Source organism: Flavobacterium sp. xlx-214, assembly GCF_013874595.1.
Classification (GTDB): Bacteria; Bacteroidota; Bacteroidia; order Flavobacteriales; family Flavobacteriaceae; genus Flavobacterium.
In genome coordinates this window covers 2,133,844-2,595,216 of the sequence record NZ_CP059431.1, presented here as the reverse complement: position 1 = coordinate 2,595,216, position 461,373 = coordinate 2,133,844, and the positions used below count along the sequence as shown (strand labels likewise).

The window sequence follows — 461,373 nt, the reverse complement described above, 5'->3', positions numbered from 1 at the left end:
TCAATCCATTAATTAAAGCGCCTGCCGAAGTTACAATAGGCGTAGGAAAATCGTTTGCTACGGTTTCTTGATGCAAGTTTACTTCAGATACACAATGATAGCCTTTACCCATACTCATTATGGCAACTAAACAAGCATAACCCATTACATCAACATGTGCATCAGATAATTCGGTAGCGCATTTTAAACTCATGGTATCCATTGCTTCCAATTCTTCTTTGGTTACCTTTTTCATACGCATTCTGCTTGAATGAAACGTGAATTTTTCAGGAAGAATGGTTTCTCGAGCTCTAAAAATAGCAGGGATTTCGGTTTCCATGGTTACATTTGATGACGGAACAATTTGACCAATTCTATATGTCTTTTTCATTTTAAATTTCTTTTACTGTATTTGTTAACGTTCCAATGCCTTCAACAAAACATTCCATTACATCGCCGTTTTTCATCCATTCTTGCGGATTTCTACCAGCACCAACGCCAGCAGGAGTTCCAGTAGCAATGATATCGCCAGGTTCAAGTGTAAAAACAATACTTAAGTCTTCGATTAAATCGTTAATATTGAACAACATAAATTGCGTGTTTGAATTTTGTTTTTCAACTCCGTTTAATTTTAGCGAAAGATTTAAGTTGTGAGGGTTTTCAATCTCGTCTTTTGTGATTAAGAAAGGTCCCATTGGTGCAAAGGTATCTTGACCTTTAGAAACAATCCATTGACCTTCTCTGCGGCAATCGCGCGCCGAAATATCGTTTATAATAGTATAACCAAAAACATATTCTAATGCGTCCTGTTTCGCAACGTATTTTCCTTTCTTACCTATAACAACGGCTAATTCAACCTCCCAATCTAATTGTTGCGTAAGCTTTGTATTTAAAAGTACGTTTGTATTTGGACCCGTAACCGTTGTTGGTGGTTTAGAAAAAATGATAGGTTTAGTTGGCAGTTTACCTGTTGTATCTAAAGTTCTTGCGCTTTCGGCAACGTGTTCGCTATAATTTAACCCAATACCAATAATATTTTTTCTTGGTTTAGGAATAGGTGCTACAATAGTAATTTCGTTTAAATCGTAGCTAATTTCATTTAATTCAGCTTCAGAAACATCTGCAACCAAGCTATTGATTTCATCAATTACCTCAATTCCCATATCAATTAATTCTAATAAGGTATTTGGTAAAGGGAAATTGGTTAATTCTCCAAAATCTTCTAAATCAACAGCTTTATTGTTGTGTACAAAAGCTGCACGTTGCTCGTTATCTGATGTTAAATAAGTTAATAGTTTCATTTTAAGGAATATATTAAATTTTCTTTTTTATTATTAATTTGTAAAGTGTTACGAAGAATAAAGCAGACCAAAACACAATGCTTATGTATCCAATTACAATTGAAAATTGATCTTTGTTAGATATTAGTCTAACACCTAAAAGTATGAATATAAATGATAGTATAAATGTAAGTAATGGATTAGATTTTTTCATAAATTATTCTTTAATAACTGTTTGATATCCTTCATTTTCTTCAAAAATACGTTCTTGAAACAATCCTAACTTTTCAATTACAGGTAAATCGTTAAAACAAAACAAACAAGCATCTTCGGTATCAGATGTATTATGATGCTCGTGCCAAGCCCAAGAAGGCACACAAAAAATATCGCGTGCTGCCCAATCAAAACGTTTTCCATTAATGATAGAATAGCCACTTCCTTTTGCACATTGATACACAAAAGAACCTGTATGTTTGTGTGCTTTTCCTTTAAATCCTTTTGGTAATAATTGAATAGAAGCACCCATGGTTTGCATCACATGATCACCGTTTAAAGGGTTGGTATAGTTCATAAGAATACCATCGTACGGATTTGGTTCATTCACTTTTTCGGCTTCTAACAAGGCTGGATAAACTACTTTCCACGAATATTTAAATAAAGGCGAATAAGGTTTGTTCCATTCTTTATCGGGCGGAATTAATCCTGTGCCTCCGTACGTCATTGGCGAATAGTTTAAGGGCGCAATCAATTCTTGCGTACCATCGTACACCGCATAATCATTTGCTTCTAACGCATTAACCAACGGAATATCTAAACCATCTTGCCAAATACAGGTTTTTCCGCCTGCTTCAACACCATGCTCGTGCCAAGTTGAGTTAGGAGTAATGACAAAATCATTGACTTCTAACATAATTTTATTGCCATCAACAACCGTATATCCGCCTTCGCCCTCCATAATAAAACGAAGCGCTGATGCTTTATGACGATGTGCCGATGTAAATTCTCCAGGACGTGTAACTTGAATACCGGTATACAACCAACCCACAGCTGCACTAACATCTTTGCGGTTATCGTTTACCAAATAAACTACTCGGCGACCTGCTTGTTCGGGAGTTACTAACTCGGATGATTTTAAAACCAAATGACGTAAATCGTTGTATTTCCATAACATAGGAATAGATTTACTTTTAGGTTCCCAAGGTTCAATATCGTTAGCAACCGTCCATAAAGCGCCTGCACCTAAACCTTCAAGCTCTTTGTAATAAGCTTCAAGCTCTGGCGTGTCTTGTACGCGTGCTCTACCGTATTGATCATCTGAATGATTTTCGTTCATAATTTAAGTTTGTTAGTTGGTTATAGGTTGTCTTGAGATTTATCAACAAAAGTGATTTTTTTTGTAGGAGCCACATTTACTCGTAAATCAAAGATATCAAAACGATTGTAATGTCCTAATATATCGTGCATTTGCTTTGGTTGAATGCATTTCGATAAATCGATATCTGCATATACCATTCCTTCTTCATCAATTAAAGGCGTGCCAATAACGGCTCCGTTTGGACCGATAAATCCAGAAAAGGCGCTGCTTTTTCTATCTAATAATTCATCTACATTAGGAACATCAGCACGTAAAGCATCTTTAATTTCTTGTGAAATGGTTGAACATGATACAATGGTAAACAACTTGCCTTCGAAAGAATGCGCTGCAGCACGAATTTTAATTGCTTCTGCCATATCATAATCGGGTGGGGCAACAGGTAACGAAATATAATTGGCAATATGAATTAACTCTCCTTGAGAAAGCAGTGTAAAGCGAGCCAATGTATTGGTGTTTTCGCCACAAGCTAAGGTACCCAACGGACCAACTTCGGTATTGTATACTTTTAATGACGAACCATCACCACTTGTCCAAGTTAGTTTTTCAGCCCAAGTAGGAACCAATTTTCTATGTTTACCAATTACTTCTCCGTTATGATTGATGATTAAATTGGTATTGTATATTTCGCCGTAACTATCGCCACGTTCGTTAATGCCTATAACTACTGTTATTTTATATTCTTTTGCGGCATTGTATAACGCTTGCATAGAGGCATCGTTTACAGCAACCGAGTTTTTATACAATTCTTCATACCATTTACTGCCTTGTACAGGTGTCATAATCCAATTCCAATACGGATATCCAGCAATAAATACTTCTGGAAAAGCAATTAGTTGCGCTCCGTTTTCGTGTGCTTCTTTTATAAACGCTATGGCTTTGTCAATGGTTTTCTCTACATTTAAAAAAACAGGAGAAGTTTGTACTGTAGCCGCTTTAAATTTTTTAAAATCAATCATAATTTAATTATTTTCAATGATAAAAGGAGTAATTCTCTTAATGGTTTCTTCGTTAAAAACTACCGATTTAATTTCTTTTCTGTCTTCGGCAATGGCAACATTTACCAAAGTAACCTCGCCTTGCAGGCAAATGTCTCCGTTTTGATGCTCAAATACAAAACCACACACAACAGATGCCGACCCTAACTTAATAACCCATAGCTTTTTAATTAAGGTATCGCCAATACGAGCTGCCTTTTTAAATTGCACTTTTAAATCGACAGTTGGTATGCCGTTGGTTTCGTGTATTTTAGAAAAAGGTCGGTTTAAAGCTTCTTCAAACCAATCTTCTACTAAATCGTTTAGCATTTCTAAGAATCGTGGATAGAATACTATTCCTGCAAAATCGGTATGTCTAAAACGTATTTGTTCTTCTTTTATAAAATAGTTCATTATATTATTGTTTATTCTGATAAATCTTTAATGCACTGTTCTCTAATACTCCAAATTTCGTTTAGCGAGTAGGTAATATTAGGATTTTCATTTAACCAATCTATCAAAAAGTTTTTATGTATTTGAATTTTAGTTTGATTTATTTCACTTGGTTTTATATCGATTTCATAAACTAAATCAGTAGCAAAGTCTGTAGCTGAACTATTCATTCTTGTGAAATCAAAAATTTTACCTTTATATTTTAAATAATTATGAGCTTCTGGTATATACTCTAAATTATATTCTTTTAATGTTTTAGCAATTTTAAACGTATTTTGAGCATTCATTCTAAAAATACCTAAAATCAATTGCATCTCATTAAAATTATTTTCATCGGCTACTTGCTTTAATAAAGCATGTTTTGTACTACAAGTTCCTTTGTTGTCTATAAAAACGGTTGATAAATTATCTTTATCAGCATTTCTTCCGTATGGTAATTTTTGAATATATGTAATTGCTTGATGAAAAGTTAACATATTTCTTTTTAGAAATTCTAAAGATATTTCTCCTTTTGTTTCAATGTTAAAATTAGGAAGCTTATTCATATACCAGGTCTTAATACTTAAATCTAAAATCTACTACTTACTTTAATTTAAAACGCTGAATTTTACCTGTTTCGGTTTTAGGTAAACGTTCCATAAAGTTAATCATTCTTGGGTATTTATACGGCGCTGCTTTTTCCTTAAACCAATTTTGAAGCTCTGTAGCAAACTCTTTTGATGCTTTTTCGTGATTTTTTAATACAATATGCGCGCAAACCAACATACCTCGTTCGGCATCAGGAATACCTACTACCGCACATTCGGCAATATCGTTGTGTTGTAACAAAACACTTTCCACTTCAATTGCAGCAATGTTGTAGCCCGATGAAATAATCATATCATCGCCACGGGCAACAAACCAAAAGAAACCGTCTTCGTCTTGTTTAAAGACATCACCCGTAATGTTCCATCCATTTTCAACATATTCCCTTTGTTTTTCGGGTCTGTTTAAATATTTACAACCCGTGATGCCTCTCACAGCCAATCTACCCGGAGTATTTCTATCTACCTCGTTCCCTTTATTATCTACCACTTTAGCTTCGTAACCTGTAACGGCAACTCCTGTAGCACCCGGACGGATGTTTTCAGCATTAGATGAAATAAAGATGTGTAACATTTCAGTAGCACCAATTCCGTCGATGATTTTTAAACCAGTAGTTGCATACCAATCTTCCCATATCTTTAAAGGAAGTGTTTCACCAGCCGATACACATTTTCTTAAACTTGAAATGTTGTAGTCTTTTGATTTTTCGGTTAAAATACGCCAAGCAGTAGGAGCCGTAAAACACACTGTAACCTCATACTTTTCTATGGTTTGTAATAAAATATCTGGATTTGGCTTTTCTATTAACACAGTGCTTGCCCCATAGTACATTGGAAACAACACCAAGCCGCCTAAACCAAAGGTAAACCCAATAGGAGGGGTGCCTGTAAAGACATCTTTTGGTGTGGGTTGTAACGAAAATGCAGGAAAAGCTTCGCAAATATTCAAGATATCTTTATGGTAATGCGCTGTCATTTTAGGATTTCCTGTAGTACCCGATGTAAAACCAATCAAGGCAATGTCATTAGCTTTTGTAGGATGATTCTGAAAAGTGGTAGGTTTGGATGCAATTAAGGCATCAAACAACGCTTCACCAAAGAAAGAGGTTGATTTTACAAAAGCAGAAGCTATTAAATGCACTTCTTCTGCTAACGAATAATCTGATATAACGTGTGCAATTTCGGCACATTCAATCATGGTTTCTAATTCTTTTGCGCGAAGTAAAGGCATGGTTGCCACTACAATACCGCCTACTTTTAATACTGCAAACCAACAAGCTACCATTAGAGCGTTGTTGCATGAGCGCAATAACACGCGGCTGTCTGGTTTTACGTGTAAATCATCAACCAATACGTGTGCTATTTGATTGGCTTTTGCTAACAAATCATCGTATGTCCATAATATATCATTTGAATATATGCACGGACGGTTGCCATTGCCTTGCTTGCAATGCATATCAAGAAGTTGTTCTACACAATTTAGATTTTCTGGTTGGTTAAACTGGGGTAAATCTAAAAAGGAATACTTTGGTTGTAGATCGTTTTTTGGTAAATGATCTTTAGCAAATGTATCTTTCATGTTTATTTCTTGTTGCTTTTAGGTTTTAATGCCCTTTTCATTTTCTCGGTTTGCTTTCTGTTGGCTTGTTCAGCTGCGTATAAAGGTGTCATTCCTTTTTGGTATGCTGCAGGAACATCATCTATTTCAACCCCTTCATAAGCTTGTGCTTTCCTAACAAAATACGGGTCTAACATTAAAGGTTTGCCTAAGGCAACCATATCTGCTTTACCACTTAGTATAATGGTATTTATTTGATCGATATCTGTAATAGAACCTGCTGTAATGGTAGGTACATTTACGGTATTGCGAACCATATCTGAAAACGGAACTTGAAACATACGCCCCGTTTTAGGCTGTTGATGAGGCACCGTATTACCTGTTGATACATTAATAACATCGGCGCCGGCAGTTTTAAAAGCATTTGCAATAGCAATAACATCTGTTTCGGTAATACCACCATCGGCCCAATCGTTTGCTGAGATACGTACCGATATAGGTTTGTCTTGTGGAAACGCATTACGCACTGCATGAAATACACGTAAAGGAAAACGCAGACGGTTTTCTATGCTTCCGCCGTATTCATCAGTTCGAGTGTTGGTTAATGGCGATAAAAACGATGCCAATAAAAAGCCATGATGTGCTTGTAACTCAATCATATCAAAGCCTGCTTGTTGGGCATTGTTAGTAGCTTGTACAAATTGTTGCACCACTTCGTCCATTTGGGTGATCGATAATTCGGTAGGTATGTTGCTTTCTTCTGAAAACGGAATGGCCGATGCCGAAATTAAAGCATTTGTTGTGGTGCCTTTTCTACCTGCATGCCCTAATTGTATAGCAATTTTTGCTTGTGTATGTTGGTGTATAAAATCGTTTATGTTTTTCCACGCCAAAGTTTGTTCGTTGGTATAAATACCTGTGCACGTTTCGCCAATTCTACCGTTAGCACATACCGCTGTTTTCTCGGTTATTATTAAACCTACGCCACCAATTGCACGCGATGTGTAATGTTGAAAGTGCCATTGATTCACCATACCGTTTTGTGCCATGTACTGACTCATTGATGTTAGCGCAATTCTATTCGATACTACCATATTTCGTAATTGAAACGGCGTAAATGCAGGACTATTTGATGTAAAATGATAACGCTCTTTAAACTCATTCAATACTTTATCGGTATATGATTGATCGCGTAAACGTAAGTTTTCATAGGTTACTTTCTTAGAACGCGTCATGCATCCAAAAGAAAATTGATAAAAAGGAAACGCTTTGTAACGGTTCATATGCTCAAACCAATCTAAAGAAACGGTAGCAGCGTACTGTATCATTTCCACTGGGTTTCTTCTTGTAGCCTCGTATTGCTTAAAAGCGGCTTGTACATTGGTAGGGTTTGCCACAATAGCATCATGTAAGCCAATAGCACAATCCATAGCAAGCTTGGTTCCAGAGCCAATAGAGAAATGAGCGGTTGCCTTAGCATCGCCTAATAATACAATGTTGTTATAAGACCAGTTTTTATTGGTCACATGAGGGAACTGTCGCCAGTGTGATTTGTTGGTAATTAACCCATGACCATCTAATTCTTCCTTAAAAATAGCGGTTAATTTGGTAACAGTATCTTCTTCGTTCTCTACTTCAAATTGTAATTGCTGCCATGTTTCATTGCTACACTCAAAAATCCAAGTACTCATGCCTTCTTCGTACTGATAAGTGTGTGCTACTATAAGTCCGTAAGGGGTACTTCTAAAGAAATAGGTAAAAGCATCTAAAGGTTTGGTAGATCCCATCCATACAAATCGATTGCTTTTTAATTGAATGTTGGTGCCAAATTGTTCTTTATACAACGTACGCACGGTACTACCAATACCATCGGCTGCTATAATGATGTCTGATGTACTAAATTGAGCTACATCGTCAATGTTTTGTTCAAAGTGCAAACCAACTCCTTCTTCATTACAACGCTGATGCAGTAATTTTAATAACGTTTTACGCGAACATCCGCAAAAACCATTACCACCAGCACTTACCTGTTCGCCATCTTTTGCCACAATAATATCATCCCAATAGGCAAATTTGCTACGAATAAGCTCGTACGATTGCATATCACGCTTTAAGAATTCGCCCAAAGTTTCATCCGAAAATACCACACCAAAGCCAAAACTATCATCGGGTTTGTTGCGTTCGTACACATCAATTTCAAAATGTGGAAACGCTTTTTTGGTAAGAATAGAAAAATATAAGCCACCTGGGCCACCACCAATAACAGTTATTTTCATAAAGGACGTTTAATTGAGAATACTTTGCCTAAGGTACCGTAGTTTGATCCTGCCAAACGCGCCACAGGCTTGTATTTATCTAAGTTAATGTAATAGTTGTCTAATAAAATATCATCGGCAATATGTATCATTTTTACTTTGCCAATAACCACACAGGCACCGCCATTGGTATGATCTTCTAAAAAGTAATGATGCACCATTTCGCACTCAAAGTGTGCTTTAGCTTCTTGTACGCGCATTGGTTTAATGGTTTCGCACGCAATAGGCGTAAGGTTGGCAATAGCAAACTCATCTTGGGTTGCAGAGGCGCTAATTGATGTAGTATTCATGGCATCAACCAAATCTTCGGTAACCAAATTCACCACAAATTCTTTGTTGGCTAATACATTATTTAACGTGTCTTTGTTTTTATTGCCCGTGCGTACGGTAGAAAACATAACGTGTGGCGGATCTTCGCCTACCACATTAAAGAACGAAAAAGGAGCAAGGTTGTTAATACCGTTGGCATCAATGCTTGATATCCACCCAATAGGGCGCGGAATTACCAAACCCGTTAATAGTTTATAGAGTATACTTGAATTAGTATCTTGCACTAAAATTTGCATAAAAAAATATAGTTTATACAAATAAAGCAAAAAAACGCTTATATAGTTACTGTTTGCGCACAATTTATACATAATTTAAAGTGCTAAATAGATAAAGAATCCTACAGTAACTGTAATATTATGTATAGTGATAAAAAAGAGTTGTTTGTATTTTTTATTTTTAACCATTACCGCACCTTATTTTTAATAAACCGCAAGTACCACACTTGCGGTTTTGTTTTTTAATGTATCTTTAGTTTTAAACATTTATAATGTTATATACTTATGAAAAATAATTTAAAGCTTATATCTTTTATAATAAGTTTGCTATATGTGTTTGTAGCTACAATTGTTGTAATGGTTTCTTTTTCCAAGTATGAAATAATGGGGTTTGATCATAATCATCCTTTATGGATATTTTTTGCAATAGTAACAATACCTGCAAATTTTTTACTATGGGTTTTAGTAATGGTTGATAATTCTTTTTTATCTATTGCCATACTACAAACCATTATTTTTTTAATATTCTGGTTTTGTTTGTATAATGCAATTAAAATGAATCAATCTAATAGAACAGATTATTGAAAACATCCATCCAAATAAAACAAAAATCCCAACCACATGGTTGGGATTTCTTGTATACTAATAACTACTTAAAGCAACTTATCACGGATATTCAAAAGGAGTTGCGTTTAGTAAAACAACAAATGATATTATTTATTGGCGATGTATGTGGTAAAATGTATCTATGTTGTTAGTATTTATCTAAAACAAAAATATAGCTTCAGTTAGTTTTATTTTTTGATATTAAGAAAAAAAAATTGATCAATAGTCATACTGTACTTCCACAGTTCAATCTAGAACATTGAATTTAAAACCAAAAAATCATTTCAATTCGTAATTCATAATTTTAAATTCGTAATTAACTCTTCTTTGTTACTATTTAAATATAATGTATAAGATATAATGCATAAATTGCTATATTTGTAATTTATGCATGCTTTATTATACGTTATTGATACATAATCAAAGGATAGTTTATTGTCTAAAATAATACGCAATAATACTTATATTTAACAAATATGAATAATATAATAGACATTAATGTTTTGTCAGACAAAGCACTTCTTCAAAAAATAGGTTACTTTATTCAGCAAACAAGAATAAAGCAAAATATGACACAGAACGATTTGGCAAAAAAAGCAACCATTAGTCGTTCCATGCTTAGTTTAATAGAGCGTGGAGATAACATATCCTTGGTAAATCTCATCAAAATATTACGCATATTAGATGCTTTATATGTCTTAATCAATTTTGATATAACAGAAGAGCTTAGTCCAATACAATTGGCTAAGGGTGAAAAACAACCTCGTAAAAGAGCTTCTAAAATAAGCAACCCAAATACAGATACAGAAGATTTAGGATGGTAACAACAGCTTTTATAAACATATACAAACAACGTGTTGGTGCTGTTGCCTGGGATGAGAAAAGAGGTATTGCTAATTTTGAGTATGATTCAAAATTTAAATTAGAACAATTGCCTATTGCACCCATTAAAATGCCAGCAAAAAATAGAATCTACAATTTTCCAGAATTTAGAGATAGTGAAACATTTAAGGGTTTGCCAGGGCTTTTAGCTGATGCGTTACCCGATAGATATGGAAAAGATTTAATTAATGCTTGGTTAGCCCGTCAAGGTAGACCAGATGATAGTTTAAATCCAGTAGAGCTTTTGTGTTTTATTGGAAAAAGAGGAATGGGTGCCTTAGAATTTGAACCTGTTTTAGCTAAAGAAACGCCATCTTATGAGATTGAATTAACCGATTTAATAGAAACAACAAAAGCATTATTAACAAACAAAGAAGATCTAAACATTACAACTAAGAATAAAATGGAAGATGTAATGATGGATGTTCTAAAAATGGGAACCTCGGCAGGTGGTGCACGTCCAAAAGCAATTATTGCATATAATGAAATAACAGGACAAATAAAATCTGGTCAAACATTAGCAGATGAAGGTTTTGAGCATTGGTTAATTAAGTTTGATGAGGTAAGCGATGTGCAGTTTGGTGAATCTAAAGGATACGGTAGGGTAGAAATGGCATATTATAAAATGGCAACCGACTTTGGTATCGAAATGATGGAATCTCGATTAATCGAAGAAAATAACCGCGTGCATTTTATGACCAAACGATTTGATCGAGTAAAAGGCAATCAAAAAATACATACGCAAACCCTATGTGCATTACAGCATTATGATTTTGCCAATATCACCTCTTATAGCTATGAGCAAGTATTTCAAACCATGCGTCAATTAAGGTTAACATACACAGAAGCAGAACAAATGTATAAGCGAATGGTGTTCAATGTAATGGCACGCAATTGTGATGATCATACCAAAAATTTCTCATTCTTAATGGATCAATCAGGAAAATGGAAATTAGCACCCGCCTATGATATATGTTTTGCATATCGTCCAGATAGTTACTGGGTAAGTCAACATAATTTGAGTATTAACGGAAAACGTAAAGATTTTTTACGTAAAGATTTATTGACGATTGCAGAGCAAAACTCTATTCGCAACCCAGAGTTGGTGCTTGATAAATGTATTGAAATTGTGAAAAACTGGAGAAAATATGCCGAAGAATATCAAGTAGATGAGAATAAAATAAAGCTAATAGATCAAATACTTTTAAAAGAACTCAAATAAATTCAAAGAACAATTCAACACATAGCTTTATACCTATTTCGCTTCGTCACTCGTTACTATATTACTTCGTCACTAATTCCCATTCAGGAGCTAGGGGACTTTTATATTATCACAAAATAGTTTACATTTGTTTCATATAGAAAGAAAAACAAGAAAAAACACAGTCATGAAAATAGGAATCACTTTTAGCGCTTTCGATTTGTTGCACGCAGGCCATATTAAAATGTTAGAGGATGCAAAGCGCCAATGCGATTATTTAATAGTTGGGTTACAAACCGACCCTACATTAGATCGACCTGAAAAAAATAAACCCATTCAAACCGTTGTAGAGCGTTACATACAATTAAAAGCATGTAAATCGGTTGATGAAATAGTACCTTATGCTACAGAACAAGATTTAGAAGATATTCTTCGTTCTTTTAAGATTGATGTACGTATTTTAGGTGATGAGTATAAAGAGAAAAGCTTTACAGATCGCATGTATTGTGAAGAAAAAGGCATTGAATTGTACTACAACAGCAGAGACCACCGTTTTTCAAGCTCAGGTTTACGTCAGATTGTAGCAAATGAAGAAACAAAAAAATTAAACGGACAATTAAAATAGAAAAGTAGAGCTTTAAAGCTATGCGTTCTTCCAAACAATTCCCATGAAAAACATTCTCGTTACAGGCGGTTTAGGCTACATTGGTTCGCACACGGTAGTAGCATTGCAAAATGCTGGTTTTAATGTGTTGATTATTGATGATTTATCCAATACACAAGAAGCCGTATTGCATAAAATTACAGCCATTACACAAAAGCAACCAGCTTATTTTAATATTGATCTTAAAGACCAACAAAAAGTAAATGCTTTTTTTAGTGAAAATGCAATTAATGGCATCATTCACTTTGCAGCTTACAAAGCAGTAGGGGAGTCGGTTGAAAAACCATTAATGTACTACCGTAACAACATGGTGGGCTTGTTAAATATGTTAGAGGCAATGGAAACCTACAAAGTAGATAACTTCATTTTCTCTTCTTCATGTACTGTTTATGGTCAAGCAGATCAAATGCCTATTCATGAAAAAACACCACTAAAAAAGCCAGAAGCACCTTACGGAAACACCAAAAAAATGGGTGAAGAAATAATTGAAGATTTTGTAAAGGCAAGTACTAAAAATGCAATTGCATTACGATATTTTAATCCAGTAGGTTCACATCAATCTGCTTTAATAGGCGAGTTACCAAACGGAATTCCAAACAACTTAGTACCATATGTAACACAAACCGCAATGGGTATTAGAGAGCAATTAGGTGTCTTTGGAAATGATTATGATACTCGTGATGGTACTGCTATTCGCGATTATATTGATGTGAACGATTTAGCTGATGCACACGTAAAAGCGGTACAACGATTATTAAATAAAAAGAACAAACAAAATATAGAGTTCTTTAATTTAGGATCGGGTACAGGTTCAACGGTTTTAGAAATTGTCAATGCTTTTGAAAAAGCAAACAGCATCAAAATCAAGTATGAGATTAAGCCACGCAGAGCAGGAGATATCGAACAAGCTTATGCCGATTATTCCTTAGCAAAACAAGAATTAGACTGGCAACCAACCACTAGTTTAGAAACATCCATGCAAACCGCTTGGCAATTCCAACAGCAGTTACAAGATAAATAGAATACAAAAAAGGAGTAGCAATTAGTATGTTACTCCTTTTTTTGTTTCTAGATTGACCAGTATTGCAACAATAGCTGAGCATTCTAAGATAAAAGCAAATTTTTAAGTAGTTAATTTCACAAAAGGCTCTTCTCTTTTTACGACAGCAAATATTCTAAGTACAATTTTGTTTGCTACTGCATTAAGAGCGGTTAGTTTATGTTTCCCTTTTTCAATTTTATCGAGATAATAGTTTCTTAATTGAGGATCGTGTTGTATAGCAGATCCTGCTGCATTAAACAGAATAGTCTTAAGGGTTTTATCTCTGAGAAAATGTGTTTTAGTCCGACCTTTTATGCTGCTTCCTGATTGATATGGAAACGGTGCTAACCCACAATGACAATTGAATTTACGCGCATCAGTAAACTTCATAAAATTATCTGTTTCAATAATGCATTTCAATGCTGTAATGGGACCTACACCAATTATCCTAGTAATTTTTTTGTACGAAAGCTGTAATTCATCTATAGATTTTAGGATATCCATCATTTCTTTTTCTAAAGCTTTGATTGTTTTTTCAATGACATTTAATTGTTGATTTTCAAGCCTAATTAGCTTTTTTATATCCACTTTCGTTGCTAAAATCTCTTCGGCTTTCAAACTGTTTTTAATCTGTACAGCAATTTTCACATAACGTTCTCTAGCTGTCATTAAGACTTTTAATTTCCTCAAACCTTCACTTGGGAGTTTAAATGGGCTTAGCTTATGTTTATTCCCAATGGTATACTCTGCGATTCTGTAAGCATCAACAACATCAGATTTTCCACGTTGAATACCCAACGAACGCTGGAGATCTAAAGGATTGATTATATAATACACAAATTTTGAATCTTCCAAAACCCAAGCTAATAGGGCTCCGTAGTGACCTGTGTGTTCAAAACTGATTATTGTATTTTCAACATCAAACTCTCGTAACCACTTCAGAATAGCTTTTTCTTCATTAGCAATGGTTCCTTTACCAATTTTTGAATGATTTTCTACATCTAAGATGCAATAATCAAGTGTATCTTTGGATACGTCAACACCAATTACATTTTTTTTCATAATTTTAGATTTAGGAAAATAACTCTGGCAACCAATTGGTTTTATTGCTAACGCTATTAATAAGCCTTGATGCTTAACATTCTAAATGGTACTATAAACCAAAGAGGAAAATAGGACTAATGCTCAGTATAAACCTACTGTTTAAGAGTCGAACTAGTTCTCCTATTCCCTCTGGTTGTTCAGATTTATTTTCTTTGTTACTACTTAAAGTTATTGAATACAAATCTAATAGCGAAGTCGAAGCCCAGTTCAATGATTCAGCACATACATATTGAACATAGAACATTTCCTTTTTATAGTTTCTTTAAAAGCTATATCTTTGAAAAAAAGTTTTAAACTCAATGAAACAGATTATTCTTATTACCGGCGGAGCCGGATTCATCGGTTCTCACGTAGTACGTGAATTTGTAACCAAGTATCCAGAGTATACCATTGTAAACTTAGATGCCTTAACATACGCAGGTAATTTAGAGAATTTGAAAGATATCGATCAATTGCCTAATTACATTTTTGAAAAGGTTGATATATGCGATGCTTCAGCTGTTTTAGAAGTGTTTAGAAAACACCAACCAACGGGTGTTATTCATTTAGCGGCAGAGTCGCATGTAGATCGTTCTATTGCTGATCCTTCGGCTTTTGTTATGACAAACGTTATTGGTACCGTTAATTTATTAAATGCGGCTCGTGAAATTTGGAAAGATACTTTTGAAGGCAAACGTTTCCATCATGTATCTACCGATGAAGTTTTTGGAGCATTAAGCAGCGAAGGTTTCTTTACTGAAGAAACAAGCTATGATCCACATTCGCCTTATTCAGCGTCTAAAGCGGCTTCTGATCATTTTGTACGTGCTTATCATGATACCTATGGTTTGCCTATTGTGTTAACCAATTGCTCTAACAACTACGGTCCTAATCATTTTCCTGAAAAATTAATTCCGCTTTGTATTCATAATATTATTAATAACAAACCACTGCCTATTTATGGTGATGGTAAATACACCCGCGATTGGTTGTTTGTAATTGATCATGCCAAAGCAATCGATTTGGTGTTCCATCAAGGTAAAAACGGAGATTCTTACAATGTAGGCGGTTTTAACGAATGGCAAAACATTGACCTTGTAAAAGAACTATGCAAACAAATGGATGCAAAGTTAGGTCGTGAAGTTGGTACATCAGCGCAATTAATCACCTTTGTAAAAGACCGTCCAGGGCATGATTTACGTTATGCTATTGATGCTAATAAAGTAAATAAAGAATTAGGTTGGTACCCAAGTGTTACCTTTGAACAAGGTTTAGCAAAAACGATTGATTGGTTTATGGACAACCAAGAATGGTTAAATAATGTAACTTCAGGTGATTATCAGAAATATTACGATACACAATATAAATAATAAATGACTGCTACAGAAACCCATATAAAAGGATGTTTCATCGTAGAACCACGCAAGTTTGAAGATGAAAGAGGTTATTTCTTTGAAAGTTTTAATGAAAAAACATTTAATGATTTAACGCAAACCAATACCCATTTTGTACAAGACAATCAAAGTTATTCTAAAAAAGGAGTAATTCGCGGATTGCATGCTCAAGGAGGAGAACATGCGCAGGCAAAATTAGTTCGAGTACTAAAAGGAGAAGTAATTGACGTTGCAGTAGATGCACGTCCAGGTTCACCTACATTTGGTCAACACGTTGCCATTCATTTAACAGCAGAAAACAACAAGCAATTATTTGTACCAAGAGGCTTTTTACATGGTTTTTCGGTATTAAGTGATGAAGCAGTGTTTTTCTATAAATGCGATAACTTTTATAACAAAGAATCAGAACAAGGAATATTGTACAATTCACCTGACTTAAATATCGATTGGGGAATTTCAGTAGGAATAGAAATCGTGTCAGAAAAAGACATTGTTCTACCAACATTTAACGAGTTTTTTAATGTAAAATTGTAAACTGTTTATTCATTGAATCGTTTATTTGAAAGATAGTGATAACATCATCACTTGTGGATAAAATCTAACTGAACAGAGTTAGACAACCAATTTAATTATCTGATTTTAAGTTTTATAACACAACTTTAACCATATCACCTTTAAAATGAAAATACTAATCACAGGACGTTACGGTCAATTAGGATCCGAATTACACGATTTACAAGCCAACTATCCGCAATACCAAATAGTATTTGTAGATAGAGAAGAAATGGATTTAAGTAATGCAGATCAAATTATCGAAGTTTTAGATAAAGAGCAACCAAACGTAATTGTTAGCGCAGGTGCGTATACAGCTGTTGATAAAGCAGAAAGCGATCAACAATTATGCGACGCTATTAATCACCTTGCTGTTAAAACAATCGGTGATTGGGCTGCAAAAAACAAGGTGAAAGTTGTTCATATCTCAACCGATTATGTGTTTGATGGAAACAGTGAAACACCATTGAAAGAAACCGACACTCCGGACCCTATTAATGTGTACGGTTTAACAAAATTAAAAGGCGAAGAAGCGTTACAAACTTCAGGAGCTGTGTATGTAATCATTCGTACAGCTTGGGTATACTCTACTTACGGAGCCAACTTTGTAAAAACCATGATGCGTTTAATGAACGAACGTGAAGAATTAGGCGTTGTAGCGGATCAGATAGGTACACCTACGTATGCTCGTGATTTAGCACAAGCTATTATGGATGTAATCAGCGCACAAAATTTTGTTCAAGGAATTTACCATTACAGCAATGAAGGTAAAATATCTTGGTATGATTTTGCAGTAGCTATTAAAGAAATAAACGGCTATACCACCAAAATGAATGCTATTGCTAGTGATGCTTTCCCAACACCAGCAAAAAGACCAAATTTTTCGTTATTAGATAAAACCAAAATAAAAGATACATACAGCGTACAAGTACCCAATTGGCGTACTAGTTTAGAAGAAATGATTGCGAAAATATAAAACAAAAAACGCTTACTACTAGTAAGTGTTTTTTGTTTGTATTAAATAATTATTCAGCTTACTTAACACAGCAACACATCAACATAGAATCTACAACATAATAGCCATTCTGCCTCTGTCACATTGCACTTGATGCGATGTCCCACAAGCAGCTTAAAAAAATCAAGATTTTAGAATCAAATTAAACTATTTAGGTGTATTTCCAGTTTAACGATTCAACGATTCATCGAATCACCAGTTCCACAAATCACCATAGAACCTACAACATAATAGCCATTCAGCCTCTGTCACATTGCACTTGATACGATGTCCCACAAGTAGCTAAAAGAAAATCAAGAATCTAGAATCAAATTAAACTATTTAGGTGCATTTTCAGTTTAACGAATCAACGATTCACCAAATAGACAGTTTCCCCATTTGGGGCTAGGGGGCTTATTACTAAATTGTAAATTTTCCATCCCAAATTTGTTTGTTAAATAAAAATGAGTACATTTACTGCTCGTTTTGTTAATACTATGTTAGACTCATTAATCACATCTAAAACCCGTATCAAACTGTTAGTTAAGTTTTTTGTAACTTCTGCTAATACAGGTCATTTGCGTGGTTTAGCAACCGAGTTTAACGAATCAACAAATGCCATTCGTAAAGAATTAAATCATTTGTCAGAGGCAGGGTATTTAGATAAAAAAGAAGTAAGTAATAAAATTGCGTACAATGCCAATGTAAAACACCCAATGTTTAAGTTACTACAACAAGTAGTACATAAATACTTAGGATTAGATACCATTGTAGATCAAATTTTAGGACGAATGGGTGAGGTTGAGGTAATTGAATTAATTGGCGATTACGCAAAAGGAGTAGACAGCGGTATAATTGAAATTAACATTATTGGGAATGATATTAATACAGAATACACAGATAGTATTGTTCCTAAAATAAAAGAGATTGTGCAACGTAATGTACAATTTTATTATAATCAGTCGTTATCTCAAGAGGGTATTGTACTGTATGGAGGGTAAAGCGCTTTGTAGCATCGAGCCTTTTGTCATATCGAGCCTGTTGAGATATCTAAAAGCCAGTAGCCAAAAGCTATTAGCCAATAACCAAAAGCCAAAAATACATGAACCTTGAAATAAAATCATTTATAGAAACCTTAAACCAAACACAATGTAAAGAAAACATTGAGTTTCGTTCGCGTTTTCAAAAAAAATGGTTAAAATACCAAGAGAAAAAGTGTGATAAAATAGCGCAAGAATTATTAAAATTAATGCATTCGTATCAGGAGTTTAAAAATAAAGGAGGTAAAACTCTTACAGAAAAACAAAAAATTAGTTAATAAAGTATTATTACTTTGTTACATCGTTACTTATTAAGTAGTTCTTTTTAGGAACTTCGTCACTAGGTCACTTAAAAAATAGACTATGAAAATTGGAATTACATTCAGTGCATTCGATTTATTGCATGCAGGACATATAAAAATGTTGGAAGCTGCAAAACGTCAATGCGATTATTTAATTGTTGGGTTACAAACTGATCCTACATTAGATCGTCCAGAAAAAAACCAACCCATACAAACAGTTGTTGAAAGATACATACAATTAAAAGCCTGTATAATGGTCGATGAAATTGTACCTTATGCAACAGAGCAAGATTTAGAAGATATTTTACGATCTTTTAAAATAGATGTGCGTATATTAGGTGAAGAATACAAAGAAAAAAACTTTACAGGTCGTACATATTGTGAAGAAAAAGGTATTGAATTGTATTATAACAGTAGAGATCATCGTTTTTCAAGCTCAGGTTTACGTAAAATAGTAGTAGAAAAAGAAAATACAAAGTAGCCCTTTGTCATATTGAGCCTTCTGTCATATCGAGCTTGTCGAGATATCTAAAAGGCATCAGCTAAAAGCCGTCAGTTTGAGCTTGCGGGAAATGAGCTTGTTCGAAGTATCGAGAACAATAAAAATAATTAAAAGTCAGTTTCTTATTTCCCCTTTGGGGACTAAGGGGCTTAACAATAAAGAAAATATGAAAGGAATAATCTTAGCCGGTGGGTCAGGTACCCGTTTACATCCTTTAACATTAGCAGTAAGTAAGCAGTTAATGCCTGTTTATGATAAGCCCATGATATATTATCCGCTTTCAACTTTAATGTTAGCGGGTATTAATGAGATTCTAATCATTTCAACACCACACGATTTACCTCATTTTAAAAAGTTGTTAGGAGACGGGGCTCAAATCGGTTGTCGTTTTGAATATGCAGAACAACCAGAACCTAATGGTTTAGCCCAAGCTTTTGTAATAGGTGAACAATTTATTGGTAATGATAAAGTAGCCTTAGTATTAGGTGATAATATTTTTTATGGTAGTGGGATGAGTAAATTGTTGCAAAATTGTACAAAAGAAGAAGGTGGAGTAGTATTTGCTTATCCTGTACATGATCCAGAAAGATATGGTGTGGTAGAATTTGATGAAAACAATAATGTATTGTCAATTGAAGAAAAACCTGCACAACCAAAATCAAACTACGCGGTACCAGGTTTGTATTTTTATGACAATTCAGTGGTTGAAATTGCTAAAAATATTCAACCATCTGCTCGTGGCGAGTACGAAATTACCGATATAAACAAAGAATACTTAAAACAAGGCAAATTACGCGTAGGTGTTTTTGATCGTGGCACAGCTTGGTTAGATACAGGTACGTTTGCATCACTAATGCAAGCAGGACAGTTTGTTCAGGTTATTGAAGAGCGTCAAGGCATGAAAATTGGATCTATTGAAGAAGTGGCGTACCGTATGGGGTACATTAATAAAGAACAATTAATGAAAGTAGCTGAACCTTTGAAAAAGAGCGGTTATGGAGAATATTTAATGAAATTAAGATAGCCTTGAAAGGATTAACTGTTTTTAAGAATTTAGCTTCAATAGGTATTGTTCAAATTGTAAACTATATTTTTCCACTTATAACTATTCCGTATGTTTCAAGGATATTAGGACCTGAAGGTTTAGGGACTGTAAATTATATTGCTGCTTTTGTAGGCTATTTTTCTTTAATAATTGCATACGGATTTGATTTGTCTGCAACAAGAAAAATTGCTGTTAATGTTGACAACTCTGAAGAAATTAACAGGATTTTTTCAAAAGTGTTATTTGCACGTTTTTATTTGTTAATAATATCAATTGTTTTTTTTATCATAGCAATAACAAGTTTTGAACGACTTCAAAGTCATTTATATTTATGTTTGGTAGTTTTTTTTACTCCTTTATCACTTTTTATTTCTCCTCAATTCCTTTATCAAGGATTCGAGAATTTTAAAATATTAAGCTTAATGAATGTTGTGAAAGGAACGTTATCAACAATAGCAATTTTTTTATTAATTAGTGGGAAAGAGGATTATATTATATATGCATTAATATCTAATTTTTTAACATTTTTAGTTTCATTGTTTTTATTTATTTACGCTTTTAGGAGGTTCAACTTAAAAGTATACTATTGTAAAATAAATGAAGTATTTAAGATGCTATATGAAGAAAGGTTTATCTTCTTTTCAACAGTAGTATTCAATCTTTATACTTCAACTAATATTATTATTATTGGTTTTTATGAAGCACCAAAGATTATAGGGTATTACACTGTGGCATTAGGGTTTATAAATATTATTCAAAATGTGTTGAATATTCCATTATCTACTGTTTTATATCCTTTTTTAAGCAAAGCATTTTCTGAATCAACTGAAACCGGTCTTGCCAAATTAAGAAAAATTTTTCCATTTGTTTTTTATGTAACAGTAGTAGGAGGGCTACTTTTGTTTATACTTGCTCCATTTCTAACAAAGATAATTTACGGAGATCAGTTTTTAAATTCAATTATTAGCATTCAAATTTTATGTTTTTTACCATTAATATCTACTATTAGTAGTTTATTTGGTGTCCTTACAATGCTAAATTTGAAAATGGATAGACAGTTTTCAATTATTACACTCTCTGCAGCTGTAATTAGCATCATTTTGAATTTTATATTAGGATATTACTTTAGTTATATTGGAACAACTGTAAGTTATTTAATTACAGAACTTTTTGTGATGTTAGGGCTTTTTTATGTTTTAAAACTTAAAGATGTTTCTATAATTGAGTTAAGTTATTTTAAACCTTCAAAAATGGTATTATTATTAAAAGATTTTAAAAATTAGCATGATTACAATTGTTATTACATATTATAATTTAAAATATTTTAGAGAAACTTTACAGTCTCTGGCTAATCAGACTAATAAAGAATTTAAGGTTTTTGTGGGAAATGACAAAAGTCCTGAAGATCCATTAGAAATTATTAATGATTTTGAAGGAAAACTTGATTTAACATATATAAAGTTTGATGATAATTTGGGTGGTAAAGACCTAACTAAGCAATGGGTTAGATGTTTAGGTTATGTTAGTACAGATTGGTTTTTAATATTAGGTGATGACGATTTATTATCTGAAAATGCTATAGAAGAGTTTTATAAAACACTAAAAATAGCTCCTAGTTTTAATGTTTATAGATATTCAATAAAAAGGATAAATGATTATGGTAATCCAACTACTGACATTATAACCTATGTAGATGAAGAAAAATCTACTAATTTTTTTGTAAAAAAGGCAAGTCAAAAAGTATTAAGTAGTTTAGGAGAATATGTTTTTAACACAAAAAAAATTAAAGATATAGGTATAGATTCTTATCCAAAAGCTTTCTATTCTGATGATATGATGGTTTTGAAAGCTTCAGATTTTGGACCAGTGAAAAATATAAGTAAGGGTGTTGCTCTTATTAGGGTTTCTGACTATAGTTTTAGTGGAAACATTAAAAATGCAGTTTTTTTAAACGAAGCAGGAATAATTTTTTATGAAGACTTAATTTTTAAATATGCATTTAGATTTGAACAAAATGATTTGAAGGAATTCTATCCTTATTTTATACGATCATATTTTAAAAACGAAAAATTCGTGAGTAATAAACTATTACTGAAGCTGTTTTTAAAGCGTCAATTCTTTCTTTTTTTTTTCGAATATCTTTTAAAAATAATTAAAAGAAAGCCATAATGAATTATTTAAATGTTTTAGTAACTATAGTTGTACCTGTTTATAATTCGGAAAGTTTTCTAGAAGAATGTGTTGAATCTATATTAAATCAAACATATGAGAATTTTGAATTAATCATCATTAATGATGGAAGTACTGATTCTTCATTGTCAATTTGCAAAAAGTATGAGCAACAAGACAAACGTATTACACTCTTCAATGTTCCAAATGGAGGTGTTAGTAAAGCTAGAAACCTAGGTATTCGTAACGCAAAAGGAGAATGGATATGTTTTATTGACAGTGATGATTGGGTAAGTGAGAATTTTATTTATAATTTTTTTTTAGAAAGCCCCTCTGAAGATTGTTTAGTTGTTCAAGAAATTAATAAGTTTCATAAAGGAAATGCTATTTCTAAAAAATCATATACTTATGAAAGATTTGCAATTTCAAACTTTAACGATTTACTATTAAACAATTCTGTTTTAGCAAATGGATATACAGTTGCTAAACTTTATAATAAAAGTATTATAAATAAATATGAAATTCATTTTAATGAAAATTTAATTTTTGCAGAAGATTTAGTTTTTTATCTAACATACCTTAAAAATATTAAGTACATTCATTTTTTAAAAGTTGCTAATTACTTCTATAGGATCCATAATGAATCTGCTAGTTTTAAGACTTTTAAATTTGAAGATATTGTATTAAGTTTTTTACAAGTAAAGGATAGATTGAGTAAATTAATCAGTAAAGAATATTGGTTAAGTAATAATGAAATTGAAAAAAGTATAAGTATGTTTTTTGTATTATCTCTTTATTCTATTTATGATGTTAAAAAAATGAAGATTGAAAAGAATAAAAGAATTGAATTTCTATCATTTATAAATGACAAAGATGATTTACTCCTTTTAAGAAACACAGTAAATAAATATGATCTTGGTAGAAAATATATTATAAGATTATTTAATCAGAATAAATTAAATAGACTTGATAATTTTCTTCTTTACTATGTTAAATTTGATCAAATTTTCTTAAGTAAATTAAAAAAGTTTTTTTTAAAACCGTAGTAAGCCTATAAATATGTATTATATAATTTTTGTATTTCTTGTCTTTTTTTTGCTTCTAGATTTATTTTTTTTAGAGAAAAAGAAAGTCTTGTTGGGGAGTGTTATTAGCTTTTTTATTTTAACACTATTTGCTGGATTGCGTATTCATGTTGGTTATGATTATGATAACTACTATGAGATGTTTTCGCTTATAAAAATGGGTGAAGATATTTTTGTTGAACCACTTTTTTATTACTTTATAAAATTTATTCAATTATTAAAATTAGATTATCTCTCTTTTATTTTTTTAATCGCATTTTTATCCATCGGCTTAAAATATAAATTTTTAATAAAATATTCTGTTTTTCCTTCTCTGTCTATATTAGTGTACTACTCGCGTATATATCTTAATACAGATTTTGGACAAATTAGACAAGGATTAGCTTTAGGTATTGTTTTGTTTAGTTATCCTTATATTCTCAATCGTAAGTTTTATAAGTATACATTAATTGTATTATTAGCTGCTTTAATACATGCTGCTGCTGGTTTATTTTTTCCTATTTATTTTTTAGCAAATAAAAAAATTAAAAAGAAAGTTATTTTAACAACCATTTTTGTTGCTTTATTAATAGCCACAGTAGATTTAAAGGATTTACTGTTACAAATTTTTGAAACAATTTTACCTGCAGGTTTGGCTTTTAAATTATTTTACTATTCTTCTACAGAAGAAAGTCTTGGGATTACATTTTCTGTAATTTTACGATTGCTAATTATTTTATTTACAATTGCATTTTACTGGAAGACAATAGAAGAAGATGAAAAATTTAGAGTAGTTTTTAACATATATTATATTGGCTATTTGTTCTATTTAATTTTTAATTCATTACCTCAATTAGGAGGAAGAGGTAGTATTTATTTTCAACAATTTGAACTTTTATTATTACCATTTTTATATGTTTATAATAAAAATAAAGCAGTAAAACCATTATTTATTGCCTTTTTAATATTCTATTCAATTTGGGGAGTAATAACCATTTTAAAATCCGTTTCTTACCAAACTCCTTATTATTTTGAGCCGTATGAAACTGTTCTTAAATTATTTTAATTATGAAATTATTATATTTAATTCCTTCATTAAGTAACCCTGGGGGCATGGAACGTGTATTAACCGAAAAGATTAATTATTTGGTTGACGTTTACGGTTTTGATATTACTATTATGACAACCGATCAAATGGGGGCGCCAGTTTATTTTGATCTTCATAAAAAAGTTAAAATTATTCATTTAGATCTTGATTTTAATAGTCATTTTGGTAAAAACATATTAAGAAAGCTTATCGCTACTAAAGGATTATTGAAAAAATACAGATCTATTTTAGAAACATTTTTAAAATCTCAAAAGGTAAATGTATGTATATCGTTAGGAGGTAAAGAGCTAGAGTTTTTATACAAAATTAACACGGATACAAAAATAATATGTGAACTGCATTTTGGTCAAAGTATAAGAGAACAATTTCTAACAGCTCGTTCAAATAATATACTTTTAAGAAACCTAGGGGTTTATAGAACTAAACAATTAATAAAACAGACTCAAAAGTTAGATAAACTAGTAGTTCTAACAAAAGCTGATAAAGAAGTTTGGGAAAAAACAAATAATAATGTTGAACATATATATAATTTTGTTACTTCTCAATCAGATAAAGTATCAAGTTTGGAACCAAAAAGAGTTATTGCAATAGGTAGATTAGATGCACAAAAGGGATTCGATTTATTGATAGACGCATGGGAGTTGATAGGTAAAGAAAATGAGACTTGGAAGTTAGATATCTATGGTAAAGGAGAATGGCAAGATCTTTTAAATGATAAAATAAAAAACAAGAAACTTGAGGAACAAGTTTTTTTAAAAGGAGTTACAAAAAATGTTGAGCAAGAACTTCTAGCTAGTTCAATATTTGTTCTATCGTCAAGGTATGAAGGCTTTGCAATGGTATTACTTGAAAGTATTTCATATGGCTTACCTATTGTAGCTTTTGATTGTAAAACCGGACCTTCAGAAATAATAAATGATAATGATTGTGGAATTTTAGTGCCAGCTGAAAATATAGAAAAATTGGCAGAAGGTATTAATGCTTTAATTCGTAATGAAGAAATAAGAAAGCAAAAGGGATTGGTTGCAAAACAAAAATCTGAGTTTTTTTCTAAAGAGAAAATTATGCAGCAGTGGTACGAATTAATAAAGTCGCTGGTATGAAAATCATAATAGATCATTCAAATTTAATTGTTGGTGGAGGAATTCAAGTAGGAACTTCATTTCTCTATGATTTACTTAAATTAAATTTATCAAACAGTTATTATGTAATTCAATCTCCAAATAGTAGTACCGCTATTAATAAGCAAGATTTTCCTGATAATTTTGTTTTCATTGATATGAGTGAAGCTATTAATAGTTCTATTTATAAAAGAAATAAAGAGGTAAAGAGAATTGAGAATAAAATTGTACCGGATGTTATTTTTACAACATTTGGACCATCTTATCATAAAAGTAAATTTCCAAAAATTGTGGGATTTGCTATTCCTTATTTAATTTATCCTGATTCTCCTTTTTTCGATAAAATTAGTTTTGTGGAAAAATTAAAGTATAAGTTTTTAGGACTAATTAAAAAGAGAAATTTTTTAAGAAATTCTGATGCTCTTATTTTTGAAACAGAAGATGCACGTTCTATTTTTATGAAATCAAGTCGTAAGTCTTTAAGATCTTTTACCGTTAGCAATACAATTAATGAGATTTTTTTGGATAAAAGTAGATGGCTTTCTTTTCAACTACCGGTAACTGAAAAAAATAATTTTAAGATTTTATGCTTATCTGCTAATTACTTGCATAAAAATCTTTCAATTATCCCGGAAGTAATTGATTTTTTGAAGCAACAATATAATTTCTATAATTTTAAGTTTTATATTTCTTTGGATGAAGAGAGCCTGAAGTTTGATAAAAAATATAATGAAAATATAGAATATTTAGGAAAAATTGATTTGAATAAGATTCCTAATTTATATGAAAAAATGGATATGGTCTTTATTCCAACCTTATTGGAGGTGTTTTCAGCAACTTATTTAGAAGCAATGTTTATGAGAAAGCCCATAGTGGCTTCTAATATGTCATTTGCCAAAGATATTTGCAATAATGCAGCTTTATATTGTGAGCCTCTAAGTCCTCAAAGTTATGCGAAAGCAATTTTTCAAGTGAAGAATGAAAGAGAACTTAGAGAAGAACTTATTAACAATGGGTTAAACAACTATAAGCGTTATGGAAGTAGTTTAGATAGAACTTTAAAATATTTAGAAATAATTACTCAAATATCAACCGATAATGAAACAAGTTCTTAAATATATATTATTGTTTTTTTTTGTAACCTTTAATAGTTGCGCTCAAAACACAATATTTATTAATAATGGTAATACCGATTATACTATTTACTATGTAGATAGCAATGATAAAAATAATGCTAAAATAGTGCAAAAGTACATTAAGGATGTATCAGGGGCATTATTAACATTGAAACAGTTGCCAAAAGCAACTGTTCAAAAAGGATTGATAATTGGTAAAACGGATAAAGTGAAAATTTATCTACCTGTATCAAATCCTATTGCCAATACACTCTATATTAAAAATCATAATAGAAATATAATAATAACTTCTACTGATGATAAAGGAGTTACATATGCAGTTTATACTTTTATTGAAGAGGTTTTAGGATGTAGAAATTTCTATGAAGGAGGAAAATTCATACCGTCTAAGAAAATTATAGAAATACCATCAAATTATTCAATTGTTCAAACCCCTGCTTTTGATCATAGACAGTATTGGTATTTTGGGAGTTTTGTTCCGTCTCAAGAATATTTAGATTGGCACAAACTACATAACTATCATACAGATAAAGAATGGGGTATGTATATGGTACATAACTTAGATCAATTAGTTCCGGATAACTTAATAAACTCTAAACCCAATTTTTTTTCTTTGACAGGACAAGGACGTTCAATAAATCAGTTAAATTTTTCTGACAATAATCTACAACAATTTTTAATAGAAAGAGTAGCCGATTATTTCAAGAAAAATCCAAATGAAAAAGTACTGGCGCTCAACCCTAAAGATAATGAAGATTATTGTTTATGTGAAACATGTAAAAAAATATATGAAAAAGAAGGAAGTAAAATGGGTACATTATTAATAATGGTAAATAAAGTAGCATTACAGTTTCCTAATAAACAATTCGTAGTACAAGCTTTTAAATCAAATAGAACTCCACCTAAGAATATAATACCTTTAAAAAATGTTAAGATAGTTGTTTCAGATATTGAAGTTACTAGGCTTTATGATATAAGAAGTTCAAATAACCCTCGTGTAAAATTATTTCGTCAAGATTTAGATAATTGGTTAAAAAAAACGGATCAAGTTATTGTATGGGATTATATTAATTGGTTTGAAAATAGTTTTATACCATTTCCTAACTTTGCTAATATGGCATCCAATGCAAAGTATTTTGCAGAAAAAAGAGTAAAAGGAGTTTTTTGGGAAGGAGATGGAGGATTACCTTCATTTCAACATAAATTAAGAGGATATATAGCAGCAAAGCTGCTTTGGAATCCTAAAACTAATGTAGAAGCACTTACACAGGAATTTCTTAACTATTACTATGAAGGAGCTGCACCTATTATGAGAAAGTATCTTGATGAAATGGAAAACGCTATAAAAATGTCAAATATTGATATTGAAACGGGAAATAGCTCTTTTTATGATGATGCTTCAAAAGTTTATTTATCTAAAAAACAAATAGTAAATTATTATAAGCTTTTAAACAAAGCAAAAGCTAATGTAAAGACAAACCAAGAAATTATAAATAGAATAGAGCTCGATGAAATGGGGTTATTAATCTACGAAATTGAGTTAGAAAAAAGAAACAAAAAAATAGCAAAAGAAAAAATAGAAAACCTTGAAAAAATGTTTAAAAAACATAATATAGAAAAGTATAATTATTATTTAGAATATTCTAATAACTATATTAAAAGTCTAAAATCTAATTAAAGTTTGAAAGTATTACAGATCAGTATAGAAGTTAATAATAATTCTGTAGGTAGAATTGCAGAGCAAATAGGCGAAGAAGTTTTGGCTAACAATGGTCAAAGCTATATTACGTATGCTCGTAGTCATAATCCTTCAAGTTCTGTAGTTATTAAAATTGGTTCAAAGCTAGATTTATATTATCATGCTTTATGTACACGTATTTTTGATACCCATTGTTTGCATTCAAAAAAAGCTACAAAAAAGTTAATAGAAACAATTGATCAAATTAAACCAGATATTATTCATTTACATCATATTCATGGATATTTTTTAAATATGGAAATTTTATTTAAATATTTAAGAACGTACCAATATCCTGTTGTTTGGACATTTCATGATTGTTGGTCTTTTACAGGCCATTGTGCTTACTTTGATAGTATTAATTGTATGAAATGGAAAAACCAATGTTATGATTGTGAATTAAAAAAAACATATCCTGCTAGTCATTTTTTAGATAGGTCAACAAAAAACTTCAATTTAAAGAAAGAGTTGTTTACATCAATTAACAATATAACTATTGTTCCAGTTTCTAATTGGTTAGCAAATTTTACTAAAGTGTCTTTTTTTAAAGACAAACCAATAGAGATAATAAGAAATGGTATTGATTTAAGTTTATTTACTTTTAAAAAAACATTACTACTTCCTGAAATGCTAAAGCAAGAAAAAAGACAAATTGTTTTAGGTGTTGCAAGTACTTGGGAAGAAAGAAAAGGGTTAAAAGAGTTTTTAAAACTTAATGATTGTATCGATCAAAATAAATTTGTGATTGTATTGGTAGGTTTAACTTTAAAACAAGTAAAGCATTTACCAAAAACAATAATAGGCTTACAACGAACTAAAAATGTTGAAGAATTGGCTAGCTTGTATAATAAAGCGCTAGTTTTTGTAAATCCAACTTTAAGTGATACCTATCCAACAACTAATTTAGAAGCTATTGCTTGTGGTACACCTGTTATTACTTATAACACAGGAGGAAGCATAGAAGCAATTACTCAAGATACAGGTTTTGTTGTAAATCAATACGATGTTAATGCTGTAAATTGTAGAATAGTAGAAATTAATCAAAAAACAAAAGAATATTATCAAGAAAAATGCATAAATTTTGCAAAGAAAAATTTTGATAAATCAGTACAATTTAAAAAGTACATTAGTTTATACAATAAAATATTGTTGAACAAATAGTTTATAAAAAATGCAGAAAAAAGAATATCAAATTTGTTCAAAAACAATAATGGATACTTCAGATCCTAATATAACTTTTAATCACAAAGGTGAAAGTGATTATTACATTAATTTTCAACAAAATATTTTACCAAATTGGAATTATGGAAAAGATAAAATGAATGAACTACTAGCCTTTTCAAAAGAAGTTAAAAGTAAAACAAAAGGTAATGAGTTTGATTGTATTATTGGATTAAGTGGTGGACTTGACAGTTCATATTGTGTTTATGTAACTACAAAAATCATGGGGTTAAAACCCTTAATTTACCATGTTGATGCAGGATGGAATTCAGAGCAGGCGGTTTCAAATATTGAAAAACTAATTTCTAAATTAAATCTAGATCTTTATACTGATGTAATAGATTGGAAGCAAATGAAATGTCTTCATCAAGCATTTTTAGAAGCTCAAATTCCTGATCAAGACATTCCTCAAGATGCAGTTTTTTTCTCAAGTTTATATAAATTTGCTAAGAAAAATAAAATTAAGTACGTTTTTACAGGAGCAAACTTTAGTACAGAATGTTGTAGAGAACCGGAAGAGTGGGGGGCTTATCCAGGAATTGATATTACACTTATTAAAGATATTTTGAAGAATAATAATTTTTCTTTAAGTAAAATTAAAAATTTACCAATTATTGATATTTTTAAATATAAAATTTATTATCAACGTGTTTTAGGAATGAAAGTTTTTCATCCATTAAACTATATTGAGTATGATAAAAATAAGGTAGAAGAAATGTTAAATAGGGAGTTTGGATGGCAACCGTTTAAACACAAACATCACGAATCAAGATTTACTCGTTTTTTTGAAGATTATTGGTTACCAAGAAAATTTGGTTTCGAAAAAAGACGTGCACATTTTTCAAGTTTAATATTAACAGGGCAAATGACACGTGAAGAAGCTTTAATACGTATTGCTCAGCCCGAACTTGATGAACAAACATTAGCAAATGAAAAAAAGTATATTGCAGAAAAATTAGGATACACAATTGAATATTTAGAATCTTTATTTAATGGAAAAAACAAAACCTATAAAGATTATAAATCTAAAAAAGTATTTATTGGAATGGGTATCAAAACTATGAGGATATTGGGTTTAGAAAAAAGATTATTTAGATGATAACAATTGTAGATTATGGTATTGGAAATATAAATGCTTTTCTAAATATTTTTAATGAATTAGGCATCCAATGTAAATTAGCTTCAAGCAGTGAACAATTAAATAATGTTAGTAAACTAATTTTACCAGGTGTAGGACATTTTGATTTTGCTATGCAAAAACTAAATAATTCGGGAATGGTAGAAAAATTAAATACATTAGTTCTTGTTGAAAAAATACCTGTCTTAGGAATTTGTGTTGGAATGCAAATGATGGCAAATGAAAGCGATGAAGGGAATTTAAAAGGATTAGGCTGGATTGATGCTAAAGTTAAAAAAATAACATTTTCTACAAATGAGGTAAACACTATTTTACCACATATGGGGTGGAATACAATTACTGTTTTAAACAATAATAAAATAGTTCAAGATTTTAATAAAACAGAAGATTTTTATTTTTTACATTCTTATTATATGCACTGTACTAATAGAGAAAATGTAATAGCTCATTCTTTTTACGGAATAGAGTTTGCTTGTTTAGTGCAAAATGAAAATATTTATGGTATACAATGTCATCCAGAAAAAAGTCACCAAATAGGTATTAAACTACTTAATAACTTTGCTAATTTATAAGTATGTTAAAACCCAGATTAATACCTAGTTTGCTAATTGAAGATGATCTTGTTGTTAAAACAACAAAGTTTAAGAATCCTAAATACATAGGTGATCCAATTAATATTGTAAATATTTTTAATAAGAAAGAAGTAGACGAAATTTGTATTTTTGATATTTCGGCAACAAGAAATAATGTTGAGCCTAACTATGAGCTAATAAAAAGCATTGCATCTCAATCTCGTATGCCCGTTTGTTATGGTGGAGGTATAAAAAATGTTGATCAAGCACAAAAAATATTTAACTTAGGAATTGAGAAAATAGCATTAAATAGTATTTTGTTTAAGAATAGTTCAATAATAAATCAATTAGCAAGTAAAGTAGGTAGCCAAAGTGTAGTAGTAGTTCTAGATGTTAAGAAAAAAATATTAGGTGGCTATGAAATTTATATAGACAATGGCACTGTTTCAACAAAAAAAGAATTATTTGCTTTTTTAAATGAAATTAAAGATTTCGATTTTGGCGAATTAATTATAAATTGTATTGATTTAGATGGTACTCAAAAAGGATATGATATGCACTTAGCAAAAAAGATAATGCAACAAATAAGCAAGCCTTTTACTATTTTAGGAGGAGCATCGTCTTTAGATGATGTAAAAAAGTTGTATAATCAATTTAAAATTATTGGAGCTGCTGCAGGAAGTTTATTTATCTTTAAAGGCAAATTCAAAGCAGTACTTATTAATTACCCTACTAAAGAAGAAAAAAAAGAATTGTATTCACAATAAAATTATGCAAATTAAAGATAAAACACTTTTGATAACTGGTGGGACAGGTTCTTTTGGAACGGCTGTTCTTAACCGTTTTTTAGCAACAGATCATTTTAAAGAAATTCGCATTTTTTCTCGTGATGAGAAGAAGCAAGATGATATGCGTAATCTATATAAAAATGAGAAAATAAAATACTACATAGGCGATGTTCGTGATTATAGCTCAGTAGAACCTGCAACAAGAGGTGTAGATTACATTTTTCACGCTGCGGCTTTAAAGCAAGTTCCATCTTGTGAGTTTTTCCCGATGCAAGCGGTAAAAACAAACGTTGAGGGTACTCAAAACGTTATTCGTGCAGCGGCAGCTAACAAAGTTCAAAAGGTGATTTGTCTTTCAACAGACAAGGCTGCTTATCCAATCAACGCAATGGGGATTTCCAAAGCGATGATGGAAAAAGTAGCGGTTGCCGAAGCAAGAAATCTTACAGACACTGTTGTTTGTTTAACACGTTATGGTAACGTTATGGCGTCTCGCGGTTCGGTGATTCCTTTATTTTTGAACCAAATTCAAAAAGGAGAGCCAATTACCATTACAGATCCTAATATGTCGCGTTTTTTCATGTCATTGGAAGATGCTGTGGACTTGGTATTATTTGCGTTCGAAAATGCTAATCCAGGTGATTTATTTGTAAACAAAGCACCTGCAGGTAGTATCGGAGATTTAGCTAAAGCATTAATCGAAATGACGGGTAAAGAAGTTCCTGTTAAAATAATTGGAACACGTCATGGCGAAAAATTGTACGAAACACTTTGTACACGTGAAGAAATGATGAAAGCTGAAGATATGGGTGATTTTTATCGTATTCCAGCAGACAATCGTGATCTAAATTATGCTAAATATTTTTCCGAAGGAGAAGAAGATGTTTCTAAAATTGAAGATTATCACTCACATAATACAGAGCAACAGGGTGTGGAAGGTCTTAAAAAATTAATTTCAACTCTACCGTTAATCCGTAAAGAGATTTTTGGTGAGGATGTAATGCAATATCCATACTAGTGATTAGGGACTAGAGACTAGGAATTTGAATATTGGTATAATAGTAAAATAAGATGCAGACACATAAAGATTTAGAAGTTTGGCAAAGATCAATGGATTTAGTGACTCAAGTTTATCTGCTTACTAAAGATTTTCCAAAAGAAGAAATTTATGGATTAACAAGCCAGTTAAGACGTTGTGCTATTTCTGTTCCAAGCAATATTGCTGAAGGAGCAGCTAGACAGTCTAATAAAGAATTTATTCAGTTTCTATACATTTCTTTAGGAAGCTTAATGGAATTGGAAACGCAGTTAATCATAGCAAAAAATATTAACTTTTTTTCAGAAATTTCTTTAAATGAACATATAAATGCAATTGAACAAATTGGAAAAATGTTAAATGGCCTAATCAAGTATCGTAAATCAAAACTATAATGCAAAGTCCCCAATCCCCAATTCCTAATCCCGAATCCCTAAAGGGTAATAGACATGAAGACGAAAGAGGAATCATCACATTTAATAATGGTTTTGACGCTTCCCGAATCAAACGTATTTATACCATAGAAAATCGTTCTGTAGATTTTATTCGAGGTTGGCAAGGACATAAAGTCGAGCAACGTTGGTTTGCTGCAATAAAAGGTGAGTTCGAAATATCACTCATAGAAATTGATGATTTTGATCAGCCTTCGAGAGATTTAAAGATTTCGAAATATCAATTGAATGACGAATCCTTAACTTACCTGCATATTCCTTCGGGGCACATTACCGCCATTCAGGCAAAAAAAGAAGGAAGTAAATTGTTGGTTCTTGCAGATTATGCCATGGGAGAAATTCAAGATGAATATAGGTTTGCATTAGATTATTTTAAAAACTAATAATGAAAAAAATAGGAATTACCGGACAGGATGGCTTCGTAGGAAAACATCTTTACAATACTTTAGGTTTAAAACCTGAAGAATTTGAAAGAGTAGAATTTAATATTGACTTTTTTCAAGAGGAAAAGTTGATGGACAATTTTGTAGCGAAATGTGATGTTATTGTTCACTTAGCAGCTATGAACAGACACCCTGATCCAGAAGTTATTTACCAAACAAATATTGAATTAGTAAATAAATTAATTAAGTCTTTAGATAACACTAATTCTAAAGCGCATATTTTGTTTTCGTCGTCTTCACAAGAAGAAAGAGATAACTTGTACGGAAAGTCCAAGAAAGAAGGACGTGAGTTGTTTATTAATTGGGCAGAAAAATCCGGTGGAAAATTTACAGGTTTAATAATTCCGAATGTTTTTGGACCGTTCGGCCAACCAAATTACAACTCATTTATTGCCACTTTTTGTTATAAATTAACACATGGTGAAATTCCAAATATTGACAATGATGGTGAAGTAAACTTAATTTATGTAGGTGAGTTAGTTCAAGAGATAATAGATCAGATTAAATCTGAAAAGAGTAATTATTTTTACGAGATTCCGTACACATCAACTAAAAAAGTGTCAGAAGTTTTAACGTTATTAAACGAATATAAAACTAAATATTTCGATAGTGGCGAAATCCCAGTTTTGTCGGATAAATTCGAACATAACTTGTTTAATACCTACCGTTCTTATATCGATTACAAAACACATTTTCCCGTTAAATTTACACAACATACAGATCTAAGAGGTGCTTTTGTAGAAGTAATCCGTCTGGGAATTGGCGGTCAATGTTCATTTTCTACGACTGTTCCAGATATTACAAGAGGAAATCATTACCATACGAGAAAAATCGAACGATTTGCGGTAATTAAAGGAAAAGCTTTAATTCAATTAAGAAAAATTGATACGGATGAAGTTCTTGATTTTTATTTAGACGGAACCGAACCCGCTTATGTAGATATGCCGATATGGTATACGCATAATATCAAAAATATAGGAACTGAAGATTTATATACTATTTTTTGGATAGATGAGCCATTCAATCCTGAAGATGCAGATACTTATTTTTTGGAGGTGTAAATTTGAAAAAAAAGTGTAAAGTAAAAAGGTAAAAGTATATTTAATAATGGAAAATGATTTGTTAAATAGAACATTTTTGTTTGGTGTAGCAGTTATTAAATTTTTAAGAACTTTGCCTGATACTAGTGATTTGAAAATAATTAAATATCAATTAGTCAAGGCGGCGACATCTATTGGTGCAAATTATGAAGAAGCACAAGCTGGATCTTCTAAAGCAGATTTTATTAATAAAGTGAACATCTCTCTTAAAGAAGCAAGAGAAGCTAATTATTGGTTAAGACTAATTACGACATTAGAAAAAGATTCATTAGAAGTGACTGTTATAATAAAAGAATCAAAAGAAATTAAAAATATATTAGGGGCGATTGTGAAAAATGCTAGAAATAATTAAAGACAACGATTTAATTTTTCCTTTTTCCTTTTTCCTTTTTCCTTTTAACTTAATAGATATGAAAAAACTAAAAGTAATGACGGTCGTTGGGACACGTCCAGAAATTATTAGATTATCAAGAGTATTAATGGCTTTAGACAATTCTGAAGCTATCGAACATATAATCGTCCACACAGGACAAAATTACGATTATGAGCTAAATCAAATTTTCTTTGAAGATTTAGGACTTCGTAAACCAGATTATTTCCTAGAAGCTGCTGGAAAAACAGCTACAGAGACTGTTGGAAATATTTTAATTAAAATTGATCCACTTTTGGAAGAGTTAAAACCTGATGCTTTCTTGGTTTTGGGAGATACCAATTCTTGTTTGTGTGCTATTCCTGCAAAGAAAAGACATATTCCTATTTTCCACATGGAAGCAGGAAATAGATGTTTTGATCAAAGGGTTCCAGAGGAAACAAATCGTAAAATCGTAGATCATACTTCGGATATTAACTTAACATATTCGGATATTGCACGTGAGTATTTATTGAGAGAAGGTCTTCCAGCAGACAGAATTATCAAAACGGGTTCTCCAATGTTTGAAGTTCTGAATCATTATTTACCTGAGATTAAAGCATCTAATGTTTTAGAGAAATTGAATCTTGAAAAGGGTAAATTCTTTGTTGTGTCTTCTCACCGTGAAGAAAACATCAATTCAGAGAAAAATTTCCGTGGTTTGATGACATCTTTGAATGCGATTGCAGAAAAGTACAAATATCCAATTATTGTGTCAACGCATCCACGTACACAAAATATGATTGACAAGATGCAAATCGAAATGCGTCCAGAAATTCAGTTTCTTAAACCACTAGGTTTTCACGATTATAATGCATTGCAAATGCATGCTTATGCATGTTTGTCAGATTCAGGCACAATTTCTGAGGAATCATCAATTCTAAATTTTAGAGCGTTGAATATTCGTCAAGCACATGAGCGTCCAGAAGCGATGGAAGAGGCTTCGGTAATGATGGTAGGACTTTCACCTGAAAGAATCATGCAAGGTTTAGTTCAGGTTTTACAACAAAAAGTAGGTGAGGAAAGAAACTTCCGCGCAGTTGCAGATTATTCAATGCCAAATGTATCTGAAAAAGTGGTGAGAATCATTATTTCGTACGCAGATTATATTAAAAGAACCGTTTGGTCAGAAGAAATTTAGTGTAATGAATATTCTTATTGTTACCCAATATTTTTATCCAGAAACCTTTAAAAGTACCGATCTAGCTTTTGAATTACAAAAGCGTGGCCACCAAGTAACGGTTCTTACAGGAATTCCAAATTATCCTGAAGGGAAAATTTATGAAGAGTATGGTTATCAAAAAAATAGAAATCAAACAATTGATGGTGTTGAGATAATTAGGTCTTTATTATTACCAAGAGGAAGTGGAGGAGGGGCTCGCCTTTTTTTAAATTATTATTCTTTTGCTTTTTTTGCCTCTTTAATGGCTCGAAAATTGGCAAAAAAGAAGAAATTTGATGCAATTATTGTGCATGAACCTTCACCAATCACTCAGTTTTATCCAGCGCTTACAGTTAAGAAAATTCAAAAAACACCTATTTATTTTTGGGTGATGGATTTATGGCCAGAAAGTCTGGAAATTGCAGGTGGAGTAAAAAATAAAAGTGTTCTAAATTATTATAAACGTGTTGTACAAGGTTTTTATAAAGAATCAGAGAAAATCTTGATAACCTCAAAGGGATTTAGGAAATCAATTTTAGAGAAAGGAGATTTTGCTGATAAAATTGAGTATTTTCCAAATTGGGCAGAAGAAAGTATTTCAGAAGGTGAAACCAATTATCCAATTCCTAATTTACCAGAAGGCTTTAAAATTTTATTTGCTGGAAATGTTGGTGAAGCGCAAGATATGGACACCATTATGAAAGCAGCTTTATTATTGAAAAGTCATAAAGAAATAAAATTTGTAATTGTTGGTGATGGAAGAAAAATGCCATTTGTACAAGATTTTATTAAAGAACATAAGTTACAAGAAACAGTTCATACAGTTGGGCGTTTCCCTGTTGAAGCCATGGCAACTTTCTTTTCTAAAGCAGATTTGTTATTGGTTAGTTTAAAAGACGACCCTATTTTTAATTTAACTGTTCCTGCAAAAGTACAAGCCTACATGTCTTCTGGTAAGCCAATTTTAGCTATGTTAAATGGGGAAGGAGCTGACACAATAAATGAAGCTGATTGTGGATTTGCAGTGCCTGCATCAAATGAAATTAAATTATCTGAGGTTATTAAAGAAGCTTCAATTCTTGACAAAAGAGTTTTAGAGAAAATGGGACGAAATGGTAAATTGTATTTTAATGAACGTTTTACATTAAAATCTTGTATCGATAATTTAGAAAAAATTTTAAAGAATAAATGAGCATTATTATAACAGGTGCCTCTGGGTTTGTAGGTCAGAATTTAAAGCCTTATTTGCAAGAAAAGTCATTCAATGTTAATGCTTTATCATTGAGAGGAGTATGGCAATTACCAACTAATATAGATATTGTCATTCATCTAGCAGGTAAGGCGCACGATACTTCAAATACATCTTCTTCTGACGAGTATTTTAAGGTCAATAGAGATTTAACAATTCAATTGTTTGATGAATTTTTAAAGTCTAATGCTAAAGATTTCTTTTATTTTTCATCTGTTAAAGCTGCAGCAGATACCGTAGACGGAGTTTTAACCGAAGATGTTAGCCCAAAACCTATAACCCCTTATGGCCAATCTAAAATAGAAGCTGAGGAATACCTGTTAGCTCAAGATTTACCTGAAAATAAAAGACTATTTATTATCCGTCCATGCATGATTCACGGACCAGGTAATAAGGGCAATCTTAATTTGCTATACAAAGTAGTAGAAAAAGGAATGCCTTGGCCATTGGCCTCGTTTGAAAATAAAAGATCTTTTTTAAGCATCAATAATTTATCATATTTAGTACATCAAATGATTACTAATAAGCAACTACCATCAGGGATCTATAATTTTGCAGATGATGAAACCCTATCAACGAATGAATTAGTAACTTTAATAAGTAAAACCTTAGATGTTAAGCCAAAATTGTGGCACATACCAAGTGCATTAATAAAATTTGGTGTAAAAATAGGAGATGTAGTACCTTTACCATTAAATTCTGAAAGATTAAAAAAATTAACAGAAAGCTATATTGTTTCAAACCAAAAAATAAAAGCTGCATTAGGTATTGATAAATTGCCTTTAACAGCAAAACAAGGATTGGAAATTACCATCAAAAGTTTTAAATAACAACCATGCAATACATCATCATTTTAGTCATTTTATTTGTTGTAGAATTACTGTATTTCAAAATAGCAGATAAATTCAATATTATTGATAAACCAAATGAACGCAGTTCACATTCAACTATTACGTTGCGTGGTGGAGGGATTATTTTTTATTTTGGAGCATTAGCATTCTTTTTTTATTCCGATTTTCAATATCCTTATTTTTTTCTTGGTCTTACAGCTATTAGCATTATTAGTTTTTTAGACGATATCTTTACGCTTTCTAATAAAATACGTTTGTTGATACACTTAAGCAGTGTATTATTGATGTTTTATGAAATTGATCTGTTTATATTCCCCATTTGGGTTATTCCAATAGCTGTTGTGGTAGCTATTGGTACTATTAACGCTTACAATTTTATGGATGGTATAAATGGTATTACGGTTTCATACAGTACAGCTGTTCTTTTATTACTTGCATATGTAAATACCCAATATCCTTTTATTGATCCAGAGTTTATTTATTACGTATTGTTATCGTGTATAGTATTTGGTTTTTTCAATTTCCGACAAAAAGCAAAATGTTTTGCGGGTGATGTAGGTTCTGTAGCCATTGCATTCATAGTACTTTTTTTAATAGCAAAAGCAATGGTAACTACAGGTTCTTTGTTTTACCTTTTGTTTTTAGCAGTGTATGGTATTGATGCTGTTTGGACCATCCTTCGTAGACTTTCTAAAAAAGAGAATATTTTCAAAGCACACCGCAGCCATTTGTATCAGTATTTGGCAAATGAAAATAAAACCAATAAATTAGTAGTGTCGTCTGTATACGGACTTCTACAATTAATAGTTGGCGGTATAGTTATTTGGGCAGCAAGCAAAAGCATGCAAGTTCAAATAATAGTTGCTATTGCTGTTTTATTAGTAGGTAGTGGTTTGTATTTAACAATAAAACAAAATATGATTAAAAAACATAACTTATAAAAATCCTTAATTAAGATTATAATAACTTCATTATTTTTAGCAATCTGGGGTGAAATATGCTCAGACTAAGTAGTATGTTCATGCTTGTGTTTGTAGTTTTTGCCCATAAAAAAGTTAGATAAAAACCGAAATATTCTGTTTAGAGAAATTGGAATTGTATAAACAAAACGCAGAAAGCAACGCTGCATCAAATATGGAATAACAACCAGAAAAGATGTATTCAGCCTCTGTCACATCGCACCTGATGCTATGTCCCACAAGTAGCTAAATAATTAAGTTGGGTATCTGGTTTTAATATAAGCAGAAGTAAACAGCAATACAACCTAACAGCCATTTCGCTTCATCACAATAACACTAATTCTCCCTTCGGGGGTTAGGTGGCTTTTCCTCACATCAACAAAGAACATAGAACCTACAACGCAACAGCCAATCACCTTCGTAACTAGGTGGCTGAGCGCCGTCGAAGCCCAGTTCATCGATTCAACACATCAACATAGAACATAGAACCCACAATGCAACAGCCATTCACCTTCGTAACTAGGTGGCTGAGCGCCGTCGAAGCCCAGTTCATCGATTCAACACATCAACATAGAACATAGAACCTACAACCTACAACGCAACAGCCATTCACCTTCGTAACTAGGTGGCTGAGCGCCGTTGAAGCCACTTCAACGATTAAACAGTTCAACTCATCAACATAGAACATACAATAATTCAACAGTTAATATCTTATGGTATTGTTTTTGTTCCTAAATTTGTAAAAAACTACTAATGAAAGAGTATATAATAATAGGTAACGGAGGCTACGCAAAAGTAGTTGCCGATCTTATTGAAAAGCTAAATGGCAGCATAGTTCAAATTTGTAATTCAGATGATGATTACAATGAAAAACAATATCCAAATGCAGAGGTTGTAATTGCAATAGGTAACAATGAGTGCCGCCAACGCATCGCTGCTAAAGTAAAACACACTTTTGCTACATTAGTGCATCCGTCAGCTGTTGTTTCACATCATGTAAATATTGGCACTGGTTCTGTAGTTTTAGCAAATGCAGTTATTCAAGCCGATGCTCAATTGGGAAACTTTGTTATTGTACAGCCAAATGCAACCATTGATCATGAGGTAATATTAGAAAACTACGTTATGGTATATCCTGGAGCTTATATTGGAGCCGAAGCAAAAATTACGCAATTAAAAACCATTAAACCTAATGGAGTGGTAGAAAGATACCAGGTAATTTAAAAAAAACCAATACATATAGTGTTATTTTAAAAAAAAAAGTGCCGTTAAAAGCACTTTTTTTTATTGGTTCATTTATAAATAAAGGTACATTTTGTAGAAAATGTGTAATTAAAATATATTTATAAAAATAAATCAACAATTTTAACACTCTTTTTAAATGTAATGGGCTGTTTTTAAAGCTGTTACATTCAAATTGCAGAAATGGGTAAATTTTACACAAAAATTAAACATTGTTTAAAAAAAAAAGCTAAATTAGCAAAACTGTTAAAGTCGTTTAACAGTTTTTAGTAAATCATTCACAAATATTATATACACAAGACTTTTAAAAACACTACTAAATGTTAAAACATTACTATGCTTTAAAAGCAACTAAAATTTGGTTATCATCTCCACATATGGGAGGAAATGAGATAAACTATATAAAACAAGCATTTAGTGAAAACTGGATAGCGCCTATAGGACCAAATATCACTGGATTCGAAAACGATTTAGAAAACTTTTTAAAAGATAAGTCTAAGGTAGCAGTCGTGTCCAGTGGTACAGCTGCATTACATTTAGCTTTAATTAATTGTGGCGTAACTAAGAACGACGAAGTAATTTGCCAATCATTAACGTTTACCGCTTCTGCAAATCCCATTATGTATCAAGGTGCAAAACCAGTATTTGTTGATTCTGAAAAAGATACGTGGAACATGTGTCCTGTTGCTTTAGAACAAGCCATAGTTAAGCGTATTCAAAAAGGCAAAAGAGTAAAGGCAATTATTGTAGTGCATTTGTATGGCATGCCAGCAAAAATGGATGAGATATTAGCAGTAGCACACCGCTTTCATATACCAGTAATTGAGGACGCAGCAGAAGCACTAGGTTCTAGTTACAAAGGTACAAAGTGCGGTACTTTTGGTAATTTTGGCGTGTTGTCTTTCAATGGCAATAAAATCATTACTACTTCTGGCGGTGGTGCATTAGTATGCAAAGAACAAATTTTCAGAGACCGTGCCGTTTTTCTGGCAACACAAGCACGTGATGAAGCTCCACATTACCAACACACGCAAATAGGATACAACTACCGCATGAGCAATATTACGGCAGGTATAGGGCGCGGACAAATGGAAGTGTTAAACGAAAGGGTTGAAGCACGCAGAGCCATGCACACCTTTTATGCAGAATTGTTTAAAAACATCAAAGGGGTTACACTTTTAAAAGAGCCTAATGCTGATTATTTTTCTAATCATTGGTTAACTGCTATTTTAATCGATAAAAGTATTGTAGGGTTCAGTAATGAAGACTTGCGCTTGGCTTTCGTAGATAATAACATAGAAGTGCGCCCTTTGTGGAAACCAATGCATTTACAACCTGTTTACAACCAAGCACCCTATTTTGGAGGTACTGTGGCAGAAGATTTATTTAAAAGTGGTTTGTGCCTACCATCGGGTTCAAATTTAACCAATGAGGATCGAGACCGTATAAAAGAAGTTATTGAACATATGTTCGGTACAGCAAAATACAATCAATCCCTTATAAATAAAATTTAAAATTAATATAATAACAATATATAATTAGCAATAAATTGTTTTATAACATTAAAGTATTAATTAAACAATGCGGTTAACCTCTTTTGGGCAACCGCATTTAGAATGTTATAAAGAATACACGAACATTAAAAAATGAAATATAAATTCTACTACACAATGCTTATTATAAGCATCGCATTTTTAGCCTCTTGCGCTTCTAAAAAAGATATGGTGTATTTACAAGGCAATGCAGACCTACATACACAGTATGAAAAGGCGGTGCCAAAAATACGTCCGTTTGATATGTTGGCTATCACGGTTTCTGCTGCCGATATCAAAGCAACAGAACCTTTCAACCAAACCAGTATTTATCAAACAGGTAATTCTTCTGGCGAAAAAGCTCAGAATGTATATACCGTGGGCGAAGATGGCAGTATTGATTATCCCGTTATTGGTAAAGTACAGTTAGGAGGTTTAACCCGTACGCAAGCCATCGATTATTTAAAAACCAAGCTAAACAATTACATCGTAAACCCAGGGGTCAATGTCAATTTTACAAACTTCAAAGTATCGGTTATTGGCGAGGTGAACAATCCTGGTACTTTTACCTTACCTAACGAGCGCATCACCTTGTTAGAAGCTATTGCATTAGCGGGCGATTTAAGCATCCAAGGCAAGCGTACCAATGTAATGGTCATCAGAGAACAAAACGGCGAAAAAAAAACGTTTGAGGTAGATTTAACCTCAAAAGAAATGTTGAATTCTCCCGTATACTATCTTGCGCAGAATGACGTGGTCTATGTAGAACCAAACAAAGCAAAAATTCAATCATCAGTGGTCAACTACAGTTTATTTGTTTCTGTAGCAGGTATCATTATTTCCGTAATTGCAGTACTTTCTAAATAACATGAATCAGCATACACAACCTAAACCCATATTTGAATCTTTAAATAAAGAAAGTAAACAAGTAAGTCTACGTCAATTAGTTGAAAAGTACCTGTTTTACTGGAAATGGATTGCCGCTAGTGCAATAGTAGCCCTACTAATAGCTTTTCTATATTTAAGATATACGCCTAAATTATACGCTACATCTGCTCAAATTTTACTTAACGAAAAAGGAAGCAGCTCTCCAGAGCTAGATGCCTTAGCAGACGCTGCTGCAACTTTTAGTGGTACCTCTTCTAATGCCATTGTCATTGATCAAATCAAGATCATGAAATCACGTCGTTTGGTTACCAAAGTAGTAAAGCAAAATCAAAGCAATGTACAGTACTTCAGTAAAGGTAAAATAAAAGAAGTTGAAATGATGGCTACGCAATCACCAGTTACCTTACAGTGGTTGTCAGATAGTTTAGTGCATCAAAACCCAAAGTACCATTCCATAACACTTGTTGTTACAAATAGCAAACAAGTACAAGTGGTAGAAAGCAGCTTAATTAAAGAAGGTTCTTATGATATCGGTAAATCATATCCATCAAAATTAGGTGCGTTTATTTTTAAAGCATCCTCATTAAATAACAATAGTTTTAATGAAGAAATTACAATTACGGTTACACCTTTAAAAGATAAAGTAAACGAGCTTATTAGTAAAATAAAAATCGAGCCCGATGCTGATAAAAAATCAATGGCTGTTCAATTTACCTTAGTAGATCAAAGTAAAGAAAGAGCCGAATTAATCATTAATAGCTTAATCGATACGTATAACAAAGATATTTTTGAAGATAATAAAAAGCTTGCCTCGGCAACATCTTCCTTTATTAATCAACGTTTAAATATTATTAGTTCTGATCTGCAAGGAGTAGATAAAAAATTAGAAAATTTCAAATCAGCCAATAAAATAAACAATGCAGAGGCAGAAGCAAATTTATTTTTAACAGATGCTATAGAGGTAGATAAAGAAGTAGTTGCACATGCAGCACAATTACAAGTAGCAAAACAACTTACACAAAATCTAAATCAAAATACAAATACCTTACTTCCATCAAACATTGGTATTCAAGATGCAGCATTAAGCAATGCCATCAACAATTACAATCAGTTGGTGTTAGAAAAGCAAGAGTATGCCAAATCAATGCGAGAAAACAATCCTGCAATGGATGGCATTAATAAAAACATTGCAGATAGTAAAACAAGCATCTTAAGTAGTTTGCGTTTGTATCAAAACTTCTTACAAACACAATTAAACGCAGTACAAAACAAAAAAGCAGAAACCAATTCACGTTTAAACAAACTACCACAACAAGAAAGCGGCGTGCGCAAAATTGCACGTCAGCAACAAATTGTAGAAGCTATATATTTGTTTTTATTACAAAAGCGCGAAGAAGCCGAAATAAAGTCATCAGCATCAGTTGATGCTATTAAAATTGTTGATTGGGCTTTTACACAAAATACACCTGTTTCTCCTAAAGCCAACACCATTTATTTAGGAGCCTTGGCATTAGGGTGTCTGTTGCCTGTAGGTATATTATTTGTAATGTTTTTACTAGACAACACCATTAAAGATCAAGCAGATATTAAAGCTGTATTCAACGGTGCTATTTTGGGCGATATTCCTAAGTCTGATAATAACATCATAAAAGAAATCGATCGTTCAGGATTAGCAGAATCCTTCCGAATTTTAAGATCCAATCTTAATTTTGTGTTACCTAAAACAACAGCTGGTAAAGTTATTTATGTTACATCTACCATAGCCGGCGAGGGTAAAACCTTTACCACCGTAAACATGGCACAAATATTAGCACTTACCGGTAAAAAAGTACTTGTTATTGGTGCAGACATTCGCTCGCCTAAAATCTTAACTTATTTAGATGTAACAACGAGTACTGTTGCACAAAAAGGATTAACAGATATTTTAATAAACCCAACAGCAACGTTAAAACAGTACGTATTAAAACAACCTAAACAGTACCGTTTTGATGTACTTCCGGCAGGTACAGTACCACCAAACCCTGCTGAATTGTTAATGCAAGACACCTACATTAAGCTATTAAACGAATGTAAAGAAAATTATGATTTTGTATTAATAGATACCGCACCAGTGGGTATGGTTACCGATACGCAAGTTATTGCCTCTCATGCCGATGTTACCTTGTACATAGTACGTGCTAATTATTTAGATAAACGTATGCTAGAAGTTTTAAAAGATATGAACCAGAATAAAAAACTAAACAATATTGCCGTAATTATGAATGACATCAATTACAACCGTGGTTATGGCTATGGGTATGGGTACGGTTATGGGTATGGTAATGATGCAAAAGCAAAAAAATGGTACCAAATTTTCAAATAATAGTAACATATAAAACATTTTAAAATTCAATAAAAACATGAAAAAACAAGTTTTAGCACTTGGTGCTTTATTAAGCTTAACACAAGTAAATGCGCAAGAAAGTTCCGTATTAGATATTGTTTCTTTAGAGGCATCATATGGTATGGCAGTTCCATTAAGTCCTACTGAAAATATTAAAGCTGCTGACTATCTTAGTTTTATAAACTTTCAAGGTGCTATAAACTATAAAATTGATGATATTTGGGGATTAAGAGCTTCATATGCTTATCAAAGTTTTACAAATAAAAATAGTAGTAAGTTAGGCGTTGAATATCATAAATTTATGATAGAGGCAACTTATAATATTTTAACAGCTATCAATCAATCAGATTCTTATACTCAGCAAAAACCTTTTGAAATTGTTGCACATGCAGGTATTGGAGGGGCTTTTGCATATAGAGAGATTGTTAAACAAGCTAATAAAATGGGAAACATACAAATAGGTTTAAAACCAATGTATACATTGGCTTCAAGAATAAATATATTTTTAGACGGAACTTATGTTATAAATTTTAACCAAGCATATGATGTAGCTTCAAATAACATTTATGGTGGTACTACAGGAAGTTATTTAACAGCCAACATAGGTTTGCAATTGAAGTTAGGAGAGTAATATATGAATTAAATTCTTTATAGTAATTAGATTTTATTATTTGTTAATGAAAATAAATCTATAGTTTATAGCTAACAATGTATTTATAATAAAATGTTTGGATTATGGTTTTTATTTTACGGTAAAAATGTTTTAGATGTAAATTGTATTGTTAGATATGAAGTTAAACTATACAGTATAGGTAAAAATGAATTCATTTAAATAACGTTTGTTTATTTGCAATTAATGTCAATAAAACACAAAGATTTTAAGTAAATAAAAAATTAACTATAAATTAAAAAAATATTCTCTGGTTATTTGTATTGTCTTATAAGTTTTATTGAGTATTAAAATATGAAAGTTTTAATGATAAATTCGGTTTCAGGTTATGGCAGTACAGGTTCTATTTGTACTGATATTGCTATGGAATTAGAACACCAGGGATATGAATGTTTTATTGCTTATGGTCAAATATCTAAAGGGTATGCTAACGGGTTTAAAATAGGATCTAGAATTGAAAACCATATACATAATCTGGGTTCAAGAATATTAGGTAAACAAGGGTATTTTAGTAAAAATGGCACGAGAAAATTGGTTGAGTTTATAAAATCTTACAATCCTGATGTAATACACTTACACAATTTACATGGAAATTATTTAAATCTAGAAATATTATTTACTTTTTTAAGTACGTTTAATGGTAAAGTAGTTTTAACTTTACATGATTGTTGGGCATTTACAGGAAAATGCTCACATTATACCGATGTAGAATGTTATAAATGGCAAACACTTTGCAATAATTGTCCGCAATTAGCACAATATCCCCCAAGTTTATTTCTAGATTTTTCAAAAACAATATTTTTAGATAAAAAACGTTGGTTTCGATCAATTAAAAATTTAACAATACAACCTGTATCTAAGTGGTTAGAGAAAGAAGTTAAGAAATCATTTTTAAAAAACAATTCAATTCATATGGTTTACAATTGGGTAGATCATACCATTTTTAAACCTTCAGTAGAGGTGGATTTGGTAAAATACAACCTTAAACCTAATAAGTTTACCTTACTTTTTGTAAGTGCAGGGTGGTATCCTGGTTCTGTGAGATGGGATGATCTTATGTTATTAGCTTCTCAATTGTCTGATGAATATCAATTATTAGTTGTTGGGGAAAATAAATATAAAAGTAAATTACCATCTAATTGTATCGCTATTGATTATATAAACGGAAAAGAAGAACTAGCTAAAATTTATAGTTTTGCAGATGTTTATATTCATTTATCAACAGAAGATACCTTTGGGAAAGTAATTGTTGAAGCATTAAGTTGTGGTACACCTGCAATTGTATATAACTCTACTGCATGTGGAGAAATTGTTAATTCTAAATGTGGATTTGTTGTTGAAAAAAGAAATATTCAACAAATTATAGCTTCGGTAAAGAGCATACAAAAAACAACAAAGCTATATTTTTCTAAAAGTAGTATTAAATATGTTGAAGATTTTTTTGATATGAAAACTAATGTAAATCAAATAATTAATATTTATAAAAAATGATTGGATCATGATAATAAATTTAATTGTTGTTTTATTAATTTTGTTAATAGGTCTTTATTTTTCAAAAGAATATGAAGAAAACAGAAATTCACTTCTTGTAAGAAAAAAATACATACAAATAATTAGTTGCATACTTATTTTACAGTCTGGTTTACGAAATGTTGCAGTAGGTAGTGATACGTACTCTTACTATATTTCTTTTTTACAAATTAAAGACAAATCTTGGCAAAATATTTTTAAAAATTTTGTAAATGTATATGCTAATGGTATAGGAAAAGATCCTGGATATAGTCTATTTGAAAAAGTAATTAATGTTGTAACTAATGAATATCAAGTGTTATTATTTGTAATTGCAATTTTATTTTTTTTGGCTCTTGGTAATTTTATATTAAAGAATACGAGTCGTTTAAGTGATGCTGTATTAGCATTTGTTATTTACTCAGTTTTATTTTACAGTTTTTTTTCAATTACCGGGCATCGTCAAACTATTGCTACTGCTGCAAGTTTATTTGCTTTTGAATATATAAAGAAAAAGAAGTTTATTCCTTTTATTTTACTTATTTTAAGTGCCGCTACTATACATAAATCGGTCTTAATTTTTGTTCCTTTTTACTTTATTGCGCATATAAAAAAGTCGGAACAATTAAATTGGATTGTTATAACATTGTTTCCTTTACTTATGTTAAGTAGAAATTTAATTTCTCAATATTTTAAGGAAATGGCAGGTTATGAGGATTATGAGGTATATGAAGGAGCTGGTACATTTACATTTACTTTTTTATTTTTAATTATAACAATAATGGCACTTTTAAGAAGTGAAGAGGTTTTTAATAAAAATAATCAAGCATATTTTGCATACAATGCATTTGCTTTAGCATTATTATTTATTCCGCTTACATGGGTAAATCCTTCTGCAATGCGGGTTGTACAGTATTTTTCTATATTTATGTTGCTTTTAATACCCAATGTTATTCATTCGTTTAATTCTTTTTCAAAAGAAAAAGAATTTGAGATTAGAATTTTTACAATATTAATATTAATCCTACTAATGATTAAATCTGGATGGAATGCCGATCCTTATGGCTTTTTTTGGGATGAAATAAGTCTAATAAAAGGCTATTATGTAGATTAAAATATACTATGAAAATGCAAAATAAAAGTGAGGTTTTATTATCGATTATTATTCCAACAAGGAATCGAACATCATATGTTATAGCGGCTGCTTTACAGGTTTTGGAAAATACGTCAGATAAAGTACAGGTTGTTTTACAAGATAACAGTGATGATGAGGGATTGATGGATTTTTTTAAAAACAGTATCTTTCTCGAAAGGATTAAATATAATTATTCGCCAGGAATTCTTTCTTTTGTTGACAACTTTAGCAAAGGTGTAGAAATCAGTGATGGTGAATACCTGTGTATGATTGGAGACGACGATGGAATTAATCCAGAAATCGAAAAAGTAGTGTTTTGGGCAAAAGAGAATAACATTGAGGCAATTAGTCCTGACATATCATTAAATTATATTTGGCCAGGAGTAGGTATTAATTATTATAAAAAAGATTCTGGTAATCTTATGATCATTGATTTCGATTCAGAAGTAAAAATTTTTGATTCCAAGAGTGAACTAAATAAGTTGTTATCTACTGGAGGGCAAAATTACTTAAGATATAATTTAGCAAAAATTTATCATGGCATAATTACTAAAAGTGCAATGGATAAAGTTAAAAGTATAACTGGTAAATATTTTGGAGGATTATCGCCAGATATTTATGGAGCAGTAACACTTTCTTTAGTTGTCGATAAAGTGTTAAAAATAAATTATCCTTTGACAATTCCTGGAGTATGTCGCAAAAGTGGTTCCGGTCACTCATCTACTGGACGTCATCACGGAGAGTTGGATACAGCACCTCAATTGGCAGGGCATGATAATTACCAATGGTCTTATTTAGTTCCACGATTCTACAGTGTAGAAACTTTGTGGGCAGATACTGCATTGGCTGCATTGACAGAAATGAAAAGGCTTGATTTAGTAGAGAAATTTGATGTAGCTACTTTGTCAGCTTATTGTTATAAAAATTATAAAGAATTTAATAATTACACAGATGTTAATTATGACAATTACTGTCAAATAAATAGATTTGGGAATCTTATCAAAACATTTAAACTCTTTAATGGGTATATTAAGGGACCTATTAATGATCTTATTGTTAGAATTAAAGGTCGTTTAAAAAGAGGGAATAATTCTATAGAAAATCATCAAGATATTCAGAATATCAATGAGGCATATTTAGTTTTTAATGATTATTTAAAAAGAAAAAACTATTCCCCTTTTAAAAATTTAAAATAGTTGTTAATGAAAATAATTGATAAAATAACTGAAGTTGGTGTAGCGTTGATTTTTTTTAATCGGCCAAAGCCTTTAGCTCAAGTGTTTGAAGCTTTGAGGAGGATAAAACCAAAAAAACTTTTTTTAATTCAAGATGGAGCAAGAATTGGGAATGAAATTGATGCTCTTAAAATCGAAGAATGTAGGAAGATCGTAGAAAATGTTGATTGGGAATGTGAAGTTCACAGGAATTATGCCACTGATAATCTTTCATGTGATCATCGTGTTTTTACTGGAATATCATGGGCATTTGAATTTGTGGATCGATTAATTATTTTAGAGGATGATTGTATTCCTGCGGATAGTTTCTTGCCATTTTGTGCTGATGTACTAGAAAAATATAAAGATGACGAGAGAATACATATGATTAGTGGGATGAATTATTTCGATAGTTTTAATGGGACTGATGATAGTTATTTTTTTTCAAATGTAGCAGCAGGATGGGGTTGGGCAACTTGGAAGAGAACATGGGATAAAATATGTGAGGAGAAAAATTTCGACTACCTTTTAAGTGGTAATACCGCAGATGTACTTAATGAGTATATTAAAGAACATGGATTAAAGGTAAAAGGTATAATGGATTTTGTAAGCGTTACTCGTAGATTAAGAGAGGAAAATTTGAAATCTAATAAAGTTATATCTTGGGAATATTCAATTGGGCTAATAATGTTTTTGTATTCAAGTATGATAATTACCCCTAAATATAATTTGATTACTAATGTCGGTTTGACAGATGATAGCACTCATGCTGTAAACTCTTTGAAAAAATTGGATTCTCAAACGCAAAAATTATTTTTCAAAAAACGATTTGAAATAGAGTTCCCATTAAAACATCCCAAGTATGTTGTTCGGAATGTGGAATATGAAAAATTGCACAGAAAATTAGTCGGGGGTAACGGGTTTGTCCGTTTTTCAAGAAGAATAGAGTCAATTGTTAGACAACTTGTTTATTCTTCAATGTCGGAAAGAAAAAAAATGATAAAAAAAATATTTTAAAGAAAATGTCCTCCCAAATAAAATCAGCAGCATTACTTTCCTATGGTACTATTGTTTTAAATATTATCATAGGTTTTTTGTACACACCGTGGATGATTAAAACCATTGGTATGTCTGATTATGGGCTCTATATTTTAGTAACAAGTTTCTTGTCATATTTTGTAATGGATTTTGGACTTAGTGCAACTATTGCAAGATATTTAGCAAAGTATAAAATAGAAAACAAGATTAATGAAATGCAGAACTTACTTGGTTTAGTAGGGAAAGTATATATAATTTTAAATTTCATAATTATAATAGCTTTATTTTTTGTTTATTTATATTCAAATCAAATATTTACTAAATTAACTCCCGGGGAAGTAATTACATTCAAAAATATTTTTATAATTGTAAGTTTATATAGTTTATTGTCTTTTAGTTTTGTTCCATTAGATAGCGTTTTTATCGCTTATGAAAAATTCTCTATACTTAAAAAATTAGATTTAGTCAATAAACTGGGTACTGTAGCATTGATGATTATCATGCTTTTGTTAGGATTCAAACTTTATGCACTTGTTTTAGTTAACGCATTCTTTACAATATTAGTTATACTAATTAAAATTCTTGTTTCTATAAAGCAATTTGATTTATCTATCAATTTTAAGTACAGGGATTCTTTGCTTTTGAAAGAGCTTTTTAAATTTTCGTTGTGGGTATCTATAATAGGGATTGCACAACGACTCTTGGTCAATGTTGCCCCTACTGTCCTTGCAATGGTATCTGGGACTAAGCAAATAGCAATTTTTTCTATTGCAATTGTCATTGAAGGATACATTTGGACACTTGCACATGCCCTAAATGGTTTATTTCTTCCAGAAATATCTAAAATAGAAACTCGAGAAAATAATAAGGTTGAAGTAACTAATTTAATGATAAAAGTTGGTCGAATTCAACTTATAGTAATGGGTGTTTTTTTTATTGGATTAATAATATTGGGTAAAGATTTTGTTGTTTTATGGATGGGGGAAGATTTTTCTCAGTCTTACTATGTTATACTTTTACTTGTTTTACCAAGTATTGTTACAGTTACTCAAGAAGTTGCCTATACATATTTATTTGTAATAAACGAATTAAAATATAGAGCAATACTTTTTATTGGGGCCTCGATTATCAGCTTTGGGATCTCTTATTATTTAAGTTCATATTATGGTGCAATTGGTAGTGGAATAGGCATATTTACAGGAATTATGCTTTGTCATGTGATTGGAATGAATTTTATTTATTGGAAAAGAATCAAATTAGATATCCCAAGATTTTTTAAAGAGTGTTTTGGTAGTCAGCTGCTCGTATGGCTTCCGCTATTACTTTTTGGTTTTTTTCTACAAAATTACATTGTTTTACCAAGCTTAATTATAGCTTTTATTATAAAAGGATTTATTCTTATTATATTTTATATCATATTACAATGGTTTGTAGGTATGCGAGTTAATGAAAAAAATATGATTATTGGAATGTTAAAAGGTCGAATATAAATATTATAATTATTGTATGTTATTAAAAGAAAATAAGATTCCTTTATTGAGCATCATTATACCTATTTACAATGTTGAAAAGTATCTTGTAAAATGCGTATCAAGCGTACTGGATCAAAATTATCAAAATATAGAAGTAATTTTAGTAGATGATGGTTCTCCAGATAATTGCTCGCAAATTTGTGATGATTTTGCAAAAAAAGATAACAGAATTAAGGTTATTCATAAGGAAAATGGTGGTTTGTCTGATGCTAGGAATGTTGGTATTAGAGCTGCTACTGGTGAATACTTAATGTTTTTAGATAGTGATGACTACTGGGAAGGTGATATACATTTGGGTAATATCGCTGCGATTTTAGAGAAAGATCAATCAATCGATACCATTTTATTTAGATGCAAGCACTTATATAGTCCTGAAAATAAAATTTATGATAGAAATAGTTTGGTACCATCTACTAATTCAATAAAGGATCCAAATTTAAAGCTGATAGAAATGATAAAACATGGTAGCCAATCTTCGTCTGCATGTTTAAGAGCCGTGAAAAGAGAGCTAATCTTAAAAAATAACATTTTTTTTGTTAAAGATTTGATTGGTGAAGATAGTGATTGGTTTATTCATTTATGCTTAGTTGTGAAAAAGCAGATTGAATATCCTAAAGCATTTTATGTTTATAGACAGAATAGAGATGGGTCGATAACATCAGAAATCAATAAAAAGACATTTAGTGATCAATTATATATTATTGATAAATGGACTAAAATTATAGATAATAATAATTACGAAGATAATTTAAAACTAGCAATGCGAGGATTTATTGCTTATTTATATTGTATTCTACTACTTAAACTTTCTAAACTATCAGAAGTTAATTTTGAATTGTTTTATGACGAAATTAATAAACGGAAAAAAATATTAAAATATTCATTAAATAATAAATCAGTATTTATTAAATATATGGTGAAGTTGCTGGGTATGAAATATACTATAAAGTTAGTAGGTTTTATTTATATATATATAGAGAAGTTTAGAAAGAGAAATTAGAAAATGGAAAAAGAAAAAAAGAGAATACTTATAATTTCAGGCGAAGCTTGGAGAAATGAAAGTAATGGAGGAAATGTATTGACAAATCTTTTTGAACCATTAAAAGATGATTATGAATTTGCTCAAATTTATACAAATTCTTCTTTGCCAAATAATAAAATCTGTACAAAATACTTTCATCTTTCTGAGTCTAAAATGTTAAAATCTATTTTAAATAGAAAATCCTTTGGTAAGATTTTGATTGAGAAAAATTACAAATCTTTATATGATTCTGAATTTAATAATCGATCAAGAGTAGATAGTATGCCTATTTTATTTTTAAAAAAATTCTTCAATCATACATTATATTTCTTACAAAATATCCTTTGGGCTATTTCTGTTTGGAAATCAGAAGAACTAAAGAAATTTATAAAAGACCATAATCCTGATATTATTTTTGCTCCATTATATTCAGGCATATTTATTCATAGAATAGATAGATTCGTTGTTAGTATTATGAATAAAAAGATGATTTCTTATGTTTCTGATGATGTTTATACGTTTAAACAATTTTCAATATCACCTATGTTTTGGATTAATAGGTTAATTCTTAGAGCAAATGTAAGGAAAACAGCAAAACATTACTCATTGTTATATACTATGACACAGGAACAATTAGATGAATATCAACCAGTATTAAATGTTCCAATGAAAGTTTTAAAAAAAGCAGGAGCTTTTAATGAAATGCCTAAATATAAAAAAGATGTTCGTCAAAAACCAATAATACTATTTTATGGTGGAAATCTGATTTATAATAGATACAAAACATTATCAAAATTAGCTAAAACTATACGTAAATTAAATACAGAGTGTTTTAATTTTCAATTACTTATTGGTACACAGACTCCTATTACTAAGAAACTGAATAAATTATTAAATGATGGTAAGAATAGTATCATATTAGGTAGATTAAATAGTGACCAAATGCAAGATTATTATCAACTTTCTGATATTGTATTACATGTAGAATCATTTGATGTTAAGCAAAAATTATTAACAAGATTATCATTTTCAACTAAAATAATTGATTTACTAAACACAGGGAGATGTGTAATGGCGATTTGTTGGAGTAAAAGTTCTCCTTATAAATACTTAAAAAAAGAAGATGCAGCAATTTGTATTGATAATATATTGAATATAGAGCAAGAGTTAAATCAAATTTTAAAGAATCCAAATGTTATGCAAGAATATGCAAATAAAGCATGGGATTGCGGTGTTCGAAATCATAAGAAAGACATCGTTATTGAAGAATTGCGTAAAGATTTTCAAGAATTATCTAAATAATTATCAATGGAAAAACCTTTAATATCTATAATTGTTCCTGTTTATAATGCTGAGAATTATATCGTTCAATGTATTGATAGTTTAATAAATCAAACATATAATAATATTGAAATTATTTTAATAGATGATGGTAGTACTGATAAGAGTGCCCAAATAATTACTGAATATTTAAGACAAGAATCTCGAATAAAATTTTTTCAACAATCTAATAAAGGACCATCAGCAGCTAGAAATTTTGGAATTCAGGAGTGTAAAGGAAAATACCTAGCTTTTTTGGATAGTGATGACTGGTTAGATTTAAATACTTTTGAGGAATTAGTGTCAAAAATATCTGAGGATGATTTTGATGTTGTATTTTGTTCGTATGTAAGGGAATATAGAACAGTGTCATTACCTAAAGATGTTTTATTGGAAGATCAATATTTTGATGAAGTAGGATGTAAAAGCCTTTTTCTTAGACTTTTTGGTCTGACAGATAAAGAATTGAAAAATCCTGAAAACGCAGATTCAATTGTACCAGTGTGGATGAAATTATATAAGACAAATATAATAAAAGGTAACTCTATTAAATTTGTTGACACTAAAATTATAGGCTCCGCTGAAGATGCTTTATTTAACATTTATTATTTTCATAAAATTAATAAAGCTTATTACTTTCACCGACATTTTTACCATTATAGAAGAGACAATCTAAGTTCATATACTTCTGCTTATCGACCAAATTTAGTAATTCAATGGGATAATCTTTTTGCGCACATGAATGAAGCAATTGTTAATTTTTCCTTAGATAGTAGCTTTGTTAAAGCCTTAAAAAATAGAATAGCTCTTGGGGTAATAGGATTGGGATTGAATGAAATGGCATCTGATAAAAGCATAATAAATAAAGTTGTAGGTATAAAAAAAATTTTAAATAAGAATAATTACAAAGAAGCAATTTCTCAACTTGATTTAAAGTATTTTCCATTAAAATGGAAAATGTTCTTTTTGGCGGCTAAAATGAATAGTGCTATTGGATTATATATTTTTCTATCTGTAATCAATTACATTGTTAGTAGAAATAAAAAGCTATCAAATTAATTTAATCTAAAAATAGATAATGAAAATTATTCGTACTTCTACAGTTCCAATTTCTCTTAATATTTTGTTACGAGGACAATTAGCATTTTTAAATAAAAACTTCGAAGTTGTGGGTATATCTTCTAAGGGAGCAATGCTTAATGAAGTGCATGATAGAGAAGGTATAAATACCGTAGCAATTAACATAGAACGTGGAATTAGTCCTGTAAAAGATATTATTTCATTAACTAAGCTGTATATTCAATTTAAAAAAGAAAAACCAGCTATCGTTCATTCCATCACACCCAAAGCAGGGCTATTAACCATGTTAGCCGGAAAAATGGCTAAAGTACCAATACGTATGCATACCTTTACAGGACTTATTTTTCCTACAAGAACAGGTTTCATTCAAAAAGTTTTAATCAAAATGGATCAATTGTTATGCTGGGCTGCCACCAATATCTATCCAGAAGGTAACGGAGTTAAAAATGACTTAATAAACTATAAAATTACTTCAAAACCATTGAAAGTATTGGCTAATGGAAATGTAAATGGCATTGATTTAGAATATTTTTCTAAAAATAGTGTTTCAGAACAATTACAAACCCAACTCAAAATAGAATTAAACATTTCCGATAATGATTTTGTTTTCGTTTTTGTCGGTCGATTGGTCGGTGACAAAGGTATTAACGAATTAGTGCAAGCATTTAAGCAAATTAGCGTCAGTTCGAGTTTATCGAGAACCGCAAATCAAAAGCAAATAAAACTTCTATTAGTTGGTTCTTTCGAAACCGAATTAGATCCGTTACGCACAGAAACACTAAAAGAAATTAAAACCAACCCAAACATCATCAGTGTAGGTTTCCAAAAAGAGGTACATCCGTACTTTGCAATTTCAGACGCTTTAGTTTTTCCAAGTTACCGCGAAGGTTTTCCTAATGTGGTAATGCAAGCGGGTGCAATGGGCTTACCAAGTATTGTTAGTAACATCAACGGTTGCAATGAGATAATCGTTGAAGGAGAAAACGGAACCATCATACCAGTAAAAAATGCAGATGCTATATTAGGTGCTATGCAAAAGTTAATAGAAGATAAAGCATATTACAATCAGTTACAAGAAAAGGCACGCCCAATGATTCAAGCACGTTACGAACAGCAAGTGGTTTGGAATGCATTGTTGCAAGAATATCAAAGGTTACTTGGAGAGGTGAAAAGTAAAAAGGAGGAAGTAAAAAGGAGGAAGTAAAAAGTGAAAAGTAAAAAGTGAAAAGTAAAAAGGAGGAAGTGAAAAGTAAAAATTGAGAAAAATGAAAGAAAATGATTTGTTAGAAAGAACTTTTAATTTTGGAGTAAATACATTGATGTTTTTACGGACTTTACCATATAATGAAGAATTAAAGGTAATTAAAAATCAGCTCATCAAGTCCTCTACGTCTGTTGGTGCAAATTATGAAGAAGCGCAAGCGGCTTCGTCTAAAGCTGATTTTAATAATAAAATTAAAATAGTTTTGCGAGAAGCCCGTGAATCTAATTATTGGATTAGAATTTTAATCGCTTTAGGATTTAATTCAGAAGAACTACAGATTTTGTTAAACGAAAGTAAAGAATTAAAAAATATATTTGGAGCAATAGTAGTGAAAAGTAACTTGAAGTAAAAAGTATCTTTTTCCTTTAAACTTTTTCCTTTAAACTTTTTCCTTTAAACTTGAAAAAACATGTATAAACATTTTTTTAAACGTCTTTTCGATTTCTTCGCAGCATTTTTCGGATTGTTGTTATTAAGTCCGCTATTCATCATTGTAACAATAGGTTTATATTTTGCCAATCAAGGCAAACCTTTTTTCTTTCAGGCGCGTCCAGGAATGAATGAGAAAATATTTAAGATCATCAAGTTCAAAACCATGAATGATAAAAAAGATGTCAGCGGAAATCTTTTGTCTGATGCCGAACGTTTAACTCCAATCGGAGCTTTTGTACGTAAAACATCATTGGATGAGATTCCTCAATTAATTAATGTGTTAATAGGAGACATGAGTTTAATAGGGCCACGGCCATTATTGCCGCAGTATTTACCTTTGTACAACAAGGATCAAAAAAAACGCCATCAAGTACGTCCAGGTATTACAGGCTGGGCGCAAGTTAATGGACGCAATGCTATTTCGTGGACTAAGAAATTTGAATTAGATGTTTGGTATGTAGACAATATTTCTTTTACTACAGATGTAAAAGTATTTTTCACTACATTTAAAAAAGTGTTTAAAAGTGAAGGTATCTCGCAACAAGGACAAGCAACTGCTGAAGCTTTTAACGGTTTAAATTAAAAGAATGTATATATACGGAGCAAGTGGTCATGGAAAAGTAATTGCAGAAATTGCTGAAGAAAGTGGTGCGGTTATTACAGGTTTTATTGATTTGGATATCAATAAAAATGAGGTGTTGAATTATGAAGTGATACATACAATTCCTACTCAAAAAATAGAAGTCATTATAGCAATTGGAAACAATGCAGTTCGAAAGAAGCTAGTAAATGAGAATGATAATTTTGAATATGATAAATTAATTCATCCCAGAGCTAATGTTTCAAAACGTACCACAATAGGAGAGGGAAGTGTTGTAATGGCTGGTGTTTCAATAAATGCTGATGTTGTCATAGGTAATCATTGTATTATCAATACAAATGCTTCGGTTGATCATGATTGTAAAATAAATAACTTTGTACATATTTCCCCAAATGTTGCTCTAGCGGGCAATGTAGAAATAGGTGAAGGCGCGCACATAGGTATAGGTACCTGTGTAATACAAGGCATTAAAATTGGTAAATGGTGTACCATTGGTGCAGGTACAGTGGTAATTAAAGATGTTCCAGATGGTGTTACCTTGGTAGGCAACCCAGGCAGGATAATTAAATAAGAGAAGTAGAACAACGTTAAGTACGTTTGTATATGATTGACAATAAAAAACAGTTCTTATTACTGTTAGGTATAGTGGTGGTAGGGTTAAGTTTGTTCTTGCTTGAACAAGTTACCATTGTGAAAATAAACACCGCTTTTTGCAAAGTGGAAAGTAATTGTAAAATAGCTCAGAAAGCCAAGGTAGAAGATATTTATGGTTTTCCGTATGCAACATGTGACAAAAAACCAGGAAAAGCCTACTTTAAAATAAATAAAAAAGCATTGAAAAATTACAAAGCCTTTTTAAGCCAAAATAACATAAAGTCCATTGAAATTAAGGTAGCTGAGGTAGAACAAGCTATCCTTAATGGAGAAACCGCAGAATACAATCAAAAAGTAGTGCAATACGGTGTGGCTGTAGATAATAGTCCTTCCAAAAAAATGATTACAGCATATATGAAAGCACTATAGCAAAGAAAACCTACAGGTGGCTGATCGGAGCCGTAAAGTTGGCTGAGCGGAGCCGTAAAGTTGGCTGAGCGGAGCCGAAGCCCAGTTCTTTAAAACAAAACAGACTCTGCACAGTAAGTACAATGTTAACTGTAATTCATAAAGATTCTATTTCTCTTGAAATGTTTTCGCGAGCTTGTTTTTCGTAAATTTCAACAAAATAATCTGTTTTGTATATTCTGTCAAAGGTTAGAAAATGTTCTAGAATTTTTTTTCTTCCGGGATGGTACATATAATCCGGATAAATTGAATACTCTTTTCTTATTTGCTTTGTATAAGTTTCATACGCATTCCATTTTTTGCCTAAAATTGATAAGTCAGCATCTAATAAGTAATTTGTATCAGAATCATTAGAAATTTTATGCGACTTTGTAGCTAATATTTGATTGTAAATTTTGTTGATTTGTTCGCTGTTAATGTTTATTTTTTGTAATCTAATTTTTGCAATTTCGGCACTTTTTTCTTCGTTATCTTTTGATGTGCTTTTATAAATTAAATCATGATAAAATACTGAAAATAAAAGGGAGTCTATATCATTTAAATCTTTACTCACTTTACTTAATTCCATCACCATGTTTTCTAAATGAATTAAATTATGATAATATCTGTTTTTTTGTGAATAAGATTGCTCAATTTCTTTCCAATATTGAATGATAAGATCGGCATCATTTGAATATTTTGAGCAAAGATTAATGAATATTTCTGATAAAGTTTCTTTCATTTTTCCTAGGTGTAATAATGCATTTTGATTTCGTAGAACCTATTTTCTAAATTAAAGAAAACAACAACAACAAAAGCAGAGTTTTATCAAAATCAATAAAAAATAATAATGATGAGATAAAAGCATTGGAAGATAAATAGTTCTATTTTTTCTACTTTACATTCTTGTACTGAGCAACACCCACGTGTAACTCAGCATTTGACTTTGTCGAACCATTTTGTTAGGTTTTACCACTTTAGCAAAGCAAACTGTACAAAATAAATACTATGTTAGTGGTTCGTTGTTTTATTTCTGATTTTTTAAGAAATAATTCCAAGTTGCTTTTGAAATATCTGCTATTATTTTTTCATTTGTTTCATCATTTTCATATGATTTTGTTAAGAAAATACTAATGAAATAATGGTTTCCATTAGGTAAAAATACAATTCCAATATCGTTTACAGCTGCTGTTAAGCCATTTTTGTTTGTTCCCGAAGAACCTGTTTTATGTGCTACAATAGTGTTTTCTGGTAACTGTCCTCTTAGTCTTGCTTTACCTGTTTCGGTTCCTTTCATAGTTTTCCAAAGAAAGTTGTAGCTTTTTTCAGAAAGTAGTTTAGCATGGTTGTAATAAAATGTTGATAAGACCTCATTTGCCGCTTTTGGTGTTGTCCAATTTTCAAATTGTAAATCCCAGTTTGCTTGCTGTACCTCTTCATTAATTTTTATAGATACATCTTTAATACCATTTTTTATGAAGTATTCTTCAACTGCTTTAGGTCCTCCAATCAGTTTCAATAAAAGGTCGCAACCTACATTATCACTTTGAGAAACAGTGTATTCAATAATTTTTGAGAGGGGCAGAATTGTTCCATTAGGATACTTGTCTCTAATCGGACTATAAAGATTGGGTATCAGGTCTTTCTTTTCAATTTTTATTTTTTGATTGAATGAAAGGTTTCCTTTATCAATTTCAGATAATACGGCTATTGCAATATGAAATTTAAAAACACTTTGTAATGGAAAGCGATCATTTCCATGAATTGATAAAGTATCCTTATTGTTATTTCCACTAATTGCAACGCCAACTTCTACATTCTTTGTCCAAATAATTTGCTGTATTTTTTGTTTCAATTCATTTGTGGTTTGCGCAAATGTTTGGTAACTTATAAATAAAAAAAGTAAAGGTGTAATTTGAAACAGTTTCTTCATTTTTTTGTCAATTAACTTATTTTAAGATGTCTCATTTTTTAAAATGACTACTAATGTTACGAGGCTTTGAGAAGGAGCGAACACAAGCAAAGCAAACTGAGATAGTAAAATCAAAGATGGAACTTTCAATTTAGCGTCACAGTAAGCAAAAGCCAATTTCTATTTGCTAAAGTATAAAAAAGTCAATGAAAAGTGAAGATTCACACATAAGTATTTACGCTTTATTTACAAAATTACTAGTGTTTTAACCCAAGTTATTTACTTTAGGCTTGGGAACAACTACGCTTTATTAAGACAAGTATATTTTAAACTTTAGACAGTTATTTTTAGCCATCCTAATTTTATAATTCAATAGTAATAAGAAGACAAAACCTCTTTAAGAGCAGTTTTAAAGAGGTTTTGTTTTATGTAATTTGCAATTAATATTTCAAAATTGGGAGTTGTGAAACGGTTACCCTTGTTAGCCGAAGTTTTTAACTTCTTAATACATCGATATTATGCAAATTCTTTTTATCTGTTGAATTTAAATTTTTCAAATCATACTTTATCTCCATTATTTGGCTAGGGTGAGAAAAACAATGAAATGAAATCTTTTTCTTGAATAAGCCACTTTCCATTTTATTAAAAATGACTGTAAAATTGAAATCTTCATTTTCTTCTTGAACATTTTTAATCGATTCATCTAACATTTCTTTCATTTTAATTGAAATGTCTTGAATAATTAAATCATTTAATTTATTATCAAAAATATTAATTTTTTCAATTAGCCTTCCATATTCATTTGTTTTACGATAAATATAACCTTGTTGTATCAAATTGTTAATTATTTCATTTTTTCCACTGTCATCATTGCCGTCTTCAAACGCCAATTCTAACATTATTCTATTTTGCATATCATGATAAAGAAATCCTGAAATTAGATCTATTTCTTTATCACAATTTGAACAAGTATTGGTATTTAATTTACCAGATAAAACTTTATTTTTTAATTCGGGTTGTAAGGTTATATTCACAGATTGATAATAACGTACTTTTTGTTCAGACCCGCAATTAGGGCAATTTTGAAATATTTCGTTTTCTAAACTCATGATAATTTATGGGGTTGTTTTTATAAAATGTCACGTAATGGAAAAAAGTAATAGCGAAGTTGAGACTAAATTTGAACAAATGTTCAAGTTCACACCAAACGTAACCAATTTTTTTTCCATGAACTAAATTAAGAAAAAATGTGAATGGAAAAATAGCGGCGGATAAATAGGAGCGGGGTTTAAATTCACTCCATCATTCCGCATCTTGCCATCCAATCGAAGCAAACTGTACAAAGTAAATACAATGTTAGCTGCAGTTAAATTTTTCCTTCTTCAAATGCGTTAATAAATTCCTTGATTAACTCAAATTTATTTGCTTTTTTTGTCCAATTAATTGGTTTGTCATAGTATTCAAGTTCGTGTACCAAAATTGGAATATCTTTTCCAAACTTATTGAATATAATTCTTTGAGTAAATAATTTTTGTATTATTTTCAAAATTTCTTCTACAAATTCTTCTTCAAATTTTTCACCTTTTTCCAATAGTTTATCAAATAATTCATCATCATCTTCCGCTTTTTCATTTTCAATTTCTGAATAATAATAGGGTGTTTCTTTAAACCATTTTGCTAAAAATGTATCATCTTCACCTCCAATTCTTTCGATTTCTTCTTGTAACCAAAATGCGTAATTCCATTTAGCTTCAGTTTCACTAGATGCATTTTCAATTTCATTTTTATATTGATTGTTCGTATTAAAACTTACTTCAATCGTTGGATATCTGCCATCATCATCTTCCGCATAAAAATAAAATGAAAGCGCATAAATATCATTTGCATCTTCGCTTGAAATTGTTTCTATTGCTGTTTTTAGTTTTTCATAACTAAATTCGAAAAATTTTTCTTTAGAACTCATTATTTCCTTATTATAAATTGTTGGCGAATAATTACAGTTAACAGATCGTGGTTTGGCGATAGTGTGGGCTTAAATTGAGTGAAAGTTCTATTCACATAAAATGGAGCCAAAGCTCTGAGCCTTTTAGTAAATTTAATAAAAAAACAAAACCAAACAGCTTATGGTGGATAAATAGGAGAAGGTTTTCAATTCACTTTTTCATTCTTCATCGAACCACCTCGTTGGGTTTTACTACCCTGAGTAAAGCGAACTGTACAAAGTAAATAGTATGTTGTACTAAGGCGTTTTAGAGATACAGATTTAGTTCTTTATAATCGTCTATACTAACACCTAAAATTCTACTAGCATTTCTCCAATTTACAGTTCTCTCTTTGTGAGATGTTTCATGCCCATCCTCATTTAGAAAATCATAAAGATAGATATGGTTCTTTGGAAAAATAATTTCTTTTCCTTTAGCCAAAGGAATTTCAGATAAAATAGTGCTTATTTCTTTTATTAAAAACAAAGGATTAGAAGAAAAAATAGGAATACTTTGGAAGTGAAGATTTGTAACAAAATCGGTAGCAAAAAAATCTGTTAATAGCTCATCTTCAAAAGATATTTTCATTCCATTCAAACTGCTAAATTCTTGTATTTTTACATTTTGATCAATATTTATATCCTCCATTTGTTTCATCAATTCCTTAATTTCCTCATCAGAAACGATGCCTTTTAACAATTCATATGTTTCTGAATTTGAATTTAATGGATTGTAAAGCGAATTGAGTTTTCCAAGTGTATTTTCAATAAAGTCTATTTGTGAAATGTTCAAACCAAACGGAATGTTTCCAAAACCTTTGTTTGGATACAACTCCCAATTAAAATTTGTTGATTTTCTTTCGCTCATTGAATTTAAATTACTATCAAGAGTTTGTAAATGCTTTTGTACAACGTCTCGGCGGCTTTATGAAGGAACGGAAAAGAAAGCCGTAGATTTCTTTTGGATCCGAAGAAAGAAAAACCGTTTTGTTTTTTGCTAAATTAAGGAAACCAAAGAAAAATCCAAACGATTTTTGCGCCAGGGAGAGCCAAAACTTTGTTTTTTGCCTATTACCCCGCTCTTTCTTAAAACGGCTTGTTGCGCGTTCGCCTTTTTATTCTTCATTGTTATATTTCGACCAATTTTCACCGTATAACTTTCTCAATTCAAGTGTTTTTTCAATTCCTGTTTTTATATCGTCAAAGTCTTTTGAGTTACAAAAACCGAGTAACTTTTGTCCTTTGGGTGAAGTTGAGAACTTTTCGTTTCCTTTATGTAAAGTATTAAATATTTTAGGTATAGTTTTATCAAATGTAAAAACACAAAGATGTTTATGCCCAGCGTCAACCGTATTTAATGGAAACCAAGCTTCGTGAATACTTTGAGTTAGTTCATAATCTATTTTTATAAAGTCTTTGGGGTTGTCCAAATGAAAAATGATGTCAAATTTTTTAGGAATTTCAAAGTCTGCATAAGCATACAAGGTAAATACAGCTATTTCATTTTCTTTTCGTATCCATTTAATGTACTTTTCATACGCCTGTCCCTTTGGTTTGTCTTTACAACGTTTTATACATTCAGATTGCCAAATAGTAATTGCTTTGTCCGAAAAGTATTCATCGGCAAATAGAAATCGTTGGCTTGGTTTACATTGATCTTCTGTTTGCATAGTTTCTATAAGGTGATGCTTAACGGTTCGGGGCTTTGCGAACTGACGTAGAAAAAACGAAGACAAGAAATTCGATTTAACCGAAAACGAAGCAAAAGCTAGTTATATTTGCTAATTTAACAAAAATGCCAATATAATTGGCTTTTCCGACTTAAAAAAATAAGCTAGATATTAGCACTAAACCAGCCTTTTACCACCCGATCGAAGTGAATTATACGAAGTAAAACCAATGTTACCTGCTGTTATTTTTACGTCTTATGAATTTTTACATATTTATTAGGAACATTATCAGTTAGCCAAACATTGTTGTCAGAAATAAAAAAAGTAAAATTATCCTTGAACATATCTCCAGTTGATATTTCTAAGATTATTGGTTTACCGTGTCTTTGACCTACTTTTAAAGCAGTTTCTATATCATTACTTAAATGTACATGTTGTCTATTACGTTTTTCAAGTCCTATTTTTAATATTGATTCAACATTTTTTTCACTAGTTCCATGAAATAATATTCTTGGTGGCTTTTGATTTATATATCCTAATTCAATATTTACTGAGTGTCCCTGACTTGCTCTTATTTTATCTTGATTTTCGTTAAATGCAAACCTTTTTTTAGAATTTGTAGAGACAATTTCAATCAAAGTACTTTTGTCTAGTTTTACTCCGCTTTGATTAACTTTTTCAATTAATAAATTAACATCAGTCCAGCCATTTTCGTCAAGCTTGATTCCAATAGTTTCAGGTTGGTGTCGCAAAACCAAACTTAAAAATTTACTCTTATCAGTAAGTTCTTTTTCTTTAGTCATTAAACTTTTGTTTGAGGTTTGTATTAATAATTACAGCTAACGGAAAAAATTATTGGCTAAACCTTTAGGTTAGGCAGAAGCCAAATTGAAAATTAAGCGGAAGCCAAATTGAAAATTAGGCGAAGCCAATTGCGGGCTTAATTGGGCTGAAAGTTCAATTTTGACTGCGTGTAGCCGATGCTTTTTGACTTCGTCGAACCACTTCGTTAGGTTTCAGATTGTCTAAATTAAGAAAAAAGATTATATGAAACGTAAGTTCATCGAAACAAGTAAAAAATAATAACAATGAGATAAAAGAAGCGGAGGATAAATTTCTCAACTTTTTATACTTTACATTCTTGCACTGAGCATTCTAAGATAAAAGCAAATTTTTAAGTAGTTAATTTCACAAAAGGCTCTTCTCTTTTTACGACAGCAAATATTCTAAGTACAATTTTGTTTGCTACTGCATTAAGAGCGGTTAGTTTATGTTTCCCTTTTTCAATTTTATCGAGATAATAGTTTCTTAATTGAGGATCGTGTTGTATAGCAGATCCTGCTGCATTAAACAGAATAGTCTTAAGGGTTTTATCTCTGAGAAAATGTGTTTTAGTCCGACCTTTTATGCTGCTTCCTGATTGATATGGAAACGGTGCTAACCCACAATGACAATTGAATTTACGCGCATCAGTAAACTTCATAAAATTATCTGTTTCAATAATGCATTTCAATGCTGTAATGGGACCTACACCAATTATCCTAGTAATTTTTTTGTACGAAAGCTGTAATTCATCTATAGATTTTAGGATATCCATCATTTCTTTTTCTAAAGCTTTGATTGTTTTTTCAATGACATTTAATTGTTGATTTTCAAGCCTAATTAGCTTTTTTATATCCACTTTCGTTGCTAAAATCTCTTCGGCTTTCAAACTGTTTTTAATCTGTACAGCAATTTTCACATAACGTTCTCTAGCTGTCATTAAGACTTTTAATTTCCTCAAACCTTCACTTGGGAGTTTAAATGGGCTTAGCTTATGTTTATTCCCAATGGTATACTCTGCGATTCTGTAAGCATCAACAACATCAGATTTTCCACGTTGAATACCCAACGAACGCTGGAGATCTAAAGGATTGATTATATAATACACAAATTTTGAATCTTCCAAAACCCAAGCTAATAGGGCTCCGTAGTGACCTGTGTGTTCAAAACTGATTATTGTATTTTCAACATCAAACTCTCGTAACCACTTCAGAATAGCTTTTTCTTCATTAGCAATGGTTCCTTTACCAATTTTTGAATGATTTTCTACATCTAAGATGCAATAATCAAGTGTATCTTTGGATACGTCAACACCAATTACATTTTTTTTCATAATTTTAGATTTAGGAAAATAACTCTGGCAACCAATTGGTTTTATTGCTAACGCTATTAATAAGCCTTGATGCTTAACATTCTAAATGGTACTATAAACCAAAGAGGAAAATAGGACTAATGCTCAGTATAAACCTACTGTTTAAGAGTCGAACTAGTTCTCCTATTCCCTCTGGTTGTTCAGATTTATTTTCTTTGTTACTACTTAAAGTTATTGAATACAAATCTAATAGCGGCGTCGAAGCCTAGTTCCTCAGTTGATAATGATCATATACAAAAGAGAATTTTTAATTAGAAATAAATGAGAGAAGCTGGGTAGTAGGGATACCTTGTAAGTTAAAATTACAAAAAACAAGTAATTTCATTCTTCTTTTGTTAATATTACTAGTATATTGTTGTTTTATTAAGTAGTAGGTATGTATTATTAAACTATTGCATATTCTTATTAGAAAAATGTCTTGCAAAAAAAGCTTTTTGCTAAAGAAAAAAGAAAGAAGTCATTAATGCTTCTATAGAAAGGTGGGAAATAAGCATGAGTAGCATGTATAAAATAGAATCAATAGAACTTAAATATTAGGGAGAACACAATAATAACTAAAATAAAACATTATGAATAAAACACTTTTATTACTGCTTTGTTTTTGTTGCCAAATTAGTTGGGCACAAAACAACGAAATTACCGTAGTGTATCATCAGTTTTTTGATAATGCTATAAAAATAGAACGTACATCTTATTTGTATGCCAATGACGAAACTTCGCTTTATGAAGATGATTTAATTACCAATAATAAAAAGGATAGAATTGAGAATGATATAAAACAAGCCGAGTTAGATAGGCAAAATGCGGGTACAAATAGGTATTCAAGTACAATAATACCTATTATAAAGTATAACAGTTTTATAAAATTTGATAGAAGTACTAATAAAATACAATATATGGAGCAAGTGGTGAGAGATAGATGGCTATTAATTACCGATGATGCCCAGCAAAAATGGAAACTTACCCAAGAAAAAAAGGTGATTGATAATATAGAATGCCTTAAAGCAACTACTACTTTTAGAGGAATGCAATGGGAAGTTTGGTATGCGCCTTCTTTACCTTATCCGTACGGACCTTGGAAACTTCATGGCTTACCTGGTTTAATAATACAAGCTAATGATGTTAACAAACGTTACAATTACAATGCTATTAAAATTGAATTTAAAAAGGATGATAAGCTAAACAAACAACTTACCGAAATAATTACCGAACCTGTTGCAGAAAAAGTGAGTCTACAGCGCTTTGTTGCTTTACGTGATGAAATTGTTACTGCGCCTTTGCAAATTGAAAGAGATGAAGGAGCTATTATTAAACGACAAGTAAAAACACGTTATGGTCAGGAACTTATTTACGAATGGGAAGAAGAAGCTAAAAAATAAAACACTATGAACAAAACACTTTTAGCACTACTTTGTTTTTGCTGCCAAATAATGTTTGCGCAAAGTATAAAAGTTAGTTATAAACAAACGTTTAATTTTGATTATACAAACATTACTCCTTTATATCTTTATGTAGATACTAAAAACAATACATCTACTTTAATTAGAGATTTTAAGAGTGAAGCTTTGCATAAAAATCAAAAAGAAGTGCCTGTTGCAGATGTTTATGCAAGTATTGACCGTAAAATTCCGTATGATTATATATTCCTTAATTTAAACAATAAATCTATTAGTATATACGAAGATTTTGCTCGTAAGGTTTATAAGGTAAGTGATGTATTTCCTGAAATAAACTGGCAATTAACCAATGAATCTAAAGAATTACAAAATGTAAAAGTACAAAAGGCTTTGGGAACTTATCGTGGAAAAACATGGGAAGTTTGGTATGCCCCATCAATCCCCTATAGTTTTGGACCATGGAAGCTTAATGGGTTACCTGGTTTAATTTTAGAAGCAAAAGATACAGAAGGTAAAATGTTTTTTCAAGCTGAAAAAATAGAATATAATCAAACATGTACCATTTGTACACCTCCAACAAAAGATGTTCATAAAGAATTATCATTAAAAGAATATCTAATGTTACAAGATGATTTTTACAATAATTTTGAAGCTGATTTACCAAGGGGAACAACTGTTACTTATGAAAAGAAAAGTTTTTTAACAACCGAAACAAAATTTGAATTTCCTATAAAGTTTCTTTGGGAAGAAACTAAAAAACAATAACTAAATAAAAACACTATGAACAAAACACTTTTAGTACTACTTTGTTTTTGTTGCCAAATGGTATTTGCGCAAACAAATGATTACAAGATTACTTACAAACAGTTTCTTTCTTATGGTGATAAATTACAAAGAGATGCTGTTTTGTATGTAAAAGAAAACCAACCAACAGTAATGCATACTTTAATGGCATCAACCGTTGTTTTAAAAGAAAAAGAACGACCTAAACTACCTGAGCCTACAAATGGTAGTACCGTTATTATAAGAAGCGGTGCAGAAAAGGGTAAACCATTTGATTATAGCGTTTTTCCTGATAATTATATGAAAGTAGATCAACAGAGTAATAAAAATGTAGCCATTGATTATATAGGTACAAAACGTGGTTTTATTGTTAAAGATGATCAGTTGAAGTATACTTGGAAAATAACATCTGAAACTAAGAAAATAAAAGATTATACATGTTACAAAGCAACTACTACTTTTAGAGGGAATAACTTTGAGGCCTGGTTTACACCCGATATTCCTATAAATGCAGGTCCTTGGAAATGGTATGGTTTGCCTGGTTTAATTGTTGAAGTGCATGATGTTGAAAAGAAAGAAATATACTTATTAGAAAAGGTTGAAAAACTAACTGAAGAAATACCTTTTCCTTCTGAAAAATTAAAAACAACAACGCTAAAAGATTTTGTTATTGAAAAAGATGATTTTTTTGGAAATCCTTTAGGTGGTACTTTAGGTAGAGATACAACTGTAACTTCTAACTATAAACGTGGGGGGTTAGAAAAAGTGTATGAATGGGAAGAAGAAACTAAAAAACAATAACTAAATAAAAACACTATGAACAAAATACTTTTAGTGCTACTATGTTTTTGCTACCAAATGGTATTTGCACAAACAAACGATTACAAAATTACTTACAAACGTTTTGAAGGTAATCGTAAAAGAGATGCTGTTTTATATGTAAAAGAAAGCCAAGCAACAGTAATGCACGATATTGTTACATCTACGGTGCCTATTAAAGTAATTAAAGATACTACTTATATTAATGAGAATGGAGCTACAGTCTGGAAATCAGGAAGTGGTTCTACAGATTACAGTAAGTTCCCTGATGAATATATAAAGGTAGATCATGCTAAAAATAAAATAGAAATGATTAGAGATATTAGAAAGAAATTCTTTTTAGTTACAGATGAATTAAATTATAAGTGGATCATAACCAATGAAACCAAGAAAATTAATGATTTTACGTGCTATAAAGCTACCACTACTTTTAGAGGCAACAATTTTGAAGCATGGTTTACACCCGATATTCCTATAAATGCTGGTCCTTGGAAATGGTATGGCTTACCTGGGTTAATTGTAGAAGCTACTGATACTGATAAAAGTGTTGTGTTTAAACTTGAAAAAGTAGAGAAGCTAATTGGAGATGTACCTTTTCCTTCAGAAAAATTAGCAAAGATTACTTTACAGGAATATTTTAAAAAGGGTAAGGAGGCGGATGATGCTTTTACGGCACAATTAAATGATCGAAATGTAAAAGTTACCAGTACTGTTATAGGAAGATTTGGTTTAGAACGCGTATACGAATGGGAAGAAGAAGCTAAAAAGTAAAAAAATAAAAAACATGCCAAAAACACTTATAACCTTATTACTATTCGTATTTGCAACCTTTTCTTTACAAGCCCAAACCGTTTGTAAAGGTACGGTTGTTAACGTAAATAAAGAACCTGTAGCCAATGCATCGGTTTTAATAAAAAATACCGACGATAACATATTACAATTTGGTTTTACCAACGCACAAGGTGCTTTCAATATTGTTACCGAAACCGAAGGCAGCTTTGTGGTTGAGGTAAATAAAATGGGGTTTAATAAACAGCAACAACCATTAAACATAACCAAAGATAAAAAAGAATATGCCTTTACGTTTACCCTAGAAGAAAGCAACGAACTGTTAGAAGATTTGGTGATAGAAATTGATAACCCCATACAACAGCGTGGTGATACTTTGGTGTACGATGCCAAAGCTTTTAGTACGGGGCGTGAAGTAGTGGTAGAGGATTTATTAAAAAACATACCAGGTATTACCGTTGAAAAAGATGGTAAAATTAAGTTTGAAGACACCGAAATTGAAAAGGTAATGGTTGATGGTGATGATTTTTTTAACCGGGGGTATAGCTTGCTTACTAAAAACATGCCCAACAAACCGTTAGATAAAGTACAGGTATTGCGTAATTACAGCAATAACAAATTGTTAAAAGGGGTAGAAGAAAGCAACAAAGTAGCTTTAAACCTAACGGTTGATGAAGCTTATAAAGACTTGTGGTTTGGCGATATTTCTGCAGGTTATGGTTTGGTAAGCGAAAACCGTTACGATGTTTCGGGCAACTTAATGAACTTTAGCAAAAAGTATAAAAACTTTTTAACCTATGGTTTAAACAATGTGGGTATGGATAGGGTTGGCTCGTTAGAAAGTATGTTTTACAACAATTACGAGGTAGAATCTATTGGTAACGGCAGTCAATTATCTACCTTAATGGGGTTAAGTGGTGGCAGCGCTGGGCAGTTAAAAGACCATAGAACCCGTATTAACAATGCCGAACATGTTTCGTTAAGTACCATTGTGCCTGTTACCAACAAACTAAAATTAAAAGTAGTTGGTTTTTTAGGTGGTGATGAAAATTATGCCTTTAACAATAATTACAGTGTTACCAATGTAGGCGAAACGTATTTTGAAAACTCCGAAAGCAATCAATATAAAAGTCATTTAAAAACAGGATATGTTAATTTGTTGGCTACTTACGATGTTTCTAAAACACAAATGCTGCAAATAAGTTCGGTTTACAATCAAGGTACTACCAATAACACCAACGATTTAACTTTTAACGGCACCAATACCTTAGAAAAGTTAGCCACAAAGAATACTTTTTTCGATCAAAAGCTTACCTATACCCACAAATGGAAAGATAAAAACGTGGTGTTGTTAAAGGGTAGATTCTTTTCAAACAAAATGCCTCAAACTTATCATATCAACGATTATTTAATGGGCGATTTATTTGCTTTTGATGCCGATGCTATGAATAATGACATTAAAAACAATAAAACGTTTGCCGGTTTAGAAGCCGATTTTAAACTAAAACAAAAAAACGATGATTTAATTGAATTTCAGGTAGGGTATACACATAACCAACAAACCATGAATACGATGTTTAGTTTGTTTAGTGATGCAGTAGCTTTTCGTCCTAATAATTTTCAAACCGATAGTTCGTTTACCTTAGGCGATTTTTATGCAAAAAGTGGTTATACGTGGAAATGGAGCACCTTTAAAGTTACAGGTCGTGCCGAAGCACATCAATTGTTTAATCAGTTTACCACTTTAAACACCAACAAAAAGCAAAATCCGTTTTATGTAAATCCTTCGGCATCTTTTACGTGGGATGTTACGCCAACTCATGTTTTTAATGGTTCGTATATGATTAACTTTAATAATACCTCGTTTGTAGATGTAAACGATACCTATTTGTTAACCTCGTCACGTTCCTTTTCAAAAGGTTTGGGCGCTTTTAAATTGACTGATTACCAAATAGCTAACTTAGGGTATAGCATTCGTCATTACTTGAGCCGTTACCGTTTCTCGTTTAATTTAAATTACAGTAAACAAAGCAATGTTTTATCCAACAGAAGTTTAATCGAGCAAAATAGTTCGCTATCTGAAAGTGTTTTTATAAAAGGAGGCAATACTTATGGGGCAAGTTTTTCTTCGAACTTTTATTTTCGCAAGTTAAAAAGTAATGTAAAGTTAGAAGGAAGTTACGCTATGTCTACCTCTTTCAACGAAGTGAACAATTCTGGTTTACGTAAAAATAATTTTAATAATCAGCGATATAATTTTGAATGGCGCAGCAATTTTAAAATACCTTTTAACTTTCATATAGGTACCGAATGGACATTTTCTGAAGTTAAAGCACCCAATTATAAAAATAATTACACCAACGGCTTTAGCTTTTTAGATGTGTTTTATAAAGTAGATGAACGCATTGATGTAAAAGCAGTAACCGAGTATTATTATTTTGGTAGTTTAGAAAAAAATCAACGCCACCATGCCTTTTTAGATGTTGAAGCTACTTACAAGTTAAAAGGTGATAAATGGACGCTAGGTTTACGTGGAAATAATTTATTAAACAAGCAAAATTTTACCACTTATTATGTTAGCGATATAGGCTACAGCAGCACAAGTTATCGTTTAATGCCTCGTTATGTTTTGTTAAGTGCTAAATATAGGTTTAGTTTGTAGGATGAAGCGTTTATGTCTATATTTCTTTAATTCAGTCAGAGATATAGGAATAAAAAAAGGTTTCCAAATGGAAACCTTTTTTATTCCTTAATCACTTTCACAGGATTTTTATCTTTATCTAAAGCTACAAAGGTAAATTCTCCATTTATTGCTTGGTAACGATTGTCGTTGTACATTTCTTCAATAAAAATTTCAACCGATACTTTTAAGCTTTTGTTTCCAACATGGGTTACTTTTCCTATCAGCTCTACAATGGTTCCAGCAGGAATTGGTTTGTTAAAATCAATTTTATCTGAAGAAACGGTAACCATAATTTGGCGTGAAAAACGAGTTGCCGTTATAAAGGCAACTTCATCCATCATGTGCATAGCGGTTCCTCCAAAAAGGGTGTCGTAATGATTGGTTGTGTTTGGAAAAACGGCTTTAAAAATACGTGTTTCCGAGTTTTTTATTCTTTCTTCTAAGGTCATTCTAACTATTTTATTGGGTAATTTGTGTGTTTATTATGCTTCGCAACTTGTACAAGTAACCAAATTGTTTACAAATTCTTTTGAAACGCTTTGACTTCTTTGATAATACAAGGTTTTTACACCTAACTTCCAAGCCTCAATTAACAAACGGTTTACTTCTTTAATGGCAAGGTTTGATGGTATGTTGATGTTTAAACTTTGCGCTTGATCAATGTATTTTTGACGAATTGACGCTTGCAAAATAATTTCGTACTGACTTAACTCTTTAAACGTTTTAAAAACGTCTTTTTCTTCTTGTGTTAATTCAGGAAGATGTTGAACGCTTCCGTGATTCAACATAATGCTTCTCCAAGTTTCTTCGGTGTCAATTTCTTTTTCTTCTAACAATTGTTTCAGGTATTTGTTTTTACGCATAAAGTTTCCTTTTGCCAAACCTGCCTTGTAATAATTACTACTAAAAGGTTCAATTCCTGGTGAAGTTTGTCCTAAAATAGCCGATGAAGATGTAGTAGGAGCAATTGCCAATAAGGTAGTATTTCTTCTTCCGTATCCTTTTAAAACTTCAGGTTCTCCGTAAATTCGAGCTAAATCTTGAGATGCTTTTTCCGATTTATCTTTTAATTCGCTAAAAATTTGATTGGTTAGCATTTTAGCCTCTAAACTTTCAAAGCCAATTTTGTTTTTCTGTAAATACGAATGCCAACCCATTACACCTAAACCTAATGCTCGGTGATTTTTTGCGAAATTATGTGCTGATGTTAGATAATAATTACCTTCGGTTTTTGCAATAAATTCAGACATTACAGCGTCTAAGAAATAAGTAGCTAATTTAACAGCTTCGGTATCTTTCCATTCGTCATACAATTCTAAATTCATCGAAGATAAACAACAAACAAAAGATTCATCTTTAGAAGATGGTAACGCAATTTCTGAACACAAATTACTTGCGTAAATCTGCATTTCTTTGTCTTTATAAACTTCAGGTTTGTTTCGGTTTACATTATCTGTAAAGAAAAGATAAGGCAAACCTTTTTGTTGACGACTTTCTAAAACTTTTGCCCAAACTTCTCTTTTTTCAACATCACCATCAATCATATCTTGCATCCAATAATCAGGAATACAAACGCCGTAAAAAAGGTTTTGAATTGGGTTTCCAATATTTTTAATCTCTAAAAATTCTTTTATATCATCGTGGTCAATATCTAAGTAAGCTGCAAATGCACCACGACGAACACCGCCTTGTGAAATGGTATCCATTGCTGTATCAAACAATTTCATAAAGCTAACAGCACCGCTACTTTTTCCGTTATCGGTTACGGCACTTCCGCGCTCTCTTAATTCGCCAAAATAACCCGAAGTTCCGCCACCAATTTTGGTTTGCATAATAACTTCGCCTAATTTGTGCGTAATTCCTTCAATGTGATCTGGAACGTAAACATTGAAACAAGAAATTGGCAATCCGCGCTCAGTTCCCATATTTGCCCAAATAGGAGACGAAAGACTCATCCAGCCTTTTTCAATCATTTCAATAAAAGCTTCGGCTAATTCTGGTTTGTACAAACGTTTTGCAGCTGCAGTTGCAACGCGTTCTATTGCTTTTTGTGTTGTTTCTCCTTTTAACAGATACCCTCTGTTTAATATTTGTTCGCTTTCTTCGTTAAGCCACCAAAGTCTTTCCATAATTCGTGTAATCTATATAATTGATTGGGAGATGTTTTTTAAAATAAATCGTTTGCTGTAATACTTTTGTCGTGTTTGGTATATTCTACTGGGCGTTTTGCAAAGAAATCATCTAAGCTGTTTGCAAAAATTTCTTCTTCAAACCAAACCATTGGCTGGTATTCTTCGTTTGAAACAAAAAACACTTTTTCCATTCCAATTTTTTCCATGCTTTCATCTAATCTAAACTTCATAAAGTTTAAAAGATTGCTTTTAGAAATGGTATCTAATTCGCCTTGTTCAAAAATCCAATCTAAAATTTCAGCTTCAATTGAAATCGATTCTTTTACAATTTCGTTGATTTCATTCACAGTTTCGGTATCAAAATAATCAGGGAATTCTTCCTTAATTTTATTGATGATGTAAATACCCGCATTTGCGTGAATTTGCTCGTCAACCGATGTCCAAGCAATAATGTTGCTCACATTTTTCATAGCTCCTTTAAAACGATTGAACGATAAAATAATGGCAAACTGACTGAACAACGAAACGTTTTCAATTAAAATAGTAAATAAGATTAATGATTTTAAGTAGTCTTTTTCGTTTTCTGATTTTGAATGTTTTAGTGCGCTTGATAAATAATCGATACGCTTTTTAATTGCAGGAATTTCGATTACTTTTTCAAAAGCGTTGTTGTATCCTAAAACTTCTAATAAACGTGAGTAAGCTTCAGAATGACGGAATTCACATTCTGCAAACGTACTTCCCAACCCATTAAATTCTGGTTTTGGAAGGTGCAAATACAAATTACCCCAAAAAGTTTTTACATTTACCTCAATCTGCGCAATAGCCAATAAACTGCGTTTTACAATTTCTTGCTCTAAAGGCGAAAGATGTGAATGGAAATCTTGAACATCGGCTGTAAAGTCAACTTCAGAATGAACCCAAAATGATTTATTAATAGCATTTGTAAATTCTAAAATTTCTGGATATTCAAAAGGTTTGTAATTGATACGTTTGGTGAAAATACTCATAACTTTATTTTTTATATGAAACAATGAAGTAAATTCTGCAGAAACGTATCCAAAATAAAGGAAAGTTTTTATAGATATTTACTTTTTGTGCGAAAGCAACATTGCTTTTTTACCAGAGGTCTGACTCATAAGTTGGCTGACTTACTTACAGTTGCGCAACAGTTCAAGGTTTACACTTGATTCTCTTTTTTGGTAAAAAATAATAGTCCAAATGTATTTTAATTATTTCACTTTTTAAAGAAAAAAGAATCATAAGTTATGAACATTTTTTGTTAATAATGATTTTTATTTTTTTGTTTGATTTTTAAAATTGTTTTACGTGTTGATTTATAATTGTTTACGATTTTTGTAAACTTTTTTGTTTTGCAAAAAATATAAAACGCTGTTTTTTAAGCTTTTAGTTTTGTTTTTCTGTAAACTTTCTTTATTTTGTAGTTATTAACGGTTGTTGATAAATTTAAATGTTATTTTTTTGTTATGTTGTATTTATTTAAAAAATCTTTGTAATTTTAGACAGTTGATTTCATTGAAAACAGGTTTTAAATAGTAGCTTGTTTTTAAAGGAATTAGCAAAAAAAGTGAAGAAAAAAATTAATAAAAAGATACTATGGAAATGGAACCAGAGGTTTTAGAAATGAAAAAGACGTATACTAATGAAGAAGCTGTAAAAGCATCAACCGAATATTTTAAAGGAGATGTTTTAGCCGCAACAGTTTTTGTTAATAAGTATGCTTTGAAAGATTCTCAAGGTAATATTTATGAGAAAACACCAGATGATATGCATCAGCGTATTGCATCAGAAATTGCTCGAATTGAAGCACGGTACAAAAATCCTATGAGTGAGCAAGAAGTTTTTGATTTAATTAAAAATTTCACCTACATCATTCCACAAGGAAGTCCAATGACAGGAATTGGTAATCCGTTTCAAATTGCATCATTATCAAACTGTTTTGTAATAGGAAACAATGGTGATAGCGATTCTTACGGTGGTATTATGAAAATTGATCAAGAGCAAGTTCAATTAATGAAACGCCGTGGTGGTGTAGGGCACGATTTGTCACACATTCGCCCAAAAGGCTCTCCTGTTAAAAACTCAGCTTTAACATCAACAGGGTTGGTTCCTTTTATGGAGCGTTTCTCTAACTCAACTCGCGAAGTTGCACAAGACGGTCGTCGTGGCGCGTTAATGTTATCGGTTTCTATTAACCATCCTGATGCTGAAGGATTTATTGATGCCAAATTAGAGCAAGGAAAAGTTACTGGGGCAAATGTATCGGTGCGTATTGATGATACTTTTATGAAAGCAGTACGTAATAATGAAACGTATTTACAGAAATATCCAATATTTTCTCAAAATCCTAAGTTTTCTAGAGAAACAAATGCATCCGATTTATGGAAAAAAATTGTTCATAACGCATGGAAATCTGCTGAACCTGGAATTTTGTTTTGGGATACTATTATTAATGAGTCATTACCAGATTGCTATGCCGATTTAGGTTATAAAACTTTATCAACAAACCCTTGTGGCGAAATTCCGTTATGTGCTTATGATTCTTGTCGTTTATTAGCAATCAATTTGTTTTCTTATGTAGTAAATCCATTTACTGCAGAGGCTTATTTTGATTTTGACTTGTTCAAAAAACACGTAGCTGTTGCACAGCGTATGATGGATGATATTATTGATTTAGAATTAGAAAAAATTGATACCATTATTCAAAAAATCGACGAAGATCCTGAAGATGCTGAAATTAAACGTATTGAACGTAATTTATGGATCGAAATCCGTAAAAAAGCTGAAGAAGGTCGTAGAACAGGTGTTGGTATTACCGCAGAAGGCGATATGTTGGCTGCCTTAGGAATTCGTTACGGATCTGAAGAAGGAAATGAGTTTTCTGTAAACATTCATAAAACATTAGCATTAGCAGCTTATCGTTCATCAGTAGAAATGGCAAAAGAGCGTGGTGCTTTTACAATTTATGATGCTAAACGTGAAGCAAATAATCCATTTGCATTGCGTATTAAAGAAAACGATCCGGAATTGTATAACGATATGCAAGAATACGGACGTAGAAATATTGCTTTGTTAACCATTGCACCAACGGGTTCAACTTCTATTTTATCGCAAACAACTTCAGGAATCGAGCCTGTGTTTATGCCGGTTTACAAACGTCGTAGAAAAGTAAATCCTAATGATAAAGATGTACGTGTTGATTTTATTGATGAAGTAGGAGATTCTTGGGAAGAATACGTTGTTTTTCATCATAAATTTAAAATGTGGATGGAAGTAAACGGAATCGATTCTTCTAAAAACTATTCGCAAGAAGAAATTAATGAGTTAATTGAAAAATCACCGTATTACAAAGCTACCTCAAACGATGTTGATTATTTAAGCAAAGTAGAAATGCAAGGTGCTATTCAAAAATGGGTCGATCATTCTATTTCGGTAACCATCAACGTACCAAACGATGTTTCAGAAGAATTGGTTGGTCAATTGTATATGAAAGCTTGGGAAGTTGGTTGTAAAGGCGTTACTGTTTATCGTGATGGATCGCGTTCTGGCGTTTTAATTTCAAACGATAAAAAAGAAGAAAAGAAAACTGAAGCTTCAGCAGAAACCGAAATTTCGTTTCCAACTAAGCGTCCGCAAGTTTTAGAAGCAGATGTGGTTCGTTTCCAAAACAACAAAGAAAAATGGATTGCTTTTATTGGTAAAATTGAGGATCAACCTTATGAAATTTTCACTGGTTTAGCCGATGATGAAGATGGAATTTTGATTCCACGTTGGGTAAACGAAGGTTTCATTATTAAAAATAAAGACGAAAAAGGAAACACACGTTACGATTTTCAATACGTAAACCAACGCGGTTACAAAACGACTATTGAAGGATTATCGTACCGTTTTGATCCTGTTTTCTGGAACTATGCTAAATTAATCTCAGGAACTTTACGTCACGGAATGAAAATTGAAAACGTTGTTGATTTAATTAACTCGTTACAATTAGATAATGAATCAATCAATACATGGAAAAACGGAGTTGCACGTGCATTAAAACGATTTGTACCTGATGGAACTGAGGCAAACGGACAAAAATGTTCTAACTGTAATTCAACCAATTTAATGTATCAAGAAGGTTGTTTAACCTGTAAAGATTGTGGTTCATCTAAATGTGGATAAAAAATAAGAAGAGAAGTTTTAAAACAACTTCTCTTTTTTATTGCATTTTTTCTTCAGTTTTAGTATTTTAACAATGTTTTTAAGTCAAAATGCAATGAAATATAAAGTGCTATTATTTTGTGTGATTTTTTTTCAAATGAAAAATCTATATGCGCAAGAAGAAAAAGCGTGGTACGACAAAGATGGCCTTTATTTTGGGCTAGGTACAGGTACGTGGTTTCCAACAAAAAGTACAAATCCTTTAAAAACATCTGTGTTTTTTAACTTTACTACTGATTTAAAAAAAAATGAAAATGCTTTTGGTTTTAGTTTTGACTTGATTTTTTTGAAGACAAAAGAACCTTTGTCGGTTCGTTATAACGAAACAATTATCAATGACAAAAAATCGTATGGTTGCGTAAATATAACATTTGATTATGGTAGAGAGTTTTATCAAACCAATCGTTTTTCTTTTGAAGCAATTACAGGAGTAGGGTATGGAGAAGTAGGTTTTTACAATCCTAATGCAGATATTGATGTAAGTAAAGGAAGTTTTTTAGTAAATCCAGGTGTAAATGTTCGTTACTTAATGGGTAATAAATATTTTTTACAATTTAGATTACAGTACAATATAGCCAATTACAACGATAGGAATAAAGTATTGGAAGATTTAAAAGGACAGTATGTAACGGCAAAAATTATATTTGGTTCGTGTATTAATTAGCTATTAAAGAGTAAAATGAGCAACCTAAAAAAAGCGGTTTTTAATTGGAGTGGAGGTAAAGATTCTGCTTTGGCACTTTATAAAGTTCTGCAAGAAAATGAGTTCGAAGTAGTTTCGTTATTAACAACTATAAACGAAGAAACATTAAAATCATCAGTACACGAAATTCCTTTAGAAATACTAGAAAATCAGGCTAAAAGCATTGGAATTCCACTTTATGTTGTGCCGTTTGATAAAGCGTTAACCAATTACGAAGATAAAATGCGCAAAGCTGTGCATCATTTTAAACAACAAAATGTAGCACATTTTATTTTTGGCGATATTTTTTTGTCTGATATTAAAACGTATCGAGAACAAAAACTAAATCCACTGGGAATTGAAGTTGTAGAACCACTTTGGAATAAAACTTCGCGCGAAGTAATGAGTGAATTTCTAAAATCGGGTATTAAATCAAAAATTATTGTAACCAATGCAGATCAATTAAACAAAACGTTTATAGGCAAAGATTTAGACGAAGAAACGGTAGAATCTTTTCCTACAGATATTGATATTTGTGGCGAAAACGGTGAATATCATACCTTGTCCTATGCGGGGGGCTTGTTTAAAAATCCGGTCGATTTTACTATTTCAAACGTAGTAAAAACTTCTTACGATATTAAGTTAGCTAATGGCGAAACCAAAACGTATAACTATTGGCAAGCGGAGCTTTGCAAAAATAATGACAACTTACATTAATATTTTAAAATATTCGTAATTAGTGATGTTTTTATATATTTACTTGTCATTCAGTATTATATGAATGTTCAGGTTTTACTATACGTTTTGAAGGCAGGAGATTTGAGAAACAAACTGTTAGATAGATTATTGTAAATATTACAACTTATAAGAAAAACAGATAGTCTAAAACTGTTAGAAATCCTTGTTTTTAGCATAAAAAATAATTCCAAAAAATATTTAGATTTCCTCTATGGCAATTGAAAGCATATTAAAAAATGAGCATTGCGAATGGTTAGATGTTGAAATGGCAACTAAAGATGACCTCGCTATGCTACATAGTCGTTATGATATTAACAATCTTCTTTTGGAAGATACTATAGACCCTAATCACTTACCAAAATATGAGGAAGTAGACGGAGTAAAATTCTTTTTGATGCGAGAAAACACCAACTTGGAGCGACAAACATTTAATACAATAAGTGATGTTAGTACCAAGTTGAGTATGTTTGTGTTTCCAAATCTCATCATTACAATCCATCGAATGAAAAGTAAAAGCATTCATGAAGTGATTGAAAAAATTAAAAAGCAACCTAAATTAAAGGAAACAATTACTCCGGATCAACTTGCTTTGAAACTTGCGTTACAAGTTATGAAAACGTATGACGATGAAAGCCTGCATCTAATGGAGGTTCTAGACAATGTAGAGAACGAAATTTTCTTAAAAAACAATAATAAAACAAACCAAATAAGACGTCTTTATAAGCTTAAGCGAATGTCTGGACTCAACACAAGAATCCTAAATATTTCCTCGGAATGGATTAACAAATTTCATGCTTTAAAATTAGAAAACGTTGAAGTGATGGACTTAATCGACAAACAAAAAGATGTTTTGGCAGATTTTGACCATCTTAATGCGCAAACAACCAACTTAATATCAATGTTTTTGGCATTATCAGATCAAAAAGCGAATCAAGTAATGAAGCTTTTAGCGATGTTTTCGGTTTATTTTCTTCCATTAACCTTTATCGCAGGAGTTTATGGGATGAATTTCGACAACATGCCTGAACTTAAATATCCATACGGTTATTATGGAACATTAGGTGTGATGGCACTTATCGTCATTGTGACTTTTATATATTTTAAAAGAAAAAAATGGTAGTTGGTTAATCATGACAGCTTTTAGATTTAAATTGTAAGTTACAGTTTCATTGTGCGTAAATAAAATAGAAGAAATCAATAACAGGCTTAAAATTAACTTGAATATTTAATAAATTTGTTGTTTTAAATAAAAAAGCTTTTTTAGCTCCTAAAATGAAAAAATTGTTGTTTGTAATTACAAACAACAATTAAAAGTTAGAGATTATTAGCATAAACATCAGTGATTTTTTTATTTGAAGCTATTTCCAACTTTCTGCTAAACTTATATTTCACTACGCTACATAAAAGGATACAGCTTCAATCTAGGCTAAAAAAAAGAGGTTGTCCGAAAAGGATAACCTCTTTTAATTTATAAGTTATTTTTTTACAAATTTAATTGTTGATTCAGAATGATCAGCAGCCTCAATCTGCAATAGATAAGTTCCTGAAGTTAAACTTGAAACATCAATTGAATTGATAGATTCGTTACTTGAATAAACTCCAACATTTCTTCCTGACAAATCAAAAACAGATAATTTAATAATATTTAGATCGTAATCAATACTTAACTGTTGACCCACTGGATTTGGATAAACTTGTAATTTACTTTTATTAAGTTCTTTAGTAGAAGTTGTTTTAGAATATTCAACTTTAAAGTTATCAAAAGATAAATCATAATCACCAGTTCCTGAATAAAGTGCATTCCATTTAAATTTTAATTGTGAATTTGATACAATCTTGTTTGCTGGCAAAGTGTATTCAATAGTTTGACAGTTAGTTTGAGGTGTAAAGTTTGTATTATCAACCGTTCCTAAACTTGTCCAATTTGTTCCGTTATCTAATGAATAAAATAAAGAAATTGTTCCAAAACTAGAACTTACAGGAGTTGATGTACCATGTATAAAAGCACGTAATTGGTAACTAACTTTTATTTCAGACGATGTTAGATTTGTGTAAGTTGGAGTTGTTAAAGAAAAATCCTGATTATTAGCATATAAATTCGAAATAACCGATTTTGTATCATTACATCCTTTATGAATATTTGAAACTTTAAAATGAGGAACTTTAAAAGTTTGAATTGTAGTTGTAGTAGTAGTCCAATTAGTTGGTAGTTGATCCAAAGCTGTCGATTCAAAATTTTCAGATTCGATAATTTGTGCATTAGATAAATTTGTTGTCAAAAAAGCAAATAATGCAATTAAAGTAGTTTTTTTCATGATTAATGTTTAAAAATTTTCGGCAATATATTAAAAATAACCATACTTGTTACACTTTTTAAAAAATAAATAAAAAACATATTGTTTAGTATATTTCAAAATTTCTTGTGTATTTCAAGTAATTTGAATATTTATACTGATAATGTTTCTATCAGTTTCTGTAAAGATTTTTAATAATTTACTTTGTATTCTTTTTTAGTTATAGTTAGTACGGCTTGTATGGTCTATGTTTTATTAGTACTCATACTTTTTTATTTAAAATAGGTCTAAATTAATATAGATAAATTATAGCTCAAAATAATTATGGTCAAACGATTGTTTTAAAGTTGTAAAAGATAATGAATCAACTATTTTTTATAGCTTAGTAGCAATATAAAGTGCTAGCAGTAAAAGGAGATGCTTTTTTATAGATGCTAGCTAATTGTTGTTTTATGAAAATTAAATGGACTCCTTTAAAAGTTATAATGGTTATATTTTCAATAGTAATACTTGTAATTTTACTTTTTATACTTGTTTTGTACCTAACAGTAAAAACCAAAACAAGCGATATTAGTAAAGAAAAACCCTTTGTAGAGTGGGTTGGAAAGCCGCTAGAGTTAAAAACAGAAACTTTTTTGGTAAAAGAGGATAAAGCAAATTATGATAATAGTAAATTTCCTTATTTATTAACGGATACTACAAGTTACAATTACGATGATTTAGTACGAAGAAACCAAATTAGAATAGATAAAAGTGAGCCTTGTGATGTTTGCGATATTACTTTTTTAGAAACTTTTCCTGCAGGAACGGTAATTACTTTTCATAAAGCAGTTATTACAATTGGCGGTGTTTCTGGTTCATCAAATCTTATTATGTATGGCACTGTAGAATATCAGAATAAAAAATACGATGTAGGATATTATTGGGGAAGACAAGATCATTCTAAAAGAGCCGATGACTCCGGTTTTGGTATGAAACGCTATTACAAATTTAGCCAGGCGCCTTGGCAAACAGTAGCGGATACAACCAGTTATCTCATTAAAGATGCACAATGGTAACCAAAATAACTACCTATTGTTTTTATAAGCATTCCAATTTTCTTTACTTATTTCATAAACAAAATTTAATTTGGGTTGTTCTTTAAAGTAAGCTACTTCTTGCTCAGCAATTTTTTCTGCTTTTAGGCGAGAGATAGCTATTTGAGAACGAACATTCTCAGCACCAACCTGAAAGTATACTTTTGAAACAAATTGAAAAATGTAATCAAGCATTATGGCTTTTACTTGTTTATTAATTCCTTTACCCCAATAGGCAACTCCGTAAAAAGTATAGCCTATAAGTATACTGTTTTCTTGATGGTTGTAATCGTAAAAACGAGTACTACCTATTACATTATTAGTACTTTTATCTACAATTTTAAAAGCACCTTTACTTTGAAAAGCGCCTTCAAAAAAGCTTTGAAAAACTTCTTTTTCCCAACGATTTTTATTTGGATGTTGTTTCCATATTTCAGGATCACGTGCTACATGATACAATGCATCAAAATCATTTTCATCCAAAGGATAAAGTATCACTTTTTCATTTTCTAATATAGTTTGTATACTGAAATTCATTTTAAATTTATTTTTTAAGTGGATGTGTTTTATCATTTCTTAGTGTAAAGATCGGCTATCAAATGGTATAAGTTGATTTATTTTGTGCTAAATATTTTTAAAATATTAATTGTTTTCATTCCAATAATAATTATCCGGGTAAATTCGTTGCCCAAAAATGGCAGTTCCAACGCGAACAATCGTTGCACCTTCTTCAATTGCAGTTTCTAAATCACCACTCATTCCCATGGAAAGTTCGTTCATTTCAACATTCGGAATATTTTGTTTGATGATTTCTTGTTGAATTGATTTTAGAATTTGGAAACATTTTCGAACTTTTTCGGTTTCCGAACTAAAAAGTCCAATGGTCATTAAACCCTTTATTTTCAATCGATCAAGTTTTTTTATTTGTTGAATCAATTCAATTGTATTTTCGGGTTTAGCGCCAAATTTACTTTCTTCGTTTGATGTATTTACCTGAATTAAAACTTCGATTGTTTTATTTTCTAAAGTTAATCTTTGTTGTAGTTTTTCGGCTAAATCTAATCGATCAACTGATTGAATACAGGATACATCGTATTTTAAAATATCTTTTATTTTGTTGGTTTGCAAATGTCCGATGAAGTGATTTATATGCGGAATATCTTTTAAATCGTCGAACTTTTCTTTTAATTCCTGAACTTTGTTTTCGGCAATTAATGTTTGATTGGCTTGTAACACTACTTTTATTTTTTCGGCTGAAACTGTTTTGGTTGCCAATAACAATTTAACTTCATTAGGATTTCGATTGCTTTTAAGACACGCTTTTTCAATTCGATCTAAAATAACATTCAAATTGTTTAAAATATCATCCTTCATTCAGATTTGTTTTATAGAATTGAGGTCGGAAATGGATTTGAACCACTGTAAAAGGTATTGCGCACCTTTGCCTAACCACTCAGCCATCCGACCTTTTAAGAAAGAAATTGTTTCAATTCGTCAGTTTTATTTTATAAAAACAACCATAAAGCAATTTCTTTTTCAACTTTATTTTTTCCACCAATGATAATAATTGTGTGCTCCGTCGTATTCAAAATCACATCTAGGATATAATTGGTTACCAATATTGTTCATTTTTTCGGTTTCTAACATCAATCCGCAAGCGCCCGTTTCTTCGCACCATTTTTTGCTTCGGTCAATCAACGCAACCGATAATCCTTTGCCTCTGTAATTGGGATGTACAAACAAGTCGCTTAATAAAAATTGCTTTTCTAATTTAGCGTAATGAAACAATTTGTAAAGTTGCACGAAACCAACCGCTTTGTTTTCCCAAAATACTAAAAATATATCAGATTCGCTATTTAAGAATCGTTCTTTCAAGAATTGCTTGCCTTTTTCTACATCCGATGCTTGTCTATAAAAAATGCGGTAAAGATTAAATAATTCGGCTGTTTCGTTTAAATCTTCTAAACTTGCTTTTCTAATTTCGTAATCCATTGTTGTTTTGATGTTTTAAATTGATATGGCAAAAGTATTTTATAAATGGACTATATTTGTAATCCAGATTTTAGTTAATTAGTAGTCCAGTATGTTTCCGTTTGAACACATTATCCAAATTGATAAAACCAGTAAAGTTTCCATTTATAAGCAAATTGCATTTTCTATAATTGATGCAATTAGAAACGGAACTTTAAAAGCAGGAACGCATTTGCCTGGAAGCCGCGAAATGGCTAAAATGGTTGATGTTCATAGAAAAACGGTTATTGCAGCTTATGATGAGTTAAATGCACAAGATTGGATTGTAATTGTTCCCAGAAAATATGTTTCGGTTTCGGATCGTATTCCACTTCTGGAGCCTAAGAAATGGAATGTTTCCAATGCTAAAACATCTTACGAAAATTCTTTTCAGCTTCCGTTCAAATCAATAAATGCTAAAAACAACCTGAATGAATCTTTAGTTTTTCCTGAAATTATTATAAACGATGGACATCCCGATGTACGATTATCACCAATTGATGAGCTTTTAAAAACGTATCGTTCATACACCTCAAAAAATCATTCCATCAAAAATGCACATATAGGAACAGATCAAGGAACTTTGCGATTAAGGGAAGAGTTGGCTGTTTTTTTGGCAGAAACAAGAGGTCTAAATATTTTGCCTCAAAACATATTAATTACCCACGGCGCACAAATGAGTATTTATCTTACTGCGCGATTGTTGTTAAGTTTGGATGCTAAAGTTATTGTGGGCAAACCCAATTATCCTATAGCAAATAATACTTTTTTAGAAGTAGGAGCTAGGCTTGTTGAAATTGCGGTTGATGAAAACGGATTGGATGTAGATGCAATTGAAGAAGTTTGTAAAAAAGAGAAAATTACGGCGGTTTATGTAATTCCGCATCATCATTATCCTACAACGGTTACATTGAGTGTGGAACGCCGAATGAAACTTTTACAGCTTTCGCAACAATATTCATTTGCAATTATTGAGGATGATTACGATTATGACTATCATTACACGTCATCACCTTATTTGCCATTGGCAAGTGCGCATCACAACGGAAATGTTATTTATATTGGCTCTTTTTCTAAGGTTTTAGATCCTTCTTTGCGAATAGGTTTTATGGTGGCACCCGAAAATTTTATTCAACAGTGTGTTGCTCTTCGAAAATTAATTGATGTGGGCGGCGATGGTTATATGCAAAACGCTTTGGCAACGTTAATAAAAAATGGTGAGCTAAAACGACATCTTAAAAAAGCCAAAAAAGTATATCATTTTCGTAGAGATTTTTTAGACGCTTTATTAAAGAATAAATTAGAAAAGTATATTGATTATGCACTTCCTTCTGGTGGAATGGCAATTTGGATACAATTAAAATCAAAATACAAAGTATTGGAATTAACGAAAGTTCCACAATTAAAAATCATGCGTATAGTAGAAGAACAAAATGCCTTCCGATTTGGATTTGCTTCTATGAATGAACAAGAATTAGAAAAATCTATTTTATTGATTGAGAAAAAGTTGCAAGCAATGTAAATTGATAAAAAACTAAAGCAATATCCTATCAAAACGAGCAAAACGATTAGTCAAATTTAATATCTTAAAATAGTGAAAAAATCAGTCTTTTTTTCGTAAATTTGCCACCTGAAAATCTATGACTTATGATGTTAGATCGTTTACAATATGTAAAACAGCGTTTTGATGAGGTTTCTGACTTAATTATTCAGCCAGACATTATTGCTGATCAAAAACGTTACGTACAATTAAACAAAGAATATAAAGACTTAAAAGCCTTGGTTGAAAAACGCGAGGAATATATTAATGTAGTAGGAAATATTGATGAAGCCAAAGAAATAATTGCCGACGGTAGTGATGCCGAAATGGTAGATATGGCTAAAATGCAATTAGATGAAGCACAAACACGTTTACCAGAATTAGAAGATGAAATTAAGTTTATGCTGATTCCTAAAGATCCGGAAGATGCTAAAAACGTAATGGTTGAAATTCGTGCTGGTACAGGTGGTGATGAAGCTTCTATTTTTGCAGGAGATTTATTTCGTATGTATACAAAATTCTGTGAAACTAAAGGTTGGAGAACTTCGGTTGTTGATATGAACGAAGGTACATCGGGTGGTTTTAAAGAGGTAATTTTTGAAGTTACTGGTGAAGATGTTTACGGTACCTTAAAGTTTGAAGCAGGTGTACACCGTGTACAACGTGTACCTCAAACCGAAACGCAAGGTCGTGTACATACATCTGCAGCAACTGTAATGGTTTTGCCTGAGGCGGAGGAGTTTGATGTACAAATTGATATGAACGATGTACGTATTGACTTTTTCTGTTCTTCTGGTCCAGGAGGTCAATCGGTAAATACAACAAAATCAGCAGTTCGTATGACACACATTCCTACAGGTTTGGTGGCGCAATGTCAAGACGAAAAATCACAACATAAAAACAAAGACAAGGCGTTAACCGTTTTACGTTCGCGTTTATATGAAATGGAATTGGCAAAGAAACAAGAAGAAGATGCTAAAAAGCGTAATTCACAGGTTTCATCAGGCGACCGTTCTGCTAAAATTCGCACATACAATTACCCGCAAGGACGTGTAACCGATCACCGTATTGGAATGGACGTTTTTGATATGGATGGTGTTATGAGTGGTAAAATTCAGAAATTTATTGATGAATTACAATTAGTTGCCAATACTGAGAAATTAAAAGAATCTGAAGTATTTTAATTTATTATATTTGTAAAAGCCTCTGAAAAAGAGGCTTTTTTTAATAAATGTGTTATATGATGCAAACGTTTCAAGCTAACAAAGGTAATTTTTGGATATACATTGTATGTTCTTTTTTATTTTTGGTATTTGTGTTAGTAATGAATTACGTAGAGTTTGAAAATTACTGGGTTATAGTTCCTGCAATACTTCCATTGATGCTTTTTGTTTGGACTTACTTTTCAACAAAATACACCGTAAAAGATCATTATTTTCATTACCAATCGGCTTTTTTAAAAGGAAAAATTGATATTAATAAAATAACCAAATTACAACCCAATAAAACCTTATGGTCAGGTGTAAAACCTGCATTAGCAACCAAAGGAATTATTATTAAGTTTGGTTATGATGAAGTATATGTTGCTCCACAAAATAATCAAGATTTAATGAATGCACTTTTACAAATTAATCCTAATATTTTAGTAGAATAAATAATGACAACACAAGAATTACACGAACAAATTCAACGTAAAAAATCATTCCTTTGCATTGGTTTAGATGTTGATTTAAATAAAATTCCTAAACATTTATTAACAACCGAAGATCCTATCTTTGAATTCAATAAAGCTATAATTGATGCAACGCACGATTTGTGTGTATCGTACAAACCTAACACCGCTTTTTACGAAGCTTATGGTATTAAAGGATGGCAATCGTTAGAAAAAACGATCAACTACATCAATAAAAAGCATCCCGAAATATTTACTATTGCCGATGCAAAGCGTGGCGATATTGGAAACACGTCATATATGTATGCAAAGGCTTTTTTCGATGATTTAGCTTTTGATTCGGTTACAGTTGCTCCTTATATGGGAAAAGATTCGGTTGAGCCTTTTTTAGCTTTTGAAAATAAACATACTATTTTATTAGCATTAACTTCAAACGAAGGTGCTTTTGATTTTCAAACCAAATCGGTTGATGGTAAAGAATTGTACAAAACGGTTTTAGAAACGTCTACAAACTGGAAAAATGCGCATAATTTAATGTATGTGGTTGGGGCTACTAAGGCAGAATATCTAACAGGTATTCGTGCAATTGTTCCTAATGCCTTTTTGTTGGTTCCTGGTGTAGGAGCACAAGGAGGTAGCTTAGAAGAAGTTTGTAAATACGGAATGAATAAACAGGTGGGATTATTAATTAATTCATCACGAGGTATTATTTATGCGTCAAACGGAGAAGACTTTGCTAAAGCTGCAAGAAACGAAGCTTTGAAATTGCAAAAAGCAATGGAAATTATTTTAGAAAAAAATTAAAAACATGATTGAAATTACCGACGATTTAGGTGCTGTACATTTTTTTGAAAATACACCAAAACGCATCATTACTTTGGTTCCTTCGTTAACCGAAACCTTGTACGAATTAGGTTTAGAAGAACAAATTATTGGTGTAACCAAGTTTTGCGTGCATCCGTATCATTTAAAATCGGTAAAAATTAATGTAGGCGGTACCAAAAATGTACATATTGAAAAAATAAAGGCGCTAAATCCAGATATAATCATTGCCAATAAAGAAGAGAATACGTTAGATGTAGTAGATAGTTTAAGAGGTATTTGCCCTGTTTTTGTTACAGATATTGTTACGGTAGAAGATACTTTAAAAACCATTAGCGATTTTGGAACGATTTTTAAGCGAACAACTGATGCTAAAAAATGGATTGAAAAAATTGATTTTGCACATAAAGATTTTCAAACATTTATGATTGATAAAGCGTGGCAAAAAGCAGCTTATTTAATTTGGCGCGAGCCTTATATGGCAGCTGGTAGCGATACGTTTATTAATGAAATGTTAAAACTAAATAAATTCGAAAATATTTACGAAAATCTAGAAGGAAGATATCCTGAAGTTGAAATTAGAAAAATGCGTATTCAAGGTGATCCTGAATTGGTTTTTTTATCATCAGAACCTTATCCTTTTAAAGAAGAACACGCTTTTGAAATTGGTAGAGCCACACATCATGCAAAAACAGTATTTGTAGATGGCGAAATGTTTTCTTGGTATGGTACCCGTTTATTTAAAGCGTTTCAATACTTTAAAGCACTTCAAAATCGTATAGCAGAATAATAAAAAAAGACTGAATTTAAATTCAGTCTTTTTTATTCATGTTCTGGCCAAACCAATTTATCGGTATTGTATCCAAAACTTTCAGCTTTTAGTAAAAACAATTGTTTTATTAAATCCGGTATTGTTTTTTCGCGTGATAAAATCCACATATAATCGGTGTTTTTTCCAAAAACAAGCGCGTATTGGTAATCACTTGTAACTTCAACCACATTATATTCATCATAAAAAGGTCCGCAGAAGGAAACTTTTAAAGCACCTGTTTTCTTTATATTTTGTTTGGCTTTTCCTTCCATAATTTCCCATTGCTCTTTTTTAACATTCCAACCCTCGTTTACAACTTTTATAGAGCCATCTCTATTTAAACCATAATGAGCTGTTGTTTTAATAAGGTTTTTCTCCCATTTAAAATCCAATCGGGCAATTTCATACCATCTACCTAAATAGCGGTTTAAATCAAACGGAGTTACAACGGTTACACCGCTTTCTTTTTTGTTTTTAGTAGCCAAATACAGTAAGGCACCTGCTCCTAAAACACCTGCTGCTAATATTGCTTTCTTTTTTCTTTGCATAGTTTTCTTTTAAAGGTACAAAAAAGTGATAAATAATAATGTTGTTTTTTTGCAAAAAGAAAGATAAGAGTTTGTTAGATACAAGACTATATCATATATGTTGTGTAACTTTGTGGAAATTTAATACAAGTGAATAAAGATTTAATTTTACGCGAAAAACTAGCTATTGAGCGTACTTATATGGCAAATCAAACTACATTATTGTCGTTTTTAAGAACATCTATGTACTTCTTTGTAGCAGGTTTATCTATTAATGAATTGTTAGATTTTGATCAAAACCATTTGGTTGCAATTGGTATGTATGTTTTTTCTGTTGTGTTGCTTATTTATGGCTTAGCTCATTTTTTAGTTCAACGCAAATGGATAACTGATCAAAAAAAACATGTTGGCGAATATAAATTAGAATACGAAAAATAAAAAATATGGGAGTTGCCGAATTATTATTAAAAAGAAAACAAGAGCTTGCAGCTAAAAATTTAGCAGATGGAATGTTGTACTTAGAAGCATTTTGCAAGAACGAAAAAGGAATTTTACACGATAGTGGTGTGGCTTATAAAATTGTAAAAGAAGGAGTAGGGGCTAAACCTACACTTACAGATACGGTTACGTGTCATTATCACGGAACCAACATTCAAGGAGGTATTTTTGATAGCTCAGTTGAGCGAGGCGTTCCAGCAACTTTTCAAATTAACAAATTAATAAAAGGTTGGCAAAACATAATGCCTTTGCTTAATGTTGGCTCTAAAGCTATTTTGGTTATTCCAGCACATTTGGCGTATGGCGAAGAACAAAAGTCAAAAGAAATTGGTCCTAATAGTACACTTATTTTTGAAGTAGAATTATTAGAAATTGTATAAAAAAGGGTCAGATTTTTATCTGACCCTTTTTGTTTTATTTTTTATCCTGCATAGCAAAAACCGATTTTAGTAAATTGGTTGATCTTGCTGAAACGTTGGTTCTAATATTTGCCTCTTCTTTTTCAATCATGGTATAAACACCTGTTAAGGCTTGTTGGGTAACATAATCAGTTAAATCTGGGTTAACATCTTTAACCATTGGCAATGCGTTGTATTTTGTTATAATATTGCTCCAAACTTTATCAGCACCCACTTTAGTAAAAGATGATTTAATAACTGGGTTGAATTTATTATACAAAGATGTTTTGGTTGATTTCATTAAATATTGCGTAGCTGCATTTTTATTGCCCATTAAAATATTAGTAGCATCGCTAATTGTCATGCTTGTAATAGCATCAACAAAAATAGGAGTCGCCTCTTTTACAGCATTACTTGCCGCTTTGTTTAACGATTTAATTCCTTCATCAGCTAAACTACCTAAACCAACATCACGCAACGTTTTTTCTACTTTTTGAAGTTCACTTGGTAATCCAATACGTACTAACGAGTTGTTATAAAAACCATCGGTTTTTGTTAAGTTAACCACTTGTTTGTCAATACCTTTTTGTAATGCTTCTTTTAAACCTGAAGCAATTTGAGTTTGCCCTAAAGTAGTGTTTTCTAAAATAGCCGGTAATGAATTGGCAACTTGTTGTAAACCAGTGCAATTTGTTAATCCTAAAGAGATTAAAGCAATAGGAACGATGAATTTTTTCATATTAATTTTGTTTTAAGAAATACTGCTGAAATAGTTTCGCAATAAATCACGGTTTATTTGTGTAGGTGTAAAAATTTCTAAAATTTGGGGTTGATCATTTTTGTTAAATAACAACTTCAATGCCAATTTTAAATCAACTTCATTGGATGCTGTTAAGTAGTTAAAATCAAACATTTTAGCTAAATACTCTGCTGTTAAATGGTGCTGTGTTTCAAAAAATGTATTAAAAGTGGTATCTTCTTTATGTCCAGGTAAAATTCTAAAAATACCTCCACCTGCATTATTTATGATAATGATTTTATAATTTTTTGGAACGTAATTATTCCAAAGTGCATTACTATCATACAAAAAACTAATATCGCCTGTTAGTAATACAGTTGGTTTTTTACTGATAACTGCGGCGCCAATTGATGTAGATGTTGATCCGTCAATGCCGCTTGTTCCTCTATTACAAAAAACATCAATACTACTATGGGTTTCAAATAATTGAGCGTATCTAATAACAGCACTGTTACTTATTTGCAATTGAATGTTTTTAGGTAAAAAATCCCAAATAATTGCAAACGACTTTAAATCTGAAAAAGGAATGTTTTGTAGATAATTATCATGTCCTTTTTTTCTGTTCATCATTATTTGATGGATGGTTTTTGAAAAAGAGCTGTTTTTTATCTGAATATTTTCCTTCATTAAATCAATAAAATAGTTTACAGAACATTCAATATGCTTGGTTAACGCATTAAAAGTGTTGTAAGCTCTTAACACATCAACATGCCAATGATTTTTAGGTGGATAATTTCTAAACATTGCTTTTACACGTTTAGAAACAATCATACCTCCAAAAGTAATCAGTAAATCGGGTTGAAAATCTTTAAAATCAGTTTCGGTAAACGTACTTATTAAGGTGTCTATATTGGATACAATATTAGGGTGATGTACGTTTGAGTTGATTTCGGTTAAAATCACCACATTGGGCAACGATGCTAAAAAATCGATGTTTTCTTGTGAAATGGTATTGGGATCTTGTGATCCAATCAAAACAATAATTTTTGTTGCCTTATTAATAATAGAAAAATCAATTGAAATTTCATTGTTAACTTCTTTTATATCAATTGTTTCTGATAAATTAGGGAGATACGTTAAAGTATCAACAGTGCCATACAACGGTTCTTCAAAAGGAATATTTATATGAACGGGGCCTAGTTTGTTTTGAGCCGTTGCAATAGCTTTAAGTATTAGTTCATCATTTGTAGTGCTAGCTTCATCTAACAAATTGGCATTGAACAAGGAATGATTTTCAAAAACATTTCGCTGACGTATGGTTTGCCCATCACCAATATCAATTTTTGAAGTTGGTCTGTCTGCAGACAAAACAATCAATGGTATTTGACTGTAAAAAGCTTCTGCAACTGCAGGATAATAGTTTAATAAAGCTGAGCCCGAAGTACAAAGCAAAGCAGTTGGTTGTTGTAATTGCTGCGCTATGCCCATGGCAAAAAAAGCAGCACAACGCTCATCAACAATACTGTAACAAGTAAAAAAAGGATCTGAAGAAAAGCCTATTGTTAAAGGCGCATTTCTTGATCCTGGTGATATAATAATATGTTTGATTCCTTTAGCTTTAAATAGTTGTAAAACACTTTGCGCTAAAGGTATTTCAGGATAATTCATTTCTTTGAAATATTTACTCAAAGATACAAACTATCCTAAAATAGTAAGGTATTGTTTTTTATTTTCCTTCAATCCAATTAATGATTTCTTGATCGGTTGGTGAAGTTTTAGGACTAATAACTTTATCTAGTTTACCTTCTTCATTTATTAAAAACTTTTGAAAGTTCCATTCTACAACAAAATCTCCTAAACCATTAAGGTTTTTAGTTAATAAATAGTTGAATAGTGGTTCAATAGTTTCTCCTTTCACTTTTACTTTCTCCATCATTGGAAAAGTAACGCCATAATTTAATTTACAAAAAGCTGCAATTTCTTCATTTGTTCCAGGGTCTTGACTCATAAAATCATTTGTAGGAAAACCTAAGATGATAAAATTTTGATCTTTATATTTTTGGTATAAAGCCTCTAATTGTTCAAATTGTGGTGTTAATCCACATTTTGAAGCAGTATTGACAATTAATACTTTTTTACCTTTTAGCTGACTCAAATCAAAGTCGTTTCCTGTAATATCCTTTACTTTAAACTGATGTATAGGGCTGATGTTTTTTTGTTGTTCCATTTGTTGTTCTTTGCTTATTTTTATTTGTGGATTTTTTACACAACTTATTGTTAAAAAAGTTGCGAGTAATAAGAATGTTTTCATATATTGCAGTTTATTAAATTTACACAATTTATTTGATATTTAAAGTTAATATTAGTTCTGTTATTAAAAAAGCGCTCCTTATATAAGGAGCGCTTTTTTTATTATTTACTTTTTATAATACTTTTTATATTTATAGAAAGCTAATGTGCCTAAAACGAAAAGCGATCCTACAGATATCCAAATGAAAGATGGAGTTACCATTTGATCTCCTTTTGCATAAGAGTGCAAGCCTGATAAGTAAAAGTTTACGCCAAAATAGGTCATTAAAATACTGTAAAAAGCTATAACCGACATTAAATTGTAAATCCATAAACCGCGTAAAGCTGGTACAAAGCGCATGTGAATTACAAAAGCATATACCATAATAGATATTAAAGCCCAAGTTTCTTTAGGATCCCATCCCCAATAACGTCCCCAACTTTCGTTGGCCCATTGGCCACCCATAAAATTTCCTATTGTAAGCATTACCAAACCAACGGTTAAAGCCATTTCGTTAATATAGGTAATTTCTTTAAGGTTTAGTTCCATTTTTGCTTTGTTATCTTTTGTAGTAAAAATCATAAATAATAAAGCTACAATTCCTAAAACCATTCCTAAAGTAAATGGACCGTAACTACCTACAATAATGGATACGTGAATCATTAACCAATACGAATCTAAAACGGCTTGCAAAGTACCAATTTGTGGATCCATCCAATTCCAATGTGCAATCATCAAAATCATACTTACTACAAAAGCGGTAGAAGCAATGGTTAAGTTTGACTTTCTACCAAAAAATAATCCAAATAACATGGTTGCCCAAGCTACAAAAATCATCGATTCGTAAGCATTAGACCATGGTGCATGCCCCGAAACATACCAACGTGCAATTAAACCTAAAGTATGTAATGCAAATAATGCAATAATTAAAACAGTAAAAAATTTTGTTATAATACGTAACGCTTTGTTATCTTTAAAAATGCGAATAATTACTAAGATAAACATAAGTGCTGACACATACATATAGTATGAGAATAGCTTTTTGAAAACATCGTACTTATTGTACAGAATTTCGGCTTTTATTTTTTGCTCACTTGGTAAAACATTTCCACCAAATTTCTTTTGAAAATTAATTAACGAGGTTAGTAATTCGTCAGAAGCTTTAAAATCTTTCGTTTCTATTGATTTTAACAATGAGGTAGTGTACATTGGTAAAATATTTTTGGTATAAACCGAGTCCATACCTTTCATACCTGATTCGTTTAATTCTAAATAAGAAACCCATTTGTTATTAGTGTGACCAGGAATTGGAAATATTTTTAAAATTTGACCACTTACTGCAGAATATAATAGATTCACTTTTTCATCGGCAGTAATAAAATCTTCTTGAAATTTATTCTTAACAGCTGCCTGATGAGCTTGGTCTAGAAATTTATCTAACTTATAGTTTCCTTTATCATCAAAGAAATCAGCTAGGGCTGCAAATTTAGCATCTGAAGGAATTCCAATTATGGAACGAATACTATCATTGCCCTTTTTTAAATTGATAATAGGTACATGATACCATAGTTGCGGAAACTGTGTAATTGATAACATTACTTGATCAGAATCCATCCCTCTAAAATGATCATCTTTACTTACTTTACGTAATAATTCTGATGAAAATGTATTGATAGGTTTCATACGGCCACCTGTATCTTGGATAATGATTGATCCAAATAAATCGGCGTGTTCTTGTGAAACCGTTGTTTTTATTAATAAAGAATCTACTTGAGCAGTTGTAGGTTTATTGTGAGAATGCTGAGCAGTTGCAGAAAACAATCCAAACAATAAGGCAATAGTTGTTAAAGCTGCTTTTTTGGTGTGTATTTTATTTAATTTCTTTCTTAAATCGTTAAAACGTGTGTTTTTAGTAAATAAAATTAACAACATAGAAATGTATAATAAAGTATAGCCAATATAGGTAATCCAAGTTCCCCAAAAATCGTGATTTACTGATAAATGGGTTCCTAATTCATCAGGATCATAAGAAGCTTGAAAGAAACGATATCCTTTGTGGTCTAAAACGTGGTTCATATAAATACGATAATCAAATGATTTATCAGGATCAATAATGGTTACTTTACTTTCAAATGATGAATAACTTTTTTCGGTTCCAGGATATTTCTCTGCAATAAAATCATTTAGCTTTACTTGAAACGGTGTAATGTAAACTTTTGATCCATAGATTAATGTGAATTCTAAAGCACCTAATTTAAACGATTGTGGAATACCCATAGCACCTTTAGAGCCACGTAAGGTAACTTCTTCTTTTTTACCTTGAGACGAAACGGTTAACACTAAAGCATCTGAAGTGTTTTTGGCTTTAAAATCTCCATTCGATTTTAATACTCTTTTTCCTTTTATTGGTCTATCCATTACAAATTGAACACCTTGTAAATCATACATAGAGCGGTAATTTAAAGGTGCGGGAGTATTTGCTGTAACATCACCCGTTGCTTGAGTGGCCATAATACGGTAACTTCCTGTAAAAGGAGTGTTTATTTGCATTTCGCCTTGCTCATTTGTGTAAAAGTTTACAGCGCCTTCTGTTGGTTTGTTATAAGAATATAAAATATTGTGAATACTTTCAACTGTACCTTCTTCTATAAAATGTTCATGACGTTCACCATGACTAGATTCTACTAATTTTAGAAAACTTTTACCATTTGGATTTTCCTCAATTATTTCTTCGGCACCCATTATAAATTCTTTAAACTCAACCTCAAAAGGTATTTTGTTAAAGTCTTTTTTAATGCTGAAATGGTTAGATGCAAAATTACTAATGAAGTTATCTTGATCTAAAGCACCTGAAAATAAATGCGGATTTTCAAAAGTTCTTCTTTTCATTTCGCCATCCATTTCGCCATCAACCATTACCGTTAAGAAAGTGCGATCAGAAAAAAACTGATTGGTAGTTTCTTTTTCTCTAATAGGCATCATGCCTTCAAAACTAATATATCGAGTTACAAACGCTCCCACTAAAATTAAAATAAACGATAGGTGAAGTAATAAGGTGTCTAGCTTTTTCCAACTCCATAAATTGTAACGTTTGATGTTTCCTATAAAGTTGAAAACAAAAATTAACATAATAGCTTCAAACCATTTGGTGTTGTACACTAAAATTCGGGCAGTATCGGTGTTGTATTCATTTTCAATAAAAGTTGCAATACCCATAACGGCTGCAAAAACAATGAATAGAACAGCCATTAACCTTGTAGATGACAAAAAAGAGATAATTTTGTTCATAGTAAATAGTTGTAGTGAATCTTGAAATTTCACAAAAGTACTCAAATTAAATAGGTAGGAGTTTATTTTAACTTAATTTAAACAAATAAAAAGGAGTAGCATTTTACGATAAAAAAACTACATTTGTAGCTATTAAAAAATATATAAAATAAGTTATTATGCCTCATATTTCACGAAAAGGTTTGCAAATGCCTGAGTCTCCAATTCGTAAGTTGGTTCCTTTTGCCGAAGTAGCAAAGAAAAAGGGAAATAAAGTATATCATTTAAATATTGGGCAACCAGATATTAAAACACCTCAAGTTGCTTTAGATGCTGTAAAAAATGCTGATATTACTGTTTTAGAGTACAGTCATTCTGCAGGATTTGATTCTTATCGTGAAAAATTAGCAGCTTATTATCAAAAACAAGGTTTACCAATTAATAAGGAAGATATCATTATTACCACTGGTGGATCTGAGGCATTGATTTTTGCTATGGGGTCTACAATGGACGAAGGTGATGAAATTATTATTCCGGAGCCATTCTACGCAAATTACAATGGATTTTCAACTCAAAACGGTGTAAAAGTTGTTCCTGTAATTTCGGGTATTGAAACGGGTTTTGCTTTACCAGCAATTGCCGATTTTGAAAAATTAATCACTCCAAAAACAAAAGCCATTTTAATTTGTAACCCAGGTAATCCAACAGGATATTTATACAGTCAGGAAGAAATTAAACAATTGGCTGCATTGGTTAAGAAACACGATTTGTTTTTAATTGCTGATGAAGTTTACCGTGAATTTGTTTACGATGGATTCCAACATTTTTCGGTAATGAATGAAGAAAGCATTGCACAAAATGCTATTATGATTGATTCGGTTTCAAAACGTTTCAGTATGTGTGGTGCGCGTATTGGTTGTATAGTGTCAAAAAACAAGGAGTTAATGGCAACTGCAATGAAGTTTGCTCAAGCACGTTTATCGCCTCCAACTTATGCTCAAATTGCTTCTGAGGCAGCTTTAGATACACCACAATCTTACTTTGATGATGTTATTACAGAGTACAAAGATCGTAGAGAAACGTTGGTAAATGCTTTAAATGCAATTGATGGTGTACAAGTGTCTATGCCTAAAGGTGCTTTTTATTGTATTGCTAAATTACCAGTTGCAAACGCGGAAGATTTTGCAAAATGGTTGTTAGAATCATATGATTTAAATGGCGAAACAGTAATGGTAGCTCCGGCTGCAGGATTTTATTCTACACCAGGCGTTGGCTTAGACGAAGTTAGATTAGCTTACGTTTTAAAGAAAGAAGATTTAATTAAATCTGCTGAAATTATTAAAGAAGCTTTAAAAGTTTATAACAAGTAATATATTAAAAACCGACAGCCAAAGACTGTCGGTTTTTTTATTCATCCTTTTTAATAATATAGGTATAAACCCAAGTTAAAGTAAAAGTAGGTATAAAGTCTAAACCAGGTAAAGCTTCCTCAACAAAAGCAATAATACCACCAACTTTACCAATACTTCCTTTATACATTGATTTTAATAATAATGCTGCAATAGGAGCCCAGATAACATCTGAAAATTCTCCTAAAACAGGTATTGCAAAAGAAAATGTTCCAATTACATCAAACAAAATCCCTAAAGCCAAAAGGCGGTATTTATTTTTGTCTGTAACTTTTTCATTTTGTTGTACAATTACTTCGTTCATCTTTAATTAATTAATATTGTGTTTACTATAAAACAAACCACATGCCAAATTTTATTAAAAGTAGCATAAAATAAATTCTTTTAAAAAAACAGGTATTTATATTTTTTAAGTAAAAGATTAAGTAATTTCGTTAACAAATTTAAAGACATGATTAAAGCTAAACATTTAAGTAAGCAATTTGGTGATTTAACGGTTTTAAATGATGTATCATTACAAATAAAAAAAGGCGAAATAGTTGCTATAGTTGGTGCTTCGGGTGCTGGTAAAACTACTTTACTACAAATTTTAGGAACACTTGATACACCTCTTAAAAATGCTACAGCTGAATTGTTAATTGATGAAACGGATGTTTTAAAGTTGAAAGATAAAGAACTAGCTGTTTTTAGAAATAAAAAGTTAGGTTTTATATTTCAATTTCATCAATTACTGCCTGAGTTTTCTGCTCTAGAAAATGTTTGCATTCCAGCCTATATTGCAAATAGAAATAAAAGCGAAGCTGAAAAGGAAGCCAAAGAACTACTTGCTTATTTAGGTTTAAGTCATAGAATTAATCATTTTCCGTCAGAAATGTCAGGTGGAGAACAACAACGTGTGGCAGTGGCCAGAGCCTTAATAAATAAACCTGCTGTCATTTTTGCCGATGAACCGTCTGGAAATTTAGATACACAATCGGCAGAAAATCTGCACGATTTATTTTTTCAATTGCGTGATAAATTTGGGCAAACATTTGTAATTGTAACTCATAATGAAGAATTGGCTAATTTAGCCGACAGAAAGTTGGTTATGAGTGATGGTAAATTTTTATAATTTTTAAACAAAGAAATAGTGATTAAACAGTTTATTAATGAAATTATTACTTCAAACGAAGTGTTTGTGGTAGAACATAAAGGCGAAGTAGCTGTTTCGCAATCGGTTTTGTTTAAAAATGATGATGCTTCTCCTGTAAACGTAATTTGTTTCTGGTCTAGTAAAGAAATGGCTAAAAATTGTTGTATTGAAGATTGGAAAATGTACAAGCCTCAATCAATTTGTTTGGCTACTTTTTTAGAAGATTATCTGGTGCAAGTTTACAATGAAAGTTACATTGCAGGACTTAACTTTAATGAAAGTATGGAAGGAGTAGAGGCAGACCCTCTTGATGTTATTTTAGAGATAATTACAGTTTTAAAAAAGGACAAAATTTCTATAGAGTTAGAGTATTTTAAAGATATAAACGATTTAGAAAACCAGCTAAGAAAACTTTTGTAAATAATTAAATTATAATTGCTGAAATTTTATAGAAACATTATTTTAGCACAAATACAATTTTATGAAAAAACTTACTTTATTTGCTTTTGTTTTGTCGGGATTTATTTCTCAAGCACAACGCAATTTTACTATAGAAGAAGCAACATTAACAGCTCAAAAAGGTTTTGGTACACAATCGGTTTACAGTGCTCAGTGGCAAACTAATACTGATGTTACTTATATTGAAGCTCCTTATCAATCATTAACCGCTAAAAATATTGATGGAAAAGTAACTACTAATTTTGTTACGGCTGCCGATCTTCAAAAAGCATTATCAAAAGCATTAAATAAAGAAGTTAAGTTAGGCACAATTCCTTTTAATTATCATTGGGAAAACAATAATGAATTGTCTTTTACATATAGTGGCGATGCTAAGTATTATGTTGTGTACAATATAAGCAGCAAAGAAATTGTAAAGACAATAAAGTTTGATGAAAAAGCAGCGGAAGAAGTTATTGCACCTAATAAAAATTTTATTGTTTGGTTAAATAAAAACAATATTTCGTTAAGTTTTACTAATGGCGAAACAATTGTTGTAACAAATGATCCAGAACATATTGTAAATGGAAATAGTTATACACACAGACAAGAATTTGGTATTGATAGAGGAATTTGGATAAGTCCAGATAGTAAGAAAGTCCTTTTCTATAAAAAGAATGAAACAATGGTTGCTGATTATCCGTTGACTGATTTTGGAGCACGAATTGCCGAAAATAAGCCCATAAAATATCCTATGGCAGGTATGAAATCAGAAGAAGTGAGTTTGTACATCTACAATGTTGAAACCAAACAAAGGACTAAGTTAAATATCGATGGCGATAAAGAGCAGTATTTAACCATTCCAACATGGGCTCCTACAAGTGATTTTGTTTACGTAGGCGTTCTGAATAGAGGACAAGACGATTTAAAATTACAACGTTACAATACTGCTGGTTCTTTAGACAAACAATTGTTTCAAGAAAAAAGCAAAACATACGTAGAGCCAACAACTCCTTTAAAGTTTATTAACGATAAAGAGTTTTTATATGTAAGTGATAAAGATGGTTACCGTCAAATGTACAGATACAACACAAATGGTAAGCAATTAAATAGTTACGTGTATAAGGATGTGGTTTTTAAAGAATTTTCAAATATTACATCTAAAGAAATTTACTATTTAGGAACAGCTAATAAAGGTATGGATAAGTTGTTGTATAAAGCTGATATTAAATCGGGTAAAACAACGCCTGTAACCAAAACTTCTGCAACTTATACGGTTGAAATGAATCCTGCTAACACTTGGTTTTATTCTCAATACACTAATTTTTCAACACCAAATAGCATATCGTTACAAGAAGTTAATGGTAAAAAAAGTGTCGAAATTATAAATGCAACAAACCCTTTTGAAGGTAAAATTACCATGCCAAAAGTAGAAATGGTTACCGTAAAATCTGCTGATGGAAAAACGGATTTAAATGGACGCTTAATTTATCCTGCAAATTTCAATGAAAATCAAAAATACCCAGTAATGGTGTATGTTTACGGTGGTCCTCATGCGCAATTAGTTATGAATCGTTTAGGCGGTGGTGCTGGTGGTTTTGATTATTACATGGCGCAGCAAGGTTTTGTGGTATTTACGTTAGATAACCGTGGAAGCGAAAACCGAGGAAAGAATTTTGAACACGTAATTCACAGAAATTTGGGTCAGAATGAAATGGCCGATCAAATGAAAGGAGTTGAGTTTTTAAAGTCGAAGAAATTTGTTGATGCTGATAAAATTGGCGTTTACGGATGGTCTTTCGGTGGATTTATGACAACTAGTTTAATGTTGAATTATCCTGATGTGTTTAAAGTTGGAGTAGCAGGTGGTCCGGTTATCGATTGGAAATGGTACGAAGTAATGTACGGTGAACGTTATATGGATACACCTAGTGAGAATCCTGAAGGATATGAAAAAACATCTACCTTAAATAAAGTGGATAAATTAAAAGGAAGGTTGTTAATGATTCATGGTGCGCAAGATCCTGTTGTAGTGCAACAACACAGTATGGAATTCATAGAAGCATGTATTAAAGCGGGTAAACAAGTCGATTATTTCTTGTATCCAACGCATGAACATAATGTTTCAGGAAAAGATCGTGTGCATTTGAATGCAAAAATCGCTGATTATTTTATGACGCACTTAAAAAAATAAATCAAAATGCATCTGTAAAGATGCATTTTTAGTTTTTGTAAAAATGAAAGAAATTTATCATTTCAAAGTAAAATCGTTACAAGGAGTAGAAATCGATTTTGCATCCTTTAAAAATAAAACACTTTTAATTGTTAATACAGCCAGTAAATGTGGGTTTACACCTCAATATAAAGGCTTAGAAGCATTGTATCAAAAATACAAGGACAAAGGGTTGGTTGTTTTGGCATTTCCGTGTAATCAGTTTAATAATCAAGAGCCTGGCAATGCAACAAGTATTCAAAATAATTGTTTAATTAATTACGGAGTTAGCTTTCCTGTGTTTGAAAAAGTATTGGTTAATGGAAAAAATGCGCATCCTTTATTTAAGTTTTTAAAAGCAGAACTTCCTGGTTTTATAACAAATGGCATAAAATGGAACTTTACTAAATTTCTTATAGATAAAAATGGAAATCCTATAAAACGATTTTCAACTTTTGATACTCCGGATAAAATTGAAAGTTTTCTGTTAAAAAAGCAGGTTTTAGAATAATTAATAAATAAAAGGATATATTTGTGTACACTTACAAGAAAACTAGAATTCAAGAACCAACATTTAAAAAATAACTAAAATTTAAAAATGAATAGTTGATTTTAAAGTTATGTTAGTATTATATCCAGGCGAGCAATTTAAAGAATTAGTATTAGAGGATAAGAAAAAATTGCGTTACGCTGTTTCAAATTATGGCAGATTAATAAGTTTTACCAACGAAATTAAAGAGGGTAATTTATTAAAGCCTAATGTTACCAATAAATTAAAGATTTTTAGGTATAAAGTACTTAAACCAGAAGGCGGATATGCGCATAAGCACATCATGTTGTCGCGTGCTATTGCTGATTTTTTTGTAAATAAACCTTCAGATTTACACAATTTTGTTATTCATTTAGATTTTGATAATTTAAACGATCATTATACTAATTTAAAGTGGGTAACAGAAGAGGAGAAATACGCACATCAACGAATTAATCCTAACGTAAAAGTGGGACATGAAAAAAGTATTGAAAAGAAACGATTGGCGCAAAAGGGAATGAAGTTAGATACCACACAAGTTATGCGTATAAAACGTATGATTCACGATCCTAACAGAAAAACACGCATGCGTATAATAGCCAAACAATTTGGTATTAGTGAAATGCAATTATACAGAATTAAAACAGGTGAAAATTGGGCAAATGTACCTATACCTAGTTTTAAAAATACCGATGATAAAGATAAGCAGTAGTAAATACTGCTTATTTTATTTTTGATTTTAAATCAACAACCAATTTATAAATTTCGGCTTCATTACTATCTTCGTTATCAACATCTTCACATAAAGCAAACGTTACTTGTTTGTTGTTGTGTTCTACAATCGTCATGCCTTCAAATTTATTATGATCGCTTATTTTTTCAGTAAAAAGTAGCTTCATTTTTTTTAAATCAATAGCGCCAAATAAACTGCCTTTTACGGTGCCATCGTTATAAGTTGATGTACTGTCTTCGGCCGTAGCAATAAAGAAAAGGGTATTGTTTAAAACAGTTGCAGCCGAAAAACCAGAAGAAACATTGTCAATTTTTGGTAAATTAAATTCGTAAAAAAACAAATTATACTCATCAGTTAAGTTTTTTCCTTGAACTACATAAATATAATTAGCGTTTTTAGATCCGTTTCCTCTGTTTAAAAAATACCAATCATTGTTATAGGTTGTAACAGCTTCAATATTAAAATCATCATTGCCTAATTCAGAAAAGCTTTTCATTTCATCATACAAACTTTTTAAATCAATTTTTGTAGATTGAGAAGTTGTTTTGTTATACGCAAAAGCTGTATTTCTGTTTTCTTTAGAGCCCGATCCAAAAGCATACCATTCATTATTAAAAATAGTAAATGCTTCTAAATCTAGTTTTTCAGCTTTAGGAAGCTTGTCTTTTATTTCGTTGTTATCCAAACTATATTTAGCTAAAGAGTCGTTGTTAATAAAATAATGATACAAAGCATTGCTGTTATCAGAAACTAAGATTAATTCATTATTTTGAAATGCTAAGCCAGATGCCGCTGTAATGCCAACTATTTTTAACCACGATGTAATTAAATATTTTTTCATTGCTATTAATTTTATAACTAATTTAGAGAAAAAGAATCATATGAAACGAAAATATTTTGAAGTACCTACAGAATTACAACTAAGCGAAATTTCTACAAAGTACAACAGTGGTTTAGATCCTATAACAGTAAAAAAAGAATTAAAAAAGATTAGAGAAAAGATCAGTGAGCTTCAGGATATGATGTATGCTCATGATAAATATTCTGTGTTAATTTGCTTACAAGGAATGGATACTGCTGGAAAAGACAGTATGATTAGAGAGGTTTTTAAAGGATTTAATCCGCGCGGAGTAACTGTTGAAAGCTTTAAAACGCCATCTTACAAAGAGTTACAACATGATTATATGTGGCGACATTATACTAAATTACCCGAAAAAGGCAAGTTTACAATTTTTAATAGAACTCAGTACGAAAATGTTTTGGTAACACGCGTACATCCTGAATATTTAGAAAATGAACGGATTCCGGATCTTAATATTGAGAGTTTAACGGATGATTTTTGGAACAACCGTATGAAGCGTATGGTGCAAATTGAAAAACATTGGGCAGAGAATGGCGTTATTATTTTAAAATTCTTTTTGCATTTAGGAAAAGAAGAACAAAAGAATCGACTTTTAAAGCGAATTGAAAAGCCGCAACATCAATGGAAATTTTCTCCAGGCGATTTAAAAGAACGTAGTCTATGGGATACCTATCAGTTTTGTTACGAAGAGGTTTTAAAAAACAGTAATCATTCTAAAGGAAAGTGGTACATTATTCCAAGCGATGATAAGGATGTAAGTAGATTAATTGTTGCTAAAATTATTTACGAGACACTTAAAAAATATACAGACATTAAGTATCCACAACCAGAAGAAGAAATTTTAACTCATATAGCACAATATAAAGAGCAGCTAAAAAAAGAGTAGAGTATAGGAAATAATAATGTTTTTAGTAGTAAAATAAGGTGTTTTAGAATGAAACAATTAATTTTGCAACTCATTAAAAAAGACATGATAAAAACAATTTTAGTAACTGCTTTTTTAGCAATTACTTACACAACAAGTGCTCAAAATAGCACAAACAGCCTTTCAGGATATTATAAAGTAACAAAAAAAGATGCTTTGTATACAAGTATTCATTTAGATGGTAACGGGCATGCTTTAATTAGCGATAGTTTTCAAGCCGAGTATTTTCAGAAAGATGATCTTTTGTATGTTTTTCCTGATAAAAGCGTGTTTATTTTTAAAATTGATAAAAATCAATTAAAAGGCATCAGCAATTGGGTTGCTAAATCAACTTACAAAAAAACAGTGGTGCCATTAAATGATGATTATGAGAGAAATTTCAATACCTATGTTGTAAATCCTAATCTGTTATATGAGTTTTATATGCTTAATTTTGAAGAAGGAACAGATGAAATGAAATTGGATGTTCTTAATGATCCTGAAGCATACAATGAGCAATTAGAAAAATTATGCGCCAAAGGATTAACATCTGCATGTGGAGCTTTGTTTGGAATGAAATATATGGAAGCAGCTGGTGGATTAAGTGAAATTTTAAGTGATAATGCCACAACTATTAAAGAAGATAAACAATTGGAAAAATTAGCTCAACAAATGATTGATGCTGAAGATTTCAGAGGATATTCTCTATTAGGATCTTATTATTATGCTTTAGGAAATATTTCAAAAGCCAAAAAAATTTACACTGAAGGAGCTGAAAAAGGAGACGAACAATCTGCTCTTGTTTTGTTTTCTTTAGAGCTAGAAGAAGATGTTGAAACAACAGAATCTGAATTTGTAGAATAAAAAAACCTTCCAATTTTGGAAGGTTTTTTGTTTTATTATATCTATTAATTAAGACAATGCTTCTTTTACGCGATCTGAAGCCTCTTGGAATTCAATAGCTGATAAAATTGGCATACCTGATTCATCAATAATTTGTTTTGCTAAATCGGCATTTGTTCCTTGTAAACGTACAATAATTGGCACTTTAATATCGTCTCCCATGTTTTTGTAAGCATCTACAACACCTTGTGCAACACGGTCACAACGTACAATTCCACCAAAAATGTTGATTAAAATTGCTTTTACGTTAGGATCTTTTAAAATAATACGGAATGCAATTTCTACACGTTTAGCATCAGCTGTACCACCAACATCTAAGAAGTTTGCAGGTTCAAAACCAGCATACTTAATTAAATCCATAGTAGCCATTGCTAAACCAGCACCGTTAACCATACAACCAACAGTACCATCTAAATCTACATAATTTAAACCAGCTGCTTTTGCTTCAACTTCAATTGGTCTTTCTTCTGTAGTATCACGCATTTCAGCGTAATCTGCATGACGGTATAATGCGTTGTCATCTAAAGTTACTTTAGCATCAACAGCAATAATTTTATCGTCAGATGTTTTTAAAACTGGGTTAATTTCAAACATGGAAGCATCACAACCAACATAAGCGTTGTACAATGCAGCTACAAATTTTACCATTTCTTTAAAAGCAGCTCCTGATAAACCTAAGTTAAAAGCTATTTTACGTGCTTGGAAACCTTGTAAACCAACTGTAGGATCAATTTCTTCTGTGAAAATTAAATGAGGTGTTTTTTCTGCCACTTCTTCAATATCCATACCCCCTTCAGTAGAATACATAATCATGTTTCTACCTGTAGCTCTGTTTAATAAAACAGACATATAGAATTCTGAAGTTTCGCTATCACCAGGATAATAAACATCTTCAGCAATTAATACTTTGTTTACTCTTTTACCTGTTGGAGGTGTTTGAGGCGTAATTAAATCCATACCAATAATTTGACCAGCAATTTCTTTTACTTGATCTAAATTCTTAGCTAATTTAACACCACCACCTTTACCACGGCCACCTGCGTGAATTTGAGCTTTGATAACATGCCATCCTGTGCCTGTTTCTTCCGTTAACTGTTTTGCAGCTTCTACAGCTTCTTCTGCAGTATTAGCAACATGTCCACGTTGAATGCGTACACCGTAGCTAGAAAGTATCTGTTTACCTTGATATTCGTGTAAATTCATTATTTATATGCTTTTTTAGAAACACAAAAATATAAAACTTGTTTTACATTGCCTAAAAAAAACGGTATTAAATGTTGTTTTGAAGAAACAATTGACTTAAAATGGATTCTTTTTTTAAGATGTAATAATTAATTTACTATTTATTGTGTTTTTGTTAATATTTAAATTTAAACTATTAAGTCGTCTTTTTCTTGATTGTCTGTATTAGAAGCTTCTATTTTTTCGGCTTCTTCATTTGATTTTTTGAAACCAATTTTATTGATAGGTGCTTTTTTGGCTTGATAAAACTCTAAATCCGATTCTAATTCTAATATTCTATGAGGAAAATCCTGACCAACATTTTGTTTTGCTTCAACAATAAAAATGGCACATCTTTTTAGATAATCCGATGTTAGTTTTGCCTTTGCTTCATTAAAAGCAGCAAAAAGAATTTTTTCGGTAAGCTCAATGTTTTTCTTTTCGTCTTTTCTATACAAAGCGTACAATCTTTTCTTCAATGATTGTGTAAAATCAATAATCATTGTATTTGAAAACAATTTCATTTGTTCTGAAATTGGTTCCCAAAAAGATTTATTAAGTGCATTATTTTTCTTTAGAATAGCTAACAATGGAGAACTATCAATTAAATCTTTGGTTAAATGATACAATATTAATTGGGTGCGTTCATCAAAATTAGGAGGGAAGATTGGAATTTGCATATCAAATCTACCTGGTGCTAAAACCTCATCATTAAACAAATTTAAAATTTCAGCAGAACCAACTATTAGTAATTCTTGGTGAACATCTTTTTGTGTATGACGTAAAATAGTATTGATTAATTCTAAATTTTCTGGTAAAAATTTTTGATCGTTTGTACTACTTAATAATTCATCTAAAGCATCAATAAACAACATGGTTTTAGGATGTTGCATTTTTGTTGATAAAAAGTGTGAAAATGAATTCTTAGTTGTTTTTAAATTACCCGCCAAATAATCTTTAAAAACGTGCACAAATTCATAACCAATCATTTGCGCCATTTTTCTAGCCCAAAATATTTTTCCACTACCTGGAGGTCCGTATAAAACAATGCCTGCAGGTTTTGATATGCCCCAAGTTTGTAATTGATCTTTATTTAAAAAAGGATCTAACATATCATTAAGGTAGAAAAACAAATCTACATAACCAACCAAACTTTTATTTGCATAGGTTTCTAGTTCAGGAAATGCCTCATCTATAAAAGGATATTCACCACCAATATATAAGTGTATTAAATAACTTGACAAGCTGGTTTTAATGTTTTTAGCAGCTTCTTCTGGAATGCCATTTGAAACAAAAAATTTTAAAACATCTTCTTCTTTTACATTAATAGTTTGCGCAATTTCTGCTAAGGTTTTTTCTTTTGCATGATCTTCTGCATATTTTTTAAGAAAATCTACATTTTTAAGTGCAAATTGTTGAAAAACTTCTGTAACATTAAATTGTTCATCCATGCTAAATCCTATATCGATGTTAAAATCGTAAATAAAATTTTGCAAACTTTCTAATGATATTCCTAGTTGGTTGGCTAATTCTTTTAATTTCATTTGCTATTTTTTATGTTTTGAAGAATATCATCCATTACTGTGATGATATCTTCTTTTGTTTGTGTATTGGTATCTATATAAGTACTGTGGTTACCATATGGAGCATAAACTTGTGGTTGTGTAACCGAAAACAAGCCAACAGTAGGGGTTTTAGAAGCACTGCTTAAATGCATCATACCAGAATCGGCAGCAACAATAAGCTCGCAATTTGCCATTAAAGCAGCAATTTCTCTAATTTCTTTGCTATAATAAGTTGGTAATTTACGCTCTAATTGCGATATATCTTCTACTGGTAAAATCTCTATTAAATGATATTCGTCTTTGTATTTTGGATAAAATTTTTCGTAAAATTCTGTCCACCAATCTACAGAATAACATTTAGTACCCGTTGCAAATGTAAAAAATGCAATTGTTTTCTTTGTTTGATTTTTAGTGATCTGTTCTAAATCATTTTTTCCTTTTTCAATTTCTTGTTCCGATAATTTTATATCTAACACAGGCGCATATCCTTGTAATGGTTTTTGATGTAAAACTTCTAAAAATCTTCTAAAGTTGTAAACAGGATACTTGGCAATGTGTTTTATATCTGGGTATTTATTTTGTAATTCTTCAAAATCATCGCCATAAAACTTAAAATTTGCTGATGGAATTAAAGTTGATATTCTTCCAGAAGATGAATTTTTTTCTACATTAATTACTAAATCATAACGCGTTTTCTTTAAGGAAAACCATACTTTTAAATATTCTGAAAACTCCTTTAATGGTTTTTTAGGCAGCTCAATAATTTGATTAACTTGTGGATAATTTTGAAAAATAATAGGCGTTATTTTACCTTTTACAAATAAATCAATTGTACAGTTAGGAAAAGTATTAGCAATTTCTTGAACCAAAGGTGTTATTAACAGCATGTTGCCTAAACGATGATTAGGACGACTGATTAATACCCGATTTACTTGAAATTGATTGGCTTTTTTTTGCATTTCGCTAATTGATTTTTTTCCCACATTATGGGTTAACGAATGCATTACTTTTCTGCGTATGATATTGGCTTTAGATTTTAAGCTCATTTTTATAAATTAAAGTACAAAAATAACATTATGCTGTAATTAAGCTGTTTTTTATTGTTTGTTTTTTGGATTAAATTCGTTTTCTCTATGTGTAGCGTACAAATAAATATTGGTCATAAAAAACCATATAAATCCAAATAAAAACCATTTAAGTACTTCTGTAGTGCGTACAATAGTTTTATTATAATCTTGCAGTAATTTCAAAACTTGTTCGTCTGCTTTAATATCATTTACTGTTTCAGGATATCCAAAAGTAGCTAATGTTGGTGTAGATGGTACACAAAGCCATAATACAATAGAATAAATTCCAAAAAGAATTAAGGATAGTTTCATTTTTTCAAAAGCATCTACATTTTTGCTTCTAAATTTTAAAAAGTAAGCAATAAGGTACATAGCAAATAATAAAGCAACTACATATATAACGGGAATTTGTGTAATCATTTTTTTGTTTTTTATAAATGTAAGGTTTTGTTTAGTTATTTGTAAGTGAATTTTGTACTTTTTAAAAAGTTATATATTAATGAGTAAGTTGATTATTTAAATACAAAACGTATCTTAATAGAATAATGAGAGTTTATTTATTTTAGTGGTTTCTATATCTAATACTGCGTACACGTTGTTTTTAGTTTGCTGTTTTAAAAGAATACAGCTTGTTTATTTAAGTGCTAAAGTACAAAAAATGTTAAAGGTATTTAAATGTGTTTTGTAAAAGTACAGCGTATATTTATTTCTTATTTGTCATTAAAGTGTTCCAATCAAATTCATCTTTTAATTCTGTGTTTTTTATTGATAAATCTAAAAGCATTTTTTCAAAAGTTTTTTTGTCTAGCCAAACTCCATTTATAAAAACACCAACAATTTTTCTTGTGTTATTAATATTAATCAGTGGATTTTCGTCTAACAAAACTAAATCAGCAAGTTTGTTTTCTTCAATAGTTCCTACTTCTTTATCTATTCCTAACCATAGTGCATTTAAACGAGTTGCAGAATCTAAAGCTTCTTCTGTTGATAAACCTGCCTGAACTAATAGTTCTAATTCATCATGCAAAGAAAATCCAGGTACAACTCCTGATACACCTGCATCAGTACCAACCAAAATAGGAACATTTACTTCTTTAAACGCTTTAACCAGTAACATTTGAAATTCTAAGAACTGTTTAAAATAAGTAATTCGTTCTGGGGTTGATTTTTTATAATAGCTATTTGCGGTTAGCCATTTACTTTGTAATAAAGGATGCACAAACTGAGTACTTGTTGATGTTTCTAAACGTGTGAGTGAGCTGGTTTGACTTGCAATCCAATCCATGGCAGTTAGTGTTGGCGAAACCCATGTATCATTTTCTTTTGCAATTTTCGCAAAATTTAAAGCTTCTTGATAATCAAATTTTCTTGCACTTTTAGAAAACTCCTCAGCATGAGCTACCAAATTAAAATGAGGAATAAATGCTTTTTCTATATCATTTTGAAAAACGTTTGGAATATGACCAACTGTTTTCATACCCTGTTTGTTGGCTTCTTCAATAATCGCTTTATAAGTTTCAACGTTTAAACCAGAATATAGTTTTATAAATTCATAACCATCATCTTTGGCAATACGAACAATTAGTCTTCCTTCTTCTGGTGTGTTTGCTGTTTTTCCGTTTCCGTTTCCACCATCAATAAGTGCAGCAATAGCCATTCGAGGACCAATGATATCTCCGTTGCTAATTTGTTTTCTTTGATAAAAGGATTGAACATTGGCATTAAGATTTAAAATAGTAGTAACTCCGTTTGCAATAAAAGGAGTCATTAAATCTTGAACATCAAAGCTAATATCTGGCTTTTGTGTAAGTGTTTTAGATTTTAAGTTTAAATCGGTTGGTAAGTGAATGTGAATATCAATAAGTCCTGGAATTAACCATTTATTTTCGCCGTTAATAACCTTTGCTTTTTTTGGAATCACCCCATTTATAGATGATATTTTGCCGTTATTTATTACCAAATCTGCATTTTTGATAATTTTATTAGGAGATGTCATTGTAATGATATTTACATTTTGAATGACAATTAGACTTGAGTAAGTATTATTTTTTTGCGAATAACAATTTAAACTAATAAATAGTGATATGAGCACATAGTATTTTTTAAAGAAATATTTTTTCATTTGTTATTCCTTAATATATATTCAATAATTACCTTTCTCCAAAAAGACTACTACCAATACGTACAATAGTACTACCACATTTAATAGCAATTTTATAATCGCCACTCATACCCATTGATAACTGCTGAAAATGACAATTAGGCAATTGGTACGGTTGTATATAATCAAAAATATCTTTCAACGATTGAAACTCTTTTTCAATAATTGTAGCATCATCTGTAAACGATGCCATACCCATTAAACCAATTACTTTAATGTTTTCTAGTGCTTTAAATTCTTCTGAATGAATTACTTGTAACAATTCATCTTGCGCCAACCCAAATTTGGTTTCTTCGGTAGCAATATAAACCTGTAATAAACACGCAATAGTTCTGCGCCATTTTTTGGCTTGTTTGTTAATTTCAATCAATAACTTTAAACTGTCAACACCATGAATTAAGCTTACATAGGGTGCCATGTACTTTACCTTATTGGTTTGTACATGTCCAATCATGTGCCATTGAATGTCTTTTGGCATTTGTTGCCATTTGTCTGTCATTTCTTGAATTTTGTTTTCTCCAAAAATACGCTGACCCGCATTGTAGGCTTCCATTAAATCTGCAACAGGTTTTGTTTTAGATACAGCAACCAAATGAACATTCGAAGGTAATTCGTTATTTATTTTTTGTAATTGAGTAGTAATAGACATAATTTTATTGAAATTCGTAAATAATTAATCCGTTTCTAAACTTAGGTTCAATATAGGTACTTTTAGGAGGCATGGTTAAATTGTTATCGGCCAATGTTTTAATTTCATCAATAGACGATGGATATAGTATAAAACCAACCTTATAATCACCGTTATCAATTTTATTAACCAGCTCCATAATGTTTTTATTTCCAGGAATGTAACTAATTCTACTGTCGGTTCTTAGATCAGTAATATTTAACAACGGTTGCAAAATAGTATCGTATAAAATTTGAGGATCCAATGTATTAATAATGTTATCCTCAGCAGGAATATTCTTTAATTTTAACGAGTAAAAAACGCCATCTAAATACATTCCAAAACTGTATTTTTTTTGCGGTTTCCAATATTCGTGTACTTTTTTAACGGTAAAATCTTTTTCAAGAATAGCTAAAAAATCTTCGCTTTGCATACCGTTTAAATCGTGAACCAATCGGTTGTATTCGTTAATTTGTATGGTAGTTTCGCAAATTAAATAGCTCATAAAATGGTGCATATTGTCACTTGCGCGATCACCATTTTCATTCAATAACAAATCGGATGTTGCTGATCGATGGTGTCCGTCGGCTATATACAAATTCGGCATTTGTTTAAAAGCGTTTTGCACAAACTGAAGTTCTTCATCACTTTCAATCTTCCAAACAATATGTCGTTCACGATTGGTTGTAGAAAAATCGTATAAAGGCGTTTGTTCTCTTTTTTGCTGAATCCAATGTTGTAAATCCTCGCAATTTGGATACATCATTAAAACAGGTTCGGCATTAAAACGTGTTTCGTTAAAATAATCCTTTAAATTTTCTACACGATAATCCAAAGTGTTTTCGTGCTTTTTAATAACATTGGTTTGATAATCTTGTAACGATGTACCTGCCAAAATACCAATAAAATTATTTTTTTTTGAGATGATTTGATGCAAATACATAGCAGGTTTTTCGTCTTGTATCAAAATACCGTCACGTTTAAAATCGGAATACTTTGTTGCTACCATTTTATACCTGCGAATTGGATCGATTTTTTCTTGATTGATGAATGCTAAATTCACAATATGAAGAAACGAAAAAGGATTAAAATCGAGCCACGAAGCTAATTCAGCTGCTGAATATTCATCATACGGACGCGTTGTTACCAGCGCAACTTTATCGGCTGATGGACGTACTGCTTTGAAAGGAATTATATCTGCCATTTATTTAAAATCAAATTAATAAATAGTTTCTGCTGATACAGTTATTGTCAAGCTGAACTTGGTTCAGCTTCTCATTATTTAAATTTCAAGATGTGATTCCAAAACAAGTTCGGAATGACAAAACGTTTGAAATCATTACGATAACTTAAAAAAAGCAGAAAAGACAATTGAACAACGTTCAATCGTCTTTAAAACTTTATTTTCTATATGTTTATGCAAACATTTTTGCAACTTTTTCTGCTTTTTTGCTTTCAGAATAATCGTAAAAACCTTCACCAGATTTTACACCTAATTTGCCTGCCATTACCATGTTTACTAATAATGGACACGGAGCGTATTTAGGGTTTTTAAATCCATCGTACATTACATTTAAGATAGATAAACAAACATCTAAACCAATAAAATCGGCTAATTGTAATGGCCCCATTGGATGTGCCATACCTAATTTCATTACGGTATCAATTTCAGAAACACCAGCAACGCCGTTGTATAATGTTTCGATAGATTCGTTAATCATTGGCATTAAAATACGGTTGGCAACAAAACCAGGATAATCGTTTACTTCTGTAGGCGTTTTTCCTAAAGCTAAAGATAAATCCATAATTTTTTTAGTAACCTCGTCGGTTGTATTGTATCCACGGATAATTTCAACCAATTTCATAATAGGCACCGGATTCATAAAGTGCATACCAATTACACGCTCTGGATTTTTAACTACTGCTGCAATTTGCGTAATTGAGATAGATGATGTGTTTGATGCTAAAATAACATCTTCTCTGCAAACTTCGCTTAATTCTTTAAAGATGTTTAATTTCAACGTAACATTTTCAGTAGCAGCTTCAACTACTAAATCGGCATTTACAACACCGTCTTTTACATCGGTATAAGTAATGATGTTTTCAATAGTTGCTTTTTTGTCGGCTTCTGTGATAGATCCTTTAGCAATCATACGATCTAAATTAGCAAGAATGGTATTCATTCCACGCTCAATAGCTTTGTCTGAAATATCAATTAAACAAACTTTAAATCCTTTTTGTGCAAATGTATGAGCAATTCCGTTACCCATTGTTCCTGCACCAATTACAGCTATATTTTTCATTTTTATTTTTTAATACGAATTTATGCGAATATACTTTAATTAATTTATTTACCGAAACAATTGATGATGCGATGTGCTATTCTTAACGCATTGGTACCATCTTGTAGGGTAACAATAGGTGTGGTGTTGTTGGTAATAGCATCGGCAAAGGTTTCTAACTCATCTAAAATAGCGTTGTTGCTGTCTACTTTAGGATTGTCGAAATAAATCTGTTTTTTTACACCTTCGGCATTTTGAAGAATTAAATCGAAATCACCAGGAATTTCAGGTGCATCTTTCATTTTTACAACTTCACAAATTTTGTCTAAATAATCAACCGAAATGTAGGCATCTTTTTGAAAGAAACGTGCTTTACGCATATTTTTCATAGAAATTCGGCTTGATGTAACATTAGCCACACAACCATTTTCAAACTCAATACGCGCATTGGCAATGTCTGGAGAATCACTAATAACGGCAGTTCCGGTTGCGTGAATATCTTTTACAGGCGAGTTTACTACACTTAAAATAGCGTCAATATCATGAATCATTAAATCTAAAACCACAGGTACATCGGTACCACGAGGATTAAATTCTGCCAAACGATGCGTTTCAATAAACATTGGATTGTTTATTTTATCTTTTACAGCCTTAAACGCCGGGTTAAAACGTTCTACGTGCCCCACTTGTCCTTTTACGTTGTATTCTTGTGCTAAAGTAATAATATGCTCAGCTTCTTCAACCGTATTTGAAATGGGTTTTTCTAAGAAAATGTGCTTTTTTGCTTTAATAGCTTCAACGGCACAATCATAATGCGAAAGGGTAGGAGTTACAATATCAACCACATCAACCGCCGCAATTAAATCGCTAATGCTATTAAAAGAATGATAACCGAATTCTGCTGCTACTTTTTTTGCATTTTCTTCAGAAGGATCATAAAACCCTACCAATTCATATTTTTCTGATTGATTTAATAATCTTAAGTGAATTTTGCCTAAATGTCCTGCGCCAAGCACGCCAATTTTTAACATAGTGAATGTTTTTTACAAAGTTAAAATATATTTGAAAAACCGAAGTGTTTTATTACCCGAAAGTTACCTTAATTTTAAAAATAATCATTTTGAAAGCTTGGGTTAACTATAAAAATATATGTAATTTTGATGCAGTAAGAAAGGAATTTTAAACGTGAAAGATACTGCTAAACATCAAGGATTAAGAAACCAGTTAGTACAATTATTGGCGCAAAAGGGTATTTACGATACTAATGTATTAAATGCAATGAATGCTATACCTCGCCATTTGTTTTTAGAATCTGGTTTTCACGATTTTGCTTATCAAGATACTGCTTTTCCTATTGGTGCTGGGCAAACTATTTCTCAGCCTTTTACTGTTGCTTTTCAATCGCAATTATTGCAAGTAAAACCCGATGATAAAATTTTAGAAATAGGTACAGGCTCTGGCTATCAAACAGCTGTGCTGTGTAAAATGGGAGCTAAGGTGTTTACTGTTGAACGTCAGAATGAATTGTATCGAAAAACATCTGTTTTATTACCTAAATTAGGTTACAGACCACGTGTTGTTTCATTTGGAGATGGATACAAAGGTTTGCCTAATGATGCCCCTTTTGATGGTATTATTGTAACTGCTGGCGCACCATTTATTCCGCAACCTTTAATGGCGCAATTAAAAGTAGGAGGAAGGCTGGTTATTCCTGTAGGTGATGACGTACAAGTGATGACTTTGTTGATAAGAACTTCTGAAACACATTTTGAACAACACGAATTTGGAGATTTTCGATTTGTACCTATGTTAGAAGATAAGAATTGATCTTTTTCTCTGAAATTAAGGTTTGATGTTTATAATATAATAAAAAAAAATAGACATATAATAATAAGTCTTAAAAAAAGCCTTCCAAATTTGTAAGGCTTTTTTATTTAACTTTTTGTATTCTTTTTTGTAGTGATGACAAGTATTCCATCTTTGAATAAAGCATTATATTTTTCTTTTGATACCTTATCTTTTAAAACGGTTATGCTTTCAATGTTATTTGGATGTATACTTCTAAAATCATCTTCAAGAACTTTAGTTCCATCAACCACATATATTAAATTACTAGTCACTATCTTATTATTTGATAATTGTTGATTATCGTTTGAATCTTCAATTTTTACAACTTTACCATCTGCATCTTTGTAAACCGTCCTTTTACTGTTTGATCCATCTCCATTTTTAGATATAACATATGTTTCCTCAATTGTTCTATATTGTGGATTATGATTAATTCTAAATATATTAACTTGTGAATTATTGAATAAACTACCTCTTAAACGTAAAGGTTCTTTTGTATTTACTTCATCAATATGTTTTTTTAATTCTTCTTGTGTTGATTCTTTACCGTTAATAAGGATTTTATCAGAAGGTTTACCAGTATCATTGTTTGCAATGTTAAAAGAGAAAGTTTCAGTTTCACTTTTTTTTGTTGTTAATTTAATTTCTATTTTATTCTCATCAACATACATTGATCTGATTGTTTTGGTGTCAAATTTTTTTAATTCCTTTTTAGTCAAAAGTATATTATCTACATAAATAGGGTATTTTGCAGCAATTCTGTCAAAAGCTTTTCTGTCAGAAAGCAACAATTCTAAATCCTTATCTAAATTTGTTATATCCTTTATTTTTTTCGTTTTAATGATCACTACATTATCAACATCTTCCTTAAATTTAGCTTTAGTTTCTTGATCTCTGTGTACATTAATTGATAAAATATCTTTTGGATTTAAGGTATAAGCTGCACCTATTGAACTTTTTTTACCATCAATTATATATATTACCTTTTGATTAGTGCTTATTTTATTTATCCAACTAGCATCTTTCCATTCTTCTTCTGTAATTGTAAAATTAGGCTCCAGTTCATTATCAACAGTGTAAGAGTATTTAGGTTTCGCATCATATTTTTCAACTCTAAAAGGCTTGTTATTGTTTGGACTTACAATGATTAAAAATGGATCTATATTTTTATTATTATCAGAATTTCTTTCTGATGTAGATATTTTAAGATCTTTATTTCTAATGGTATAATCTAACGATTTAATTTTGTTGTTATCAAATTTAACATTGCGTACACTAAAATCAATATTATAATTTTCTTTAAGATTCTTTGTTAGTTTAGCAAAATCATCCTTTGTAAAGTTGTCTCTTACTAAAAAATAATTTTCTTCTGTATCCTGTACTTCAAGAGTTGTAATTTGGGCAACGGTTTCAATTTGAAACAAGCCAAAAAAAGTGAATAGGGCAGGCGTTGCTAATAAAAATTTAAGTTTTTTCATATGGTTTGATTTTTGTGTATTTAATTGTAAAATGCGTTTTTTTAAATCGGTTGCCTGAAAAGCATTTACCAATTCATTTACAGGGTGTATTTGTTGGTATTGTAGTAAACTTTTTTGATATAAATAGCTGTTTTCTGTGGTTGCCATTTTGGCATCAACTAAAAATTCTAAATTAAGGTTCATGTCTTTACGTAACATTTTTAAGAACGGATTGAACCAAAAGAAATCGATAACGAAACTAATCAAAACTAAATCAAAGGTGTGTTTTTGGGTTAAATGAATGGTTTCATGTTGTAATAAAAGCGAATAGTTTTCGTTTTGTACGATTTCTTTCGGAACTACAATCCATTTGTAAAAACTGTAAACTGTAGTATCTTTTGAAGATAAACGAATGGTTTTATTTAAGTTGTGAACAGGTAGTCTTGTAATAAATTGTATCATTTTTGCAATATGATGCACACGCAACACTATTCTTATGAAAGATATTGCTGCTAGAATAATAAACAATACTAACAGCCAATTTATATGTTCATACCATTGTTGGATTGGTGCTAAAGTTTGATTTGAAACCATTACACTATTAGAATCAAAACTTGAAATAGCATTGTTAAGAACAATTTCTTCTATTTTAGTGAAATAAATCAGCGGCAAAATAAAAGCAATCAAAAGGGTACTTATAAAATACCAACGATTAATAGTATAAAAGGTTTCTTTTTGAAGGAATACTTTGTAAAACATCCAAAAAAAGATGAGTAAACCATTTGCTTTAAGAATATAGATGAATATGATTTCCATACGCTTATTTTTTATTTTTTTCGATAATGTTTAGTAGTTCTCGGATTTCAGTTTCTGTTAGTTTTTCATCCTTCACAAAGTAATTGACTAAATTGGCAACCGAATTATCAAAATACTTTTTGATAGATTCTTTTACATAAACACCTCTGTAAGCTTCCAGGCTAATTAAAGGATAATATTGGTGTGATTTTCCATAACTTTTGTGTGCCACAAAACCTTTTTCTTCTAACAAGCGTACAATTGTAGACAGCGTGTTGTAATGTGGTTTTGGCTCGGGCATTTTTTCTAGTATATCGTTTACAAAAGCTTTTTCTAGTTGCCAAAGCACTTGCATTATTTCTTCTTCTTTATTGGTTAGTTTTTCCATTGCTTACTTTATTTAATTCAAAATTAAACTATTTTTTTAGTTACACAACTATTTATATAGTTTTTAAACTAGTTTTTTAGTTTTTAAAATTCTTTTTAAAATGTGTTACCTTTGTTATTCATCATTTTTGTATGGACAAAGAATTAAATTTAAATATCGATCAATTTACAGTTAGCCCCTTTTTTTCGGTTATTTCGTTTCATAAAGTTGTTGATTCTTTAAAAGAGATAACAAAAGAGAAAGATGCACCTTATCGTGCAGTTTATGCCCAATCGCTTATTGAAGAAGTGAACAAAGTACCGGAATTGTATACTGGTGTAACTTCCAAAAAAACGATCTACCAAAATTTAGATTTAATACACAACTTATTAGCCGATTTGTTTCCTACGGCTTTAACATACAATGAAATTAAGGCGGTGAGTTTGCCTTTTCAGAATTTCAATTTCAATTTTACCAAGCGTTTTCAGCAAATTATTAATGATGCAGGTGAGGAGTTTGAAATCAACATTCGTGATTTTACCAATGATCAATACTACATTTTTAGTTGCTGTTTAATTTTAAACACGCATTACGGAGAAAATTTCGATTTAACGCGACCTCTTTTTTACGATATTCCTGACAAGAATGGCGTAAATCGTCATTATAGAATTGTTTATAATGGCGATTTTTGCGAATTAATTCCTACAGAAAATGCGGTTACCATTACCAAAGAAGATATTCAACTATTAAAAAATAGTTTTGATGATGTTGAAATTTGGAAACAAAAATTCCCTAATCACAGCTGGATTTTAAAAGGCTTTGGTATTTTAACACTGTTTGATGTTACTATTGAAAACACCATTTCTAACATAAAAACCAATTTGTTAAAAGCGGGCCAAGAAAATATGAGTGTTTCTATTGCGCAAGATATTTTTAAATCAATTTTTAAAATCAAAGACATTGGTTTTGGTGTGTTTTTTGTCAATAATGATAGTCGTACGTTTATTGATTTACCAGCAAAGGTTGAATTTCCAAGTGTTTTTAATCTTTATAATAAAAAAGTTTCAAAAGAAGTTATTGGCGCTGCAACTCAATTTTTTAAAGAACTTGATCAAAAAGAAGAGTATTATTGTGTAACGGATATCAAGCAATTGTATCATCATAAAGAATGGATTCCGTATTTAGATTATTTACAATCGCGCAACATACAGAGTTTTATATTAGCGCCTATTCGTAAAAACGATGGTTTTCAGGCATATATAGAACTTTACAGCGCTACGCCTTATGCTTTGCACACCATAAACGCCAATAAGTTAAACGATGTAATGCCTTTATTGAATGATACGTTTGAGCGCTACCATAATGATGTTAAAAATGAAATTGATGCTATTATTCAGCGTGAATACACTACTATTCACCCAAGTGTAAACTGGAAATTTGAAGAAGAAGCTCAAAAATTGTTTTATGCAAAAAATGTTAAAGATCAAAATGTTCTAAAACAGATTGAATTTGAAGGCATTTTTCCGTTATATGGCGAAACCGATATTCAAGGATCATCTGGTTTTAGAAACAAAGCAATGCTTGCCGATTTAAAAAAACAGCTAAAAGAAATTTTAAATATTCTTGAGTTTGTAAAACCTTTTGAAGAAGAGTTGCTTTTTGATCAACGTATTCACGAAGTTATTTATTTTCAAAATCAATTAAAGAAAAATCAGTTTGTTGCCGAGGCACAAATTAACCGATACATTGTTGATAATTTTCATCCTTTAATTAAAAAGCTAAGCGAAAAAGAACAATACAAAAAAATCATTCAAAAATACAAAGAGCAAATTGATCCTAAAACCGAACGTTTTTTAAATCAGCGTAAGAAATACGATATTGCTATTCAAAGCATCAATAAAAATTTAAGTGATATTATTGATGAAGAGCAAGCAATTATTCAAAAAGTGTATCCGCATTATTTTGATCGTTTTAGAACCGATGGTATTGAGCATAATTTATTTATTGGTGCCAGCATTGCACCTAAACAAGTTTTTGATGTTATTTATTTGTACAATTTGCGTTTGTGGCAAATACAAGTAATGTGTAAAATGGTTGTATCGCATCAAAGAGTAAAAGAAAAACTAAGTTTTGATATGCAATTAACCAGTTTAATTATTGTGTATAACGAAGCTGTTTCTATTAAATTTAGAATGGATGAAAAACGTTTTGATGTGGAAGGAAATAATGATATACGTTATGAAATTCTTAAAAAACGTTTGGCAAAAGCAACCATTAAAGATTCTACAGAGCGTTTAGTACAAGCCAATAAATTAGTAATTGTATATTTAAACGATTTAGAAAAAACGGAATACTTAAATTACATTCAATATTTACAAATTCAAAATTATTTTACTTCAGAAATTGAAGAAATAACAATTGAAGATTTGCAAGATATTACCAATTTAAAAGCATTACGCTTAACTATTAACACAACCTTTGATTTAGCTCATTTTAAATTTTTTAGCTATTCAGATTACATCAAATATTATACTACAACTTAATAAAAGCTAAGCAGAAAGCCGATACCGATAAAATAATGCCAATCATAAAAACGGTATATGAAATGCTTAGCAATTTGTATTTTCGGTTTAAAACCAAACCTAAATAATACAAATCTTTAATTAAGGTATCGTATAAATAATCACGATCTTTCATTAAATCGTTCATGGCTGTATTAAAATCGTTTAGTTCTAATTGATGAAAATTACCAAAGAATAAAATATTGGCTTTTCTAGATTGAATATCGCTTTTAATATTAGGATTGCTACTTACTTTTGGCTTGGTAGCCATAATGGTAAATACAATAGTAATAACGCTAAAAATAAGCAATACAAAAGTAGGAATTATTAAATGCGCGTTACTTGGACTATCTAATTTTGGAATAATAGCCGTTAACGTAATAGAAATGATGATTGAGTTTACAGAAAGTAAAATGTTTGCTTTACTATCGGCAATAGCACTTAATTGGGTATGGTTGTTTAAGGTAACTCTAAACAACGTGTCAATTCCGCGTTCTGGTCTATCTAACTTCTCTAATTTCTTTTCTTTAAGTTCCTTATTGGTACTTTTTTTACCTAATTTCTCTTTTACATTTTGATCGTAAATTTTAAACAGGTTTTTTTCCTTTTTAGGTTGCCAAAATGTTTTTGCATAATTGGTATAGTAATGTTGTATTTTAGTAAACATTTTAATGTTGCCCGCACACCATTCTTCGTCAGAAATTTCTTTGTTTTGTATAAACTCAATTTCTTTTTTTAACACCATGCAATGCTCTTGATAATTATCTAATGTAAAATGATAAAAATCGGCATCTTTCATACACATTTCTAAAATATTGGTTGGTTCTTTTCCAAATTTAGTTGCCAAAATAATAGCACAAACATTTTCAATATTTATTGAAAAATTAGACTCATTATTTATGAACTCTTTAAAAATAGTGCAGCTTTTTTCTTCGTGATTTTCATTTCCGTAAATATAACCCGTATCATGAAACCATCCTGCCAATAGCAGTTCTATTGAATTCTGTTCTTCAATACCTTCACCTTTAATTAGCTCTTTTAAAGCTGTAACCACACGCAAAGTATGTAAAAAATCGTGGTAAATATATTCAGCAGAAAGTTTATCTTTGAATAAGTTAAAAACGTATGCTTCGGCTTTTATTAAAAGTTCCATCAACGAAAAAATTATATGTTTAAAGTTATGAAATTAAAGTTACCTATCATAAAAATATCTTTTTTCACAATAATTACGTTTACCGTAGTATCGTGTGCCTCGTATCACGAGCAAATGGGTAAAGATTTTAAAAGCAACATGCTAAGTAACGAAAATTCTGGTAATTTATTGCACGAAATTGTTGTGGTAGGCGATGCAGGTAATGCAGACGAAGCAAACGGACAGAAATTATTACAGACAGTTTCTAACTACGCTACCGATGCAAAATCTAAACAAACCCTTTTATTTATTGGCGATAATATTTATCCTTTGGGAATGCCAAAAGTAGGAGAGAAGGACCGTTCTGTTGCAGAAGCTAAATTAGATGCGCAAATTGATGTAGCTAAAAAAGTAAACGGTTCTACTGTTTTTTTAGCCGGAAATCATGATTGGTACCACGGTTTGGATGGATTGATGGAGCAAAAAACATACGTTGAAAGTAAACTGGGTAAGAAATCGTTTATGCCTAAAAAATACGAAGCTATTGATGCTTTAGAAATAAACGATCAATTAACTATTATTACTATTGATAGCGAATGGTTTATTCAAAATTGGGACAAGCATTCTAATATAAACGAAGGAAGTTTTATAAAATCGCGCGAAGATTTTTTTGAAGAGTTTAGAAGTTTAATCAACAAAAATCAAAACAAAGTTACGGTAGTTGCTATTCATCATCCTATGCTTACAAATGGTTCGCACGGAGGGTATTTTTCAGCACGTCAGCATCTTTTTCCCTATAAAAATATACCACTACCCGTTTTAGGAACAATTGGTAATTATTTAAGAAAAACATCAGGGGCTAGTCCTGCTGATATGCAGCATACGTATTACCGCGCTTTGGTTGATCGTTTAAAAACATTAACCAAAAATCAAGAGCAAGTTATTTTTGTTTCAGGACACGAGCATAATTTGCAATATATTGAAGATGATGGTGTTAAACAATTAATTAGCGGAGCAGGTTCAAAAAAAGAAGAAGCACGTAAAGTACAAGCAAGTAGTTATTCTTTAGGCGATTTAGGATTTGCTACTTTAAAAGTTTACGAAAACAATAGGGTCGATTTAAGTATTCATAAATTAAATGAAGCAGGTGAGGAAGTTACTTTTCAAAAAAGCGTACTAATGCCTTATGAATATACAAAAAAGTTTCCCGAAGTTACGCAAACTACTACAACAGCATCGGTTTACACACAAGAGTCGGTACAAAAATCAAAAACATATCAATTTTTATTTGGTAAACACTACCGCAGTATTTACGGAACACCAGTAAAAGCACCTGTAGCTAATTTAGCAACACTTTATGGTGGTTTAACGCCTATTATTTCTGGTGGTGGTAACCAATCTATGTCTTTGCGATTAGAGGATACACAAGGTAAACAATATGTAATGCGCGGCTTACGTAAAAGTTCTAAACAGTTTTTACAATCGGCTATTTTTAAAGATACTTATGTGGAAGATAAGTTAGAAGATACTTATGTTTTAGAGTTTATTGACGATTATTACACCACATCGCATCCGTATACTCCTTTTATTTTAGGAAAATTATCTGATGCTGTAAATTTATATCACTCAAATCCTAAGTTGTTTTATGTCCCTAAACAAAATGCTTTAGGTAAGTACAATGAAATCTATGGAAATGAGTTGTATATGATTGAAGAGCGACCTCATAAATCACAAAAAGATTTAGATTCTTATGGAAATGGCGATGATATTATTAGTACGCAAGATTTATTAGTGAATTTAGAAAAAGATGAAAAATACCAAGTAGATGCTAAAATGTATTTACGTGCACGTATTTTTGATTTTTTAATTGGCGATTGGGATCGTCATTCGGATCAATGGCGTTGGGTTGAAAAAAAGGAAGGAGATAAAATAATGTATCAACCCATTCCACGAGATCGTGACCAAGCATTTGCTAAGATTGATGGTAATCTTTTATCACTTTTAAACAGATTGAATCCTTTGCGTCACATGCAAACGTATAAAGAAAAGTATGGCAATCCGCGTTGGATAACAAAATCGGCTTTTCCTTTAGACAAAGTTTTTCTTCAAAATACATCACTTACAGATTGGCAAAATACCGCACAAGAAGTGGTTGATGGTATTAGTGATAAAGCAATTGAAGAAGCTTTTAATGAATTGCCTACAGAAATTAAAAATCAATATACTAATGATATTATTCGTGTTTTAAAAGCAAGAAGAAGCAAACTAGTTGAATTTTCTGGTAAATATTACAACGAGCTTTTTAAATACGCAACGGTTGTTGGTACCAATAAAAAAGATTCTTTTGTTGTAAAAACGACTAAAGAAAAAGTTATTGTTGATCATTTTAGAGCTAAAAAATCGGGCGATACGTTAACAACAACTTATACCTATTATCCAGAAAATACGAAAGAAATTTGGGTTTATGGTTTAGATGACGACGATGAAATTAAGGTAGAAGGAGAAAAATCGCCTATTAAATTAAAATTAATTGGTGGTAGAAATAATGATGCTTATAATGTTGCAACACATACAGCTACCAAAATTTTCGATTACAAATCAAAGCCTAATAATTTTGATGATAAAGGCAATGCAAGCGTAGTTTTAAAAGATCAATACGCTTTAAATCAGTACGATTACCGCAAAGCACCGTTAAATATTATGGCTTTATTTCCTGATGCTGGGTATAATAGAGATAATGGTTTAATGCTTGGTTTGTATGGTGTTTATACGGTTAACAAGTTTAACCGCAATCCTTATTCGCAAAAACATCAATTACGTGTAAAGTATAATTTTGCTACATCGGGCGTGTCTGCGGTATATAAAGGTAGTTTTAAAGATTACTCTAACACAGGTTATATTACGGTTGATGCTTTATCAACATCGTCTAATTTTACAAAAAACTTTTTTGGATTTGATAATTTAAAAGAATACGATCATGAAAAGTTTGAAGAAAATCATTACCGTGTACGTACATCGCAATTTGAATTTAAACCATCATATGAATGGAAAGGTCGTAATGGAAGTTCATTTTTGTTTGGACCAACTTATGAATCAACAAAGATTGAAGAAACCAATAATCGTTTAATTGATGAACAATTACTTACACATTTGTTTGATACCTATACACGACAACATTTTGTAGGAGGACGCTTAAAATATCAATTTGAAAATTACGATAACATTCAAGAACCTACTGTTGGTTTAGGTTTTATGGTTTTGTATGGAGCGCGTTTCTTTGCTGATGATTTCGACAAATCGCACCAATATTTAAATTCTAAACTAAATTTTGTGGTGCCTATTTCTAACAATAAAAAATTAACGTGGTCATCAACTTATTTATTTGAAAAGATTTTTGGAAACGATTATCATTTTTATCAAGCAGCATCAATTGGTTCTAATAACGGATTACGAGGTTATCGTCAGCAACGTTTCATAGGACATACCTCTTTTGTGGCAAGTCAGGATATTCGCTATAAAATGAAAAACATTACCAATGGTGTTATTCCATTAAGTTATGGTTTGTATGTAGGGTATGATGCAGGTAGAATTTGGAATAAGTACAACCCAACAAATCAATGGTACCAAAGTTACGGTGCAGGTTTGTGGTTAAATGCGCTAGAATCGTTTACAGGACATGTAGGATTATTTGCAGGTAAAGAAGATCAGTTAGTTACATTTGGTATTGGATTTAAGTTTTAATTTAAATCCAATACATATACTTTTCCTTCTCCTTTTGCTTTTTCACTTTCGTCTGATATGAATAATTCCTTATCACTTTTAAACGTTAATGCTTCTTTTTGAGAATGATGATTCAGTTCCACAACTTTTAAATTATCTTGTGTAAAAGATGCATCGTTTATAAAATCAATTAAAAAAACTTTATTGTGTGTAGAAAGTGCTATTTTATCTTCAGCAGCATTCATTGCAGCACCTGTAATAGCACAGTTTTTATATTGATCGCACGTTTTTAAGGTTGCTAGTTTAACCGCTTTAAAATTTCCTGGCTGGTTAGGCACTTTGTAAACATAAAAAGTACCATCAAAACCTTTAGCTCTGTTTTTTGTAAACAAATAAAAAGCATCTTTGGTTGCAACAAAAGCTTCACAATCATACAACAAATCTCCTTTTTTAGGGGGAAAACTTTGTTGATCTTCGTAATAAAACGAGGTTTCTTGAGAACTTTCTACTTCATTATTTTGCAAGGTAGCAGCATCTACTTTTAAAATGCGTAAATCTTGTCTATCGTTTTTATTATTTCCAAAATTACCAATGTATAAATTACCTTGTTGGTCTTGTGATAAATCTTCCCAATCGGTGTTTTCCTGATTTTTTACAGTAATGGTTTTTTCAAAAGTTCCTTCGGTAGTATAAACATACAACTCTGAGGGATTGCCTTTGTCTTGCAACATCCAAAATTTTTGCGATGGTTGATGATAAGTCATTCCAGAAATTTCGTTATGCTTTTTATCTAACGAAAAAACTTCCTTAAAATGAGTTTCTTGCGATTTGGAATTACAAGCAAATAATATAAATGCGCTTAAATAAATAAGATGCTTTTTCATAAAACAATTTTTAACAAAGTTAAAAAAAAGACCTTCAATAAAGAAGGTCTTTTAAATTTGGTTAGATTATTTGAAAATTGATTTCTTCTGCACTATTTTGCCTGTTATTTTTGTTGTTTTTTAATGTAAATTGTTTGTTTTTTTGATTGTTTTCTAGTTTATATCCAAATGATACATCAAAAGGTAATAGTTTTAAATCGGCTGTACCAAAAGTAATGGTTTCCCATTTTTGATTGGTTAAATATGAAAGTTCTATGTATTCTAACTGATTACGATTGTATTTTTCATTAGTAAATTTAATATCAATACCATGTTCTTTAGCAATTTGCTCAATTTCTTTTAGTTTTTCAGTAGATGTTGATCCCGAAACGGTTATATAAGATGTTGAACTACCTTCTAATATAACCGATCTAACCACTTGAGTTTTTGGTTTAGAAGAATTTTCAAATGAAAATTCTTTTTGTTGGGCATTTCCATAAAAAGAAAGTAACCCAATACTTAATAAAAATATTTTTTTCATTATGTGTCTTATTTTATGGATAACGATTTATGAAAGGAATTATTGTAAATATTTTTAATAAAAAGTGTAAATTTGAATAAAAAACAATGCGTATTTTATTATTGCTTCTTTTTTATACATCTGCTTTTTTTGCACAAAATACAAGAGAAGATGTATATGTTTTTCAAGATAATTTAAAGGCTTTTTATTTAAATGAAGAAACAACTCCGTTAACTAAAGAGGAGTTAGCTAACTTTATTGGTATTCAATTTTACCCATATTCAGAAGATTATATTGTAGAGGCAAAAGTTGAATATTTAAAAAAACAACCTGTTTTTAAAATGATTTCAACTGGTTCTAAACAACAAGATTATAAACGGTTTGCTCTTTTGCATTTTGAACTTTTTGGTCAAAAACATACGTTAGAAGTATATCAAAATATTGCTTTAAGCCAAAAGAAAGGATACGAAGATTCATACTTTTTACCATTTTTAGATTATTCAAACGGAGAAACAACTTCTGAAGTAGGCAGGTATATCGATTTAAAGATTCCTAAAAAAGCCAAGAAAATCATTTTGAATTTTAACTATGCCTATCATCCGTATTGTGCTTATACACATGGATATTCTTGTCCTATAACGCCTTCAGTAAATAGTATCAATCAAGCTATTGATGCTGGAGTAAAATATTAAAATATGTATTTCAATATTCACACACATTCATTTTCTAATAATGATGAAATCATTGAATTAGTGAATCAATATCCTAATGATATCGATGTTTCATTGCCTTATTTTACGGTTGGTATTCATCCTTGGTATATAAACGAAGATACTTTTTTAGATGAATTAGCTTTAATTGAAAAATATTTGCAATTACCTAATTGTAAAGCGCTGGGTGAGTGTGGTTTAGATAAACGAATTGAAACAAGTTTAGAAGTACAAAAAAAAGTGGCAATTGCGCAGTTGTTGTTAGCAGAAAAGTACAAAAAACCTGTAATTTTGCACTGCGTAGCGGCTTATCAGGAAGTCATTGAAATAAAAAATAAGTTACAACTTACAGTTCCTTTAATTATTCACGGTTTTTCTAAAAATGAACAAGTAGCTAACAGTTTAATAAAAAATGAATTTTATTTATCATTTGGTAAGTATCTTTTGCGAAATCCTGAGTTGGGAAATGTACTTAAAAAAGTTCCTTTAAATAACATCTTTTTAGAAACAGATACTATTAATGAGACTATTGTTGATGTATATGAAAAAGCCCAAAGTATTTTACAAGTAGATGTATCAAAGATAATTGAGCAAAATTTTAATAGAGTTTTTAACCTTTAGTAGCAAATCGATTTTTCGATCGAAGAACTACTATTCAAATTACAAATTAATGGCTGTTTGGCAAGAAAGAGCAGAATTATTATTTAAACCAGAAGGTTTACAAGTTTTAAAAAACGCAAACGTTTTAATTGTTGGTTTAGGCGGTGTGGGATCGTTTGCAGCAGAATTTATTGCCCGCGCTGGTGTTGGTAATATAACAATTGTTGATGGTGATACTGTTGATATTACCAATATAAACCGTCAGTTACCCGCGTTACATAGTACGGTTAATTTACCTAAAGTTGATGTCGTAGGAAATCGTTTAATGGATATAAATCCTGAACTAAATTTAATCAAGATTCAAGAATTTATTTCACCAGAACGAGCTTATGAAATTGTTACCGATCAGTATGATTATGTATTAGATTGTATAGATAGCATTACACCTAAATTAAATTTAATTGTTGCGGCAAAAAAGGCTCGAGTAAAAGTTATTTCAAATATGGGTGCTGGTGGTAAAATGCTTGCAAGTAAAGTAGTGGTAAAAGATATTAGCAAAACTGATGTTTGTCCGTTGGCTAAAGTTATTCGTAAACGATTAAGAAAAATGGGGGTAAGTAGTGGTGTTAAAGCTGTTTTTTCATTAGAAAAACCTGATGAAAGTAGTTTAAAAATGACCGACGGTACCAATTTTAAAAAATCGTTTTTTGGTACTAACAGTTGGATGCCTGGTTTGTTTGGTTTGCATAGTGCCGAAACCGTTATTAGACATTTGTTGAAAGAAAAACAAAGCAACAACTAAGAATTATAGGATAAAAATTATTAATTTACAGAAAAATATAAATACAATGAATTTTCAAAATACTCGTGAATTTGCGCAATCATTAGACGCACAAGATACGTTGTCAAAATATCAAAGTGAATTTGAATTTCCTAAAGTTAACGGAAAGAAAACAATTTATTTTACAGGAAACTCTTTAGGATTATTGCCAAAACGAGCTAAAAAATATGTAGAAGATGTAATGAACGACTGGGGAAACTTAGCTGTTGAAGGACATTTTTATGCTGAAAAACCTTGGTGGGATTACCACGAACGTTTTTCAAATCCATTATCAAAAGTAGTAGGTGCTAAGCCAAGTGAAGTGTCTGTAATGAATACTTTAACGGTAAATTTGCATATGATGATGGTTTCATTTTACAATCCAACAGCAAAGCGTTTTAAAATTGTTTGTGAAGAGAAAGCATTCCCAAGTGATCAGTATATGTTTCAAACACAAGTGAAGTTTCATGGTTTTGATCCAAAGGATGCAATTGTAGAAGTAAAGCGTAGAGAGGGCGAACATAATTTACGTACAGAAGATATTATTGCTAAAATTAATGAAGTAGGAGATGAGTTGGCATTGGTATTGATTGGTGGTATCAATTATTATACAGGCCAAGTGCTAGATATGAAAACCATTACAGAAGCAGGTCATAAAGTGGGTGCTAATGTAGGTTGGGATTTAGCGCATGCTGCTGGAAACATAGAATTACATTTACATGATTGGAATGTAGATTTTGCTTGTTGGTGTAGCTACAAGTACATGAACGCTGGTCCAGGAAGTGTTTCAGGATATTTTGTTCATGAAAAACACCACGATAAAAATCTAAACCGTTTTGGTGGTTGGTACGGTCATAATAAGGAGCGTCGTTTTTTAATGGAACCAGAATATACACCAAATGATGGTGCTTTAGGTTGGCAAAGTTCTTGCACAGGTGTTTTGGCAATGGCACCTTATTTAGCATCTGTTGAAATGTTTGACGAAATTGGTATGGATGCTTTAATTGCAAAACGTAATTTAATTACATCTTATTTAGAGTATATTGTTGAGGAAGTTGCTGCTGAAACAGGAGCAAATTTAGAAATCATCACACCAAAAAATCCAACTGAAAGAGGTTCTCAATTATCAGTTATCTTACATGGTCAAGGTCGCGATTTATTTAATTATTTAATGAAAGAAGGCGTAATTGTTGATTGGAGAGAACCAGCGGTTATTCGTTTAGCACCAGTGCCATTGTATACTTCTTTCGAAGAAATGTACGAATTTGGTCAAATCTTAAAACAAGGAATTTTAAACAAATTATCATAATCTCTGATTAAAAAATGTCAGCAAAACAACAAAAAATTGATTCATTCGATCCGTCGCAACCAGGTTTAGCAGATGCTAGCATTTATGGTTTGCCTTTTACAGCTGAAGAAAGTGAAATTATTGTAGTTCCTGTGCCTTGGGAAGTTACTGTAAGTTATGGTGCAGGTGCTTCTGAAGGACCGGATGCTATCATGGACGCTTCTTTTCAGGTAGATTTATTACACCAACAATTTCCTGAATTATGGAAATTAGGTATTTATATGGATGAAGCTCCAGAATCTTGGGCTAGCAACAGTGCTAAATATAAAAGCTTAGCGCAACCTATTATTGAAGCTTTAGAAAATGGGGAAGATGTAGAAACATTTCCTGTATTACAAGGCGATTTAGATAAAATCAATAAAGCTACAGCTCAATTAAATCAAGAAGTAAAAGATAAAGTATTGTCTTGGATGAATCAAGATAAAAAAGTGGTTCTTTTAGGTGGTGATCACTCTACACCTCTAGGTTATTATCAAGCATTGGCTTCTAAATATGATAATTTTGGAATTTTACATTTTGATGCACACATGGATTTACGTATTGCTTACGAAGGTTTTACACATTCACACGCATCAATTATGTACAATGCTATTCAGTTACCGCAAATTTCGAAATTGGTTCAAGTAGGTATTCGTGATTTTTGTCAGCAAGAAGTTGATGTTGTAAAATCTTTTGATAAAGTGAAAGTGTATACTGATGCCGATTTAAAAGCAAATGCTTTTGAAGGAAAAACATGGAAAGAACAGTGTGATGAAATTTTAGCAAATTTACCGCAAAATGTTTGTGTAAGTTTTGATATTGATGCTTTAGAGCGTTGGTATTGCCCTAATACAGGTACACCAGTTCCTGGAGGGCTAACTTTTGAACAAGCTACTTATTTGTTAGATAAGTTAGGCGCATCTAATAAAAACATCATTGGAATGGATTTAGTAGAAGTTGCACCAGGTGATGATGATTGGGACGGAAACGTAGGTGCCCGATTATTGTTCCACATGTGCGGTGTTTACGCTAAAAACAATGGAATGAAAGTAGGAGATAGTATTACTTTTTAATAGAATAAATTTTAATGTTCCCAAAAAATATTTTTTGGGAACATTTTTTATATATTTCTATGTCTTTCCACTGGTTTAGTTTCATCAAAATGGTATCGATAAGTTCTTAGTTTTCTACTTAAATCAGCGCCAAGACCTTTAGCTACATTAATCATTTTAGGATTAAAATCACCTATCCACTGCATTTCATAATCAGTATAAGATAATTGAGAAGCCATTACTTTTTGTCCTTCAATTACCATATAATTATCTACGCCTTTTCCTTGCCATTCTGGTACCACTCCAAAAGCAACACCTACAACACGTTTACTTTTATGAAATAACTTATAATACATAAATTTTATCTTTTGAAATAAACCAAACTTTCCATTAAGATGCTTAAAGTATTGGTTTAAGTCAGGAAGGTTAAGCCAAAAAGCTACAGGTTTGTTTTGATAATAAACAAACCAAACTATTTTAGGGTCTATAACAGGTTTCATTGTTTTAAAAATAAGTTTTCCTTGAGATAAACTCATATCTTTTCCACCACCATGTGAAGCCCAAGCTTTGTTATACACAAAAACAAAATCGGCTACATATTTATCAAGATCGTTAATATTCAAATACTCAGCTCTAAAATCGCTGTTTTTAGCAATAACATCATGACGTTCATGTAATTTAGGTTGTAACTTTTGTGTGATAGGCAACGCAAAACATTCTTGATTAAAGTAGGTTTTAAAGCCATAATTTTCAAATAATTCAACATAGTAGGGGAAATTGTAGTTCATGTTGTATAAAGGCTCATAAAAACCTTCTACTAACAAACCCCACCATTGATCGCGCTCTCCAAAATTAATAGGACCATCCATTGTTTCCATATTATGAGATTGCAACCATTTTTTTGCCTGATCAAACAAATAGTTGGCAGCTGTTTGGTCATCAATACACTCAAAAAAACCAATTCCACCAATAGGTGCTTTTCCTTCGTACTTTGGGTTGACAAACGCTGCAATACGTCCAATCATTTCATCGCTTCCATTAAATAAATTCCAGCGAATAGCTTTTCCACCTCTTTGAAATAATTTATTTTTAGTTGGATCAAAAACTTTTTCAATATCTTGATTTAAAGGCTGAATCCAGTTTTTATCTTGGGCATATAGTTTTATAGGAAAGTTCAAAAATTGCTTTTTGGTCTTTGCATTCTTAACTTCTACTGTATACATACATTTCTTTTAAGTCTTAAACAAAGGTACAAAAACTTTGTAAGCTTGTTTAAAAATCAGGGGCTACTTCAAAAACAACCCATTCTTTTGATATTGGATGATAAAAACCAAGGGAAAAAGCATGCAAATGCAATCTATCTGCCTTAGTACCATATAAATCATCGCCTTTAATAGGTACATTTAAACCTAATATATGGGCGGAATGCATACGTAATTGATGCGTTCTACCCGTAATAGGTGTAAATTCAATTCTAGTTTCGTTTACGTTTGTTGCAAGAACTTTGAACTTTGTTTGCGATTTTTTTCCATATTCATAACAAACCATTTGTCTTGGTCTATCGTCTAAATCGCCTCGCAAAGGAAGATCAATAGTTCCTTCATTCTCACTCACTAAGCCATCTAAAAGAGCTATATATTTTTTAGCTACCTTACGCTTAATAAATTGTTTTTGTAAATTTTCATGTACATCTTTATTTTTTGCTAGAACCATTATGCCTGATGTAGACATATCTAAACGATGCACTATTAAGGGCCCGGTAGCATGCGGGTAACGATTTTTAATGCGTTGATAAACAGAGTCTGATATATGAATTCCAGGAACAGACAAAAATTCTGCAGGTTTGTTTACTACAACTAAATAAGGATCGTCATAAATAATGTCTAATTTTTTACCTTCTGCAGGATTCTTTAAAAAAGGATTTTCTTCCACTTCCAAACCTTGTAGCATATGACCTAAAATAGGCTCGCATTTACCCCAACAAGAAGGATAATATTGCTTGTGTTTTCTAATTTCGGATTTTGGAGATTGTCCCCACCAAAATTCTGCTAATGCAACTGGTTTTAAATTATGTTTATAAGCATATTGAAATAATTTGGGTGCACAACATTCTCCTGCACCCGCAGGTGGTAAACCATGTAATGAATTTTCAAAAATACTTTTTAACGATTTTAATTGATGTTTTGCATTTAAAAAGGTGTAATTGGTAAATAACCATTGTTGCAAATGATTTGACTTTACTTTACGTTCTTCTTTAAGATTTTGAATTATTTTTTCAAATTCATGTTTTTTAATAACTAATTCATTAATAGTTGATTGATGTTCATTACTTAAAGTTTTAAGTAAATGTTTATCATATAAACTTTGTTTGACTAGTTCTTTTTGTAAAGCATCAAAATCTGTTGTAGAAAGGCTTCCTATTTGGTTCTCACGAACCATTTTTCGTTGTTCTTTCTTAAGCTTCATTTCATGTTTAAAAGCAGTAATTTTTTGATCACTTTCAACTTGATACGTTTTTATTTTTTGTTCTAAATCCAATAAATCAGTATTGTTTTCTAGGTTATTAATTTCACTATTAATGGCATTTAAGTCTTTCTCTTTCATTAAAAAATAACCATCTTCATGCAACATATCAAACACGGGAGGAACAAAAAATGCAACTGAGTTACTATTAGCCAATTTACCTGAATATGCTGCTAAATAACCCAAAACACCCTCTTTTTCAACAACTAAAACCCCAAACATTTTTCCAATAGGTAATAATTCATTAGTAGCATCTAATCCAAAATTATGCTCAGAATTAAACTCGTTTTCTAAGTATCTTTGAACTTCATTTGCAGCTATTTCACATAAAGGATGAACCTTGTAATAAAAAGGAAAATTAAGTTTTTCAGGAAGTTCTATTTTGGAAACATCTTCTGAAAATGGAATAAAACACGAAGTTGTATCTTTTGAATGAAATAACATTGTAAATTATATTAATGTCTGAATATTGCAACTATTTGCGCTTTTTAGATAGCAATAGCTTTGATTTATGCTGTATCTTTGTACAAAAATAAGAAGAAATGTCATACGTATCTAATGTTTTAAAAGGCACATGTCCCAATTGTGGTGAAACAAAAGTTTTTAAAGAAAAAGGAAATCCCTTAATTTTTAAAATGCCTGTTATGCATGAAAAGTGTCATAAGTGTAACTATTCTTTTCATCGCGAGCCAGGGTTTTATTTTGGCGCAATGTACATGAGCTATGCATTGACTGTTGCTGAAATGGTTAGTGTTTTTGTTTTAGGTTTACTAGCTGGTGTTGGTTTTCTAAAAATGTTTTTTGCAGTTATAGTAGTAGTTTTTCTATTATCAACTTTCAATTTTAGAATTTCACGATTAATGTGGTTGAATTTATTTTACGAAAAAGAAGAAGAGGGGGAAGTTCAAAAATAACTACTCTTCTTCTTTATAAAGTTTTCTAAAATCGGATGGTTTCATTGCCACTCTTTTTTTAAAGTTTTTAGAAAAATAAGTATAATCATCAAAACCTAAATCGGTAGCAATCTCATTTAATGAATTGTTGGTATACAAAAGTTGTCTTTTTGCTTCTAAAATAACGCGATCTGTTATTATATCAGTGGTTGTTTTACCAGAAATAGACTTAACGATTCTGTTTAAGTGTTTTTGTGTAATACTTAGTAAATCAGCATATTGTGTTGCCGATTTAATAGTACTAAAGTATTGATCAACCAGTTTTTCAAACTTTGCAAATAATGATTGATAATGTCTTAATTCTGTAAAGTTTATGGCACTGTGTGTTTCAATATATCTGTTTAAATGGATGTATAATTGTGTTAAATAACTTAGTATTAACTGCTTTTTTTTCCATTGATTTTGTAAGCTTTCTTGATAAATACTAACAAATATTTTTTCAATAAATTCTTTTTGTTCCAAATTTAAATGCACGCATTTTTCAGTAGTGTTTGATTCAAAAAAAGGATAATCTTTAATTGAATTTCGAACATAATTTATTTCATAAAATTCTTCTGAATGAAAAAATAAATATCCATCAATATCATCTGAAAGTTCCCAACTATGTGTTTGCCCTGGATATAAAAAAAAGACAGATCCTGGTTTTACTTCGTACTTATTAAAATCAATTTCGTGCGTTCCAAAACCTTTAGTAAATAAAAAAACAGCGTAGAAATTATGCTTATGTGCTTTTTCAATACGCGAGTGATTATTTTGCAAATGTTTGGGAATAGTATTGGTGTAAAACTGTTCGTCTACATTTTTGTTTTTAAAATCTTTTAAGCCTAATAATTGAATTTCAGACATTTATTAAAAATTTATTTTTTTAATTGATTAATAATCAGTACATTTATATTTCTTAAATAAGACTTTGAATTTCATATTTATTTTTAAAGATTGTTGGGGTTTTCTCAGCAATCTTTTTTATTTTTAAATAAAAAATGCAAGTTACTACTTTATTTACTCATTTACGACCGTATGTAAAACCTTACAGAAAGTTGGTAATTGGTACACTTTTATTAACTTTTGTAGGTTCATTAACTGCCCAAATAAATGCTTGGATATTGCGTTATACGGTTGACGAAATTACGCTTATTTCAGCAAAACCTAATGCATTGCAACTTGGTTTAAAATTACTTCTTTTTATATCAATCGTTTTAATTTTAAAAGAAATTTTAAATGCGTTTATCACTTTTGGACAAAAATACTACGGCGAAAAACTACGTATTTACATATCTAAAGATCTTGCGCAAAGCATTGTTGATAAAATATTAACCTATAAATTATCTTTTTTTACAGATAATGACAATGAAGCCGGACGTTTACAAACACGTATTGATAGAGGAATTGAGAGCCTTACGCGTTTGGTACAAAACTTTTTTATAGACATTTTACCATTGTTTGCCAATGCATTTGTTGCTTTGTTTTTTATGTTTCAGGCTAATTTTTATGTAGGCTTGGTAGGTTTGTGTATTGTGCCTATTTATTTTATAGTTACTAAGAAACAAGCAGAAAAATTGAGTGGTTGGCGAAGAAATTTACGTGGTTTTCGCGAATCTAAATCTCAAGGTATTATTAGTATTATTGATGCTATAACCGTTATTAAATCGTTTAATAGAGAACAAATTGAATCTGAAAAACAACGCAATTTACAAAACGAACTTACTAATAATCAGTTACAAACCCGTAAAACCAGTTTCTTTTTTGATGGATTAAAATCATTTATTGAGCAATTTGGTATTGTAATTATCATTATTCTTACAGCATATTTTGTTTTAAACGGCTCTATGTCAATAGGTTCTATTATGTTTCATATATTATTATTCAACAACGTATCGGCACCAATTAGACAATTGCATAGAATTTACGATGAAATGAATGACGCTATGATTTATTCTGAAAGTTATTTTGAAATTATTAATGCCGAAGAGCAAACAGAAAAATCGGGTTCTTTTAAAAATGAATCACTAAAAGGAAATTTTGAATTAAAAGACGTTTCATTTGCATATCCCAATGGTACCAAAGCGCTTTTTAACATCAACATGAACATTCAAGCCAATAAAATTACAGCATTGGTTGGACTTTCGGGCGCTGGTAAAAGCACCATAATTAATTTATTAGACAAGTTTTATACGCCTTCAAGCGGAGAAATTTTGTTAGATGATATTCCTTTAAACGATTATGATACTCATTTTTTAAGAGAAAATATTGGTTTGGTTTTGCAAAAAAATCACATTTTTAATGGATCTATTGCTGAAAACATTCGATATGGAAAAACAAATGCAACCGATGAAGAGGTGATTGAAGCTGCCAAAAAAGCATACATTCATGAGCAAATTATAAAATTACCCAATCAGTATGATACGAAAGCAACAGCTTTATCTGGCGGGCAGCAACAACGAATTGCTATTGCGCGTATGTTTTTAAAAAATCCACCAATTATTTTCTTAGACGAGCCTACTGCAAGTTTAGATGCCATTGCAACAGAGCAAATTAAAAACAGTTTAGATGCTATTAAGAAAAATCGTACGGTGGTTATTATTTCGCATAGTATTTCTCAAATTATTGATGCAGATATTATCTATGCAATGAAAGAAGGTAAAATTGCCGAAGCAGGAACGCATGAAGAAGCTTACAAACAAAATGGTGTTTACAAAGAGATTTTTGATGCTAGCGCACGTAGTTTAAATATTGAAAAAATTGCTAAGACTTATGAGGATGATTGATTTTTGTATTGCATTTTTTGTTACATTTATGTAAAAATGTTGCTATTATGAAAATTACTAAACCTTTAAAGATAATTGGGATTATTTTTTTATCGCTAATTTTATTAGCCGTAATTGCAAATATCACCATCAATATTATCATAAAAAATCAGCTACCTAAAATCATTGAGGAGAAAAACGATACTGCATATGACTTAACGTACGAAGACATGAATTTTTCTGTTTTTAGTAATAGTTTATCTGTTGAAAAAGCAAAACTTACACCTAAAAAAAATGCCAATATTAGAAAAGACATCGATTTTTATGGGGATGTTGATAAAATAAGTGTTACAGGTGTTAATTTTTACGAACTTTTAAAAAATAAAAATCTAAAAGCTTATACCATATCAGTAATTGGTCCGCATATAACCGTTTTAAAACCAGAAGTTCGTGATACCTTAAAATCAGAATCTAAGCTACCAGAAATTATTGATATTGATAAAATTAAAGTCGAAAACGCTTATGTAAAAATGATGAATACCAAAGGCGATTCTTTATTACACGAAGTGTATAACTTTAATGCAGAAATTAACGGTATTCATATGGGGCAGTATACCGTTAAAAAAGATATTCCTTTTACCTATACCGATTATAAATTTAAAATTGATTCGGTTTACAGTGTTGTAAACGATATGCAAGTGGTAAAATCTAATAAAATAGAAGTTAATACAGATCATATTGAAATCAATAATTTTAGATTGCAACCTTATATATCAAGAAAAGAGTTTAAAAGTAAAGCAACCGAATCAAATACTCGTTTATTGGTTGAAGTTCCTAAGCTAGCACTTAAAAATACCGATTGGGGATATGATAAACTAGATCTTTTTGTAAATATTGGTGCCATTGATATAGATTCTATTAACGTACGAATTCTAGATCAAAAAAATCAAACGGTTTTTCAACAAGCAAAAAAGGATGCAGAAAATATCATTCAGCCTTTAATTCCGTTTAGAATGGATATTGGCGAATTAAACATCAAAAAATCGTCATTTAATTCTTTAGGAATTCTTGACGTTAACAATGTAAACATAAAAATAAAGAAAATATCCAATAGGGTACAAGAGCATTTATTAATTGAAGAATTTCAGTTAAATAACCCGCAATTTGTTCATATTCCTAAAAAAGGTACTAACAAAAAAACAAGTGAACCAAGTAAATTAAACGATGTTGTTTTAATTAATAAGCTAGTTGTAAAAGATGCCGATTATGTTTTAAAAGATGCTTCAGGAAAACAAAACAAACTAACTGTTGACGATTTTAATTTAACACTAAATAATATTGAAATTAATGATAAAACGGTGTTGTCTAAAATTCCTTTTTCGTACAAAGATCCTGTTCTTTCAACAGGTAAGATAAAATTTGATTCAGGTAAAAATTATACCATACATTCTAACGGAATTGTTGTAAAACAATCTAATGCAACAGTTAAAGATTTTAAAATGGTGCCTAAATTAACGCGAAGTCAGCATGCTAAAACTTTAAAATATGGTGAAGATTATTACAATGTTTCGATGGGTGCCATACAATTTAATAATTACCAATGGGGGTTTGATAAGCAAGAAGAGCTTTATTTTAAATTCAATGAAGTAGTCATAAATAATGTAAACGCATCAATTTATCGTGATGCATCTATTCCTAATGAACCTAAAGAAAATCATTTATACAGCTACAAACTGCGTAATGTAAAGTTCCCTTTTGAAGTTGGTACTTTAAAAATTAAAAATTCTACCCTTACCTATGAAGAAGGCGCAGGTGGTGGTGCGCAACCAGGCAAACTATCATTTACAAACTTTAATATTACAGCAAAAAATATTTACAGCGGATACAAACGTAGTTCAGGACCAACAACTCAAATAAATGTTCAAACTCAGTTTATGGACAAAGCAAAATTGGTTGCTAGTTGGAGTTTTGATATCATGGATAAAACGGATAAATTCAATATTAATGGCGATTTAAATAATTTTCCAGCAACAGGTATGAATCCGTTTTTAAAACCTTATATGAATGTAAGTGCAAGTGGAACCATTGATCGTATGATTTTTAATTTCTCTGGTAATAATGCGGTTTCTAATGGTGATTTTGCAATGAGTTTTGCAAATTTACAAATGAAGGTTTTTAATAAAGAAAATAAAGAGCGTAAACTTGTTAGTGCAGCTGCAAATATGGTTATTAGAACAGATACGGATGGTTTAAGGAAAACAGAAATTAAAGAAGTTGAACGCAAGAAAGATTGTTCGTTTTTTAATTTTTTATGGTTAAACATAATGCAAGGATTAAAACAAACCGTAATTTAAAAATGTAATGTAACTTTGCAGAAAAGTAAAGTAATTTTATGAAAACAATTGTTATTACAGGTGCAAGTTCAGGAATTGGTTATGCAACAGCAATGGCATTAGCAAATGGAAATCGTTTAATTTTATGTGGTAGACGTACAGAACGCTTACAACAATTACAAAATAAATTGCATAATACAGAAACGCTTTTGCTTACTTTTGATGTAGCTAATAAAGAAGAGGTTTTTTCTGCTTTTAAGAGTTTACCTGTTAATTGGCAAAATATTGATGTTTTAATTAATAATGCTGGCAATGCACACGGTTTGGCGCGTTTTCAAGATGCAGATTTAGATGATTTAGATGCCATGATTGATATTAATGTAAAAGGATTAATTTACGTTACACGCGCATGTTTACCTTTTTTACAGCAATCAAAAAATGCACATATTATTAATTTATCTTCCATTGCAGGAAAGCAAGTATATACTAACGGAACCACTTACTGTGCATCTAAATGGGCAGTTGAAGCTTTAACAAAAGGTATGCGTTTAGATTTTTTACCTTTAGGAATTAAAGTTACATCAATAGCTCCAGGAGCAGTAGAAACCGAGTTTTCTTTGGTACGATTTAAAGGCGATGCTGATACAGCTGAAAAAGTATATCAAGGTTATGAACCTTTACAAGCCGAAGATATTGCTGAAAATATTGCTTTTGTAGTAAATCAGCCAAAACATGTGCAAATTGCAGATGTTACTATTTTACCTAAAGCTCAAGCAGATGGCATCACCATTTTAAAAGAATAAACCCAAACACTTGCAAAAAATTGCAAGTGTTTTTATTTTAACTCTTTTCGCATTTCATGTGGACGTTTACCTGTAAACTCGTGAAAAATTTTGCTAAATGAGGGTAATGAATCATATCCTACTTTATTTGCAATTTCAGAAATACTTAAATTAGTTTTCAGTAAAAACTCTATGGCTTTGGTAATTCGTACCGATTTTACATATTGTTTAAAGGTAATTCCTAATTCTTTTTTAAACCATCGGGTAAAAGTTCTTTCGCTCATATTAAAGTGTTGCGTCATCATTTCAATAGATAAATTAGTACCGTAATATTGCTCTATATAATCAATAATCTTAATCATTTTAGCATCTTCAGAAAAAGGAAGCATAATAGAAAGTTGCTTATTTTTTTCTTCTGACAATATGTGAAAGAGTCCAAAAAGTAGTTCCGAAAATTCATTTTTTGATGTAATGGATTGTTTGTTCCATCTTTCTGTAAAACGAATAAGTTCAATAATTAAATCATTGGCTGGATAAATACCAAATTGCTCATAAAATGAATCTTCTTTTGCTGTAACTACAGGAAAATAAATAGAATGCAGTTGGGTGGCAGAATGCGCCACCTTTAACTCATGAGGAACGTTTTTAGGAATCCAAACAAAGTGCTTTGCAGGTATTACAAATTGTTGATTTTCTATTGATATATAAGCAATTCCATCTTCTACATAACTTAATTGCCCTTTAGAATGTTGATGTTTATTAAAAGTTCTTTCAAATTTTTCATGTACTATAAAAACAGCATCTTTTTCTAATTCTACTTCAAAAATCGTATTAACTATATTCATTTTACAAAGATAGATATTTTGGCTGATTTGAATAAATAATTGACTTTTTTACGTGACGCGTCTTTGTGTTTTGTCTCTAATTTTGTCAAAAAAATATAGCTAATTGTGAAAACAAAATCGGGCATTACTACCGTCATTTTTTATCTGATAACGGGAGTGCTTTTTGCTCAAAACCAAAATCAACAAAAGGTATCCATTAACACACTTCTAGAGAAAGTAGCTGTTCACAGTAAAGAAATTAAAATTGCCGAGCATGAATTAGAGCAATCGTTTCTTGATGTTGACGATGCTCAAAACAACAAATTACCTGATATTTCTGTAAATGCTTCGGTAGATAAAGCAACTAATTTTCCTATTTATGATAGTGGATTGTTCGAAAAACCTTCGCAACATGATGTTATTCATACATTATATGCTACAAATGCCAATTTCTATTTATCTATTTACGAAGGTTTAAAAAAGAAAAATACGGTCAAGCTTAAAGAAATTGAAGCCTGCTTACAAAAAGAATTGTTTTTAGAAACAGAAGCTACGGTTAAATTACAAGCAGTTCATCTGTTTTTAGATTTATTCTTACAAGATGAATTAAGAGCTGCTTTACTGACTGATATGAAAGAAAAAGAACATCAATTAAAAGAAATTAAAGACCTTTTTGATTTAGGCGTTATTTTACAAAGTGATGTTTTAAGAGCTGAACTAGAATTATCAAAACGTAAAATGACTTTGATTGAAATTGAAAATCAACGGACAAAAATCAATCAAAAATTAAATGTTTTAATTGGTAATCAAGATGAGCAATGGGTACAACCCATTTTTGATATAGATGATTTGCCTAAATTACCTTTGTTTTCAGAGGCTTTACAACAAGCAACAACCAATGCTTATGCAGAAAAGCAATCGCATTTTCATGTTTTAGCTGTAGAAAAGAATTTAGAATTAGTTAAAGCCAACAATAATGTAAAAATTGGTTTAACAGGATCTTTTCAATTTTCAAATCCTCAAATTTTTCTGTATCCTTATAATGATGCTTGGTATCATTTGGGTTTAGTTGGTATTAAAGCATCATATTCGTTATCAGAACTATACAAAAATAAAAACAAGAAAAAAATAGCCAAGGAAGCCATAGAACAGGCACACATGCATCATGAAAAAGTAAATGATGATGTACGTACAGCATTATATAAAGAGTATCTTTCTTTTGATGAAGCCCTTAAATATGTTGATGTTTTTAAATTAAACACAAAATATGCTGCTGAAAATGAACGCATTTTAAAAGATGCTTACTTTAATCAAACAGCTTTAATTACCGATTTATTAGATGCTAATGTGCTGGTAGTGAAATCAAATTTCGAATTGATTCAAGCACAAGTCAATGTTTTTAAAAATTATTACCAACTTCAGTTTACTCAAGGAACCTTATAATCATGAATTTAGAAATTAAAAAGAAATTAGCCAAAGCAACTACTTTTTTGGCGTGGATTTTAGTTGTTATTGTTTTTATTTGGTTTGGGATAAAACTTTTCACGGTGATAAAATATGAGTCAACTAATGATGCTCAGGTAAATGCTTATATCAACCCCATTATTTCACGAGTTGGCGGTTATGTGGATACCATTTATTTTACCGATTTTCAGGAAGTAAAGAAAGGCGATACCCTATTTGTAATTGATAATAGAGAATATATTACAGAAGCTAATGAAGTTGAGGCAGATATGGCTAAACAAAACGCTTCTTTGGGAGTTTTAGAAAGTCAAACAAATACATTGCTTCAGCAAGCAAACGAAGTAAAAAGTAGTTTAGAAGCAAAAAAAGCAGAAGTTTGGAAACAAGAATTAGAACTGCAACGTTATCAAGAATTATTTGAAAGAAAATCGGCAACAGCACAACAACTTGAAAAAGTAAAAGCACAACTTTTGGTATCTCAAAGTAATTTAAATCAAACTGAACTACAATACAAAGCAGCCTTGTCTAAGATTAATGATGTTAAAGCCTCTCAAAAAGTAATTTCGGCTGAAAAAAACAGACTCAATCAAATTCATCAACGTAAAAACATTGATATTGGTTATACCGTTATTACGGCACCATATAACGGACGTTTAGGAAAAAGAAGTATTGAAGAAGGGCAAATGATAAAAATGGGTGATCACTTGGCATACATGGTAAACGATGATACACCTAAATGGGTTATTGCTAATTTTAAAGAAACACAAATAGCTCAATTTAAAATAAATGATAGAGTAGTGGTGGTAGCTGATGCTTTTCCAGATATTGAATTTACCGGAAAAATAATTGCTTTTGCACCTGGTACAGGTTCTAGTTTTTCATTATTAGCACCTGATAATGCTACAGGAAACTTTGTGAAAATAGTACAAAGAATTCCAGTGAAAATTGAACTTACAGGCCCTGATGCTCAAACATTACAAATGCTTAAAACAGGAATGAATGTTGAAGTTACAGTAAAAAGCAATGGAAAATAGTACTATTAGTCCCATTTTTAATGCTAACATTTCAAAAGCTTGGGCTAAAATATTGTTGTTTGTACTTTTAGTCCCCAACATGATTTTATTTTTCTTGCCTGTTGCAAATGTTACTGCAGCAACGGGGTATTTTGGTATTGAACCTAACCAAGTACAGTTTACGGTTACCTTATACTATGCGGGTTTTGTAGCTTTTTACAGTTTAGAACGCAGGTTTTATTCTTATTTTACATACAAACGTTACTTTATTGTTTTTCAATTGGTACAATTACTTTGTTGCTTAATATTGTTTCAAAGCACTAATTTGTACATTATATATTTAACTCGTTTTTTTCAAGGAATGCTCTTTGCAAGTGCTGTTAATTTGTATTTATCAATGATGGCGTTAAAAATTAAAACGTTTAGAGCTAAAGAAATAAGTTACAGTTTGTTTTTTGGTATGTTGCTTTGTGCTAGCTCATTCAATAATTTAATAACAGCAGATTTTATTGATCATTTCAATTTTAATTTATTGTTTCAGTGTGCTGTTTTTACGTACGCAGTAAATTTATTATTGGTGCTTATTACTATGAAAATTAATGTTGAAATAAGAACAACACCTTTGGTACAGTTAGATTTTCCCAGCTTTTTTTTATTTTCCTTTTTTTTAATAGGTTTAGGATATTGCAGTGTTTTTGGACAACAGTATTATTGGTTTCAATCAAAAAAAATAGTACTAATTGTTATAGCATCTTTGGCGAGTTTCATTTTGTTTGTAGTAAGACAGTATGCTTTAAAACGACCTTATATCAATCTAACGATTTTATCTTTTTATAAATTTATTATTGGCATTTCACTTTTGTTTCTCATGTACATTTGTCGATTTTCGTTTTCATACTCTGGTCAGTTTTTTCGTTCCGTATTAGGAATGGATCCTAAGCATGTTTCCTATATGTATGCTGTAAATATAATAGGCATTGTTTTAGGTGTGTTTTATGCGTGCGTGCATTTAATTAATAAAAAAAGTGTTTTTATTGTTTGGATAGTAGGTTTTGCTTCTTTGTTTAGTTATCACTTTGTAATGAATCAGGAAATGTTTTATTATGGAAATGAGTCTAATTACTTTTTACCTATGTTCATGCATGGTTTGGGTATTGGCTTAATAATGGTACCAACTATTTTATATTGTATTTCAAGTGTTGCTTATTATTTAGCACCATCTGCAGCCGCTTTTTGTTTATTGGTTCGATTCTTAGGATTTACCGTTAGTGGTATTTTGGTAAATTATTACACAATTTATCATTCATTAATTCATAAAAATCGATTTATGGAATATTATCAAAAAGTAAATCCTATGTTTGAAAACAGATATGAAACATTAAAGATAAAACTTCTAAAAAACGGATTCAATCAAACACAAATCGATACTGTTTCAAATAATATTTTAAGTAAAGAACTCAATAAATACATTTTATTAAGATCAGTAATGGATTATTACACCCTAATGATGTATGTTTCTTTAGTAGTAATTGGTTTTTTAATTGTATTTTGGCTATTTCAAAAGAAAATTAAAATTGCAATCAGACCTATTTTACCTATTTAATAGTTTGATTAATATTAACTTAAAACTACGTAACACTTAACTTTAAACTTACTATTTGTATTGATTTTCTTTACAATTTATTTACATTGCAAATACTTCTTAATATTAGCTTAATATTGCTTTAACACTCGATTTATCTTTAAACACCAATTTTGTACCGATGTAACATTCAAATTACTTTATGAAAAAACTTTTGTTTGTAGTAGGTATATTTTCTCTTTTTGCATGCAGTAAAAACAGTTCTGTAAAAATGAAAGGATCTGATACTGAGGTAAATTTAGCTGTAAATTTAGCAGAAAAGTATACCGAAATTAATCCTAAGTTTAGCATTGCCATATCTGGTGGTGGCTCAGGATTAGGAATTACTTCTTTATTAAACGGGCAGGCAGATATTGCTAACTCATCTAGACCGTTATCTGATGAAGAAAAACAACAATTTAAAGACATGAATATTGAACTTAAAACGGTTGTTTTTGCAGAAGATGCAACTGCTTTTATTGTACATAAAGATTTGCCTTTAACAGAAATTGATTTGCCAACTTTAGGTAAAATTTTAAGTGGTGAAATTACCAATTGGTCTGAAATTACCGATTCTAATTTACCAATCAACATCTATGGGCGTCAAAGTAGTTCAGGAACACATTCTTTTGTTAAGAAGAAATTAAAGATTGAGTTTTCAAATGCTGCTAAAGAAATGACAGGAAATGCACAGATTTTAGAAGGCGTAAAAGCCGATAAATCGGGGATTGGATATGTTGGTGCAGGTTACGTAGGGCATGATCCTGCAGTAAATACAGCATTTAAAATTCTAAAAATTAAAGAAACCAAAACTTCAGAAGCTTATTCTCCTATCGATCCAAATACAATTAATAACAGTTTGTATTTTTTTCAACGTCCTCTATATCAATTTGTTTTAGCTGATTCTTGGGAAAAAGTAAAGCCTTTTATTGATTTTGAAAAAAGTGCAAAAGGCAAAAAAATGATTGAAGAACATGGTTATTATGTAATTGAAAAAAAATAAAATGAGATACAAAACACGAATAACAATTGATAAAATATTCAAAGTTTTTTTTAAAGCAACTGGTTTTCTAGTATTGGCTTTATTAGGAGGTATTTTTGCCATGCTAGTTTACAATTCTTTTTCATTCTTTTTAGATATTAAACCGTTAGATTTTATTACAGGAATGGAATGGGCACCTACTGCCAAAAAGCCTAAATATGGTATGTTACCTTTAATTATTAGTACAACTATGGTAACTTTTGGTGCTATGATTATTGCAATTCCGTTAGGTATAGGTACAGCAGCTTTTATATCTGAATATGCTGGTCCACGTTTAAAAAATATTTTAAAACCTGCTATTGAAATGCTAGCAGCAATTCCTTCAGTAGTAATTGGTTTCTTAGGAATTGTAGTTGTAAGTCCTGGAATTGCAAATATGGCCGATTTACCTAATGGTTTAAATGCATTAAATGGTGCTATATTATTAGCTATCATGGCTTTACCAACTATTATTACAGTTGCAGAAGATGCAATACATGCTGTGCCAAATGCTTATAAAGAAGCAAGTTACGGTGTAGGTGCTAACAAATGGCAAACGTTACGTAAAGTAATTATTCCCGCAGCTGCTCCAGGTATTATTGCCGCAGTTATGTTAGGTGTGGGTAGAGCTATTGGTGAAACAATGACTGTTTTAATGGCCACTGGAAATGCTGCTTTAATACCAACCGGAATGTTTGATTCTGTGAAAACAATGACAGCTACTATTGCTATTGAAATGGGCGAAGTTCCTTATCAAACAACACATTACTACGCTTTATATGCCATTGCAACTGTTTTGTTTTTTATGACATTGTTTGCAAATTTAGTTGGCGAGTTTTTTATTAACCGATTTAGAAAGTATCATGCAGTTTAAAAAAAGGTTTTCATCAATAATAGAGTGGGGTACTTTATTAATTAGTACTCTTATAGTTTGCTTTTTCCTTTTTGTAATTATATGGGAAATTGTATCTAAAGGTGCTTCTTCTTTGTCATGGGAGTTTGTTTCTAAAATTCCATCAGAAGGAATGACAAAAGGAGGTATTTTAACGCCAATCATTGGGACTGTTTTATTAACATTAATTACCGCTTTGTTTGCCATACCTTTCGGAATTTGCTGTGCTATTTATTTGAACGAATATGCAGAAAATAACTGGTTAACAAGAACAATTCGTGCCGCAATACGTAATTTATCAGGAGTACCTTCTATTATCTACGGATTATTTGGTTTGGCACTTTTTGTACAAGCGTTACAATTTGGTACTTCGTTAATTGCAGCAGGTTTAACATTAGGATTGTTATCATTACCTTATGTAATTACTACAACTGAAGAAGCTTTAAAACGTATTCCAAACAGTACCCGTGAAGCTGCTTTAGCAGTTGGAGCTACAAAGTTTGAAACTATTAAAGATGTTGTAATTCCATCAGCAATGTCAGGAATTTTAACAGGTGTTGTTTTAACACTATCACGCGCAGCAGGTGAAACAGCACCTATCTTATTTACAGGAGCCGCATTTTACATCAATGGTAGTACAGGATATTTTAACCAAGAATTCATGGCATTACCTTATCATTTATACATGTTGTCTACACAACATCAATCTATCGATCAAGTTCGTCCAATTGCATACGGTACAGCTTTAGTACTTGTTATTGTGGTGTTCTTATTAAATTTAACAGCATTTTATATTCGTTATAAATTCAGAAAAAATGAAAACTAAGTTATCAGCAGAAAATCTAAACATTAGTTTCGGAGAGAAACATGTTTTAAACAATATCAACGTTGCATTCGCAGAAAAAGAAATCACGGCATTAATTGGACCATCAGGATGTGGAAAAAGTACTTTGTTAAGAAGCTTTAACCGCATGCATGATTTATTTCCAGATGCACGCATTAATGGAACTTTACGATTAGAAGATCTTGATTTATATTCTAAAACAGTACCTGTAACCGAAATTCGTAAACGTATAGGAATGGTGTTTCAAAAGGCAAACCCTTTTCCTAAAAGTATTTATGAAAATATTGCTTATGGATTAAAAATCAACAATTTACCTTACGGAAAAGATGTGGTTGAAAAAGCTTTGCAAGAAGCTTATTTGTGGGATGAAGTAAAAAACGATTTAAAAATGCCTGCTACAAGATTATCGGGTGGTCAACAACAACGTTTATGTATTGCACGTGCCGTTGCCCTTAGACCTGAAGTAATTTTAATGGATGAACCTTGCTCTGCACTAGACCCTGTAAGTACTTTGAAAATTGAAGAGTTAATTAAGCACTTAAAAGAAAAATATACTATTGTAATTGTAACGCATAATATGCAACAAGCACAACGTATTGCCGATAAAACAGTATTTATGTACCTAGGTGAAGTGAAAGAAGAAGGACCTACAGATCAAATTTTTAATAACCCTAAAAACGAAATGACAGCTAATTATATTAGCGGTTATTTTGGATAAAATACGCTTTTTATTATTCCTTAATTTTTTCGCATCAAAAAGTGTTAAAAGGAAAACCAGTTAATTGGTTTTCCTTTTTAATTATAGTTCTGTCTATTCATTCACAAAATCGCTTAAGTAATCAAAACGTTTGGTTAATTTTCCATTTTCGCAAATAGTTCCTCTTTCTAAGATGCCATCTTCATCATTATTAAAAAAGGCAGGTATAATATGATTTATAAACATTTCACCAAAACCTTCACTAGCATCTTTAGGTAATTCACAAGGTAAATTATCTACCGCCATTACAACAATAGCAGCTGGGTGGTCAATATCAACCTCTTTATTTTCTCTTGGATAATAACCATAAATAGGATCAGCAATGGTTGATACTCTAATAGTACTATCTATAGGTCCATCAATATCACAAGAAATATCTGCAACTACTTTTATTGTATTATTTGGATTGTTCAACATTTCTTTGGTAAGAATTTTAGGCGATCCATCTTTGTAAAAATGACCAGCTATAAAAATATCGGCTGCATTGGCAAATTTTTCAAAATCACTTTCATATTCATTTGGGTGCGATTTAAAATCTTCAAAATCACCTTTCTTGCCATCAGTTCTTCTGTAGTAATCTTCAACATCTATGTGTACATACACAGGTTCATCAAAATCTTTATTTAAAAATTGATCAATGCTTACTTGTTTCATTCTCATAGCATCAAGCATTTCTTTAGCACCATTTCCAACTTTTCCTGTGCCTGTTAAAACAACTTTAATAGGAGGTAAGTAAGGTTTTAATAAACGCTCTATTAGATCTTTTTGAGATTTTAATTCTTCGGCTTTTTTTAAATTGAAAAGTTCGTATTTTATTCCAAAAGCTCTAAAAGCATTGTAAGCACCAACTATTCCGGCATATCTTCCAAAACCAATTAAACGGTGTCCGTTTTTATCAACTAAGGTTTCGTGATCAATTAAACGAATGTTTCGTTCTAAACAAGTTTGTAATAATTTTTTATTGTATTGTTGTTTTTTAATTGTATGCGAAAAGAAGAAGTACGTTTTGTTTGGAATCAAGTCATTCACAGGAACTTCTTTTACTCCAAATAAAATATCACAATCGCTCATATCTTCAGTAACTTCAAATCCTAGTGCTTGGTATTCTTCGTCTTTAAAAACACGAATAGGAGAAGTTTGTACTTTAAATGTTGCTTCAGGATGATTTTCTTTGACAGATAAAAGTTCTTGAGGTGAAAAAACAACGCGTTTGTCTGGTGGATTTTTACCTTCTCGAATAATTCCAAATTTCATATATACTTACTTTTTGATTTGATTGATTGCGAATATACGAAAAAAAAACGCATCAAATTTGATACGCTTTATTCACAACTTACCGATTGGTACACTTTATTCTCTTCTTTTATTTGCTTATCGCAATTACCATCTAAAGAACCTATATATCTTAATTGCGGTTTTTCTTCAGTGCCTATGTTTTCAGAAACTTCACAATGACAAGTATCAGAAGATTCGCAACTTGCTAAAAAAGCAACTCCTAAAATGGTTAGTAACTTTCTCATATTTTTAAATTTTAATTATTTATTTTATTTGAAATCAAAAATTAAACCAAAGTTTTAAATTCTTGTTTTAATCTGTTTTTAGCAATTTCTGTTACAGAGTTTGCTTCTTTTAATTGCAGTAATTTTTGTTGTAAATCAGTAGCATTTACAACATCTTCTTTTAAACTAGTCTTTAAAATTTGTTGAATTATAGTTTGCTTAGCTGTAGCTATTAACGCCCAAGCTTCTTCTGAAATATATAATTGTTGCGAAATATTAAAATCGTGTTCTTGTTCTATATTTTGAATTAAAAACGATGCATAATCTTGCTTTAAATCAGAAATAGGAGCAACGCGAGTTACTAATTTTTGTAGATCAATGCGTTCCATCAAAATAATAAATCGTTCATAAGCCTGAACAATTTGTGACGTTGCTTTACGATTTTCAACAATTGGTTGTGCTTGTGTTGCATGAAATCTATCGTGCTCCATACGTTGTTTTAATAGTTCTCTTGCTTCTTTTTCGCGTGCAATACTTTTTCTATTAAATACATAAAAAAGTAAAACAATAACAACTAAACCTAATAAAATTATAAGAGATTCTTTCCAATCTACTGTAAAATTTGAAAACATTTTTCTTTTTTTTAGGTCACAAATATAAACCTAAAATAATATTATTTGGGGATTATTTTAAGTAGTAGTAACTTTGTTACTTCTGAAAATAAACATATGCAAAACTATATTGACCAATTAAACGAAGCACAACGCGCGCCAGTACTTCAAAAAAACGGTCCAATGATTATTATTGCCGGTGCCGGTTCTGGTAAAACACGCGTTTTAACATTACGTATTGCTTATTTAATGCACTTGGGTGTTGATGCGTTTAATATATTGTCGCTTACATTTACCAACAAAGCAGCAAGAGAAATGAAAGAACGTATCTCTAAAATTGTAGGTAGTAGTGAAGCTAAAAATTTATGGATGGGAACTTTTCACTCGGTTTTTGCTCGAATTTTAAGAGCCGAAGCTGATAAATTAGGATATCCATCCAATTTTACCATTTACGATTCGCAAGATTCGCAACGCTTAATAGGTCAAATTATCAAAGAAATGCAATTAGATAAGGATATTTACAAGCCTAAAGAGGTTTTAAATAGAATATCTAACTATAAAAATAATATGATTACGGTGCGTGCCTATTTTAACAATCCAGAATTGATGGAAGCCGATGCAATGGCAAAAAAACCACGTATTGGCGATTTGTATCAAGCTTATGTAGAGCGTTGTTTTAAGGCAGGTGCTATGGATTTTGATGATTTATTATTAAAAACCAATGAGCTTTTGGTTCGTTTTCCTGAAGTATTATTAAAGTATCAAGATCGCTTTAGATATATTATGGTTGATGAGTACCAAGATACCAACAACTCTCAATATATGATTGTAAAGGCTTTAGCCGATCGTTTTCAAAATATTTGTGTGGTTGGTGATGATGCGCAATCAATTTATGCTTTTCGTGGAGCTAACATCAACAATATTTTCAATTTTCAGAAAGATTTTGATAATGTGCAAACCTATCGTTTAGAACAAAACTATCGTTCGTCAAAAAACATTGTAGAAGCAGCAAATACCATTATTGATAAAAATAAAACCAAGCTTGATAAAGTTGTTTGGACAGAAAATGCAGACGGACCTAGAATAAAGGTACATCGTTCTATTACCGATGCTGAAGAAGGAAGGTTTGTAGCTTCAACTATTTTTGAAGAGAAAATGATGCATCAAAAAAACAATGGCGATTTTGCTATTTTGTATCGAACCAATGCGCAATCGCGCGCTATGGAAGATGCCCTGCGTAAAAAAGACATTCCGTACCGAATTTATGGTGGTTTATCGTTTTATCAACGTAAAGAAATTAAAGATGTATTAAGTTACTTGCGTTTGGTGGTAAATCCAAAAGATGAGGAAGCTTTGGTGCGTGTAATAAATTATCCTACAAGAGGAATTGGAAATACAACCGTTGAAAAATTAAATATAGCTGCCAACCATTACAAGCGAAGTATTTTTGAAGTGATGGAGCATATTGATAAGATTGATTTAAAGTTAACCTCGGGTACAAAAAGTAAAATCAACGATTTTGTTACCATGATTAAGAACTTCCAAGTAATTGATCAAAATAACGATGCCTACTATTTAACCGATTATATTGTTAAAAAGACAGGATTGGTTCAAGAGCTTAAAAAAGATGGAACGCCTGAAGGTATTACACGTTTAGATAATATTGAAGAACTTTTAAACGGTATTAAAGATTTTACTGAAGGACAAAAAGAGGTAGATGGTGCGCGTGGTAGTTTGGCAGAATTTTTAGAAGATGTTGCTTTAGCTACCGATTTAGATAATGATAAAGGTGATGATGATAGAGTAGCTTTAATGACCATTCACTTAGCAAAAGGATTAGAATTTCCTACTGTGTTTGTGGTGGGTATGGAAGAAGATCTTTTTCCAAGTGCTATGAGTGTAAATTCGCGTGCTGATTTGGAAGAGGAGCGTAGGTTGTTTTACGTTGCTCTAACACGTGCAGAACATCAAGCCTATTTAACCTATGCGTTATCTAGATACCGTTGGGGAAAATTGGTAGATTGTGATCCGTCGCGTTTTATTCAAGAAATCGATCCGCAGTATATCGAGTTTTTATCAGAGCCTGAAACCAATTATCGTTACAAATCAAGCATTAGTGAAGATATTTTTGGCGATGTTGACAAATCAAAATTAAGACAAACCAAACCTACAGCAGGAACTCCGCCTAAATGGGTGCAGGACAATGAAGAGCCTAAGCCAAATCACGACATTAGACGTTTAAAGAATATGAATTCTATTCCGTCAAAAAGTACAGCAAATGATAACATACAATTAAGAGAAGGTCAAATTATTATGCACGAACGTTTTGGTAAAGGAAAAATTCTTAACTTAGAAGGAGTAGGAGCAGACAAAAAAGCTGAAATACAATTTGAAGTAGGAGGTATTAAAAAGCTTTTATTACGTTTTGCAAAACTTAACATACTTGAATAATGGCAAAGTTTATAAAAATATATCCTGAAAACCCGAACGAAAAGGAAATTCAGAAAGTAGTAAAAATATTAAAAGACGGTGGTTTGGTTATTTACCCAACCGATACCGTTTATGGTTTAGGATGCGATATTACCAACACAAAAGCATTGGAACGTATTGCAAAAATTAAAGGAATTAAGCTTGAAAAGGCTAATTTCTCATTTGTTTGTAACGATTTAAGTAATATATCAGACTATGTTAAAAGTTTAGATACACCATCGTTTAAAATTTTAAAACGTGCGTTGCCAGGTCCGTATACTTTTATTTTAGAAGGCAACAACAATTTACCTAAAGAGTTTAAAAAGAAAAAAACAGTCGGTATTCGTGTGCCAGATAACTCAATTGCATTAGAATTGGTAAAACAATTAGGAAACCCTATAGTATCAACATCTATTTATGATGAGGATGAATTAATTGAATATACAACTGATCCTGAATTGATTTTTGAAAAATGGCAAGACAAAGTGGATGTTGTTATTGATGGAGGATATGGTGATAATATGGCATCAACCATTATAGATTTAACAGGTCCAGAACCAGAAGTAATTCGTGAAGGTAAAGGATCTATTGATATATTTTAAAACAAAACCAGCCTAATAAGCTGGTTTTGTTATGTGTTTTTCAATTGCATCTCTAATAATTTCAGCATGATCAAAAGCTAAAATTGGTAATCCATCAATAGAAAACCATTGTACATTTTTTGCATCATCTTTAGCTTTTGCCTGCGCCAAATTATCTATTTCTCCAAAAAAAGCAACAGATAATGTATGACTTCTAGGATCTCTAGTTGGATTTCCGTAAGCTTTTATTTGCTTTACTTGATATAAATGTATATCAGTTTCTTCAAATAACTCGCGTTTAGCAGCTGTTTCTAAATCTTCTCCTTGATCAACAAATCCGCCAGGTAAAGCCCAATAATCTTGAAATGGTTTATTTAAACGCTGTATTAGTAGTATTTCATAAGCGTTTTCAACTTTTCTAAAAAGGGTGATATCAACTGTAACAAAAATGGTGGGAGTATATTTCATTTTATAAAATATTTAGTTGTACCAAAGCTAGTAAAATTATACTTGCAACAGCTAAAAGAATTCCAATTACATTAGGTTTTGAAATTTTTTCTTTGAAATAATATTTTCCTATTAAAGTGCCTCCAATAATAACACCTAAATTCATTGTTATAAACACCAAAGTAGGACTATCTTTAAAATAAGTATGGGCTTTCATGTAAAAAAAGATGTTACAAAAATTTAGAATACCTAATAAAGCACCTAAATAAATAAACTTTAGATCGGATTTTCCTTTATTGAAAAAATAATATAATAAGGAAACTACAGTACAACAAATAAAGATAAAAAATAGCGTAGTAGTGTATTTAGTTGAGCTGCTTGTAGCAATAATTTTAAATAAAGTATCAATTAACCCATAAATTAAAAATACTAGAATTAGGTAAATTATGTTAAATTTTCCATTATTTGTGGATTTTTTATACAACAAAAAACAAATGCTAATAAATGATAATAAAATAATAATTGCTTTGTTGATTGAAAAAACTTCATTAAAAATAAAAAAACTTAATAATACAGGTATTATAAGTGATAAACGTTGAAAAATATCGGTTTTTGCAAGACCTGAAGTCTTTAAAGACTTATTTAAGATATAAAAAGCACTTGGCATTAAAATTCCTAAAAAAAGTACTAAACCAATATTAATTTTGCTAGAAACAATTTCATTTAACGAAATATCGAAGAAAATATAGCTCAATATAACAGCAACTATATAATTAAAAATAACAAGCAAAAATAAGTTTTTACTAGAAGCTATTTTTAACGTTTTTATATAGAAACCTACACATAATGAGGAGATTAAACTTATTATTAAAGCGTACATATTAAAAGTAATAAATAAACTGAACTACTTCTATTTTACATAATATATATTATAATTCAATTTAATAATGATAAAAAAATGTTATAACTTTTCTTTTTCCACAAATATCATTATTTTTGCGCTGTTTAAAAAAATAAATTAAGTGGAAAATTCAAACGCGCAAAAGATTATTAAAAATCTACAAGCTGAAGTAATTGCAAATGGTTTTAATAACGATACATTAATTCCTGAACTTAAAAAATTAAGAGAATTTGCTTTACTTGAAGAAAAACCAGTTTTGGTTAAAGCTTTACGTTTAGCTTATGAACATATTGAAAGTAATAATGATTTTCTTGTTCAAATACCTTCAGATGAGCCAATTGAAGATGAATTAGCTACTGAAACAACTAACACAAACACTGAGAGTTTTAATTACTTTATGTCTTTAATGTTAGATTTGAATAACAAACATAACATTGCAGATTTAAAAGATTACAATACACAATTTCAAGAATTTTAATCATGTTAAACTTTTTTAGATTAATAGCTGCCTTAGAAGGTATTTCATATTTAGCTTTGTTCTATAATATGTTATATAATAAACCAAACAATCCTGAATTATACCAACAATTATTATATCCAATTGGTATGGTTCATGGCATACTTTTTGTATTGTATGTTGTATTAGCTATTTATTTAAAGTTTGAAAATAATTGGTCATATAAAAAGTTGGGATTAATTTTAATAGCTTCCCTCCTTCCTTTTGGAACTTTTTATTCAGACTATAAATGGTTAAAAAATTAAAAATATTTTGGTATTTAAGTAAAATACATTACTTTTACCAAAAATTTAAAAATAACTATTCTGTTTTTTATTAATAATTAAAAAAAAGTTTTTATGAAAAAAATAACTTTACCTTTAGTTGCAGCTTTATTAGCATTCACTAATATGAACGCTCAAGAAGGATTACCTTACAACAAATGGTCTGTAGACATTAATGGTGGTTTAACAAAACCTTCATCTCCAATGACACCAGGATATACAGGTGATACTTTCTTTGGTTTAGTACATGCTGATGCAGGTATTCGTTACATGTTCAACAACAAATTCGGTATTAAAGCTGATTTTGGTTATGACTACATGAAAAGTGGTGAAGATTCTAAATACTTCAGAACTACTCATTATAGAGCAAGTTTACAAGGGGTAGCAAACTTAGGACGCATCATGAACTTTGAAGAGTGGACTAAAACTTTTGGTTTATTAGCACATGGTGGTGCTGGATATTCTTGGATGCAGCCAGGAAAAGATGGTATTACAACAATGTTAGATTATGATAAAGACCAAATGGGTCATGTATTATTAGGTTTAACAGGTCAAGTGAAATTAGGTAACCGTGTTGCTTTAAATGCGGATTTTACAATGGTTAACACTATTCGTCAAGATGTTACTTTTGATGGAGCTTCTAAAATAGATGCTAATGACAGAGGTTTCAACGGAACTTTTTATAACGCTACTTTAGGTTTATCTTTCTACTTAGGTGGAAACGAGCAACATGCTGACTGGTACGCTAACGATGGTTTAACAAACCGTGTTGAAGCTTTAGAAAATCGTGTTACAGATATCGAGAACAAAATGGTTGATTCTGATAATGATGGTGTAGCTGATTATTTAGATTTAGAACCAAACACTCCAGCAGGAAATATGGTTGATACTAAAGGTCGTTCTATTGACTTAAACAAAAATGGTATTCCAGATTCTTACGAAGATTACTTCGATTCAAGATACGCTAAAAAAGGAGATACTTTCTCATCTGCTGATTCAAACACTGCAGCTGATTTAATCAACCAAGGTTATGTAGCAGTTTATTTTGATTTCGATAAATCAACTCCTAAAAATGCTGAAGCTACTAATTTCTTAGTTACTTATTTACGTTCAAACCCTAACGCTTCTGTAGAAGTTAATGGTTTTGCTGATTCAGTTGGTAATACTCAATACAACCAACGTTTATCTGAAAAACGTGCTAAAAATGTAGCTAAAATTTTAGAACAAGCTGGTATTTCTAGTTCAAGAATTAAAGTGGCTGCTAAAGGAGAGGATACTTCTTTTGATGGAGCTAACAAAACTACTTCTAAATTTGCTAGAAGAGTAACTTTCAAAGTAAACTAATTAAAAGTTTATAGATATTTAAAAAAGAGAGGTTTTATACCTCTCTTTTTTTATTTATATCTTTGTCAAAAATCAAAATACTATGAAATTTAAGGTTGTATCTGATTATGTTCCTATGGGAGACCAACCAACGGCTATAAAACAGCTATCGGATGGAGTTAAAAACGAAGAACGTTTTCAAACCTTGTTGGGTGTTACGGGTTCTGGTAAAACCTTTACGGTTGCAAATGTTATTCAAGAAGTTCAAAAACCTACTTTGGTTTTAGCACATAATAAAACATTAGCAGCACAATTATATTCTGAATTCAAACAGTTTTTTCCAGACAATGCTGTTGAATATTTTGTTTCGTACTATGACTATTATCAACCCGAAGCTTACTTACCTGTAACCGGTACCTATATTGAGAAAGATTTATCTATTAATGAGGATTTAGAAAAAATGCGTTTAAGCACTACCTCTTCACTCCTTTCTGGTCGCCGTGACGTTCTGGTTGTGGCTTCCGTTTCTTGTTTGTATGGTATTGGAAATCCGGTTGAGTTTCAAAAAAATGTTGTTACAATAGAGCAAGATCAGCAAATTTCAAGAACTAAGTTATTACAACAATTAGTTCAATCTTTATATTCTAGAACCGAAGCCGAATTTTCACACGGAACTTTCAGAATCAAAGGCGATACTGTAGAAATTTACCCTAGTTATGCTGATGATCCTTTCAGAGTACATTTTTTTGGTGATGAAATTGAGTCTATTGAATCGTTTGATATCAAAACCTCAAAAGTTATTGAGCGTTATCCTTTATTAAGTATATATCCTGCCAATATGTTTGTTACATCGCCCGATGTTTTGCAAAATGCAATTTGGGCAATTCAGCAAGATATGGTGAAACAAGTTGATTATTTCAAGGAAATTGGTAAACATCTTGAAGCAAAAAGATTAGAAGAACGTACCAATTTTGATTTAGAAATGATTCGAGAATTAGGTTATTGTTCAGGAATTGAAAATTATTCTAGGTATTTAGATGGTAGAGAACCTGGCACACGTCCTTTCTGTTTGTTAGATTATTTCCCTAAAGATTTTTTAATGGTTATTGATGAAAGTCACGTAACCGTATCGCAAGTACACGCCATGTACGGTGGTGATAGATCGCGTAAAGAAAATTTGGTTGAATATGGTTTTAGATTACCCGCTGCTATGGATAATCGACCTTTAAAGTTTGAAGAATTTGAGTTATTGCAAAATCAAGTGATTTATGTTTCTGCAACTCCGGCTGATTATGAATTACAAAAATCTGATGGTGTATATGTTGAGCAAGTAATTCGTCCAACATCATTATTAGATCCAATTATAGAAGTCAGACCAAGTACCAATCAAATTGATGATTTAGTAGAAGAAATTCATCAGCGAGTTGAATTAGACGAACGTGTTTTAGTTACAACACTTACCAAGCGAATGGCTGAAGAATTGGCTAAATATTTCACTAAAATTGGTATTCGTTGTCGATACATTCATTCAGATGTTGATACGCTTGAACGTATAGAGATTATGCAAGATCTTAGAAAAGGAATGTTTGATGTTTTAATTGGAGTGAATTTATTGCGTGAAGGATTGGATTTACCAGAAGTTTCTTTAGTTGCTATTTTAGATGCTGATAAAGAAGGTTTCTTAAGAAGTACGCGTTCTTTAACTCAAACTGTAGGTCGTGCGGCAAGAAATATCAACGGAAAAGCAATTATGTATGCCGATAAAATGACTGATAGTATGAAACGTACAATTGATGAAACAGCTTATCGCCGCAATAAACAAATGGATTTTAATAAAGCAAACGGTTTAAAACCAAAAGCTTTAAATAAGAAAATCGAAAAATCATTAGCAGATCAATTTAAAAGTTACAATCAAGAAGAAACTACTTATAAAGCTGTTGCAGAAGAGCAAGTTACCTATTATAATTCAAAAGACATCGATAAAGCAATCAAAGAAAAGCGCAAAGAAATGGAAAAAGCTGCTAAAAACTTAGATTTTATACAAGCAGCGCAACTTAGAGATGAAATAAAAGAATTAACTAACAAAAAGTCTAATATGTAAATATTTTTTATATTTTTAACCAAAATACTTACAAATGAAAAACTTAAAAAAACTCATGTACTTTTGCGCATTTTTTGCAACTGTAATGTTGCAAAGCTGTTTTTATCATGTTGATGACAGTCCGCAAAGATATTCCGGTTATGAACCTGTGTATTTATCTAGACAGCAATTAGAAAGCTCTATTAAAATGTCAGGCGTTCGTTCTATGACCAAAGCAGGAAAAATCTATGTAAAAGATTCTTACATTTTTATTACAGATGAAAATAAAGGATTTCACATTTATGACAACAGTAATCCTAATGCTCCTAAATTAACGGGCTTTTTAGAAGTTCCTGGAGCTACTGATATGGCTATTAAAAACAACACCATTTATATTAATCAAGCTGTAGATTTAGTTGCGGTTTCAATTAACAATAATAGCGTTACAGTTCAAAAACGCATACCAAACACATTTCCTCAAAAGATAAGCCCAGAAGGATGGTCTTACGGAAATTCGGATAATCAAATAATTGTAGATTGGATAAAACATTAATCATGAAAAAAGTACTAAAATATAGTTTGTTTGTAGCAACATGTTTGTTATTAACATTTTGTGATAGCGATAGTTCTGATACGGGATCACCAAATAGCGAAGGTGTTGGTCAAGGAGGTTCAATGGCAGTTTTCATCATCAAAGGAAATTATTTGTATACAGTTGATCATCAAGATTTACATGTTTTTCAAATATCAAACACAGCAAATCCAGTAAAAGTTAATAAAGTTACCATTGGTAGAAACATTGAAACCATTTATTCTTTCAACGATTTAATGTTCATGGGATCTAGAAATGGTATGTTTATTTATGATGTCTCCAATCCAGAATCTCCTAAATATTTGTCAGATGCGCAGCATTTTACAGCATGTGATCCTGTGGTTGCTAATGATCAATTTGCTTATGTAACTTTACATTCAAATACAAGTTGTGGTAATAATTTAAATACTTTAATGGTATATGATATTGCCAATGTTAAAAATCCTCAATTAATTCATCAAAGAAATTTAACATATCCAAGAGGATTAGCTATTTATGAAAACTATCTAATAGTTTGTGATGATGAGTTAAAGATATTTGATACCACAAACCCTGCTGAACCTGTTTTGGTAAAATCAGTGAATTATAAATTTAAAGACATTGTAATTTATAATAACATTTTGTATGCTTTTGGTGAACAAAAAGTGACACAGTTTAAATGGAACGCTGGTGATTTCTTAACATTAACAGCTATTAGCGATATAACTTACTAAGCTTTCTGTAAAGAAAGCTTTTTTCTTGTATCTTTGATAAAATTTTTGACATGACAAACAACGATATTTTTAAGAAGTTACGAGTTGCCCTACAATTACGTGACGATCAAATTGTAGAGATTTTAGAATTAGTTGATTTTAGAATTTCTAAAGGTGAAATTGGTAATTTTTTCAGAACTGAAGATCATCCAAAATTCGTTGAATGTCAAGATCAAATTCTTAGAAATTTTTTGAATGGTTTGGTTATTTTTTTAAGAGGAACCAAAGAAAATCCTAAAAATCCAAAAGAAGTTTTAGCAGGAGTTGCTGCAACAAAACAACCTTTAAATTCTGAAAAAAAGGATGGCGATAAACCTAAATCAAGTTTTAAACCTTCTTATAAATCTAATAATAAACCAGTAGCAAAGTCAACACCAAACAAGTCGAGTAAAGCTCCTAATAGAAGTACTACAACAACTAAAAGCACACCTACAAAGAAAGAGATTTTAGGTAATTTTAAATACAATAATGGGCAACCAAAAAAGAAAAACGATCAATAAGATCGTTTTTTTTATATTTACATTTAAGTAAACAGTTATATTATGAATAGTTACAAAAAAAAAATTCTTTTATTATCTATTTTAATATCTTTTAAAACAATAGCACAAAAACATAAAACAGATATTTTAGTTCCCTATTTTAAAAATAATAAATGGGGTCTTGTAACTGACTCAAAAACTGTAAAAATTCCTCCAAAGTATGATGCTCTGATTTATATTCACCCTTATTATTTGGCTCAAAAGGACAGTATTACAGATATTTTAGATATTAATGGAAAATCTATTGGGAAAAATTATCTATATGTTGGTGAAATTAAAAAAGATAAAAGTTATTTATTTATTGAAAATGCATCAATTCATGCTCAATCTAACATTTATGGTGAGAATAGTATAAATCAATACGACAGTTCTTTCTATTTGTATAAATTAGAAAACAATCAATTTACTAAACTTACAGATGCAACAAGCGATGCGTTATTAGCAAATATACGTAATGGTAGATTAATAACACCTAACTTTTTTTTTGTAACTAAAAATGGATTATCGGGTGTATATGATATCGTTAAAGAGCGTTATTTAATTGAACCTAAGTATAAAAACTTTCATGTACCAAAAGGCAATTATATTATAGCTTACAATGATGAAAAAAATATAGTAATTAAGCACCAAAACGGAACTACATTAGCTAAAAATGCTTCCTATCTTAATAAAAATATTATTGAAATTTTAGACAATGGATATTGCATTATAACTCCTGAAGATCAAAATCCTAAAAAAACAGTACATCATAAATTAGATTTGGTGTCACCCGAAGGGAAAACCGTAATTAAAAATGGATTAAATATGAGGGTTTTAACTGATATTGGTATGATTATATGCCAAAATGAGACTACTCTTAAAGAATATGAACGTCTATATAATTATTATGATTTAAAAGGAAATTTATTGCTAACGGATGTAAGCGAACATAAAATGTCATCTCCCAATTTATTAGGAATTTTTGGTAAAGAATATGATAAATTAAATGGTTTATATAATTACAAAACCCGTAAAATGGTTTGGGAAAATAGTTTTACTGAAAAGGAAAAAGTAAGATTAGTGCATCATTTTGATTTTGGTTTTTCTCAGATTGAAGTTGATACTACATTTTTTTTTATTAATGATCAAGGAACTAATGTAATGAGTATAGGTGGTTATAATAGAAGCTATAATTTATACAATAGAGCAAAAACTATAAAAATATCGCCGCCATATAATCCCGAAGATCCTTTTAAATATAAATATTTAACAGCTTTACGAACCTCTGAAAAGAAACCATTTGTTATTTACGATGAAAATTATAAAAAAGCAGAAAATATTCAAGAATTTTTAGGAAATTCAGATCAAAATATTTATGCTTTCAAAGAATTTGATAAATGGAAATTAGCTGATTTTGATGGATTAGTATTATCTGATAAATATGATTCAATTACATATACAAAAACTGATCATAATTTTCGATTGTATAAAAACGGGCAATCACAAATATATTTAAGAAAAGCTAAAAAATTAATTCCAGTCTTTGATTATGATGATGCTATTGGTTATGAACATCATAATTACTACCTTGGAATAAAATATCTTGAAAAATTAAAACGTGGAGACGATTACAGAAGTTACAAATATTTAAAATGTCAAGTTGATTTAATTGATACCAAAGGAAATATAATTTATTCTTTTAACAATGATCCTGATATTAGTATAAGTTATGCGTTAACTGCAACAAATCAAATTGTTGAATATCCAGAAGATAATAAATATTTCCACTTTCGCATTCACAACACAAAAACAAAAGAAATAAAAACAATGAAAGAACGTATTTTATCTTTTGAAAATTATAAAGATATGCCTGTACTTGTTAATTTGGCAAGCGATAATATTGTTGATGATCATAAAAGAGGCTTATGGAACATTAATAAATATGAATGGATACGTACATTAACAAAAGAAAACATAAGCTATCAATCACAAGAAATTGATTTTTACAATGAAAAAGAAAGGTTAAATACACTTTCTTTAATAGAGGTAAAAGATAATCCTGATTACAAGCCTGATATTTTTTTAAGAGAAAAAAGTAGAAGAATAAATACTATTATTGGTTATATAAATATAGATGGTACCTTTTATACAGAATAAAAATAATAGCTAAATACTTAAAAAGCCAAAATCTAATTAGATTCTGGCTTTTTTTGGTTGTTATCGTTATTAGTTTCTTCTCTGCGTTTTTCTTGAAACTTTAAAAAATCTACTCCGTAATCATCATCAGGCACATCATTAGAGTTTTTGTTGTCTTTATTCTTTTTATTCTTTGCATCGCGATCTGCTTTTACTAAAATTCGTTTCAACAACTCTTTAAAGGTATTAAAATCGACTTCATATGTTAAACCAACTCCTTGTGTATATCCAATTCCTTCGCCAATATAATTGATATCATTTTCGCGATTAAAAACACGTGCACGTAAACTTCCGTCGTCATTTAACAATAATTGTACTTCAACATCGCCTACAATCACGTTTTCTTCACGCCCACCAACTGGAACTCCAATTTTACTGTTTACCAAAATACGATCGTTAATTTGAGTAGATAAAGTAACCCCAACACGAGCAGCATCAGCATTCTCTTTCAACGGATTACGCTCACCTTGAGAATAATTTAAACCTACTCTAAATTTACCTTCAGAATCTGAAAATAAATCATCAAACAAACTACTAGCACGTTCAAATAAACTACCATAAACTGCATTACCAGCATTACTACCTGCGGTAATAAAACCACCTGTTGCAAGTAGCGCCATAGCCTGCGTTTCGCGGGTATCTTTATCGGCTAGTTTATAATCGATTTCTGATTTGATACTAGAACTAATATTTGGAAAATCAATTAAGAAATCAATTTCTGGGCTGCTTAAATTACCCTGTAAAACAATGGCAACTTCTGTATCAACTTTACGGTTAATTTCAGAGCTTTCAATGATAAGTCCCGGATTTGCTTGGGTTTTGTAAACTGCTTGTAAATCTAAAATAGCATTTAAAGGCTCGCCATCCCAACGAATGGTTCCATATTTTACAACATCTAGCTTTTTATCGATTAACCCGCCGTATTTAAAGTTATATTCACCATTATACACCATAAAATCTCCCCACATATTAAAACGACCTAAAGTGTTAATTTCCATAGTAATAAAACCTGCTCCACTACCCTTCATACCGTGCCCAGAAGCGCGATCTAACAGAATTTCAATCTCGGCATCGGGCGTAATATAAAACTCAAAATTCAACTGAACACCTCCAAAACGATTACTTGATAATGGAGTTTCAATACCTTTTAAACGATTCGCTTTTTCTTCAGGTGATAAAAAGTGAACAAAATTATTATCGCCCAATCCACCAGCATCGTCCAACGGAATTTTAATTTTAGTACCTTTTTTAGAAGAAGCCACAATACCAACTACCAAACTTTCTACAGGACCTTTTATAGTTGCAGAACCATCAATAAAAGCAACACCATAATAAGGTGTACCTTCCTTATACTCACTATCTAAAGCTAAGAGATTTTTAGAAGATAATTTAGCATCAATGCTCCAATTTTTCAGTTTTTTATGTGAAATGGTTCCGTTTAAAATACCTTTGGTTTTGTATTTAGAATCGGTAATGTTTACATTTCTTAAAATAAATTGCTCTTCTGTAATATCTAAAGGAGCGTTTTCATCAAAAAGATAATCAACACCAGTAAAAACAGGTCGCATACCAGCATTGGTTAGGTATAATTTCCCTTCGATATCAGGATTATTATGTGTACCCGAAATGGTTGCTCTACCTGAAGCATCTCCCCTTACATCAGACATAATTGACTTTAAAAAAGGAGCAATTGCTTTTAAATTAAACTTATTAAAACCAGCATCTAAATTAAGCTTACTTTGCCCTTTTGCAACAGCAATGTTACCATTCATGTAAAAACTTTCGGTAAAATCATTCACAATGTTTGATTTAACATTAAAGTTTTGCAAAGCTTCATCTCCTTCTACCTCAAAATTAAACAGACCTAGAAGTACATCATTAACTTCTAAATTTTCGATATTAATTTTAGATTTAGGCTTAAAAACTTTGTCTTCTTGAACAAATGAAATGTTACCATTTATAAGTCCGCCAAAGGTTAAATTGGTTAAATCGGGTGTAATTTTATCGAGTTCTACGTTTTGAAAATCGATATTTAAATTCTTATAATCAGGTCCATTCATACTACCATTTAATGTAACAAACTGCTCATTATGCGATAGCGAAATATCTTCGATAGTAAAATTGTTTATTTTTTTATTAAAAACAATTCTATTCTTAAGGTTATTAAACTCATTTAGATACCAAATGGATTCTTTAAATTGAATTTCGGACTTTTGAATACCAACAATTGATTTATTTTCTTCGTTTATGGTATGATAAAAATTTAAATTGTATTTATCATTTGCATCGGTACCTCCTTTAAAATTGGTATCTACATATAAAGTATCATTTCGTTTAGTGTTGTTCAAAACAAAATCATACATTTTATACATTTTTAAATCGATTGTATCGATAGAAATGAATGCATTTTGATCTTCTCTTAAACTATTGATATCAATTTGCAGGTTGCTTACTTTTTTGTCATCGTACTTTACAAAAGGCGTATTCATGTTCAAAACAAACTCACCAGTATCGGCAGTAATTCTTCCAGAAACAGCAGTATCATCGGCTATTTCTAATTTAGGAACAAACAAATCGACTATTTTATTTTGGAAATGTAAATCGTACTCAATAAACTGATTAGGTCCTAAATTAATGGGCGAATAATTTTTATACAAACTACCTAATGTATTTTCTACAATAGCTTGCACTTGATTATACTTGAAGTTTCCGCGTACAAAACCATTTACAATATCATTTGATTGTATGGTTACTTTGCGAATATTATTAGGTTCAAACTCTGATTGAAGAAACAAATAATCAAAGTCATATGTTTTTTGCGTATTGGTATAACTAGCGTTTTGAGCGAGCAACGTTCCTTCAAACTCATCTAAGTTTTTACCCGTTCCTACCAACTCAAACTGACCTTTAAAACTACCAATAGAATCTTTTACAATATGCAATGCATTCATGTTTAAATGTGCAATATCTGATTTAAAATCTACGGCAACTTTATCTGTAGACAAATCTAAAGTACCATCAAAATTTAAAAGCGCATTAGGATCGTTACTTACCAATTTTCCTGTGTAAGCTGGTAGTTTTAAATTTCCATCAATGCTAATATCCTTGTAAGTATAGGTGTTAAAAGTAAAAGATTGCACCTCACTTTTAATGATTGTATTGAAAAACTCTGGATCAAAACTTTTACCATCAACAGAAGCGGCTAAAGTAGCGGTACCAATTTTATCATTTTCAATTAAACCGCCAATATCAAAATTATCTAAAGCTACATCGCCTTTGTAAGTTGCATTTTGCTTTTGATTTACATTCCATAATTCAACATCAGCTCTTGCAAAACCTAAATTAGTTACCGCTTCTACATCTACATCAACATAAAAATCTTGATACGCAACGTTTCCTATTAAATTTATGGTTCCTAATTTCTCTAATTGGGTAGGCAATGCTTTTCCTAAAACATTAGGTAATAGTGCCACTGCATTTGATCGATTGATATTTAATCGATCTAAATTTGCATCAATTCTAAACGGATTTTTCTTTACAAAAAGGTTTTTAAGTGCAAAATTTCCTATGATTTCAGATCCAAATTTGTCTGATAATTGTGTGTTTGTAAGTTGAAAATCATTTAAAGTACCTTTTGCTTTTGTGGTTAAATACAAAACATTATTGGCACCAAATTCTTTATAAAACAATTTTAAATCGTTTGTAGCGATTTTTGATTTATTGAAATCAACATTTAAGTTAACTTTTTCGGTAAAATATTTTAAATCACCCTCGGCATAACGCATTTCAACATTTCCTTGGATAGAAGTTTCATTTGTTTTAACTATAAACGGCTTTAAATCCATTGATTTTTTTGTCATGCTAAAAGATGTTGTTAAATCTTTCACATGAATTCCGCTTTTATCTTTAAAACTTAAATTGCTAATATCGGCATTAATGTTAGGTCCTTTAACCAATAAATTGTTTAAAGTTCCGTTCATTTCTTTAAAGTTTATTGGATTGTTTCCTGTGTTATCATCCGTAATTTTAAACCTACCATTGGTTAATTCTAAATGATTAATTTTCATTAAGAACTTACCACTACCCGGTTTGCCATCATCAAATGCAGCAATAAATTTATCTAAATTGGTTAACGAATCGCCTTTGTACTTACGAATAAAAAAATCAACATCATCAATTTCTGTATCTCCAAAAAGTAAATGTCCTTCAGTTAATTGTTTAAAATCGCTAATATTGGTGTACAATTTTTTAATAAGCGCCAAATCATTGTTTCTATCATCCAAAACATGTACTTGTTTCATTAAAACATTACCATTTAATTGAATAGCAACCTGACCTATTGAAGTACGAATGTTAAACTTTTCATTAATTTTTTCGGTAGCATAATGCGCTAGTTCTGTTTGAACAATAGGTGTGGTTATAATTACGGCAACCAATATAAAAAGCAAGGCTAGCCCTAGCAATAATCCAAACAGTATTTTAAAAAGTTTTTTGATAGTCTAATTTGTTTTAAATTTGCATACGAAACAAGTAACAAAAGTAGTAATTTATGTAATTATATTACAGTAAATATTACACTTTTAGCTACCGAATTGATAAAATTTAATGCAACAAGGAACGTATATTTTGGCCATTGAAAGCTCGTGCGATGATACGGGGGCTGCTGTACTATATAACGAAAAAGTATTGAGTAATGTTGTGGCAAAACAAGAAATTCACGAATTATATGGTGGTGTAATACCTGAATTGGCTTCACGTGCACATCAGCAAAACATAGTTCCGGTTATTGATGTTGCTTTACAAAAAGCAGGTATTTCAAAAAATGATTTAGCGGCAATTGCTTTTACACAAGGACCTGGATTAATGGGTTCGTTACTTGTAGGGGGCTCTTTTGCAAAATCGTTGAGTATGGCATTAGATATTCCGTTAATTGCGGTTAACCATATGCATGCGCATATTTTAGCGCATTTTATTGATGAAGAAGGGTTTGACAAACCTACCTTTCCGTTTTTAGCAATGACTATTAGTGGCGGTCATACTCAAATAGTTAAGGTAAACTCGTTCACCGAAATGGAAATTTTAGGAGAAACTACAGACGATGCTGTTGGAGAGGCGTATGATAAAACCGCTAAAATTTTAGGATTTCCTTATCCTGGAGGTCCTTTAATTGATAAACACGCGCAAAACGGAAACCCAAAAGCATTTACGTTTACAAAACCAAAAGTGGATGGTTTAAATTTTAGCTTTTCTGGTTTAAAGACGCAAATTTTGTACTTTATTCAAAAAGAAGTTCAGAAAAACCCTAATTTTATTGAAGAAAATATTGATGACATTTGCGCTTCGGTTCAAAACATCATCATTAAAATTTTAATGGATAAAGTTAAATTAGCGGTAGAGCAAACAGGAATTACTCAAATCGCAATTGGTGGCGGTGTTTCTGCAAACTCTGGAATTCGCAAAGCACTAAAGGAAACAGAAACAAAATACGGTTGGAAAACGTTTATTCCTAAATTTGAATACACTACAGATAATGCTGCTATGATTGGTATTGTTGGCTATCATAAATACCGTTTAGGTATGTTTAGTGATGACGATGTGGTTTCTAAAGCTCGATTAGATTTTTAATATGCAATTATTTTACGCTCCAGATATAGATTCTCAATCAAATGAGTTTATTTTTGATAAAGAAGAAAGCAAACATATAGTTAAAGTTTTACGTAAAACAGAAGGTTCTATACTACACATTACCAACGGAAAAGGATTTTTATTTACTTCTGAAATTATTTTAGCATCCGAAAAAAAATGCGTTGTAAAAATCACCAACATCCATCAAGAAAAAGAACGTTCTTTTAAAATTCATATGGTGGTTGCTCCAACAAAAATGAACGATCGTTACGAATGGTTTTTAGAAAAAGCAGCGGAAATTGGCGTAGATGAAATAACTCCTATTATATGTGATCATTCTGAAAGAAAAGTTATTAAAACGGAACGCTTTGATAAAATTTTAATCAGCGCTATGAAACAATCCAATCAATTTTATTTACCTGTTTTAAACGACCCCATTAAACTTTCTGAATTTTTAAATAAAGAAATTTCAGGTCAAAAGTTTATTGCACATTGCGAAGAAACATCTAAAAAAGAACTAAAAGAGCAAGTAAACTTACAAGATCATTACACGCTTTTAATTGGCCCGGAAGGTGATTTTTCATCAAACGAAATTGAGAAAGCTTTGCAAAAAGGGTATTTACCAGCTGCGTTAGGAAACACCCGTTTAAGAACCGAAACAGCAGCTATTGTTGGTTGCCATACCTTTGTACTTTTAAACAATTAGTTATGTTTTTACCCATTGATTTAAAACACTTTATAAGCAATAATCTAAACAAAAACATTAAGGATTTAGCGTTTCAAAAAAATCCTTTTGAAGCGTATGATTGGAAGTGGATTTTAAATCAAATTCAAGCAAAACAAAAAGCCGAGAAAAAATTACCTACGTGGTTTAATAATGATGACATTGTTTTTCCAAGTACCTTATCTATTGAACAAACATCATCCGAACCTTTAGCAGAATATAAATCGACTTTAATTTCTGGAGAAAATATCATTGATTTAACCGGAGGTTTTGGTATTGATTGTTTTTATTTCAGTCAAAATTTTAAAGATGTAACGCATTGTGAATTTCAAGAAGATTTATCAGCCATTGTACAACACAATTTTAAGGTTTTAGGAAAAGATAACATCAAAACTGTTAGTGGTGATAGTATTGCATATTTAGAAAAAACTACTGAAACTTTTGATTGGATTTACATAGATCCTGCAAGAAGAGACGATACAAAATCAAAAGTATTTTTACTGGCAGATTGCACCCCAAATGTTGTTGCTTTACAAGACTTACTTTTCTCTAAATCAAACAATATTTTGATAAAAGTAGCACCATTACTAGATATTTCGTCTATTTTAAACGAATTAAGCAATGTAAAGTACATTTACGCTATAAGTTTACAAAACGAGGTAAAAGAGTTGTTAATTGTTTTAGAAAAAGGTTTTAATAACCTTCCGAAGTTAATTGCCAGCAACATATCAACCAACGGAAAACTAATAACTAAGGATTTTGTTTTTGAAGACGATGCTTTTTGTACGTTAAGTTTGCCTCAAAAATATATATACGAACCTTTTAGTAGTTTTTTAAAAATAGGTGTTTATAATAGTTTGGCTAATGAATATCAAGTGAGTAAACTACACAAACACTCTCATTTATACACTTCTGAAGCGCTTGTTAATTTTCCTGGAAGGCAATTTGAAATTGAAAAAGTAATACCTTACAACAAAAAGGAAATGAAGCAGTTAGAAGGTACAAAATGCAATATTACTACTCGAAATTTCTCTATGAAAGTAGAAGAAATTCGTAAAAAACATAAAATAAAAGAAGGTGGTGAAACCTACGTTTTTTTTACAACTGATTTAAACGACGAGAAAATTGTAATCATCTCTAAAAAAATAAAGACCGATTGAAAAATCGGTCTTTATTATAATATTTGTTATTTACGTAAAGTTTGTCATGCTTAAAATATCTTTTAGATTCCTACGGAATGACAAAAAACTGTAAATTATAGCAATATATCTATCTTTAGTATTTCAATTCTAATGTTTTAGAAGTTTCAGCTCTTAACTCTTTCAACAATTCAGGATGATCGTTTAATTTCAATCCAAAAGAAGGAATCATTTCTTTGAATTTAGCTTGCCATTCAGCCGTTTTAAATTCGTTAGGGAAACATTTTTCAATTAACTTCAACATAATAGTTACCGTTGTTGAAGCTCCTGGAGAAGCTCCTAATAAAACCGCTAAACTACCATCAGCCGCATTAACTACCTCAGTACCAAAAGCTAACTCTGCTTTACCTTCTTTATTGCGCTTCATTGTTTGTACACGTTGTCCTGCAATTTCTAAACGCCAATTTTCTTTTTTAGCATTTGGAAAATAATTTTTCAAAGCATCTACTTTTTTATTTTCAGAAGCCATAACTTCGGAAATCAGGTATTTTGTTAAATCCATATTATCCAAACCAGCACCTACCATTGTTCCAATGTTTCCAGTAGAAATTGATTTAAACAAATCGCAATAAGAACCTGTTTTTAAGAATTTAGTTGAAAAACCAGCATAGGGACCAAAAAGTAACGATTTTTTACCGTTGATGTAACGTGTATCTAAGTGAGGAACAGACATTGGAGGTGCGCCAACAGAGGCTAAACCATAAACTTTTGCAAAATGCTGCTCAGCTAATTTTTCATCTTCGCAAACCAACCATTGTCCTGAAACTGGGAAACCACCGTATGCTTTTCCTTCAGGAATTCCCGATTTTTCTAACAACAAAATAGAAGCTCCACCTGCACCAATAAATACAAATTTAGATACTATTTTACGCTTGGTACCCGTTTTTAAATCTTTAATAAAAACAGTCCATTTGCCATCATTTGTACGCTTTAAGTTGTAAACTTCGGTATTAAAAGTAACCGAAACACCCTCTTGATTTACTTGATGTTTGATCATTCTGCGGGTAAGCTCACCAAAATTTACATCGGTACCTAAATTCATATGCGTAGCCGCTACTTTTTCACCAGCTTTACGACCATTCATGATTAACGGAGCCCATTTTTCAATAGTTGCAGCATCTTCACTGTATTCCATTGCATCAAACAAAGGCGTTTTTTTAAGCGCTTCGTACCTGTTTTTTAAGAAACGTACATTATCATCGCCCCAAACAAAACTCATATGAGGTACTGTGTTTACAAAACTTTTTGGCGATTGAATGATGTTTTTATTCACTAAATACGACCAAAACTGACGTGTTTCTTCAAACTGTTCACAAATATCTAAAGCTTTGCTAATGTTTACAACCCCGTTTTTTTCTGGAGTATAGTTTAATTCACAAAAAGCAGAATGCCCTGTACCTGCATTATTCATAGCATCAGAACTTTCTTGTGCAGCACTATCTAAACGTTCTAAAATTTCTATGGTACATTTTGGGTTTAGTTCTTTTAATAACAAACCTAATGTTGCACTCATAATTCCAGCACCTATTAGTACTACGTCGCTTTCTGTATTTTTAATTGTCGACATTATAAAATGATCTTATTTTAAACTTCCGTTATATATGTTATGTTACAATAACTTTCTTAAAATCGATTACTGCTCATATAATCTTGCAACAAAATGGTTGCTGCAATTTCATCTACAAGCGCTTTATTTTGACGTTGTTTTTTCTTTAAACCACCATCAATCATTGTTTGAAAAGCAATTTTAGAAGTAAAACGTTCGTCCATTCTAATTATTTCAATTTGTGGATATAATTCACTTAATTTTTCAACAAACTTATTTATTTCGGCTGCTATTGTTGATGCTTCGTTATTCAATCGTTTAGGATCGCCCACTATAATTTTTGAAACCATTTCCTTCTTAAAATAATCTTCTAAAAAAGAAAAAAGCGATTTTGTATCAACCGTAGTTAATCCCGAAGCAATAATTTGCATCTCATCGGTAACAGCAATACCTGTTCGTTTGCCACCATAATCAATGGCCATTAAGCGATTATATTTAGTATTCAAATGTTCCGTAAACTGAATTGATCGTTAATTTTTTCTCGTTAGAAGCTTCTACTCTACCAACAATTTGTGCATTTACATTGAATGATTTAGATATAGCAATAATATCTTCTGCAATTTCAGGGCTTACATATAACTCCATTCTATGACCGCAGTTAAAAACCTGATACATTTCTCTCCAACCTGTTTGTGATTGCTCTTGAATTAACTTGAACAATGGCGGCACATCAAATAAATTATCTTTAACAACATGCACATTATCAACAAAATGCAACACTTTGGTTTGAGCTCCGCCTGAACAATGAACCATACCATGAACATTTTCAGCATTGTATTTAGCTAAAATTGCTTTTATAATAGGTGCATACGTTCTGGTTGGCGATAAAACCAACTTACCCGCATTAATTGGAGCTCCTTCTACTTCATCGGTTAACTTTTTACCTCCTGAATAAATTAAATCTCTTGGAACTGAAGGATCAAAACTTTCAGGATAATTTTCAGCTAAGTAATGCGCAAAAACATCATGACGAGCAGATGTTAACCCATTACTTCCCATTCCACCGTTATATTCGGTTTCATAAGTTGCTTGTCCAAACGATTCTAATCCAACAATAACGTCACCAGCCTTAATGTTTGCATTATCAATAACATCACTACGTTTCATACGTGCTGTTACTGTAGAATCAACAATAATGGTACGTACCACATCGCCTACATCAGCCGTTTCGCCACCAGTTGAATGAATAGTAACTCCGAATTTTTTTAAATCATCAATTAATTCTTCGGTACCGTTAATAATGGCAGAAATTACTTCGCCAGGAACCAAATTTTTATTACGCCCAATGGTAGATGAAAGCATAATATTATCTGTAGCACCAACACATAATAAATCATCAATATTCATAATTAAGGCATCTTGTGCAATTCCTTTCCAAACAGATATATCACCTGTTTCTTTCCAATACAAATAAGCTAATGATGATTTGGTACCAGCACCATCGGCGTGCATGATTAAACAGTAATTTTCATCATTTGTTAAATAATCAGGAACAATTTTACAAAAAGCTTTAGGAAATAATCCTTTATCAATATTTTTTATAGCATTATGCACATCTTCTTTCTGCGCAGATACGCCACGTTGTGCATAACGATTTGTATTGTTTTCTAAACTCATACTTTGTGTGTTGATGGTGCAAATTTACGTTTATTATCATTGTTTTGCAATGTAAAGAATAAATAATATTTTTAAAAAAAAGCCTCAGAATTTCTGAGGCTTTTTTATTATACATTTTTTAATACATCTATTAAATAATCAATCTCTTCTTTTGTATTTTCATGACCGAATGATAAACGTAAGCTTGGTTTTCTAAGTTCGGTATCATTTAAAAATTCTGCTAAAACATGCGAAGGTTTCTGACTACCCGATTGGCAAGCACTTCCTCTTGAAACTGCAATTCCTTTCATATCTAATTGAAACAACATCATGGCAGCTTTTTCTGATGAAAAGGGTAAACGTATATTTAAAACATTATAAAAAGTATTTCCGTTACCATTAAAAGCAACACCTTCAAAAATATCTTCTAATTGACTTTTACAATAATCACGTAATTCGGTAATGGTTTTACGGTCTTTATTCAAATCTTGGTAAGACAATTCTAATGCCTTAGACATACCAACTACTTGATGAGGAGCTTCGGTACCCGCACGCATTCCTTTTTCTTGTTCACCACCAACAATTAATGGTTTTAGCACATTTTTTTTACGAATAAACACAAAACCAGCACCTTTTGGTCCGTGAAATTTGTGTGCTGATGCTACAATAAAATCGATTGGAATTTCATCTAAAGGAATTTCAATTTTTCCTACAGACTGAACAGTATCAGAATGAAACAAAGCATTGTATTGTTGCGCCAAATCTGCAACACGTTTTAAATCTAAAATGGTACCTACCTCATTATTAACGTGCATTAAACTAATTAATGTAGGTTCTTCATCTTTTAATAATTCTTCCAAATGCGCATAGTCAATTTCACTATTTGGCAACACATTTACAAAATCAATTTTAGTGTTGTACTCTTTCTCCATTTGTTGAATAGAGTATAAAGTACAATGATGTTCCATTCGTGTTGTAATAATTCTTTTTACACCTAAATCGCGAATACTTGAACGAATAATCCAGTTATTTCCTTCTGTTCCGCACGATGTAAAAATAATTTCGCCCGAAGTAACATTAAATTGTTTTGCAATTGTTTTTCGAGCAGTTTCGATTAATGCTTTTGTATGTCTACCAATAGCGTAAGTTGAAGAAGGATTACCAAAATCGTTGGTTAAAATTTTTATCATTTCTTCAACAACTTCAGGTCGAACAGATGTTGTTGCAGCATTATCTAAATATATTTGGTTCATTGGTTGATAGTTTTCTTTTTTAATTGATTTATAATTTGATAGTTAAAAATAAATACAGATAACAAAATTAAGAAATAAGAAACAAACTGTAAAGTATTTACGTGTTCTTTATAGTAAAATATTGCTAATAAAAAGGCAATTATAGGATTTATATAAATCATTATACCTACTGTTGATGCCGAAGCTCCTTTTAAAGCATATAAATTCAAATACAAAGGAATTAATGTAAATACTGAAGCAATAATGAAAATATAAAAATAAAACGATGCTTCTGATGGTACAGCAAAACCGTGAATGATAAAATATGGTATAGATAACACTAAAATAATAAGCATTTGAAACACCAAAGCATTAAATTTATCAAAATAAGTGTTTTTTCGTTGCGATATTAAATAAAGTGAATACGTTAACGCAACTAAAATAGCAAACAATAAATTATTTGAATTGCTAAAAAAGTAAATTAAACAAGCTACTAAACTAATACAAACAGCAATCCATTGTATTTTTTGCAAATGCTCTTTTAAAAGAATATTAGCTAAAAAAGTAGTGATAATAGGACAAATTAAATATGCAAATGATGCCGACTGCACGTTTATTTGATTCACTACATAAATAAACAAAAACCAGTTGATGCCTAATAAAATCCCTCCAACAACTGTTAATCTTATTCCTTTTTGTTTATCGGTTTTTGGTAGTTTTTTAAACGCTTTAATATCATCTAAAAATATTTTTCTACGAAATAAAACAGTAACAATTAAAATTAAAACCGTTGAAAAAGCAATTCTATAAAATAAAATATCAAATGATGGCACATAAGCAATTGGTTTCAATGCTAAGCTAAAAAAGCCCCAAAGCATAAAAGCAACAAAAGCTACTAGGTAATATTTTAAATTTTGCATATCTGTTTAAAAATGCAAAAGTACTTTAGATGTTTTACATAAAAAAACAAACGCATCACTTAATTAGCAATGCGTTTGTGGTAAAATATTTTCTCTATGTTATTCAATGGTAATATTTTGCTTTTTAAGAATTCTAACAACTACAAAGGCAAAAATCAATAAGTAAACAAAACACACTAATGATACAATATATGAAGAGTGAATTCCGATAATATCAGCAAATTTACCTTGAATAGGTGGTATTATTCCGCCTCCTAAAATCATCATCACTAAAAAGGATGATCCTTGAGCAGCATATTTTCCCAATCCCATTAAACTTAAATTATAAATAGCCGGCCACATGATACTACATGCCAAACCACCACATAAAAATGCGTAAATAGCAGTTTTATCAGTTGATGTTAACCCCACAATTAAAGCAATTATACCAAATAAACTAAATACCATTAATGTTTTGGCAGGTGTGTTTTTAGTTAAAATAATTAAAATTATTTGTAAAAGTACGCATCCTATAAAAGCATAAAAATAATGCATATCATACTTTGCTAAGATATTGGCTGTTATGATGATTCCAAAAGCAATAATGGGTAAAATGATAGTTAACAACAATTGTTTGTTCTTTGTTAAATTAAAAGCACTTACAGCACCTGCCCATCTACCAATCATCATACTACCCCAATACATTGAAATATAAGGTGCAATTTGAGATGATGTTAATCCGCCAAATTCTTCCGATTTTAATAGTTCACCTAAGTTACTTCCAATACCTACTTCTACCCCAACATACATGAATATTGCTAACATTCCCAAAACCAACTGAGGATATTTCATAGCACCCCAACCTTCGGGTTTTGCTGTTGCACGATTATACGCAAATAATAGACTTAAAACCACAACAATTAATGCTAATGAAAGCCACATAACACGAGTATTCTCTAAAGTTTCTTTACTAATAACTTCGATATTTTCTCTATACGTAGAAAAAACAAAGCTGAAACAAATCAATAACAAAACTGTCATAAAAACCAATGTATTCAATGCTTTAGGAGCTTTTTCAATTACTTCGGTTGATTTACCTTCTGGTAACTTTTTAGAAAAATAAAACAAAGCAGCTGCACCTACAAAAAGCAATCCTACACAAACATATAGCAAAACCACTTTATCTAAACTCAACGATTTTATTTGATTATCAGTTACCGCTGCTGTGGTTCCAAATAATGCAAAAGCAACTACTAACGGACCAATTGTGGTACCTAGAGAATTAATTCCGCCACCCAAATTTACTCGGCTAGCGCCTGTTTTTTCGTCGCCTAACAAAATAGCAAACGGATTGGCGGCTGTTTGTTGCAATGAAAAACCTAAAGCAACTGTAAACAATCCCAACAACATACCATAATAAACATTAGCCTCTACAGCTAAAATCATGGCTACAGCACCAATTGTAGAAAACAGTAAACCGTAAACAATACTGCGTTTGTATCCCCAGTAAGTTACCAAATCACGACCTTTTATGTTACTTGTTGCAAACAAAATCAAAGCACCTATATAATAAGCAGTATAAAAGGCAAAATCGATTAATTGTGATTGAAACTGATCTAAATGAAAATAATCTTTACAAAAAGGAATGAAAATATTATTTCCTGCAGCCATAAATCCCCAAAAAAAGAAAACTACAATTAATGTATACAGGGCAGGATAGTTGGTTTTTACTGTTTGACTCATGTGAAATGGATATATAATTCATCAAATATAAAAAATTGAAGGTACAACCAACATTTTGCATCTAAAAAAGTTATTTTTGCATTATGATATTTACTGATATGAAAAAAATTATAGGTGTTTTAATGATATTATCAACTTTATCTTCATGTGATGATGGAGATATGGTTTTTGAGAATTTGAATTTTAATGGAAAAGCAGTTCAAAAATGCGAAGACAGTGAATTGTACTTTAAAATAAATAATACAGAATTATTATTGGTTGATTTTACTTCAAAAGAAAAAAAATCTTTGTTAGATTCTGTTGCACCAATATTACAAACTTTTAGTATTCAAACAAGTGCTGCTAATCAAATATATTATAGAACGTATAATAGTACTATAAACACGAATGCTATTTGTTCTATACTTGCACCCGCAACCCCTAAAGTAACCGCTGAATATACTTCAATACCTGGCGGTACTATTAAATATGTTCGCAATATTATTCCTACTGTTAATAAAGAAACTGGAAATGTAGCAGTTAAGTATTTGTACAATATTAATTTTGAAAACATTACCCTTTCTAATAGTTCACAAGAAATCAAATATGCAACCTATGCTTTTGGCGATTATATTTACAAAACCAATAATTTACCTTTTGTAATTAGTAACATAGATATTTGCGAAAACAATATTTTGTTTGCTACTACTAATAAAGGTATTTTGCAATTAGCGTTACCTGAAACTATTTCTTTTCCTAAAAATGAAGGTACTCAAACTATTAATTTAAATACAACCACCTATTTAGACTATACTTTAAGAAAAGATAATAAAGTTGTAAATAATTGTGAAGTTATTCCTGAAGAAAGCATTGGCGAACATTGGACAGCTAAACAAGGACAAGTTGTTATAGAAAGTAAAAAAAGTACAACAAACGCATCACAATTCATACATATCATTAAAATTGTAAATGCTACTTTTAAAAACCCTGATGATTTACAGTTTTTAATAACCGATCAAGTTATTGGAACTTACAATCCTGATAGTAAATAAAACAAAAATCCGAATTCTTAAGAATTCGGATTTTGTTTTATATAAATTTCTGTTGCACCTAAACCGTACTTTCTATAATTACCTTCTTTAAATGTAACTTCGGGATATCTACCTAATAAAAATTCCAATTCACTTTTTAAAACGCCCTCTCCCATCCCATGAATAAAAACCATTTTAGGAATTCTGTTTCTAATAGCAAATTCTAATTGTCCTCTAGCAGTATCAACCTGAATATTCAGTATATCAAAATTACTTAGATGTTTAAAGCTTTTTACCAACTTCTCAATGTGTAAATCTACTTCTAACACAAAATCTTCTTTTCGTGATTTTTTATCAGTATTAACTTTATGATGATTTACAACTACTTTTTCTTGCTTTGATTGTTCTATAGCACTATAATTTGATGCTTTATTTAAAGCGGATCCATCACCAATAATAATTAATTGTTTTAAAGGAAAACTTAATTCAAAACCATCATTAGTAAGGATAACAGCTTTATCATTTACAATCTTTATCACTTTTCCAGAAAAAGCATCATCTAAAACTTCTACAAAATCATTTATCTTTATCGTACTACTGCTCATTTTGTTGTTCGTTTTTATCAAATTTACCTGGCGTTTTATCCATTAAGCGCATCATTAAAAAGAAAAATACAGCTACTGCAATAATTTGTATTATTAAATTTGGTTTTTCTTTAGTTTGCTCTAGTAATGCCCAAAACATTAATGCAAAACTTACTATATAGACAAGAATTTTCATTTTAAATTTTTTTCAAAAGTAATAAATTAATACTTTCGAAAAAAAAACAAAAGTTATGGATGTGGAAGATTTGATGTTGCCCTGCATGAATAAAAAAATTTTTGGAGTGGAATGTTTAGGATGTGGTACCCAACGCGCAGCCTATTTGCTAATGCAAGGTGATTTTGTTGGTGCATTTAAAATGTTTCCTGCCATTTATACAACACTGCTTTTATTTCTATTTTTATTTTTACATTTTATTGATAAGAAAAGAAATTACCATAAATTAATCATTTTTTTTGCCATTACAAACGCTGTTATTACGGTATTTGCTTATATTTACAAACGAATTTAAATTTTATCAATTAAAAAAGTTATGGAAAATTATCAAAATCAAAACGATTCTATGAACAATCCAAACCCGTATAATAACGGAAATGGAAACTTCATGGTAACTAAATTACCAAATTCTACTACAGTAATTATTCTAGGTATCTTTTCTATCTTAACATGTTGTTGTTGGGGTATTATTGGATTAATTTTAGGTATTATTGGTTTGGTTATGGCTAAGAAAGATACTGCTTTGTACAACAGCAACCCTAACCAATATACAGGAATTCAAAACATTAACACAGGTAGAATTTTATGTATTATTGGTATTATCTTAAGTGCTATATATTTAATAATGATGATTTATTACTTAGTAACAATAGGATATTCTGGTATGATGGAAATGAACCAAAATTACTTAGAGCAACTTAAAACAATGCAAAATCAATAATTAATAAAAAACCTCGAAACTAAGTTTCGAGGTTTTTTTTAGTGAACTTTTGAATAGCTTTTTTTAATTGATTTAAGTGTAAGTACATTTGTAATTATAGTTTTTTATACAGTTACCTAAAGTATCTTACTAGACAATTCCAATAAATTCCTTATTTTTAATCAAAAAAAACACTTATATGCAAAAAAAAATTGTCAGCACTTTATTATTTCTGTCGTTTTTAAGCGCTACTTCACAAGAAGTTGAAACCGATAAAAGTGAAGACTTAGATGAAATTGTTATTGACACCTCTGTCAATAAAATCAACATCCGAAAGCCCGAAATGAGCGTTAATAAGCTTACTGCTGAGGAAATTAAAAAAATGCCGGTTGTTTTAGGTGAAACCGATGTTCTAAAATCAATATTATTACTACCTGGTGTTGTAAATTCTGGCGAGGGTACTTCAGGATTTAACGTACGTGGTGGTGGATCTGATCAAAATTTATTGCTCTTAGATAATACCAATATTTACGGATCATCACACTTATATGGTTTTTTCTCAGTTTTTAATAACGATGCCGTTAGCAGCTTAAAACTATACAAAGGCGGAATTCCAGCGCGTTATGGTGGTAGAGCTTCTTCCGTGTTAGAAATCAATCAAAGAAGTGGCGATTTTCAGCATTTTAAAACAACGGGTGGTATAGGTTTATTATCAAGTCGATTGTTAGTTGAAGGACCTCTTGTTAAAGATAAGTTATCGTTTTTATTAGCAGGTCGTGCTTCGTATGCGCATTTGTTTCTAAAAATGACCGATATTAAAAGCGCAGCTTACTTTTATGACTTAAATACTAAGTGGAGTTACCGTTTAAACGAAAATAATCACATTTATTTTACAGGATATTTTGGACGAGATATCTTTAAATTCAACGATGCTTTTAATAATCAATTTGGAAATACGGTAGCAAATTTAACTTGGAATAGCAATTTATCAGACAAAATTAGAAGCGAAGCTTCTCTTAGATATTCTGATTATTATTATGGATTAACATTGAATTTTGTTGGCTTTAATTGGGATTCTGGCATTAAAAACTTCGATTTCAATTATAAAATAAACCAACACATTTCAGATGTTTTCAGTCTAAAATACGGTATAAGCAGTTTGTACTATGATTTTAATCCGGGGGAAATAACGCCTAATAAAGCTGATTCACAAGTAAATCCTTACATCATTCCTCATAAATACGCTTGGGAAAATGCTGCTTTTATTGAAGCTGAGCACGAAATAAACGACTTTTTATCTGTAAATTATGGTGTGCGTTACAGTATGTTTCATCGTTTAGGCGAGGAATCTATCAATGAGTATCAAAACAACCAAGCTGTAGTTTATAATAAAGAGACCGATACGTATGAGAAAGGCACACCTATTTCTACAACGTATTATGGTAAAAATAAAACCATTAGCAAATTTGGCAATTTGGAACCTCGTTTAGCGGTTTCGGTTAAGTTAACTGATGATCGATCTGTTAAAATGAGTTATAACCGTATGGCACAATACGTACATTTAATTTCCAATACTACATCGGCAACACCTTTAGATATCTGGGAACCAAGTGGGCCTTACGTAAAACCGCAAATTGTTGATCAGTATGCTGTAGGTTATTTTGAAAACTTCAATGATAATAAATACTCACTTGAAATAGAATCGTACTTTAAATTAGGTCAAAATAGATTGGATTATATTGATGGTGCCGATTTAATTGGAAATCGTGCTATAGAACAAGTGCTTTTAAATGGTAAAACTGAGGCTTATGGTTTAGAGTTTTTGTTTAGAAAAAACACAGGCAAGATAACAGGTTGGGTAGCTTATACTATTGCACGTAGCCAACAGCAAACAAAAGGGCGTACTACTGACGAAAGTGGTATTAACAATGGCGAATGGTACAGAACCCCTCACGATAGATTGCACGATTTATCTATTGTTGCTAATTATGATTTTAGTAAAAAATGGAGTTTTAACGCAAGTTTTATCCTTCAATCAGGCAGACCGGTAACGTATCCTGATGGTAAATACGAGTTTTTAGGTTGGCAAGTACCTAATTATAACAACCGAAACAATTACAGCATGCCTGCTTTTCATCACTTAGATGTATCGGCTACCTACACTCCTACTAAAAACGAACATAAAAAGTGGAAAAGCGAGTGGGTTTTTGGTATCTATAATGTATACAATCGTAAAAATGCGGCATCCATTAGTTTTAGAACCAAAGAAAATAGTAATATGACTGAGACCTCTAAACTATCTATTTTTGGTATTGTGCCAAGTGTAACTTATAACTTTAAATTCTAATGAAAAACATTTTATACCTATTATGCACGCTTCTTGGTCTTACTTTTATAAGTTGTGAGGAAGAAGTACAACTTAATTTTGATGAGCATACTCCGCGTTTGGTTATTGATGGTAATGTTTTTGTAGGTGAAGAAGATTTTGTGCGTATAAAACTATCAACTACTACAGATTTTTACGCTAATGTGTTTCCTAAGGTTGATAATGCCAATGTATCTATTAAAGATTTAAACACCAACCAAACATATACGTTATCTAATACGGGCGAAGGCAACTTTATTACTGCTGATTTAAAACCAGAAATGGGCACAACTTACGAACTTATGGTTGTTTATAAGAACGAAACCTACAAAGCAACCTCAACCCTATTGACATCTCCAGAAGTAATAAGTGTAGATCAGGTGAATGATGGCGGTATTATGGGCGATTCTTATGAATTCCGATTCAATTTTCAGGATAATGCCAACGAACAAAACTATTATTTAATCCAAATGATTTCACCTATTGATCATTTCTTTGGTGTTACAGACGATCAATTTACCAATGGTAATGTAATGAACGATTTGTATTTTTACGATAAAGAAGATATTAAAGCAGGTGATGAATTACATCATGCGCTAAATTCAGTAAGTAAAGACTATTACAATTACTTATCTAAGTTATTATCAATCTCTGGTGAGTCAAACAACCCTTTTGCAAGCCCAATGGGTACCATAAAAGGAAACATTGTAAACCAAACCAATGAAAAAAACTATGCCTTAGGGTATTTTCACATGGCAAAACGCAGTCATTATATATATAAGGTGCAATAAATTGCTTTAAGTAGTTATTAGTATAAGAAATCCCAACTGCATATAATAACTGAAAGCTAAGTTAGTATATCCTTTAAATAATGTTAACTCTATTGTTTTTCTTATACTTTTTTCATAACATCTTAGTTATTTTATATTGATTTTGAACAACTAACATTTCATCTCATTGTTTTTTTCTTTAAATTAGACCTCCTGAAATCTAATAAACTAGTTTCAAAACCAAAAAAATATTATAGTGTAAAGTTTTAAAGTATCACAAAAAAATGATTTGATATATGAGTATGATAGGAAATTTACTTCGAGTAACACATGCTGAACTTGAAGAATATTTAAAAGATAGTTCTTTGCTAGAAGATAAGATTTACGACGATGAAACAGAAAATGAAAATTTAATTGATCTTGACAAATCTTGGGATGGAATTATATTTTTATTAACGGGGCAAAGTTTAGACAATGCGGAACATCATCTTGTACGCGTTTTATTTAGTGGACAAATTATTGACGAAGAGCAAGATTTAGGTTATGGACCAGCTCATTATTTGACTCCAGAACAAGTTTCTGAACTAAACACTGAAATTTCGACCATTACAATTGCAGACTTAAAACAGAATTTTGATCCGAAAAAAATGAATGAACAAGAAGTTTATCCTACCATTTGGGATGAAGGAGATGATGCCTTTGATTATGTTGCCGATGGATTTTTAGCATTACAAGATGCTTTTGAGAAAGCTGCAAAAAATGGAGAAGCAATTATTACTTTTTTGAATTAATAAACAAAAAAGTTGCTGTTAAAAAATTGTACTAACATAAAGTATTATTAAAATTGAGCAAGTTTCGGATTTTATGAAAGTAACATAAATCAGATCTTTACAGTGTAAAATTCAGAACAATGAACAAGCAGCAAGAAACCAACTACAATAGAATTGCTGAAGCAATTGAATACATAAAAACCAACTTTAAAGATCAACCTAATTTGAACGAAGTTGCGGAACATGTTTATTTAAGTTCATTTCATTTTCAGCGATTATTTAGTGAATGGGCAGGAACAACTCCGAAAAAATTTTTGCAATACACCAGCATAGAGCACGCTAAAAAACTGCTTACTGACCAACAAGCTACCCTTTTTGATACGGCTTTTGAAACAGGGCTTTCTGGAACTGCACGACTGCACGACTTATTCATAAACATTGAAGGAATGACACCTGCCGAATATAAAAATGGAGCAAAAAACCTTTCTATCAATTACAATTTTGCGGAAAGTCCGTTTGGAAAAATAATTGTGGCTTCCACATCAAAAGGTATTTGTTATATGGCGTTTGAAGATGAAGAAATTAACGCATTGCACAACTTAAAACAAAAATTTCCAAACGCAATTTTTTATTTAAAATTAGATTCTTTTCAACAAAAAGCATTGTCTATTTTTCAAAATGACTGGAATCAATCTAACGAAATAAAACTACATTTAAAAGGTACCGATTTTCAACTGAAAGTTTGGGAAACGCTTCTGAAAATTCCAATGGGAAAACTGTCTACTTATGGCAACATTGCCCAACAAATTGGCAACCCAAATGCTTCAAGAGCAGTTGGTACAGCTATAGGAAGTAACCCTGTAGCTTTTCTCATTCCTTGTCATCGTGTTATTCAATCATCAGGGAATTTCGGCGGTTATATGTGGGGCAGTACCCGAAAAACAGCTATCATAGGTTGGGAAAGCGCCAAAACAAACACCTTGGAAATATAGCAAGTTTCGGGTTTTACCATTAGCTTAAGTACACAATCTTTGTACTATAATTTAAAATAATTACTATGCAAAGATTTAAAAACAAGTTTGCACTTATTAGAGGTGGCACAAATGGAATGGGGTTTGCAACAGCAAAACAATTTATTACAGAAGGTGGACAGGTTATCATTACTGGGCGCAGCCTAGAAACGGTTAACAAAGCTGTAAATGAGTTAGGAGAAAATGCATTTGGCATAGTATCAAATGCAGGAAATATGTTAGACATATTTAAACTTTTTGAGCAAGTATCTGCAATTACAAAATCAGTCGATTTACTATTTATAAATGCTGGGTATGGGCAGTTTTCATCAGTTGAAGAAGCCACAGAAGCTCATTTTGATACGTTGTTTAATATGCTTGTAAAAGGTACATTTTTTACGGTTCAACAACTTTTACCATTAATGAAAGAAGGAAACTCTATTGTTTTAAACACTTCATTTGTAACACAATTTGGTAATCCAAATTTTTCGGTATATGCAGCAGCCAAATCAGCAGTTCAATCTTTTATTAAATCCTTTGCAGCAGAATTTACAGAGAAAAACATTCGAGTAAACGGTATTAGTCCTGGACATATAAAAACCAATATTTTTAATAACACTGGATTGAATACAGAACAAATTGAAGGAGCAATACAAAGCATCATTCCTACCATTCCGTTTAAACAATTAGGAGATCCAAGGGAAATTGCAAGCGCCGTTCTTTTTCTTGCTTCACAATAAGCCTCATACATTCATGGAACCGAACTAAGAGTAGATGCAGGAATTTCAGTGATAAGATGATAGTTTAATAGCCCCTACTAAGGGGGATTTAATAAGCGATTATCTGTTAAATTGATGAAAATCCTCCTTAGATTAGTAACAAGTGACGAAAATTGAAACTCTATTTAACTCCTTTCATGCCGCACTGATGTATTATTGCATCCTTCTTGCTTTTATTTTTTACCTATTTTACACTGTACAATACAGAAAATGAGTGGCGTTTGGCCACTCGTTTTACTTTCAAAAGAACTTATCTGTCTTTAGGTTTACTCCATTTCTTCAAGGGAAATGAAAAACCACAAACTTAGTTAGTTTGTAGTTCATCATTTAATCTTCAATTGGTGGATATACCACTTCCCAATTCATTCGTTCTAAATCTTCTAATTTTAATTGGTAATAATGTTTAACAGGAATTGTGTAGTCAATTTGTGAACAAGGAACATCATAATCTATCAAACTATCATAAACCGCAGCATCAAATATTAAAAATTGAATAAACGGTATATCTCTAAATTCATTTTCCCATGTTTTTCTTTTTCTATGTCTCCCAGCTTCAAATATACGTTTTTCATAAGTATCAATAGTAAGTGGGGCTATACCACAAACCCATAAAGTATCTGCATGGGTGATTTTTGAACTTCTTACCATTTGAACCTTAATTCTGATATTTGATTTATTCACAATTGTAATAAATTCATGCCCTTTATCATCTGCTTCGCAACTAAATAAAATTAAAATAGATAATAATAAAAATAACGTTTTAAATTTTCTCATATTATATTACCTTCCTCTGTTATAAAATGATGTATTAATGCCTGCGGGTATAAAAGTATCTAAATAATCATACCAATAAGCTCTTATGGTTAATCTACTCAAAGATCGAAACTGATCAAAATCTTTATAATCTAAATATATACCTTCTCTATTTGAACCGTCTACATTCAAAGGATTTTCATTAAAATCCCAACCTCTTCTAACCCTATTTTCTATATTGAACCTAAACTGATCTGCTGTTTGATAAAACCCACCTACCTCTTTATTAAAATACATAAAAGCTCTTCGATTAGCATCTTGCTCTACTGGGTGAAAATCATGATCCCCTTTACTAAACATACTTGGAAAACCGACTCTTTGAAAATAAGCAGGTCCCATAGCCTGACTTTGTAAATAATGACCGTATTCATGCTGAAATAATGAATTATTTGGATCTGCTACAAGATCTTCATCTCCTAAAATAAAACTACCAAGCGTAACACCATCACCACTTCCCCAGTTGTTTCCACTTACTACTGTTGCTCCATACTTATAATCAACATTATCAACCTGCCAAACCAAATTTGAAAAATTTGAATAAAAATGTCCCACCATCCTTTGGGGTGATTGCCAGGTAAAACGCGAAACTATTATTTCTTGACATAATAAAAATATGACATACAAATAAATACCTCTTTTATCATAATTTTACATTTATAAAAAAAACACTAATCTATTGGATAATAATTTATCTTGATTGGTATCAAAAGTAAGAATTCAATGACAAAAATAAAAAGTTCTCATTAACATTTATGATTTTAGGTAAATGAGCTACCCGAAGTGTTAAATAAATAATTAATTGTTTATTTTAAATGGAATCTGTAAAATTGAAATAGTTGTTTTATTTAACCTCTTTATTTCAAAAATACCTTGCAGTTTTTTTGTTCTTATTTGAATGCTCTTTAATCCTAAACCATTAGGTTTTACTTTAGAATTGAAACCTACTCCATCATCATGAACTTTTAAAAGGATGCCTTCTTTATTTTTAATAAAAAAAACAAAACAATTTGATGCTTTAGAATGCTTATTTACATTTTGTAATAATTCTTGTAAAATTAAAAATAGTTGTGTTTTTTGTTGAATTGTTAAAGAAGACCAATCAATCTGAGCATCAACTGAACATTTAAAAACGGTGTTAAAACTATTGGTTTGAGAAAGCACTAATTCTTCAAAAACAGAGGAAAAACTTTGCTTTTGATGAAATAAGTTATCATGTATATCATGAGATATATCTCTAATTTGTTGCTCACTTTTGAGTAGTTCATTGATTATTCTACTTTTGGATTCATTATCTTTAGTGGCTATTTTTTCAAGATTTAAACGTGTTGTAAAGATTCTGTTTACAACAGAATCATGCAAATCTCTAGCTATTCTGTCTCTTTCTTCATTTTTAGCATGTTCTGAAGCAATTTGTTGTTCAAAAAGTAATTCTTGAATTCTTTGTACATTATCTTGCTCTTTCTTTTGATACGCTAACTTTTTGTTTCGAAGTTTTAAACGGTAGATAAAAAATAATGTAAGTATAAGTAACAAAAAAATAATAGCACTAATCCCATAGTAAAGTGTTTGCTTAACTAAAATAGTATTTTCTTTTTCTATTTCGTCTGTTTCATAAGCAATCCTAGCAAATTTATTTCGAGTAGATTTTTCTACATTATGCAGACTATCCTTTACTACAATGTATTTATTTAGATAATAGTTTTTTTCTTCTTTTTCATTTTCTGCTAAAAATTTCAAAATCCTTAATACATCTGAATTACTCTTAGTTTCAACAGCTAATTTATATGCCTGCTTTATATTTCTTAACGATTGAACGGTATCTTTTTTCTTTAAGTAATATTCAGACATACGTACCTTACTGGCAATTATTCCTTGTTGATGATTTAGTTCTTCTCTAATGAGTAGTGATTTATTTAATAAAGAATCAATTTTTAAATCATTTACATTACTATTAATCAAACTATTTGCATAGTTATTTAGAATCATAGCATGAAGCTTAGCATGGTTTTCAACATATGGCTTTTGTAAAGCTAACTTATAATAAGATTGTGCTTTTACAAAATCTTCCATTTTATCATAATATCCTCCAATGTTATTGTAATAAGATAACCAACCCCTGTCAATATCTTTCTCATAAAGTTCACTATCTTCAAGAATACTTAATAGTTCAGGAATTTTATCATAATATTTCTTTGCACTAGCAAAATCATTCAGATCTTTAAGGATTAAAGTCATTTTTACAGTAGCTTCATATGTTAATCTATGATCCTTATTTTGTGATAAAATAGACAATGCTCTTATTGTTTCCACCTCACTTTCTGTTGTAATGCCCATATCATACAAAACATCTGCCTTATATAAAATTACTCTAGCAAATTCAACTCGCTCAGACTCAATATCACTATAATATTTCTCAGCCTTGGTATAATAATAAAAAGAACTATCTAATACTTCAATTGATTCAAAATAATCACCTAAATACCTATTAACAAGTCCTAATTGACTTAGATTTCCTTGTTTATTAGCCAATTTATTGACCTTGTGAAGTAGATTGTAATTTTTTGGAATATTACCTAGCTCTTTATATGCTATTGCAACATTTAAAAGCTCTGAACTATAGTCTTTCCTGTTTACATTTTCTTGTAAATTTGAATAATAATGATCTAACCATTTATCCTTATCAGCTGACATTTCGAAGCTATCCCAGAAATCTTTTAAGTCATTTTGATCAGATTTTTTGCTACATCCAATTAACAGAGAACCTAATAATATTAAAAAAAATAGAAATTTCATTTAAAAAAATAATTTTAACGGATATGTAAAAATAACAATCCTTGCAAAACAAATTAACGAACTATAAACACAAAACATAAAAAAAAGAAACCTTTATTAAGGCTTCTTTCTAATTTAAGATTTTATAAGTAGTAGGCTTGACATGAACATCCTCCTTCTCTATTACGATTCCCTAGTGCATAATAAAAAAGAAAAAAAGCTTTGTTTAAATAGGAATATATCTACATTATAAACTACCACTTATTTTTAATTCAATCTAAAATTATAACCTACACCCACTGCTATAGGTAACAACTCGGTTTGTAACACAACACGATAATCATTTTTCATGGCATCATAATTATCCATAAATTTTTGCGACCTAAATGGAACAAATACGCCTGCACTTAATTTATTGCCTTTTTTTCCCATTTTAAAATCTATATTAACACCAGCGGTTACTCCGTAAGAAATCATATCATAATCAGGGAGACCATTCACTTTTGAACCTCCATTATAACCATAAAAAACCATAGGATTAACAGATACTTTTTTAGTAGGCATTATTTTATAAGTAGCACCAACATTCCAGCCTATACCTAATAAATTATAACCTAATCCAGCAAAAACGCCTATGTTTTTAATAGGTAAGTATTCTATTTTGGCACCAATACCACCATAATCAAGCCCTATACCTGGTCCCATGTACAATTGGTTGTTTTCTTGTGCATGCGCTTTAGGCATAACAATGCCTATACCTACTAAAGCTAACATTTTTATTGCTTTTTTCATTGTTCTATAAGTTTACTTTGTTAAATGTTTTTATATTTTTAAGTATATCTTACTTATTTACTTTGCTTTTACCTTTTTTCTTAACACAATGCTCTTAGATTAATATACTTTTATACTATTCTAATTTGTTTCTTACAAAAGCATTAAAATTCTGTATAAATGTACTTGTTTAAGAAATAAAAAAAGGGTAGTTAAACTACCCTAAAAGTTAAATTTTATATGATGCTTATTCTATAAAAAGCCTGAGATAAATACATGCCAACAGAACTTTTTGCTTTTTATTCAAGATTGCTATTTCTTATAAAAAATAAACCATCTACAGTGCTATTAAGGTCTATTTCATAAAAAGTATTTCCCATAAAACGAGAATAAACAGCTTCGTCTAAGATGGTTTTATCTCGATTTTTACTTAAATACATAATCTCTATGTTTGCATCATATTTTTCATCAACCATTTTTTCTATGGAATAAGGAATTAGTTTCTTTAACTTTTGTTTTTTGCCATAAAAACCTCTTGTATTTCCTGACACACCCGTATAGGCAATAAAAAAATAATCGTTTTGGAATTCTTTAGATAATCGTTCTCCCAAGTTTATCCAGCCACTACTTTGCGCAAATTTTGAATTTGTTGCTTTGACATTTCTTTTGAAATGAGTTGATGAACCGAACAAAATCATTTTCTCATTAGGATACTTATTTCTTAAGTAATCAATATTTTCAAACATTAATGAATCTCTAAGTATATGAGATTTGTTTATTTTAGACTTTTTACCTTCTATTTTTTTCCCTAATGACGTTTTGATATTGAATACATAGCTATTAAAATATGCGTTTTCATCAGTAGTTGAAACGTTATCAAGGTAACAGGTTAAATAATCATGAACTATTTTGTAATCTTTTTTTGTACGTAACAAGGCTTTTAGATTGGTGGGCATTAGTTTTTTAAAGTGTTTTGAAAAATCTTCAACTGATATGTTATTACACTCCATTTCTACATGAGTCAAATTGTCCTGAATTGCCTTCGTAAATGTTTCATGTGTATTGTCTCCCGAAAAATTTGGATCAAAACCATAAACCTTTATATTATTGCCTTTTTCATTTTGTTCTTTGAGGAAAAAGAATAATTTGTCTAGTTCATTATTTTTCACAACAGTATATAGTGAACTGTTCATTTCGGATATATTTCCTGTTTTTTTAAAATCTTCAAAAGCTTTATATACTTCGAAAAGGTTTGATTCGATACCGATGATACTAAAATTATGTTTTTCAACCAACTCTTTTATAAGATCAACTCTGAATTTACTTGCCGTATAATCAGTATGGGTAGCATCGCCCAAAGCAACAATTTGTTTTTGTCCTATATCACTAAATAACAAATCGTTGTCTTCTTTTGTTAACTCTTGCGAGAAAGAAGAATGAATACTTAATGCAAAACACATTGTAAAAAATAATGCGATGCTTTTTTTGAAAAGGTTTTTCATTATTATCTGGTTTTATTAGTGGTTTATAGTCAATATTACTATATAAATGAAGACTTTTTTAAAGTGATTTAATCCAATTAACAATACTACTACTTGCTTTTCCATCAATATTATATATTTCTTTGCCTAATTTAACTTCAGGTTCGGCTGTTAAATAATGGTTCAATCCTTCAAAAACCTTTATTTCAATATTCTTATTTTGCAATGACTTTAGTTTTTCTACTTCTCCTACGGGATCTACAAAAATGTCATTTGTTCCAATTATATAAAGTGATGGGATTGTAAGATTTGTATACATCTGTTCAAAATCTTTTTTTATAATAGCTTTTTGAGAAGGAAAAGTTGCATAACTAAAACGTTCATAACGTTTTTGGGTATATCCTTGTTTTTTAGCCATTTTTCGTGCTTTTTTTAACAATTCAATATCTTGTTTTAAGGTAGTAGTATCTTTTGTTGTTGCAAGTGTTTTATTAAAGATGTCCATAATTTGGTAAGCATCTTCCAAATTGCCATATTTAAATTGTTGTGGTAAGCCACTTAATCCATTTTTTAACTGATACTTAAATATTTCTCCAAAACTTTGCACTGGTGTTGCCCATTGTACCATAAAATCAGGTTGAATTTTATTTTTCTGAACACCATCAACAGTAAGCATCCCTCCCATACTATGACCGATTAAACCTATTTTTTTGTCTTTTATAGCTGGCAATTGTTTTAACTTTTGAAATATAACAGCCATGTCTTCTCCCAATTCGTTAACTGTTAGTCTAACTTCTTGAAAAGTTCCTTCCGATTCAGAAACTCCTCGATCATCGTATCTAAAAACAGCTATATTGTTCAATAATAATTCTTCTGTCAGTTTAAAATGATTTTCTCTGCTGTCTTCCCCAGAACCTGGAACAATCATTACTACTTTTTCAAAAGTTTCTTTTGGCATTAACAAAGTGCCGTATAAATGTATTTTTTCAGTTTCGTTATAAGCATTAACATCTATTTTATCAAAACGTTCTTGATTGAGTATTGCACTTTCATATTCAGGAATAAATCGTTTATTCTGTGCCTTGATAAATTGAGTCGTAATAAGGAAGATAAATATTAGAATAAATTTCATAGTATATTTTTTTAGTGTAATGAGTAGTATTAAAATATTTTATTCATGATGGTTATTTCAAATATTCCAATGCTTTTTCAAGCACTATATCTCTACCTTCTCTTACAGATTGTACGGTTGGTTTAATAGGTACGTCTATTTTAATACCTATTTGTTGGGTTTCTGCTCCGTTAGGATAATAAACACCAATACCTGTCATGTATGTTTTAAACCCTCCGGGCAAAATAATTTCAGAAACGTTGCCATCGGCTCCTGCTGTTTGGCTTCCAAACACCTTTGCTTTTGGTGCTACCTGAAGAGCCATTACGGCATATTCTGCTGCGCTTTGTGTTTGTTCATTTACCAAAATAGCGATTTTACCTTTGTAATAATCAGGAAAATTAACACCTACTTTTAAAGGTTTGGTTGTATAAAAACCCTCTAACTTTTTTTGATTATGATTTTTAAATTTTACAAAAGCGGTTGGTTTAGGCATTAAGAAATTTCCCATACTAAACACAATAAAATCTGATGGATAACAACGTAAATCAACCACAATTCCCTTTTTGTTCATAAAAGAAGTCATTATTTCTTTTATTTCTCCTTCTTTTAAAGTTCCGGGATAAATATAACCGATATTGTTCTCTAAGTTTTTATGTGAAGGTGGTTCATTAACAAGCGAATTGTACATTTCTTTTCCAGAGATAGTAGGAACTGTTGTTTCATATTCTTCTTTTTCATTTGATAAAGTTAGCTTTACTTCATCTTTATTGGTTGCCAAAAGACGGTAGGTAATATCTCTAAGTTTTGTAGGATTATTAGATGCAGAAATATATTTTTCTATTTCTTTAATACGATCTTCGGTCTTTTTACCATCCATTGCAATTATTTCATCACCTACTTTTATGTTGGATAATTAAGGATACGAATCGCTAATTTTAACAACAATTGCTTTATTTTCGACAAATTTAACGAGTAATGGAGGTGCTTTTCTTCCTCTATCGTTTAATGCAATTATAGATGGATTGTATATTCCGGCATGAGAATCTTCTACTTCTGCTAAAAGTTTCATCAACGTTAATTGATATGAAAGTTCAGTATTTGCTTCTAAAATTTCAGGGATGTACTGCTTCAGAACCTGATTCCAGTCTTTTTTAATCAAATGTTTGTATGGAAAAAAGTATTCAATCATATTCCAATAGCGAAATAAAGCTAAAAGGCGGTAACCATCATCGGAAAACTTCATTTGTTCGTACGCTTTTTCATTTTGAAAAATAGGATTGCCTACATTTGGATAAAAATCAAGGTAATAGTTGTTTTGAGGAATGTTATTTTGTTTTACTCCAAAACTTGCAACCCACTGATTTAATTTGTTTTTAAAGTCTTTTTCCTTAATTATTGGCAAAGCTCTAAATAATTCATAATCCCAATTGTACTCACCTTTAGCTACTTTGGTGTTTGTGTATTTTAATTGCCCCCACGCTTTGCTCAACGCATACAAATTATTAATTTGGTTGGCATTTATGATTTCAATACTGAAATTAGAATTTTCATCAAATTCATGGTCTGTATTTGCTTTAAACGATTCGGACATTAAATCAGGAATCGGTTCATTGTCAATTAAAACCCTAAAGTCATCAAACCAAGCTTGCCCTTGTCCTTTCACAAAACCCGCAACATAAATATAATCCGCTTCTTTAATATCAATAGTTGTTGCATATTTTTTCCAATCTGTAGTTCCTTTAACTTCACGTCCGGCCATTGTATCTACAGCAACCATTGTTTCACCTTTATTCAAACGGATGAAAAGTCCGGCTAAAAAATCTTTCTCATCTTTTGTTTTTATATATCCTTCTAAAGTAATTTTTTTTCCATGAAACTTATTTGGAAACTGACTAAGGATGCTACCATACTTACCATCTTTTGTCTTGGATTTTATAGATGCAGCATACTTTCCTGACATTTTATGAATAGAATCTGAAAATACCTGATAACTATCGCCCATTGCCTGCCAATATTGAGGTATTGAATTTGTTGAAGAAAGAACTTCAAAACCAAAGTTTTCAGGTTTTTGAGCAAATCCTGATAAACAAAATACAAACAGGATTATTTTAAAAAATGTGACTGATATAAATTTCATAAGTGGTAGGTTAAACAGATGTTGTAACTCTTTTCGAAAAGAATTATATCTATAGTTTCATTAAATTTTGTGTAAATTATTAACTGCAACAAATGTAATAGCCCTATTTCCTTAATAAATGTTATTAAACCTGCTAATACGTTAAACTTTACTTAAAAGTTAAAAGATAAACAGCTTCATTTAACAAAAGCCCAACGGAATTATTTTTTAATGACTATTTACAAAAAAAGTCTGCAGAAAATAAATACTCTACAGACTTTAATTTTAAAATGCTTTTTTTGATTAGCAGCAAAAGTACTTGATTAAAACAATGTTTAACAGTTTTTTTTCATATTTAGCACAACGGGCATTATAGCTACCTTAGTTGTTAAAATGAATTGTTTACAATAACAATAGGAATATTTATTTCTGTAATGGTTAGGTTATTTTGACTTTTGGTAGTTACTATAGCATTTAATTTTTTGGCACGTACTTGTATGCTTTTTAACCCAATACCTGTTGTTATTTTTTGTTGATTAAACCCTACTCCATCATCATGAACCCTTATTACTAAGTTATTAACTGATTGAATAAAAAATACATGACAAACACTAGCTTGTGCATGTTTGTTTACATTTTGCAACAACTCTTGCAAGATTAAATATACTTGCGTTTTTTGTTGTATGGATAAAACATTCCAGTCTATTTGTAAGTCTATAGAACAGCTAAACTTTGTTTCAAAATTATTTTTTTGCGTGTTAACCAAATCTTCTAAAACATGTGAAAAGCTTTGTTTTTGATGAAACAAACTACTGTGAATATCATGTGAAATTTCACGTATTTGTTGTTCGCTTTTTTTTAACTCGCTTATTAATTTTTCTTGCTGATTTTTATCTAACATGTTTGCTTTCTCTAAGTTTAAACGAGTAGTAAAAATGCGATTTACCACAGCATCATGCAGATCTTTTGCTATTCTATCTCGTTCATCATTCCTTACATGCTCTGCAACTAACTGCTGTTCTAAAAGCAATTCTTGTATTTTTTGAATATTACTTAGCTCTTTTCTGTGGTAGGCTAATTTTTTATTTTTTAGTTGCAAACGATATATAAAAAACAAACCAACACCTATTAAAAAAAAGATAACACCTCCTATAGCATAATACCAACTACGTTTCAACAGAAGAGTGTTTTGTGCTGCTACCTCATCAGTTTCATACGCTATTCGCGCAAATTTATTTCGCGTGGCTTTCTCTAATTGGTATAGACTGTCTTTTACTTGGTGGTATTTTTGTGCGTAATGTTCTTTGTTTTTTATATGATTTTTAGCCAAAAAATCTAAACATATTAAAATATCAGAATTTTTTTTATGATTTATTGATATACAGTAAGCTTCTTGCATATTCATTAAGGCATTTACCGTATCTTTTTTCATTAATAAATATTCAGCAATAGTAATTTTACTAGCAATAATTCCTTGCTTGTGGTCTATTTTATTTCTTATTTCAAGTGCAGTATTTAATAAGGAGTCTATAATACGATTATTATTACCTGAAGTATACATGTAAGCAATTGCTAAATTATTAAGCAATAGGGCGTGTACTTCTGGAAAATCTTGAACATTTTTAGACTTTAATGCTTTTTCTGCGTAAGGTTTTGCTTTAGCATACTCTTTAGTTTTATTATGAAAATTTGCTAAATTATTGTAATAAGACAACCACGATCTTTTTACTTTGTCAGGCTTGTATCCTTCTTCTTCTAATTGATGTAACAAATGAGGAACTTTATTAAAATATTTTAAAGCTTCATTGTACTCTTCCATGTCACCTAAATTCAATGCCATAGCAACAGTAGTTTCATAAATTAACCTAGTTGCTTTTAACCGTTGCAACATTTCAAGAGCTCGTATTGCTTCAACCTCACTTTCTGTTTGAATACCTGTTTCATACAAAACCCCCGCTTTATATGAAATCATACGTGCCCAATTTAGGCTGTCTTTTTTACTAAGCGCGTACCATTTTTCAGCTTTTGTGTAGTACATGAAAGCGCTGTCTAATTTTTCCTCACTGTCATAAACATCACCTAAGTACCATAATGCTTTTGCCTTGTGTAAGGTATCTTTTTTAATTGATGCTCTCTTAAAAACCTCATGTGATGTTTCTTTAGATTTTGAATAAACTCTCCTGTTTTCATATTCGCTGGCAATTTCTAACAGCTTTTCTCGGTTTAATGAGTCGTTCGGTTTGTTTAAAAGCTCCAAATACAAACTATCAGCATACTTTAGCGCAACTTTATCTTCTACAGCAAGCCCTTGTGTACTAAGCACTTTACTCTTAATAGGTTCTTTCTTACAAGAAACAAACATAAAAATTATGAAAATAAAAAGGGATAACTGGATACGCATGTGCAATAGTTAGGGTAACAAATATAAAAAGAAAGCTGATTTAATTAAATCAGCTTTTTTTTTTTGCATACTCAATTGCTTTTTCTAAAATTTCATCTTTTCTATTCTTCATTGCTTCAATGGTTGGTTTTACCAAGATATCAGGTTGAATGCCATTACCTACTGAAGGTGTACCATCTAGGTAATGAATCATTACGGATGTCATGCGAAATTGAAAACCACCGGGTAGTGTAATTAAAGTTGCTTCGCCATTTGTGCCAGAAGTTGGACTACCAACCAATGTTACATTTGGAAAACTTTGAAACGCCATTAGTAATGTTTCACCTGCACTTTGAATATAATAGTCTGTTAAAAGTATTAGTTTTCCTTTATATTTTGGTTGATGTTTTTTGCCAACATATCCTTGTAAGTTACTTACGTCAACAAATCTACTTGGTATTTCTTTACTTACTATTTGATAATTCATAAACTGTTTTCTGTCGGCAGAAAAGTACTCTTCAAAAAGCTCGTATGTTAATGAAACATCTTTACCATAACGCATATCAAGTATGATATGGTTGAATTTGTTCATTTTTTTTAGTGCTTTTTTAAAATCTTCTGCATTAGTACGTGCTAAACGGATAAATCCAATATCATCATTAATAACCTCCCACGTTTTTGGTTGCTCTTTAAACGCTTCAAATGTTGGATCAGCATAGCGTTTAACCTTTAATTTCTGTTTCTGATTATCTCTTATCACCTCAATTTCTGCGATATCATTCCATCCACGTAATAAATCAACCAAAATCAATTTGTTCTTAGAATCATTGTTTGAACCGCTTTTAAATAAGGAATATTCGTTGATAAGGTTTTCTATCGATTTTCCATCAATTGAAAGAATGATATCTCCGTATTTTAATTCATCTTCCGCTTCAGTTTTATTGCTAACAATACGTCTTGAATCAACAAATACTTTTCCTTCGATAAAAGAAAAATGAGTGGGAAGGATTTTATCTCCTAAAGCATTGTACTTTTTGGTATGCATAATAATTGCAGAATGACTATCATGTAACTCATACAAAGTAGAACCAATTGCTTTGTAATACGCTAAAGTATCTTTAGCATTAATAAAAACTGGTATTTGTTGTTTTAAAACTGTACTCCAACCTTTTGTAATGCGCTCTTTTTTAAAGGGAAAGAAAAACTCAACAGCACTCCACATTCTTGCCAGAGCTAATAAGCGGTAAGGTGTTTCAGGATAATAATTTTCTTCATAGTTGTTTTCTTCAAAAAAAAGCGGATAACCACTTGGGAAATAATCTAAAAATCGGTTTTTACCACTGATACGTTGCAAAGCGGTTGCTCTCATTTTCTCTATTAATTCATCAGAGAAGATTATAGGTTCATCTAAACTTTCTAAAATAGTTTCTACAAACATTCCGTCTTTAGAATTCCATTGTAATTCGGTTTGTTTGTTTAAATTATCTATCAAACCAATAAAGTGTGTGTTTAAATCTTCTTTTGAATGAATGTTTTTCAATGAGTCTAGTTCATTTACATAAACTTCATCCCAATTCATTGTACCGTGTGTAACCGCAGGGTGAAAATATTTTAAAAATCCCCATACTTTTGTCCAAGCAGCTGTTTTATCGGTTTCAGAAAGGCTAGTTTGTGCCACAGCATTTGTTGCAACTAAAAGAAGAAGCAGAACTATTTTTTTCATTTTTAGTGTTTTTGTAGGTTAATCTTTATGAAACGTGTTGTTTTGCTATTTAGTATTTGATGTTAAAAAAATAGTAAGTTGTGAATATAAAAAAAACGAACCGTAAAGTTCGTTTTAGAAAGTGTTTAATATTTGGTTGATTTATTCATTTTTTATTTGTACCCAAACAACAATAGATTCAGACGGGTATCTGCTCAACCATTTGCCCATATTTTTCTTTTCAAAATAATCATGTGTATAAAAAGAATATTGAAAAGGTTGTGGGTGCTTTTTAGTTTGTGCATTTTTGTAGACACTGCTACCGCTATAGTATGCAAAATCTTCTGGTTTATATTTGTTTAATTGTTCATTACTAACATTTACACCATCAATCCAAATAGCATATTTGCTTTTGTTTTTATATTGGTCTAATTCATTTTTAGTTATTTTCATTTTATCAAATCCTTCATTCTGTCTAAAAATAGAAGCGTATTGTTGTAATTCCTGATGCGTTAAATCTTGGTATTTTTTAGAAAGAATTACTTCATCATTAATACTTTCTTTTAAAGGAAATTCTTGTGATAAATCTCTTTTGGTTTCGTAAACAACTAATTGTACATCTTTAAAATATTCGGCATCACTAACTTTTATATCAACACAAGTAAAACTGCGGCTGTCATCTTTCTTAATACTAAAAGCATTTAAGTTTTTACCCACTTTGTTAAACTGCGCTACATTGTACTGTTTGGCTTTAGTAGTTTTATTTGTTTTTGGTTCTTGAAAAACAACTTCTTTTTTAACGCAAAAAGAATAAAACAAAAAAGCGGATAATACTACAGCACCTGTCACAAAAACGGTACTTTTAATTTTTGATTTGGTTTTGTTCATCATAACTAATCGGTTTTTAATGAGTAAAAAATTAAAATTGCTTGCTAAATAACTATTTTTAAACAAGCTTTCTTTTTGCAACAGCAAGTATTGGTACTTTGTTTTATTGCTTACATTATTTAAAGTGGCTTCATCGGCTAAAAATTCGTGATTTAACTGAATTGCTTTTTTGTATAAATACAACAAAGGATTAAACCACATAAAGCAAATAAGCGTTTCTAAAAAAAGAATGTCAATGGAATGTTTTTGTTTGATGTGATGGTATTCATGCACCAATAACTCCTCTTCTACTTCGTTATTTTTGAACTGACTTTTATCTACATAAATCGTGTTTAAAAATGAAAACGATGTGTTTAAATTTTCTACCAACACAACAGGTACATTTTTATAATTAGATCTATTATTTTTTGATTTTAACCGACTGAAATAAAGCAGATTTCTAACAAATCGAGAGGCAAAAAAGATAAATCCTATTAAGTAAACAATACCTAAAAAATATGGTAAGTAATTACTTTCACTTTCTATAATCTGATTATTTAAAATGATATTCTGCGGCTCAAAATCGCTTAAAATTAGCTGTTCGACTAATGGTTCAGCAGAAATTACTGTTTTGTATGTATAGGTGAAACTGCCATAAACAAACGCAAATACAATTGACAGGATTAAATACCAACGATTAAAGTTAAAAGCTTTTTCGCTCTTGAGAAACAATATGTAAAAAACATAAAATGCTGCGAGTGTTGTTGTTGATTTTATAAAGAATTCGATCATTTTTTCTTCTTTAAAAGTTCACCTTCTATGATTTTTTTTAGTTCTTCTAATTCTGTTTCTGATAAATTAGTCGATTTTGTAAAAAAAGATGCAAACTGTGTTGCAGAATCGTTAAAAAAATTCTTTATTAAACCGTTAACATGTTTAGAAAAATAATCTGTTTTTTTTACCAAAGGATAATATTCACGTGTTTTACCAACTTCGTTATAAGCTACAAACTTTTTATCGGTCATACGTTTCAAAAGCGTTGCAACTGTTGTATTTGCCGGTTTAGGATCAGGATACTCATTCAAAATATCTTTCATAAAAGCTTTTTTAAGCTTCCATATGTATTCCATTAATTGTTCTTCGGTATTGGAAAGTGTCATCAGAAATAATTTAAATCTCTACAAATGTAGAATAATATTTTAATTCTACAAACGTAGAATATAATTATGTTGTAAAAATCTAAATTAACACTTCAATTATATCATAAGCAAATGAAAAAAATAGCTCCTCACATGTTTTTACCTTCTTTGTTGAAAAGATTAATCCAATAAAAAATACACTTTGTTTGCAGGCTAACTATTAATTACATGATGTATTTTTGATTTTGTTAAAATAGAAACCAAAAAAGTAAAGACCTATAATATTTTTTAATTTAGTACTTTTTAAATAGGACACACCTTTATGAATATATTGTTACTTGACGATCATTTAATGACTTTAGATGGATATGCTCTTTATCTTAATCCAACAGAAAACTCATTTCAAAAGGTTTTAGATTGTAAAGAATTCTATCAGTGGTTACTTACAGACCCGCAAGTTGATTTGGCTTTTATTGATTATAATATTCCTAGTTATGATGAAAAAAATTTACATAATGGAGCCGATTGCGCGCTTTTGCTAAAAGAATTAAAACCAAATTGTCGCATTATTTTAATTACTGCTCATCATGAATCGATGATACTTTATAACATAAATCAGAGGGTTCAACCTTACGCTCTTATTTCAAAAATAGACTTTAATCAAGAATTAATGGATGGTTTGTTGAGTAATAAACTAGACCATCCTTATTTATCTGTTAAAGTTAAAGAAGCTATTTTAAGTATTAATAAAAAAACAACTTTACTAGATGCAACTAATAGAGAAATTCTAATGTACTTAACTCAAGGTTTTAAAATAAATCAATTAGATCAGTTTTTATCATTAAGTAAAAGTGGTATTCAGAAAAAAGTAAGCAAAATGATAGTCGATTTTGAAGTTAAAGACTACCATGAATTAGTACAGGTTCTAAAAAGAGAAAAGTTACTTTAAGAAGATTTAACCTTACCCTTTTTTGTATATAACTATTATGTTTAGACATTTTTATATTATAGAAAAGTATCAATAAAAAAGTAATTAAAATATGACTTAAGTTCTTTAAATCTTTATGAACAAAAAGTTATAAACACAAGGAGATAGAAGATTTTGGGAAACTCCTTACGATAGAACTCGATTAATCCTCGAAAATTTATAAAATATCATGTGTAAATACGCGATGATCGCATATAAAAATCATTATGCCTGTTTTGATTGTCAAAAGACTTTCAAACGTCGCTTATGGATGGATATTAAGAAAGGAACAAAACACGATTCGCCAACTAAATGTCCGCAATGTGCTGGTGAAATGGCATCAATGGGAAAAGATTTTGAATCGCCAAAAATGATTGATGATAAAGCTTGGACTCACCTGAAAAATCTGTACGAAGTTGGCATTACTTTTCATTCTTGTGGTTGTACTGGTCCCGGTTACATTCCGAGAGATCATGAGGCTTTGCTAAAGTATTTTGAAAATATTAAAATGCATTATTTTACTGAATTAGAGTTTTGGAGAAACCGAATTGAGCCTGAAACCAAACAAGAACGTATCAAAGATGAGCAGCGAAATTGGCATAAATTATCGTCAATCAATGCAGATTACAAAAAAGTTGTTGTTAAAAATCAGGAAGGACTTGATTATTGGCACAAACAAATAAAAAAAATTGAAGCTAAAATTGAAACGATAAAACGTCAGAAATCATGAAATATATTAAAGTCATTTGGCGTCATATTTTTGAAGAAGAGCCGTATGCTTTCTATTCCGAAATTGATTCGGACGGTTATGAGACCCGTAAAATTGAATTTCTTAAAAATGGTGAACTGATCGGTTTTGCTGATGAAAACCAAACTTGGGGTCCATCGATTCTTTCGGATCAAATGATTCCATCCATCGCAGAAATTAATGATGATGATGCTTTTGAAGGATTTGAAATAACCAAAGATGATTTCGAAACCATTTGGAATAATGTATTGCGTTGAGGTGGATACCCTATATAGAATCTATCAAGAAATTATAAACAAACAATTTATGAATTTCAAAACAATAATAACATTAAGTTTTAGTCTTTTTTTGATTTCCCTAACCACAAGTTGCGATCCCATACGGACATTGACGTTGAAAACTAAAAGAGAATCATCTTCTATCAAAATTTATTTTAAAGAAGAAGCTAAAAATATATCCGGATTTGAAAAAGTCTCGAATCCATTGGAAATTTCTGCACAAAGCAAAAATGAATTTACTACCCATTTTACTATTGGTTATTGGGATGATGAAAACATTCAACATAATTTAACGCAGAATATTGATTCTATTATCATTCAAAAGAGAAATAAAAAGGAAGTATACAAATCGCCAGAAAGTATTCAGGAATTTTTAAAGAAGAAAAGAAAATTCTTCTCAAAAAGTAGAATCGAAATAAAGAAATAAAATGAACAACAACTTTAAAGAAGTGATTAAAACATTGCAAAACTGGATTGAATCTAACGAAGTTATTCTTGAAACAAAAAAGTGGAAAGATAGAGAAGAAATCCTTGAGGTGGAACATCTTAAATTTTCAGTGCAAACTTTAGCTTTCGAAGAAGTAGAAGCAATTAAGGCATTTACAAATAATTTGCTTCCAGATTCTTACTATCATTTTTTGAAAGAAATTGGCAGTGGCGAATTCTTTGTTGGAGAATATTCAACAAGTTTTGAACTTTACAGTTTAGCACAATTACAAGAGTATAACACACTTTTTCAGCAAGAAATCGAGGAACCGATTGAATACGAATTTATGATTATAGGTTCCCATCTTTCTATGGGCGATTGGATGGGATTTTGCACCTCTAAAACCGACGAAAAGAATTTTGATGTCTATTGTCATGAATATCCAATTGAGGAATATGTGGAAACATCAGACGAACTAAATTCGTGGCGAACTTTCGAAGAATGGATTATCAAAGCGGTGGAAACAAAAGGACAAGAAAGCTTGTGAAATTTGAGAGCAATATGATTCGAATATAAATGTTTCTACTATCTAATCTTCAAAAAAAATTTGTTTTTAGAGTAAATTTATCAAAGTATTTATTTTAAATCCCTTACATTTAATTGCATTATTGTTCAATATTTTAAACCAAATTGCATTTAATGAAAGCTAAATTTACCTTACTCCTCATTTTTCTTTTAACAAATAAAACAGCCATTAGTCAGACTAATAAAGTTGCTATAAAGAGTAGTAATAAAAATACATTTTTCAATGAGTATTGGTCAAAATCTACAGGAAATCTGGGAAGCGTCTTTTTTGACAATTATTATTTTGACGAAAATGGTACTTTTATCCATACTTATGGATATTCTGGGGGTATGTATTATGTGACAAATTGTAAGGGTATATACAAATACAATCCAGCTAAAAACGAAATTAAATTATTTAGAATTAAGTGTGACAAAGAAAAATTATCAAAAGCAAGGCAAACTCCAAGTAAAATTGTAATTAAAGAATTAACGGATACAGCTGTTACCCTTGTTGATCCGAAAAACGGGTCAGATTTTATCATGCATCGATCATATGCAATGACAACAGATCAGTATTGGTATAAAGGTTCTAATTCATCACATAATTCAATTCATTTTACAAGATTTGGACAAGCAATAATTGTACAAGAAACGGATATTAGGCGTGAATATGTTTGCAATTATCATATACTAAACAATTATCTTTTTCTAGAGATGAAAAGTATGACTACTGGTGAACATTACAGTGAAAAGCAAACCACACCTTTTACACCAGAAATTAAAACGTACATAAAAATAAATATTGAAAAGGACAGTGTATATCTAGAGAATATTGATTTAAATGAAACTATTAATGGTAACCGCAATTGGATATTTCAAAATATGGAATACCTAATTGAAGCAACTAATAACAGCAAAAGCAATACAGAATATGATGTATATACAAGAGTTATTGAAAATGAATAATGCTACTTTTGTATTGTTTTAGCTCTTCCAGATAAAATGGTTTCAAGGAAGCAGGCATTTCTATGTAAAGTTTCATATTCGTGTAAATTAATAATATTTCTTCCTCAACCACAAACTGGCTTTAACCAATAAAATAAGAATGGGAACTTCTACTAAAGGTCCGATAACGCCTACAAATGCTTGAGCAGAATGAATTCCGAAGATGGAAATCGCAACGGCAATGGCTAATTCGAAATTGTTGCTCGTTGCCGTAAATGAGATTGAAGCATTTTTGTCGTAGGGAACTTTCAAGACTTTGCTGATGAAGAAACTGATGAAAAACATCAACACAAAATAGATGACGAGCGGAATTGCAATTTTCAGAACATCTAAAGGAAGTTCAATGATTTTTTCGCCTTTCAAACTAAACATCAAAACGATGGTAAACAACAATGCATACAATGTTATTGGCGAAATTTTTGGAATAAATTTTCGGTTGTACCACTCGACTCCTTTGAGTTTCACTAAAAAATAGCGACTTAAAAATCCCGCTAAAAACGGAATTCCCAAATAAGTTAAAACACTTTGCATAACGTCTTTCATCGACACATTGACGTTGAAATTCGCCAAGCCTAATTTATTGGGAAGCACATTGATAAACAACCAAACCAGAAAACTGTAGGAAACCATTTGGAAAATACTGTTGAGAGCAACTAAAAGTGCGGCGTATTCGCGATTTCCTTTGGCTAAATCATTCCAAACAATAACCATCGCAATGCATCGGGCCAAACCAATTAAAATGAGTCCGCTCATGTATTCAGGCTCGTTGCGAAGAAAAAGAATCGCTAATCCGAACATCAGTAAAGTTCCGACAACCCAATTGAGAACTAAAGAAATAGCAATGACTTTTTTGTCTTTGAATACCTTTGGAAGCAGGCTGTAATCTACTTTTGCTAATGGTGGATACATCATCAAAATCAAACCAATTGCCAACGGAATATTTGTTGAACCCATCGACAGACTTTCGGTAACCGTGGAAATATTTGGAAAAAAGGAACCAATTGCAATACCCAAAGCCATCGCAAGGAAAATCCAAAGTGTGAGATATCGGTCTAAAAATTTAAGTTTTGGTTGCATTTTAAAGTTTCAATTTTGAAAAAACATAAAACATTTCGGTAGCGATTTGCAAACTTCTTTCTGCATATATTTTTGTTTGTTCGGGCGTATTATCAGACAATTTTGGATCTTCGTAGGTTATTGGAATTCTTTTTTCAGCGCCTGCGATAAACGGACATCCCTCATCCGCTTGGGAGCAAGTCATCACCGCTGCAAAATCTGAAACGGGATTGAATGGACTATCAAATTTCTTTGAAAAACCAATAATTGGAGCAGCATTTTCATCAAATTTAATGGCATAAACGGGATTTGTATTTTCCGATATTTTTAAAATTTCAAAACCTTGGTGTTGTAAAGTTTCTACGACTTTTGGAGACAAAGCCGTTTTTTCCGTTCCGCCAGAATAGCAATAAACAGTAGGAATTTTAAAATACAAAGCCGCCACTTGCGCCCAAATTTGCGACAAATGACTTCGGCGGGAATTGTGCGTACAAATGAAATTAATATTTATGTTCTGATGATTCGCTATTTTTTGCTCAATGAAATCTACCAAAGGCTGCAAAACAGCCTTTCTTTCGGTAGATAACGTATTAAAATCGAGAATCGATTGGATGGTTTCTGAAAGTTTAGAATACATGCGTATGCTATTTAAAAATTAACAACATCCAGAGTTTGTCGCGCAACAAGCCGCTTGTGGTTCTCCAATTTTAACTTTTTGCTTTTCTGGTGGGATTCCGCACGCATCAGAAGCTAAACAAGCTGTTTGCTTATTCTTTAGGATGAAGATTTTTCCATTGAAATCCAAATCGTATTTTCCAATTGTTTCCGCTTGAAATTCTACTTCAATTTCAGAATCTTCAATTCCTAATTTTTCTTCTGAAAGTTGAATAATGTTCAATAATTTGGTTGGTTTCAAGCGATGATCAAAATCGTTAGCATTCCATAATTGAAAGTTCACCACTTTTTCGTGTCGAACTGTTCCGCCGCAATCGATAAAATGTTTTGTGATTTGTCCAACTTCTGTTACGTGAAAATGCTCAGGAACCATAGTTCCGTTTTCTAATTGAAATTCAACATTATCTAATGTTGGTAAAATTTCTTTGATTTGTGATAGTTTCATATTGATTTTATTTAAGGTTTTGTTTATTCAATATCGTAATATTACGATGTGTTTGAATATAAAAAAATGCTTTTAACAGCATTGATTTACTTTTACATCTTGTTTAAAAAATGTTTCTAATTCTTTTTGAATGTTCTCCCAATTCTTTGTGTCGATGCAATAACAAACTGACTTTCCTTCGATATTTCCGTGAATAATTCCGATGGATTTCAATTCTTTTAAATGTTGAGAAATCGTTGCTTGAGCTAATCCCAATTCATCCACCAAATCATTACAAATACATGCCTTTTGATTGACAATATGCTGTAAAATCGCAATCCTTGCAGGATGACCTAGCACTTTGAAAAGCGTTGCAATCTTGTTTTGCTCTTCCGAAAATATCTCTGATTTTGTTGTTCCCATTTATTACAGAATTATTACATCGCAATATTACGATAATAATTTTGTTCTGACCATTTTTTTTAAAATAATTTTAAAGTAGAACAATAATAAAAAAGTCAGCTACTAAATAACTGACTTTTAAAACGTATCTGAAACTTGAATCCACTTCTAATAAAAATTAGGTTTATCACCGTAAACACCAGGTTTGTTAACACCAACACTTGCTTTTGAATCTTTAGTTGGATTCATGATAACTTCGGTAATGTAAGCAGCAACGGCTTTTCTGGAAACTTCGGTTCCTATAAATGCTTCGCCTTTCTGTGTGGTTTCAAAATCAACCTCATCGTTGTTGGTTAACCAAGATGGACGAACAACAGTGTAATCGAGTTTTGAATCTTCAATAATTTTGGTTGCTTTTCCGTAACGCACTAAATCCGATCCAATCATTCTATTATTCCATTCTCCAAATTTTCCTGCAACTTCGTTGTATACACCTAAACATGTCACGAAAATTAATCGCTGAATTCCGTTCTGTGTCATTGTATTGGAAATTAAAGTCGCTAATTTATCAACATCGCCTGAAAGGTTTGCGTAAACAATGTCCTGATCTTTGATGGCTTCATTTAACAATTCTGGATTAGCGATGTCACCTTCAATAATTTTCGCTGTAGATGCATATTTACTAAGTTGACTTGCATGTCTTGCAAAGAGCGTTAATTCAATATTAGTATAGTTATGTAAAAATTCGATGACGTGTTGAGCAATCGCTCCTGCTGCGCCAAGTACTAAAACTTTTGTTTTCATTTTTTAAATTTTTAAAACAGATGCATTGCTTTTCAACAATGCATCTGTGGATTTTATTAAAGATTTTCTTGATAGAAAGGAATCAATTTAGCCAATGCTTGTTTTACTGGTTCTGGTTTGTCATACAAATCGTAATGAGACCAACCTTCGATTACTACCAATTCTTTTTTGGTTGAAGCTGCACGACGAACGATTTCAAAACCGTCTCTGTAAGCTCCAAATCCTCCCGGAATTCCGCCAACAATTACCAATAATGGTTGTGTTAATAGTTTTTCTGCCAAATTGTAAGCATCCCAAGTGATGGCTGTTGCATTGTGCGAGAATAAAGTTTTGTTCACACCATTTGTGCTTTCACCACGAGAAGTACGGTAATATTTTGTCGCCTCCAAAAGGTCGATATTAGCATTATCAGCTTCGGCAGCTTCAACTGTTGGGTACAAACCTTGATCAACTCTCAAAGCAGCGCCTCTCGCTTCTGCAGTTCTTTGTTCTGCAATAGCTTCAAGATTTGCAATTGGGTCACCAAACTCACGCATTACTCGACCGTAATTTGCTCCAGTAAGGGTTGCAACTGCTTTAATACGACGTTCTTTCATTGTTGCATTGATGGAATAGCCACCTGCACCACAGATTCCTAACACACCGATACGTTTTTCGTCAACGAAAGGTAGTGTTACCAAATAATCAATTGCATAACTATAATCTTCTACTCTGAAAGATGGATCTTCCAAAAATCTTGGTTCGCCACCGCTTTCCCCTTGGAAAGACGCATCGGGAACTAAAACCACGAAACCTTCTTCTGCAAATGCTTTTCCGTACACGTTACCCGAAGTTTGTTCTTTACAACTTCCGATTGGATGTGTGCTGACGATTACTGGATATTTTTTGTTTTCGTCGAAGTATGGCGGGAATACTAAATCTGCTGCGATATCCCAATACAATGCTTTGAATGTTACTGACTTTTTCATTTTTTTAAAATTTTGTTTGTTATTATTTAGTTTAGAAATTGTTTTATTGAGTCTACCTTTTTTAATATTAATACTAAATTCAACGTTTTTTTGTCATTCTGACGAAGGAAGAATCTCTTATTAAATTTAGATTCTTCACTTCGCTTTGCTACGTTCAGAATGACAAACCGTAAATCTTTAATAAAAAGGGTATTCTTATTTTTTAAATTAAATTATAATGCGTTATCGAAAAATATTGTTGCTTTTTCTACGGCTTGATTTACGTATTCTGTAACGTCATATAAATCGAAATGATTTGCTCCTTTTATCACAAAAAGTTCTTTGTTTTCGCTTGCTGCATTGTTGAAAAGAAATTCACTATTCCAAAAGGAATTCGCTTGATCGCCTGCAATCACCAACAAAGGCTGTGTCAAAAGGCTATCGATACGGTCAAAAGCTCTAAAAGCAATCAATGCACTAAGATCTGTTAGCAAATATTCTCCCGTTGCGTTTGGGTGTTGCGCACGAGGCGTTCTGTAATAATCGTAACCGTCGGTTGCTTCTTTGCCGTAATCTTCATTTCGTTGTCCAACCCAATTCAGATAAACAGGTTCTGCGCCTTTGGTTTCTGCAGTTCTTTGCTTTGCAACGCTGCCCAAAGTTTCGATGATATTTACCGTTCCACCTTTTCCGTTCCAACCTTTGTGGTACATTTCGCCGATATCAACACCACTCACCGTTATCAAAGCTTTAATTCTGTGATCTTGTTTTGCAGCAGCCGTTAGGTAACCACCGCTTGCACAAATTCCGATAGCGCCAATTTTTTCAACATCAATAAATGTTTGAGTTTGTAAAAAATCGATTGCTGCAGAAAAATCTTGAACTCTATAATATGGATTTTCTTGATGTCTTGGCGTTCCCGTGCTTTCCCCTTGAAAACTTGCATCAAAAGCCAAAGCTACATAACCTTGCTCCGCCATTTTCTCCGCATAAATTCCTGCGGTTTGTTCTTTAACGCCACCAGCAGGGTGACCTACTACGATTGCAGGATATTTTTTAGATTCGCTAAAATCTTTTGGTAAAAAAAGGGTCGCAGAAATGCCACGATCTTCGCTCTTGTATTGTACTTTTTTTGTTGCCATTTTTTGTCTCGTTTTTGTTTATCAATTTTGATAGGACAAAGGTATAGCGAGACGTAGGCAGGTTTTGAAGACGTTTTACTCTAAAAAAGATACATTTTACTGATTCCTAAAAACTTTGGGAGATAAACCCGTTTTTTTGGTAAAAAAGCGACTAAAATAGTTCGGATATTCGAAGCCTAAACTATAGGCAATTTCATTAACCGAGTCTTTTGTGTTGAGTAACATTTTCTTCGCCACTTGGATAATGTTTTCATGAATCAATTCTAAAGGCGATTGTCCTGTATAATGCTTAATCACATCACCAAAATAATTGGTAGAAAGATTGGCTTTGTCCGCAAAATGCGCAACAGTGGGCAAAACTTCTTTGTGATTATCATCTGTATAATATTGGTCGAGTTGCTTGTAAAAATCCGCAACAACCTTATTATAGACCTTGCTCCTGTCCTGAAACTGTCTTTCGTAATAGTTTTTGGTGTACGAAAGAATGAGCGTCGCGTAGGAAATCAAAACATCATTGGAAGCGTTTTCATTTTTAAATTCGTCAAAAGCTTTAATAAATAAATCGAACAGAATTTTATTCTCTCTTTCCGTTAAATACAAGGCTTCGTGGCGTGTATAACCCGAAAATGAATAATCTTTTGCAAACTTATCCAACAACTTTGAATTGATGAAAATCGCATATCCCGAAAAAGGTTTATCTAATTTCCATTCGAGGATATTTCCGGGTTTGTCTAAGAAAATATACGCGCTGGACATTTCTTCAATCGGTGGCGCCACATCAATATTGTCCTTCAATGCCATCAAATAAAAATCGAGCTGAACAGGACCCGATTCCAGCAATAAATTAGGATGTTCGTCGTAATGAATCACCTGAATCTGATTGTTATCCGACGCATCGATGTTCATATATTTGAGGAAAGACGGTATGTTGAAGGTTTTAGCCATTTGAAAAATATAGTATTTGAAAGGTACAAAAATATAAAACCGTTTCCGCTAACTTGGACATAAATTACTTGCAAAAAGATACATTTTACAGGTTAGTAAACAACCGTTACACTGCTATATCCAAATTTGCAATATGCTTTATTTAAAAGTATGACAAAATACTAATTATACTGAACCTAAGCATTAAGATTAGATATTTGCCTTTTTTAAATTTGTGTCAGCACAATTACAAATTGCTTGGTATCTTCATTTTGTTGGTAATATAAATAGCCGCGATGTGCTTCAATAATACTTTTTGACAGAGATAAACCTATACCAGCACCTTCTTTGCGTGTGGTAAAAAAAGGTAAGAAAATTTTTGAAACTATTTCTTGATCAATATGTTCACCAGAATCTTGAATAAATATGTACAGTCGGTTTTCGGTTTGTTTTGTGTGAATTTTAATTTCTTTTACAGGAGTATTTGCTACTGAATGTATTGCATTTTTTATTAGGTTGATTAAAACCTGTTCAAATTGTACCCTATCTACTTGTACTATGAGATTACTTGGAATATCCAAACTACATTCAATGTTGGTTTCTTGAAAAGTTGCATGAAAAGAATGTATTATTTTATTGATTAGTTCTTTTAAATCGTGGTTTGCTTTCACAGGCATAGAAAGCATTGTTAATTGACGGTATTGCTCTACAAATTTTTGTAAATGTACGCTCCGACTCATTATAGTATCAAGACTTAACCTAATATCTTCTATATCTTGCTTTGCAAGAACATCTTCTTCCAAATACATTTTAGTTGAGTTAGCAAGAGAATATATGGGGGTTAAAGAATTGATTATTTCATGCGCCATAACTTTCATAATATTCATCCAAGCTTCTTTTTCAGTTGTGTCTATTACGCGTTGTATAGAATCTAAAAACACTACGTGATACATTTCTTGCGCAATGTTTGTAGTTGAAACTTGTAGCATGTAAGTTTGCTTTTCTTCGTTATTTATTTGAATATCAAGTGTGGTCTTTTGGTATTCGAAATTGTTTTGTTCTAAAACATGACAAAATTGAGGGATAAACTTTTTTAAATAATCCCACGAAGTTGAAGGAGGTAGTTGAAACAAGTTTTGAAAATGCTGGTTCATGAATACTACTGAACGCTGTTTTGTTGTAGCCTTTAAAACCAAAAAACCTAATGGAACCGCATTGAGTAACTGCTGATACACTATTTCTTTAGACTTGTTTACAGTATGCTCTTCTTTTATTTTTTGATACAACTTATGCAAACTCTTACTTTTCTTAGTAGTTACATTATTTATGTTTAAACTAAAATCATTGAAAAGCAATGCATTTATTATTTTTTGATTTTGTGAGAAATACCTATTTACAAAGTACACTAACTCGGCAACAATACAAAAGGCAACGATTAACAAAAAAACAAAAGTGAAAACATAGCTTTTAAAGGCAAAAAAAGCCGCTAAAAACAGGAACGTAAACGCAAGTGAGAGTCGGAACCCTAACAAAATAGCAAAATGCGGTTGTTTCATAATCTATAAGTAAGAAATATGGTATTTTTCTAGTTTACGGTACAAAGCAGGTCTTGAAATACCTAAATCTTCAGCCGTTTTGGAGATATTTCCGTTATAAAAGTGCAATCTTTCTATGATTTTGTTCTTTTCAATATCTGCAAGTTTTAAAACTTCGTCCTCAATATGTACAGAAATAGGTGCATCAAACCCTAAATTTTCTAAGGTTATTTCATTATTCTCTGCTAAAATAACGGCACGTTCCATCCTATTTTGCAATTCACGTATGTTACCGTTCCACGCATATTGCTCTAACTGCTGTAAAAGAGCTTCACTGATACTTGGAACTTCAAGATCATAAGTAGTTGCTGCCTGTACCAAAAAAAATTGTATCATAGGAATAATATCTTCTTTTCGTTGTTTTAATGCAGGCATTTTTACAGCAATAGTATTTATACGATACAACAAATCTTCTCTAAAAGTACCATTTGCCACTGCCTCCTCTAAATTAGTATTGGTAGCTGTAATAATACGTACATCTACTTTTCTAGGCTTGCTCTCTCCTACTCTAGTAATTTCTTTGTTCTGAATAACTTGCAATAGCTTTGCTTGTAAATGCAGTGGTACATTACCAATTTCATCTAAAAACAAAGTACCTCCGTTTGCATTTTCAAATCTACCCATGGTATCTTCTTTAGCATCAGTAAAAGCACCTTTTGCATAACCAAACAACTCGCTTTCAAACAAATTAACATTTAAAGCCCCTAAATCAACTTGAATAAAAGGCTCTTTACTTCTATTTGATTGTTCATGAATGGTTTTGGCTAATAAAGATTTACCTGTGCCATTTTCTCCCAAAATAAGCAATGTAGCATTGGTTGCTGCAATACGTTCTGTTAACTTGTATACTTTTTGAATGGCAGGAGCATTTCCTAAAAAAACTTGATTTTCTGTTACAAGGCTTTTGGTTTTACGTTTTTGTTTTACTGTATCTTTTATTTGTTGGATTAATTTTTCGTTATCCCAAGGCTTTAGAACATAATCAATAGCGCCTAATTTCAATCCTTCAACTGCCGTTTCTATACTTCCGTAAGATGTCATGAGAATAACCTTAACATTGGGTTGTAATTGGTGTATTTCTTTCAGCCAAAAAATACCTTCTTTACCGTTTTCATAACCTGTCCTAAAATTCATGTCCATTATTATTACATCAATTTCATTTTGTTGTAGTAATTCAGGAATTTGTTTTGGATTAGAACAAGTTAAAACCACTTCAAAAAGTCTTTTTAATAACAATTTACCTGCAATTAAGATTTCTTCTTGATCATCAATTATTAAAATAGTGGCTTGTGTTTTTCTCATAACTTTTCTTTGGTGTACATAACCGAACAGTTTAGTGTTCATTTACGGACAGTTTTATTTTTTCTTTTTTTCTTAATATCATACGTTATAAGCAATTACCAAAATATAAATAAATGGCACGTTATTTAGAAGCTTATAAGTAACAAAATGCTATTGAAAAGCAATACTTGTTTGGTAAATTTATAAAATAATGGACACTAAAATCAACACAAAAACTAAAAAATATAAAAGGTTAGCATTTATACTTGCAGCCCTAATTTTAGTACTTGTTGGTTGTGTTTACATCATGCAACAGCCTCGTACATTAACTGTAAATAAATCTGAATTAATGATTAAAGAAGTAACAGAAGATTACTTTGAAGATTATATCGTTTTTCAGGCTCAAATTCAACCCTTACATTCTATTTTAATTAATGTAATAGAAAGCGGATCTGTTCAAGAATTATTTACCGAAAATGGCGCTATGGTAACCAAAGGAATGCCCATTGCTCAATTATACAATCCAAATACAGAACTTAATTACCTAACACAAGAAACGGCAATTATTGAACAAATGAATCAGTTAAACGTAGCTAAATTAACCATACGCAACCAAGAATTAAGCTTATCAAAAGATTTTGTTGCTATTGATCATGATTACAACCAAGCAAAGTCTGAATTTGATGTTAATAAAAAGCTCTATGAAAAAGAAGTTGTGTCTAGAAACGATTGGGAACGCACTCAGGAAAAATACAGATACCAACAAGAACGCAAGGCAATTATACAAAAATCATTAACCAGAGAAAAAGAATCGAATGTTTTGCAATTAAAACAAATTGATGATGCATTGGCTATCATGCAAAAAAGCCTGAATATATTAAGGCAAAACAAAAAGAACTTTTTAATAGTAGCTCCAGAAACTGGAAGGTTGAATTCATTTGAACTAGCTATGGGACAATCTGTTGAAGCGGGCAAAAGTATTGGAAAGATAGATATACTAAGTGGTTACAAACTAGTTGCTATGGTTGATGAATATTATTTAGACCGCATGCAAGAACAACAATACGGACAAATTGAAATAAAAGAGCAGATGATAAAAGTAAAAGTCGTTAAGATATCGCCCGAAATAAAAAACGGAAAGTTTAAAACCGAATTAGAGTTTATAGACAAGATACCCAACAATTTACAAGAAGGACTTTCTGTAGGTGTAAAACTAACACTTTCTGAAAAACAACGTATTAAAGTACTTCCAAAAGGATCTTTCTACACCACCACACAAGGCAAATGGATATTTGTAGTAGAAAATAACAAAGCTAAAAGAAGAAAAATAGAATTAGGTAGAGAAAACCCTCAGGTTTATGAAGTTATATCTGGCTTAAAGAATGGTGAAAAAATCATTACATCAAATTACGAAGATTATCAATTAATACAAGAATTAAACATTATAAATTAAAATGAAAAAACTTACAACAGTAATTGCTTTATTTGCCACAATTGCATTGGGTTATGCACAAAATTGCTCATGCGAAAGTAATTTTGAATGGGTAAAGAAAACATTTGAAGAAAACGATGCCGGTTTTGAACACATCATTGCAAAAAAAGGGCAACAAGCATATACAGACCATAATCAAAGAATTGCAACTAAAATTAAAGATGCTAAGGATATTGTTACCTGTACTGATGTTTTATATGAATGGTTAGAGTTTTTTAGATCAGGACATATTGACATTTCGTTGTCAGACAAAATACAAGAGCAAAATACTGCTACAACAACAAAGCAAGATTTTTCTAATTGGGAAACCTTTAAAGTTGATGTACCTAAATTTGAAAACTATTTAAAACTGAAAAAAGAAACCGATTATGAAGGTATTTGGTTCACAGAGCCTTATAAAATAGGTATTAAGAAACAAGGTACCAATTACATTGGTTTTATTATAGAATCGGGTGCTGATACTTGGAAAAAAGACCAAGTGAAATTAAAAATCGATACCAAAACACAAAGCAGTACTTTTTACATGCGCGATCATTCTGCCATAAAATCAAATACAATTGAATTAATGGGTAGCAATTACTTAAAAATAGGAAATATGCTTTTAAAAAGAGTATACCCTAAGTTACCAACAGATGAAAAAGTAGAAGCTTATTTAACCATGTTGCAAGCTAAAAAACCATATATAGAACAATTAAACAGTAAAACGTTAATGTTGCGTATTCCTTCTTTCCGTCAGGAAAATAAAGCTACTATTGATAGTTTATTAGCAAGCAATAAAGCGCTTATTTTAAAAACCGAAAATTTAATTATTGACATACGAAATGGCACAGGCGGTAGCGATGCTAGTTTTAATGAACTAATTCCGTATTTATATACAAACCCTATAAGAACCGTAGGGGTTCAGTTTAGATCTACTCAATTAAACAATCAACGCATGCTTGATTTTATAAACAAACCAGAATATGGTTTTGATGACGAAGGTAAAAAATGGGCTCAAACTGCTTATGATAAATTAAATAAAAACTTAGGTAAATATGTAGGTTTAAATACTTATGATGTAAGTCAAACAAGTTTAGACACCATATATGAATATCCTAAAAACATTGGCATCATTATTAACAAAGGAAACGGTAGTACAGATGAGCAATTTTTGCTTGCAGCCAAACAAAGCAAAAAAGTAAAGCTATTTGGTAGAACTACCCATGGTGTATTGGATATATCAAACATGTATTTTGTAGATTCGCCTTGTAAAGAATTTCAATTAGGGTATGCCCTTTCTATAAGCAAACGAATTCCTGGTTTTGTAATTGATGAAATTGGTATTCAACCTGATTATTTTATGGACGATGATATACCTGAGCAAGATTGGGTTTCACAAACAAATGATATTTTAAACAACTAAGAACAAGATGATAAAAATAGAAAATCTTTCAAAAGTGTTTGTAACAGAATCAATTCAAACCAAAGCACTAAACAATATAAGTTTTGAAATAAAATCGGGGGCATTTGTTTCTATCATGGGACCATCGGGTTGCGGAAAATCAACCTTATTAAATATTATTGGTTTACTTGATGATTTTAACGAAGGCAGTTACATTATTTTAAATGAAGAAATGGCAAAAAGTACCGAAGCTAAACGTGCTAAAGTACGCAAAGATACCATTGGTTTTATTTTTCAAAATTTTAATTTGATTGATGAATTATCGGTCTATGATAATATTGAATTACCCATGATTTATGCAAAAGTTTCAAAAGCCGAAAGAAAAAAAAGAGTTCAAGAAATAGCCGAAAAACTAAATATTTTACACAGATTACAACATTTTCCGCAACAACTTTCTGGTGGGCAACAACAACGTGTAGCTGTAGCGCGTGCATTGGTTATGAACCCTAAACTAATTTTAGCCGATGAGCCTACAGGTAATTTAGATAGTACAAACGGTACCGAAGTAATGGAACTACTTACCAATTTACATCAACAAGGTACTACCATACTTATGGTAACACACTCTGCACAAGATGCTGCTTATTCTGATACTATTATTACCATGAAAGACGGTGCTATTTTAAGCGAAAAACAAAACCAAAGAAATGTAAATGTATTTACCCATCAAAAATAACTTGCGTACAAATGATTAAAAGTTGGTTTCAAATATTCATTAACCATTCCGTTAAAAATAAAACCTTTACGTTGTTAACCATAGTTGGTTTGGCTATTGGTATTACGGGCGTTATTTTCTCTACTCTTTATTGGCAAAGTGAAAAAAGCTACGACCAATGGAACTCTGAAAAAGAGCACGTTTATGAAGTACTAAGTGTTTTACCAAATGGCGACACTTGGGGCTATTCTCAATCGCCATTAGCTAAAAACATCAAAGTAAAAACAAGTAAATTAAAAGATTACTGTTATTACTTACCTTTTTATCTAAATGATAATATTGTTGTAAACAGCAAAAACTTTTATGTAAACCAAGTGTTGGTTGCGCAAACCAATTTCTTTGACTTTTTTCCGTTTGAATTTACAAAAGGAAGTAAAGAAGCATTTAAAAACAACAAAAATGCCATTGCTTTAGAAGAAAAAGAAGCAGTTCTGCTTTTTGGCAAGCAAAACCCCATTAATCAAACCGTTATTATGAATGGTGAAAAACTAAGAGTAATGGGTGTTTATGTTTCGCAAAAACCATCATCAGTACAACCAAAATATGTAATTTCTATTGATATGAATGGTTTTTCTGAAGATAATAATGCTTGGGGCGATTATAATTATTGTTTACTATTAAAACTAAACCAACCAACAGATGTTACCGAAATAGAGCAAGTTGCAGAAAACGTTTTAACTACCAACAAACTAATTCCTGCTGCTAAAGATCAAGGAGTTACTTTAGAACAATTTACTAAAGAAAACGGCAAGTTTACAGTTAAACTACAATCATTAAGCAATGCCCGTTTAAGTAAAAATGTAACAGGTTTCTTAGAAGGCAAAGGCAATAGATTGTTTTTACAAATAAACGTAGGTTTGTCTGTATTAATTTTGGCTCTTTCTATAATTAATTACATTAATTTATCTACTGCGCAAGCAATGCGTCGTGCTAAAGAAGTAGGTGTAAAAAAAGTATTTGGTGCCTCTAAAAAAAATATAATAGCACAATTTGTTTTTGAAACATCTTTAATTACCTTGCTTGCCTTATTTTTTGCTTTATGCATAACAGAGTTGTGTTTGCCTTATTACAATGCTTTAATTGATAAAGCGTTGCAAATACATTTAGCTCATTATTGGCTGTACTTAATACTTATTTTTGTAGTTGTAGTAGTTTGTGCAGGCTTTTTCCCAGCTTTGTATATTGCTAACTTTAAAGAAATTAATGTATTAAAAGGTAATTTTGCTCGTAGTAAAAATGGTATTTGGTTGCGCAACGGCATGTTAATTTTACAATTTAGTATTGCTACCTTCTTTATAGTAAGCGGTTTTATTGTTACCAAACAAGTAAACCACTTAGCCAACAAAGATTTAGGCTTTAATGCAGAACAAATTATTAGTGTTAAATACGGTGGTTATGCTAACAACAAGTTTAATTCGTACACTTCTTTTAAAAATGATTTATTAAAAATAAAAGGCGTTACCAATGTTAACATAAGTACTGCTAATATTGGCAGCGGTTCCGGATCAACTTCTAGTTTTTCATTACCTAATAGTACTTTTTCTACACAAGCGCATAATATTGCTTTTGATTTTGGCTATTTAAACATGTTTAAAATAGAACTAAAAGAAGGAAGAGATTTAACCAATGCAATAGCATCAGATACTATAGAAAATGTACTTATAAACCAACGAGTTGTAAAAGATTTAGGAGGAAATGTACCTTTAGGAACCAGCTTTACATGGAATGGTCAAAAAATGAAGGTGGTAGGAATTGTAAACAACTTTAATCTTACATCTCCGCAAGAAGAAATTCCTCCAATGCTTTTTATGCATGTAAAAACAGTTGATTGGATGACATCAAACATCAACAATGTTTTAATAAAAATAAACCCAGAGCATACAAAAGAAACCCTTGCAGCTATTGAAACTTTTTGGAAGAAGAAAGTAGATGCAAATACCCCTTTTGAATATGATTTTGTAGATAAAAAGTTTGCACGTTCTTATGAAACCTATACCAAACAGCAAAAAATGTTTCGTATTTTAAACATTGTGGTATTAACCATAGCTTTGTTTGGTTTATTTGCATTAGCATCGTTTACCATAGAACGCAGATTTAAAGAAATTGCAATACGCAAAGTATTAGGTGCCCAAACAAGTACACTTATAAAACTATTAACCAAGCAATACATATACATGGCAATAGCAGGTTTTTTCATTGCTTTGTTTCCAAGCTATTTACTTATGCAACAATGGTTAAATAATTTTAATTACCGCATTACCATAGATCCATTTACATACGTATTCTCATTTTTAATTTTAGTTTGCTTAACCCTTCTTGTAGTACTTTTAAAAGCATATACAGCTACACAAATTAATTTGCTACGCTTTATAAAATATGAATAATTTACTCTATTAATTATGTTTGTTACTGTTGTTGTTTTTCCCTTTATTGGGAAAAGCGCAGCAGTAAATTAAATAGTTTAAAAGTAATACAAGAAAAAAACACTCCAAAAAAAGCAGTACCTAACGTACTGCTTTTTTTATAGATTGTACTATAGTTTTATTTAGTAGTTATTTGTACGAACGTAATGCTTTCAATGGCTGGTAATATAGTAAGATTATAAGTTGTCTATTTAAAGTAAAGAATATTTACTTTTTATATAAGCCTTTTATCACCATTTCGTTAATATTTTTTCATCAGCAAATAATAAATCTTTTCTTTGAGGAAATCTGCCATTTATATAATCAAAATATGTAATATTCTCATCAAATAAACCATATTTATTATCATAATTTATTATTCTAATTTTCTCCCACGTATTATGTCTAAATTCATATCCAAGAAAAACTTCTGAAAAACCTATAATAGGTTTGTTTAAAAGGACAAATAGTCTAACATTGTCTATTTTAAAACTTTCAATTTGTTGAATAATTCTAGAACCAATACTTTCAAAATTTTTTGCATTAGAAATTTTGATTAATGCTTTAGAATTAGTAATCTCATTTTCCTCATTTTCAAATAAATAAAATGATTTGATAGCTAATTCTATATTAAAAGTGCTATTATCTCTGTAATCTATTTTAAAAGTCCAATCTAAATTTAAAAAAAAATTTTTCCACTTCTCTACTATATTATCTATAGAATTAATCTCATTAATTAATAATATATTTTTTTCTATTAAATCCGAAATATATTTTTTGTGATCTTTAATTTGAAAATTTAAAATTACTTGTTTGGCAAAATTTAAATCACAAGTAAAGAACTCTTTGTTTTTTTTGTATCTAAATTCGCTTAATTCTTTGTGAATTTCTTTTTCAACATTAGTAATATCATAAAAATCATAACTACCTTCAATAGTAAATTCTTCAGGTATTGAAGTTGATGAAGAAAGTTGGAGAGATCTTGTATTTGCATCACTTTTTGTCATTCCAATTTTTAATAAATTAGTATGAAAAATCTCATTTGAAAGTATATAGATATATCCTTTTTTCATTCTTTTAGATAGTATTATACATAAAAACGTTTTATTATAAATATTTAATTGAATATACTTACAATTAAAATTATATAAAATTTATTTGATAAATTATTTTTAAACAAAACTAAAGATATAAAAGTTCTATCTAAAATTTATTAATAAAATATAACCTGTTTTATGTTTTTTTGCTAAAAAATAATTTTAATTCTCAAACAATATCACAAAAAAACAGTATATTTATAATAAATAAAACAGTTATTATATAAATAACACAAACAATACTGCTTATGAATGCATAATAACTACTTTAAGTATGGCTTTTTATTAAAGGCTATTTAAGAAAAAGTCATCCATTTGTATACTTTACAACACAAGGCTTTTTTGTTATTTCTGTATTTTACAATTAAAGAAATTAATTATTTATAAAATCTAAGCTTTTACATTTAAAATAAAGTGTTTTAAAAAAACACAGATGTAAAAGAAACTTTTTATACCAAAAAAAAGACTCTTTATACTATAAAAGAAGCTCTTTTTACTAACAAAGAAACTCTTTTTACCTACAAAGAAGTTCTTTTTACTGACAAAGAAATCCTTTTTACTGACAAAGAAACTCTTTATGCTAATGAAGAAATTCTTTTTACTGACAAAGAAGCTCTTTATGCTAATAAAGAAACTTTTTTTACAAACAAAGACGCTTTTTTATCAAAGATAAATCAATAAAAAAAGGCTTATCTACAATTTTGGTTTGTAAAAAATACAAATGCTGCTTTATAAAATAAATTATTTCCTATTTAATTACAAAGAGTATGAAAAAATACAAACTTCTAATAAATTTTGTGTACTTTTCTAACATTAAATTGTTAGATAAAGCCAAACACATACTAGCATCGTTAGAACCTAATGTAGGTTTAACGCTTGCAATTCAAGTACCTTATTACGATGAATTAAATCAAGTTACCATTGATTTTGAAGAAGCTATGGAAAAAGCAAAAAATGGCGATAGAGTTGAAATTGCCAAACGCAACCAAATACGTACAACCGTAATTGATGCTCTTTTGCAAATTAAGGCTTTTTTAGAGCTAAATTATGGTAGTGATTATGTTACTTTAGTAAGTAGTGGTTATGATTTACAAAAAGAACGTACACCAATTGGCGAATTACCCACACCAGCAAATATACAGTTAACATCTACTCAAGAAAGGTGTATAATGGTAAACATAAAAGCCGTTAAAGGCGCCAAAATGTATGTATGTGAATACGGCTTGGCTAATGAAGAAGCTACACAGCTTATAGTAAACAGCAAAAGTACGTTTAAAATTACAGATTTGCCAAGTGCATCTATTTTCAGGGTACGTGCTGCCGCTGTTGGTACAGGTAGTAGTCGTAATTTTACACAATACAAAACGGTAGTGGTTAGTTAAAAAAACATGTTTTCTATTATTTTTTAAAACGGTGATTGTTGTAAAGCATTCATCGTTTTTTATTTGGCATCAATATACCTTCATTTCATTAAATGTTCAAAACGTTCTATGAATCTATTGTATATTTTTTGTACATTTAATTTTACTTATAAAAAGGTTTTAAACAAAAACACATCAAAAATGAAAAGCATCTACTCTATTTTGCTATCTGTAGTTTTATTATTATCAAGTTGCGCAAGCACAAAACAAATAAAAGATGCAATACCAGAGCATAGTACTTTTACTATAAAATCGGCACATGTTCATGAGGATAGAATAATAAATGTTTGGCTACCAGAAGAATATCAAAACAACTTAAATGCTTATCCGGTTATGTATATGGCAGATGGTGGTGTAAAAGAAGATTTTCCACATATTGCACAAACATTAGCAAAGCTAATTAAAGAGAAAAAAATCAAACCTATTATACTTGTTGGTATTGAAAATACTCAAAGAAGAAGAGATTTAACGGGGTTTACCGAGGTTGAGCAAGATAAACAAATTGCACCTGTTGTTGGTGGTTCTGAAAACTTTAGAGCATTCATAAAAAACGAATTAATTCCTGAAATTAATGCTAAGTACAGAACAACAAATGAGAAAAGTATTATAGGAGAATCTGCATCGGGACTTTTTGTTATGGAAACGTTTTTCCTTGCTCCTGAAATGTTTGATAAATACATTGCTTTTGATCCATCGTTATGGTGGAACAATCATTATTTGGTACAAACAGCACAAGAACACTTAGCAAACTTCCCAACTAATAAAAAAGTATTGTGGTTTGCAGGGTCAAATGAGCCTACTATTGCTCCGTATACCCAAGAATTATCAAAAATACTACAAACAAAAAATTTAGTAAATTTAACTTGGCAGTATGCTGATGAACCTAATGAAGAACATTTAACTATTTTTAAAGCAACAAAAGAAAAAGCACTTATTTGGGCATTAAATAATCCTAAATAATAAAATAATTTATACAAATATTTTCTTTTAAGTTTAAAGTATATTTTATTTACTAACAAATAGTTACACTAAGTTCTACACATTTTTTACTTATTTAATTTTGACTATAAAAAGCTGCAAATGATAACAAATTTTGACAAATTAGAAGATACAAAACATATGTTAGAGTGGTTTTCTAACAATCCGTTTAAAGAAATAACTACTACTATTGAGCAACTATTTATAAAACAAGAGCCTAATACTAAAATGCTTTCTTTTGAAATAACAAGTAATCCGGAATGGCTTACGGGTGGTAAAAAATCTGAAAACAATGATACTGTAATTTTAGTAAGAAGTGGTGTTGCTGTTTCTTGTAATTTTACGCTTCAGAATAATAAGGATGTATACCATTTAAAAGGTATTTTTACTTGGGTTGGTGTACATTTAAATACAACGCCTATAACCAATATGTGGATGGATATAGATGGAACTTTAGATGAATTTGGTAAAGAGGGAAAATTAAAAGAACGTATTTATGAATTAGATTCTTAAAAATAAACAAATCAATAATGTTACTACAAAGAATTACAATCCTTTTTATATTTCTTAATATTTCAACCGTTTTTGCACAAGAAGACTATCAATTTTCTGCTGATATTTTAGCTCAAATTGATAAAGATACTGTTTCATGGAAATACCAAACGGGTGCAACCGCATTATCGTTTAGTGGTTATTACAAAGAGGTGCTTAAAATATGGGATAAAAACGGAGTTAGAAAACAAAAGATAACAGCAGATGATAGTTTGTATTTTGCAAGCAGCAAAAAAATAAATGCAAAAGACTATATCATAAAACAATCTAAAAATGCACAAGTTATCATTATAAATGAGGCACATCATGTTGCTAGTCACCGCACTTTTACCACATCTCTTTTAAAAGAATTGTATAAAAACGGGTATCGATACTTGGGTCTTGAAGCATTGCAGGATGTAAGTGTAAATCAACAAAAATATGCTGTAACAGAAACAGGATACTACACAAAAGAACCTGAATTTGGCAATTTAGTTTACGAAGCTTTAAAAATAGGTTATACCCTTTTTCATTACGAAGCAGCAGAAGGAAAAAACAATAAAGAAAGAGAAATAGAGCAAGCGCAAAACATTCAAAACTTTATGAAAATTGTTCCTAACGGAAAATTTATTATTCATTGCGGTTATGCACATGCGTATGAAAACGATTATCCTGCGTGGGGCAAGGCTATGGCTGGCAGATTAAAAGAAAGCATGAACATTGATCCTTTTACTATAGATCAAACTCAGTTTTTAGAAAGATTTGATACAGCAAACAATCATTTATTTACCAATCTTAATACTACAGGAGCACCTATTGTTTTAATAGATAAAAATGGCGTTGTATTTAATGGAAAAACCGATCCTAAACAAACAGATGTTGTAGTTATACATCCACCAACAAAATACATTAACAATCGCGCTGATTGGTTTATAAAAGGAAAAACAAAATACAGTGTACCTGCTTCTAAAAGCAACAATAATAAACCTTTATTGGTTTTAGCTTATAGAAATGCCGAATTTGAAAACAAAGGTACACCTGCTGATGTTATAGAAATTACAAATAACCATGCAGCCAAAGACCTATATCTTGCAAAAGGAAAGTATACTATTGTTATAAAGGATAAAAACTACCAAATCATAGATCAATATCAAGTTAAGATTAAATAACATAGGGTAATACTTAGCCGTTTAACAAAATTAATCTGTTATTTTACTTAGTGATTTTATAATAAACAAGAAATGAAATTTTTAACCGTAATTCTATTCTTTCTCATATTTACAGCCTCTTATTGTCAAGAAACAGACAATAACAGATTAAATACGTTGCTTGTTCTTTATGAAAATGCTGATACCGACAGTTTAAAAAGTATTCTTTGGGTTGATGTAATTAATGAGTTTGAAAAAAATATACAAGCAGGAAACTTTCATAACACACAAAATCAAAATAGATTATATGATAAAAATCAATATGAGCTTTCTATTATCAACATATCACAATACAGCTCTGAAAGCAATCGTTTTATTTGTCATAGCATTTCTAAAGGTTTTTCTGAAAATTGGAATTACATAACTCAGAAAAAAAAGGATAATACCTATGAAATCATCCTTAAAGAAGAAGATTCAAATCCTTTTTATACAGAAGTTCACGATTTAAATGACAATACCTTTCTTTTGTTTACCAAATACATTGATATGTCGTTTAGTTGTTATTCAGCTTATGTTATGAAAGTCGAAAATAACGGCGTTACCAGACAAGACGCTTTTAAAAATAAGCAAGACGTGCTTTCTGTTTGCAGTTGGACCAATATTGATGAGAGTTATTGGAAAAGCGATCCAAAAACGGGTATTGCTACGTTGGTTGGTGGTATGGCATACTATAAAGCCATTCCTGTTTTGTTTCATCCTAAGAGTAAAACAATTAGTTATACTTTTTACAGTCCAGAAAAGCGAAAAGAAATTACACGAAAAGCATTATTTAAAAAAGGAGGTTTTAATATAGATAGTTATGATGCTAGAAGCTTTGAAGAATAGCACAAAATAGAGCGCATCTATTTTACATACCAGATACTCTAAACAAATTAGAAACAAAAAAACACTTGATTTTAAAACAATTAGAAAAAAAAAACGTAACTTTTTGTATCTTTAATTTTATTAGAGACCACATTAAACGCAAAATACATGAAAAAGTATTTTAAATTGATTTTATTACTATTTATTGTAACGGCTTGCAAAGATTCTGTAAACAATAATGTTATTGCTCATACTCCTGTTGAAGAAAACTTATCTTTTGAGGACATGCCCAATGAAAATACAACATATGATACTATTTATACAGTAAATACTACTAATAACAATTTACTTATTAAAGAGCTTAAAGCAAAATTAAAAGCCGCACACTTTACTTTTGAAGAAACAAAAAGTGCAGGAGGTTATTCTTACAATAATTGCGAAGAAAATAAAGTAATTTTTGTTAAGGGAGATGGTGTTAGATCGTACTTTGCTAGAAGTAAAAAACCCGAAAAAGGAACAAAAGATTTTTATCCTGATTTTACGATTAGCGTTTATGAATTTGCTTCGAATAAAATAGCGCAACAAAACTTTGAAATACTAGAAAAAGCGTTACATTCTGCAGGAAGATTTTGTAATGGAAAATCGCCAGAGAAAATCATCATCAATGGAAATGAAGTTTTTCATTTAGGAACAAGAGCAGAAATGTTTAGAACTTATACCGAAAAATACGGCAATTTCATTAAGAATTTCAACAAACCAAACACGCCTCAACATTAAAAAGAAAACCTATCCTTTTTAAGGGATAGGTTTTTAACTTTATTATTATTAAACAACAATTATTCAGTCATAACTTCGCCTGATTTTCTATAAATGAAATTTCCATAAATATGTCTTCTTGCAAAACGACTTGGAGAATCGGCGTTAATCATCTTAATAAACGTATTTTTAGGAACACCAATATATTCAAAAATACTACCATTAAGATGTTGAATCTTTAATATTTGTTTCTCAAAATAAAAATCTTGAATCATTGATTTTGAAATGGTTTCTGTATACTCTTCTTTGTATTTATCCTGAGTTTCTTCATTAATACTTACAAGAAAATGATATGCTTCAATAACCGCTTTACTTTTTTCTTCTGCAGCTAATTTACCTACTTCATCATTTACAAACTTATCAGGATGTGTATCTTTCATCGTGTTTCGGTAAATTAATTTTAAGTCTTTTAAAGTCGCCGTTTTATCAACACCTAGCAATTTTCTATGCTCTACAATTCTTTTCATATTATGAATTTACATTTCAGGTGCAAAATTAGTTCTTTAAAAATGGAAACAAAACTTTTATTTTTATAACATAACAATTGAAGTTTACTTGCCAACAAGAGCAAGCTTAAAACGTAAAAGAAAATCATCTACAAATAACTTTTCACCCATTCTTGAAACTTGTTTTTGTAGGTTTCGCCAATTGGAATGATTTTGTCTTGAATAAAAATCCGATTGCGTTCAATGGTTTCAATTTGATCTAAACGAATGATAAACGATTTATGGATGCGCATAAAATCTAGATTAGGTAATTTGCTTTCAAAATCTTTCAGCGTATCTAACACAATTAATTTTTCATTTTTAAGATGTAAATACAAGTAATCTTTTAAACCTTCAATCAACAGCAAATCGGTTAAACGAATTTTAACCAACTTACCATCCGTTTTCACAAATAAAAATTCTTCCGGTTTTTCTTCTACTTTTACAGCTACTTCAGTTACAACTTCTTTAAAAAGAGTTTCAATTTTTTGCACACTTTTGTAAAATCGATCAAACGAAATAGGTTTTAATAAATAATCAACCACATTATGCTCGTAACCATTTAAAGCATATTCACTATAAGCCGATGTGATAACAAACTTGGTTTTGTTACCCAACATTTCCATCATTTGTAAGCCTGTTAATTCAGGCATTTGAATATCAATAAACAATAAATCAATTGTTGTTTGGGCAATTAACTGTAAAACTTCAAACGGATTCGTAGTAGCCTTTATCAATTCAAAACTCGGAATCTTTTCTACATATTTCGATAATAAAGCTACTGCCATTGGCTCATCATCTAAAATAACACAACGAATTGTTTTCATAAATGGATAGTTAAGGTAACATAATGCATTTGTTGATTTGAAACAATAGTTAACGAATGTTTTTCGGGAAAATACAATTGTAATCGTTTTTTAATATTTTCGATACCAATTCCCGACTGTTTATCTTTTTTGAAAGAATGAATTGCATTTTCTGTTTGTAAAATTAACTGATTTTTAGTTTGAGTAAGTGTTATGCGAAAAACACTGTTTGGGTTATTTAATACACCATGTTTAAAGCCATTTTCTACAAAAGGAATAAGCAATAAAGGCGGAATACGACATTCTAGATTTTCGATATTCTTTTCAAAAACAATATGCACATCTCCTGAAATACGCATAGATTCTAAGGCTATAAAATCTTCTATATACGCCACTTCTCTTTGCAATGCAATGGTTTCATTTTGACTTTCATACGTCATATAACGCATTAAACCACTTAACTGTTCTACAGCAGGTAACGCTTTGTCTGATTTTTCGAAAATTAAATAATAAATATTGTTTAAAGTATTGAAAATAAAATGTGGATTGATTTGAGATTTCAGGAAATTGATTTCGGTTTCGCGTTTACTTTCTAATAATGTAATTTGATCTTTTTGCAAACGCAACATATTGATAATGAACCACAAAATAGACGAAGCCATAATTGGACGACTACCATAATAAAGATTATCGTAAATATAAAAAAATACAGTAGTGCCCTTATAATAGTTGTGAAAACCAAACCAATGTAAAAACAATACCTCTTCTATTACATAACGTGTAGCTATAAAAATAACGAACAAGCTTGCAAACGATAGAATGATGCGTTTTATGTTTTGCACATCAAAAAAGCGCGGCATAAACACCAAATAATTCAAATAAAAGATGAAAATGTATAAAAAGTTGAACGAAAAAGAAAATAAAATAGATGGATTGCTAAAATCAAAAGATAAAAGAGGTACCGATATTCCTTTTTTAACTTCATCATACACTACTAAATCTTGAAAAATATAGTATATCCAAAATAACAAGTGCAGTAATAGTACGTATTTCTTTTTCATTTGTTCTAGCTTAATTCTGAATCGTAAAAGTAGAAGAATATGTAAAATAATTATTTGTTTTTCGACAAAAACCTTCTTTTATACGATGAACGCCTTGATCGGATTTTTTGAGCTATTGGTCAAAATAAAATAAATAAGCATTAAAAAACGGCAACATTTGTCAAAAAATATTACAAATGAAAACAATACTACATTTTTTAATTGCTTTAGGCTTTTTGTGTACCTCTTCTTTATTTGCACAAACCTATGAAGTAAAAGCCTTAGTAAAAACCAATAATGAACCTGCTACCTTTTATGATGTACTTTTAATTGGAAAAGACACTTTAACTAGCAATACCGATGCTAACGGTTATTTTGCTATAAACGCGCAAACAGATACCTACCGTTTAGAAATTTTGTATTTTGATACCGTTGTGTATGAACAAAATTTGACTGTAAACAACTCTATTGATTTAGGAATAATAACCCTAAATGACGAAACCGAATTAAGTGAAGTGGTTATAGAAACCGCTAAGAAATTAACAGAACGCAAAGCAGACCGTTTTGTGTACTATGTAGAAAATGCCACTGCATCAGCTGGCGGAACTGCTTTAGATGCATTAAAAACAACACCTGGTGTTACCATTACACAAGAAAGCATAGGCGTTACAGGAAAAAATTCGGTCATGGTTTTAATTGATGACAAACCAACTTATATGAATCAATCGGAGTTGATGCACTATTTAGAAAGCATCAGCGCTAATAATCTTTCAAAAATAGAAGTAATTACCACTCCGCCAGCAAAATATCAAGCTGAAGGTAACAGTGGAATCATTAACATTGTAACCAAACAAGTTAAAAAAAATAGTTGGAATGCAACACTTGGCGGGGCTTATCAACGTAGTAGAAGAAACACCCAACAATACATCACAGCATTTAATCTGCAAAAAAATAAAGTAACACTTAAAACCTCTATAAATACCGGTTTGCGTAGATCTTTAATTAATTGGAATAATGATATTTACTATCCAGATGCTTTTTGGCAAAACGAAAATTATTCAGATGCAAAAAACCGAAACATCAGCGGACAATTGGCTTTGGATTATCAACTTACCAAAAAATGGACAATTGGAACCAAATTATCAACTTATGTTTCTAAGTTCACAGATGTACAACCACAGGTTACCACTATTTTTGATGTAAAGGGAGGAAACATACAGCAATATTTAAAAAATAATGCCACATCAAACCATAAAACCTATCAACAAATTTACAATCTGTATACGGAATACAAACTAGATACATTGGGCAAAAAAATAACTTTTGATGTGGACTATGTAAATTATCATACACCTAATTTTAATAACTATACCTACGCTAAATACACACCAAGTGACGAAATTATTGCGAATACAACACATGGCGGAATAAATGATGTAGCTATTAAAATAAAAAATTTATCTGCAAAATTAGATGCGGAACTACCTACCCCATTTGCTGATTTTACTGCTGGTGCACGATTTTCAAAATCGAAATCAAATAACTTATTACGTGCATTCTCTCAAAACGAAAATGGAGAAATGACGTATGATACCAACTTATCAAACTATTTTGAATACACTGAAAATAATGAAGCTTTATATGTATCGGCAAGCAAAAAATTAAATGAAAAATGGAGTTTTCAAGCAGGTTTACGTTTAGAGGCTACTCAAACAGAAGGCTACTCAAGAGAAACGAATAATTTACATAAAAATGATTATTTAAAACTGTTTCCTACTTTATATGCGCTACATCAATTCACTGATAATAAAAGTTTAGGATTCAATTATTCACGTAGAATTCGTCGTCCTAGCTACGAAAGTTTAAATCCTTTCCGAACCATTAACAATGAGTTTAGTTATAATGAAGGAAATCCCTTCTTAAAACCATCGTTTACACATAATTTTGAATTAACATTTACGTACAAAACATTTGATACACGTATTCACCTTTCAAAAATGGACGATGGGGTTAATCAAGCATCCATGTTAAATGCAGAGACCAAACAAAACAACTATATTTGGATGAACTATGTAGATGAGCAATCAATAGGCTTAACACAAAGTTATACTGTTAAACCTAAAGCTTGGTGGACAAGTGTTAATACCTTATATGCTGGGTATTCAGAATCGAATATTGCCATTTCTACTCAAAAATACAAAGGTGTTTCGGGTTCATTTTACACAACAAACGATTTTACGTTAAATGGTAACAAAACATTATTTTTAAGTGTTAGCTATTTTCAGAATTTTGGTGAAACCTTTCAAAACACAAAATTAAAACCGTATGCAAAATTTTACGCAACTGTAAAGTATTTAATGCTTGATAAAAAACTAGAACTTGGCATTAGCGGTACTGATATTTTTAATGGTCGTGAATACATAACACAAGAAATGTATGGTGTTAGTCAGCAATTTAAAAATATATGGGATATGCAACGCGTACGATTTTCACTTACGTATCGCTTTGGTAACAACCATTTAAAAACCAACGAACGTCAATCGGGAAATTCTGAAGAATTAAACAGGATGTAATAAAAAATCAGCTCAAGTGAGCTGATTTCTTTTTTTATTCAACGTTTATTTATTGCCTATATCATATTAAAGGGTTAACAAGTAATGTTGTATAATAGTGTATATTAATAAAATCTTATAGATTCCACGATATTACATCTAATTGTTTTTAAAGATTTAATAATATTTTCTTCTTTTGGTAAATCTCCAAAAACAAGTAGCTTAAAATCATACAAATAACTTTCTTTAATTTTATCCCAAGTCTTTTCTAAATCAGTAAACAAAATAGACTCCTTTGGGTGATTATCTAACCATTTATTATCATTTTTATAACTCTCAATATCATCTTTTCCTACTTTAATCATCATTTTATTAAACTCATCTGATTTCAAAAATTCTTTAATTTCATTTAATTCTAATAGTTGATTTAAATCGTAAATATGACGAATTTTATTTTTTAAATCTTCGATTGGATATTTAGAAAAAGAAAAACGAACCAAGCTCATTATTTTTTCACAAAAAGTTCTTTTTACATCTAAAACATTAATTTCAAAAGGTTCTAATTCATATTCAGTGATCATTTCTGAAAACCCTTTATTCTTCATCATTTCAGCAACGAAAGAAGTGATTTTTGAAGAATGATACGGTTCAAAATTCCCTAACCAAGATGCTTCTACAATTACTTTATCTCGAACTTGACCAAAATTTCCTTTTTGAAGAATTGGATATTCGTGTGCAGTCTTACGGATATTTCCACGTTTATTTGTTATTCCTTCCAAATTTATTTCAACTAAATCCATCTCCACTTTTTTAGAAATAGCTCTTAATTTACGCTTTAATTCGCTATCAGTTTCTCCTTCACTTACCAAAATAGTCAAGTCAATATCTTCAGAAAAACGTTTTATGATATCAAAACACTTTGATAAAGCCGTTCCACCTTTAAAAACCGTATAAGATTTCAACTTTGGATCTGTAAAAATCAATTTTAAAACATAAGTTACCCAATAGTCTTTTTCAACATAAATTGGTATTATTCCTTTTTCTTGAGCAGTTATCGCAATTGCTTCTTGAAACCGTTTTTGATTTAAATGTAACTTCATTTAATGTTCCAATTTATAGCATTAGGAAATTCATTCATAAGTCCATTAAATTGATATTTCGTAGCAGGATTTAATGAATTTTTCAGCGTAAAAGTATCTGTAATATTTTCTAATAAACAACCTAATAACGCACGAGTATTAGCTGGATATTTTAATGCTAATCTCAGAATAGTCTTCAATTCATCTGAAGAGTAATTCTTTAATTTAAGTTGTATTATTTTACTTGAATTTACAATAGTTGTATCAGGAATTTTCTTAATCAATCGTAATGTATCCAATAATTGTAAATATTTGATATTATCAGTTGTAATTTTATTTTTTTGAAGAATAAAACTAATTTGATACGGTTTTCGTTTGATAAAAGCTTTAGGCGTATTTCGTCCTATTTGGATTTCAAAACCAAGCTGCGTTGTTAATCCTAATTCTGAAAAAATACTTATTCCGGTTAAATAACCAATTAATTTACCATCTTCAATCAATAAATCTTTTACAACTTGTTTAGGATCTGGATTTACAGTACCGAAAACAGTTTTTTCAGGTTTATAATATTTCCCTTTCGAAAGCTTAGAGATTATATTTATTTCAGCTAATCGATTTAAATATTTTACAATGGCTTCAAAATCTACATTTACCTCGTTAATAAAATCTCTATATGTAAACACATACCCTTTGGGTAGTCTTTTGATTTTATCTTGTATTATATCAGTAGGTTTCATAAACATATTTGAATTACAAATATAAATAAAATGTCCAGTTTTTTAATGTAAAAACTGGACATTTTGTTTATATATAACAAATTACCAAAAAAACAAACTCATTGGATATACAATTGTTTTAAGTTTTAGCATAACCTATATCGATTTATTTAGGAAACACAACTTGTTATTTCATTCAAAAAAAACAATTATGTACTAAATAATAAACATTAATACTGTGATGTCTTAAAAAAATATAATACGAAATACCATTATAATGGTATTTAAGTTATTTTAATCAAAATAACTACTACTATGGTAGTATTAAGTGTTTTTTAGTTTTTTGTAAGCACGAATTAGTTCTTTTAGCTGACGATTTGATGTAACATCAAGATCTTTATCAGATAAAAAATGTTTGAACTTAAAATTACTTTTATAATTTTTTAATATAATTTCTTGATCAATAATTAAAAGTTCGTTTCTTAAATGTTGCTTTTCAGCTTCTATTAACCCAAGCAATTCAAATTTATCACCAAAATCTCTTCGAAAAGTAGTCGTGTTAAAGGGAATTGAATTTAAAATTTGCATTTGTTTTTTTGATTTTAGATCTAAATCTCCAATGATTTTAATTGCGATTCCTTCCACCTCATTTTTTGATAATAGATCTAAATTTTTAGGCAAAAACGATTCAAGTTGTTGTTTTTTCTTTCCTTTTCCGTTGTTTGTAGATTTATTTGTGGTTTCAGTAGAAATAAATCCACTTCCAAAACATTTTTTACAATTACTATTTAAGCCTTGACAAGTACAAATTTCAGATCTCATTTATTTTTTATTAAATATTTTTAAAACGTATTTATTTCATTTCTAAAACTACTCAAATTCTATTTCAAAATAGTGTAGAATAGCTTTATAATTATCTTGCTTTATTTTTAAGTAATCTCAGTTACCAAAATGTAAATCATTGCTAAGAATAAAGGTACCGGTATTGGCAAGTTTGTAAAAATAAGACATAGACTGTTTGATAATTTCAATTACTTGTGCGCGTAAAACATCAGAAAAAAGTGTAAGTTTATGTTATAATTACAATTCATGATTAAAACCATTTTATTTATCTGTTCTGCCAATAAACAACGCTCTAAAACTGCTGAAGATTATTTTAGCAGTAAATATGTTGATTTTAATTTTATTTCGGCAGGAACGAATATTAAAATGTGTGAACGTGAAGGAACTAATCCTTTAACAATTAATCTTTTGGAACAATCGGATTTAATTTTTGTTATGGAAAACAGCCACAAAAAAGATGTAAAAAACTTTATAAATGGTGAATTTAAAAAAGATATAATTGTTTTAAATATTCCTGATTTGTATAAGTACTATCAACAGGAATTGATTGAAATTTTGGAAGATAAAATTACATCTTACTTAAAATAATAGTCTAAATTTCAATAATTAATTCAGGATTAAACCCTTCATCTTTATCGCTTATATATCCATGTGGATTACAAATTACTTCAGTATTACCAATATTATAGTGACATGGCGTGTGGATATGACCATGAATCCAATACTTGGGTTGATGCTCTAAAATAAAATCTTCAAGATTAGAAGCATAGGCAGCTGTAACAGGATCATTTTTATAAATTTCAGGTACAGATTGCATACTTGGCGTATGATGTGTAATTACAATATTTTGCATTTGTTTAGCATCTTTTAAACTTTGATTTAGCCAAGATTTAGATCTCTGATGAATACCATAAATATCAATACTGCGCATTTTTGAATACGATGGATCACGTTTTATTTGCTTAAAGTCATTCATCTTATCTTGGCAGATCATTCCGTATTGCATTGGATCACCAAAAATGGAAAAATCAGTCCATAAGGTACAACCGTGGAAACGAACATTTTCGATATCAACAAAACTATTTTCTAAAACATAAATATCTGATTCTTTGCAAGCTTGTATTATTTTATTTAAAGTTTTAGGATAAGAACCTTTATAATATTCATGATTACCTAAAAGGTAGATTACTTTTTTATTTGGAATGTATTTTTTTACCCAATCTATTCCTTTTGTTCCCAAATGTGTATCACCAGCTAAAATAACAACATCAGCTTGTTCGAAATTTAATACGGAACTACTTCCAAATTCTAAATGTAAGTCACTCAATATTTGAATTTTCATAATTCTAGTACATTTATTACCATCTAAGCATGTTTGGTATCTTGCTAGATTCTTAAATATAAAGATATCAAACAAAATTTAATGATTCATTACTTAAATCATTTTTACTACTTGCCTTTACCCTACCCCTTAGAAATAGTTTTTCAATATCATCTCTCATAAAATAAAAGATTGTTCCGGAAGCATAAGAAAAAACAACTGTTATGTAGTCTCTTTTATCCTACATTCAAAATCATGATTAAACCTCCAATTCCAATAATAATCCATAAAAAAATAGCCATTAATAGCGGTTTGTAACCAATAGTTTTCATCATTTTGAATGATAAACTTGTTCCGATTAGAAATAATGTAAGTGTAAGTGCCGATTTTGATAAAGTGATGATGATTGAACTGAATTGCTGCATAAAAGGAACATAGGTGTTTATACATATCGCAATTAAGAATAACGCAATAAACCATGGAATCTTAAGTTTTGATGTAGAGTTTTTGAAAAACAATAAGGTTAAAAAAGATAAGGGAATAATCCAAAGTGCGCGTGCTAATTTTACTGTTGTAGCAACTTGTAAGGCTTCTTCTCCGTATTTACTTGCTGCTCCAACAACAGAACTTGTGTCGTGAATTGCGATGGCGCACCACAAACCGAATTCGTGTTGAGATAAGTTGAATAAATGTCCAAGTGGTGGAAAAATCAATAACGCAACGGAGTTTAGTGTGAAAACAACAGCTAAAGCAACCGAAATTTGATCTGGTTTTGCTTTGGTAATGGGTGCGATTGCAGCAATAGCACTTCCTCCACAAATTGCTGTTCCAGCAGAAATTAAATAACCTGTAGTTTTTTCTATTTTGAAGATTTTTGTGAATAAAAATCCTAAAATCATCAGCGTAGAAATACTAACTACGGTGAAGACAATTCCTTCTTTTCCTGCTTGTATAGCCGAAAAGACATTCATTCCGAAACCTAAACCTACCACAGCAACTTTAAGTAAAGTGCTTGATACTTTTCGTGATTGGATTTCATATGGATTTCCAAATATTTGTGCAACGGCAAATCCTAAAACTAATGCAATAGGAGAACTTATAAAAGGCATTAAACATAGAAATGCACATATTAAAAAGATCCCTTTTTGTGTTGTGAATTGTTGAAATAAGCCTTTGACTGAATGTATCATTTTCATGATTTGAATAATTTATGGTACAAATTTCTTGTACTTATCATTCAAAAAGAAATGATAAAAAGTAATCTATTATTACTTTAAGTTATAACGATTGCAGAAATCAATAAATAAATTGACCATTTTAGATTGTTCACCTTCTGGAACGATAAAATTAAAGCTACGCTCTATTACAAGGCTTTTAATATCAATGATGGTTAAAGTTTGATTTTTAAGTTCTTGTAAAATTGATTGAATCGATAAAAAAGCCAATGCATCAGAATGGAGTACATACGATTTTATACTTTCCGTACTTTCCAATTGAATCTCGACATTCAGTTCATTTAGCTTTATATTTTTCGATTTTAGAGCTAAATCAATAGTTTCTAGAGTTCCAGAACCTGGTTCGCGAAAAACCAACGGAATACTCTTTAAATCATTAAGCTTGATGCTGTTTTTTGTAGAAATAGGATGATTTTGACGAGAAACCAATACAATTTCATCTTTCATGAAAGGAATATAATGAAACGATCTGTTTTTGATTTGAGCTTCAATTAATCCAACATCAATTTTATGATGAGCTAATAAATCTTCCATTTTTTCTGAATTTTGAATCATTAAACTCAAATGTATTTCAGGGAATCTTTTACGAAACTCTGTCAAAATTGGAGGCAATACATATTGCGCAATTGTAGTACTGGCACCCAAGCGTAAAGTGCCTTTTTGCTTTTCTTGTAATTGACCGATTTCAAATTCCATTTTTTGATAAACAGCAAAAATTTCCTCTGTATATTTTAATAGAATTTCACCCGCTTTGGTCAATTTTATTTTCGTTCCATTTCGATCGAACAACTTAATGTTTAGATTTAATTCAATTTCTTTAATATGTTTTGTAACAGCCGGTTGCGTTATATTTAATTCGTTTGCTGCTTTTGTGAAATTCAATCGTTTAGCAACTGTGTCAAAAACTTTTAATCTAAAATCGAACATAAAAAATTATTGAAATAAACTTATATCTTCAAATATAGGAAAAATAGTAGCGCCACTTCTTACACCTTTTTTAGTTTATTTTAAGTACAAACTTTGTTTCTACTTTTATTACTTGTAAAAAGGGTTATTTGGTTTTAGGTTTTGAGTTTTAAGCATGGTTGGGTTATACAATCTTGGTTGTTTTAAAAAAGAATAATTTCGGTTTTTCTCTTCTTTTACGTCCAAGTCATTATTTAACAGCTTGGAAGCCGTGAACCTAAAGGTTTCCGATGAAAAGAAGCAAAAATCTATTTTTTTGGTCTTGCCGCGGCCTGAAATCGGTTAAATTACGTTTTAAAATCGATTTTTTTTAGCTACTTGTGGGACATCGCATCGAGTGCGATGTGACAGTGTAGATTTCGTTTACGCTTGTTTCAACGATTTAACGTTCGATTTGATACCAAGGGTACTTTTGATTCTTGTAAATAGTCTATTTACTTTATGTCATGCTGCACTTGATGCAGCATCGCATTTAGTTTTTGATTTCAGTTTTAAGCATGGTTGGGTTATACAATCTTGGTTGTTTTATAAAAGAATATTTCGGTTATTCTTATCTTTCTTTTGGTCGCAAAAGAAACAAAACTCCTGAGCGTCACTGCTCATGGTCGATTAGCGATTTAATAGCTAAATCAAATAAACTTGCTTTTTCCAAAAGCTTCAAACAGCATTTGATTTTACGCTATTTTCATCGAATCGACACTCATTCCGCTGTGAATGCTCAGTTAAGATCCAAGTAAATAGACCATTTATGTTCGATTCCATGCCAATGGCGCTTTGATTCTCCTTAATAGTTTAGTTCCGTTTTAAAATCAAAATTTTTTAGCTACTTGTGAGACATAGCATCGAGTGCGATGTGACAGTGTAGATTTCGTTTACGCTTGTTTTAACGATTTAACGTTCGATTTGATACCAAGGGTACTTTTGATTCTTGTAAATAGTCTATTTACTTTATGTCATGCTGCATCCGCTAAAGCGAGACAAGCATGCAGCATCGCATTTAGTTTTTGATTTCAGTTTTAAGCATGGTTGGGTTATACAATCTTGGTTGTTTTATAAAAGAATATTTTGGTTTTTCCTCTCTTTCTTTTAATCATAAAAGAAACAAAACTCCTGAGCGTCACTGCTCATGGTCGATTAGCGATTTAATAGCTAAATCAAATAAACTTGCTTTTTCCAAAAGCTTCAAACAGCATTTGATTTTACACTATTTTCATCGAATCGACACTCATTCCGCTGTGAATGCTCAGTTAAGATCCAAGTAAATAGACCATTTATGTTCGATCTCATGCCTATGGCGCTTTGATTCTCCTTAATAGTTTAATTCCGTTTTAAAATCTAACGAATCGAATCGTAGCAGAGCTACCCGATTCGTTTACGCTTGTTTCAAACGATTTAACGTTCGATTTGATGCCAATGGCGCTTTTAATCCTGGTAAATAATCTATTTACTTCATGTCATGCCACACCTGATGTGGTATCGCATCCAATTTTTCCGTACAGTTTGTCATCTTGAACGGAGTGAAAGATCTCTTCGATTCCTAATCTCTATTGTTAATGACTTGAGCTTTTCAGTTTTTCATTTAGCTTCAGTTCATTACTAATATGAAATAAAATCAATTGAATCAATATGTTAAAGAACGTATTTTACTTATTTAATATGCTTACCTGGTTACACATTAATTCGTAATTCATCATTTTAAATTCGTAATTAAATCTCTGATTACTTCGTTACCTTTTCATATAACCTTATAACCTTTTCCCTTTATAACTTTTTTACTTTACAAACAATTTCGCATCTTTAACTACTTCTCGGTAAAAAAGCCCTTGTTAAACACTTACATATTTTCTGGGTTATCTATGAATATTAGATAAAAAATCTAAAAATTGTCGTTTTTGATTCATGCATTACTCATGCTTTATCTATGCCTTTAGTATGCTTTATCTATGGAGCATCCCCCTAGTAGCTATTTTAGAATATTTTTCGGTTGGTGGTTTTCGCTTAATCCTAGCATAACTATACTTATTTTTAGGTAAATACTACATACCTATACACCTATTATTTTTCAATAGAATAAACGGTTTTTAAAAAAGTTGCTTCACCATGCGTACTACTTTAACATATTATTTGTTTTATCTAAAAAAAGAATCTATTTTTAAGGTGCGAAAATAAAAATACGATGCCTTTGTTTTAGATGGGTAGTTGGCTATAGGGTACGTTGTATTAAAGCATAAAACCAAAGTATTGACTACTTGCCGTTTATGCTTTATAAAACACCACCCTTTTTTTAAGGATGAAGCAACCATTAGGTACACCAACTAATTTGTTGTTATGGTGGAATTTTTTGGATTTGTTCTGTTTTCGTTCTCATAGGTATTACTATTTATGGTTATAGAACGATGTTTCTGAGGTATGAAGATTTCTTGCAGAAAAAAAAGGCAAGGCGGTTTCACACTTTAGTACCGAGGGCGACCAAACCCATCTTTAAAACTAGAAAGTTAAAAAGTTACCACCTAAAGCATATGTGAAAACCGCCCATGCCGTATGCAAAAGTAGTACTTTTTTAGACATGGAGCGATTTCACGATACTCTCGAGGTAAAATTGGTCGTTTCGATTCGAGGTTACATCGTTTTTAATTTGTCTTATACAGACTCATTATCAATTCGCTAGTACAAATATATAATTTTTTTTCAACTATTCGCTAAAGCGAACAGTTTTTTTTCAAATATTTTTTAAAAAATGAATCATAAAGAATATAGAGCAAATTTTAGTAAGAAAGTATGTGAGTATATTACAGAACGTTTTCTCTCAAATTTCAGCAGACATGACAATATAAAAAGTCAAAATGATTATGCAAAGGCAGTTGGTCTAACTTCGTCTACTATTGGTAAAATCCCTAAGGAAAAAAACTATAGTATTCCTTTATCTACTTTAGCATCAATTCTAAAGTTTGAAAATATAGAAATGGATAAATTTTTTGGTGATTTTAAAAAGTATTGCGAAAATGAAAGAAACTAATAATATGTGAGAATTAAAAGAGCCTAATAATCCTGAATTTGTAAAAGCACTACAAGATTTTGTTTCAGAATATAGGAATACAAAAAATAGAATAAAGTAGCAACATTTTTAACAGACTTAGTAATCTTAAATGAGAAATAATTATGATTTACAAATACTTATTTATTATACTTTTTATTACTAGCTGTGACAGAATTACAGAAAGTAAATCTAAAATTGAAGAACCTACAAAAGAAGAGTTACACAAGGAATATATTTTAAATCTTCATTATAAAAATACAGAAGAGGTCTACAAAAATCAAAACTTTGTAAACATTTTAAGCGTTAAGCATAACATACCTGATAGTATTTGTGTGGATATTATTACAGATTATTTAAATCTAATTAATAATGAAGCAAGAAATTATACTAATCAATATAAAATAGAAACAATTAAGAATTACGCTTTTGAAAATGATTTAAGTGAGAAGCAGGTGGCTAATTTATTGCATGATTATCTTAGTTATAAAGAATCTACCAAAAATTAAAAAAGTCTAATGCTACTAGAGAATTGAAAGAAGTAAATAATCGTGAATTCGTAAAAGTATAACAGCACTTTGTTGCTGAATACTAAATGAAACATAAATAAAACACTTATGAAAATATGAAAAAAATAAGCTGTATTGCAATAACGTTAGTATTGTTTTCTTGTACAACTACAAAAAACTCATTTGTAAAAAATAATTTATTAGACAGCAATACTTTTAAGTTAACGGAAATTTCTACTGATGCAACCTACGGATCAGAAAATAATCCTATCCAAGTAGGTGGTGTTTCAAGTAATGAAGGGCCAATTAATGAACGAAGATTTTTAAATGCCCTTGCTGGTCCAAATGGTGAATCTATTAGTTATTTCAGGGCTGGTAGTTGTTGTCCTATTAAAAGTAATAACAATCCATTTGGTGGTGGTAGTGTTATGCTAGACAAATATCGCGTTACTTGGCAAGGGGCAAATGACACACTTTCAATCTATATAAATATGTATGATTCTGGAGTGTTAAAAGCGCCTAAGGGTTTTACGATTAAAAATAACTTATAGCTTTTAGACAGATTACAATACTTATGAAGTACCTATTACTCTACTTATCTATTCTTACATCTTCCCTTGCCTATTCTCAACAAGAAATTTCTAAGGAAGTTCTTATGGGTTCATGGAAGTTTATTCAATTACAAGATGAAAACGGAGTAAAACATACAGAAATCCCAATGTATTTTCAAGGAGAAAAAACAGTCGAAATTATTAATAGAGATGACTACATTTTTTTTGAAAATGGAGATTATAAATGCTCTAACAAATACTCATCTGGAGGAGGTAAATGGATCTATAATAAAAATAAAAATAAAAATAATAATACCATTGACCTTACCTTAAGAATATTAAGCGATAACCCTAGCTTTCAAAGTCTATTAAATTATAATGTTGTTTCTAAAGCCCAAGATGGTTATTATTATCAAAAGCCAATCTCCTTAAGAATTGAAAGTTACAGCGATAATCAATTGATTATTGCAGACTCATACCCTTATGTTCTTGTTTACAAAAGATTATAATTCAAATGAAAATACACTTCCAAGAAAATGATCCAAGTTTAGAATCGCAATGGAGAGCCTTGATCTTATTTGGAAAAAATTCTGCAACCTATAAATTTGCTTTTGGAAAAGCTTTGTTAGATTTAACGTTTAAAGAAACTAACACTGTTTCTTTACGAGACTTAGCTCCTACTTTTGTAAACAATATTTTAGAACATCTTAAAAGTAACGATAAACAAGGGAATTCAAGTTCTAGTACTTTTTTAGAGGCATGTAGAAGCTATAATGCTAAAGCAATTACCTATGAAAAATTACTAGTGATAACTGAAAAACATGGCTTTACTAATGTTGTTGATGCTTTTCAGAATATAAATGGTGACGTTGTACCAAAACCTTTTTATCACAAAAATTATGTGGGAAAAACTAAGGAAATTGTGCTTACTGATGATCTTTTAAAACTAAAAGAAAGTTTGCAATTTCAAAACTTTAATGATGAAGTTGAAGCAAGATGGAATTTAGTAGAAATTGCATGGAATTTACAGATAAATCCTAATTTACTTGAAGTACAATTTGATGATAAGTTACAAGCATTATTTATTGAGAATGATTTCATGAAAAGAAAAGATATTACTTCTGCCAGAGCTTCATTAAATGGTTATCAAAAAGGGAAATGTTTTTATTCATTTCAAGATATTTCCATTTTATCTGGAAATGAGAATACTTGCGCTGTTGATCATTTTTTTCCACATGTTCATAAATTAAGTTTTAATCAGAAGGGAGCCAATGTAAATGGTATTTGGAACCTGGTATTAACTGATAAATATGTGAATTTAGACAAAAGTGCTAAAATACCAGAATTAAAATTCTTGGAAAGATTATATAAGCGAAACGAATTTTACATTGCAAGTAAACATCCTTTAGGAGAAACAATTGTAAACCAAACTGGTAAAACTTCATTAGAGCGACGTTTATTTTTACAAAAGCAATATGATTTATCCTTAAATTTATCTATTCAAAAATGGAAACCTATCATTGAACTTGATCCTTTATTTTAATGAACGATTTTACGCAATTACCTAGTGAAAAAATAATTTACAAAGATGCTTTTTTCTTTATTATCAAAGATGGTTTTCCTGTAAACCCAGGGCATTTATTGATTATTTCTAATAAATTAAGAACCGATTATTTTGATTTAACTGATGAAGAAAAAAAGCACTTACCACAAACGATTGAAAAGGCAAAACAACTAATATTAGAAGAATACAGCCCTGATGGATTTAATATAGGAATGAATTGTGGTGCAACTGCCGGACAAACCGTGTTTCATTTTCACTGTCATCTTATCCCTCGTTATAAAGGTGATATGGAAACCCCTAGAGGTGGTGTTAGGCATGTTATACCAGAAAGAGGTAACTATTAATATGGAAGATTATTAACCTTTTACAAAATAAAATTTTGTATTAAAGTAGCTTCATTTAGTAAAACAAGAAAAATTGCTTACAAAAAGTCTAAAGGACTTGGAGTCGATTTTTTATCAACATCCGTAATGTGCGTGTAAATCATAGTGGTTCTAATATCATTATGTCCTAATAATTCTTGCACTACTCTTATGTCGATACCACTTTTTATTAAATGCGTTGCATAAGAATGTCTTAGTGTATGAACACTTCCTTTTGAAATAATGCCTGCTTTTTTCATGTTTTTTTTTAAGATTAACTGTACACTACGTTCACTATACTTGGCACCTTTAGCACCTTCAAATAGAAATAACGTTGGTTTGTAGACTACATAATATTCTCTTAATAAAAGTAGTAGCTTATCAGGTAGTGCAATCATTCGGTCTTTATTGCCCTTTCCTTGTCTAATAAAAAGTACTTCGCTATCTGATTTAATATCCGTAATTTGAAGATTTAGCAATTCGTTTAATCTTAAGCCGCAACTATAAATTGTTGTAAGAATGGCTTTGTGTTTTAAGTTTTCACAAGTATTTAATATTTTTCTAACTTCATTTTGAGAGAAAAAAGTAGGTAGCTGATTTGTTTTTCTTTTTGGATATAGATAATCTAATTCAATTTTTTGATTATTCACTAGCTCGTATACTTTTTTTATAGCACCTACTAATGAACGTTGATATGATGCACTAATTTTATCTTGAAGTACTTTATTATTAATAAATAATTCAATCTCTGTAATTGGGATATCGTTAAGTGTATTATATTTTTTCATATGATCTAGAAAAAATTGAGCATATGAACAATATGCTTTTATAGTATTATTTGCATATCGTTGTGTAGTTAACCTGTTAGCCAAAAGTTTTATTATTGTTTCGCTATCCATATTATTTAATTTACAATTATCTTAAATAACTTCGCTATCCATGTATGTAAAAATACATTAAATATATAATTTACATATAAATAGTTATATTTGTTCAATATTTAACGAAATACAGATATAGTTGTTTTTTCACGAAACTTTTGTATATTTAGTTTTGCTAAATAATAATGTTACAGGCAACCCCTGAACGCCACCCCACATTTAGCACATTTTGGTTTTCCAATCGCACAAGTCAACGCTACAAAAACCAAAAAGAGCTAAATTTTCCCACTACATAAATTGAAATTTTAAATAAATTTGATTACATTTGACCCATATTAGTCAAGTCTAAATTTGGTAAAATGACACTTGGACAAAAAATTAGGGAATTGCGAGAGTCTAAAGGAATGTTTCAAAGGCAACTCGCCTCTATTCTTGAGGTGGGAGATGGCTTTTTAAGCAAAGTAGAAACCGACCAAAAAGCATTAAAAAGACAACACCTAAAGACAATAAGTGAAACTTTCGATTGTTCGTTTTCAGAATTAGAAGCCTTATGGATTGGCTCAAAGGTTTACGATATAGTTAAAGATGAAAAAGAGGGTATGAATGCCCTAAAAGTTGCTGAACAACAAATGCAATACGAAAAACAAATTAAATGAAATACCAATTATATAAAAAAGAACGAAAAGAAATTGTCCCTGTTAAAGAGACAAAACTGAATCATCTTGCCAAAAATAAACTCAACGAAATTTTTGAAAAAAGAACAGAATTGAGAATACCAAGTAGATATATTGAAACTTGGAACGAAGTCGCTTTATTTCACTCTGCTGGAGATGTGGAAAAAGCTAATGCTATTCTTTTTCCAAACGAAGAGTCAACTTTTGCATTAAATAATTCTTTAAATGATTTAACAGCAAAAGAATGGTTGCCTGAAACAATAACCGTATTCAGTCAAAAAGGATTAGGAGCAAGCAATAAAGACGCACAAATAGAAAAACAACATCCCGCTCCGTTTTCTTTTCAAGATGTAGGTAGATTAATACAGTTTTTTTCAAAAGAAAATGACAAAGTGCTTGACCCATTTTCAGGAGTTGCCTCTACCGTCAAAGCTTGTGCTTACAATAATAGAATTGGTTATGGTATAGAATTAAATCAAAAATATCACAATTTAGGAAAACAAAGAATTGAATTGGAAGTTCCAGACGATTTTCCATTTAAAGAAAAACAACAATTAATCAATGGAAACAGCCAAAAAGAAATTAAAAAATTCAAAAAGAATGAAATTGATTTTATTGTAACAAGTCCACCCTACTGGAACATTTTAGAAACTGTTGACCATAAAGGGAAAGAACGAATTGAAAATAATCTAGACCACAAATATAGTGAGGACAATGAAGATTTAGCGAATATAGAGGATTACAAAAAATTCCTTTCAACGCTTGCGAGTTTTTTTAACGATTGTTCAAAACCTCTAAAATCAGGAAAATATATGTGTGTAATTGTTAGTGATTTTAGGAAAAAAGAGAAGTTTTACACTTTTCACGCAGATTTAGCCAATGAGATAGAGAAAAAAGGGAATTTTGTTTTAAAAGGAATTAAGATACTCTATCAAAGGCACAAAAGCATTTATCCTTATGGGTATCCTTTTTCTTTTGTTCCAAATATGCACCATCAAAATGTTTTAATTTTTCAAAATATCAAAAAAGATGATTGAAATAAATAAGATATATCAAGGAGATTGTATTAAAGAAATGCAAAAAATGGAAAATGAATCTGTTGATTTAATAATCGCAGACCCACCATACAACCTAAATAAGGATTTTGGGAATTCTTCGGATAAATGGAATGATGTAGAAGAATGGATTACATGGTCAAAAAAATGGCTTGATGTAGCAATTACAAAATTGAAACCAACAGGGTCAATTTTTGTTTATGGTATTCATCACTATCTATGCCATCTTCACGTTTATCTATATCAAAAAGAATTAAAATACAGAAGGCAAATTATTTGGTACTACGAAAACGGGTTTTCAGGATACAAAAACTCACCATCTGCAAATTACGAACCAATACTTTGGTTTTCAAAAACAGACGAATATACATATCATCAAATAAGAGAACCATATAAAAGCGAAGAACGATTAAAAAATAAAATAATTAAAAACGGAAAAATCTGGACACCACATCCTGACGGCAAACACGCCGGGGATGTATGGAATATACCAGTTTTAGCAGGTAAACGTTTTGCAAATGAAAAGGTTGACCACCCAACCCAGAAACCATTAGCAATTTGTGATAGAATCATTAAACACTTCTCAAACGAAAATGATTTAATTCTTATTCCTTTTGGTGGTTCAGGTAGTGAATGTGTTAGTGCAATAAGTAATAATAGAAACTTTATAGCTTATGAGAAAAACAAAGAATACATTAAAATAGCAAATCATCGTCTAAACGAATTGGAAATCAATAAGCAAGTTGAGAAAGAGATTAAAACAAATGGTATATTTGTTGAAACTTAATATTTCCCAATTCAAATGAAGAACATTCCTCATCAATTTGTTCAAATAGAAAAATTCTACCGAGCTTTAAGAACAGTAAAAGATCTTATCGAGGAAGAAATTCCGTTGAAAGACGAAAATTTAGGAGAAAGATTGCTAAGAAATCAAATTATTTTCCCGAATACACCAGGACAGTCAATTGAGGATTATCTTGCGGAACAAGATGAAAAAACACCAGCAAATAGGGGTTATTATACAGCAGGTCGAGAAACAAGACGATTCTTTGAACTTTTAGGATTATTAACTGTAGCTGATGATAAATCAGCCTATTTAAGTCCATCTGCCATCTCGATTTTAACTACCGAATCTGAAATTATAAGATTGTCATTATGGCGGGATTCCATTTTGCGAATGGGAGTTGAGGGTAATGATGGAGAAGTTAGCAATCCTTATAGAATTTTATTGAGATTGGTTCAAGATAATCCTGGTTTAGAAACAAAAAAACTAATGTTGGCATTAGACGCTGAAAACAATTCAATAGAAGAATACCAAAGGATATTAACTCTTTCACAATTATCGTTTGATGAAATTCTTGCTAATTTAAATATTACAATTCATAAGGCAAGAAATGCAGTTAAAATACTGCCTTCACTAGCAGAACAATTGGGAGATATAGAAAGACGAGGAAATAATACTTTCCCAATTGGACAAATAGTAATAACAGAAGATGAAATTTCTACCGAAATTCCAACTGGAGCAACGAATCAAGATGGTGTTCCATATTCACAATTTAGGTCTGTGACATCTGAAACTATTGCAATAGACCCCATTTTTAATACTATTTCAACTGTAAATATTGATTACACAGAATCAATTAGGATTCGCCAACAACGTTTAGCTGAACATCAGGAAATAGTAAGACAATTAGGGTTGTTTTGCGAGGAGAGAGGTTTTTCACTTTACGAAGGAAAATTTGATTGTTTGTCAACATTGGAAGAAACGGCTTTGGTGTTTGAAGTGAAAACCATTTTAAGTTCAATGTCTGACCAAGAGAAACAGACTATAAAAGGAGTTGGACAGCTTAAATATTATAAATTTTCAATTGTAAATAGGCAAATGGGATTCGAGGATATAAAGGAGTTTTTAGTCTATTCTCAAAAACCACAAATTAGTTTAATTGAGTTCTGTACAACCGAAAGCATTAAAATTATTTGGTTACAAGATGGAGTATTCAAAATTTATGACTCTGAAACGAATGAGGATATAGATTTTGACCCACTAACCTTTTTATGAAAATCCTACGCTTGAAGCCATACACATTTGCAATTCACACAAGGCAACGAACGTATAAGCCAAAAATTGCAAAAGAGTATGGCTTCACCAATGCTCGACCAAAAAACCGAAAATCGGGGCAGCCTGTAACAAGGGTTTGGCGAAATGGCGGGTTAAGTGCAAAATTCAACGTCAGTAATTCTATCACCGCATAAGCCATTTTTATTTCCTTTTTTGTAATTTAGCAAATAGAAAATGGCTTATGCTACTGTGGTGCCAAATTGAAAGTTTGTGCTTCTATTTCCGCCACTATCGCCAAGCCCCGAACCGTTAGCTGTGATTATTCTCAAAAACCAGCGAATAAAATGGACTTTATAAAGCAAAATGAACAACTTTAAAATACAAGAATTTCCACCAGAAGTAATTAAAGAATTAAACTATTATGTTTACAGATTAATTGACCCCCGAAATGGAGATACTTTTTACATAGGAAAAGGTCAAGGTAACAGAATATTTGAACACCTCAAATGCTCTATATCAGAAGACGATGACGAAGAAACATTCGACTTAAAATATCAAAGAATTAGAGAGATTATGAGAAGTGGTCTTGATGTAATTCATATTATTCATCGACACGGATTAGATAGTGCAACAGCATTTCACGTTGAAGCAGCACTATTGGACGCATTCCCTGGTACAGCCAATAAAGTCGGAGGACATTATAGCAATGACATAGGTCCTATGAATGCTTACGAAATTCTAACAAGATATAAAGCAGAAACTGCTGAATTAAAGCATAAAATTATTCTAATAAATATAAATAGAACTGTAAATGATAGAGATATTTATAATGCAGTTAGATTTGCTTGGAAACTTGACGTTGAACGAGCCGAAAAAGCGGAATATGTTTTAGCTTTAGAAAAAGGAATTATTGTAGGAGTTTTCAAACCTTTACAGTGGAACTTAGCAAGAAAACAATATTTTCCTGAATTTGAAAATCACACAAACAAAAGATATGGTTTTGTAGGAGAAGAAGCTGATAAAAATATACAAAAACTTTATCTACGAAAAAGAGTTCCCGAAAATTATAGAAAAAAAGGAGCTTCTAATCCCGTAAAATATACTTATAAAAAATAACCACAGCTAACAAGGGTTTTACTTCGTACAGTTCGCTGCGCTCGGGTGGCGAAATGGCGGGTGAAGTGCAAAACTCAACGTTAGTAATTCTATCACCGCATAAGCCATTTTTATTTCCTTTTTTTGTAATTTAGTAAATAGAAAATGGCTTATGCTACTGTGGTGCTAAATTGAAAGTACGTGCTTCTATTTCCGCCACTATCGCCAAGCCCGAGCCGTTAGCAGTAAGCCTAAAACGACACTACTTAAATGACACATATACTTTCAGAAATTACGGTAACAAATTTTAAGTCTATCTCAAACGAGACATTTGAGTTATCAGATTTCACACCACTTGTTGGCTATAACAATGCTGGAAAATCCAATATTTTAGCAGCTATAAAATGGTTATTAAGAAAAACTTCACTATCAGATACTGACTTTAATGACATTGCTCAACCTGTTGAAATGGAAGGATGTATTTCTGGTATTACGACAGCTATTTTGGCTCAGCTACCAACTAACCAACAAACAGCAATCACACCGTTTTTAATTACGGATTCTTTATTTATCAAAAGAGTTCAACTAACACCAAATGTTGGACTTCACGGTCTTTTTTATCGAAAAGTCCAGCATTACACATCTGAAAATTGAAATCTTGCTGTATAAACAGATGATATATTTCATGGCCAATTGTAAAATTTTGTCTACCCACTGGCAATGCTGAGTTGATGAGCATAAATAAACTTTCGTTGGCTTTTAACGCCATACCCGAAAAATCACTTTCTAAAGGTTTGTAAACCGTTAGTACCCCTAGAGTTAGTAATAATTTTTCTAAATCTAACGAGGTCTCTGTACCTAATCCTAATTCTCTTCGGAATTTATTAGCTCTGGCTTCTAATATTTTTTCATTACTTGCCATTGTACAAACGATTTATTTTAATGTAATTTTTTACAATTTTACCAAAATCTGAAAGTTTTTCCATATCCTTTTCAGTAACAGCATCTTTTCTAAATGCAAAAACAACTTCTGCCATAGCTTCTTCTACTGTTTCACTAAAAAACACGGATAGCTCAACACCAAATAAATTGGATAGTTTTTCTAATACATCTAAAGAAACCTCTCTTTCATTATTTTCATAAAAGCTGATCATTTCTCTTTTAACATCTAGAAAACCAGCTAGTTTTTCTTGCGTGTAGCCGTAGCGCTCACGTAATCCTTTAATTACTAAACCTGTTGTTGCTTCCATGATTTTTCGTTTTTGGGTAATTTTTGTCGTTATTATCGAACCTAAATTCTTGTTACAATGTACGTAATTTTTTAAAATTACTTAAAAATGTACAAAAATGATGTAAAAATAAATAATGCTTTTTTAATTATAACTGTGGGAATGTTATTTGAAATTTGTGAAAGTAAAGGTAAGTTCCGATGTAATATTTACATGTTAGAAATATTTAATTTCACTTGTATTAGTACTTTTATATTAGAGTGAGTTTAAACAATAAATTTCATACAGCTCTTTTTCTTCTATTTCAGGTTCATTTTGCAATTCTTCAATTGAAGTATTATTCTCCATTTCAGCAGCATCTCCATCATTAATAGCATTTACTCCTTCATCACTTGTAGGCACTATAGGCTCAGTTAAAACTACTATTCTATATCTAGGATTAAATTGAGTTTGATTATTATTCCCACTGTTTTTCATAGTATTCATAAATGGTTTTATCCAATTATCAATATCTGCAAAAACATCTTCTTTTTTCTTAAGATTTAATTTTTGTATAAAATCATCTGTTGCATCAATTCCAAATAATTTATAGCATTTACGAATTACATCATTGTCTGTAACAATTGGTTCAGTTACCGGACTAGGACCCTCAGGTTTTTTTTGTACATCTCCTTCATCGTCTCGATTGAAATTTTGAAATAATTTATAAAAAGGTATCGCCATACTTGGGTGCAAATGAGAGAATTTTACTGTTTTTTCAAGGCTACCCACATTATTTAGGTTAAGAACAGAACATCCATAATACTCCTCTTTCTCATTTAACCCTTTAATAGTTTTGCAATTAGAAGTAAAGTTATATAATAGATAAAGAGGTAAATAGCTTCCCAGCTTCTCTGCATATTTCGTTAGAAGATCACCCTGTATTCCTTTGGAATTACCATGGTGAAACGATATATAACTACCATCTTTACTATCTGCATCTGGCGTTACTTTTTTTGCTTGGATAGGTATTCTAATGTAATAATTTCCAATTGGAAAATCTAAAAGTAAGTCAGAGCCGTTCGTATCTTCATTCACAGATTCATAAATTTTTACCAGATGTAAAGTATTTTCATCAGCAAATTTATGAAGTTCATATACAAGATTCTCTGTTAAAGTAACTTCCCCTATTCTTAGTTTTCCATAATCTTTATTCTGGTGCACAAAGCCTATTCTGTTATATGTATCTATAGATACATACTTAATTAGATTAACAGCAGAATGGTATTTAATTGCATCTATTTTATACTCTTTATGTGAAATCATATTTGTACGTGTTTTTTTATTGTAGATTAAAATAATCTGTTCGTTTTTAATAATAAACTTTTATATATTCATAAGCACGTTGAAACAATAATTCTTTTTTGTGTAATTGATACTTTAATAAAGCTTTTCTCAGTGATTTTTGTATTTCTCTTTCACCAGCTACAGAAAGCTGTCACCTAGGAAAACAAACCATACTGAACATTATAGCCAATGCCATATTGTAAATATCTATTTAAAAAACAAACTTTACTTCTTCCCTTTTAAAGCTATCTTTGTCATCCTAAAAAAATAAAGAGATGAGTACAACATGGTACGAATGTAAAGTAAAATATAGAAAGTTAGATGAAACTGGAAAACAAAAGGTAGTTACGGAACCCTATTTGGTTGATGCTTTATCTTATACAGAAGCTGAAAAAAGAATAAATGAGGAAATGAAAGCTTTTATTAGCGAAGAATTTAAAATCACCAACATTACAATGGCGAATTATGCAGAAATTCATCCATTTGAAAATGCAGATCGTTGGTTTAAATCTAAAATTTCGTTGTTGGCTTACGATGAAGAAAGTGGTAAAGAAAGAAAAACTAATTTTTATTTACTGATACAAGCTAATAACGTAAAAGAAGCTTTTGATAATACTATGATTATCATGAAAAAAACAATGGGTGACTATACCATTCCTGCTATATCAGAATCAGCGATTATAGATGTTTTTCCTTATTTTAGTGGTGAAGAAGGTGCTACAGAAAAAATGGAACGATTCAATACCTTAAAAAATGCAACTTTAGAAAACGATCAGTGGGAAGAAAATAAAGAAGCCGCATTGATTGATGCGTTAGAGGTTTAAAAAATAATAACCGGTTTTTTAAATCTATTTACCACCTAAATTAAGATTCTATTATCTCGAGTCTTAGTCAAGTAGGAGTTTCATAAAAGAACAGCCTTCCGTCAAAAGAAGGTTGGTCTTATCTTACCACAGCTACTAGTTCGGATAAATTACTTCTATTATTACTTAATTCTACTGCGTTTATTTTAAAAGCTAAATCATAGATTCTTTGTTCTTGTTTTATGTGCTAAATTTAAGATTTTAGTCTTAACTTAAACTGAACGCTAAGTTAGCATATCCTCTTACAGCTTCATGATTTAAAAGGACTGTATGAATAACAACTCTAGCTAACATTGTATTTTATTGCATACAGTTTGCTTTGCTCGGGTGGCAAAATGCGGGGTTAAATGTATAATAGAAAGATTTGAAATATTTAGCCACCGCTATTTTTCAATTCCACTAAATTTTTGTAAGTTCGTTTCATGGAAAAAATATCGGCTCCGTTTGGTCTGAACTTGAACATTCGTTCAAATTCAGCCCGCACTTCGCCAATACTTTTTCCGTTATGGGAAATACTTAAAGAAAACCGTAATACAAATACTATATGCCGAACACAGGAGATTCATTTATTACTAAATTAAAACAAGCCCATTTAGAATGGGGAGAGCACAGACATACTAATTCAAGAGGAATTGTCATCGGAGAAGGATATTTACAGATTCCTGCTGATAAAGCTTATTCTTTAGAAATTACAAATGACAAAGCTATCAATATCAGACCTCAAGAATATACATTTTCTACTTCAGATGGTTTTTTCACAAATCAGACCTTGAAAGCTTCAGGTAACCAAAGCAGAGAAGAATATGCAAAACAATTTCACGGCTCAGGTAATCTTCAGTTACTTGGTGATTGGTTTGCTCATATAGATGCTCAAATTGATGATGAGATTTTGATTGAATTTATCAGCCCAACTGAAATATTACTTACAAAAATTTAAGAGTGTTCTACACTCTTTTTTTGTATCTTGCAACATTAATAAGTAAGCTAAAAGAGAATGTTGATAAAAGAGAAAATAAGCATTGAGGAATTTGATGACAAAAGTTATCAAATTAAGCTTGTTGAACCTTTAAAAGAAGAAAAAGCCGTATTAACTCATTATCTACATAACATACATAATGGTCTTTCAAAATATTATAAAAAAGAAGCTCTTAATATTTTGAAAAATTACGTAGAATATAAAAATGAAAATAATATTTCTGTTGTAGAAGAAGAAGCTCTACAACAACTTTTATTTGAAGTTGAAAATGTACCATTTCCAACTCCCGAAAATTATACTTTCAAATTTATAGACCTATTTGCTGGAATTGGTGGTTTTAGAATCGCAATGCAAAACGTTGGTGGCAAATGTGTTTATACAAGTGAATGGAATAAAGACGCTCAAAAAACATATCGTGAAAACTTTGGAGAGTTTCCATTTGGAGATATTACAAAAGAATCAATAAAAAACTACATTCCAAAAGAATTTGATGTTTTGTGTGCTGGTTTTCCATGTCAGGCATTTTCAATTGCGGGACTTAGAAAAGGATTTTCAGACACAAGGGGAACATTATTTTTTGATTTGGAACAAATCATAGAAAAACACAAACCAAAAGTTGTGTTTTTAGAAAACGTAAAAAATTTAGTTTCTCACGACAAAGGAAAAACATTTAAAGTAATTCTTGAAATTTTAGAAGAAAAATTGGAATACAAAGTGTTTCATAAAGTATTAAACACAATGACTCACGCAAATGTTCCGCAAAATAGAGAAAGAATTTTTGTAGTTGCATTTGACCCAAATCAAGTTCCAAATTATGCCAATTTCCAATTTCCAGAAGAAATTAAATTGACAAAAACAATTCACGATATTTTGGATAAAGAGAAGCAAGAAGATAAATATTATTATCCTGAAACTCATCAATATTATCCTGAACTTGTCAAAACTATGACAAGCAAAGACACTGTTTACCAATGGCGTAGAGTTTATGTAAGAGAAAATAAAAGCAATGTATGCCCTACTTTAACCGCTAATATGGGTTCAGGTGGACATAATGTACCATTGATAAAAGATGATTTTGGAATTAGAAAATTAACTCCAAAAGAATGTTTTGCTTTTCAAGGTTATCCGATGGATAAATATTTCTTACCTTCTCTTGCAAATAGTAAACTTTATATGCAAGCAGGTAACTCTGTAACAACACCATTAATCGAGAGAATTAGTAACGAAATTATAAAAGTATTATAATGAGTATTTGGGAACAATATTATCCTGAACAACGAGAAGAATATATAAAGTTTTTACAGGTTTACGGAGCTTTATCTAATTTATTTCGTCAAAAGCAGGGAGATATGATTCCATATCTTGATTCAAAATTTCAAGAAACTGTATTTGCGAAAATATTCAATAGCCAGAATGTAGATATTGGAAATACGCCACACGATGTTTTATCTGTATTTGGAAATGACCGTATTGGTATTGGTTTAAAAACTTGGATGGGTAGCAAACCGTCTTTCCAAAAAGTAATGCAATTAAAACGCTATCAAACAGAAATAAATACGTTATATGGCGATTGGGATGCCATGGCCAATAGAATCTCTAGCATAAAAAATGATCGTCTAAAAAGTGATTACGAACGTTTAGGGTTACATGAGAATACAAATATCTATCATTACGTAACAAGAGATAAAGGTATATTTACTATTCACGAATGTGCCTACCCCTTAATAGATTTATCTACAATAAACATCACAGATGTTACTAGTTCATCATTATCTTGGACAGATAACCAAAAAGAATACAAATTTACCTTTGGCGATTCCCAAATATGGCAAAAGTTTGATGCCAGAAAACAAGATACCCTAATACTTAACCAATTTGACGTAAAAATTATTGAAGATCCTTTTGAGTTTTTATTGAAAGCTTATTTTAATTTGATTGATACTGTAAAAGAAGAAACTATTGATGTAGAAGAGGTATATTTACCACTCTATTCTTACCAAAGTAAGGAAGTTGAAGAAAAATCGGGATTAAATGCTTGGAATGCTGCACCTAAAAACAAAAATTCGGACGCACCTAGACCTTTAAATGAAGTATATATACCTATACCAAGGGAGTTTCATAAAAAATATCCTAATTTCTTTATAGATGATATTTTCGAATTTGAAAAATATAGAGATGCATACGTTGGGGATAAAAATAATAAACCCGAAGTAAGATTTCATCTGACTTTACCTAATGGAAAACGCATACCTGCATTGGTTACCCAAAGTAACATGAAAGGTTTACAATCGGGAAGTAATACTGAACACGATGAAAAAGGTAAGCGTTACGGACAATCTGCATTAGGACAGTGGTTGTTAGTAGATGTACTTGGATTAAAAGACCGCCAGCCTGTTACACGTGATTGGCTTATACAAAAAGGAACTGATTCAGTTCGACTATGGAGAAATAAAAGGGATTACACTACTATCAATATTGACTTTGCACCTATTGGTGCATTTGAAGCCTTTATGAATGGAGAGCCAATACCTGAAGATATTGAAAATATTTTATAAAAAACACTCTTTTTATAAAACAACAAATAAAATTTTAAAACCAATATATTTAATAAGCTGTTTTCGTGATTGATATTAAGTCTTTAATATCTGATCTAGCGTTACTACAAAAGGTTTTCCTGCTTTTGAATAAGGAGTACCCGTAAGGTTTATATATTCTTGAAACTCTTTAAAATTTACTTCCAGGTTTTCCCAATCGTAACAAGGTTCTATGGTTACCATTAAATAATCAGGTTGCGAAGGATTGTCATAATTTAAACTTATTAATTTATCTTTAGAATATACTTTAGGCCCTTTACTTGTAATTTTAAATAATTTAGAAGCTTTTTCCTTACCGTTTTCTCGTAATAGCAAATACTTTGCATGCACAACTTCAGGGCTAAATTCTAATGAACCTACATTATCATTCATTCTGAAATTATACAAGCCTTTTGAAATACACCAATCTAAATGCTTTTGTGATTTAGCATAGCCAACTAAAACATACGTTTGTAATACATCTATTTTTGCTTTTTCTAATTCAGTTGGAATTGGTTTAAGAGATTTACCGTATTTTAAACGCGGTTCTTTTAAAATTTGATTTGATACATTGGTAATACGTTCTCTTTGAGTGGTTCTATCTGCTAAATGAAGAATTACCTGATCTAAAAATTTACTTAAACCACTTATACCCGTATTGTATTTTGAAGGATTAATTGTAAAAGCACCTAAACCTGGTAAAACCTCATGAAAACCATCAAAACGTTTTTCTACATTACCAGGATATAGAATATAGGCACCCCCCGTACGACGAATGGCATCTTTGTAAGTGTGCATTTTAAGAATATCGATATTTTTAAAGGTTCCTTTACGTTCTCTTTCATCGATTCGATTTATTACGCTTTCCTCATCACTTTGTGTATATTGCTCTTGAATGTTTTGAATTTTATATTTTGCATCAAAATGAATGTGCGTAATAACGTCTTCTTTTTCGGCCTCAGTCTCTGTAAATGAACTTGGCCAAATACTAAGCGTATAATCAGGTCGTAATGTAGTAGTAATACTACCTGCTTTACCTGAAGTATAATCACTTCCACCCTTAAACGTTCTGTTATAACTAAATCTTATGGTTAAGTTACGAGATTCAAAATTTGTTTCGCCTTTTATAACTAATTCTTTACCCGATTTTAGTTTTAAGGACAATCCCGCTTCATCCATCTCAAACAAATGATCAAAATTTTGATTTTGATATGCTTGTAGATTGAATTTTTGAATGATTAAATCGTACAATTGAAAAAACAACCAATATTCATACAAAGTTGCAATATCTCTTTTTCCTGCTTCGTATACCTCTTCTCCACCCTGCCATATTAATTTGGAAGCTAAATGAAACTGCAACCAACGATTTAATACCTCGCGATACCCACTTCGCTTTTGTAATAAGGGGCTATTTAATTTTAAAGTTGTTGCTGCTGAAATTTCATTAAAAAACGAATACGATAAATACCCATTTATTTTCTCTATTAATTGGCTGCTTTCATTATAAGCATATTGAAAACTATTATTATGGGCAAAAATAGCCTGGCAGTCTTCAACAAAATTTAAAAATACACCTAAAACATGTTTAATAAAGCGATTTTCTGATGTATCAACACTTTCAACCCTAGTAGTAGATTGAATTGAAGTTGGAATACTATGTAAACCAACATCACGTAAATAAGCTAGATTAGAACTATCTATGCGATTGGACGCATTTACCAATTGTTTTGCAACCCCACAATTTACTCGTTTGATTTGAGATGTTTTTATTGACGTTTCTACTGAATTCCACATTGCGGAAGGATTGGAAATGATGCGAAGAATTGCTTCTTCAAAATCGGCCGTATCTAAAAAAGATTTAACAAAACAAAAGCGTTGGTACAACGTTTTTGTATCTGTAGTATAATCAATTGCTATTGTTTGTGTAACAGGCGTGTTGATTTGCATCATTAAATCGGTACATTTATCGGTAATGTCTTCTAACATTTTACGATAATTTTCGCGGTATGACGCATCTTCCTTTTTATTAAATTTTGTTGCAATTACTTCTAAAACAAGTGGAAAAACTTGTTTACTTTCTATATTACTAATTTGTAATTGTAATTGGCCTACATAAATATTTGGCGTAATACGACCTCTGTACGGATGACGATTAGAAGGAATTACAAGTCCGTTTATTCTTGTTTGTAACTGGTAGTTTGCTTTATTTTTACCCTCAAATTCAAACTCGTAGCTATGCCCTTCAAACAACTGAAAGGCACTTTCATTAAATTGCGCTGCAACACTATTTTCTATTTGACGTATACGAGATTGCTGCTCTGGAGCAATTTCCAAAGTTAAGCCTTCCTCTATATGATCTAAATTAAATTTTAATAGTTGTTGATTAAGCTTCTGCATAACTTGTAAAACCGTTAGTTAAAGCATTATAATACATACGCTTTAATTTATTGAAAGAAACTTTGTATTTGATATTACTTTCTGCAATTTCTTCTAATTTAGCTATGTTGAAATTATTTGCATCTTCTAAACATAAGATCATTAAAGCCTCTAACGATTTTACAATTTTAGAACGTGACCCATGTAATTTAGGTAGTAATTTTTGCATTACGGCAAAATCTACTTTATTGTTTGTACTTAAAGTAGCATCTATTTTAGCAAACTGAGCAAACAGCAGATGCATTTCAAGAGCGGAACGATACCCGAACTCTGCTCCAATAGTTTTTAGCTCTTTAAAAAAACGTATTAAAGTTGTATTTAGTTCTGCATTAGGAGCTGTTTCTTTTTCTTGCATTAAAGCAAGAAAACTTGATGCCATTGAACTACCTTGGCTTATCAACTGTGTTAAATCAACTTCCAGTGGATTTGAAAGGAAATGATTTAAATCTTCTTCATCTAATCTAAATTCAATAACATTAGCACGATCTAATACTTTAGGACTGAACATATAGGTTGTTTCATCTATATTTACAGTACCAATAATAAACAGATTTTTAGGCCAAGAAATAGTTTGCGGAATATCTTCTGCCTTGGTAGATTCTCTATTTGAACCTGTATATAACTTTATTGAATCTTCTGATTCCATAATACTTAAGAAATCTGCAAAATAACGCTCAACATGTGATAAATTCATTTCATCTAAAACCAAAAAGTAAGGTTTGTCTTGGTTTTCTGGCTTAGAAGATTTTATCATCAACTCTAAAACACCATTATCTGGCGTAACATATTCTAACTTATCTAACCCATTTGGATAACCTAAAAGAGGTTCGCGATTAATCCAATCTGCACCAACCGGTACAATTTTATATTGTTCCTCGCTTTCACAAATCCATTGAATAAAAGACTGTGCTAACTTGGTTTTACCAGAACCAGATAATCCTGTAAGTATAACAAATGGTTTTGTAATTAATGATGTAACAAAGCGTTTTACTAACTTATCGTTGAACTGGAGATTAGCTTTAGAGAGGGAATCTGAAAAAGTATGAATATTAAATAGAATATTTTCAAAATCTATTTTTTGAAGTTTAACATCTAATATGCCATACTTCTCTTGTAAAAATCTGATATAATTCTTCGAACCTAATACTGCTGAAGGGGCTCCTTTCGATGTTGAAAAATTAAAATCAGACCACAATTTATTTGACTTATTTCTAATATTAGACAGTTTATTTTCAATTTGACTTTTTACGTCTTTTTCATCAATCTTAAACATTAAACCATTAAAAAAAGTTTCATCAATAAAGTTTAAATATTGATAATTTACAAGCCCTTCATAAGATTTTAAGAAATTTTCAGGTAAGAAGAACCATTTAACAAATTCATTTATTAGAGGTTTTGTATGTTTATTATTTGATGATTTAAGTTTTATCAAATCTAATTTTGAATCATTTATAAATAAATTATTTAAATTTTGTGCAAAACCCATATCATTTAAAGCTGCAAATGTATAATATGCATCATTAAAATTCAGAAGTCTGATAGCTTGATTAGGGGCTTGCTTTGTTTCTGGTCCAATACTTCCAACATTTTTCAACTGAGGATATGGATAAAAATCATCTTTAGTTATTGATTTATCAAAAAGTGTTAATATTTCTACATCAATTGAATAAGACTTACCTTCAATATCAAAAGGAGCATTAATAACTTTAGCTATTGCTCTTAAACCATTTTCATATTCTATTTCTTTTTTACTACTATCGCCACTGATAATATAGTAAATAATATCATTTACCTCAACTTCATCTTTATACCAAGTTAAACCATTTACTCTTAAAAATTGTTCATTATGTAGTAAAGCTATTATTGACTTTTGATCATTAGTTTTGATTGAGAAATATTTCATTTAATTTTTATTAAAAATTGGCAAAGATAACATAGTGTCAAATTTACTTAAAAATTAACTATTTAGACTTCTTTATTAATTAAAGAGTCAGCCTACTTAAAAGACAAGCAAAAAAATTAAATAATTTTGATATTGCAACAGAAATATTTGGAAATGATTTAATGCTAATTGATACATCACTTCTGCAAAGTATTGCAAACAGTTTATTGTTGGTTTTTACATCTCAACTATCAAAAAGTGTAGATTTAATTGATGAAATTATCCAAAAAAAACTTTATGATTTAACAAATTCTCCTCCATTTTATATGTATCAATTTAAACGATTTATTACACCTATTGCACTAGGTATGATGTTTTGTATAGAATAATCAATTGGATGTAACTGGTGAATATTTGGTTGAAAAAGAGATTGGTACTTTGCAAACTTTTTACACAATAACCTATAGAGATGATTACGTCTAGGTTATATATTTTTATAGGCTTATCAGAATTTGCAATGTGCAAAATTTGCACATTGCTTTCTTTAATTAATTCACCTTCTGTAAAATATTTCGAATATGTTTAGTAATAACTGAACGATCTTTTTGAAACAACTCAGCCATCTGAGCTTGAGTTAGCCAAACGGTTTCATTTTCAAGATGGGTTTCTATTTTCGGTAGTCCGTCTTCCGTTTGATATATAATGATGTTACTTTCTTGTTTCGTAATTAAAACTTTAGAATATCTGCTAATAAACCATCACCCTGCTCTTCTAAAGCCAATAAATATTTGGTAATATCCTCTAAAGCGCATAAAGGTGTATGACTACATCAAGTATTTTCATCTACTTGTGAGACATCGCATCAAGTACGATGTGACAGGACGCTTATGTAGTTGATGTGTTAAACTGGTGAATCGTTGAACTAATAATGGAGTTCTAAAGGGAAATATTTGTAGGACTGCCTTTTTAATCTTCTTTTTTGTACTTTAGTTTTAAAATAGGAATTGGGTATTTATTTGTTATTGATTACCTTTTAAATACGTTAATATTACCATAAAAATCATTTTAATATTTTACAGAATGTGGTTTGAACAACTAACTGGTTTTAAGGAAGTATCTTCTGAAAATGTACGAAAAAAAATGGCTGTAATAGGTGATGAATTGGTTATACCAGAGTCTGCTAAAAAGTGGATGTATGGTTCATTAGAAATACCAACATTACATGAATTGAGACAACAAAATAGTATTGAAACTTATACCGATGCTCTTAAAGTAGAAGAAATTGTAGCTAATGTACAAGATTTGCATTGTGCTGTTGAAAATACAAATGCATTGTTTCAGGTTGCATCGCAATTTAATTTACTAGAAATGGTACATCCAGGTATAAATCCTGAATTAGGTATTGATAGGTACGAGCATGATTTTACGCAAGGTCCTGCTTGTGCCATAGCATGTGGTGCTGCAACTATTTATAGGAATTATTTTGTAGAGGTAAATGGACAGGTAGGACAAACGGAACAAAACCAGATTGATTGCTTGGATTTAATTGGTGATGCTTTAGATAATAATACATTGCACTTATGGACAATGAAAAATGGGTACGCCTTACTAACTGAGCAAGGGCTTTGACTATTAACAAAAAAATTGCCCAAATGACCTACAATGAAAGAGAATACTTAAAAAGTCTTTTAAAAGTAGGCATTCAGTGGCATACTGAAGTAACTTTAGCCCCAACTAAGCATAAGGTTTCACAAATATTTTGTTCTGCTTTACCTGTAGGTTATAGCAGTATTGATTTTTACTATTGGGAAGCTTTTTCATGAGTTGTATTAGAAGCTTTGTACGAAGCAACGCTATATGCAGGCTTGGATAATATGAAAAAAAACAATTGTAATGTGGTGTATTTAACTTTAGTTGGTGGTGGCGCCTTTGGCAATCAAGAATACTGGATATTAGAATCGATGATAAAAGCTCTTACTAAATTTAAAAAGGTTCCGTTAGATGTTAAAGTTGTTAGTTATGGTAAAACAAATGATTGTTTAACAGATTGTTTGGATCGTTTTAAGTTGAATCGTTGAAACGCCCCTAACCCCCGAAGGGGGAATTAGTAACGAAGCTGAATAGCTGTTTGGTTGTAGGTTCTATGTTTTAAGGTGATGTGTTTAACTGATGAACTGTTGAATTGAGTGACGATGCAGCATAGTGAAGTCGTTTTGGTTTTATTAAAAAAACTCACTCAACTTTGTAAGGATACAAAGTAGCAAACACAAACAGATCTTAATTTGTCTATTCATTCAAAATGTACTACTGCGCAGTGTTCATGAGAACAAAAACAAAATAGAAACGCTCGAGTAAAAATCCTTTTTCTTAATCTTGCCGCGGCCTGAAGTCGGTTAAATTACGTTTTACAAACTACCGAATCGAATCGTAGCAGAGCTACCCGATTCGTTTACGCTTGTTGCAACGATTTAACATTCGATTACATGCCAATGGCGCAATTGTATTACTTGTAAATAATTGGATTTAGTGTTGAATTGGACTTCGACGCAGCTCAGCCACGTAGTCACGAGTAACGAAGTGAAATGGCTGTTTGTTGTAGGTTTTATGTTTTATGTTGAACTTATGATGAAGTTATAGAGAGAAATAACTATAAGGTTAAATAGTAACGAAGTAATAACTTTCACGTACAAAACTTGCAAAGATGAAGGCCTTCATGTTTTAGTACGCTTGAATTAATACTTCTGAAGGAATATGAAGTTTTTGAGTTAACAAACGTATCATTTCTAAAGATAGCTTTCTCTTTCTATTTAAAATTTCACTTGCTCTACTTTTTAAGCCTATCATTTCAGCTAAATCATTTTGTGTGTACCCCATTTGTTCCATTCTAAATTTAATAGCTTCAATAGGATCTGGTAAATCAATAGGAAAGTGTTCTTTTTCATATTTCTCAATTAACATACCCAAAATCTCTAATTCATCACTTTCTTCAGTTCCTGGCAAAGCATCAAAAATTGCCTCTAGTCTTTCTAAAGCTGCTTGATAATCTTGTTCTGTTTTTATAGGTCTCAATTTCATAATTTAAATGGTATGCGCATTAATTTTATCATATTCTGCGTGGGTTCCTATAAAGCGAATCCACATCATTTGATGCAGAAAATTTATTTTAACAATCAATCGATAATGATTACCTTTTATATTAAAACATATTCTATTATCTTCTAATATACTTGCACTAGGATATTCTGCCTTTAACTCGTTAACATTTTTCCAGGTTGCTTTTTCTGCCTCTTGATACCATGCTTTTAGTTGTTGCTCACTATCTGCATGTTTTATCCAAAAAACACGTAATGTTTTTATTGCTATTACTCTCAATTGAAATAGTTTATACAAAGTTACAAATAATTTCCCGAATTGGGAACTTTTTATGTGTTTAATTAATTTATTGAAAAGCAACCTGCCTTCGAGAACCTCAGGCAATGTATCGAAGTGAAATGGTGGTTTGGTTGTAGGTTCTGTGTTTATTTGTTGAACTGGTGAAAAGCCCCCTAGCCCCCGAAGGGGAATTAGTGACGAAGTGAAATGGTTATTTGGTTCTATGTTGATGTGTTGAACTGATGTTAAAGTTATAAAGAGCTCTAGGTATAAGGTTAGATGCTATCTTTCGGGATAAAACGATTGTGGTAACGGCTAACACTCCAAGCCGTTTCCCACTTCTTTCACTACTTTTTCCAAACGTTTTTTCATTTGTTTTAACTGTTTGATTTTCGTGTCGATTTCCTTAATCTTTTCCGAAAACAATTTGTGGAGCTCTTTCTCTTTGAGTGTTCCTCCAAACCAACTTTCCAGCATTTTCTTTATTTCTGCCAACGTAAAACCAACTTCCTTGGCTTCTGCAATAATTTGAATTCGCTCAATTACACTTTCATCATAATTTTTGTAGTTGTTGGTCTTCACATTCTCATCCGCAGTTCCTTGGATCAATCCCAAATTTTCGTAGTAACGCAAAGTATGTATCGTTACTCCTGTTTTCTTTGATAATTCGTTTATTAACATTCTGTTTCTGTATTGTTGAAAAAAATATTTTAAGTATAGACCATACTCTACACTTGTTAGTTACAAAAGTATCGGTTAATTTTACACCAACAAAATAAAATCATTAAAAAAATAAATGGTTAGAATTAAAAAAATACTGAAACGAATGACAATAATAATAGTAAGCATTTTGGTTCTTATTGGGATTGCGGCCTTCTTTGTTCTGCAACAACCACAATTTGGAAAAGCACCTAGTGGGGAACGTTTGGAGCGAATAAAACAATCGCCCAATTACAAAGACGGAAAATTTCAAAACCGATTTCATACTCCAATGCTTCCCGAAGGCTACACAATGGCAGGCGAAGTTTACCGAACATTTTTTAAGAAAAATCCACGTAAATTTCCCACTGACAGTATTCCGTCTGTAAAAACAGATTTGCTCAATCTTTCGAAAAATGAAAATGTATTGATTTGGTTTGGGCATTCGTCTTATTTTATGCAAATTGACGGAAAGCGTTTTTTGATTGACCCTGATTTAAGTGGTTCGGCTTCGCCTTTGCCATTCGGTGCATCGGCATTTAAAGGAACAGATATATACACGGCTGACGACATTCCCGAAATTGATTATTTACTCATTTCTCATGATCATTTTGACCATGTAGATTATAAAACTTTAATGGCTTTGAAGCCGAAAATCAAAAATATTATTTGCGGTTTGGGAGTAGGCGAACACTTTGAATATTGGGGTTTTGACGTCCAAAAAATCATTGAAAAAGATTGGGACGAAACCGTAAATATTGACGAAAATTATTTTATTCATACGGCAACTGCTAAACACGGTTCGGGCAGATTTAAAACAACTGATAATACCTTATGGATGTCATTTATTATTGAAGCCCCAACATTCAAGGTTTACATAGGTGGCGATAGCGGTTATGGTATTCATTTTGCGGAAATTGGTAAGAAATTTGGCTCTTTTGATTTAGCAATTTTAGACAACGGACAATACGGACAAGAAGAATTTGCTACTATTCATATGTCGCCAAAATTTGCTTTACAAGCTACAAAAGACCTTAACGCAAAAAGATTATTTCCTGTTCACTCTTCCAAATTTGTATTATCTCGACACCCATGGGATGAGCCTTTGGTAAGAATTACGAAATTGAGTAAAGAAACACAAACACCTTTGGTAACACCAATGATTGGAGAGACTGTTTACCTAAACGATAGCTCTCAAACATTTACAGAATGGTGGAAAGGAATAAATTAAAAATTAGTAACAAACAATAAATTGAATAAATGGAAAATAAAACAATCCTAATAACTGGAAGTACAGACGGTATAGGAAAGATAACCGCAACCGAATTGGCAAAGCAAGGAAACACCGTAATTGTTCACGGACGAAACAAAGCGAAAGCCGAAAAAGTTTGCGAAGAAATTAAAGCAACAACAGGCAACAACAAGGTAGATTACATCATTGCTGATTTACTTTCGTTGGCTGACATCAAACGAATGAGCGAGGAATTTAAAACCAAATATGACCACTTGGACGTTTTGATAAACAATGCAGGTGCTTTTTTTGGGAAAGTTAAGGAAACCACAAATGAAGGCTTTGAAAAAACAATTACACTCAATTTGTTTGCTCCGTTTTTACTGACACAGTTACTTTTACCGACATTGGAAAAAAGTCGTTCGGCAAGAATAATTAACCTATATTCTGCCATGCACAAAAACGGTGGAAAACCCGATTTCAACAACTTTCAATCTGAAAAAGTGTATGCAACAAACAAGGCTTACGGACTTTCAAAATTGTATTTGATTTGGACAACGTAACATTTAGCCAAGCTTTTAAAAGAAAAAGGAATTAACAATGTTACCGTAAACGCTTGCCACCCTGGAGCTGTGGCAACTAATTTTGGACAAGCTACAGACAAAGGCTTTGTAAAAAATATGATTTTTAAATTGGCCTTGTATGTAATGCCTAAACCCGAATTTGGCGCAAGAACAAGTATCTATTTGGCTACAGCACCCGAAATGGAAAACGTATCAGGCAAGTTCTTTGGCAACAAGAAAAATGAAGAAACACCAAGCCAAAAATATTATTCAGTTGAAAACGAGCAAATTGTTTGGGACTATTGTATGGAAACCGTGAAGCCGTACCTAAACTAACAGACCGAATTGATATAAAGGGTTTTACTTTGTACAGTTCGCTACGTTCGGGTGGCGAAACCTAACGAAGTGGTTCGACGAAGTCAAATGTAGGATTAGTGCTAATTGAACTTCTGGCCTATTTATCCGCCAAAAGCTGTTTGTTTTTATTTTTTTATTAAATTTATCAAAAGGTTTACAGCTTTGGCTCAGTTTCTGCCTAAATTGAACTTTCGCTCAATTCAACCCCGCACTTCGCCAAGTGCCGGAACGTTAACGGTAATTTTCCCAAGACATACCTAAACAAAAAATAAAATGAAACAAATAATGACCTTTCTCGTCATCACTTTTATAAGTTATGGAACATGCGCACAATCTGTAATTGTAAATGCTGATGGAACTCATTCAACTGTAATTGACAACGGAACAACCAAGACAATTGTAAATGCTGATGGAACTCATTCAACTGTAATTGACAATGGAACAACCAAGACAATTGTAAATGCTGATGGAACTCATTCAACTGTAATTGACAACGGAACAACCAAGACAATTGTAAATGCTGATGGAGCTCATTCAACTGTAATTGACAACGGAACAACCAAAACAATTGTAAATGCTGATGGAACTCATTCAACTGTAATTGACAACGGAACAACAATGACAATCGTAAATCCAAATGGATCTCATTCAACTGTTAAAAAGAAAAAGAGAAAAAACCATCGCTAACAAGGGGTTGACTTTACACAGTTCGCTTCTATTGGATAGTAAAACCTAACGAAGTGGTTCAACGAAGTCAAATACGGATGAAGTACTTCATATGAAACTTTTCGCAAATTTGAATATTTGTGCTTCGTATCTAAGGTAGTGTTAAAAATCTGCTCACTAGGAAAGTCCCGAACCGTTATGTGCCATCTTATAAAACTGTGTTCCATAATAAAATTTCGACAACATGAAAAATGAATATTCAATAGAATTAATACAAATGGAAGAACATGATTTACATGTAAGAGAAAAATTATTAAAAGAAAATAAACTCACTTCTGGCTATGATTTGGAAATGGAAAATGTGCATCAATCAAATGCCAAACGATTAAGAGAAATTATTGATAAAATAGGATTCCCCACAATTTCTAAAGTTGGCAGAAAAGCAAGTGATGCAGCTTGGTTAATTATACAGCATGCCATTTCTGAACCAAATTTCATGGAAATCTCATACAAATTAATGCTAGAAAATCAGACCGATATAAATCTGAAAAACATTGCTTTTTTACATGATAGAATTCAATTCTTTAAAGGAAAACCACAAAAATTTGGTACACAATTAAATTCAGATGGAACAATTTATCCAGTAGAAAGTAAAGAAAACCTAAATAATGAAAGAGAAAAATACAATTTATCTAAATTATCTGATCTAGAAATTGAAAAAATTCCGAACATTGACAAAATAGAACAACTTGAAAATGAAAACCATGAGTATATTTTATGGCGACAAAAAGTTGGATGGAAATAAACACTTCCATTAACATTGTATTTACTTAATACTGTTCGCTACGCTCGGGTGGTAAAACCTAATGAAGTGGTTCAACGAAGTCTAATGCGGATGAAGTGCTTCATATGAAACTTTTCGCAAATTTGAATATTTGTACTTCGTATCTAAGGTAGTGTTAAAAATCTGCTCACTAGGAAAGTCCCGAACCGTTATAGAACCACCCTCACAAAATCAAAGCCTAGAATTTTTAACGCTATGAAAACAACATAAGTTGTCAAAAATTTGCATATTGTTGTCGTGTATACTATATTTGAAACAACAATTAAAAGTCATTAAATAATGAGACGATTAGAATTTGTATCTCTTCAAGTTAGAGATTTAGACAAATCAAAAGAATTTTATTCTACAAAATTGGGTTTCGAAACCCTAGAAATGAATAACACTGAAGCTGTTGTTTTTAAATATAATAAAGGCGAAGCAAGTTTTGCGATAAGAAAACCGATTGGAAACATCGAAAACAAAGAACTGGGAAATGGGGTTTCGCTTTGGTTTGCCATTGACGGAAGCATCGAAAGCTTAAGAGAAGATTTTGTACAAAAAAATCTGACAATTTTAGGAGCGATTAACCAAACTCCATTTGGAAAAACATTATTGGTAAAAGATCCCGATGGTTATGTAATTACTTTCATGGAACCAAATTATTAAAGCTATGAAAACGAGAACAACCAAATACTGGGTTATTGTAGCATCTAAAGACCACGTAAAAACGGGCATTGCAGAAGGAATTGCGCAAGCCTGTCACGGAAAAGCATCCCCATTAAAAAGAATGCAGAGAGGTGATGGTGTAATTTATTATTCGGGGAAACAAAGCTTTGGAAAAGCTGAAAAATGCCAAGAATTTACGGCTATCGGTACAGTAAAAGATGATGAAGTATATCCGTTTCAAATGACAGAAGATTTTTGTCCGTTTAGAAGAAATATTGATTTTTTGAAAAGTTGTGATGTTTCAATAATTCCATTAATCAACGAGTTGGATTTTATCCAAAACAAAGAAAGTTGGGGTTATCCTTTTCGTTTTGGTTTCTTTGAAATTAACAAACACGATTTTGACCTAATTTCATCACAAATGTTAGAGCAAGAATATGTCAGATAAAATTGAATTTATTTTTAAAACACCTGAAAAAAGTCCAGGGTTTTTATTAGCTCAGCTTACTTTACTATGGCAACGTAAGCAAAAAAAAGTGTTAGACCCATTAGATTTGACGCAAACACAGTTTATTTTGCTGGCTTCTATTGCATGGTTAACTAATAAAAGTGACAATGTAACACAGGTGGAAATTGCCAATCTGAATAACTTCGACCGAATGATGGTATCCAAAGTTTTGCGAACAATGCAAGAAAAAAAATTAATTACCCGAAAGGAACACGGAACTGATACCAGAGCAAAAATTGTAAAACTTACCACAAACGGAGAAAAGGTTTTACAAATCGCTCTTACAAAAGTTGAAAATGCGGATATTGAATTTTTTGAAAGCATCGACAAACAACTTCCAGACTTTAATTTGAGTATGAAAAAACTAATTGAAACAAATAAAGAAATATAAAAAACACTTCCGTTAACATTGTATTTACTTAGTACTGTTTGCTTTTGCTCGGGTTCTAAAACCTAATGAAGTGGTTCGACGAAATCTAATGCGGGTTAATCTATAATAGTAAAATTTACACTTTGCTACTTTTATCTTTATTTATTCTTTCCTATTGATATTAATAACCTATCTGTTTTGTATAATTTTTTTGTTTAACTCACTTTAATGAAATCAAGTATATAGAAGTAGTTTTACGAAACTTTTGTATTTTTAAATTTTACTAGTTAACTATGTTACCTTTAAACGTAAAGCGAAATACCTTGAACAAAAAACATACATTTATGAAAACACTTGTTTTCTTAATTTTTACTTTCATTTTTTTTAATGTTCATTGTTATGGACAGAAAGAATCAAATCAAAAAGTTGAAAAAATTTACCTTGACAAAAATGATAAAACAAAAAACTGTTACACGATCATTTATCCCTCAAAACTTCCTTGGAAAGGGTATGTTTTTTTAATTCCAGGGTTTGGGGAAACAGCAGAAAATGTTTTACAACAAACCAACTTGCCAAACGAATTAGCCCAAAATGGTTTTTTGACTGTTATTCCTACTTTTCAAGATGGTGTTTTGTCTTTTGGAGTTGATAATTTGAGTCAAGAAACCTTTTATAAAATTCTTAAAGATGTAACTTCTAAGCACAAGCTCATTGACCAAAATTTTTATGTTGGTGGATTTTCTATTGGTGGAAGTGCTGCCATAAAATATGCTGAAAATCCATTAGTTAAACCAACAGCTGTTTTTGCGATAGACCCGCCGCTTGATTTTGAAAGATTTTATAATTCTGCAAAAAGAGACATTAGACTTTCAAAAAACGGAGAGGCAAATCAAGAAAACATTTACATGATAGAAAGACTTGAGAAAGAAACAGGTGGAAATCCAACAACGAATCTTACGGAATATTATAAACTTTCACCATACTCATTTTCAGACGCCTCTCAAACAGCAATTAAAAAACTGGAAAATATGCCCATAAGAATTTACACCGAGCCTGATATAAATTGGTGGTTGAAAGAACGTGGAGCAGACTTTACAAATATGAATGCTACGGAATGTTCGGCAATGATTAATGAACTTAACAAGTTAGGAAATGAAAATGCACTATTAATTACAACAGAAAATAAAGGTTTTAGAAAATATGAAAATAAACGACATCCGCATTCTTGGAGTATTGTAGATAATGAAGAACTAATAAATTGGTTATTAGAACAAAAATAACGCCTACAGGTAACACTCTCTATTTACTTCATACAGTTCTAGTTACTATGGTGGTAAAACCTAACGAAGTGGTTTGACGAAGTCAAATAATAAGATTACACTTCTACACTCCTCAGTGCCGGAATGTAAAGTAGAAATATTTATCCGCCACTGCTTTGATTTTATTATTTTTTATTTGTTTCGAGGGCTTATGTTTCATATTGTTTTTTTCTTTAGCTTTAACAATCTGAAAAGCATCGGCTTCGCTTGGTCTGAACTTGAAAATTAGTTCAAATTAAGCCCGCAATTGGCTTCTCCAAATTTTCAATTTGACTTTCGGCGATTTTGCGAATTGGCTACGCCGAATTTTCGATTTGGCTTCCGCCGAACCTAAAGGTATGCCTTTGGCGATTTTACGAATTAGCTAATACTTTTTCCATTAGCTGTAATTCTAAAAAAAACCGTAAAATATGAAACTTAAAATCTTTCTATCAATTATAATTAGTTTGACCACATATTATCTTTCTGCACAAAATTAAAATACCGAATTTGTTGTATGTAATAAAGTTAAATATTCTATAGATGATTATCAGTTAAAACAAAAATACGGTGAACTACCGCAACCTACCATTAATTCAAAATTTATTGGTGGAATTGACGAATTAAAAAAATACTTTGTAGAAAATGACACCTTTGAGCCTCATAAAATAATCTTTGAGGAGTATTTTGATATTGCTAGAAAAAATGTTTACCACCCTTGACATAAGGTTGTCATAAGCAGATTTTAAGTTTGCAACGAAATCAAAATAATAACGATAATGAAACACTTTCAGCATTTAATTTTTCTTGCAGTAACGCTATGCTCATTCATGGCTCAATCACAAAAACAAACAAATACATCAAAAACAATGAACAATCAAACCATTCAGAGATTTTACGTAATCGGAATTTCGACAAGAACAACAAATGAAAATGGACAATCTGCAAAGGACATCGAAACTTTGTGGGGCAAATTTTGGGGTGAAGAAATTCAAAAACAAATTCCGAATAAAGTGAGTGATGAAATTTATGCTGTTTATACTGATTATGAAACAGATTTCACAGGAGCTTATACCACCATTGTAGGATTGCCAGTAAGTTCACTAGAAAATATTCCCAAAGGATTTGTTGGCATAACAATTGAAACTGCGGAATACCAAAAGTTTGTTTCCAAAGGAAAAATGCCAGAAGCAGTTTTCAATACTTGGTTAGAAATTTGGGGAAATAAAGAGTTGAATACAAAACGAGCCTACCAAGCAGACTTTACGATTCACGAAAAAAAATACTACGATGGCGACAATGCCGAAGTTGAAACATTTATTTCTGTAAAACAGTAAGACTGAAAAGGCACATACGGCTAACAAGGTATTTACTTCGTACAGTTCGCTGCGCTCGGGTGGCCAAAAGCGGGTTAAATGCAAAATTCAACATCAGCAATTCTATCACCGCATAAGCCATTTTTATTTCCTTTTTTGTAATTTAGTTCCAAGAAAAAGCATTGGCTTTGTTTGGTAATTATTGAACATTCGTTCAAATTAAGCTTGCAGTTGGCTTTAGCGATTCTGCGAATTTGCTACGCCGAATCTTCGATTTGGCTTCCGCCGAATATTCGATTTGGCTTCCGCCGAATATTCGATTTGGCTTCCGCCGAATATTCGATTTGGCTTCCGCCGAATATTCGATTTGGCTTCCGCCGAACCTAAAGGTTTCGCCAATATTTTTTCCGCTAACTGAAATTCTAAAAACAAATTTATAGATAACAGAAATGAAAAACACAACAAAAATAATAGTATCAATATTATTATCAATTATTGTATTCAGTTGTAGTTCTCAAAAAAGTAAAATTTTAGCTCCTAAAATTGTTTATAAATCAGATGATTTAATCATAACAAAAATTTCTGATAATACATATGAGCACACATCTTTTTTACAAACTCAAAGTTTTGGCAAAGTTCCTTGTAATGGTTTAATTGTACATAATACTAAAGAAACTATTGTTTTTGACACAACTACTGATGAAAAAAGTTCAGAAGAATTAATCAAATGGATTAATCAAAATCTTCATTCAAAAATTAATGCAATAGTCCCAACTCATTTTCATGAAGATTGTTTAGGTGGCTTAAAAGCATTTCATAATCATAATATTCCATCTTATTCATATTTTAAAACGATAGAATTTGCAAAAGAAAATGATTATGATATCCCTGAAAACAGCTTCAAGGATTCTATAATTTTAAAAGTAGGTAACAAAACAAGTATCGTAAAATTCTTCGGGGAAGGACATACCAAAGATAATGTCATAGCCTATTTTCCAAGTGAAGAAATAATGTTTGGAGGGTGTTTAATAAAAGAAATGAATGCATCTAAAGGGTATTTAGGAGATGCAAATGTTGAAACTTGGTCAAGTACAGTTGAAAAAGTAAAAAAAGAATATCCAAATGTAAAAATGATTATTCCTGGACATGGCGAATTTGGAGATAAGAAACTACTTGATTACACAATCAATTTATTTAAAGTAAAATAAGAACTTCTGTTAACATCATATTTACTTTGTACAGTTCGCTGCGCTCGGGTGGCCAAAAGCGGGTTAAGTGATAAATTGAGAGTTTTTGCTTCCTTATCAACCAAAAGCTGTCCATATTTGTATTTTTTGTAAGTTTACAAATAATGGAACAGCTTTGGTTTCGTTCGGGTCTGAATTGAACAGTCGATCAATTTAATGCTAGACAGTCACTAAGCTGCGGCAGGTTATACGTAATTTTATTAAACTTTATGTCCAAATTAAAGCAGATTAGAGAACAACAAAATCTAACGCAAGAAGAATTATCCGAAAAATCGGGAATTTCTGTAAGAACAATACAAAGAATTGAATCGGGAATCGAACCAAAAGGTCATACTTTAAAAGCACTATCTAAATCTTTGGACATTTTGGAAAATGAATTAACTAAAAAATTAGTAGAAGATTCAATTGAAGAATCTCTTGAAAAACCAATCGAATTTATAGAACCCGAAAGTGGAGTTGACTATCAAAAAATCAAACTCATTAACCTCTCTTCTATCCTATTTATTTTAATTCCGCCCCTTAATATATTGGCTCCTCTTATTTTGTCTTACGTCCTAAAACAGAAAAATAATTTGTCTAAACAAATAATTTCGCTACAAATTCTTTGGACAATTTTAGCTCCGATATTTTTCATGTTGGGAATTTTTTTGAAGCTTGGACATTCATTTACAATTGTAATTTTAATCATTATTGTGTTATCTAACGTTTTCTTGATATTACGAAATCTTGCAGAAATTGACAAAAGTAAAAAACTACGTTATAAATTGAATTTCAACATGATATAATATTTGACGGCGAATTGTCGGGTTTTTGTCGGGGTGAATTTTTGCTATACTTTGTTTTAAATTTAACCTTTGTTGAAAATTAAATCAATGTCTAGAAAAATCATTTTCGGAATTCTATTTCTTATTATTTGTTCAGGTAAAATCTTTGCTCAAACTGAAAACTCTACCACTCTTTATAAAACAATTTTATCAAAAGACAGTCTGCTTTTTGAGGTTGGTTTTAATCAATGCAACATCGCTCAATTCGAAAGTCTGTTGAGTGAAAATCTAAAATTTTATCATGACAAAGATGGAATTTCAGACAAAGCAAAATTTATTTCTGATTTAAAAAAAGGAATTTGCAACAACCTTGAAAATCGCCAAGTAAAACGATTTTTGATAAAGGATAAAACCGCAATTTTTCCACTTTACAAAAATGGAGAACTTTACGGAGTTGTTCAAAATGGAGAACATTCTTTCTCTGAAAAAAGAGAAAATCAAGGCGGAATTGCAAAATTTACTAATCTTTGGGAACTGGAAAACGGAGAATGGAAATTGAAAGAATCTTTTAGTTTTGATCATCAACCTATTTTAGAAGAACAGAAAACTACAAATATTTTCGATAATAATTCTGACATTGAAAATTGGTTATCAGAAAATAAAATCAAAACTCTTGGACTTGGAATTATTGAAAATGGAAAACTAAAACAAGTAAAAGTTTTTGGAGAAATTTCGGAAGGAAATTCCGCACCATATAATACAATTTTCAATGTAGCATCTCTTACAAAGCCAATTACAGCAATGGTTGCCTTGAAATTGGTAAGTGAAGGAAAGTGGAATCTGGATGAACCTATTTACAACTATTTTACCGATGCAGATATTGCAAAAGATCCGAGAAATAAAAAACTAACCACAAGACTTATTTTGAGTCATCAAACTGGATTTCCGAATTGGAGAAGTGAAACCGAAAACAAAAAATTGCAATTTCTTTATGAACCTGGAACAAAATATGGATATTCTGGAGAAGGCTTTGAATATTTAAGAAAAGCTCTTGAAAAGAAATTCAAAAAACCTTTAGAAAAACTTGCGGAAGAATTGGTTTTTCAACCTTTAAAAATGAAAGATTCCGATCTTATCTGGACAAAAAACACTGATGAATCACGATTTGCAATTGGTTATGATGAAAACGGAAATCCTTACAAAACCATCAAAAACAAAACCTCAAATGCAGCCGATGATTTACTTACCACAATTGAAGATTACGGAAATTTTCTCGTTAATATTTTGAATGGAGGAAACCTTTCAGAAAATGTTTATCAGGAAATGTTGAAAAAACAAGTAAAAACAAAAGATAACAAATATTTTGGACTGGGCTTTGAAATGTATGATTTAGGAAATGGAGAAATGGCAGTTTCACATGGAGGATCTGACTTGGGAACACAATGTATTACATTTCTATTTCCAAAAACAAAAAACGGAATTTTAATTTTTACGAATTCAACTGTTGGTTATAAAATTTTTAATCCTCTTTTAATTCATTATTTAGGTGAAAAAGGAAAAAAATTAATTGATATTGAAAGTAAATAAAAACTACGTGTAACATAATATTTACGTTGTACTGTTCGCTTCCAAGAGATGGAGCAATGGCGGGTTATATGATTTATTGAAAGTTTCTTTTTTTTATTCCGAAAAAAGCCAATTATGTATAAGTTTTATTTTTTTGATTAAGGAATTCGTGAATGTTTGCATTTCCATTGGCTTTTTTTCTTAAATTTATTCAATGAATTGGCTTTTGCTTACTGTGTCGCCAAATTGAACCTTTTGCATCAATTTCACTACCGATTATTAGAATTCTTTTCTATAATAAATTTATATTTTCAAAATCAATTTTCACATCGATTAATATAACATACAACACTATTAACCAGTCAATTAACCAAAAGCTTTTAAATTCTCAATGATTATGTTCCTCTACAGACTGACCGATAAACAAAGCTGATAATATCGTAAAAATATATGCTTGCAGAAATGCAGCTAATATTTTTATAATATAAATAAATAGTGTTAATATTAGCGAAACGCCTATACTTCCTCCTATCGTAAGCTCTTCGTTTAATAGAAATATGATAGCTATAAGTCCCATAATAACAGTATGACCTGCCATATTATTCGCATACAACCTAATCATCAAAGAAATACCTTTTGTGAAAATTCCTAAAACTTCAATTGGCATCAATATTAGTCGTACGGAATAAGGAACACCAGGCATCCAAAATATGTGTTTCCAATAAGATTTTGTTCCTTTGATATTTACAAGAATTAATGTAAAAAGAGCCAAACAAAAAGTAACAGAAATATTACCTGTAATATTAAAGCCAAAAGGAGTTAGTCCAATAATATTCAATATCCAAATCAGAAAAAAAACAGATAATAAAAAGGGCATATACTGCTTATATTTTTCTCCTATATTCGGTTTTGCTATTTCATCTCTTACATATAATATCAATGGCTCTAACAAGCGACCGATTCCATTAGGAACCCTATTATAATCCTTTTTGTAGCTATTAGCTAATCTAACAAATAAAACAAACATTAACATTGCAATAAAAATTAAACCTACAACACTTTTTGTAATAGAAAAGTCTAATGGCTTAATGAATTTCTCGCCAAAAAGTAATTTATTTCCGGACTTATCTGATTTATAAATTTTATTATGGTCTAATACATAATAATGATCTCCATAACTTGCTATTTTATCTCCATTTATAAACTCTGAAGAAGAAAATATTTTTAATCCATCATCCAAAATAATTACAGGCAAAGGAAATCCATAAATTCGCTCTTCTTTTTCATCTTTAAATAAAGTAAAATAATAATCGTCTAAAAGATGATGTTCTATTGTTTCATTTATTTTTATCTTTTTACTCGTACTTTTTTCATTGTGTCCAAAAATATTAAATGAGAAAAAAAGAAGAAATACAACTATTAAGTATTGAAAGTATTTCATTTTATATATTAGGTTAGTATGTTTAAGTTTCATTAGATATGATAAAGGCTAACTTTTGGTTAGCCTTATAACTTGCGAATAATTAAAAGAAATTATTTATTCAGTATCCAAGCAAATATTAATGGAGCAACAATTGTTGCGTCTGATTCTATAAAGTAGCTTGGAGTGTCTACATCTAGTTTTCCCCAAGTGATTTTTTCATTTGGAATACAACCAGAATAAGAACCGTATGACGTAGTTGAATCGGTAATTTGGCAGAAATAACGCCACTTAAGAATATTGTCCTTTTCTAAGTCCTGCTCTAGCATTGGTGCTACGCACATTGAGAAGTCTCCCGCAATTCCACCACCAATCTGGAAAAATCCAATGCCGTGGCCTATAGCATTTTCTTCATAAAAATTGGCCAACCAAACCATATACTCAATACCGCTTTTTACTGTTGATGCTTTAAGTTCTTCTTTAATAACATAAGATGCAAAAATATTTCCCATTGTTGAATCTTCCCAACCAGGAACAACAATTGGTAAATTTCGTTCAGCGGCTGCAAGCATCCAGGAATTTTTGGGATCTATTTCGTAATCATCTTTTAAAACACCACTTAATAACAATTGATACATGTATTGGTGCGGAAAGTAACGCTCTTCTTTAGCCTCCGCATCTTTCCAAATTTTTTCGATATGGTGCTGGATTTTACGGAAAGCTTCTTCTTCAGGAATACATGTGTCTGTTACACGGTTGTATTTATTATGAAGTAGCTCCAATTCATCTTGTGGATTTAAATCTCGATAATTAGGTATTCTTTTGTAATGAGAATGGGCTACCAAATTCATGATATCTTCTTCCAAATTAGCTCCTGTACAACTTATGATATCAACTTTTCCTCCGCGAATCATTTCCGCTAATGTAATACCCAGTTCAGCTGTACTCATTGCTCCTGCAAGAGAAATAAGCATTTTGCCACCTGCATTTAAATGAGTTTCATAACCTTTTGCTGCATCAACTACACTTGCCGCATTAAAATGTAAAAAATTACTTTCTAAGAATTGTGAAACAGCACCTTTTTTACTTTCCATTTTTTAGAATATTTAAGGATTAAAAATTAACATTATAAATACGGCAAAAATTGCTAAATGCATTAATCCTACCGATGGAGTTGTACGCTTTCCTAAAAATGTCATTACACTTAGAAGCAACGTAATAACAAATAATATTGTTTCTGTAGAGGTTAAACCAAACAATACCGTTTTTCCAGTGATTAGCCCAACAGTTAAGATACAAGGAACTGTAAGCCCAACAGTGGACATAAAGGCACCTTGACATAAATTGACAGCTCTTTGAAATTCATTATTCAAGGCTGCTTTAACTGCTGTCATTGATTCTGGTGTAAATACAATAATAGCGATTACCACACCACCTAAAAATGGCGGTAATTTGGCAGCTTCTAAACCATAATCAATAACAATAGCCATATTGTGCGACAAAAGTATAATAGGTAAAAGCATTAATACCAAGATGAAAAAGCGAATCCAAAGTTCAGATTTGTTATTGACCTTAGTGGATTTAGCATTTATATGTGAATTAGAGTTAGAAAATCTTTCTTTAAAAGGAATTTCCATATCACCTGGTTTAGGCTGTACATATAAGTGTTTATATCCTTTAAGTTGCATTAATAAAAACAGTCCATATAACACCACAATTATAAGTGTGATGGTTATTGCCTGAGCGTTACTAAATCTTCCGCCACCTGCTCCTTCAATAAAGTTTGGTAATATCAGCCCTATTCCTCCTAGTACAATAATCATTGCGAGATATGAAATTGTTCCTTGAGAATTGTATTCTTGTTCTCCAAACTTAAGCCCTCCTAATAAAATACAAAGACCGATTATTAAGTTCATGATAATCATCATAACTGAGAAAATAGAATCTTTTCCAATGGTTGGATTCTCACTAGGACCAAGCATAACAGCAGAAATGAGAATAACTTCAATAAATAGAACAGAAAAGGTAAGAATTAAAGTACCATATGGCTCTCCCAATTTATGAGAAAGTTCATCGGCTTCTTTTAAAACTCCGAAAGAAGCACCTATTACAGTGGAAAGTAAAATAATAAAACTTATACCAGCAGTTACAGGAGACATTGCATTATTGAAAAATGAATTTCCGAATATCATAAATGAGATTACGATTATCCAAACAGTACTCAAACGAACCCCTGTTCTAATTGTTAAAACTTGAGATAATGCATAGCGGATATTATGAGACTTACTTAACATAGAACCTTCTTTTAAATAACGGTTCAAAATTATTAACAATATATAACAATGTATTTATCCTATGTTAAATAATTGATTTTAGATGTGTTAACGATAAAACTATAATTTGATTTTCAAAAAAAATTAATTTTTTAAAATTATAGTTTTGCGAATTCGACTTAGACTAACCTGTGTTATACCGAGATAAGAAGCAATGTACTTTAAAGGCACTCTACGAACAAGATTTGGATAATTATTCAAAAGATCCTTATATCTATCACCAGCTTCTAATAATTCTCTTGATATAATTCTATACTCCATTTTGAGTATCTCCTTTTCAGCAAATTTTCTTCCCCAATTAGCTATATGAATATCATTTTCATACAAATAATTTAAATCCTTAATATCAAGTTCATAAAACACACAATCTTCCAAAAGTTGAATATTTTCATATCCTTTTTTATTCTGAACATAACCATTCATTGAAATAGCAGTTTCACCTTCTTCTCCAAACCAAAAAGTAGTTTCTCCCATTTCAGATTCGGAAAAAGCCCGAACAATTCCACTTTTAATAAAATAAAGTTTCCTTTCCACAGAACCTGCTTTTATAAGAAGATGCCCTTTAGGATAATTCCTTATTGAAACATATTTTTTCAACATATTAGCTGAAGATCTAGGCAAAGTATAAATCTGATCAAGAATATAATCAATTTCCATTTTACATCAGTTTTTAATTCATTTATAATCAAAAAATACACAAGATAAAACAAGGATGAATTTGAATAAAAATAAGATTAACTAAATTACATCAAACATTATCAATTTGATTTATCATATGTTAAAAAAACTATTTATTTCATTCTGAAAACCGTAGTGTGTATGTCTGTTTTTTCTATTGATCTTTCCTCATAAGAACTTCAAGCATACTTTTGTGATATAAACAAGTTTAATTGATAAACTGTAGACAATAGCCTTTATCACCTAAAATGGTACAATCTTTAATTTGTTGTAAAGTTGTACATCTAATTGTTTCTACAATAACTACAATTCATTATTTTTTTAGCTGTTTGCACAACTTTTATTTGTTATGATACAAATGCACTACGAGTTATTCTTTTTTATTTGTTTTAATGAGCTTCAGGTTCATATAATTTTTTCACTAAATTAGCTCATCTAAAAACTAAGGAAGTCAAAAAGTATTGGCTATGTAAGATCAAAATAGAACTTTCAGTCCAAGTAAGTTGCAGTTATCTTTGGCAAAACTAAAGGTTTTGATTGTACTTTTTCCTGTTAACGGTCGTTGTAAAGTAGCGATCGACAAATTAGAAATAAACTAATATGAGTGACACAAAAAAAACAAACGACATTTGGACTTCTAGATGGAATGATAGATATAGCAACGATGAGTTTGCTTACGGTGAAGAACCAAACATTTATTTAAAAGAGAACTTGTGTAAATTGCCTGTTGGAACAATTTTGTTTCCTGCGGAGGGCGAAGGACGAAATACCGTTTTTGCAGCCAAAATTGGCTGGACCGTTACCGCATTTGACATAAGTAATGAAGGGCAGAAAAAAGCTTTTAAACTTGCAGAAAAAAACAATGTACTGATTGACTACCAAGTTGGTGAATTAGAAACATTAAATTTTAAAGCAGAACAATTTGATGCTATTGCTTTGATTTATGCACATTTTCCTGCAAACATTAAATCACAATACCATAAAATACTCGATAAATACTTAAAAGTAAATGGTATTATAATTTTTGAAGCGTTCAGCAAAAAACATATTGACTATGTAACCGCAAATGAAAAAGTTGGCGGACCAAAAGACATTGAAAGCCTATTTTCAATAGAAGAAATTAAAGCTAATTTTTCGAACTATGAAACAATAGAACTGGAAGAAAAAGAAATTCAATTAAGCGAAGGACTTTTTCACAATGGAACAGGTTCTGTTATAAGATTTGTAGGCCGAAAAACAACAAACCGCTAACATTAATTTATTTTGTGCAGGTCGTTACATTCGGGTGCACATCTGTTTGGTCCTAATTTGAACAAAGTGTTTAAATTATGACTGCAATTGCCTACTGTGAAACTTCGAATTGGCTTCAAAAATTCTGTGAATTGGCTACGCCGAATCTTCGATTTCGCTTACAAATTTTACGTTACCTGTAAACTTACATCAAACGATTGTAACAAAATGAAAAATATATTTATAGTTCTTATCTCTGCCACTTTACTAATTTCTTGTAAAACAGTCAAGCAAATTGAACCTCAAAATAATTTACTAACCAAAAACTTAGAATTAGCATACCAAAAAGATGCCATTAAAGGTTTTTCTGTTTCTATAGTAAATGATAAAGGTGTAATTTATGACAAAGGATTTGGATTTACAGATATTAACCAAAATAAAGCCTATACTTCTAATACAATTCAAAATATAGCTTCAATATCTAAAACACTCATAGGAGTTTCTTTGCTAAAAGCTCAAGAATTAGGAAAACTAAATCTTAACGATCCTATTAATAATTATTTACCATTTAAGATTATCAATCCAAATTATCCTGAAATTCCTATCTTAATTAAACATTTGGCTTATCATACATCATCCATTACGGACCTTGATGAAATTTATGCAAAATCTTATATTTTAACCAAAGACAAACATGATAAAAATGAAGGCGTATATGATTATTTTAGTAAACCAGAATCAAAGATTGAACTACGTGAATTCATTCAAAATAGTTTAACCGAAAACGGAAAATGGTATCAACAGAATTCGTTTTTAAATTCGAAGCCTGGAGAAAAACGTGAATATTCTAATATAGCAGCAGCACTTTGTGCATTGGTTATAGAATCTGCAACTGGGCAAGATTATCGAGATTTCACCAAAGACTACATCCTAAAACCATTGAAGATGAATAACTCTGGATGGACATCAGCAGATATTGACCCAACAAAACGCACAAGATTATTTGCATATAAAGAAAAAATGATAGCAGAATATGCCCTTATTACTTATGCAGATGGAGGGTTTATCACATCTAGTAATGATTTAGGAATATTTTTATCTGAATTAATAAAAGGATACGAAGGAAAAGGAAAATTGTTAACTAAAGAAAGTTATGAAAAGCTTTTTGAAAAACACAAATTTGTAGAGGATGGAAAGGCAGCGTATTATGGACTTTTCCTTGAATTTAGAGATGGTTTTCTAAATATTAAAAATGAAATGATTGGTCATAATGGTTCTGATCCCGGAGTTTTCACTGCAATGTACTTTAACCCTATAACTAAAATGGGCAAAATAGTTTTAGTTAACACAGATACTGATTTTACAGATAATGTATGGCCCGAAATAGAGGAAATATGGAAAGTTACATCAGATTACGAAAATGCAATTGCAAAATAACAACCCGCAGATAACATTGCATTTCCTTAGTGCAGTTCACTTTGCTTTAGTGGCAAAATACTTTAAAGAAACTCTATAGAAAATAAAGAAACATTTATTTGCTAACGCTTTTAATATGTAGGTTGTGAGTTATAGGCTATAGGTTTTATGTTGATGTGTTTAACTGATGAATCGTTTAACTGATGATGAAGTTAGAAAGGGAAATAGGTATAAGGTTATATGTTAATGTGTTGAACTGGTGAATCGTTTAACTGATGAATTGAGTGACCTAGTAACAAGTAACGCTGTAACGAAGCTGAATAACTATTTACACATAGTTACATTAAAAACTAGGTGCTAAACTTCATTTTTCTTAACTTTTTAGGGACAAAAAGTTACAAAAGTCCTTTTTTTGGTCTTGCCGCGGCCTGAAATCGGTTAAATTGCGTTTTACAACCTACCGAATCGAATCGTAGCAAAGCTACCCGATTCGTTTATGCTTGTTGCAACGATTTAACATTCGATCTCATGCCAATGGCGCAATTATATTACTTGTAAATAGTTGGATTTAGTGTTGAACTGGGCTTCAACGCAGCTCAGCCACCCAGTCACGAATATCGAAGTGAAATGGCTGTTTGTTGTAGGTTGTGAGTTATAGGTTTTATGTTGATATGTTTAACTGATGAACTGTTGAATTGTTGATTTGTTGAGCTTATGATGAAGTTATAAAGGGAAATGTTATAAGGTTATATGTGTTGTACGAAACTATTTGCAACTATTGCGTCTAACCAAAATTTTAATTAAATTTGAGATAAATTATATAAAACATGAATTTAGAAGCACGCAAAATATCACTCGCTCAAGAATTCTTGAGAATTGATAATGAAAAAATTATCAGTGCTTTAGAAAATTTTTTACATAAAAATAAATCTGACTTTTTTGAAGAAAATCTTGAACCAATGTCAGTAGAACAATTTAATAAAGAAATTGACCAGGCATTGGAAGATGAAAAAAATAATAGAACAATATCATCTAAAGATTTAAAAGCTCAAATTCAAAAATGGGGTTAGAAATTCTGTGGTCAAAATTTGCTGAAGATAAATTACAAGACATTTTCTACTATTATAAATACAAAGTAAGTTTAAAGACTGCAAGAAAAATAATTAATGAAACTGTTGATAAAACGATTGATCTTGATAAAAACCCAAAGATTGGTCAAATTGAAGAACTCTTAGCCGAAAGACCACAAGAATTTAGATATTTGGTAACAGGAAATTATAAAATTATTTACTATATAAATTTTGACACGAGAAGAAAGTTATTGCAAATGTATTTGATTCAAGACAAAATCCTGAAAAAATTATTGATACAGAGTAATATGTTCTTTGTTGATGTGTTTAACTGATGAGTCGACAATTATTATCTATCACAGACTATATCAAGTTTCTTAGCTAATTGTGAGATATCGCATCAAGTGCGATGTAACAGTGTAGGTTTTGTTTATGCTTGTTGCAACGATTTAACATTCGATTTGATGCCAATGATGGTGCTTTTTACTAAATAGTTTGTTTCGGTTTTAAAATCTTGATTTCTATAGTTAAACTGATAAAATGAGTGACATAGTTGTAAAGCTTAAAAACGTTAACCACAATCTTGAAAAAAAAAAGGATTGTAAAAGTTTACAATCCTTTAAAATTATCTTTATTTTTTTGCTACAATCATCATGTGTGGACTAAATGGTAATAATGATTCGTCGTTTTCTGTTATCATTAGTAAATCGTCTAAAACAGCTCTTCGTTTAGGATCTAACATGTTGGAATAATAATCTTTATCTAGCCAAACAAATCCTTCAACGGCAAACATTTTATCGACTTTAAGGTTACATTCTAAAAATTCATCTTTTAAAACAGAAGGTTTATGATAAAATGCTTCAGCTAAAAGCCAAGGAAAATCTTCGGGTGGATTATGAATGCCCAATGTTAACTCGGACTTACACATTTCAATGAAAGTTGGTTTATAGATTAACCCATTTAAAAGTCCTACTAAAGTTGAAGCGGTAGCGTTAATTCCAAAGCCTAAAATGACACCGTTTTGCTTTAAAACTCGTTTTGCTTCGTTTATTGTTTGAATTCTATCATTTCTATTTTGTAAATGATACAAAGGTCCATGTAGAATAATTAAATCAGCAAAATTATTGGGAAAATCTAAATTTCTAGACTCCCCTTTTACAACTTTGAATTTATTTTTCAATTTTTGAGATCTATCCCTTGCCATTTTAAGGTGCTTGTCTACAGGTTCAACAAGGTAAACATTGTGATTTAATTTAGATAACCATTCTGAATATTTTCCTGTACCACCACCAATATCAAGAATAGTAGAAGAATTTTTAAGATATAAACTTATAAGGTATTTTATTCGTTGAAATTCAAAAACACCCATACCTTTTGAAAGTCGATCTTCTTCCGATGCTTTATTATAGAAAAGTTCAATATTTGAACTAATTAAATTATGTTTTTTCATACTAAGTTTAGTGCAAAAGCACTTTTGAAAATTTATTATTTTAGGAATAACATATTTCGACTACAGAGTTGTAATCGTAAAGACCTATATGAGACGAGGTTGTGCTATGTTTACTTAGTATAAGATTTTGTAAAAATAGAAAAAATAATTAAAAAGAAAGCAGGCTGTAATGCATTTACTTTGTGAAGTTTGGTTTACTTGAATCTTGCATTGCCAGGTTAAATACAAAGTAGCACTAATTATCTGCCACTATTTTTATTTATTGTTGGCTTTGCTGAGCTTCTGTTTCATAAAATCTTTTTATCTAAATTAGCTTATCTGAAACCTAACAGAAGTGGTTTGAAGAAGTCAAAAAGTATTGGCTACATGCAATCAAAATTGAGTAGAATAAATTAATGGATATAAATTAATAAAAGTATTGAGTCTTAAACTAGGTTCTATTTAATATCTTTATAAGTTCTAACATTAGTGGGGAAAATAATTTTCTTTTTTAATTTACAATTTCCTTATTAACTTAATGTATTATGAAAAATAGAATTTTACTATTGCTTTTATCACTTTCAATCTGCCAAGTATTTTCTCAAAAAAAACGAGCTAGAGATTATGGAATTGAAATAGGTGTTTTTAAAACAGGTTTAAATAATTCCATTACTGATGTAGCTGGGGTAAAAGTTGGACATACTACTTTGATTTCAGGAAATGAAGTGAGGACAGGTGTTACCGCTATTATTCCACATACAGGAAATATTTACCAGCAAAAAGTACCAGCAGCCATTTATATAGCAAATGGTTATGGAAAATTAGCAGGCTATTCTCAGGTAAAAGAATTAGGAAATATTGAAACGCCAATAATCTTAACAAATACATTAGCTGTTCCTACAGCCTTTAATGCATTAATTACTTATACTATAAACCAAAAAGGAAATGAAAATGTGCAATCAGTTAATGCTATAATTGGAGAAACAAATGATTCTTTTTTAAATGACATTAGATCTAGACCAATTACTGAAAACCATGTTTTAAAAGCTATTGAAAATGCAAAAAGTGGTATAATTGAAGAAGGAAATGTTGGTGCCGGAACTGGTACCACGGCTTTTCAGTATAAAGGTGGTATTGGAACATCTTCTAGAATGATTCCAAATAAATTGGGTGGCTATACTGTTGGTGTTTTAGTTCAAACTAATTTTGGTGGTGTTTTAGAAATTAATGGTGTTCCAATTGCAAAAGAAATGGATAATTTTCCTACATTATTTAAATATGATGTTGATGGTTCTTGCATGATTGTGGTTATGACGGACGCACCTCTATCCTCACGAAACTTAGAAAGGTTAGCCAAGCGTGCAATTATGGGATTAGCTAAAACGGGTGGAATTGCTTCTAACTGAAGTGGTGATTATGTTATAGCAGTTTCTACTTATAAAGATAATTTTATAAAGGGAGATAATGAATCTATGTTTATTGAAACGAAAGAATTAGATAATAATACCATATCTCCGCTTTTTTTAGCAGTAATTGAAGCTACAGAGGAGGCGATTATCAACTCACTTTTTGCTGCAAATACAACAGTAGGGTTTAAAAATAATAAAAGTGAAGCTTTACCTATATCAGAGGTTTTGAAAGTTATGAAAAAACACAATGCACTTAAAAATAAAGAACGATAAATCTAAACCGCAGAATCCTACCAGCATAGATTTACAATTCGTACGTTTTTATACAATTCAATTGCAACAGGTTTTAACCTGTTGTTAAAAAAAGTAGTAGAATAAGACTTTAATACTATTTGGGTAAAGCCTTATTCAGTTGCTTTGTAACATCGGGCTAAAGCCCAACGCAATTGAAAATTATTGTGTTGTATGATAAAAACTCTGTTAGAGTCAATAATATGGTATTTAAAAACTTTTGTATTTTAGTTATTGCTAAATAACAATGTTGCGTATCATATTAGAAGAACCTGAAATGAACAAAAAAATTAAATTGATATACCTAATACTTATAGTAGCATTAAACTTTTCGTGTGTTGAAAAAAAAGCACCCGAAAAAGAAACCAACATACCTGAAAGGGTTGCAACGGTAAAAACCGACACTTTAAAGTTTACTTCTGGTGTACGTGCTATTTTACAAGACAGTAAAGGCAATTATTGGATTGGCAGTCACAATGAAGGTGTAAGTTTTTATAATGGAACAGTATTTGAATACTTTACCGTAACCGAGGGGTTAGCCAACAATCAAATCCGTTCCGTTCAAGAAGACAAGAAGGGTAACATTTGGTTTGGCACTGCAAATGGAATAAGTGTATACAACAACGGCACGTTTACTAATTATCTATCAAAAAATAACAACCCAATATTTGATTGGAATACAACCAATGGAGATTTATGGTTTTATGCTTGGGAAGAAGACGGAATAAATCGTTTTGACGGCACCAACATGAACTATTTAATTTTTCCGAAACCCCACATTAAGAATACTGGTATTGCAGACAATACGTACGGTGTTACGGATATCAGTACAGATAAACACGGTACAATGTGGATTGCCACTTACGCAGCGCTATTTAACTACGATGGTAAAGAGGTAACTATTTTTGATAAAGAAAAATTAAACCTAAAACACAACGAGCGTTTGCATATAAGAAACGTTTTAGCAGATTCAAAAGGACGCATTTGGATAGGAAATAATGGCATTGGCGTTTTGCTTATGGAAGGTAATTCAACAATTAATTTTTCTAAAAAGCATCATTTAATTCATCCAACAAGTAAACGAAATGGAACGAAATCGGAGTCAGGTACATTGGAACATCCTTTTGCTATTGAAGAAGATGCACAAGGCAACATTTGGTTTGGCGATATATACGCAGGCGCTTGGAAATACGACGGTAAAACGCTCACAAACTATTTAATTAGCAACAAACAACCCCATCCAATGATTTGGACTATTTATAAAGATAACAATTTGCTTTTTGGATTGGCAGATGGAAATATATTTAAGTTCAATGGAAAAGCATTTGAAAGGCAATTTTAAAGAAATGAATGTACTACAAAGTAACTTTTGCAGCACACTATTCTTTAAATTGTGTTGTAAGTTGTAGGTTCTGAGTTCTATGTTGATGGGTTGAACTGTTTAATCGTTAAACTGATGAACTGATGTTTAGTAACCTAGTAACGAGTGACAAGCTCCCTAGCCCCCAAAGGTGAATTAGTGACGAGTAACGATGTGACGAAGTGGAATGACTATTTACCCCTACTTATATTAAAAAACCTTATACTATACTTCATTTCTTACCATTTTTAACTAAGATAATTTTGACAAAATACCAAATCTTGGTATATTTGATTAGGTAAATAAAATTAAAAAAAATATGGCTAAAAACACTTCGATTTTATTGGGCGATTATTTCGACAATTTTATCAATTCGCAAATAAAGGATGGTAAATATTCTTCTGCAAGCGAAGTTATAAGAGCTGCTTTGAGATTATTTGAACACGAAGAAACAAAAAAAGCTGAATTAATAAAAGAACTTAAAAAAGGGGAAAAATCAGGTTTTTCAACAAATTTTAATCGTGAATCATTTAAAAAAAATTTACATGAAAAATATTCTGCTGAATAATGAATTACAAAATAAGTAAACAAGCAGAAGTTGATTTAGAGAAAATTTGGCTTTATACTTTTGAAGAATGGTCTCTTACACAAGCAGACTATTACTATGACTTAATAATGAATGAAATTGAATATATTTCACATAATCCGAAGTCTGGAAAAGATTATACTACTATAAGAAAGGGCTATTATAGATCTAGAGTGAAATCTCATTTTATTTTTTACAGGATTAATCAAAAAGATAAAATAGTAGAAGTTGTCAGAATTCTTCATCAGCAAATGGATATTGAATCTCATATTAATGAGTGACAAGCCTCCTAGCCGTCAAAGGGGAATTAATTAGTGACGAGTGACGATGTAACTAAGTGAAATGGTTGTTTGGTTGTGAGTTACACTGATGAACTGATGAGTCGACATTTATTATCTATCACACACTACGTCAAGTCTCTTAGCTACTTGTGAAACATCGCATCAGGTGTGATGTGACAGGAAGCTTATATCCTTAAAAAGCCACTATTTTACAATTCTTTAAGATCACTTATGAATGCCTCTACTGCATTTTCTTCTGTTGCCCAAGATGTAATCAGTCTTATTGCTGCGTGGGTATCATCCACTTTTTTCCATACATAAAATAGGTACTTATGGCTTAGTTTTTCAATTACTTCATTGGGTAATATTGGAAATATTTGGTTGGTTGTTGATTTGGTTAGAAATGCATGTCCGTTTTCTTGTATTGCATTAGCCATTTTCATAGCCATTGCATTTGCATGCTTTGCTAGTGAGAAATACAAATCGTTTTTAAACAATTCTAGGAATTGTATTGCAAGTATTCTGCCTTTTGCCAACATTGCTCCTTTTTGTTTGAGTGCAAACTCAAATTCTAATGCCAATTCAGGCTGGTTAAAAACCAGAGCTTCTCCTAATAAGGCTCCATTTTTGGTAGCTCCTATATAAAATACATCAGTTAGTTCTGCAATATCTGGTAGGGTAAGATCGCTGTTTTCTGCCATTAATCCATGTCCTAATCTTGCACCGTCTAAATAAAGTAATAAATTTTTCTGTCTACAAAATGATGATAATTCTTTTAGCTCCGATTTAGTATAAATTGTACCAATTTCAGTTGAGTTAGAAATGAATACGATTCTTGGTTTTACAACGTGCGGTTTTAACCCGTATTCATCTAATGCATTTTGTACATTTTCTGGTTTTAATTTACCGTTACTTGTTTCTACAGTAATGACTTTGTGTCCTGTTGCTTCAATTGCTCCTGTTTCATTTGCTGAAATATGCCCTGTTTTTGCACTTATTACTGCTTCATGAACTCTTAAAAGAAAAGAGATGGCAATTAGATTGGTTTGTGTACCTCCTGACAGAAAGAAAATTTCAGCTTTGGGATTTCTCATTTTTTCTTTCAGCAGATTTTTTGCTTCTAAGGAGTAATCGTCTTCTCCATATCCTAATTGAGGAACAAGGTTAGTATCTATGAGACTTTTTAAAATGTTGGGATGAGCCCCTACTGAGTAATCATTCTTGAAATTATACATCATTTTAATTTTTTAAATTTTTAAACATTTTAGCGAGACAGTTAGCCTTGCTCATCAAAATTAGATTAGTTTATCAGTAATCTCTTTGGCTTTACCCATCATTTCTTTGTTTTTCTGGAAACTTGCTGTAACAGTAGCACCTTCAACTAACATATAAATAGTATCTGCTAATTCTTCTTTTGTAAACAGATTGTTTTTAAGCATAACATCATTTAGTAGTTCTAAAATGTAATTTCTAAATTTCATTTTGTTTTGATTAATGATTTTAAATGCTTTTTTATCATCTTGTGGCACTTCTGCCCCTGCTTTAATGAAAGGACATCCTCTAAAACTGTTTTGCGTTTGTCTTTTAATTCTAAAATCAAACAGTCCTAAAATTTTATCTTTAGGATGTTTTATTTTTTTAATATAACTGTATAACTGCTCAAACCAATGCTCATTTGTTTTTTCTAAATAGGCATAGAACAAATCGTTTTTTGATTTGAAGTGATTATACAAAGAGCCTCTTGCTATAGCTGCTTCATCAATAATTTGATTGATGCCAGTAGCATGATATCCTTGTTTATAAAACAAATTGGTTGCTGTATCCAAAATGTTTTCTCTTATATTATTTGATGCTTTCATACATTATTTTTTTAATATATATACTCCCAAAAGAATAATTAATGCCCCCATAATATCTGAAAAAACAATAGGCTCTCTACCAATAAAAGCACCTATAATTAAAGCTACAATTGGTGGAATATAAGTTACGGAAGCAGCCTTTACCGCTCCTAATTTATCAATGATAAAATAGTAGATCAAAAATGCCAAACCTGTACCTAATAAGCTAAGCCCTATAACAAGCCCTAATGCAGCTTCTACATTATTGAAAATGTTAGTAATTCCATTAAATGGTGTTATTAGGCATAAAATGATTGTAGCTCCTAAAAGCTGATAGGAAGTTAACGCAACGCCTGAAATTTTTAAGGGGCTAACAAATTTCTTCGCATAAATAAAGGATGCGCCAAGACTGATGGATCCTATTACCATATACAAAATTCCTTGCCAAGTATTAGCTGTAATACCAGTATTAAAAGGTTTTGCCAGAATTATTACTCCTAAAAAACCAAGAACTAAGCCTACGACTTTTCTAAAACTAATTTTCTCTTCGTTTAGAAATATCGCTGCTAATACAAAAGAAAATAAAGGCGATGAACCACTTAACGCGCCTGCAATACCAGAGTATAATAAATGAGAACCAACCACAAAACAATAGTAGTAAACCACTGCCGCTAGTAAGGACATGATTAAAAAATGATACCAATATTTAAGATGTTCTTTTTTAAATACTCTCTTTACAAGTCCAAATAGTATAATAGGAAACGCAGCTAGTGCAACACGCAGAAAAACAACTTGTATTGGACTTATATACTGAGTTGCCAATTTCATATAAAGAAAATTACTTCCCCAGATTAAACCTAAACAAACAAATGCGAGATTAGGTAAAAAATTCTTTGCATCAATATTTTTCATATTGTATTCTTTTCATTTGCAAAGTTAAATGAAATTAAACTAGATAGACAAGTCTGTCTAAAAATATTTAAAACAACATTGTCCTTTTTTAACTGTTTTAAACATAACAAATTGAAAAACAACAACTCAATTAATCATAATAGTAAAACTCCTTCAAATTTAGAGGGGGTTATTATTACAATCAGTAAAATCTTTTTGTCGATTCAAAGTTAATACCCTAACAGCTACTATTGTATCAATCATTGAACAAAAGGAAAGTCGCCCAAAATTGAGTTCATGATTTTCGCCTTAAATCCATTTTAAGCACTACATTACCAGCAAGAGCACTACGATTACGAAATCTTCTTGCATTTTATAGATTGTTTGCCCTGAGTCATTGTAATTCCTGTGATTTTTCCTTTTTCATCCAAAATAAACTTAAACTTCGAGTTGTATTTTCTTGCAAAGAAGCAGTTTTCATCCGTTCTTACCAATAAAGCTTTTTCGGAATTTGCGCCATCATCCAACATTCTTATAAAAAGGTGGTCCTTTGCGGCTTTCGTAATTTCTATTTTTCCAACCGTGATAATTCCTGCCAATTGTGCTTTGTAAACACCCGTATAAATATCTGTTGAGGGAGCAGTTTTGCTTTTGTAAACAGAAAAATCAGGATATTGATATTTTTTCCCATAGTATTTTGAGGCAATACCAAGCGCAACTTCATTCAATTTTATATTAGTATCATTAGACAAAATAGAAATAGCAAGGCTATCTTCGGGAGAATACCCAACAAAAGAATGAAACTCATCAACTCTACCACTGTGTCCATATCCCTCTTTTTTATAAAACGGAGTTCTTTGCAAGCCAAAACCTAAAGCAGTTCTTATATCTGTTTTTTTCATTTGCTCTAAAGACGTTTTTGAAACCAATTTTCCATCAAATAAACTTTGAATAAGAATTGTTAGATCACTTGCTGTCGAAATCATTGCACCTGCAGCCTGCGTAAGGCTTGGAGCGGTTTCCGTTTCTTTTATCCAATTTTCACCGTTGAAATTATACGAAGAATTTCGTTTTGCGTATTCATTTTTAGATGTTTCTACGTAGGTGTTTTTCAATCCAATCTTGTCTGTAATTCTTGTTTTAACGTTTTCAGCAAAAGATTTTCCTGTTATTTTTTCGATGATAAAACCAAGCAACATATAATTGGAATTGCTGTACGAACTGTCTTTACCCGATTTAAATTCTGGTTTTCCTTGCTTTATTAAATTCAATAATTCGTCTTGGGTAATGTCTTTGTCTTTTTTAGTATAATAATCTTTCCATTGCAAGTAGTCGTAGATTCCGCTGGTGTGATTGAGCATATTGGCAATTGTAATGTTTTCGGCATTTTTTATGGTTGGAAAATAATCGCTTAGTTTGGTTTCTAAAGATAATTTCCATTCTTCAATCAATTGAAATGTAACAACCGCCGTCGATATTTTTGTAATTGAACCAATTCTGTACAAACCCGAATTATTTTGAAATCTGTTGTAATTGCCCTCATAAATCGTTTTTCCGTTTTTCTGAATGACAACATCTCCCGAAAATGCGTTGTTATCATAAAAATAGTTCAGCAAGCTATCTAAAGATGTTTTGTAATTGGGATTTTGGGCAAAACCGAAAGTAAATAGCAAAAATGCCGTAAGTGTAAGAATTTTTTTCATGTCTAATTATTTTATCTGTTGCAAATAAACAATCATTAAGAAATTAATTTTCCAGTTTTTTGACCAACGTGCGCAAAATGATGACCAACGATTTTTAACTTTAAAAATCACGTTTGTCATTAAATTTTAAGGTTTCGTGTAAAAATCAAAAATGAAATCGCAGAAATATTTAATTTTAACCCAGATTAAAAAAGAAAGCCCTGAAAAATTTTAGCATATCTCGACTCCTACTTAATATTGCCTTTATAGGTTTTATTATGTTTGCTGCTTTAAAGAATAATCTCAAAGAAATTACGCTTTTTCATATTTTTTTGTACAACTTTATTCTTTTCGGAACTGCTGCAGTTAATAATCTTATTTTGATGCCTAAGTTTTTCAAGAATAAAAATGTAAAACAGTATGTACTTAGCATTCTGGCGCTTATTGTTCTTGTCACTTTCATTCAAGGGAATTATTTAGAATGGCTTTTTAAAAAATTCAATACCAATCGCCTTGTAGATTTTACTCCATTTGCTGTAACATCGGGAGTTTCAGAAAATTTTCAAGCCTTTCAGAAGTATTTTGATGCTTTTCCAAGCATCATAATGGTATTGGTTATTATGTTTTTAGGTTTTGTTTTGCAACGATTTTTTTGGAAATCCAAAATTGAGGAACAAGCAAAAGCCGAGCAAACCAATGCTGAATTAAGTTTATTAAAATCTCAGATTAGTCCCCATTTTTTGTTTAATGTTCTCAATACGTTGTACGCTTTATCGCTTAAAAAATCAGATGAAACGCCCGATGTTATTTTGAAACTTTCGGATATTCTACGTTATTCTTTGTACGAAACGGTCGAAAAAGAGATTTCCATCAATAATGAAATTCATATCTTGAAAACTTATATCGACATCGAAAGTTTGAGGATTCCGAGCAGCGCAAAAGTTTCATTCGATTATGATAATTCCATTAGTGATTCCAAGAAAATTGCCCCCATGCTTTTGTTGCCAATAATAGAAAATGCCTTTAAACATGGTACTTATTCCACTATTGGCGAATCTTTTATTAAAGCTAATTTGCGTGTGAATGAAAAATTGATTTTTACTTGTGAAAATAGTTTCAAAGAATCAATAACTTCGGAATTTGGCGGAATCGGACTTAAAAATATTCGCAAAAGATTGCAATTGCTTTATCCAAATAAGCATAAATTCGAGGTCAAAAAGGAAGTGGATGCCTTTTACGTTAAAATAGAAATAGAGCTTTAAAATCATGAAAATTAATTGTGTAATTGTAGATGATGAGCGTTTGGCGCAGGAAGTTTTGACGCATCACATCTCAAAATTTGATGTTTTAGAATTGAAAGGCGTTTGCAACAACGTTATTGAATTGGTTTCATTTCTAAATAAAAACCACGAAATCGATTTGGTGTTTTTGGACATCAATATGCCCGAAATTAACGGCACCGATTTTACGAAAATGGTGAATAATCCACCTGCGATAATTTATACAACTGCTTACAACCAATATGCTGTAGAAGCTTTTAATCAAAATGCAATTGATTATTTATTAAAACCAATTTCTTTGGAAAGGTTTTCTAGAAGTATTCAAAAAGCAAGTCAAATTCTAAAAAAAGAAGCACCCAAGCCAATAGAAACTCAGGAACAAAAAGATGAAAGTTTTTTCATTAAAAGCGAAAAGAAGTTAGTCAAAATTATTCCATCCGAAGTTCTTTACATCGAAGGAATGGGCAATTACGTAAGCTTGTTCACAAAAACGGATAAACTTATTCTTCACACCACTATGAACTCTATTGAAGAAACTTTCGCTCAATTGGATTACATCTGCAGAGTTCACAAATCGTTTTTCGTGAACATCAATCAAATTAATTATGTGGAGCAACATGTTATTATTTTAAACAACACCAAAAGCATCCCAATTGGCTTGAGTTATCGTCAAGAATTGTATCAAAAATTGAAGATAGTTCTTGGGAAATAAAAAGTGTTGTACAATAGTGGTACTAAAATTAATTGAAAGTTATTTTAAAAAATCTTCAAAATCTTCTTTTATAAAAACCCAATACTTTCCTTTAAAGCAAATAGGATCAAAATCGTCATCTGCTAAGTTAAAATCTATGAAGTTTTGTTTTATAGTATCGGCATCATGAGTATATGGATAACGCATTTCATGTAATGCTAGCATATTATTTATATTGTATTCTCCAATTAATGCATGTAGATCCCAAAAATCTTTCTTACGCCCACCTCGCTGAACAACATCAACTTTCATTGCTATAATTTCTTCAATTGTAGCCATTCTTACCCCATCAACCTCAATTGGCTGTTGAATAAATGAATCTGTATAAAAAACATCAAGTTTAACATTATCATCTTTTGAATCACCAATAAAATATGAGCGACCGAAAGCAGGCGGGATATCTAAAAAATCAACATAATTAAAGGTTTCTTTTAAATATGATTCTATTAATTGAAAATCAATAGTTCCGTATTCAGAATCAGTAAATAAATTGATATCTACAGATTCTCGATGTCCTATTTGTAAACTTAATGCAGTTCCGCCTACCAATCTAAAATCCTTGAATATTGGAGCCTTCATGATAGTGTAAAGACTCTTTTTAAGAATATCGTTTACTGTATTATAAAAAAGCATTATGAGGTTTGTTGGTTTCTGTATATAGTGTAAGATTGTCTTTTATTAAGAGCCAAAACTTTATCTATTTTAGATTTTCCGTAAAATCTTTTCACTTCATTTTTCTCTATGTCATTTCCCCTCTCAAAAACACGTTGAATAACCGCTCTGTATTGCTTATCCCAATCAATTTTATTAATGTCTGTATCCCAAAAAAGAGATTTTCTAAGTAACAATAAATTAGGAGTTTTAGACAACGAAGCTTTTCGCTTTTCTTCTTCAATATCAAAATAAGTTTGTAGAAGAGCAAGTGTTCCTTCTTGCAGTTCCAATTGTTTTTCAATTTTTAAAGCTAAAGCTGTATTTAATTTTCTACGCCCTTTTGTTATAGCATTAAGAGTCTGTGGATATTCACCAATCATTAGAGCAAAAGGTCTTTGAGAAATATGCATTTTATCTAATAATCGATTCAAAACAATTCCTGGATGTATTCCTTTATATTTCACTATCACTGTATTCATAATACAAATGTAAACATTTTTGTTTATATGTAATAAAAATTGTTATTAAAGTAAAAGCTTCTTATTGTATCCTTTTTTTGCAATTCATCAATTACACTAAAAGTAACTCTTTTACTAACTTATGATTTTTAGGGAGTATACTAAATTTCTAAATTGGTTTGCAAAAAAAACTTCATCAGAATATAGAACGTTTGCACGACATGTTTTTTATGTGGTAGATATCGAGTAACAAATACAATAAGAAAAGTATAAAAAGAAAAAGACTATCAAATATAAATACTTGATAGTCTTTTAAAAGAAAGTATATATCAACAAAGAAAACTATATTTATTTTCCGATACAATATCTTACTTCTCTTTATTTATAAGGGTTTACAAAGGATATGTTGTACAATAGTGGTACAGAAATTAATCTTCAAAAGGTTTGTTTTTATAAACAGTATAAGGTTGTCTTATATTCTCTGTTAAAACTTTTTTAATCACACTATCTCCATAAAATCTTTTGATTTCCAATTTCTCTTCTTCATTACCTCTTTCAAAAACACGTTGAATAACCGCTTTGTATTGCTTCTTCCAATCAATTTTATTAATGTCCGTATCCCAAAAAAGAGATTTTCTAAGTAAAGATAAATTAGGAGTTTTCATAAATTTTTGTCTAAAAAAATATAGATAAATCTACTTAAATTCTATTTTAAAATAGCTTTATGATTATCTTGTGATGTGAAGCGAGTATTTTATTTTTTTAGAAAACTCACTTACCGAAATACAATTCATAGTTTTAAAATAAACATGCCGTTATCGGCAGATATACAATAAATATAAAGCTAAAAAACAATGTTTTTTTGCCTATATAAAGTATTAGTGCGTTGTTAATTTTATCTTGTATTATATCAGTAGATTTCATAAAAACATTTAAATTCGATCAATATAGTTGTTATCTACCTTACTTTCAACAATACGTTCTAATATTTTTAAAACTTCTTTACTATATGTAGCTTTCTCAGGATTTTCAATCAACATCATTTTTATGGCATCAACTACAATAAACCACCCCATCTTTTGGTCTTTAAAATCTTTAATAGGTTTCGTCGCATATGGTAAAGCTGTAAAATGAGCTAAATTATATTTTCCTTCTCTACTCCAATGATAATATTCTAGAATAATTGGAACAATTTTCACAGAACTATTATCATAATTCCACCTATCAATAGCCTTTTTTATTTCAACTTCTTTTACATATTTAGTTTTCATTAGATTTTCACTGACCATAAAAAAGATAATATCAGCTTCATTAAATTTTTGAGTTATTTTTTCATTCCAAGCTTCACCAGCAATTAAATCCGTACAATACCAAGGATCTTCTATTAAACCATCATCACATAAAGGAACTAAATAATCTTTGAATTTATTTACAAGACTTAAATCTTCCTTAGAGTAAGATATACATACTTTTTTCATAGGATATAGATCTTTATCATTTAGAAACATTTTAAAATCAGATCTTTTATAAATTATTCCCTCGTAAACTAAAAAATTACTTTTATTCTTATTTTCAGTTTCATTAATGTTGTTTAATAAAACATAAGGTATGTAATTATCGTAAGTACTTTTAACCAATTTTTCATAATCATAACTTTTTATTACACTTTCAATAAATTCACATAATTCTAAAATAAATGAATCACTGACTAAATTATTATATTTACTAATAAAAATAGCAGGTGATTTTTCATTTATTTGAAAAGATATATAAACTAATTGATTTGAATTTGAATTTACATCTTCATACAGGATAAGTTTATTTTTCCATAATACATAATGCTTTTTAGTATCCTCTAAAACTAATTGATCAAAGTATTTATTGATAATTTCTGAAAGAATTGACGTATGAAAATACTCATTAAAAATATACTTAACTATGGGAATTTCAAAGTTTTCTAAAAATAATTTTTCCGCTTGAGTTTGTATATTATTTAAATAATTAGGTGAAAAAAAACGGTCATCTTCTTTCATCTTAAAAATTAATTTATTTTGTAACATAAATGCAAGTATGTACTCAACATTTTTTTTTGCATTATCATCATTTAACCATTCAAGAGCTTCTTTTTTTGAAAAATAACCTTCTCTTTTGTTTAAAAACTCCTCTTGATTTAATATTTGGTATATCCATTCAGTAAATTTTTCCAAATCAATAATTACAATATCATCTAGACTACTATTTGATATTCTGATTTTTAATTCAGTAGTTATTTTAAAATAAAAACAAGATAATATTCCATGTAAACTATTTAATAGCGAGTTTATCCTTTCTGAATCGTAATTATTAATACTACTATCAAGATTTTTTACTTCATCAATCGATAAGATAACCTTTACTTTATTTTTATCAAATAATTTTGAAATTTTATTATCAATGTTTAAAACTCTAGATTCTTTAACGAATTCCTTACATATTTCATCTATAAACTTCTTTAAAACAACCTTATCTCTCAAAAAATTAAATGAACTAAAATCATTTATAAAATCATACTGATTTTTTAAATGATATTCATTTAAAAATATTTTATTATTTTCTAGATTTTGAATCAAGAATGTTTGAAAAGAAAAATGACTTTCTATTTTTGCTATATTAGCAAACACAATTGAGCTTAACTTATGTTGCAAGTTTCGATAGTTAATGGTTGAAGAATCTATAAATTCATCAAGATAATCCTCTAAAGAGTTATTCAAAACCTTTACAAATTCATGCTCTTTAGATTCATTTTTTATTTTTTTATATTTTATTTCTAGTACTTCAATAACTTTATCAATTTCTTCATTATTAATTAAATGAAGTTTGTAAAAATTCAAAAGATTTTCAAAGAAAAATGTGAGAGTGAACTTATATGCATACTTATTTAAACTCCCAAGCCAATAATTGATTGGAAATAATACTTCATTTCTATTATTTAACTTCAATTTATTATTTTGACCATTTCCCCATATCACAAAGTATAGTGATTTATCATCAAAAAAAGAATGGTGTGTATTATGATAATAATCTTGTCCACCGAAGTCATAACCATTTACATCAATTTCACCGACCTTAAATTTGAAAAAGTTTATTCCGTGAGTTGAATCCCCATTAGCTTTCTTCGTTTTTGCTAGAATGTCTGCTAATGTAGTTTTCCCTGCTTGAGTATTACCAAGTAAGATTAATTTTATTCTTTTAACTACAATTGAATCCCCTTGAATGAGTCTGTCAAAATAATCATCTAATTCACGAGAATTCGATTCCTTGTGGGTATTTAAAATATTGATTAATGTTTGATCTAATGGGTTTTCTGAAATACTAATAGTGTTAGCTTTCCACTTAGAATAATCTATTCCAATTTTTTTTATGATTGGTATTAGTGGTTTTAAATCTTTTATATTGTTTGAGTGTAAATCTATAGTTTTTATTGATTTTAAATCTTTTAAAAATTCAACATCTTCTATTAGGTTATTACTTAGATACAATTCATGTAAACTATCAAATTCACCTAATATCTCAATATTCTTGATAAAATTATTATTTGCAAATAAGATCTTTAAATTTATAAGCTTGTTTAGATTAGGAACATATTCAATATTATTGTTGCTTATATTAACTATTTCTAATTTTTTCAATTCTGACAAAAATGAAACATCTTTTATTCTCCACTTATTCCAACGATCTCCCTTATTCCAATCTCCACCAATATATAATTCTTTTAAGTTAATAAGTTTTATGAAGTCAGTGGATAAATTAACTATATTATTAGAATAAAAGCCCTTCCTTTCGTTATTGTGCCAATTCCCATTATCATCAAGAGTTGCGTATTCATTGCTTAATATAAGTTTCTCTAATTTTTCAGTATCATTAAACAATTCAGGTAAAAAGCTTAAGTCAGTAAGTCCACAATTTTGTAAATTTAAAATGGTAGAATTACTTTTCTTGAATTCAGAAATTTTTTGTTTAGCAACAGTAAAGGATTTTCTAATCCACCTTCTCATTTCAGTCAATCCCTTCTCTACAACCTCTAAAGGTGGGTAAAATATTAAGTTTTCTTCAAGATTAATATTTTTAATTTTTTCTTTTAAAATTGAATTGTATATAGGGGTTAAGTCAAATAAATTATTTTTAACTAAGATTAGATTGTCAATTACCAAAGAACTTAAGGCAGTAAGGTCAGAGATTAAATTATTAGTTAAATTTAAATACTTGAAAGTTTTAAATTCACTCAATTTATCAATTTGTTCAATTTTATTTGAAGATAAATCTAAGTAGGAAAGAGCTTTTAATTTTTCTAAAACATCTATATTTTCAATACTATTTTGTGTAAGATTTAGCTGAGTTATATTTATTAAGTTAGCTAATGGAGAAATATCTACTATTTCATTACGTTCTAAACTTAAAGATTCAAGACTAAACATATTAGATAAGCTAGTTAAATCATGTATTTTTCCATTGGAAATAGATAAATGTTTTAAGTTACCTAATCTCAAAAGAAAAGAAAAATCAAAAAAATCGTTTATATTATTTAAATTATCAAAATTCAATTCTAAATTTTTAAGATCTACAAATGAACTTAAAATCTCATAAAAACTAAGTCCACTATTTTTGCCTTTTGTTAATAGAGTTTTTTTGTTTAGTATTATTATGTCTAATTTAAGTTGGATGATATTTCCTTCTGAATCTAAAACAAAATAGTTAAAATTAGTATCTTCATTTACTTCTCTAATTTGGCGATTTATTATCTTAATAGAAAATTTGTTTTCAAGCAATAATATTTCATTGGGTTTATTTATACTATTTTGCTTCCCTAATTCACGCTCTTTTCGTAGTAATTCCTTCTCTCTGTACTTTTCTTCATTTAATACATCAGATTTTTTTTTTGTATTATCAATAGAAAATTTTTCATTCAAAATCTCATATTCCTCAGTACTAATTTTAGCATTAGGTGACACTTCTATTTCATAACCTTTGGCTTTCAAAAACTCAACAGCTCTATCAAGAGATATATTTAATTCTCTTAACACTTTATTTATTCTTATTACTCTACTCATTCTTTTTTTACAATTAATCTCCATTAATAAAAAGTAGTTAAGATTCGATCTCAATATCTTAATCTAGAATAGTAACTTAATTTTGATTGATTTATTAATGCCTTTTTCGTCGGTATTATTTTGATTTTAACCAATCTTTTAATGGAAAAAGTCTACTACTTCCATTTTCGTCAGCAGGATAAAACACATAGTATCCTTTCGAAATATATGCCCCTCCTGAATATTTTGTTGTACCATCTTGATATTCAATCCGTGGATAAATTGCTAAATACTCTGATCCTTTAAAAGTTTCGTGATCCTTATTTATGGGAAACAAAGCAATATTTCTGATGTATTTTTCTGCATCACCTAGCCCTAACTCCCAATTGCACCATTTTGAATTTATAGCTCCTGGTGTAGCCAGTAATATAAACTTATCAGAAACTTTGATTTTATTTTTAAGTTTATGAGCTGTTTTTGCATTAGTGTATGCGGGCATTGATGGATCCATCCAATCTACATATACATCAACACCTTCTTTTTTTAGAAATGCAATTACATCTTGTAAAATAGAATGTTCATCATGCTTATGAGATAGAAAAATCATTGGACGGTTCTGGTCTCTCGAATAACTTTCATTTAATGAAACTATATTGTCAGCAGAAAATGCCTTAGTTCTACTTCTATAATTTGCTAATTGTGATTCTGATATGAAGCTCATACTATTTTACTGTTTTAGTTATGTTATAATCATCTTTGTTATCTCGTAATTCAATAGCTTTATTCAAATAATAATTAGGTGTTGATTTAAAATCTTCCCATTTTACAGATTGAACATAACAACTATCACCATAATAAACCGTTGATCCATTTGTGCAAATCTCTGTATTTGGTATTTTAATGTTAAACATATTATCTTTCAAAATCTGAAACAAAAACGGTGTATTTAGAGATCTACAGCTACAAACAGAATCTTGAGTGATATAATATTCATAACCTCCCCATTGATCTGGTAATACAACAGCAATAATTCCGTTAGATAAACTAGTTCTACCACCACGCGTATACTCTTTTAATGAATAGGAAATTTCCCAAGGAATCCACTGATCTTTTTCAGCTTCATACGTTTTCATCCCTTTTGAAATTAAAACAATAGTAATTGAACTATCATAAATTTTATCTCTTAGAGCTGATGCAATATATTCATCAGAAAAATCTGCTAAGCTTTGACCATCATCCTCACCTTTGAATATATGATCTTCATTATCTAATATTTCAGACAACTCATTTACGTAGTGTCTAGCTTTTGTTTGAACTTTCACTTTTTGTCCAAACCAATTTTCTTCATACACATTCAAATCTTGAACTTGTGTATCTCCATACTTATATGAAACAAAAACTTTTCTACCCATTTCTAATCGTATTGGCTTCTAATTCTGATAGCTTTTTCTACTAAATCAGAAATATTATTTTTAATATCATCATATACATATTTGCTTGAAGCATATGATGAGTCAAAAATTGGTATATGAGTATTAAGTGGATTTTTACCTTTTCTAGATTGTTTTCCAAAAACATCTTCTAAATTGTGAATGTATATACCACAAACAGCTTTACCTAATTCCCAAGCACGTTTGATTTCATAATCCACCCATTTACGTTCACTTGTTTTTTCTCCTATAAGAACAACCAAACAAGATTTATCTTTCAGATTATCATCAATCCATGCTTTAATTGTATAATCACTTTTACTTTTTACTTCTTCCCATTTATTTCCACTAACAGGTTTATCTCCTTCAATAACTCCTATATTACGAACTTTACCTGCACGCCAATTATCATTATCAAAGTGAAAACTATAAAATACTTTTCTTGCCATAATTATTGAATTTTATCAATTAAATATTTTTGAAACAAAGACATATAACCATAATCTTTTAAAAACCTTTCATGTTTAGCTTCATCATCCGGTGTTAGATTATCAAAAACGATTTTTGTCGCAGCACCTGTACTTGCTATCGGTAATAATAAAGCTTGAGGATGTAATTCTTTAAACATTTTGTATTCAACTTCAATACCATCCATTCCACCAATAAATACAGCAGCAGCAAATTCATTTTCAGACAACATTTTTTGCCTCATTTCTTGAATACTACTATGAATATCTCCTTTATTTTCCGTAAAAACTATGTTCTCAAATTTCTCATTGTCTTCGGGAAATTTTTCTCTAAAAAACTCTGATTGGTAAATTGTTACATGCTTCTGAATTTCGTTTTTTATATTTTGGAATAGGTGTTTTTTTTGTTCTTCTGAAGGCATTTCGTTAATAGATTTATCTAATCTATATTGTATAGTTCTTTCAATAACAAAATTTATTAATGGAGTTATCGAAGGATGACCTCCCCAAATAATTCTATGTTTATCAATAACAATACTAGCTAAAGCAATAACAGCATCTCTAATTGCAATAATATCTGCCGTATCATAATATTTTGGGTGTCTTTCCGGCAAAGGAATACTTGCTGATAAAAATATATTTTTCATAACTTATATTATTTTGAGAATACTGTATTAAACTGTGATTTCTTTAATGTTTTTATTTCTAAATATTCATTTAACCAATCTAAATGTTCTAACCAATAATTACGAATTGATAATTCATCAAAAATCAAAGTAATTGATTCGATCTCTTTATCTTCTATTTGCTTGATAAGCTTTTGTGAATTGTGACAATTTATAGATTGAGGAATTCCTACTGTGGGAATAAATACTTTCAATTTTCCATTATCTAATTTTTGAGTGATATATCTGCTATGTTGAAGATTAACCTCTATATTATTATCGTTAGCAGCTTGTGTAAAATCTGTAATCAACCAATCTTGCCTTGATGCTAAATTTCTTGCTCTTGAACTTTCAACAAGATTAAGTATTTCAGATAAAGCACTTTCTTTCAATCTACCTTTAGTAAGATCTGAAAATAGAGGTTTATCAAAATCTTTATCATTTAATTTTTTTGAATAACCTAAATGAGAAAAATCTTCAAAATCACAATCAGGCCATAGTAGATGAACAATTCCAATTCTTTTTAGATGAGCTTTATCTAATTCTTGTTTACACCAATCACTTTTCAGAAATTCTTTAGTATTTAGCATTAAAATCAAATCACAATCAGTCATACGATGCCATAATTCTTCTTGAAATTCTTCACCTTTATCAATCGAATGCGTATCTATAAAAACATCAAAATTATTCCTTTCTAAAAACTCATATAATTGTATAGCTATATTACTAGATTCTGAACGTTTATAGGAAATGAATAACTTTCTATTTTTTCGTAATAATTCAAAACCTTCAAGAACAATATTTTTTATTTTTATAAGATTATCATTGTAAGTAACCCCATTTTGATTTGATAAGAAATCAGGAATTTCTTCTGTAAAACTTTTATTATATACGGGTAGAATTATATTGGCATCTAGTTTTTGTTTTTCTAAAATTTCTAATTGACGACCTGTAATATTATTTTTATGTCCGGCATAAATTACAAAGGCAGCTTGACCACCAGAATATTCATTATCAACATCCTGCTCTCTAATAACTTTTAAAGCATCAGATATAATTTTTAAATCATCGAATCCTTTCTTTAATTCAATTTCTAGAGCTTTAAAGAATTCTTCATTTTCACCAATTAAAATAAGTTGGTATTTGTATTTCATACTAAAGTTGGTTTTTTATTTGAATATCAATTTAAAATATTTTGTAAACAAAATGTACTAATTAATCAAAGTAAATATTTGTGATAAACATTCATTGCCTCTCAATTTATTTTGTTTTATATGTTTCAAGATTAAATTAAAGGCTTCTGTATCTATAGAAATAAAATTATCAAAGTCAGATATAGTATGTTTAAATGTAAAACTTTCATTCAGATTTGAATATCGTTTATCAATTGCTTTATTCAAATAAAAAGGAGTTCTCCGTTGAATTGTTTTAACCGTTTGAATTTCTGAATAAATCCATGGAGAAAGTGTTTTCCACTCATCGCTTCCTTTCTTAATTGAATTTTCAGAATCAAGAAATAGAAATAAATCTGTATTATTAATCATTTCTCTTAATGAATTCATCAACATTAAATATACATTGGAATAATAAATACCTCGTGTTTTTTCAGTAACGTTTTGTGTTTTATTTAATAGTAATTCCACTAAATCATCTGAAAAACTCCATGCATCAGAATCAATAAAGCTTCTTATATTAAATTCTTTTAATAAATAATTAGCAAGAGAAATGGCATAGTCTTTATCCTTGTGTGAATGAGATATAAAAATATCAGCATCTATTTTTGGAAACCAAGTATCTTCTATTAATTTACCGTCGATTACTAAAACATCTGCTAAATATTTTTCAAAACTTAATAATAAATTATGTTTATCATCCATATAAGGCTTGTCATACTTATTTAATAAAGTTTGAATATTTTCAAATATAAAATCAACATTTCTTAATCTATTATTCAATTTTATAGCTTTATACATATTTAATTTAATCATTAATTACCTCACAAACCCACTGATAAACGTATTCACAAAATCATAGATTTTATGAGTTACACGTTCAATTTTGGTACTGCGTTCTTTTAAACTTGGTTTTTGAATCATTAAGCCCACAATATCTTCGCGTAACGGTTGTTTATCCGTAAATAAATACTCACCAATTACGTGTTCTAATTTATCTTGGTCTAATGCTTCTTCTTTACTTATTTCTTGAATAGCTTCTTTACGTTCTTGTTCTACAAAATCTTCAAATGCTTCAATAACATCGTCAGAATCTGCAATTAACGGCAGATTCTTTTGAATAAACTTTTCAATTAATTCTTTTTTACTACGTAATTGAATATCAGAATTCAATAAGTCTTGAATCATTTTTTCTTGGCTTTGTTTTTCAGCTTGTGGAGCAGCTTGTAAACGCACCAATAAATTCATGATGTAGGTTACATTAATCTCATCACGATGAATCAACTCTAATTCAAAATCAAGGTCGTCTAAAATAGAGTGTCCTTTATCGTCTTCTTTGTGTAAACCCTTGTTTTCTTCGTATAAATCTAAATACTTGCTTTTGTAATCTTCAAATTCTTGATGCGTAATGGGTAAATCATCATAATTAAAATCACCGTATTGCTTCATTTTATTGATTAAACGCATTACCTCTCGAAAAGCCTTGATAAACTCAGCTTGTTCTTCTTCATTTTGTAAGGTGTTTACACTATCAACTGTTGGCGTAATCGTTACTAAAGCATCATATTTTTCCTGTAACTTTTGGTCTAAAGCTTCGTAAGGCAATTCTATGATTTCACCTACTGCATTTTTATTTGCAAATAACTCTATCGCTGTGTCTGTTGCCTCTTTTAAATTGCGATAACAAACAATATTTCCATGTGATTTTACTTCATCTAAAATTCGGTTGGTACGAGAATACGCTTGAATCAATCCATGATACTGCAAATTTTTATCAACGTATAAGGTGTTTAATGTTTTACTATCAAACCCCGTTAAAAACATATTTACGACTAATAAAATATCAATTTGTTTGTTTTTAACTTTATCGGCAATGTCGTTGTAATACTGATAGAACAAACTAGAATCTTTCGTTGAATAATTTCTTTGAAACATTTTGTTATAATCTTCAATGAAATCATCTAATTCTTCTCGTTTGTACTTAGCTAAATAAGGTGTATCACTTTCTGCTGCTATATTAAATTCATCTTCGCCGTCTGCTATATAATCTTTGTTTTTTTTCTGCTCTTCGTTAGCTGTATAAGTAAAAATGGTTGCTACTTTTAAATCGTGTAAACCTTGCTCTTTAGCCTCTTTAAACAACCTATAATACGCAATAGCAGCATCGGTATCGCTTACACAAAACATAGCCGTAAACTCTTTATTATGTGTTTTGCGTTTGTGGTTTTGAAGTATGTGTTGTACAATGTTGTTCCTACGCTTAGGGGCATTCATCACTTCAGGTTCATTGATTTTTTCTACTTCAATGTCTTCAATAGTATCTTTTTGCTTAAAGGTGCGAATGTATTCAATGGCAAAGCGTAGAACGTTTCCGTCTTTAATTGCATCGGTAATTACGTATTTGTGTAACGGTTTACCAAACAACATTTCGGTTGTTCGTTTACCGTACTCATTTGTTCCTGCATTTGGTTCAAAAATAGGTGTTCCTGTAAAACCAAACATTTGACAACCTTTAAAGAAATTCTTGATGTCTTCGTGCGTTTTTCCAAATTGCGAACGGTGGCACTCGTCAAAAATAAAAACAATACGTTCGTTTTCTAGCCCTTTCATCGCTTTAAGATAATAGGGTTTTGTTATTGCATTGTTTAGTTTTTGTATGGTAGTAACAATTAATTTATTGCTACCTGTCATTTGATTTACAAGCGTTTTAGTATCGTTGGTAGAATCAATACTTCCTTTACTAAAACTATTAAATTCTTTAGCAGTCTGGGTATCTAAATCTTTACGATCTACCACAAAAACTACTTTATGAACTTCGGGAATACCAGTTAATATTTGCGCTGCTTTAAACGATGTTAAGGTTTTACCACTTCCTGTAGTGTGCCAAATATAACCATAATCGATGGTTGTTTTTACTTGATTAATGATGGCTTCTACCGCATAGTACTGGTACGGACGTAACACCATTAAAGCCTTTTGCGTTTCGTTTAACACAATATACTGCGTAATCATTTTTGATAAATGACACGGATTCATAAAATCATCGGCAAACTCTGGCAAATTTGTAATCAGTTCATTTTCTTTGTCTGCCCAATAAAAGGTTTGTTTAAACGAGCGATCTTTTACACGACCATTTACATAGTATTTGGTATTTACACCATTACTAATGATAAACAACTGAATGAATTGAAACAAACCAAAACCTGCACCGTACGAATGTTTTTGATAACGATTGATTTGATTAAAAGCCTCTTTAAGCTCTAAACCTCTGCGTTTCAACTCAATTTGTACTAATGGCAAACCATTTATTAAAATGGTAACATCGTAGCGATTGTCGTAATTTCCTTTCATAGAAATTTGATTGGCTACTTGAAATTCGTTTTTACACCAATTTTTGCTATCAATTAATTGAATGGTTTTGTTTTCGCCTAAATCGTTTACATACGGAATACGAGAACGCAAGGTTTTGGCACGTTCAAACGTATTGCCTTTATTGATATAAATTAGTATTTGCTTAAACTCGGTTTCGGTAAGTGAAACTTTATTGTGTTTTTCAATTTGACGTTTAAAATTACCTACTACTTCGGTTTCGTTATTTAAAACAATACGTTGGTAGCCCAATTGTGTCAATTGATCTATTAAATTATTTTCTAAAAGTTGTTCTGGTTGTGCGTTCATTTATCTTCTATTAAAAAGATGTAATTCCATTTCGGCTAAATTTGAATATTCTGTTTCTTTTAAATACTCCTTAGCGTATTGAATTACTGTTTTATAATCGTTAATATCCTCAAAACGAGTCCAAGGTTTTAACGGACTTACTTTTATTTTTTGTTGAATGATACGATCCACAGGAAAATGTGGTGGCGTAGCAATCCAACCGTTACACCATTGGTATTTTAAATACAAATTCAATAGTTTTTGGCTTACACCAATATTTAACGAACCTTTTTCAAACAAAACACCAAATTCATCTCTTGAATAATTACAAAGCTTTATAATATTTTGTTCGTGTTGCTCATCAGTTACTCGGTTTTTATACTGTGACACTAGTTCGGTATCAACAAACTCTTTTAATTTCTTTCGAAATTCAATACGTTGTTTTTCAGAAGTTTCTTTTTTATACGCATTTGATCGTTGAAAAGCTCCTTGAACAGATAAAATCCAAAATTCGTATAGTAGAAATTCGTTTTTCATACCTGATTGCTAGTTTTATTCTAAAGTTTTAATGAATTCATCGATTTTTATTTTTAAATCATTAAATACCTTTCCTCTTTCTGATAATGATATTTTTAAATCGGAAATTTGCAATATTTCTTCACGCAATGGTTCCTTATTAATTGATAATTTCTCATCAATTAAAATTCTGGTCTTTTCAAAATTTAAATTATGTTCAGCAACAAATAGATTTAATTTATTTATATTATTAGCTTCATTAATATTTAATTGTTTAACGTAACCATCAACCACATAACCATCTTCAACGTATAATTTTTCAGTTTCTTTTTCTATGAATTCAACTTTAGGTTTGATTTCAAGCTCTGGATTAGATTCTTTAATCTTTTGAAGATAATAAATTAAATTTCCTAAATTTTCTTTCTCTTTACTTTCTAAAATACCCAGGTTAGGATAGTACTCATCGTAATAAATCTCTTGATACATGTCAAAATCATTATCAAAAAGCACTCTGCTATAGCTCGTTTTCTTAATAGGAAATTCAAAATCTAAACTTTCATTTAACCAATGATTATATTCAGAATTACTTCTATAATCCTTCAGTTCATTAACTTTCATTTCATGCTCAAGCTTTTCAAAATATCTCAAACACATTTCTGTTATTAAAAAGCTGCAAATACTATCTGTAATTCCAACAATGGTATTTAATAGATGAGGACTTGTTCTTGTTAATTTTGGATATATTCTTCCATGTGAAATATCACCACGAGTATCTCTTAATTTTACAATTGCATTAACAGCACTGGTGGTGTTGACTTTTGTTAATTCAAATGATTTTTTTAATAGATCATTTGTTTTATTCTTTTGGTATAATATTGTTGCAAAAGATTTTAATAAATCTACTTCAAAAGATTCTTTAAAGATCTTTTGAAAAGTATGCTCTAATAATTTATCAAATTTTTCGCATTGTTTTCTAAAACTTTTATTATTAACATAATCATCATGTATCAAAGACAAAGCTTTTTTGCATAATCCTTCTATTAAAGATTTACAGCTATCAATTGAGATATCTGGATTTAAAATTTTATTATCCTCAATTTCTTTTACAACAATTAAGTATTGATCTAAACCTTCAATTTTAGCTTTGTAGTTAGTAATAGTCTTTTTGGTTAACTCCATCATACAAACATCTGCTGCAACATTGCTTTTTTAAAGCTTTGTGTTTGGGTTATTTGCTCATTTACTTTTGCAATGCTTTCATCTATTGCCGACAAGAATTCTGCGATTTTTTGTTGTTCTGGTAATGAAGGTATATTTATCTTAAATTTAGAAAATTCAGTTTTATTAATTATTGGTAATGTTGTGTTGGCTTGAGTTGATTTTATATATGGTGTGATGTTTAATAATGCATAATAAATAAAATCATTTATTTGATTTACTGGTAATAATGAATTTATCTGCTGATTAGTTATGGAATTCATTTTTGTCAATGCCATTTTACCAATCGAAGCTATACATGTAAAAACAATAGTATTCATTGGTAAAATTTTCATTTTATCAAGTTTAACAACAGTTCTTTCAGTAAAATCAATATATTTAACTTCATCATTTAAATCAGAAGGAGTAATAAATTGAATGTTTCCATTCCATAAACTTTTATTAGTTGTATCAGGTGTTTTACCTGTAACAATTTCACCTATCTCCCCCAATCTCTTTTCTTCCCATTCAGGAAAATCATTTCCCTTATCGTTTTTAAAACGAATTTCTTGTGAGAACAACTTTTGCATCATGGCTTTTTTGTACAACGATAATTGTTCTTTCTTTTCTTCTAACAAATTGATTTTAGTATCTATCGTAGCTAAATAATCAGCTATTTTTTGTTGTTCGGGAAGGGATGGAATGTTTAAATTAAGTGATTTTAAATGATCTGAATAAATATGAATAACAGAAATACCTTGTGATTTTTTTGCTATTTCATATTTCTTTTTATTATTAAAATAGTAAGAAAGAAATATACCATTTTCTTTTGTTTTGATAATATTTAAATCGCCTCCTAAAGCAACACCATCTCTAATAACACAAGAAGCTGTTGCAATATCTAAAGCTGACTCACCAGATGCGGGTATAATTATATCGTTAGCTTCACTAAATATTAAATTTTTTTCATCAATATTCGTTTTAGAAACTATTTCATTAATAACTTCATTATAAGTTGTATATAACTCACCATAGCGAATACATTCAAAGACTCCATCTTCAACTATGTCAGATTTTGAAATATTTTTTCCTTTTGAAAATTCAGCAATATCTTTTAAATAAATATTTTTCAAATCTCCCTCAAATTCAGGAAAACGTAATTTGGGTTGTAACTGTTTTTCCATCATTAAAAAGGTGTTGGCAAATTTAACTCTTTACAAAAATCGGCTAACTTTTTATCTACATCTAACAACTCGGTATTAATGGCTTTTAAGCGTTCGGTTACTTGGTTTACATCAATCGCTACTGCTTCTTCAAACGTATCTACATAACGAGGTATGTTTAAATTGTAATCGTTTTCGGCAATTTCTGCTAAGGTAGCTATGTGGCAATATTTATTAATTTCTTGTCGATTGGCATAGGCGTGCACAATACGCTGAATGTCTTCGTCTCGCAATTTGTTTTGTGTACCTTCTTTTATAAAATTACCTTCGCCACTTGCATCAATAAATACAATGTTTTCATCAGCTTTTCGGCATTTTTTTAGTACTACAATACACGTAGGAATACTGGTTCCGTAAAAAATATTGGCTGGTAAACCTATAATAGCGTCGATAGCGTTTAATTCTTTAATAAAATATTCACGAATGACACCTTCGGCAGCGCCACGAAACAATACACCATGTGGGAAAACCGAAGCAACGGTTCCGTTATCGGCTAACTGATAATACATGTGCTGTAAAAAGGCAAAATCGGCTTTGGTTTTTGGTGCTAACTTTCCGAATTGGCTAAAACGAACATCGGATGCGTTTAGCGGATTGGCATCACCTTTCCAATTAGCAGAAAAAGGTGGATTAGCTACAATAGCTTCAAAACGTTGCGATGAATGGCGAGGTTCTTCTAAGGTATCGTCTTGCTCAATATTGAAACGTGAATAATGCACGTTGTGCAAAATCATGTTCATACGAGCCAAGTTAAACGTGGTTGGGTTTAATTCTTGTCCGTAGAAATCGGCAACTTTAGTTTCTTTAGCTACACGCAATAACAACGAACCCGAACCACAGGTTGGATCGTAAACTGAACGAATTTTGTCTTTACCCAAGGTTACAATTTTAGCCAAAATGGTAGAAACTTCTTGAGGGGTATAAAACTCTCCAGCCGATTTTCCTGCCCCAGCAGCAAATTGCTTAATTAGGTATTCGTACGCATCACCTAAAACATCCGATTCAATGTCTTCTAATTTAAAGTCGATTTCGTTTAATTTCGAAAGAATTTCAACAATAACTTCGTTACGTTTATCGGGTGTTTTTCCTAATTTAGACGAAGCCAAATCTACATCTTGAAACAACCCAATGAAATCTTCTTCAGATTCCGTTCCCATTGTAGATTGTTCAATGTAATTTAGTGTTTGTTCTAAATCTTCAATAATATATGAATTAGAGCCCTTTTTAATTAAGGCTTCTAATAATTGATCGGGAGCTAAAAAGAACCCTAATTGTGCTAGCGATTCTTCTTTAATCGCTTCTAACGTTTCAGCATCGGTTACATTATGATATTCTTTTATATCTTCATCTTCCAATAACGAATTGGCGTAAAGGTGTTGTTTCTCTGATAAATATTTAAAAAATATAAAACCTAGTATATAATTACGGTATTCGTCTGCATTAATTCGTCCACGTAAGGTATTAGCAATATCCCAAAGCTTTTGCTCTAGTATATTTTTATTGTTATCTGACATTTTGTTTAATTATGTTTTGCGTAAATATACTAATTGTTAAAATGTAAAAGAAATCAAACTAAAGGAAAATATAGTGTGGAAACCCGTAATTTCCCCTAATCTAATGATGCTTTTTCGTACCTCAAATAAAACACTTACTAAAGACATTTTGTGTCGTTTTTAAAACAAAGGAAAGCTAGAGAAAAGAAAAAAAGCTTAGGATAATCTCTAAGCTTTTTGGTTTTGTTTTCCTTTCTCCGTTAAATAATATTTTTGATTTCGGCTTGTTGGTTTATCAGGAATAGACAAGGCTATTAAACCTGATTTTAGTGCTGGTTGTAAATAATTATATAAAAATGTAGGACGATGCTTTATACCAACAAGTTCCATTAATTCTGCACTGCTATATTTCTTATCTGCCATACTCGAAATTAAGAATCGAACTTGTTCGGTAACTTGTTCGGTATCTTGTTCGGTATCTTGTTCGATTCGTGTCACAGATTCCGTTGAAGGTAATGTAACTCTTAAAAAGTTCTCTGAAAAATGAAAACAATCTTGTGCATAAGCCTGTATAATTCTTGGTATTCCTGAACCTAATTGCTCTACTAAATCTAAGTCTTTGAAAATACGCATCAATTCTTTATTTCTGATGATAGAATATCCTTCAAAAAACTCATCTTTTGAAAGTCCTTCGGGTAAACTGCCATAAGAGGTAATTTCCAATCGATCGTCAAAAATCTCAAATTTTGGAGCAACTTCTTTTGTATAATCATTATGAACAAAGGCATTGATTACTGCTTCACGCAAGGCAATGGCGTTCCACAACCGTTGTTCTTTTCTTTGTTTAGGAGTGATTTTAGTCAATGTTCTGTTTTCTAAATTCAATTTATCTAAAACCTGATGTGTTGCTTTAATTAATGATTCATATCCATACTCATTGCTTTCTTCTAATTCTACCCGATTTAAACCTTGATACCGAGCTACTTTTACCGAAATGTTATTGATGTCGTTCATTAAATACGCTACATAATTGTAGTCTCCTTCTTCTGTAACTAATTCTAAATTTCGGGCAAATTGCTCATTTAAAGCTTTTCCAATCGATTGATAATAAATATGTAATTGCTGAAACTGTAAAGTCTGTTTCGGAGATTTCATGTTTCCGATAGAATTTCGGATGCGTTTACTAAAAAGTTGTTCTATTTGTCGGGTTGGCATCGGTTCAGCCGAGCTTCCGATTCGAATAAAAGCCCCTTTTTCTGAAAGTCCATATTTCTTTATGTAATATGGTTTTTCATAACCTCCGGCAACGATAATTTTGATGATTTCTTTATTATCTTTCTTTTCAATAATCAAATCAAAAAGCCCCAAACAAGAAGGTAAAATATTCGTTTTTAAACGATCTTTAATAAGTAATTGCTCCTGATCTGCATTGTTAACACCAACAGGAATTCCGTTTTTATCAATACCAATATAAATAACACCACCTTCATTAGAATTTAAAAAAGCTACTACTTCTTTTTCTAATTCGGGCGTTACTTTTTGTTTGAATTCTGTATGTTTGTTTTCGGTCATTTGATTTATTTTTTTGCTATTCTAGCCTTAACACCATCAACATTCCTTCTATCTGCCCAATACAAATCACCGGAATCAGAAATTTCGAAAGGATTAACCCGAAACTCTTCTGGAATAGCCATAAATTCTTTTACCCATTCGTTATCAATGACTTGTAGGCTATCAATCGAAGAAAGATACAATGTGTTATTATTCATTTCAATTTGAATAGATTCTTCGGTTGCTTGTTCTAAAAAAGTATCAATATTTTGTTTGAATTCTTTTTCGGTTATCTTTTTCATCATCAACAATTTTGGTTACAAATTACGCAATTTCATCAATAATGTATATCAAACTTCTATAAAAATCCGTAAATTAGCGGTATTAAAATAGTAATTGATCTAGCGTAGGCTGATTAGTTGAGTTACAGAAAACTGCGAATCTTCTTATAAACTCTAAAACTAGTCAGACTTACGCCTGTGCCTTATATGGGCGTGGGCTAAGTCTTTCTGAGTTTAGGGTTCTTCGCAGTACCTCTGTAACGGATTGATTTTAGTTTCACGCCTTTTTCTTTACTTCAAAATAAGGTATCACACAAATTGCTATAATCATGAAAAAACATCTAATCCGTTTAACTGTCCTTGTGTTGTTGTTGTTTTCCAGTTCATCATTCGCTCAGACAATTAATGACAAATCTATATTTGAAAAAGTATTCAAAGATGTCTCAAAAGATGACCGACCATTCAAAAATTACAGATATGTTTCTTTTAATGAAACTCTAGTCATTACTTTTAAAGATGGAACTGAAAAAACATACAATGCCACTCGTTTATACAAAGCTAAAAGAACAAATTTTGATCGTTTTACAAAGGATGAATGGGTTACATTATTGAACAGTAAATCATTGACCGAAGGCTATTTTCAAGGTGTAGAAGACGACTTTATTCTGTTAAAAATTAATGATGAGATCATTAAACATCCATTTTATCTAGCCGAATATATTTTAACCGCAACCGAATAATTCTAAATAAAGATGAACGAGTTTTATAACAAATTACACGAATTTACTCTGTCGGAATTAGAGCAATTCCACAAAGAAATTTTAAATCTAAATGAAGCTATTATTACTAAGGAAATAACATTAAAAAATGGTTTGATGATTCGTATTTCAAAGTGGTTGGGTATGGACGCCTTTGTAAAATTTAATCACAAAACGGACATTAGTTCTTACACATTTGATGAATTAATCACCTTAAATTACATTCCTGAAAAATACCAAAATGAGGAGTTTTTAGAAGTACATTCTCGAAATTTGGCTTTCGGAAATATGGTTTAAAAAACACTAATAATCAAACTGTTATATATAAGGATTTTATACAATTGTATAATTACATATTTATATAATTATTGAATTATACAATTGTATATTTATATAAAATTTAAGTAGGTGAAATTTAGTTTGCCTTTATTTATTTCTCGAAATCCTTACGCTCTTGAAAAGAAAAAAAACACCTTGGCTGTTGTTTATTTTTACAAAATCAGCGTTTTCTTTTAGGCTTACGACGTCGTGATGCTTCGTCATCTACTTCGTTAGCGCTAATACCACCAAGTAAGCCACTAATACAGCTAATAACGGTACTTGTACCAGTAGAAAGTTGATTAGAAACTGCTTCTTCAAACTCTTGTTCTGCTTCTTTGTTATTATTAGTTCGTTCAGAATGGGGGTTAGATCCACTTTCGTCTCTGTTTTGGAAAGATTTTCCATTGTTTGATGTAAAACCAGCTGATTGTTCATGATGTTGTTTTGAATTTCGGCTAGTTTGACCATTCCTGCTTTCAATTCTTCGATTTCCTTGGCCAAGTAATTCTTTAAATCGTTCTCTTGTATCACGGTTTGTTTCGCCAATTGTTTGACGGTCTCTGCTTTGTTCATAATTTAAATTGTTTTGAAGGTTTGCCCATTTGTATTGATTTCCTAACTTTTGCCCCTTTGCTATGAAACCATCATCAGAAATATAGGTAATTCCTGAAACTCGTCCGGTGCTTTCTGACTGATTGAAAATTAAATGGACACCATTTATTTTACATTGAATTATAAAATCTGAAATAGTATGTGCTTTTGATAAGGCATCTTTTATCCGTTCTTGCATTAACATTCGGTCTGAAAGTTTTCCTGTTCGCTGAATCATTTCCAATTCATCTTTGCTTGGCGCTCGGTCTAAAGCTTCTTTGGATGATTTTACCGTTTCTATTCCATATTTTCGCTCCAATTCTCGACAAAGGGTCTCGCTTCTCTGATAATTATTAGAATCGGAAACTACCGAACCATCATATTTAATTCGTGATGCCAACACGTGAATATGCAAATGTTCTGCATCAAAATGTTGCCAAACTGCATACGCATTATCGTCAAAGCCCATACCATTTAAATAATCTTTACCTATTTGTGTTAATTGATTTTTAGATAATTGGTCGGTAGGTGCAAAATTCAGCGATACGTGATAAGTATCTCGAGTTAAATTTGGTCGCAATTGTTTCAAAAAGTTGATTTCTTTTAAGATACTTTCTCTATCGTATTTAAAAAAATTGTGATCTAACAATTCTGCCCGATCTTTAGGATTTTTAAGCTCCATTTTCTGATGGTTGTAATCAAAAGCAGCAACAAATCCGTGAATTTTCTGTTTTGCAATCATTGACTCAGCATTTTTAAATGAATTGTTTCTAATAGCATTTTAATTTCCTGCATGATTTCAACATCTATTTTATTCAATCGGGTTTGGTGCACCGATCGTACGTATTGATTAAAATTATTCGAAATTCTCCTAGTCAATAAATGGGTGGACACATCAATTTTACTAATGCGATTCACGTTTAAAGATTCGTTCATAATCAGTTCACGAATTACCACACTAGCATTATCTTCTCTCAATGCAATCAATTTATCCAGCTTCTCTTTTTCGAATTTATTCAATGCAATCATTACATTGAATATTCGCAACTCATCGTTACTTTTTTTGGGTCTTGCCATAATTTCCAAATGAATGAAGTGAATTTGTTGTTTCGATGAGCAAGCGTTTTCCCATAGGGGAAACATGGCTTGCTCAGCCGAAATCAATAGTTAATAATTCCGCAATAAATAATCGTTTAAGTCTTTCGATCCATTGTTGTATAGATACCGAATATCAGTACATTTAGCACCTAAAATTTCAAGTTGTTTTTGAGTTGCTTTTGTGCCTGCTTCATCATTGTCGAGTGCTAAGAAAACTTTTTCATATTCCTCATAAACGGTGTCTAACTTGTTGAGCATTGATAACGAATTGAGAATGATGAAATCGAATTGGTTTTCCGTTTTTGAAAATAACATCAAAAGAGAAATAAAATCTGACCAGCTTTCCAAAACAATCAATTGATTAGATTTGTTTTTAATTGATGTGTACCATTTTTTACCTAAACACAGCTTCACATATTTATTTCTGATTTCGGTACCTCCCGAATCATTCTTAAATCCAATTCCAAAATATTGCTTGTTGTTTAATTGATAATAAACTTCAACTAAATATATTTTACAGAGTTCAATATTCAGCTTCCGACTTTTTAAATATTCGATTAGAATGAAATTCGCTAATGGTTTTATTTGATCGATTTCATAACTTTGTTGATTCTCCTTTTTTTTGAGTTCAATGTCGCTTTGTGTCTGGTGAAAAGAAAAAGAATCATATTCATTTCGTAAGAAATGTAATGCTTCTTTAAAATTGCAATCTTTTATTCGCATTATTAAATCGAAAACATTTCCACCTTTTCCTTCTCCAAAATCGTAATAAAGATTTTTTTTACTATCCACTTTAAAAGAAGCTGTCATTTCATTTCTAAAGGGACTTTTGTACCATAAACTTGAATCATTTGTCCGAATTATACAAAAACCTAACCTACTCATTACAGTCGAAATTGGTATGTTTTTTATTGTTTTTATGTCCATATTGTAAAAAGCTAAAAAAGTGATTTTTTTTGATGCAGTGATGCAGAAACCACATAACAAACTGTACATCAATTAAATACCCTGCATCACTCTTGCATCATTGCATCAAACTAATTTCAATTCTTGCATCACTCTTGCATCAAAAACCATGTTTTTTCAGTTTGATGTAGAGTTTGATGCAGAATAAACAACTATATATCAGCACCTTAAACTAATCTTGCATCAAAGCATCAAAAATTTTATAGAACAAAAACTTTTTTATCAAATAATAGCGACCTCTTCGATCTACTTTTACAATCTCACCATGCGACAATAGTTCAATTCCTTGATATGATTTTGTATTGTCTTCTGGTTGAAATTCCCAACGCTTTAAAATCTTTCTTATTTCACTAGCAGAAATAAATAATCTTGGATTTGTTTTACGTAACAATAATAAAATGTCATTGGGAGCGATTAAAATTTCATCATCATCAATTTTTTCAAAACACTCATGAAATAATTCCAATAATGCAACTTCTGTTTTGTTTTTATTGATCAATTTCAGTAATGATTCGGTCATAATTTGGTGTGGAGTAAACCACATACGTGTTTTTTGAGAAGATTTAAAATCTCGTTCGATCAGATACTTTAAAAAATAAGGGATTTCAGCATTTAGCTTTTTCAAGAAAAAAACATCTTCTGACTTTATTGGTCGGATTTTACGAATCCAGAACCGAATCTCTTCTTCATCAATCTGTATGAAATTATCTTCGTTATTAGAACATAAGATAAACTTTGCAAAGAATTCAATTTCTTGTCTGTCCTTTCCTTTGGCTTCCACTTTATCTTTATCGGTCGTGGATAGGTATTTTAAACGTTCAGTAATTTCTTTTTTATCAAAGAATACTTCATCAATAGCAACTAGTAACATGCTTGCCCAATCGCTGTTAAATTGCGAGTTAAAAGAATCACCTTTTATGTACGTCATATTCAGTCCAAAAATTGCTTTAAGCCATTTGATAAAAGAACTTTTACCTGTGGCTCTTTCTTTGCTCACAAGACATAAAATAGGTAATGTTTGTGTTGGTTTTTCAAACAGCAGTTTTAAATAATCTAAACCAAATTCTTTTTGATCTCCGAATATATGCTGCACGAAGTTTAACGTATTTGGTATGTTATTTTCCAATTGTTCTAATGTTAACACTTCGTTTATTGGCGACGCACTTAACTCATTATAGGTATTATAAAAATTTTCAACGATTAATTGATAATTAAGATGATCTGGAATACAACAAAAACCGTCTAATTTTAGAATGTTTCCTAAGAAATTTTTCCCATGATCGGAAACTATTGTTTCTCTATTCCAACGTGTCATTACTTTAACTTTATCGCCAGAGATGAGTGGTTTTTCAATAATTTTAAAATAGGAAGTTCCTACTCGGATATAAGGAATATCTAAGTCCATAGTTTAATGGTATATTATTCCTATATTTGCTATAGGAATAGATTAAAGAATAAGGGATTTATGCGTTCAATTTGCGGAAGTTGAACGCATTATTTTTTTGATTTAAAAAAGTAGTCTAGGGCTTTGTTTTCAATCTGAGCTTTTGATTGAGATTTGTTCTGACGTAACCATTGATCGATTTCTTCTCTGTCGAAGAAAAGTATCTTCCCTTGTGGTTTCGAATAAGGAATTTCACCAAGATGAACCAACTTATAAATGTAACTTCGTTTAAAGCCCGTATAGTCAATTAAGTCATCAACTGTAAGAATTGTTTTAGCTGTTTTAGATAAAATAGCTTCAATTCTTTCTAACTTTTCTAAGATTAAATTTGCTTCCATTTTTTCGTATGTTTTGAATTATGAAGCAAAGTAAAGAGTAAGAAAGAACTAATAAAATACGCTAAAGGCAAATGGTGTAATAAAATTATAAAAAAGATTCCGTTAGCCTATGTTCATTTCTCCACGTAGAATATGCTGTATTGAGTTGATTGAAGTTTTTCTTATCTCCATCAAATAAAAAACCTTCACAAATATTTTTTAAAAACATTTGTCTTTTGAGTCCTTCAAAATGTTTTGGTTCTTGAAAGATTACATTATGTAATAAATCAAATAATAAAACATAAGTTACAGCTTTAGATTTTGCATTGTAACCTTTTTTATCAATCCAGTTGAGTGGTTTTTTACTAAAACTTTTTTCACAGAATGAAGAAAAATCTATAAAGTTTCCTAATATCATTTTCTCTTTGATTAAATAATCAAAGATTATAGCCAACTCTTTACTACTTGAAACTTTATTCTTAGGAATTAGATTATCATAAAAATTTGATTTACTAAAAAAACCACTTTGTTCTAATTTCTCAAATGTTTCTTCAATCTCACATTCTAGCTTATAATTTTCATACAACTGATTTTGTAATTCTTCCATTTCAAGTACAATTTTTTCTTCTCGTAAGTGATTAATATCCATGTAGATATTGTAAAAATACTTTTGAATTTTATTATGAATTATAAATTCAATGTTATCGGTAGGTCCTTCTTTTTCAAAATCATGATAATCATCCTTTACAAGAAAATTCATAAACACATCTTCAACTTTCTTTGTGATCATTTGGTCAAGAAAATCTTTAACATCATCGTCTTGGTTTAATAATTCGAGTAAATTCTCTTTAAAGACTTTATTTTTTCTCATAACTCAATATTTAAAAGTGGGATTAAATTTGCAGCTTCTTTATTCTTTTGATCTACCATTTTAGCGTAAATCTGTGTGGTTCTTAATTCGCTATGTCCTAAACGTTTGGAAACGGTGTAAATATCAGCTCCGTTTTCTAAAAGTAAAACCGCATTGGTATGTCTCGCACTATGAAACGTGATATGTTTCAATATTCCGGCACGATTACACCAACGCAATAATTCTGTGTTATAAACAGCCGAATACTTTAATCCAATAAAAACACGATCTGAAGGATATTTTCGTTTTCCAAGTAAATCTCGTGCTTGTTCTGAAATGTATAAATACTCAATACCACCTGTCTTTTCCTGTTCAAAATTTACTTTGATTGTTTTTTCACCTTCTTGATACTCTTCCCGAACTTCCGCCCATACCATTTTATTAATATCGCTCCAGCGTAAACCACTTAAACATGAAAAAATAAACGCACGTTTCAATACAGGATATTTACATTCGGTATTTGCTAATTTTTGTAGTTCTTCATGGGTTAAATATTCCCGTTGACTTTCTTGTTGTTCAAATGATTTTACTTTAGCTCCGTAATTAATAGCAGTGTAACCTTCATCAAAAGCAGCTCTTAAGGCAGCTTTAAATTTATTGAAATAAGAGTATTTAGAATTTTCTGAAAGCAAGGTTTCGCTTTTTGTCTTCGCTTCTATATCAAAATATTTACGGACACGTTTTACAAAGGCTTCATCTACTTCTTCAAAAGTTAAGGTAGGAGTGATGCATCTTTTTAGATGAACCATAGTAGCTGACCAGTTGCCATAATTTTTAGGCGAATTGATTTTCTCCTCTGCTTTCTCATGAAAGTAATCTAAAAATCGTCTTTTAGATTTGATGTTGTTTTTAAGATCAAACCTACCTTGGTAAAATTCAGCTTCTCTGATTGCTAAAATCTTTTTAGCTAATTCAAGGTTCTCCTTATTCTTTTTCTTTTCAATAGCTGTTTTAGCATTTGGATCAAGATAAAGCTGTAAATTCTCAAATTCACGGATATGTTTGCGTTTGCCTTCTGGTGAAGTTTCAGAACCTTTATAGTATTCAATTAATAAACTAACTTTACCACTTGGCAATTTTCTTTCTTTTAATGTTATTTTCATAATGTGGTACGTTTGTACAACATAATTTTAAGATGTGGTACATATGAGGTAACAAATATAATAAGAAAGGAACATAAAAGAAAAGACTATCAGCATTAAAACACTGATAGTCAATTAAAAGAAAGTATATCTTACTAAGGGAAACCTAATTTATTTACCGATACAGAAGTTAGCAAAAATATTTCCTAACAGTTCGTCATTTGTTACTTGCCCTGTTATTTCGCCAAAATAAAACAGTGCCTGACGGATATCAATAGCCATTAAATCGGCTGGTATATTTGTATCTAAACCATATTGTACCTTTTGAATTTCTTCTAAAGCTTTAATCAAAGAATCATAATGACGCGTATTGGTTACAATAGTTTCGTTGTTCCGTAAAGAGCCCGTATTTACTAAACCTAATAATTCGCTTTTTAATGTATCAATTCCTATTTTTTGCTTTGCTGAAATTAGAATTAGATTTGAGATCTTAGATGTTAGATTCGAGATTTCTGTTTCTGACAACAAATCCATTTTGTTAACAATAACCAATAAAGCTTTTTGAGGGTATTTATTTTTTATTTCGGCAATTTCTTGTTTTAATCCTTCCATATTTTTTGATTGAGCGCTATCAACCAAAAATAAAAGCAATTGCGCTTGCTCTATTTTTTCAAACGTTTTTTGAATACCAATACTTTCAACCACATCTTTGGTTTCACGGATACCCGCTGTATCAATAAATCGGAACCCAATTCCATCAATAACCAATTCATCTTCAATAGTATCACGAGTGGTACCCGCAATATCGGAAACAATGGCACGCTCCTCGTTCAACAAAGCGTTCAATAAAGTCGATTTTCCAACGTTTGGTTCGCCTACAATAGCAACGGGAATTCCGTTTTTAATCACATTTCCTACCGCAAAAGAGTCGATTAATCGTTTCAAAACAAATTGAATTCGACTCACTAAATCACGAAAAGCGGTACGATCAGCAAATTCAACATCTTCTTCTGAAAAATCTAATTCTAATTCAATTAAGGAAGCAAAGTTTAATAATTCTTCACGTAGTTTTGCTATTTCATTACTAAACCCTCCACGCATTTGCTGCATGGCAATTTGATGAGCTGCTTCGTTATCAGATGCAATTAAATCGGCTACCGCTTCGGCCTGCGATAAATCCATCTTTCCATTTAAAAAAGAACGCATGGTAAACTCACCCGCAGTTGCCATTCTGCATCCTTTTCTTAATAAAAGCTGAATGATTTGTTGTTGAATAAAGGTAGAACCATGGCAAGAAATTTCAACAGTAGGCTCTCCTGTATACGAATTTGTACCTTTAAAAAGCGATACCAAAACTTGATCAATGATTTTATCACCGTCCTTAATAAACCCTAAATGCAAGGTGTGCGTTTTTTGTTTACGCAAATCTTTGTTCTTTATAGATTGAAAAACTTCGGCAACGGTATCAACGGCTTTAGGACCTGATACGCGAACAATAGCAACCGCTCCGGCACCAGAAGGTGTTGCCAAAGCCACAATAGTATCGTTTAGAATCATGGTATTACATTTAATATGCAAAGGTAGTTTAAAAGATTGAAATGTAACTTTAAGTAGATTTTAAATTGATGCGTTCTTCTTTGAACTATGGAGATTTTTTATACGTTTGTATTACAAATAAAACAACTAAATGAAAGTTGAAGAGCAAATTAATACGTACCTAACTAGTTTACCCGAATTAAAAGGAAAGGACATACAACAATTACATAATTTGATTTGTGAATTGTACCCTACTGCTAAATTGTGGTTTTTAGATGGCAAAGATGCTGCTAATAAAATTGTTGCTAACCCCAATATTGGTTATGGTAAACATATAATTAAATATGCCAATGGTACTTTTAAAGATTTTTACAAAGTAGGCATCACAGCTACTTCTACGGGTATATCGGTTTATTTCTTTGGAATTGATGATAAAAACTATTTGGCACGCAACTACGCTTCTAGAATAGGCAAAGCAAAATTCACTAGCTATTGTTTAAAATTCAAGTCGTTAACTGATATTAACACATCTGTTTTTAAGGAATTATTACATAATGTTTTTAATAGAAGCAATTAAATATTGTAAAAGAAGTTTCTTATATTTAATAAATAGAAAGCTGATTAAATGATCACTTTAAAATTATAAAAGTATTGGTTATTTATTTGAACTATAATGTATGTGTGTGTTTAGTTATCATTTGGTAAAAGTTTCCTTTTTTTCAGGCTTAAAACTATTGTTTTTTAAATTAAACAGTAAAAATATTGAAGGATTGATACACGCAGAAAAAATGACTTGTATGACTCTTGGTTCTGCTATTTTATCTCCCAAACGATTTATGATTAAACAGCAAGTATTATTTGCGCAATGGGAAAACGAAGAAAGTCTTGATTCTTTTTTAAGTCAGCATACATTAGGCAAACAATTTGCGAAAGGGTGGCATACTAGGTTGCATTTTTTAAGAAAATGGGGCACTTATAAGAATTTTAGAATACCCGAGAATACTGTTGAAACAATACAAGATAATGAAGCTGTGGTAGTTGTTACCATTGCCCGAATGAAATTTTTAGAAATTCCTAGGTTTATTGCTTGGGGCAGACCTGTAGAAAAGCAAGTAAGCAATAATCCTAATACGCTACTTTCTTTGGCTTCTATACATTTTCCTAATACCGTTTCTACTTTTTCTATATGGAAAACGCAAAAAGATATGACCAATATGGTTTTTGGTCATGGAAATTCTGCAGATTCTAAACGACATGTAGAAGCTATGAAAGAACGAAATCGTAAAGATTTTCATTTTGAATTTACAACCTTACGCTTTAAACCAATTGCCGAATTTGGATCTTGGAATGGACGTACTCAAATTATAAAGCAATTTAGCACCAATAGTTAGTATGGCTTCACCCCTATTTTTTCAGAAAACGCAAGATTGGCTAACACAGCAATGGGTTATACTACGTGGACAAAAAATCAATCATGAAAAACATTCTTGGTTAATGGGGCCTTTTGGCGATGTGAATGAAAATAGCGAAGAATTTATTAAGAAAATTGCAGAAAATGAAGGTTTAATTATTGATAAATCATCAGGTTCTCAATGTTTAATTCCATCCATAGAAAAGCTTCATTTAAGTGATCAAGAATTGGCACAACTATCGCAAGAAGTCATTCTTTTTTACAAAAATACACAAGCCTACCATTTTCATTTTTCTGTAGTTTGGAATCCTTTCTTTAAACAGCTGGGTAAGTTGGTTAATACATTATTTAGTAATCGTATTGAGCAATTAAATATCCCAACAGATTTAGACCAAAACAATGAAATAGTTGAAAGTGAAATAATTACCCTTATTGATCCTAAAACACAACAGGTAAAATACACTTTTTGGTTGCGCTCTTTAAAATCAAGTGGAAAACTAATTTATTTAGGTATGTATGATATGTGTACATTGCCCAAAGGAAAAGTATGCATTAAAGAAGTTTTTCCGTTACCAAACGGAAATGCAACCGTAATTATGACACCTACAGTTGGCAAGCAAGGAGAGTTGATACTAAACGCATCGGGCAAAAAATTTGGCGATGCTGGTTTTTATTTTCTACTTAAAGATGCTAAAGGAAATTACTGGTCAAAATACGTACGTTCTTTTAGAAATGAATTGGTTATTAACTTTAATAGCTCTCATTTAGAAGTGGAGCAAGTTTTAACACTTTGGCTAAAAAAAGTACTTACTTTTATTTACAGCATTCACTTAAAAGAATAAAAAAGAACGACTTCCAGTTGGAAGTCGTTCTTTTTATAAAAACCAGCAATTACTTTCTTGTAATTACTTTTTTTGCTTTTTCAATAATACTGTTGGCATTTAAACCGTATTTTTCCATTAAAGCTTCTGGCGTACCCGATTCTCCGAAAACATCGTTAACAGCAACAAATTCTTGAGGTGTTGGTTTATTTAATGCTAAAACACCCGAAACACTTTCTCCTAAACCGCCTAAATAATTATGCTCTTCTGCCGTTACAATACAACCTGTTTTAGCAACCGATTTTAAAATAGCAGCTTCATCTAACGGTTTTATCGTATGAATGTTAATAACCTCAGCAGAAATTCCTTCGTTCTCTAATGCTTGAGCTGCTTCTAATGCTTCCCAAACCAAATGTCCGGTTGCAACAATTGTTACATCAGTACCTTCAGATAAAACAACCGCTTTACCAATTTCAAAAGGCATATCTTCTGGAATAAAATTAGGTACAACTGGGCGACCAAAACGTAAATAAACAGGTCCGTTATGCTCTGCAATAGCCAACGTAGCTGCTTTTGTTTGGTTGTAATCACAGGTGTTAATTACCGTAACTCCTGGTAACATTTTCATTAAACCAATGTCTTCTAAAATTTGATGTGTAGCACCATCTTCTCCTAAAGTTAAACCTGCATGCGAAGCACAAATTTTTACATTTTTTTCTGAATATGCAACAGATTGACGAATTTGATCGTACACACGACCAGTAGAGAAATTGGCAAAAGTTCCTGTAAAAGGAATTTTTCCACCAATAGTCATTCCAGCTGCCAAACCAATCATATTAGCTTCTGCAATACCTACTTGAAAAAAGCGTTCTGGGTGATTTTTTTTGAATTCGTCCATTTTTAATGAACCAATCAAATCGGCACATAAAGCCACTACATTTTCATTTTTTTGACCTAATTCTGCCAAACCTGCTCCAAAACCAGAACGGGTATCTTTACTACCTAAGTTTGTATATTTTTTCATTTTTTAATCTAAGCTCTTTAAAAATTCTAAAAGTGATTTTTGATCTTTTTGCGATAAGCTGCTTCTTAATTTTTCAATTTCTAAATAGCTTTTACGCATTTGGTTAATGGTACCAAAATAATCTACATTTCCGCCGTTATTGTATAAATACAAATCACAAATTTGCCCAGTTAAGTTATGTACGTGTTTTTTAAGTTCTTTGCTTTGAAAATTAGGAATTTTCTTTTGCAAATCATCGCAATAATCTGGTGCGTATTGTTTTACTGCATCATTGTTTTCTGTATCTAAATCATACGCCAATGAAATCTTATCTTCTACTTTAATATCATTATAAGCAGATTGGTACTTTGTATAATAATCATAAGAATCTGTTGCGTACGTTGCATCATCCGCAGCGGTTGCATAATCAGTAGCAACTACAGCTGCTGTAGCATAATCTTCTGATACTTGCCCTGGTTTGTATTCTTTAACAGATTTAACTTGCTCTTTAAAAAACTTTTGCAATTCTTTCTTTTGATTTGCATCAATTACTTTTGAAGAAGCCAAGTTTTTTACCAATGATTTTGATTCTTTTTCAAAGAATTTTGCAAGATTTTCTCTTTTAATTGTTCCTTCTGCACTATACTCTTTGGTATTATATAATGCTGTTGAAGTAATTGAATAGATTGGTGAAAAATAGTTATACAAATTATAATCTGTTAATTCACCATTGCCATTTGTGTAAGAATACAACGGATCTGCATAAATATTTTCTGCTCCTTCACCATAAGGATAAGCAGCAACTGAATCTACTGCAGTTGCATAATCTGTAGGCTCATTTTCTTTATACGTTTTAATATCGGCAATTATTTTATCACCGTCTAAATCTAACTTAACATTGGCAGTTTCAGAAGATTTATACACTAAACGATAATAAGGATCACTTGTTTCAAGCGATAAAACCAATCCTTTTACCTTACTTTCAGGAAAAATAGATTCGGCGTTGTTTTGCTTGTTGCTTTCATCAATACAAAAGCAATAAGTATAACTATCTTTATTAGCAGCATCATTTAAAATAGCATAATACTGACATGAAAGACCGTTTATAACACCTTTTCTATCTAATTTTGTAAGGCTACTACCTTCATCAATTACATTAGAAGCAGAATACTCTGTATAACTGGTAGTTTTTGATAATCCGTTAACTGTTATTGGAATAATCCAATTATTTTTCATGTAAAAATTAGACTCACCAGAGTACGCATTTACGGCATTTTCTGTATAATAAAAAGACAACAACCCTTCTTTATTATTTTTAGATACGTAATGATCATAAGCTACTTTATCATATTCACCTTGATCATATATACCTTTACCAGCGTCTAAAACTTCAATTTGATATTTGTATTTTTTAACAAACTCTACCGTTTTATTTTGGGCAAATGCTGCAGTTGTAAACGCCAATACAGCAAAACACATTATTTTTTTCATAAGCTTTTTTTTTTGTAATTAATTAATAATCACTTAAAGTTGTTACGTTTTGATTTAAAGCACTTTCTAATTGATCGTTATTAGGTGCTTTACCATGCCAAGCATGTGTGTGCATCATAAAATCAACTCCGTTACCCATTTCAGTATGCAATAAAATCATTACTGGTTTTTGATTGCCTGTTTTTGATTTTGCTGTTTGTAAACCTTCAATAACTGCTTCTATATCATTTCCTTTTTCAACAGAAAGTACATCCCATCCAAAAGCTTCAAACTTAGCTTTTAAACTTCCCATGTTTAAAACTTCATCAGTACTACCGTCAATTTGTTTTCCATTTAAATCAATAGTAGCAATTACATTATCAACCTTTTTAGCAGCAGCATACATTAAAGCTTCCCAGTTTTGACCTTCTTGCAACTCGCCATCACCTAAAAGCACATACACCAATTTATCATCGTTGTTTAATTTTTTAGCTTGAGCAGCACCTAAAGCAACAGATAATCCTTGACCTAAAGACCCAGAAGCCATGCGAACACCTGGCAAGTGGCTGTGAGTAGTTGGATGTCCTTGTAAACGAGAATCGATTTTTCTAAATGTAGCTAATTCGCTTACCGGAAAGTAACCACTGCGTGCTAGAATACTATAAAAAACAGGAGAAATATGCCCGTTAGATAAAAAGAAGATGTCCTCTCCTTCTCCATCCATATTAAAGGTATCTTTACGATCCATAATAACTTGATACAATGCTACAAAATACTCAGCACAGCCTAAAGAACCTCCAGGATGACCAGAATTTACAGCATGCACCATACGTAAAACATCGCGTCTAACTTGTGTTACCAAGTCTTGTAATTGTTGTGTGTTAGGTTTCATTTATAAAGACATAAAATTTACAGTATACAAAGATAGTTTTTTTAAAAGATTGCGCATAAAAACTTATTGTTTTTGTTGATTAACAAATTGCGGGGTTATTATTACCTTTGCATTTATGGAAACTTTAAAAAACTACTGGAAAAATTACATTAGCGCTTATCAAGGATTATCTCAAGCTACTTGGCTATTAGCATTGGTTATGTTTATTAACCAAAGTGGATCTATGGTATTGCCTTTTTTAGGTGTTTACATGACAACTATTTTGGATTTTTCATTAAAAAATGCAGGTATTGTTTTAAGTACTTTTGGAATAGGATCTATTTTAGGTTCTTTTGTTGGTGGTTGGTTAACTGATAAATTTGGATCATTTAAAATACAAACTTTCAGTTTGTTTTTTAGCATACCTTTTTATTTGATATTGCCTTTTTTTACAAGTTTTGAAATGTTATGTGTTTCTATCTTTTTTTTAAGCTTTGTAAAAGAGTTGTTTCGCCCTGCAAATAGTGCTTCGGTATCGTACTACGCTAAGCCAGAAAATCTAACGCGTGCCTTTTCACTTAACCGCATGGCATTGAATTTAGGCTATTCTATTGGCCCTGCAATTGGTGGTTTTTTAGCAGCTGTTTCTTATAACTTTTTGTTTTATACCAATGCTGTTATGTCTTTTATAGCAGGGATTTTGTTTATTGTGTATTTTAAAAATCGCAAAGGAAACAGTCCTGAAAAAGTTATTTCAGAAAAAGTAGAAGAAAACATCAAAAAGAAATCTGCTTATTCTGACAGTAAATTTTTACTGTTTAGTTTTTTCATTGCTATTTACGCATATTGCTTTTTTCAAATTTTAAATACGTTGCCCCTATTTTATAAAAATGTAGCTTTAATGGACGAAAAAGAAGTTGGTTTGTTAATGGCTTTTAATGGTATTATTGTTTTTTTATTAGAAATGGCTCTTGTACATTATGCTGAGAAAAAATTCACTTTAACTGCTAATATGATTATTGGTAGTTTATTTTGTGGTCTTGGCTTTTTAGTAATAATACCATCGCATATGGTATGGGTATTGTATCTTTCTATTTTTCTGATGTCTATTTCAGAAATTCTTATTATGCCTTTTGCTTCAACAGTTGCGGTTAATAGATCCACTTCTGTAAACAGAGGTTCGTACATGGGGCTTAACGGAATATCGTTTTCTGCAGCTTTTGTTACAGCGCCTTTAATTGGTACTTATATTGCAGAAAATTATGGTTTTACCAATTTATGGATTTTTAACTGTATCATGATTGTGGTTGCCAGTATTGGCTTTTACTTTGTAATGAAAAAAATGTAGTTTATGAATGTTTTTAAGGCAGAAAATGTAACCATTGGATACAAAGAAAAAACATTGTTTAGCCATTTAAACTTTGAATTAAGAACGGGCGTTTTAACATCGTTATTAGGAAGTAATGGTATAGGAAAATCGACCTTATTAAAAACCATATCGCGCTTAATTGATTTAAAAGAAGGTGTTTTAAGCATTGATAATCAACCCATAAATAATTTAAGTACCGTTGATTTTTCGCATTGGGTAAGTATGGTTTTAACAACAAAAGATACCAATAAAGATCTTACCGTTTATGAACTTGTAAAATTAGGCAGACAACCGTATACCAATTGGCTTGACCAATTATCACAAGAAGATGAACTGTTGATTGAGCAAACTTTATTAGATTGTGAAATACTTGATTTAAAAGACAGAAAAATTGCGCAATTAAGTGATGGTCAGGTACAACGCACTTTTATTGCTAGGGCTGTTGTGCAAGACACACCCTTTATTTTTTTAGACGAACCTTCAACTCATCTAGATTTGTATCACAAAGTGCATTTGTTTAAATTGCTAAAAAAACTTTGCGTACAAAAAAACAAATGCATTTTATTTTCTACGCACGATTTAGATTTAGCTTTGCAATTAAGTGATGAAATAATGTTATTAAAAGGAAAAACCTTTTACCATAACAGCACAACACAGTTAATTAATCAAGGTGTATTTGATCGATTTTTTGATACCGATGAAATACTTTTTGATAAGGAACGAAGACAATTTATTATTTTATAAGCTTTTGATTGTGCTTTTGATTTGCTGAAACGTTTTCAATAGTCCATTTTATTTTTCCTTCAAACGGATGTTTCCTAACGGCGCAATCTGTTTTACTACAAATGGTACATGAGTATTCTTTGCAAGCATCTAAATGCACAAACAATTCAATACGATTTCCAAAATGATTTTTCACAGCATCCTCTAAGGCATCAACTTCTTTATGTCCTTCTTCAATATTAAAATACCAAGGCACGGTCATATGACAATCAAAATGTAAGGTGCTTCCGTATTTTATAATGCGTAGATTGTGTAAATCAATCCAGTTTGTTTTACGTTCATTCTCTAAAAAACCAACCACTTCTTTTAACAGTAATTCATCGGTTTCATCCATAATTCCCGAAATCGATTCTCGTAAAATTTGATATCCTGTATAAATAATAAATCCAGCAAAAAGTAAAGCGGTAGCACTATCAATCCAACTAATTTTAGTAATATATAAAACAATTAAACCTATAATAATACCAATAGTAGAGTAAGTGTCGGTTTGTAAATGTTTTCCGCTAGCAATTAAAGCCAACGAATTATTTTTCTTGCCTTTTTTAATGGCAAAATAGCCAAGAAGATAGTTAACAACAGCAGTAAAAGCAACCAAAATAAGTCCTAAATCTAATTGTTGAACTGTTCTAGGATTTTGCAATTCGCCAATAGCTTCGTAAATAATTACAACACCCGCAATACTTATTAAAGCACCTTCAATAGAAGCTGAAATAAACTCTACTTTTCCATGACCGTACGGATGGTTATGATCTTTAGGCAAAGCAGATAAATACAAACTATACAAACCTATTAAACCTGCTACAACATTTATGGTACTTTCAAGCGCATCTGTTAAAATAGCTACAGATCTTGTTTGATACCATGCATATATTTTAATTATAAAAAGAAGAATTCCAACAAGGGCAATAATTCTTTGAAATTTAAAATTTTCGTTAGCAGTAATATTCATTTTTAGTATTGTAAGTATCAAAGTTAGTGAATACCTTACTTAAAAAGAGATTTATTTAGTATTATCTTTAGGTTTTCTTTTTACAAGTACATAAGATATTCCTACAGAAAAATACGTTTCAAAAACATTTAATTTATAAGGAATTTTTTCAACTTGCTCTTCTTTGGTATATAAGTTGGTAATTTTTTTTTCGTAAGTAAAATTTGATTTAAAATATGATGCTTTTACATTTAAATCTACACCAAAACGATTGGTTAACTTATACCCCATTGAAACAGCAGGAATTATTGTAAAATTATCATTAGCTCTTTTACCTTGTCTAAAAGCAACTGTATATTCATAGTTTGAGTTTTTCTCTTTTAAATCAATGTCCCCCCAGTTTGAATAAAAAGAAGTAATACCTAGTGAAAGTTTAGGATAAAAATAAAAATGTTCTGTTTCTACTCTATAAACCAAACCAAAAGATACAACAGGTATAAAATTATTTGACACAGGTGTTGACGCCTTTACAAAGTAGTTTTCACTGTATTCATTACTTGCTGCTTTAGTAAAGTTATTTAATGCATTTTTACTATTGTTAAAATACACAAACTTTAAATCTGCTTCAACACCAAAACGTTTTTTGATAAACCAAATAGCCGACAGCGAAGGTATTACTTTATTTTCGCTACTATACTCGATAAAATTATCTGTTATCTTATTCTGGTTCATATTAGTAACCATATTGTTTAAACCGGTCTCTATTTTTATTTGAAACTTAGAAATATATAAACTTTCCTCTTGACTATATATGTTGGTTGAAAATAATGTAGAACCCAATAATCCTATTAATATATAAGCATTCTTCATTTTATTTCAAATTTACAGTTGTAAGTAATTCAACATTTGGTTTGTTTTCAAACAAAATAATTACTTTAAATTGATGTTCAGTATTAACATTCGTAGGTGGTACCATTAACAGATAATCAATTGTTTCTGTTTTTGAAGGAGTATAACCAAAATAATTATTTAATCGCTTTACCGTCTCGTTTACACTTAAGTAACTTTTGGATGTTTTAAAATATTCGGTAACATCGCTATTTGCCGGTTTTTCAGCATTAAAATCATTCAAAGTTACAATTTTAATAGCTTGTGCTTTATATTGCGGTTCGTACGTAACTGTAGGAGGACAGTCACAAGAAAAGGCATAAGCAGTAGGTGTAAAAGAAAACAAATTTTCTTGTTTATTTTTAAACGTAATTACTTCTCTTTCTACCTTTAAACGCATTCCATAAGCATTTTTATTAATACTTACATCTGTAATTTCTAAAGGATTTTCACCACTATTGTCTAAATTTACAAGTGAAAAGCCTGAATTTATGTAGAACTTTTCTTCTGTTCCCTCTTCACAATTACAACAAGCGTAAAAAATATCTAAAAGAGGCAAACCTAGCAGTATTAAAAAAACAGCATATTTTCTTTTCATTTCATAAGTTATTTGGTAAGGGAAAGATAAAGAAAATAATTCAAAATGGTGTACTACAACTCTATTTTTACAACTTCGCCCACTTTTAAACCATCTAGTTTCCAATTTCCTATCCTAACCCGAATTAATCGTAAAGTAGGAAAACCAACCGCCGCTGTCATTTTACGTACTTGCCTAAATTTTCCTTGAGTTAAGGTAATAGTTAACCAGCTTGTAGGACCATGGCGTTCACTTCTGATGCGATATCCTTCCCCAATATTGGTTGGCTGTTCTATTTTTGATGCTGTGCAAGGTTTTGTTACTAACCGTGTACCTTTAACTCCAATTTCTACTCCTTTTTGCAATTTTTCAATTGCTTCATCACTTATAATACCATCAACCTGTACAAAATATTGCTTTTCATAATGCGCACCTCTAATTTCTTCGCTTATTTTGCCATCGGTTGTAAGCATAAGCAAACCTTCAGAATTTTCATCTAATCGACCAATTGCCATAGTTCCTTCGGGAAAATTGTATAATTCGCCTAGTTTTTTCTTAGTTCTCTTTTTTTCGTAGATGAATTGTGAAATGTAACCTGCTGGTTTGTAAAGCAGAAAATGCTGATGATTCATTTTAATATTGATAAGACGACGGGAAAATTTTACCTGGATTCATAATATTTTTTGGATCGAAAACCTTTTTAATTTGAAACATCAAGCCAAGTTCCGTTTCATTAAATACAATTGGAAGGTATTCTTTTTGAACATATCCTATGCCGTGTTCGCCCGAAATGGTTCCGTTTAAGCTTTTAGTAAGTTCAAAAATTTCTTTAATGCCTTTAGGAACTTGTGTTTTCCAATTTTCTTCGGTCATATCCAATTTTACAATATTTACATGTAAATTTCCATCGCCTGCATGTCCGTAGCAAATGCTTTTAAAACCATATTTGGCTCCAATTTCCTTAATTCCTTTTAATAAATTAGGCAATTCAAACCTTGGAACCACGGTATCTTCTTCTTTATAAACGGTATTTTGTTTTACAGCTTCGGCTACATTTCTGCGTAATTTCCAAAGCGCATTTTTTTGATCGGTTGTATCAGCAAACAAAACCTCATCAATTTCATATTGTTCTACAACTTGCAGTATTTTTTCAGCTTCGAGCATTAAGACATCCGCATAATTTCCATCCACTTCAATCAATAAATGAGCTTGAATTCCTTCTTTTAAATTGAGATTGGGAACATCGGTAAATTTCATGGTCCAATCAATTGCATCGCGCTCCATAAACTCTAAAGCGCTTGGAATAATACCTGTTTTAAATATTTGAGCAACTGCTTCTGCTGCCTGATTCATATCAAAAAACGGAACCAACATTAATACATTCTGCTGCGATAATGGAATAAGTTTTAATACTATTTTGGTTACAATGCCTAATGTACCTTCGCTGCCCACCATTAACTGCGTTAAATTATAACCTGTTGCATTTTTTAGCGTATTGGCACCTGTCCAAATTATAGAACCATTGGGTAAAACAACTTCTAAATTAAGTACATAATCTTTGGTAACACCATATTTTACAGCACGTGCGCCACCTGCATTTTCAGAAACATTTCCGCCAATAAAACAGCTTCCTTTACTACTTGGATCTACAGGATAAAAAAGACCTTTCTCTGCAACTGCTTGTTGTAAAACTTCTGTAATAACACCTGGTTGTGTAATAACTTGCAGATTTTGCTCGTCGATTTTTTCAATAGAACTTAATCGTTCCAATGATAAACCGATGCCTTTGTGAATGGCTAAAATTCCACCACTTAAACCAGTACGCGCACCAATAGGAACAACAGGAATTTGATACTCAAAAGCCATTTTCATTACCTTGCTAATCTCCTCAGTAGAGGCAGGTTTTACAAGAATACTTGGTGGAAAAGCAAAATCTTCAGTATGATCTTTACCATATTCGGTTAAAGTTTCACTGTCTTGAAAAACATAATTGCTACCAACAATTTCAATTAATTTATTTTTTATGATGTCTGTAATCATGCTTCTAAACTTTTGTATTTAATTTTTTTCATATCAGGCAAAAAGTAAGCAATAATACCTATTAAAGGTAAATATGAACATACATGATAGATGTATTCAATAGAAGTAGCATCGGCCCACCAACCTAAAACAGCTGAACCTACACCTCCCATACCAAAGGCAAAACCATAAAACAAGCCCGAAACCATTCCTATCTTTTTGGGCAATAATTCTTGAGCATACACCAAAATAGAAGGAAATGCAGACGATATGATTAAACCAATGATAACGATTAAAATTCCTGTAAAATGCATATCTACATAAGGTAAAGCTAGTGTAAAAGGTGCTGCGCCAAGTACAGAGAACCAAATAATATATTTTCTACCAAATCGATCGCCAAAAATACCTCCCAACAATGTTCCTACTGCTACTGCAAGTAAAAAATAAAACAAATAAACCTGAGCCTGCACTTCATTTAAACCAAATTTATGCATGGTATAAAACTGAAAATAACTGGTAATACTTGCTACATAAAAATATTTTGAAAAAATAAGAATCAACAATATACCCACTGATGTTGCTATTCTTGTATCAGATAAATCGGGCAGCATGATTGTTTTCTTCGCATTTTTTAACGTGTTTTTTAAGCTGTTAGAATACCATTTTGCTATGTAAGCCAAAACAATTTGCGCTACAATGGCAAATAAAACAAACCATAAAATATAGCGTTGTCCGTTGGGTAAAACTATCCAAGCAACTAATAAAGGAGCAAGGGCTGTTCCCATATTTCCGCCAATTTGAAAAACCGATTGCGCAAAACTGCGTCGACCATTAGATGCTATAAATGCTACACGAGAAGATTCGGGATGAAAAATGGATGAACCAATACCTACTAAAACCACCGAAACTAAAATTATTTCATAATTAGGTGCATACGCCAATAAACAAATACCAGCAATAGTAAACAACATACCAAAAAGTTGTGAATAAGGCTTGGGATGTTTATCAGTATAAGCCCCTACAACTGGCTGAAAAATAGAAGCCGCTAACTGATAACACAAAGTAATCATACCTACTTGCGCTAAAGTTAAATCGTACTTTTGTTCTAACCTAGGGTAAATTGCAGGTATAACTGCTTGAAGTAAATCGTTTAATAAATGGGCGGCACTAATAGCTATTAAAATAGCATAAACAGGCTTTTGAGGAATTACTTTATTTGTTGCCATTTTGTTTGAAAATTTAAAAAAGAACAAAGGTACTTAAACCCATTGAAAGCAATTATTAATTAAAGGCTTTTTATGAAAGTATTTTGTAATTTTGTTTAAAAACCAACACTATGCATAATAAAGATTCGCATTATAAAAAAGCGTTAACCGAAAAGGATGGTATTGAACAACCTAATTTTGTTGATCAAAAATCGGTGCAATCCATTCAAAATTTTCGTCGAAAACCTTTAGATGTAGAAAATTTAATTAGCAAACTTTTACAAGGCGATGTTCCTTCGCTCAGCAAAGCAATTACCCTTATTGAAAGTACCAATGTTAAGCATCAAGAAATTGCGCATGCTATTATTCAAACCTGTTTACCACACGCAAACAAATCGGTTCGCATTGGAATTACGGGAGTTCCCGGAGTTGGAAAAAGCACCTTTATTGAAGCTTTTGGAACTTACTTAACATCTGTAGGTAAAAAAGTAGCCGTTTTAGCCATTGATCCTAGTAGTACTATTAGTAAAGGAAGTATTTTAGGCGATAAAACCCGTATGGAAGATTTGGTTAAAAATCCTCATGCTTTTATTCGTCCTTCTGCTTCAGGTAACAGTTTAGGTGGTGTTTCTAGAAAAACGCGTGAAAGCATTATTCTTTGCGAAGCATGTGGTTTTGATACTATTTTGATTGAAACGGTTGGTGTTGGACAAAGTGAAACGGCTGTTCACAGCATGACTGATTTCTTTTTACTATTGAATTTGGCTGGTGCTGGCGATGAATTGCAAGGAATTAAACGCGGCATTATGGAAATGGCCGATGCTGTGGTTATCAACAAAGCCGATGGTGATAATTTAGATAGAGCACGCAACGCCAAACTTGATGTAAACCGTGGCTTGCAATTATTTCCTTTAAAAGATTCGCTTTGGAAACCAAAGGTTTTATTGGCTAGTGCTTATTACAATAAAGGAATCAAGGAAATTTGGCAACTGTTACTAGAGTATTTTGAACTCACAAAAGCAAATAATTATTTTGAAAACAATCGTCACCAACAAAATATTTATTGGTTAAAAGAAACGATAAACGAACAATTGCTACAAAATTTTTATCAAAACCATACAATCTCAGAAGCCTTATTAAAAGAAGAAAAACTTGTTCAAGAAAACGAAAAATCACCTTTTACAGCAGCCAATGAGTTGTTAGAGGTTTATAGAAAACTTAGGTAAGTTAGCATTAATAAAGATTATACTTTATAATATTTATAGTCTAAAAAAAAGTAGTTGGAAAACAATTTACAATAAATAATACTTTTTCAACTACTTTTTTTATATATCGTTTCAAAAAAAACTCTAGTATATTAAAAAAATATTTTAAAATCATGAAAAACAGGTTCCATATTTTATTTTATCTCTTGACATAATTCAATTAAAACACCATTGGTTCCTTTTGGATGTAAAAAAGCGACTAACTTATTATCAGCTCCTTTTTTAGGTGTTTCATTTAAAACGGTAAATCCTTCCATTTTTAATCGATTTATTTCAGAAACAATATCTTCTACATCAAAAGCAATGTGATGAATACCCTCTCCCTTTTTCTCTAAAAATTTAGCAATTGGAGAGTCTGCATTAGTAGCTTCTAACAATTCAATTTTATTAGGTCCGTTTTGAAAAAAAGACGTCTTTACTCCTTCTGATAGTACTTCTTCTTCTTTGTAAGCAGGAATTCCTAATAATTTTTCAAACAAAATATTAGATTCTTCTAAATTACGAACCGCAATTCCTATATGTTCAACTTTTCGCATAATGATTGTTTTATATTTCAGCAAAGATAAAATATCTCTCATAATATTTGTATTTTTGTGCCATGGAAACAAACAGACAAAAGAAAATGGGTGCCTTATTACAGGCCGATTTGGTAGATATTTTACAAGGAGAAATTCGTAAAAATGGTATTTCTAACTTAATTATTACGGTATCAAAAGTAAATATCACAACCGATTTATCTATTGCAAAAGTTTATTTAAGTATTTTTCCTACTGAAAAAGCGACTGATTTGTTGAAAGCTATTCAATCAAACGCGCCTTTAATTAAGCATGATTTAGCGCAAAGAGTAAAAAATCAACTAAGAAAAGTACCTAATCTTATTTTTTATGTTGATGATAGCTTAGATTATATTGAAAAGATTGATACCGCTTTAAAAGGAGACGAAAATCCAATAGAAAACAGAGATTTACTTGCTCGTAGAAAGAAAAAATAAGCTTCATTGAACAGTGTTTTTTACATAGCAAAACGATATGCCTTTAGTAAAAGCAAAACTAAAGCTGTAAATATAATTACGCGTATTTCTGCCATAGGAATTATTGTAGGTAGTATGGCGTTATTTGTAGTTTTATCCGTTTTTAGTGGTTTAGAGCATTTTGCTTTATCGTTTAGTAATGTAATTGACCCCGATTTAGTTGTATTACCTACCAAAGGAAAAAACTTTGAATTTACTACTAAACATGAACAAGCTTTAAAAAACAGCACTACTTTCTCTTCATATTCTAAAATCATTGAAGATAGAGTTGTTTTTACTTATGGCGATAAACAATTGGTTGCTTTTATAAAAGCTGTAGATAGCAACTATGTTAAAACAGTGGCTATATCGCAACACATTCCATATGGAAAATGGATGCAAAAGAACAGTAATGATGCTGTAATTGGTGATATTTTAGCAAATGAACTATCGGCTGGTATGTATTCTAATGATAAATTATTAGAAGTATTGGCTATGAAACCAGGAAAAGGCTTAATTACAACACCAGAAGATGCTTATATTAAACTACCTTTATATATTTCTGGTGTGTACCGATTAAATAATGTTGATACAGACAATAAATATATTTACACCAATTTTTCTGTGGGTCAAAACTTATTAAGTTTTAAACCCAACGAAGTTTCTAAAATTGAGTTCAAAATAAAAAAGGATATTACTGAAAGCAAAGCAATTTCAGAATTATCATCTATTTTTGGAGAGAATGTAATTATAAAAGACAGATCGCAGTTAAATGAAGGTCTGTATAAAATGTTAAAAACAGAAAGTTTAGCCATTTATTTAATCTTTACATTAATTATTATAGTAACTCTTTTTTGTTTAACAGGATCTATTATCATGATAATCCTAGAAAAGAAAGAACATATAAAAACATTGCTTTTTTTAGGTTTTACGCATCAAAAACTTAAAAGAATATTTTTATACCAAGGACTGATATTATCACTTGGAGGTGCTGTAATTGGTTTAATTTTAGGAATTATCATTACTTTATTGCAACAACATTTTGGATGGATAACGATAGCTGAAGATTTTCCTTATCCAATTGTTTTTAAATGGCAAAATGGATTTTTAGTTATAGCTACTCTTTTTATTTTAGGCACAATAGCTTCATATATTGCCGCAAGTAGAATAAAAATTTTGTTAAGTAAATAAATTTTGTATTTTTATAACTTTATTTTAATTTTATTCACAAATAACCCTCATTAATATTTCTATTATGAAAAAGATTTTGTTCTTTATCGCTATAAGTACATTTTCAGCAATTAGTTTTACTTCTTGTTCAGAAGATGAACCTGTTATGGAAACTCCAACACCAAATCCTAATCCTAATGTAGGAGCTCAGTTAAAAATTTCATCTGATGCAAAATTTATAAAAGAAAAAAATCTTTTATTTGTTGAATTAGGTCAAAAAGTAACATTAACAACAACTAGCGGAACAACCCCTATTAATGATGTTACTTACTATGTTGATGGTGTAAAAATGGATGGTAACGTTTATGAACACAAAACAATTGCAAATGTTAAATTTCAGGCAAAAAGAGCTGGGTTTATTGACAGTGAAATCATCACTATTCAATTTGCACAACATCCTTATTAGTTAAAATTGGCACCTTTGTAATTTTTTTTAAGGCTTCCTTTTTGTGCTATTTAAATTAGTTTTCTAATTTTTAGAATAATAAAAAAAGCCTCAAAATAAATTTGAGGTTTTTTTTATATCACATTGTTATTCTAAAACATTTAATTATGGATAATAGTGAAATTTGTTTGTTTCATATCCATTTTCATAATTTCTAATAATCTCATAAGTAACATATTTATTATCATTATAACTTAACTCATGAGACCATTGCAAATTTTGATAAGAGTTTTTTAATGTCTTTAATTTTAAATTATTCTTATTAATATAATTTAAAATTTTGTAAGCTTTTGGATAAATATTGTAATAAGGATTTGGATTAGCATCATATTTAAAAGTAATATAAGTATCAGGTGCATTTTCTTTAACCAAATTTTCGTTTTCTACTATTTTTACAGGATTATATAAAGTTCCATCTGCATTATAAGTATAGTTTTTAATATCAATCAACACATTGTTTTTGTCATAAACTTCCATTAAAATTATTTGATTAGCATCATTGTAAGTGTAATTAGTGATTTTTGTAGTAAACTCACTAGCATTAGCATTTCTATAATTAACTCTAACTTCGGTTATTTGATTCTTCTTATTATAAATAAATTTTTCTGTAGCTATGTATCCTTTATTAGTATATATGGAATCGATAAACCCATTATTATGATAAAAATATTCTTGCGATGAATTTCCTTCTTTTTGTTTAATTTTCATACCTTCTGGTGGAGTTTCTGCAATTATTACCTCATCATTAGAAGGATGAATTTCATCGTCACATGCTATAAAACATAAACATAAAAATAGTAGTATATTTCTCATGATTTCCATTTTAAACAATTAATAATAAGTAAAACTTCTACGATCATCAGTATCTAACGGCATATTAGAGATTTCTTCTGAAATAATATAATTGTCTGCATTATATTTTAAAGAATGAGTATTGGTAATAACTTCTGAACTATAATGCCTTTCAGTAACTAAAATATTATTTTTATTTATGAACTTTAGAATGCGATACGCTTTTGGGTAAATATTGTAATAAGGATTTCTTTTATCATCAAATTGATATTTAACCGTTCCATTTGAATCTTCAACTATATTCTCATTAACAACCTTTCTGTTTGAGCTAAATAAACCTCCATCTGTAGTATAATTATATGTTTTATAAGCAATAGCTACATTGTTTTTATCGTATGTTAAAGAAGATATAATTTGATTTTTAGTATTGTAAGTGTAAAAAGTTGTGTTCTTCTTGAAATATTCTGGTCGTCCAGGTTCATCTACAACATATCGGTATTCAACAATTTGGTTTAAGTTATTGTAAATAAACTTCTCTGTAAAATCATCTCCCCAACCATGGTAACTACTAATAGAGTCAATAAAACCGTTCTTATTGTAAAAGAAACTTTGAGATAGTAATCCACCTTTGCCTTTCAGTTTCAATCCTTCGGGAGGCGTTTCAGGTTTTTGCTCTTGTTCTGATAGTGGATCATCTAGTTTTGCAGGTGGATAAATTTCATCATCACAAGAAAAAAGCAGCAATGCAAATAATAAAAGTGTAACATTTTTCATACCCCAAAATATTTATGTTAAATATAATAAAAAAAACCATTCATATGAATGGTTTTTTAACAATATAAATGAAAAATATCTTTTTTTTAGAATGCTATTGCTGGTAATAATTGAGATGACACTTCACCAAAACCAATACGTACTCCATCTTTTTCACAGTAACCTTTCATAATTACAGTATCAAAATCTTCAATAAAAGTACGAGTTGAACCATCAGCCATTTCAATAGGATTTTGTCCACCCCATGATAATTCTAACATTGATCCATAACTATCTTTTGTTGGACCTGAAATAGTACCTGAACCCATTAAATCACCCGAACTTACCAAACAACCATTCACGGTGTGATGCGCTAATTGCTGACTCATTGTCCAGTACATGTATTTTAAGTTTGATTTTGTAACTACTTTTCCTTCAGCGTTTTCTGGTTGAATAATTACTTCTAAGTTGATATCAAATGCATTATTTCCTGTTTGTTGTAAATAAGGCAATGGTTTAGGATCTTCTTGAGAAGGACTTTCACAACGGAAAGGCTCTAAAGCATCCATAGTAACTACCCAACAAGAAATAGACGATCCAAAGTTTTTAGCCAAGAATGGCCCTAGTGGCACATATTCCCATGCTTGAATATCACGTGCAGACCAATCGTTTAATAAAACCATTCCAAAAATATGATTTTCAGCATCAGCAACAGAAACTCTTTCTCCCATAATATTGGCATCGCTTGTAATAAAAGCCGTTTCTAATTCAAAATCAACTCGTTTTGAAGGACCAAAAACAGGTTGTTTTTCACCTTTTGGTAATGTTTGTCCTAACGGACGATTAACAGGTACACCTGATGGAACAATAGTTGAACTTCTTCCGTGATATCCTACAGGTAAATGCAACCAGTTTGGTAATAAAGCGTTTGCAGGATCGCGAAACATTGTTCCTGTATTGGTAGCGTGTTCACGGCTTGCAAAGAAATCAGTATAATCGCCAATAAAAACAGGTAATTCTACATTAACTTCGTTTACATTAAAAATAACCAATTCGCGTGATTTTACATCATCACGTAATTTTGGGTTGTTTGCTTCAAAAATTTCTGATATTCTGTTACGCATAGCTCTCCACACTTCTTTTCCTTCCGAAATAAAAGCGTTTAAAGTTTCATCATACAAAACATTATCATCAAAATCAATATCTTTAAAAAAGCCTAAGTCGTTTAAAGCTGTTAAACTAATAGCATAATCGCCAATTCTGGTTCCAATCACTAAATCCTCTTCTTCTACAGAAAAAACGCCAAAAGGAATGTTCTGAATAGGAAAATCGCTGTTGTTAGGTACTTCTAACCACGACTTTAAAGTAGGATTGTTAGCAGGTATATTCATAGTTTTCATTAAATTTTGTTCTAATTAGATTACTTATGCGAATATAACAATGATTTTTCATAAATTTGAGTTCATTTTAAAGAATTAATAAAAATGCAACGCGACGAACAAATCTTTGATTTAATTTTAGATGAGCAAGACAGACAAGTTCATGGTTTGGAATTAATTGCTTCGGAAAACTTTGTAAGCGACCAAGTTATGGAAGCTGCAGGATCGGTTTTAACCAATAAATACGCAGAAGGATACCCAGGTAAAAGATACTATGGTGGTTGTGAAGTGGTAGATATTGTAGAACAATTAGCTATTGACAGAGCTAAGGCTTTGTTTAATGCAGCTTATGTAAATGTACAACCTCACTCTGGTTCACAAGCAAATACAGCCGTTTACGCTGCCGTTTTAAAGCCAGGTGATAAAATTTTAGGTTTTGATTTATCGCACGGTGGGCATTTAACACATGGTTCGCCTGTAAATTTCTCTGGTAAATTATACAATCCTGTTTTTTATGGTGTTGATGAAGCTACTGGATTGATTAATTACGATAAAATTCAAGAAGTTGCAGAACGCGAAAAACCACAATTGATTATTGCAGGTGCATCGGCTTACTCTCGTGATATGGATTTTAAACGTTTCCGTGAAATTGCTGATTCTGTAGGCGCGTTGTTAATGGCCGATATTTCGCATCCTGCTGGTTTAATTGCTAAAGGATTATTGTCTGACCCCCTACCTCACTGTCATATTGTAACAACTACTACACATAAAACATTACGTGGTCCAAGAGGTGGTATGATTATGATGGGGCAAGATTTTGAAAATCCATTTGGTTTAAAAACGCCTAAAGGCGAAACACGTATGATGTCTGCTTTGTTAGATTCTGCTGTTTTTCCAGGAAATCAAGGTGGTCCGCTAATGCATATTATTGCTGCTAAAGCAGTTGCTTTTGGCGAAGCTTTACAAGATGAGTTTATGCATTATATGTTGCAAGTTCAAAAAAATGCACAAGCAATGGCAGCTGCATTTGTGAAGAGAGGATACAATATTATTTCAGGTGGAACTGATAACCACATGATGTTAATTGATTTACGCAACAAAAACATTTCTGGTAAAGATGCTGAAAATGCTTTGGTAAAAGCAGAAATTACAGTAAACAAAAACATGGTTCCTTTTGATGATAAATCTCCGTTTGTTACTTCAGGAATCCGTGTAGGTACTGCAGCCGTTACAACTCGTGGATTGGTTGAAAGTGATATGGAAACCATTGTTGATTTAATTGACCGTGTTTTAATGAATCATACAAACGAAGAAGTTTTAGAAGAGATTGGTAATGAGGTAAATGACTTAATGAGCGAGCGTGCTTTGTTTGTTTTTTAGCAAATTATTTTTATAAAAAGTTAAAGAGTCACTAAATGTGGCTCTTTTTTTGTTTACAATGTAACAAATTATCATTTTTGTAACCAACCAATAAAACCAGCATTATGAAATACAAAATACTTATTTGTTTACTTTTTTTAAACATTGCGCTTTACGCTCAAACTACTGTTAAAGGAATTATTAAAGATACCGAAACCAAAAAACCTATAGAATATGTAATGGTTATTGGAAATATTTCTGGTAAAAGTACAGTTACCAATAGCGAAGGTCGTTTTCAATTTAACATGCCACAGCAAGATACTAAGCTTATTATTAAACATTTAGATTATTTTTCTAGAGAAATAGCTGTGTCTGATTCAAAATCGTTAACTATTGAAATTCAACCATCAACAGAATCGTTAGAAGAAATTGTTATTTTCAAAACATCTATCAAAGAAGAAATTGAAAAAGCCATCAAAACATCTCAACAACGTTTTGCCAAGAATTTAAAATTAAACACGTATTACCGTGAATTACTGTACATTAACGGAACTATGTATCAATACGAAGATGCTGAAATTGATTATTATTTACAATCGATAAACAAAAGTAATGTTGTAGTGAATGAAAGTAGAAGTGTAAAATTTAAAAATGATGAGGCAAAGAAATTTGATTCGTTAACAAGAGTTAATTATTATTGGGGCGATTTAAAAGAGAGAGTTTCAAGAGAATTTGATTTTAATTTGGTAAAAAGCATTATTACCAATAAAGAACTAGATTTATATGTAACACAAAAAACAACTGCTGATGCTGTTGCCTTAAATGTTTTACATTTTAACCCAATTGACAAAGCAAAAAAAACCATGATGAGTGGTACTGTAATTTATGGTGCTGATGATTACTTAATAAGAGAAATTAAAGCAAATATTGATCCTAATTTTGTTGCTAATAGTGAATATTTACAACAAAACAATCATCGTTTTAAGCGTAGTTTTTATAACAGAACCACCATTTTTAATTTGTATAAAGATAAGTATGCATTAACTTATACATCGTATCGTATTTTTGGAGTATCCGAAGTGGTAAATCAATTAACAAAAGTAGGTGGCTTTGTAGAATTACTAGTAGATTCTGTTGAAGAAAACCCGACACAACCTAAAGCCGAAAAATTTTATACAAACGAAAAATTGACTCCTTTAGGTAAAAACTATAAAACAAAATATTGGGAGAAATTCAATGTAGTTCCGTTAACATACAAAGAAGAGCAAATGTTGAAACAAATAAATAATTAAATAAAAAAGCGACTTTGAGTAAGTCGCTTTTTATATTTATAATGATTCAAAACCAAACAATTGCTTTTCTTTTATAATTGTAGCAACTGTTTCAGGTACATCATTTTGCCAACTTTGATCTTTAGCATGTAACTTATTTAAAACTTTGTGCGAAAAAACTTGAAGATTTTGAGCATCAAAATTATCAATATCAACAATTTGTCCTTCTGTTTTAAAATAGTTATAAATAGGTTTTAACGCTTCATCATGTAATTGAATATTAGCACTTGTAACAATAAATCCTTCATCATTTTGAAGAGGATACACATAAATTTCTAAACTATGCTTAAACAATCTACCTAAACCTTCAAACAAACCTCCGTTTAAATTATCATAATGCTTTGCATCAAAAATCTCAAGTAAACTAGGCACTCCAATTGTTAAAGCTATTTTTTCTTGTGAGTATTCTGAAATGTAATCAATCACTTTAAAATATTCTTTAAAGTTCGATATCATTACTGTATGTCCTAAAGCGCATAATAAATCTGCTCTATCAAGAAAATCTTGTTCATCAACAGCACCTAAAGCTAATAAATTATTCAAAGTAATTTCAAAAATAACGACCGTTTTATCAATTGTAGTTTCATTTTTTGCTAAAAACTGCTGCAATGAATTTTGATACATATCAATATTTACAACCGTAACAGGTCTAAAACTACCACGCAATAACAATACATTTTTTCTAAAAAGCGTATTAGCAGGTAAAATATTTTGACCATTAGCGCCAAACATAACCGCATCTGCCATACCATTTTTCACCAAAAAAAGACTCATTAAGCGATTATCTACATCTTTAAATGCAGGTCCTGAAAAATTAATGGTATCAATTTCTAACTGATCTTTATCTAAATGATCATACAAATGATAAATCAGTTTTTTAGGATCATGATGTTGGTAAAAAGCGCCATAAATTAAGTTAACCCCTAAAGTACCTAAGGTTCTTTGCTGTAACAACACATCATTTTCTTTAAACTGTATGTGCAAAATAATTTCATTAAAAGCACCTTTAGGCGCGTTCTGAAAACGAATTCCAACCCAACCATGACCTTTAAACTTCTTTGCAAAGTCAATTGTAGTAACTGTATTTGCGTAACTAAAATATAAGCGATCGGGGTTTTCTTCATGATTTAATCGCTCTTCCAAAAGCTTCACTTCATGATTCAACATTTTATGTAAGCGGGTTTCGGTCACATAACGTCCGTCTGTTTCAACTGTATAAATTGCATCACTAAATTGCTTATCATAAGCAGACATTGCCTTAGCAATTGTTCTTGAAGCTGCACCTGCTCTAAAAAAATGACGCGCCGTTTCTTGACCTGCGCCAATTTCTGCAAAAGAACCATAAATGTTCTTATTCAAGTTAATTCGTAAAGTTTTGTCCGAAATTGCTGGTTTATGCTCAATAATTCTATCTCCTTGTAAGGATAAATCATCTGCAAAAAAATTATTCATGCTTGTATTTTGTTTGCCTATAAAGTTACTAAATTCATATTTAATGTGCTATTTTTGTAAAAAAAGAATCGTTTGTGAAAATATTTTTTTTAGGTACAGGCACATCTCAGGGAATTCCAGTTATTGGTATTAAAGATCCTGTATGCTTAAGTACCAATCCAAAAGACAAACGGTTGCGCTCTTCTATATTGATTGAATGGAATGGTAGTCATTTTTTAATTGATTGTGGACCCGATTTTCGACAGCAAATGCTTAGAATTGATAATCAGAAGTTAGATGCTGTTTTGTTTACTCATGAACACGCCGATCATACTGCGGGTTTAGACGATTTAAGACCTTATTGTTTTATGGAAAGTAAAGCAATGCCTATTTATGCTCAAAAAAGAGTAATAAACAGTTTAAAAAATAGATTTGATTATATTTTTGCTACTGAGCATCGATATCCAGGAGCACCATCGGTTCAAATCAATGAAATAGAACCTTATCAAGAAATCAATATTAATGATAAAACCATCTTGCCTTTATTGGTAAATCATGGTTCTTTGCCCATTTTAGGTTATAGATTAGATAATTTTGCCTATTTAACAGATGTTAAAACTTTGGATGAAGAAACCTATCAAAATTTACAAAATTTAGATGTTTTGGTGATTAATGCGCTTCGATTACAAGAACATCCAACACATAATAATTTAGAAGAAGCTTTACAGCATATAAAAAAGACAAATCCTAAAAAAGCATATTTAACACACATTGGTTTTCAATTAGGCTTTCATGACGAAGTTGAAAAACAATTACCTGATAATGTTTTTTTAGCATATGATGAATTAATTTTAGAATTATAATGAAACGTATTTACTTATATTTATTTTTATTTTCGTTAATAATCAACGTTTTTCAATTTGTAAACGACTCAAAAGTCTTAAAAGCACAAAATGAGCGTATTGTTAGTTTAGAAAAAAGATTAAAAAAAGCCGAAGATTCTCTTCAATTAATAAAAAAACAGCCTGTTAATTCAATAAACTCTTAACATGAAACATTTATTAGTATCTATTGTTAGTATTTCTTTATTCTTTGTTTCTTGCAATAAAGAAAAGAACACGTTAAAAGATGTAAACCAAGCAATGGTAAACGATTCTTTAGAAATGTATAAAAAATTGTATGATGAGGCTGCTTATTTTTCAATTGATAAAAATGAAAATGCTCAAAAAACATTTGCTCCCGAAAAAATTGATGGTGTAATGGCTAAAGTAGTACAAGATTTTAGTGCTTTAAACCAACAAGAAGGTGGAAACCCGCTAATACCAAAGGATGCTAATGGATCTGAAACAAAACTTAATAAAATGTCGGTAATTAATCACAAATGGTTAATTGTTGATTTTTACAATGAAACTACCACAGGTGAATTATTAATTAAATATGAATATGCACCTAACCAAACTACTCAATTTAAAGTAATTGATATGGTTCTATATTAAAAAAACGTTTCCTTAAGGGAAACGTTTTATTTTAATAAAAACTCTTTAAAATCGAAGAAATTCTTAGGAGCAACTCCGTGCCCAACAGGATATTCATTATATTCAAAAGAAATGTTATAAGGTTTTAAGAACTCACTGGTTTTTCTAGCCCATTCTACAGGAATAACCTGATCTACAGTTCCGTGAGAACCAAATATTTTTATGTTTTTATACGCAGATAAATCTGTTTTTGGGTTCAAAATAGCAGGATTAAAATAGCCACTTAATGCAACCACTTTATTTACTTTTTCTGGGTAAGTTAATGCAACAGAATAACTTAAAATAGCACCCTGACTAAAACCTACTAAATTTACATTCTCCTTATCAATTGGATATTTTGCACAAACTTCATCAATAAATTGCACTAAAGTGTCTCTTGATTCAATAGCTTGAGAATCATCACTAAACTTATTCATGTCAGCATCAAAAGTAATAGCGTACCAAGCAAAACCGTATGGCGGCACTTGATAAGGCGCCTGAACCGAAATAACGTAATAATGATCAGGTAATTCTGTTGCAAAAGAAAACAAATCTTCCTCATTGCTACCGTATCCATGAATTAAAAGTAATAATGGATTTTTATCTAGAATTACTTTTGGTTCTTTAATGATATAATTTAAAATACCTTGTTGCATGTATTAATTTTTTTTAGAAAATATTTTTTGGATAAATGGTCCAATTACAGGTAACAACTTATACTCGTTTGATATAGCACCCGAAAAACTATAAATCCACAATATAAAAATAAAAATATAAAAACCAATTAAAGTAGGCATAAACATAAAATCGGGCACAATGGGTAAAATGGCACTGATTAATAAAAACAACACAAAAATACCAACAGCTTGTTTAATATAAAAACTACCAAACGTATCTTTTTCTTCTTGATTGATAAACCAAGCAATTACAGGCCCTAAAAAGGTTAAGTGCGCTATAATTGCAGCTAATTTACCATCTTTTGATATCGTATTTTCTTTCATTATTTAACAACTAATTTATTGTTATGATAAATTCCGTAAACCCATCCTTTCATTGCATGATTTAAAAAAGCGGCATTTTTAGATTTAGAAAGGATATCATTTTTGGTGAAATTCCACTCTTTTGTTGGATTAAAAAACGTTAAATCTGCTTTTTCTCCTACTTTTATACTTGCTTTTTGTTTTAGAAAGATATTTTTAGCAGCTTGTAATTTATCCACCACAACTTCTAAAGGTAAAATTGTTAGCAAAGCGCCAAAAGCCGATTCTAAACCAATAGTACCATTACTTGCCATATCAAACTCCATTTTTTTGTGTTCAATATCCATAGCACAATGGTCTGATGTTATAAAATCAATTGTTCCGTCTAAAACACCATCAATCAAAGCTTGTTGATGTTGTGTATCTCTAATTGGAGGATTTACTTTAAAACGAGTATCAAAATCTACTAAAACATCATCTGTTAAAACTAAATTATGAATAGCGACGCTACATGTAACATTTAAGCCTTTTGCCTTAGCTTCTTTGATTAAATCAACCGATTTTTGAGTAGAAATAGTAGGAATGTGCATTTTTCCACCTGTATATTCCAACAAAAATAAATTACGTGCAATTACTACTTCTTCTGACAATGGAGGAATTCCTTTTAAGCCTAATTTAGTTGATGTAATTCCTTCATGTACAACTCCTTTTCCTTTGATATTTGAATCGTTACTATAAGTAATTACCATACCATCAAAATCCTGTGCATATTGCAAACCAATTTTTAAAAGATTAGCATTTTCGATATTTTTCTTGTAATCGCCAAAAGCAATCGCACCTTCATTATGCATATCATACATTTCTGCCAAGTCAGCTCCTTCCTGATTTTTCGTAAAAGCACCTATTGGATGTAAAGAAGTAGCATGGTTTTGCGCTTTAGTTTTTACAAAACTCACCAAAGATTGATTATCAATTACTGGATATGTATTTGGCTGGTAAGCAATATGCGTAAATCCACTTTTTGCAGCTACCATTAAACCGTTATTTATGGTTTCACGATCTTCAAAACCAGGTTCTCCAAAAGCAACCGAAGCATCCATCCAACCACTAGAAACGTGTAAATTATCAAAAGAAATTTGTTCAAAAACACTATTGTTTATTTCCGATGCAATTTCAGAAATAACCCCATTTTCAATTTTAATATCTACTTTTTTTTGGTTGAATTCACTTGACGAATCTATAATTGTAGCACTCTTAATTAAGATGTTCATGGTATAATGGATTGTGTAATTTAAAATCGAACAAAATTACGGATATATTCTTTATAACTGTAAAGAAATTAAAATTTATCTCGTATTAAAAATTCTATGATAATTATCAGAATTTAATGAAAAACTAGTGACTACTTTTGTTGTAAAGTATAAGCAATGAAATCATTAATAACCAAATACAACGTTCCAGGACCTAGATACACCAGCTATCCTACAGTACCCTTTTGGAATCAAGATTCTTTTTCTCTTGAAGAATGGAAACAAAATTTAAAAATTACTTTTAACAAAACCAATGCATCAGAAGGTATTTCTCTTTATATACATTTGCCTTTTTGCGAAAGCTTGTGTACTTTTTGCGGATGTCATAAACACATTACCAAACGTCATGATGTAGAAACACCTTATATAAATGCAGTTTTAACTGAATGGAAATTGTATTTAGATCTTTTAGAAACAAAACCAATTATTAAAGAATTACATTTGGGTGGAGGTACTCCAACATTTTTTTCTACAAATGAATTAAAGCGATTAATTGAAGGGATTCTATCAACATCAGTACAACACAAAAACAGCGAATTTAGTTTTGAAGGTCACCCAAACAATACAACAAAAGAACACTTAGAAACCTTATATAATTTAGGATTTAAGCGTGTAAGTTTTGGTGTGCAAGATTATAATGAAACGGTACAAAAAGCAATTAACAGACAGCAAACATTTGAACAAGTAGAAAAAGTAACTAAATGGGCACGTGAAATTGGATATACTTCTATTTCGCACGATATTATTTATGGCTTGCCTTTTCAAACCCAAAACTCAATTAAAGATACAATTGAAAAAACAAATATTTTAAGTCCCGATCGTATCTCTTTTTATTCTTATGCGCATGTTCCGTGGATAAAAGGCAACGGACAAAGAGGTTTTAATGATGAAGATATTCCTAAAAATGATGAAAAAAGAGCTTTATATGAGTTGGGAAAAGAATTATTACAAGAAAACGGATATTTAGAAATTGGTATGGATCATTTTTCAAAAACAACCGATTCTTTGTATCAATCATTCAAGAAAAACAGTATGCATCGTAATTTTATGGGATATACATCTTCTAAAACATCGGTAATGATCGGTTTAGGAACTTCTTCCATTAGCGATTCTGTTACGGCTTTTGCGCAGAACGAAAAAAACATTAAGCTCTACCAAGAAAAAGTTGCAAACAAAGAACTTCCTGTTGTAAAAGGACATATACTAACCCGTGAAGATAATGTGATAAGACAAGTAATTTTAGATATTATTTGTCAGTTTCAAACCAATTTAAAGTTCATTTATCCAATTATTACAAAAACAACCATCAAAAATCGCTTGGCTGAATTAAAAAAAGATGAATTGATTTTTATAGAAAACGATTTTTTATACGTTACTGATAAAGGCAAAACATTTGTACGAAATATTTGCATGGCATTTGATAATCATTTAATAAACCAACAACCAACAACTCAATTGTTTTCTATGACTATTTAGAAGTTATTGTATTACTTTTTTAATTTAAAACCCAATTCTCAATTATTTGTTTTCCTTGAGGGGTTAAAACCGACTCTGGATGAAATTGAACACCTCGTATGTTATACGTTTTATGTTTTAAAGCCATAATATTACCTTGCTCATCAATAGCTGTTGGAATAATATTGTTTGAAACATTTTCATTAGCTACAACCCAAGAATGGTAATGACCTACTAAAATTTCTTCAGACAAGTTATTCCATAAATAATCGGCTTCTAGAATAGTAAGTTTAGACGAAATACCATGCAAAGGTTTTTTAAGATTTTTTAACGAACATCCAAAGTATTCTGCTATAGCTTGATGCCCTAAACAAACGCCCAAAATACTTTTCTTATCCTTATAAAAATCGATTACGTCCATTAGAAGTCCCGCATCTTTCGGTAGCCCTGGTCCAGGTGATAAAACAATTTTATCAAAAGAGGTTAACTGCTCTAAATAAAAATCATCGTTTAAAAAAACGGTCACTTCTACTCCATCAAAACTTTCTAAATAATGAATGATGTTGTAAACAAAAGAATCGTAATTATTAATTACTGCAATTTTCATAAAAAAACCTCTCTTTAAAGAGAGGCAAATGTATGATTTAAAGCTAAATTGTACAACTAGAATTTGTTTTCAACTTCAGTAGCTTCTAACAATAAATAATGCATATCGGTATTTTTCATAAAAGGTTTATGCAAATGATTTCCTGGTCCGTACATAGCTACTTCAACATAATCGGCAGAGTGATCCATTGATATCCAACCAACTGAATTGTAGTTTTTTTGCATTTCTGCAAACACTTTAAACGGTAAATGTTTGTAGTTGTACAAACCGTCATCGCCTTTATTTAAACCATTGTAATAAGAAGCAATTGTTTTAGCCTCGTCATCAGTAAGCGCCACATTAATACTTTCTTTTATGAAATCTTTAATTTGCGTTTCGCTTTGATTGTTTTTAATTGTGTTTAAAATATACTCGTTGGTATGTTTGTAAGCCGCTAAACTATCAAAATGGTCGTTGGCGTGCTTTCCATAAATTAATCCTGGGTTTGCATTTCCGTGATCGGTTGTAATGACAACCAGCGTATTTTTATCTTCTTCAGCAAACTTCATTGCTACAGCAATTGCTTCATCAAATTGTAGCTGTTCGTGAATTAAAGCAGATATATCATTTGCGTGTGCAGCCCAATCAACCTTTCCTGATTCTACCTGAAGTACAAAACCTTCTTTATGATCTTTCATTTGATTGATTGCAACTTGCGTCATTTCTGCCAACGTTGGAATTTTATTCTGTAAATCAGCAGATTGTTGCCTGTCTATAGCATAAGGTAATGCATCAAAATCAAAAACGCCTAATAACTTTTTCGTTTTATCAGTTTTAAACAACTCACTTTTTGTTGTAGAAACCTTGTAGTTTTGCTTTGAAAAAGCCGCGTACATATCTTTTTTGTCTTTTCTATGTGCAGCATCAAAATACTGTTGACCACCGCCTAACAAAACATCGTAACCAATTCTAAGGTATTCTTCGGCAATAGCCGCTTGATCGTTTCTACTCTTTAAAGCAACCGTAAAACCAGCCGGTGTAGCGTGTGTTATAGGAACCGTAGTTACACAACCTGCTTTTTTTCCTTTGCTTTTGAACTTTTGCCAAATTGGTAAATTTTCTTTTCCTTCTGGACTGATATTTAACGATCCGTTATTAACACGAAAACCACCACCCCAAGAAGAACTTGCAGCAGCAGAATCGGTTACTATAGAAGAAGCCGAAGCCATATCCATTAAGCCACGACTCACTTTATTGTCAAGATACAATTGCAACCAATTACCATTTTTTCCTAAAATACGATTGTTGTATATATTAGCTAAATTTAAAGTACCCGAACTCATACCATCGCTAACCATAAAAATAATGTTCTTGGCTTTTTTATTGGTAAAAGTAAGTGCTTCTTTACTTGAAGTATTGCCTGCTAAAGCATCTAACGGATTTAATATAGTGGAACCTAAAGCAGCTAAACCGCCTAGTTTAAAAAAATTTCTTCTTTTCATTTCAAAATATATTTATACAAAAATAGGCAAACAAAACGTTTGCCTAATCCTATCATATTAAATTTATATTAACTAAAACATTAATTAACATCTACTATTATTTGATTTTGAAGTAAATCTTTAAACGTTTCACGCGCTCTAACTAAGTAAGCTTCATTGTTGTAAACCAAAACTTCGGCTGGTTTAAAACGTGAGTTATAATTAGATGCCATTGAAAAACAATAAGCACCTGCGTTATGAAAACTTAAAATATCGCCTTCTTTTATCTCAGCGATTTTTCTGTTGCTTGCAAAAGTATCGGTTTCACAAATGTATCCAACTACCGAATAAAAACGTTCTTTTCCTTCGAAATTCGAAATATTTGTAATGTGATGATACGAATTGTAGAACATTGGACGGATTAAATGATTAAAACCAGAATCGATTCCAGCAAAAACTGTCGAAGTAGTTTGTTTTACCACATTTACTTTTGCTAAAAAATACCCCGCTTGCGAAACTAAAAATTTACCTGGTTCAAAAACCAAAGTCAAATTTTTACCATATTCTTTACAAAATTGGTTGAAACGTTGTGATAATTTTTCACCAAGTTCTTCAATATCAGTTTCTAAATCACCTTCTTTATACGGTACTTTAAAACCGCTTCCAAAATCAATAAAATCTAAATTTTTGAATTGTTTTGCTGTTTCAAACAAAATTTCAGATGCATATAAAAACACTTCAATATCTAAAATATCAGACCCCGTATGCATATGAATACCATTCACTTTCATTTTAGTATTTTGAATAATTCTTAAAATATGAGGTGTTTGATGTACCGAAATTCCGAATTTACTATCGATATGACCTACCGAAATATTTGAATTTCCTCCTGCCATTACATGTGGATTAATACGAATACATACAGGAATATTAGGATGTTTAGCACCAAATTGCTCTAAAATTGAAAGATTATCAATATTGATATGAACTCCTAATTTAACAACGTCTTCAATTTCTTCTAAAGAAACACCATTAGGTGTAAACATGATATCGTCTGGCGCAAAACCAGCCTCTAAACCAAGCAAAACTTCTTGTATTGATACGGTATCTAACCCACTGCCCTTCTTCTTCAACAACTTTAAAATGGAAATGTTTGTTAGCGCCTTAGCCGCATAATTAATTTTTAAATGCTTTATGTCTTTAAAAGCATCTTGTAAACGTTGAAATTGTGATTCAATTACGTTACCATCGTACACATACGTAGGGCAACCATACTCTTGAGCAATGTTTAATAATAAATTTGTATCCATTTTTTTAAAATTGTTGTTGAAGGTGCAAATTTATAAAAAAACCTCGAAACTTAGTTTCGAGGTTTTTTTTATTCTTTTACTATTTTATAAAACAATTCTATTACTTCATCATTTTTTCCGTCTCCATTAATATCTAAAACTCTTTTTAATTGTAAATGAGAATTTGTTTTTTCAATTATAGTTCCTCCTTGAAAAAAGTTAGATCCATAAAATTTTAATTCATTATTTACAACACTATAAGAGCCATAATACTTTTGTGATGGACATGGAGGTACAGGAGTTGTTTTTGCAGCATTTTCGTTATTGCTATAATCAACTATTTCAAAAGAATGAAATTTGCTTAATATAAGATAATCGCGCCCGCAATTAGCATTTCCTTCATAAGGTTTTGATTCACCATTAATAATAATACTTTCCGGATACCATGTTCCTACAAGCACATCTACATTATCATCATCTTTATCACAAGCAATAAAAGCTAACGAAATACCTAATAACAAAAACGCTTTTTTCATAAATTGAATTATATTGAAACTCCTAAATAATTACTAGGTGTTATTTGTTTTAACTCGTTTTTAATCAAATCAGAAACATTCAAAGTATCAATAAAAGCATGAATTGTTTTTTGATTCATTTCTTCGTTGGTACGTGTTAAATCTTTTAAAGCTTCGTACGGATTTGGATACGCTTCTCTACGTAAAATGGTTTGAATAGCCTCTGCAACTACAGCCCAATTATTTTCTAAATCTTGTGCAAACTTTGCTTCGTTTAATAATAGTTTATTCAATCCTTTTAAAGTTGCTTCAAAAGCAATAATAGTATGTCCAAAAGGCACACCAACATTACGCAAAACGGTGCTATCTGTTAAATCACGTTGTAAACGAGAAATAGGTAATTTTGCTGATAAATGTTCAAAAATTGCATTCGCAATACCTAAATTTCCTTCCGAATTTTCAAAATCGATTGGATTTACTTTATGTGGCATTGCAGATGAACCTACTTCGCCCGCTTTGATTTTTTGTTTGAAATATTCCATTGAAACATACGTCCAAACATCGCGATCTAAATCTATTATAATGTTATTGATTCGTTTTAAAGCATCGAAAAAAGCTGCAAAATGATCATAATGTTCAATTTGAGTTGTAGGAAACGAATGTTTTAATCCTAAAATTCCTTCAACAAAATGCTCTCCAAAAGCTCTCCAATCGTTTGTTGGATACGCAATTTTATGTGCATTAAAGTTTCCTGTTGCACCACCAAATTTAGCAGCAAAAGGTATGTTGCTTAACAAACGTAATTGCTCTTCTAAACGAACAACAAAAACGTGCAATTCTTTTCCTAAACGTGTTGGCGATGCTGGTTGCCCATGTGTACGTGCTAACATTGGTATATCTTTCCACTCTACGCTTAATTCTTTTAATTTATTAATTAACTGAATAAACGTTGGCATATACACCTTTTCAAAAGCTTCTTTTGTTGATAAAGGAATTGCTGTATTGTTAATATCTTGAGAAGTTAATCCAAAGTGAATAAACTCTTTATATTCTTGTAAACCTAATTGATCAAATTTATGTTTGATAAAATATTCAACAGCTTTAACATCATGATTTGTGATTTTTTCTGTATTCTTAATCCATAAAGCATCTTCAGAAGAAAATTCTTGATACATTTTTCTTAATTCAGAATACAAATCTTTAGAAACATTTGCAACTTGAGGTAATGGCAATTCGCATAGAGCAATAAAATACTCTACTTCAACCAAAACACGATATTTAATTAAAGCTTCTTCCGAAAAATAATCTGCTAAGGGAGCTGTTTTTGATCTGTATCGTCCATCAATTGGAGACACAGCATTTAATTCTGTTAACATAAATAGATAATATTGTTAAGCAACAAATATACTGAGGTTTTATAGTTTAAAAAAACATATTTTCACCAAAATAATAAACCCCAATTGTGTTTTAAAATACAATTGGGGTTTATTATTTTTTTATCATGATTATGACTTACTCCACTCTAAAATAGAGTTACGATTCATTTTTATATAATCTTCATTTCCTGCTTTTTCCGAAGCTTTTAATGATTGATTAGCGGTTTCTATAGCTCCTTTTTTGTCACCGTTTGCAGCCTGAATCAACGATTTTTGACGCAACATATAAAAAGGAACTTCGCCTTCTTGCATTGTAATTGATTTGTTTACATATTCTAAAGCTTTCTTTAAATCTTGGTTTACAGAAAACAAATAAACACCAGCTGCATAATAATCAGATGCTTTTGATGAAGCATTGATTGATGAATTGATGCTCTCCATTGCCAATTTATGTGTAGGCAATTTAAAAGGAACTTTCACTAATGTTTTCTCCCAAGAAATATCTAAAGTTGCTTCATTATTGTTTTTTGGGTTTACAGCAATTGTTAAATACTCAACATCGTTTAACAAAGTTTCTGGCTTAACTGATGTTTTAAGAACTACATCGCTTTCATTCCAAGTTTTAGGAAGCCCCCAGTTATCTGTTGTTTTGTAAAAAATCACATCCCAAGACTCTGCCTTTGGAATTGAATACAACGCATATTTTCCTGCAGCTAATGTTTTACCTTCAATTTCGATATCTGTATCAAATTCAACAACTGTATTTTGATTAGCTCCTGTACGCCAAACTTTTCCGTAAGGTACTAAATCTCCAAAAACCAAACGTCCTTTTTTTGCTGGTCGGTAATATTCTACATCAACTTTAGTCAAACCTACCGTTTGCTCAATGTCTGATTTTAAACTAGCTTGTGGTGTTTTAATTTGTGCTTGTGCATTCATTGCAAAGATGAATGCTGCTGCTAATACTAACTTTTTCATTTTTTTTATTTTGAATATTTAGTGATTCCTTCTTTTAACCAAGTTTCATATTCTGAAACTTCTGGCGTATATCCTACTGGAGTATTTAACGAGTTTCCTTCGTTATCTAAAACAATATAATACGGTTGCGCATTTGCTTGGTATTTTTCAATTTGGAAATCGCTCCATTTGTTTCCTATTGTTTTGATTTTTTTACCTGTTGTTTTTGAAACGTATTGTTCTGCTTCTGGCAATTCTTTTTTATCATCAACATATAACGATATCAAAACCACATCGTTCTGTAAAATGTTTAATATTTGCGTTTCAGACCAAACATAATCTTCCATTTTACGGCAATTTACACATGCAAAACCAGTAAAATCTAACAAAACAGGTTTATTATTTTCTTTAGCGTACGCCATCCCTTTTTCATAATCTAAGAAAGCCACAATGCCGTGAGGACCACTTTTTGCACCATCAGGGATATCGGTAGTTGATGCAACAACAGTTCCTCCTCCTATTCCATTTGGACTTTCAGCATAGGTCATTGGTGGTGGAAAGCCTGAAATTAATTTTAAAGGCGCGCCCCATAAACCTGGTACCAAATAAATGGTAAACGTTGACACTAATAATGCCATAAATAAACGTCCTACTGATATTTTATCGATTTTAGAATCGTGTGGTAACTGAATTTTTCCGAATAAATAAATAGCCCAAGCTGCAAAAATAGTAATCCAAATTGCTAAGAAAATTTCACGTTGTAACCAATGCTTTTGTAAAACTAAATCTGCATTTGATAAAAATTTAAATGCTAATGCTAATTCTAAAAATCCTAAAGAAACTTTTACTGTATTCATCCATCCTCCAGAACGTGGCATTGAATTTAACCAACCTGGGAACATAGCAAACAACATAAATGGCAATGCTAACGCTAATGAAAAACCAAACATACCAATTAGTGGTGCTAATCCTCCTTTTGAAGCTGCTTCAACTAACAAGGTTCCTACAATGGGTCCTGTACATGAGAATGATACAATTGCCAAAGCCAAAGCCATAAAGAAAATTCCTAAAAACCCACCTCTATCTGCTTGTTTATCCACTTTATTTGCCCAAGAATTTGGCAACATAATTTCAAAAGCACCTAAAAAAGAAGAAGCAAAAACAATTAATATCACAAAGAATATAATATTGAACCACACATTGGTAGACAATGCATTTAAAGCATCGGCACCAAAAATCTTAGTTACAATAAATCCTAATAAAACATAAATAATAATGATTGATAAACCGTAAATGATGGCGTTTTTTATTCCTTTCGCTTTTGATTTACTTTGTTTTGTAAAAAAACTTACCGTCATAGGAATCATAGGAAAAACACATGGTGTTAACAAGGCAGCAAATCCTGAAAAGAATGCAATAATAAAAATAGATAACAATCCTTTTTGTTCTGTTTTATCAACCTTTTTTGCATCAGCAATTGGAGCTGTCTTTGCTAAAGAATCAGTTTTAACATCAGAACCTACAGCCGCCACATCTTCAAAATTCTGAACTTCTTTTGAAGTAACAGTCGCTAAATCAAACACAAAATACTTGTTTTGATTAATACACATATCAATACAAGCTTGATAAAAAACTTCTAATTGAATATTTTTTACGTTAGCATTTGTAATTTTTATGTTATGAGTAAACGATGCTTGCTTTGCAAAGTAATACTCATCAACTCCAAAAACATCATTAAATTTCTTTGTATACTCACTTTCCTTTGCTTTTCCTTGAGGTTCAAAATTACCTTCGGCATTATTGTAAATAAATTCTAAAGGAAGTGGTCCTCCATCGGGCGTAAATTGAGAATACATGTGCCACTCGCCTTCAATTGTAGCATCTAATTTAATTTGATATTCGGTATCGGATATTTTTTGAATACTTGATTTCCATTTTACAGGATCTTGTACTTGCGAAAATCCTATTGAAGCAATTAATAAAACTAGAAATGTTAAAAAATTTCTCATTAGTTAGTGGTTAATTTATAAATTTTTGATGTGTTATGCGTTACTTTAAATCGATCATCGGCACGTAAACCAACAATCCAAATGATATTTCCATCGCCATTTTCTAAGATCCATTGTTCTTGCTTTTGAAACTGTGATAATTTAAGATCTTTGTAAAACTTTGATACTTTTTTAAATCCTTTTAATCCAAATGGTTGAAAAACATCTCCTGTTTTGTGTTTTCTTAAAACCAAAGGCCATTTTAAAAGATTCGAATTTACAAAAATAATATTCTTATCTGAAACAAAATTAAACTCAGAAACTTCTGTTATTTTCATAATAAACATATATTTTTCAACATCTAAAATATCGTTTATATAGATATATTCATTATTTACTGTCAAATTATCAATAATTTGCAATGAATTCCTATTATTCAAAAGCGTAAATTTAGCATTGTTTAACACTTTACCTGTGCCTGCATTACAAATCTTTTGAATTTCATTAACATTATCAAATCCAAATTGTTTTAAAAAATGCGTTAAATAAACAAAAGGCTGGTTAAAAGTTAATGCTTTTTTAAGATTTACTTCTACCTTATTTTCAGTTTCAGAAACACTTTCTTTTACAAAGATATTCATAGCTTGTGCTGCCAAAAACTGAGCTTCTTGCAAATGATTTAATGTGCTTTGAAACGAATTTAAAAACTGAGGATTCTCTTCTTTTAATATTGGAACAATCTTATGTCGTATTTTATTACGCAGGTATTTTGTAGTGGCATTTGAAGCATCTTCGCGCCAAATAATTTCATTCTCTTTAGCATAAAAAATAATTTCATCTCTTGAAAAAGGCAATAAAGGTCGAACAACTTTTCCGTTTTTTTCAGGTATTCCTACCAAACCATCAATCCCTGTTCCGCGAGTAAAATTGATTAAAAATGTTTCGGCTTGATCATCTAAATGATGTGCAGTTGCAATGAAATTAAATCCATGAGACGCACTTAATTCATCGAACCATTTGTATCTTAACTCACGAGCAGCTATTTGAATTGAAACTTTATTTAAAGAAGCATAATTAACTGTATTAAAATTATTTACAAAATAAAAAATGTTGTTTTTTAAACAATAATCGTGAACTAATTTTTCATCTAAATCACTTTCGGTTTCTCTTAATTGAAAGTTACAATGTGCTACAGCAAAGTTGAAGTGTGCCTGTTGAAATAAATGCAAAAGCACCATACTATCTACACCGCCACTAACTGTTAATAAAGTTTTGCAGGTTAATAATTCACTAAAATTTTGTTCGATATGTTTTTTAAAACGTTCTAACATTCTTCTAAAACTTTTTTCATTGCATTTGCTTTTAACAAACACTCATTATATTCATCAACAGCATTTGCATTAATGGTAATTGCACTGCCCACACTAAATGAAAGGTACTTTTGTTGTTGATTATACAAAATACTACGGATAACCACATTAAAATCAAAATCATTGTTTGGGGTAAAATAACCTATTGATCCGCTGTACAAACTACGTTTAAACTGCTCTACATCCTCAATAATTTTCATGGCAGATAGTTTTGGTGCACCCGTCATGCTTCCCATTGGAAAAGTAGATTTGATAATATCAACCACATTTGTATCATCAGAAACAGTAGAAACAACAGTAGAAATCATTTGATGCACTTGTTTAAAAGAATAAATCCCGAACAACTCTTCCACCAGAACAGATCTTTTTGTAGCCGTTTTTGATAAATCATTACGCACCAGATCTACAATCATTACATTTTCTGATTGTTCTTTTTTGTTTGATGCTAATTCGTTCTTTAAAAAATCATCGCCTATTTCTGTTAAACCTCTCTTAGCTGTGCCTTTTATGGGTTGCGAAATTATTTTTAATTCTTCTTTTTTTAAATAGCGTTCTGGCGAAGCGCTTAACACATATTGCTTATTGAATTTACCAAAGCACGCAAAAGGCGGTTCGGATATTTGATTTAGTTTCCAGAAAACATCTGTTGGATTTATATCCTTATTTTCAACAAAAAAATTAATGCAATAATTAGCTTCATAAATATCACCTTGTTGAATATGGTGCATTACATTATTAAAACCTTTTTCATAATCGGTAAACGATGTTTGACTTTGAATGATTACATCATTTTCAACAACTTCATCAAACAAAAAGATTGCTGTTATTTCTTCAAAATCTGAAGTGATTTCATCACTGCAAACTCCTAAATATTCAAAACGAACTGCATCATCTTCAAAAAAAATGAGTTTTTTGGGCTGAAAGAAAAATAAATCAGGAAAATGCAATCCATCAAAATTTTTCGATTGAATTTGTGCTACATCGTTTTTTAAATCGTATCCTAAATAGCCAAAAAGCCAATCGTTTGTGTTTTTTTGATATTCCTTTAAAGCATCAAAAGCATTAACATAATCGGTTTGCAATAATGTAAAAGCATCAAAAGCCAAAATAGCTTGGTGTGTGCTATATTTGGCTTTATGATTGTTTGATTCTAAAAAAACTACTTCGCGAAACTGTTGCGCCCACTGAAGTACTTGTTTTTTAAATTGTGAGCTATTCTGTACAGAGTACGTTTTTGAAAACCGTTGCATTAACTTTTTAAAATAGTATTGATTTTAGTACTAATTTCTTCTAAAAATTCACTGTTAGTTATTTGTTGCGTTTCTTTGTTGAAGTTTTGAGAAAAGGAAGGAAAGGCAAAACTTTCATAAACAGTACAACCAAAACGCTCGACTAATTTTTGTAAACTTTCATTGGCTCCTAAGGCTCCTCTTCTACCTTCTGAGGTACTTAAAATAAAAATCTTTTTTCCTTCTAAAAACTTTAACTCAAGTCGAGACAACCAATCTAAAATATTTTTAAAGAAAGCAGATAAATTTTGATTATGCTCGTTTGTTGTTATAAAAAGATGTTCAAACTTATCTATTTCTTCTTTTAAAAATAAAATTCCTTCTGGCGATTTTATTTCGCTTTCTAAATCTTCACTAAACAATGGAATATTTAAACCTTTTAAATCAATATAAGTATGATCTAAACTTAATTCTTTTAAAACAGCTTTTGTTAACTGTTTATTGATTGATTTTGATGAATTACTGCCGACGATTACTAGCATATGTTTATTTTAATTACTCTTTATTTTTTTGCACTATCCTTTTTAATACATTTCCTACAACAATCCTATTGTTACAAGATTAGATATTTCAAATTTAATGAATTATTTTTTTAATTATTCCTTATTTAATAATGTTCTTTATGTGCTTGTAACTAACTTAATCTTCTTCATCTAAAGAATAAATTAATATTAAACTGTTTTTTACTTTTTAATAGATAAAGTTTCTCTGAAATTATTCATTTTTTTAATATTATTTTTTTTAGAAATTATTTTGGAGTAATTTAATCACAACTCTATTTTATTTGAGAAAATCAAAAAATAAGACTATGTCTAAACATTGTTGCAGTACAGATGAACCTGTACCATTAAAAAATAAACACGAGCATGAAGGTCATGATCATGGTCATTCGCATGATGATGGTCACAACCATGGTGCTGCGCCAACAACAAAAGCGGAGATTTTCAAAATGTTTCTACCAGCGATTATTTCTTTCGTTATCCTTATGGTAGGATTGGCATTCGATTATTACCTAAAACCTGATTGGTTTTCCGATTGGGTACGTATCGTTTGGTACGCTGTAGCTTATATTTCAGTTGGTTTACCCGTTTTGAAAGAAGCTGCTGAAAGCATAGGAAAAGGAGATGTATTTTCGGAATTTTTCTTGATGGGAATTGCGACGATTGGAGCCTTCGCTATTGGGGAATATCCGGAAGGCGTTGCCGTAATGTTATTTTATGCTGTTGGCGAAGCTTTTCAAGATTTGGCAGTTTCGCGTGCGAAAGGAAATATCAAATCATTACTTGATCAGCGTCCCGATGAAGTAACGATTCTAGAGAACAATCAAACCAAAACAATTAAAGCAGCGGAAGCTAAAATTGATCAAATTATTCAATTAAAACCAGGTGAAAAATTGGCATTGGATGGTGAATTGTTAACCGATAATTCTTCTTTCAACACGGCTGCATTAACTGGGGAAAGCAAACCCGACACAAAATCAAAAGGCGATACAGTTCTTGCAGGAATGATTAATTTGAATTCCGTTTCTCAAGTTCGAATTACCACGCCGTACGAAGATAGCAAGTTGAGTAAAATTTTAGAAATGGTTCAAAATGCGACTTCTCAAAAAGCACCAACCGAACTTTTCATTCGAAAATTTGCTCGAATTTACACACCAATCGTTGTTTTTCTAGCCATTGGAATCTGTCTATTACCGTATTTCTTTGTTCAAGATTACGAGTTTAAAACATGGTTGTACCGAGCGTTAATTTTCTTAGTGATTTCATGTCCGTGTGCGTTGGTGATTTCCATTCCGCTGGGTTATTTTGGTGGAATTGGTGCGGCAAGTAAAAACGGAATTCTCTTTAAAGGAAGTAATTTTTTAGATAAAATTGCTGAGATTCAAAACGTGGCCATGGACAAAACGGGAACCATGACTGAAGGAGTTTTCAAAGTTCAAGAAGTGAATTTGAAGCCTGAATTCAACAAAGATGAGATTCTAAAAATGGTGAATGCGTTGGAAAATTTAAGTACGCATCCCGTTGCTACTGCGATACATGAATACGTTGGAGAAATTGACACCTCTATTCAACTAGAAAATTCTGAAGAAATTGCTGGGCATGGTTTGAAAGCGATCATAAACGGAAAGGAGCTTTTGGTTGGGAATTTCAAATTGATGGACAAATTCAATATTAACTATGATATAGATCCTTCAAACATCGTTTACACCGTCATTGCGATTGCGCATGCTGGACAATTTGCAGGTTACATTACTATTGCGGATAGTATTAAAGAAGACGCTAAACAAACCGTTGACAAATTGCATCAATTGGGTGTAAAAGCAACGATGCTTAGCGGTGATAAAACTTCAGTTGTTGCATTTGTTGCCAAAGAACTTGGTATTGATAATGCTTTTGGTGATTTACTTCCCGAAGATAAAGTGAATAAGGTAAAAGGGATCAAAGCCAAAAATGAAACTGTTGCATTTGTGGGTGATGGTGTGAATGATGCTCCTGTGGTGGCTCTAAGTGATGTGGGTATCGCAATGGGCGGCTTGGGAAGTGATGCCACTATTGAAACTGCAGATATTGTGATTCAAGATGATAAACCATCAAAAATTCCAATGGCAATTAATATCGGCAAGCAAACGAAAAAAATAGTGTGGCAGAATATTGTTTTAGCTTTTGCAGTGAAAGGAATTGTTCTTGCTCTCGGAGCTGGTGGAATTGCGACGATGTGGGAAGCGGTTTTTGCTGATGTTGGCGTTGCTTTTTTAGCGATTCTAAATGCAATTCGGATTCAGAATATGAATTTTAAATCATAAAAAAATCCCGTTTGCCTTTGGCAAGCGGGACAATTTATTATCACAACAAACTGTATTGTAATTAGATCATTATTGAATCCAAATTATTAATACTTAATTTCTACATTTAATTGTCTGTTTTCTTTTACAGCCTTTTTATCCATTGCTGTACCAACGGTTACGCCAATTGCTACACCAATAGGTAAACCTAATGCAAATAAACCCGACTTTTTTAAAATTACACCAGCAAGTACTCCTAACGGTATTCCAATAACAGTCATTCCAAGTGCTAACCAAAGCGTTCTGTAATAATTTATTGGAACCAACTTTAAGTCTTTTTCTATTAACCTTAAAATTACGGTTTGTTTTTTCTTTATTACTTTTCTTAGATCGCTAGTAGTTAAAGAATTAGAGGTGTTAATTTCTTGAACCTCGCTATTGATTGTCTGAATAATTGAATCAGGCAACTCTCTTTTTCTTAATTCACTTAAAAGAATATCAAACTGATCATAAATCTGATTTAATCTGATATCGCTTGCTAAATTTTTTACTTCTCTTAATTTAATAATCGTCATCATTAATCTTCTTCTACCATTTCATGGTTGTTAGAATATTTGCGCCATCTATCAATTGCTTCTAACATATCCGTTGGTATTTCGGTATCAAAACGCATAAATTCTTTTTTTATAGGATGCATAAAACCTAATGTTTTAGCATGCAAAGCTTGGCGTGGCAATACTTTAAAGGTGTTTTCTACAAATTGTTTGTATTTTGTAAAAGTGGTTCCTTTTAAAATTTTCTCGCCACCGTAACGTTCATCATTAAACAACGTATGCCCAATAGATTTCATGTGAACACGTATTTGATGCGTACGACCTGTTTCTAATTTACAAGAAACCAAGGTAACATATCCTAAACGTTCTATAACTTTATAATGAGTAACCGCATATTTTGCACCTGTTGTATCATCAGGAAAAGAAGCCATTTGCATACGATCTACTTTATGACGACCAATATAACTTTCTATAGTACCTTCGTTTTCTTCTACATTACCCCAAACCAAAGCAATGTACTCACGCTCTGATGTTTTTTCAGCAAATTGCTTTTGCAATTCAGTCATTGTCCAATCTGTTTTGGCAATAACTAATAAACCCGATGTATCCTTATCAATTCTATGAACCAAGCCAGGACGCTCTGAACTATTTAAAGGTAAATTTTCAAAATGATACGCCAAAGCATTCACTAATGTACCTGTGTAATTTCCATGACCTGGATGCACTACCAAACCAGCAGGTTTATTTACAACCAACAAATCATCATCTTCATACACAATATCCAACGGAATATTTTCTGGAATGATGATGTTTTCAAACGGAGGTTGCTCCATTAATACTCGAACCACATCGTTTGCTTTTACTTTGTGATTTGATTTTACAGGAACTTCGTTTACAAAAATATTTCCGTTTTCTGCCGCCTTTTGAATTTTATTACGAGTAGCGTTTTCAACCAAGTTCATTAAAAATTTATCTACACGCAAAGGCGCTTGGCCTTTACCTGCTTCAAATCTGTAATGTTCAAATAACTCGTCTTCTATTAAATTAATATCTTCTGTCATTCTTAAAAAATTGAATCGATTGCTGGCGCTGTATCTTCATACATTTCACCTAACGAATCCGGCTCTGGCTTATATCCTAACATGCCATCACCTAAAATAAAGTCGATTTTAGAATTCTTAAGTACTTTATCACCTGCACGTAAAATTCTTCCATCTTGTTCAATACGTAAAACTACATCTTTTGCAAAATCTGGCTCGTATTTGGTTTGTCCTTTTACCAAACCTAACGATTCTAAAATAGCAACAGAATGGCGCAACGTTCTACCATCTAAATTTGGTAAACGAACCGACGAATATCCTTTTGCATTGATTTTTACATAAATAGTACGCCCTTGTTTTACAGCATCATTAGCTTTAGGATCTTGCGATGAAATGGTTAATGGTGGGAATTTTGGATCAAAATCAACGGTATCAATAATTACAATTTCAAAACCGTTTTCAGCCACTAAATCCATTGCTTTTTCAGCCTTCATTTTTTTAAGATCTGGCACCGGAATTTCATCACCATGACGTGTGTAAATACTTAAAAACTGCAAGCTACCAAATATTAAAATGGCAACAATTACAAATGCGCCTATTAAAGAAAATATAAATTGTTTACTTTTTAAGAAAGATCCTAAACCCATAGAGTTATTTATTTTAGCAAAGTTATCAATTATGTTACGTGTATTTTTATAAATTTGTTTTAGAATAAAAATAATTCTTACAAAAATAAAATATAAAAATACATTATTAAATGAAAAACGTAGCAATTATTATGGGAGGATATTCTAGCGAGTATAAAATATCCTTAAAAAGCGGCGAAGTTGTTTATAATCATTTAGATACATCAAAATACAATTTACATAAAATTCATATTTTAACAGAAGGTTGGTTTTATGTAGATGCCCAAAACAATAAATTTCCGATTGATAAAAACGATTTTTCTGTTGAAGTGAATGGTCAAAAAATAACTTTTGATGTTGTTTTTAACGCTATTCATGGCACACCAGGCGAAGATGGATTGATTCAAGCGTACTTAAAATTGCTTAATATTCCACAAACTTCGTGTAATTACTATCAATCAGCGTTAACTTTTAACAAGCGCGATATGCTATCAGTTTTAAAACCTTATGGCATAAAAACGGCTATTTCATACTATTTAAATAAAGGCGATGTTATTTTAGAAGATCAAATTATACAACGTGTGGGCTTGCCTTGTTTTGTAAAACCTAACAAATCGGGTTCTAGTTTTGGAATTTCAATGGTAAAAGAAGCCAATCAACTGCAAATAGCTATCGATAAAGCGTATGCCGAAGACGATGAAATTATTATTGAAAGTTATTTAAAAGGAACAGAGGTTTCGGTTGGAGTTATCAAATTTAAAGCTGAAACCATTGTTTTACCTATTACGGAAATAGTTTCTGAAAACGAATTCTTTGATTACGAAGCTAAATATGAAGGAAAATCGAGCGAGATTACACCTGCAAGAATTTCAGATGAAGAAAAAGCTAAAATTGAAGATGTTGCAAAACGTATTTATACGATTTTAAAAATGGATGGTTTTTCACGTTCAGAATTCATTTTGGTTGGCAACGAACCTTTTTTATTAGAAATGAACACAGTTCCAGGTTTAACTGCCGAAAGTATTTTACCACAACAGGCTCGTGAAGCAGGAATTTCTTTAAACGAATTGTTTGACAACGCTATTGAATTAGCTTTAACTCGTGAACATTTTTAATGAAAAAAGCTGTTTTCCCAGGATCTTTTGACCCAATTACCAACGGGCATGTTGATGTTATTAAACGTGCCTTGCCTTTATTTGATGAAATTATTATTGCTATTGGTACTAATACTGATAAAAAATACATGTTTTCATTAGAAGAACGCATGCAGTTTATAAGAGAAACTTTTGCTGATGAACCTAAAGTTATTGTAGAAAATTACCAAGGCTTAACGATTGATTATTGCAAAGAAAAAGGAGCCGATTTTCTTTTAAGAGGATTACGCAACCCAGCCGATTTTGAATTTGAAAAAGCCATTGCACACGCCAACAGATTAGTATCGGGAATTGAAACCGTGTTTTTATTAACTGCTGTAGATACTTCTTTCATTAGTTCAAGTATTGTACGTGATTTTATCCGCAATAATGGCGATTATAGCTTGTTGGTACCACCTGCTGTGAAGAAATAAACAAGTTTATCAATGTCGTAATTAATAAAAAAAGAAATCAAGAGTAAATTTATGTATAAAATAACATTAAGTAATCCAAAACATGCTTAAGAAAAATTATAAGCTTCTCCTTTTTGTTATTTTGTTAATTATATCGATACCGTTTGAATCACTATTTGTAATTCAAAATCCTGGATGGAATACAATTATACCCGCAACTGATTTTTTAGAGATTTTAGTTTTTTTCTTAATTTTAATTATAGTAATCATTTATTCACTTATTAAGAATAGAATAACAGCCTTTAAATTATTCGTTTTTCATTTTATTTGTTGCATTCCATTAGTTTTATATGCAAGATTCAATCATTTATTAAGACATCTATATTCGAACTATACTAATGATCCTACAGAATTAAGTCATTATTTAGGCATAGTAGCTTATACATCAATCCTACTATTCCTTATTGGTCAAATATTCTTCATTCTTCTTTTAAAAAGAAGAAAGCCATAAAAAAAAGCGATGATTTAAAATCATCGCTTTTTCCCCATTACAAAACCTAAATAAGCCATAGGGATATAAGCAAGTACTAAATCGGTAACATTAAACCACATTGGTGCAGGTAATTGTACAACCATAGAAATGCCGCCTAATAAAAACAAAAAGCCAACTGTAAAAGCATTGACCATTGTTTTAGATTTAGATAGCTTTGTTGCCAAAAAAGCGCCTACTAAAGTTCCTAAAGCATGTGCTAAAAAAGGAAATAAAAAATACTGAGGTTCAAATAGATGCATTCCTGCAGTTAAACCTTCTGTTGTAGTATTATCAACACCGGCTGGTAAAGGAAATATTTTACCACTAATCATAATAAGCCCCATGTTTACCATTGACCCAACTAGTAAGCCAGCAATAACAGCTGCTATTTCTCTTAAAATTTTCATATTACTTTTTTGCTAATTTATCATTGCATTTTTGAATGAATTTTGATTTTTCTTTGTGAAATTCTTCTAACTTTTCATCTAATTCAAAATCAGTAATACCTTCTAGTTCTGTATAAGTATAGAAATTAAATTGTATGTTTTCTTTGATATGATTTAAGTGAAAAGTATATTCATCTAACAAATAATCAATTTCTTCACGCAGTTCCTTTCCAAACTCTTTCATTGTTTTTAATTCTTCTAAAATTTGCTCTACTGCTTCTTCGGTTTCAGTAAAACTATAATTTGTGTAGATTGGAGCTAATTTCTTAAAATCGGTATTTGAATGTAAACTTTCTAATGTTTTTATCGAACCAAAATCAAAGGAAGAATATTCTTTCAAAATAAATTCATATTGAATAATGTGATTGATAAATTGAACATAAGTTGCTTTTATTTCAACATTGTCTGCTTTTATATCATTAAAGTGTTGTAACATTACAAAAACATCGTTGTAAAATCCAACTACATCATCTTCAATGATTTCTTGTGTGTAATTCTCTATAAAAACAGCAACAAATTCTTTAATATTGCTTAAATCCTCATTCATAATTAAATATTTTATGTAAATATATTTCGAATATTTTTATATTTGAAAACAATCTTTAAAAATTAGTTATGAAAACAATTTATGAATTGGATTTGCATGAAAGTACCGTTGTAAAAACCATTATACCTGAATATGAAAATCGTTTAAAGCAAATTATTTTTTACAGAGTAACGCGTATTGCTGGCGGTTGGCTTTACAAAAAAATTGGAGTTGATTTTCCTGAGGTTTTTGTACCTTATAGTGACGAATTTAAAAGTAGAAAAGAAGTTGAATAAAAAAACGATGGCTTAATACCATCGTTTTTTATTTTTTTTAGAAGAATCTGATTTTCTTGATTTTTGATTATTGTTTGATTTTTTTCTAAAATCTTTTTTTGCGTGTTCACTTGGTTCACGCCAAGGAAAAGGATTGTCTTTAACAATTTTAACCTGAGTTTTCATTAACTTTTCAATATCTTGAAAATAGGTTTTCTCATCACGACCAACAAAAGAAATAGACAAACCTTCTAAACCAGCGCGACCCGTTCTTCCAATTCTGTGAATATATACTTCTGGAATGTTAGGAATATCATAATTTATTACAAAAGGCAATTGTTGAATATCTATTCCACGCGAAGCAACATCGGTAGCAACTAAAAAATCTAATTCTTTTTCTTTAAACCTATTTAATGTTTGTAAACGCGCACTTTGAGATTTATCTCCATGAATAGCATCTGCTTTGTAGCCCTCTTTTTGTAAAAATTCTGCAACATTATCTGCACCATGTTTGGTTCTTGTAAAAATTAATACATTGTTTAGTTTTTCATTTTCTACAATATGTTTCAATAGCTTTTTCTTGTCTTCTTTTTCTACTTGGTACATTTTCTGAGTTACATTTTCTGCTGCACTAGAAATAGGATCAACAGAAACATAAGCTGCATTGCTTAAAAATTCATCGGCTAATTCACGAACGCCCATTGGCATTGTAGCAGAAAACATTAATGTTTGGCGGTTGCTAGGAGTAAGTTTGATGATTTTGCGTACATCATTAATAAAACCCATATCTAACATTAAATCGGCTTCATCAATAACTAATTGATGCATTGCATCAATATTAATTTTATTTTGTTTGTACAAATCTAAAAATCTACCTGGTGTAGCAACTAATACATCAACACCTTCTTTTAAAGCGCTAATTTGAGGCATTAAATCAACTCCACCATAAATAACATAAGTCTTAATTTGAGTGTATTTACTTAAATCTTCAAAGTTTTTTGCAATTTGAACTGCTAATTCTCTTGTTGGAGTAAGAATAACTGTTCTAATTTGTTTTCGCTTTTTACCAGAGCCTACAATTCTGTGAATGTGGTTAATAATAGGTATGGCAAAAGCCGCTGTTTTACCAGTACCTGTTTGCGCACAACCAACCAAGTCGTTTCCTTTTAACAAAATAGGCATTGCTTTTTCCTGAATAGGCGTTGCTTCTTGATAACCTAAATCTGCTATAGCTTCAAAAACGTTATTGTTTAAATCAAATTCGTTGAATTTCATGTAGAAAAAATTTAAACAAAATTACATCTTTAATTTCTTTATTTCGGCATTTTCTAATATCTTACAACAAATTTATTTTTCTTTTATGAAACAATTTATACTATCTGTAAGTTTATTTATTGCAACATATTCTTGGGCTCAAACAAATCCAAAAGTTGATTTTACCACAGCAAATGCTTCCATAAAATTTGATATTGCGGAGCATATGATTATTGGCGAAGTTACCTATCAATTTAATGTAAATGAAACTACCGATAGTATTAAAATTGATGCTAGAGACATGATGATTCAAGGAGTAAAGTTAAACGGACAAACTCCTAAATATCATTACGATAAAAAGAAAATTGCTTTTACACAAGGTTATAAAACGGGAGAAAACTCGGTAACTATTCAGTATAAAACCAATCCTAAACAAGCATTGTATTATGTAGGTTCTGGAACCGATTTGCAAATTTGGACGCAAGGGCAAGGAAAATATACCAGCCATTGGTTGCCTAGTTTTGATGATTACAATGAGAAAGTAATTTTTAATACTAAAGTTACTTTTGATACTGGTTATGATGTAATTAGTAATGGTGTTTTAGACAATAAATCGGTTGTTGGTAAGCAAACAACATGGTCTTATAAAATGACACAACCTATGAGTTCTTATTTGGTTATGATGGCAATAGGTAAGTTTGAAAAGAAAATAGAAAAATCGGCATCAGGTATTTCAATCGAGAATTATATTCGTCCAATTGATGCTTCAAAATACACTACTACTTATCAGCATACCAAAAAGATGTTCGATTTTTTAGAGCAACAAACAGGTTTTGCTTATCCATGGAAAATTTATCGTAATATTCCTGTAGAAGATTTTATGTATGGCGGAATGGAAAACACTACATCAACTATTTATAGTAGCGATTATGTGGTAGATGCTATTGGTGTGAACGACCGTGATTTTGTAAATGTAAATGCTCATGAAATGGCGCATCAATGGTTTGGAGATTTAGTTACAGCTAAAACCGCTAAAGATCATTGGTTACAAGAAGGGTTTGCAACTTATTATGCCTTGTTGGCTGAAAGAGAGGTGTATGGAGTAGATGCTTTTTATTGGCAGTTATATGAAATGGCAGAATTAATTACAAAAGATGCCAAAGAGAATAAAAACACAGCTGTTTTTAGCGAAAAGGCAACTACAACTACTTATTATCAAAAAGGAGCTTGGATGTTGTTTTATTTATCGTCTCAAATTGGCGAAACAAATTTTAATACAATTGTAAAAAACTATTTAAACAAATATGCTTTTAAAAACGCTTCAACTCAAGATTTTTTGAATGAGGTTGTAGCTGTTGTACCTAATTTCAATGTTTCTAATTACAAACAAAATTGGTTAGAAAATAAATCATTTAATACCAAAGATGCATTGTTTTTAATAGAAAATTCGCCTATCGTTAAATCGTATTTTGAAGTTTTGGCGTTTCAAGGTAAATCGTTTGATTTAAAAAAAGATACTTTTCTTAAACTTTTAAAAGATGATAAAACGCCAACTGAAACCAAACGTGAGATTGTTTTGCAGTTACATGATGTTCCTTATGATCAAGCAAAAGAGTTGTATCAGGTTGTAGCACAGTCAAGCAATGTTAAAGTGCGTCAGGCTTTAGTACAGATAATTAGTGAAATCCCTTCTGATTTTAAAGCAAGTTACGCTGGTTTTCTAAACGATTCATCATATATTACAAGAGAAATTGTACTAAAAAATCTATGGTTACAAGACGAAGCAGGACGTGCAGCATTACTTGATAAAACAAATACTTGGAAAGGTTTTAACGATTATAATCTTAGAATTACCTGGTTGATGTTTGCTTTATCAACCGAAAACTATCACAATGATAAAAAAGCGCATTGGTATTCTGAATTAGAGAATTTTGCTTACAATAAATACAATAGTAATTTACGTACCAATGCAATAAATGCCATGTGGTTTTTAAATAAATACGACAGTAATACATTGCCACACTTGGTAAACGCGTTGGTGCATCATAACAGTCGATTCCAAAAATTTGGTAAAGATGCTATTATTCGTTTATGCGAAAAGAAAGAGTTTAGAGAGTATTTCACTAAGCTTATTCCTTATTTACCGCAAGACGAACACGATGCTTTAAAAAAGTTAATGGAGAGTATTTAAAAAAAACGTCGGAAGAAATCTTCCGACGTTTTTTTATTTTGTAATATACAATTCAAAAACTAAATTGGTATTTGGTGGAATTGGTCCAGAACCTGTTTCACCATACCCTAAGTGTGATGGAATAAAGATATATGCTTTATCGCCGATTTTTAATTGCTCAATTCCTTCTATAAAACCTGGAATTAAACCTGTTTTTGTACCAGCTACAAACGGAATTGGAGTATATCCGTTCATTGCTTTACGTTGTTCATTTAATACATTGTATTTTGTAGCAACCTCTTCTAAGCTTGTATCAAACAAACGCCCGTCTTCAAAATAACCTGCATATCCAACATTAATATTAGTACCTTCTTTAGGTTTTTCGCCAGTACCTTTTTCAAAAATATAATACATTAAACCTGAAGATAATTTTGTAGCTTTAGCTTTAGCATCTGCAAATTTAGCAGTGGTTTCAGTTAAAGTACCTTCCATAGCTTTAGAAGCTTCTTCTTGTTTCTTTTGATTTTCTTCTTGTTTTTCTTTAAAAACTTTAGGTGCATCAAAAGCTTTTGCTTTTTCTCCTGAGCGAATAATTTTGATGTTTTCTATTTTATCGCCTTGAGCTATTTTGTTAACCACATCTTGTCCTTCAATAACGTGTCCAAAAACACTATGCATACCATCTAAATGAGGTGTTGGAACATGTGTAATGAAAAATTGTGATCCATTTGTTGCAGGTCCCGCGTTGGCCATTGACAAAACACCTGGTTTATCGTGCTTTAAATCTGGTTGAAATTCATCAGCAAAAGAATATCCTGGACCACCTTCACCTGTACCTGTAGGATCGCCACCTTGAATCATAAAATCAGCTATAACACGGTGAAACAATAGGCCATCGTAAAAAGGCTTGTCTTTGAATTTTGCTTCAGCATACGGGTTGTTTCCTTCTGCTAAACTAACAAAATTAGCAACTGTTAAAGGTGCTTTTTCAAATTCTAATTGCGCAACAATTTTTCCTTTATTGGTTGTAATTTCTGCATACATTCCTTCTGGTAAATTAGATTCTTCTTTTTTACACGATACAAAAATGGTAGCAGCTAATACAGCCATTGCTAAAATTTTCTTCATTATAATTATGTATTTAAGGTTTAAGTTCTACGTAAAAAACTAAATTTGAATTTGCTGGTATTGGACCTCTTTCCATGCTTCCGTACCCTAATTCTGATGGAATAAAAATATAGGCTTTATTTCCTTTGTTAAGTTGCAATAAACCCTCCGTCATTCCTTGAATAAAGCCGCCTTTTTCACCAAACTTATAGTTAAGTGGTTGATAAGCATTGGCAGCTTTGCGTTGTTCATTTAAAATGCCATGAGTTGTAGCTAAGCTTTCAATACCGGTATCAAATAATTTACCATTTGCTAAATAACCTGCATAATCAAATAGTATTTCTTCTCCGTTTGTAATCTTTACATCTGCACCTTTTTCTAAAACATACACTTTAACACCAGAAGGCAATGCAGTTGCTTTAGCAGCATAACCATCTAATACTTTTTTTGTTTCTACAGCTAAAGCTTCGGCTTTTTTCTTTTTTTCTTCTTCAACTTTTTTTAATTTTTCAGTTGTTTCAGAAAATACTTTTGCCCCATTAAATTTCTTAGCATCCTTTCCTATGCGAATAATTTCTACTTTTTCAATAACATCGTCTTGTTGAATTGCATTAACAATGTCTTGTCCTATAATTACTTTTCCAAAAACGGTATGACGCCCATCTAAATGAGGTGTAGGAACGTGTGTGATGAAAAATTGAGATCCGTTTGTTGCTGGTCCACGATTTGCCATTGATAAGATACCTGGCGTATCGTGTTTTAAATCAGCAACAATTTCGTCTTGAAATAAATACCCCGGTTCTCCTGATCCATCTCCTTTAGGATCACCACCTTGAATCATAAAATCGGCTATTACTCTGTGAAATTTTAAACCATTATAGAAAGGTTTTCCTTTGTATTCTGTTTTTACTTGTGGATGATTACCTTCTGCTAAAGCAACAAAATTAGCTACTGTTAAAGGTGTTTTATCATAAAAAAGTTGTGTGGTAATGGTGCCTTTTTTGGTTACAAAATTAGCATATAAACCATCTGGAAGTTTGGTTTGCGCAAACATTTGCGTTGTAATTAACGCAAAAAGAAAAAGTAGTTTTTTCATTTTATTCGGGTTTAATATCATTTAAAGTTACTTTACATATAAGAGGTACATTTACCCCAATTTTTTCTTTATCGCCAAGATATCCGTAAGCCATGTGTGATGGAAAGATAAAAGAAATGGTCTCGCCTTTGTGCATTAATTTTACAGCATGACGTAAACCTACCATGATTTCTTGCTTATCTACCGCATAAATTTTAGGTGTGGTTTCTTCTTTGGTATAAATTAAATTTTGTTGAATATCGTAAATTTCAAAGTCAATTTTTATGATATCTCCTTTTTTAGGCATAAGCGAATCAATAGTGTTGGCAACATGGTATTTGTACCAAAAACCTAAATCACTTTGATAATATTTAGAAGCTGTATCTTTTTTAATGAAATCTTGAATGATTTTTTCTTCATCTTTTACAATACTCTTATTTCTTTGAACCGATTCTTTAATAAAAGTACCTGAACTATAAGAAACTGGTTTTCTAGCTTCGGGTTGTTTACATGCTATTAAAACAGCAAATAAACTTAAACAAGCAACTGTTTTTTTCATTGTTATTGTTTGTTTATATCGTTTAACACTTTTTCAAAATAAGCAATGGTGTCATTTAAAGACGTAAATGATTTACCACCTGCCGCATTAATATGACCACCACCGTTAAAATAGGTACGTGCAAATTCGTTTACATCAAAATTTCCTTCAGAACGAAAAGATATCTTAACAATTCCTTCGTCTCTGTTTTCAATAAAAATAGCAGCAAAATTTATTCCTTTAATAGAAAGTCCGTAATTTACAATGCCCTCCGTATCTCCTTTTTGATAATTAAAGTCATACAAATCGCGTTGAGATAATGATGTATAGGCAGTTTGATGTTGTGGTAAAACTTTTAGCTTTTGTAATGCTCTACCTAACAATTGCAAACGATTGTAAGAATTAGTATTGAATAATTTGCTGTGTACATACGGATTATCAACGCCTAAATCAATTAAATTAGCTACAACTCGGTGCGTATCACCTGTTGTTTTTAAAAATTTGAAAGAGCCAGAATCGGTTACAATTCCTGTGTATATACATGTTGCACTGTCTTTATCAATAAACTGATCTAGTTGCAATTGTTGTAAAAAACGATATAAAAGTTCACAAGTAGATCCAAAACTGGTATCAGAGACCGTAATTTTAGCATATTGATCAGGCATTTGATGATGATCAATTAGCACAAAATCATTAGATAATGTGCTTAAAAAGCTTCCCATTACATCTCCTGTTCTATGCAAAGCATTGAAATCTAATGTAAAAATCACGTCACTTTCTTTTAAAAAAGTTTCACAAGGAAGAGGTGTACGTTCAAATATTTCAACTTCGTTAGCACTAGGTAACCAAGCTATAAAGTCAGGGAAATCATTGGGAGAAATCACCTTAACGGTATGGTTTAATTTCTTTAAAACATGATATAAGGCTAAAGATGAGCCAAGGGCATCTCCATCTGGATTGCGGTGTGGTATTATTGAAATTTGTTTTGGCGTTTGTAATAAATTAGTTAAAAACGCAACTTCGTTTGTATTCATCATGTTGCGAAAATACGTAAAATAGTTTTTCAGATAGCAGAAAAATAATTTAAAAGCTATTTTAAAAAAGTAATCATTAAAGTAAATGAAACTTTTTATTTTAAAATAATCATTTGAACTTAAAAGAGCTTATTTATTTAAAAAGTTATTGACCGCTTTTTGTTGAAGTAAAAAACCATGAAATTACACTACAAAATACTTTATTGTGAAAACCTTGTGAAAGTTTACTCAATAAAAAAACGTACTAATCTTTAAATCAGTACGTTAATTTAATGTTTTAGCTTAAAAAGTGGAGCCACTGGTACAAAATTCGAACTCTTTATTATCTGATTTGAGGAAAATTTCTTTGTGGAAATGATCTCGACAAATAATTAGAGTTTAAATTTCATCAGAAGTTCCTTGCAAGTTAACGATAAGTTTTTGAAGTAACCTTTAATTACGATTGTGTTTTCATGATACTTCTAACTAAAGAAAACGCAAAACTAAATTTGTATATGAAAATACAATTTACTTTACCCGCTAACGGTATTTAACGAGAGTTCAACCAAACATTGATAATACTTTTAAAGTTACTTGAAAGTGTTGTAGCTTAATAATTATTATTTATTTTTACCAGAAAGTCTTTAGTGTTCTAGGGGCTTTCTGATGATTATAAAACTCCTTTTGAATATTGTTAAAATTTATAATTATTTAATAAAAGTCTAACATTTTCTAAATTCCATAATTTGTAATGCAACCATCATTTTATCCATCAGTACAGCAAAGGTAAACTATACGAATCAGCCAAAAAAACATCTGCTTTGAAAATCAGCGAACAGAAAAACAACCTGAAATATTACGGAAACAAATGTAACCTTATGACAAAATTCTTTTAGACTGTTATGATTTGTTCATTTCTAAAAAAATATAAACATATATTTCCACCAACCTATCTGCAAGTGAAATTGAAAATTTTTATGGTAAATGGGTACGCTCAAGATTAAGAGAGTTATGCAATTTAATTGCTTTTAATAATACTGTGATGGATAAACGAAAGTAAGAGGTTTAATTTAATAACTTAGTTTACAATTCAAAAAATTATTCAAGCTAATGACTGAAAAATCTTTTTAAATTTAGATAAATTATTAAATACTGAATCATGATAAAAGTATATTTAGATTGAAACGTTATGTCAGTAATGAAAAACAATTAATTTACTTGCTGTTTAAAAATTATCCAAATGATCTCAAGAAACATTCTAATAAAAAAAAGGAAGTGTCGTCCAAAAATAAATTCTAAGTATTGCAACTAAAAAAACTTCACTTTTACTAAAACAAATTGTTTTTCGGTTAAGACGTTTTATATGAGTACGGAGTGTTAAATTAAATCTTTCAATATGATTTGTTCCAAACCTATTGGTTTTGTGAAGTTTTTTTGTAATCATTGACCTGTAGTTTTTTAATTTATCAGTAAAGATTGCTAACGGATTTACATTTAGTAATCTTTTAATCACTGGTTTTAATGTTAAATTGCTTCGGCTTCCTACGTTAAAACTTACTATTTTCTTCGATTCACGCTCAAAAGCATAAACAACCCAAATTCGTTTATTTTTTTGATTAACAAAAGTGCACAACTCATCCACTTCATAGGTTTTTTGATTTTCTAATTCAGGTTCCACAATACAATTAGAAATTTTAATAATACGTTTTAACAAGGTATTAGTTGATATTTTTAAAATTCGAGAGATACTTCTTATTCCTAAACCTTCCTTAACAAAAACGATTATCTTTGCATTTGTTTCTTTTAAATAAGCTGAATACTGATAATTTTGAACTTGTGTTTTGCTACAATTTTTACATTTAAATCGTTGCTTTTTTGCCTTTGAAAAGCCATACTTTACAACTTTTCCATTGCATAAACTACAATTTTTAACACTATCAACACTTTTGATACACGAGGTGAACTTTTGCTCCATTTTTATTAGTTTTTAGGCTGTTAAATTAATAAAGGCGTACTAATAGTACACCTTTATTACATAATTAATTTTCGCTTTTAACTAAATATCAACTATTTACATTTTACATTTAAAAATCAACACATTTGAGACATTACCAAAATTTCTTCTGTATATTTTAATAGAATTTCACCAGCCTTTGTCAATTTTATTTTAGTTCCATTTCGCTCGAACAACTTAATGTTAAAATTTAATTCAATTTCTTTAATATGTTTTGTAACAGCTGGTTGTGTTATATTTAATTCATTTGCTGCTTTCGTGAAATTCAATCGTTTAGCAACCGTGTCAAAAACTTTTAATCTAAAATCGAACATAAAAAATCATTGAATTAAACTTATATTTTTTTGTCATACCAAATATAAAATCATCTATCAAAACCATAACGTTTTAAGCGCTCTTCTTTTTTACCTAGTACAATATTTTTAATCATTTCAGAAGCTATGCAACTAAATGTAATACCATTGCCCCCATAACCTAAGGCAAACAACATTTTATCGTATGTTTTATATGCTCCAATATAAGGCAATCCATCTTTCGTAGAGCTAAATGTTCCGCACCATGTCATTTCTGGTTTAAAAGCTATATTGGGATAGAGTCTTTTAAATTTTCTTTGCAAAGTCTCGGTTTTCTCCCTCATTAAAAGATCTCGTTTAATAGGGTTTTCAAACATAACATCCTCACCTCCAACAATCATGCGGTTGTCCATAGTTGTTCTCATATACAAATAAGGATTATCTGTATTCCATAACAAACTTTGATTAGGCCAAAGTTGATCTTTATGTACAGGCTCAGAAATCATTGCATAGGTAGATTCTAGCTTCATTATCTTTTTTGGTAAAAAAGTACCCGCCTCAAATCCTGCAGCAATGATTACGTATTTGCATTTAATTTTACAACCATTTGAAGTTCTTAGCTCATACCCTTCTGCTGTAGGAATGGTAACATTTATCAAGGTATGCGAAAACATTTGTAAATTGCTATTTTCCATATGATACTTAAAAATGTCGACTGCTAATTTGTAGGCATCAATTTGAGCTGATGTTTGATTAACTAAAGCATACTTACCTTTTATGTGTTGATATTGAAATAACTCATCAGCTAGTAATTGATCAACAGGTAAATCAAACTTTCTACGTGCCTGAAACTCCTTTTCTAGCATTTCTTGCCCAAGCTTATTAGTTGTGTAGTACACTGTAGGAACTTTAAGATACCCTGCGTTAATGTTAATACTTTTTACTACTTGTTGAATTTCATCGATAGCTAGTAATGAATCTTTATAAGCAGCCACTGCATGTTCTTGACCTACTTTTTTAATTAATTTGTGTAAAGGTACATCTACCTCATATTGCAACTGCGCAGTACTTGCAGCTGTGCTACCTGTAGCAATAGATCTTTTATCTACAACAGTACATGAAATACCGGCATTACATAACTGATGCGTTACCAAAGCACCTGTTATGCCAGAGCCTATGATAACCACATCGGTTTTATGATTCTTTTCTAAAGGATTGAAATAATTGTATAATGAATTTTTTACAATCCAATAAGGTAAACCTGAATAGAGATCCATACTTTTTTATTTGCAAATAATATCATTATAAAGCGGGTATATCTTGCTAGTTTTTATTTCTCATTTTAGAAAAAATCCAGATTAAAAGAGCAATCACAATAAAAACTAGGAAAAATGCCCACCACATACCTGCTTTAAAAATAGTTTCGATAGCACTACACCCTGTTAGCAAAAAAGTTACTACTATAAAACTAAAACACATTACATATTTTTTCATAATATATTTATTTTTCTTTTCTTAAAATTAAGAATAAAAAATGAAATAAATAGCGCATTTTATCATGAAGTGAAGGTTTAACTATTTAATTTTCACTATTCGCCAATACTATTTCGAAATCTGTACAGATAAAATTTACAACATTCCAAATTTCCCAGCCTTAAAGTCTTCAAAAGCTTGCTGTAGTTGCTCTTGTGTATTCATTACAAAAGGTCCGTAATGTGCGATAGGTTCATTAAGTGGTGCTCCACTCATCACCAAAACTATAGTATCATCACCCATTGAGGTCAACTCGAAATCTTCACCTTTATCATTCTCAAACATTGCAAAAGTATCTTTCCCCAAAACTTCTGTATCATTAACTTTCACACTTCCATTAATTACTAAAATTGCGGTATTGTAATTATTAGGGAAAGAAATATCAGTTTTCACACCATTTTGCAGATACACATTGTACATATTTATAGGCGAATAGGTTGTTGCAATGCCCTTCTCACCTTTGTATTCACCTGCAATGACATTTATAAAACTCGTTTTATCATCAAGTGGTATTCTCGTCATTTTATCAAATAACAAATCTTGATAATGCGGTTGAGTTTCTCGATCTTTTGCTGGTAAATTCATCCAAATTTGAACCATTTGAAATGTCCCACCTTGTTTTGCCCACTCTTCTTCATGATACTCTTGATGCAATATTCCTGAGCCTGCGGTCATCCATTGTACATCGCCTTCACCAATTACACCATGGTTTCCGCGACTATCTTTGTGTGCAATTTTGCCTTGATAAGCCAAGGTTACCGTTTCAAATCCTTTATGCGGATGAGCCCCAACACCACGAGGAAATTCTGCAGCATCGAAATGAATATCTGCATTATAGCCTAAAGCAAAGAACGGATCCATACGACGTCTTGCAATTTCGCCACCTATAAATGAAGTTGTGTAAAAAGCATCCCCAACCCAATTGAATGAACCTGGATGCATTATTTTTTCTATATTTCTTGTAGTCATATCTATTTAATTTTTTATTTATATAAATTTTGAACTGCTTCCTGAATTGATGGAAATTTAAAATGATATCCAGCATTCTGAATTTTGTTAGACACCAAATGTTGTCCATTAAAAGGCATGATATCTTCAGTTTTATTCAAATGCAATTCATTGGAAATTGCTTTGTAAATATCTTGTTGAGAAGCTGGTACTGGCGCAACCGAATTGTAAACCCCATCTAGTTTATGCTGAACTGCAAATGCAAAAATGCCTGCCATATCTTCCACGTGATTCCAAGGAACAGAATTATGGCCTTCTTGAAAAATAATTGTCGGATTATTTTTTACAAGCGATTCATAAATTGGAAAAATTCCAGATTCGTTTCCTAAAACCAAAGAAACACGAATTTTTGAGACATGCTTTGCTGTACCATCTTCCTTAAAACGATCGGCGGCTTTTTCCCAATCTTCCGATAAATCTGCTGCAAATCCAATTCCTTTTTTTCCGTTTTCATCAATTTCAAATGTATTATCTTGATATCCGTAATAACCGATAGCAGAAGCTGACACGAAAGCTGTTATTTTTTGTTGGCGTTTTTTTAATTCATCTCTCAAAAAATCTGAAGCCCCAATTCTGCTTTCATAAACCATTTTTTTTCGTTCTTCTGTTAAAGGTGTTCCATCATTTAGTTTAGAACCTGCAAGATGGATAATATAATTAACCCCGTCTAAAGCTTTTGGATCTATTGTTTTGCTATGAACATCCCAAGTAAACTCATTTTCTGCCTTTGGTGACCGTGTTAATAATTTTATGTTATAATCTTTTTCAAGAATTGGAATGATATGTTTTGCAATAAAACTATTTGCACCCGTAATTAAAACTGTTTGTTTCATTTGTACTTTATTTTTTATTTATATTCAAATTTAAAATAAAATAGGTTTACCTTTAGCATCAGTTTACTCAAGGTAACTACTAACTTAAAGGTAAGCAGTATGATGAAAAAGGCATTATCAGATCCACCACTTTGCACGATGAATCTTCTTGCAATGAATGATACACTTGACATTTTGGGAGGAAAATGGAAGCTTCTAATTCTACATTATTTGATCTCACGCGAAGGAATAACCAACACTTTTAAGAAGATAGAACGCGATATTGATGGGATTTCAGCAAAAATGCTGTCGAAAGAATTAAAAGATTTAGAAACAAATAAAATGGTACAGCGTGAAGTACAAAACACAAAGCCTGTTACTGTTGCCTATTCTATTACAAATTATGGTAAAACGACCAAAGAAATTATTGATGTTTTGGTTGATTGGGGAAAAAGTCATAGGATGAAAATGATTGATAAAGGCTAATATATTCTATATGAATCACTATTATAAATTGATAAAAAAGCACTATACATAATAACTAAACTTTTGTTGTGCGCGGAGTAAATTAGATGAAAGCCCTTGGAACGGAACTGAAGGAAGCTTAATAAGTACTATGGATTTTTTGAAGAGGAGTTTTAAGATTTATTAATAGTAATTTTACCATTACTGTTTTTTATGTTTTAACTTGTCTTTTTTGATGGTTTTACACCGCTTTTCGATAAAATGAAATACAAGTTACCTTATCTGTAAAAGTTAATTCATCAAAGTAAGTTTATCTTTGATAAGATAGCTTTTGGCAAATCTCTTTGTCCACAAATGTGCAACGTAATTAAATTTTCAACTTTACAGCTATAACATTTTCAATAATATTTTTTAGGTTCGAATAATGTTCGCTTGTTATATAAATCTTCTTATAATTCTTGTAGTTTACCTTTTTTTAACAACTACTTAAAGTACCATAATGTACACAAAGCATGTTACATTTGAAATATAAATTAGTAGAAACTAGACTAATTTTTTAGTATTACCAAAGCTTTTGTAGAAGTAATAATTGCATTAGATAATACAAATAAGAAAATCATTCTGTAGAATACATCTTTTATGAGGCATCATAATTTATAACAAAAACAAAGTAAGAAAAATACACTTAAGCTTTATATTCTCGAGAATTTACAGTGTACTGCTAACATCTTCTTTTATTTGATTGTGAATTAAAAACTGACTTTGCTTGTCATGTGCATATCTAGGATCAGGCAAAAACGGCATTTTAGCCATTTTCTCGATGGTTAAAGTTGGAAAATGGTAATCGACCTCTACCCTACCTAAAAGTAAATAACAGCCACCGCCTTGAAAAGGGTATTTTTCAAGACAGTCTGGGAAATGAGTGGTATCAAAATAATCACCGTTGGCATCAATCCAGGTTCCAAAATACATGGTACCCCTCTTGGTAGGCACTTGTTTTCGGGCTATTAAATAAGCCATCATTTTTACTTGTTGCTTGTGGTGTTTTTCTAGACATGCAACCTTTACATTTCCTCGGTATTTAGTTTGTAGTAAATCAAAAGGGCTGCATGATACCGGAAAACCCAATAGTTCAATTTCATCATACGCATCTTCAAGTAATGATCTATTTAAAACAGGTAATTGATACTCTTTAACAGGTTCTTGTAAAAGCATAGGCATTCTGTATTCAGATTTAAACCTACAAAGCAACAAACGCGCTTGCACCAACAATTCGTTCTTGCCTTTTCCTGTAAAGCGAAAAGCACCCATAAAAATAAGCGATTGTACCGTTTCAATTCCAATAGGAATGCGGTTAATAAAGTCTTCCAATGACGTATAAACGCCCTTAGCCGTACGCTCGTTTACAATACAATCAATTGTTTTAGTGTCTAAACTTTGTATGAGCATCAAACCTAAAAACACTTCAGTACCTGCAAGTGTTGTTTCACCAAAACTGGTATTTACACAAGGATTTAAAACAGTAGCTCCCGATTTTTTAGCTTCGTGTATGTATACCTCTGTACGGTAAAAACCGCCGTTGTTATTAATAACAGCCACCATAAATTCAAGAGGAAAATGCACCTTTAAATAAAGACTTTGGTAGCTTTCTACAGCATAAGAAGCAGAGTGTGCTTTGCAAAAAGAGTAGCCTGCAAAAGATTCAATTTGGCGATACACTTCTTTGCTCAATGCTTCTGGATGCCCTTTAGCTACACATGATTCAAAAAAATGCTCCTTTACCTTTTGCAAAGCAGCTAACGATCTTCCTTTACCGCTCATAGCTCTTCGCAACACATCCCCATCAGCAGCAGACAAGCCACCAAAATGCATGGCTATTTTAATAACATCCTCCTGATACACCATAATGCCGTAAGTGTCTCCTAGATGTTGTTCAAAAACAGGATGAAAATATTCAAACTGATTGGGATGGTTATGCCTAAAAATATATTCCTTCATCATACCCGATTGCGCAACTCCGGGTCGGATAATAGACGAAGCCGCCACCAATGTTTGGTAATTATCGCATTTCAACCTGCGTAAAAGTCCTCTCATAGCAGGAGATTCAATATAAAAGCAACCAATGGTATGCCCTTTACTTAGATGCACATTGCAATTGATTTCATTTTTAGAAAGCTGTGTATTGCGAATATCTATTTCTATGCCCCTGTTTTTTTTAATGAGCTTCACCGCATCGTTGATGCTTCCAATTCCCCTTTGACTTAAGATATCAAACTTTTCAAAACCAATATCTTCTGCTACATGCATATCAAATTGTACAATAGGAAACCCTTTAGGAGGCATTTCTAATGCCGTAAAATACGTAATAGGCTCTTCCGAAATAATAATACCACACGCATGCATGCTGCGTTGGTTAGGGTATTTTTCAAGTAGTTTACCGTATTTATGAATAAGCTGTACCACAGAGCTATCATCGTGTTTGGCTACAGGATTCTTAGCCAAAGTATCTAATTCTTCCTTTGGCAAACCAAATACCTTACCCAGTTCTCTAAAAATGGAACGGTATTTAAATTCCACATTTGTACCGCAAAAAGCCACATGCTCTTTACCGTATCGGCTAAATATATATTTTAAAATAACATCGCGGTCTTGCCAAGACCAATCAATATCAAAATCGGGAGGTGTTTTACGATTTAAGTTTAAAAAACGTTCAAAATACAAATCCAATTCCAACGGACAAATATCTGTAATTCCCAAGCAATAAGCCACAATGCTATTGGCACCACTACCCCTACCAATGTGCATAAAACCTTGACTATTGCTATATCTAATAATATCCCAGGTAATAAGAAAATAGCCACAAAAATCAAGCTCGTGAATTACCTTTAACTCTTTTTCAATACGTTGCAACGCTTGCTTGTTAGTAATAGGATATCTTTTCTGTATACCCTTATAAGCCAATTTAGCCAATAATTTTTTGTCTTTATCTCTATCACCCGTAAAGTGCTTTTTGTTTTTAGGCGTACCCAATTCCACTTCAAACAAACACTGACTCAATATCTTATGAGTATTTTCAATGAGCTGCGGATAATTTTGGTACATTTTCAAAAGCTGTTGTAACGGAATCATCCGTTCACCTTCCCTGCAATAATTGTTAGGATTTAATTTAGTTAAGATTTCATTGCGATCAATAGCCCTTAAAATTCGGTGTAAATTATGTTCTGTTTTAGAACTAACCGTTACAGGAAACCATACCACACATTTAGACAAGCGCTTCCTTTTTTCCAAACGAAACAATGCATTTATTTGGTGTGGTTGAATACCGATGCATTCATTTTCTTGCAACAATTCAGGTGCCTTATCAAGCGGATATATAGTAAACACATGCTCAAAAGCGGGTGCTACACAAGGCAGTGCTGCACCTTCACAATTATGAGCAGTAAGCAATTGGTTGATTTCTTTTAGTCCTTTCCTGTTTTTAGCCAAGCAAATGTAAAGCAGCTCCCCATTATTGCGTAGTTCCATACCCACAACAGGACGAATACCCGCCATTTTGCACGCCTTTATAAAATCATAACAGCCCGTAATGGTATTAATATCGGTAAGAGCCAATGTATGTACACCACAAGCCACTGCCTGTTGCACCAATGTTTCTACTGCAATTGTACCATAACGTAAACTATGATAAGAATGACAATTTAAATACATAAGCTTATTCTTTTGTATGAAAACGGAAACCAGCAGCCCTACCAACAGCATGCGAACCAAACCTTTTTTTAATACCATCGATAGCCTGGTACAGCGCAGCTAATTCTTGTGTATCTTCAAACAAATTCATTTGTAAGTTTCCACGCACCAATCCCGTAAAGCGTACCCCAACCAAACGAATGCGCATGCGGCGGTTATACAATTTATTGAACAACTCCATCACCGTTTGCAACAAGCAATGATCAGCAGAAGTATAGGGTATTCTACATTGTTTGGTTTCGGTATCAAAATTAGCATACCTAATTTTCACCACCACCGTAGAAGTAAGCCACTGCTCTGTACGAAGCTGAAATGAGAGTTTTTCCACCATACCATTGATAAGCCCTTTTAACTTGAACATATCAATGGTATCCTGACTAAACGTATGTTCTGTAGCAATAGACTTTCTTTCGGTATACGGTTCAACAGGTGCATCGTCTTTGCCATTGGCTTTTTTCCATAAATCAATACCATTTTTACCAATCATTTGTTGCAGTACCTCTACAGGCATTTGTGCTAGCGTATGAATTTGTCTGATGCCAATACGCGATAATAGCTGAAAGGTAGCTGTACCAATCATGGGGATTTTCTTAATAGAAAGCGGATTTAAAAACGGTTGCACAGCTGTAATAGGAATTTCCTTTTTGCCGTTAGGCTTGGCTTCGCCCGTACCCATTTTAGCCACTGTTTTATTAACAGATAAAGCAAAAGATACAGGCAAACCTGTATGCATCATTACCTGTTGCATTAATTCACTGGTAAAACGATACGAACCAAAAAAGCGATCCATACCACTTAAATCCAAATAATGTTCGTCAATGCTTGCTTTTTCAACAATAGGTACCTTTTCTTCTAAAATTTCAGTAATGGTATGCGATATTTTAGAATAGCGTTCCATATCTCCTTTAATCACTTTAGCTTCGGGACATAAGCGCAAGGCCATTTTTACAGGCATGGCAGAGCGCACCCCAAAAAAACGCGCTTCATAACTGCAAGAAGCCACAACGCCACGATCGCCTCCACCAATAATAACAGGTACTTTTTTTAGCTTATCGTTAAGCAACCGCTCACACGATACAAAAAAAGTATCCATATCCATGTGTACAATTGTTCGTTCCATTTCACACCGTTTTACATCAAACAAAATTAGTACAGTATGTATCAAAATTTCATATATTTGTTGCTAAAAATAATAGCAATGTCCTTTCTATCCGAAAATATCCGCTACCTACGCAACCAGTTAGGTCAATCGCAACAAAAAGTAGCCGACAGTTTGTTGATTACGCGTGGGCGTTATGCTAAGTATGAAGATGGTATCTCAGAACCCCCTCTAGAATTGCTTATCAAGATATCGCGTTACTACTATGTAAGCATTGATTTATTAGTATCGGTTGATTTAAAAAACATTCCTTTAAAAGAGTTAATGGAGCTTCCAGACAATCGCATTTTATTGCCTATTAAAGTAGATGTATTTGGAGAACCCAAAATAGAAATCATTCCTCACAAAGCATCTATGGGGTATTTAGGAGGTTATAGCGATCCTGAATACATAGAAGGACTTCAAACCCTGTCCCTTCCCTTTTTAGGAGTAGGTAAATACCGTGCTTTTCCCGCAGAAGGCGACAGCATGCCCCCACATAAAAACGGATCGTATATTATTGGTAAGTATATAGACCATTTAAACCAATTAAAAGAAGGCAAAACCTATGTGTTTATCACCAGAAATGAAGGCATTACCTACAAAAGACTGCAACATATTCAAGAAGATGCTTTGCAAGTACAAGCAGACAATGAACGATACCCTCCCTATGCCATAGCCTTAACCGATGTTATGGAGCTCTGGGAATATGCTTGCAGTATTGCCACGGAAGAGTTTAATACAAGTGATTTTCACATAGACCATCAAGCAGTTATAAGCATGTTTCATGAACTGAAAACCGACCTACAACAATTAAAAAAAGAGCGAAATGCATACTGAACCAGCAACTGTTATACAAACGCTTCCTAATACCGCAGGTGTTTACTATTTCTATGAAGTGTAAAAAATTACGATTATTTCAACGATTTTACTTTCGAAATCAAACAAATGACGTTGTTTTTTAGAAATTTAATTTTCTTTACAAACAGAAAAAACCTTCGGGGTGAAAGGCATAAAATTTTGCGTTTTTATCTAAGGTTTTTATGTCTAAACCGGTAAATAAACTAAAAGCAGGTAGTATTAAAACGTTATTGTGTAAGGCAAAACAAGGGTAACTTTTTCTGCTGTTTTTTAAAAGATGCACTTGCACACCAGGATGAATATGTCCGGATATGGTTGGATGTTCATTTTCTGAAGTAGGTTCGTGTACAAAAAAAACACCATCAAACAACCAGCTTTCTTCAATTCGATGTACTCCTAAATCATGCAGAAAGGTATTGGATAAACGGTCGTGATTTCCTTTGATCAAAACAATGCGTACATGTGCATGTTGTTCACAAAATTGTTTCCACGCTATTACTTCATTGTTGTTTTTAGCGTGAATCATATCGCCAACAATGACCAATTGTTGCACTTTATAATGTTCAATCAATGCGCTTAAACGTTGGATATCGTGTGTATGGGTGTAGGATGGAATTGCAAATCCGTTTTTACGTAAATGAGCCGTTTTTCCTAAATGAAGATCGGAAAGAATAAGCGTTTGATGTTTGGGCCAAAACATACTGCGTTGGTTGTTGAGTATAAAAGTATGCGAGCCAAATTGTACTTCATGCGCTACAATATTCATTTTTTTAAGTTCCTTTTTTTATTGTTACGTTCAATCATACGCTCTATTCTTGTTGATAAATCTTCACTCGAAAGCGATTGTCTTAAACTATCTACTTTTATAGGAAAACTCAACGGAGTGTATTGATTTGCAAAGATATAAACTATTTTGCTTTTTTCAATTCGCGCGAAAGCTTCTTGCAAACGAACCTCTTCTAGTTGTTGATTAAAAACTTCAGCATACGCTTGGCGTACCAATAAATGATCGGGTTCATGTTCTTCTAAAACTTTAAAAATAATACTCGATGACGCTTGTAACGATTTGTTATTGCGCTGTGCACCTGGAAAAGTTTGAATAACTAAACCTGAAATAACCGCTATGTCTCTAAACTTATGTAATGCCATTTCGGCGGCGTTGATGCTATTTGCTACATCACTCATTAAGTTATCGCGCTTTAAAACGATGCGCAATTGTTCTTCGGTTAACGGAATTTCTTTATCTGAAAACAATTCAAATCCGTAATCGTTCATTGCGATGGTAAAACTTATTGGATACAATAAACTAATTCGATACGCAATTAATGTTGCCATAACTTCGTGTACCAATCTGCCTTCAAAAGGATACATAAACAAATGATGTCCTTCGCGCGTGTGAATATTTTCTATTAAAAACTCGTCTTCTTTTGGAATGTGTGAATGTTCTAATTGTTTATCGAATAAAGGAAAAAGAAAACGGAGTTCTTTCTCTGATTTTTTTGCCTCGGTATTTAATGCTAATTTTTCTCTTATAAAATGGGATAAATGGGAACTTAAAGGCAATCGACCTCCTAGCCAACTTGGTGTAATAGCACGACCTGAACTGTTTTTTACATATACCGTAAGTTCTTTCATTCGGATGTATTCCAGCACACGACCTGCCAAAATAAATTTATCGCCAGCTTTTAACTTTGTTACAAAATATTCTTCAACCATACCAATATATCCGCCCGATAAATATTTTACTCGCAACATGGCATCACTAACAATAGCACCAATATTTAAACGATGTAACATACCAATGCGTCTGTTGGTTACAACATACAATCCTTCATCATTAACCGTTACGCGATGAAATTCTTCGTAATTTTCGCCTAACTTCCCACCTTTCGTAATAAAAGCCAAACACCATTTCCAATCGTCTTCGGTTAAAAACTGAAAAGCGTGTGTTTGTTGAATAATTGGTGCTATGTCATCGGGTTTAAAACCACCACCTAAAGCCAAGGTGACTAAAAATTGCACCAAAACATCAATGGTCATTACCATGGGTTCACGGTTTTCAATTACTTTGTTTTTGTATGCTTCTTTTAAAGCGGCAACTTCAATTAATTCTAACGTATGTGTAGGTACAAAATAAATTTTAGACGTTTCGTAAGGCGAATGCCCCGACCTTCCTGCACGTTGTAAAAAACGGGCAATTCCTTTACTTGATCCTATTTGAATCACCGTATCTACGGGTTTAAAATCAACACCTAAATCTAATGATGAGGTGCAAACAACGGCCTTTAACTGCCCGTCGCTTAAAGCTTCCTCAATCCACTGGCGCAAAGCAAAATCAATGGATCCGTGGTGTAACGCTAACTGACCTGCAAAATCGGGATAAGCGTTTAATAATAATTGATACCACATTTCGCTTTGGTTGCGCGTATTGGTAAAAATTAAGGTCGATTTACTTTCTAAAATAAGTGGAATTACTTTGTCTACTAACTTCGCGCCTAAATGTCCTGCCCAAGGTAATACCTCAACCTCATCAGGATAAACAGGAATGATATCAATTATTTTTTTCTCTTTTGATGTTACTTTGGTTCTGTTACTCGTATGCGGTAATAATACGTCTATTGCCTGATCGATATTGCCAATGGTAGCGGTAACGCCCCAAATGCGTAGGTCTTTTTTTAGATAGTGTAAATAGGCCAATGCAAGCTCTATCATTATGCCGCGTTTGTTTCCTAACAATTCATGCCATTCATCTACAGCTACACAATGCAAATTTTTAAAGAATTGATCTCTGCTTTTTTGCGCCATTAAAAGGTGTAAACTTTCGGGGGTTACAATTAATATATCGGGCATTTGTTTGGTTTGTCGGGCTTTTTGCTTTGGGTCGGTATCGCCGTTACGCACTTCAACTGTCCAATCTAAACCAATGTCATCCATAGCTTCTTGCATGGCGCGCGCTAAATCTTTCGCAAGCGAACGAATCGGGGTAATCCAAATGAGTTTCAATCCTTTTTTACTTTTTTCAGGATGATTCATAAAATCAATTAAAACAGCTAAAAACACCGCATACGTTTTACCAAAGCCGGTGGGTGCAACAACCATTCCACTGTGCCCTTTACTGTACGCTTGCCATGTTTTTAACTGAAAATCAAAGGGCGCTCTGTTATCTAAAGCCAACCAATTGCTGATCATTTGAAAACCAATACTTTCCTGAAAACGACTCATAAATTGCTACGTAATTAATTGTTTCACTTGTTCAATTGTATCAATATCTGCAACTGTTTTGTCTTTACGCCAACGCAATATTCTAGGAAAACGCAACGCAACGCCCGACTTATGCCGATTGCTAAAACCAATACCTTCAAAAGCAATCTCAAAAACCAATTCTGGTTTTACGGTACGTACAGGTCCGAATTTTTCAATTGCATTTTTATTTACAAACTTGCTTACTTCTTGTATTTCAACGTCTGTTAAGCCCGAATACGCCTTGGCAATGGTTACCAATTTATCCTCGCTTTTTACTGCAAATGTATAATCGGTATAATAGCCACTTCTGCGTCCGCTACCTTTTTGAGCGTATATTAAAACGGCATCAATGGTTAATGGATCTATTTTCCATTTCCACCAATCGCCTCTTTTTCTACCGGTATGGTAGGGCGAATCTAAATTTTTAAGCATTAAACCTTCGCTATTTATCACGCGTGCATTTTGGCGCAAATTATCTAAACCTTGCCAAGATGTTGTGTGTATGATTTCTGATAAATACACATGTTTGGTTACGAAAGGTGAAAAATGAGTTTCAAGCACATTTCTTCGTTCTTTTAAAGGATGCAAGCGAATGTCTTTTCCTTGCCATTCTAACACATCGTATACATAAACAGCTACCGGAAGCTCCTCAAGCATTTTCTTTGGAATTGTTTTTCGGTTCAATCGCTTTTGCAATTCTGAAAAATTGAAAACTTCGTTATCTTTTACCACCAAGAGTTCACCATCTATAACAAAATCATATGGAATTGCGATTAGCGCCTGTACCATCTCAGGAAATTGATCGTTTACTAATTCTTCACCGCGCGACCAGATGAAAATTTCATCCTCACGTTTAATCAATTGCGCGCGAATACCATCCCATTTGTATTCAATTTGCCAATCGGCTCTATCACCTAAATCTTCTAAATTTTTATCTAATGCATAAGCCAAACAGAAAGGGTACGGCTGACTTTTGTTCACTTCTGTGAATTGGCCCGTAACCAAGCCATCAAAATCAACCTCATTCATTTTCCAATCGCCCATAATGGCGTGTGTTACCGCTGTAGCTTCTATTTTGTAGAATTTAGCTAAGGCATTGACTAACGTTTTAGACGAAACGCCCACGCGAAAACTACCACCCAATAGTTTGTTGAAAATAAAGCGTTCGGTGGTGTTTAATTGTTTCCAACTAGCTAAAACATAGGTTTTCTTTACTTCGTCTGATTGGTCTTTTAACACAATAATTTCTTCCATCCATTGTGCTAATGATTTCTCTGATGATGCTTCAGAGTTGGGTAACAACAGCGCAATGGTTTCACCCAAATCGCCCACAGCGGCATAACTTTCTACAAACAACCAATCGGGTAATTGGGTTACTTCTAGGACCCATTGCTTTAACAACGCAGTTGTTACGGCACGTTTCGGTCGTTTACCTGTAAACAAGGCTAAAAACCAAAGTTTATCGTCGTGCGAAGCTTCTTTTAAAAACTGTTCAATCGCAACTAGTTTCTGTGTGGTTTTGTTGGTGCTGTCGAGATTTTGAATTAATGTTGCAAACTCTTTCATACGCTTTCAGGTATTTCTTCATCTTCTTCGTTTCCAAAGGCGGTATGTAATTCAACAGCTTCAATTCCTAGTTCGGTTAAATATTTGGCAAAAACAGCAGTTTGTCCGTGCGTAACATAAACTTTTTGAGCCTGTGTTTCTTTAATAGCCGTTACCAATCCATTCCAATCGGCATGGTCGCTAATCGCAAAACCAGCATCGGCACTGCGCCAACGTCGTGCACCACGTACTTGCATCCATCCAGAACAAATGGCATACACCATATTTGGAATTTTTTTTAATGCTTTCGATTCTACCAAAGCGGGTGGCACAATAACTGCCGATTGATCTACATGTGCTACACTTTCTCTAAAATCTAAAGAAGTATAATTAGGAAGTTGTACACCAACTTTTTCGTAAGCTTCATTTAATTTGGTAATGGAATAATGCGTATAAATAGGCGCAATTTCATTAAGCGCTTTTATGATACGTTGCGCTTTTCCTAACGAATACCCCACAAATACTGATGTTTTGCCTTGCGCTTGATTATGAAGTACCCAATTTTGCATTGCCTGATTTTGTTGTGCAATACTGTCCCAATTGTAAATAGGCAAGCCAAATGTGCTTTCTGTAACAAATTCATGACATTTAATGGGTTCAAAAGGTGTAGAGATGCCATCATCTTGCACTTTATAATCCCCAGAAACAACTACAACTTTTCCTTTGTATTCTAATCGTATTTGAGCCGAACCTATAATATGTCCCGCCGGATGAAAAGATACTTTTACTCCGTTTATTGTTATCGTTTCATTATAACCGATACCTTTCACATGAATATCCTTTCCAATACGCGAATGTAAAATAGGAACGGTGAAATGATGACATAAATAAGACTTCATTCCCCAGCGCGCATGATCGGCATGCCCATGCGTAATTAAGGCTTTATCTACAGGTTTCCATGGATCAATATAAAAATCGCCCGGAACACAGTAAATACCTTTATCATTAAAATGTAAAATCTTCATATCGAAACAGCTAACCTATATAAATTTAAACAATTTAATTTAAATGCTGTATTAAAATTTAATTTTCAAACGACAACTTATGACAGATGCATTTTATACTTTTAAAGTATAAAATTAAAACGTTAAATAAATGTTTTTGTTTAACGTAGTGATTTTTGAAGGTATTAATTTTGTTTAAAATTCAGATAGACAATATTTTGGAGAGAATAGAGGAAAAGTTGATGATTTTGGCAGATGCTGCTAAATACGATGTAAGTTGTAGTTCTAGCGGTAGTAAGCGAAAAAATGTGGGAGGTATTGGCGATGCATCTTCTTCTGGAATTTGTCATACCTATACAGAAGACGGTAGATGTGTATCGTTATTAAAAATTCTTTTAACCAACCATTGTATTTATGATTGCGCCTTTTGTGTGAGTCGTAGAAGTAACGATGTAAAACGTGCTGCATTTACGGTTGATGAGGTGGTAGATTTAACCATGAATTTTTACCGTAGGAATTATATTGAGGGCTTGTTTTTAAGTTCGGGTATTTTTAAAAGTGCCGATTTTACCATGGAACGCTTGTTACGCATTGTAAAAAAATTGCGTTTAGAACATCGCTACAATGGATATATTCATTTAAAAACCATACCGGGAGCTAGTGAAGAATTAATTACCGAAGCAGGTTTGTATGTAGACCGTATGAGTATTAATTTAGAAATGCCTACATCCAAAGGTTTAAAATTGGTTGCGCCTGAAAAAGATCACGATTCTGTGCGTAAACCACTGGCTTTTGTCGACACCAAAATTCAAACGTTTCAAAGCGAAAAAAAACTCATCAAACATACGCCCACTTTTGTACCTGCTGGGCAAAGTACTCAAATGGTAATCGGGGCAACACCTGAGAATGATTTTGAGGTAATGTCGGTTGCCAATGAGTTTTACAAAAGTTATAATCTAAAACGCGTGTATTACAGTGGGTACATTCCAATAAACAACGACAATAAAAACTTACCACAAATAGGAACACGACCACCTTTGATTCGTGAAAACCGATTATATCAAACCGATTGGTTGTTGCGCTTTTATAAATTTGATTTAAGCGAGATTTTAAACCCTGAATTTCAGGAATTAGATTTAGATATCGACCCGAAATTAAGTTGGGCACTTCGCAATTTGTATCAATTTCCAGTTGATGTTAACAAAGCAAGTTATGAAATGTTGATTCGAATTCCAGGGGTTGGTCGTCAATCGGCTATGAAAATGATTCAAGCCCGGAAGTTTGGTTTGTTGCGTGAATATCAAATTAAAAAAATGGGAATCGCTTTTAATCGCGTAAAACATTTTATGATTTGTGCCGATACCAAAGTGTTGCCTGGCTTTCAGTATGCGCCGCAGTTAAAACAAAATATTTTACAATTGGGATCGAGTAAATATAAAAGTGCGATTCCTGAAAATCAACTAAGTTTGTTCTAATGATTTATATTTTTGATGGAAGTTATAAGGGGTTTTTATGTTGTATTTTCGAGGCTTTCGAAATGAAAGAATGGGATGCAGTTCCAATTCCTGAGAAATTACATCAACCCAATATGTTTGTGCCTGAACGATCAATATTTAGCGATGTTGATAAAGCCGAGCGCATACAAACCGCATTAAAAGAAAAATTCGGCGCGCGTACATCATCCGATTTTTACCGTGCTTTTTTATCTGAAGATGTGGATGCTATGAAAGCTGTTTTTTATATCGCAATAGCTCTTTTTAAAGGGCAAACCAATATGTTACAAAATTTTGGAGATGCAGCGGTTTTGTATTACCATCAAACCTTAAAAAAAGTGAGTAGAGAGCGCCATCGAATGAAAGCTTTCATACGTTTTAGTAAAACCAACGATGGCTTATTTTACGCAATTGTTGAACCCGATTTTAATGTATTGCCTTTAATCTTAAAGTTTTTTAAAGATCGATACGCCGACCAAAATTGGATGATTTATGATGCCAAACGCAAATACGGCTTTTATTACAATCAACATCAAATTTCAGAAATTACATTAGATGCTTCTGAACAAAAAGAATTAAGTACTACAAGTTTGAGTATTGCTCTAGACGAACGCGACGAACTGTTTCAAAATCTATGGAAACGCTATTTTAAAAGTACTAATATTGAAGCGCGCAAAAACATGAAACTTCACTTACAACATGTACCGAAGAGATATTGGAAGTACTTGGTTGAAAAACAATAAAAAATCCCCAATTGGGGATTTTTATAAAACTCAATAATTTTGTTGTTTGTCAAAACAATTTTTTTCTTCATTAATGTGATAGGTAAAATTTGTACAGACAATGATATCGTTCGTGTCAAAATGTTTTACAATACCATTCTTTTCTAAAACTACAACCCAACACGAATTTTGATGCATTCCATAATCAATTATAAATATGCAATGCCCTTTTCCTAAAGGTGTATCAACATATATTGAAGGTGACAATTGTAAAATCATAATAAAATCATTTAAATTAATACCATTACCACATGAAATAGTACATCATGAAATATTAGATAGGGACTTTCCTGCTTTCTTCACGTTCCCATACACGATGTTTTTTCATAACATTTACCATATTAGCCCCCCAATTTTTATCTTCAACTTCTAATACAACACCTTTATCTTTTTCTACAAAAGATTTTTCTAACAATACTTCTGTACCATTTGCAAAAGCTAATGCCTTACAATGACGAAATGCTTCATTAATGAAAGCAAAATAATCTGGATTGTTTTGTAAAGCTGCTTCAGCACCAGCTGGTGTGTATACTGCATCGTAACAAACAGAGGCCTCTGTGTCGTATGTGTGTTGTATTTCTTCTGTATTACCTTCGTTAAATTTAAAAGTACCCACGTTAGGCGCAATCAATACAGCCTCAGCTCCTTCATCTTCTAAAGTTTTTTTTAAAGCATCTACGCTTGCTTTCGTTGTTCCTTTTTCTAATAAAAAAGCAACTTTACGCGTTGCTATAGTACCCTCACCATCTTTAACAACCATTGACAAAGCCACCGACTTGTCTAATTCCATTTTTTTAGGTTGAATAGGATAATCCGGATGATTTTGTCTTGCAAATTTCAGCGTTAACGCATCTAATTCTTTTGCAGGTGTTATATTTAAATTTTCTCCTACCTTTTTAGCCAAATCATTATTAATCTGATTCAAAATAGCTACTTGTCTTTCGCGAATTTTCGGATCATTTACTTTACTTAATTCAAATGAAAGTGCATTGATAATATGCTGTTGCTCATGTGGTGCTTGAGATTGAAAGAACAAGCGCGCCTGCGAAAAATGATCGGCAAACGAAGAACTTCTCTCGCGAACCTTTTTAGCATCAATAGGTTCTTGGTGTGATTGAAATCCGGTTTCTCCTTTCAACATCGCATGATACGGACAGCCTGAAGCTTTGCTATTTGGAAAATAACTTACATCTCCTTTTAAAATATCTTGTCTTCCGAAACCATCTTTCTGATTATTGGATTTTTGATTTATAGCGCGATTTATGGGCAACTCATGGAAATTAGGTCCACCTAAACGGTAGTTTTGTGTATCCATATAGGAAAAAATGCGACCCTGTAATAAGGGATCGTTAGAAAAATCAATTCCAGGAACCAAGCGACCAGGATCAAATGCTGCTTGTTCTGTTTCTGCGAAGAAATTTTCTGGATTTCTATTCAACGTCATAGTACCAACAATCTGTACAGGTATTAATTCTTCTGGAACCAATTTTGTAGGATCTAATATATCAAACGAGTATTTTTCCTCATCTTCTTCAGGAATTAACTGAACACCTAAATCCCACTGTGGGTAATTTCCTTTATCTATAGCTTCCCACAAATCTTGTCTGTGAAAATCAGAGTTATAGCCTGATATTTTCTGTGCTTCTTGCCATGCTACGCCATGTACTCCTAGTTTTGGTTTCCAGTGAAATTTCACAAAAGTTCCTTTACCCTCTTTGTTGACTAATTTAAAAGTATGTACACCAAAACCTTCCATCATACGCAAACTTCTAGGAATTGCACGATCAGACATTGCCCACATAATCATATGCGCCGATTCGGGCATCAGCGAAATAAAATCCCAGAAAGTATCATGTGCCGATGCAGCTTGAGGCATTTCATTATGGGGCTCTGGTTTCACTGAATGTACTAAATCTGGAAAATTCATAGCATCTTGAATGAAAAATACAGGAATATTGTTTCCAACCAAATCATAATTTCCTTCTTCCGTATAAAACTTTACGCTGAATCCACGAACATCTCTAGCCAAATCTGTTGAACCTTTGAATCCCGCCACAGTTGAAAACCTAACGAATACAGGGGTTTGAACACCTTTCTGTAAAAAATGCGCTGTAGTATATTTCGACAAATCATCGCTCATTTCAAAAACACCATGCGCACCACTACCCCTTGCATGAACAACTCGTTCTGGTATACGTTCACGATCAAAATGCATTAATTTGTCAAAATAAACATGATCTTGTTGCAATGAAGGACCACGATTACCTGCTTTTAAGGTGTTATTGTTATCATATACTGGAACTCCATCATTAGTAGTTAATACCTTATTTGTATTATCGACTAAATGTTGATTGATTTGATCAATTTTTGAATTGTTATTAGTTTTCATTTTCATAGCAAATTTTATTTTCAAGGTTTGACTTTTTAGGATTTTTTTTATCCATAGGGTTATAATATATTTAAAGCATACTCTGCCAAGTGCGTTTTTAAGGCCACTATTATTTATAAGTTATAATTATTGATTTTAAGATGTACGCTAATGCTAAAGATTATTTATCTTGCTTTGTCCAAACCATTCTGTTTAAATCATAACCAGCTTCTGTTGCTTTTGCTAAAAATTTCTGTTTTACGGTTTCTGAAATTGTTTTCTTACGTGAAAGGATCCAAATATAATCGGTCGTGTCACCAAAAACTAATGCAGTTTCATAATCAGGTTCCATCATTACCACATGATAACCTGAATAAAAGGGGCCAAAAAAAGATACTTGCAACGAACCTTGGTCTTTTAAGGACGTAAATTTTGCTTTCCCTTTAGCTTCTACCCATTTGTTTTTTATAAAATTGTATCCTTTGTTTACAACCTTAATTTTACCATCTTCTTTTAAAGTATACGTAGCTGTAACGTTGCTTAAATCTTTTTCATGTTTAAAATCAAACCGAGCAATTTCATACCATGTGCCTAAATAGCTGTTAGAATCAAAAGGTTTAACTACCTTAATTTGATCGGGAATTTTACTTGCTTTACAAGACGTAAGATAGGTTAATGAATAAAGAAAAACTGTTGTAAAAGCAATAGGTTTAATAAGTTTTTTGTAATTCATAAAAAATAAATTTAAGGTTAATTAAAGACTTATTATGTTATGTAGGGAAGTATTAAATTACAAAAAAATATTGAAAAATTTGCATGTCTATAAAATAAATGGAATAATTAATCGTTAAATGCATTTTTATTTGTGTTGTAAATATGAGATGAACTTAAAAGAGTTGCATATATCGATTCTTTTTTAGGATATTCAGTTGCAATATATTTTGATAAATAACTTTGTATACAATTTTTAGCTACAATTTCATCTATGTATAGTTCTGTTTTTCTCCAATGACAATTTATTTTTATCTAAAATTCACATCGTAAATTCAAATTTAAGCAATTCCAACTTCATGGCACATAGTACATCTTTTACAATTTTCGAATAATATATCTAACAATTTTGTTGTATGCTTTTTTAGTGCAACCATTCCATTTTCAGCAATATTTTTTTAATTTTTTTATAAATCAAGAGCACCCTCTCTACCAATGTCAAGGTTTTTACCAGTTATGGCACTAGATGCCACTTTGAAAAAAGTCACCAATTTATTGGTTTTATTATCCCAATAATGTGCATCCTTAATTTCAATTTTCAAAATACGTATATTTGGATCATCTATACCTTTCTCAAACCAAGCCTCTACAAACTTGTTCCAATATCTTTTAATGCGCTCTATATCGTCAGAAATTTCTGCGTTTCCGTTAACACTTAAAAATGTATAATTGCCAATATCTGCAAATTGAATGCTAACTTTATTATCATCTTTGATATTTTTATACGTTTGGCTATCCTTAGAAAATAAGTACCAAATACACCCCTCCTCATCAACCTCTTGCCTACTCATTGGAACGGCATGAACATATGCTTCAGATGTAGGGTATGTACATAGCATACCTATATCTATTTTATTTATTAGCAATTGGAGCTTTTCCAATGCTTCTTTTCTTTTCAAATTTTCCTCACTCATAGCTTTTTTTTAACAGTGATATTTAATTTACATATTTTAGTTCTATATTAGAATCAAAAAGGAATTTAATCTATTTAATTAAATAATAAAAAAAGGTAATATATTGACATTTAATTATTATTTAATTAAATAGATAATTATAATTGGGCTCTTAATGGAAAGAGCCCAATACTTTCTGAAAAAATTCAGAAATATGTTTGTTTACGATTTGGGATGTGTAAAATATACTTTTAAACCATCTCTTAAATAAATTCATCACAAAACACTACCAAGACATTCCAAAAATACCCACAAAACAATTTTTACAATGCACACTTCCTTATTTTCATAGAACAAACAGTCTCATCTATGGTTTGTTACCTGTAAACAACCTGTATAATATGGCTATTACAGCCAAGACCAACAAAATGTGTATGAAACTTCCAACGGCTTCACCAAACCCAAAATAACCTATAGCCCATAAAATAATAAGGACTACTGCAATTAACCATATAATATCTTTCATATCTTTAATTTTCATTAAAGTTACACTAAAAAAAATATATTTCTCAAATATAATTTGTATATTTTTTTAATTTGATAAAATTTATATTAATAAACAATCAATTTCGTATTATCACAAAATAATCAACTATTACTTTCAATACAAGAAAGAACTAATTTATATAAATGTCAGTGTGTTAAACTGCACAAACTGCAAGCTCTCAAAGGTTAAGCTTCTTTAGTGAATAAAACTAAACCTCTAAAAAAACCATCTTAATTGGGTTAAATAACTCAATCTTAATAAACCAAAAAAGCAAGACCGTCTGTTGTATATAACACCCTATCAAGATACTAAAGATGCCCGTAGGATTTTAAAACAGTATTTTTTAAAAAACACACCTTAATACCGTTCCATTTTATACTTTTGCCGTTTAAAATTTTAAACTTAATTATCATGAAAGAATTAATTGAAAAAATAAACGAAAGTTTTGAAACATTAAAAACAGACACAGAATTACAAGTTGAAAAAGGTAACAAAGCTGCAGGAACAAGAGCACGTAAAACATCTCTTGAATTAGAAAAACTATTAAAAGAGTTTAGAAAAGCATCTTTAGAAGCTTCAAAAGCATAATTTAGTCCCTTCTTTTTGAAGGGCTTTTTTTTGAGTAAAAGGTTATGGATGATTTGATTCATTTCCAAAGCGAAGGCTTCATTAAATTATTGATCTCTAAACTCTGTTGGCGTAAACTTAGTTTGGCTTTTGAAGAAATTTGAAAAATAAGCATGATCTACAAAACCGAGTTCAAAGGCTATTTCTTTTATCGAAAGATCGGTAGATTGCAGCATACGTTTAGCTTCCAATAATACACGTTGTTGGATCAATTGTGTTGCCGATACTTTTAGATTTTTTTTGCAAAGAATGTTTAAGTAATTTGCTGATATATTAAGCTTTGAAGCGTAAAAAGCAACTAGCTTTTCGTCTTTAAAAAACTGATCAATCAACAAATTGAATTTAGCAAGCCTTGGATTTGACTGGAAAACTTTGGCATCGGTAAAAATATCTTCGGCTACTTTGCTTACAATCGCTGCGATAACAGCAGCACGCGCACTGATAATATCTTGTAAAGAATGTGCTGATTGCAGTTCGTCTTTAATGGCTTCAAATTCGTATTTCAGTAATTTAAAAACATCCTCTGTAAGCGAGATCACCGGATGATTGATGTAATTGGTAAAAGAAAAACGGAAGTAAGGCGCAAATCGTTCGAAAAAGATTTTATCAATCATTAACTGATACCCCGTGGAATCGGGTTCTATGTACCATTTGTGTACCTGATCGGGAAATAAAACATGAATCTGCCTATCCTTGATGGGATAATCTTGAAAATCTATAGAATGTGTACCCTTAGCATGATCAAATAAAATGATGATAAAGAAATCATGTTTATGCGGTTTTTCTATATGTTTTTCGCCAAGTAGTTCATTGTAGACGACTTCTTTTCGACCTGCGGTTTGTTCTTTCCGAAACTCTTGAATACCAATAACAGGCACATACTTTTGTTCTTGATTTTCATTCATAACCTCAACTTATTTACTTGCTTTTGGGGATTATGGGGAAATTATAAAAAAAAGAATTGACAAGGAAATCTATCTTGCCAATTCTTTTTTAACGATGTCACAAAATCACAATTACTTATCTTTTAAAAAGTAATTATTTTGTAGGTTCTTTGTGATTTGTTGGCGTGTGAATGATATCAAAATACTTCGCTTTATTCTCCACATCTGGATAAATTCTATACGTAAATTCTTGTGTTGTTAACACCGTAATATCTACGACACGTGTAAATAATGTCTCTCCAGCATTGTTTTTTGCGACAATAGTACGTGTTTTTCCATCGGCAGAAACAGTCCAGTCACCTTGCATTTTAGGAGAATCATCTAAATTAAACATGGTAAAACTTCCGTTTGTTTTGAAATAAGCAAAACCAACAAAATTACTTACACCTGCATTGTTTAAAGCTACTTTTTCACCCGCTTCATTTTTAGCGCTGGTTGTTTCCCAAGCTGTGCTTGATAAAATCTGACTTGGCGTTAAAACTGTTTGCGTAATGTTTTCGTCCTTGTCATCACAACTAATAATAGAGGTTGTACTAACAGCCATGGCTAAGACGAATACGATTTTTTTAATTACTGTCATATGGATTGAATTTTTGTTTGAGCAAATTTCGATATTAACCTGTTGTTATATTTGCTCATTTTATCCTGATGCTTGAATAATTTATCTTTAAAACACTACGTTACCGTTGTGAATTAACGATGTCACGGGCGAAATACGCGAAACTGCTTCGGCAGAACAACTGGCATTCACAAAAACCATATCGGCTGCATCGCCCACCTTAGGCCACTGTTGATTGCCTTGGTCGTCTAAAGGTGTTTTATAACGTGTGGCAAAGCCTAAAGCTCTTGACAAATGATATTCTGTTCCGTAGCCGTACAGTTCAGCTATTAAATTGGCTTTTTGTAGCATATTTCCCGATCCAAACGTATTCCAATGATCTTGAATATTATCGTTTCCTATCAAAACTTCTACACCGTGTTTTCTAAGAATTGGGATCGGCATGATGATATCGCCAAAAGGTACCGACGATACAATACCAACACCTGCTTCAGCCAAACGAGCCGCCATTTTTTCCGCTTCAACAGTGCTTAGTCGGCTCAATGCAAAGGCATGACTCATAAAGGCTTTGCCGCGCAATTGCGGATTTTCTAAGGTACGATCGATTAAAAACTCGATGGTTTTAACGCCGCTTTCGCCCATTTCGTGCAAATGTACATCGATCCCTTTATTATTATCTAGGGCTAATTGTACGATAGCACCCATGGCTTTGTCGATAGATCCGTCTAGCGAATAAGGGTCCACACCACCAATAAAACTTACGGAATCTATTTGTGCGACGTCTTTCATCAACGGAAGCGTGTCGGTATAAAACAGTCCATGTTGCGGGAAAGCAACCAACTCGGCATTGGCAGTAGCTTTTTTGTTGTTCAGCGCTTTCTCCAGATTTTTCAATGAATTTAGACCAGAAGTAGGATCAACGTTAAAGTGCGAACGGATAAAATCAGTACCGTAGCCTTGCAACATATCGATCATTTTTTCGGTTCGCTCGATAGAAGTCTCCAACCAAACCGGAATCATCTGTTGCTCGTAAGCAATCATGTCTTTTACTGTTTTTCTTTTTTCAGAAACAGCCTGCCAAGGTAATCCAAACAACATCTTGTCCAGATGTGCGTGCATATCTTTAAAGGCAGGCAACATCAAATGTCCTTTGGCATCGATAGCTTGTGCATTAGGGTTGTTTGGTTGAATGCTTTTTATTTTACCGTTTTCTACATCAACGCAAAACAGTTCGGTTTTTGTTTTTACAACGTCTTTGTCTTGATATGCAAAGCCCGTTTCCAACAATACATTTTTTAAACTATATGATTTATTCTCCATTATTAATTGGATAAGATTTTTACAATTTCAGTGAATCCTCTACTTTTTGCGTGTTGCAAAGGCGTAATGCCGTCGTGATCGGGAATTTGAAGATCAGCACCAGCATCTTTCAGGATTTGAATAATTTCTTGGTATTTCTTACTACCATTCCCCAAGACAATCGCTTCCATTAAGCCCGTCCATCCTAGGCGATTTACATGATCAATAGGGTAGTTTTTTGTGTTTGCCAATACACGTACTGTCTCAACATGTCCGCGCTCGCAAACAGGAATTAATGCCGTACCGTGGTAACGATTAAACACATCAAAACGGGCTCCGTTTGCTAAAAACAATCGAACTAATTCGGTTTGTCCGCTAGCGCCAGCATATAGAAAGGCACTATCAAAATTGTCTGCCTGCCAATTTACATCAGCACCATGTTTTACCAAAAGCTTTGCCATCGCTTCGTGTTTATTATTGGTAGCAATCAATACCAGGTTGCGTTTATTTCCATCCTGTGTATTCACATCAGCACCATTTTCTAAAGCTTTCTTTACGGCTTCCATATTGTTGCTGTTCACCCAGCTAATAATTTCTTTTTGCTGCATAACTATTTCTGTTTTTTCAGGATTTTCTTTTGCGTCACAAGCTGTAAACAAACTCATTGCGATTAAAAACAATGCTGCTTTCATACGTTTATTCATTTAAGAAATTCATAATGACAAATTTCTATTTAAATTTATTTTATCTTTTGCAAAATACACGACAATACTTGAACTATTTATTCCTAAACAAACTTTATACAATATAGATTGTCCCTATTTTGTAATAAATACTTCAAACGATGGAATGAATTTTACACTTTTTAAGTACAAATAGCTTCTTAATTTTGACCTATATAATTTGAAGTTATGAGTAAATCAACTATATCACGTAAAGATTTTTTAAGAAAATCAGGCTTAGGACTTATGGGAGCACTATTTGTTCCTAGTTTATTAGGATCTAATTCTATTTTTGCAGAAGAGCTAAATAACCCTAAACAAACAGCTATGAAGGGAAATTGTATTTTAAAGAACGTTTTATTAGAGACTGGATTTGAGTATGATGCTGATGAAGTTATTCGTACCAAAACAGGTTTGTTCTGTGTTGAAATTCAAGACGGAATGATAAAAAGTGTAACAGCTAATCATCCAAATCGCGCAGATGCCATTGATGCAAAAGGTTTGTTGATGTTGCCCGCATTTAAAGACATGCATATCCACTTAGACAAAACGTTTTATGGTGGAGAGTGGCAAGCTGTTAGAAACAGAACGGGTGGCATAAAAGGAATGATTGAGTTGGAACAACGGATCTTGCCTGACATGCTGAAAACATCAACTGAGCACGCTGAAAAACTAATTGAACTGTTGCAATCAAAGGGAACTTCTTATGCACGAAATCACGTTAATATTGAGCCTACTTCGAAATTGCAATCGCTTAAAAACCTACAAAAAGCCTTAGAAAACAAGAAAAAAGGCTTTGGGGCAGAAATAGTTGCATTCCCTCAGCATGGTGTTTTCTATACAGATTCGGCTTCGTATTTAAAAGAAGCTGCGAAAATGGATATTGATTTTATCGGCGGGGTAGATCCTTATACGATCGATGGAGCGATTGAAAAAACCATGGATTTTACGGTTCAGTTGGCTTTGGATCATAATAAAGGAATCGATTTGCATCTGCACGAATCAGGTGCGTCAGGCTTAAAAACAGTAGAGTATTTAATCAAAAAGGTAAACGAAAATCCAGCCTTAAAGAACAAAACCTTTATCAGTCATGCTTTTGTTTTAGGTCGATTAGAAGAAGTACAACAGGAGGAAGTCGCTGCAAAATTGGGTGATGCGGGCATTGGGATTGTATCTACAATACCGTTTGGACGCTTGATTATGCCTATTCCTACTTTGTACAAACACAACGTGACGGTGATGACGGGTAACGACAGTATTATTGACCATTGGAATACCTGGGGAAGCGGTAGTATTTTACAGAAAACGAATGTAATGGCACAGCTTTATGGTTATGGTACGGAATTTAAATTATCGAGATGTTTAAAACTGGCAACAGGTGATATTTTACCGCTAGACGATAAGGGTAATCAGCAATGGCCAAAAGCTGGGGATGCTGCCAACGTTGTATTGATCGAGGCAAGCTGTTCGGCAGAGGCAATCTCAAGAATTTCACCCGTGAAATCATTAATCCACCAAGGAAATATAGTGTATTAATCTACTATAGTAAACGACATTTAGGGCATTAATTTAACGAATAATGCCTTTTTTGTTTCTAATTCAATGTTGCTAAATGATCTGATATTTTATTTTGGTTGTAAGTACTTTTAATTTATGTAATCCCGTTTTCTTTAAAAAACATTTCGTTTTTTTTATCTTCTTTACGTCCAAGTCATTATTTAACAGCTTGGAAGCCATGACTCCAGCAAAGCGACTAAATGAAATTAATCTCCGATTCGAAAGATCAAAGGAAGCAAAAACTCAATTTTTTGGTCTTGCTGCGTCATGAAATCTATAACCTTTTAACTATAAGCTAGTTAGATAAAGAGATGTGTCTTATCATATTCTGCAAATTATTAGTTGTAAGTCACATCAAAACGCCCTTCACGTATTTGTATAATTTTACCTTCGAGTTGTTTAATATCAAACCAAAAAGTACCTGATAATATTCTATCAAATATATTATAATGCGTTATCTTCAACTCTCCTTTGTATATTTCATTTGTTGTTACCCAATCACCACATAAGATCACATGCCTACCAAAAAGTAAGCAAAAAGTAATAGTTTTTTCATTTCATAAGATTTAATTTATTATTTAACTCGCATATTTAACATCAAAACGTCCTTCGCGAATTTCTACAATTGTACCATCGGGGCGTTTTACGTTAAACCAGAAAGTACCCGAAAGTATACCGTTCACTTCATCGAACTTGGTTATTTTAACCTCTCCGGTTTGTTGCTCATTGGTATTGTACCAATTACCTTGAGGCATAAAAAACACTCCACCTGTATAATATTCAATTCCTACTCCTCTTTTTCTTAAAGGATAGGTAGCCCCTTCAATCAGTAAATTAATATTATTATTACCCTCTACACTAATTGAACGTATGTATTCAGCATCACCCCATCTGCCTCTAATAGATAAGCCATATTTATCTTGGTAAAATTGATAATATGCTGTAATATCATTTTTTTGGGCGATATAGGCCTTACCATCTACATAACAAGCAAAAGTACCCGCACCGTAAGTGGTTGCTGTTGGTAATTGGGTTTGGAAGTTACCAGGGTCTTTTTCGGGTAAGTCATCATTTTTTTCTCAGCTTAAAAAAAGTAGGCTTCCTATTAAAACGGGTACGTAAAATATCTTTTTCATATAAAGAATTATAGTTAATAACATTTACAAATCACAATTTTCTATAGCTATTACAAAAGGATACCTACAACCTCATCTTGGCAATGATTTGATATAGTAATATTAACAAAAAAGGTAATAAAAACACATGTTTTTTTGAACTTTAACCTTTAAGGTAGTGTAGCTACAGCAAATGTTAAAAAAATATTCAAAATACCCTAAACTTCAATTATTATTAAACTTAAAAGAGCTTTTCCCATTCTCATCTAAAACAATATAAGCCTCAAATTTTTTACCCGATTAACTTTTTATCAGCTTAATCAAATTGGTTTATTTAAAATTAAAAAGGTTTTAAATATTGAAAATGCATAAAAGAACTATAACATTCCTTTCTAGATTACAGGAAAACAAAAAGATAAACTGTAATACAATTTTTTATAAAGTTTTTTAAAGTAGTATAACCATAATACTATTTTATTCCATTTTAAAGTTTTAAACTTAATTATCATGAAAGAATTAAATGAAAAAATAAACGAAAGTTTTGAAACATTAAAAGCAGATACCGAATTACAAGTTGAAAAAGGTAACAAAGCTGCAGGAACAAGAGCACGTAAAACATCTCTTGAATTAGAAAAACTATTAAAAGAGTTTAGAAAAGCATCATTAGAAGCTTCTAAAGCATAATAAAACCCCTCTGTTGAGGGGTTTTATTATTTTATTTTCATTCTTCATCCTACAAACTAAATCTGTATTTAGCACTTAACAAAACAAAACGAGGCATTAAACGGTAGCTTGTACTGCTGTAGCCTATATCGCTAACATAATAAGTGGTAAAATTTTGCTTGTTTAATAAATTATTCCCACGTAAACCAAGCGTCCATTTATCGCCTTTTAACTTGTAAGTAGCTTCAACATCTAAAAAGGCATGGTGGCGTTGATTTTTTTCTAAACTATCAAAATAATAATACTCGGTTACTGCTTTTACATCAATGCGTTCATCTACTTTATAAAACACATCTAAAAAGCTAAAGCCGTTGGTGTAATTATTTTTATAATTGGGCGCTTTTACTTCAGAAAATGTCCATTCGGTACCTATATGAAAGTTAAAAGGTATTTTAAAATTGGTACGCCATTCAAAATTATATCGCTGATTATTGAAATTATTTTTACGCAAACCTGAATTATTTACTTCGTTGAAAGAGATAGACATAGAGTAACTTCCTTCTAGCTTTACATTACTTTTTAACTTGCGAAAATAAAAGTTCGAAGAAAAACTAGCCCCAAAAGTATCACCACCTTTTATAAAAACTTTTTCTGATAACGAGCTATTTTGTTCTATTAAACTTCTGCTTGATAAAACATTGCTTTGTTTACTGTAATTTAAGTTAAACGAGAAACGGTAACGGTTCAAGTAATGACGAATGCTATACCCTAAGTTAGCCATTTGGTAATCGGTTAACTTAAAAGCGCCCAAACCTTTTGAAAAGGAACGTGATGAAGTTAACAAATAGGTATCGTTTACATCTACAAACGAGGTGTTATTGAAGTTAACCATATACGAACCACTAAAAACATTTGTTGGCGTAACATCCCATGTAAAAAATGCTGAAGGATTCACATAAAACGGATTTTGCTTTTTGTTGGAGTTTAAAGTGGTAAACTGATTAAACAATTGATGGGCTTCGGCACGCCCCGTAACTTTAAAGGTTTTCCATTTCCATGTATAACCACTTTTTGCATAAAAATCGCCTAAGGTAAACGAACTATCGGTTTGAAAATCATTGGGATGAAAAGCTATTGCATCATCAAACAAACTCAACACCGTATTCATTGTTTGCTGGTTATGTGTATACCCTACCTGAAATTCAATTAAATCATCGTTTTTTTGTTTTAGTTTAAAATCGGCTTCTAAACCGGCAAACGTTTTATTGTTTTTAATGTCATTATTCATAGCATCGGCATCAAAAGCAAACAAATCGCCCATTAAATAATCGTTGATATGATAAATTTGAGGCATTTTATTTGAAAAGAATCGACCTTTTAGCAACACCACATTTTTATCTTTCCATTTGTGAGTGTAGGTAAGTTTTTGATCGAAAAAAGTATTCTTTGTTGCTAACTTTTCTAAGGTATTGGTACCATTAAAAGTTAAATCGTTGGTATTATTGGTGTTTCCCTGATTGTATACTGAACTTATTTGCAGCATTTGCGTTGCAGAAACATCGTAAGTAGCCAACAAATTAACATATCCTGTTTTTAAATGACTTTTATATTGATTGTTTTCAGAATTCTCAAAATACGTTTCGCCTACATTGGTAACGCTGTAACGGTTGTTGAAGGCATAGCTTTCATCGCCACCTAAAAAACCAACCAGTTTTACCTTTAGTTTATTGGTAACAGGTACAATAGTACTTAAGGAAACATGTTCGGCATTGTTAATACGGGTTCTATGGTCTTTTAACTGCCCTGCGCTGCCACCACTTAACCCCATTAAAGTATATAGTTGACTGGCATCACCAATAGATTCTATCTCGTAATTATTGTTAAACATATTTTCTAACGATCCTACCCTATCAGCGCCAACATTGTTTAAGCCATAAGTTAAAAAGTTTTTATACTTTTTACTAAAGTTCATTAAGTTACCCGAAACATCGTAACGGTTTTCACTTACCAAACCATAACCTGCAGAAATATCGCCAAACCATAAATCTTTATAAGCTTCGTCAACCGTTAAGTTTAAAGCTACTTTGTTGCTTTCTTCGACACCTTTTAACAATTTATTATTGCTGTAATTACGCAATACCTGTACTTTATCTAACGGTTTGTTGGGCATGTTTTTAGTAAGCAAGCTATAGCCACGGTTAAAAAAGTCATCACCATCAACCATTACCTTTTCAATTTCGGTGTCTTCAAACTTAATTTTACCGTCTTTTTCAACGGTAATGCCTGGTATGTTTTTCAATAAATCTTCTACCACTACTTCACGCCCCGTACTAAAAGCTTTGGCATCGTAAACTAAAGTATCGCCTCGTTGTTGTATGGGGTTGTCAATTTCTATCACTAAATCTTCTAGCTGTTCATTGCTTTCTTCTAAAGTAAACGTAAACGTATATTCTTTTTTATCTTTGGTTATGGTTAAAGGTTGTTGCTGTTTATTAAACCCCATTTTATTCACCTCAACCACAAAGCTGCCTTCGGTTTCGGTAGTAATATTAAAAGCACCTTGTGCGTTGGTAAAGCCAAATTGCAGTATGTTATCGTCGGTATTTTTTATTAAAACCGACGCATTGGCTACAGCTTCTTTATTTACGTTAACAACCGTACCTTTACAAACGGTTTGGGCTTGTAAAGAAACCGTTGTAAATACGAATAGTAATAAGGTTATAAGTGTTTTTAGCATGTAGTTTATTAGGCTTTTTTTATTTTTTAGCTTCATCTTCCCATTCGTACACTCGTTCTAAACCAAATCTTCCAATAACAGTACTGGTAACTTTTACATTTCGATCATTTAATTGTGCCATAAAAGCATCATCCGCCTCCTTACCCTTTTTAAAATACTCCTGTAGAGTAATCTTAGCTAATTTTTCTGAAGGAAAAGGTACATCTCCAATTAGCTTTTCTACTTTTTCAAGTTTAAAAACAACGCTTTTATCAGTATCAGTAGCTTCTACAATTAGCCCAGGCAAACCATACCATTTCCAAGGACCAGCATTTATAGGAATATCGGGTGTAAACCACACTTCAAAGTTGTTGCCCCTAAAAGTAGTGGTCGCTTTATAGCAAGTGTACTCTTTAATCTTTTTGGTTTCATTGGTTATGTTCCACTTATAATTTAATTCATCAGTAACTAAAAAGAATTTCTTGCTAATATCTCTAATCATTTCTATTTTATTTTTAGAATGATCTACCTTCAGATATTCATCAGAGAATTTACTATAATCTGTAGAACCACTTCCTGATTTCCAGACTGTAGCTCCATTTTCATTAATATAAGTAGTGTCTTTAATTACTTTAATAGGTACCGTAGATGTAATAATATCGTGCATTACTGTTGGCTGATTTTCTTTTACATATAAAACAGCATCTCTTTTACGATTACCTTCAAAACGTTTGTAAGTAATTTTGTAATCATTTGTTTGCGCAAATACCATTTGGCAACAAAAACAAAGTAGTACTAAAAGTGTTTTGTTCATAATATTGATTCACTAAATAAAAGAAAGATAAAAAATATTCTTTCTTAAGTAAAAATTTAAATCATCTTTTTAATATAATTGCATCATACCCGTACTTTATCTACTGGTTTGTTGTATATGCTTTTGGTAAGCTATTAGCTATCTATTAAAGTTGTAATTTAATAATTTGATTTTGTTTACCTCAACCACAAAGCTAACTTCGGTTTCAGTAACAAAATTAAAAGCACCTTGCGCGTTGGTAAAGCCAAATTGTAGTATGTTGTCGTCGGTATTTTTTATTAAATCCGATGCGTTGGCTACAGGTTCTTTATTTACGTTAACAACCGTATCTTTACAAACGGTTTGGGCTTGTAAAGAAACGGTTGTTAATACGAAAAGTAATAAGATTATAAGTGTTTTGGCATGTTTTAATTATGGTTTTACTTTTTCACTGCTTCTTCCCATTCGTATATAGGCTCCATTGTTTCAACTTTGTATTGATCACTGATATTTATTTCACCTCTTGTTATATATGCATTAAGAGCTTCTCTTCTTTTAATCTTGCCTTCTACTACCTTTTCAATAGAAATTACAGACAAGTCTTTATCAGGAAAATATAAACTTGAAGTACTATTCATAATAATCTTTTCTGCTACAAAACGATATTTTTCGTTATTATCATAAGCCTCTAATATAAGCCCCGGAAGTCCGTATAATTTCCATGGTCCAAAATTCGTGTGTAATTCAGGAGCAAACCAAACGATCCATTTTAATCCTCTAAAAGTTGTTTCTGCCTTTTGGCAGGCAAAGCCAGAAATATTTTTTGTTTCAGATAAAATATTCCAAGTTAATTCTATATAATTATCTTTAATTAAGAAATCTTTAGTACCAATAAAATCAATTAAAAATATTTCTTTCTTTTTTAAATCTCTTTTAATAAAGCCATTAAGTTTATTTTTATTTTTTTTACTGTAATATTCTACATGGCTTAAATTTAAGTTTTTAAATATATCCTTACCATTGTTCCATTCTTTGCTTTCATCAAAATGTTCCTCAAATATTGATATGTGGTCTTTAATTTGTAATGTTGCAGGCATAATTTTTGGCATTCCTGTGTCATAGTAACATGTATAATATACATCCATATCTTGCGAAATGGATGTATATGAAATTAAATTTACAAGTACTAATAGTAAATAAAATTTATTTGCTTTCATTTAATGATGGTAAAATTAGTAAGCAGTATGACCATATCCAGCTTTAAAATCATAATCCTCTATACTATAATCTTGTTTCATCATATCCAACATTCTATTGTATGAGTTAGCACACCAATCTGCCGATACATTAGCACTTTTTCTACTTACAGCATCGATTAAATTTCCACCTCTATCAAATACTAAAATTACAATCTCACAAAGTCCATTATTAACTACTAACTGTTCTTTAATAATAAAATTCTCATTTACTAAGTTAATATCTTCTGAGTTAAGTTGCAATTCAACACTATTTAACTGTTTGCAATTAACAATTTCATTCGAAGCAAAACTACTTCCTGCAAAAGCTACGCAAGCTAATGCACTAAAAATAAATTTTTTCATAATAATTAAATTAATTTGGTTTGAATTTGTTTACAGTGTATTTTAAGTAGCTGTTACAAATTTTGCCTACTACCACATCTTGCGCAATGATTTGATATAGTAATATTAACAAAAAAGGTAATAAAAACACATGTTTTTTTGAACTTTAACCTTTAAGGTAGTGTAGCTACAGCAAATGTTAAAAAAAATATTCAAAATACCCTACACTTCAATTATTAACAAACTTAAATGAACTTTTCCCATTTTCATCTAAAACAATATAAGCCTCAAAACTTTTGCCTGATTTACTTTTCATCCCTTTAATCAAACAAGTTTTTCCTGAATTAATAAGGCTTTCAATATCAGCAATACTTAACGTAACACCACATACCAACCTATATTGTATCCACGAACAAGATAAATCGGTACACTTAACTATTTTGTCTTGAATTACTACAGAACTACACTTACATTTTGGGCATATTAGATGGGGTAATTTTTCTCTTTCAAATTTAAGATCTAGCAATTCTTTTGTAATCAACAAAGTATCTTCTTCCATCTCTTTTAAAAAACGAACATCATCTATTTCATTATTTTCAATTCTTTGAAGTGCAACCTCCCATTTAGCTGTCATTCCTATATCTGCAATTTTAAACTCTTTAACCAATTGGTATACCTCTAATCCTTTATCTGTAGGAATCAGTGCTTTTTTATCTCTCACAATATAGGCACGTGAAAACAAAGTTTCAATAATGGTAGCCCTAGTAGCGGGAGTTCCTATACCAATTTCTTTCAAAGCAGCACGTTCTTCCAAATTTTCAACATCTCTGCCCGCTTGTTCCATTGCTGATAAAAGAGAGGCTTCTGTGTAAAGAGCTGGTGGCTTTGTTTGCTTTTCTAAGATGCTTCCTGATTTGATTCGAAGAACATCACCTATTTTCAATACCGGTAGTTCCATTAGATGAGCATCCGAGTCGCTTTCATCAAAAGATCCTTTAACAGCACGCCATCCTGTTTCAATTATTTTACTTGCTCTTAAACCAAACTCATAGTGTAGTGCCTCCAAAGAAACATCTGTTATTTGTTTCACACAAACTTCCGAAACCGCTTCCAATAATCTAGAAGCAATTAAATGATATACTGCATTTTCTTTAGCTGATAAAGCAGACGGAATTTTATCTGTAATGAGTAATCCATGATGATCTGTAACACGTAAGTCATTTACTATTCGTTTATTCAATCTCCCTAACTTTAATGAAGTAATAACCTCAGCATACTCTTTACGCACACCTAATCCATTGACTAACTTTGGTATCTCCTCCCAAACATCTTCTGGTATGTACCTGCTACCTGTTCTAGGATAGGTAATAAACTGTTTTTCATAAAGTAGTTGGGCTATCTTAAGGGTTTCATCGGCAGACAAATTCAGTAGTTTACTAGCTTCCTTCTGTAAACACGTTAAATCAAAAAGCAAAGGTGGTTGTTCTGTAACCATACGAGAATCTACATTTACCACTTCCGCTGATCCATTTCTTTCGATTGAGTTCCACGCTTGTTGCGCATCCTTTTTAGTTTCCCACTTATTCTTGGAAACACTTTTAAACGAGATAAATTCTTTATTAAATAGAAGTTCCACTTGAAAATAAGGCTTTACAACAAAGTTTTGATGTTCTAAAAACCGCTTACAAACCAAAGCCAAAGTAGGCGTTTGTACACGACCTAGCGAATAAATTCCATTACCCGCTGCAACACTAAGTGCCTGTGAAGCATTAATACCAATTAACCAGTCTGCACGGCTTCTGGCTCTTGCAGCGTGATACAAACCATTAAATTCGGAACCGTCGATAAGATTCTCAAAGCCCTTTTTAATTGCTTTTTCTGTAAGAGAACTGATCCATAAACGTTGAAAAGGTTTATTACTACCAACAAACTCATAAATGTATCGAAAGATAAGTTCTCCTTCCCTACCAGCGTCTGTTGCAACAATGATATCAGAACTCTTTTCAAAAAGACTTTTAATAACCTTTAATTGTCTAATAGCATTCTTATCAGGGATCCACTCCTTTCCTTGTTTTATCCTTCTTTGCGTTAAAACAAAAGGATTTGGAAGAATAGGAAGTACCTCTTTACTAAAGCCTGCGATGCCATAATCATCAGGCATTGCCAAACCCACCAAATGCCCAAATGCCCACGTTACAAAAAAACCATTTCCTGAGAAGTACCCTTCATTTTTTGTTTCAGCACCTAATAGTGAAGCAATCTCCCTTGCCACACTTGGTTTTTCAGCTATTACCGTCTTCATAACTTAGATTTTTCTACCTCTTTTCTTCTCTACTTTTAACTTATCATCAGACCCTTTCTGGGTTTCTTGCATCGATTTTTGCACCTGATTTTTAGGACCATCCTGAGAAGATTGTAGTGGTTCCTTCATTTTTTTAGTTTTTTCATTAGTGTTTCCATCCGAATTAACAGCAACCTGCGTTTTAAAATCTTCTGCAGGCTTGGCTCTTTCCTTCAACTGACCAGGAAAAGCAAATTCGGTTTTTCCCGTATCCTGATTAAAAGTGATGTACCCCTGATAGGTTTGTCCTTTCTTATCTACAAGACCATCTACATATACCGTTTCACCAGCTTTGAATTTATCATACTGTTCCTTACTAAGTTCTTTACCTCTAAACATCTGAGGAGCTAGTTTCTCCTCATTTTTTGCAGCTACTACTTCAGTAACTGTTTGCTTATTAGATACCCCTTTATCAAACAAAAATTCCACATATCTTTTATCTGCATTGAACTGTACAGTAGCATCAAATGCAGTACCTTTCTTAGAAATCATGCCTTCCAAATAGAGAGGTTTGCCCTCTGACAACGTTTGTTTTTGAGCATCATCTAGTTTTACCCCTTTAATTTCTTCAGGAATTTTGATTTTATCAACCGCCAGTGCCACCACTTCATTCGTTAGACGGTCAACACTAACAATAGAAGGAATTACCGCTCCAGACCTTGGATGTATCATATCTACCACCCTTCCCATATTTCCTGTTTGCAAAAGATTCTTTTTATCCTCACTAGTAAACTCATGACCAAACAAAGGGTATTTCAGATTAGGTTCTTTTCTGATGCCGTGAATAGCAATTACAACATCGCCCACTTCATTTGTTTTAAGAGACAAACGGGCATCCATTCTAGCTTCCGTTGCACCCAAGCGCAATACCAGTGGCACCAATTCATTTGTTTTGTAGCCTTTTAACAAAGGATCAAGCATCTTTCTTTCTACTAGTTCCCTTTCACTTAGCCCAATATCCGACATCATTTCCCAATCAATTTTTTTAGGATCATAACGGTACTGTGTAGTTGTACCACTTTCTGCTGTTTTCTGTGTATTTTCCATATTATTTGAATTTTGATTACTTATACTATTTCTGTTATTCTGAGATGTTACGGCGTACTTTTCCATTTCCTTCTGAAACAATTCCTCTTCTCCTTCTTTCTTTCTATTTGGAATAGTAGTAGCTTGTTCTACTGGTACTCTAAAAAAGGAAAAAGAAGAGGGATCTTTAAGCTGGCTTAAAAAGTTGGAAAAGAAATTTGAAAAAACATCCCCGTGTTTATCAACACGCATAAATTGGTTTTGATTTTTCTTAAGTGGCTTAACAGTTTTAAGATTACCATCTGCATCCACTCCTTTTACTGCTTGAACATCTTTATCTTGCTTCTGTTGCACCAGCAAAACGTCGTTATCATTTGCAGTAGGTTGGTTCGCAATTGTTTCATCATTCATGAGTACCTATTTTAAAATAACACCCAAACTAACCACTTAACCTATTCAACCATCATAATTTGGCAGTACAAGACCTTAGCCTTCCTTATTTTTCTTTCGGTCACCCACCGATCGAGAATAGCTTTCGCGTATTACCTGTTCCACGTCTGAGCGTTTGTAGTAAATCTTTCCACTAATACTGTAGTAAGGTAATTTACCATTAGAGCGGTAGCGTTGTAAAGAGCGGTTGCTTATTTTAAGCAAAAGCAAAAGATCTTGATTATCCAGTAATTCTTCACCGTCTACTACTTCAAGACGATTATTTTTTGTTTTACACACTTCGTCCAAGATGTCAAAGCGTTGCATGATGCGTTTCATCCATGCAATAAATTCAGTTCTGTCTATATTCATCGTAATTATTTAAAACCATCCTAGAACAAGTACACGATAAAATCATACAAAAATTACAACAGATGGTATTGTTTCACAGAGCAAAATTGAGCATAAGAAAAAGTGTAATTCGCCAAGTAGATGCCAAGAAGTACCCATAAAAGTCAAATAAAAATCAAAAAAAAGAAAGAAAATGCACAAAAAGTACCCTAAAAATGAAATCAAAAACTTAAAACCAACAAAAATGCCCCTAGAAAAACAATATAAAAAAACAGTTCTAGAGGCATATATTAAATACAAAAAAATCAATCCAAATCTTTGTGCATGTATTTTTCTAAATTGGTTGTTAGTTGGTCTAGAAAAGAAGTTTTACTTCCAGATCGATCCTTCATTCTATGAAACGAATGGTGTAAATCACCTAATTTAATACTGAACATCGCTTCAAAAAGCAAAGCAATTTTAGATATACCAATTCTACCATTCGAAATAGCACCAGAGGCATGCAAGGCATATACCAATTCTATTAGGGCACTTTTAGAATTAGTCCAAAGCAAATCTTTTGGAATCGTTTGCAATTGATTCTCACAAAGCGTATTATTATAATCATCAGGTTGCAATCTGGTCATTAAGTAATTATAAAGCAAATCATCTGAAACAAATCGGGCAATTTTGTAATCGTAGTAAGTAGAAAAAAGCGGATCAATTTCAAAAACAACGCTGTTTAAGCCTTCATAAAAATCAATATTTCCCAATTTAAAGAAATAAGCATCTCGATCAGTACGCCCCGATTTGTAATAACGATAAAATTCAGATCTCTCTGTATATTCCTTACAATTACGCAGTAGCTTATCAATCTGAGAAGAAAAATATTTTACAAACAACTTACCATTTGAAGCAGGACAAGAAGTTTCGATGCGGTAGAGTTTGTTATAAAAAATTAATTTACCTAAAATTTGAGGTTTTACCTGTTTAAAGAATGTAATTTCATCTTTTTCACTTGTAAAACCATTAACCATTATAATCTGTTTTAAATCACCTAGCATTTCTTTGAGAAACAAGGTCATTTGATAAGACTCTTCAATAATAGAAGATGAATTTAGTAGGATACGCTGCTCCTTAGTTATTAGCCGAGAAAGCACGTCCTCATAAATACGTTGTTCCATGAAGTATTAAATTTAGATTAGTTTCAAAGGGGGTGGATCTTTTCCAAAAAAATACCTAAAAACCATAGTTTTTAGTGCTATAGAAAATGCAAATAATGAATTTACACTTCCTATAACGCTCAGAAAAAAAACATCCGGACCTGCCGGATGTATCATCAAAGAAAGAAGTAAACAACTTCCTACTCAAATGTCTGTAGTAAATCGCTGTTATATGTATCTTTCATACGCGCATAGGCTGATCTATAAAATATTTCAGCACCTAGCTTGCGCTTTTCAAAAATGGCAGACACACCCAAATAGATTTTAGAAAACGATTGTTGTTTCGCAAAAAGAATTGTTTGAAACAAAAGCTGACGGTACAATACTAAACGCTGTGGCTCATTATTACTCATACCCACAAGAATAGGATTAAATGAATTATTCGTTTTATTTACATAACAAAACATGACACCCTCTATATCATTACTTCCTTTTTGTTTAAGGATGAGAAACTTCCATAAATTACTTGCATTCATTGCCTGAAACAAATCGTAGTTGTAACTAAAATTATTAATCGCAATATTATTTGCTTTAACATTCAAGTACAGTTCATATGCTTTTTCCAGATCACTAGTTGAGAGCGTATCCACTACCGAAACATCGTAGGTATCTATAAAAGGCAATACCTCTGCTCTAAAATGCCTTCTAGACCTTTTAGATAACGATTGTTCAAAACCAAGAAGATCGTTCCATTCAAAATTTGAAAACACAGCAGAGTCAGGCATTTCTACCGTAACATAGCCTCTTTCATGAGTCATATGATACATAAAGCTTTTTCTACGAAAATCTCTAATAACCAGTTTGCCACATACCGAATGCTCAAACACCTCCTCCATTGAATCAAAAAATGCCCGTTGCAACCAGTTAAAATGCTTAGCTTTTTTATTAATGTACACATGATTTCCTTCCGTAAAAACAGATCCTGTGCTATGTACCTTTTCCGTTAAGAACAAAGGATTAGACACCCGAATCTCTTCAATTTTCTTTGAAACAGCCTCTTTTGACAACATATCCTCCTTCCACAGCGAAATAGACGTTTGTGTTAAAGCTTCTCCTTCTAAGTTTCGAACCAAATGATACTTGAACTCCATAAAATTGGGATCTTTAACATCCAAACTAGAAAAGTATTTTTCAACAAAAGAAAAGCCATCATAATCAAGCGCATGATCCTTTAAATATACATTCCATTCCTCTTTCTTTACAGCATCAATCTTATCATATGTAAAACTAGAGAAAAAAGCACGGCTTGCATGTTCCTTAATCTCGGGGCCCACAAAATGGCGCTTAAAAGCACGCCCCACCTTCTCATAACTATTACCCGTGGCAACCAAAGCTCTAGGATATTCTTTTTCAAGAATACGAGCCAAATAGATAATATCTTCTATTTTATTATGATTACAAACCGTAATGCGAAGTCCCGCATTGTTTACAGGAACCGCTGGAAAAACAGCCACACTTACATAAAACCTTTCCATATTTAATTTTTGAGCAAGTACATAAGCCGTGGTAGGCATACCAGTAGCAACAAAAAAGACAGGTGTTTCGCCTGTAGACATTAAAGGAATCTTTGCCTTGACAAGCGCCTCTTGAAAAACATGAATGCGAAGCAATAGCTGTTCTTGCAATTGATAAATTTCAGGGCTTAAATGAATTTTAGCAGAAGCAATAGCAGCTGCAACAGACGCAGGTTCTAGTTGTGCGGAAAAAGTCAAAGGACCACCAAAGTTTCTAACCTTATTTATCAGTGAAGCATCACCACTTACAACAACCGAACCACTCGCGCCAAAAGTTTTACTCAATGTACTTACCAGTACTATTCGAGAATCAAGAAAAGGCCAATGGCTTTTTACAAAACCACTTCCATTGATCCCCATCCAGCTCATTCCATGTACATCATCCAGATACAAATTAAGATTTTTATACTTCTTCATAAGATGTTTCAAATCCGATACAGGAAGCGTGTCCCCATACATAGAATAAATGCCATCTGCCATATACCATATTTTGCTGTACTTATTAGCATACTTTTTTAAGTAGTCCTCTAGTTGCTTCATATCATTATGACGGATCAAACGGATGGGAACGTCCTTTGTTTTCAAAACAAGACATGCATTTTGAACACTCCAGTGCACCTGATGATCTAAAATTACCATATCATCGTAACTTACAGCATGTGGAATGGTACCAATATGCGCCAACGTACTGTTTTTAGTCACTACAAGCGGTTGCCTGTTAAAGATGATATCCAAATGTTTTTCCAATTCAGAGTATAAAGGATGTGAAATATAGGTCTTTGACAAAGGAAACTGCGTACCAAAATTATAAATAGCAGTTACCGCAGCCTGTTTTAAGCGCATATCTTGTTCCAAACCGAGATATCCTGTATTAGCAAAATGCTTCAATTCAAATCTATCAATTTTTAAATGTCCACCTCTTAAAAATTTATTTTGAGCATAAAGATGCAGTACCTTATTATCTTTTGCATTTTCAATGCTTACATCAATGGTATCCATGATGTCGTTGTGATTAATTTTAGCCATAAAAATTTCGTTTGCTTAAAGTTGCTAAAAATTAAAAAGCCAACTGATAAATAGCCTAAATTTTATACCTATTCCCTATTTTTTTATACCTATTTACTAATTTCTCCGATAAAAAAAATAAATATTAAAAAAAATTAGTACTAATTTTATAAACCTTACAACAAAACAAAACACGCACTATTATGAATACAACCACATTTGAAAACAAATACGCCCATTACGAACTTACCAACTCCTATTTAAAAATAATCTATAAAGGAGGTAAGTACATTGATTACGCGGCAGCCCAAGCCATTGTAAAAGACCGACTGCGCATACAATCTTACAAATCTTTAAACATTCTTTGTGATATTACATCAGTAGAAGACATCAGCACAGAAGCAAGAGATTACTTAGCCACCTTTGGTTCCGCTTTAATAAAATCAGTAGCACTTATATCCACAGGCAGTACCTTAAAACATATGGCCACCTATTTTGTAGCGATCAACAAACCTAAAATTCCAACCCGTGTCTTTGATACGATGTCAGAAGCAGAACACTATATACAATCGCTATGATGAAAAAAAACATTATCTTTTCGCAAGAGCGTTGGAACAATTTACAAGAAAGTTTACTAACATTAGCACAAGGGAATCTTAGTAAAAAAATCAAAGTAAAGTATCTAAACGATGATTTAGAAAGCATAGAAGTGCTTTTAAACATGGTTATAGATGAATGGAAACAACGTGTTTTACAAATGCCCTTTAACAAACCTGAAACACACAAATTCATACATCATTACCAATTATTATTAAATAAAAATCTGCAAATTTTGGATGTTGATCAACAATTTCCCTTAGACTCAACCATTGATATCAAAAATATTCTCAACAAAAAAATCACCCAGCTTTTAGAAGAAGAAGATCAAAACTCACTTGAGCACTATATCAATCAACTCAACTATTCCGTAAATTTTCATCCTGAGACCCCATCCATTACCGTATTAGGAAATTCCTACTTATACAGTATCAAAAAACTTAGCTCAGGAAAAAACTATATATTAAATCTCTATCAAATCCATTTAGATACCAAATACTTCAGCAAAGGACTTGCAAGCGAGTCTACCGAGATGATTAAGTTAGAACAAAGAAAACGTTACAGAGACATTATAGAAGAAATAAAAGAACACATAGACCAGCTACCACTTTCAGAAAGACTACAATTAAAGCAAATATGCAAAAGCTTTGGAATTAACAGCTTTCAACTAAAGAAAGGATTTCAAGAGCTTTACCAATGTTGTCCATACGATTACTTCCTAACCTTACGAATGAAGCACGCCCATCTACTAGTAGAAACCAGTACCATTTCATTAAAAGAACTATCACAAATGGTAGGCTATTCACAGTACCCAACATTTAGTACCCAGTTCCTAAAAACCTTTCAAATAAGACCCCGAACCTTACGAAAAAAGCAGCAAAATAACATATAAAAAGCCCAAAATAAACACACAAGCCAACATATATACTAACTTTTAATCCCAATTCAGTAACTTATTCTATTATTTATTTTTCAATTTTACATAACACGAAATCAAACAGTTATGTACAAAACAAAAAAAATAATAAAAGAACTGCTGGTATATGCATTTGTATTACTATTTGTATATGCAGCCATAAGCAAGTTAATTGACTTTGAAAATTTTCAAGTACAAGTAGCCCAATCCCCTTTATTAAGTGCCTTTGCTACGCCTATTGCATACGGCGTAGTAGTTGGTGAATTGATTATTGCCCTATTGCTTTGTTTTCAAACAACCAGAGCGTTAGGGCTTTATTTATTTTTAGGATTCATGACCGCCTTTACCGTATATATATACCTCATTTTACATTACAGTCCGTTTGTACCCTGTTCATGTGGAGGTATTCTTGAAAGGATGGGATGGTGGGAACATTTGTGGTTTAATAGCTTTATCTGTATAATAAGCATCATAATGCTTTTTAGTTGTTCAGACAATTACACATCATTTTTCTTTTGGTCGCAAAAGAAACAAAACTCCTGAGCGTCACTGCTCATGGTCAATTTGCATTTTCACAGCTAAATCAAATAAACTCGAGCAAGCTCTCAAACAGCATTTGATTTCACGCTGTGTTCAATGAATCGACACTCATTCCGCTGTGAATGCTCAGTTGAGATTGTTGTAAATAGTTTGATTCAGTGTTATACTGATGAATTGATGAAAAGTCCCCTACCCTCAAAGGGTGAATTAGTTACATCATTTCAATTAAAATCAAGCATACATCCACTTAACCTTACACCCCACAACATACACCCCACAACATACACCCTAAAACCTAGAAATCATGAAACGAAAAATACTTTATATTCTTTTAACGCTAGTAACTGCAACTGCTGTGGTGGTTGGTTTATTCTTTACATCAGAGCATTTGATGAAGAAAGAAAACCCTTTTGTACGTAGGTTTTTACCGCATCATATTGACAAAGCGAAGTATTTGGATTTGGAGGTGAATTCTTATTACATAGCAGGATTGACGAATGATACTGTTTATTTAGGCAATTATACGGCTCCGTTATTAATCACGGCTGTATCAAAAGATCTTACAGCAAAGGTAGAGCATCAAATAAAACTTGATGAAACCCAACGATCGTTTCGTAGCTTAAGTGTGCAAGTGCACAACAACGAATTCTTTGTGAGCGACGGTACTGTACCCATTATTTATAAAGGAAATACCCAGAATTGGAGCGCGCATAAATACATGCAAGCAAAAGTATACTTCTCATTACTACAGCCTTTACATGAAAATGCATTTGCATTTCGTAGTCAGCAAGCAAAAAACGGAGAACATATACTAGGCATACTGAATGTAAAAGACACTACCACATTTGAACTATACCCAACTGCTTTACAAAAACAGATAGACGGCGTATTTGATACCGACGGGCAATTGGTAACCGATAGTAAAACCAATCAAGCATTGTATACCTACTATTACCGCAACCAATATTTGGTATACCAAGTCCAATCCAACCAATTTACCCAGGGTAAAACCATAGACACCACTACCCTAGCAAAAATTAAGGTTACCCAATTAGCAAACGGCGAAAAGAAAATGAGTGCACCACCCCATAAAGTCAATGCCAAAACATACGTCTATAATGGTAAACTATACATAAAATCGGAACTGTTAGGCAAAAACGAACCCAAAAGCATGTGGCAACAAGCTAGTATAATAGACGTGTATGATTACAACAAAAACGAATACCAATATAGCTTTTATGCCTACGACCACCAAAAAGACAAGATCAAAGAATTTGCTATAAACGACCAATATTTTTTTGGATTAGTAGGGAATTCATTGGTGAGATATGAATTGAATGAACAAAAATAAAACATGAGGCAAGGAAGTAAAAAACGGATTCATATGGGGGTGACAATTGTTTTCGTACCGCTTCCTTTCCTCTACCCTAAATACTATTGGCCAATAGGCAGGACTAACGGTTGAAAACCTGTATAAAAGAGTAAACCATCCAATAAATTATCAAAATGAAAAAAAATTTTAAACAAGCCTTAGTACCATTGGCGGTAATGGTTTTTGGCGCAGCAGCAGCATTTGCAACAAATGCAGCGAAACAGAGTGATGCTATCAATGCACCTGTTACAAAGGGCTACATCTATGACACAAATCTTCCCTCAGGAACGCGTTGTGTTATGGTAGATGTTGAATGTGATAATCAGGGAGATTATATCTGTACAAATGTAAATGGCTCACATTTATGGAAGTTTGATGCAGAAACAGATACTGGTTGTACAGAATTGTTAACTAGAATTAATCCTTAATCAAACATTAAAAAAGGAAAGGCTGGATAACCAGCCTTTCTTACCTTTACATCCAATCAGGTTTCTCCCTATTTTTTAAAAAGTAGTCAAACCAATCTTTGATCTTTTTTGAAGCATCTAATTTCTTATCTTCATTTAATATTTCATGATCTTCATTTTGATAAAGTAATAATGTTACATCTTTTTTTAATTTTTGTAAAGCTACATAAAACATTACAGACTGATTCCAATTGATTTTATAATCAGCTGTACCTGCTAACAACAATAATGGAGTACTTACATTTTCAGCAAAATTTATAGGAGAATTATTTTGATATTTATCTTGTAAATTATAGATACTTCCACCCATTCGCCACTGTTGAGTTTCCATCCTCCACATGTCAGGTTCTAGAGTATTCCAGTTTACTGTAAAATAGTATGCCTTCAAATCAGCGACACCTGCACTTGAAACAGCTACTTTAAATTTATTTGTTTGTGTTATGATAAAGTTGGTTTCATATCCACCAAAAGAATGTCCGATTAAACCAATGTTATCCATGTCTACTGCATCAATACTTTTCATCTTTTCTATTACATCTTCAATACATTTAACTGCCGAAATACCAGGGCCTGAATCATCATAATAAATATCAGGCTCAATTACTATATAACCATCGTCAACATAATTTCTATAGTTAATATTACTACTCATTATTTGAGAAGGAGATTGATACTGATTGAATTCGTGTATTTTTTTTTCGTAAATTGATAATATAACGGGATATTTTTTTCCTGCAATTAACTCCTTAGGATATCTAATAGTTAATTTTCTAAGATTTCCATGATTACTTATCCAATCTAATTGCTCTGAGTGTACATTAACATTATCATCCCATGAATTACTTTGATAAAGCTTTGTTATTTTTTTACTTTTTAAATTCATTTTGAAAATAGCAGGAGGTTTATCATATGACTCTGTTATATAAGTTATTATATCCTTAGAACTTTTAACTTGTGATATTTTCCCATTTATCTCTAATAAGTCGGTTTGTTCAAAATTTTGATCGAAAATTGAAATTCCTTCTCTTTTATAGTTATGATCATTCCATTTCAGGATTATCCTTTTATTTTCTATAGTCCAATCAGTTGCAAATAACCAAGGTTCGTTGATAAATTTTATACTACTTGATATAAAATCATAATTACGATTCTTTTTAGAATTTATAGTTAGCTTTTTAAGCTTTTGAGTTTTTAGATTATACAAATAAACATCATCGATTGCTTTTAACAAAAGATAATTTTCATTATACAACACAGGTCTTTTAAGAAATGCATCTGTATTTAAATGAACATATTCTTTTTTATAAAATACAACACTGTCTAAATAAGTAATTTTCTTTTCTATTTCATTATCAATATAATACCAATTTTTATTATGAAAATAAAATAATTGCGGTTTCGAAATAAAATTAAAAACACCAGAAGGAGCCCCATTAAAAGTTCTCAAAAGTTGTCTTTCCCAATTATTTAATCTGCTTCTACTATAAACAGTAATATCAGAAAACTGTTTAGTATAATCATTATGTTCATTTATTTCATACTCATAAATTAATTCATCCTGATAATTTACCTTAAAATCAAGTAATTTTTGATCATCATAAAAGTTTATTAATTTCTGATTATTTATGTCTATTAATACCAAAGGTTTTTGTTTAAGGTACTGTTTTTCAATATTTTTAGTAATACCCCTTTCACTGCCCCGCCATATTTCAACATTAGAATTCACATCCTGATTTTTAGTTTTAGGTATTGTTCCTAAAATAATGTTACTTTTTAGCAAGTTTACAGCTGTAAACAATGTATCTATTGCATTTCCCTTATTTAACAATAAAGGACTTTTGTATACCGTTTTAAAATTATTGATTTCCTTTTTTAATATGCATATAGAGTCTTTCGAATTCCCTAATAGATAAACCTCATTATTATTATTTCCAATCACTTTTTTGAAATTAAAAAGATTCCTCAAAGGAACTACTGTTTCTTTAGGAATAGGATAATTAAAGTCAACAAGTATATCATTCTTCTTACACTTCAAAAGTAATAATTGAAGGTCATCTGAAAAATAGAAATCAGAAACATTTTCATATTTTACCAAATCTGTTCTATTCAAAGCATTGGTAATTTGAACATTTTTAAGTGTAGTTGAAACAATCAAGGTGTTTTTCTTATTACTTAAGAACATGTATTTTTCTACATTACAAAGAGTGTCAATTGCTTTCTTCTCAAAATTAACAATATAAATCTCTTTTCTCTTATTATTTTGTCCTATGAAAAGGTCGTTTGTTAAATGTACATTTACAACATTCAACAAAGTATATTTTACATCAGCTTTTGTGTCTACTAAAGTATAGCGTAATGGTTCATTCTTGTAAATAGAATAATAAGATAAAATTGTACCATTTTCACTAATTAAATCGTTTACAAGCCTTTCATTTTGAGAATCTTTAACCTGTGCAAACATGCTACATGTTAAAGAGGAAAAAATTAATATTATGTTTAACAAGCTATGTTTCATGAGCATTTTTTTTAATACCCAGCGTTTTGAGGAGCTAGATTGTTATTTAAAAGAAGTTCACTTTCGGGAAGGGGTAAAAGTTGATGAAATGGTTTCCAGTTTTGCTTAATATGTGACAAATTATTTAATAGATTTCTTCTTTTAAGATCAAAGAAACGATGTCCAAATTCACAAAAAAACTCTAGTCTCCTCTCATGTAAAATTGCTTCAATTAATTCTTCTTTACTTTGCAAATGAATACTACTAAGACCAGCTCTACTTCTAATTATATTCAATAAATTATTACCTGTTTCAAAATCTAACATTTCTGCGGCACTTTCTGCACTAACTAAATACATTTCTTCAACTCTCAAAATGACGGAATATTCTTTAGAGGGAGAACTATTACCAAGTACTTTATACTTATAAGCACATGCATAACTATCACTATCACCAATAAATTTCAACCAGTTTTTCTTTCTTAAATCACCTTTTTCAAAACTATTTATTAGCACTTCTGTAATTTTTGATTGAGGAGCTGGTATTGTTTGAAAAATATACTCAATAGCTTCTAAAGTGTTTTTAGTACTATTTTCCGCTTTAAGTTGCCAAATAGCACTTTTACTATCCTTGAGAAATACAGAATCTATTTGCTCAAGTTCATTATTTTTTATACTTATTACATCATCTGCATATTTTTTAGCACTAACCCAATCATTCTTATACAGATAAACGCGAGCTAATAAAGCTTTTACAGCTATTTGATTTAATCTGATTTTCTCTGTAGATGGATAATTTACAGTTAGTAAGCCTTCAGCCTCTAATAAATCATTTAGCACATTTTTTATTACTTCATCCACAAGCATTTTCGTAGTTATTTTATTAGCATTATAATCAGTTGTGCTTATATATGGAACTGAACCAAAAGTATTAGTAAGATAAAAATGCAGCATTCCTCTAATAGCCAATGCCTCTCCTCTTATTTGATTTTTTGTTTCTGTTGAAAGATTTGAAGAACGAGAAAGACCTTCCAAAATGCTATTTACAGAAAAAATTTGTTGATAGCTTGCAGTCCATAAATCATTTACAGCTGCATTATTACTTAAAACTGTATTTTCATAAAAGCTTTTGTGATTACTTATTTGCGGATTAACAACTTCTAATTCATCAGTATAACACCCCAATAAATAACCGCTTCCTAAACGATTACCAACAAAAAAACCATTGCTTCTCAATTGTGTATATACATTTGAAATTGCTGCCACTGCCATTTTTTCATCATCAAAAATGACGTTTTGATCTATTTGATCTTTGGGAGTTTCTATTTCTAAAAACTCTTCACACCCTAAAATTATAAGGCACAAGACTAAACTTGTTATTATTTTAATGATTTTCATAATTTCCTTTTTAAAAATTTATATTAAAACCAAAAGACAAGGTTCTTAGAGCTGGTAAAAAAGTTCCAATTGTTTCTGGGTCAGCACCCCAATACTTTGTTAGAGTAATTAGATTATAACCTTGAAAAAACATACTACAATTGGTATTTTTGATAAAAGAGGTAGGCACATTATATACAATTTGTAAAGATTTTAGTCTTAAAAAAGAAGCATCTGTAACTACAGCATCACTATTTCTAAAATTTTGAAATGATTGCAAGGCTTTAGTGTTATTACCTGCGGTTGGAATCTGGTAATATCCCTCTTTATTCTCCATTGAATAGTAATTAAGCTCGTTGTTTGATCTATTATTCATACTACCTAAATAAGTACTGTAATAGTCTGGAGAAAAACCTTGTTGTTGAACATATTGGATCATAAAATCTAGTGACCACCGTTTATATGTTATTTGATTGTGAATGCCACCAAAAAACTTAACACCAGTGTTAACAACACTCTTTCTATCTTCTAGATTAATTATCCCATCTCCATTTACATCCTCAAATATGTATAGACCTGTTTCTTTATCAATCCCTTTATAACCATACATCTTTCTAATAGTAGTAGGTTGACCAATTTCATATTGAGTAGCATAGGAAGAATCTTCTAAGTTTGGAAAAGAAATCAATTTATTTTTAGGAAAACTCATATTTACACTAGTTGTCCATTTAAATTTCTTTTTTAAAATATTTACAGAATTAAACGTAATCTCCATTCCAGAATTTTCCACAGTAGCATTTAAATTTGCTTGAACACTATTAAAACCAGTGGTTGAAGGTAAAGGTATCCCTACCAATTGATTGGAAGAGCGATTTCGAAAATAAGAAACACTTGTTGCTATGCGCCCATTAAAAAACTCTAACTCTAAAGCTCCTTCTATTTTTTTGTTAGTTTCCCAACTAAAATCAGGATTATATAAACGAATAGGTTCTAAACCAATATGATCATCATATTTTAGTCTACTAATTCCGTATGTATTTAAAAACTGGTAATCCCCAATTAAATCACTACCTGCTATACCATAACTTGCACGAATCTTACCAAAGCTTAACCAACTATTATTGTCAAAAAGCTTTTCCCTACTAAACAACCAAGCACCTCCAATGGCTCCGAAATTTCCAAAGCGATTATTGGGTCCAAAGCGACTTGATCCATCTCTACGACCTGTAATATTCAAAATGTACTTCCTATTTAAATTATAATTTAATCGTCCATAAAAAGCCGCATATTTATAAACGTTCTCCTTATCAAACAGTATTTTTTGAACAGCACCACTTGCAATGTTGTTTATAAAAGAATCTGAAGTAAAATTACTAGCCTCTATACCAAAAATATTTTGTTGGCGTTGCTCTAGAGTCCCACCTATAAGAATATCAAATGTTGAATTTTTTAATTCTTTTTTCCAGCTAATTATAGGCTCAACAATCCACGAATTTCTACTATTAATAGTCTTTAACGTTGAAGAGTTCTCACTTGTTCTCTTAAGTGAGGGATTAAAAATAGTATGAGGGATTGTTTTTGTTTCATCTGTATCAAAATAAGTAGTACCTGATTTTAATTGAACAGAAAGACTTTTGGTAATATCATAATTAAAAATAACATTGAAAAGTGTATTATTAATCTCTGATATATATTTTGATTGTAGTGCTGCAATTGGATTTTCAAAAGTGTTATTTTCCCAATTTATTTCTCCTGAAGACGTATAAAGTGAAGGTGCATTAGGTGCTAAAAATATTTTTGAAGTTAAATCAGTAGCCATTAATTTGTTCTTTTGATCACTTTTTTGAGCAGACACAAAAAACTTAAACCGTTCATCTTTTGATTGGTGACTAGCATTTAGTAAAAAACTAGTTCTTTTATATCCAAAATCTCCAGGAAAAACGGTGCCATCTTTTCGATGTGAAGCACTGAATAAATAATTTGTTTTACCAAAACCACCACCTACAGAAAACTGTGTGTTTTGAGATACTGCCTTACCACCAATAAACTCTTTTTGCCAATTAGTATAGCGGTTCTGATCCCAAGTACCGTTTACATCATAAGCATTTTTTGGATATTCTGTAATTCCGTCATTTTTAAAAGCATCATGACGCACTTGTAAATATTGTTCTGTATTCATTAAATCCATAAACTTTGCGACTGTACTTACAGAAGTAGTTGATTGAACAGCAAAAGTTGTTTTATCAGAAGTTCCTTTCTTGGTAGTAATCAATACTACCCCATTTGAACCGCGCGAACCATATATGGCCGTGGCATCTGCGTCTTTTAACACCTCAATACTTTCAATATCATTCGGGTTAATGCTGTTTAATGGACTAACATTACCTCCAGGTAATATTGTAAGTGTTAAATTTCTATCTGAAGCCGAATCTGAACTATACGGCACACCATCAACGATATACAGGGGCGCATTTCCCTCGGTTCGTAAACTATTACGCCCCCTGATCTGTATATCGAAGCCGCCGCCGGGGGTACCGCTGCTCTGCGTAATGTTCACCCCTGCCATACGTCCCTGCATTGCGGCCAGCGGGTTGGCAACTGGCTGTTGACCGATTTCCTTACTGGTGATTTTAGAAATGCTTCCTGTTCGTTCCTTATCCTTTACGCTGTAATACCCGGCATTGATGACTACCTCATCGAGCACATCATTGTCTTCTGTTAGGGTAACGTTGAGCACTTTGCTGCTAGCTTTTACCTTTTGGGTTACATACCCTAGGTATTCAAAAGTAACGGTTGTGTTTGGGGTTATTTCTAAGCTGTAGAAACCTTGTGCGTTGGTTTGGGTACCTTCATTGGTTTCGGGTTGCCATACGGTTACCCCTTCTAACGGGGTACCGTTTACACTTTTTACTACGCCACTAAGAACAGTGCGTTCTTGTGCGTATAGTTTGTTGTTGCTTAGTAACAGTAATACTAGTAGCAGCACCCACATAAGGGGTACAACAAGTGCTGCAAAAGTAATTTTTTTCATACTTTTGTGGTGTTAGTTAATAATTGGTTTAATTAATATTCATCTCTCTTGATATCGTCGCCAAACTTTGTTCAAGGGGGATTTTTTTTATTCTGCAAGGTTTTGGAAACCTTGTAGATATATGTTTTTGTTCTAATTACTTTTTAAGGTTTATAAAGCTCCTTGTTTTGTTAATAGACTTTTCATTCAACTTTTTATGGACAAAAAGTTGCAAAAGTCCCTTTTCTTTAATCTTGCCACGGCCTGAAATCGGTTAAATTACGTTTCACAATCTAACGAATCGAATTGTAGCAGAGCTACCCGATTCGTTTACGCTTGTTTCAACGATTTAACGTTCGATTTGATGCCAATGGCGCTTTTGATGTTCCTTAAAAAACTATTTACCCTTTGTCATGCCAAACTTGTTTTGGCATCGCATCTCGTTTTTTAGTTTTTTGTGAGACCCTGACCCGAGCTTGCGAACGGAACGAAGTTAAACGAGTTCAGGGTGACAATTCAGTGTAGCAACACTCGTTTACTTGCAAATGGCGCTTTTGATTCTGGTAAATAGTCAATTTTCTTTTGATTCTAATTGATTCTAAAACAAGAATTTAAAATAAACCCAAAGCTAAAGGGGCTTCTCCACAAAGCCCAAAAGGGCTTTGGGTTTATATTTTTTATTACTTTTTAGGAAGGCGTTACACATAACTTTGTTTAGGCTTTATTTTTAACTACCAATCAAACACCTGTTTTAAATACTTTAAATTTTTTAACGTAGCTATGTGTATGCTCCTAACTTACAAACTATCTTTTTATTTTATGGTTGCTGCTATAGCTGTAAGATTTATTTTTTTGATTTTTACTTCTATTTTTTCGCGCAAGCATGGGCACATAACTTCCTTTCAGGGTAAACTAACTATAAATTAACAATGTGTTTAAAACCTATTACCTGTTTTGTATTATGATTTTGAAATTGGTTATGTGCTTGGCTTTTGCTTATTGGGCAATTTTCTTTTATGTTGTTGAGGTTGTCTTTCATACCGCATCCGCTAAAGCGAGACAAGCATGCGGTATCACATCCTATTTTTGCGTACAGTTTGTCATCTTGAAAGAAGTGAAAGATCTTTTTCAATTCCTAATCTCTATTGTTAATGACTTCAAGATTATGGATTTTCTCTTCTTTACGTCCAAGTCATTATTTAACAGCTTGGAAGTCGTGAACCTAAAGGTTTATAACTAAAGAAGCAAAGTTTCTTTTCTTTTTATTCTTGCCGCGGCCTGTAATCGGTTAAATTGCGTTTCACAATCTAACGAATCGAATCGTAGCAGAGCTACCCGATTCGTTTACGCTTGTTTCAACGATTTAACGTTCGATTTGATGCCAATGGCGCTTTTAATTCTACTTAATAAACTATTTCACCATCCTTCTAGCCCAAATTGGACTATTCATCACAATTAAAAAAGCCGACATTAGTTTTTTAACGAGTGTCAAAAAGTTGAACTTTCCGTGAAAAGAAATGCTGTCTGAACGCAATGAAATGGAGTGAAATCGAAGATTCACGAACACTAAAACAAAATAAAAACGGTGAGTAGTTTATTTCTTTTAGGAAAGGAAACTCATTTTGACCGTTAAAAAAATAGAGTCTTGATTTTTTGTAACTTTTATCTCTACCTTATCATTTTTACATTTATGAATCGATGAATCTTCGATTTGTATCAAGACAAAAGGTAAAAGATAAATTAAAAACTATAATTTTCAATTATCATCTTTTTTTCTTTCATAAGGAGATTTATTTTGTACAATCCCGATTTCTTAAAAAAGAACATTTCTTTCTCCTCTTCTTTACGTCCAAGTCATTATTTAACAGTTTGGAAGTCGTGAACCTAAAGGTTTATAACTAAAGAAGCAAAGTTTCTTTTTTTTAATCTTGCCGCGGCCTGAAATCGGTTAAATTGCGTTTCACAATCTAACGAATCGAATCGTAGCAGAGCTACCCGATTCGTTTACGCTTGTTTCAACGATTTAACGTTCGATTTGATGCCAATGGCGCTTTTAATTCTACTTAATAAACTATTTCACCATCCTTCTAGCCCAAATTGGACTATTCATCACAATTAAAAAAGCCGACATTAGTTTTTTAACGAGTGTCAAAAAGTTGAACTTTCCGTGAAAAGAAATGCTGTCCGAAGCGAAGCAAGTTTATTTCTTTTAGGAAAGGAAACTCATTTTGACCGTTAAAAAAATAGAGTCTTGATCTTTTGTAACTTTTACCTCTACCTTATCATTTTTACATTTATGAATCGATGAATCTTCGATTTGTATCAAGACAAAAGTTAAAAGTAAGATTCAAAACTTAACTTTCTAATTTTTCATTGAGCTTGAGTTCACTACTTATTTGAAATAAAATCAATTGAATCAATATGTTAAAGAACGTATTTTACTTATTTACTTTAATTCCTTGGTTACTCGTCACTTAATTTCCTTGTCATTTACAAACAATTTTGTATCTTTAACTACTTCTTAGTGAAAAAACCTTTGTTAGATACTTATGTATTTTCTAGGTTTTCTATGTATTTTAGAAAAAAAATCCACTTTTTGCCGTTTTTGATTAACGCTCTACTCATGCACTATCCATGCCTTTAGTATGCTTTATCTATGGAGCATCCCCCTAGTTGCTATTTTAGAATATTTTTCGGTTGGTGGTTTTCGCTTAATCCTAGAATAACTATACCTATTTTTAGGTAAATACTACCATAGCTATACACCTATTACTTTTTCAATAAAATAGGCGTTTTTAAAAAAAGTTGCTTCACCATGCGTACTACTTTAACATATTATTTGTTTTATCTAAAAAAAGAATCTATTTTTAAGGTGCGAAAATAAAAATACGATGCCTTTGTTTTAGATGGGTAGTTGGCTATGGGGTACGTGGTATTAAGGCATAAAACCAAAGTATTGACTACTTGCCGTTTATGCTTTAAAAAACACCACCCTTTTTTAAGGATGAAGCAACCATTAGGTACACCAACTAAATTGTTGTTATGGTGGAAATTTTTGGGTTTGTTCTGTTTTCGTTCTCATAGGTATTACTATTTATGGTTATAGAACGATGTCAATCTATTTAAAAAATGGAAGAGTATAAAAAATCCAACAGACGATCTAAGCTCCTTCAATATCGTGCGGAAATCCGGTAAGAAAACCTAAGAGATTAACTCTTGCCCATTGAAGTACAAACGCATAGACCGCCCGCTGGAATATCGCAAATATAAGATAATTCCAGATCATTGAGGGCGACCTTGGTTTCTCTCTAGGGCTTTAATTTACCGGATTATTTCCCGAATAGAGAGACATCTAATGTTAAGATTTACATTCTTAACGTTTTATGTCGCATTAAACTAATACAAATATATAAAGTTGGACGTTAAACGCCAAACTTTTTTTTAAAAATATTTTAATATTTATGAAAATTAATAAATTGGGAATCGTTTTTAAAGAGAAAAAAATTCAAAATAGAGTACTTGCTAGGTATTTTGATAAAGATGAATCAACAATTTCTAAGTGGAGAAATAATAAACGCCAACCTTCACTTGATGAACTTTTCGAAATTGCAAAACTACTACGTGTTAATATACATGACTTAATAGAACCAACTTCGTGGAAAGGTGAATCATCTGAAACTTATGAAGAATTTTCAAAGAAGATTAAAGAAAACAAATAAAAAATCATTAAAAAACACTTATGAAACATGGAAAAAATTACAATTAAAGAATTAATTGAATTCAGAAAAAAAGGTTCTGAAAAAACAAAAAGAAATTTTGCTTTAAAACTTAAAACAAGGAAAGCTAAGGTCAAAGATAGTGAGGATAAAAGTGGTGGTAACTATTGGAGTATTAGCAATAGTTCTATTTATAACACCTTCAAACGGGGAAAGGATGAATTTTATGACGAAAAAATTGATGAGGTAACAGACAAATATAGTAAAACTACTTCTCTGAAAGACAAGACAATGTATGAGAGAAATTTAGATATTCTTAGGAACTTCAAAGAATTAGATATTTTAAGTTTAAGACCAGATCATATAATCAATTTTGAAACAGTTGAAAGAACATCTAAAATAATTTCGCTACAAAACTTACCCATATATATTAATCCAAATTTGGTATTTATTTTTGAAGAGAATGGAACTGAAACCATTGGAGGAATAATACTAGTACCTCAACTTAATGGTTTTACAAAGACAGAGCTGGGACTTTTCTGTGAAATACTTTATAAGTTTTTGTTTGACAAATATTCTGGTGAATATTCAATTTCTCAACAATACTGCATCGCGATTGACACTTATAATGCTTCAAGTGTGACTTATCATGAAATGATTAATACAAGAATACCTTCGATATTAAATTCAACTTTATTGGAAATTAAAAATATATAAAAATGAGGTTGAATAATTAGTTGGAATAAAAAAATAAACTATTATAGAGTATCCATGATATAAATTATGACAAAAAGTACTACAGAAACCACATCAGGTCAATTATACCTAAATAAAGACTTCAGCGTTGAGCTTAATTATAAATTTTGGACAACAAAAGGAGCAAGATTTACTGCTAGTTCAAGATTAAAAAAAATCAATCGATTATCATCATACTCTATTGGATTTCTTTCTGGCTATATGATCATTATAGGATTATTAAGTGTATTTAAATTAAATAATGATCAATTAATTCCAAGTAATCAGTTAGGATTTATTACAACTGGTTTATCAATACTGATTTTGGTATTTAGCCAACTTGAGAGTGCAAATGATTATGCATTAAAAGCTGATAAATTCCATAACTGTGCGTTAGAAATTGGCGAACTATATAATAAGCTCCGTTACTTAAAAACAAACTTTAAAAATGAACAAGAAATAAATAGTCTTGCAGAGGAACTTTCTATAGAATATGGCAATGTATTAAAAAAATATGAAAATCATGAGCCTATAGATTTTGAATATTTTAAAACTTCTAAAAATGATTACTTTAAATTATCAAGATTAAAAGTTTTTAAAATTCAGTGTGAGTACTATTTCAAAACAAAATTTTTATATCATTTTTTAATAATTGCACCTGCACTTATTATTTACATGATATTAAAATGGTAGTAATAAACACATAAATCTATAGAACAAGTATTAAATCACTGATGAACACAAAAATAATTAACCCAGCTATAATCTCTAACATTACAAACTTACGTAGTAGAGTTAGCAAACTTTATATACCTAAAACAAAAGCAATGCTTCCTCTTTTTGAAGTATTAAGTAATAGTATTCATGCAATCTTTGAGAAGAAAGAAATTGACCACAATTTTGAAGGTAAAATTGAGATCAATTTAGTAAGAGTTGGAGCAATTGAAACATTGAAGGAGACAGAAAACAATGATAAATATCCAATAAAATCTATTGAAGTAATTGACAATGGTATTGGTTTAAATGATGAAAATTTTATTTCTTTTAAAGAATTTGATTCTGAAAAAAAAGCAAAAATTGGAGGTAAAGGAATTGGAAGATTAGTGTGTTTAAAACTTTTTTCAAAATTAGTTGTCAAAAGTATTTATCAAGAAGGGGATGAATTTTATGTGAGAAATTTTGAATATAAAAGGACATCTAAAGAAGGTTTTGATAAATATCAAAATGAATTAACAAATAAAACGAGTTCAAAAACTACAGTTCTACTAGATGGTTTTGAAGAAGAATATCAAAAAAAAGCCCCAAAAGATATTCTAGAGATAGCAAGACAAATTATTACACATTTTCAATTATATTTCATTGAAAAAATTATACCTGAGATTAGGATAACAAACCAAAATGGTGAAGAAATAAATTTAACAAACCTTTTCAATACCGAATTTGAATCAGAAATTCTAGATGATACTTTTGTAATTGGGGGATATGAATTCAAAGTTTATATAACAAAATCTTACAATTCTCTAAGTCACAAAATTTTGTATTGTGCTCATGAACGCACTGTAAAAGATGAAGGTTTATCCAAATATATTGAAGATTTAAGATATATGATAAAAGAGAATGATTCAATTCTTGGATATCATTATCAAGTTTTTGTCTTAAGTAAATTTTTAGATGAAAGAGTAAATGAAGAAAGAACTAATTTTCATTTTTCTGAAGATGATAACGAAGACAATGATACTGATGAAATTACATTAGCAAATATAAGACGAAATACTTTAAACAAAGTAGAAGAGCTTTTAAGTGTTTTTTTAAGTAAAACAAGAAAGGAAAAAGTAGAACAATACATTCCTATTATCCAAAGAGAATTTCCGAATTACTCAAGTGTTATAGAGTTTAACAGAGAAAAAGTTGAAAAAATACCGGCAGGTTTGACTTCAAAAGAATTAGATATTAAACTTTATGAGATTGAAAGCGAATGGAAAATCGAAGTAAAAAAAGATGCTATAAAATTACTTGATGAAAAAAAAGATATAACATCATTAGTTGATTATAATGTACTATATGATAAATTTTGGTCTGAGTTTAACGAAGTAGGAAAAACAGATTTAGCAAGATATGTTATCCATCGCCGCTCTGTTATTGATCTACTTGAGAAATTAATTAAGTGGGATTCCAATCAAGAATTTTATAACGAAGATATATTGCACAGTTTATTTTTTCCAATAAAAGAAGAAAAAGGCACTGTCGTCCATGAAAAGCAAAACTTATGGCTACTAGATGAACGATTAACATTTAATAGCCTTTTGGCGTCAGATAAGACTTTTAAGCAAATTACCGAACTTGAATCAAAGTCAGGAGATAGAATGGATTTAATAATTCGACAAGAAGAAATTTTTGATAAAGCAACGTTGTTTTCAGAAGATAAATTCCCCTATGAGTCTTTTACAATCGTAGAATTTAAAAGACCTTATAGAAATGATTACGTCTTTGGTGATCCCAAAAAAGATCCTGTAAGACAAGTCAGAAAATACATTAATGAAATTATTGATAAGAAGATAAAGAAAGACGGCCGCAGTATTGAGGCTAGCAAAAGTTCTCCATTTTACTGTTACATTGTTGCTGATATTACATCATCACTTGAATATATTTTAAGAGAAGAAATGTTTAATAAAATGCCAGACGGAATTGGGTATTTTAGATTTTATACTTCTGATGAATTACCATATAAAGCTTATGTAGAAGTTATTCCATTTAAAAAAGTTATAAAAAATGCCAAAGAAAGAAATAAGATATTATTTGATAAACTTAATATAACATAGAATATATATAATTATGTTATATTAAAAAAACACTTTTTAAAACCTTATTTAAACTTGATAAAAACTTTCATCTTACATTCACGAAAAACGTGAATTAATTGAAAAAGGGATTTACGAAACTGGTAAAAGTTTTACAAAATTTATTATGAAAAAGAAAAATTAATGAATGAAAAATGACTTTGTTTACAATGAAAACTCTGTAAGACAAATAGAGTATTTAGTCCCTCGTTTGAAATATTCAGTTTTACCTACAAAAATCGTTAAATGGCTTGAAAATTTTGATGACGAGGATAGAATTCACGCCATGGATATTTTACAAGTATTTGAATACGTACCTTTTGCTGAATTTATGTATCGATTAGATTCACATTTAAAAGAACTTCTACGCCTGATACCAATAAATGATAAAATCATAATCATACCTTTTGGGAAAGTAGGTAAAAGTGGAACATTAGTAACTTATCCCCTAAGAAACACTAAAGCATATAAATCCAGAGAATCTCAAATTTGTTTAACACATGACTTACAAAATATAGAAGATCCTTTTACTTATAAGCATATTATATTTTTAGATGATTTTATTGGCAGCGGAAACACATTTTTAACAGAATTTACATTACCAGCTATTCAAAATTTCATTATGGCTAATAACATTCAAAGTTTATTCATTTTGTCTGTTATAATTATGACCGAAGGAAAACAAAAAATTGAATCTAGGTATCCCACGATAAAAATATTTGCTGATGAAAGACATAAAGTGTTTAATAAAACACACTCCCCTTTTGTTGCTTTTGAAAAAGACACTCTGATCAAAATGCAAAATTTCAATACTAAATATGGAAAAAATATACCTGCAGATTATAAAAAAAGCATTTATTTACCTCATTTAGGTTATGATAATAGCGAAAGCTTAGTTTCTTTTTTTCACGGTACACCAAATAATACTTTACCGATAATTTATGGTCATCACCATTGGACGCCATTATTCCCAAGAAGTGCAGCAGTACGAATGAAAGATGCTATAAAATTAAAAAAGGAAATTGCATATTCTATCGGAATTTGTACAAGGCTTAATATTAATATTTATAATAGAAATATTTTATCCATTCTAAGTCCTGACGAGTTAGCTGTTCTCTTCTTAAAAGGAAAAGGATATGAAAACATTTTTTTATGCCAAATATTAGGCCTTTCTAGAGAAGAGTTATTAAATATATATCTAGTGCTTTTAAGAAAAAAATGTATTGAAAAGAATTATATAACATTAACCAATAAGGCAATTTTAATTCTTAAAAAATTAAAAAAAGAATATTTCAAAGAAAGGATTAGAAACGAAAACGAAACCAATTTATTAATTAAAAACACGCTATATTTGCCCCAGTTGTTCAATGGAAATACTTAAGGTTAGCTATGTTATCTGGCAACAGGTAATCTCGGTGCCGTGTATCGAGATCAATAAAGGATACTTTATTAAAAAGATTACGTAAATTCAGTAGTATATACAGATCCTATTGTAAAATAAATATTTCACATTTAATAAATGATATTATTCGTGCTGTTGATTTTATCAATTTTTAAATATTTATTTTAATATAATATATTAAACATTCAAGTTAGAGTAACCTTATGTCGTTTCCATTTGAACAATTTATCCAGAACGCAAGAGAAGAAAACAGATCAGAAAAATTTATTGATGCTTGCGTAAAGTATGCTGAAAAATTAGAAAGCAATAATTATCCCGTAATATTTGCATTGCCTCATTTAGCAATAGTGATGGGTGTACAATCTGACTTCTTAAAAGCTTTAATTGGAGAAAGCAAAGATATTCGCTATATATTACAAAGTAATGAAGGTTTTAAAATAAAAAAGTATAACCACTTTTTTATTAAAAAGAGAAATAAGGGATTCAGAGAAATTATGGCTCCTCATAAAGACCTTAAATACATCCAAAAATGGTTACTTTTTAATGTTCTTTCCAAGTATCCATTAACAGATTCATGTAAAGGTTTTCGCAAGGGGATTTCAATAAGGGACAATGCATTAGTTCATTCGGATGCAAAAGTTGTTTTAAAAGTTGATTTGTTAAAATTCTATGATACAATTACCGAAAGAAGAGTATTTGGGGTTTTTGAAAAAATGGGATATGCTAAAAATCTTTCATATTCATTAGCTAAACTATGTACAGCTAAACATCATGACAAGTATTGGCTAGATTTCTCTTACAGTGACAAACAAACTCTTACAGAACTATATAAAGAGCGACCTTCAATATTACCACAAGGTGCTCCAAGTAGTCCCACTCTAGCAAATATAGTAGCAACAAAAATGGACAAGCGATTTGATGCACTAGCTAAAAAAATGAATTTCTCGTACTCGAGATATGCTGACGATTTAACTTTTTCGATCAAAGATGAAGGTAGATTACCTAATCTAAAATTAATTAGAGAGATTATAAGTGATGAGAACTTTTACATTAATGAAAATAAAATTTCTTATATGTACAAAGGGAGTAAGCAATATGTAACAGGATTAACTGTCGCAAATGGTGTACATACTTCAAAAAGATATCGTAAAGAAATTGAAAGGCATATTCATTTTTGCAGAAGGTATGGTGTTGAAGAACATTTATCTAGAAACAAAAAAAAATTTCCTTATTACAATTCTCTAAAATTTCATGATTGGCTTTATGGTCATATTTGTTTTATACATTCTATTGATAGAAAAGCAAGTGAAAAATTATTAAATGATTTTAATAAAATAAATTGGTTTATATAAAGCTACTTTATGAAATACATTAATATATTATCATGAACGAAGCATTCTTTGGTATAATAGATTTAATCGTTGGAGCTGGAGGTTCATGATTTCAATCACACCTTTCCAGTAAAGTGAAAGAAAAAGAATATATGATATTTACAATGTTTGCTTAATCCAGATTTCTCAATAAAACTGAAATTTTATTTTAAACACATTACTAAGGGGGTATAAATGAAATGTACAATACTCTTAAACCTAAAAAGGTCGAAAAGTTCAATAAAATTAGGGGTTTGAACAAAAAAAGGTTGAAATAAATAAATATTTGAATTAACCATTATCTACTTTTAATTACTATTTAAATACCATTTAAAGCTTCTGTAAATACTATTTAAAAGCCTTTAATACTATACTAACTGGAAAAAACGGTCAAATTGACCACCTAATTCCAGTGCAAATTGACCACCTAAAAAAAACTACTTTTTCCCATGTTGTTAGACCTTAAATTCGTTAAAAAAATGGCGGATTTATGGCAAACAAGTTAACAGACATGAGTAAAATTAGAAAAGTAATTAAATACCATTTAACTGGTAAGAGCAAGCTCTTTATCAGCAATTATCTGTCGCTTTCCAGAAATACCGTGAAGAAATACATCAGTTTGTTCGATACTTTTGGGATGAATCTTGAAGATATTGCACAAAAAACAGATGCTGAATTAGAAACTTTATTCTCTCAAACTACAGTAGAAACCTCAAATCCTACCTTAGAGAAGCTTTACAGTTATTTCCCTAAAATGGAGCGTGATCTTAAAAAGGTGGGCATGACGGTGCAGCATCTATGGGAATCGTACTACAAAGAAAACCCCGATGGTTTAAAGAGTTCACAATTCAGATATCATTTCAGGATATGGAGTAATCGTGTGAATCCAGTGATGCATATGAATCACAAAGCAGGTGACAAAATGTATGTAGATTATGCTGGAAAAACACTTTCTGTCATTGACAAAGATACCGGTGAAATTAAAGAGGTTCAATTCTTTGTAGCCATATTAGGAGCCAGCCAATACACTTATGCTGAAGCTTCGATGAGCCAGCAAAAAGAAGATTTTGTAAACTCTATAGAAAATGCCATCCGCTTTTTCGGAGGTACCCCTGCTGCCATCGTTCCTGATAATCTAAAATCGGCCGTTATAAAAAGCAGCCGTTTTGAGCCTACTATAAATGAAACTTTAGCTAATTTTGCAGAGTATTATCAAACCACCATATTACCTGCCAGAGCTTATAAACCTAAGGATAAATCGTTAGTTGAAGGTGCCGTAAAAATACTGTATCAAAGAATTTATGTACACTTAAAAGAGCAAGATTTCTGTAGTATTGAGCAACTTAATGAAAAAATATGGAAGTTACTTGATGTGCATAACAAAAAGAAACTTACTGCACGACCATATTCTAGACTGGAATTATTTACCGAAGACGAGAAAAATGAATTGGCACCTCTTCCTTTAGAGCGTTACGAAATTAAACATCAATCTTTTGCTACAGTGATGCAAAATGGACATGTACTTTTAGGTGCAGATAAAAACTATTACAGTGTTCCTTATCAATATTTACGCAAAAAAGTCAAATTACTTTATAGTAAAACAACCGTTGAAATTTATTATAAATACAACCGTATTGCAACACATCCAAGACATCACGAGCCCTACGTATATACAACCACTGCAGAACATATGGCTAGTTCTCATCAATTTGTGGCAGATTGGAGTGCTTCTAAATTTATCGATTGGGCAAGTAGTGTAGATCCTAGTGTTGCTGAATTAATCACTAAGATCATTGACAGTAAAAATCATCCCGAACAAGCTTATAAATCCTGTTTAGGCATTTTATCTTTTGAAAAAAAGGTAGGAAAGCAACGGTTAATAAATGCCTGTAAACGTGCTTTGGATTATAAAATATACAGCTATAAAGCGATACATAACATTTTAGAAAACAAGTTGGATCAAATTGATTCAGAACCAGAATTCGATTTACAATTGCCTCAACATCAGAATATCCGCGGAAAAAATTACTATAAATAAAATTTAAAATTAGTTAATATGAATGAAGTTGTAGTTTCAAAAATGAAACAGATGAACCTAAACGGTATGAGTAGCGCCTTTAAAACAGCCTTTGAAAGCGGTAAAACAGATCATTACACCATTGATCAGTTCGTGTCAATGCTCATCGATTCCGAGTGGAATGAACGGTACAACAGACGAATAGAACGAAGTATTAAAAACGCAAAATTTCATTACAAAGCTAATATTGAAAGTTTAAATTTTGATTCTTCTAGAAGTCTTGATAGAACTCAAATTTTACGTTTAGCTGATTGTGAATTTGTAAACAAAAATCAAAATGTATTAATAACAGGAAGTACAGGTGTGGGTAAAAGTTATTTAGGAACAGCCTTAGGTTATCAAGCTTATATTGAAGGCTATAAAGTAAGTTACTTTAATACTTCGAAGTTATTTGCTAAACTAAAAATGGCAAAAGCAGATGGATCGTATTTAAAAGAATTGGCTAAATTAGAACGGCAAGATGTAATTATATTAGATGATTTTGGACTTCAAGCATTAGATAGTCAAAACAGAATTACGCTATTAGAAATAATCGAAGACAGACATAATAACGGTTCTATAATCGTTACATCACAAATACCAGTGCAAGGATGGTACGATATGATTGGTGAAAAAACAATAGCAGATACCATTTTAGATCGACTTATTCATAACGCACATAGAATTGAATTACAAGGTGAATCAATGCGCAAAAAAAGAAGCAAAAACAACGAATAATTTTTAATTATATTTGAATTTATCTTAACAACAGAAAAAAGTAGTTTTTAGTAAAATTTTTGGTGGTCAATTTCAACTGGAATTACATGGTCATTTTGAATTGGAATTACATGGTCATTTTGAATTGGAATTAACTGCTCACTTTAAATTGGAATTGGGTGGTCAATATCACTGGAATTTGCAATCTAGTCCATATCTGTTAGAAGCGTTAAGGTGTCTTCTGCTTTTTATCAAGGTATATGTTTGTAAATTCTTGGATAGTTATTAACAAGGTAGCAGCCCCAACGGCACTTCCGGCAAAGATGGCCAGATACTTTATAAATTCTGTCATATTAGTAAAGATACTATTAAAAATATGGTAGTACTATTTTTACTGTGTTTTATTTACAATTTTAATTTAACTTAAAAATATGATCAACTAATTTTTCAAGCAGTATATTTACATCTTAATAATTTCTTTAAAATATAAAGTACATTATTATAACTGCTTTAAAGATTTGTTTTGCTTTAATTGTATAATAAGCAAATTCAGAACAAACGTACTTGATTGTAATCACTTTATATAGAAAACTTTCCAAGAATTTATAAGCTCATACTATTTAATAATTTCCACAAACAATACTGTTATCTAAAAGTAATGTTGGTGTTACAATCATATTATGAAAAAACAATTGAAATTTCCCCTTAAGTCAGAATTTTTTAAAACTGTAAGGTATAGGGTAGACCAATACTTCTTAAACAGCGGAAAACAAAAACATGCAAATGCTGCTATGTGGTTTAAGGTAGTTTTCTTTCTTAGCACTTTTTTAACGTGCTATGCCCTGATCATTTCAGGTAATTTATCGTGGGCTGCAATGCTTGGATTAGCATTTTTGCTAGGAATGTGCAAAGCTTTTGTAGGTTTCAATATTTGTCACGATGCATTGCACGGTGCTTTGTCATCAAATAAAAAAGTAAACAGGTTCTTTGGTATGCTGTTTAATTTATTGGGCGCAAGTCCCTATATCTGGAAGATTTCACACAACGCCGTTCACCATACTTTTACAAACATACCGGGTCACGACGACGATTTGGTGGTAGCACCCGGTCTTATTAGGATCGAAGAAAGTGATCCTGTACGTAAAATACAGCGCTATCAGCATTGGTATGCATATCCTCTTTATGGACTGGCAAGCATTTCATGGGTGTTCAGGAAAGATTTTATTAAGATATTCCGCCCAAAAATAGGTCAGGTGGCTGTTAGGCATCCCTTAAAACAGTATGTTTATTTATTTGGTTCTAAATTAATTTATTGTTTTCTGTTCATCCTGCTTCCGCTAATTGTCTTAAATATTAAATGGTGGCAGTTATGTGTTGGTTTTGTGGTTATGCACATTGCTCAGGGCTTTACCATGGGTCTGGTTTTCCAGCTGGCACATGTTGTGGAAGATACTGCATTTCCAAAAGTGGGCATTAACGGCGCTATGGAAGAAGCATGGGCAGAACATCAGATGCGCACTACTGCAAATTTCTCGGGACAAAGCAGCGTAGTTACTTTTTTTCTAGGAGGTCTTAACAGGCAGATTGAGCATCACTTGTTTCCTGGGGTTTGTCATGTACACTACAGAGATTTAAGTTTAATTGTAAAACAGACAGCGGCAGAATATGGTTTGCCTTACATTGAGAATCCAACGTTTTTTCATGCACTCTCTTCTCATTACCGCCTTTTAAAGTTTTTTGCAGTTACAGAATGTCCACGATCTAAGTTTTCGGCTTAGGTTAATTGGCAATTTATAGTTTTATATACTATAACAACGGTTACTTCTCTATAAAACACATCCTGTACACAATTGTGTCTTTACATCAATATTATCGCATATTGGGGTTCAATAGGCGCATAAATAAAATATTTTTAGATTAATTTGTAGCAGTTAACTATTTGTTTTGTAAATTGTTGTGTGATATGTTAAGCTGTCCTGCATCTGGTTACTCACCTATAACAGGATGCTTTACGATAATACTTGGTACTTTTAAAACAAGTAGAAAAGTATTTCACAGCTTTGTTCACTATATAAATACGTTTTAGTAATATAAATAATTAAAATCATGCAAAATAATAATAGTGATTATTTGAATTCAGGTACAGGCGGTAATGAGAATGGTTTGGAAGAACTGCAGCAACTCACAGAACTTTTGTACATTTCGTACCTATTAAGCCTAAAAGCTGCAGAAAATATTCAGGTACAGAAAAAAGAATCTTTAAACTTTCAACTCCGGAACATTAAAAATTTCCTTATACAAATACAGGATCTTCAGAAAATTATTGAAATAAAGTGTAGGATTGTTTAGTATAAAAGTTCTAATAAAAACAGCGATTTTATAATATTTTTTATACAAAAATTAATTATTTTAATTTTTTATTATAAAATAATGTTTAAATTAAAATTTTATTGTAGCTTTGTAGAGAATTTATTAACAGGCTTTTGTATCTGCCTCTTCTGAAAAAGTTTAACCATCAATTTTTCTCTCTCAGTCTTGACTCCCCTCAGTTGCCACTTTTATTTTTAAAAAAGATTTCATTGGCAGATCTGAAATATGTCTCTAGCAAAAACATATATAAGGATTATAGTTTTTCCACAGGTAAAATAACAACAGTAAAATCATTGCACATTTCCGTTTATCCATTAAGCTGCTTAAAAAAGCTTTTAAAGGATTTCAAAAAAGAAGCCACGTAACTGTGCCTTATTCCGGAAATTGTAAATCAATAAGCAGTCACTATAGTAGTGACGCATTAAAAAAGTATGTACTTAACGGTAAACCGCTGTTTGCTGTTGTAAAAGAGGAACTGCTTTTTTTAGCAAACCCGATAATTTTGACCGCAGACGGCAGTTGGGAAAATCGAAATGAAACCGGTATTCCGGTACATAAGATTATGAATTTTAAAGAATTAAACATTATATCGCCTATCATGAAGGCGGTCACAGAAGCCGGATATACTAAGGCAACTGAAATACAGCACCAAACCATACCGCACATACTTAACGGAAACGATGTAATTGGTTGCGCACAGACGGGAACAGGAAAAACAGCATCATTTGCCATACCTGTTTTGCAGTTGTTAGATAAAAACAAAGAAAAAGTAAAAGGTATCCGTGCGCTGATACTAACACCAACCAGGGAACTGGCAGTACAGATAAGTGAGAATTTTAGAACATACGGGATGTTTCTAAATCTGAAACATCTGGCAATTTATGGAGGTGTACCACAGGGGAAACAGGTAGCTGCACTGAACAGAGGTGTGGACATATTGATTGCAACTCCGGGCAGACTTTTAGATCTTGTATCGCAAGGCGCAATAAAGTTGTCTCAGATTGAAATACTGGTACTCGATGAAGCCGATCGTATGTTGGATATGGGCTTTGTAAACGATGTTAAAAAAATCCTTGCAAAAGTTCCGGCGAAAAGACAAACATTGTTTTTCTCGGCTACCATGCCGCAGGAAATAAGAAAGTTTGCACATTCTATACTAAACAACCCGAAAGAAGTAAATGTTACTCCGGTATCATCAACAGCAGAGACGGTAAAACAGTCGGTATATTTTGTTGAAAAGAATGAAAAGTTCGATCTGCTTGTTCATATTCTGGACGATCAAACCATTAACAGGTCACTGGTTTTTGCAAGAACAAAACACGGTGCAGACAAGCTGGTAAAAAACCTTCTTAAATCGGGCATACATGCAGCTGCAATACATGGCAACAAATCGCAAAACGCCAGACAAAGGGCATTAGACGATTTTAAAAATTCAAAAATAAGGGTTCTTATCGCAACAGATATTGCCGCAAGGGGTATTGATATAGATGAACTTCCGCATGTAATAAATTACGAACTGCCTAATGTACCCGAAACGTACGTTCACAGAATAGGTAGAACCGGACGTGCAGGTTATGAAGGCACGGCAGTTTCTTTTTGCGACCGCGAAGAAAAAAAGGAACTTGTTAATATACAGAAACTCATAGGCTTTAATATGGCGGTCGCACTACAGTAAGCCTAATTATTAATTTAAAATATAAATTATGGCAGATTCTTTTACAAAGAAGGAAAACAACAAAAAAAAAACCAAAAGATTACAAGATAAACAGCTGCGTAGAGATGATCGAAAAGATAACAACAATAAGGGTAAAACCCTAGACGACATGATCGTTTATGTGGATGTTAACGGTCACTTTACAGAGGTTCCTCCACATATGCAGAACAGAGATGCAGATCTGGCCAGAGCAATAAAAGCACAGCAAACCTCGGCAGATCCAGATGCTGATTTTACTGGAATAGTAAATTATATGAGTGAAAAAGGCTTTGGTTTTATTACGGAAGACGAAACCGGAGAAAACGTATTCTTTCATGTAGGTCAGACAACGCAGACTGTTGAAAAACACAATAAAGTAACCTACAAAAAAGAACTGACACCGAAAGGATATCAGGCAGTTGAAGTTAAAAAATAACAGAATAATTAATTTAAATAAACAACGAGATGCAAGAAGGCACAGTTAAATTTTTTAATGAAACTAAAGGATTTGGTTTTATTTCGCAAACAAATGGTAATGAAGATGTATTTGTTCACAATTCAGGATTATTAGATAAAGTCCGTGAGAATGATACGGTTACATTTGACATTGAGCGCGGACAAAAAGGGCTTATGGCTGTAAATGTTAAAAGAAAGTAACAACAACAGTTGTTCAAAATAAAGGCATATAATTACTTATATGCCTTTTTTATTTTTATAATTTTTAATCTCAAGTTGCCGTTCTTGAAAACAGATTAAATATGATATTATTTTAATAACTTTTGAAACATAAAACCTGATAGTCTAGAGTTAGTATTTAAATTTACTGCTTCTTTTAAAATAATGTTGAGATTTACAGCTTTAAATTAAGTAAAATAAAAAATAAGGTGGAACAGAATATTTCTGTTTACCACCTTATCTAAATAAAAACGAAGGCATTATCGATTAAAGTGCGGTACTTTCTATCATTTAGGACAGAAAATTATATATTAAATAATTGTTTTAATTGATCCAAAAACTTTTAACGTAAATAGTTATAGATACTCCGCCAATTATTAATATTAAAATAGCTAAAAGCTGATCGTTTAATTTTTTCCTGTTTGTCATAAATTTTCATTTTATTAAATTAAAAAAGTTCTACAGTACTCAAAAAGTCAATCTTAAATTAAGACTTATTCAGAATAGTTGTAGTTTAATCTGTTTTATAAAGCAGAAATAAATTTACCTGCTAGATTTTAATTTGGAAATTCTGTAAATGTTTTTTAGTCGCAGTTTTATATACTTACTGTATAATAACAGATATATAATAGAAATTTGCATGTGAAGGCCCAAATCAATGCAGAGGTGTTTCAGTGAGCTACTTTCTCAAAAGTACAATAATTTAGTTGACTTTCCTAATAATTAGCCATATATATACTGTTCAAAATTCTCTAAATTAAAGATCATTTAGTACAAGTTCTTATTGTTCAAACGCCACTATTATACAAATACGGATATCTGGTATTAAGAAAAATTCAGCTAAGTATATTGTGAAAACAAACAGCGAGATGATTTTTAGCGTAAGTTTTTCCTTCTTCATACTACCCTATCAAATTTTTACCACTAAATTATCAGAATCAGTGTAAAATAATAGCTACCTTTAAACATGGGAGCAATTGAAAACGTTGTATGTTTAGATTTGGATTTTGATATAGAGAGTGAAGCGATTCACAGGCATAACATGCTTATAATTTCTGAAAACCTTTTGGATTTCAATGAAAGATTCGGAACGGATTTTATTATACTTTACTCTCTTGACGATTTTTTATTTTCTCCGATAGACGATGAAAAAGATGAATTGCTATTATGGTTTTTAGAAGGAACAAATGAATTATTGGGCTTTGCTTACTCGGCAACAATGTCATCATTTGAAGATTTGAATATGTATCTGTACAGACGCAGATATGAATTACTTATGTTGTTCAGCGGGGAATTGTATGACAGATACCGAACCCGAT

The 461,373-nt window shown here is 31.1% G+C and carries 427 protein-coding genes, 1 tRNA gene, 3 pseudogenes and 1 riboswitch (2 of these 432 cut by a window edge); of the genes and pseudogenes, 221 read left to right on the top strand and 210 right to left on the bottom strand.

Annotation, left to right across the window (positions count from 1 at the left end):
- From H1R17_RS12145 to H1R17_RS12105, 9 genes are all read right to left on the bottom strand, one after another.
- Positions 1–370 carry the 5' end (the start) of an Asp/Glu racemase gene (locus tag H1R17_RS12145; protein ID WP_163432834.1) on the bottom strand. The gene continues 383 nt to the left of window position 1, outside the view, so the window shows 370 of its 753 coding nt (coding positions 1–370); the start codon lies at positions 368–370; its stop codon lies beyond the left edge, outside the window.
- A 1-nt stretch (position 371) separates the two neighbouring features.
- Positions 372–1,280: a fumarylacetoacetate hydrolase family protein gene (locus H1R17_RS12140; protein ID WP_163432833.1), complete on the bottom strand. Its 909-nt coding sequence runs from the start codon at positions 1,278–1,280 to the stop codon at positions 372–374.
- Positions 1,281–1,476: 196 nt separating this feature from the next.
- Positions 1,477–2,592 (bottom strand): cupin domain-containing protein, encoded by a 1,116-nt coding sequence (locus H1R17_RS12135; protein ID WP_163432832.1) that lies wholly within the window; start codon positions 2,590–2,592, stop codon positions 1,477–1,479.
- A gap of 20 nt (positions 2,593–2,612) precedes the next feature.
- Complete coding sequence (locus H1R17_RS12130) at positions 2,613–3,590, bottom strand: carbon-nitrogen hydrolase family protein (protein ID WP_163432831.1); 978 nt, start codon at positions 3,588–3,590, stop codon at positions 2,613–2,615.
- A gap of 3 nt (positions 3,591–3,593) precedes the next feature.
- The gene (locus tag H1R17_RS12125; RefSeq protein WP_163432830.1) at positions 3,594–4,022 is read right to left on the bottom strand and encodes a thioesterase family protein; all 429 of its coding nucleotides are present in this window, start codon (positions 4,020–4,022) and stop codon (positions 3,594–3,596) included.
- A gap of 11 nt (positions 4,023–4,033) precedes the next feature.
- Entirely contained in the window at positions 4,034–4,606 is a 573-nt protein-coding gene (locus tag H1R17_RS12120; protein ID WP_163432829.1) for a hypothetical protein, read from the bottom strand.
- A 37-nt stretch (positions 4,607–4,643) separates the two neighbouring features.
- Positions 4,644–6,224, bottom strand: a complete 1,581-nt coding sequence (locus tag H1R17_RS12115; RefSeq protein WP_163432828.1) for an AMP-binding protein — start codon at positions 6,222–6,224, stop codon at positions 4,644–4,646.
- A 2-nt stretch (positions 6,225–6,226) separates the two neighbouring features.
- Complete coding sequence (locus tag H1R17_RS12110; RefSeq protein ID WP_163432827.1) at positions 6,227–8,479, bottom strand: FAD-dependent monooxygenase; 2,253 nt, start codon at positions 8,477–8,479, stop codon at positions 6,227–6,229.
- Positions 8,476–9,084 (bottom strand): flavin reductase family protein, encoded by a 609-nt coding sequence (locus H1R17_RS12105; RefSeq protein WP_163432826.1) that lies wholly within the window; start codon positions 9,082–9,084, stop codon positions 8,476–8,478. Before H1R17_RS12105 ends, H1R17_RS12110 begins: the two co-directional genes overlap by 4 nt.
- Positions 9,085–10,145: 1,061 nt before the next feature.
- Between H1R17_RS12105 and H1R17_RS12100 the strand changes: the two genes are divergently transcribed.
- From H1R17_RS12100 to galE, 4 genes are all read left to right on the top strand, one after another.
- Complete coding sequence (locus H1R17_RS12100; protein ID WP_163432825.1) at positions 10,146–10,493, top strand: helix-turn-helix domain-containing protein; 348 nt, start codon at positions 10,146–10,148, stop codon at positions 10,491–10,493.
- The gene (locus H1R17_RS12095; protein WP_163432824.1) at positions 10,487–11,773 is read left to right on the top strand and encodes a type II toxin-antitoxin system HipA family toxin; all 1,287 of its coding nucleotides are present in this window, start codon (positions 10,487–10,489) and stop codon (positions 11,771–11,773) included. Before H1R17_RS12100 ends, H1R17_RS12095 begins: the two co-directional genes overlap by 7 nt.
- Positions 11,774–11,939: 166 nt before the next feature.
- The gene (locus H1R17_RS12090; protein ID WP_163432823.1) at positions 11,940–12,377 is read left to right on the top strand and encodes an adenylyltransferase/cytidyltransferase family protein; all 438 of its coding nucleotides are present in this window, start codon (positions 11,940–11,942) and stop codon (positions 12,375–12,377) included.
- Between the two features lie 43 nt (positions 12,378–12,420).
- Entirely contained in the window at positions 12,421–13,437 is a 1,017-nt protein-coding gene (gene galE, locus H1R17_RS12085; RefSeq protein WP_163432822.1) for a UDP-glucose 4-epimerase GalE, read from the top strand.
- Positions 13,438–13,539: 102 nt separating this feature from the next.
- Here galE and H1R17_RS12080 read toward each other — a convergent pair whose 3' ends face one another.
- A complete protein-coding gene (locus H1R17_RS12080; protein ID WP_163433153.1) occupies positions 13,540–14,520 on the bottom strand; it encodes an IS110 family transposase in 981 nt (326 codons plus the stop codon).
- 341 nt (positions 14,521–14,861) lie between these two features.
- Between H1R17_RS12080 and rfbB the strand changes: the two genes are divergently transcribed.
- The 45 genes from rfbB to H1R17_RS11855 all read left to right on the top strand — a co-directional run bounded on the left by rfbB (position 14,862) and on the right by H1R17_RS11855 (position 59,970).
- Positions 14,862–15,911, top strand: coding sequence for a dTDP-glucose 4,6-dehydratase (rfbB, locus tag H1R17_RS12075; RefSeq protein WP_163433150.1), 1,050 nt, complete (start codon positions 14,862–14,864; stop codon positions 15,909–15,911).
- Positions 15,912–15,914: 3 nt separating this feature from the next.
- Positions 15,915–16,469, top strand: coding sequence for a dTDP-4-dehydrorhamnose 3,5-epimerase (gene rfbC / locus H1R17_RS12070; protein ID WP_163433151.1), 555 nt, complete (start codon positions 15,915–15,917; stop codon positions 16,467–16,469).
- Between the two features lie 145 nt (positions 16,470–16,614).
- Positions 16,615–17,463 (top strand): dTDP-4-dehydrorhamnose reductase, encoded by an 849-nt coding sequence (gene rfbD, locus H1R17_RS12065; protein WP_181729227.1) that lies wholly within the window; start codon positions 16,615–16,617, stop codon positions 17,461–17,463.
- A gap of 482 nt (positions 17,464–17,945) precedes the next feature.
- Entirely contained in the window at positions 17,946–18,482 is a 537-nt protein-coding gene (locus H1R17_RS12060) for an ArsR family transcriptional regulator (RefSeq protein ID WP_240453373.1), read from the top strand.
- Positions 18,483–18,583: 101 nt separating this feature from the next.
- The gene (locus H1R17_RS12055) at positions 18,584–18,799 is read left to right on the top strand and encodes a hypothetical protein (RefSeq protein ID WP_163433047.1); all 216 of its coding nucleotides are present in this window, start codon (positions 18,584–18,586) and stop codon (positions 18,797–18,799) included.
- A gap of 85 nt (positions 18,800–18,884) precedes the next feature.
- Positions 18,885–19,304, top strand: a complete 420-nt coding sequence (locus H1R17_RS12050) for an adenylyltransferase/cytidyltransferase family protein (RefSeq protein WP_163433048.1) — start codon at positions 18,885–18,887, stop codon at positions 19,302–19,304.
- 187 nt (positions 19,305–19,491) lie between these two features.
- Positions 19,492–20,349 carry a glucose-1-phosphate thymidylyltransferase RfbA gene (gene rfbA / locus H1R17_RS12045; RefSeq protein WP_163433049.1) on the top strand — a complete coding sequence of 286 codons (858 nt, stop codon included), beginning with the start codon at positions 19,492–19,494 and terminating at the stop codon, positions 20,347–20,349.
- Between the two features lie 2 nt (positions 20,350–20,351).
- Entirely contained in the window at positions 20,352–21,653 is a 1,302-nt protein-coding gene (locus H1R17_RS12040) for a flippase (RefSeq protein WP_163433050.1), read from the top strand.
- 1 nt (position 21,654) lies between these two features.
- Positions 21,655–22,539, top strand: a complete 885-nt coding sequence (locus H1R17_RS12035; protein ID WP_163433051.1) for a glycosyltransferase family 2 protein — start codon at positions 21,655–21,657, stop codon at positions 22,537–22,539.
- Positions 22,539–23,585, top strand: coding sequence for a glycosyltransferase family 2 protein (locus H1R17_RS12030; RefSeq protein WP_163433052.1), 1,047 nt, complete (start codon positions 22,539–22,541; stop codon positions 23,583–23,585). The genes H1R17_RS12035 and H1R17_RS12030 overlap by 1 nt, the downstream gene beginning before the upstream one ends.
- Before the next feature lie 13 nt (positions 23,586–23,598).
- Entirely contained in the window at positions 23,599–24,669 is a 1,071-nt protein-coding gene (locus H1R17_RS12025) for an EpsG family protein (RefSeq protein WP_163433053.1), read from the top strand.
- A 2-nt stretch (positions 24,670–24,671) separates the two neighbouring features.
- A complete protein-coding gene (locus tag H1R17_RS12020) occupies positions 24,672–25,814 on the top strand; it encodes a glycosyltransferase family 4 protein (protein ID WP_163433054.1) in 1,143 nt (380 codons plus the stop codon).
- On the top strand, positions 25,811–26,947 hold the full coding sequence (locus H1R17_RS12015) for a glycosyltransferase (RefSeq protein ID WP_163433055.1): 1,137 nt from the start codon (positions 25,811–25,813) through the stop codon (positions 26,945–26,947). Before H1R17_RS12020 ends, H1R17_RS12015 begins: the two co-directional genes overlap by 4 nt.
- Positions 26,931–28,646 (top strand): DUF4838 domain-containing protein, encoded by a 1,716-nt coding sequence (locus H1R17_RS12010; protein ID WP_163433056.1) that lies wholly within the window; start codon positions 26,931–26,933, stop codon positions 28,644–28,646. The genes H1R17_RS12015 and H1R17_RS12010 overlap by 17 nt, the downstream gene beginning before the upstream one ends.
- Positions 28,647–28,649: 3 nt before the next feature.
- Complete coding sequence (locus tag H1R17_RS12005; RefSeq protein WP_163433057.1) at positions 28,650–29,867, top strand: glycosyltransferase; 1,218 nt, start codon at positions 28,650–28,652, stop codon at positions 29,865–29,867.
- Between the two features lie 10 nt (positions 29,868–29,877).
- A complete protein-coding gene (locus H1R17_RS12000; RefSeq protein WP_163433058.1) occupies positions 29,878–31,026 on the top strand; it encodes an N-acetyl sugar amidotransferase in 1,149 nt (382 codons plus the stop codon).
- Positions 31,023–31,637, top strand: a complete 615-nt coding sequence (gene hisH, locus H1R17_RS11995; RefSeq protein ID WP_163433059.1) for an imidazole glycerol phosphate synthase subunit HisH — start codon at positions 31,023–31,025, stop codon at positions 31,635–31,637. Before H1R17_RS12000 ends, hisH begins: the two co-directional genes overlap by 4 nt.
- A gap of 2 nt (positions 31,638–31,639) precedes the next feature.
- Positions 31,640–32,404, top strand: a complete 765-nt coding sequence (locus H1R17_RS11990) for an AglZ/HisF2 family acetamidino modification protein (protein ID WP_163433060.1) — start codon at positions 31,640–31,642, stop codon at positions 32,402–32,404.
- 4 nt (positions 32,405–32,408) lie between these two features.
- Positions 32,409–33,443 (top strand): polysaccharide biosynthesis protein, encoded by a 1,035-nt coding sequence (locus tag H1R17_RS11985; RefSeq protein ID WP_163433061.1) that lies wholly within the window; start codon positions 32,409–32,411, stop codon positions 33,441–33,443.
- 53 nt (positions 33,444–33,496) lie between these two features.
- Complete coding sequence (locus H1R17_RS11980; protein ID WP_163433062.1) at positions 33,497–33,856, top strand: four helix bundle protein; 360 nt, start codon at positions 33,497–33,499, stop codon at positions 33,854–33,856.
- Entirely contained in the window at positions 33,856–34,296 is a 441-nt protein-coding gene (locus H1R17_RS11975; protein ID WP_163433063.1) for a WxcM-like domain-containing protein, read from the top strand. The genes H1R17_RS11980 and H1R17_RS11975 overlap by 1 nt, the downstream gene beginning before the upstream one ends.
- Positions 34,297–34,298: 2 nt before the next feature.
- On the top strand, positions 34,299–35,417 hold the full coding sequence (locus H1R17_RS11970; RefSeq protein ID WP_163433064.1) for an NAD-dependent epimerase/dehydratase family protein: 1,119 nt from the start codon (positions 34,299–34,301) through the stop codon (positions 35,415–35,417).
- A 46-nt stretch (positions 35,418–35,463) separates the two neighbouring features.
- On the top strand, positions 35,464–35,808 hold the full coding sequence (locus tag H1R17_RS11965; RefSeq protein ID WP_220458692.1) for a four helix bundle protein: 345 nt from the start codon (positions 35,464–35,466) through the stop codon (positions 35,806–35,808).
- A gap of 58 nt (positions 35,809–35,866) precedes the next feature.
- The gene (gene wecB, locus H1R17_RS11960) at positions 35,867–37,006 is read left to right on the top strand and encodes a non-hydrolyzing UDP-N-acetylglucosamine 2-epimerase (protein WP_163433095.1); all 1,140 of its coding nucleotides are present in this window, start codon (positions 35,867–35,869) and stop codon (positions 37,004–37,006) included.
- Between the two features lie 4 nt (positions 37,007–37,010).
- Positions 37,011–38,219, top strand: coding sequence for a glycosyltransferase family 4 protein (locus tag H1R17_RS11955; protein WP_163433065.1), 1,209 nt, complete (start codon positions 37,011–37,013; stop codon positions 38,217–38,219).
- Positions 38,216–39,106 carry an NAD-dependent epimerase/dehydratase family protein gene (locus tag H1R17_RS11950; RefSeq protein WP_163433066.1) on the top strand — a complete coding sequence of 297 codons (891 nt, stop codon included), beginning with the start codon at positions 38,216–38,218 and terminating at the stop codon, positions 39,104–39,106. The genes H1R17_RS11955 and H1R17_RS11950 overlap by 4 nt, the downstream gene beginning before the upstream one ends.
- A gap of 5 nt (positions 39,107–39,111) precedes the next feature.
- Complete coding sequence (locus tag H1R17_RS11945; RefSeq protein WP_163433067.1) at positions 39,112–40,068, top strand: glycosyltransferase family 4 protein; 957 nt, start codon at positions 39,112–39,114, stop codon at positions 40,066–40,068.
- A gap of 771 nt (positions 40,069–40,839) precedes the next feature.
- Entirely contained in the window at positions 40,840–41,310 is a 471-nt protein-coding gene (locus H1R17_RS11940) for a transferase (protein ID WP_163433068.1), read from the top strand.
- Between the two features lie 338 nt (positions 41,311–41,648).
- Complete coding sequence (locus H1R17_RS11935; protein ID WP_163433069.1) at positions 41,649–42,842, top strand: aminotransferase class I/II-fold pyridoxal phosphate-dependent enzyme; 1,194 nt, start codon at positions 41,649–41,651, stop codon at positions 42,840–42,842.
- 132 nt (positions 42,843–42,974) lie between these two features.
- A complete protein-coding gene (locus H1R17_RS11930; RefSeq protein WP_163433070.1) occupies positions 42,975–43,727 on the top strand; it encodes a polysaccharide biosynthesis/export family protein in 753 nt (250 codons plus the stop codon).
- A gap of 1 nt (position 43,728) precedes the next feature.
- Positions 43,729–46,110, top strand: coding sequence for a polysaccharide biosynthesis tyrosine autokinase (locus H1R17_RS11925; protein ID WP_163433071.1), 2,382 nt, complete (start codon positions 43,729–43,731; stop codon positions 46,108–46,110).
- Positions 46,111–46,147: 37 nt separating this feature from the next.
- A complete protein-coding gene (locus H1R17_RS11920; protein ID WP_163433072.1) occupies positions 46,148–46,762 on the top strand; it encodes a hypothetical protein in 615 nt (204 codons plus the stop codon).
- A gap of 333 nt (positions 46,763–47,095) precedes the next feature.
- Entirely contained in the window at positions 47,096–48,292 is a 1,197-nt protein-coding gene (locus H1R17_RS11915; RefSeq protein ID WP_163433073.1) for a glycosyltransferase, read from the top strand.
- 7 nt (positions 48,293–48,299) lie between these two features.
- Positions 48,300–49,424 (top strand): EpsG family protein, encoded by a 1,125-nt coding sequence (locus H1R17_RS11910; RefSeq protein WP_163433074.1) that lies wholly within the window; start codon positions 48,300–48,302, stop codon positions 49,422–49,424.
- An 8-nt stretch (positions 49,425–49,432) separates the two neighbouring features.
- Entirely contained in the window at positions 49,433–50,641 is a 1,209-nt protein-coding gene (locus H1R17_RS11905) for a glycosyltransferase family 2 protein (RefSeq protein WP_163433075.1), read from the top strand.
- A gap of 6 nt (positions 50,642–50,647) precedes the next feature.
- Positions 50,648–51,676 (top strand): hypothetical protein, encoded by a 1,029-nt coding sequence (locus H1R17_RS11900; RefSeq protein ID WP_163433076.1) that lies wholly within the window; start codon positions 50,648–50,650, stop codon positions 51,674–51,676.
- A 5-nt stretch (positions 51,677–51,681) separates the two neighbouring features.
- Entirely contained in the window at positions 51,682–53,187 is a 1,506-nt protein-coding gene (locus tag H1R17_RS11895; RefSeq protein WP_163433077.1) for a lipopolysaccharide biosynthesis protein, read from the top strand.
- A gap of 16 nt (positions 53,188–53,203) precedes the next feature.
- Complete coding sequence (locus H1R17_RS11890; protein ID WP_163433078.1) at positions 53,204–54,229, top strand: glycosyltransferase family 2 protein; 1,026 nt, start codon at positions 53,204–53,206, stop codon at positions 54,227–54,229.
- Between the two features lie 3 nt (positions 54,230–54,232).
- Positions 54,233–55,552, top strand: coding sequence for a glycosyltransferase (locus H1R17_RS11885; protein ID WP_163433079.1), 1,320 nt, complete (start codon positions 54,233–54,235; stop codon positions 55,550–55,552).
- Positions 55,553–55,558: 6 nt separating this feature from the next.
- Positions 55,559–56,629, top strand: coding sequence for a glycosyltransferase family 2 protein (locus H1R17_RS11880; protein ID WP_163433080.1), 1,071 nt, complete (start codon positions 55,559–55,561; stop codon positions 56,627–56,629).
- Between the two features lie 19 nt (positions 56,630–56,648).
- Positions 56,649–57,854 carry a glycosyltransferase family 4 protein gene (locus H1R17_RS11875; RefSeq protein WP_163433081.1) on the top strand — a complete coding sequence of 402 codons (1,206 nt, stop codon included), beginning with the start codon at positions 56,649–56,651 and terminating at the stop codon, positions 57,852–57,854.
- Between the two features lie 61 nt (positions 57,855–57,915).
- Positions 57,916–58,263 (top strand): four helix bundle protein, encoded by a 348-nt coding sequence (locus H1R17_RS11870; protein WP_163433082.1) that lies wholly within the window; start codon positions 57,916–57,918, stop codon positions 58,261–58,263.
- A 60-nt stretch (positions 58,264–58,323) separates the two neighbouring features.
- The gene (locus tag H1R17_RS11865; RefSeq protein WP_163433083.1) at positions 58,324–58,929 is read left to right on the top strand and encodes a sugar transferase; all 606 of its coding nucleotides are present in this window, start codon (positions 58,324–58,326) and stop codon (positions 58,927–58,929) included.
- Between the two features lie 4 nt (positions 58,930–58,933).
- On the top strand, positions 58,934–59,518 hold the full coding sequence (locus H1R17_RS11860) for an acetyltransferase (RefSeq protein WP_163433084.1): 585 nt from the start codon (positions 58,934–58,936) through the stop codon (positions 59,516–59,518).
- Between the two features lie 32 nt (positions 59,519–59,550).
- Positions 59,551–59,970, top strand: coding sequence for a hypothetical protein (locus H1R17_RS11855; RefSeq protein WP_163433085.1), 420 nt, complete (start codon positions 59,551–59,553; stop codon positions 59,968–59,970).
- Between the two features lie 136 nt (positions 59,971–60,106).
- Here H1R17_RS11855 and H1R17_RS11850 read toward each other — a convergent pair whose 3' ends face one another.
- From H1R17_RS11850 to H1R17_RS11815, 8 genes are all read right to left on the bottom strand, one after another.
- A complete protein-coding gene (locus H1R17_RS11850; RefSeq protein WP_163433086.1) occupies positions 60,107–60,730 on the bottom strand; it encodes a hypothetical protein in 624 nt (207 codons plus the stop codon).
- 285 nt (positions 60,731–61,015) lie between these two features.
- Positions 61,016–61,921: a class A beta-lactamase, subclass A2 gene (gene bla, locus H1R17_RS11845; protein ID WP_163433087.1), complete on the bottom strand. Its 906-nt coding sequence runs from the start codon at positions 61,919–61,921 to the stop codon at positions 61,016–61,018.
- A 473-nt stretch (positions 61,922–62,394) separates the two neighbouring features.
- Positions 62,395–63,009, bottom strand: coding sequence for a CpXC domain-containing protein (locus H1R17_RS11840; protein WP_163433088.1), 615 nt, complete (start codon positions 63,007–63,009; stop codon positions 62,395–62,397).
- 257 nt (positions 63,010–63,266) lie between these two features.
- The gene (locus H1R17_RS11835) at positions 63,267–63,863 is read right to left on the bottom strand and encodes a DUF4303 domain-containing protein (protein WP_163433089.1); all 597 of its coding nucleotides are present in this window, start codon (positions 63,861–63,863) and stop codon (positions 63,267–63,269) included.
- Positions 63,864–64,149: 286 nt separating this feature from the next.
- Positions 64,150–64,749: a hypothetical protein gene (locus tag H1R17_RS11830; RefSeq protein WP_163433090.1), complete on the bottom strand. Its 600-nt coding sequence runs from the start codon at positions 64,747–64,749 to the stop codon at positions 64,150–64,152.
- A 247-nt stretch (positions 64,750–64,996) separates the two neighbouring features.
- Positions 64,997–65,551 (bottom strand): hypothetical protein, encoded by a 555-nt coding sequence (locus tag H1R17_RS11825; protein WP_163433091.1) that lies wholly within the window; start codon positions 65,549–65,551, stop codon positions 64,997–64,999.
- A 248-nt stretch (positions 65,552–65,799) separates the two neighbouring features.
- Complete coding sequence (locus H1R17_RS11820) at positions 65,800–66,354, bottom strand: RNA 2'-phosphotransferase (protein ID WP_163433092.1); 555 nt, start codon at positions 66,352–66,354, stop codon at positions 65,800–65,802.
- Positions 66,355–66,725: 371 nt separating this feature from the next.
- A complete protein-coding gene (locus H1R17_RS11815; protein ID WP_163433153.1) occupies positions 66,726–67,706 on the bottom strand; it encodes an IS110 family transposase in 981 nt (326 codons plus the stop codon).
- Positions 67,707–68,314: 608 nt separating this feature from the next.
- On the opposite strand from H1R17_RS11815, the gene H1R17_RS11810 reads away from it, so the two are divergent.
- Genes H1R17_RS11810 through H1R17_RS11790 form a run of 5 tightly spaced genes read left to right on the top strand, consistent with a single transcriptional unit; the run spans position 68,315 to position 74,195 of the window.
- Positions 68,315–69,124 carry a GLPGLI family protein gene (locus H1R17_RS11810; protein WP_163431293.1) on the top strand — a complete coding sequence of 270 codons (810 nt, stop codon included), beginning with the start codon at positions 68,315–68,317 and terminating at the stop codon, positions 69,122–69,124.
- A gap of 6 nt (positions 69,125–69,130) precedes the next feature.
- Positions 69,131–69,907, top strand: coding sequence for a GLPGLI family protein (locus H1R17_RS11805; protein WP_163431292.1), 777 nt, complete (start codon positions 69,131–69,133; stop codon positions 69,905–69,907).
- Positions 69,908–69,922: 15 nt separating this feature from the next.
- On the top strand, positions 69,923–70,726 hold the full coding sequence (locus H1R17_RS11800; protein WP_163431291.1) for a GLPGLI family protein: 804 nt from the start codon (positions 69,923–69,925) through the stop codon (positions 70,724–70,726).
- A gap of 15 nt (positions 70,727–70,741) precedes the next feature.
- Entirely contained in the window at positions 70,742–71,515 is a 774-nt protein-coding gene (locus H1R17_RS11795) for a GLPGLI family protein (RefSeq protein WP_163431290.1), read from the top strand.
- A 13-nt stretch (positions 71,516–71,528) separates the two neighbouring features.
- Positions 71,529–74,195, top strand: a complete 2,667-nt coding sequence (locus H1R17_RS11790) for a carboxypeptidase regulatory-like domain-containing protein (RefSeq protein WP_163431289.1) — start codon at positions 71,529–71,531, stop codon at positions 74,193–74,195.
- 80 nt (positions 74,196–74,275) lie between these two features.
- On the opposite strand, the gene H1R17_RS11785 is transcribed toward H1R17_RS11790, so the two are convergent.
- Genes H1R17_RS11785 through H1R17_RS11775 form a run of 3 tightly spaced genes read right to left on the bottom strand, consistent with a single transcriptional unit; the run spans position 74,276 to position 77,358 of the window.
- A complete protein-coding gene (locus H1R17_RS11785; RefSeq protein ID WP_163431288.1) occupies positions 74,276–74,665 on the bottom strand; it encodes an acyl-CoA thioesterase in 390 nt (129 codons plus the stop codon).
- A gap of 33 nt (positions 74,666–74,698) precedes the next feature.
- Positions 74,699–76,345, bottom strand: a complete 1,647-nt coding sequence (locus H1R17_RS11780) for a ribonucleoside-diphosphate reductase subunit alpha (RefSeq protein ID WP_163431287.1) — start codon at positions 76,343–76,345, stop codon at positions 74,699–74,701.
- Positions 76,346–76,383: 38 nt separating this feature from the next.
- On the bottom strand, positions 76,384–77,358 hold the full coding sequence (locus H1R17_RS11775; RefSeq protein WP_163431286.1) for a ribonucleotide-diphosphate reductase subunit beta: 975 nt from the start codon (positions 77,356–77,358) through the stop codon (positions 76,384–76,386).
- A gap of 93 nt (positions 77,359–77,451) precedes the next feature.
- Positions 77,452–77,577, bottom strand: a riboswitch (cobalamin riboswitch).
- A 394-nt stretch (positions 77,578–77,971) separates the two neighbouring features.
- Between H1R17_RS11775 and H1R17_RS11770 the strand changes: the two genes are divergently transcribed.
- The 4 genes from H1R17_RS11770 to H1R17_RS11755 all read left to right on the top strand — a co-directional run bounded on the left by H1R17_RS11770 (position 77,972) and on the right by H1R17_RS11755 (position 83,112).
- Positions 77,972–80,533 (top strand): adenosylcobalamin-dependent ribonucleoside-diphosphate reductase, encoded by a 2,562-nt coding sequence (locus H1R17_RS11770; protein WP_163431315.1) that lies wholly within the window; start codon positions 77,972–77,974, stop codon positions 80,531–80,533.
- Positions 80,534–80,669: 136 nt separating this feature from the next.
- A complete protein-coding gene (locus H1R17_RS11765) occupies positions 80,670–81,236 on the top strand; it encodes a hypothetical protein (RefSeq protein ID WP_163431285.1) in 567 nt (188 codons plus the stop codon).
- Positions 81,237–81,251: 15 nt separating this feature from the next.
- Positions 81,252–81,971 (top strand): diphthine--ammonia ligase, encoded by a 720-nt coding sequence (locus tag H1R17_RS11760; RefSeq protein ID WP_163431284.1) that lies wholly within the window; start codon positions 81,252–81,254, stop codon positions 81,969–81,971.
- A 232-nt stretch (positions 81,972–82,203) separates the two neighbouring features.
- A complete protein-coding gene (locus H1R17_RS11755) occupies positions 82,204–83,112 on the top strand; it encodes a CorA family divalent cation transporter (RefSeq protein WP_163431283.1) in 909 nt (302 codons plus the stop codon).
- A gap of 355 nt (positions 83,113–83,467) precedes the next feature.
- Here the strand turns inward: H1R17_RS11755 and H1R17_RS11750 are convergent, their stop codons facing one another.
- Positions 83,468–84,307: a T9SS type A sorting domain-containing protein gene (locus H1R17_RS11750; RefSeq protein WP_163431282.1), complete on the bottom strand. Its 840-nt coding sequence runs from the start codon at positions 84,305–84,307 to the stop codon at positions 83,468–83,470.
- Between the two features lie 431 nt (positions 84,308–84,738).
- Between H1R17_RS11750 and H1R17_RS11745 the strand changes: the two genes are divergently transcribed.
- Positions 84,739–85,344, top strand: a complete 606-nt coding sequence (locus tag H1R17_RS11745; RefSeq protein WP_163431281.1) for a hypothetical protein — start codon at positions 84,739–84,741, stop codon at positions 85,342–85,344.
- A gap of 9 nt (positions 85,345–85,353) precedes the next feature.
- Here the strand turns inward: H1R17_RS11745 and H1R17_RS11740 are convergent, their stop codons facing one another.
- The 4 genes from H1R17_RS11740 to H1R17_RS11725 all read right to left on the bottom strand — a co-directional run bounded on the left by H1R17_RS11740 (position 85,354) and on the right by H1R17_RS11725 (position 87,354).
- The gene (locus H1R17_RS11740) at positions 85,354–85,899 is read right to left on the bottom strand and encodes a GNAT family N-acetyltransferase (RefSeq protein WP_163431280.1); all 546 of its coding nucleotides are present in this window, start codon (positions 85,897–85,899) and stop codon (positions 85,354–85,356) included.
- Between the two features lie 105 nt (positions 85,900–86,004).
- Positions 86,005–86,736 carry a YggS family pyridoxal phosphate-dependent enzyme gene (locus H1R17_RS11735; protein WP_163431279.1) on the bottom strand — a complete coding sequence of 244 codons (732 nt, stop codon included), beginning with the start codon at positions 86,734–86,736 and terminating at the stop codon, positions 86,005–86,007.
- 22 nt (positions 86,737–86,758) lie between these two features.
- Positions 86,759–86,829: transfer RNA gene (locus H1R17_RS11730), tRNA-Cys, on the bottom strand.
- 75 nt (positions 86,830–86,904) lie between these two features.
- Positions 86,905–87,354 (bottom strand): GNAT family N-acetyltransferase, encoded by a 450-nt coding sequence (locus H1R17_RS11725; RefSeq protein WP_163431278.1) that lies wholly within the window; start codon positions 87,352–87,354, stop codon positions 86,905–86,907.
- A 91-nt stretch (positions 87,355–87,445) separates the two neighbouring features.
- Between H1R17_RS11725 and H1R17_RS11720 the strand changes: the two genes are divergently transcribed.
- The 5 genes from H1R17_RS11720 to H1R17_RS11700 all read left to right on the top strand — a co-directional run bounded on the left by H1R17_RS11720 (position 87,446) and on the right by H1R17_RS11700 (position 92,196).
- On the top strand, positions 87,446–88,894 hold the full coding sequence (locus H1R17_RS11720) for a PLP-dependent aminotransferase family protein (RefSeq protein WP_163431277.1): 1,449 nt from the start codon (positions 87,446–87,448) through the stop codon (positions 88,892–88,894).
- Positions 88,895–89,022: 128 nt separating this feature from the next.
- Complete coding sequence (prfA, locus tag H1R17_RS11715; RefSeq protein WP_163431314.1) at positions 89,023–90,096, top strand: peptide chain release factor 1; 1,074 nt, start codon at positions 89,023–89,025, stop codon at positions 90,094–90,096.
- Between the two features lie 56 nt (positions 90,097–90,152).
- Entirely contained in the window at positions 90,153–90,566 is a 414-nt protein-coding gene (locus H1R17_RS11710; protein WP_163431276.1) for a PH domain-containing protein, read from the top strand.
- Between the two features lie 3 nt (positions 90,567–90,569).
- The gene (pyrF, locus tag H1R17_RS11705; RefSeq protein WP_163431275.1) at positions 90,570–91,388 is read left to right on the top strand and encodes an orotidine-5'-phosphate decarboxylase; all 819 of its coding nucleotides are present in this window, start codon (positions 90,570–90,572) and stop codon (positions 91,386–91,388) included.
- 4 nt (positions 91,389–91,392) lie between these two features.
- Positions 91,393–92,196 carry a helical backbone metal receptor gene (locus H1R17_RS11700; protein ID WP_163431274.1) on the top strand — a complete coding sequence of 268 codons (804 nt, stop codon included), beginning with the start codon at positions 91,393–91,395 and terminating at the stop codon, positions 92,194–92,196.
- Positions 92,197–92,228: 32 nt separating this feature from the next.
- On the opposite strand, the gene H1R17_RS11695 is transcribed toward H1R17_RS11700, so the two are convergent.
- A complete protein-coding gene (locus H1R17_RS11695; protein ID WP_163431273.1) occupies positions 92,229–92,765 on the bottom strand; it encodes a lipocalin family protein in 537 nt (178 codons plus the stop codon).
- Between the two features lie 129 nt (positions 92,766–92,894).
- Between H1R17_RS11695 and H1R17_RS11690 the strand changes: the two genes are divergently transcribed.
- Positions 92,895–93,182, top strand: coding sequence for a DUF202 domain-containing protein (locus H1R17_RS11690; protein ID WP_205600658.1), 288 nt, complete (start codon positions 92,895–92,897; stop codon positions 93,180–93,182).
- A 5-nt stretch (positions 93,183–93,187) separates the two neighbouring features.
- Entirely contained in the window at positions 93,188–93,622 is a 435-nt protein-coding gene (locus H1R17_RS11685; protein WP_163431272.1) for an FKBP-type peptidyl-prolyl cis-trans isomerase, read from the top strand.
- 34 nt (positions 93,623–93,656) lie between these two features.
- Here the strand turns inward: H1R17_RS11685 and H1R17_RS11680 are convergent, their stop codons facing one another.
- From H1R17_RS11680 to ccsA, 4 genes are all read right to left on the bottom strand, one after another.
- Positions 93,657–94,379, bottom strand: coding sequence for a DUF4197 domain-containing protein (locus H1R17_RS11680; RefSeq protein WP_163431271.1), 723 nt, complete (start codon positions 94,377–94,379; stop codon positions 93,657–93,659).
- A gap of 12 nt (positions 94,380–94,391) precedes the next feature.
- Positions 94,392–96,047 carry a 2-succinyl-5-enolpyruvyl-6-hydroxy-3-cyclohexene-1-carboxylic-acid synthase gene (gene menD, locus H1R17_RS11675; protein WP_163431270.1) on the bottom strand — a complete coding sequence of 552 codons (1,656 nt, stop codon included), beginning with the start codon at positions 96,045–96,047 and terminating at the stop codon, positions 94,392–94,394.
- 58 nt (positions 96,048–96,105) lie between these two features.
- Positions 96,106–96,690, bottom strand: coding sequence for a glutathione peroxidase (locus H1R17_RS11670; protein ID WP_163431269.1), 585 nt, complete (start codon positions 96,688–96,690; stop codon positions 96,106–96,108).
- A gap of 105 nt (positions 96,691–96,795) precedes the next feature.
- Positions 96,796–99,957, bottom strand: coding sequence for a cytochrome c biogenesis protein (ccsA, locus tag H1R17_RS11665; RefSeq protein WP_240453328.1), 3,162 nt, complete (start codon positions 99,955–99,957; stop codon positions 96,796–96,798).
- A gap of 158 nt (positions 99,958–100,115) precedes the next feature.
- On the opposite strand from ccsA, the gene H1R17_RS11660 reads away from it, so the two are divergent.
- Positions 100,116–101,306 carry a pyridoxal phosphate-dependent aminotransferase gene (locus tag H1R17_RS11660; RefSeq protein ID WP_163431268.1) on the top strand — a complete coding sequence of 397 codons (1,191 nt, stop codon included), beginning with the start codon at positions 100,116–100,118 and terminating at the stop codon, positions 101,304–101,306.
- Positions 101,307–101,343: 37 nt separating this feature from the next.
- Here H1R17_RS11660 and H1R17_RS11655 read toward each other — a convergent pair whose 3' ends face one another.
- On the bottom strand, positions 101,344–101,649 hold the full coding sequence (locus H1R17_RS11655; RefSeq protein WP_163431267.1) for a hypothetical protein: 306 nt from the start codon (positions 101,647–101,649) through the stop codon (positions 101,344–101,346).
- A gap of 147 nt (positions 101,650–101,796) precedes the next feature.
- On the opposite strand from H1R17_RS11655, the gene H1R17_RS11650 reads away from it, so the two are divergent.
- The 5 genes from H1R17_RS11650 to H1R17_RS11630 all read left to right on the top strand — a co-directional run bounded on the left by H1R17_RS11650 (position 101,797) and on the right by H1R17_RS11630 (position 106,368).
- Positions 101,797–102,456 (top strand): ABC transporter ATP-binding protein, encoded by a 660-nt coding sequence (locus H1R17_RS11650; protein WP_163431266.1) that lies wholly within the window; start codon positions 101,797–101,799, stop codon positions 102,454–102,456.
- 18 nt (positions 102,457–102,474) lie between these two features.
- Positions 102,475–102,897, top strand: coding sequence for a DUF2750 domain-containing protein (locus tag H1R17_RS11645; RefSeq protein WP_163431265.1), 423 nt, complete (start codon positions 102,475–102,477; stop codon positions 102,895–102,897).
- A 61-nt stretch (positions 102,898–102,958) separates the two neighbouring features.
- Entirely contained in the window at positions 102,959–105,109 is a 2,151-nt protein-coding gene (locus H1R17_RS11640) for a prolyl oligopeptidase family serine peptidase (RefSeq protein WP_163431264.1), read from the top strand.
- Between the two features lie 43 nt (positions 105,110–105,152).
- Complete coding sequence (locus H1R17_RS11635; RefSeq protein ID WP_163431263.1) at positions 105,153–105,638, top strand: glutathione peroxidase; 486 nt, start codon at positions 105,153–105,155, stop codon at positions 105,636–105,638.
- Positions 105,639–105,747: 109 nt separating this feature from the next.
- On the top strand, positions 105,748–106,368 hold the full coding sequence (locus H1R17_RS11630; RefSeq protein ID WP_163431262.1) for an NUMOD4 domain-containing protein: 621 nt from the start codon (positions 105,748–105,750) through the stop codon (positions 106,366–106,368).
- 10 nt (positions 106,369–106,378) lie between these two features.
- Here the strand turns inward: H1R17_RS11630 and H1R17_RS11625 are convergent, their stop codons facing one another.
- Positions 106,379–107,230 (bottom strand): hypothetical protein, encoded by an 852-nt coding sequence (locus H1R17_RS11625; RefSeq protein ID WP_163431261.1) that lies wholly within the window; start codon positions 107,228–107,230, stop codon positions 106,379–106,381.
- Positions 107,231–107,270: 40 nt separating this feature from the next.
- Here H1R17_RS11625 and H1R17_RS11620 point away from each other — a divergent pair, with 40 nt between their 5' ends.
- Both H1R17_RS11620 and H1R17_RS11615 read left to right on the top strand, forming a co-directional pair.
- Positions 107,271–108,137 (top strand): PPK2 family polyphosphate kinase, encoded by an 867-nt coding sequence (locus H1R17_RS11620; RefSeq protein WP_163431260.1) that lies wholly within the window; start codon positions 107,271–107,273, stop codon positions 108,135–108,137.
- Positions 108,138–108,185: 48 nt separating this feature from the next.
- Entirely contained in the window at positions 108,186–109,019 is an 834-nt protein-coding gene (locus H1R17_RS11615) for a hypothetical protein (protein WP_163431259.1), read from the top strand.
- A 48-nt stretch (positions 109,020–109,067) separates the two neighbouring features.
- On the opposite strand, the gene sucC is transcribed toward H1R17_RS11615, so the two are convergent.
- The 9 genes from sucC to H1R17_RS11570 form a co-directional block, all read right to left on the bottom strand.
- A complete protein-coding gene (sucC, locus tag H1R17_RS11610; RefSeq protein ID WP_163431258.1) occupies positions 109,068–110,261 on the bottom strand; it encodes an ADP-forming succinate--CoA ligase subunit beta in 1,194 nt (397 codons plus the stop codon).
- A 167-nt stretch (positions 110,262–110,428) separates the two neighbouring features.
- On the bottom strand, positions 110,429–111,823 hold the full coding sequence (locus H1R17_RS11605) for an ATP-binding protein (protein WP_163431257.1): 1,395 nt from the start codon (positions 111,821–111,823) through the stop codon (positions 110,429–110,431).
- Positions 111,820–112,890 (bottom strand): glycosyltransferase family 9 protein, encoded by a 1,071-nt coding sequence (locus tag H1R17_RS11600; RefSeq protein WP_163431256.1) that lies wholly within the window; start codon positions 112,888–112,890, stop codon positions 111,820–111,822. The genes H1R17_RS11605 and H1R17_RS11600 overlap by 4 nt, the downstream gene beginning before the upstream one ends.
- 51 nt (positions 112,891–112,941) lie before the next feature.
- Entirely contained in the window at positions 112,942–113,331 is a 390-nt protein-coding gene (locus H1R17_RS11595; RefSeq protein ID WP_163431255.1) for a hypothetical protein, read from the bottom strand.
- A 283-nt stretch (positions 113,332–113,614) separates the two neighbouring features.
- Positions 113,615–115,033: an amidohydrolase family protein gene (locus H1R17_RS11590; protein ID WP_163431254.1), complete on the bottom strand. Its 1,419-nt coding sequence runs from the start codon at positions 115,031–115,033 to the stop codon at positions 113,615–113,617.
- A 28-nt stretch (positions 115,034–115,061) separates the two neighbouring features.
- Entirely contained in the window at positions 115,062–115,721 is a 660-nt protein-coding gene (locus H1R17_RS11585) for a YggS family pyridoxal phosphate-dependent enzyme (RefSeq protein WP_163431253.1), read from the bottom strand.
- 4 nt (positions 115,722–115,725) lie between these two features.
- A complete protein-coding gene (locus tag H1R17_RS11580; RefSeq protein WP_163431252.1) occupies positions 115,726–116,943 on the bottom strand; it encodes a DUF1015 domain-containing protein in 1,218 nt (405 codons plus the stop codon).
- A 211-nt stretch (positions 116,944–117,154) separates the two neighbouring features.
- Positions 117,155–118,042 (bottom strand): 3-hydroxyacyl-CoA dehydrogenase family protein, encoded by an 888-nt coding sequence (locus H1R17_RS11575; RefSeq protein ID WP_163431251.1) that lies wholly within the window; start codon positions 118,040–118,042, stop codon positions 117,155–117,157.
- 44 nt (positions 118,043–118,086) lie between these two features.
- Positions 118,087–119,052, bottom strand: a complete 966-nt coding sequence (locus H1R17_RS11570; protein WP_163431250.1) for a Gfo/Idh/MocA family protein — start codon at positions 119,050–119,052, stop codon at positions 118,087–118,089.
- Between the two features lie 154 nt (positions 119,053–119,206).
- Between H1R17_RS11570 and H1R17_RS11565 the strand changes: the two genes are divergently transcribed.
- On the top strand, positions 119,207–119,848 hold the full coding sequence (locus tag H1R17_RS11565; RefSeq protein WP_163431249.1) for a protein-L-isoaspartate(D-aspartate) O-methyltransferase: 642 nt from the start codon (positions 119,207–119,209) through the stop codon (positions 119,846–119,848).
- A gap of 107 nt (positions 119,849–119,955) precedes the next feature.
- Here H1R17_RS11565 and H1R17_RS11560 read toward each other — a convergent pair whose 3' ends face one another.
- Together H1R17_RS11560 and H1R17_RS11555 are read right to left on the bottom strand one after the other, a co-directional pair.
- On the bottom strand, positions 119,956–122,142 hold the full coding sequence (locus tag H1R17_RS11560; protein ID WP_163431248.1) for a M56 family metallopeptidase: 2,187 nt from the start codon (positions 122,140–122,142) through the stop codon (positions 119,956–119,958).
- Positions 122,143–122,146: 4 nt separating this feature from the next.
- Complete coding sequence (locus tag H1R17_RS11555) at positions 122,147–122,509, bottom strand: BlaI/MecI/CopY family transcriptional regulator (protein WP_163431247.1); 363 nt, start codon at positions 122,507–122,509, stop codon at positions 122,147–122,149.
- Positions 122,510–122,640: 131 nt separating this feature from the next.
- Here H1R17_RS11555 and H1R17_RS11550 point away from each other — a divergent pair, with 131 nt between their 5' ends.
- Entirely contained in the window at positions 122,641–125,031 is a 2,391-nt protein-coding gene (locus tag H1R17_RS11550) for a GAF domain-containing protein (RefSeq protein WP_163431246.1), read from the top strand.
- Here H1R17_RS11550 and H1R17_RS11545 read toward each other — a convergent pair.
- Positions 125,021–126,202, bottom strand: coding sequence for a Pycsar system effector family protein (locus H1R17_RS11545; RefSeq protein WP_163431245.1), 1,182 nt, complete (start codon positions 126,200–126,202; stop codon positions 125,021–125,023). The two genes, H1R17_RS11550 and H1R17_RS11545, sit on opposite strands and share 11 nt — an antisense overlap.
- A gap of 27 nt (positions 126,203–126,229) precedes the next feature.
- On the opposite strand from H1R17_RS11545, the gene H1R17_RS11540 reads away from it, so the two are divergent.
- Complete coding sequence (locus H1R17_RS11540) at positions 126,230–129,922, top strand: metallophosphoesterase (protein ID WP_163431244.1); 3,693 nt, start codon at positions 126,230–126,232, stop codon at positions 129,920–129,922.
- On the opposite strand, the gene H1R17_RS11535 is transcribed toward H1R17_RS11540, so the two are convergent.
- Both H1R17_RS11535 and H1R17_RS11530 read right to left on the bottom strand, forming a co-directional pair.
- A complete protein-coding gene (locus H1R17_RS11535) occupies positions 129,919–130,785 on the bottom strand; it encodes a hypothetical protein (RefSeq protein WP_163431243.1) in 867 nt (288 codons plus the stop codon). The genes H1R17_RS11540 and H1R17_RS11535 overlap by 4 nt on opposite strands.
- 61 nt (positions 130,786–130,846) lie before the next feature.
- Positions 130,847–131,305 (bottom strand): hypothetical protein, encoded by a 459-nt coding sequence (locus H1R17_RS11530; RefSeq protein ID WP_163431242.1) that lies wholly within the window; start codon positions 131,303–131,305, stop codon positions 130,847–130,849.
- An 86-nt stretch (positions 131,306–131,391) separates the two neighbouring features.
- Here H1R17_RS11530 and H1R17_RS11525 point away from each other — a divergent pair, with 86 nt between their 5' ends.
- The 5 genes from H1R17_RS11525 to H1R17_RS11505 are packed head-to-tail and all read left to right on the top strand — an operon-like array spanning position 131,392 to position 135,814.
- Positions 131,392–131,976, top strand: a complete 585-nt coding sequence (locus H1R17_RS11525; RefSeq protein WP_163431241.1) for a DUF1684 domain-containing protein — start codon at positions 131,392–131,394, stop codon at positions 131,974–131,976.
- Positions 131,977–131,979: 3 nt separating this feature from the next.
- On the top strand, positions 131,980–132,615 hold the full coding sequence (locus tag H1R17_RS11520; protein WP_163431240.1) for a TatD family hydrolase: 636 nt from the start codon (positions 131,980–131,982) through the stop codon (positions 132,613–132,615).
- A 49-nt stretch (positions 132,616–132,664) separates the two neighbouring features.
- Positions 132,665–133,396 carry a ThiF family adenylyltransferase gene (locus tag H1R17_RS11515; protein ID WP_163431239.1) on the top strand — a complete coding sequence of 244 codons (732 nt, stop codon included), beginning with the start codon at positions 132,665–132,667 and terminating at the stop codon, positions 133,394–133,396.
- A 46-nt stretch (positions 133,397–133,442) separates the two neighbouring features.
- Entirely contained in the window at positions 133,443–134,723 is a 1,281-nt protein-coding gene (gene kynU / locus H1R17_RS11510; RefSeq protein ID WP_163431238.1) for a kynureninase, read from the top strand.
- Positions 134,724–134,737: 14 nt separating this feature from the next.
- Entirely contained in the window at positions 134,738–135,814 is a 1,077-nt protein-coding gene (locus H1R17_RS11505) for an agmatinase family protein (protein ID WP_163431237.1), read from the top strand.
- 47 nt (positions 135,815–135,861) lie between these two features.
- Here H1R17_RS11505 and H1R17_RS11500 read toward each other — a convergent pair whose 3' ends face one another.
- Together H1R17_RS11500 and H1R17_RS11495 are read right to left on the bottom strand one after the other, a co-directional pair.
- A complete protein-coding gene (locus H1R17_RS11500) occupies positions 135,862–137,016 on the bottom strand; it encodes a hypothetical protein (protein WP_163431236.1) in 1,155 nt (384 codons plus the stop codon).
- A 49-nt stretch (positions 137,017–137,065) separates the two neighbouring features.
- Positions 137,066–138,760, bottom strand: coding sequence for an RluA family pseudouridine synthase (locus H1R17_RS11495; RefSeq protein WP_163431235.1), 1,695 nt, complete (start codon positions 138,758–138,760; stop codon positions 137,066–137,068).
- A gap of 98 nt (positions 138,761–138,858) precedes the next feature.
- Between H1R17_RS11495 and H1R17_RS11490 the strand changes: the two genes are divergently transcribed.
- Positions 138,859–139,230, top strand: coding sequence for a DUF983 domain-containing protein (locus H1R17_RS11490; protein WP_163431234.1), 372 nt, complete (start codon positions 138,859–138,861; stop codon positions 139,228–139,230).
- On the opposite strand, the gene H1R17_RS11485 is transcribed toward H1R17_RS11490, so the two are convergent.
- On the bottom strand, positions 139,231–140,115 hold the full coding sequence (locus H1R17_RS11485; RefSeq protein ID WP_163431233.1) for a helix-turn-helix transcriptional regulator: 885 nt from the start codon (positions 140,113–140,115) through the stop codon (positions 139,231–139,233).
- A 134-nt stretch (positions 140,116–140,249) separates the two neighbouring features.
- Here H1R17_RS11485 and H1R17_RS11480 point away from each other — a divergent pair, with 134 nt between their 5' ends.
- The 3 genes from H1R17_RS11480 to H1R17_RS11470 are packed head-to-tail and all read left to right on the top strand — an operon-like array spanning position 140,250 to position 145,149.
- Positions 140,250–142,034, top strand: a complete 1,785-nt coding sequence (locus H1R17_RS11480) for an ABC transporter ATP-binding protein (protein WP_163431232.1) — start codon at positions 140,250–140,252, stop codon at positions 142,032–142,034.
- A 47-nt stretch (positions 142,035–142,081) separates the two neighbouring features.
- Positions 142,082–144,367 (top strand): hypothetical protein, encoded by a 2,286-nt coding sequence (locus tag H1R17_RS11475; protein ID WP_163431231.1) that lies wholly within the window; start codon positions 142,082–142,084, stop codon positions 144,365–144,367.
- A gap of 38 nt (positions 144,368–144,405) precedes the next feature.
- Positions 144,406–145,149, top strand: a complete 744-nt coding sequence (locus H1R17_RS11470; RefSeq protein WP_163431230.1) for an SDR family NAD(P)-dependent oxidoreductase — start codon at positions 144,406–144,408, stop codon at positions 145,147–145,149.
- 32 nt (positions 145,150–145,181) lie between these two features.
- Here the strand turns inward: H1R17_RS11470 and H1R17_RS11465 are convergent, their stop codons facing one another.
- Complete coding sequence (locus H1R17_RS11465; RefSeq protein WP_163431229.1) at positions 145,182–145,973, bottom strand: AraC family transcriptional regulator; 792 nt, start codon at positions 145,971–145,973, stop codon at positions 145,182–145,184.
- A gap of 105 nt (positions 145,974–146,078) precedes the next feature.
- On the opposite strand from H1R17_RS11465, the gene H1R17_RS11460 reads away from it, so the two are divergent.
- From H1R17_RS11460 to pstB, 7 genes are all read left to right on the top strand, one after another.
- Positions 146,079–147,395, top strand: a complete 1,317-nt coding sequence (locus tag H1R17_RS11460; RefSeq protein WP_163431228.1) for a TolC family protein — start codon at positions 146,079–146,081, stop codon at positions 147,393–147,395.
- Between the two features lie 2 nt (positions 147,396–147,397).
- Entirely contained in the window at positions 147,398–148,450 is a 1,053-nt protein-coding gene (locus H1R17_RS11455; protein WP_163431227.1) for an HlyD family secretion protein, read from the top strand.
- Positions 148,440–150,032: a beta-carotene 15,15'-monooxygenase gene (locus tag H1R17_RS11450; protein WP_163431226.1), complete on the top strand. Its 1,593-nt coding sequence runs from the start codon at positions 148,440–148,442 to the stop codon at positions 150,030–150,032. The genes H1R17_RS11455 and H1R17_RS11450 overlap by 11 nt, the downstream gene beginning before the upstream one ends.
- Positions 150,033–150,213: 181 nt before the next feature.
- The gene (locus H1R17_RS11445) at positions 150,214–151,053 is read left to right on the top strand and encodes a PstS family phosphate ABC transporter substrate-binding protein (RefSeq protein ID WP_163431225.1); all 840 of its coding nucleotides are present in this window, start codon (positions 150,214–150,216) and stop codon (positions 151,051–151,053) included.
- Between the two features lies 1 nt (position 151,054).
- On the top strand, positions 151,055–151,945 hold the full coding sequence (gene pstC / locus H1R17_RS11440) for a phosphate ABC transporter permease subunit PstC (protein ID WP_163431224.1): 891 nt from the start codon (positions 151,055–151,057) through the stop codon (positions 151,943–151,945).
- On the top strand, positions 151,935–152,789 hold the full coding sequence (gene pstA, locus H1R17_RS11435) for a phosphate ABC transporter permease PstA (RefSeq protein ID WP_163431223.1): 855 nt from the start codon (positions 151,935–151,937) through the stop codon (positions 152,787–152,789). The genes pstC and pstA overlap by 11 nt, the downstream gene beginning before the upstream one ends.
- Positions 152,779–153,525, top strand: coding sequence for a phosphate ABC transporter ATP-binding protein PstB (pstB, locus tag H1R17_RS11430; protein ID WP_163431222.1), 747 nt, complete (start codon positions 152,779–152,781; stop codon positions 153,523–153,525). The genes pstA and pstB overlap by 11 nt, the downstream gene beginning before the upstream one ends.
- Positions 153,526–153,618: 93 nt before the next feature.
- Here pstB and H1R17_RS11425 read toward each other — a convergent pair whose 3' ends face one another.
- The 3 genes from H1R17_RS11425 to H1R17_RS11415 all read right to left on the bottom strand — a co-directional run bounded on the left by H1R17_RS11425 (position 153,619) and on the right by H1R17_RS11415 (position 155,695).
- The gene (locus tag H1R17_RS11425; RefSeq protein ID WP_163431221.1) at positions 153,619–154,818 is read right to left on the bottom strand and encodes an NAD(P)-dependent oxidoreductase; all 1,200 of its coding nucleotides are present in this window, start codon (positions 154,816–154,818) and stop codon (positions 153,619–153,621) included.
- 68 nt (positions 154,819–154,886) lie between these two features.
- Positions 154,887–155,084, bottom strand: coding sequence for a hypothetical protein (locus H1R17_RS11420; RefSeq protein ID WP_163431220.1), 198 nt, complete (start codon positions 155,082–155,084; stop codon positions 154,887–154,889).
- Positions 155,085–155,125: 41 nt separating this feature from the next.
- Positions 155,126–155,695: a hypothetical protein gene (locus tag H1R17_RS11415; RefSeq protein ID WP_163431219.1), complete on the bottom strand. Its 570-nt coding sequence runs from the start codon at positions 155,693–155,695 to the stop codon at positions 155,126–155,128.
- Between the two features lie 96 nt (positions 155,696–155,791).
- Here H1R17_RS11415 and H1R17_RS11410 point away from each other — a divergent pair, with 96 nt between their 5' ends.
- Both H1R17_RS11410 and H1R17_RS11405 read left to right on the top strand, forming a co-directional pair.
- Positions 155,792–158,125 carry an ATP-dependent helicase gene (locus H1R17_RS11410; RefSeq protein WP_163431218.1) on the top strand — a complete coding sequence of 778 codons (2,334 nt, stop codon included), beginning with the start codon at positions 155,792–155,794 and terminating at the stop codon, positions 158,123–158,125.
- Positions 158,125–158,745 (top strand): L-threonylcarbamoyladenylate synthase, encoded by a 621-nt coding sequence (locus tag H1R17_RS11405; protein ID WP_163431217.1) that lies wholly within the window; start codon positions 158,125–158,127, stop codon positions 158,743–158,745. The genes H1R17_RS11410 and H1R17_RS11405 overlap by 1 nt, the downstream gene beginning before the upstream one ends.
- A 12-nt stretch (positions 158,746–158,757) precedes the next feature.
- On the opposite strand, the gene H1R17_RS11400 is transcribed toward H1R17_RS11405, so the two are convergent.
- Positions 158,758–159,192, bottom strand: a complete 435-nt coding sequence (locus H1R17_RS11400) for an NUDIX hydrolase (RefSeq protein ID WP_163431216.1) — start codon at positions 159,190–159,192, stop codon at positions 158,758–158,760.
- A 1-nt stretch (position 159,193) separates the two neighbouring features.
- Positions 159,194–160,051, bottom strand: coding sequence for an EamA family transporter (locus tag H1R17_RS11395; protein WP_163431215.1), 858 nt, complete (start codon positions 160,049–160,051; stop codon positions 159,194–159,196).
- Between the two features lie 142 nt (positions 160,052–160,193).
- On the opposite strand from H1R17_RS11395, the gene H1R17_RS11390 reads away from it, so the two are divergent.
- The 8 genes from H1R17_RS11390 to H1R17_RS11355 all read left to right on the top strand — a co-directional run bounded on the left by H1R17_RS11390 (position 160,194) and on the right by H1R17_RS11355 (position 168,274).
- The gene (locus tag H1R17_RS11390; protein ID WP_163431214.1) at positions 160,194–160,550 is read left to right on the top strand and encodes a hypothetical protein; all 357 of its coding nucleotides are present in this window, start codon (positions 160,194–160,196) and stop codon (positions 160,548–160,550) included.
- A 2-nt stretch (positions 160,551–160,552) separates the two neighbouring features.
- Entirely contained in the window at positions 160,553–160,834 is a 282-nt protein-coding gene (locus tag H1R17_RS11385) for a DUF3817 domain-containing protein (protein WP_163431213.1), read from the top strand.
- Between the two features lie 93 nt (positions 160,835–160,927).
- A complete protein-coding gene (locus tag H1R17_RS11380; RefSeq protein ID WP_163431212.1) occupies positions 160,928–162,196 on the top strand; it encodes an OmpA family protein in 1,269 nt (422 codons plus the stop codon).
- 82 nt (positions 162,197–162,278) lie between these two features.
- Complete coding sequence (uvrB, locus tag H1R17_RS11375) at positions 162,279–164,276, top strand: excinuclease ABC subunit UvrB (RefSeq protein WP_163431211.1); 1,998 nt, start codon at positions 162,279–162,281, stop codon at positions 164,274–164,276.
- Positions 164,277–164,310: 34 nt separating this feature from the next.
- A complete protein-coding gene (locus H1R17_RS11370) occupies positions 164,311–164,808 on the top strand; it encodes a hypothetical protein (RefSeq protein WP_163431210.1) in 498 nt (165 codons plus the stop codon).
- A 2-nt stretch (positions 164,809–164,810) separates the two neighbouring features.
- Positions 164,811–165,560 carry an LVIVD repeat-containing protein gene (locus H1R17_RS11365; protein WP_163431209.1) on the top strand — a complete coding sequence of 250 codons (750 nt, stop codon included), beginning with the start codon at positions 164,811–164,813 and terminating at the stop codon, positions 165,558–165,560.
- Between the two features lie 50 nt (positions 165,561–165,610).
- Positions 165,611–166,099 (top strand): DUF1456 family protein, encoded by a 489-nt coding sequence (locus H1R17_RS11360; protein WP_163431208.1) that lies wholly within the window; start codon positions 165,611–165,613, stop codon positions 166,097–166,099.
- A 42-nt stretch (positions 166,100–166,141) separates the two neighbouring features.
- The gene (locus H1R17_RS11355; protein ID WP_163431207.1) at positions 166,142–168,274 is read left to right on the top strand and encodes a hypothetical protein; all 2,133 of its coding nucleotides are present in this window, start codon (positions 166,142–166,144) and stop codon (positions 168,272–168,274) included.
- 32 nt (positions 168,275–168,306) lie between these two features.
- Here the strand turns inward: H1R17_RS11355 and H1R17_RS11350 are convergent, their stop codons facing one another.
- On the bottom strand, positions 168,307–172,776 hold the full coding sequence (locus H1R17_RS11350; RefSeq protein ID WP_163431206.1) for a translocation/assembly module TamB domain-containing protein: 4,470 nt from the start codon (positions 172,774–172,776) through the stop codon (positions 168,307–168,309).
- A 142-nt stretch (positions 172,777–172,918) separates the two neighbouring features.
- On the opposite strand from H1R17_RS11350, the gene tsaD reads away from it, so the two are divergent.
- Genes tsaD through H1R17_RS11335 form a run of 3 tightly spaced genes read left to right on the top strand, consistent with a single transcriptional unit; the run spans position 172,919 to position 175,822 of the window.
- Positions 172,919–173,938, top strand: coding sequence for a tRNA (adenosine(37)-N6)-threonylcarbamoyltransferase complex transferase subunit TsaD (tsaD, locus tag H1R17_RS11345; protein ID WP_163431205.1), 1,020 nt, complete (start codon positions 172,919–172,921; stop codon positions 173,936–173,938).
- Between the two features lies 1 nt (position 173,939).
- Positions 173,940–174,644, top strand: coding sequence for a 16S rRNA (uracil(1498)-N(3))-methyltransferase (locus H1R17_RS11340; RefSeq protein ID WP_163431204.1), 705 nt, complete (start codon positions 173,940–173,942; stop codon positions 174,642–174,644).
- Between the two features lie 2 nt (positions 174,645–174,646).
- Entirely contained in the window at positions 174,647–175,822 is a 1,176-nt protein-coding gene (locus H1R17_RS11335) for a class I SAM-dependent methyltransferase (protein ID WP_163431203.1), read from the top strand.
- A 115-nt stretch (positions 175,823–175,937) separates the two neighbouring features.
- Here H1R17_RS11335 and mqo read toward each other — a convergent pair whose 3' ends face one another.
- The 6 genes from mqo to H1R17_RS11305 form a co-directional block, all read right to left on the bottom strand.
- On the bottom strand, positions 175,938–177,428 hold the full coding sequence (gene mqo, locus H1R17_RS11330) for a malate dehydrogenase (quinone) (protein WP_163431202.1): 1,491 nt from the start codon (positions 177,426–177,428) through the stop codon (positions 175,938–175,940).
- A gap of 56 nt (positions 177,429–177,484) precedes the next feature.
- On the bottom strand, positions 177,485–177,889 hold the full coding sequence (ruvX, locus tag H1R17_RS11325) for a Holliday junction resolvase RuvX (RefSeq protein WP_163431201.1): 405 nt from the start codon (positions 177,887–177,889) through the stop codon (positions 177,485–177,487).
- 13 nt (positions 177,890–177,902) lie between these two features.
- Positions 177,903–179,084: an AIR synthase related protein gene (locus H1R17_RS11320; protein WP_163431200.1), complete on the bottom strand. Its 1,182-nt coding sequence runs from the start codon at positions 179,082–179,084 to the stop codon at positions 177,903–177,905.
- A 107-nt stretch (positions 179,085–179,191) separates the two neighbouring features.
- Complete coding sequence (locus H1R17_RS11315; protein ID WP_163431199.1) at positions 179,192–180,316, bottom strand: cysteine desulfurase family protein; 1,125 nt, start codon at positions 180,314–180,316, stop codon at positions 179,192–179,194.
- Positions 180,313–181,215: an EamA family transporter gene (locus H1R17_RS11310; RefSeq protein ID WP_163431198.1), complete on the bottom strand. Its 903-nt coding sequence runs from the start codon at positions 181,213–181,215 to the stop codon at positions 180,313–180,315. The genes H1R17_RS11315 and H1R17_RS11310 overlap by 4 nt, the downstream gene beginning before the upstream one ends.
- A 99-nt stretch (positions 181,216–181,314) precedes the next feature.
- A complete protein-coding gene (locus tag H1R17_RS11305; protein WP_163431197.1) occupies positions 181,315–182,937 on the bottom strand; it encodes a sugar MFS transporter in 1,623 nt (540 codons plus the stop codon).
- A gap of 98 nt (positions 182,938–183,035) precedes the next feature.
- On the opposite strand from H1R17_RS11305, the gene H1R17_RS11300 reads away from it, so the two are divergent.
- Entirely contained in the window at positions 183,036–183,968 is a 933-nt protein-coding gene (locus H1R17_RS11300) for a hypothetical protein (protein WP_163431196.1), read from the top strand.
- A 17-nt stretch (positions 183,969–183,985) separates the two neighbouring features.
- Here the strand turns inward: H1R17_RS11300 and H1R17_RS11295 are convergent, their stop codons facing one another.
- Positions 183,986–184,552, bottom strand: coding sequence for a Smr/MutS family protein (locus tag H1R17_RS11295; RefSeq protein WP_163431195.1), 567 nt, complete (start codon positions 184,550–184,552; stop codon positions 183,986–183,988).
- Positions 184,542–184,727, bottom strand: a complete 186-nt coding sequence (locus tag H1R17_RS11290; protein WP_163431194.1) for a hypothetical protein — start codon at positions 184,725–184,727, stop codon at positions 184,542–184,544. The genes H1R17_RS11295 and H1R17_RS11290 overlap by 11 nt, the downstream gene beginning before the upstream one ends.
- A gap of 55 nt (positions 184,728–184,782) precedes the next feature.
- Here H1R17_RS11290 and H1R17_RS11285 point away from each other — a divergent pair, with 55 nt between their 5' ends.
- The 7 genes from H1R17_RS11285 (at position 184,783) to H1R17_RS11255 (ending at position 191,121) form a co-directional block, all read left to right on the top strand.
- Positions 184,783–185,061: a DUF2752 domain-containing protein gene (locus tag H1R17_RS11285; RefSeq protein ID WP_163431193.1), complete on the top strand. Its 279-nt coding sequence runs from the start codon at positions 184,783–184,785 to the stop codon at positions 185,059–185,061.
- A 21-nt stretch (positions 185,062–185,082) separates the two neighbouring features.
- Complete coding sequence (locus tag H1R17_RS11280; protein WP_240453326.1) at positions 185,083–185,487, top strand: CCC motif membrane protein; 405 nt, start codon at positions 185,083–185,085, stop codon at positions 185,485–185,487.
- Between the two features lie 178 nt (positions 185,488–185,665).
- Positions 185,666–187,813: a TonB-dependent siderophore receptor gene (locus tag H1R17_RS11275; protein WP_163431192.1), complete on the top strand. Its 2,148-nt coding sequence runs from the start codon at positions 185,666–185,668 to the stop codon at positions 187,811–187,813.
- The gene (locus H1R17_RS11270) at positions 187,813–188,622 is read left to right on the top strand and encodes a DUF4249 domain-containing protein (protein ID WP_163431191.1); all 810 of its coding nucleotides are present in this window, start codon (positions 187,813–187,815) and stop codon (positions 188,620–188,622) included. Before H1R17_RS11275 ends, H1R17_RS11270 begins: the two co-directional genes overlap by 1 nt.
- Positions 188,623–188,897: 275 nt before the next feature.
- Positions 188,898–189,392 (top strand): YfbM family protein, encoded by a 495-nt coding sequence (locus H1R17_RS11265; RefSeq protein ID WP_205600657.1) that lies wholly within the window; start codon positions 188,898–188,900, stop codon positions 189,390–189,392.
- A 119-nt stretch (positions 189,393–189,511) separates the two neighbouring features.
- Positions 189,512–190,363, top strand: a complete 852-nt coding sequence (locus H1R17_RS11260; protein WP_163431190.1) for a methylated-DNA--[protein]-cysteine S-methyltransferase — start codon at positions 189,512–189,514, stop codon at positions 190,361–190,363.
- Between the two features lie 65 nt (positions 190,364–190,428).
- Positions 190,429–191,121: an SDR family oxidoreductase gene (locus H1R17_RS11255; protein WP_163431189.1), complete on the top strand. Its 693-nt coding sequence runs from the start codon at positions 190,429–190,431 to the stop codon at positions 191,119–191,121.
- A gap of 366 nt (positions 191,122–191,487) precedes the next feature.
- On the opposite strand, the gene H1R17_RS11250 is transcribed toward H1R17_RS11255, so the two are convergent.
- From H1R17_RS11250 to H1R17_RS11195, 12 genes are all read right to left on the bottom strand, one after another.
- Positions 191,488–191,934 (bottom strand): hypothetical protein, encoded by a 447-nt coding sequence (locus H1R17_RS11250; RefSeq protein ID WP_163431188.1) that lies wholly within the window; start codon positions 191,932–191,934, stop codon positions 191,488–191,490.
- A 6-nt stretch (positions 191,935–191,940) separates the two neighbouring features.
- Entirely contained in the window at positions 191,941–192,528 is a 588-nt protein-coding gene (locus H1R17_RS11245; protein ID WP_163431187.1) for a hypothetical protein, read from the bottom strand.
- Between the two features lie 240 nt (positions 192,529–192,768).
- A complete protein-coding gene (locus tag H1R17_RS11240; protein ID WP_163431186.1) occupies positions 192,769–194,766 on the bottom strand; it encodes a sensor histidine kinase in 1,998 nt (665 codons plus the stop codon).
- A gap of 246 nt (positions 194,767–195,012) precedes the next feature.
- A complete protein-coding gene (locus H1R17_RS11235; RefSeq protein WP_163431185.1) occupies positions 195,013–195,537 on the bottom strand; it encodes a hypothetical protein in 525 nt (174 codons plus the stop codon).
- A gap of 278 nt (positions 195,538–195,815) precedes the next feature.
- On the bottom strand, positions 195,816–197,018 hold the full coding sequence (locus H1R17_RS11230) for an erythromycin esterase family protein (RefSeq protein WP_181729225.1): 1,203 nt from the start codon (positions 197,016–197,018) through the stop codon (positions 195,816–195,818).
- A gap of 58 nt (positions 197,019–197,076) precedes the next feature.
- Positions 197,077–198,129: an alpha/beta hydrolase gene (locus tag H1R17_RS11225; RefSeq protein WP_163431183.1), complete on the bottom strand. Its 1,053-nt coding sequence runs from the start codon at positions 198,127–198,129 to the stop codon at positions 197,077–197,079.
- Between the two features lie 52 nt (positions 198,130–198,181).
- Entirely contained in the window at positions 198,182–198,988 is an 807-nt protein-coding gene (locus tag H1R17_RS11220) for a S41 family peptidase (protein WP_163431182.1), read from the bottom strand.
- Between the two features lie 36 nt (positions 198,989–199,024).
- Positions 199,025–200,248, bottom strand: a complete 1,224-nt coding sequence (locus H1R17_RS11215) for a hypothetical protein (protein ID WP_163431181.1) — start codon at positions 200,246–200,248, stop codon at positions 199,025–199,027.
- Between the two features lie 367 nt (positions 200,249–200,615).
- On the bottom strand, positions 200,616–202,589 hold the full coding sequence (locus H1R17_RS11210; protein WP_163431180.1) for a histidine kinase: 1,974 nt from the start codon (positions 202,587–202,589) through the stop codon (positions 200,616–200,618).
- A gap of 88 nt (positions 202,590–202,677) precedes the next feature.
- Positions 202,678–204,330, bottom strand: coding sequence for a S41 family peptidase (locus H1R17_RS11205; protein WP_163431179.1), 1,653 nt, complete (start codon positions 204,328–204,330; stop codon positions 202,678–202,680).
- 141 nt (positions 204,331–204,471) lie between these two features.
- Positions 204,472–205,968 carry a M56 family metallopeptidase gene (locus H1R17_RS11200; protein ID WP_163431178.1) on the bottom strand — a complete coding sequence of 499 codons (1,497 nt, stop codon included), beginning with the start codon at positions 205,966–205,968 and terminating at the stop codon, positions 204,472–204,474.
- A complete protein-coding gene (locus tag H1R17_RS11195; protein ID WP_181729224.1) occupies positions 205,965–206,336 on the bottom strand; it encodes a BlaI/MecI/CopY family transcriptional regulator in 372 nt (123 codons plus the stop codon). The genes H1R17_RS11200 and H1R17_RS11195 overlap by 4 nt, the downstream gene beginning before the upstream one ends.
- A 301-nt stretch (positions 206,337–206,637) precedes the next feature.
- Here H1R17_RS11195 and H1R17_RS11190 point away from each other — a divergent pair, with 301 nt between their 5' ends.
- The 6 genes from H1R17_RS11190 (at position 206,638) to H1R17_RS11165 (ending at position 210,268) form a co-directional block, all read left to right on the top strand.
- Positions 206,638–207,264: a response regulator transcription factor gene (locus H1R17_RS11190; protein ID WP_163431177.1), complete on the top strand. Its 627-nt coding sequence runs from the start codon at positions 206,638–206,640 to the stop codon at positions 207,262–207,264.
- Positions 207,265–207,553: 289 nt separating this feature from the next.
- Entirely contained in the window at positions 207,554–208,012 is a 459-nt protein-coding gene (locus H1R17_RS11185) for a hypothetical protein (protein ID WP_240453325.1), read from the top strand.
- On the top strand, positions 208,009–208,287 hold the full coding sequence (locus tag H1R17_RS11180) for a hypothetical protein (protein WP_163431175.1): 279 nt from the start codon (positions 208,009–208,011) through the stop codon (positions 208,285–208,287). The genes H1R17_RS11185 and H1R17_RS11180 overlap by 4 nt, the downstream gene beginning before the upstream one ends.
- 136 nt (positions 208,288–208,423) lie before the next feature.
- A complete protein-coding gene (locus H1R17_RS11175) occupies positions 208,424–208,735 on the top strand; it encodes a hypothetical protein (protein ID WP_163431174.1) in 312 nt (103 codons plus the stop codon).
- A 1-nt stretch (position 208,736) separates the two neighbouring features.
- Positions 208,737–209,282, top strand: coding sequence for an SMI1/KNR4 family protein (locus H1R17_RS11170; protein ID WP_163431173.1), 546 nt, complete (start codon positions 208,737–208,739; stop codon positions 209,280–209,282).
- Between the two features lie 152 nt (positions 209,283–209,434).
- The gene (locus H1R17_RS11165) at positions 209,435–210,268 is read left to right on the top strand and encodes a hypothetical protein (protein WP_163431172.1); all 834 of its coding nucleotides are present in this window, start codon (positions 209,435–209,437) and stop codon (positions 210,266–210,268) included.
- An 87-nt stretch (positions 210,269–210,355) separates the two neighbouring features.
- Here H1R17_RS11165 and arsB read toward each other — a convergent pair whose 3' ends face one another.
- From arsB to H1R17_RS11115, 10 genes are all read right to left on the bottom strand, one after another.
- Complete coding sequence (gene arsB, locus H1R17_RS11160; RefSeq protein WP_163431171.1) at positions 210,356–211,384, bottom strand: ACR3 family arsenite efflux transporter; 1,029 nt, start codon at positions 211,382–211,384, stop codon at positions 210,356–210,358.
- Position 211,385: 1 nt separating this feature from the next.
- A complete protein-coding gene (locus H1R17_RS11155; RefSeq protein ID WP_163431170.1) occupies positions 211,386–212,000 on the bottom strand; it encodes a low molecular weight phosphatase family protein in 615 nt (204 codons plus the stop codon).
- Positions 212,001–212,018: 18 nt separating this feature from the next.
- Positions 212,019–212,483 (bottom strand): DUF6428 family protein, encoded by a 465-nt coding sequence (locus tag H1R17_RS11150; protein ID WP_163431169.1) that lies wholly within the window; start codon positions 212,481–212,483, stop codon positions 212,019–212,021.
- 72 nt (positions 212,484–212,555) lie between these two features.
- A complete protein-coding gene (locus H1R17_RS11145) occupies positions 212,556–212,885 on the bottom strand; it encodes a helix-turn-helix transcriptional regulator (protein WP_163431168.1) in 330 nt (109 codons plus the stop codon).
- A gap of 147 nt (positions 212,886–213,032) precedes the next feature.
- The gene (locus tag H1R17_RS11140) at positions 213,033–213,668 is read right to left on the bottom strand and encodes an NAD(P)H-binding protein (protein WP_163431167.1); all 636 of its coding nucleotides are present in this window, start codon (positions 213,666–213,668) and stop codon (positions 213,033–213,035) included.
- 56 nt (positions 213,669–213,724) lie between these two features.
- Positions 213,725–214,636 carry an alpha/beta hydrolase gene (locus H1R17_RS11135; protein WP_163431166.1) on the bottom strand — a complete coding sequence of 304 codons (912 nt, stop codon included), beginning with the start codon at positions 214,634–214,636 and terminating at the stop codon, positions 213,725–213,727.
- A 212-nt stretch (positions 214,637–214,848) separates the two neighbouring features.
- Complete coding sequence (locus tag H1R17_RS11130; RefSeq protein WP_163431165.1) at positions 214,849–215,757, bottom strand: alpha/beta hydrolase; 909 nt, start codon at positions 215,755–215,757, stop codon at positions 214,849–214,851.
- Between the two features lie 96 nt (positions 215,758–215,853).
- The gene (locus tag H1R17_RS11125) at positions 215,854–216,663 is read right to left on the bottom strand and encodes an AraC family transcriptional regulator (RefSeq protein ID WP_255481737.1); all 810 of its coding nucleotides are present in this window, start codon (positions 216,661–216,663) and stop codon (positions 215,854–215,856) included.
- 245 nt (positions 216,664–216,908) lie between these two features.
- Complete coding sequence (locus H1R17_RS11120) at positions 216,909–218,237, bottom strand: PAS domain-containing sensor histidine kinase (RefSeq protein ID WP_163431163.1); 1,329 nt, start codon at positions 218,235–218,237, stop codon at positions 216,909–216,911.
- A 3-nt stretch (positions 218,238–218,240) separates the two neighbouring features.
- The gene (locus H1R17_RS11115) at positions 218,241–219,578 is read right to left on the bottom strand and encodes a sigma-54 dependent transcriptional regulator (protein ID WP_163431162.1); all 1,338 of its coding nucleotides are present in this window, start codon (positions 219,576–219,578) and stop codon (positions 218,241–218,243) included.
- A gap of 190 nt (positions 219,579–219,768) precedes the next feature.
- Here H1R17_RS11115 and H1R17_RS11110 point away from each other — a divergent pair, with 190 nt between their 5' ends.
- The 4 genes from H1R17_RS11110 to H1R17_RS11095 are packed head-to-tail and all read left to right on the top strand — an operon-like array spanning position 219,769 to position 225,589.
- Positions 219,769–221,010, top strand: coding sequence for an efflux RND transporter periplasmic adaptor subunit (locus H1R17_RS11110; RefSeq protein WP_163431161.1), 1,242 nt, complete (start codon positions 219,769–219,771; stop codon positions 221,008–221,010).
- A 1-nt stretch (position 221,011) separates the two neighbouring features.
- Positions 221,012–222,451 carry a S41 family peptidase gene (locus tag H1R17_RS11105; protein ID WP_163431160.1) on the top strand — a complete coding sequence of 480 codons (1,440 nt, stop codon included), beginning with the start codon at positions 221,012–221,014 and terminating at the stop codon, positions 222,449–222,451.
- Between the two features lie 7 nt (positions 222,452–222,458).
- On the top strand, positions 222,459–223,166 hold the full coding sequence (locus H1R17_RS11100) for an ABC transporter ATP-binding protein (protein ID WP_163431159.1): 708 nt from the start codon (positions 222,459–222,461) through the stop codon (positions 223,164–223,166).
- An 11-nt stretch (positions 223,167–223,177) separates the two neighbouring features.
- Positions 223,178–225,589 carry an ABC transporter permease gene (locus tag H1R17_RS11095; RefSeq protein ID WP_163431158.1) on the top strand — a complete coding sequence of 804 codons (2,412 nt, stop codon included), beginning with the start codon at positions 223,178–223,180 and terminating at the stop codon, positions 225,587–225,589.
- Between the two features lie 269 nt (positions 225,590–225,858).
- On the opposite strand, the gene H1R17_RS11090 is transcribed toward H1R17_RS11095, so the two are convergent.
- Complete coding sequence (locus H1R17_RS11090; RefSeq protein WP_163431157.1) at positions 225,859–226,680, bottom strand: GIY-YIG nuclease family protein; 822 nt, start codon at positions 226,678–226,680, stop codon at positions 225,859–225,861.
- 791 nt (positions 226,681–227,471) lie between these two features.
- Between H1R17_RS11090 and H1R17_RS11085 the strand changes: the two genes are divergently transcribed.
- The 6 genes from H1R17_RS11085 (at position 227,472) to H1R17_RS11060 (ending at position 232,423) form a co-directional block, all read left to right on the top strand.
- Positions 227,472–228,086, top strand: a complete 615-nt coding sequence (locus H1R17_RS11085) for a hypothetical protein (protein WP_163431156.1) — start codon at positions 227,472–227,474, stop codon at positions 228,084–228,086.
- Between the two features lie 180 nt (positions 228,087–228,266).
- Positions 228,267–229,085, top strand: coding sequence for an alpha/beta hydrolase (locus tag H1R17_RS11080; protein WP_163431155.1), 819 nt, complete (start codon positions 228,267–228,269; stop codon positions 229,083–229,085).
- Between the two features lie 120 nt (positions 229,086–229,205).
- Entirely contained in the window at positions 229,206–229,616 is a 411-nt protein-coding gene (locus H1R17_RS11075; protein ID WP_163431154.1) for a hypothetical protein, read from the top strand.
- A gap of 17 nt (positions 229,617–229,633) precedes the next feature.
- Entirely contained in the window at positions 229,634–230,803 is a 1,170-nt protein-coding gene (locus tag H1R17_RS11070) for a hypothetical protein (RefSeq protein ID WP_163431153.1), read from the top strand.
- A 72-nt stretch (positions 230,804–230,875) separates the two neighbouring features.
- Entirely contained in the window at positions 230,876–231,667 is a 792-nt protein-coding gene (locus H1R17_RS11065) for a hypothetical protein (protein ID WP_163431152.1), read from the top strand.
- Between the two features lie 147 nt (positions 231,668–231,814).
- Positions 231,815–232,423, top strand: a complete 609-nt coding sequence (locus H1R17_RS11060; RefSeq protein ID WP_163431151.1) for a hypothetical protein — start codon at positions 231,815–231,817, stop codon at positions 232,421–232,423.
- A gap of 59 nt (positions 232,424–232,482) precedes the next feature.
- Here H1R17_RS11060 and H1R17_RS11055 read toward each other — a convergent pair whose 3' ends face one another.
- The 3 genes from H1R17_RS11055 to H1R17_RS11045 all read right to left on the bottom strand — a co-directional run bounded on the left by H1R17_RS11055 (position 232,483) and on the right by H1R17_RS11045 (position 234,814).
- A complete protein-coding gene (locus H1R17_RS11055) occupies positions 232,483–232,929 on the bottom strand; it encodes a KTSC domain-containing protein (RefSeq protein ID WP_163431150.1) in 447 nt (148 codons plus the stop codon).
- 128 nt (positions 232,930–233,057) lie between these two features.
- The gene (locus tag H1R17_RS11050) at positions 233,058–233,774 is read right to left on the bottom strand and encodes a LytTR family DNA-binding domain-containing protein (protein ID WP_163431149.1); all 717 of its coding nucleotides are present in this window, start codon (positions 233,772–233,774) and stop codon (positions 233,058–233,060) included.
- Positions 233,771–234,814, bottom strand: a complete 1,044-nt coding sequence (locus H1R17_RS11045) for a sensor histidine kinase (protein WP_163431148.1) — start codon at positions 234,812–234,814, stop codon at positions 233,771–233,773. Before H1R17_RS11045 ends, H1R17_RS11050 begins: the two co-directional genes overlap by 4 nt.
- Before the next feature lie 176 nt (positions 234,815–234,990).
- On the opposite strand from H1R17_RS11045, the gene H1R17_RS11040 reads away from it, so the two are divergent.
- Entirely contained in the window at positions 234,991–237,366 is a 2,376-nt protein-coding gene (locus H1R17_RS11040; protein ID WP_163431147.1) for a TonB-dependent receptor domain-containing protein, read from the top strand.
- 104 nt (positions 237,367–237,470) lie between these two features.
- Here the strand turns inward: H1R17_RS11040 and H1R17_RS11035 are convergent, their stop codons facing one another.
- The 3 genes from H1R17_RS11035 to H1R17_RS11025 form a co-directional block, all read right to left on the bottom strand.
- Complete coding sequence (locus H1R17_RS11035; protein ID WP_163431146.1) at positions 237,471–238,445, bottom strand: nucleotidyl transferase AbiEii/AbiGii toxin family protein; 975 nt, start codon at positions 238,443–238,445, stop codon at positions 237,471–237,473.
- Positions 238,442–239,161 (bottom strand): DUF6088 family protein, encoded by a 720-nt coding sequence (locus H1R17_RS11030; protein WP_163431145.1) that lies wholly within the window; start codon positions 239,159–239,161, stop codon positions 238,442–238,444. Before H1R17_RS11030 ends, H1R17_RS11035 begins: the two co-directional genes overlap by 4 nt.
- A gap of 303 nt (positions 239,162–239,464) precedes the next feature.
- Positions 239,465–239,962, bottom strand: coding sequence for a hypothetical protein (locus H1R17_RS11025; RefSeq protein WP_163431144.1), 498 nt, complete (start codon positions 239,960–239,962; stop codon positions 239,465–239,467).
- 267 nt (positions 239,963–240,229) lie between these two features.
- On the opposite strand from H1R17_RS11025, the gene H1R17_RS11020 reads away from it, so the two are divergent.
- Positions 240,230–240,571 (top strand): phosphotyrosine protein phosphatase, encoded by a 342-nt coding sequence (locus H1R17_RS11020; protein WP_163431143.1) that lies wholly within the window; start codon positions 240,230–240,232, stop codon positions 240,569–240,571.
- A gap of 4 nt (positions 240,572–240,575) precedes the next feature.
- Here the strand turns inward: H1R17_RS11020 and H1R17_RS11015 are convergent, their stop codons facing one another.
- The 3 genes from H1R17_RS11015 to H1R17_RS11005 form a co-directional block, all read right to left on the bottom strand.
- On the bottom strand, positions 240,576–241,325 hold the full coding sequence (locus H1R17_RS11015; protein ID WP_163431142.1) for a metallophosphoesterase: 750 nt from the start codon (positions 241,323–241,325) through the stop codon (positions 240,576–240,578).
- A 215-nt stretch (positions 241,326–241,540) separates the two neighbouring features.
- Positions 241,541–242,500: a YeiH family protein gene (locus tag H1R17_RS11010; protein ID WP_255481735.1), complete on the bottom strand. Its 960-nt coding sequence runs from the start codon at positions 242,498–242,500 to the stop codon at positions 241,541–241,543.
- 72 nt (positions 242,501–242,572) lie between these two features.
- Entirely contained in the window at positions 242,573–243,466 is an 894-nt protein-coding gene (locus H1R17_RS11005) for a LysR family transcriptional regulator (protein ID WP_163431140.1), read from the bottom strand.
- A gap of 2,776 nt (positions 243,467–246,242) precedes the next feature.
- Between H1R17_RS11005 and H1R17_RS11000 the strand changes: the two genes are divergently transcribed.
- The 6 genes from H1R17_RS11000 (at position 246,243) to H1R17_RS10975 (ending at position 249,507) form a co-directional block, all read left to right on the top strand.
- Positions 246,243–246,521: a helix-turn-helix transcriptional regulator gene (locus H1R17_RS11000; protein WP_163431139.1), complete on the top strand. Its 279-nt coding sequence runs from the start codon at positions 246,243–246,245 to the stop codon at positions 246,519–246,521.
- A gap of 143 nt (positions 246,522–246,664) precedes the next feature.
- Positions 246,665–247,048 carry a hypothetical protein gene (locus H1R17_RS10995; RefSeq protein ID WP_163431138.1) on the top strand — a complete coding sequence of 128 codons (384 nt, stop codon included), beginning with the start codon at positions 246,665–246,667 and terminating at the stop codon, positions 247,046–247,048.
- A 116-nt stretch (positions 247,049–247,164) separates the two neighbouring features.
- Entirely contained in the window at positions 247,165–247,599 is a 435-nt protein-coding gene (locus H1R17_RS10990) for a 2-dehydro-3-deoxyphosphooctonate aldolase (protein ID WP_163431137.1), read from the top strand.
- Between the two features lie 23 nt (positions 247,600–247,622).
- A complete protein-coding gene (locus H1R17_RS10985) occupies positions 247,623–248,108 on the top strand; it encodes a hypothetical protein (protein WP_163431136.1) in 486 nt (161 codons plus the stop codon).
- Between the two features lie 5 nt (positions 248,109–248,113).
- Positions 248,114–249,142: an HNH endonuclease domain-containing protein gene (locus H1R17_RS10980; RefSeq protein ID WP_163431135.1), complete on the top strand. Its 1,029-nt coding sequence runs from the start codon at positions 248,114–248,116 to the stop codon at positions 249,140–249,142.
- Entirely contained in the window at positions 249,142–249,507 is a 366-nt protein-coding gene (locus H1R17_RS10975; protein ID WP_163431134.1) for an HIT family protein, read from the top strand. The genes H1R17_RS10980 and H1R17_RS10975 overlap by 1 nt, the downstream gene beginning before the upstream one ends.
- A gap of 77 nt (positions 249,508–249,584) precedes the next feature.
- Here the strand turns inward: H1R17_RS10975 and H1R17_RS10970 are convergent, their stop codons facing one another.
- Positions 249,585–250,424 carry a tyrosine-type recombinase/integrase gene (locus H1R17_RS10970; RefSeq protein WP_163431133.1) on the bottom strand — a complete coding sequence of 280 codons (840 nt, stop codon included), beginning with the start codon at positions 250,422–250,424 and terminating at the stop codon, positions 249,585–249,587.
- A gap of 341 nt (positions 250,425–250,765) precedes the next feature.
- Between H1R17_RS10970 and H1R17_RS10965 the strand changes: the two genes are divergently transcribed.
- The 6 genes from H1R17_RS10965 to H1R17_RS10940 all read left to right on the top strand — a co-directional run bounded on the left by H1R17_RS10965 (position 250,766) and on the right by H1R17_RS10940 (position 255,943).
- Positions 250,766–251,062 (top strand): helix-turn-helix domain-containing protein, encoded by a 297-nt coding sequence (locus H1R17_RS10965; protein ID WP_163431132.1) that lies wholly within the window; start codon positions 250,766–250,768, stop codon positions 251,060–251,062.
- Positions 251,059–252,117: a DNA methyltransferase gene (locus tag H1R17_RS10960; protein WP_163431131.1), complete on the top strand. Its 1,059-nt coding sequence runs from the start codon at positions 251,059–251,061 to the stop codon at positions 252,115–252,117. The genes H1R17_RS10965 and H1R17_RS10960 overlap by 4 nt, the downstream gene beginning before the upstream one ends.
- Positions 252,110–252,922 (top strand): site-specific DNA-methyltransferase, encoded by an 813-nt coding sequence (locus H1R17_RS10955; RefSeq protein ID WP_163431130.1) that lies wholly within the window; start codon positions 252,110–252,112, stop codon positions 252,920–252,922. The genes H1R17_RS10960 and H1R17_RS10955 overlap by 8 nt, the downstream gene beginning before the upstream one ends.
- A gap of 15 nt (positions 252,923–252,937) precedes the next feature.
- On the top strand, positions 252,938–254,194 hold the full coding sequence (locus H1R17_RS10950; RefSeq protein WP_163431129.1) for a hypothetical protein: 1,257 nt from the start codon (positions 252,938–252,940) through the stop codon (positions 254,192–254,194).
- 363 nt (positions 254,195–254,557) lie between these two features.
- A complete protein-coding gene (locus tag H1R17_RS10945) occupies positions 254,558–255,310 on the top strand; it encodes a hypothetical protein (RefSeq protein ID WP_163431128.1) in 753 nt (250 codons plus the stop codon).
- A 249-nt stretch (positions 255,311–255,559) separates the two neighbouring features.
- Complete coding sequence (locus H1R17_RS10940; RefSeq protein ID WP_163431127.1) at positions 255,560–255,943, top strand: AAA family ATPase; 384 nt, start codon at positions 255,560–255,562, stop codon at positions 255,941–255,943.
- Here the strand turns inward: H1R17_RS10940 and H1R17_RS14280 are convergent.
- The 3 genes from H1R17_RS14280 to H1R17_RS10925 all read right to left on the bottom strand — a co-directional run bounded on the left by H1R17_RS14280 (position 255,861) and on the right by H1R17_RS10925 (position 257,823).
- Complete coding sequence (locus H1R17_RS14280; RefSeq protein WP_163431126.1) at positions 255,861–256,211, bottom strand: ImmA/IrrE family metallo-endopeptidase; 351 nt, start codon at positions 256,209–256,211, stop codon at positions 255,861–255,863. The two genes, H1R17_RS10940 and H1R17_RS14280, sit on opposite strands and share 83 nt — an antisense overlap.
- Positions 256,201–256,539 carry a helix-turn-helix domain-containing protein gene (locus H1R17_RS10930; protein WP_163431125.1) on the bottom strand — a complete coding sequence of 113 codons (339 nt, stop codon included), beginning with the start codon at positions 256,537–256,539 and terminating at the stop codon, positions 256,201–256,203. Before H1R17_RS10930 ends, H1R17_RS14280 begins: the two co-directional genes overlap by 11 nt.
- Positions 256,540–256,773: 234 nt before the next feature.
- Positions 256,774–257,823: a DUF6615 family protein gene (locus H1R17_RS10925; protein ID WP_163431124.1), complete on the bottom strand. Its 1,050-nt coding sequence runs from the start codon at positions 257,821–257,823 to the stop codon at positions 256,774–256,776.
- A 296-nt stretch (positions 257,824–258,119) separates the two neighbouring features.
- On the opposite strand from H1R17_RS10925, the gene H1R17_RS10920 reads away from it, so the two are divergent.
- The 4 genes from H1R17_RS10920 (at position 258,120) to H1R17_RS10905 (ending at position 262,238) form a co-directional block, all read left to right on the top strand.
- Positions 258,120–258,668 (top strand): DUF4494 domain-containing protein, encoded by a 549-nt coding sequence (locus H1R17_RS10920; protein WP_163431123.1) that lies wholly within the window; start codon positions 258,120–258,122, stop codon positions 258,666–258,668.
- Positions 258,669–259,251: 583 nt separating this feature from the next.
- Positions 259,252–259,644, top strand: a complete 393-nt coding sequence (locus tag H1R17_RS10915) for a hypothetical protein (protein ID WP_163431122.1) — start codon at positions 259,252–259,254, stop codon at positions 259,642–259,644.
- Between the two features lie 57 nt (positions 259,645–259,701).
- Positions 259,702–260,928 carry a DNA cytosine methyltransferase gene (locus H1R17_RS10910; protein ID WP_163431121.1) on the top strand — a complete coding sequence of 409 codons (1,227 nt, stop codon included), beginning with the start codon at positions 259,702–259,704 and terminating at the stop codon, positions 260,926–260,928.
- A gap of 104 nt (positions 260,929–261,032) precedes the next feature.
- Positions 261,033–262,238, top strand: coding sequence for a restriction endonuclease PLD domain-containing protein (locus H1R17_RS10905; protein ID WP_255489027.1), 1,206 nt, complete (start codon positions 261,033–261,035; stop codon positions 262,236–262,238).
- A 75-nt stretch (positions 262,239–262,313) separates the two neighbouring features.
- Here the strand turns inward: H1R17_RS10905 and H1R17_RS10900 are convergent, their stop codons facing one another.
- Complete coding sequence (locus H1R17_RS10900) at positions 262,314–264,653, bottom strand: DUF2357 domain-containing protein (RefSeq protein WP_163431119.1); 2,340 nt, start codon at positions 264,651–264,653, stop codon at positions 262,314–262,316.
- The gene (locus H1R17_RS10895) at positions 264,640–266,595 is read right to left on the bottom strand and encodes an McrB family protein (protein WP_163431118.1); all 1,956 of its coding nucleotides are present in this window, start codon (positions 266,593–266,595) and stop codon (positions 264,640–264,642) included. The genes H1R17_RS10900 and H1R17_RS10895 overlap by 14 nt, the downstream gene beginning before the upstream one ends.
- 95 nt (positions 266,596–266,690) lie before the next feature.
- On the opposite strand from H1R17_RS10895, the pseudogene H1R17_RS14275 reads away from it, so the two are divergent.
- From H1R17_RS14275 to H1R17_RS14175, 4 genes and pseudogenes are all read left to right on the top strand, one after another.
- Positions 266,691–266,963: pseudogene (locus H1R17_RS14275) on the top strand (HpaII family restriction endonuclease); the annotation flags it as partial.
- Between the two features lie 691 nt (positions 266,964–267,654).
- On the top strand, positions 267,655–268,203 hold the full coding sequence (locus H1R17_RS14185) for a hypothetical protein (RefSeq protein WP_205600656.1): 549 nt from the start codon (positions 267,655–267,657) through the stop codon (positions 268,201–268,203).
- Between the two features lie 23 nt (positions 268,204–268,226).
- A complete protein-coding gene (locus tag H1R17_RS14180) occupies positions 268,227–268,397 on the top strand; it encodes a hypothetical protein (RefSeq protein WP_205600655.1) in 171 nt (56 codons plus the stop codon).
- A 51-nt stretch (positions 268,398–268,448) separates the two neighbouring features.
- A complete protein-coding gene (locus H1R17_RS14175) occupies positions 268,449–268,652 on the top strand; it encodes a hypothetical protein (RefSeq protein ID WP_205600654.1) in 204 nt (67 codons plus the stop codon).
- A gap of 640 nt (positions 268,653–269,292) precedes the next feature.
- On the opposite strand, the gene H1R17_RS10880 is transcribed toward H1R17_RS14175, so the two are convergent.
- From H1R17_RS10880 to H1R17_RS10870, 3 genes are all read right to left on the bottom strand, one after another.
- Complete coding sequence (locus H1R17_RS10880; RefSeq protein ID WP_163431117.1) at positions 269,293–269,649, bottom strand: type II toxin-antitoxin system HigA family antitoxin; 357 nt, start codon at positions 269,647–269,649, stop codon at positions 269,293–269,295.
- Positions 269,650–269,652: 3 nt separating this feature from the next.
- Positions 269,653–269,946, bottom strand: a complete 294-nt coding sequence (locus H1R17_RS10875) for a type II toxin-antitoxin system HigB family toxin (protein WP_163431116.1) — start codon at positions 269,944–269,946, stop codon at positions 269,653–269,655.
- A gap of 315 nt (positions 269,947–270,261) precedes the next feature.
- Entirely contained in the window at positions 270,262–270,627 is a 366-nt protein-coding gene (locus tag H1R17_RS10870) for a MerR family transcriptional regulator (RefSeq protein ID WP_163431115.1), read from the bottom strand.
- Positions 270,628–270,772: 145 nt separating this feature from the next.
- Here H1R17_RS10870 and H1R17_RS10865 point away from each other — a divergent pair, with 145 nt between their 5' ends.
- The 13 genes from H1R17_RS10865 to H1R17_RS10810 all read left to right on the top strand — a co-directional run bounded on the left by H1R17_RS10865 (position 270,773) and on the right by H1R17_RS10810 (position 282,041).
- A complete protein-coding gene (locus H1R17_RS10865; RefSeq protein ID WP_205600653.1) occupies positions 270,773–271,876 on the top strand; it encodes an MBL fold metallo-hydrolase in 1,104 nt (367 codons plus the stop codon).
- A 29-nt stretch (positions 271,877–271,905) separates the two neighbouring features.
- The gene (locus tag H1R17_RS14170) at positions 271,906–272,439 is read left to right on the top strand and encodes an SDR family NAD(P)-dependent oxidoreductase (RefSeq protein ID WP_205600652.1); all 534 of its coding nucleotides are present in this window, start codon (positions 271,906–271,908) and stop codon (positions 272,437–272,439) included.
- Positions 272,440–272,556: 117 nt separating this feature from the next.
- Complete coding sequence (locus H1R17_RS14165) at positions 272,557–272,775, top strand: hypothetical protein (protein WP_220185297.1); 219 nt, start codon at positions 272,557–272,559, stop codon at positions 272,773–272,775.
- Positions 272,776–273,069: 294 nt separating this feature from the next.
- Complete coding sequence (locus tag H1R17_RS10855) at positions 273,070–273,483, top strand: hypothetical protein (RefSeq protein WP_163431113.1); 414 nt, start codon at positions 273,070–273,072, stop codon at positions 273,481–273,483.
- Positions 273,484–273,706: 223 nt separating this feature from the next.
- Positions 273,707–274,267, top strand: a complete 561-nt coding sequence (locus H1R17_RS10850; RefSeq protein ID WP_163431112.1) for a DUF6624 domain-containing protein — start codon at positions 273,707–273,709, stop codon at positions 274,265–274,267.
- A 318-nt stretch (positions 274,268–274,585) separates the two neighbouring features.
- On the top strand, positions 274,586–274,951 hold the full coding sequence (locus tag H1R17_RS10845) for a VOC family protein (RefSeq protein ID WP_163431111.1): 366 nt from the start codon (positions 274,586–274,588) through the stop codon (positions 274,949–274,951).
- A gap of 4 nt (positions 274,952–274,955) precedes the next feature.
- Entirely contained in the window at positions 274,956–275,399 is a 444-nt protein-coding gene (locus H1R17_RS10840) for an EVE domain-containing protein (RefSeq protein ID WP_163431110.1), read from the top strand.
- A complete protein-coding gene (locus H1R17_RS10835; protein WP_163431109.1) occupies positions 275,389–275,850 on the top strand; it encodes a MarR family winged helix-turn-helix transcriptional regulator in 462 nt (153 codons plus the stop codon). The genes H1R17_RS10840 and H1R17_RS10835 overlap by 11 nt, the downstream gene beginning before the upstream one ends.
- A gap of 323 nt (positions 275,851–276,173) precedes the next feature.
- The gene (locus tag H1R17_RS10830; protein WP_240453322.1) at positions 276,174–277,109 is read left to right on the top strand and encodes an alpha/beta hydrolase; all 936 of its coding nucleotides are present in this window, start codon (positions 276,174–276,176) and stop codon (positions 277,107–277,109) included.
- 797 nt (positions 277,110–277,906) lie between these two features.
- Entirely contained in the window at positions 277,907–278,464 is a 558-nt protein-coding gene (locus H1R17_RS10825) for a GyrI-like domain-containing protein (protein ID WP_163431108.1), read from the top strand.
- Between the two features lie 428 nt (positions 278,465–278,892).
- On the top strand, positions 278,893–279,651 hold the full coding sequence (gene bla / locus H1R17_RS10820) for a subclass B1 metallo-beta-lactamase (protein ID WP_163431107.1): 759 nt from the start codon (positions 278,893–278,895) through the stop codon (positions 279,649–279,651).
- Between the two features lie 248 nt (positions 279,652–279,899).
- Positions 279,900–280,475: a helix-turn-helix domain-containing protein gene (locus H1R17_RS10815; RefSeq protein ID WP_163431106.1), complete on the top strand. Its 576-nt coding sequence runs from the start codon at positions 279,900–279,902 to the stop codon at positions 280,473–280,475.
- 87 nt (positions 280,476–280,562) lie between these two features.
- The gene (locus H1R17_RS10810) at positions 280,563–282,041 is read left to right on the top strand and encodes a serine hydrolase (RefSeq protein ID WP_163431105.1); all 1,479 of its coding nucleotides are present in this window, start codon (positions 280,563–280,565) and stop codon (positions 282,039–282,041) included.
- 367 nt (positions 282,042–282,408) lie between these two features.
- Here the strand turns inward: H1R17_RS10810 and atpB are convergent, their stop codons facing one another.
- The 4 genes from atpB to H1R17_RS10790 all read right to left on the bottom strand — a co-directional run bounded on the left by atpB (position 282,409) and on the right by H1R17_RS10790 (position 286,430).
- Positions 282,409–283,461: a F0F1 ATP synthase subunit A gene (gene atpB / locus H1R17_RS10805; protein ID WP_163431104.1), complete on the bottom strand. Its 1,053-nt coding sequence runs from the start codon at positions 283,459–283,461 to the stop codon at positions 282,409–282,411.
- A gap of 92 nt (positions 283,462–283,553) precedes the next feature.
- Positions 283,554–284,534: a deoxyhypusine synthase family protein gene (locus tag H1R17_RS10800; RefSeq protein WP_163431103.1), complete on the bottom strand. Its 981-nt coding sequence runs from the start codon at positions 284,532–284,534 to the stop codon at positions 283,554–283,556.
- Positions 284,535–284,546: 12 nt separating this feature from the next.
- Positions 284,547–285,761 carry a calcium:proton antiporter gene (locus tag H1R17_RS10795; protein ID WP_240453321.1) on the bottom strand — a complete coding sequence of 405 codons (1,215 nt, stop codon included), beginning with the start codon at positions 285,759–285,761 and terminating at the stop codon, positions 284,547–284,549.
- Positions 285,762–285,857: 96 nt separating this feature from the next.
- Positions 285,858–286,430 carry a Crp/Fnr family transcriptional regulator gene (locus H1R17_RS10790; protein ID WP_163431102.1) on the bottom strand — a complete coding sequence of 191 codons (573 nt, stop codon included), beginning with the start codon at positions 286,428–286,430 and terminating at the stop codon, positions 285,858–285,860.
- Positions 286,431–287,051: 621 nt separating this feature from the next.
- On the opposite strand from H1R17_RS10790, the gene H1R17_RS10785 reads away from it, so the two are divergent.
- The 4 genes from H1R17_RS10785 (at position 287,052) to H1R17_RS10770 (ending at position 290,502) form a co-directional block, all read left to right on the top strand.
- A complete protein-coding gene (locus tag H1R17_RS10785; RefSeq protein ID WP_163431101.1) occupies positions 287,052–287,702 on the top strand; it encodes a bifunctional 2-polyprenyl-6-hydroxyphenol methylase/3-demethylubiquinol 3-O-methyltransferase UbiG in 651 nt (216 codons plus the stop codon).
- Positions 287,703–287,909: 207 nt separating this feature from the next.
- Positions 287,910–289,118 carry a serine hydrolase gene (locus tag H1R17_RS10780; protein ID WP_163431100.1) on the top strand — a complete coding sequence of 403 codons (1,209 nt, stop codon included), beginning with the start codon at positions 287,910–287,912 and terminating at the stop codon, positions 289,116–289,118.
- 806 nt (positions 289,119–289,924) lie between these two features.
- Complete coding sequence (locus tag H1R17_RS10775) at positions 289,925–290,167, top strand: hypothetical protein (protein WP_163431099.1); 243 nt, start codon at positions 289,925–289,927, stop codon at positions 290,165–290,167.
- Positions 290,158–290,502, top strand: coding sequence for a type II toxin-antitoxin system RelE/ParE family toxin (locus tag H1R17_RS10770; protein ID WP_163431098.1), 345 nt, complete (start codon positions 290,158–290,160; stop codon positions 290,500–290,502). The genes H1R17_RS10775 and H1R17_RS10770 overlap by 10 nt, the downstream gene beginning before the upstream one ends.
- Before the next feature lie 296 nt (positions 290,503–290,798).
- On the opposite strand, the gene H1R17_RS10765 is transcribed toward H1R17_RS10770, so the two are convergent.
- Positions 290,799–291,617, bottom strand: coding sequence for a class I SAM-dependent methyltransferase (locus H1R17_RS10765; protein ID WP_163431097.1), 819 nt, complete (start codon positions 291,615–291,617; stop codon positions 290,799–290,801).
- A gap of 524 nt (positions 291,618–292,141) precedes the next feature.
- Between H1R17_RS10765 and H1R17_RS10760 the strand changes: the two are divergent.
- From H1R17_RS10760 to H1R17_RS10745, 4 genes and pseudogenes are all read left to right on the top strand, one after another.
- A pseudogene (locus tag H1R17_RS10760) lies at positions 292,142–293,278 on the top strand (P1 family peptidase).
- 265 nt (positions 293,279–293,543) lie between these two features.
- The gene (locus H1R17_RS10755) at positions 293,544–294,638 is read left to right on the top strand and encodes a two-component regulator propeller domain-containing protein (protein ID WP_240453320.1); all 1,095 of its coding nucleotides are present in this window, start codon (positions 293,544–293,546) and stop codon (positions 294,636–294,638) included.
- 337 nt (positions 294,639–294,975) lie between these two features.
- Entirely contained in the window at positions 294,976–295,224 is a 249-nt protein-coding gene (locus H1R17_RS10750; protein WP_163431096.1) for a type II toxin-antitoxin system ParD family antitoxin, read from the top strand.
- The gene (locus H1R17_RS10745) at positions 295,224–295,523 is read left to right on the top strand and encodes a type II toxin-antitoxin system RelE/ParE family toxin (RefSeq protein ID WP_163431095.1); all 300 of its coding nucleotides are present in this window, start codon (positions 295,224–295,226) and stop codon (positions 295,521–295,523) included. Before H1R17_RS10750 ends, H1R17_RS10745 begins: the two co-directional genes overlap by 1 nt.
- A 209-nt stretch (positions 295,524–295,732) precedes the next feature.
- On the opposite strand, the gene H1R17_RS10740 is transcribed toward H1R17_RS10745, so the two are convergent.
- From H1R17_RS10740 to H1R17_RS10725, 4 genes are all read right to left on the bottom strand, one after another.
- Positions 295,733–296,761 carry a low specificity L-threonine aldolase gene (locus H1R17_RS10740; RefSeq protein ID WP_240453319.1) on the bottom strand — a complete coding sequence of 343 codons (1,029 nt, stop codon included), beginning with the start codon at positions 296,759–296,761 and terminating at the stop codon, positions 295,733–295,735.
- 57 nt (positions 296,762–296,818) lie between these two features.
- Positions 296,819–297,382, bottom strand: coding sequence for a TetR/AcrR family transcriptional regulator (locus H1R17_RS10735; protein WP_163431094.1), 564 nt, complete (start codon positions 297,380–297,382; stop codon positions 296,819–296,821).
- 3 nt (positions 297,383–297,385) lie between these two features.
- Positions 297,386–298,273, bottom strand: a complete 888-nt coding sequence (locus H1R17_RS10730) for a DMT family transporter (RefSeq protein ID WP_163431093.1) — start codon at positions 298,271–298,273, stop codon at positions 297,386–297,388.
- Between the two features lie 332 nt (positions 298,274–298,605).
- Positions 298,606–299,955, bottom strand: a complete 1,350-nt coding sequence (locus H1R17_RS10725) for a serine hydrolase (RefSeq protein WP_163431092.1) — start codon at positions 299,953–299,955, stop codon at positions 298,606–298,608.
- A 362-nt stretch (positions 299,956–300,317) separates the two neighbouring features.
- Here H1R17_RS10725 and H1R17_RS10720 point away from each other — a divergent pair, with 362 nt between their 5' ends.
- Positions 300,318–301,196 carry a sensor histidine kinase gene (locus H1R17_RS10720; protein WP_163431091.1) on the top strand — a complete coding sequence of 293 codons (879 nt, stop codon included), beginning with the start codon at positions 300,318–300,320 and terminating at the stop codon, positions 301,194–301,196.
- Between the two features lie 4 nt (positions 301,197–301,200).
- Positions 301,201–301,926: a LytTR family DNA-binding domain-containing protein gene (locus H1R17_RS10715; protein WP_163431090.1), complete on the top strand. Its 726-nt coding sequence runs from the start codon at positions 301,201–301,203 to the stop codon at positions 301,924–301,926.
- Between the two features lie 39 nt (positions 301,927–301,965).
- Here the strand turns inward: H1R17_RS10715 and H1R17_RS10710 are convergent, their stop codons facing one another.
- The 17 genes from H1R17_RS10710 to H1R17_RS10630 form a co-directional block, all read right to left on the bottom strand.
- Positions 301,966–302,544, bottom strand: coding sequence for a nucleotidyl transferase AbiEii/AbiGii toxin family protein (locus tag H1R17_RS10710; protein WP_240453318.1), 579 nt, complete (start codon positions 302,542–302,544; stop codon positions 301,966–301,968).
- Positions 302,545–302,597: 53 nt separating this feature from the next.
- A complete protein-coding gene (locus tag H1R17_RS10705) occupies positions 302,598–303,098 on the bottom strand; it encodes a helix-turn-helix domain-containing protein (RefSeq protein ID WP_163431088.1) in 501 nt (166 codons plus the stop codon).
- 407 nt (positions 303,099–303,505) lie between these two features.
- Positions 303,506–303,742, bottom strand: coding sequence for a hypothetical protein (locus tag H1R17_RS14160; RefSeq protein ID WP_205600650.1), 237 nt, complete (start codon positions 303,740–303,742; stop codon positions 303,506–303,508).
- A gap of 267 nt (positions 303,743–304,009) precedes the next feature.
- A complete protein-coding gene (locus H1R17_RS10695) occupies positions 304,010–308,164 on the bottom strand; it encodes a leucine-rich repeat domain-containing protein (RefSeq protein ID WP_163431087.1) in 4,155 nt (1,384 codons plus the stop codon).
- Positions 308,165–308,279: 115 nt separating this feature from the next.
- Entirely contained in the window at positions 308,280–308,864 is a 585-nt protein-coding gene (locus H1R17_RS10690) for a toll/interleukin-1 receptor domain-containing protein (RefSeq protein WP_163431086.1), read from the bottom strand.
- Position 308,865: 1 nt separating this feature from the next.
- Complete coding sequence (locus tag H1R17_RS10685) at positions 308,866–309,555, bottom strand: TIR domain-containing protein (protein WP_163431085.1); 690 nt, start codon at positions 309,553–309,555, stop codon at positions 308,866–308,868.
- Positions 309,556–309,557: 2 nt separating this feature from the next.
- On the bottom strand, positions 309,558–310,022 hold the full coding sequence (locus H1R17_RS10680) for a TIR domain-containing protein (RefSeq protein WP_181729223.1): 465 nt from the start codon (positions 310,020–310,022) through the stop codon (positions 309,558–309,560).
- Positions 310,023–310,024: 2 nt separating this feature from the next.
- Positions 310,025–310,687: a hypothetical protein gene (locus H1R17_RS10675; RefSeq protein ID WP_163431084.1), complete on the bottom strand. Its 663-nt coding sequence runs from the start codon at positions 310,685–310,687 to the stop codon at positions 310,025–310,027.
- An 8-nt stretch (positions 310,688–310,695) separates the two neighbouring features.
- Positions 310,696–311,859 carry a toll/interleukin-1 receptor domain-containing protein gene (locus H1R17_RS10670; protein ID WP_163431083.1) on the bottom strand — a complete coding sequence of 388 codons (1,164 nt, stop codon included), beginning with the start codon at positions 311,857–311,859 and terminating at the stop codon, positions 310,696–310,698.
- 57 nt (positions 311,860–311,916) lie between these two features.
- The gene (locus H1R17_RS10665; protein WP_163431082.1) at positions 311,917–312,660 is read right to left on the bottom strand and encodes a hypothetical protein; all 744 of its coding nucleotides are present in this window, start codon (positions 312,658–312,660) and stop codon (positions 311,917–311,919) included.
- Positions 312,661–312,696: 36 nt separating this feature from the next.
- Positions 312,697–315,555 (bottom strand): type I restriction endonuclease subunit R, encoded by a 2,859-nt coding sequence (locus H1R17_RS10660; RefSeq protein WP_163431081.1) that lies wholly within the window; start codon positions 315,553–315,555, stop codon positions 312,697–312,699.
- Positions 315,556–316,071, bottom strand: coding sequence for a hypothetical protein (locus H1R17_RS10655; protein WP_163431080.1), 516 nt, complete (start codon positions 316,069–316,071; stop codon positions 315,556–315,558).
- Positions 316,072–316,086: 15 nt separating this feature from the next.
- On the bottom strand, positions 316,087–317,232 hold the full coding sequence (locus H1R17_RS10650; RefSeq protein ID WP_163431079.1) for a hypothetical protein: 1,146 nt from the start codon (positions 317,230–317,232) through the stop codon (positions 316,087–316,089).
- Entirely contained in the window at positions 317,229–318,434 is a 1,206-nt protein-coding gene (locus H1R17_RS10645) for a restriction endonuclease subunit S (RefSeq protein ID WP_163431078.1), read from the bottom strand. Before H1R17_RS10645 ends, H1R17_RS10650 begins: the two co-directional genes overlap by 4 nt.
- Positions 318,434–319,984 (bottom strand): type I restriction-modification system subunit M, encoded by a 1,551-nt coding sequence (locus H1R17_RS10640; protein WP_163431077.1) that lies wholly within the window; start codon positions 319,982–319,984, stop codon positions 318,434–318,436. The genes H1R17_RS10645 and H1R17_RS10640 overlap by 1 nt, the downstream gene beginning before the upstream one ends.
- A 207-nt stretch (positions 319,985–320,191) precedes the next feature.
- Positions 320,192–321,535, bottom strand: coding sequence for a Fic family protein (locus H1R17_RS10635; RefSeq protein WP_163431076.1), 1,344 nt, complete (start codon positions 321,533–321,535; stop codon positions 320,192–320,194).
- 5 nt (positions 321,536–321,540) lie between these two features.
- Positions 321,541–321,816 (bottom strand): hypothetical protein, encoded by a 276-nt coding sequence (locus H1R17_RS10630; protein ID WP_163431075.1) that lies wholly within the window; start codon positions 321,814–321,816, stop codon positions 321,541–321,543.
- 308 nt (positions 321,817–322,124) lie between these two features.
- Between H1R17_RS10630 and H1R17_RS10625 the strand changes: the two genes are divergently transcribed.
- Both H1R17_RS10625 and H1R17_RS10620 read left to right on the top strand, forming a co-directional pair.
- Positions 322,125–322,535: a hypothetical protein gene (locus tag H1R17_RS10625; protein ID WP_163431074.1), complete on the top strand. Its 411-nt coding sequence runs from the start codon at positions 322,125–322,127 to the stop codon at positions 322,533–322,535.
- Between the two features lie 12 nt (positions 322,536–322,547).
- Positions 322,548–322,850, top strand: a complete 303-nt coding sequence (locus H1R17_RS10620) for a hypothetical protein (protein WP_163431073.1) — start codon at positions 322,548–322,550, stop codon at positions 322,848–322,850.
- Between the two features lie 202 nt (positions 322,851–323,052).
- On the opposite strand, the gene H1R17_RS10615 is transcribed toward H1R17_RS10620, so the two are convergent.
- The 8 genes from H1R17_RS10615 to mnmE form a co-directional block, all read right to left on the bottom strand.
- Entirely contained in the window at positions 323,053–324,207 is a 1,155-nt protein-coding gene (locus tag H1R17_RS10615; RefSeq protein ID WP_163431072.1) for a relaxase/mobilization nuclease domain-containing protein, read from the bottom strand.
- Positions 324,204–324,542, bottom strand: coding sequence for a hypothetical protein (locus tag H1R17_RS10610; RefSeq protein ID WP_163431071.1), 339 nt, complete (start codon positions 324,540–324,542; stop codon positions 324,204–324,206). Before H1R17_RS10610 ends, H1R17_RS10615 begins: the two co-directional genes overlap by 4 nt.
- A 90-nt stretch (positions 324,543–324,632) precedes the next feature.
- Positions 324,633–325,490 carry a toprim domain-containing protein gene (locus H1R17_RS10605; protein ID WP_163431070.1) on the bottom strand — a complete coding sequence of 286 codons (858 nt, stop codon included), beginning with the start codon at positions 325,488–325,490 and terminating at the stop codon, positions 324,633–324,635.
- Positions 325,491–325,701: 211 nt separating this feature from the next.
- Positions 325,702–326,934, bottom strand: a complete 1,233-nt coding sequence (locus tag H1R17_RS10600) for a primase-helicase family protein (protein WP_163431069.1) — start codon at positions 326,932–326,934, stop codon at positions 325,702–325,704.
- 89 nt (positions 326,935–327,023) lie between these two features.
- Entirely contained in the window at positions 327,024–327,311 is a 288-nt protein-coding gene (locus H1R17_RS10595; protein WP_163431068.1) for an AlpA family transcriptional regulator, read from the bottom strand.
- A gap of 85 nt (positions 327,312–327,396) precedes the next feature.
- Positions 327,397–328,161 carry a hypothetical protein gene (locus tag H1R17_RS10590; RefSeq protein WP_163431067.1) on the bottom strand — a complete coding sequence of 255 codons (765 nt, stop codon included), beginning with the start codon at positions 328,159–328,161 and terminating at the stop codon, positions 327,397–327,399.
- Positions 328,158–329,303, bottom strand: coding sequence for a site-specific integrase (locus tag H1R17_RS10585; protein WP_163431066.1), 1,146 nt, complete (start codon positions 329,301–329,303; stop codon positions 328,158–328,160). Before H1R17_RS10585 ends, H1R17_RS10590 begins: the two co-directional genes overlap by 4 nt.
- A gap of 150 nt (positions 329,304–329,453) precedes the next feature.
- The gene (gene mnmE / locus H1R17_RS10580) at positions 329,454–330,839 is read right to left on the bottom strand and encodes a tRNA uridine-5-carboxymethylaminomethyl(34) synthesis GTPase MnmE (protein WP_163431065.1); all 1,386 of its coding nucleotides are present in this window, start codon (positions 330,837–330,839) and stop codon (positions 329,454–329,456) included.
- 130 nt (positions 330,840–330,969) lie between these two features.
- Between mnmE and H1R17_RS10575 the strand changes: the two genes are divergently transcribed.
- From H1R17_RS10575 to H1R17_RS10565, 3 genes are all read left to right on the top strand, one after another.
- Positions 330,970–331,395, top strand: a complete 426-nt coding sequence (locus tag H1R17_RS10575; protein WP_163431064.1) for a DUF1801 domain-containing protein — start codon at positions 330,970–330,972, stop codon at positions 331,393–331,395.
- Between the two features lie 100 nt (positions 331,396–331,495).
- Entirely contained in the window at positions 331,496–332,209 is a 714-nt protein-coding gene (locus H1R17_RS10570; protein ID WP_163431063.1) for a hypothetical protein, read from the top strand.
- Between the two features lies 1 nt (position 332,210).
- Entirely contained in the window at positions 332,211–333,071 is an 861-nt protein-coding gene (locus tag H1R17_RS10565; RefSeq protein ID WP_163431062.1) for a hypothetical protein, read from the top strand.
- Positions 333,072–333,120: 49 nt separating this feature from the next.
- Here H1R17_RS10565 and H1R17_RS10560 read toward each other — a convergent pair whose 3' ends face one another.
- Genes H1R17_RS10560 through H1R17_RS10550 form a run of 3 tightly spaced genes read right to left on the bottom strand, consistent with a single transcriptional unit; the run spans position 333,121 to position 336,415 of the window.
- A complete protein-coding gene (locus H1R17_RS10560) occupies positions 333,121–334,074 on the bottom strand; it encodes a transketolase family protein (protein WP_163431061.1) in 954 nt (317 codons plus the stop codon).
- Between the two features lie 3 nt (positions 334,075–334,077).
- On the bottom strand, positions 334,078–335,544 hold the full coding sequence (locus H1R17_RS10555) for a hypothetical protein (RefSeq protein WP_163431060.1): 1,467 nt from the start codon (positions 335,542–335,544) through the stop codon (positions 334,078–334,080).
- A 22-nt stretch (positions 335,545–335,566) separates the two neighbouring features.
- Positions 335,567–336,415 (bottom strand): transketolase, encoded by an 849-nt coding sequence (locus H1R17_RS10550; RefSeq protein WP_163431059.1) that lies wholly within the window; start codon positions 336,413–336,415, stop codon positions 335,567–335,569.
- A gap of 115 nt (positions 336,416–336,530) precedes the next feature.
- On the opposite strand from H1R17_RS10550, the gene H1R17_RS10545 reads away from it, so the two are divergent.
- Together H1R17_RS10545 and H1R17_RS10540 are read left to right on the top strand one after the other, a co-directional pair.
- Entirely contained in the window at positions 336,531–337,742 is a 1,212-nt protein-coding gene (locus tag H1R17_RS10545) for an MFS transporter (protein ID WP_163431058.1), read from the top strand.
- A gap of 3 nt (positions 337,743–337,745) precedes the next feature.
- Complete coding sequence (locus H1R17_RS10540) at positions 337,746–338,507, top strand: ABC transporter ATP-binding protein (RefSeq protein ID WP_163431057.1); 762 nt, start codon at positions 337,746–337,748, stop codon at positions 338,505–338,507.
- Here the strand turns inward: H1R17_RS10540 and H1R17_RS10535 are convergent.
- From H1R17_RS10535 to H1R17_RS10510, 6 genes are read right to left on the bottom strand one after another with little or no spacing between them, the layout of a single operon-like run.
- Positions 338,497–339,495: a cation diffusion facilitator family transporter gene (locus tag H1R17_RS10535; RefSeq protein ID WP_163431056.1), complete on the bottom strand. Its 999-nt coding sequence runs from the start codon at positions 339,493–339,495 to the stop codon at positions 338,497–338,499. The two genes, H1R17_RS10540 and H1R17_RS10535, sit on opposite strands and share 11 nt — an antisense overlap.
- 51 nt (positions 339,496–339,546) lie before the next feature.
- Positions 339,547–340,344, bottom strand: coding sequence for a hypothetical protein (locus tag H1R17_RS10530; RefSeq protein WP_163431055.1), 798 nt, complete (start codon positions 340,342–340,344; stop codon positions 339,547–339,549).
- Between the two features lies 1 nt (position 340,345).
- Complete coding sequence (locus tag H1R17_RS10525) at positions 340,346–340,960, bottom strand: DUF5034 domain-containing protein (RefSeq protein WP_163431054.1); 615 nt, start codon at positions 340,958–340,960, stop codon at positions 340,346–340,348.
- 53 nt (positions 340,961–341,013) lie between these two features.
- Complete coding sequence (locus H1R17_RS10520) at positions 341,014–341,571, bottom strand: pseudouridine synthase (protein ID WP_163431053.1); 558 nt, start codon at positions 341,569–341,571, stop codon at positions 341,014–341,016.
- 1 nt (position 341,572) lies between these two features.
- A complete protein-coding gene (locus tag H1R17_RS10515) occupies positions 341,573–342,979 on the bottom strand; it encodes an FAD-binding oxidoreductase (RefSeq protein ID WP_163431052.1) in 1,407 nt (468 codons plus the stop codon).
- Entirely contained in the window at positions 342,976–344,184 is a 1,209-nt protein-coding gene (locus H1R17_RS10510; RefSeq protein WP_163431051.1) for an MFS transporter, read from the bottom strand. Before H1R17_RS10510 ends, H1R17_RS10515 begins: the two co-directional genes overlap by 4 nt.
- A 110-nt stretch (positions 344,185–344,294) precedes the next feature.
- Between H1R17_RS10510 and meaB the strand changes: the two genes are divergently transcribed.
- Entirely contained in the window at positions 344,295–345,389 is a 1,095-nt protein-coding gene (gene meaB, locus H1R17_RS10505) for a methylmalonyl Co-A mutase-associated GTPase MeaB (RefSeq protein ID WP_163431050.1), read from the top strand.
- A gap of 173 nt (positions 345,390–345,562) precedes the next feature.
- Here the strand turns inward: meaB and mce are convergent, their stop codons facing one another.
- A complete protein-coding gene (gene mce, locus H1R17_RS10500; protein ID WP_163431302.1) occupies positions 345,563–345,964 on the bottom strand; it encodes a methylmalonyl-CoA epimerase in 402 nt (133 codons plus the stop codon).
- 62 nt (positions 345,965–346,026) lie between these two features.
- On the opposite strand from mce, the gene rbfA reads away from it, so the two are divergent.
- The 3 genes from rbfA to H1R17_RS10485 all read left to right on the top strand — a co-directional run bounded on the left by rbfA (position 346,027) and on the right by H1R17_RS10485 (position 348,073).
- Positions 346,027–346,419, top strand: coding sequence for a 30S ribosome-binding factor RbfA (rbfA, locus tag H1R17_RS10495; RefSeq protein WP_163431049.1), 393 nt, complete (start codon positions 346,027–346,029; stop codon positions 346,417–346,419).
- A 6-nt stretch (positions 346,420–346,425) separates the two neighbouring features.
- Positions 346,426–347,628: an FtsX-like permease family protein gene (locus H1R17_RS10490; RefSeq protein ID WP_163431048.1), complete on the top strand. Its 1,203-nt coding sequence runs from the start codon at positions 346,426–346,428 to the stop codon at positions 347,626–347,628.
- 64 nt (positions 347,629–347,692) lie between these two features.
- Positions 347,693–348,073: a hypothetical protein gene (locus tag H1R17_RS10485; RefSeq protein ID WP_163431047.1), complete on the top strand. Its 381-nt coding sequence runs from the start codon at positions 347,693–347,695 to the stop codon at positions 348,071–348,073.
- Positions 348,074–348,217: 144 nt separating this feature from the next.
- Here H1R17_RS10485 and H1R17_RS10480 read toward each other — a convergent pair whose 3' ends face one another.
- The 3 genes from H1R17_RS10480 to fahA form a co-directional block, all read right to left on the bottom strand.
- Complete coding sequence (locus H1R17_RS10480; protein ID WP_163431046.1) at positions 348,218–348,925, bottom strand: hypothetical protein; 708 nt, start codon at positions 348,923–348,925, stop codon at positions 348,218–348,220.
- A gap of 18 nt (positions 348,926–348,943) precedes the next feature.
- The gene (locus H1R17_RS10475; protein WP_163431045.1) at positions 348,944–349,678 is read right to left on the bottom strand and encodes a hypothetical protein; all 735 of its coding nucleotides are present in this window, start codon (positions 349,676–349,678) and stop codon (positions 348,944–348,946) included.
- An 86-nt stretch (positions 349,679–349,764) separates the two neighbouring features.
- The gene (gene fahA, locus H1R17_RS10470; RefSeq protein WP_163431044.1) at positions 349,765–351,048 is read right to left on the bottom strand and encodes a fumarylacetoacetase; all 1,284 of its coding nucleotides are present in this window, start codon (positions 351,046–351,048) and stop codon (positions 349,765–349,767) included.
- Between the two features lie 93 nt (positions 351,049–351,141).
- Here fahA and glyA point away from each other — a divergent pair, with 93 nt between their 5' ends.
- Entirely contained in the window at positions 351,142–352,416 is a 1,275-nt protein-coding gene (gene glyA, locus H1R17_RS10465; protein WP_163431043.1) for a serine hydroxymethyltransferase, read from the top strand.
- 104 nt (positions 352,417–352,520) lie between these two features.
- Positions 352,521–353,687: a carboxypeptidase-like regulatory domain-containing protein gene (locus tag H1R17_RS10460; protein WP_163431042.1), complete on the top strand. Its 1,167-nt coding sequence runs from the start codon at positions 352,521–352,523 to the stop codon at positions 353,685–353,687.
- A 36-nt stretch (positions 353,688–353,723) separates the two neighbouring features.
- Here H1R17_RS10460 and H1R17_RS10455 read toward each other — a convergent pair whose 3' ends face one another.
- Positions 353,724–355,178 (bottom strand): TonB-dependent receptor, encoded by a 1,455-nt coding sequence (locus H1R17_RS10455; protein WP_163431041.1) that lies wholly within the window; start codon positions 355,176–355,178, stop codon positions 353,724–353,726.
- 74 nt (positions 355,179–355,252) lie between these two features.
- Between H1R17_RS10455 and H1R17_RS10450 the strand changes: the two genes are divergently transcribed.
- Entirely contained in the window at positions 355,253–356,020 is a 768-nt protein-coding gene (locus H1R17_RS10450) for an MBL fold metallo-hydrolase (RefSeq protein WP_163431040.1), read from the top strand.
- Between the two features lie 186 nt (positions 356,021–356,206).
- On the top strand, positions 356,207–356,653 hold the full coding sequence (locus tag H1R17_RS10445) for a hydrolase (protein WP_163431039.1): 447 nt from the start codon (positions 356,207–356,209) through the stop codon (positions 356,651–356,653).
- A gap of 26 nt (positions 356,654–356,679) precedes the next feature.
- Here the strand turns inward: H1R17_RS10445 and H1R17_RS10440 are convergent, their stop codons facing one another.
- From H1R17_RS10440 to H1R17_RS10430, 3 genes are read right to left on the bottom strand one after another with little or no spacing between them, the layout of a single operon-like run.
- A complete protein-coding gene (locus H1R17_RS10440) occupies positions 356,680–357,327 on the bottom strand; it encodes an alpha/beta hydrolase (RefSeq protein ID WP_163431038.1) in 648 nt (215 codons plus the stop codon).
- Between the two features lie 3 nt (positions 357,328–357,330).
- A complete protein-coding gene (locus tag H1R17_RS10435) occupies positions 357,331–357,672 on the bottom strand; it encodes a hypothetical protein (RefSeq protein ID WP_163431037.1) in 342 nt (113 codons plus the stop codon).
- Complete coding sequence (locus H1R17_RS10430; protein WP_163431036.1) at positions 357,672–358,922, bottom strand: dihydroorotase family protein; 1,251 nt, start codon at positions 358,920–358,922, stop codon at positions 357,672–357,674. Before H1R17_RS10430 ends, H1R17_RS10435 begins: the two co-directional genes overlap by 1 nt.
- Positions 358,923–359,078: 156 nt before the next feature.
- Between H1R17_RS10430 and hemN the strand changes: the two genes are divergently transcribed.
- On the top strand, positions 359,079–360,437 hold the full coding sequence (gene hemN, locus H1R17_RS10425; RefSeq protein WP_163431035.1) for an oxygen-independent coproporphyrinogen III oxidase: 1,359 nt from the start codon (positions 359,079–359,081) through the stop codon (positions 360,435–360,437).
- Between the two features lie 19 nt (positions 360,438–360,456).
- Here the strand turns inward: hemN and H1R17_RS10420 are convergent, their stop codons facing one another.
- From H1R17_RS10420 to H1R17_RS10375, 10 genes are all read right to left on the bottom strand, one after another.
- Positions 360,457–361,023, bottom strand: coding sequence for an aminodeoxychorismate/anthranilate synthase component II (locus H1R17_RS10420; RefSeq protein WP_163431034.1), 567 nt, complete (start codon positions 361,021–361,023; stop codon positions 360,457–360,459).
- Between the two features lie 56 nt (positions 361,024–361,079).
- On the bottom strand, positions 361,080–362,504 hold the full coding sequence (locus H1R17_RS10415) for an alkaline phosphatase (RefSeq protein WP_163431033.1): 1,425 nt from the start codon (positions 362,502–362,504) through the stop codon (positions 361,080–361,082).
- 80 nt (positions 362,505–362,584) lie between these two features.
- The gene (lysA, locus tag H1R17_RS10410) at positions 362,585–363,793 is read right to left on the bottom strand and encodes a diaminopimelate decarboxylase (RefSeq protein WP_163431032.1); all 1,209 of its coding nucleotides are present in this window, start codon (positions 363,791–363,793) and stop codon (positions 362,585–362,587) included.
- 68 nt (positions 363,794–363,861) lie between these two features.
- A complete protein-coding gene (locus H1R17_RS10405) occupies positions 363,862–364,308 on the bottom strand; it encodes a lipocalin family protein (RefSeq protein WP_163431031.1) in 447 nt (148 codons plus the stop codon).
- 8 nt (positions 364,309–364,316) lie between these two features.
- Positions 364,317–365,663 carry an adenylosuccinate lyase gene (gene purB, locus H1R17_RS10400; RefSeq protein ID WP_163431030.1) on the bottom strand — a complete coding sequence of 449 codons (1,347 nt, stop codon included), beginning with the start codon at positions 365,661–365,663 and terminating at the stop codon, positions 364,317–364,319.
- Between the two features lie 129 nt (positions 365,664–365,792).
- Positions 365,793–366,641: a DUF2911 domain-containing protein gene (locus H1R17_RS10395; protein ID WP_163431029.1), complete on the bottom strand. Its 849-nt coding sequence runs from the start codon at positions 366,639–366,641 to the stop codon at positions 365,793–365,795.
- 5 nt (positions 366,642–366,646) lie between these two features.
- Positions 366,647–368,629: a thioredoxin family protein gene (locus H1R17_RS10390; protein ID WP_163431028.1), complete on the bottom strand. Its 1,983-nt coding sequence runs from the start codon at positions 368,627–368,629 to the stop codon at positions 366,647–366,649.
- Positions 368,629–369,939: a tRNA lysidine(34) synthetase TilS gene (gene tilS / locus H1R17_RS10385; protein WP_163431027.1), complete on the bottom strand. Its 1,311-nt coding sequence runs from the start codon at positions 369,937–369,939 to the stop codon at positions 368,629–368,631. The genes H1R17_RS10390 and tilS overlap by 1 nt, the downstream gene beginning before the upstream one ends.
- Positions 369,933–371,228 carry an anthranilate synthase component I family protein gene (locus H1R17_RS10380; protein WP_163431026.1) on the bottom strand — a complete coding sequence of 432 codons (1,296 nt, stop codon included), beginning with the start codon at positions 371,226–371,228 and terminating at the stop codon, positions 369,933–369,935. Before H1R17_RS10380 ends, tilS begins: the two co-directional genes overlap by 7 nt.
- Positions 371,228–371,749, bottom strand: coding sequence for an NADPH-dependent FMN reductase (locus H1R17_RS10375; RefSeq protein ID WP_163431025.1), 522 nt, complete (start codon positions 371,747–371,749; stop codon positions 371,228–371,230). The genes H1R17_RS10380 and H1R17_RS10375 overlap by 1 nt, the downstream gene beginning before the upstream one ends.
- Positions 371,750–372,075: 326 nt before the next feature.
- On the opposite strand from H1R17_RS10375, the gene H1R17_RS10370 reads away from it, so the two are divergent.
- Entirely contained in the window at positions 372,076–374,070 is a 1,995-nt protein-coding gene (locus H1R17_RS10370) for a heavy metal translocating P-type ATPase (RefSeq protein WP_163431024.1), read from the top strand.
- A gap of 86 nt (positions 374,071–374,156) precedes the next feature.
- Here the strand turns inward: H1R17_RS10370 and H1R17_RS10365 are convergent, their stop codons facing one another.
- From H1R17_RS10365 to H1R17_RS10355, 3 genes are read right to left on the bottom strand one after another with little or no spacing between them, the layout of a single operon-like run.
- A complete protein-coding gene (locus H1R17_RS10365) occupies positions 374,157–374,627 on the bottom strand; it encodes a hypothetical protein (protein WP_220458655.1) in 471 nt (156 codons plus the stop codon).
- Positions 374,627–375,664 carry an RluA family pseudouridine synthase gene (locus tag H1R17_RS10360; protein WP_163431023.1) on the bottom strand — a complete coding sequence of 346 codons (1,038 nt, stop codon included), beginning with the start codon at positions 375,662–375,664 and terminating at the stop codon, positions 374,627–374,629. The genes H1R17_RS10365 and H1R17_RS10360 overlap by 1 nt, the downstream gene beginning before the upstream one ends.
- 2 nt (positions 375,665–375,666) lie before the next feature.
- Complete coding sequence (locus H1R17_RS10355) at positions 375,667–376,290, bottom strand: PASTA domain-containing protein (protein ID WP_163431022.1); 624 nt, start codon at positions 376,288–376,290, stop codon at positions 375,667–375,669.
- 110 nt (positions 376,291–376,400) lie between these two features.
- Between H1R17_RS10355 and H1R17_RS10350 the strand changes: the two genes are divergently transcribed.
- Complete coding sequence (locus H1R17_RS10350) at positions 376,401–377,384, top strand: D-alanine--D-alanine ligase (RefSeq protein ID WP_163431021.1); 984 nt, start codon at positions 376,401–376,403, stop codon at positions 377,382–377,384.
- Positions 377,384–377,836 carry a pantetheine-phosphate adenylyltransferase gene (gene coaD / locus H1R17_RS10345; RefSeq protein WP_163431020.1) on the top strand — a complete coding sequence of 151 codons (453 nt, stop codon included), beginning with the start codon at positions 377,384–377,386 and terminating at the stop codon, positions 377,834–377,836. The genes H1R17_RS10350 and coaD overlap by 1 nt, the downstream gene beginning before the upstream one ends.
- Before the next feature lie 510 nt (positions 377,837–378,346).
- On the opposite strand, the gene H1R17_RS10340 is transcribed toward coaD, so the two are convergent.
- Both H1R17_RS10340 and H1R17_RS10335 read right to left on the bottom strand, forming a co-directional pair.
- Complete coding sequence (locus H1R17_RS10340; RefSeq protein WP_163431019.1) at positions 378,347–378,754, bottom strand: hypothetical protein; 408 nt, start codon at positions 378,752–378,754, stop codon at positions 378,347–378,349.
- A gap of 1 nt (position 378,755) precedes the next feature.
- Positions 378,756–379,340, bottom strand: a complete 585-nt coding sequence (locus H1R17_RS10335; protein ID WP_163431018.1) for a hypothetical protein — start codon at positions 379,338–379,340, stop codon at positions 378,756–378,758.
- Between the two features lie 68 nt (positions 379,341–379,408).
- On the opposite strand from H1R17_RS10335, the gene H1R17_RS10330 reads away from it, so the two are divergent.
- Positions 379,409–379,615 (top strand): hypothetical protein, encoded by a 207-nt coding sequence (locus tag H1R17_RS10330; RefSeq protein WP_163431017.1) that lies wholly within the window; start codon positions 379,409–379,411, stop codon positions 379,613–379,615.
- Positions 379,616–379,627: 12 nt separating this feature from the next.
- Here the strand turns inward: H1R17_RS10330 and H1R17_RS10325 are convergent, their stop codons facing one another.
- Positions 379,628–380,869, bottom strand: a complete 1,242-nt coding sequence (locus H1R17_RS10325; RefSeq protein WP_163431016.1) for a DEAD/DEAH box helicase — start codon at positions 380,867–380,869, stop codon at positions 379,628–379,630.
- Between the two features lie 85 nt (positions 380,870–380,954).
- On the opposite strand from H1R17_RS10325, the gene H1R17_RS10320 reads away from it, so the two are divergent.
- The gene (locus tag H1R17_RS10320; protein ID WP_163431015.1) at positions 380,955–383,039 is read left to right on the top strand and encodes a M1 family metallopeptidase; all 2,085 of its coding nucleotides are present in this window, start codon (positions 380,955–380,957) and stop codon (positions 383,037–383,039) included.
- A gap of 33 nt (positions 383,040–383,072) precedes the next feature.
- Here the strand turns inward: H1R17_RS10320 and H1R17_RS10315 are convergent, their stop codons facing one another.
- The 10 genes and pseudogenes from H1R17_RS10315 to H1R17_RS10270 all read right to left on the bottom strand — a co-directional run bounded on the left by H1R17_RS10315 (position 383,073) and on the right by H1R17_RS10270 (position 392,432).
- Entirely contained in the window at positions 383,073–384,146 is a 1,074-nt protein-coding gene (locus tag H1R17_RS10315) for a peptidylprolyl isomerase (protein WP_163431014.1), read from the bottom strand.
- A 13-nt stretch (positions 384,147–384,159) separates the two neighbouring features.
- Complete coding sequence (locus H1R17_RS10310) at positions 384,160–385,221, bottom strand: peptidylprolyl isomerase (protein WP_163431013.1); 1,062 nt, start codon at positions 385,219–385,221, stop codon at positions 384,160–384,162.
- Between the two features lies 1 nt (position 385,222).
- On the bottom strand, positions 385,223–385,759 hold the full coding sequence (gldI, locus tag H1R17_RS10305) for a gliding motility-associated peptidyl-prolyl isomerase GldI (RefSeq protein WP_163431012.1): 537 nt from the start codon (positions 385,757–385,759) through the stop codon (positions 385,223–385,225).
- 2 nt (positions 385,760–385,761) lie between these two features.
- On the bottom strand, positions 385,762–386,775 hold the full coding sequence (locus H1R17_RS10300) for a bifunctional oligoribonuclease/PAP phosphatase NrnA (protein WP_163431011.1): 1,014 nt from the start codon (positions 386,773–386,775) through the stop codon (positions 385,762–385,764).
- 1,234 nt (positions 386,776–388,009) lie between these two features.
- Entirely contained in the window at positions 388,010–388,726 is a 717-nt protein-coding gene (locus tag H1R17_RS10295) for an IS1 family transposase (RefSeq protein WP_220458654.1), read from the bottom strand.
- 140 nt (positions 388,727–388,866) lie between these two features.
- Positions 388,867–389,079: pseudogene (locus H1R17_RS10290) on the bottom strand (LysR family transcriptional regulator); the annotation flags it as partial.
- 50 nt (positions 389,080–389,129) lie between these two features.
- Positions 389,130–390,335, bottom strand: a complete 1,206-nt coding sequence (locus tag H1R17_RS10285; protein WP_163431009.1) for an FAD-binding oxidoreductase — start codon at positions 390,333–390,335, stop codon at positions 389,130–389,132.
- 46 nt (positions 390,336–390,381) lie between these two features.
- Entirely contained in the window at positions 390,382–390,552 is a 171-nt protein-coding gene (locus tag H1R17_RS10280; protein ID WP_163431008.1) for a lipoprotein, read from the bottom strand.
- 135 nt (positions 390,553–390,687) lie between these two features.
- Positions 390,688–391,560 carry a pirin family protein gene (locus H1R17_RS10275; protein WP_163431007.1) on the bottom strand — a complete coding sequence of 291 codons (873 nt, stop codon included), beginning with the start codon at positions 391,558–391,560 and terminating at the stop codon, positions 390,688–390,690.
- A gap of 14 nt (positions 391,561–391,574) precedes the next feature.
- Positions 391,575–392,432 (bottom strand): NAD-dependent epimerase/dehydratase family protein, encoded by an 858-nt coding sequence (locus H1R17_RS10270; RefSeq protein WP_163431006.1) that lies wholly within the window; start codon positions 392,430–392,432, stop codon positions 391,575–391,577.
- 153 nt (positions 392,433–392,585) lie between these two features.
- Between H1R17_RS10270 and H1R17_RS10265 the strand changes: the two genes are divergently transcribed.
- On the top strand, positions 392,586–392,897 hold the full coding sequence (locus H1R17_RS10265) for a helix-turn-helix domain-containing protein (protein ID WP_255489024.1): 312 nt from the start codon (positions 392,586–392,588) through the stop codon (positions 392,895–392,897).
- A 687-nt stretch (positions 392,898–393,584) separates the two neighbouring features.
- Here the strand turns inward: H1R17_RS10265 and H1R17_RS10260 are convergent.
- Entirely contained in the window at positions 393,585–396,584 is a 3,000-nt protein-coding gene (locus H1R17_RS10260; RefSeq protein ID WP_163431004.1) for a DNA polymerase III subunit alpha, read from the bottom strand.
- Between the two features lie 4 nt (positions 396,585–396,588).
- Positions 396,589–397,743 (bottom strand): DNA polymerase IV, encoded by a 1,155-nt coding sequence (dinB, locus tag H1R17_RS10255; RefSeq protein ID WP_163431003.1) that lies wholly within the window; start codon positions 397,741–397,743, stop codon positions 396,589–396,591.
- 78 nt (positions 397,744–397,821) lie between these two features.
- Between dinB and H1R17_RS10250 the strand changes: the two genes are divergently transcribed.
- Positions 397,822–398,601: a LexA family transcriptional regulator gene (locus H1R17_RS10250; RefSeq protein ID WP_163431002.1), complete on the top strand. Its 780-nt coding sequence runs from the start codon at positions 397,822–397,824 to the stop codon at positions 398,599–398,601.
- 139 nt (positions 398,602–398,740) lie between these two features.
- Here the strand turns inward: H1R17_RS10250 and pdeM are convergent, their stop codons facing one another.
- From pdeM to H1R17_RS10230, 4 genes are read right to left on the bottom strand one after another with little or no spacing between them, the layout of a single operon-like run.
- Positions 398,741–399,388, bottom strand: coding sequence for a ligase-associated DNA damage response endonuclease PdeM (gene pdeM / locus H1R17_RS10245; protein ID WP_163431001.1), 648 nt, complete (start codon positions 399,386–399,388; stop codon positions 398,741–398,743).
- Complete coding sequence (locus H1R17_RS10240; protein ID WP_163431000.1) at positions 399,385–401,844, bottom strand: ligase-associated DNA damage response DEXH box helicase; 2,460 nt, start codon at positions 401,842–401,844, stop codon at positions 399,385–399,387. The genes pdeM and H1R17_RS10240 overlap by 4 nt, the downstream gene beginning before the upstream one ends.
- Positions 401,845–401,850: 6 nt before the next feature.
- Entirely contained in the window at positions 401,851–403,431 is a 1,581-nt protein-coding gene (locus tag H1R17_RS10235; RefSeq protein ID WP_163430999.1) for an ATP-dependent DNA ligase, read from the bottom strand.
- Complete coding sequence (locus tag H1R17_RS10230) at positions 403,428–404,435, bottom strand: ligase-associated DNA damage response exonuclease (RefSeq protein WP_163430998.1); 1,008 nt, start codon at positions 404,433–404,435, stop codon at positions 403,428–403,430. Before H1R17_RS10230 ends, H1R17_RS10235 begins: the two co-directional genes overlap by 4 nt.
- A gap of 194 nt (positions 404,436–404,629) precedes the next feature.
- Between H1R17_RS10230 and H1R17_RS10225 the strand changes: the two genes are divergently transcribed.
- Entirely contained in the window at positions 404,630–405,889 is a 1,260-nt protein-coding gene (locus tag H1R17_RS10225) for a putative DNA modification/repair radical SAM protein (RefSeq protein WP_163431299.1), read from the top strand.
- Entirely contained in the window at positions 405,889–406,650 is a 762-nt protein-coding gene (locus H1R17_RS10220; RefSeq protein WP_163430997.1) for a TIGR03915 family putative DNA repair protein, read from the top strand. Before H1R17_RS10225 ends, H1R17_RS10220 begins: the two co-directional genes overlap by 1 nt.
- Before the next feature lie 313 nt (positions 406,651–406,963).
- On the opposite strand, the gene H1R17_RS10215 is transcribed toward H1R17_RS10220, so the two are convergent.
- The 4 genes from H1R17_RS10215 to H1R17_RS10200 all read right to left on the bottom strand — a co-directional run bounded on the left by H1R17_RS10215 (position 406,964) and on the right by H1R17_RS10200 (position 411,247).
- Positions 406,964–409,084, bottom strand: a complete 2,121-nt coding sequence (locus H1R17_RS10215) for a catalase (RefSeq protein ID WP_163430996.1) — start codon at positions 409,082–409,084, stop codon at positions 406,964–406,966.
- Between the two features lie 154 nt (positions 409,085–409,238).
- A complete protein-coding gene (locus H1R17_RS10210) occupies positions 409,239–409,790 on the bottom strand; it encodes a lipocalin family protein (RefSeq protein WP_163430995.1) in 552 nt (183 codons plus the stop codon).
- A gap of 445 nt (positions 409,791–410,235) precedes the next feature.
- Positions 410,236–410,742: a pyridoxamine 5'-phosphate oxidase family protein gene (locus tag H1R17_RS10205; RefSeq protein WP_163430994.1), complete on the bottom strand. Its 507-nt coding sequence runs from the start codon at positions 410,740–410,742 to the stop codon at positions 410,236–410,238.
- Positions 410,743–411,088: 346 nt separating this feature from the next.
- On the bottom strand, positions 411,089–411,247 hold the full coding sequence (locus tag H1R17_RS10200; RefSeq protein WP_163430993.1) for a lmo0937 family membrane protein: 159 nt from the start codon (positions 411,245–411,247) through the stop codon (positions 411,089–411,091).
- A 432-nt stretch (positions 411,248–411,679) separates the two neighbouring features.
- Here H1R17_RS10200 and H1R17_RS10195 point away from each other — a divergent pair, with 432 nt between their 5' ends.
- Positions 411,680–411,856: a histone H1 gene (locus tag H1R17_RS10195; RefSeq protein ID WP_163430992.1), complete on the top strand. Its 177-nt coding sequence runs from the start codon at positions 411,680–411,682 to the stop codon at positions 411,854–411,856.
- 86 nt (positions 411,857–411,942) lie between these two features.
- Here H1R17_RS10195 and H1R17_RS10190 read toward each other — a convergent pair whose 3' ends face one another.
- From H1R17_RS10190 to H1R17_RS10175, 4 genes are all read right to left on the bottom strand, one after another.
- Positions 411,943–412,800, bottom strand: a complete 858-nt coding sequence (locus tag H1R17_RS10190) for an AraC family transcriptional regulator (RefSeq protein ID WP_163430991.1) — start codon at positions 412,798–412,800, stop codon at positions 411,943–411,945.
- 133 nt (positions 412,801–412,933) lie between these two features.
- Positions 412,934–413,419 (bottom strand): DUF4822 domain-containing protein, encoded by a 486-nt coding sequence (locus H1R17_RS10185; RefSeq protein ID WP_163430990.1) that lies wholly within the window; start codon positions 413,417–413,419, stop codon positions 412,934–412,936.
- 87 nt (positions 413,420–413,506) lie between these two features.
- Complete coding sequence (locus H1R17_RS10180; RefSeq protein WP_163430989.1) at positions 413,507–414,718, bottom strand: amidohydrolase; 1,212 nt, start codon at positions 414,716–414,718, stop codon at positions 413,507–413,509.
- A 2-nt stretch (positions 414,719–414,720) separates the two neighbouring features.
- Complete coding sequence (locus tag H1R17_RS10175; RefSeq protein ID WP_240453316.1) at positions 414,721–415,401, bottom strand: ankyrin repeat domain-containing protein; 681 nt, start codon at positions 415,399–415,401, stop codon at positions 414,721–414,723.
- 207 nt (positions 415,402–415,608) lie between these two features.
- On the opposite strand from H1R17_RS10175, the gene H1R17_RS10170 reads away from it, so the two are divergent.
- Positions 415,609–416,955 (top strand): amidohydrolase, encoded by a 1,347-nt coding sequence (locus H1R17_RS10170; RefSeq protein WP_163430988.1) that lies wholly within the window; start codon positions 415,609–415,611, stop codon positions 416,953–416,955.
- 599 nt (positions 416,956–417,554) lie between these two features.
- On the opposite strand, the gene H1R17_RS10165 is transcribed toward H1R17_RS10170, so the two are convergent.
- Complete coding sequence (locus H1R17_RS10165) at positions 417,555–417,731, bottom strand: DUF6252 family protein (protein ID WP_163430987.1); 177 nt, start codon at positions 417,729–417,731, stop codon at positions 417,555–417,557.
- A gap of 867 nt (positions 417,732–418,598) precedes the next feature.
- On the opposite strand from H1R17_RS10165, the gene H1R17_RS10160 reads away from it, so the two are divergent.
- A complete protein-coding gene (locus H1R17_RS10160; RefSeq protein WP_163430986.1) occupies positions 418,599–418,775 on the top strand; it encodes a histone H1 in 177 nt (58 codons plus the stop codon).
- A gap of 49 nt (positions 418,776–418,824) precedes the next feature.
- On the opposite strand, the gene H1R17_RS10155 is transcribed toward H1R17_RS10160, so the two are convergent.
- The 9 genes from H1R17_RS10155 to H1R17_RS10115 form a co-directional block, all read right to left on the bottom strand.
- Positions 418,825–421,491 (bottom strand): TonB-dependent receptor, encoded by a 2,667-nt coding sequence (locus H1R17_RS10155; protein WP_163430985.1) that lies wholly within the window; start codon positions 421,489–421,491, stop codon positions 418,825–418,827.
- Between the two features lie 19 nt (positions 421,492–421,510).
- Positions 421,511–422,284, bottom strand: a complete 774-nt coding sequence (locus tag H1R17_RS10150; protein WP_163430984.1) for a GLPGLI family protein — start codon at positions 422,282–422,284, stop codon at positions 421,511–421,513.
- 419 nt (positions 422,285–422,703) lie between these two features.
- The gene (locus H1R17_RS10145) at positions 422,704–423,480 is read right to left on the bottom strand and encodes a GLPGLI family protein (RefSeq protein ID WP_163430983.1); all 777 of its coding nucleotides are present in this window, start codon (positions 423,478–423,480) and stop codon (positions 422,704–422,706) included.
- 15 nt (positions 423,481–423,495) lie between these two features.
- Positions 423,496–423,864, bottom strand: coding sequence for a hypothetical protein (locus tag H1R17_RS10140; RefSeq protein ID WP_163430982.1), 369 nt, complete (start codon positions 423,862–423,864; stop codon positions 423,496–423,498).
- A gap of 208 nt (positions 423,865–424,072) precedes the next feature.
- Complete coding sequence (locus tag H1R17_RS10135) at positions 424,073–426,145, bottom strand: type IA DNA topoisomerase (RefSeq protein WP_163430981.1); 2,073 nt, start codon at positions 426,143–426,145, stop codon at positions 424,073–424,075.
- 3 nt (positions 426,146–426,148) lie between these two features.
- Positions 426,149–427,621 carry a DUF3945 domain-containing protein gene (locus H1R17_RS10130; protein ID WP_163430980.1) on the bottom strand — a complete coding sequence of 491 codons (1,473 nt, stop codon included), beginning with the start codon at positions 427,619–427,621 and terminating at the stop codon, positions 426,149–426,151.
- A gap of 75 nt (positions 427,622–427,696) precedes the next feature.
- On the bottom strand, positions 427,697–428,011 hold the full coding sequence (locus H1R17_RS10125; RefSeq protein WP_163430979.1) for a helix-turn-helix domain-containing protein: 315 nt from the start codon (positions 428,009–428,011) through the stop codon (positions 427,697–427,699).
- A gap of 284 nt (positions 428,012–428,295) precedes the next feature.
- Positions 428,296–429,153, bottom strand: a complete 858-nt coding sequence (locus H1R17_RS10120; RefSeq protein ID WP_163430978.1) for an RteC domain-containing protein — start codon at positions 429,151–429,153, stop codon at positions 428,296–428,298.
- A gap of 179 nt (positions 429,154–429,332) precedes the next feature.
- Positions 429,333–431,732 (bottom strand): aminotransferase class I/II-fold pyridoxal phosphate-dependent enzyme, encoded by a 2,400-nt coding sequence (locus H1R17_RS10115; protein WP_163430977.1) that lies wholly within the window; start codon positions 431,730–431,732, stop codon positions 429,333–429,335.
- A 182-nt stretch (positions 431,733–431,914) separates the two neighbouring features.
- Between H1R17_RS10115 and H1R17_RS10110 the strand changes: the two genes are divergently transcribed.
- The 5 genes from H1R17_RS10110 to H1R17_RS10090 all read left to right on the top strand — a co-directional run bounded on the left by H1R17_RS10110 (position 431,915) and on the right by H1R17_RS10090 (position 435,564).
- Positions 431,915–432,289, top strand: a complete 375-nt coding sequence (locus H1R17_RS10110) for an STAS/SEC14 domain-containing protein (RefSeq protein ID WP_163430976.1) — start codon at positions 431,915–431,917, stop codon at positions 432,287–432,289.
- On the top strand, positions 432,289–433,200 hold the full coding sequence (locus H1R17_RS10105) for a helix-turn-helix domain-containing protein (RefSeq protein ID WP_163430975.1): 912 nt from the start codon (positions 432,289–432,291) through the stop codon (positions 433,198–433,200). Before H1R17_RS10110 ends, H1R17_RS10105 begins: the two co-directional genes overlap by 1 nt.
- A 111-nt stretch (positions 433,201–433,311) precedes the next feature.
- On the top strand, positions 433,312–433,767 hold the full coding sequence (locus tag H1R17_RS10100; protein WP_163430974.1) for a MauE/DoxX family redox-associated membrane protein: 456 nt from the start codon (positions 433,312–433,314) through the stop codon (positions 433,765–433,767).
- A 301-nt stretch (positions 433,768–434,068) separates the two neighbouring features.
- Positions 434,069–435,115 carry a hypothetical protein gene (locus H1R17_RS10095; RefSeq protein WP_163430973.1) on the top strand — a complete coding sequence of 349 codons (1,047 nt, stop codon included), beginning with the start codon at positions 434,069–434,071 and terminating at the stop codon, positions 435,113–435,115.
- A 155-nt stretch (positions 435,116–435,270) separates the two neighbouring features.
- A complete protein-coding gene (locus H1R17_RS10090) occupies positions 435,271–435,564 on the top strand; it encodes a DUF6520 family protein (RefSeq protein ID WP_163430972.1) in 294 nt (97 codons plus the stop codon).
- 46 nt (positions 435,565–435,610) lie between these two features.
- Here the strand turns inward: H1R17_RS10090 and H1R17_RS10085 are convergent, their stop codons facing one another.
- The 3 genes from H1R17_RS10085 to H1R17_RS10075 are packed head-to-tail and all read right to left on the bottom strand — an operon-like array spanning position 435,611 to position 442,504.
- Complete coding sequence (locus H1R17_RS10085) at positions 435,611–438,118, bottom strand: S9 family peptidase (protein WP_163430971.1); 2,508 nt, start codon at positions 438,116–438,118, stop codon at positions 435,611–435,613.
- Positions 438,119–438,129: 11 nt separating this feature from the next.
- Entirely contained in the window at positions 438,130–439,494 is a 1,365-nt protein-coding gene (locus H1R17_RS10080) for a RagB/SusD family nutrient uptake outer membrane protein (protein WP_163430970.1), read from the bottom strand.
- Positions 439,495–439,504: 10 nt separating this feature from the next.
- Positions 439,505–442,504, bottom strand: a complete 3,000-nt coding sequence (locus H1R17_RS10075) for a SusC/RagA family TonB-linked outer membrane protein (protein WP_240453315.1) — start codon at positions 442,502–442,504, stop codon at positions 439,505–439,507.
- A gap of 3,440 nt (positions 442,505–445,944) precedes the next feature.
- Here H1R17_RS10075 and H1R17_RS10070 point away from each other — a divergent pair.
- The 13 genes from H1R17_RS10070 to H1R17_RS10010 form a co-directional block, all read left to right on the top strand.
- Entirely contained in the window at positions 445,945–446,202 is a 258-nt protein-coding gene (locus H1R17_RS10070) for a helix-turn-helix domain-containing protein (protein WP_205600649.1), read from the top strand.
- Positions 446,203–446,229: 27 nt separating this feature from the next.
- A complete protein-coding gene (locus H1R17_RS10065; RefSeq protein ID WP_163430969.1) occupies positions 446,230–446,916 on the top strand; it encodes a hypothetical protein in 687 nt (228 codons plus the stop codon).
- Between the two features lie 66 nt (positions 446,917–446,982).
- Positions 446,983–447,627 carry an SLATT domain-containing protein gene (locus H1R17_RS10060; RefSeq protein ID WP_163430968.1) on the top strand — a complete coding sequence of 215 codons (645 nt, stop codon included), beginning with the start codon at positions 446,983–446,985 and terminating at the stop codon, positions 447,625–447,627.
- A 41-nt stretch (positions 447,628–447,668) separates the two neighbouring features.
- Entirely contained in the window at positions 447,669–449,753 is a 2,085-nt protein-coding gene (locus tag H1R17_RS10055; protein ID WP_163430967.1) for an ATP-binding protein, read from the top strand.
- A gap of 166 nt (positions 449,754–449,919) precedes the next feature.
- Positions 449,920–451,152, top strand: a complete 1,233-nt coding sequence (locus H1R17_RS10050; RefSeq protein WP_163430966.1) for a hypothetical protein — start codon at positions 449,920–449,922, stop codon at positions 451,150–451,152.
- 224 nt (positions 451,153–451,376) lie between these two features.
- Complete coding sequence (locus tag H1R17_RS10045) at positions 451,377–452,525, top strand: reverse transcriptase family protein (RefSeq protein ID WP_163430965.1); 1,149 nt, start codon at positions 451,377–451,379, stop codon at positions 452,523–452,525.
- Between the two features lie 508 nt (positions 452,526–453,033).
- Positions 453,034–454,581, top strand: a complete 1,548-nt coding sequence (gene istA / locus H1R17_RS10040; protein WP_205600648.1) for an IS21 family transposase — start codon at positions 453,034–453,036, stop codon at positions 454,579–454,581.
- Positions 454,582–454,599: 18 nt separating this feature from the next.
- Complete coding sequence (gene istB / locus H1R17_RS10035; RefSeq protein WP_163430964.1) at positions 454,600–455,337, top strand: IS21-like element helper ATPase IstB; 738 nt, start codon at positions 454,600–454,602, stop codon at positions 455,335–455,337.
- Positions 455,338–455,996: 659 nt separating this feature from the next.
- On the top strand, positions 455,997–457,094 hold the full coding sequence (locus H1R17_RS10030; protein ID WP_163430963.1) for an acyl-CoA desaturase: 1,098 nt from the start codon (positions 455,997–455,999) through the stop codon (positions 457,092–457,094).
- Positions 457,095–458,248: 1,154 nt separating this feature from the next.
- On the top strand, positions 458,249–459,361 hold the full coding sequence (locus tag H1R17_RS10025; protein ID WP_163431294.1) for a DEAD/DEAH box helicase: 1,113 nt from the start codon (positions 458,249–458,251) through the stop codon (positions 459,359–459,361).
- 28 nt (positions 459,362–459,389) lie between these two features.
- Positions 459,390–459,815: a cold shock domain-containing protein gene (locus H1R17_RS10020; protein ID WP_163430962.1), complete on the top strand. Its 426-nt coding sequence runs from the start codon at positions 459,390–459,392 to the stop codon at positions 459,813–459,815.
- Between the two features lie 29 nt (positions 459,816–459,844).
- The gene (locus tag H1R17_RS10015) at positions 459,845–460,036 is read left to right on the top strand and encodes a cold-shock protein (protein ID WP_163430961.1); all 192 of its coding nucleotides are present in this window, start codon (positions 459,845–459,847) and stop codon (positions 460,034–460,036) included.
- Positions 460,037–461,021: 985 nt separating this feature from the next.
- On the top strand, positions 461,022–461,373 hold the 5' portion of the coding sequence (locus H1R17_RS10010; protein ID WP_163430960.1) for a hypothetical protein. 101 nt of this gene lie beyond the right edge of the window; 352 of the gene's 453 nt are visible here — the first part of the coding sequence; it begins with the start codon at positions 461,022–461,024; its stop codon lies off the right edge, out of view.

Bases quoted from the DNA above. Each gene is read 5' to 3' on its own strand.
- H1R17_RS12140 (WP_163432833.1), bottom strand. From the start codon at position 1,280: ATGAAACTATTAACTTATTTAACATCAGATAACGAGCAACGTGCAGCT.
- H1R17_RS12135 (WP_163432832.1), bottom strand. From the start codon at position 2,592: ATGAACGAAAATCATTCAGATGATCAATACGGTAGAGCACGCGTACAA.
- H1R17_RS12130 (WP_163432831.1), bottom strand. From the start codon at position 3,590: ATGATTGATTTTAAAAAATTTAAAGCGGCTACAGTACAAACTTCTCCT.
- H1R17_RS12125 (WP_163432830.1), bottom strand. From the start codon at position 4,022: ATGAACTATTTTATAAAAGAAGAACAAATACGTTTTAGACATACCGAT.
- H1R17_RS12120 (WP_163432829.1), bottom strand. From the start codon at position 4,606: ATGAATAAGCTTCCTAATTTTAACATTGAAACAAAAGGAGAAATATCT.
- H1R17_RS12115 (WP_163432828.1), bottom strand. From the start codon at position 6,224: ATGAAAGATACATTTGCTAAAGATCATTTACCAAAAAACGATCTACAA.
- H1R17_RS12110 (WP_163432827.1), bottom strand. From the start codon at position 8,479: ATGAAAATAACTGTTATTGGTGGTGGCCCAGGTGGCTTATATTTTTCT.
- H1R17_RS12105 (WP_163432826.1), bottom strand. From the start codon at position 9,084: ATGCAAATTTTAGTGCAAGATACTAATTCAAGTATACTCTATAAACTA.
- H1R17_RS12100 (WP_163432825.1), top strand. From the start codon at position 10,146: ATGAATAATATAATAGACATTAATGTTTTGTCAGACAAAGCACTTCTT.
- H1R17_RS12095 (WP_163432824.1), top strand. From the start codon at position 10,487: ATGGTAACAACAGCTTTTATAAACATATACAAACAACGTGTTGGTGCT.
- H1R17_RS12090 (WP_163432823.1), top strand. From the start codon at position 11,940: ATGAAAATAGGAATCACTTTTAGCGCTTTCGATTTGTTGCACGCAGGC.
- galE (WP_163432822.1), top strand. From the start codon at position 12,421: ATGAAAAACATTCTCGTTACAGGCGGTTTAGGCTACATTGGTTCGCAC.
- H1R17_RS12080 (WP_163433153.1), bottom strand. From the start codon at position 14,520: ATGAAAAAAAATGTAATTGGTGTTGACGTATCCAAAGATACACTTGAT.
- rfbB (WP_163433150.1), top strand. From the start codon at position 14,862: ATGAAACAGATTATTCTTATTACCGGCGGAGCCGGATTCATCGGTTCT.
- rfbC (WP_163433151.1), top strand. From the start codon at position 15,915: ATGACTGCTACAGAAACCCATATAAAAGGATGTTTCATCGTAGAACCA.
- rfbD (WP_181729227.1), top strand. From the start codon at position 16,615: ATGAAAATACTAATCACAGGACGTTACGGTCAATTAGGATCCGAATTA.
- H1R17_RS12060 (WP_240453373.1), top strand. From the start codon at position 17,946: ATGAGTACATTTACTGCTCGTTTTGTTAATACTATGTTAGACTCATTA.
- H1R17_RS12055 (WP_163433047.1), top strand. From the start codon at position 18,584: ATGAACCTTGAAATAAAATCATTTATAGAAACCTTAAACCAAACACAA.
- H1R17_RS12050 (WP_163433048.1), top strand. From the start codon at position 18,885: ATGAAAATTGGAATTACATTCAGTGCATTCGATTTATTGCATGCAGGA.
- rfbA (WP_163433049.1), top strand. From the start codon at position 19,492: ATGAAAGGAATAATCTTAGCCGGTGGGTCAGGTACCCGTTTACATCCT.
- H1R17_RS12035 (WP_163433051.1), top strand. From the start codon at position 21,655: ATGATTACAATTGTTATTACATATTATAATTTAAAATATTTTAGAGAA.
- H1R17_RS12030 (WP_163433052.1), top strand. From the start codon at position 22,539: ATGAATTATTTAAATGTTTTAGTAACTATAGTTGTACCTGTTTATAAT.
- H1R17_RS12025 (WP_163433053.1), top strand. From the start codon at position 23,599: ATGTATTATATAATTTTTGTATTTCTTGTCTTTTTTTTGCTTCTAGAT.
- H1R17_RS12020 (WP_163433054.1), top strand. From the start codon at position 24,672: ATGAAATTATTATATTTAATTCCTTCATTAAGTAACCCTGGGGGCATG.
- H1R17_RS12015 (WP_163433055.1), top strand. From the start codon at position 25,811: ATGAAAATCATAATAGATCATTCAAATTTAATTGTTGGTGGAGGAATT.
- H1R17_RS12010 (WP_163433056.1), top strand. From the start codon at position 26,931: ATGAAACAAGTTCTTAAATATATATTATTGTTTTTTTTTGTAACCTTT.
- H1R17_RS12000 (WP_163433058.1), top strand. From the start codon at position 29,878: ATGCAGAAAAAAGAATATCAAATTTGTTCAAAAACAATAATGGATACT.
- hisH (WP_163433059.1), top strand. From the start codon at position 31,023: ATGATAACAATTGTAGATTATGGTATTGGAAATATAAATGCTTTTCTA.
- H1R17_RS11990 (WP_163433060.1), top strand. From the start codon at position 31,640: ATGTTAAAACCCAGATTAATACCTAGTTTGCTAATTGAAGATGATCTT.
- H1R17_RS11985 (WP_163433061.1), top strand. From the start codon at position 32,409: ATGCAAATTAAAGATAAAACACTTTTGATAACTGGTGGGACAGGTTCT.
- H1R17_RS11980 (WP_163433062.1), top strand. From the start codon at position 33,497: ATGCAGACACATAAAGATTTAGAAGTTTGGCAAAGATCAATGGATTTA.
- H1R17_RS11975 (WP_163433063.1), top strand. From the start codon at position 33,856: ATGCAAAGTCCCCAATCCCCAATTCCTAATCCCGAATCCCTAAAGGGT.
- H1R17_RS11970 (WP_163433064.1), top strand. From the start codon at position 34,299: ATGAAAAAAATAGGAATTACCGGACAGGATGGCTTCGTAGGAAAACAT.
- H1R17_RS11965 (WP_220458692.1), top strand. From the start codon at position 35,464: ATGGAAAATGATTTGTTAAATAGAACATTTTTGTTTGGTGTAGCAGTT.
- wecB (WP_163433095.1), top strand. From the start codon at position 35,867: ATGAAAAAACTAAAAGTAATGACGGTCGTTGGGACACGTCCAGAAATT.
- H1R17_RS11955 (WP_163433065.1), top strand. From the start codon at position 37,011: ATGAATATTCTTATTGTTACCCAATATTTTTATCCAGAAACCTTTAAA.
- H1R17_RS11950 (WP_163433066.1), top strand. From the start codon at position 38,216: ATGAGCATTATTATAACAGGTGCCTCTGGGTTTGTAGGTCAGAATTTA.
- H1R17_RS11945 (WP_163433067.1), top strand. From the start codon at position 39,112: ATGCAATACATCATCATTTTAGTCATTTTATTTGTTGTAGAATTACTG.
- H1R17_RS11940 (WP_163433068.1), top strand. From the start codon at position 40,840: ATGAAAGAGTATATAATAATAGGTAACGGAGGCTACGCAAAAGTAGTT.
- H1R17_RS11935 (WP_163433069.1), top strand. From the start codon at position 41,649: ATGTTAAAACATTACTATGCTTTAAAAGCAACTAAAATTTGGTTATCA.
- H1R17_RS11930 (WP_163433070.1), top strand. From the start codon at position 42,975: ATGAAATATAAATTCTACTACACAATGCTTATTATAAGCATCGCATTT.
- H1R17_RS11925 (WP_163433071.1), top strand. From the start codon at position 43,729: ATGAATCAGCATACACAACCTAAACCCATATTTGAATCTTTAAATAAA.
- H1R17_RS11920 (WP_163433072.1), top strand. From the start codon at position 46,148: ATGAAAAAACAAGTTTTAGCACTTGGTGCTTTATTAAGCTTAACACAA.
- H1R17_RS11915 (WP_163433073.1), top strand. From the start codon at position 47,096: ATGAAAGTTTTAATGATAAATTCGGTTTCAGGTTATGGCAGTACAGGT.
- H1R17_RS11910 (WP_163433074.1), top strand. From the start codon at position 48,300: ATGATAATAAATTTAATTGTTGTTTTATTAATTTTGTTAATAGGTCTT.
- H1R17_RS11905 (WP_163433075.1), top strand. From the start codon at position 49,433: ATGAAAATGCAAAATAAAAGTGAGGTTTTATTATCGATTATTATTCCA.
- H1R17_RS11900 (WP_163433076.1), top strand. From the start codon at position 50,648: ATGAAAATAATTGATAAAATAACTGAAGTTGGTGTAGCGTTGATTTTT.
- H1R17_RS11895 (WP_163433077.1), top strand. From the start codon at position 51,682: ATGTCCTCCCAAATAAAATCAGCAGCATTACTTTCCTATGGTACTATT.
- H1R17_RS11890 (WP_163433078.1), top strand. From the start codon at position 53,204: ATGTTATTAAAAGAAAATAAGATTCCTTTATTGAGCATCATTATACCT.
- H1R17_RS11885 (WP_163433079.1), top strand. From the start codon at position 54,233: ATGGAAAAAGAAAAAAAGAGAATACTTATAATTTCAGGCGAAGCTTGG.
- H1R17_RS11880 (WP_163433080.1), top strand. From the start codon at position 55,559: ATGGAAAAACCTTTAATATCTATAATTGTTCCTGTTTATAATGCTGAG.
- H1R17_RS11875 (WP_163433081.1), top strand. From the start codon at position 56,649: ATGAAAATTATTCGTACTTCTACAGTTCCAATTTCTCTTAATATTTTG.
- H1R17_RS11870 (WP_163433082.1), top strand. From the start codon at position 57,916: ATGAAAGAAAATGATTTGTTAGAAAGAACTTTTAATTTTGGAGTAAAT.
- H1R17_RS11865 (WP_163433083.1), top strand. From the start codon at position 58,324: ATGTATAAACATTTTTTTAAACGTCTTTTCGATTTCTTCGCAGCATTT.
- H1R17_RS11860 (WP_163433084.1), top strand. From the start codon at position 58,934: ATGTATATATACGGAGCAAGTGGTCATGGAAAAGTAATTGCAGAAATT.
- H1R17_RS11855 (WP_163433085.1), top strand. From the start codon at position 59,551: ATGATTGACAATAAAAAACAGTTCTTATTACTGTTAGGTATAGTGGTG.
- H1R17_RS11850 (WP_163433086.1), bottom strand. From the start codon at position 60,730: ATGAAAGAAACTTTATCAGAAATATTCATTAATCTTTGCTCAAAATAT.
- bla (WP_163433087.1), bottom strand. From the start codon at position 61,921: ATGAAGAAACTGTTTCAAATTACACCTTTACTTTTTTTATTTATAAGT.
- H1R17_RS11840 (WP_163433088.1), bottom strand. From the start codon at position 63,009: ATGAGTTTAGAAAACGAAATATTTCAAAATTGCCCTAATTGCGGGTCT.
- H1R17_RS11835 (WP_163433089.1), bottom strand. From the start codon at position 63,863: ATGAGTTCTAAAGAAAAATTTTTCGAATTTAGTTATGAAAAACTAAAA.
- H1R17_RS11830 (WP_163433090.1), bottom strand. From the start codon at position 64,749: ATGAGCGAAAGAAAATCAACAAATTTTAATTGGGAGTTGTATCCAAAC.
- H1R17_RS11825 (WP_163433091.1), bottom strand. From the start codon at position 65,551: ATGCAAACAGAAGATCAATGTAAACCAAGCCAACGATTTCTATTTGCC.
- H1R17_RS11820 (WP_163433092.1), bottom strand. From the start codon at position 66,354: ATGACTAAAGAAAAAGAACTTACTGATAAGAGTAAATTTTTAAGTTTG.
- H1R17_RS11815 (WP_163433153.1), bottom strand. From the start codon at position 67,706: ATGAAAAAAAATGTAATTGGTGTTGACGTATCCAAAGATACACTTGAT.
- H1R17_RS11810 (WP_163431293.1), top strand. From the start codon at position 68,315: ATGAATAAAACACTTTTATTACTGCTTTGTTTTTGTTGCCAAATTAGT.
- H1R17_RS11805 (WP_163431292.1), top strand. From the start codon at position 69,131: ATGAACAAAACACTTTTAGCACTACTTTGTTTTTGCTGCCAAATAATG.
- H1R17_RS11800 (WP_163431291.1), top strand. From the start codon at position 69,923: ATGAACAAAACACTTTTAGTACTACTTTGTTTTTGTTGCCAAATGGTA.
- H1R17_RS11795 (WP_163431290.1), top strand. From the start codon at position 70,742: ATGAACAAAATACTTTTAGTGCTACTATGTTTTTGCTACCAAATGGTA.
- H1R17_RS11790 (WP_163431289.1), top strand. From the start codon at position 71,529: ATGCCAAAAACACTTATAACCTTATTACTATTCGTATTTGCAACCTTT.
- H1R17_RS11785 (WP_163431288.1), bottom strand. From the start codon at position 74,665: ATGACCTTAGAAGAAAGAATAAAAAACTCGGAAACACGTATTTTTAAA.
- H1R17_RS11780 (WP_163431287.1), bottom strand. From the start codon at position 76,345: ATGGAAAGACTTTGGTGGCTTAACGAAGAAAGCGAACAAATATTAAAC.
- H1R17_RS11775 (WP_163431286.1), bottom strand. From the start codon at position 77,358: ATGAGTATTTTCACCAAACGTATCAATTACAAACCTTTTGAATATCCA.
- H1R17_RS11770 (WP_163431315.1), top strand. From the start codon at position 77,972: ATGGAACCAGAGGTTTTAGAAATGAAAAAGACGTATACTAATGAAGAA.
- H1R17_RS11765 (WP_163431285.1), top strand. From the start codon at position 80,670: ATGAAAAATCTATATGCGCAAGAAGAAAAAGCGTGGTACGACAAAGAT.
- H1R17_RS11760 (WP_163431284.1), top strand. From the start codon at position 81,252: ATGAGCAACCTAAAAAAAGCGGTTTTTAATTGGAGTGGAGGTAAAGAT.
- H1R17_RS11755 (WP_163431283.1), top strand. From the start codon at position 82,204: ATGGCAATTGAAAGCATATTAAAAAATGAGCATTGCGAATGGTTAGAT.
- H1R17_RS11750 (WP_163431282.1), bottom strand. From the start codon at position 84,307: ATGAAAAAAACTACTTTAATTGCATTATTTGCTTTTTTGACAACAAAT.
- H1R17_RS11745 (WP_163431281.1), top strand. From the start codon at position 84,739: ATGAAAATTAAATGGACTCCTTTAAAAGTTATAATGGTTATATTTTCA.
- H1R17_RS11740 (WP_163431280.1), bottom strand. From the start codon at position 85,899: ATGAATTTCAGTATACAAACTATATTAGAAAATGAAAAAGTGATACTT.
- H1R17_RS11735 (WP_163431279.1), bottom strand. From the start codon at position 86,736: ATGAAGGATGATATTTTAAACAATTTGAATGTTATTTTAGATCGAATT.
- H1R17_RS11725 (WP_163431278.1), bottom strand. From the start codon at position 87,354: ATGGATTACGAAATTAGAAAAGCAAGTTTAGAAGATTTAAACGAAACA.
- H1R17_RS11720 (WP_163431277.1), top strand. From the start codon at position 87,446: ATGTTTCCGTTTGAACACATTATCCAAATTGATAAAACCAGTAAAGTT.
- prfA (WP_163431314.1), top strand. From the start codon at position 89,023: ATGTTAGATCGTTTACAATATGTAAAACAGCGTTTTGATGAGGTTTCT.
- H1R17_RS11710 (WP_163431276.1), top strand. From the start codon at position 90,153: ATGATGCAAACGTTTCAAGCTAACAAAGGTAATTTTTGGATATACATT.
- pyrF (WP_163431275.1), top strand. From the start codon at position 90,570: ATGACAACACAAGAATTACACGAACAAATTCAACGTAAAAAATCATTC.
- H1R17_RS11700 (WP_163431274.1), top strand. From the start codon at position 91,393: ATGATTGAAATTACCGACGATTTAGGTGCTGTACATTTTTTTGAAAAT.
- H1R17_RS11695 (WP_163431273.1), bottom strand. From the start codon at position 92,765: ATGCAAAGAAAAAAGAAAGCAATATTAGCAGCAGGTGTTTTAGGAGCA.
- H1R17_RS11685 (WP_163431272.1), top strand. From the start codon at position 93,188: ATGGGAGTTGCCGAATTATTATTAAAAAGAAAACAAGAGCTTGCAGCT.
- H1R17_RS11680 (WP_163431271.1), bottom strand. From the start codon at position 94,379: ATGAAAAAATTCATCGTTCCTATTGCTTTAATCTCTTTAGGATTAACA.
- menD (WP_163431270.1), bottom strand. From the start codon at position 96,047: ATGAATTATCCTGAAATACCTTTAGCGCAAAGTGTTTTACAACTATTT.
- H1R17_RS11670 (WP_163431269.1), bottom strand. From the start codon at position 96,690: ATGAAAACATTCTTATTACTCGCAACTTTTTTAACAATAAGTTGTGTA.
- ccsA (WP_240453328.1), bottom strand. From the start codon at position 99,957: ATGAACAAAATTATCTCTTTTTTGTCATCTACAAGGTTAATGGCTGTT.
- H1R17_RS11660 (WP_163431268.1), top strand. From the start codon at position 100,116: ATGCCTCATATTTCACGAAAAGGTTTGCAAATGCCTGAGTCTCCAATT.
- H1R17_RS11655 (WP_163431267.1), bottom strand. From the start codon at position 101,649: ATGAACGAAGTAATTGTACAACAAAATGAAAAAGTTACAGACAAAAAT.
- H1R17_RS11650 (WP_163431266.1), top strand. From the start codon at position 101,797: ATGATTAAAGCTAAACATTTAAGTAAGCAATTTGGTGATTTAACGGTT.
- H1R17_RS11640 (WP_163431264.1), top strand. From the start codon at position 102,959: ATGAAAAAACTTACTTTATTTGCTTTTGTTTTGTCGGGATTTATTTCT.
- H1R17_RS11635 (WP_163431263.1), top strand. From the start codon at position 105,153: ATGAAAGAAATTTATCATTTCAAAGTAAAATCGTTACAAGGAGTAGAA.
- H1R17_RS11630 (WP_163431262.1), top strand. From the start codon at position 105,748: ATGTTAGTATTATATCCAGGCGAGCAATTTAAAGAATTAGTATTAGAG.
- H1R17_RS11625 (WP_163431261.1), bottom strand. From the start codon at position 107,230: ATGAAAAAATATTTAATTACATCGTGGTTAAAAATAGTTGGCATTACA.
- H1R17_RS11620 (WP_163431260.1), top strand. From the start codon at position 107,271: ATGAAACGAAAATATTTTGAAGTACCTACAGAATTACAACTAAGCGAA.
- H1R17_RS11615 (WP_163431259.1), top strand. From the start codon at position 108,186: ATGAAACAATTAATTTTGCAACTCATTAAAAAAGACATGATAAAAACA.
- sucC (WP_163431258.1), bottom strand. From the start codon at position 110,261: ATGAATTTACACGAATATCAAGGTAAACAGATACTTTCTAGCTACGGT.
- H1R17_RS11605 (WP_163431257.1), bottom strand. From the start codon at position 111,823: ATGAAATTAAAAGAATTAGCCAACCAACTAGGAATATCATTAGAAAGT.
- H1R17_RS11600 (WP_163431256.1), bottom strand. From the start codon at position 112,890: ATGAGCTTAAAATCTAAAGCCAATATCATACGCAGAAAAGTAATGCAT.
- H1R17_RS11595 (WP_163431255.1), bottom strand. From the start codon at position 113,331: ATGATTACACAAATTCCCGTTATATATGTAGTTGCTTTATTATTTGCT.
- H1R17_RS11590 (WP_163431254.1), bottom strand. From the start codon at position 115,033: ATGAAAAAATATTTCTTTAAAAAATACTATGTGCTCATATCACTATTT.
- H1R17_RS11585 (WP_163431253.1), bottom strand. From the start codon at position 115,721: ATGTCTATTACTACTCAATTACAAAAAATAAATAACGAATTACCTTCG.
- H1R17_RS11580 (WP_163431252.1), bottom strand. From the start codon at position 116,943: ATGGCAGATATAATTCCTTTCAAAGCAGTACGTCCATCAGCCGATAAA.
- H1R17_RS11575 (WP_163431251.1), bottom strand. From the start codon at position 118,042: ATGAAAAATATAGCTGTAATTGGTGCAGGAACAATGGGTAACGGAATT.
- H1R17_RS11570 (WP_163431250.1), bottom strand. From the start codon at position 119,052: ATGTTAAAAATTGGCGTGCTTGGCGCAGGACATTTAGGCAAAATTCAC.
- H1R17_RS11560 (WP_163431248.1), bottom strand. From the start codon at position 122,142: ATGGAAATCATATTCATCTATATTCTTAAAGCAAATGGTTTACTCATC.
- H1R17_RS11555 (WP_163431247.1), bottom strand. From the start codon at position 122,509: ATGGAAAAACTAACCAATAAAGAAGAAGAAATAATGCAAGTGCTTTGG.
- H1R17_RS11550 (WP_163431246.1), top strand. From the start codon at position 122,641: ATGGACAAAGAATTAAATTTAAATATCGATCAATTTACAGTTAGCCCC.
- H1R17_RS11545 (WP_163431245.1), bottom strand. From the start codon at position 126,202: ATGGAACTTTTAATAAAAGCCGAAGCATACGTTTTTAACTTATTCAAA.
- H1R17_RS11540 (WP_163431244.1), top strand. From the start codon at position 126,230: ATGAAATTAAAGTTACCTATCATAAAAATATCTTTTTTCACAATAATT.
- H1R17_RS11535 (WP_163431243.1), bottom strand. From the start codon at position 130,785: ATGAAAAAGCATCTTATTTATTTAAGCGCATTTATATTATTTGCTTGT.
- H1R17_RS11530 (WP_163431242.1), bottom strand. From the start codon at position 131,305: ATGAAAAAAATATTTTTATTAAGTATTGGGTTACTTTCTTTTTATGGA.
- H1R17_RS11525 (WP_163431241.1), top strand. From the start codon at position 131,392: ATGCGTATTTTATTATTGCTTCTTTTTTATACATCTGCTTTTTTTGCA.
- H1R17_RS11520 (WP_163431240.1), top strand. From the start codon at position 131,980: ATGTATTTCAATATTCACACACATTCATTTTCTAATAATGATGAAATC.
- H1R17_RS11515 (WP_163431239.1), top strand. From the start codon at position 132,665: ATGGCTGTTTGGCAAGAAAGAGCAGAATTATTATTTAAACCAGAAGGT.
- kynU (WP_163431238.1), top strand. From the start codon at position 133,443: ATGAATTTTCAAAATACTCGTGAATTTGCGCAATCATTAGACGCACAA.
- H1R17_RS11505 (WP_163431237.1), top strand. From the start codon at position 134,738: ATGTCAGCAAAACAACAAAAAATTGATTCATTCGATCCGTCGCAACCA.
- H1R17_RS11500 (WP_163431236.1), bottom strand. From the start codon at position 137,016: ATGTATACAGTAGAAGTTAAGAATGCAAAGACCAAAAAGCAATTTTTG.
- H1R17_RS11495 (WP_163431235.1), bottom strand. From the start codon at position 138,760: ATGTTATTTCATTCAAAAGATACAACTTCGTGTTTTATTCCATTTTCA.
- H1R17_RS11490 (WP_163431234.1), top strand. From the start codon at position 138,859: ATGTCATACGTATCTAATGTTTTAAAAGGCACATGTCCCAATTGTGGT.
- H1R17_RS11485 (WP_163431233.1), bottom strand. From the start codon at position 140,115: ATGTCTGAAATTCAATTATTAGGCTTAAAAGATTTTAAAAACAAAAAT.
- H1R17_RS11480 (WP_163431232.1), top strand. From the start codon at position 140,250: ATGCAAGTTACTACTTTATTTACTCATTTACGACCGTATGTAAAACCT.
- H1R17_RS11475 (WP_163431231.1), top strand. From the start codon at position 142,082: ATGAAAATTACTAAACCTTTAAAGATAATTGGGATTATTTTTTTATCG.
- H1R17_RS11470 (WP_163431230.1), top strand. From the start codon at position 144,406: ATGAAAACAATTGTTATTACAGGTGCAAGTTCAGGAATTGGTTATGCA.
- H1R17_RS11465 (WP_163431229.1), bottom strand. From the start codon at position 145,973: ATGAATATAGTTAATACGATTTTTGAAGTAGAATTAGAAAAAGATGCT.
- H1R17_RS11455 (WP_163431227.1), top strand. From the start codon at position 147,398: ATGAATTTAGAAATTAAAAAGAAATTAGCCAAAGCAACTACTTTTTTG.
- H1R17_RS11450 (WP_163431226.1), top strand. From the start codon at position 148,440: ATGGAAAATAGTACTATTAGTCCCATTTTTAATGCTAACATTTCAAAA.
- H1R17_RS11445 (WP_163431225.1), top strand. From the start codon at position 150,214: ATGAAAAAACTTTTGTTTGTAGTAGGTATATTTTCTCTTTTTGCATGC.
- pstC (WP_163431224.1), top strand. From the start codon at position 151,055: ATGAGATACAAAACACGAATAACAATTGATAAAATATTCAAAGTTTTT.
- pstA (WP_163431223.1), top strand. From the start codon at position 151,935: ATGCAGTTTAAAAAAAGGTTTTCATCAATAATAGAGTGGGGTACTTTA.
- pstB (WP_163431222.1), top strand. From the start codon at position 152,779: ATGAAAACTAAGTTATCAGCAGAAAATCTAAACATTAGTTTCGGAGAG.
- H1R17_RS11425 (WP_163431221.1), bottom strand. From the start codon at position 154,818: ATGAAATTTGGAATTATTCGAGAAGGTAAAAATCCACCAGACAAACGC.
- H1R17_RS11420 (WP_163431220.1), bottom strand. From the start codon at position 155,084: ATGAGAAAGTTACTAACCATTTTAGGAGTTGCTTTTTTAGCAAGTTGC.
- H1R17_RS11415 (WP_163431219.1), bottom strand. From the start codon at position 155,695: ATGTTTTCAAATTTTACAGTAGATTGGAAAGAATCTCTTATAATTTTA.
- H1R17_RS11410 (WP_163431218.1), top strand. From the start codon at position 155,792: ATGCAAAACTATATTGACCAATTAAACGAAGCACAACGCGCGCCAGTA.
- H1R17_RS11405 (WP_163431217.1), top strand. From the start codon at position 158,125: ATGGCAAAGTTTATAAAAATATATCCTGAAAACCCGAACGAAAAGGAA.
- H1R17_RS11400 (WP_163431216.1), bottom strand. From the start codon at position 159,192: ATGAAATATACTCCCACCATTTTTGTTACAGTTGATATCACCCTTTTT.
- H1R17_RS11395 (WP_163431215.1), bottom strand. From the start codon at position 160,051: ATGTACGCTTTAATAATAAGTTTAATCTCCTCATTATGTGTAGGTTTC.
- H1R17_RS11385 (WP_163431213.1), top strand. From the start codon at position 160,553: ATGTTAAACTTTTTTAGATTAATAGCTGCCTTAGAAGGTATTTCATAT.
- H1R17_RS11380 (WP_163431212.1), top strand. From the start codon at position 160,928: ATGAAAAAAATAACTTTACCTTTAGTTGCAGCTTTATTAGCATTCACT.
- uvrB (WP_163431211.1), top strand. From the start codon at position 162,279: ATGAAATTTAAGGTTGTATCTGATTATGTTCCTATGGGAGACCAACCA.
- H1R17_RS11370 (WP_163431210.1), top strand. From the start codon at position 164,311: ATGAAAAACTTAAAAAAACTCATGTACTTTTGCGCATTTTTTGCAACT.
- H1R17_RS11365 (WP_163431209.1), top strand. From the start codon at position 164,811: ATGAAAAAAGTACTAAAATATAGTTTGTTTGTAGCAACATGTTTGTTA.
- H1R17_RS11360 (WP_163431208.1), top strand. From the start codon at position 165,611: ATGACAAACAACGATATTTTTAAGAAGTTACGAGTTGCCCTACAATTA.
- H1R17_RS11355 (WP_163431207.1), top strand. From the start codon at position 166,142: ATGAATAGTTACAAAAAAAAAATTCTTTTATTATCTATTTTAATATCT.
- tsaD (WP_163431205.1), top strand. From the start codon at position 172,919: ATGCAACAAGGAACGTATATTTTGGCCATTGAAAGCTCGTGCGATGAT.
- H1R17_RS11340 (WP_163431204.1), top strand. From the start codon at position 173,940: ATGCAATTATTTTACGCTCCAGATATAGATTCTCAATCAAATGAGTTT.
- H1R17_RS11335 (WP_163431203.1), top strand. From the start codon at position 174,647: ATGTTTTTACCCATTGATTTAAAACACTTTATAAGCAATAATCTAAAC.
- mqo (WP_163431202.1), bottom strand. From the start codon at position 177,428: ATGTCGACAATTAAAAATACAGAAAGCGACGTAGTACTAATAGGTGCT.
- ruvX (WP_163431201.1), bottom strand. From the start codon at position 177,889: ATGGCCATTGATTATGGTGGCAAACGAACAGGTATTGCTGTTACCGAT.
- H1R17_RS11320 (WP_163431200.1), bottom strand. From the start codon at position 179,084: ATGAGTTTAGAAAACAATACAAATCGTTATGCACAACGTGGCGTATCT.
- H1R17_RS11315 (WP_163431199.1), bottom strand. From the start codon at position 180,316: ATGAACCAAATATATTTAGATAATGCTGCAACAACATCTGTTCGACCT.
- H1R17_RS11310 (WP_163431198.1), bottom strand. From the start codon at position 181,215: ATGCAAAATTTAAAATATTACCTAGTAGCTTTTGTTGCTTTTATGCTT.
- H1R17_RS11305 (WP_163431197.1), bottom strand. From the start codon at position 182,937: ATGAGTCAAACAGTAAAAACCAACTATCCTGCCCTGTATACATTAATT.
- H1R17_RS11300 (WP_163431196.1), top strand. From the start codon at position 183,036: ATGAAAAAAATTATAGGTGTTTTAATGATATTATCAACTTTATCTTCA.
- H1R17_RS11295 (WP_163431195.1), bottom strand. From the start codon at position 184,552: ATGAGCAGTAGTACGATAAAGATAAATGATTTTGTAGAAGTTTTAGAT.
- H1R17_RS11290 (WP_163431194.1), bottom strand. From the start codon at position 184,727: ATGAAAATTCTTGTCTATATAGTAAGTTTTGCATTAATGTTTTGGGCA.
- H1R17_RS11285 (WP_163431193.1), top strand. From the start codon at position 184,783: ATGGATGTGGAAGATTTGATGTTGCCCTGCATGAATAAAAAAATTTTT.
- H1R17_RS11280 (WP_240453326.1), top strand. From the start codon at position 185,083: ATGGAAAATTATCAAAATCAAAACGATTCTATGAACAATCCAAACCCG.
- H1R17_RS11275 (WP_163431192.1), top strand. From the start codon at position 185,666: ATGCAAAAAAAAATTGTCAGCACTTTATTATTTCTGTCGTTTTTAAGC.
- H1R17_RS11270 (WP_163431191.1), top strand. From the start codon at position 187,813: ATGAAAAACATTTTATACCTATTATGCACGCTTCTTGGTCTTACTTTT.
- H1R17_RS11265 (WP_205600657.1), top strand. From the start codon at position 188,898: ATGAGTATGATAGGAAATTTACTTCGAGTAACACATGCTGAACTTGAA.
- H1R17_RS11260 (WP_163431190.1), top strand. From the start codon at position 189,512: ATGAACAAGCAGCAAGAAACCAACTACAATAGAATTGCTGAAGCAATT.
- H1R17_RS11255 (WP_163431189.1), top strand. From the start codon at position 190,429: ATGCAAAGATTTAAAAACAAGTTTGCACTTATTAGAGGTGGCACAAAT.
- H1R17_RS11250 (WP_163431188.1), bottom strand. From the start codon at position 191,934: ATGAGAAAATTTAAAACGTTATTTTTATTATTATCTATTTTAATTTTA.
- H1R17_RS11245 (WP_163431187.1), bottom strand. From the start codon at position 192,528: ATGGTGGGACATTTTTATTCAAATTTTTCAAATTTGGTTTGGCAGGTT.
- H1R17_RS11240 (WP_163431186.1), bottom strand. From the start codon at position 194,766: ATGAAATTTCTATTTTTTTTAATATTATTAGGTTCTCTGTTAATTGGA.
- H1R17_RS11235 (WP_163431185.1), bottom strand. From the start codon at position 195,537: ATGAAAAAAGCAATAAAAATGTTAGCTTTAGTAGGTATAGGCATTGTT.
- H1R17_RS11230 (WP_181729225.1), bottom strand. From the start codon at position 197,018: ATGAAAAACCTTTTCAAAAAAAGCATCGCATTATTTTTTACAATGTGT.
- H1R17_RS11225 (WP_163431183.1), bottom strand. From the start codon at position 198,129: ATGAAATTTATTCTAATATTTATCTTCCTTATTACGACTCAATTTATC.
- H1R17_RS11220 (WP_163431182.1), bottom strand. From the start codon at position 198,988: ATGGATGGTAAAAAGACCGAAGATCGTATTAAAGAAATAGAAAAATAT.
- H1R17_RS11215 (WP_163431181.1), bottom strand. From the start codon at position 200,248: ATGAAATTTATATCAGTCACATTTTTTAAAATAATCCTGTTTGTATTT.
- H1R17_RS11210 (WP_163431180.1), bottom strand. From the start codon at position 202,589: ATGTTTGTTTCTTGTAAGAAAGAACCTATTAAGAGTAAAGTGCTTAGT.
- H1R17_RS11205 (WP_163431179.1), bottom strand. From the start codon at position 204,330: ATGAAAAAAATAGTTCTGCTTCTTCTTTTAGTTGCAACAAATGCTGTG.
- H1R17_RS11200 (WP_163431178.1), bottom strand. From the start codon at position 205,968: ATGATCGAATTCTTTATAAAATCAACAACAACACTCGCAGCATTTTAT.
- H1R17_RS11195 (WP_181729224.1), bottom strand. From the start codon at position 206,336: ATGACACTTTCCAATACCGAAGAACAATTAATGGAATACATATGGAAG.
- H1R17_RS11190 (WP_163431177.1), top strand. From the start codon at position 206,638: ATGAATATATTGTTACTTGACGATCATTTAATGACTTTAGATGGATAT.
- H1R17_RS11185 (WP_240453325.1), top strand. From the start codon at position 207,554: ATGGATATTAAGAAAGGAACAAAACACGATTCGCCAACTAAATGTCCG.
- H1R17_RS11180 (WP_163431175.1), top strand. From the start codon at position 208,009: ATGAAATATATTAAAGTCATTTGGCGTCATATTTTTGAAGAAGAGCCG.
- H1R17_RS11170 (WP_163431173.1), top strand. From the start codon at position 208,737: ATGAACAACAACTTTAAAGAAGTGATTAAAACATTGCAAAACTGGATT.
- H1R17_RS11165 (WP_163431172.1), top strand. From the start codon at position 209,435: ATGAAAGCTAAATTTACCTTACTCCTCATTTTTCTTTTAACAAATAAA.
- arsB (WP_163431171.1), bottom strand. From the start codon at position 211,384: ATGCAACCAAAACTTAAATTTTTAGACCGATATCTCACACTTTGGATT.
- H1R17_RS11155 (WP_163431170.1), bottom strand. From the start codon at position 212,000: ATGTATTCTAAACTTTCAGAAACCATCCAATCGATTCTCGATTTTAAT.
- H1R17_RS11150 (WP_163431169.1), bottom strand. From the start codon at position 212,483: ATGAAACTATCACAAATCAAAGAAATTTTACCAACATTAGATAATGTT.
- H1R17_RS11145 (WP_163431168.1), bottom strand. From the start codon at position 212,885: ATGGGAACAACAAAATCAGAGATATTTTCGGAAGAGCAAAACAAGATT.
- H1R17_RS11140 (WP_163431167.1), bottom strand. From the start codon at position 213,668: ATGAAAACAAAAGTTTTAGTACTTGGCGCAGCAGGAGCGATTGCTCAA.
- H1R17_RS11135 (WP_163431166.1), bottom strand. From the start codon at position 214,636: ATGAAAAAGTCAGTAACATTCAAAGCATTGTATTGGGATATCGCAGCA.
- H1R17_RS11130 (WP_163431165.1), bottom strand. From the start codon at position 215,757: ATGGCAACAAAAAAAGTACAATACAAGAGCGAAGATCGTGGCATTTCT.
- H1R17_RS11125 (WP_255481737.1), bottom strand. From the start codon at position 216,663: ATGAACATCGATGCGTCGGATAACAATCAGATTCAGGTGATTCATTAC.
- H1R17_RS11120 (WP_163431163.1), bottom strand. From the start codon at position 218,237: ATGAAACAACCGCATTTTGCTATTTTGTTAGGGTTCCGACTCTCACTT.
- H1R17_RS11115 (WP_163431162.1), bottom strand. From the start codon at position 219,578: ATGAGAAAAACACAAGCCACTATTTTAATAATTGATGATCAAGAAGAA.
- H1R17_RS11110 (WP_163431161.1), top strand. From the start codon at position 219,769: ATGGACACTAAAATCAACACAAAAACTAAAAAATATAAAAGGTTAGCA.
- H1R17_RS11105 (WP_163431160.1), top strand. From the start codon at position 221,012: ATGAAAAAACTTACAACAGTAATTGCTTTATTTGCCACAATTGCATTG.
- H1R17_RS11100 (WP_163431159.1), top strand. From the start codon at position 222,459: ATGATAAAAATAGAAAATCTTTCAAAAGTGTTTGTAACAGAATCAATT.
- H1R17_RS11095 (WP_163431158.1), top strand. From the start codon at position 223,178: ATGATTAAAAGTTGGTTTCAAATATTCATTAACCATTCCGTTAAAAAT.
- H1R17_RS11090 (WP_163431157.1), bottom strand. From the start codon at position 226,680: ATGAAAAAAGGATATATCTATATACTTTCAAATGAGATTTTTCATACT.
- H1R17_RS11085 (WP_163431156.1), top strand. From the start codon at position 227,472: ATGAAAAAATACAAACTTCTAATAAATTTTGTGTACTTTTCTAACATT.
- H1R17_RS11080 (WP_163431155.1), top strand. From the start codon at position 228,267: ATGAAAAGCATCTACTCTATTTTGCTATCTGTAGTTTTATTATTATCA.
- H1R17_RS11075 (WP_163431154.1), top strand. From the start codon at position 229,206: ATGATAACAAATTTTGACAAATTAGAAGATACAAAACATATGTTAGAG.
- H1R17_RS11070 (WP_163431153.1), top strand. From the start codon at position 229,634: ATGTTACTACAAAGAATTACAATCCTTTTTATATTTCTTAATATTTCA.
- H1R17_RS11065 (WP_163431152.1), top strand. From the start codon at position 230,876: ATGAAATTTTTAACCGTAATTCTATTCTTTCTCATATTTACAGCCTCT.
- H1R17_RS11060 (WP_163431151.1), top strand. From the start codon at position 231,815: ATGAAAAAGTATTTTAAATTGATTTTATTACTATTTATTGTAACGGCT.
- H1R17_RS11055 (WP_163431150.1), bottom strand. From the start codon at position 232,929: ATGAAAAGAATTGTAGAGCATAGAAAATTGCTAGGTGTTGATAAAACG.
- H1R17_RS11050 (WP_163431149.1), bottom strand. From the start codon at position 233,774: ATGAAAACAATTCGTTGTGTTATTTTAGATGATGAGCCAATGGCAGTA.
- H1R17_RS11045 (WP_163431148.1), bottom strand. From the start codon at position 234,814: ATGAAAAAGAAATACGTACTATTACTGCACTTGTTATTTTGGATATAC.
- H1R17_RS11040 (WP_163431147.1), top strand. From the start codon at position 234,991: ATGAAAACAATACTACATTTTTTAATTGCTTTAGGCTTTTTGTGTACC.
- H1R17_RS11035 (WP_163431146.1), bottom strand. From the start codon at position 238,445: ATGAAGTTACATTTAAATCAAAAACGGTTTCAAGAAGCAATTGCGATA.
- H1R17_RS11030 (WP_163431145.1), bottom strand. From the start codon at position 239,161: ATGAAACCTACTGATATAATACAAGATAAAATCAAAAGACTACCCAAA.
- H1R17_RS11025 (WP_163431144.1), bottom strand. From the start codon at position 239,962: ATGAGATCTGAAATTTGTACTTGTCAAGGCTTAAATAGTAATTGTAAA.
- H1R17_RS11020 (WP_163431143.1), top strand. From the start codon at position 240,230: ATGATTAAAACCATTTTATTTATCTGTTCTGCCAATAAACAACGCTCT.
- H1R17_RS11015 (WP_163431142.1), bottom strand. From the start codon at position 241,325: ATGAAAATTCAAATATTGAGTGACTTACATTTAGAATTTGGAAGTAGT.
- H1R17_RS11010 (WP_255481735.1), bottom strand. From the start codon at position 242,500: ATGAAAATGATACATTCAGTCAAAGGCTTATTTCAACAATTCACAACA.
- H1R17_RS11005 (WP_163431140.1), bottom strand. From the start codon at position 243,466: ATGTTCGATTTTAGATTAAAAGTTTTTGACACAGTTGCTAAACGATTG.
- H1R17_RS11000 (WP_163431139.1), top strand. From the start codon at position 246,243: ATGAATCATAAAGAATATAGAGCAAATTTTAGTAAGAAAGTATGTGAG.
- H1R17_RS10995 (WP_163431138.1), top strand. From the start codon at position 246,665: ATGATTTACAAATACTTATTTATTATACTTTTTATTACTAGCTGTGAC.
- H1R17_RS10990 (WP_163431137.1), top strand. From the start codon at position 247,165: ATGAAAAAAATAAGCTGTATTGCAATAACGTTAGTATTGTTTTCTTGT.
- H1R17_RS10985 (WP_163431136.1), top strand. From the start codon at position 247,623: ATGAAGTACCTATTACTCTACTTATCTATTCTTACATCTTCCCTTGCC.
- H1R17_RS10980 (WP_163431135.1), top strand. From the start codon at position 248,114: ATGAAAATACACTTCCAAGAAAATGATCCAAGTTTAGAATCGCAATGG.
- H1R17_RS10975 (WP_163431134.1), top strand. From the start codon at position 249,142: ATGAACGATTTTACGCAATTACCTAGTGAAAAAATAATTTACAAAGAT.
- H1R17_RS10970 (WP_163431133.1), bottom strand. From the start codon at position 250,424: ATGGATAGCGAAACAATAATAAAACTTTTGGCTAACAGGTTAACTACA.
- H1R17_RS10965 (WP_163431132.1), top strand. From the start codon at position 250,766: ATGACACTTGGACAAAAAATTAGGGAATTGCGAGAGTCTAAAGGAATG.
- H1R17_RS10960 (WP_163431131.1), top strand. From the start codon at position 251,059: ATGAAATACCAATTATATAAAAAAGAACGAAAAGAAATTGTCCCTGTT.
- H1R17_RS10955 (WP_163431130.1), top strand. From the start codon at position 252,110: ATGATTGAAATAAATAAGATATATCAAGGAGATTGTATTAAAGAAATG.
- H1R17_RS10950 (WP_163431129.1), top strand. From the start codon at position 252,938: ATGAAGAACATTCCTCATCAATTTGTTCAAATAGAAAAATTCTACCGA.
- H1R17_RS10945 (WP_163431128.1), top strand. From the start codon at position 254,558: ATGAACAACTTTAAAATACAAGAATTTCCACCAGAAGTAATTAAAGAA.
- H1R17_RS10940 (WP_163431127.1), top strand. From the start codon at position 255,560: ATGACACATATACTTTCAGAAATTACGGTAACAAATTTTAAGTCTATC.
- H1R17_RS14280 (WP_163431126.1), bottom strand. From the start codon at position 256,211: ATGGCAAGTAATGAAAAAATATTAGAAGCCAGAGCTAATAAATTCCGA.
- H1R17_RS10930 (WP_163431125.1), bottom strand. From the start codon at position 256,539: ATGGAAGCAACAACAGGTTTAGTAATTAAAGGATTACGTGAGCGCTAC.
- H1R17_RS10925 (WP_163431124.1), bottom strand. From the start codon at position 257,823: ATGATTTCACATAAAGAGTATAAAATAGATGCAATTAAATACCATTCT.
- H1R17_RS10920 (WP_163431123.1), top strand. From the start codon at position 258,120: ATGAGTACAACATGGTACGAATGTAAAGTAAAATATAGAAAGTTAGAT.
- H1R17_RS10915 (WP_163431122.1), top strand. From the start codon at position 259,252: ATGCCGAACACAGGAGATTCATTTATTACTAAATTAAAACAAGCCCAT.
- H1R17_RS10910 (WP_163431121.1), top strand. From the start codon at position 259,702: ATGTTGATAAAAGAGAAAATAAGCATTGAGGAATTTGATGACAAAAGT.
- H1R17_RS10905 (WP_255489027.1), top strand. From the start codon at position 261,033: ATGATTCCATATCTTGATTCAAAATTTCAAGAAACTGTATTTGCGAAA.
- H1R17_RS10900 (WP_163431119.1), bottom strand. From the start codon at position 264,653: ATGCAGAAGCTTAATCAACAACTATTAAAATTTAATTTAGATCATATA.
- H1R17_RS10895 (WP_163431118.1), bottom strand. From the start codon at position 266,595: ATGAAATATTTCTCAATCAAAACTAATGATCAAAAGTCAATAATAGCT.
- H1R17_RS14185 (WP_205600656.1), top strand. From the start codon at position 267,655: ATGTGGTTTGAACAACTAACTGGTTTTAAGGAAGTATCTTCTGAAAAT.
- H1R17_RS14180 (WP_205600655.1), top strand. From the start codon at position 268,227: ATGACCTACAATGAAAGAGAATACTTAAAAAGTCTTTTAAAAGTAGGC.
- H1R17_RS14175 (WP_205600654.1), top strand. From the start codon at position 268,449: ATGAAAAAAAACAATTGTAATGTGGTGTATTTAACTTTAGTTGGTGGT.
- H1R17_RS10880 (WP_163431117.1), bottom strand. From the start codon at position 269,649: ATGAAATTGAGACCTATAAAAACAGAACAAGATTATCAAGCAGCTTTA.
- H1R17_RS10870 (WP_163431115.1), bottom strand. From the start codon at position 270,627: ATGTTAATAAACGAATTATCAAAGAAAACAGGAGTAACGATACATACT.
- H1R17_RS10865 (WP_205600653.1), top strand. From the start codon at position 270,773: ATGACAATAATAATAGTAAGCATTTTGGTTCTTATTGGGATTGCGGCC.
- H1R17_RS14170 (WP_205600652.1), top strand. From the start codon at position 271,906: ATGGAAAATAAAACAATCCTAATAACTGGAAGTACAGACGGTATAGGA.
- H1R17_RS14165 (WP_220185297.1), top strand. From the start codon at position 272,557: ATGATTTTTAAATTGGCCTTGTATGTAATGCCTAAACCCGAATTTGGC.
- H1R17_RS10855 (WP_163431113.1), top strand. From the start codon at position 273,070: ATGAAACAAATAATGACCTTTCTCGTCATCACTTTTATAAGTTATGGA.
- H1R17_RS10850 (WP_163431112.1), top strand. From the start codon at position 273,707: ATGAAAAATGAATATTCAATAGAATTAATACAAATGGAAGAACATGAT.
- H1R17_RS10845 (WP_163431111.1), top strand. From the start codon at position 274,586: ATGAGACGATTAGAATTTGTATCTCTTCAAGTTAGAGATTTAGACAAA.
- H1R17_RS10840 (WP_163431110.1), top strand. From the start codon at position 274,956: ATGAAAACGAGAACAACCAAATACTGGGTTATTGTAGCATCTAAAGAC.
- H1R17_RS10835 (WP_163431109.1), top strand. From the start codon at position 275,389: ATGTCAGATAAAATTGAATTTATTTTTAAAACACCTGAAAAAAGTCCA.
- H1R17_RS10830 (WP_240453322.1), top strand. From the start codon at position 276,174: ATGAAAACACTTGTTTTCTTAATTTTTACTTTCATTTTTTTTAATGTT.
- H1R17_RS10825 (WP_163431108.1), top strand. From the start codon at position 277,907: ATGAAACACTTTCAGCATTTAATTTTTCTTGCAGTAACGCTATGCTCA.
- bla (WP_163431107.1), top strand. From the start codon at position 278,893: ATGAAAAACACAACAAAAATAATAGTATCAATATTATTATCAATTATT.
- H1R17_RS10815 (WP_163431106.1), top strand. From the start codon at position 279,900: ATGTCCAAATTAAAGCAGATTAGAGAACAACAAAATCTAACGCAAGAA.
- H1R17_RS10810 (WP_163431105.1), top strand. From the start codon at position 280,563: ATGTCTAGAAAAATCATTTTCGGAATTCTATTTCTTATTATTTGTTCA.
- atpB (WP_163431104.1), bottom strand. From the start codon at position 283,461: ATGAAATACTTTCAATACTTAATAGTTGTATTTCTTCTTTTTTTCTCA.
- H1R17_RS10800 (WP_163431103.1), bottom strand. From the start codon at position 284,534: ATGGAAAGTAAAAAAGGTGCTGTTTCACAATTCTTAGAAAGTAATTTT.
- H1R17_RS10790 (WP_163431102.1), bottom strand. From the start codon at position 286,430: ATGGAAATTGATTATATTCTTGATCAGATTTATACTTTGCCTAGATCT.
- H1R17_RS10785 (WP_163431101.1), top strand. From the start codon at position 287,052: ATGAGTGACACAAAAAAAACAAACGACATTTGGACTTCTAGATGGAAT.
- H1R17_RS10780 (WP_163431100.1), top strand. From the start codon at position 287,910: ATGAAAAATATATTTATAGTTCTTATCTCTGCCACTTTACTAATTTCT.
- H1R17_RS10775 (WP_163431099.1), top strand. From the start codon at position 289,925: ATGAATTTAGAAGCACGCAAAATATCACTCGCTCAAGAATTCTTGAGA.
- H1R17_RS10770 (WP_163431098.1), top strand. From the start codon at position 290,158: ATGGGGTTAGAAATTCTGTGGTCAAAATTTGCTGAAGATAAATTACAA.
- H1R17_RS10765 (WP_163431097.1), bottom strand. From the start codon at position 291,617: ATGAAAAAACATAATTTAATTAGTTCAAATATTGAACTTTTCTATAAT.
- H1R17_RS10755 (WP_240453320.1), top strand. From the start codon at position 293,544: ATGTTGCGTATCATATTAGAAGAACCTGAAATGAACAAAAAAATTAAA.
- H1R17_RS10750 (WP_163431096.1), top strand. From the start codon at position 294,976: ATGGCTAAAAACACTTCGATTTTATTGGGCGATTATTTCGACAATTTT.
- H1R17_RS10745 (WP_163431095.1), top strand. From the start codon at position 295,224: ATGAATTACAAAATAAGTAAACAAGCAGAAGTTGATTTAGAGAAAATT.
- H1R17_RS10740 (WP_240453319.1), bottom strand. From the start codon at position 296,761: ATGATGTATAATTTCAAGAATGATTACTCAGTAGGGGCTCATCCCAAC.
- H1R17_RS10735 (WP_163431094.1), bottom strand. From the start codon at position 297,382: ATGAAAGCATCAAATAATATAAGAGAAAACATTTTGGATACAGCAACC.
- H1R17_RS10730 (WP_163431093.1), bottom strand. From the start codon at position 298,273: ATGAAAAATATTGATGCAAAGAATTTTTTACCTAATCTCGCATTTGTT.
- H1R17_RS10725 (WP_163431092.1), bottom strand. From the start codon at position 299,955: ATGAAAAAAATTCTTACACTTACGGCATTTTTGCTATTTACTTTCGGT.
- H1R17_RS10720 (WP_163431091.1), top strand. From the start codon at position 300,318: ATGCCTAAGTTTTTCAAGAATAAAAATGTAAAACAGTATGTACTTAGC.
- H1R17_RS10715 (WP_163431090.1), top strand. From the start codon at position 301,201: ATGAAAATTAATTGTGTAATTGTAGATGATGAGCGTTTGGCGCAGGAA.
- H1R17_RS10710 (WP_240453318.1), bottom strand. From the start codon at position 302,544: ATGAAGGCTCCAATATTCAAGGATTTTAGATTGGTAGGCGGAACTGCA.
- H1R17_RS10705 (WP_163431088.1), bottom strand. From the start codon at position 303,098: ATGAATACAGTGATAGTGAAATATAAAGGAATACATCCAGGAATTGTT.
- H1R17_RS14160 (WP_205600650.1), bottom strand. From the start codon at position 303,742: ATGAAAACTCCTAATTTATCTTTACTTAGAAAATCTCTTTTTTGGGAT.
- H1R17_RS10695 (WP_163431087.1), bottom strand. From the start codon at position 308,164: ATGAGTAGAGTAATAAGAATAAATAAAGTGTTAAGAGAATTAAATATA.
- H1R17_RS10690 (WP_163431086.1), bottom strand. From the start codon at position 308,864: ATGAGCTTCATATCAGAATCACAATTAGCAAATTATAGAAGTAGAACT.
- H1R17_RS10685 (WP_163431085.1), bottom strand. From the start codon at position 309,555: ATGGGTAGAAAAGTTTTTGTTTCATATAAGTATGGAGATACACAAGTT.
- H1R17_RS10680 (WP_181729223.1), bottom strand. From the start codon at position 310,022: ATGGCAAGAAAAGTATTTTATAGTTTTCACTTTGATAATGATAATTGG.
- H1R17_RS10675 (WP_163431084.1), bottom strand. From the start codon at position 310,687: ATGAAAAATATATTTTTATCAGCAAGTATTCCTTTGCCGGAAAGACAC.
- H1R17_RS10670 (WP_163431083.1), bottom strand. From the start codon at position 311,859: ATGAAATACAAATACCAACTTATTTTAATTGGTGAAAATGAAGAATTC.
- H1R17_RS10660 (WP_163431081.1), bottom strand. From the start codon at position 315,555: ATGAACGCACAACCAGAACAACTTTTAGAAAATAATTTAATAGATCAA.
- H1R17_RS10655 (WP_163431080.1), bottom strand. From the start codon at position 316,071: ATGAAAAACGAATTTCTACTATACGAATTTTGGATTTTATCTGTTCAA.
- H1R17_RS10650 (WP_163431079.1), bottom strand. From the start codon at position 317,232: ATGATGGAGTTAACCAAAAAGACTATTACTAACTACAAAGCTAAAATT.
- H1R17_RS10645 (WP_163431078.1), bottom strand. From the start codon at position 318,434: ATGATGGAAAAACAGTTACAACCCAAATTACGTTTTCCTGAATTTGAG.
- H1R17_RS10640 (WP_163431077.1), bottom strand. From the start codon at position 319,984: ATGTCAGATAACAATAAAAATATACTAGAGCAAAAGCTTTGGGATATT.
- H1R17_RS10635 (WP_163431076.1), bottom strand. From the start codon at position 321,535: ATGACCGAAAACAAACATACAGAATTCAAACAAAAAGTAACGCCCGAA.
- H1R17_RS10630 (WP_163431075.1), bottom strand. From the start codon at position 321,816: ATGAAAAAGATAACCGAAAAAGAATTCAAACAAAATATTGATACTTTT.
- H1R17_RS10625 (WP_163431074.1), top strand. From the start codon at position 322,125: ATGAAAAAACATCTAATCCGTTTAACTGTCCTTGTGTTGTTGTTGTTT.
- H1R17_RS10620 (WP_163431073.1), top strand. From the start codon at position 322,548: ATGAACGAGTTTTATAACAAATTACACGAATTTACTCTGTCGGAATTA.
- H1R17_RS10615 (WP_163431072.1), bottom strand. From the start codon at position 324,207: ATGATTGCAAAACAGAAAATTCACGGATTTGTTGCTGCTTTTGATTAC.
- H1R17_RS10610 (WP_163431071.1), bottom strand. From the start codon at position 324,542: ATGGCAAGACCCAAAAAAAGTAACGATGAGTTGCGAATATTCAATGTA.
- H1R17_RS10605 (WP_163431070.1), bottom strand. From the start codon at position 325,490: ATGGACATAAAAACAATAAAAAACATACCAATTTCGACTGTAATGAGT.
- H1R17_RS10600 (WP_163431069.1), bottom strand. From the start codon at position 326,934: ATGGACTTAGATATTCCTTATATCCGAGTAGGAACTTCCTATTTTAAA.
- H1R17_RS10595 (WP_163431068.1), bottom strand. From the start codon at position 327,311: ATGGAAGCAAATTTAATCTTAGAAAAGTTAGAAAGAATTGAAGCTATT.
- H1R17_RS10590 (WP_163431067.1), bottom strand. From the start codon at position 328,161: ATGAGAAAAAATAAAGTCTTTAAAGAGAATTTACTCGAATTATTAAAC.
- H1R17_RS10585 (WP_163431066.1), bottom strand. From the start codon at position 329,303: ATGAAAATAACATTAAAAGAAAGAAAATTGCCAAGTGGTAAAGTTAGT.
- mnmE (WP_163431065.1), bottom strand. From the start codon at position 330,839: ATGATTCTAAACGATACTATTGTGGCTTTGGCAACACCTTCTGGTGCC.
- H1R17_RS10575 (WP_163431064.1), top strand. From the start codon at position 330,970: ATGAAAGTTGAAGAGCAAATTAATACGTACCTAACTAGTTTACCCGAA.
- H1R17_RS10570 (WP_163431063.1), top strand. From the start codon at position 331,496: ATGTGTGTGTTTAGTTATCATTTGGTAAAAGTTTCCTTTTTTTCAGGC.
- H1R17_RS10565 (WP_163431062.1), top strand. From the start codon at position 332,211: ATGGCTTCACCCCTATTTTTTCAGAAAACGCAAGATTGGCTAACACAG.
- H1R17_RS10560 (WP_163431061.1), bottom strand. From the start codon at position 334,074: ATGAAAAAATATACAAACTTAGGTAGTAAAGATACCCGTTCTGGTTTT.
- H1R17_RS10555 (WP_163431060.1), bottom strand. From the start codon at position 335,544: ATGAAAAAAATAATGTGTTTTGCTGTATTGGCGTTTACAACTGCAGCA.
- H1R17_RS10550 (WP_163431059.1), bottom strand. From the start codon at position 336,415: ATGAAACCTAACACACAACAATTACAAGACTTGGTAACACAAGTTAGA.
- H1R17_RS10545 (WP_163431058.1), top strand. From the start codon at position 336,531: ATGGAAACTTTAAAAAACTACTGGAAAAATTACATTAGCGCTTATCAA.
- H1R17_RS10540 (WP_163431057.1), top strand. From the start codon at position 337,746: ATGAATGTTTTTAAGGCAGAAAATGTAACCATTGGATACAAAGAAAAA.
- H1R17_RS10535 (WP_163431056.1), bottom strand. From the start codon at position 339,495: ATGAATATTACTGCTAACGAAAATTTTAAATTTCAAAGAATTATTGCC.
- H1R17_RS10530 (WP_163431055.1), bottom strand. From the start codon at position 340,344: ATGAAGAATGCTTATATATTAATAGGATTATTGGGTTCTACATTATTT.
- H1R17_RS10525 (WP_163431054.1), bottom strand. From the start codon at position 340,960: ATGAAAAGAAAATATGCTGTTTTTTTAATACTGCTAGGTTTGCCTCTT.
- H1R17_RS10520 (WP_163431053.1), bottom strand. From the start codon at position 341,571: ATGAATCATCAGCATTTTCTGCTTTACAAACCAGCAGGTTACATTTCA.
- H1R17_RS10515 (WP_163431052.1), bottom strand. From the start codon at position 342,979: ATGATTACAGACATCATAAAAAATAAATTAATTGAAATTGTTGGTAGC.
- H1R17_RS10510 (WP_163431051.1), bottom strand. From the start codon at position 344,184: ATGGCAACAAATAAAGTAATTCCTCAAAAGCCTGTTTATGCTATTTTA.
- meaB (WP_163431050.1), top strand. From the start codon at position 344,295: ATGCATAATAAAGATTCGCATTATAAAAAAGCGTTAACCGAAAAGGAT.
- mce (WP_163431302.1), bottom strand. From the start codon at position 345,964: ATGCGAAAAGTTGAACATATAGGAATTGCGGTTCGTAATTTAGAAGAA.
- rbfA (WP_163431049.1), top strand. From the start codon at position 346,027: ATGGAAACAAACAGACAAAAGAAAATGGGTGCCTTATTACAGGCCGAT.
- H1R17_RS10485 (WP_163431047.1), top strand. From the start codon at position 347,693: ATGAAAAAGATTTTGTTCTTTATCGCTATAAGTACATTTTCAGCAATT.
- H1R17_RS10480 (WP_163431046.1), bottom strand. From the start codon at position 348,925: ATGAGAAATATACTACTATTTTTATGTTTATGTTTTATAGCATGTGAC.
- H1R17_RS10475 (WP_163431045.1), bottom strand. From the start codon at position 349,678: ATGAAAAATGTTACACTTTTATTATTTGCATTGCTGCTTTTTTCTTGT.
- fahA (WP_163431044.1), bottom strand. From the start codon at position 351,048: ATGAATATACCTGCTAACAATCCTACTTTAAAGTCGTGGTTAGAAGTA.
- glyA (WP_163431043.1), top strand. From the start codon at position 351,142: ATGCAACGCGACGAACAAATCTTTGATTTAATTTTAGATGAGCAAGAC.
- H1R17_RS10460 (WP_163431042.1), top strand. From the start codon at position 352,521: ATGAAATACAAAATACTTATTTGTTTACTTTTTTTAAACATTGCGCTT.
- H1R17_RS10455 (WP_163431041.1), bottom strand. From the start codon at position 355,178: ATGAATAATTTTTTTGCAGATGATTTATCCTTACAAGGAGATAGAATT.
- H1R17_RS10445 (WP_163431039.1), top strand. From the start codon at position 356,207: ATGAAACATTTATTAGTATCTATTGTTAGTATTTCTTTATTCTTTGTT.
- H1R17_RS10440 (WP_163431038.1), bottom strand. From the start codon at position 357,327: ATGCAACAAGGTATTTTAAATTATATCATTAAAGAACCAAAAGTAATT.
- H1R17_RS10435 (WP_163431037.1), bottom strand. From the start codon at position 357,672: ATGAAAGAAAATACGATATCAAAAGATGGTAAATTAGCTGCAATTATA.
- H1R17_RS10430 (WP_163431036.1), bottom strand. From the start codon at position 358,922: ATGAACATCTTAATTAAGAGTGCTACAATTATAGATTCGTCAAGTGAA.
- hemN (WP_163431035.1), top strand. From the start codon at position 359,079: ATGAAATCATTAATAACCAAATACAACGTTCCAGGACCTAGATACACC.
- H1R17_RS10420 (WP_163431034.1), bottom strand. From the start codon at position 361,023: ATGAAAATTGCAGTAATTAATAATTACGATTCTTTTGTTTACAACATC.
- H1R17_RS10415 (WP_163431033.1), bottom strand. From the start codon at position 362,504: ATGAAAAGAAGAAATTTTTTTAAACTAGGCGGTTTAGCTGCTTTAGGT.
- lysA (WP_163431032.1), bottom strand. From the start codon at position 363,793: ATGGATACAAATTTATTATTAAACATTGCTCAAGAGTATGGTTGCCCT.
- H1R17_RS10405 (WP_163431031.1), bottom strand. From the start codon at position 364,308: ATGAAAAAAGCGTTTTTGTTATTAGGTATTTCGTTAGCTTTTATTGCT.
- purB (WP_163431030.1), bottom strand. From the start codon at position 365,663: ATGTTAACAGAATTAAATGCTGTGTCTCCAATTGATGGACGATACAGA.
- H1R17_RS10395 (WP_163431029.1), bottom strand. From the start codon at position 366,641: ATGAAAAAGTTAGTATTAGCAGCAGCATTCATCTTTGCAATGAATGCA.
- H1R17_RS10390 (WP_163431028.1), bottom strand. From the start codon at position 368,629: ATGAGAAATTTTTTAACATTTCTAGTTTTATTAATTGCTTCAATAGGA.
- tilS (WP_163431027.1), bottom strand. From the start codon at position 369,939: ATGTTAGAACGTTTTAAAAAACATATCGAACAAAATTTTAGTGAATTA.
- H1R17_RS10380 (WP_163431026.1), bottom strand. From the start codon at position 371,228: ATGCAACGGTTTTCAAAAACGTACTCTGTACAGAATAGCTCACAATTT.
- H1R17_RS10375 (WP_163431025.1), bottom strand. From the start codon at position 371,749: ATGCTAGTAATCGTCGGCAGTAATTCATCAAAATCAATCAATAAACAG.
- H1R17_RS10370 (WP_163431024.1), top strand. From the start codon at position 372,076: ATGTCTAAACATTGTTGCAGTACAGATGAACCTGTACCATTAAAAAAT.
- H1R17_RS10365 (WP_220458655.1), bottom strand. From the start codon at position 374,627: ATGATGACGATTATTAAATTAAGAGAAGTAAAAAATTTAGCAAGCGAT.
- H1R17_RS10360 (WP_163431023.1), bottom strand. From the start codon at position 375,664: ATGACAGAAGATATTAATTTAATAGAAGACGAGTTATTTGAACATTAC.
- H1R17_RS10355 (WP_163431022.1), bottom strand. From the start codon at position 376,290: ATGGGTTTAGGATCTTTCTTAAAAAGTAAACAATTTATATTTTCTTTA.
- H1R17_RS10350 (WP_163431021.1), top strand. From the start codon at position 376,401: ATGAAAAACGTAGCAATTATTATGGGAGGATATTCTAGCGAGTATAAA.
- coaD (WP_163431020.1), top strand. From the start codon at position 377,384: ATGAAAAAAGCTGTTTTCCCAGGATCTTTTGACCCAATTACCAACGGG.
- H1R17_RS10340 (WP_163431019.1), bottom strand. From the start codon at position 378,754: ATGAAAATTTTAAGAGAAATAGCAGCTGTTATTGCTGGCTTACTAGTT.
- H1R17_RS10335 (WP_163431018.1), bottom strand. From the start codon at position 379,340: ATGAATGAGGATTTAAGCAATATTAAAGAATTTGTTGCTGTTTTTATA.
- H1R17_RS10330 (WP_163431017.1), top strand. From the start codon at position 379,409: ATGAAAACAATTTATGAATTGGATTTGCATGAAAGTACCGTTGTAAAA.
- H1R17_RS10325 (WP_163431016.1), bottom strand. From the start codon at position 380,869: ATGAAATTCAACGAATTTGATTTAAACAATAACGTTTTTGAAGCTATA.
- H1R17_RS10320 (WP_163431015.1), top strand. From the start codon at position 380,955: ATGAAACAATTTATACTATCTGTAAGTTTATTTATTGCAACATATTCT.
- H1R17_RS10315 (WP_163431014.1), bottom strand. From the start codon at position 384,146: ATGAAGAAAATTTTAGCAATGGCTGTATTAGCTGCTACCATTTTTGTA.
- H1R17_RS10310 (WP_163431013.1), bottom strand. From the start codon at position 385,221: ATGAAAAAACTACTTTTTCTTTTTGCGTTAATTACAACGCAAATGTTT.
- gldI (WP_163431012.1), bottom strand. From the start codon at position 385,759: ATGAAAAAAACAGTTGCTTGTTTAAGTTTATTTGCTGTTTTAATAGCA.
- H1R17_RS10300 (WP_163431011.1), bottom strand. From the start codon at position 386,775: ATGATGAATACAAACGAAGTTGCGTTTTTAACTAATTTATTACAAACG.
- H1R17_RS10295 (WP_220458654.1), bottom strand. From the start codon at position 388,726: ATGGAGCAAAAGTTCACCTCGTGTATCAAAAGTGTTGATAGTGTTAAA.
- H1R17_RS10285 (WP_163431009.1), bottom strand. From the start codon at position 390,335: ATGGATCTCTATTCAGGTTTACCTTATTGGATTGTAAAAAATTCATTA.
- H1R17_RS10280 (WP_163431008.1), bottom strand. From the start codon at position 390,552: ATGAAAAAATATGTAATGTGTTTTAGTTTTATAGTAGTAACTTTTTTG.
- H1R17_RS10275 (WP_163431007.1), bottom strand. From the start codon at position 391,560: ATGACTACAAGAAATATAGAAAAAATAATGCATCCAGGTTCATTCAAT.
- H1R17_RS10270 (WP_163431006.1), bottom strand. From the start codon at position 392,432: ATGAAACAAACAGTTTTAATTACGGGTGCAAATAGTTTTATTGCAAAA.
- H1R17_RS10265 (WP_255489024.1), top strand. From the start codon at position 392,586: ATGAATGATACACTTGACATTTTGGGAGGAAAATGGAAGCTTCTAATT.
- H1R17_RS10260 (WP_163431004.1), bottom strand. From the start codon at position 396,584: ATGTATTTAAATTGTCATTCTTATCATAGTTTACGTTATGGTACAATT.
- dinB (WP_163431003.1), bottom strand. From the start codon at position 397,743: ATGGAACGAACAATTGTACACATGGATATGGATACTTTTTTTGTATCG.
- H1R17_RS10250 (WP_163431002.1), top strand. From the start codon at position 397,822: ATGTCCTTTCTATCCGAAAATATCCGCTACCTACGCAACCAGTTAGGT.
- pdeM (WP_163431001.1), bottom strand. From the start codon at position 399,388: ATGAATATTGTAGCGCATGAAGTACAATTTGGCTCGCATACTTTTATA.
- H1R17_RS10240 (WP_163431000.1), bottom strand. From the start codon at position 401,844: ATGAGTCGTTTTCAGGAAAGTATTGGTTTTCAAATGATCAGCAATTGG.
- H1R17_RS10235 (WP_163430999.1), bottom strand. From the start codon at position 403,431: ATGAAAGAGTTTGCAACATTAATTCAAAATCTCGACAGCACCAACAAA.
- H1R17_RS10230 (WP_163430998.1), bottom strand. From the start codon at position 404,435: ATGAAGATTTTACATTTTAATGATAAAGGTATTTACTGTGTTCCGGGC.
- H1R17_RS10220 (WP_163430997.1), top strand. From the start codon at position 405,889: ATGATTTATATTTTTGATGGAAGTTATAAGGGGTTTTTATGTTGTATT.
- H1R17_RS10215 (WP_163430996.1), bottom strand. From the start codon at position 409,084: ATGAAAATGAAAACTAATAACAATTCAAAAATTGATCAAATCAATCAA.
- H1R17_RS10210 (WP_163430995.1), bottom strand. From the start codon at position 409,790: ATGAATTACAAAAAACTTATTAAACCTATTGCTTTTACAACAGTTTTT.
- H1R17_RS10205 (WP_163430994.1), bottom strand. From the start codon at position 410,742: ATGAGTGAGGAAAATTTGAAAAGAAAAGAAGCATTGGAAAAGCTCCAA.
- H1R17_RS10200 (WP_163430993.1), bottom strand. From the start codon at position 411,247: ATGAAAGATATTATATGGTTAATTGCAGTAGTCCTTATTATTTTATGG.
- H1R17_RS10195 (WP_163430992.1), top strand. From the start codon at position 411,680: ATGAAAGAATTAATTGAAAAAATAAACGAAAGTTTTGAAACATTAAAA.
- H1R17_RS10190 (WP_163430991.1), bottom strand. From the start codon at position 412,800: ATGAATGAAAATCAAGAACAAAAGTATGTGCCTGTTATTGGTATTCAA.
- H1R17_RS10185 (WP_163430990.1), bottom strand. From the start codon at position 413,419: ATGACAGTAATTAAAAAAATCGTATTCGTCTTAGCCATGGCTGTTAGT.
- H1R17_RS10180 (WP_163430989.1), bottom strand. From the start codon at position 414,718: ATGGAGAATAAATCATATAGTTTAAAAAATGTATTGTTGGAAACGGGC.
- H1R17_RS10175 (WP_240453316.1), bottom strand. From the start codon at position 415,401: ATGAATAAACGTATGAAAGCAGCATTGTTTTTAATCGCAATGAGTTTG.
- H1R17_RS10170 (WP_163430988.1), top strand. From the start codon at position 415,609: ATGAGTAAATCAACTATATCACGTAAAGATTTTTTAAGAAAATCAGGC.
- H1R17_RS10165 (WP_163430987.1), bottom strand. From the start codon at position 417,731: ATGCCTCAAGGTAATTGGTACAATACCAATGAGCAACAAACCGGAGAG.
- H1R17_RS10160 (WP_163430986.1), top strand. From the start codon at position 418,599: ATGAAAGAATTAAATGAAAAAATAAACGAAAGTTTTGAAACATTAAAA.
- H1R17_RS10155 (WP_163430985.1), bottom strand. From the start codon at position 421,491: ATGCTAAAAACACTTATAACCTTATTACTATTCGTATTTACAACGGTT.
- H1R17_RS10150 (WP_163430984.1), bottom strand. From the start codon at position 422,284: ATGAACAAAACACTTTTAGTACTACTTTGTTTTTGTTGCCAAATGGTA.
- H1R17_RS10145 (WP_163430983.1), bottom strand. From the start codon at position 423,480: ATGAAAGCAAATAAATTTTATTTACTATTAGTACTTGTAAATTTAATT.
- H1R17_RS10140 (WP_163430982.1), bottom strand. From the start codon at position 423,864: ATGAAAAAATTTATTTTTAGTGCATTAGCTTGCGTAGCTTTTGCAGGA.
- H1R17_RS10135 (WP_163430981.1), bottom strand. From the start codon at position 426,145: ATGAAGACGGTAATAGCTGAAAAACCAAGTGTGGCAAGGGAGATTGCT.
- H1R17_RS10130 (WP_163430980.1), bottom strand. From the start codon at position 427,621: ATGAATGATGAAACAATTGCGAACCAACCTACTGCAAATGATAACGAC.
- H1R17_RS10125 (WP_163430979.1), bottom strand. From the start codon at position 428,011: ATGAATATAGACAGAACTGAATTTATTGCATGGATGAAACGCATCATG.
- H1R17_RS10120 (WP_163430978.1), bottom strand. From the start codon at position 429,153: ATGGAACAACGTATTTATGAGGACGTGCTTTCTCGGCTAATAACTAAG.
- H1R17_RS10115 (WP_163430977.1), bottom strand. From the start codon at position 431,732: ATGGCTAAAATTAATCACAACGACATCATGGATACCATTGATGTAAGC.
- H1R17_RS10110 (WP_163430976.1), top strand. From the start codon at position 431,915: ATGAATACAACCACATTTGAAAACAAATACGCCCATTACGAACTTACC.
- H1R17_RS10105 (WP_163430975.1), top strand. From the start codon at position 432,289: ATGAAAAAAAACATTATCTTTTCGCAAGAGCGTTGGAACAATTTACAA.
- H1R17_RS10100 (WP_163430974.1), top strand. From the start codon at position 433,312: ATGTACAAAACAAAAAAAATAATAAAAGAACTGCTGGTATATGCATTT.
- H1R17_RS10095 (WP_163430973.1), top strand. From the start codon at position 434,069: ATGAAACGAAAAATACTTTATATTCTTTTAACGCTAGTAACTGCAACT.
- H1R17_RS10090 (WP_163430972.1), top strand. From the start codon at position 435,271: ATGAAAAAAAATTTTAAACAAGCCTTAGTACCATTGGCGGTAATGGTT.
- H1R17_RS10085 (WP_163430971.1), bottom strand. From the start codon at position 438,118: ATGAAACATAGCTTGTTAAACATAATATTAATTTTTTCCTCTTTAACA.
- H1R17_RS10080 (WP_163430970.1), bottom strand. From the start codon at position 439,494: ATGAAAATCATTAAAATAATAACAAGTTTAGTCTTGTGCCTTATAATT.
- H1R17_RS10075 (WP_240453315.1), bottom strand. From the start codon at position 442,504: ATGAAAAAAATTACTTTTGCAGCACTTGTTGTACCCCTTATGTGGGTG.
- H1R17_RS10070 (WP_205600649.1), top strand. From the start codon at position 445,945: ATGAAAATTAATAAATTGGGAATCGTTTTTAAAGAGAAAAAAATTCAA.
- H1R17_RS10065 (WP_163430969.1), top strand. From the start codon at position 446,230: ATGGAAAAAATTACAATTAAAGAATTAATTGAATTCAGAAAAAAAGGT.
- H1R17_RS10060 (WP_163430968.1), top strand. From the start codon at position 446,983: ATGACAAAAAGTACTACAGAAACCACATCAGGTCAATTATACCTAAAT.
- H1R17_RS10055 (WP_163430967.1), top strand. From the start codon at position 447,669: ATGAACACAAAAATAATTAACCCAGCTATAATCTCTAACATTACAAAC.
- H1R17_RS10050 (WP_163430966.1), top strand. From the start codon at position 449,920: ATGAAAAATGACTTTGTTTACAATGAAAACTCTGTAAGACAAATAGAG.
- H1R17_RS10045 (WP_163430965.1), top strand. From the start codon at position 451,377: ATGTCGTTTCCATTTGAACAATTTATCCAGAACGCAAGAGAAGAAAAC.
- istA (WP_205600648.1), top strand. From the start codon at position 453,034: ATGGCAAACAAGTTAACAGACATGAGTAAAATTAGAAAAGTAATTAAA.
- istB (WP_163430964.1), top strand. From the start codon at position 454,600: ATGAATGAAGTTGTAGTTTCAAAAATGAAACAGATGAACCTAAACGGT.
- H1R17_RS10030 (WP_163430963.1), top strand. From the start codon at position 455,997: ATGAAAAAACAATTGAAATTTCCCCTTAAGTCAGAATTTTTTAAAACT.
- H1R17_RS10025 (WP_163431294.1), top strand. From the start codon at position 458,249: ATGAATTTTAAAGAATTAAACATTATATCGCCTATCATGAAGGCGGTC.
- H1R17_RS10020 (WP_163430962.1), top strand. From the start codon at position 459,390: ATGGCAGATTCTTTTACAAAGAAGGAAAACAACAAAAAAAAAACCAAA.
- H1R17_RS10015 (WP_163430961.1), top strand. From the start codon at position 459,845: ATGCAAGAAGGCACAGTTAAATTTTTTAATGAAACTAAAGGATTTGGT.